Source organism: Alicyclobacillus acidocaldarius subsp. acidocaldarius Tc-4-1 (assembly GCF_000219875.1).
Lineage (GTDB): Bacteria > Bacillota > Bacilli > Alicyclobacillales > Alicyclobacillaceae > Alicyclobacillus > Alicyclobacillus acidocaldarius_A.
In genome coordinates, this window is record NC_017167.1 from 1,434,660 (window position 1) to 1,889,547 (window position 454,888).

Sequence of the window (454,888 nt, forward strand, 5' to 3'; positions counted from 1 at the left end):
CGACCGTGCGCGCGAGGTGGGTCGCGGACCGCGGGCGTGTCGCGGAAGCCTTCGGGCGGGATCGGCTGTTTGACACGCTCGACGTGACGGCGCGGCGCGTGTTTGCGCCAGGCGGCGAGCCTTACGTGGTCACGGACACGGTGGGGTTCGTGGAACATCTGCCGCACCACTTGGTGGAGGCGTTCCGTTCGACGCTCGAAGAGGTGACGTACGCGGACGTGATTGTCCTCGTGGTGGACGCGTCCCGGGTGCCGGATCGGCATCTTCGGGCCACGCGGCAGGTGCTCGCGGACTTGCGCGCGCTGGACAAGCCCATCATCACGTTCTACAACAAGATGGATCTCGCGGCCTGGCAGCCGCCGCCGGATCTCGAGGCGCTACAGACGGTGTATGGAAGCGCGGTGGCGGGGGATCTCGAACCGCTCTATCAGGCGGTGGAAGCGAGGCTGCCTCAAGCGAAGGAGAAGGCGGATTGAAGATGGTTGTGGAAGCGAAGCTGGATGACATCCGCGCGTACGTGGAATCGTGTGAGCGGCAAATCGAGCCTTATCAGCGCCGGTCGGAGGCGATTGCGCTGGCGAATCAGGAGCGCGTGCTCGAGGCGTTTTGGCGCCACGAGGTGGCGCAGCTGGATCTCGCCGGTTCCACGGGGTACGGCCTCGGCGACGTGGGGCGGGAGAAGCTGGAGGCCATCTACGCAGACGTGTTTGGGGCTGAGGCGGCGTTAGTGCGCCCGCAGATTGTCTCAGGCACGCACGCCATCGCCCTCGCGCTGTTTGGCTGCTTGCGGCCGGGAGATCGCCTAGTGGTCGCCACCGGCGTGCCGTATGACACGCTTCACGCGGCGCTCGGGCTCCGACCCGCGGCTGGCTCGCTTGCGGAACTCGGCGTGGAAGTCGAGCTGGCGGAGCTCGGGGAGGACGGGGGCATGGACCTTGCGGCCATCGAGCGGGCGGTGCGCGCACCCGCCGTGCGGATGGTGCTGTTTCAGCGATCGCGCGGATACGGCGATCGGCGGTCGTTTTCCATCGCGGAACTGGAGGCGGCGTTCTCGGCGGTGAAAGAGGCTCGCCCAGACGTGTGGATCGCGGTGGACAACTGCTACGGCGAGTTCGTGGAGGATCGCGAGCCATGTCACGTGGGCGCGGATGTCGCGATGGGCTCGCTCATCAAGAACCCGGGCGCGGGGCTGTGTCCGACGGGCGGCTACGTCGTGGGCCGTCGGGACATCGTGGAGCGCGTCGCCGCGCGGCTTGTGGCGCCGGGCACGGCGGCCGAGTACGGCCCGACGGGCCCCTATCTTCTGACCATGTTCCAGGCGCTGTTTCTCGCGCCGCACGCGGTGCTTCAGGCTGTGAAAGGCTCGCGGCTCATGGCGGCTGCGCTCCAAGGCCTTGGCTTTCGCGTGTCTCCGGCGCCGGAGGCAGACCGAACGGATCTCATCCTGTCGGTCGAACTCGGCACGCCCGATCGCCTGCTCGCCTTCTGCCGGACCATCCAGTCGGTCGCGCCCGTCGATTCGCACGTGCGCCCGGAACCGGCGCCCATGGCGGGGTACGCGGATCCCGTGGTGATGGCTGCAGGGACGTTTATTCAAGGAGCCTCCCTCGAATTGACCGCCGACGCGCCATTGCGGCCGCCGTACGTGGCGTATGTGCAGGGTGGACTGACCTATGAGCACGCCGTGCTGGCGGTGCGCCGGGTGGTGGCCGCCATCGCGCCGCTTGCGTCAAAGAATATCACGTGAGTGATTGTCGTGGCGCGCCCTCCATGTTACGATAAGTTTCAACAGGTCGCACAGGGAGGGGCGCGCCGTGGATTTGGAAGAGCGCAGGAATATGCCCTTATTTTCAATAGGCACGGTGCAAAAGCTGACGGGGCTGAGCGCACGGCAAATCCGTTACTATGAAGAGCACGGGTTGATCCAGCCGGCGCGCACGCCTGGAAATCAACGGCAGTTCTCGTTTGCCGACGTGGAGCGGCTGATGCAGATCAGGCAATTGCTCGACGAGGGTCACAATATCGCGAGCGTCAAGCGCAACCTGCTCGAAAAGGACAGGCGGCCGAGATCGAGTCGTCCGGTGGCGACAAGGGATGTGCCCGATTCCGAAGTGTATCAGTGGCTGGAGCGCGAGCTGATGGAGCGGCGGCAAACGGGAGAGTTTCAAGGAGACCTGTCTCGGTTCTACCGCCACCGCTGAACGAGCCGCGAGGGAGGATCGTATGCGGAAAGAATACACAAAAGAAGAAATATTGAAACTGGCCGAAGCGAATGACGTGCGGTATGTGCGCCTGCAGTTTACCGACTTGCTCGGGATTGTGAAAAACGTGGAGATCCCGGTGGATCAACTGCCGAAGGCGCTGGACAACCGCATCATGTTTGACGGATCGTCGATTCAAGGGTTTGTCCGCATTGAGGAGTCGGACATGTACCTGGCGCCGGATCGGTCGACTTGGCTGGTCTTCCCATGGGACACGCCGCAGGGGAAGGTGGCGCGGTTGATCTGCGATGTGAACCTTCCGGACGGCACGCCGTTTGCCGGCGATCCGCGGTCGGTGCTCAAACGCGTCTGCGAGAAGGCCAGGGCCATGGGGTTTTCGGCGTTCAACGTCGGCCCGGAACCGGAGTTTTTCCTCTTCAAGCTCGACGAAAATGGAAAACCTACGTTGGATTTGAACGATGAAGGGGGTTACTTCGACTGGGCACCGGTCGATCTCGGCGAAAACTGCCGCCGCGATATCGTGCTCGCCCTGGAGCAAATGGGATTTGAAATTGAGGCCTCGCACCACGAAGTCGCCCCGGGGCAGCACGAGATCGATTTTCGCTACGCGGAAGCGGTGGAGGCGGCGGACAACCTCACGACCTTCCGGCTGGTCGTCAAGACGGTCGCGCGCGAGCACGGGCTGCACGCCACCTTCATGCCCAAGCCGCTGTACGGCATCAACGGCTCGGGCATGCACACCCACCTGTCGCTGTTCCGGGACGGCCAGAACGCGTTCTACGATCCGGAAGGCGAGATGGGGCTCAGCGAGACGGCGCTCCACTTTGTCGCTGGGCTTTTGGAGCACGCCCGGGCGTTCACGGCCATCTGCAATCCGCTCGTGAATTCCTATAAGCGCCTCGTGCCGGGCTATGAGGCGCCGAGCTACATTGCGTGGAGTGGAAAGAACCGGTCGCCGCTGGTCCGCGTCCCGGCTGCGCGCGGCATGTCGACCAGGGTCGAAGTCCGCAGCCCTGATCCAAGCTGCAACCCGTACCTTGCCATCGCGTCGCTGCTCGCCGCCGGGCTCGACGGCATCGAGCGCGAGTTGGAGCCTCCGCCGCCGGTGAACCGGAACATCTACATGATGACCGAAGCAGAAAAGGAGGAGGCGGGCATTCGAAGCCTGCCGTCTAACCTCAACGAGGCACTGGACGCCTTGATCCGGGACCAGGTGATTATGGAAGCGCTCGGCGATCACGTCCTGCTTCACTTCATCGAAGCGAAGCGCATCGAGTGGAACATGTTCCGCACGCAGGTGACGGAGTGGGAGCGGGAGCAGTACTTCACCATTTACTGATCACGTAAGGGGTGGCTGCCAAGGTCACCCCTTACTGGCCATCCGCACAGGTGGAGGTGCCGTGGAACTGCGCACGACCATCTCCGAATGGAGTACAATCCTCGTCGACGTCTTCCGGACGCCCTCAATCCGTTCCAGCAGAAGTTGTGCGCCAAGCGATCCGTAGTTGTACGCCGGTTGAACGGCCGCCGTCGCTATCGAATCGACTGAGGCAAGATCATCGGTGTTGCCAAAGCTGACCACGCTCATGTTCTGGGGGATCGACAGGCCAAGGCCGCGAAGTCTGCGCACGATGTGCGCGTACTGAAACATGTTGCCGAGAAACAGGGCGGTGGGGGCATCCGAACGCAGGACGAGTGCGTCCACGAAGGATGCGTCCATGTCTCTCGTCATGGGCGCCGTGAAGATGAGGCTCTCATCCACGGGTAGTCCCTTATGGAGAAGGGCGTCTCGGTAGCCGTCGAGCCGTTCTCGGCTCGATGCGCTGTGGAGCGGGCCCACCACGGCTGCGATGCGCTCGTGGCCGAGTTCGAGCAAATGCTCCACGAGCCGACGCGAGGTCTCGCGAATGTCTCCCTTGACGAGATCAGCGTCGAGTCCCTCAATCTCACGGTCGATGAGCACAAAGGGCACGTGATGTTCCGTGAGCCGCACTAGGTTTTCGCGCGACGGATCTCCGACGGGCACCACGAGCGCGCCGCGCACCTGATAATCGAGGCACATCTGCACATATTCCTGTTCCTTCTCGAGGTCCTCGTCGGTATTGGCAATGAACACCCGAAAACCGTGTTTGCGCGCCACATCCTCCATGCCGCGCGCGATAAAGGTAAAAACGGGTTGGTGATGTCCGGCACGATGAGCATCCACGTGTCGTGCGGCGAGGATTGCTGCCCTTTCGGAACGTAGTTGAGTTCCTGCATCGCCGCGAGCACTTTTTGCCTCGTCGAAGGTTTCACATACCCGGAGTTGTTCACGACGCGAGACACCGTCATGATGGACACGCCCGCGCGCTTCGCGACATCCGCCATCGTGGCCATGCTCGTCACCCTTCTCTCTCGTATCTTCCTGATGTGAATGATAACACATTGACAATACCTTTTCGAGCGGCGTATACTGCACTTGAATTGCGAGAGAAATCGCATTCATCTCATCCGCTTTTTGTTTGTCTAGAATGTTAATTTAACAGTTATTCTAACGTTCCGTTGCATGGGGTGAACGGGCGACAAAGGAGGCGGTTCCGCGTGGCGCCCAAGGTTTTGCATCTCTCACCGGTGGACGATGTCATGGTAGCGCTTGAACCGCTCGACGTGGGGGAGGTCGTCGAGACCCCTTTCGGGAAGGTGAGCGCTCGGGCGCCGATTGCTCTGGGCCACAAGCTCGCGGTCAAGCCGGTGAAGCGTGGAGAAGCGGTGCACAAATACGGTTTTCCCATCGGCGTCGCAACGCAGGACATCGAGCCGGGGGAATGGGTACACACACACAATCTGCGCACGGCGCTCTCGGAGCGCGGCTCTTACGTGTACCGACCGAACACTTCTCCGGCACCTGTGCTTGACGACGGCCTCACGTTCATGGGCTATGTCCGGTCGGACGGCCAGGTCGGCGTGCGCAACGAGATCTGGATCCTGAATACGGTCGGGTGTGTGAACAAAGTGGCCGAGCGGTTGGCAACGATGGCCGACGCCAAATGGCGCGGAGGCGGGATCGACGGCGTGTACCACTTCGCGCATCCGTACGGGTGTTCACAACTCGGGGACGATCTCGTCTACACCCAATCCCTACTTGCGGGGCTCGTCCGACATCCCAACGCCGCAGGCGTTCTCGTGATTGGGCTCGGTTGCGAGAACAACCGGATTGAGGCGTTTCGGGAGCGGTTGGATCAAACGTCGCTAGAGAAGGTGGCGTTCCTTGAACTTCAGCGCACCACGGACGAGTTCGCGGAGGGCATGCGGCGGTTGGAAGTACTTGTCGAGCGAGCGCGAGCCTTTGTCCGCCAGCCGGTGCCAGTGGCTCGGCTGAAGTTGGGCCTGAAATGCGGCGGATCCGACGGTCTGTCAGGCGTCACGGCGAATCCACTCGTGGGACAGGTGGCGGATCGCGTCGTCGCTCGCGGCGGCACGGCGCTCCTGACCGAGGTGCCCGAGATGTTTGGTGCGGAGACCGTACTCATGGATCGCGCCGACAGCCCGGAGACGTTCGCCAAAGTCGTGGATCTGATTCAGTCGTGGAAGGACTACTACACGCGCCACGGCCAGCCCGTGTACGAAAACCCTTCCCCAGGAAACAAGGCGGGGGGCATCACCACGCTCGAAGAAAAATCGCTCGGCGCGGTGCAAAAGGGCGGGCGCCTCTCCCGGGTGGTCGATGTCTTGAGCTACGGCCATCCAGCCGTGAAACCGGGGCTCAACCTGGTCTCGGCGCCTGGAAACGACATGGTATCGGTGAGCGCGCTCGCGGCGAGCGGTGCGCAGCTGATTTTGTTCACCACAGGCCGAGGTACACCTTTCGGCGGACCCGTTCCCACGTTAAAGATTGCGAGCAACCACCAGCTTGCGTCGTCGAAACCCGCCTGGATCGACTTCGACGCGAGCCGGATTGTGCTCGGGGAGTCGATGGACGATCTCGCGGAGGAATTGCTGCACAAGGTCATCCGCGTGGCGTCGGGAGAGGAACTCGCTCGGAACGAAGTGAACGGGTATCGCGAGATCGCCATCTTCAAGGACGGCGTCACTCTTTGAGCGAAGCGGAGGTTGGTTGAGAATGTATCTGGTGCGAGGTAAGGAAGAAAACGGTTATCACGAGTTGGTGCCGCAACAGAACGCGGCCGGGCTCAAGTGGATTTCGTTTGGTCACCTGCGGCTTGGTGGAGGCGAAGCGCACGAAGCGGAGTTTCAGGGACGAGAGGTGGTGCTCGTTCTCCTGTCGGGCGCCATGCGCGTGTCGGTCGGCCACCATACCTATGGCCCATACGAGCGGGCAAACGTTTTTGCAGCGCCGGCGACAGCGGTGTACGTGCCGGTGGGCCACCCGTTCCGCGTGGAGAACGCGGGCGACGGCGCGCTCGAGGTCGCCGTCTGCCAGGCTGTTGCGGAGGAAGTCCATGAGCCGTTTGTCGTCACGCCCGACAAAGTCCAGGTGAAGACCGTGGGGCAGGCCAACTTCGAACGCAAGGTTCACGATATCGTGGTCCAGCAGGCGGAAGGCCGCGTTCACCGGATCATCGTCGGCGAGACGTTCAATCCGCCAGGCAACTGGTCGAGTTACCCGCCCCATAAACACGACGAGTACATTCCGGGCGTTGAGGCGCTCATGGAGGAAATCTATTTCTATCAGCTCGATCCGCCTCACGGCTTTGGGCTTCAATCCATCTACACCTCGGATGGCTCTATCGACGAGACCTACCGCGTTCGACACGGCGACGCGTTCATGATCCCGCGTGGGTATCATCCGGTCTGCGCTGCGGGCGGCTATCAATTGTACTACCTGTGGCTCATGGCGGGCCCCGTGAATCGCGTGATGATCCCGCACGACGATCCGGCTCATGCCTGGATCCGCGAGCGCTCGTGGGGTTGAATCTCGGACATTTCCGTGGGGAGACGAGACGATGCGGTTACACGCAGGCGTATTGGACGGGGAAACTCGCGCGAGCTTCGAGCGCGCGCGAACCATGCCTATCCGGGTCATTCAAATCGGCGAAGGCATTTTTCTGCGAGGCTTCGTCGATTGGCTTGTGCACCACTTGAATGAGTCCGGTACGTTTCAAGGGCGTATCGCCGTGGTGAACCCTCGGCCGAGCGGCGCTCATCACATTCACCAGTTTCAGGAACAAGATGGCCTGTACACGGTGCTCGTGCGCGGCCTGCAGGACGGCAGGCCCGTGGAAAACATGGAGCTTGTCACGTCGGTAGCTCGCGCCTTGGATTCGACACGGGAGTGGGCGCAGATCTTGCGATTCGCGCGCGATCCGCTCGTCGAGATCGCCGTGTCGAACACCACCGAACTGGGCGTGCGGTACGAAGCGATGCCGAGACCGACCGCGGATGCTCCGCCTGGGACATATCCGGCGAAGCTGACGCAGTACCTGCACGAGCGGTATCTCGCGCTTGGCTGGCAAGAAACAGGCCGGATGATCGTCGTCCCGTGCGAGCTCATCGACGACAACGGTCAGCAGTTGCGGTCCATTGTGGAGCGCCATGCGGCGGATTGGCGGCTCGGGGGCGACTTTATGCGCTGGCTGCACGAGCGCGTCGAATTCTGCGACACCCTCGTCGATCGCATCGTGACCCCTTACGCTGGCGATCCGCCGCTTCCCTACGAAGACGCGCTGGCGGTGACGGTTGAGCCGTACTACCTGTTTGCCATCCGCGGCAGCGAGCGGCTGAAGGCGCTGTGGCCGTTCGAGGACGTAGGACTTTGCGTCCAGTACGCGGACGACATCCGCGACTTTCGGTTGCAGAAGCTTCGTGCCCTGAACGGCACACACACGGCGCTCGCAAACCTGGGTCTCATGGCGGGCCTCGAAACGGTGCTTGGGGTGATGGGGCACCCGACGCTCTCTCGGTTCGTTCACCAGCTCGTGCAGGACGAAATCGTGCCGGCCACCGAGTCCCGTGTGACCCGTCCGGAGAGGTTGCGCGATTTCGCGCGTAATGTGCTCGAGCGGTTTCAGAATCCGTATCTGGAGCACAATTTGCGCTCAATTGCCACAAACGCCATCTCGAAGGCAAGAATCCGTCTCGTGCCGACGCTCCTGGACGCGGTGGAGAGGTTCGGAGACGCCAAGAGGCTCACGGCGGCCATCGCGGCGGTGTGCCTGGCGTATCGGCCGGGCATGGAACACGCAGCTGAGCCGGATCCGGCTGGGCCCCGGCTTAAGGGGTTGTGGCAAGACGACGTCGAGGCCTCAGCGCGCGCCATTCTTTCGGACACCGAGTTGTGGTCCACGGACCTGACCCAGGTGCCGGGCGTGCTCGACGGATGGACCCGTTTCGTGGACCTTGTATTGCGAGTGGGGCCAGTTCAGGCGGTGGCGTCTTTGTGACACGCTCATGGCTGAAAGGGGGTGAGACCGGCGTCGGGCGATTCGAGGACGAACCGAAGGCCTCCACTGGCAAAGGATAGGACGAAGGGGATTCCGGCAAATCTGGGCTATGTCGTGACGGTCGTCGTGATTGCATCGCTTGGCGGGCTCCTCTTCGGGTATGACACGGGCGTGATTGCAGGGGCGAACGAGTTTTTGAAGTCGGAGTTTCACATGAGCGCCGCGACCACCGGCCTCGTCTCGAGCAGCATCGATCTCGGCGCCATGCTCGGCGTGCTGATTGCAGGCTTCCTCGGCGACTCGTTTGGGAGGAAGAAAGCGCTGTCGGTCGCGGGCGTGATCTTCATCGCATCGAGCCTGATCTCGGCCTTCGCGCCGAGCGTAGGCGTGTTGGTGGCCGGGCGGTTCATCGGGGGCGTCGGCATCGGGCTGGCATCGCTGTTGTCACCGCTCTACATTGCCGAAATCGCACCACCGCGGATCCGCGGGCGATTAGTCGGGTCGAACCAGTTGGCGATTGTGTCCGGGATTTTTATCGTCTACTTTGTGAACGCGGCCATCGTGAGTTCGCATACCACGGCCTGGAACCAGACGACAGGCTGGCGCTGGATGTTTGCCATGGGCGTCATCCCGGCTGTCATCTTCTTCGCGCTGCTGTTCTTTGTGCCGGAGAGCCCAAGGTATCTGATGAAACGGGGACGCGAAGCGCAAGCCATCTCGATTCTGGAACGCGTGAGCGGTCCCGAGCGCGCGCGGTGGGACGTCGAGGAGATTCGCAAATCGCTCGAAGTCGTGCCGGATTCCCTGTTTCAGGAACTGTCGCGCCCGGGCATTCGAAAGGCGCTCGGCATCGGCATTGTGCTCGCGATTTTTCAGCAGTTCACGGGCACCAACGCGGTGGGCTATTACGCCCCGATGATCTTCAAGGCGGCCGGCGCAGGCACCAACGCGTCGTTCTACGACACCGTTTGGATTGGCGCCATCAAGGTCATCTTCGTCATTGTGCTCATGCTCATCGTCGATCGCGTCGGAAGAAAGCGGTTGCTTGTGTGGAACGGGATGCTCATGGCGCTCTTCCTCGTCGTCCTCGGCATCGCCTTTTCGCTGCCGCACATGATCACGTGGCTGGTTCTCGCGCTCGTGTTTGCGCACACGATTGCGTATGAGCTTTCCTGGGGCGGCGGCGTTTGGATTGTGTTGTCCGAGATCTATCCGACCGCTATCCGCGGCCGCGCGATGGCTATCGCATCCTTTGCGCTGTGGTTCGCCACGTATCTCGTGGCACAGTTTTTCCCGATTTTGTTGCAGGCGATTGGCGGGACGTGGACGTTTTGGATCTTCGCGCTCTTCTGCATCGCCATGGCCGTCTTCATGCAGCGGGCCGTGCCGGAGACGAGCAAGAAGACGATGGAGAAGATCCAAAGCGACTGGCTCCAGTCGGAGCGAGGACGTTCGCTGTGACCGCTTGACGTATCTCGATGCCTGGTCTTGTAGAGGTGCTCTGAAGATGCGGCGAAGCAAAAGAGGCTTGCGCCGCATGTTTTTCTTTCTATCGGATCTGCCGAAAGATCCCGATGACCTTGCCCAGGATGGTTACGTTCGGAAAGTACATCGGAGACATGGCGTCGTTTTCCGGTTGGAGGCGCACACGGCCATCTTCCCGGTAAAACCGCTTGATGGTGGCCTCGTCTTCATCAGTCATGGCTACGACGATATCCCCGTTATCGGCCGACGTCTGCCGCCGAACAATGGCGAGATCTCCATCCAGAATGCCCGCATTCACCATGCTCTCACCGATCACGCGCAGCACGAAGACTTCATCGCCTTTCGCCACGTCGCGAGGCAAAGGCAAGTATCCTTCGATGTCTTCCAGCGCCGAGATGGGAAGTCCTGCCGTGACGCGACCGACGATGGGAGCGAGCACGACATCCCCCGGTTCCTCGTCGTCCACAAGGAGTTCCAGAGCTCTCGGTTTGGTCGGATCTCGACGCAGATAACCCTTCTGCTGCAGTCGTTCGAGATGCCCGTGAACCGTCGAGCTGGACGCCAACCCGACCGCTTCCCCAATCTCTCGCACCGATGGCGGGTATCCTTTTTCGCGGATGTTTTTTCGGATAAACTCGAGAATTGCGCGTTGACGAGCCGTGAGACCGCTCACCGTTCCCACTCCCTTCGCACCCATTCTACCACGTCGCGCGGGAAGGTGCAAACACGTGTTCGGAGGTGGGATCTCAGATGAGCCCAAGTTCGGCCAAAGCGTCCGCTACGCCGCCCTCGTCGGCGCTTGACGTGACGCGTTTGGCCGCGCGCTTGACCTCGTCATTCGCGTTGCCCATGGCGAAGGAGTATCCCATGGTGCGGAACATGCCGATGTCGTTCCCGCCGTCTCCGATGTGCACGGCGTCCTCAGGTGCGATGCCCAGATACGAGAGGAGGTGCATCGCGCCGATGGACTTGTCGGACTTCCGTCGCTGGAAGTCGACGGCCTGTTCATGCCAGCGGTACACGTAGCATTCGGGGAACTCGCGTTCGAACACGTCGTCCCACTCGGCGGTCATGAATGCGTTCAGCTGAAAGACGCCGATCTCGTCCAGCCGATCGGCCATCCTCGGCTCGCAAGCGATGGGCGGGAAGTCGTAGGACGCGAGGACTGGAAGATATTGCGGTGGAATAGGCCGCAGGCTGAAGGCGTGATCGTGCGTGTGAATGATGGTCTGAATGCCGCGGCGCTCCGCCGCTTGCAGGATGCCGCGAACCACTTCGCGCGAGAAAGGCAGAGCAAAGATTTCTCGATCTCCGGCCTTTACCAAACCGCCGTTAAAATAGATGCCGTATGGGATCCCGAGCGAGGCCTGCACGTGCTGCGCATGAATGACGCTCCGACCCGTGCACACGGCGACCGGAATGTGGTTTTCAATGAGTTTGGCGACCGCCGCGGCGCTTTTGGGCACGATCCGGCCGTTTACAAACAGCGTGCCATCGATGTCGAGAAACACCATTTTGACGCGTTGCTTGGTTTTCACGAACTCTCCCCCCATGCTGCGACCGCTCGCGCCGGTATGAGACCAGTCGGAGTTTCATTATACACAACACCCTGCCAAAATAGGCACAGCGGACGCGCTCCGTTGCGCATAGGCGCCGGCCTCGGCTATCATAGCCATATTGAGGACGAGCAGGAGGAACAGTCGATGCAGGTCACAATGGACACGTTGGTGTCGCTCGCAAAGCGGCGAGGCTTTATTTTCCCTGGTTCCGAGATTTACGGCGGATTGGCCAACACGTGGGATTATGGGCCGCTCGGCGCCCAGGTCAAACACAATTTGAAGCGCGCCTGGTGGCGGTTTTTCATCGAGCAAAATCCGTTGAATGTCGGTCTGGATTCGGCCATCCTCATGAATAAGCAGGTGTGGGTGGCGTCTGGACACGTGGCAAACTTCCACGACCCGATGGTGGACTGCCGTCAGTGCAAGGCCCGCTTCCGGGCGGATAAACTCATTGAAGAGGCTGCAGAGGCGCAGGGGAAGTCGTTGGTGGTGGACGGCCTGCCGTTTGCCGAGATGGAGCGGCTGATTGAGGAACTTCAAATCGCTTGCCCTAACTGCGGAGCTCGCGATTTTACGAACGTCCGGCAGTTCAACATGATGTTCCGCACGTTTCAAGGCGTGACCGAAGACGCGGCCAACGAGGTGTATCTCCGCCCCGAGACCGCGCAAGGCATTTTTGTGAACTTTAAAAACGTCCAACGCACCATGCGCAAGAAACTGCCGTTTGGCATCGGTCAGTTTGGCAAAAGCTTCCGAAACGAAATCACGCCCGGGAACTTCATCTTTCGCACGCGCGAATTCGAACAGATGGAGCTCGAGTTCTTCTGCGCGCCAGGCGAAGACGAAAAATGGTTTGCGTATTGGCGGCAGACATGTATGGACTGGTTGCTCTCACTCGGGATCAAGGCGGAACATCTGCGGTTTCGCGATCACGCAAAGGAGCAACTGTCCCACTACAGCAAGGCGACGACGGACATCGAGTACCATTTTCCGTTCGGCTGGGGCGAGCTTTTGGGTGTCGCGAATCGCACCGATTACGACCTCAAGGCACACCAGGAGCACTCCGGGGAGAACATGATGGTGCAGGAGGAAGGCCGAGAGCCCTTCATTCCCTATTGCATCGAGCCTTCGATCGGCGCTGATCGCCTGTTTCTCGCGGTCTTCGCGGACGCCTACGACGAGGAAGAAGTGGCGGAAGGCGACACGCGCGTCGTTCTCCGGCTGCACCCGAAGCTCGCGCCTTACCAGGTCGCGGTGTTGCCTTTGTCGAAGAAGCTGAACGAACCGGCGCACCGTCTCTACCTGGACCTGATTCAGGTGTATAGTGCCGATTACGATGAGACGGGGTCTATTGGGAAGCGATATCGCAGGCAGGACGAGATCGGCACGCCCTTCTGCGTGACGTATGATTTCGAGTCGGAATCGGACGGACAGGTGACCATCCGGATGCGCGATTCGATGGAACAGGTCAGAATCCCGATGGAAGGCGTGCGCGCATGGCTGGATGAACAATTGCGGTCGTCGGGCGCGACGTGGTGAAGGCATGAAGCCGGCAGGATGGAGTCATGCTAAGCCGGGGGTGGGCCAGATGTCAGGTGAACACACGCAACATCACAACGACGACTTCACGTTCGTGGGAGCCCTTAGCCACAACCACGAGGTGGAGGCGTTTGTGGAGCGGCGCAACCAGATGTTGAGTTCGCGACTGGATGCGGTGGTTCCCTGGAAAGCATATCACCGGGCGAATGTGCCTCACGGCAAGAGGCAGTCGAACGGGTGACAGGCAACCCACGCCCTGGGCGGTCCGCTTCGGCGGATCGCCTTTTTTCAGCTGGCATGACGTGCACGCTCGGGCATGTGGTACAATGTCGAAAATCTCGTAAACCTTTTACTTCTGGCGTGGACGAGAGGAAGAATCCGCAATGAGTGATGCAGTGTGGCGCGAGTGGCGTCGACCGCCCCGAGACGTCGAGGGCTCGCTTGGCGTTTTCGTCATCTTCGATGGCGCGATGTCCACCTATCTACACCAACTGGGCGTTCCCATCGGCACGCCGGTGGAGCAATTGAATCTGACTTCGCCCGATCTCGTCGCGCGTGTGCATCGCCGTTACGTCGAATCGGGTTGCACCGTCCTGCAGACCAACACGTTCATGGGCAATCGAGTCGCGTTGGAGCGCCACGGTCTCTCCGTGGACGTGGCGAGCCTCAACCGAAGGGGCGTCGAAATCGCCCGATCCGCCGCTCACGGTGAGGCGAGCGTGTACGGCACGATGGGTCCTGCCATGGGCGGTTATCGGTACGGCGCCTTATTGCAGGACGACGAGCGCGATTTGCTTGCGCACGTCTACGCCGAACAGGCGGAGGCGCTCGTTAGCGCCGGCATCGACGGCTTGATTTTGGAAACATTCCCGGATCTCGAGGAGGCGCTCGTTGCGATTGCGGCCGTGCGCCCCCTCTTAGGGGACCTCCCGCTGGTGGTGAACCTATCACCCGAGGAAATTGGGGTGACGCGCGACGGGGTTCCGCTCGCGGAGGCATTCCGGCGCATTAGGGCGGCGGGCGCCGACGTGGTGGGATTGAACTGTCGCCTCGGACCCTACGGGATCTTGCGCTCCTACGAGCAGGCGGGCCTGTCAGCCGAGGGGCCCTATGCGGCTGTTCCAAACGCTGGGATTCTGCAGCGGTCGGAGGCGGACGAGATCGCGTACACTGGAGACACAGAGGACTTTTCGCGCCTTATGCTGCGCATTGCGCAACTTGGGGTCCGATGGCTCGGCGGTTGTTGTGGAACGACGCCGGAATATATTCGGAGCCTTCGCGATGCCCTGATGCGCGCGGACCGCAAACCACACGGGGCCACCGTTCCGGCGGACACCCGCGGGCCGAGCGGACCGTCCAGAGTGACCCTAGGAGCCGGGGGCTATCACGAAGGCGTGAGTGTTGTCGAGATTGCACGTGAAAAAAAGGCCATCGTCGTCGAATTGGATCCACCGAAGCACCTGTCCATTGCTCGCTTTTTAGACGGGGCCGAAGCGCTGGCGCGCGCGGGTGCCGATCTCATCACCATGGCGGACAATTCGCTGGGCTCGGTTCGCGTCTCCAACATGGCACTGGCGAGCCTCCTCAAACAGCGCGGAATTGAGCCGTTGGTCCACGTGACATGCCGAGATCGCAACCTCATTGGGCAGCAGTCCCACCTGATGGGACTCGCCGTCCTTGGCATCCGCAACGTGTTGCTTGTGACGGGGGATCCGTCCCGGTATGGAGAGCTGCCGGGGGCCACGAGCGTGTACGACGTGTCGTCGATGGACTTGACCAAAATGGTCCGCAGGCTCAACGAGGGCATCGGTTTCTCCGGTCAACCGCTCAAACAGCCGTCTCGATTTGTCATCGGAACGGCGTTCAACCCGCACGTCCACAACTTCCGAAAGGCCGTGGAACGCCTGCAGCGAAAGGTGGAGGCGGGCGCGGATTTTGTGATGACGCAGCCCGTGTTTGATCCCGACTTGATGGCGGCCATTGCCGAGGCGACGCGAGACCTGGGCGTCCCGGTCTTCGTGGGCATCATGCCGTTGACAAGCGCTCGAAATGCGGAATTTCTTCATCATCAGGTGCCAGGCATTCGCCTGTCCGAACAGGCGCTGCGCCGCATGCAGGAGGCCGCGCCTGAGGAGGCACCCGCAGTCGGCGAGGCCATCGCTCGAGAATTGGTCGAGGTGGCCATACGACTCTTCCCGGGCCTTTATCTGGTGACTCCTTTTCTTCGTTACGAGATGACCGTTCGACTCACCGAATACGCTCGACGCCTGGAGGCAACGCTTGTCTCCCGCCCGCATGGGCATGCGTGACGCGCGCCTCCCGAAAGCGACGAATGTCTCCTGTACGCGATTGCGGCAAACAGCAAGCCGCGATATGGTGACGGAGGACGCGTTTTGTGGAGGGAGGGCGCGTATGCGTCGGACGTGGACGCTCATGTTAGCGGGATGGATCGCCATGTTGACGGTGGGTTGCGGCGTCATAGGACAATCCCAGGCGAGCGGGGAAGTGGCAAAGACCTCTGGGCGAGATCGCCCACATCCCTTGGTGTTTCAGAATCTCACGGGAGCCATGAACCAGGGCCAGGATCCGCGGTGGGATCCTCGGCCTGCGTCCGTAGGCTTGTACGGCGCGGTGCCGGTCTGGACAGCGAGCGGTCGACAGGAAGTGCTCACGCCGGAGCGCCAGCCCCTTCTCTTCGCGGCGTACTGGTGTCCGCATTGCCAGCGCACGCTGCAATTGTTGACGGCCATCCGGCATCGCCTGAAGCACATGCCGGTGATTGTCAATGTCGGGTATCCGGCCGGCACGTCGCTCCAGACCGCAATCCGGATTGCCCGCGAAGAGGATGCGGCACTGCATCTGGCCCCGTTCGAACAGGTGTTTATCCTCACCCCGTCGGCAGGGGACCGGTACGCGCCCCTCGGGTATCCTACCCTAGTCTTTCGCCAGGGGAGTGCGCTTTGGTCGCTCTATGGCGAGCACCGGGCCGAGATATGGGAAAAGGCTCTGTCCTAAACGCGTTAAAACGCGTACAATCACAGCATAAGCCCCACCCAAGGCGGTGAGGCAGGCCGGATCGCAGGGTGACGATGCAGATGGACGCGGGATCGCTCAGTGCGCTCTTCCAACATACGCGGACTTGGGGTCGTGCGCAGCGCGGATTGGAACTGTTTCGGTTTGCCGCTGACGCGCTGAGCCAGTTGGCGGCAGTCAACGGGGGACTCTTCATCTACCGAAAGCGGGACGATGGCTGTTGGTCGAGGACATCCCGCATGATGAACTGCGCGCGTGGCTAGCGTCCTTGTCCGTGTTAGAGTTTGGCGTATGGCCCCTCTATTCGCGAGAGGAAGTGCGCGGTGCCATGGTTGCGGCTCGCACGGAGCCCGTCGTCCACATCACTTGGGAGACGAGTCATGCGCTCATGGAAGCTTGCTCAGCTCAGGTCTCGTTGGGGCTCGACATGATCATGGCGCTTCGAGTCGCCGAACATGCGAGCCAGCGCGATCTTCTTACGGGCGCTTGGAATCGGCTCGGCATTGAACGGAGGTGGCCATACGTCCTCGAGGTGGCTCGGGAGGACCGCGCGCGTCACGCGATTGTCGGCATCGTGGACATCGACCACTTCAAGCATATCAATGACACGTACGGGCATCCGGTCGGAGACCGCGTGCTGCGCCTCGTGGTACAGACGCTCAAGGAGGAGGCACGACCCGATGAGCTCGTGGGCCGTATCGGTGGCGACGAATTCCTCGTCGTTGCATGGTCCGATTCGCCGGATTGGCGGCCCAGAATGTTTGCTTTGCAGCGGGCCGTTCGGGAACGCTGGAGCGGCACGTGCGCGGTGTCCGTGGGGGGAGCGTGCTCGGCGTGGATGGCGACAGCTTCGAAGCCTGTTACTCGGCCGCGGACGAGCGCCTGTACGAGAACAAACGCTGGAGAAAGCAACACGGAGAAAGCCCCGTTTCGTGAACCTTCATCGCCCTTCTTCGCGCTGATCTCCTGACAATCGGAATGAAGCCGATGCACGCCGCATACAACTGAACAGAGGTTTGGGTCCAGCTGGGAGGATCGGCGCATGTTCTCGCTTCGTCGCCGCAAAAAGGAAACCGAGATCCTCGAACAGTTGGCGCGCGTTCTGTCGTTGCTAGAAGAGCGGCTGGATGCGCCGGCGGATCGCCGGATCGACATCGCGGTCGAGCGCGTGCAGGTGGACCACGTCGATCTCAAGGAGCTCGTCTTTCGACTGGATCGGCTGGATGTCAACGAATTGAGCGGCACGCTGACCCTCGGCAACCATATCCGGGTGGACACCAGCCGAACTCCCGAGCCATCGTCCGAAACGTCTGAACTCGAAGCGACGTCAAGGGGGTACCGCATATCGTGGAACGAGGAACGACAGGCGCCGAACTGTCCGTGACGCGCGACCTTCATCCTCTCGTACGGCTCCTGTCTCCCACGTTCGTGATCGGCCAAATCACCGTTCACCAAGTGGCAGGTGCCTCCGTGATGAGCTTGGGGAACACGTGGGCGTCCGACTTTCGTCACCAAGCGCAAGTGCAACAGGGGTTCGGCAACGTGTACGGAAGTCGTTCCATCGTCGCCAACAATCAGTGGTCACCATCCGCTGGAACCTCTGCGCGCGAGGATCGACCTTCGCCGTGGCCGGAGCGTTGGCTGCGCGCCTGACGCGCGGGTGTTCTGCGTTGGAGGCTGAATCATGAACCAGAAATCCAATCATCCGTTCGAGTTTCTCAATCAGCTGCAGGAACTCGGCGACGTGCGGAAGTGGCTCGGCCCCGACTTCCTGAAAAACATCCCGATGCCGAATTTTCAAGGCGTCCCTTTCTTTCAGGACGAATCGACCGCGGCGCCCTTTCCGCCCATCGACTTGTACAACCGGAGCAGTGAGATCGTGGCCGTCATCGCGCTCCCCGGGCTCAAATCCCAGGGAGACGTCGCACTCACCGTGCGCCCGCGCTTGCTGCGGGTACGAGGTCAGCTGTCGTCGTACTTCGCCGGTGCGCACGATCACGTCCTCTCATCCGAACTGTTCCGCGGCGCGTTCGACAGGGAGATGGATTTGCCGGAGCGAGTGAATCCGGATGGCGTGAAGGCCGTCTACCGCAGCGGGCTGCTCATCGTGTACATGGCGAAGGATCTCACGCGCGAGACGCCCGGCAACACCGTCGCCATCGAGTTTGCACCCGAAGAAGGCTGAAGGGAGGGGGCTCATTGGGCGCATGGCCAATGCACCTTCACGTGGGCACCATCGAGCGCTCGTCAGCGCTCCTCGTGGGCGGCTGTAACGTCGTCTATGGGCTCAGTTCGCACGAGAAGTCCAACGTAGGCTTTGGCGCGGTCGGTTCCCAATCGTGGGTCGCGCAGAATCGCGTGCTACTCTACGATCCCGACGGGATCGACATGCCGGTCGACGATCGCGACATGCACGTCCTGCAGACGCGCCAGCAGGCGCCCATCGATACGCGAATCGCATTTCAGAGCCTTGGCGTGAATTCCATGCAGCAAAATGCAGGCGTCTTCGTCGGGGATGCGCAGATCACAGGCTGGGATCAGCATCAAAAGACCAACAAGGCCTCGGGCGATATCGGAGGCGATCACAACGTCGAGATCGCGGGGCTCCACGTGAATTACGACGCGGACGGGATGGACGGCGTCTTCCTGGATAGTGATCACAAAGCGGGCACCTTCGTGCGCCAGGGATAGCGCAGCGAGGTGCCCGCTGTTCGCGAACCTCAGGCTCTTGCGGCGGCCATTTTTTCGCGCAGTTTCTCGGTCAACTTCGGCACGATCTCGAACAGATCGCCCACGACACCGTAATCAGCGATCTCGAAGATGGGCGCTTCGGCGTCCTTGTTGATGGCGATGATGAGCTTCGACTGGCTCATCCCCGCGAGGTGCTGAATCGCGCCGCTGATGCCACATGCAATGTAGACGTCCGGCGTCACAACCTTGCCCGTCTGCCCAATCTGCAGGCTGTAGTCGCAGTATCCAGCGTCGCAGGCCGCGCGCGACGCGCCCACCGCAGCGTCCAAGACCTCCGCGAGCTCGTAGAGCGGCTTGAAGCCCTCTGCGCTCTTGACACCTCGGCCACCGGAAACCACCACGCGCGCCTCGGTGAGATCCCGGCCAGTGCTCGCCTTCTTCTGGACGTTCACCACCCGGGTTTTGACGTCGGCCGGTTCGTCAAACGCGCGCACGTCGACTTCCGTGGATCCGCCTTGTTCGGCGTCTGCGGGGAGGTTATTCGGGCGGACCGTCACTACATAGGGCGTCGACAAGACCCGCTTCGTCTCGAACGCCTTGCCCGCGTAGATCGGTCGCTTGAACAAAACGTCGCCGCCCTGCACATCGAGGCTCACCACGTCAGAGACCTGTGGTGCATCCAGTGCAGCCGAGATCTTCGGCGCCAGGTCGCGGCCGCCGGCCGTGTGTCCAAGCACCACCACGTCGGGCTGCACTTCGTCCAAGACAGGGCGCAGGGCGAGGTAATAGTGTTCCGAGTCATAGTTGGCCAGGGAATCGCCTTCAATGGCAATGACCTTGTCCTGAGGGTGCTGTGCGAGTTCGGCCGCTGCATCCTTCACCTGGCTCCCGATTACGACCGACACAATCGAACCGCCATCCGCAATCGCGCGCGCGGCCCCAAGCGCCTCCAGGGCGATCTGACGCAGTTTTCCGTCCCGCTGTTCCGCAATGACCAAAACTTTCTTCGGCATCGTTTCCTACCTCCCGTTGTTGTGTGACTCACCGCATGGCTTTACCGAAGCGCCTTGACGAGAATCTCGGCCAATTGCTCCGCCTGCTCGTCCGGGGTGCCGGTGATCTTCTGACCGGCCTGGCGCTTCGGCGGCAGGGTCACCTCGACGCGCTCCACTTTTGGGGCCACGTCGTCGCTCGACAGGCCGAGATCCGACAGCGTGAGGGTGGTAAGCGGTTTCTTCTTGGCCTTCATAATGTTAGGAAGCGATGGATAGCGCGGCTCGTTCAGTCCCTGTTGAGCCGTGAACAGAGCCGGAAGCGTCGCGGTCACAGTCTGGACATCGCCGTCAATCTCCCGGACGCCAGTCGCTTGATTGCCCTCGATGGTCAGCTTCGTGACCGCAGCGATGTGGGGGAGACCGAGTTGATGTGCGACGCGGATGGCCACCTGACCGGCTCCGTTGTCGACGGAAAAGTTGCCTGCGAGCAGAACATCAAACGACTTGTCCTTCAAATAGGCGACAATGGCTTTCGCAATCGCGCGCTCATCTGTCAGTTCTGGCGCTTCAATCAGGACGGCTTCGTCCGCCCCCATGGCGAGTGCCGTGCGCAAAGCCTGCGTCGTGTTTTCATTGCCCACGCTGACCACGGTCACCGTGGCGCCTTGATTTTCTTTCAACTGGATGGCTTCTTCAACAGCGTACTCGTCGTAGGGGTTGATGATCCACTTGACGCCATCCTCGGCAATCTTGCCATCCACGAGTCGGATGCGCTCTTCCGTGTCGAATGTCTGCTTCATGAGTACCACGACATGCATGATGCAAAACCTCCTACCAAAATGATGGGTGGTGTCTTGGGCCCCGAGCCGCTAGGCGCGGAGACCTCGGAGAAAGAAGTCGACGGTTTTGTCGACTTGGGCCGACAGGGAATACCGCCTGCCCGAGATCAGCCAAGACGATACGACTTCGTCCATGGCGCCAAAGATCAACAACCGCGTGAGCTTCACGTCTAAGTCGCGGCGGAAGATCCCTTGTTCGATTCCGCGCACCAGCACGTCTTCAATCAGCTGAATATAAGGCTTGAGCGCTTTGCTGATCTCGCTGTGCAATTCGCGCGAACTTTGGCGGAGCTCGAGCTGCGTGACCTTGGCCAGTTGAACATCCTTCTCGAGTTCGGTGAAGTGAAGCTCGCAGATCTTGCGAATCGCTTCATCCGCGCGATCATCTTCGTGCACATGCTCGTGAAACTTGCGCACGAGGCTGCCGAGCTTCTCCCGAAACAAAGAGATCAAGATGTCCTCCTTGTTTTTAAAGTACAGATAAATGGTCCCGTCCGCTACGCCCGCCTCGCGGGCAATTTTGGACACCTGCGAATTGAAGAAACCGTGTTCCGCAAACACTTTCAGCGCCGCTTTGAGGATTGCCTCGTACTTTTCTCTCCTTTTCTCCGCCAATCCACTTGTCATGAATTCACCTCGGTGTTAATATCGAGTCAAGCAATGAATGAACGCTCATTCATTTTCGTACCCCCATAGTAAATGGCGTGGGCGAGAATGTCAACGATGCAATCGCTTTTTTTACTCATGAGTTGTAAGCGGTTGCGGATGTGCCTCATCGAGACGCTGGCATGCTGAGGCCTGATGAGCGAAGCAGACCAACGAAGAAGCAGAAGGGAAGTGAACTGACGTGTTGCTTGCCATCAATGATATCGCCTTCGTGGCAGCGGTTGCGTATGCGCTTTATCTGTTTGGCACCGTCGTCTATCGGCGATATCGGTATGTCATGTTGGGAAAACCAGTGCCCTTGGACTGGCGTCCGGAATTCGGCGAGTTCATGGCGCAGGTGTTTGGACAGAAAAAGTTGTTCAAGGACAAGAAGAGCGGCGCGATGCACTTTGTTATGTTCTACGGCTTCATCGTGCTCCAATTTGGCGCGCTCGACATCATCGTGAAAGGACTCACGCTTGGGCGGCACATTCCTTATCCCGCGTACGAGACGTTCTCGTTCACGCAGGAGTGGGTGGCCATCCTCGTCCTCGCCGCGACAGCATACGCCGCCTACAGAAGGTACGGTGAGCGTGTCAAGCGGCTGAAGCGCGGATTCAAGCCGAGTATCGTCCTCATCCTCATCTCGAGCTTGATGATCTGCGTTCTCATGGATCTGTCGTTCGAACGCGTTTGGCAACAAGAGCCGAGCGCCTGGTGGGCGCCCATCTCGTCGCTCATCGCGTCGGCCCTGTGGAGTGTCGGCCCGAAGGGCGGAGAAATTGGATTCTATATCTTTTGGTGGCTGCACCTGCTTGTACTGCTGACGTTCCTCGTGTACGTGCCGCAGTCGAAGCACTTTCACCTCATGGTGGCGCCCATCAACATCTGGCTGCATCGCAAGGGAGCACCTGGCAGGCTCCGTCCTCTGAACCTCGAGGATGAAAACGCGGAGTCGTTCGGAGTCGGCAAAGTGGAGGACTTCGAGCGCAAGCAGATGATCGACTTCTTTGCCTGCGTGGAGTGCGGGCGGTGTACCAATTCGTGCCCTGCTTCCAACACGGGCAAGCCGCTCTCGCCGATGCACCTGATTGTTAAGATGCGCGATCACCTCATCGAAAAAGGGATGGCGCAGACCGGCCTGAACGCCTTCGAACCCAGTTTCCTCTTGCCCAAGCGAGAGGGCATGGCGCACAAGATGGCGTCCGGCGGTGAAAATATCTCCTTTCCTGACGGCGTCGTCACGGACATCGAGCCTACCTTCCACTGGCAGCAGGAAGATTGGCGGCTCACGCAGGCCGATCCAACGGAACTGTCGCTCATCGGCGACGTGATCACGGAAGAGGAGATTTGGGCCTGCACGACCTGCCGCAACTGCGAGGATCAGTGCCCGGTCGGCAACGAGCACGTCGACAAGATCATCGATCTGCGGCGTTACCTCGTCTTGATGGAGGGCAGCATGCCCAAGGAAGCCCAGCGCGCGATGCAAAACATCGAACGCCAGGGCAACCCGTGGGGACTGAGCCGCAAGGATCGGGCTCAATGGATGGAGGGCCTCGACGTTCCGGTCCCCACAGTTCATGAGAACCCAGATTTCGAATACCTGTTCTTCGTGGGTTCCATGGGTTCGTACGACCGCCGGGCGCGCAAAGTGACGCATGCCGTGGTGCGGTTGCTGCACGAGGCGGGCGTGAACTTCGCAGTGCTCGGCAATGAGGAGAATGGTTCGGGTGATACGCCGCGTCGCCTTGGCAACGAGATGCTGTTCCAGCAGCTTGCCATGGAGAACATCGCGACGTTTCAACAATATGGGGTGCGCAAGATTGTGACCGCGTGCCCGCACACGTTCAACACGCTGAAAAACGAGTACCCGGATTTCGGGCTCGAAGGTGTGGAGGTGTATCACCACACGCAATTGCTCGCCCAACTGGTTCGCGAGGGCAAGCTCCGCCCGACGCATCCGCTGAACGAGCGGATCGTGTACCACGACGCCTGCTACTTGGGCCGCTACAACGGCGTGTTCGACGCGCCGCGCGACATCCTGAAGGCCATCCCCGGGGTGGAACTCGTGGAGATGGAGCGGAATCGCGAAAACGCGATGTGCTGCGGCGCAGGCGGTGGGCGGATGTGGATTGAGGAGACCCGCGGCAAGCGGATCAATCTCGCGCGGACCCAGCAGGCGCTTGCGACGAATCCGACCGTCATTGGCAGCGCGTGTCCGTACTGCCTGACCATGATGGAGGACGGGACCAAGCTGACCGAGACGGACGATCGCGTCAAGGCGCGCGACGTGGCTGAGCTGCTCGCCGCGTCGGTCTTCGGAGAAGACCTTCGCCAACCGACCGAAGATGAGGAGGTTCAAGCCGGATGAGACAAATTCGCCGAGCTGCCGTCATTGGGTCCGGCGTGATGGGGGCGCAAATCGCCGCTCATCTCGCCAACGCAGGCATTCCGAGCCTGCTGTTGGACCTCGTTCCACAGGAGTTGACGCCGGAAGAACAAAAGAAGGGTCTGTCGCTCGATCATCCCGCGGTGCGCAATCGCTTAGCGACGGAGGCCATTCGCAGGCTGCACAAGCTCAGCCCGGCGCCCTTGTTCCGCGCCGACTACGCGAAACTCATCACACCCGGAAACCTGGAGGACGACCTGCATCGGATCGCCGAGGTCGACTGGGTGATTGAGGTCATCGTGGAGAGCCTCGAGCCTAAGCGCCAACTGCTCGAGCGTATCGAGCGGTATTGGCACGAGGGCATGATTGTGAGCACCAACACGTCGGGTATCTCCATCAACGCGATGGTCGAGGGCCGAGGCGAGGCGTTCCGCCGACACTTCCTCGGCACGCACTTCTTTAATCCTCCGCGTTACATGAAGCTGTTGGAGATCATTCCTGGCCGGGATACTGACCCTGCCATCGTGGAGTTCATGCGCGACTTCGGAACGGAGCGCCTCGGAAAGGGCGTCGTGCTGGCCAAAGACACGCCAAACTTTATCGCCAACCGCATCGGTACCTACGGCCTCTTGGTGACCTTCGAGGAGATGCAAAAGGGAGGCTTCACGGTTGAGGAGGTCGACGCCATCACCGGCCCGGCCCTCGGGCGTCCGAAGAGCGCGACGTTCCGCACGCTGGATCTCGTCGGGATCGACACGTTTGCCCACGTGGCCAACAATGTGCGTCAGAACGTGACCGATCCAGCGGAACAGCGGGCGTTTGAGGTGCCAGAGGCCATCCAAAAGCTTGTGGAGCGCGGGTGGCTCGGCGAGAAGAGCGGACAAGGCTTTTACAAGCGCGTCAAGCAAAACGGCCAGCGCCAGATCCTCGTGCTCGATCTCGACACGTTCGAGTACCGCGAACAAAAGACCATCGCCTCTTCGGCGCTCGAAGCTTCCAAGCAGGCGAAGGGCGCGGCTGGAAAGGCGAAGGCGCTCCTCCAGGGCGGGGATCGGTACGCCGAACTCGCGTGGAACATCGTCAAACGCGTGCTCGTGTACTCGGCCGAGAAACTCGGTGAAATCGCGGACACGATTCAGGATATCGACGCCGCCATGCGCTGGGGGTTCAACTGGGATCTTGGACCCTTTGAACTCTGGGATGCGCTCGGGCTGGTGGAGACGGCCGAGCGGATGCGGGTGGAAGGACTCCGGGTGCCCCAGTGGGTCGAGGACTGGATTGCTGCGGGTCACCGCGCTTTCTATGAAGAGGCGGACGGCAAGCGGACCATGCCCGTAAACGGCAAGCCTGAGCCTGTTCGGGTGCCGGCTGGGGTGATCGATCTCGCCGCGCTGAAGAAGGCGGGCAAAGTCATCGCGCAGAACTCGGGCGCGAGCCTCATCGACCTGGGCGACGGCGTCGCGTGCCTGGAGTTCCATTCGCAGAACAACGCGATTGGCCCCGACATTCTGACGATGATCGAAAAGAGCGTGGCCATCGCGGAGAAAGACTTCGCGGGCCTGGTCATCGCGAACCAGGGCAAGAACTTCTGTGTTGGCGCGAACCTCGTGCTCATCCTGATGGCGGCGCAGGAGGGCGACTGGGACGAAATCGACTTGTCCATCCGCCAATTCCATCGCGCCATGCTCGCGCTTCGCTATAGCCAGGTGCCAGTGGTGGCGGCGCCGCATCGGATGACGCTCGGAGGCGGGGTCGAAGTGTGCCTCGCGTCGTCGAGAGTGCTGCCAGCCGCCGAGACGTATTTCGGACTGGTTGAGGTAGGCGTCGGCGTCATTCCTGGCGGTGGCGGCTGCAAGGAGACGGCTCGCCGCGTGGCGGAATCGGTCGGCCCAGACGACGATCTCGTCCCTGCGCTCGCCCGGATGTTCCAGACGATTGGCACCGCCAAGGTGTCGACGAGCGGTGCAGAGGCACTCGCGATGGGCTGGCTGCGCGAGACGGATCGCATCGTCGTGAACGACGACCTGCGCATTTCGGCCGCAAAGGCGGAGGTCCTACGCATGGCTGAGATCGGATACACCCCGCCGCCAAAGGCGAAGGACATCCGGGTCGCGGGCCGCGATGGCAAAGCTACGTTGCAGATGGCCGCGCGCGGCATGTGGAACGGTGGCTACATTACGGATTACGACCTCCACATCGCCTACAAGCTCGCGCATGTGCTGGCGGGTGGCGACGTGCCGGCGGGCTCCCTCGTGAGCGAGGACTACCTGCTCGATCTCGAGCGCGAGGCGTTCCTCAGCCTGTGCGGAGAGCCGAAGACCATCCAGCGCATGCAGCACATGCTCGCCACCGGAAAGCCGCTTCGCAACTGAAGCGGGCCCACGACGGATACGACGATAGGGAGTGAAACCCATGCGGGAAGCTGTGATTGTTTCGGTTGCACGCACGCCGGTCGGAAAGGCCAAGCGCGGTGTGTTTCGCCATACGCGGGTGGAGGACCTCGGGCGCGCCGCGGTGCGCGCGGCGGTCGAGCGCGCGAAAGGGCTCGATCCCGCCGAGATTGAGGATGTCGTCATCGGCTGCGCCATGCCGGAGGGCGAACAGGGGCTGAACGTGGCACGCATCATCTCCCTGTACAGCGGGTTGCCGGAGACCGTGCCCGCGATGACCATCAACCGCTTCTGTTCGTCCGGCCTTCAGGCCATTGCCATTGCTGCCGAGCGCGTGATGCTTGGACACGTGGAGGTCGCGCTCGCGGGCGGCGTCGAGACGATGAGCCACGTCCCGATGAGCGGCTTCAAGCCGTCCCCGCACCCGGACATTTTGCTCGAGATGCCGGACATCTACATCTCCATGGGCCACACCGCGGAGAACGTGGCCAAGCGGTTCGGCGTGAGCCGCGAAGATCAGGATCGGTTCGCGTATGAGAGCCATCAGAAGGCGTATGCGGCGCAGCAGGCGGGCAAGTTTGACGACGAGATCGTCCCCGTGGAGACGAAGGTGTGGGACATCGACGAGGAGGGACGCCCGCACGAGAAGACCATTCGGGTCACGCAGGACGAGGGCGTTCGGAAGGACACGACGCCCGAGGCCCTGGCGTCGCTCCGACCCGCGTTTTCGGTCAACGGCACCGTGACCGCAGGCAACGCCTCGCAGATGAGCGACGGCGCGGCGGCCGCGGTCGTCATGACGGCGGAAAAAGCGCAGCAACTGGGCCTGAAGCCGCTCGCCACCTTCAAGAGCTTCGCGGTCACGGGCTGCGATCCGGCCATCATGGGTATCGGGCCGGTAGGCGCCATCCCAAAGGCGCTGAAGCTGGCGGGCCTTTCGCTCGCGGACATCGATCTCTTCGAGATCAACGAGGCTTTCGCGTCGCAGTGCCTGCAGGTGATCCGGTCGCTCGACATCGATCCGGCCAAGGTCAATGTCAACGGCGGCGCCATCGCGCTCGGGCATCCGCTCGGCTGCACAGGCGCGAAGCTGACGGCCACCCTGATCCACGAGCTGCGGCGGCGCGGCGGCGGCTACGGCGTCGTGTCGATGTGCATCGGCGGCGGCATGGGCGCGGCCGGCGTGTTTGAAGTTCATCAACCCTAAAATGAGTGCAAAGAAGGAGTGAGCTGATATGGAAAACAAGACCATCGTCAAGGGTGGCGCATTCATCATTGAGGAACTGGAGCCGTCTGCTGTTGTAACGCCGGAGGGCTTCACCGAGGAACAGAAGATGATCGCGGAGACGACGAAGAACTTCATCGAGTCGGAGGTCGTGCCACATCACGAGGAGATTGAGTCCCTGAACTACGAGCTCACGGTGAAACTGTTGCGCAAGGCGGCCGATCTCGGCCTTTTGTCCGCTGAAGTGCCAGAGACATACGGGGGACTCGGCCTTGACAAGGTGAGCGCGACGCTCATCAACGAGCACGTGTCGCGCGGCGGATCGTTCGGCCTTTCGTTCGGCGCGCACACCGGCATTGGCACGCTCCCGATTGTCTACTTCGGCAACGAGGAGCAGAAGAAGAAGTACCTGCCGAAGCTCGCGACCGGTGAGTGGATTGGCGCGTACTGCCTCACGGAGCCCTCGTCTGGCTCGGACGCGTTGGGCGCCAAGACGACGGCGAAGCTGTCGGAAGACGGGAAGTACTACATCCTGAATGGCACGAAGCAGTTCATCACCAACGCGGGTTTCGCAGACGTGTTTGTGGTGTACGCCAAAGTTGATGGCCAGCACTTCAGCGCCTTCATCGTGGAGCGGACCATGCCTGGCGTGAGCTTGGGACCCGAGGAGCAGAAGATGGGTATCAAGGGATCGTCCACGCGCCAGGTCATCCTGGAAGACGTGAAGGTGCCCGTAGAGAACCTCTTGTTTGAGGTGGGGAAGGGGCACCAAATCGCGTTTAACATTCTCAACATCGGCCGCTTCAAGCTGGGCGCGGGTGCCCTCGGCGGGTCGAAGATTGCCCTTGAGACGTCGGCGAAGTACGCGAACGAGCGCAAGCAATTCGGGAAGAAGTTGTCCGAATTTCCGCTGATTCAGCGCAAGCTGGCGCGGATGAATACGCAGATTTACGCGCTGGAGAGCGTCGTATACCGCACCGCCGGACTACTTGACGCCATCCTCGAGACGGTGGACGTGACCAAGCCCGATGCCGGCGTTCAGTCGGCCAAGGCTATCGCGGAGTACGCCATCGAGTGCTCCATCAACAAGGTCTTCGGGTCGGAGGTTTTGGACTACGTCGTGGACGAGGCTGTCCAGATTCACGGCGGCTACGGCTTCATCAAAGAATACGGCGTCGAGCAGATGTATCGGGATTCGCGCATCAACCGGATTTTCGAGGGCACCAACGAGATCAACCGGATGCTCATCCCCGGCACGATGCTGCGGCGCGCGATGAAGGGCGAATTGCCGCTGTTCCAGAAGGCGCAGGCGCTGCAGGCGGAGCTCATGCAGATGGTCCCGGGCCTGACGCCGCCCGAGGGCGTGTTGGCCGAAGAGAAGCAGCTCATCGAGAACATGAAGAAGGTCTTCCTCATGGTGGGTGGCCTGGCTGCGCAGGCTCTGCAGGCGCGCGTAAACGACGAACAGGAGATTCTGGCGAATCTGGCGGACGTCGCGATTCTGGCGTTCGCGGCGGAGAGTGCATACCTGCGGGCCATGCAGCAGGTGGAGTCGGCGGGCGAGGCGCAGGCCGCACTGAAGATCGCCATGACGCGCGCGTTTGTGCAGGACGCCGTGGCGAAGGTGGAACAGGCGGCGAAGGAGAGCTTGGCGCACGTGAGCCAGGGAGATGCGCTGAAGATGCAGTTGTCCATCCTGAAGCGGCTGACGCGCCGTTCCGAGGTCGACGTGATCGCGCTGGATCGCGAGATCGCCAAGCGCGTGGTGGAAGCCGAAGGGTACGTGTGCTGAACGATAGCCGCGAAGGGAAGGTGACCCTAGATGGAGAGGCCGTGGTTGAAGCATTATCCGCCGGAGGTGCCGAGCACCTACGAGTATCCGCGCGAGAACCTGGCATCGTTTTTGTTGCACTCGGCGGAGGCTTATCCGAATCGGCCTGCCCTGTGGTTCTTCGGGTATAAGATGACCTACCGCGAGCTCTTGGACGCCTGCTGTCGCTTTGCCAACGCGATGCGAGCGATTCCCCTGAACAAGGGGGATCGCCTCGCCATCATGTTGCCGAACTGCCCGCAGGCCGTCATCGCATATTATGGAGCGCTCTTGGCGGGCCTGACGGTGGTCCAGCACAACCCCATGTATACCCCGCGCGAGTTGAAGCATCAGTTGGAGGATTGCGGTGCCCGGGTGTTGGTGACGCTCGATGAGCTGTGGCCAAGGGTGGAGGCAGTGGAAGGCGAGCTGCCGGTCGAGTATTACGTGGTGACGTCCATTCGAGACTATCTGCCACCCTTGAAATCGCTTTTGTATCCCTTGCAGATGAGCCGTCAGGGGGGCGTGCCAAAGGTGCCATATGGCCCGCGCGTGCTGGCGTGGAAGCACTGCCTCGCGAGCGCGTCGGCCGACTTGCCGAAGATCGAGATGGATCCAATGGAGGATATCGCCCTCATCCAGTACACCGGCGGCACCACGGGCGTTCCGAAGGGCGCGATGCTGACGCATTACAACCTCGTGGCCAACGCGATTCAAAGCGCACTCTGGACGTACAAGTTGCAACGAGGCAAAGAACGGTATCTCGCCGTGCTGCCCTTCTTCCATGTATTCGGAATGACCGTACTTATGAACCAGTCCATATACACGGGCGGAATGTTGATTCTTGTCCCACGCTTTCAAGCGGAGCAGGTGTTGAAGCTCATTCACGAGTTCAAGCCGACCGTCTTTCCGGGCACGCCGACCATGTACATCGCGCTGATGAATCATCCGAATCGATCTCGCTACGATCTTTCGTCCGTCGAAGTTTGCGTGAGCGGCGCGGCGCCACTTCCGCACGAGGTTCAGGATCAGTGGGAAAAGCTCACGGGCGGCAAGCTCGTCGAAGGCTACGGCTTGACCGAAGCGTCGCCCATCACGCACGCAAACAACTTCTGGGCCGAGCGCAAGCCCGGTTCCATCGGCATCCCTTTTCCGGACACGGATGCGCAGGTGGTCGATCCCGACGGAAACCCGCTCCCTGTCGGCGAAATTGGCGAACTCGCGGTGCGGGGCCCGCAGGTGATGAAGGGCTATTGGAATCGCCCGGATGAAACCGCTTCGGTGCTGCGAAACGGGTGGCTGTTCACCGGAGACCTTGCGAAGATGGACGAGGACGGATATTTCTATATTGTCGATCGCAAGAAGGACATCATCATCGCGGGCGGCTACAACATCTACCCCCGCGAGGTCGAAGAGGTTTTGTACGAACATCCCGCCGTCGCGGAGGCGGCTGTGGTCGGTGTGGAAGATCCGTATCGCGGCCAGACGGTGAAGGCGTTTATCCAGCTGAAACCGGGCATGCAGGTCACGGAACAGGAGCTCGACGACTGGTGCCGGGCCAATTTGGCCGCATACAAAGTCCCGCGGGCATACGAGTTCCGAGACAGTCTGCCCAAATCGGCCGTGGGAAAAATCCTCCGCCGTGCGCTCACGGAGGAGACCACGCGACAGGCGTGACGGCAAGGAGGGTCGCGGCGTGTCCATGTATCCAGGGGGAAATGCAGAAGCAGCGACGGACGCGAGCGTCCGCACGTTCGCCGATTTGATTGGGGCGAAACTGGTGAGCGCAGACGATGACGAAGTGGTGGCCGAGTTAGTCATCCAGCCGCATCACTGGAATCTGGCGCGCATCGTGCACGGAGGCGTGTACATGTCGCTGCTCGATTCGGCCATGGGGCTCCTCGTCAGCCTCCACTATCCGAACCGGCCCGTGGTGACGACGAACCTCAACATTCACTTCACGGAGCCTGCGAGCGAAGGTACGCTCGTCTGTAGAGCGAAGTTCATCCATCGAGCGCGAAGCACCATGACCGTGGAGGGGCGCGTGTACCTGGGAGAGGACAGGTTGTGCGCGCACGCCACGGGATCGTTTCGCGTCCTGAAGCTACCTTCTTGAAAGGATTTCGGTATCGAAACAAGGCCGTCTGCGGGCACATGTTCGCTGCAGACGGCCTTTTCACAGGTTTTTCGCCCATATCTGATGTGTTTTTTGAGAGAAGGGCTTGTCAAACACTATATCTAGTGTTACGCTAATGCCTGTCCAAAGCATGTGATGTGTCAAGGGAATGGGTGCCCGCCACGGGGCGGGTGAAAAGGGAATCCAGCGGAAATCTGGAGCGGTCCTCGCCACGGTGACGCGGATCGCGGCGGCATGGGAACTTTCCAGCCACTCGGATGTCGAAAGACGTCGACACCGGGGAAGGCGCCGTCCGCGGATGAAGCGAAGCCCGGAGACCTGCCCATTCTCGAAGGATCCGACGCTCACGAGGGATTGAGAAGTCGGCGGACCGAGGACAGTTGCGCACTTCGACTGATCCGTCTTCCGCCGTCTGCTCATCCGGGTGAGCGCCCTGGATGAGCTTTTTGTGGGCGAAACTCAAGGTTTCAGGACGAGGTGCGGGGAGTGAATGCGATGGTACACCCAACTGACACGTCGACAGGACTGATGGAGCGGACGAGTGAGGATGAACGCCGTGTGGGGCGCGCGAGCCATGCGCTAGAGGAATGGCGCGATCGCGTCAAGACCTTCACAGTGGAAAAGCGAGATGGGCGGATCGAGCCGCTGTCTCTGGACAAAATCTTCGCATTTTTAAAGCGCGGCTGCGAAGCGGCCGAGGGATGCGATCCGGAACGCCTGGCGGCGGACGTGTGGCCTCAGCTCCGGGACGGCATGCGGACGTCGGAGATTGCGCGCGTCGCGATTCAAGCGGCGGTGGAAAAGACGAGCGTCGCCGAACCCGGGTGGCAGTTTGTCGCGGCTCGGTTGTTGCTCTTCGATGCGTACAAGCAAGCGTCGCGCAATCGGGGTTATCGTCATTTGGGTTACGGGGACTTTTATCAGTTGATTGTCGAGCTGGAGCGAATCGGGCGGTACGGCACGTACATACGACAGCACTACAGCGAGGACGAGATCGCCGAACTGGCCGCCTACATCAAGCCGGAGCGAGATTACCTGTTTAACTACGTGGGTCTGAAGCAACTGCTGGATCGGTACACCATTCGCAATCTGGACAACGAGATCATGGAACTGCCGCAAGAGTTGTTCATGGGCGTGTCCATGCACCTCGCCATGAAGGAAAAGGAGAAGGTCGCCTGGGCGAAGCGATTCTACGACATGCTGTCCACGCTGCAGGCCACGGTGGCCACGCCCACACTGAGCAACGCGCGCAAACCGTTCCACCAGCTGAGCTCTTGCTTCATCGACATGCCAGAGGACGATCTCGTCAGCATCTACGCCACAGACGAAGCCTTCGCGCGCGTCTCGAAGTTCGGCGGCGGGATGGGCATCTACGTGGGCAAGATCCGGGCTCGCGGATCGGCCATCCGCAATCATCCGGGGGCGTCGGGCGGCGTGGTGCCTTGGATCCGCAACTTCAACAACACGGCTGTAAGCTGCAACCAACTCGGTATGCGAGCCGGCGCGGCGGCCGTCTACCTCGACGTGTGGCACAAGGACATTCTGGACTTCCTGCAGCTGCGCACGAACAACGGCGACGAGCGGATGAAGGCGCACGACATCTTCCCGGGCGTGTGCATTCCGGACCTCTTCATGCGGCGCGTAGAGGAGCGCGGCATGTGGTACCTGTTCTGCCCGTACGAGGTCCGCAAGGTCATGGGCTTCTCGCTGGAAGACAGCTGGGGCGAAGAGTTCGAGCGGCGGTATCAGGCGTGCGTGGAGAATCCAAAGCTGCCGCGCGTGGAGATCCCGGCCATCGAAATCATGAAGCGGATCATGCAGTCCGCGTTCGAGACGGGAACGCCGTTCATCTTCTTCCGCGACACGGCCAATCGCCTCAACCCGAACAAGCACGCGGGCATGGTCTACTGCAGCAACTTGTGCACGGAGATCATTCAAAATATGAGCCCGTCGCGCAGAATCGAAGAGACGGAAGAGGGCGGGATCATCACCACGAAGACGGAGGCCGGTGATTTCGTCGTCTGCAACCTGTCCTCGCTGAACCTGGGGCGGTGCCGCGATCTCGACAGCATTCGCGAGACCGTGCGCCGGCAGATTCGCGCGATGGACAACGTGATCGACCTAAACCATTATCCGGTGCCCCAGGCCGCCGTCACAAACCGCAAGTATCGGGCGGTGGGCCTCGGCGTGAGCGGTTATCACCAATATCTCGCGGAGAAGGGCATCGCGTGGGAGTCGGAGGCCCACGTGAAACACGCCGACGAGCTGTTTGAGTGGATCAACTTCTTTGCCATCGAGGCGTCCATGGAGCTGGCGCGCGAAAAGGGGCCGTATCCGCTGTTCGAAGGCTCCGATTGGCAAACCGGGCGGTACTTCGATCTGCGCGGGTACCGGACGCGCCCAGGTGGTCCAGACTGGGACGGCCTGCGCCGCAAGGTGGCCGAGTACGGCGTGCGCAACGCGTATCTGGTGGCCATTGCGCCGACCAGCAGTACGAGCCTGATTGCGGGCAGCACGGCAGGCATCGATCCCGTGTACGCGCGCTTTTTCCTCGAGGAGAAGAAAAACGGCGTCGTACCTCAGACCGCGCCCAATCTGAACGACAAGACGTTCTGGTACTACAAGGAGGCGCACACCATCGATCAGCGCTGGAGCATCGAAGCGTGCGCGGCACGGCAGCGGCACGCGGATCAGAGCCAATCGTTCAATCTGTACATCACGCCAGGCATCAGCGCACGGCAGTTCCTGGATCTTTACCTGTTGGCGTGGAAGCGAGGCCTGAAGACCGTGTATTACGTCCGCAGCAAATCGGTGGAAGTTGAGGATTGCGTCGCGTGTACGTCATGAGGTCACCGGCAGGCGTTGCCGCGCACAGGCGGACGAGGATCGACAGGAGGATTAGGTCATGCAACTGAAACGGACGAGGCTATTCAACGCAGAGGGCGATCGCGACTGGGGTAAGCGTCGAATTATCGGTGGGAATACCACCAACATGATTGAGCTCAACAACATCAAGTACGAGTGGGCCTACAAGCTTTATCGGGCCATGATGAACAACTTCTGGATTCCAGAAGAAATCCCCTTGGCCGACGACGCTCGCCAATACGATTTGCTGAGCGAGGACGAACGCAGGAGCTATAACAAGGTCCTGTCCTTTCTGATCTTCATGGACAGCCTGTTGACGCACAATCTACCGAATATCAACGAGTACATCACCGCGCCCGAGGTCAACCTGTGCCTCACCGTACATGCCTTCCAGGAGGCGGTGCATTCGCAGTCCTACGGCTACGTGCTGGATTCCGTCGTCAACCCGGCGACGCGAGACCAGATCTACAACGAATGGCGAAATGATGACCACCTGCTTCGGCGAAATCAGTTCATTACGGACCTGTTCGAGGAATTCATCGAGAACCCGACAGACCGGAATTTGATGAAGACCATCGTTGCCAACTACATCCTGGAGGGCGTGTACTTCTACGCGGGGTTCGGCTTTTTCTTCGTGCTGGGGCGCCAGGGCAAGATGCTCGGAACGGTTTCGGAGATCAAATTCATTCAACGAGACGAGCTGACGCATCTCGCGATTTTCCGCAACCTGTATCACGAGATCATCCGCGAAAACCCAGGCATCGTCACGCCCGACATGGAAGAAGAGTTCGTAGAGATGATGCGCACGGCCGTGCAGCACGAAATCGCGTGGGGACAGTACGTGACGCAAGGGAAGATCGTGGGACTGACCGACGCGCTCATCGACGCGTACATCAAATATCTCGCGAATCTGCGACTTCAGTCGCTGAACTTGCCCGTCCTTTACCCGGAAATCAAAGAGCATCCGATGCCGTGGATGGACAGCTTCGCTGCCATCAACTCGCACAAGACCGACTTCTTCGAACAGCGCGTGACCAACTACACGAAAGCTGGCAATCTCAACTGGGACGACCTATAAGAACTGCTTCGCGGGGCCGCCTGATGGCGGCTCTTTTTCATCCGCATGTCTGTGACGGTTCCGGGAAACCTTTGGTTGAAAAGCCCTTGGCTCGTCCTCCAGCACATCGCCGCAATTGCTTTTTTACGGCACCAGATTACAATAAATCACGTCTGACGACATCCTCGTGTCCTAATGGTTTGCGATGAAATCCGTCGAGAAATGAGGAGCGCTTCCGTATCATGCGTGGACATGACTGGTCCTGGTTGCATCCTGTCATTATCTGTGTCATCATCGCTGCGGTCGCCTATGCCATGTTTAACTTCGGCAGCGTGAAGCGGCTCGTGGTCGGCAAGCCGATGCGGACGCGCGATCTCCGCGAATCTCGCAACTTACTCGTCTGGTGGATGGCGCTGCCGGTGCTCTCCGCAGACCTGTACTCGTCGGTCGCGTACGGGCCGGAGGCGGGCATCACGGAACTGGCTGGCCTGGGGGAGAACGCGAAGTGGTTGATTCTGCCCATCACGGCCATGACGGTTCTGTTGCTGATCATTCTCATCACGTCTTATATCATGGGCGTGATTGCCTATCCGAACGGCGGCGGAGCGTACGCCATCAGCAAGGACAATTTCCAGCGTGCATGGGTTCCGCTGCTGGCGGCGAGCGCTTTGATGGTCGACTACGTGCTCACTGTCGCGGTGTCCGTCGCCTCGGGCATTCAGAACCTGGCGTCGTCGTATCCCGTTTTGCAAGGGCACGAGACATCGCTCTCGCTCTTGTGCGTGCTCATCATCCTGCTCGTCAACCTGCGCGGCATTTCAGAGTCGTCCAAGGTGTTCGCGTATCCGACGTACGTGTTCATGGCGTGCATGTTGGTGATGATTGGTGTCGGCTTCTGGGATGAGCTCCGCCATGGCTTTGTTCAGCCGCACACGCCGCCATTCGGCGTCGTGCCGCAGGGGCTGACCCTGATGCTGCTGCTCAAGGCGTTCAGTTCGGCTTGCTCGGCTCTGACGGGTGTCGAAACGATTTCGAACGCCGTCCCTATTTTTCGCGAGGGCAAGAACGGCGCCATCAAGGCATACATCGCCCTCGGCCTCGTGACGGGCGTCACGCTGCTCGGCTTCGCGTATCACCTGTACGTGAGAGGGATCAGCGTCAATCCGAACAACACGATGCTGTCTCAGTTGGCAGAAAGCTATTTCGGCCACGGCTTCATGTATCAATTCATCATGTGGAGCACGCTCGTCGTGCTGATCCTGGCCGCCAACTCGACCTTCACCGGCTTTCCGCAAGTGGCCGCCCTGCTCGCGACGGACGGGTATTTGCCCAGGGCACTTCGGCTGCGCGGCGACAGGCTGGGTTACTCGAACGGCATGATTGTGCTTGCGGCCCTGGCGTCGTTGTTGATCGAGGTCTTTCACGCGCAGACGAACAACCTGATTCCGCTCTATGCCATCGGCGTGTTCGTGGCGTTCACGGTGGCCCAACTGGGCCTCATCAAAAGGTGGGCGCGGGTCAAGGGGCGTCTGTGGCGCCTGAAGGCGGGCATCAACGCGTTTGGCGCGTTCATCACGGCTCTGGTGTCGGTCATCTTCGCGGTGACCAAGTTCACGAGCGGCGCTTGGATTGTTTTGGTTGTTATCCCGCTCATGATTTATCTGGCCATGAAGGTGCACAGGCATTATCAGGACGTCGCGGACGAGCTTCGCATCGATCTCAAGGTGGACCGCCCGCAACAACATCGCATCGTCTCTGTGGTCCTCGTTTCTGGCATTCACCGCGTGGTGCTCGACACGATTTCGTTTGCCATGAGTTCGACGCCGAACGTGCTCGCGCTGTACATCGGTTTCGACGACGAGTCCATTGAAAAGATGGAGGAGAAGTGGGAAGCGTGGGGCAATCCATGCCGGCTGGTGACGGTGAAGAGCGAATACCGCTCTCTGTTGCAGCCCTTGTCGAAGTTCATCCGGCGCCTTGAGACGTATGAAGGCGGCAAACCGGACCACATTCAGCTCTTCATCGCGCAATTCGTGCCCAAAAAGTGGTGGCACAATCTGCTTCACAACCAGACGTCTTTGCTCATTCGCGCGTGGATGTTGCGGCACAAGGATGTGGTTGTGACGACGGTGCCGTATCACCTGAAGAAGTGACGCGTTGGGCCGCGCCCCTCACATGGTGGCTGCGGCCCGCTTTGCCGAGCGAAGGAAGAGGGGGTCCATTTGATTCGCAGGCGGACGTGGCGAACGCTGCACAGCGTGCTCGAGCGAGACCGCACGTCTCTGCGCGTGCTCCCGGGCCTGCGCAACGGTGTCGGAATCCTCATCCCGCTCGTGTGGGGACTCCAGTCGGGGCATCTGCTGTCCGGCATAGGCGTCGCCGTTGGCGCGTTGGTCGCCGGGTTTGCGGGCAACACGGGAACTGCGCGACGCCGCCTGCGCACCATGATGTTCGCCACGGCGTGGATGAGCGTCACCACATTCGTCGGCGCTTTGGCCGGTCATCGCGCATGGCTCATCGTATCCGTAGCCGCGTTGAGCAGCTGGCTGGCAGGCATGATGCTCGGCGTCAGCCAACCGAGCGGACAGGTAGGGCTCCTCGCCACCAATGCGCTCATCCTCATCTCCACAAGCCCGCAGTCGATGTCCGGCGCGCTGTACCGCGCGTGTCTCGTCGCATGCGGCGGGTTGCTGCAAACCACCCTCATGTTAGCGGTCGATCTCGTCAGCCCTCAAAGCGCCGAAGCTCAGTCCGTTTCCAACGTGTATCGGAAGCTCGGCGCCTACGCCGCGTCCCCTTCGCGCCAGTCGGACCTCGAGTTGGCCGCGTCGCTCGTCGAGGCGAACGATCTGCTCCGCGACTCGTATATGCCGAAGCGACATCGTTCCCGCCTCTACCGACTCCTCGATGGCGCAGAACAAATTCGCATGTACGTCGTGGCGCTCGCCGAGATCGCGCGAGGCAGGGCGTACGCGCAGGAATTGGGTGACACCGCATTCGCCAGAGACATCTTGCGGCAGTGCGCGCCGATTTTTTCCGCCCTGGGCGATCACGTGTGGCTCATTGCTCAGGGAGACCAGCGGGCTCAACCGCTGATGTACATCCTGGAGCGAGCATCTGAAGAACTATCTTCCATCGCGCATGCGGCTCAGGGCGTCGAGCGCAAGGAAGAGACGGCGGCGCACGTCGAGGCTGTGGCGCGCTCGCTGATGGCTCTCAGGGCCGATCTCGTCCAACCGGGCGCGCTCACCTTGCCATCCGAAGCACTCGAGTCGGCCGCTTCGAAGATCAAGCAGGCCTGGCAGGCACTGAAGAGCCACCTGACGTGGGACTCCGCCATCTTTCGCCACGCGATGCGCGTCGCCATCGCCGTGGGCATCGGCGAAACGCTGGCCAAAGCGTTGCCCTGGCCGCACGGGTACTGGGTGCCGCTCACGGCGAATATCATTCTCCGCCCGGACTTCACAAGCACATTCACGCGGGGTATCGCGCGCGTGCTCGGGACGATGGCGGGGCTTCTGCTCGCGACCCTGCTGCTGACGGCCGTGCCGGACCGGACGGGGGTGTTTGCGAGCGCGTGCGTCGTGGTCTTCGGATCACTCATGTACATGTGGGTGACGTACAATTACGCGCTCTTCAGCTGTGCGCTGACCGCGCTGATGGTCGTGTTGCTGTCCATCTTCGAGCAACAGGCACCAATTCCCACGATGGCGGACCGGATGCTTGCGACACTCGCCGGCAGCGCGCTTGCCGTTTTCATCTACTTGATGTGGCCGACCTGGCAGCACGAGCAGGTGAACCGCGCGCTCGCGCAGGCCGTCGAGCGGGAACGAGACTACTTTCGCGGCGTCTTACGCGTGTTCGCAGAGGGAGGCAAAGGATCGCCGCGCAGGCTCGCGCGCGAGCGCCAGGCGGTGCGCGTATCGAGGACGAACGCAGCCGCGGCCGTCCGCCAGGTGCTGGCGGAACCCGTTGCACCGCCCATGAGCGCGCACATCATGGTCGCCATTTTGGTCGGCATGCACCGCTTTTCGGACACTTTGTTGTCGCTCGAGGCGTACACGTGGGAGGGACGTGCAGCGCGGTCCTTGACGCAGGAGGAAGAGGAAATCGCGCGGTGGGTCGATCGCGCCTTGTCCTCACTGGCGGACGGACTGCGACGTGGAGCAGGGGACATGGTGATTGATCCGACGGGTGAACTGTGGCACCAAGCGCGCGTTCGCAGCCACGTCGAGACGATGGAGGTGAACTGGCGCGCGTTGGACGTGATCGCCCGGGCGGTGGTTCGCCTCTACAACGTGATTCAGACACTAGCTCGTGTGACGCATGAGATCGATGCCGATCCGCCGCAGTCCTCGCCGTCCTAGTGCCGCGATCGCTCGGAGCGCTTCGTTTCGGTACAATAGACGCGAGAGAATCGCGCGCGGCCCGGCGTTGAACGGAGTCGCGTTGTCCTTCGTCTATAACGCCGGAAACCAGGATGCAGGGAGGGACAGCGTTGGATCGGAGACCTCATCGGACCGCCCGCATTCAAGAGTCGAAGACCAAGGACAAGCCGAGACGCCGCGGCGGATGGCTAGGCGTGTTGATAGCCACGGCGCTGTATGCGTTCGTGTCGGCGTCACTCTTGGTCTTCCACGGGCCCTTTCCTGCGCTGCGCACCTACGTGATCGACACGCTGGATGAGACGCGGCACGGGTATCTACTTCGCCCGCTGTCGCTTTTCACGCTTCCTGAGTCGGTCATCGCGGACCACGCCTTGAGCGGCAGCCTTGTGTCGGACACGCTGCCCATCTCCGACATTGTGACCCGCGACTTCAACGATGCAGACAACTCGATGCACCTCTATACCTATCACGGCAACACGTTCACGGCCTACATTCTTGTTGTGGACAACCCGAAGCGCGTGCGGGTTGCGGTGACGAAATATCTCGGCGAGCGCGGGGAGACGGTGCCGCAGCTCGTCCAGGACGCGGGCGCCGTGGCCGGCATCAACGGCGGCGCGTTTGCGGACAACAATCAGCAGGGTACCGGCGCTCAACCCCTCGGCATCACGATCGTCGACGGACGCGTCATCACAGGGGCAAACAGCACGGCCAAGTATCCCGAAATCGGGTTTACGAGCGGCGGCCAGATGATCGCTGGCGATTACTCTCTGGCCGATCTCGAGAAGCTGCATGTCACAGAGGCCCTCAGTTTCGGCCCGGTGCTCGTGTTGAACGGGCAGCCTGTAGAGGTTCCGGATCAGGGGCTCAATCCGCGCACCGCCATCGGGCAAACGGCCGACGGGAAGGTGATTATGGTGGTGACGGACGGGCGAGGGCAATTTGGTCACCTCGGCGCTTCCATGTCGGACATCACGGCCATCATGCTCCAGTATCACGCCGTGATCGCAGCGGATTTGGACGGCGGATCGTCCACGACCATGGTGTACAACGGGCGCATGGTCAACACGCCCGTGGACCTCACGGGCCCGCGCAGCGTGGCGACGGCATTTGTCGTCATGCCGAATTGAGCGATGGGGAGGGAAGCCGATGATCCAAATGGAACAGAAGCCCAGAGGCAGGCGGGTGGGGCGCCGTTTCCTCGCGCTGGCGGCTCTCTGCACCGCGTGTGAATCGCTCTTCTTCTACCATCTCAACCATCTCCTCGTCTCCCAGCAAACGGCCTCTCAGCGCGAGATCCAGGCCGCTTTGCATCGCCGAGCGCAGCTGGAACTTCTGCAGCTCAAACGCGAGTACGAGGGCGTCACCGTTTCGCCGAACGGCGAATATGCCACCTACGTCACATCGGATTCGAGTGGGTGGGATACCGTTCACGTGGTGCAATTGGAGACGGGGGCGCAGGTCAGCGAAGCGACCGACTTGTACCCGGTGCAATATGTGGACTGGCTCGGCAACGCCGAGGTGTTTGTGGGGGAGGAGCGCTCGCCTGGCAACTTGGAACTGAACACATTTTACGTGTCGAATGGGCTCCAGGCCGACGAGACCGCCGCAAGCGTGCCCGTGTTTTCCAACTTGTCGCCAGATGCGCGGATTGTGAAAGTGACGTACAGCACGGCGACAAACGACATCTTTGTGCTCATCGAAGCGGACGGATCGAGTGAGGTCTACCACGTGGGCACCATGGAGACCGTTCAGCCGGTCACCGTACCGGCTGGTTATATCAAGAATATCGCGATGACCGAGACCGGAGATAACCTGTACCTCGAGATCAATCAAGGCGGCCAGTGGAACGTCGTTCGCCTCTACCAGACCCCTGAGACGAGCAGCTATACGCCTGAGTTTCAAATGGACTGGCAACTCGTGAAGTCCAATGCGGCGCTCCTCGGCGTCGTCGGCAACACGCTCTACTACGGCACGGTCAACGCCGACGGTTTGGTGACGGCCGTGTATCGCCAGACCTCAGACGGCGATCAACTGGTCCGGCAGCTCGCACAACCGGCTCTCGCGAGCGACATCGCCATCTCGTCGTCGGGTTCCATTGCCCTCAATCCGCCGGCCATGACGAATGTCGAGGTGTGAAGTCGAGCTGCGCACAAGGGAAGTGCCAGTGGCTGTCGAGAGGCGACCGGCCTCGATTTTAACTTGACATAATATCTATTATCGGACGAAAAAGAGGAACAAAAAGGCCGCGCGCCGTCACGCCGGCGCCACCGCCATACTCGCGACAATCAAAAGTCCTCCGACGATCCCCGGCCACGTCATCGCCTCGCCAAGGACCACCCAGCCAATCGCCGCTGCGAAGACGGGCTCAAGCGCAAACGCAATGGCCGTCTGCGCAGACGACAGACGCTCCTGGGCCCAATTTTGCGCCCAGAGCGCAAACGCCGTGCCAAGCAGGCCGTTCACCAGGACAGCCGCCCACGTGACAGGCTGCATCCATAAGCGCACGTCCGCGAGCGGCGCCCATTGTCGGGCGACAAGGGCGGCAACCCACGTGAGGAGCGCTGTGACCCACACTTCCACCGCGGCAACGGCGAACGCGTCCAGCCCTTTCGCCCACCTATCCACGACGACAATCTGCAGGGCAATGCACAGCGCGCAGAGAAAGGTCTCCGCGACGCCTAGGAATCTCCCGGCAAGTGGTGTCCCGGCGCACATGCAAAGAAGCCCGATGCATGCCAGAACGACGCCCCACCAGGTGCGGGCGTCCGGCCGCCGCTTCGTGATTGCACTCGCGAGAATGGGCACCATGACGACATTCAGGCCCGTGAGAAACCCGCTGAGCCCGGGCGTGATGGTGCGAAGTCCCTGCGTCTGCAGGAGAAAGCTCGCCCCGAGCGGGATACCTGCCGTCGCACCAACGGCCCATGTGCGCGCATCCTTCCAAGCCGAGCCGCGGCGAGACAAAAAAGCCAGGCCCAGCGTGGCGAAGGCCGCCGCGGAGAAGCGAAGGGAAAGAAAGGCGTACACTGGCAAGATGGCAAGCGCCTGTTTGGTCAACGTGAACGTGGCGCCCCATACGAGCGTCACGAAGACGAGCAGCCCGCGGGCTGCCCAGACGCTCGCGTCTCGGGAACGCTGCATGATTCCATCCTTTCTGCCGACGGGCGGTAGCCCGTTTGAAGAGATCAGATCTCTCATTTCACCATTGAAATGTTGAGAGGGCAAGGTGTCCTACGGCTGCCTGTGCCCTTCCCTCTCCCGATCCTTCGCTACGAGCTCCAGTATCCGCTGCGCCGTTTCCTCGATGGCCCGGTCCGTGACGTCGATGAGTGGACAGCCGAGATCGCGCACAATCGATTCGGCGTACAGCAACTCTTCCTCAATCCGCTTGCGATCCGCGTACTGCGCGAGCACGGGCAGCCCCATGTGCTTGAGGCGCTGACTGCGGATCCGCATCATCTGTTCCACGCCCATCGTGAGGCCCACAATGCGCGATCGCGGCACCTGATACAACTCCGCGGGAGGCTTGACCTCGGGCACGAGCGGCAGGTTGGCCACGCGAAGGCCCTTGTGGGCGAGGAAGATGCTGACCGGGGTCTTGGAAGTGCGGGAGACGCCGATGAGGACGACGTCGGCCTGCAAGAGCGCCCGGGGATCGCGCCCGTCATCCGCTTTGACCGCGAACTCGATGGCGTCGACGCGCCGGAAGTAATCCTCATTCAAGACGTGAAGAAGTCCCGGCTTCTGCTTCGGGTGGTCGTGAAACGTATCGATGAAGGCCTGCATCATCGGACCCATGATGTCGACGACGCGCACGCCCAGCCGGATGCTCTCCATCTTCATCATCTCGCGCAACTCGGGCTGCACGAGCGTGTACGCGATGAAGCCGCCCGTCTGCTTGGCCGCCTCCACGATTTCGCGGATCTCGTCTTCCGTGCGCACTTGCGCATACCGGACGATCTTCACGCGCCGCATGTCAAACTGATGAATCACCGCGTGAACCACGGCCTCGGCTGTATCGCCCAGCGAATCGGAACAGATGTAGATGGTGCGCGTGTCCTGAACGTTCGATTCGGTCATCGCCAGTTGGTCCCCCATTCTGCCACCAGGCGCGCCAGCGTCGTCTTGGTGATCCGGCCGACGACAATCGGCGGTTTGCCATCCTCGCTTGAGGGTTCGACGACGGGCAGGCTGTCGACTTTGTACTCGATCATCCGCTTCGCCGCGTCGATCACGAGATCATTCGGTGTCACCGTTTCGATGTGCGGGTAGCGAGTCATGATCATGCCCACGGGAAGCGAGGTTGCGCTGGCATTTCCCAGCGTAAATTTCAGAAAATCTTTGCGCGAGACGACCCCCTGCAGCCGCCCCTCTTCATCCGCCACGATCAGGCCTCCCACGTCCTCCAGGAACATCGTGATCACGGCGTCGTGAACCGTCGTGGTTTCCCGCACAATCACGGGAAGGGATTGAACCTCACCCACGCGCAGATCGCGCCATGGGACGGGCGTGGCTGGCTCGGCTGGCTCGGCTGGCTCGGCTGGCTCGGCCGGATCGGCAAGAAATAGCCCCACCCGCGGTTTCGCGTCCAGCTGTCCTAGCATGACGAGCAACGAGAGATCCGAACGAATGGTGGGCCGGCTGACGCCAAGCATTTCCGCGATTTGATCGCCGGTGATGGGTTGATGTGCCTGCACGAGTCGCAAAATTTCCTTCTGACGAGGTGTGAGTTCGATGGGCCTCTCCCCCAGCAAGAGGCGGCCAGGCGGACACTCGACCGCCTGGCCGCGAATCGCATCGCGTGTGTCTCTATTGTACATCAATATCCGCATCTCATCTTGTTTCCATTTGTCCCCCTGGGTGCCTACCGCCTCATCAACCCGTCATGCGTTTGCGCACCGCTGCCTGCGCCGCGGCAATCCGCGCGACTGGGATGCGGAACGGCGAGCAGCTGACGTAGTCGAGTCCGATGTCCTCGCAGAACGCGATAGAAGCCGGATCGCCCCCGTGCTCGCCGCACACGCCGGTCTTCAAATCCGGACGGCGCTTGCGCCCGGCTTCGACCGCCCATTGAATCAGCTTGCCGACGCCCTCCGTGTCCAGCGTCTCAAACGGGTTGTACGGCAAGATCTCCCGATCCAGATATACGTTTAGGAATTTGCCCTCGGCGTCGTCTCGGCTGAAGGCGAACGTCATCTGCGTCAGGTCGTTCGTGCCGAAGGAGAAAAATTGAGCATCCTCCGCAATCTGATCCGCCGTCAGCGCGGCGCGCGGCACCTCAATCATGGTGCCGATGCGGTATGTGATCTCAACGCCCGCGCGCTCCATGGTACGCTTCGCGATTTCCTCCATGCGTTCGCGCAACACACGAAGCTCCTTCGGCGATCCGATGAGCGGCAACATCACTTCCAGCTCGACGGCGATGCCTCGGCGTTTCGCCTGCGCTGCGGCCGTGATGATGGCTTCCATTTGCATGTCGTAGATCTCCGGATACACAATACCCAGCCGAGACCCTCGGAGCCCCATCATGGGATTAGCCTCCCGCAGGTAGCGGGCTTGCCGGAGCAACTGTTCCGTCTCGGCGATCTCGTCCTGCGACGCGCCCTGCGCGCGAAGTGCTTCCAGCCTCTCTTCCAGCTCTTCCTCTCGAGGCAGGAACTCGTGCAGCGGCGGATCCAGCAGGCGTATGGTGACCGGCAGGCCGTCCATCGCTTCAAAGATAGCAGTGAAATCCGAGACCTGGAGCGGCAACAGTTTCGACAGCGCCGCTTGTCGTTCCGCCGACGTGGTCGCCAAAATCATGCGCTGCACGAGCGGGACCCGGTCTGGCGACAAGAACATGTGCTCCGTGCGGCAAAGGCCAATCCCTTCGGCGCCGAACTCTCTCGCCCGCCGCGCGTCTTCCGGCGTATCCGCATTGGCGCGGACCTTGAGGCGCCGCACTTCGTCGGCGATAGACAACAATTCCTTCAACTCGTCCGCCATTTTGGCTTCTTCCATCTGGGCCTCGCCGACGTATACCGTCCCGGTTCCGCCGTCCACCGAGATGACGTCGCCTTCCTTCAGCACGACGCCGTTCGATTCGACCTGCCGCGCCTCGAAGTCGATATGCACGCCGTCGCAGCCGCAGACCGCCGGTTTGCCAATGCCGCGGGCCACGACTGCCGCGTGACTCGTCATTCCTCCGTGCGTCGTGACGACGCCTTCTGCGGCCAACACGCCGTGGATGTCCTCGGGCGTCGTTTCGGGCCTGACGAGGACGACCTTTTCACCGCGCTGCGCCCACTCCACTGCCGTGTCCGCGTCCAGCACCATTCGCCCCACGCTCGCGCCTGGAGACGCCGGAAGACCCTTGGCGAACACCTGCAGCGCATCGGTTCCCTGGAGGCGACGGTGCAAGAGCTGGCGAAGATGTTGGGCATCGACGCGCAGGAGCGCCTCTTCCGGCTGAATGAGACCTTCGTGCAGCATGTCAATGGCGATGCGGACGGCCGCTTGCGCCGTGCGCTTCCCGCTCCGCGTCTGCAGCACGAACAGCTTGCCCCGCTCCACGGTAAATTCGACGTCCTGCATGTCCCGGAAGCGCGTCTCCAACTGCTTCGCGAGGGCCACGAGCGACTCGTACACGTGCGGCATCGTGTGGGCGAGATCGGCAATGGGTTGAGGCGTGCGGATGCCCGCAACGACATCTTCACCCTGCGCATTCGACAGGAACTCGCCAAACAACACCGGTTCACCTGTCGACGGATGGCGGGTAAAGATGACCCCCGTGCCGCTGTCGTCACCCATGTTGCCAAACACCATGGCCTGGACGTTCACCGCCGTGCCGAGCGTCTCTGGGATGCCATGTGCCTTACGATAGACGATGGCTCGCGGGCTGTTCCAGGAGCGGAACACAGCTTCGATGGCGAGCTCCAATTGCACGTTTACGTCCTGTGGGAACGGCTGCCCGACGTGCTCGGCAAACAGTTTCAGGTACGTCGCCACGAGCTCCTTCCACGCGTCGGCCGGAAGGTCGCGATCGCGCTCGACGCCATGCTTCGCCTTGGCGGCCCTCAGCGCGTGTTCAAACGGCTCAAGGGATACATTGAACACCACGTTTGCGAACATTTGAATCAGGCGGCGGTAAGAGTCGTACGCGAACGCGGGGTCCTGCGACTGGTTCGCCAACGCCCGCACGGTCAGATCATTCAGGCCCAGATTCAAAATGGTGTCCATCATGCCCGGCATCGAGACGGGCGCGCCGGAGCGGACCGACACGAGAAGCGGCTGAAACGCATCGCCGAATCGCTTCCCGGCCGTGCGCTCGAGCCGAAGAATGGCGAGCGCCACCTCGTCCATGAGCCCCTCGGGAAACTTGCCTCCCCGCGCCCAATATTCGTTGCAAGCCTCCGTTGTGATGGTGAATCCAGGCGGGACCGGGAACCCCCATTGAACCATCTGCGCCAAATTGGCACCTTTGCCGCCCAGAAGGCTTCGATTTTTCGGATCGGCCTGATCAAAGGAATAGACCCACCGGTTCGTGAGTGCCTGCTGGCGCTCGACATCCTGCACCTGTGCCATCTTGCATCCCCCTTGTCGCGGCTTTCGTGTCGCCCATCCGGCGAAGCGCTTGCACATCTGTCGCCGTGCGCTTGCCGCGAGCTCGCCATGTGACACATCACAATTCGAAATCCCTGTATTTTGTTCATACCACAGAACCAATTATGACGCAATAATTTTCGTGAATCCATTGACGAAACCGGGATTGTGATGTCATAATTCTGTTGAAGGTGAGTCTGCGCGTACCAATCGACGGGTCGCCGCGCAGTCGGGAACACCACGCGATGGAAGCCGGTTGCAGCCGACGGAGTTACCAAGGAGGGATCGCCGATGGATCGAGAGCTCGCTCTCGAACTCGTTCGCGTCACGGAAGCGGCCGCGCTTGCCGCCAGCAAGTGGGTAGGCCGGGGTGATGCGGACGGCGCGGACGGTGCAGCCACGGAGGCGATGCGCAACATGTTCCGCACCGTCAATATCCGCGGCGTCGTGGTCATTGGCGAAGGCGAGATGGACGAAGCGCCCATGCTCGCGCAGGGGGAAGAGGTCGGGACGGGACGCGGGCCGCGCGTCGATGTGGCCGTCGATCCCATTGAAGGCACGTCCATGGTGGCCAAGATGCTGCCGAACGCCCTTTCGGTCGCGGCCATCGCCCCACGAGGACATTTGTTGAAGGCCCCGGACATGTACATGGAGAAGCTCGCGTGCGGCCCTCGCCTGCGCGGTATCCTCTCCCTCGACGACCCGCTGGAGACCACGCTGCGGAAGGCGGCCGAAGCGCTCGGCAAGCCTCTGTCGGAGCTCTCGGTGGCCATGCTCGAGCGCGATCGCCACAAAGCCCACCTCGAAGTGGCTCGGCGCTTAGGTGTGCGGATCAAGTTGCTGAACGCGGGCGATGTGCTGGGCTCTATCGCCACGGCGCTGCCTCGCGGAGGCACCGACCTGTACATCGGTTCCGGTGGTGCGCCGGAAGGCGTCCTCGCGGCGGTGGCCTTGCGCTGCTTGGGCGGCGACTTCCAAGGCCGATTGATGCCGCAGACTCCCGAGCAGCGCGAGCGCTGCCAGCAACTCGGCCTCGACGTCGCCAAGACCCTCACCCTGTCTGATCTCGCCGGCGATGACGACGCCATCTTCGCGGCGACGGGCATCACCGATGGGGATTGGCTCGAGGGCGTGCGTCGCGAAGGCGACTACCTGCACACGCATTCGGTCGTCATGCGGGTTCGCACGGGCACGGTCCGCCATGTCAATGCCACGCATTATCGGCCGCTCGAACTTCGGCTCGCGCAGACGGTGTGACCCTGTCCGAGGTCGGTGTTGATGCTTCATCCTCTCCACACGTTCCTAACTCAAAAGGCCGCCCTGAGGGCGGCCTTCCTTTTAGGCGTCTTAGGCGTCTTTCGAGCGTTCGCTCGCCGCGACGCCGTTCGCTTTCCCCGGGACTGCCTCGGCCCTGGCGAGCGCCCTGAGCCACGCCCCGACACCGTCTGGCCGTTCGCCCATCGCGGCGCGAACCTCAGCCGCGCGCGTCAAGCGGCGGTACCCGCCCTCGGCGACCAACGGCTTGACGGAAATGGAGCGAAGGGTCTCCACCACCTCGCCGAGTTCATGCGCGCGCCGCTCCGCGTGCTCCAAGTTACGCCCCACCAGATACAGGGCCAGATCTCGCAGGTGATGATCTGGAAACGACGCGTCGAGCGAGTCAAGGACGCGATCGGCCAGCCCCATCTTTTCGGCGGCCAACAAAGCTTCCAGAAACAGCGCCTCGAGTCCCTTCAACACCGCGGAGCGGCACATCTTGAGAAGTGCGGCCCCACCCACCTCGCCGTCCAACACCTCGATCTGGCAGCCGTACGGCGCGAAGGTTTCCTGGAACCTGTGCGCGCCGTCGCCGTCCACTACGAGGGGCACCCGATGGCCGTGCGGCTTGACTGCTGACATCACTGCGACGGCAGCGTATTGCACCGACGGACGGTTCTGCGAGATGACTTCTCCGATGGCTCGCTTGACGGCCGGCGAGCACGAGGTGAAGTCGGCGTACAGCGCCCCATCGCTCAGATGCGGAGCGGCTTGTTTCGCTACCTCGAGCGCAGCCTGCGCCGGGACCAAGGAGAAGATGACGTCAGATTCGACGGCCACTTCCGCCACCGACGCCTTACATGAAGCGCCAAGATCCTGCGCCCTTGTCTTCCAGGTATCAGAAGGCGCGGCGTCGTACACCAACAGGTCGAGGGTGCCTGCCTGCCGAAGACCTGCCGCAATGGCGCTCGCGGCTTCTCCGAATCCGATGAACCCCAGTTTCATGCCGCTCGCCCTCCCGTTGTTCTGGTACCGCACCTCAAATCCATGTCACACCGAGTTCCCGCAGCTTGTCCCGCAGTCCGTACAAATCGATGCCGAGTTCCCCAGCCGCGAGTCGCGCCCGAGTCGCTTCTTCCTTCTCGACTCGGACGTCGGCCTGTGCCGCAACGTCCAACGCGCGCTCCTGGGGCACGCAGACCACCCCGTCCATGTCCGCGACGATCACGTCGCCCGGCCGAACGCAGATTCCCGCGCACACGATGGGCACGTTCACACACCCCGGGGTTGCTTTGACGGTGCCGCGAGCCGAGATGGCGCGAGACCAGACCGGGAAGCCCATCTTCTCGAGTTCTGCCACGTCGCGCACGCCTGCCTCAATCACAAGCCCCGCCACGCCGCGCGCCTGGAGCGAGGTCGCGAGGAGTTCACCGAACATCCCGTCGGTCGACGGTGAAGTCGTGGTGACTACCAAGACGTCTCCTGGTTGGCACACCTCGACGCTGGCGTGAATCATGAGGTTGTCCCCAGGCTGGCACAGGACTGTGACGGCGGTGCCAAACGCGCGCGCGCCTCGGTAGATGGGCCGCATGTAGGGCAACATCAGCCCGTCGCGCCCCATCGCCTCGTGAAGCGTCGCGACGGAGTGGCGGCCCAGATGTTCGACGAGCGCGCGCTCCGGTCGCTCAACCTTCGTGACGATGACCGGCCTCACACGAATTCACCTCCGACAGAAGGAAACACGCGCTGATACGCCTCTGCGTAGACGATGGGTTGCCCGGAATTGCGGCCTGCCTGCACACCGCGGCGCTTCGCAAGATCCGTGTAATACGCCCAGAGATGCTCCTGGGCCTCCATGCATTCCATCGCCTGCCGCTTCTTCTCGAAGACCGGGGTGATGTCCAGCAGGAGATCGATCCGGAACTGGCACTGTTCGGGTTGATGAGGTTCGAACGAATAGAGCTGAGGGGCGCCGATGGGCGGGTATTCAGACGGATACCCGTGCGCCTGCGCGAGAATCCTTGCCTCACGGACGAGTTCGGCCGTGCGCGGATGGTCGGCATTGTAGGGATCCACGAAGGTATGCGACAACAGCACATCCGGGCGATACTTGCGAAACTCCTGCACAAGCGCATCTCGCAAGTCCGGCGTCACCTCGATGGGGTAATCTCCAACATCGAGGAAGCGGACCTCCGCGCCCAGGATGTCCGCAGCCCGCTCGGCCTCCTCGCGCCGAATGCGCTTGATTTCATCGAGCGACTTGCCCTCCTTCCACAGGCGCGCAGACTCTCCTCGCTCGCCGTACGTCAGACACAGGACGCGCACCGTCCAGCCACGATCGCTGTACAAGGCGATGGCTCCGCCAGCCCGCCACACGAAGTCGGCGGCGTGCGCGCTCACGACCATCAACGTTCCCCGATTCTGCACGTGACAACCTCTCCTTTCATCCCACACGTCTCGAATTCATCTCATGCGAAGCGCATCTCACGCCTCGCGTCCCATCAACTTGCGCGGGTTGTCCACCCACATCGTTCGCAGGGCATCGGGCGAAAAGCCGGCGTCGAGAAGGCGCGCGGTGAAGTCCACGATGCCATCGACGACGCTCGGATTGGACTTCTGACCGAGATCCGTGGAAAGGAGTGTGCGCTCTGGCCCCACGGCGCGGATGGCCTCAAAGAGCACGCCCCAATCGCACTTCTGGGTGTAAAACGTGGTGTAGCAGTGTTCGATGAAGGCCCCGAGATCGGCGAGCTTCACCTGGTCTTCAATCGACAGCGCTTCGGAAGGAAACAGCGCGTGCGTCACGATGATCTTTTGAATCCCAAGCGCCCGCGCGCGCTCCACCACGGCGAAAATTTCGTCTCGCGCCAGATGCCCGGTCGCGATTGCCATTTGATGGTGACGAGCCCGTTCAAGGCATTGGGCGAGGTCGGAACGGAAGCGGCCCTGTTCGTCCCATATCGACAGCAGCTCGAGCCCGATGCCTTCTGCCCGCACCTCCGATTGGATGCGCGCCCAAAACGGAAGGTGGGATTGGCCGCGGGCGGCCTGTCTTTCGGGGCTTTCGTTCGCCGCGTCGACGGTGGGCAGCCACACGATGCGCCCCCCCGCTCGGCCGGCGATGTCCACGGCGACGGGGTTGAACCCGCCGACGGCGTGATTTAGCACGAGGGCTCCGATCACGTCGACTTCGGGAAAGACGCTGGACACCACTTTCGCTCGTTCAACCGTGGGAAAGTAGTGAGATTTGAGGGCAAAGCCTGACCAACCGAGGTCTCGGAACTGGCGGGCCAACGACACGTCGTCGATGCTGCGCTCGACGAGGTCCGGCCAGACGTGCACATGCAGGTCGTAGAGGCCGCTGAGAAGCGATATGATGTCCTCCCGTTGTCCCATGGGCTCGCGTCCTTTCTGTCAAGAACGAATTCATGATTGTCTTACAAAATAGACAACAATCGAAAACGCAGCGACGCCTGGGCCTTCACCCTTGCGTCAAAATCCCTGGCGCATGTTGCGGAGCGTGTCACAGACATGGCTGAGATGCACGCGCATGGCCTGCTCGGCCGCGTCCGGATCTCCCAGGCGAATCGCATCCACGATGTTTTGGTGCTCTTGCATGGACGCGGCCGATCGATTCGGTGCCAAGATGGTGCGGTATTGGTATCGAACGCTTTGCGAGTTGAGCGTGTCGAGCAGTCGCCGGGCCGTGTGGTGACGGGAGATCTCCGCGATGGTCCGGTGGAGTTGCGCGTTGCCGTCCGAGTACGCCAACAGATCGTTCCCCTCATACTGACGGCGCATCCACGCGAGGATGTCATCCAGCCGGCGCACGTCCTCGTCCGCCGCCCTTAGCGCCGCGTACCGCGCGATGAGGCACTCCAGCGCCATGCGAACCTCCAAGATCTCCACGGCTTCCTCGTGGGAGACGTGGCGGACGCGGGCACCGCGGTAACGCTCCCGCTCCACCAAGCCCTCCTGTTCCAGGCGGGCGAGGACGGTGCGGACCGTGGCCCGACTCGCACCAAGCCATCGCGCGAGGTCCATCTCCACAAGCCGCTGAGACGGCATGAGCGTGCCGTCGATGATGGCGTCGCGAAGCCGCCTGTAACACTCTTCTTCCGTGTAACCCTGACTTGAGACTTCCACGTAGGCCCCGCCTCCGGTCGGCTTGTCATCTGGAACAGTTATACCACAGGCGTGCCGTAATGGTGAAAGCTTTCGACCGTCTTGTTGCCCCACGCTTGACCGCGAGCGCGTTCGGCCTCCGTCCATGTGATGGGCTGCCAGTCTGGCGCGAGGACAAGATAGCCGCCCGCGCACACCTCGATGCGGTTGCCGCCGGGCTCGTACACATATACAAAGTAAGTCTGGTTAATGGCGTGCTTGCTGGGGGCGAATTCGATGAACACGCCGTGATCGACGAACAGATCCGCGGCTCGCCAAATGCTCTCGTTCGTGTCGACGCGAAAGGCGATGTGGTGCAGGCGGCCGCGGGCCCCTGTTGCGTCCAAGGTGTACACGACGTCGTACGACTTGTTCATGGCGCGGTACCAAACCCCAGGCCGCTTCCCGTTGTCCAGCCGTATCTGCTCCGTGAGTTTGAGCCCGAGCACCGCTTCGACAAAGTCGCCGTCGCGCTCCGCATCCGACGACAAAAAATTGACGTGATCCAGCGTTTTCACCCCGACGCCCCGGCCCGTCAACTTCTGCGGCTGATTCTTCAGGAAAGGGCGCAGGTGGTCAGGAGGATCATAATACTTCGTCTCGTAGTACAGCTCGTACAAATGCCCATCCGGCCCGCGAAACTGGTAGCCGGGACCGTGCCCGAAGCTCCCATGCACCCATTCCCCGTCGACGCCCGCCTCCGTCAGCGCTCGAACTCGGCGCGCAAGCGCCTGCTCGCTCGTCGTGCGAAGCGCCGTATGGCCGACGCCCGCTCGGTCGGATTCGGTGAGGATGAGCGAGTACATCTCGTAGTCGCCTATGCAACGCAAGTAGATGGAGCGCGCATCACGCCTCACCTCCTCCATGCCCAAGAGATCATGAAAAAACGGTAACTCTCGTCCATCACAGGCGTGAACAGCTCAACGTGCCCAAGGTGAGCGATGTCATACACGGGCTCGGCGCTCATCATCGATTCCCCCTCTCGCGGCCGGCCGAGATCGGCCGGATCATTCGGCAACATGATTGTATGACAATTTGGTCGACACCTCTATCATGGCGCACCACTTGATGCATGTCAACGCTTTCGTGTCATTTCGCCCGCGCGTGGGTGGCGCGCAGCGCAAGAGTGCCCTGCGCTCAAGACAAGCGGCCTTCGCGGCCGCTACCGCCGGCGAGGACGGACACGTCGGCCCCCGGGCGCGGCGGCCAGGCGGACAGGTCAAATGGAAAGTCCGATCCCGCGAGGACGCGATCGGCGCCGACCACGTCGATCAAACAGCGAAGCGCAGCGTCGGACCACAGCACGTTGTCGTAGAACATGCGCCGGAGATACGCCGTCGGCCGGTCCTGCAGCCGCCCTCTCACCTGCGGCCACACGTCGTATCCCTGTTCGATGCGCCCGATTTGATACGGCAGAAAGCCACCCCCGTGCGCCAATAGCACGCGCGCGCCGGGATACCGGTCGAGAAGGCCAGAGAGGACGAGGTGCGCCGCCGCGAGCGTGGTCTCCCAGGGCACGCCGACCAGGTTGGGCAGCATGAGGCGCGCCGCCCGCGGATCGGCGTGCAGCAAGGGATGCAAAAACAGCACCGCCCGGCGCGCGTCCGCGACCTCCCACAAGGGCCAAAAGGCTTCGTCGCCGATGAGCGCCTCTCCGACCCCTGGCCCCACGATGGCCCCGACGAAGCCCTCGTCCATCCGGCGCTCGAGCTCCCGCGCGGCGGCCGTCGGATCCGCGAGCGGCAGCGTGGCGAGCGGGCGAAACCGCTCGCGGTGCGGCGCCAGCACATCTCGCAGGGCGTCGTTGTACACCTCGGCCACCTGCGCGCCCATCTCGGCCGGCAGGTGATACACGAAGAGCTGCGGCAGTGGCGACACGAGCGCCAGGCCGATGCCAGCCTGCCGATAGGCGCTCGCGAACGCCTCGAAGTCGACGAACATGCGCTTCAGCTCGAACGACCAACGCCCTTCCACCGTGAGAAACGGCTCCTTGTCCGGCGCGCGCCGCTCCAGATCCACCTGAATGCGTGGCTCGCGCTTGAGGAACTCAAGCACCTCAGTAGGCAGGAAGTGCGTGTGCACGTCCGCCGCCCGATTCGGCTCGATCATGGCGTTTCACCTCGGGCCGCGTCCTGTTCCGCCTTCGACACGCCGCCAACGCCCCAGTGCGCTTTTGGCACCTCGTACAGGATGACCCGCACCGTCTCCCGCTTGGCGCCGAGCGTCTCCACCACCGCGTCGGTCAGCTTCTCCATAAGCGCCCGCTTCTGCTCGGGCGAGCGACCCTCCACCATGGTGACCTGGACCAGCGGCATCTCGATCCCCCTCACTCGATGACGTCCAGTTCGATGACACCCATGCCCGCGAAGGCGATCTCGACGCGATCGCCCGGGTGCACGTAGATGGCCTCCGTGATGCCGCCCGTCAGGACCACCATGCCGGGCTCGATGGCCGCGCCGAAGCGCGTGAGCATGCGCACCTGTTCCACGACGGACCGCACCGGGTGGCCGAGCACCGCCGCGCCGGCGCCCGTCTGCGCGACGTCCCCGTTCAGGCGCATGACCACCCCCACCTCGTCGAGCCGAAAGGCGTACGGCGAGTACGCCTGATCCGCCAGATAGAAGCGCGCGCTCGACGCGTTGTCGGCGATCACGTCCACGAGCGTGAACGAGAAGTTCTCGTACCGGCTGTCGATCACCTCAACCGCTGGCACGACGCACTCGGTCGCGAGCCAGACGTCGCGCGCGGTCACATTCGGCCCCTCCAAACGGCTGCGGAACACGAACGCGATCTCCGGCTCCACGCGCGGATGGATGAGTCCCTGCATCGACAACACCGGGCGCTCCAGTTCCATCGTGGAGAGTAGATGTCCGAAAATGGGTTCGTCGACGCCCACGGACCGCTGCTTCGCCTTGCTCGTGAGCCCCATCTTCCAGCCGACGAGCCGCGCACCCTCCGCCATGTACTTCTGCATGGTCAACCGCTGAATCTCGTACGCGTCGTCCACCGTGAGGCCTTCGTAGCGGAGCGTCAGCTTCTTCAACTCCGTGGCCGCCGTCTGGTGGCGATACAATTCATCCGCGATGGACGGAAGCGACAGGGCCATCCGCGTTCGCCTCCTTGCCGTGCGCGATCTCGTACGCGACATCGACGATCATATCCTCCTGGCCACCCACCACGCGGCGCCTGCCGAGTTCCACAAGAATGTCGCGCACGTCGACCCCAAACTGCTTCGCCGCTCGCTCGGCGTGCAAGAGAAAGCTGGAATACACGCCCGCGTAGCCCAGCGTGAGCGCCGTGCAATCCGTCAGGACGGGTCGCGCCATCCGCGGGCGCACGACGTCCTCCGCGGCGTCCATGGCGGCGTACAGGTCCACGCCGGTCTCGATGCCGTATTTCTCGCACGCGGCCACAAACACCTCGAGCGGCGTGTTTCCCGCGCCTGCCCCGAGCCCCGCGAGGCTCGCGTCAATCCGGTATGCGCCCTCTTCCACGGCCGCGATGGAGTTGGCGACCGCCACGCCGAGGTTGTTGTGCGCGTGAAATCCGACCTCGACGTCGTCCGGCAGAGCCTCCCGCAGTGCGGACACCTTGCGGCGAACCTCGTCCATGAGCATCGCGCCCGCCGAATCGACGATGTACACGCAGTGCGCGCCGTAAGAGGCCATCTTCTTCGCCTCTTCCACCAGGCGCTCGGTCTCCGTCATGTGGCTCATCATGAGAAAACCGACCACATCGAGTCCCATCTTGCGCGCTTCCTCCATGTGTTCCGCGGAGATGTCCGCCTCCGTGGAATGTGTGGCGACCCGCACTCCGCGGATGCCGAGGCCGACGGCGCGCTTCAAGTCTTCGAGCGTTCCGATGCCAGGCAACAGTAGCGCGACGACCTGAGAGGTCTTCACCGTCTGACACACCGCTCCGACGTAATCCTCTTCCGACTCCTTCGAAAAACCGTACTGAATCGAGCTTCCGCCGAGCCCATCGCCGTGGGACGCCTCGATCTTGGCCACGCCCGTCCTGTCCAGCGCGCTCGCGATGGCCTTGGCATCTTCGACGCTGAACTGATGCCTCACGGCGTGCATCCCGTCGCGGAGCGTGACGTCCGTGATTTCAATCTTGTACCGATACGACACCGCGCCTCACCTCGCCTCTTCCGCCGACGCCACCTGCATCTTGTGACGCGCGTATTCTTCGCCAAACTTCACCGCCGAAGCGGTCATGATGTCGAGGTTGCCCGCGTACACCGGCAGGTAGTCGCCGAGTCCCTCGACCTCGATGGAGATGCTGACGAGATCGTCCTGGAAGATGGGCTCGCGGTTCAACCGATACCCCGGGACGAACGTCTGCACGTGGCGCACCATCTGTTCGATGGACTCGAGCACCTTCGCCTGGGTGGTCGGGCTCGCGTCCTCCATCAAGCAGTAGATGGTGTCGCGCATGAGAATGGGAGGCTCCGCCGGGTTGAGGATGATGATGGCCTTCCCTCGCTTGGCGCCCCCGATGGCCTCGAGCGCGCGCGCCGTGGTCTGGGTGAACTCGTCGATGTTCGCCCGCGTACCGGGGCCCGCGCTCTTGCTGGCGATGGTGGCGACAATCTCCGCGTACCGCACGCCGACCACGCGGCTCACGGCGTACACCATCGGCACGGTGGCTTGGCCGCCGCAGGTGACCATGTTGACATTCGGCGAATCGAGGTGCTCCTCCAGGTTGACCGCCGCGATGACGTATGGGCCGCGCGCTGCCGGCGTCAAGTCGACCGCCTGGATGCCTGCTTCGCGCAGGAGCTTGGCATGGCGCACGTGGGCCTTCGCGCTCGTCGCGTCGAAGACGATGTCCGGTCGAACCCCCTGTTCGAGGACCGCCTTGAGGCCGTCCGCCGACGTCTCAAGCCCCATCTCGCGGGCGCGCCGCAGGCCGTCCGATTCCGGGTCGATGCCAATCATCCACCGCGGTTCGATCCACGGGCTGCGCTTCAGCTTGATCATCAGATCCGTCCCGATGTTTCCGGACCCGACGATCGCGGCACTGAGCTTTTTCAATCCGAACCCTCTCCTTTCGCCCACACGAACTCCACGCTGCCCAGCGGCCCAAAGGACAGCTGGACGCGATCGCCAGGCCGAATGGGCACCGCGGCGCTGACGGCGCCGGACAACACGACGTGACCCGCGCGAAGCGGCGTGCCGAGTTCGGTCAGGGTGTTGGCGAGCCAGGCCACGGCCTTCGCCGGATGCCCCATCACCGCCGCACCCGCGCCCGTCTGAGCGACCTCTCCGTTCAGCTTCAGGACGCCGCCCACCGTCTCCAGGTCGACGCCGGCAATGGCGGTGGGCAGGTTCCCCAAGACAAAGCAACCGGCGGACGCGTTGTCGGCCACGGTGTCCACCAGCCGAATGCGCCAGTCTGCGATCCGGCTGTCAATCACCTCGATGGCGGGCACCACGGCCCGGGTCGCCGCCAAAACCCGGTGCAGATCGACGCCCGGTCCGACGAGATCCTCTGCGAGAATGAATGCAATCTCCGGCTCGACCTTCGGTTGAATCAGCGGGAAGTCGACGGCCGAGCCGCTCTCAAACCACATCGAATGAAACAAATGCCCAAAGTCGGGCTGATCCACGCCGAGTTGCAGCTGCATCGGCTTGCTGGTGAGGCCAATTTTGTGCCCCACGACGCGATCGCCGGACGCCACGCGCCGCTTCACATTCAGGAGCTGGATGTGGTAGGCGTCCTGCACCGAAAGGTCGGGGTGTTCATCCGTCAGAGGCGGAATGGGCGACTGCTCGCGCTCCGCGCGCCACAGCGCCTCCGCCAGGGATTCCAGCCGTTCGCTCATCTCATCCACTCCGATCACAGCTTAATGCAGACGTTTTTCAGCTCCGTGAAGAATTCGAAGCTGTGCACGCCACCTTCGCGCCCGATGCCGCTTTGCTTCATACCGCCAAATGGCGTCCGCAGGTCGCGGAGGAACCAGGTGTTGACCCAGATCACGCCCGCCTCCAGTTCGCCGGCGACGCGGTGCGCGCGCTTGAGGTTCGACGTCCACAAGGTGGCGGACAGGCCGTAGTGCGTGTCGTTCGCCAGGCGAATGACCTCTTCCTCCGTGTCGAACGGCTGCACCGTCACGACCGGGCCGAACACCTCCTGCCGCGTGATCTCGCACGTCTCGTCCACGTCGACGATGACGGTCGGCTCGTAGAAGGCGCCTCGCTTCAGGTGTTCGGGGCGCTTGCCACCCACGAGTACGCGACCGCCCTGCTCCACCGCTCGCCGAACGAAGCCGTCGACCCGCTCCAGGTGTTCTTCCGAGATGAGGCTGCCGACGTCCGTCTGCGGATCCAGCGGATCGCCGACGCGAAGCTTCCGGGCGCGATCGACAAGCGCCTCGACGAATCGGTCGTAGAGCGGGCGCTCGACGTAGATGCGCGATCCGCAGAGGCACACCTCGCCCTGGTTGACGAAGCTCGAGCGCACGGTGGTCGCGATGGCGTCTTCGAAGTCGCAGTCCGCAAACACAATGTTGGGGTTCTTGCCGCCGAGTTCAAACGAGAGGCGCTTCAGCGTGCTCGCGGCCGACCGCATGACCGCCTTGCCCGTCGACGTCTCGCCCGTGAGCGAAATCAGGTCCACGTCCTCGTGCTCGGTGAGGAATTGACCCGCCGCATCGGGCCCGAAGCCGTGCACCACGTTCACCACGCCGTCTGGCACGCCCGCCTGCTTGCAGATCTCCGCGAGCCTGGTGGCGGTCATCGGCGTGAGCTCCGCAGGCTTGATGACGCACGTGTTGCCGGCCGCGAGGCACGGCGCCACCTTCCACGTCAACAAAAACAGGGGCAAGTTCCACGGCGAGATAAGCCCCGCCACGCCGACCGGGCGCCGGAGCGCATAGTTCAATGCGACGCCCTCCATCTCGAACGTCTCGGTCGAAAGACCCTTCACGAAATCGGCAAAAAAGCGAAAATTATAGGCGGAACGCGGAATGTCGAGGCTCTTCGCGAGCGAAAGAGGTTTCCCCGTGTCCGTCGTCTCGAGAAGGGCGAGTTCCTCGAGATTTTCTTCAATCAAGTTGGCAATCCGATGCAGAATCGCGGCGCGCTCCTGGGCCGTCGTGCGACTCCAGGTCCGAAAGGCCCGCCGCGCCGCGCGCACCGCCTTGTCGATCTCGGCGCGCCCTCCCTCGGCCACCGTGCCAATCCGCTCGCCTGTCGCAGGATTCAGATTATCAAACGTCCGCCCGTCTTCGGACGGCACAAAGGCTCCATCGATGAAGTGCAGCACTTGTTCCATCCTCATCCCTCGCCATCTAGGTAGGACTCAACTTGCATCGCGGTACCGGATGGTCAGCACGGGATTCCCGGACCCTGACGACGGGCCGTATCCGTGCAACTCACCTTCAAACTGCTTCCGGAGCACGCCGAGCAACACAGCCACGTGGCGGCCACCGGATTCCACGCCCGCCGCGCGCACGTACGACGGCAGCATGCTCACGGCCGACGCCTTGTCGCCCTTGACGAGATATTGACAAAATTCGCGATCCAACGCCTGTTCCGTAAGATTCGGCCATTTCTCGGGGCCGCGGCCCAGGTTGTGCGCGAGCGCCCCGCTCGCCAAGAACACCACCCGCTCCGGCGACTCCAGAAACACGTCTCCCATCACTTCGCCCCAACGCATCGACTCCTCGAGCGACGCAGCCCAGCAGACCGAGAGGGCGACGACGGGCGTGGGACGCTTGAGCAAGTACCGAAGCGGAACCACGGTGCCGTAGTCCCACACGTAGGTCGGATCGTCCACCGCGACGACCTGCAGCCCGTTTCGCTGTCCCGCCTCCACCAGTCGCCTGCCGAGCTCCGGATGACCCGGATGGTCGTACGGGACGTCGCTGATGAGATCCGGACACTCCACGGCCGTCAAAATGCCTTTGTGCCGCGGCGTGACGTCCACGTAGTGCATGAAGCTGGACATCCAGTGGCACGAAATGATCACGACGACGTCAGGCCGAATCTGGTCGATCACGTCCGCACACTTCAACATCGCCTCGACCATCGGCTTCTGAAACTCCGGAACGCGGTCCCGATGGCAGATCCTCGGCGTGTGCGGCGTGATCATGGCCAATTCCAGACTCATCTCAATCCCTCCCCGAATGAAACCGTGGGCGGCCTTGAAAGGTGCGACTGTAGGCACCCTCAGTTGCTGACCTCATCGTAGCACGCTGAAAGCGCTCGCTATACGCTCTTGTTTCTCTATGCGGAACGTGATACACCATTCCTAGAAGCGCTTACACGCCGCAAGGGAGGCGAACGCCGTGCCAAGGCAGTCAGACGCTCGCACGCTCTCGTCATTGCGCCACGCGCTGCACGCCCTGCGTTGCTTCTCTCAGGACGAACCTGAACTCGGCATCACGGAGATCTCGCGCAAACTGGGCCTCTCAAAGAGCTCCGTGCATCGGATCATGGCAACGCTCGCCGAGGAAGGGTTCGTGCACCGAGACGAGGAGACGCATCGGTATCGGCTCGGACTCTCCGTGCTGAGCCTCGGCGGCATCATCATGTCCAACCTCGAAATCTGCCGAGAAGGTCAGCACCTGCTCGAGGAGTTCGTGCACCGCTTCGACGAGACCGTTCACCTCGCGGTGTTGGAGGACTTTTGCACGGTCTACGTCAGCAAACTGGAGTGCAAACATCCCGTGCAAATCGCCACCCACGTGGGCCGCCGCAATCCGCTCTACTGCACGAGTTCCGGCAAGGTCATTCTCGCTTACCAAGACGAATCGATGGTCGAAGAGGTCATTCGCCGTGGCCTGCAGCCCTTCACGCCGAACACCATCACAGATCCGAACCGCCTGCGAACCGTCCTTGCACAGATCCGCGAAGCAGGATACGCGACGAGCGTCGGCGAACTCCGACCTGGCGTCAACAGCGTCACAGCACCGGTCCGCGATTACACGCGGCGCGTGATCGGCGCGGTCACCGCCGTGGGGCCGGCCGCTCGATTCACGGACGAGAAGATGAAATCGCTCGCCAAGACGCTCATCTCCATCAGCAAGGAGATCTCGAATCGCCTCGGCTACTATGAACGGCCGAGATCGCGCACCATCTTTCACGCGTCCCACTCGATAGGGAGGCCGACGTAATTCTCGGCGATGGTCGCGAGCCCGTGCCGCGACGACGTGATGTAATCGAGTTCTGCCAGTTGAATCTCTCGTTCAAACGGCGAGTGGTCCGGGAAACGATGCAGCATTTGCGTCATGAAGTACGAGAACCGCTCCGCCTTCCATACGCGCCGCAGGCAGATGGCGGAATACCGCCTCAGCAAGTCGTCCGATCCGTCTTCATAGTGGCGCGCGATGGCTTCCGCGAGGACGCGCGCGTCGGAGACCGCGAGATTCAGCCCCTTGGCACCCGTCGGCGGCACGATGTGAGCCGAGTCGCCCGCCAAGTAGAGGCGGCCATATTGCATCGGGGCACAGACAAAACTGCGCATCTGCACAATGGACTTCTGCAGGATGGGGCCCTCGATGGGCTCCCAGCCGTCCTCCGTGGCGAGCCGTAGGCGCAACTCTTCCCAGATGCGGTCATCGGACCAGTTGCGGATGTCGTCGTCCGCGTCCACTTGCAGATACATGCGCTGGATCTCCGGAGACCGCGTGCTGACCAGTGCGAACCCTCGGTCGCTGTTGCAGTAAATGAGCTCCCGGCTCGATGGAGGCGCCTGGGTCAGGATGCCGAGCCACCCCACAGGATACGTTTTCAAAAACTCTTGGCGAGCGCTTTCAGGGATGGCTGCGCGACTGGGCCCGTGAAATCCGTCGCACCCGGCGATGAAGTCGCACTCCAGCACCTCCAACGGCGCGTCGGGATCTCGCCGGAACCGGATGCGCGGCCGCTCGGTGTCGACGGCCTCGAGGGACACGTCCTGTACGGAAAAGAGGATCTTGCCCCCCTGCTCGAGCCGCGCTGCGACGAGATCTTTGATCACCTCGTGCTGCGCGTAGAGCGTCACGCACTTGCCTGTCAGCTCCTTCAAGGGCACGCGGCGCCCTCGGCCACGGAACCGGAATTCGATGCCCTCGTGCTCTTCACCGAATTCTTCCATGCGGGGGTGCACGCCGAGCTCTCGCATGAGATCGGTTGTGCCTTGTTCCAAGACGCCCGCTCGAATCGTCTGCTCGATGGCCTGGCGCGAACGCGCCTCAAGCACGACAGACTCCACGCCGCGCTGCGCGAGCAGCAGCGATAGCATCAGGCCCGCGGGCCCCGCGCCAATGATCCCGACCTGTGTGCGCACAGTTCCCCACCTCGCGTTCCTTTGATTGGAATCTTCGAAAAGCTTCCAAGACAAGTCTACCGCGAGGCTGAGTCATGAACGACCCTAGTGTTCCGATATGCGGAATGGTGGACGGATCGCCCTTGGTGATCCTACCCGGTCGCAGTCCACACCGGTTTTGCGTATGTGTCTGGAACGGTTTTGCGTTCTTGCCCAATGCAAAAGCGGGAGAGCCGCGCGACCTCCCGCCAAACTCACAAGGATGCCCCATCACGCAATGCCACGGGACCACTTGTACAGCTGCACCGCCGGCCGATAGACGCACATCACAAGGCCCAGGACCGCGACAAAGTGGAAGAACGCCGCGATGGCGTTGAACGCCACAAAAACGAGGAGAGCAAAATACTGCTCCCCGATGATGAAGCCGCGAAAAGGAATCAAGCTCCGCCACCGCTGGGCCCGTCGGAACCTCGACTCGCCGAGAGCCGTATCGGCGCCCGCGGACGGTGTCTCGCGTGGCTTGAACCGGATCTGTCCGTAGTACTCGAGCAGATACAGGGCGAAGAGCGCCGTCATGGCCCACGCCCACAGGGCCGTTGCGCTCGGGTGCCAGCGCGTGTAGCCGTACGCGAGGCTGAAGTAAATGGCGAACTCCTTGATGCGATCCGCGACTTGGTCCAACCAACCGCCGATGGCGGAAAATTGCTGGCGATATCGCGCCAACTGACCGTCCGCGCAATCGAAGACATAGGAGATTTCGACCAACACGAGCCCGGCGATCACGTCGCCGCGAATGCCCGTTGAAAACCCCACACATCCCAGCAAGCACAGAAATAGCGAGAACAGCGTGATCTGGTTCGGTGTCACGGGCGTGTTGCGCAACAGGTACACGAGCCGGATGGACAACGGATAAAACAAGTAATTCGTCCAGATGTCAATGGGCCGCTTTGCACATGCGTCGATGCGCTGGAGCTCAGACATCTCGCTCCGCCCCTTGCGCGGCGAGGAGCCGAGGCACCACACTTTCCACGGCGTACTCATAGTCCTCGGGAAAATCGATCTCGACGCAGGGAAGACCCGTGACGTCCACAGGAACCAAGCCCGATTTGTCTTCCAATTGGTCCAGGGCGTACTCAAAGAACTGCATCTCGTTGCCTTCCACGGCGAGATCGAGCACCTTTTGGCGGAATCGCTCGGCGAATTGACCCGCGAACTTCGCCACGCCGATAAACTCGCCTTCGCACGCCGAGGGATCCAGGTGCTTCCCAATGGCGACAATCTGCCCCGACCGAACCTCCACCTTCACCTCTTCGTCCCTGCACTGTTTCTTGTCGATTGCGAGATAGCCGCCCTCTTTTCCCGGGGCGAGGCGCTCGAGAATGCGCGCGTCATAGACGACATCTGCGTTCATATAAAAGAAATCGCCGCGCCAGCCGCGCAACGCATGGCTGAGCGAGAACAGCGTGTTGGTCGACTCATAGGCGGGATTTTCGATGAATCGCACGCTGAAGGCTGGATAATGCGTCTGGACGTAGTCCTGAACCATCTCTTTCCGGTAGCCCACGACCATCATGACGTCGTGAACGCCGTTTGTGTGAAGCGCTTCAAACTGCCAGTCGATGACCGCCTTCGGCCCCACCGGCAATAGGCATTTGGGTCGATCGTCGGTCAGCGGCCGCATGCGGCGCGACACGCCAGCCGCCAGGATGATTGCGGTCGGTTTCATCTCGGTATTCCCCCATAACCCGCGACTGCATGATGCTTGTCCACGGTTGCCAGAATGGTTCGCCAAAAATGAGCCCGATATACGACTATACGTTGCCGAATCTACAAAAAAACCTCAAAATCCGACACCCCTCGAGGGCGTCTCTCAAACCGCGACGGCGTATGACAAATTCTCGCCTCATGTAAAGTATTCTTACATAAAGCATTGACGTCGATTCGGAACGACTCCTATAATGAGCGCTGTTCAGCGCTGCACAGTGGGAGGAATCGAACTTGACGCCGCGCGATATTCTCGAACTCATGAAGCAGCACGAAGTTCAGATGGTGGATTTTCGCATTGTGGACGTCCCGGGCCGCCAGCATCACGTCACCGTGCCCGCGGCCGAGATCGACGAAGAGGTCTTAGAACGAGGAGTCGCATTCGATGGATCGAGTGTCCCTGGGTTCCGGGGCATCGAAGAGAGCGATATGGTGATGCGCCCGGTGCTCGAGACAGCCTTCTTAGATCCGTTCACGGAGGTCCCGACACTCGCCGTCACGTGCAACGTGTACGAACCGAGTGGGAACCGGTACGAGCGAGATCCCCGTTATATCGCGGAGAAAGCGGAACAATATCTGAAGTCGACGGGCATCGCGACAACCGCGTACTTTGGGCCGGAGCTGGAGTTCTTTATTTTCGACGACGTCCGGTTCGACTCCACGCAGAGCGGTGCGTTTTACGCCATCGACTCCGAAGAAGCGGTGTGGAACACCGGCACCGGCGCGAAAAACCTTGGCTATCACGTGAAGAACAAGAGTGGCTATTTCCCCGTCGCACCGACGGACACGCAGCAGGATATCCGCACCGAAATGGTGCTCGAATTGATGAAGGCGGGCATTCGCGTCGAGCGGCATCACCACGAGGTGGCAACGGCGGGTCAGGCGGAAATCAACTTCCGATTCGGCACCCTCACCCGCACCGCGGATACGGTCATGACGTACAAGTACATCGTGCGCAACGTCGCCCGCCGGCACGGCAAGACGGCCACGTTTATGCCGAAGCCGATTTTCGGCGACAACGGTTCGGGCATGCACGTTCACCAAAGCTTGTTCAACGGCGACGAACCGCTGTTCTACCGCGAAGGCGGCTATGCGAATCTGAGCGACATTGCGCTTCAGTATATTGCGGGCATTCTCTATCACGCGCCGGCGATTCTCGCGTTCTCGAACCCGAGCACGAACTCCTACAAGCGACTGGTGCCTGGGTACGAAGCGCCGGTGAACCTGGTGTTCTCGCGCGGCAACCGCAGCGCAGCCATTCGCGTTCCGGTGGCGGTTGTTTCGCCGAAGACCGCGCGCATTGAGTTCCGCACGCCGGATTGTACGGCCAACCCGTACCTCGCGTTCGCGGCGATGCTCATGGCCGGCTTAGACGGCATTCGCAGAAAACTGGATCCGACGGAACTCGGATTTGGTCCCATCAACAAAAACATCTACGAGCTTTCCGCGGAGGAAAAGGCGCAGATCAAGAGCGTGCCAGGCTCGCTCGGCGAGGTGCTCGACGCGCTCGAAGCGGATCACGAGTTCCTCCTGGAAGGCGGCGTCTTCACGAAAGATTTCATTCGCAACTGGATCGATTTCAAGCGGAACAACGAACTGGCGCCGCTCCACTTGCGCCCGCATCCCTACGAGTTCTCGCTGTACTTCGATCTGTGATGATGAAGAGGCCGCGCGCCCGCTTCTGGGTCGCGCGGCTTCGTGTCGTCAACGCGCGCTATCCCTTCTTCGTGCTTCCCCGAAAGCGGCGGCCAGCGCGCAAATGAGCGCGTCGCGGAACATGCCGGATCGGGTGATTCGACCGCCAGTCAACACGCCGATGGCCCCATCCCCGTGGCGAAGCCCCGTCATCCCCATCCACGCGTCCATCACGTCGCCCAGTTCCCTACCGGCGCGAATGCCTTGTGCGATCTCGTCCGGCAGCATCATGCGCAGGCCGCCCCCGACCGCCACCTCGTCGTCGCCGTACGCCACCGCTGCCCAGTTGACGAGCATCATGCCGTGCTCCGTCTCCTCGACGCCGCCTTCAAGTCCCACGCCGACGTGAGCGCCGGTCTCCTTCCTCGCTCGCTTCGCCCGCTCGACGGCTCCGCGCCGCGTCTCCTCGTCTGACAGCGGCTGCGCTCGCACGCCTGACGGGACGTTCACGCACTTCATCTCCCACGAGACGCCGAACGCGTGCAATGCCTGCTCCACCGCGTCTCGCTTCGCGCGGTTCAGCGATCCAAGCGCCACGCGCATCGTCGCTTCATTCCGCATCTTCCACTCACCACCTGCCCGCCTTCATTGTAGCGATCCCGTCCGCCGTGATCGACATGGGACGACCGAATCTCCCATATTCGCAACTTAGCCGATGTTGTATGATAGACATGCGTTCTGGACAGGTCCGGGAGGTTGAAAGGTGAGCCAACAGACGTTGCGATATGACGTGGTCGTGGTCGGCGGTGGAAGCGCCGGTGTTGCCGCGGCGGTGGGCGCGGCGAAGCTCGGGGCAAGGACACTCATTGTCGAGCGCAACCCGTATTTTGGCGGCGCGGCGACGCACGCCTCCGTGCTGACCATCTGCGGTTTGTTCGCCCAACGGGAACCGCTTGAGCCGGTCGTGGGCGGCGTGGGTCGGCGGCTTCTCGAGAAACTGGACGAGATCGGCAAATATTACGGGCCCATTCGAAATCCCGGGTCTGGAAATGTGATTGTTCCCTTAGACGCTGAGGGCACCAAGTTCGCTCTCGACCAATTGATCCTCGAAGCGGGCGTCGAGGCGAGACTCCACACGACCGTCATCGGCTGTGACGTCGAGCGAGAACGAATTCGCGCTATCCACTGTTTCCATCACGGCGGGGTATTCTCCATCGAGGCCACGTCGTTCGTGGACGCGAGCGGCGAAGCGGATCTCGCTTTCATGAGTGGCAACGGCGTCCGCTACGGGGACGAGGAAGGCCGCGTGCAGGCGGGCACCCTGGTGATGCAGTTCGGCGGCGTCTCTCCGGAAGTGCAGCTTCACCGACACCAGTTCACTGCGGCCGTGTGGCAGGCCAAGCGGCAAGGAGACACCGTGCTCACGAAGGACAGAGGCATGGTGGTTCGCCTGCCGGGATCGCAACACGTGCTCGCGCTCTTCGCCGACGAGGCAGTCAACGGGCTGGACAGCGCCAGCCTCACGCAGGCGGAAATGTCGGCGCGCCGGCAGGCGTGGGCCTATCTTGAGGCCTTTCGTCAACATGTGCCCGGGTTCAAGGATGCGTACCTCGTCGCAACGGGCCCGAGCATTGGTGTGCGTGAGACCCGACATGTCGATGGCGAATACCGCTTAACCGGCGAAGAGGTCTTGAATGCGGCAAAATTTGAAGATGCCATTGCTCGAGGCGGATGGCCGGTAGAGATCCACCAGCCCGGCGAGCCGCCCCGCTACCAGCACATCCGGGATCGCGCGTACTACGAGATCCCGCTGCGTTCCCTGAAAGCGCGCGATCGCGCCAATCTCTGGTGCGCAGGGCGGGTGATCGACTGCGATCCGACGGCGTTCGCTTCCGCGCGCGTGATGGGCACGGCGCTCGCCACCGGTCATGCCGCGGGCGTCGCCGCCGCGCTGCAGGCGTCCTACGGCGAGGCGCCTGCGGCCGCAACCGTTCGGGCAGAGTTGCAGCGACAGGGCGCGATGATTTGACCCGCAGGGATCCGCAAGCGAAAGGGCCTGCGACGTCAGATGACCATCTGCAGGCCCATGTACACGCCAAACGCCATGACGATGAAGGATAGCCCGGTCACAACCCATCGGTACCATCCGCGCATGCGGTACTCGGGCGGAAGCGCGCGGCGCTCGAGCAGCAACAGGAAGCCGAGGACAATGGGCAACAGGAGCGAATTCATCACCTCGGTGTCCACCGAGAGGTTGATCAAGTTCACGCCGCTGAAGACGAGTATCGCGCCGCCGATGTGCGCCAGGCTGTACACCGCGTAAAACGCCTTCGCGTCCTTCCACCGGGTGTTCAGACTGTGGCGAATGCCCGTGACCTCGCCAATGCCCCACGCGCCCGCAAGCGACACGACGAGTGCGGCCACAAAGCTCGCGCCGAGCATCCCCAGGCCGAAAATCACCTTCGCGGCGGCAGCGCCGAGAAACGGCGTCAATCCTTGCGCGATGTCGCCTACGGTCTCAAGGGGCGTGTTCGGGTGCGTGCGCCCCACCGTCGCCGCGATCATCACGACCACGGCGATCATGATGACCTGCGTCAGTATGGATCCAAAGAACGTATCCCAGCGAGCAAACCGAAGGTCGCGCAGGGTCAGTTTTCGATCCACCACCGCCGACTGCTGATAAAAGATCATCCAGGGCATGATAACGGCTCCCACATTCGCCGCGAGCAGGTACACATAGCTCGGATGGTTCAGCGGCACCGTCGCCAGACCCCGCAGCAACTGATGCCAGGAGGGATGCGCGAGCAGCGCTCCCGGCACCAAGGCCAGCTCAAACAACCCCATGGCGATCCCGACGCGTTCCACGCGCTTGTAGCTCCCCGTCAACGCCAAGGCAATCAGGAGGACGGTCGCGGTGGATACCGTGTAATACGGCGAGATGCCAAACAGTTCTCCCACGCCCGCAATGCCGGCAAACTCCGTGACCAACGCGCCGATAGCAGACAAAAACAGCGTAGACACGGAAATCCAGGCCCATCCGCGGCCGAAGTGATATCGGATCAATTCCCCGTGTCCGCGCCCTGTGACAAGCCCAAGGCGCACCGTCACTTCTTGCACCAAATAGACAATCGGTATCAAGATCAACTGGGGCAAAACCATGGCGTAGCCCCACACGGCGCCAGACTGTGCGGCTGTAATAATGCACCCTGCGTCGGTGTTGGCGAGCATGACGATGATACCAGGACCTACCTTAGCAAGGAGCTGCCACCAAAACCCTCGCGCCGCGCGAGGCGCCTCGGCCTGCATGACGTCCGTGTGTCCCATCAAGTTCATTCCTCTCGTTGCAAACACCATCTTGCCGCGGATAGGATATGGGATAGACGGAGTTTGCCCAATCTCTTTTCTATGGTTAGTCTAACCTAACTAGAAACTTGATTTCAATGGTCAACATTCTCTGGAGGTGTCCGCGCATGGCGCAGATCGAAGATTTTCAAAAACTCGACATCCGGATTGGGACCGTCGTGAGAGCCGAGCCGTTTCCCGAAGCGCGGAAACCGGCCATCAAGCTGTGGATCGACTTTGGAGAGGCGATAGGGGTGCGCGCTTCGAGCGCGCAAATTACGCGGCGATACACCCCGGAGGAACTCGTGGGCAGACAAGTCGTCGCCGTCACCAACTTCCCGCCGCGGCGCATCGCCGGATTTTCGTCGGAAGTGCTGGTACTCGGAGGGCTGCCCGAAGAAGGGGATGTCGTCTTGCTCAAACCCGACGTCCCCGTGCCAAACGGTACACCCATCGGATGAGCGGTCGCGTCATGCCCGCTCTCCGGCGGCGGCGCCGGTCCCATCGGCATACGGGTAAAAGTAATGGTAAAACTCGTACATCTGATGTTTGTCATACACTGACGCGTCCGGATCAGGGTTTGGTACGTCGATGACACTGCCGAGCGACGTTCCGTAGCGGCTGAACACGTCGCCGTCAAAATGATAGTCCTTTACATCCACAGATGGATTCGCCATGGGCTGAAACCCTGTGCCAATGGAATTGAACACGATCACGCCTGAAATCACCCATGGACCGGAGACCTTGCGCTCTTCGAGATAGACGGACTGCGCGAGCCACCCACCCATTGAATGCCCCGTCAGCACCACATGAATCGGGGACTGATGAACCGCCTGTGAGGCCCTGTTGCAGGCTAGGATGAAGAACGACTTCGCGGGTGCGAGTTGGTCAATCATGTTGGGAACGCTCAAATAAATTCCGGCGTCCGCAACGAGGTCCATCACGTTGTTCGTCGTCCCTCGGTACGAGATGACGACATCCGACCCTTTCTGGTAAGCCACGGCGTAAAATCCCGCTTGGGACTCCTCGTTGTCGACGGCTAGCACGCGCCATCCCCGTAGATCGGAAAAGAACTCGTTCACCGCCTGGGTATACGTCTCATGCCAGTCCATGCTGTTCACCCGCTCGATTTCGCCGAGGAGAGACTTGGGCCCGCGGTGGACGAGCGCCTCTTCTTCCATCTCGTCGAACGACTGTCCCACTTCCGCCGCCAGATTCACATAAGACAAATCCGTCATTTTCATCAACACGCCGTCATAGATGCCGTTGGTGACATCGGATACCGATAAGGCGGAAGCCGAAGGTTTTACATCGGGGGCGCGCACAATGGCATTGACGGTCAGAAACCGGAAGGGCACGACGAGCATCGCGGACGCGGCCGTAAACGCGAAGAGTCGCTTCCAAAACGACGGCGATCGCATTCGCTGTGCCTCCTCCCTTCTCCGACGCCAGCAGTATACCATACCCGCCCGGCGAGAGGACTGTGAGCCGTTCACAAATCCCTGTATATTTGTTGCCACGATCCGACGGATTCAAACAAGAGGCGGGCGCGCCTCAACTGGGGCACGCCCGCCTCATTCATCGATTCCGACCTGCGACGAACTGCATCTATACGTGAAACTTTCTTGTTTTGGACAAAAGGCGATCGGTCAGCAACTGCGAATTCAAAAAGTCCCGCGGACTAATGGTCGGCGTTTGGATGGCATGATTGGACGCGAACGTGAGGAACAAGCGCTTGGGCTTGCCGTACTTTTCAATCACACTCGCCTTCGTCATGCCGTGGCGCGTCATGCAGTGCACGGACGTCAGTTCCTGCAACAGTTCGTTGCAGATCGGACAGGTGACCACGTGGCATTCCCCTTTCGCCGCCTAGCCGAGATTCCGATGCGACAGCCTGAGATTCCCGCGGTGTCATCTTCAAAGGTGCGACAGTTCCATTTTACTCGAAAATATCGACGAAGCCAGGCAACTTCGTGTAAAAATCTCGTGACGAATGGCAAGCGAGGGCGGGGTTGCCCGCCCTGCGTCAGAGCGCGGCCAACGCATCCACGGCGCGATCGAGTTGGACCGCTCTAGAGCCCTTCACCAGCACCACGTCTCCCGGCTGAAGGTACGTGCCGAGAGAAGCCAAGAGTTCTTCCAACGCGTTGAAGTGACGCACTACGGGTACGCCCGCCTCTTCTGCCGCACGCGCCATTTCCACCGCCAATTTGCCCACGCAGAGTAGGCGGTCCACGCCGGCCAACGCCACGCGGCGACCGACTTCCCGGTGGGCCTGAACGGCCATCTGCCCAAGTTCCAGCATGTCACCGAGCACGGCAACGCGATGCCCTGGCCGCGCGACGCGCTCGAGGACTTCAAGGCTCGCGGCGACGGATGAAGGGCTTGCATTGTACGCATCGTCAATCACGGTCACATCTCTAACGTCCACCAGGCGCAGCCGGCCCCGCTGCGCTTCGACGCGGCCCAGCCCACGCTGAATGTCGCCCAAGGAAATGCCGAGCGCCAGGCCAACCGCGATGGCGGCGAGCGCATTCATCACATTGTGCTGGCCCAACAGCCGAATGCGCATGGTTGCCGACCCTTGTGGGGTGTTGACCTCGAAGGCCATCCCTTCCTGCGACCAGGTCACCGACGTGGCGCGGATGTCACACGCTTCGCTCAGCCCATACCACAGGATGCGCGCCGTCGTGCGGTGCTGCATCCGGCGAAGCCAGGGATCGTCTCCATTCAGCACGGCAATCCCGTCTTTCGGCAGGCTCGCGATGAGCTCTGTCTTCGCCAGGGCGATGTTCTCCTGGCTGCCCAGGAGTTCGATGTGGTTGTAGCCAATGTGGGTAATGACGCCGATGTTCGGGCGGGCGATGGTGCACAATTCCTCAATTTGCCCCAGGCCGCGCATTCCCATCTCAAGAACCATGGCACGATGCGAGGCATCCCGCTGTAGAATGGTGAGAGGTAAGCCCAATTCGTTGTTCTGGTTCGCCGAGGTGTACACGCACGGGCCGAGCGCGCCAAGCGCGGCTGCGACCATCTCCTTGGTCGTCGTCTTCCCATTCGACCCGGTGATGCCCACCACGGGACCTTCGAATTGATCGCGTTCCCAACGCGCGAGAGCCTGCACTGCCTTCAGGGCGTTTGGGACGCGAACGCACGGCCCGAGCGCCGTCTTGACGTCTTTGGTGACGACGGCTACACTGGCTCCGCGGCGAAACGCCTCGTCGACAAACTGGTGTCCGTCGACGCGCTGTCCCACAAACGCGACAAACGCATGTCCCGGCTGAAGCTGTCGATGGTCAATGGCCACGCCCTTGACGATGACGTCCGGGGCCTCGTGGAACGCGGGCGTGCCCCCTACCACGTGCACGAAGTTCGCAAGCGACATGGGTGTCATATGGGTTCGTTCCCCTCTACGCACGTTTTAGAAAAGGAGATGTGTGTCTGTGCCAAATCGCAAACTGAGGGTCGGCGTCATCTTTGGTGGAAAGTCCGGTGAACACGAGGTCTCGCTGCAGTCGGCCAAGTCGGTGATGGATGCGCTTGATCCTCTTCACTATACCACGATACCCATCGGGATTTCGAAGGACGGGCGTTGGCACGTCGGGAAGGGTGCATGGAAGGCGCTCGAGGCAAAGCAGCCTGCAGCGTTGCCGAGTCAACACGCCCAGAACGGCCCGTCCGCTTCGAAGCGGTTCATCAACCCGGAAATCCAGGGGTTGTCCCCCGTCGAGGTCAAGCGGTCGCCCGATTGGCTTCCTCCCGCGCTGGTGAACGAGATCGACGTCGTCTTTCCGGTACTCCACGGCACGTTCGGTGAAGATGGGACGATTCAAGGGCTCTTGGAGATGGTGGGCATTCCCTACGTGGGCTCCGGTGTGCTTGCCTCGGCCTTAGGTATGGACAAAATCGCGATGAAACAGATCTTTTCAGCCGTCGGAATCCCTCAGGCGCGCTGGGTGGGTTTCACGCGCGCTTCCTGGGCACAGGATGACAGCCGGATTGTGCGAGAGATTGAGGAGGAACTCGGATATCCCTGCTTCGTCAAGCCCGCGAATCTTGGATCGAGCGTCGGGATCTCCAAAGCTCGCAACCAGCGGGAACTCGTGGAGGCCGTTCATCTCGCCCTGTCGTACGACCGGCGCGTCATTGTGGAGGAGGCCATTGACGCGCGCGAGATCGAAATCGGCATTCTCGGCAACGACGACCCCATCGCCTCTGTGGCTGGCGAGATCATCCCCAAGCGCGAATTTTACGATTATGAAGCGAAGTATCAAGACGGGGGCGCAGAACTTCGCATTCCTGCAGACCTGTCGCCGGAGGAGCGCAAGGCCGTGGAGTCGTACGCCATCCGGGCCTTCCAGGCCATTGACGGCTCCGGGCTGGCGCGAGTGGATTTTTTTGTCGAACGGGGAACTGGCCGCGTGTTGGTGAACGAGATCAACACGATGCCTGGCTTCACGCGCTTCAGCATGTATCCGAAGCTGTGGGAAGCGTCCGGGCTGGCGTACGACAAGTTGCTCGACCGCCTCATTGAGCTTGCACTGGAACGACACGCGGAGCGGAGCCAGCTTCTGAGATCATATGATAAGGCGTAAATATCGAGCGCGGCTGGTTTCCCAGCCGCGCTCTCGTTAGTCGGGGAAGAGTTCATAGAAACTGGCGTAACGCTCGTCGCGCACGGGCTCGCGCGCAGCTGTGCGCGGAGAGGCGGGTCTCGATCTCGGTTTCGGCTGGCCGCCCTGAGAATCGCCCTGCCATTGAGCCTGTCTCTCAGCCTGTCTCTCGCGGTATTGCACGCGGTACTGCTCGAGATCTTGTCGCGAACGAACGTTGTTCTTTTGCCAGTTGTACAGCACCCGATCGATGTAGCGAAAACTGTATTTGTTGGCCAACACACTTTCCTTCAACGCTTCTACGACGAGCCACTCGGGATAGCCGTGCTCGCCAAGCCACGCCCTAAGTTGATCGCATTCCAGCGAAGAGAGAGGGCGGCCGAATTCTTCCTCGAACAGGCTGACGAGATCCTTCTCGACAGGCGGAGGCTGCACCACGCGCCGGCGCCCTTTCAGCTTGTCCCATAGCGGTTGGAGATCGAAATAGGTCACGTGCGCTCCCTGATCGTCGTACCGTTCGCCAATGGCGAGGAATCCCTCCGTGACGAGTCGCTCCACACACGCCATGACCTCTTTGCTCGACATGCCGCAGCGCTCGCCCAATTCGTGCGGAGACAGTTCCGTCGTGCCCTCCGTCTGGCCGCTCGCGAGGATCTGCAACAGCACGACGAGCTCATGCGGGTGCAGGCCGAGCTGAGCGAAGCGCCGCAGAAGGTCGCACGGCACGGCGACAAACGGGGCACTTAAGTAATCGCTGTTGCCACCTTGCCGGCCCGAAGGTTCCATTCGCTCGCCTCCCCTTGTGCTTACGGCGCCATTCGGTAGAGCATGCGGGGAAACAGAATCGCTTCTCGGACGTGATCCAGCCCACAGATCCATGCAATCGTCCTTTCCAGGCCGAGGCCGAATCCGGAATGCGGCACGGAACCGTAGCGCCTCAGATCGAGATACCATCCGTAGGTCTCTTCCGGTAACCGATGTTCCTCAAAGCGCGTTCTCAGCAACTCGTAGTCGTGAATGCGCTGGCTGCCCCCGATGATCTCGCCGTAGCCTTCGGGAGCCAACATGTCGGCGCAGAGCACCACTTCAGGCCGCTCCGGATCCGGCTGCATGTAAAAGGCCTTGAGCTTCGTGGGATATCGCTCGATGAACACCGGTGTGTCAAACTGTTCCGCAAGCGCCGTTTCATGCGGCGATCCGAAGTCGTCACCCCAGGCGATGTCGAACCCGTGTTCCCGCAGCCAGCCAATTGCGTCGTCGTACGAGATGCGGGCAAAAGGCGCCCTCACTCGCGCTAACCGCGCGATATCTCGACCCAACAGTTCGAGTTCAGGCGTGCAGCGGTCAACCACCGACTGCACCACGTACTCGACGAGGGCCTCCTGCACGCGCAGATTCTCCTCGTGCTCGACAAAGGCCATCTCGGGTTCGACCATCCAAAACTCGATGAGATGTCGTCTCGTCTTGGATTTCTCCGCCCGGAAACACGGTCCGAAGCAGTACACTTTCCCCAGCGCCATGGCCGCGGCCTCCATGTACAATTGGCCGCTCTGCGTCAGGTAAGCCGTGTCGTCGAAGTAGCGCGTCTCAAACAGCTCCGTGGTGTCCTCGCACGAGGCCGGCGTGAGGATGGGCGCGTCCACGCGCGTAAACCCGTTGTCGTCCAAAAACGCCTGGATGGCGCGCTCGATCTCGGCGCGAATGCGGAGAATCGCCCGCTGCCGCGGCACGCGGATCCACAGATGGCGATGGTCGAGAAGAAAGTCGATCCCGTGCTCCTTCAGCGCGATGGGATACTCGTGCGCCAACTGCACGGGCTCAATGTGACGGACGTCAATCTCGTATCCTCCTGGTGCGCGCGCGTCCTGGCGCACCGTGCCTTCGACGACCAGCGAAGATTCTTGCGTCAGCGCATCGCTCGCCGCAAACGTCTCGTCCGAGACGTTGGATTTGACCACCACGCATTGAACGAGTCCTGTCCCGTCCCGAACCTGAAGAAAATGGATTTTTCCACTCGAACGCTTGTTGTACAGCCATCCCCGCAACTGCACGTCCTGCCCGACGTGATTGGCGAGTTGGCGAACCGTGGTCCATTCAGCCACGCCTTTTCCCCCCCAAAACCGTGCAAACGCGATGCGCACCGATTATAGCAGAAAAGCGCAGGGGCTTGGATTCCCCTGCGCCAGCATCCAGTCGTCACTCGCTTGCCGTGGTCATGGCGGACGTGAGCTCGGCCGGCGCGAGTCCGTTCAGCCACTGGCGAAACTCGGCTCCATCCACGCTTTCCTCGCGCACGACTTGCTTCGCGAGGCGAGCAATCTCGCCTTGATACGGCCGAAGCAAATCCCGCGTCGCCCGCTCCCGCTCGGCGAGAATGAAGCGCACTTCGCGCTCAAGGAGTCGCTCGGGCAGGTGCTCTTCATCCACGATGCCGAGCCTGGACAGCCCACACCTGACCATCGTCCGCGCCAACTGTGACGCTTGTTGAAAATCGTTCTGCGCCCCCGTGCTTCGGTTCCCATATTGGAGCTCTTCGGCCAGACAGCCGGCCAGCGCGATGTCGATCTGCTGTTCCAACTGTTCTTTCGTGTAGAGATACTGGTCATCTTCCGGAATCTGACGAACGAATCCGAGTGCGCGTCCCCTCGGCGCGATGGTGATATGTGAGACCGCGCCGGGCCGCAGAAGCTCGGTCACAATAGCGTGTCCAATCTCGTGGACCGCCACGCGCTCCAGCTCCTCGTCCGTCGGACGCCGCCCCGTCTTTTCACCCATCAGGACCTTGTCGACCGCGTCCCGGAACATCTCCTGCCGAATCACGGACTCGCCCTTTCGCAGCGCCATGATGGCCGCCTCGTTGACCACCGCTTCCAGCTGGGCCCCGGAAAACCCGAAAGTTTCGCGTGCGATGTGTTCAAGGTCGACGTCCGGCGCCAAGGGCTTGTTTTTCGTCTGGATTCTTAGAATGTGCAGGCGCCCCTCCTTATCCGGCAGATCGACGCGAATTTGCCGGTCAAAGCGACCCGGTCTGAGCAGCGCCGGATCGAGCATATCCGGCCGGTTGGTAGCTGCCATGACGAGCACGAATGGATGTTGCGACGTGTTCATGCCGTCCATTTCGGTCAGCAACTGGTTCAGCGTCTGGTCATACTCTTGATGGCTGTGTTGACCGCGCCGCCCACCCACCACGTCGATCTCGTCGAGAAAGATGATGGCGCTGTCCTTGTTTTCTCGCTTCGCGAGCGCGCGAGCTCGGCGAAATAGCTCGCGCACGCGGCTCGCGCCCACGCCCACGTACATCTCGACGAATTCGGAGCCCGACGCGGACAAGAACACCGAATCCGTGTAAGTGGCTGCGGCTTTCGCCATGAGCGTTTTCCCCGTCCCAGGAGGGCCCGTGAGCAGAATGCCCTTAATCGGCCGAATCCCGAGCTGTGCGATGCGGTCTCGATACCGCAAAAAGTCGAGCGCCTCCATCAGTTCTCGCTTGGCGGATTCCTGCCCGCCGATCTCGTCAAACGACACGTTCGGCCGAACCGACACATCTCGTCCGGCAGGCGCCTGCGCGTTGCGCCGGTCCAAGACCACCCACAACATCGCTCCAAGTCCCGCGAGGAAGAGCACCGGGATAATCTGAATCACGTGCAGCATGCCTAAGAAGGCCACCACGGCGATCCCGGTTCCAATCAGCCATTCACGCATGGTCATGACGTCGCACCTCCCGCGCGCGACGCGTAAGGAATCACGCGATACAGGTAGTAGGGACCTTTTTGTAATTGGAGGTAAATATAGGAATTATCCATAGTCAAGCGGTACGCCATGTGGTACGACTTCGCCAGGCGCGCTACGTCGGCGGCCATTTGGGTATAATCCTCCTTGGCGATGCCTTGTTGGATCTCGAGCTCGAACGCGCTCTCGAAGATCTGCGTGAGCGGCCCCTCGTGCGCATCGCCAATGCGAACACTGACGTTCGTTCCAAGTTTGCGCTCTATTTCGTCGGATATGGCATCGTAGGTCAGCTGAAGGTCGCCTTGCTTCAGCGTCTGGAAGGGCCCCAGTTGGATCACCACCACATCCGGGCTTCCCGTCGTAATATCCACCTTTTCCACACCAGCGACCGACTGCAGGCTTTGTTTGAGCGGATTCAGCAAGTTATAGTGTTGATAGGCCTGCCAGCCGCCGATGAGAAGCGCGAGCATCAGGAGCGCCGTCACAAAGATCGGCACAATGCGGATGCGAGACAAAGACCTCGCCCCCTTCTATCGCTGGTCTGTGCGGCTGCTGAGACCAGTATAGCACGCCGTCGAACATGTGTTCAGCTGCACTTGTTTCCCGCGCTTCCAGCCCTTCAAGAATGGACGAGCACATCCTGCCACAAAAGTTGTCCCGTCGTAGCATTGAAATAGAAAAAGGCCAGGCGCCCGTTCGAGCGTCCCATGACCTCGTAGACTGCAGTTCCAGCTTTGGCCCAACTCGGAGCCTCCTCATCGCTCGACACGTAGCCAAGCGTGACGGACTGAACTTCGATGCCGCGCGCCAAAGCTCTCTTTTTCACCTCGTCCGCGGGGAGGATCGACGTCGAGGGCAGCACAAAAGCTCTCCGCATCGCGGGAATGTAAAAAGCATACCACGTCCGTCCGAAGCTATCTTGGCCCCGGAACACATCCTCCACGCCCGCTGCGGTGAACACGCTGTACGACTCCAACCGGTCGAGAGGCGTGTGATCTAACACGTAGGTCGCCGCCTGTTGTTCAGCTTGCCAGTAGGGGCTCAACAAGTTCCAAAAGTACATAAGAACGCCGATGCCGATCACGACCATCGCGATCGGCACCGAAGTCCATACGATCCTCCGCTTGGTCATGTGGCATCCGTCCGGTAAATGGTGATCTGCACTTTGTCGGGATGTTGCTCCGACTTGGCCATTCCAAAGATGACGTCCTTGTCTTTCAGGTTGCGATTTAAAAAATCAATGAGGCGGTACAGATCTTCCGAATTTGAACACACCATGGTCGCGTAGACGTTCCATTTCGAATCCAAACCATTCCACCCACCGTTATGAACGAGATATCATGTTTTGTAAGAATTCATCATTTGTGAAGTGGTATCTCATAGGGGTCAAACTCACCTTGCCCGACCTCACCACACCGATATCCACGAGGCCCTCTCCAACCTCGTCAATGATATCCCCTCCATAACGATACACCTCGTGCCCTTCCACGTCGAGTTCGCGCGAAAAAACATCATGGTACCTGCGCACGCCGAGATCGCACCACACGATATCCGCGCGAGTCCATGTCTTCTGACCAACGAAGGGAATATTGGCGCTGAGGAAGGTGTCCGCGGGCAGATCGAGTTCGATGGCGAGTTCGATGAGCAAGCGACACGCCTCTTGTGCCGAGGCAAAGTCGAACGGCGGGCCGACGTGGGACAGCGCGAGCGCCTTCACCCCTTGCAAGGCAGCCTCGCCCGCGATGGCCACCGTACCTGAATACAGCACATCGGTCGCCAGGTTGGCGCCGGCGTTGATCCCCGATAGCACGAGGTCGAAGGGACGCCCGGCGTGCAACACGGCGAGTGCCCATTTGCAACAATCGACCGGCGTTCCCGAGAGCGCGAACGCATCGGACGCCCCAGGAACCTCGCGCCGCTCCACCCGAATGGTGCGGTGAAGACTGATCCCATGACTCGAGGCGCTTCGCTGCCGGTCAGGAGCGGCCACGACGACCTCGCCAAAAGCGGACGCGATTTCGACCAACGCGAACAGCCCCGCGGCCTGGATGCCATCGTCGTTGCAGATCAACATGCGCATGACGGCGTTCTCCTCTCTCATCACCTCACGCCTCATACGACCGCGGCGCGTCGCTCATACTTAGAAGTACGATACTGGGAGGTGGGCATATGACTGAGCGCGAAGAGGCGCTTCCTCCGTGGACGAATCGTACGTCCTTGCGTGACGACGTCCGCCGCTTCGTGTTTGAGGCCTACATGGATATCGCCCTGGCCGACATGCTGGACGAAACCAGCCTTGTGGAGCCCGACGTCGACAACGCGGTGGAACGCGATTAAGCGCGTGTCAACAAGTCCTTGAGGCGCGCCGCTTCGTACCGAATGCGCTCCACGTCGAGCGCCGTGGGCTCTCGGTTTTGGAGCACCCATTCGCCCGCGACGATCACGTCCCGGACGTCGTCAGCGCCGGCCGCATACACCAAATCCGAGAGCAGATCGTGGGACGGCGTGAAGTGCGGCGAGCGTGCGTCGAGCAACACCATATCGCAGACGGCTCCGGCTCGAAGCGTGCCATGGCCTTCAGGCAGGAAGAGGGCACGCGCGCCAAATTCTGTGGCGAGTGCAAACGCGGTGGCAGCATCGATGGATGTCGCATCTTCACGCACGCCCTTGTGCAGCGTCGCTGCAAGGCGCATTTCCTCAAACATGTCCAGGTTGTTGTTGCTCGCCGCGCCATCCGTGCCAAGGCCCACAGTCACGCCCCGGCTTAGCATGTCGGGGAGCGGCATAATGCCAGAACCGAGCTTCAGGTTGCTCTGCGGATTGTGAGCCACGCGGACGTCGTGCGCGCGCAAAATTTCGATGTCGTCCTGCGTAGCGTGCACACAGTGCGCGGCGAGCGTCGGCACCTGGAAGAGTCCGGCGCGCTCTGCCAAACCAATGGGCGTGAGCCCTTCCTGCGATAGAAATTGATCCACCTCACCGCGCGTCTCGCTCAGGTGAATCTGGATACCGACGCCGAGATCGGCGGCGAGATCGGCGATTTGCGTCAGGAAAGGCTCAGGGCAGGTGTAGGGCGCGTGCGGGCCCAGCGCTACCTGAATGCGCCCGTCCGCCGCCCCATGCCATGTCTGTACAAACGCGCGGCTCGCCTCGAGCTTTTCCACCTGAACCTCAGGCTCAGCGGCGGCTAGGCCAATGGACAAAAGCGCCCGCATGCCCGACTCCGCCACCGCCTCCGCGGCGTGATCCATCATCATGTACATGTCGGCGTAGGCGGTCGTTCCGGACAACAGCATCTCCCAGCACGCGAGCTGCGTTCCCCAGTACACGCATTCCCCCGTGAGGCGCGCTTCAATCGGGAAAATGCGCTCCTGGAGCCAGGTCATGAGCGGCAGATCGTCGCCGACGCCGCGAAGCAGCGTCATCGCCGCGTGGCCATGCGCGTTCACAAGGCCGGGAATGGCGATGCGGTCGCGCTTTCGCCATCTCCGCACCACAACTTCGCCGGGCTCCGGTTCGTAGGCGCCCTCTCCATGGCGGACGATGCGGGAACCTTCAATCACGAAGTACGCGGGACCCCGATAGACGGTATCACGATCCACGACAGCGCCGCCAACCTCGAGAACGATGACGGATCGTTCCTGTGCCATTTGCGTTCATCCTTCCCATTCGCCTTGGTCCTCTTCAACGCTTGCCGCAAAGCCGCGCGAGCGACTCCTCGTAAGGCGGCAGAGCGACGCCGCGTTCGGTGATGATGCCCGAGATGAGGTGACCTGGCGTGACGTCAAACGCCAAGTGCTTCGCCGAAGCGCCTTCGGGCGCGATGGGCCTCCCCATCCAATGCGTGACTTCGTCCGCGCTGCGCTCTTCAATCGGGATGTGATCGCCTGACGGAATCGACAGGTCAAGGGTCGTGGTGGGGGCCGCCACGTAAAACGGGATGCCGTGGAACGACGCCAGGACCGCGAGCGTATAGGTGCCAATCTTGTTCGCCGTGTCTCCGTTTCGGGCAATCCGGTCCGCTCCGACGATCACCGCGTCGATCCAGCCGAGCTTCATCGCGAACCCTGCGGTGGAATCCGTGATGATGTCAAACGGGATGCCCTCTTCCAGCAGTTCGTACGCCGTGAGGCGCGCGCCCTGAAGATACGGTCGCGTCTCGTCCACGTACACGTGCTCCAGCGTCCCCGCCTCGTGCATGGCCCGCAGGATGCCGAGGGCGGTCCCATATTCGACAGTCGCGAGGGAACCCGTGTTGCAGTGCGTCAACACGCGTCCCCCGTGTTCGGCGACCCACTTCGCGCCCAGTTCACCGATGCGGCGATTCGTCTCGATGTCGCGCTCCGCGATGGCGACGGCGCGTTGGTACAGCGCGTCCGCTTCCGATCCCGGCGGCGCCTCCTCGAGCGCTGCCATGAGCTCGTCGACGGCCTGCATCAGATTGACGGCGGTCGGGCGCGCGGTCTTCATCCATGCCGCGACTTGCGGCAACCGAGATCGGACGTCGGCCGGCCCGATCCGCCTCGCCTCGAGCGCGAGGCCGAACGCGGCCGCAGCGCCGATGGCCGGCGCGCCTCTCACCTGCATCGACCGAATGGCCTGATAGACGTCCTCAGCGGTGCGGCACGTCAGCCAGACCTTCTCATGGGGCAACCGCGTCTGGTCGAGCAACTCCAGCCTGTCCGGCTGGTATCGGATGGCCCTCACGCTTCACTCTCTCCCCTAAGCGGCACTTGGCCGCCCACCGCCGAGCCGCACGCACAATCCCGCACACCGGTATCCCGCGCGATATAGGCAAAGAACAGGCGCCGGATGTCCGCCACGTTCTCCCGCATCGCCTCGAGGACCTCTTCGTGGGAGAGCGGCTTCGCCGCCATCCCAGCCGCCCAGTTGGTGACCATGCAGACCGTCGCGTAGCACATCTCGGCTTCCTTTGCCAGTGCGGCCTCCGGCATGCTGGTCATGCCCACCACGTCGCCGCCGAGGCGCGCGAACAGCGCAATTTCCGCCTTCGACTCGAACCTGGGCCCTTCCGCGCAGACGTAAACGCCGCCGTGGTGCACGCGAAGGCCGAGATGGCGCGCGGTCTCCACCAGGCCTTTCCGCACGCGCGCGCAATAAGGGTCCGAAAAATCGATGTGCACAACCGGCCCGTGCTCGAAAAACGTAGAAGGCCGTCCTTTGGTCCAGTCGATCACGTCGTCGATCACGACGAGATCGCCCGGGCGAAACAGGCGGTTGAGCGAGCCGACGGCGGCCGTTGCCAGCACGGTCTCGACGCCCAGTTGCTTCAGAGCCCAAATGTTGGCTCGATAATTGACGCGGTGCGGAGGGACGCTGTGGCTGCTGCCGTGGCGAGGGAGAAAAGCGACCTCCTTGCCTTCATACGTCCCGAGTGTCACCTCGACGTCCCCGTACGGGGTATGTACACGTTCGCGCGTGGCGCCGGGCAAATCGCCAGGCTGGTACACGCCTGTGCCACCGATAATGCCGTAACGCATGACGAGTTCCTCCACTCTTGAAGTCTTGTCCTCGATTATACTGAACGGACGCGCGTTTGTCGCCAAGGCGGAGGGAGCGCATCGTGGATGGCCTGCACGCGCGACGAGGGGCAGCGCGGGGCGATGCCCAACAAGTCGCCCATCCGGGCCAATCTGTCAGGCACCACGTTGAGATCAAACTCGTCGGGCGACACCCCGCCTGCGAGCTCGTCCCAGGTGATGGGCACCGACACAAGCGCTTTCTCGACCGCGCGCACGCTGTACGCCGCGATCAGGGTGCGCGATGGCCCGTGCTGAGGTGCGTCCACGTAGACGCGGCTTCCTCGCTGGTGCACGCGCCTCTCGGTGGTGGCCAGATCCGGCCAGCGCGACGCGCAGTACGCCGCAATAAAATTCACCACCGGACGCGTGACGGCGTATGGGAGCGGCTGCTCCAGCGGGACGAAGACTTGCAGGCCGGAGGCGCCTGTCGTCTTGGCAAGTCCGTCGAGCTCGAGCTCGCGAAGCACCTCGCGCAGGCGCAGCGCGAGCTCACGCACGCGCTCGAAATCGTTCGGATCGGAAGGGTCGAGATCGAACGTGAGCGCCGTGGGGCATCCGGCTTGAGGGCCGTCGGACTGGTGCAGGCCCGCGTGAAACTCGATGGCGCCCAAGTTTCCGTAGTACAAGAGCGTCTCGACGTCCGGGATGGCAATCAACGGGCGTTCGCCTTGGACCTCTTTACGCGGCAGGCTCGGAGGTGCGTGCGGCGGTAGATGCCGCTGATAGAATCGGCGGCCGGTCACCCCGTCGGGGCAACGAACCAACGTGACAGGCCGGTAGCGCAGGTGGCGGACCAAGTGCGCGCCGATTTGGGCAAGATACGTCATGTAGTCGCGCTTGTTGAGCCCCGCGCCTGGAAAGTAGATCTTGTCCCCATGGGTGAGCGTCGGCGGGGTTTCGCGGCGTTTCATGCGCTTCACCTCTCGCCTAGCGTGCGCAGAGGCGCTTGTCGCTATCAGGGAGGGAACCTGGATGCCGTTCTTTCGACCGTTCGAACCCCTATCGAGCGCCGTCGTGCCCACGGGAGGCGCGTGGATAGCACAGGTCAAGTGGGATGGGGTGCGCGCCGTGGCCGAGGTGTCGGACGCCGGCGTGCAAATCTGGAACCGCCATGGACGGCTTCGAACGGACCGGTATCCGGAGATTGCATCCGCGCTGCGGCCCTTTCGGGGGTGTGCTTTCGACGGCGAAGTGGTGGCGCTCGCCCAGGGAAGGCCCGACTTTTACCGGGTTCTTCGCAGGGAGCGGGCCGTCACGTCGCGCGAGATCGAGCGACTCGTGCGCGAGATACCCGTGTGGTACGCCGTCTTCGACGTCGTGCAGATGAGCGGGAAATGGGTTGGGGATTGGCCATTGGCCAAACGCCTCGGCTGGATGGTCGAGCATGTTTCAGGTGTGGAGCACGTGCTGGCGACCGAAAGCGAAGTGGACACCGAGGCGCTCTTCGCCGCCACCAAGCAACTGGGGCTCGAAGGCATCGTGTGCAAGCGAGTCGATTCCACCTACGCGCCAGGCCACCGAGACGGGCGCTGGGTCAAAGTCAAACACGCGCGAAACGCCATCGCGGCTGTTGGGGGCGTGATGTACCGCGACGGGGCTCCGAATGCGCTGATGCTCGGTCTGTTTGACGACCAAGCGCGGCTGATTCACGTCGGCAATGCGGGAGCCGGTCGCCTCCCCCATCGCGCATGGGAACTACTCGTCAAGCGGGTCCTGTCCCATGAGATAACGTTGCCACCCTTCGCCAATGCGCCGAAAGTCGTGAGACCGTGTCGATTCGCGCACCCCGTCGTCGCCGTGAAGGTTCGCTTCGCCGAATGGACGCCAAAAGGGACCATGCGCCACCCTGTCCTCCTCGCCGAGTTGGATATCCCGGCGACGCCCGCGGCGTGCAGTTTTGCCCAGGCCGATCCGTGACGATCACGACGTCTTCCGCTTCTTGCGCTTGCTCTCCTGAGGCTTCTCCGCCTGTTTGGCGAGCTGCAGGCTCTTCTTGAGCGCCTCCATCAGGTCCACGACCTCGCCCGACGACGGGGCGCCCGGCCTCTCCGTCCCCGCCTCGCCGCGCCGCTCGGCGATCCAAGCCTCCAACCGCGCCCTGCTCTCGTCTCGATACTCGTTCGGCACAAACGGCTTGGTCAGTTGCCGAATCAAGGTCTCCGCGACTTCCAACTCATTCGCATCGATCTCCACAGCTTCCCGCACATACGGAAGTTCGCCGGTCGATCGCACGTCCTCCGGCCAGGCGAGCGTGTGCACCACCAACACGTTCCCATCCGCCTCGCTCGCCCTCACCAGCACGAGCGATTCCGCGCTCCGCAGCGTCATCCGGGCTACGCCGACGCGGCCTGACGCCCGAAGCGCTTGCCACAAAAGGCGGTACGCCTTCTTCCCGCTCGCCTCGGGGGCGAGGTAGTACGCGCCCTGAAACATCACCGGGTCGATCTCGCCCGCGTCGGCGAACTGGACGAGATCGATGGTCTCCCCGCGGCGACCTTGAAATGCGGCGAGATCGTCGTCTTCCACCACGACGAATTCGCCCTTCGCGTATTCAAATCCTCGGACGATCTCGTCCTGGCTCACTTCCGCCTGACAACGAGGGCAAAACTTCCTGTAGGATATCGGCGTCCGACAGGTCCTGTGAAGCTGCCGAAAGTGAATCCCGCCTGTCTCCGTCGCTTTGTACAGCCGCACCGGGATGTTCACGAGTCCAAAGCTCACCGATCCTCGCCACATCGCGTGCATTCCGCTCATCCTCCCTCGCCCACGCGGTTAGAGTGAGAGCGAAGCCCGCGCCCCATGCTCGGGGGAAGATGGGGTGTCTCGCAAAAACTTCCGCACCTCAGCGACGAGATCTCTCTCCGGCACGACCCGGGGCCGAAGTCCAGGGATGGACTTCCAGAACATTGACCCGTATCGCTGCGTCACGATGCGCTTGTCGAAGACGACAATTACGCCCCGATCCTGCTGCGTGCGGATCAAGCGCCCGACGCCCTGGCGAAAACGCACCACCGCCTCGGGCAGGCTGAGCGCTCGAAACGCGTTCTGACCGCTCGCCTCCAGGCGCTCTAACCGAGCGGCTGTCACCGGGTGTGTGGGCGGGGCAAACGGCAAGCGCACAATCACGAGCGAGGTCAGCTGATCGCCCGGGAGGTCGATGCCCTCCCAGAACGTCTGCGCGCCGAATATCACGCTCTCTGGGTGAGCCCGAAACGCTTCGAGCAGCGCGGCGCGGCTCCCATCCATCTCCTGAGCGAGCAAGCTTAAGCCGCGCTCCGCGAGCGGCGCGCGAGCCAGACGCGCGGTCTCTCGAAGCAGCGCGTGGCTCGTGAACAGGACGAGCATCCTGCCGCGCGACGCCTCTGCGAGATCTGTGATGGACGCGGCCAGCCACATGGCAGCTTCCTCCGGCGGCGCTGCCGCGATGTCCGGAACATCGCTCGGCACATAGAGGCGCGCCTGCTTGTCCATCGCGAACGGAGACGGGACGGTCAGCGCAATGAAACGGTCTTCGCGAGCGTGCTCCTCCAGACCGAGCTTCCGAATCGCGAATCCAAACTCCCCATTCACCGCAAGCGTGGCCGAGGTCAGCACCACCGAGCGCAACGGGTCAAACAGGTGCTGCTTGAGCACGCGGGCCACATCGATGGGGGCTCGGTGCACGCTCACCCGCACACGAGATCCGCTGGCCTGGACCGCGGCCCACGTCACGTCGTCAGGGTGTTCTTCTAGGACGGCTTGCATCCGCGCGATTCCGTCGAGCCAGGCCCCGAGAAAGCCCGCGGCGTCGACGACGCGCCCGACGTGATCGTCCGAGGGCAACGATTTCACCAGATCCAGGAGTCGCGCGCGCAGATCCTGCAGTCGCTTTACGCCAGCCTGGGTTCTGTCCAACGCCTCGCGGTACATGTGGAACGAGTCGCTTTGGCGCCACGCTGCGTCGAGGCGCACCTCCGACTGCCCCGCGGGCACGTAGGCGGCGATAGCCTGAAACGCCGCATCCACCTCGGTGCCGAGCGCCCCCACCCATTCTTGACCCTCTTCGAGCCACTCGAGCGTGGTGCCCCGAATGTGGAGTTCTTCCAACATCCGGGTGACCTCGGCCAACACGCCAGCTCGGCCGCGATCGCGCACAAGGCGGTGGGACAAGGCCGCCATGACGCCGCTCTGGACTTCGAAGCCGAGGTGATGGGTCGCCTGTTCCTCGAGGTGATGTGCCTCGTCGACGACAAGATGCGCATACTTGGGCAGGACACGGTGGTCGGAGGCCAGATCGGACATCACGAGCGAGTGGTTGGTCACGATGAGGTGCGCAGAATGAGCCGCCTGCTTGGTTCGAAAGTAGTAGCACGGCTGGAAGAACGGGCAACGCCGATTGATGCACGACTCGCTCTCGCTTTGAACCCGGGCCCAGAGTCCTGGCCCCACCGACGACTTGGACAGCGTCTCGCGCGTGCCGTCGGGTGTCTCCGTCAGCCAGACCAGTAGCGCCATGACGCCCTGGATGTCGTCGACGGGCGTGGCCATGGTGGCAAGGCGCGCTTCACTTCGAACCTTTCGCAGGCAGACGTAATTGTTGCGTCCTTTCTGGACGACCAGGCGCAGGTCGTCGCCGAAGATCCGCCGAAGCAGCGGAAAGTCCCGCTCCGCGATCTGGTCCTGCAGCGAGAGCGTGTGGGTGCTGACCACCACGGGCTCACCTGTCGCCATCGCGACGAGCGCCGCGGGCACCAGGTACGCGAGCGATTTGCCCGTCCCGGTGCCCGCCTCGACCATCGCGTGCTTGCCCTCCGCCAACGCCTGAGCGACCGCCTCAACCATGGCCACCTGCCCAGGACGGGCTTCGAACCCGGGCATGGACGCCGCCAAGGGGCCGTCGGGCATCAGCACGTCTCTCGCTTTCCGCACGATCTCGTCGAGCTTGGCGCGATCGGGCATGGGCAGCGCGTCGCGCTCCTCCGGCCGCGCGGGCGGATCAGGTCTTGTGTAATAGAGGCCCTGCCGCTCCTCGAGGGGAGGGCCCTGGTGTTCTTCATGCCGACCTAAAGCCTGCTCGAACCAGGCCGCAGTGAGCGGGGAGTAAAGTCCCGCGAGCCCCGCGAGCAGTTCGATGACGCCGGAGGGGAGGCGGCGCGCCTTGTCCTCGAGCCGCATGAGCAACTGATGAGCCGTACGCGCGTCCGCGAGCGCACGATGGCTCCCCTCGGCGCGCAAGCGCAGGCGGCGCGCCAGATATTCCAGCCGATGGCTCATGAGCCTCGGCGCCAAAATCCGGGCCAGACTCAAGGTGCAGAGTCCGTCCCCTGGCTTTAGTGGCAAACCGTACCGCGCGACCCGCGGGAGCAAAAAACTTCGCTCGAACGCCCAATGGTGCCCCGCCATCGGGGTGTCACCTGCGAACTCCGCGAACCGCATCAGGGCCTCACGCTCGGGCGGGGCATCGGCAACGTCCGCGTCTGACAGGCCCGTCAGCCGAGTGATTTCATCGGGAATGGGGCGCTCAGGGCGCACCAGCGCGTGAAACGTGTCGACAATCTCCTCGCCGCGCACCCGCAGCGCGCCGATCTCCAGGATCTCGGCACGCTCCGGATCAAGCCCCGTCGTCTCCAAATCCACGATGATCCATTCCACCCGCGTCGCACTCCCGCTGTCCGTTTGTCCCATCAACCCGTATGTCCATTGTACTCGACATTCGGTCCCTCTGCTCGTCCAAGCCTAAATCGCGTTCACCAGCCGCCATCGCCAAGTAGAGGAGCGTGTGGCCTTTTCCTCCTGCCATCACAGCCTTTTTCGCGAGACACGCGGCCGAGGACGCGTCACCGTCCATCCACGCCATCAAAGCGCGAATCTCGAGCGCGACAGGGACAAATTCGGCATCAGACTCGCATGCGCGGGCCCAGGCTATGGCCAGTTGTCGAAGGCCGAGTGCGACAGCCAGCGCGCCCCGAATCTCCGCCAACGCCGAGTGCATGCGCCACGCCTTCAAACTCGCCGCATCCGAGAACCCGGTCATGCCCATCGCCCTCTTTGGGCCTAGGATCGGATGTGACCTGCGCGCACATGCCCGGAAATGCGCGCGCCCGCCGGGGAATCCTGACGGATGGACTAGACCTGCTCGCGCTCGGAGAATAACACCTCACCACTCACGACGGTTCGCGTCACGCCAGGCGACGTCTCGATGACGAGGCTTCCATCGGGTTCAATCAATTGCGCGATCCCACGCACGCGCTCGTCGCCAATCGCGACTTCCACCTCATGGCCGATGGTCGAACAAAGGGCCGTCCATTCGGCATGAACCGCCTGAAACCCGCGCCCGTCTCGCAGGTCGCGGTACAAACGGTCGAGCTCGATCAAGATGCGAGCGAGCGCCTTCGGCCGGTCAATGGGCCGACCCACCTCATGCAGGATGGTCGTCGCCCGATGGCGGATCTCCTTCGGCAACTCGTCGATCGAAAAATTCGCATTCAGGCCGATGCCAATGACGGCGTGATCGACCATTTCCCCCTCCGCCCGGATCTGAGCTAAAATTCCCCCCGCCTTTTTGCCGCCGAGGAGAATGTCGTTCGGCCACTTGATTTCGACCGGCACGCCCTCTCCGCGAAGCGCGCGACACACGGCGAGCGCCGCAAGCAGCGTGAGATCGGGCGCGTGCCGGAGCGCGCACGGATTGCGGACAAACACCGTGAACCACATGCCACCCCGCGGCGACGCCCAGGCGCGATCGCGCCGCCCTCGACCGCCCGTCTGCTCCCCAGCCGTCACGACGGCGCCGTGCGGAAGCCCCTTGTCCGCGAGCTCAAGGGCCGTATCGTTCGTCGAGGCTCGCGATTCCGCCCACAGGATGGGTGACCCGAGCAGGCAGTCCGGCGGCAGGTGGGGCTGAACGAGGGGCGCCATGAGTTCGTCTGGGATCCGGACGGCTCGGTAGCCGACGCGTGGTGAGGCCTCAAACTCGAATCCCATCTGCTCGAGGGCCTTGATGTGTTTCCAGATGGCCGTCCGCGAGAGCCCCAACCGGTGGCTCAACTCCTCTCCCGAGATGGGGCCCTCCGCGTGGAGGAACGCCTCAATGAGCTGATCCCGCACGCGCGTGTCATCCTGAGCCATGGTCATCGCCTCTCTTTCGCTGCGCCATCACCTCGCGGCGCAGCGCGTCAGGTTGATTCTGGATCTCGCCGCGAAGGATCTTGCGCACCAGGCTCTTTTGACATTCTCCAATCTCCTTGCCCCGCAGTCCCATGGCGATGAGTTCGTGTGCGGGCAAGGCGAGATGGGACCGATCCCAAAGCGGCTGGGCGCGGATGGCGCGTTTCCACCGCGCCATCTCAAACACGTCGCCGCGCGCCAGAAACGCGATCATCCGGGCCGCCATCTCGGCAGACGCGCGCCCTGCCTCGTAAAGCATCTGGGGAGACGCGGCGTCTTCCCCGTGCGCCCAGGCCTGAACCAACTGCACCGCCCGCTCGATGAGCCGGGCGGCGTCCTTCCCGTATGCGAGCACCTCGGCGAACCGGCGCGCGCGAAGCGGACCGTCGTCTACACCCACAAACCAAAGGGCCACACTCGGCCAGCCCGCGGGAGGGGCGAGTGAGAAGCGACCTTGGGTCGCGAGCCAGGAGAACCCTGGTTCCAGCCAGGCGAGCGGCTCCCCTTTTCGCCGCCAGAGCGGCGTCGATGCGAGTGTTGGGAGGTGCGCATGCCACGGCGCGTGCGACAGACGCTCCAATTCTCTCCCGATTCGCTCCAGGGCAATCGGGCGAATGGCGTCAGCCGTTTCCTTGAGCGCCGCCTCGGTGTCGGGATGGCACGTCAGATCCAGTTGCACGGCGAACCGCACCGCCCGCACGAGGCGGAGTCCATCCTCCTGGAAGCGCGCGACGGGATCGCCCACCGCCCGGAGAAGCCGGCGCGCAAGATCGCCCTGGCCGTCAAACGGATCGACGAGGCAGCCGTCCAAATCCAGGGCCATGGCATTGATGGTAAAATCGCGCCGGGCGAGATCCGCCTCAACGTCGTCCACGAATCGGACAAAGTCGGGGCGCCGTCCGTCGCCATAGGGTCCCTCGGCTCGAAACGTCGTGACTTCAATCCAGTTCCCCGCGGACCACACGGAGACGGTGCCGTGGCGAACGCCTGTGTCCAGGGTTCGAGCAAAGAGCGACCTCACGTCCTCCGGCCGCGCGCTCGTCGCGACGTCCAGGTCCGAGGGCGTCCGCCCAAGCAGGAGATCTCTCACTGCGCCGCCGACCAGATACGCAGCGTATCCTGCGTTTCGCAGCACTTCCATGACCTCACGCGCCGGGGCGGGGATGCGGATACTCGCCGCGTTCAGCCGACATCACCTCGCGGTACACAGCCTCGTACTCACTCACCTTCTCGTCCACATGAAACGCTCGCATAGCTCGCTCACGCGCTCGCGCGGAGAACGCCCGATACAAGGCTTCGTCCTCCAAAATCTTACACGCGAGATCCGCCATCTCATCGACGCGGCCCACTGGCGCGAGAAAGCCGGTCTCCCCGTGCACCACCACCTCCGGAATGCCGCCGGCCGTCGATCCAACGACAGGTACGCCGCACGACATGGCTTCAAGCGCGACGAGGCCGAAGCTCTCGCTTTCGGAAGGAAGCAGGAACAGATCGGCGGCCGCAAAAAGCGGCGCCACCTCGTCCTGACGCCCCAAAAAATGCACGCGATGGCTAAGGCACGCCTCCTCGACCTGGCGTTTCGCCGCGCCCAGATCCGGCCCTTCGCCGACAAGGAGCAGCTTGGCCGGCATGCGTCTCGCCACTCGCTCGAACACGGCAATCACGTCGTGAAGCCGTTTGACTGGGCGGAAGTTGGAGATGTGAAGCAGAACGCGCTCGCCGTTTGGCGCGAAGTGGCGCTTCAGTTCTCCACCGCACCCGGGTCGGAACACGTCGGGATCGACGAAATTATAAATGCAGCGAATGGGCTTATTTGTCTCGAACAGTCGGGCGGTATCCCGAACCAGGCTCTGGCTGACGGCCGTCACGGCGTCGCTCCGCTCAATGCCGAGTTTGATGATGGACTTGAGGCTCGGATCCTGAGCCAAGACCGTGATATCCGTGCCATGCAGCGTGGTGACCACCCGGATGGGATGCTTCGCCATTTCGCGCGCCAGGTGTGCACACACCGCAAACGGAAGTGCATAATGCGCGTGCAGCACGTCGAGTTGGTATTCGTCGGCTACGCGCGCCATGAGACTGGCGAGCGCAAAGTCGTACGGCGGGGTCTTGAGGACCGGGTACGTAATGGGTTCGATTTGGTGAATATAGACGTGTTCCACAAACGCACCGAGCCGGAACGGCACGTCGGTCACGATGAAGTGCACCTCGTGTCCTCGCCGCGCGAGCGCTTTGCCAAGCTCGGTGGCCACCGCTCCGGATCCGCCGACCGTCGGATAACAGCTGATACCCACGCGCAATGGCGCATCTCCTTTCTGCCCGGCCCTCGCTCACCAAAGGAGCTTGTCCAGCCCGTACACCAGCGCGTGCAGCGTCATCACACGCCGAACGGCCAGGATGAGGCCAGGCATAAAGCTCTCGCGGCTGAGGGAATCGTGACGGATGGTCAGCACCTCGCCGGCGCCGCCGAAAATCACTTCCTGGTGTGCCACCAGCCCGGGTAGGCGCACGCTGTGAATCGGCACGTCGTACTCGACCTCCATCATGGCCTTCGTCCTCAGCGACGTGCCGGACGGCTTGTCCCGCTTCCCGTCATGATGAAGCTCGATGATTTCCGCGCGCGGCAGGAAACGCGCCGCCTCCCGCGCGAAACGCATCATGAGTAGCGCCCCTATCGCGAAATTCGGACAGACGGCGGCGCCGACCTGCCTTTGGCGCGCCATTTCGTCCCACCTCGTCACGTCCTCGTCCGTGTAGCCGGTTGCCCCTACGACCGGTCGAACGCCGCGAGAAAGGGCCAGATCGACATGGCGAACCACCGCCTCTGGGCCGGTCAGGTCCACCCACACGTCGGGCTCCTCCGTGTCCATCAATCGCTCCGGGTCATCGTACACTGCGCCATAGGCGGAGAGCTTTCGCTCGGCCTCTTCGTCGGCGCGACGCACCAAAAGCCCGCAGATGGCGATGTCGTCCTCGCGCCGCAGCGCCTCGAGCGCCACCTGCCCCATGCGGCCGAGCGCCCCAGCTAGCGCCACCCGAATGACAGCCGCTTTATCCATTCGCTCGCCCCCCTTGACTATCCTCTTCCTTTCGATCCCTGCGCGTCCAGCGGTCGCGATCCCGCGTGCGAAACTTGTGCATGGTCGCCGAAAATGCCTCGCCGAGATCGATCTCGAGCCGATTCGCCAGGCAGGCGAGCACAAACAGGATGTCGCCCATTTCAAGCGCGAGATCTCCTTCCGGCTCGTCCGGCTTCTTTGGCTTTTCCCCGTAATGATGGTTGATCTCCCGCGCCAACTCCCCAAGCTCTTCGGCGAGCCGAACGACGAGCGTCATGGGATGGAAATAGCCCTCTTCAAATTGGGATATGTACCGATGGACTTCCTGCTGAACTTCCGACAGTTGCACGCGCACTCTCCTCCTCGCGTCCCCATTATACCGGAGCGTCCCTCGCAAACATAAAAGACGAGGCTTGTCATAAGCATGTATGGACGATCATGGGCCCGTACCTGGGTCCCGCAAAGGAGGGAAGCGCACTTGCGCAAAGAGAGACGCGGGCACCAGAGCACCGTCCTCTTGGCCGCCATGGCAGTGGTGTTCACGCTGGCGCTCGTGATCTACCCGAAGGTAGGGTACGAGGCGGGCATGCAGGGCCTCCGGGTGTGCTGGGAGATCATCATTCCGTCACTTCTGCCGTTTTTATCGTCTCGGAGTTGCTTCTGGGCCTGGGCGTGGTTCGCGGTTTCGGGGTCCTCGTCGAACCGCTGATGCAGCCGCTCTTCAGCGTGCCGGGTGTCGGGGCTTTCGCCCTGTCCATGGGGCTCGCCGCCGGCTATCCCATGGACGCCGTGATCACGGCGCGATTTCGCCAGACGAACCAGTGCACCCGAATCGAAGGGGAACGACTGTTGGCCTTCACCAACACGGCGGATCCGCTGTTCATGTTCGGGGCGGTGGCGGTCGGCATGTTCAAATCGCCAGCCCTCGGCGGTCTGTTCGCCCTCGCCCACTACATTTCCTCGTTCCTCGTCGGCGTAGCGTTCAAGTTCTGGGGACGGCGAGATCCCGACCATCTGAGAGAAGTGAAGGAGCGCGAAGAGGTGAGGCCGAAGGGCAACCTGTTCGCCCGCGCATACCGGGAGATGCTCACGGCACGCGAGGAAGACGGTCGCCCCTTCGGGAAATTGCTCGGCAATGCGGTGAGTGAATCGGTCCAGACCATCCTCATGATCTCCGGGTTCATCGTGTTCTTTGCCGTCGTGATCGAAATCCTCGAAGTGAGCGGCATCATGGCGTTCCTGGGATGGCCCCTGATGGAAATCTACCGGCTACTCGGCATTCACACGGGGCTGGTTCAGCCGACGCTTGCAGGCGTACTCGAGCTGGACATTGGCAGCGCTCAGACGGCGGCGGTACCCGCGCCGCTCATTCAGAAGCTCGCGCTCGTAAGCGGCATTATCGCTTGGAGTGGCCTCAGCGTCCACGCGCAGGTCGCAAGTGTGCTGACGCATACCGACATCCGCATGCGCCCATACTTTCTGGCGCGCTTTCTGCACGCTTCCTTGGCGGCGCTCTTGACCGTCGTCCTGTACGGGATGGGTGTGGGAAGAACCGCCCAAGGCGCGCTGGCAAGCGTGACACGTCACCTTCCCATGATGTCCTCCGTAAGCGAACAGGAGGGTTTTTGGACGACCTTCACTCACGCGATGTCGAACAGTTTCGAGTTGTGGCTCGGCATCTGCGCGGCCCTCACCGTTTTGTCTGCCGGCGTGCTGCTGCTCCGGAGGATTCGAATCGTCGCGTTCTTCGTTCGCTCGCAAGGATGAAACCAGACCACGCAAGACGGCCAGGTATCGCAGTGCGATACCTGGCCGTCTTTTCCAAGCCCTAAACGGCAGTCATGCGAGAGGGGGAAAGAAACGATGTTGGATCAGCTGATCGAACAAAATCCATGCCGAAAGCGCGAACGCGTACACCGCGAACCAACGCATTCTCGCGCGGGCGACCAACGCCTTCGTCCACCGCACTGACAGGTACCCCGTGGCGAGCGCCGCCAACATGCCAGCAAGCATCGGCCCGGACGACAGAGCCGCCGACCCGTGGGCCTCGACGAGGTCGTCGAGCTTGACAAGAACGCCGCCCAAAATCGCCGGGATGGACAAGAGGAACGAAAACCGCGTCGCTGCCTCCCGGTTCAGCCCTCGCCAAAGCCCCCCGGCGATGGTCAGACCGGAGCGCGACAGCGCCGGCAGAATGGCAGCGCCCTGAAGCGCCCCAATCCAAAGGCTGTCTGCGGCCGTCATCGTGGTCTCGTTCTTGGGGCCCGCGTCGACGGCGTCCATCCACCACAGAATGATGCCTGTCAGCAAGAATTCGAGGCCGATGGTCGCGCCCGATGCAAAGAGATCATCGAACCACTCCTCGAACAGTCCGCCAATCACGGCTGTCGGCAAGAGCGCCAGTACGAGCATCCACGTCTCTCGGGCCTTCGGATGTTGAATGAGCCAGCGGACCTCCTTGCGCATGGCGTACAGGACCGCCATCAACGTCCCCACGTGAAGCATGAGGACAAACGCTGTGTTGTGATCGACGTCGACGTGAAGCAACTTCTCCAAGAGAACGATGTGGCCTGAGCTCGAGATGGGCAAAAATTCGGTCAGCCCTTGCACGGCTCCAAAGAGCACCGCATCTCCGTATGTCATCTCGTGTTCTCCTTCATCACCCAACCTCCCTCCCGCAGACGCGCCATGGGCTTGACCCCCCTAAATATCTATGGACAGGCGCACCAGAACATGTCCGTGCTTTGCAGCATGTCTGCAAGATGATTTCCATACCATGTAGCGACAAGAACAACGTGGCGAGGAGGAACGAGCGTGAAGGCTGTGAAACTCGCCTTGCAGATTGCCGCGGTTTACATCGGCACGGTGGTGGGAGCAGGATTCGCGTCCGGCCAGGAAGTCTATCAATTCTTTGGCCGATTCGGGGGGGGGGGATTTGTCGGGATTGGCATCGCCACGTGTCTGTTCGCGTGGTGGGGATACCGTTTGCTGATGCTTGGGGCGGAATGTCAAGCCGCGTCGTTCCAAGACCTCACAGCCCATGCGCTGTCGCCGTGGCTCGCGCGCGGGGTCAACGCGCTCGTCATCGCGATGTTGTTTGGCACCACGGCGGCCATGCTGGCCGGCACGGGCGCGCTCTTTCGCGAACAACTCCATCTGCCTTACGCGCTCGGCGTGCTCTGCGCGATGGCCGTGGCCGCCGTCACGACGTCCTTCGGTATCCGCGGCTTGTTTGGCGCCAACACGGCGATTGTTCCGGTGCTCTGTCTCTTCGCCGCCGGATTGGCGCTGGTCAACCTGGGCAATCCGGCGAAGCGCTGGGCCATTTTTCACCCGCTCGCTGCGTCTGGCTCCCTCGGAGCGGCCCTGCTCTCTGCGCTGGTCTACGCCGCGATGAACGTCGGCCTGTCGATTGGGGTGCTCGTGCCGCTCGGTGGACGAATCCGGCAACCTGACGCGCTCCGGAATGGCGCCATCCTCGGTGCGCTAGGACTTGGCGCCTTGCTCGCTTCCGTGGCCGTGACCCTATTTGCGCATGCTCCGGACGCCTATCAATACGCCGTGCCCATGGGCCGCATCGCCGCCACCTATCCGCGCGCCGTATCCGTGATGTTTATCGCGGTCCTCTTTGGGGAAATCTATTCCACACTTGTCGGCAATCTGTACGGCCTGCTCGGCGAACGGCCCACGACGCGGACGAAACGATTCGCCGCAGCGGGCATGGTGCTGTGTGCCTGCGCCGTTTTCACGGCGTTTGGTTTTCGAGCGATTGTTCAGTATGGGTACACGGCGTTCGGCTGGATCGCATTGTGGCTTCTCACGGTTTTGACGATAGCGCGCGGCCCGTTGAAGACCCCGTGATTTCGCCCGTATAATGGCTCGTAGTACCAGTGAAGCGGCAAGGGAGTCACTCCTGATGAAAACATTCGAACGCGGAATCCAGTGGGGCGCCATCGCAGTGGGCGCCCTCATCTACGCCCTCGGACTGAACGGATTTCTGGTCGCCAATCACTTGGCCGAAGGCGGTTTTGTGGGCATCTCGCTGCTCTTGTTGTACAAGCTGCACGTGCCCATCGGCGTCTCCTTTTTCATTCTGAACATCCCGCTTCTCGTCGTGGCGTGGAGGCAATTCGGCCACGAGTTTGTCCTGAAGACGGCGGCGGGGGTCGCAGGCGTGTCTGCCTTCAGCGAAATCACCCAACCTGTTCGGATTCCGCTGCACGATCCCCTGCTGGCCGCACTCTATGCCGGCGTGATCACCGGCATCGGGCTTGGGCTCATCTTCCGGGCGGGCGGCACCACAGGTGGATCCGACATCATCGCGCGCCTGCTTAGGCACCACCGGGGAATTGGCATGGGACAGACGCTCTTCGCCATTGACTTCGTCGTGATCCTCTCGGTGATGATGCTGATTGGCAAGGAGGTGGCCATGTATTCGCTCGTGGCCCTCTTTGTGGCGAGTCGCGTGATTGACTTCGTCATTGAAGGCGCCTCGAGCGGCCGGGCGATGATGATTGTCTCCGACCACCATCACGACATCATCGAGGCTATCCATCGCGAGCTCGATCGCGGCACCACGCTGTTGCAGGCGCGCGGCGGTTACACAGGGACCAGCCGGGAAGTGATTTACTGCGTAGTCTCGAGAGACGAGGTGTCGCGCGTGCAGCGCATCATCGAGAGCATCGACCCGCACGCGTTCGTCACGGTCAACCCGGTCCACGAAGTCCTCGGGGAAGGCTTCACCTTCGATGGCGAGGCGAGCTCGTCGGGCAGGCGGCGCAAAAAATGGCTGTGAGGCTCGCGGCCACACAGCCAACACCGACGCAGGTCAGGCGGGAGAGTCTTCGAGGAATTCGCCGCGATCGAACTGGATGAGCCGTTCGCTCGCCGCGAGAAAGGCGCGCTTGTCTCCCGCGTCCAGCGCCGCGTCGACCGCCCGCATGAGTTGTTCACGCCGGTACGCCCGCAGCGCCTGCTCGATGACGAGGTCCGCCTGGACGGACAGCATCTCCCGGATGGCAGGGTCCAAATCCGGCCGCGCAGGTTCTTCGAGGACCGAGGCGAATTCGGGGCAGGTGCTTCGGTCTTTAAAGAACAGCCCCACGTAGATGTCCTCGTCCGGGTGCTGATACAAGTCCATAAACGCCTGCTCGACATCGGTGGTCACCGGCTTGTTGCGCCGATAGTACCGAAACGGCGCGACGTGCACGCAGGTAGTCGACACCACGATGACGCGCGAAAATTGGCGGAAATTGTCTACAAAGTGAACGCGCTCGAGGATGTTTTCGCGCGACATCATGTAGCGCAGCAACATCTCGGCTTCACGGCTCTGCAATCGGTAGTTGGCTAGAAACCAGCGCAGGAAATGCTTCTTCTCAGCGACGCTCACGGTGGTTCCCATAGCCATTCTCCTCCCTGCTTCCCGAGGTCTCGGAAGCGTCCAGCGAGCATCCGCAAGTTTCGAATTGTGTGTTCATTGTATTCTGTGAACGAGCTCGCTTTTCCTGCACCCGGTGTGTTTTCCGTTCTGGACTCTACGCCCACGACTCACCCGGCTTTGCACGTTCGGACTCAGCCAGGGTCTCTCCGCGCGCGGCAGCGACCCAACGAGCGAGCATCCGCTCGACATTTTGCGGGATGCCGTACAGCGAGTGCCGGATTACGAAGGCGCGCCACGCGTCGAAGTCGTGACCTTCCTCTAAACCACGCGCGATGGTGTGCGCCAGGACTCGGTAGGCGCGGACCCCGTCGGACGGAATCCGTTCCACAAACGGAGCGATGGTTTCCTCCAGGCGCGGATCGGGCGACACGACGACCAGTTCGAAATTGGGCTGCACGACGAGCGCCGGCCGGCGTTCGGTCAGGTCGGCGGTCGACTCCGCGTCGCCTTGTGATAATAATTCTTGACCGAGTTCGGTCGTTTGAAACCACTGCGGAGGAGATTCTGGCCCATCAGAACCAATTCTGGCGACACCCAGGTGAACGAGCATTTTGACGATCCGCGTTCGCCAAACGTCCTCGGTCGAATCGTAATAAAACGCGTTCAGAAAGGGGAGGCACAACTCGTACAGCGAAGCCAGGTGGAGCCAGTCCCCACCCAGGCGGCGGATGAGCCGCAATACGTCGGCCAAGCGAGGAATGGGCCCCCGATAGCTCGCGACGTAGTGGCGAAGGAAACGCCGCAACTTCACCATCGTCAGGCGCGACTTCCACGCCATCCAGCGCACCTCGTCAACTTCCACCTGGCCATCCTGCTCGACGATCACGCCCTCGTCACAGGCGAAGTCGTAGATCAGCGCGAGACGGTCCGGGTATGCGAACGTACGCTTGCCGTATCCGAACCTCCATCGCGGCAGCTCGAGCGACTCCTCCACTTCGAACAGCTGCATCAGTTGCTCGACGTTTCGTTTGTACATGGCACCGGTGGTGGTGAGGCGGACGTCGTGATCGCGCACGTAGGCGACGAGCGTCTCGAGATCGGTCAGGATGGCGTCCTCCTCGTCGCGCACATAAGTCGGATCATCCAGGCGCTTCGCGACCTGCGCGCGCCATCCCGCCACGTAATGGGCATGACACGCCTCTTGAACATCGATAGGCACAACCAGCGGAAATTTCGTTCCAGGATCCGGATGAACGTACAACCACCCGGCTCCGAGCGCGCGTTCGGTGGCCTCGTCGCCATAAGGAGCGAGGAGAGACGACATCTCCTCGCGCGCGAAAGCGTGACGAGGCTGCAGCACGATCCGCCTCATGGCCGCATCCCACTCCGTACACCATCGGTGAACCATGGTTTGGCGTATGTCGGGATCCAACCACGCCTCCAGGATCGATTGTAGAAGGTCGAGCTTCGAGTACGGGATACAGGCGACTTGAAGCGATCTTGCAATCCGTTGGAGCGTGGGGACGGACGCGTGGTTCAGGCATTCGTTCAGGCGCATGCGGCTTCCCTCCGCACCGTTTTCGCCTAGCATGCCCAGAGACATGAAATCTTATCCTCATCAACATCTTTTTAGAACACCCTGCTGCTCGGCTAACCGGCAAAATAAAAAGAGGGAACTCGCACGCGGCGAATTCCCAACACAGGAGATTCTGCTAGGAGTGGAGAGAAATCAGAACATAACACCCTTCGACTTGAATCATACACCGCTCTGTAAACGCTGTCAATACCACATCTGCTCCGATTTTCAGATTACTCCGTGTTTCTCGCCTCGTCCGCTCGTTCGCGCCGCCGCTTCGCCTCTTCCAGCAGAATTTTGACCTCCGAAGGGTCCCCTCGCTCGAGCGCTGTGCGGAAGGAACGGGCTACCGCTTCAAAACGTTGCAGCCAGGCGATGACGTGATGGCGATTGGCGCCTAGCGTCTGAATCCAGAACTCCGAAGGCGAGGACGCTAATCGCGTCACATCCCAAAAGGCGGGACCTGCGATTTCGGCGATGGCCGCCGGATCTGTCTCCGCGGCAAGTACCGCGCACTGGCTCGCGAGATGAATGCCGTGGCTCGCGTCAGCCATCAGCCGGTCGTGATCTTCGGCATCTGGAACGCGAACGACGCGGGCGCCGAGGCGGCCAACGAGTTCCTCGACCTCCCCGGGCGGACGATGTGTCTCGAGAAAAATCCAGGGCCTTCCTTCGAACAAGGAGTCGTCCGCACCGAGCGGTCCCGCCTGCGCCTTGCCCGCCATCGGATGGGACGGGATGCCACGCGATCCGGCGAGGACCCGATCCATCGCCTCCACCATCGGGCCCTTGACGCTACAGACGTCCATCACCCACGAGGCTTTGCCGCGCACGCGCGGAAGCAGATGGATGGCGGCTTCGACCGGCACGGCAAGCACGGCGAGATCGTAATCCGAGGGCGCGCTCTCGAGCGCGTGCCACACGTGGCGAAATGCGCGGAGTCCTGCGGCCTGATCGCGATAGATGGGGTTGACCTCCATGGCATCGATCTCAAGATGCGGCAACCGACGAGAAAGGGCGAGGCCCATCGACCCGCCGATGAGTCCCGCCCCCACGATGAGCACGCGTTTCAACGCCATGGCCTCTCACACCAAGCTGGCAGCGGGCTCAAACGTCTTCATTAGCTGATGGATGGCCCGCACCTGGTGCGCCAGTTGATCGAATTCCTCGAGCGTGATGGTCTGGTTGCCGTCCGACCACGCCTGGGTCGGATCCTTGTGCACCTCGACGATCACGCCGTGTGCGCCTGCCGCGATCCCCGCCCTCGCCATGTCCGTTACGTAGCGAGCGTGACCCACGCCGTGTGACGGGTCCACAAGAACTGGTAGATGAGACAAGTGCTTCACTACGGGCACGGCGTTCAGGTCCAGCGTGTTGCGCGTGTACGTCTCAAACGTCCGGATCCCGCGCTCACAGAGAATGACATTCGGGTTTCCCTCGGCCATGATGTATTCGGCCGACATGAGCCACTCTTCGATGGTGTTGGAAAAGCCACGCTTCAGCAACACCGGCTTGCCAGTCCGGCCCACGGCCTTGAGGAGTGGGAAGTTTTGCATGTTGCGTGCGCCGATCTGAAGAACGTCGACGTACTCGGCCACGAGCGGCACTAGGCCCGGCTCCATGACCTCCGACACGATGGCAAGCCCCGTTTGTTCACGTGCGTCCGCCAGGTACTTCAGGCCTTCTTCGCCGAGCCCTTGGAACGAGTACGGGGACGATCTCGGCTTGAACGCGCCTCCTCGCAACATGTGGGCCCCACTTCGCTTGATAGCGCGCGCAATCTCCAGCAGCCCTTCGCGCGTCTCCACGGAACACGGACCCGCGATGAGCGTCGGCTCCGGCCCGCCGACGACGTGTCCGCGGATCTCAATCCGGGTGTCGTCGGGATGGAAGGGGCGGCTCGCGAGCTTGAACGGATAGCTCACCGCCACCAACTTCTCCACGCCCGGCAACGTCTCGATGCCGAGCTCATACACCTTCTCCTTCGCGCCGATCACGCCGATGACGGTCGTTTCCACGCCGACCGACAGATGGACCCCAAGTCCTTTGCTCTTGAGCAACTCCATCACGCGATCGATGTCCGACTGCGACGCGCCCTCCTTCATGACGACGATCATGGTTTCTCTCTCCTCCAAGCATTCTTTTGTACCCTTCAAATGATTTGAAAAGTCTATCACAATCGGCGAAAGAGGACAATCCCGTCAGCGCGGAAGGGTGGACTCCATCGCCGCTTGTTTGAGCTGTTCGGTGAACGAGCGCACCGCTTGGACGGGATCGCGCTGCTCCTCGAGCGCGTCGCCGATGCGCCGCACGTAGGCACTGCCCACAATCACGCCGTCCGCGAATTCCGCGATCTCGCGCACGTGCTCGGGGCGGCTCACGCCAAATCCCACGCAGGCAGGCAGATCAGTGTGCTTGCGGACGAGACGAACGAGCCCGCGCACCTGCCGCGACACCTGCTGGCGCTCGCCCGTCACGCCGAGCGACGAGACGCAGTACACAAAGCCTCGCGCCGCTCGGACAATCGCGCTCACTCGCTCCTCTCCCGACGTCGGCGCGACGAGCGGGATGAACTGAATGCCATGCGCCTCGGCCGCGGCCGCCACCTCTCCCGCCTCCTCAAGCGGCACGTCTGGAACAATGACACCATCCCCGCCGGCAGCCGCGAGTTCGCTGAAAAAGCGCTCCGCTCCATACTGGATAAGGGGATTGACGTACGTGAACGCGACGAGAGGCTTCGGCGATTGCGCCCGAACGTCGTGCACCAAGCGAAGGCAGTCTACGAGGCGCGTGCCTTTCTTCAGACTACGTACCGCGGCCGCCTGAATGACTGGGCCGTCGGCCAACGGATCGGAATACGGAAAACCGATTTCGAGCATGTCCGCCCCGGCATCCAAAATGGCGCTCGCAATCTGGAGAGAGCGCTCGTAGTCCGGATCGCCCGCTACGATGAAGGGAATGAGCAGTTTATGACCGGTTCGAAATGCCTCACGGATGCGATCCATGCGCTTCATCTCCCTCCCGAGCGGCCACCTGTTCGACGTCTTTGTCGCCGCGGCCGGAGAGGCAGACGACGACGACGTCATCGGAACTGTACCGATCCGCTTCCCGCATCAGATACGCGATGGCGTGTGCGCTCTCGAGCGCCGGAATGATGCCTTCGAGTTTCGACAGGAGAAAAAATGCCTCGAGGGCTTCGTCGTCCGTCACGGGCACATACGTGGCGCGCCCCGTGGCAGCCAGATGTGCGTGCTCAGGGCCGATACCGGGGTAGTCGAGTCCCGCTGAAATGGAATGGGCGGGTTGGACCTGACCGTATTCATCCTGCAACAGCATGGTCTTCGCTCCGTGCAACACGCCCGGGCGCCCGCGCGCGATGCTCGCCGCGTGATAGGGCGTCTCCAGCCCGCGTCCCGCGGCTTCACAGCCGATGAGCTCCACGCCCTCCTCTTCAATAAAGGGGTAAAAGATCCCCATAGCATTCGATCCGCCACCGACGCACGCCACCACGCTGGTCGGCAGGCGGCCTTCCTGCTGAAGGATCTGCGCCTTCGCCTCATCCCCAATCACCCGCTGAAAATCGCGAACGATCATCGGATACGGATGAGGGCCCACCACGGACCCAATGATGTAGTGCGTGTCGTCCACGTGAGCGACCCAGTGGCGAATGGCTTCGTTCGTGGCGTCCTTCAGCGTCCTCGTCCCTGAGGTGGCCGCCACCACTTCGGCGCCGAGCATCCGCATGCGAAACACGTTCAGTGCCTGCCGGCGCATGTCCTCTTCGCCCATGAACACGGTACATTCCAGGCCAAACCGCGCGGCCACCGTCGCCGTCGCGACCCCGTGCTGGCCCGCGCCCGTCTCTGCGATCACGCGCCGCTTCCCTGTCCGAAGCGCGAGCAGCGCTTGACCGATGGCGTTGTTGATCTTGTGGGCGCCGGTGTGATTCAGGTCTTCCCGCTTGAGGTAGATCTTCGGCCCACCAAGGTGCTTGGTCAGGCGCTCCGCGTAATAGAGCGGCGTCGGCCTGCCCGCGTATTGCTCAAGATAATACTTCAGTTCCGCTTGAAACGATTCGTCGCGCGAGAGGCGCAGGTAATCGCGTTCCAATTGGAGGAGAGCTGACATGAGCGTCTCCGGGACGTAACGCCCGCCAAACGCGCCATATCGCCCCGTTTCATCAGGATATGGATAATGACTCATGGCCCCACGCCTCCATCGCCTGGATCAACTGCTCAATGCGGCGGACGTCCTTCCGCCCGCCGACTTCCACGCCCGAAGACACGTCAATGCCGTCTGGCCGCGCCCGGCGCAGGAGGTCCCGAACGTTTTCCGGCGTGATTCCACCTGCGACCCACCATTCGAAGGTGAACGCTTGCGCCATCTCGACCAAACGATCCCAGTCGAACGCTCGACCGTGCCCGCCCGTGACGCCGGGCTTCGCGCCCAATGGCGGTTTCGCATCGAACAGGATGGCATCTGCGGAAGACATATGCGCCCTCAGGGTATCCAGAAAAGCAATCACATCGTCTCCGGGATCGAACGCGACCGCTCGCCACACCCGAAACCCAGCTTCGCGAAGCCACTCAGCTACGTCCCGAGGCTCCCCGCCGTGCAGTTGCACCACGTCGACACCCGCCCGCTTCACGGCCTCGCCGATTTCTTGAGACAATCCGCCCGAGACCACGGCAACAGTCGTCACATCGGGGCGAATGCGCTTTGCAGTCCGGACGAGATCGCCCGCCTCGTCTGGGGTCACGTAGCGCCTGGACGCCGGGACCAACACGACGCCCACGTGCGTGACGGCGGGATGGCGAAGAAACGACAGATCATCGCCCGGCCGAAGGCCGCAGATTTTCAAAAGCGGAAGATTCCTCACTTCGCCACCGCCTCAAGCGGGACACATAGATCCGCCACCTGCGCTCGAACGGATGCGAGATCCGCGTGGCGCATCAGAAGTTCACCGACCAAAATCCCCCTCGCGCCCGCAGACGCCATGCGCAGGGCATCGTCTCGGCCCATGATGCCGCTCTCGGCGATGGCGAGCGTCCCTTCGGGCAGCCGCCGCAGGACCCGCTCCGACGTGGCGAGATCCACCTCGAAGGTCCGCAGATCGCGATTGTTGATGCCAATCAAGGTCGGCTCGGCCGCCAAAGCGGCCTCCACCTCCTCCTCGCCATGCACTTCAAGCAGCACCTCGAGTCCCCGATCGCGCGCGTACCTAGACAATTCAACCAAACGTTGCTCGGGCATGGCCGCGGCGATCAGCAACAGGAGATCCGCCCCTGCCGAAACCGCCTCATCTATCTGGATCTCGTCAATCACGAAGTCCTTGCGCAGCACGGGAAGTTGGACTGCCGAGCGGGCTGCTCGCAAATCTTCAAGCGCCCCATGAAAATACGTCTCGTCCGTCAAGACGGAGATGGCGCAAGCGCCGCCCTGCTCGTACACCTTGGCGCGCTCGGCGGGATCCACGCTCGCCTGGAACACGCCTTTGGACGGGCTCTTGCGCTTGATTTCCGCGATGACACAAAGACGGCGAGCCTCGCGCAACGCCTGAGCCAGCGAGCGAAACGGGTCCGTTCGTTCCGGAAAAGGCCCTTCACGAACGACGCGATCGTGCAACGCTTCCACTTCTCGGCGCTTGGTCTCGAGAATCCGGTCTAAGATGGTGCTCACGGGCTCACCGCCTCCTCCACGCTCGCGAGCCTGCGCGAGCCCTCGACGAACGCATCCAGCGTCGCAAGTGCCCGCCCAGCGTCGATCATCTCAGCAGCCAGTGCCACGCCTTCGCGCACGGACGCCGCCTTGCCGCCCACGTACAGGGCCGCTCCCGCGTTATAGAGGACGATGTCGCGCTTCGGCCCGCGTTCTTCACCCGCGAGAACGCGGCGGACGATCTCGGCGTTCTCCTCAGGCGATCCGCCGCGCACCGCATCGATGGGCGCCGACTGAAGTCCTACGTCCTCGGGGGTAAGCCGATACGAGCGAACCACGCCGTCTTTGACCTCCGCGACCAGCGACGGGCCGGCCAGAGAAAGTTCATCCAGTCCGTCTGCGCCATGGACCACCAGCGCATGCTCGGATTCAAGGGTCACCAGCGCTTCGCCGACAATCGGGACGAGACGTTCGTGGAAGACGCCGAGGATTTGGCGCTTGGCGCCGGCGGGGTTCGTCAAGGGGCCGAGAATGTTGAAGATGGTCCTGAACCCAAGTTCCTTTCGCACCTGGGCCGCGGCCTTCATCGCAGGGTGATACACTTGGGCAAACAGAAAACACAGGCCCGTTTCTCGAAGCAGCCTCTCCGAGGCCGGCACGGGCAGATCGATTACGGCGCCAAGCGCCTGCAACACGTCGGCACTGCCGCTGCGGCTCGAAGCCGCTCGATTGCCGTGCTTGGCCACGGGAATGCCCGCCGCCGCGGCGACGAACGCGACGGCTGTGGAAACGTTGAAGGTATGTTGGCCATCGCCCCCCGTACCACACGTATCCAGGGTACCCTCAGGGGCTTCCAAGCGAACCGCATGGCTCCGCATCGCCCGCGCGAAACCGGCAATCTCCGGGGATTGTTCCCCGCGGTACGCCATCACGCTGATGAGCGCGGCCGCCTGGACGGGCGACACGCCGCCATCCATCCATGCGCTAAGAAAAGCTTCCGCTGTCGCTTCATCCAATATTTTACCTGCCACAACAGCAGCAACGACTTCCCGAACCAAATCCTTCATAACTCGACTCCTCTCACCTCAGCGCCGCAGAACGGCGCACTCCTCTACCTCAACTCAGCTCGACTGACGTCCACAGAGCTGTTACGACTATGTTAGCCGCCCCCGTCGCATTCGTCAACCAAAGGCGCGAAAGTTGGGCAGAGAGGGATGACGTTCATCGCGTCGCGATGTCGGGCCGCAGTTGCACAGCTTCGCCCAAGTACACGTGGACCAGTTCATCTTGTCGCTTGTCGGTGTTCAGATGCACCAACACGCGAATGCTCCGAGGCAACGAGCCCGGCACGTTGATCTCCGTGGCGCACATCAAGGGAACCCATTGCCAGCCCGGAAGTTGCCGAACAGCAAACGCCGGAAATGCCGCGTTCAGATCCGGCGTCATGGTCAGAATCACGCTCGCCACGTCGTCCACGTCGATGTCGTTGGCGCGGACAATTTCCTCCATCAGCTCGCGAGTCGCCCTCAGGATCTCGTCTCGATCGTTGCGGGCCACCGTCGTGGCTCCGCGCAGTCCTCGCACCTTCATGGACGGTGTCCCTCCCTTACCTCTTCGTAGGCCTGTCTCACCTCGTCGGGCTGAACCTTACAGATCTCCACCCGGCCGATGGCGGTAGGCAGCGCGAACGTCCACCCCTCATGCGTGTGCTTTTTGTCGACCGCCATCAGGCGGAGCACGGCCTCCACGTCCTCGTAAGGCGGACGAACGGGCAAATGATGCCGTTCGAGCACCGTCTTGATCCGCGCGGCATCGGCGAGAGACAGAAGTCCGCGCTGCACAGCGATGACGGCTTCGACCACGAGTCCGATGGCCACGGCCTCCCCGTGTCCCAAGGTATACCCCGAATACTGCTCGACCGCGTGCCCCACGGTGTGACCGACGTTGAGCACCTGCCTGAGCCCAGTCTCTCGCTCGTCCCGGTTCACGACGTCCACCTTGACGCGCATGGCTCGCGCAAGGGTATCCGCAAACGCAGCCGGATCGCCAAGACCCGTCAAGGGATTCGCTTCAAGCTGGCCAAACAAGGCGGCGTCTGCGATGATGGCGTGCTTGATGACCTCCGCCATTCCGTTGCTCCACTGCCGCGCATCGAGGGTGCACAGCGCCTCGGTGTCAAACAACACCGCCCGTGGGGGATAAAACGCGCCGACGAGGTTCTTGCCTTCCTCGAGATTGACTCCCACTTTGCCACCGATGGCGCTGTCGTGCGCGAGCAATGTGGTGGGGACTTGCACATAGGGAACGCCGCGCAAATACGTCGCCGCCACGAACCCGGCCAGATCGCCTACCACGCCGCCACCCACGGCCAGGATGACGTCCCCTCGGCGAAAGCCGCGCCGAATGAGGCTCCGGTACAGTTCGACCGCAGTGGCGAGATTCTTGTGCGCATCGCCAGCGGGAAACGCGAGCACAAAGAGCTCGCGCCCCACCTCCCGCACTGCGCCGGCGACTTCGTCGACAAACGGCGTCCGTTGCACGATCTCGTCCGTGATGAGCGCCAACTTCCGGCCGGCAAGCCCCAATTCCTCCAGCAGCCCGGGCAAGAAGCGCCTGGCGCCCGCGTCGACGAGAACGGGGTAGGCGCCCTGAGAACTTTGCACCTCCAGCCGGATCATCGTTGGCTCACCCGCGCCTGGTACGCACGAAAGGCATCCACAATCTGCTCGAGCGAGTCTCCGCCGAACTTCTCCAGGAACGCCTCCGCGATGACCCAGGCGACCACGTTTTCCCCGACGACCGACGCGGCCGGGAGTGCGCAGATGTCGGAGCGCTCAATAGCCGCGGGTTCGGCCTCCTTGGTCTTCATGTTCACGCTCGGAAGCGGATTGTACAGCGTGCTGATGGGCTTCATGGCGGCCCGGATGACGATGTCTTCCCCGTTGGTGACGCCGCCCTCGAGTCCGCCCGCGCCATTGTGCGAGCGGATGTAACGCGTGCCGTCGTACAAAATGGGATCGTGGACCTTCGAGCCCATGCGCCGGGCCGCTTCAAATCCGAGCCCAATTTCCACACCTTTGATGGCCTGGATGCTCATCAGGGCTCCGGCGAGCCTCCCATCCAGCTTGCGATCCGGCTGCGCGTAGCTGCCGAGCCCAATGGGACAGCCGCGAACAATCACCTCAAAGATGCCGCCCACCGTGTCTCCGGCCGCCTTGGCCTCGTCGATGCGCGCCATCATGCGTTCGGCCGCCGACTCGTCCGCGCACCGCACGGGAGAGGCATTCGCGCGCGCCTCGAGCTCCTCGAGCGTGTCCGGAAATTGGGACGCCTTCACATCGCACAACTCGACGACGTGCGCCGCGATACGGATGCCGAAGTGCTCCAAGAGTTGTCGCACGAGCGCGCCAGCCGCCACGAGCGTTGCCGTGTTGCGCGCACTCGCGCGCTCGAGGACGTTGCGGATGTCCTCGTGATCGTACTTGATGGCCCCGGCGAGATCGGCGTGCCCTGGCCGCGGCCGGTACACTTCCTTCAGATCTTCCGGTTTGTCGCCAAACGGCGCCATCTTCGCCGACCAATTCTTGAAGTCTCGATTCTGGACGACGAGCGTGATGGGCGTGCCGAGCGTCTTCCCGAAGCGAATCCCGCTCGTCACCTGCACCTCGTCCGACTCGATCTGTTGGCGGTAGCCGCGACCATAGCCCTGCTGCCTCCGTCGCAATTGTTCGTCAATTTTCTCTTTGCGGATGGTCACGTTGCTCGGAAAGCCGTCAATCACCACGGTCAAGGCCGGGCCATGCGATTCTCCTGCCGACAAGTAACGCAACAAAGGCTGCCCCTCCACTTCCTGCTCTCTCCCATAAGCGTTCGTCTCTGCGAATTACCGGTAGTATAACATACTCGAGGCGGGCCACGCGCCCGCCCCTCGCATCAGCCTAAGAGAGTCTCCGCCGTCGCCACGGCGAGATCCACCAGACGCTTCGCGTCCGACACGTCCGCCGTCGCGGCGAAAGCCCCCGCGCGACGCACGGGATACCCGAGCCCGATGGCCATACAACCCGTCTTTGCCAGTTGAATTGCGCCCGTGTCGCTCCATGCATCGCGCGACACCTCGTGTTGAAGCGCCAGGTGTAATCCATCCGCTGCTCTTTCCACAGCGCGCTTGCCATCGAGCGGCACCACGGTCGCGCGATCCATTACCTTCAGAACGGGTCCCTTGCCCAACGATACGGCCGGGTCATCGTGCCACACGTCGTCTGCTGTCACGCCGTCTATCACGAGTGCGTACTGGGGCTCGAGCTGAAAGGCCGCAGCCTGCGCGGCCCTGGCCCCAACCGCGTTCTGCGCCGTGAACGCGATACTTACGTTCAACCCTCTTGCGGCGAGCTTGTGAAACACCTCCGCGGCAACAGCGCACCCCAGGCGGTTGTCGACGGCGCGCCCCGTAACCATGTCATTTCCCCACGTCACAGGAGGAACGTGTACCGCACCGGCTGTTCCAATGGGCACCATGCGCTCGGCCTCTTCGCGCGATTGCGCCCCGACGTCGACGACCAGAGCGTCAAAGTCGAGATCGCCCTTTGCCGACGGATCTGCGTGGACGAGCCCCTCCGTGCCATTGGTGAAACGGACCAACCGTCCGACGCACTCGCGCGCCTGCGCGTCTCCGACGGAGACCACGCGGAGATAACCGCGGTCGTCGATGTCCATGACCATGATGCCAGGCTCGTCGACGTGCGCGGCCAGCATGAGGTGAGGCCCCTCGCCCCGCTTTCGCGCCATCCCGTTGCCAAGCGCGTCCACCCAGGTCTCGTCCGCCGCGTCTCGGACGTGATCCAAGAGCGCCTGGACCACGGCCGCCTCACTCCCGCTCGGTGCAACGAAGTCCATCAACCGCATCACCCAGTCCCTCATGGGCGAAATCCTCCCTTTGCGATCTCGTCGAGTACCGCGACCACGAGATCGATGGCATGCATCACATCGTCGAGCGACACCACCTGCGTCGGAGCGTGGATGTACCGCACGGGCACCGAGATGGCCCCGCCCAGCACCCCTTTGCCGACGCGGTGAATGGCGCCAAAATCGTTGGTTCCGCCCTTGACTCGGCGCCACTGCACCGGAATGTTGCGCGCCTTCGCCGTCTCCCAGAGGAATTCGGCGAAGCGCCGATTTGCCACGGTCTGCCCGTCCTGCACCGTGATGGCCGGGCCCCTGCCCACCACCGTCGACTGACCATGAGCGGGCGTGCCGACGACGTCGTGGGCCACGGTGCCTTCGAGCGCGATGGCGATGTCGGGCTGAATCTGATACGCCGCCGCGTGCGCGCCACGCAGGCCGATTTCCTCCTGCACGGTGAACGCGCCAAACACCGGCAGAGCGCCCTTCCACCGGCGCAATGCTTCGAGCAGGATGTAACAGCCGACGCGATCGTCAAACGACTTCGCCTTCGCCATCCGGTGCGGAAGCTCCTCGTATGTTGTGGCGAACACGACCGGATCGCCTGGTTTCACGTGGCGCCTGGCGTCGTCCGCGTCGCGGGCGCCGATGTCGATGTACAGCTTCTCCATGGGGATGGGCTTCTCGCGTTCGCTCGGCTGCTGCAAGTGAACCGGTTTGGCGCCGATCACGCCCGGAATACGACGCTCGCCAACGAGCACTGGCTTGGACACGAGCACCCGGGGATCCACGCCGCCAAGCGGTCGAAACCGAAGCAGCCCGCCGTCTTCTCGGCCTTCGCCGATGTGGGTCACCATGAGGCCCACCTCGTCCATGTGCGCGTCGAGCATCACGCGCGGCCCGGGATGGTGTTCTCCCGTGGACGCGATGACATTCCCCAGGACGTCCGTGCGCACCGACAGCCCCATCGCGTCGAGCTCGCGGCGCACCACGCCGCGCACCTCGTCTTCAAACCCCGTCGGGCCAAAGGCCTCCGTGAGTTCCTTCAATAACATGTCAACTCCTCCACCTGCAGAGCGTCCACCTCGGCCACATAGTGGGCAAGAAGTCGCGCGCACTGCCATATGTCGTCGTAGGCGACGGTTTCGACCGACGTGTGCATGTACCGCATCGGCGGACCAATGAGCGCTGCCGCGAGGCCGGGGCCGGCGATTTGAAAGGCGTTGGCGTCCGCGCCCACTGGCCTCTGCGACAACTCGATTTGATACGGGATCCGATGCCGTTCGGCGCAGTCCACGAGCCGCCGAAACACGCGCCGATGGAGGTTGGGGCCAAAGGAGATGGCGACGCCGCCCTCGAGCGGAAATGACTCATCGGGCGCCTGCCCAGGAAACGCCCCGAAGGTCACGTCAACGGCGATGGCAATGTCCGGCGCGAGTCCAAATCCGGCTGTTCTGGCCCCTCGCAAGCCGACTTCCTCCTGCACCGTGAACACGGCGTAGAGATCCGCGTGGTGCACCATGCCTTTCAGCAAGGCGAGCGCCTCGAGCAGAACCGCCGCGCTTGCCCGGTTGTCGACCGATTTGCCCGCGATCCGGCCGTTCAGGAGATCGACGGGCGCGCGGCGAAGCGTGACGCGATCGCCCACGCGGACGCGGGACCGCACCTCGTCCTCGGGGAGGGCGAGATCGATGTACAGATCTTCGAGTTTCGCGGCTTTCGACCGCTCGGAAGGCGGCGTGAGGTGCGGCGGTTTGGCCCCAATGACGCCCCAGACCTGGCCGCTTTGGGTGTGAACCAAGACCTCTTGCCCGACGAGCGCTCGCGGATCAAATCCCCCCGCCTGCGTGACGCGGAGAAATCCGCCCGATTCGATGCGGGTGACGACGAGCGCGATTTCATCGATGTGCGCAGACACGAGAACCCGCGGCCGCCGCCCTTCTCCGACACCTGGAACGAGGCCGACGAGGTTGCCGAGCGGGTCGGTCCACATCTCCGTCGCATATTCCGATAGATGAGGGAGAATGAGGTTGCGCACGTCCTCCTCGAAGCCTGGCCCGCCGTGCGCTTCGAGCAGCTGCTTGAACACGCTCATGTACTTGGACAAAGGTGACACCTCCTCATACCGCACGCCATTCCGTTCAGGCGTCCATGGGGCCGTAGATGGGATCGCCCGGCGGCTCCACATCCTGTGCCTTGTCGCACCACACTTCGATGTCATCTCTGCCGGCCACGGTTTGCCAGAGTTCGCGCATATCGTCGGCGACACGCGCGCGAACCTTGCACATCACGCGGTCTTCGACGCGCGGCCACGACAGCGCGTAGGCGTGAAGTGCCTGGCGGCCAAATGCCTTTTCGTAAAACGAAGCTTGCCCCAGCGGATCGCGCCGGTTGGCGAGCGCGTACGTGTAGTCGCGATCGCCCACAAGGGGCATGCCGTGATAGGCCATCTGGGCCCGGATCTGATGGGTCCGGCCAGTCTCGAGGACGAGTGCCACCAGCGCGAGCGGCCCAGCCTGCACCAGCGGGAGAACGTGGGTGACCGCGCGATCCCCCCGTTCGGGGGGCACGACGATGCGCCGCGACGGGCGGTGCGGGTTCGGCGCCAAGCCGTCCACAAACGTGATCCACCGCCCGGTTTCACAGCCCTCGGGTGCGTAGACGATGGCTACGTAGCGCCTGTCGACGAGACCTTGGCGAAGGGCGCGATCCAACTGATGGTGCGCGTGCGCGTGTTTGGCGATGAGAACTGCACCCGACGTGTACTTGTCCAGCCGGTGGACGGCGTGTGGCACGCCGCTATCGCGAAGGTAGTGTGCGGCAGCAGCTAGAAGCGATCCGCGGCGCTCGTGCGGAGACGGATGCGTCAACATACCTGCAGGCTTGTTGACGACGATCACGTCATCGTCTTCGTAACAGATCTCGAGCGGGATATCCTCGGGCTCGACCGCGACCTCCTCCTCCGGCCGTTCCCAGGTGACGCGATCGCCGTCCTGCACAATGACCGACAGGTAGACCGGTTCTCCGTTCACATAAAATCCACCCGCCTGAATGATGCGCCGGAGCATCCTGCGGGACATGCCGAGCCGCCCGCTCAGCACGGACGACAAGCGCCGACCCGCGAGGTCGCTTGGCACCACGTATTCCTCCAACAACCGTTCCCACCCCCTACACGTCACAGGCCGAGGTGGCGCACAGAGAAGTACAGGTACGCCACGCCGATGGCGACGAGACCGCCGAGTACCGCTGCATACAGCAACTTATCCAGGGTGCGCATGCCAACTCACCTCATTTTAACTTTCTCGGCGCGACCTTGCCCTATGCGGCGTTTGCGCCGTATGCGAACGGGCCATAACAAAGATGGGCTCGTTCGCCCGAACAAGAGGTGCTTTCAGCATGTCCAACGTCCCTTACACCTACCGAGTGGTTGGCCGCGAAGCCGCGGTTTGGCATACGTCGCCCTGCGCTCACGGGTGCGATTATATCATTCAAATCCTTGGACCGGACCACGATGTACAGATGGAATTCTGCCCGCTTGACGCGGAGCAACTCGCCGGGCTGTTGCTCGAAGCCGTCGAATGGAGTCATCGGTCCGACTAGCTTGTCATACTTGTCCCCTCGAGCGCGTACATCTCTCCATAAAACAGGCCGCGAGGCTGTGTCAAAGGGGAGATGCGAATGTTTGGCCGCCGTTGGCAGGCCCTCATGGCCGGAGCCCTCGCGTTTGTCGCTGCCGTCGGACTCTGGACGGGCGACCGAGCGAACCGGGCGCCGGAAACCGTAGCCCCCGTCGTCGACGCCCGCACAGCGCCCGAGCGCTCCTCGAGCCTCTCGCTCTTGCCGCGAGTGGAATGGACGGCACACCGCGCGCCTTCGGCGGAACCGTCCCACTCGGGCGCGCTCGACGTCCACCTCGTGCACCGTCCGATGAGTGCCCCGATGGTTCAGGTGGAGATGCGGCACGCGGAGATGCGCCACGCATCCGCCGTCCACCTTCGTGGTGCGAGCGCGGTGGCGAAGAAGCCCGTTCGAACGACACTCCTCCGCGTCCACGCAGGGGAGTGCCTGTGGAGCATTGCCGAAACCCATCACACGACCGTGGCGGAATTGATGCGCGATAACCACCTTCACTCCACAGTTCTTCGAGTGGGACAGGTATTGCGTCTGCCCGCGGGCGTTCACCGCCCATTCGCGTTGCCGAAGTCGCCGAAAGCGAGTTCCTCGCCTCTCGTGCCGAGCCTGACCTACACGGTCCAACCGGGGGACTCGCTTTGGGAGATCTCGAACATCTTTGGCGTCTCGATTTCCGCCATCTGCAGCGCGAATCACCTGACCCAAGCGGCCATCTATCCCGGCCAACGGCTCGTCATCGAGCCTTCCAGCGCCTTCGGCGGATCGCAGGCACAAAGCGTGCTGTTGCGCGAAGCACCGTCTTGGCTGATCCCTATCTACAAGGCGGCCGGCGCCAAGTACGACATTCCCTGGACCGTGCTCGCCGCCATCCACAAAGTCGAGACGGATTTCAGCACGGACGGCGACATCGAATCGTACGCCGGCGCCATCGGACCTATGCAGTTCATGCCATCGACCTTTGCCATCTTCGGGGTCCCTGCCCCAGGCCATAAAGTTGCGAACATCCACAACGTCGAGGACGCCATCTACTCGGCCGCGAACATGCTGCACCGGGAAGGATTCAGTTCAGATCCGTACTACGCCATTTGGACGTACAATCACTCGGCGAGCTACGTCGAGGACGTCCTGCACTTGGCAGTCACCTGACGGCGGAGATGGCCCCGCGCAAAATCTGCTTGAGCGCGCGCTCCATCGCCAGTGGCACGTCGTTGGGCGTTCTCGCGATGGCGAACGCGTGCCCGTACAGGTAACGCACGGCGTCGACGAGGGCCGCATCCACATCGCTCGCCACGACGAGGTGCACGACCTCGATACCCCGAGCGCGGACCTCTGCCACCGCGCGCCGCGTGTCCTCGTAGCCTCCCTCGTATCCCTCGGCAGCCGGCCTCGCGTCACTCACCAAAACCATCCATTTCGACGCCTGCGCAAACCGCGCCAGGCGCGCTGCGACGTGCCGTATCGCCGCGCCATCCCGATTGTCCAGTTCCGGTCGAAGCGCCCAAACCGCGGCGAGCGCGCCGGGATCGCGCGACTTTTCAAACGGCACGACGTCCCAGATGACCGTCTCCAGGCGCGAAGCGCCCATCGGGGCATCGTCTTCCCAATAGGCCGAGACGCCAAACGACGCGCCCAGTGCGCGCAACACATCCCCGAGCATCACAACGGCTTCTTTGCACGCGGGCAGGTACGGTTCCATGGAGCCCGAGACGTCGATGAGGATCTGCACGGCTGCGTCGTGCGCCAGAGGCCGCTCTTTTCTCGCCAGCACGCGCGGATACGGCTCGAACGCGACGCGCTCCACGTGCTTCAGCGTGCGCCCATGGCGCGACAACCCGCCTCCCCAAGCTCGGCGGCGCTCAAGATATTTCGCGAGGAGGCTCTGAAGCCGACGTCGATCCCGCGCCTGCGCGCGGCGCACGGACCGAAGCCAGTCTTGAGCCTCAGGCGTCGGGGGAACGTAGCCGCGCTCTCGGATGGCGTAGTCCGCATCCAGCCCCTGTTCGGCGCGAGGCGCCTCGTCGGCCTCCAGTCGTCCCTCGTGTTCCCCGCGAGTGTGGCTGCGCCGCGGCGGGCCTGACAGGCGAGCGAATGCCGTTCGTCCCACCTGCGCGACGTCATCGTCACCCAGCCGCCCCGCTCGAGCGGTCGGCGCCGCGCGGGAGCCCGTTTTCGCCGGTCCCTGGAGCAAGGCTCCGCGTTCCTCGTCCCGGGGTCGCGTCCAGATCTCCACGCGCGGATTCGACGCGCCTTCGACGGGTTCACTGTGGCGAAGCGCATGGCGTGATCGCGAGGGCGTATGAAAGCCCTCCAGATCTGCCGTGTCGCGAGAGGCTCCCGGGGCGAGATCCAACCAGATCTCGGCCAAATCTTCCACGCTCCGCCGCGCCATCGCCTCGCTTAGGCGATCCGCGGCCCACGCGGCAGCGAGAAGGGTGTCGCCTGAGAGCGCACTGCGCACGCTCATCGAGCGCCCGAGAAGTTCCGCCAACAGTTCCAAGTAGACGCACTCGGCGATGTCGATCCGGCCACCGTCTCGAGATCTCCATGCGGCCTGCCTTCGGACGCGGCTGCGATGAAAGGCCATTCGCTTGGCGAAGAGCCTTGCGACGCGTGGCCGCTCTCGAGAAAGCCAGAACATCAGGCGCGCGTCCTCGACGGTCATAAGCCATTGCCAAGCAAGCTTCGGGGCTTGGCATCTCTCCGACTCGCGGCGCGCGCTGAACAGGGCCGCCACATCGGTCAGCCGAACGCTACCTCCAGCGCGCAGGTACACCTCGGCGCGCTCAAGCGCCCGCCGTTCCGCCCCACTTGCGGTCCGGTACGCATCGGGCAACTCGATGACACCTGTAGCGAGGTTGATGCTTGAGAGGCGGCCATACCTGCAACAAAGGCGGGCGTTGCGCGACAGAGCGCGAGCGAGGCCGGTGTACAGCGAGAGCGAAGGCTCGTCCTCGTATGGACTCGTGAAACGAAACATCCGCCCGCCTCCCTATGCGCCGCCAAAGTAGCTCGACGCGAGTTCCATGACCAGATCCTGTTCCCGCGGATCGCTGAGTTTGCCGGCGATGGCATAGCGAATCGCCCGCAGGGGCGGCATCTGTGTCGAGAGGTCGCACGCGTCCAAAAGAGCGCGAATGGACGCGGCTTCGACAGGGAGTTCCCCGACTTCGCTTGCCCGGACCAGATCGGCCGACAGGCGAACGAACCGTTCGACGTGATCTCGGCTCGATAGCGCGGTGGCCTCGCGAATCAATTCTGCCAGCACGTCGCCCTGGACGTAGGACACGTCGAATACGACGAAACGGTTCAGCAGGGCTTCGTTGAGGGGCGAGGTGCCGGCGTACCCCTCGTTGATGGCCGCAATCACGCAGAAGTTCGGGTGGGCTTCCACCAGCTCGGCAGTCAGCGGATTGGTCAGTTGGCGGCGGTGGTCGAGTGCACCGTGCAAAACGGGCAGGACCTCGGGCCGAGCGACGTTGAGCTCGTCGATGTACAGCATACGGCCGAGCCGCATCGCCCGAATGACGGGGCCTTCGACGTATTCAACGACGGTTCTGCCTTCGGCAATCCCGAGCGTCCGATAGCCAAGAAGGGCCTCTAAATCGAGATCGACCGAGCAGTTCACAGACTCCATCTCGAGGCCGAGCCTTTCCGCAAGCGCCTCGGCGAGGCGCGTTTTGCCGCTCCCTGTGGGACCGCGCAGCAACAGGTGCTTGCCGAGCCGAAGCGCGGCTTCCGCGTCGTCCACCAGGTGGGGGCTATTCGCAAGAAAGCGCGGCGAACCCCGGCTGGTGATCGGCGCCTCCCGTCCGCTGTCGATGTCCATGCGTCCCTCACCCCTTTCTGAATCCGGGCACGTGTCCTTAGCGCGTGGATCTCACGTGGCGTACGATATGCCAGAACCGCGAAGAGGAGGTGGCTGATATGTACGGCGTGTTTGGTAGCTACACGCAGTGGGCCGTCGTGTTTCTGATCATCTTCGTGCTGTTCTTCCTGTTGGTGCCCGCGTACGGCGCCCCCGCAACCTGCTGAGCATGCGGAAAGGCCGCCCCGCCGGGCGGCCCGTTTTCCGTGGCGCGACGAGCGCATGAAATGCGCCCCAGCGAGCAAGATTAAGTGCGCAACGTGAAACCGAGGTGCGCTGGGGGCTACGACATGGTGTTCATTGCATGGTTCATCGTGGCATTCGTCGCTGCCGTTCTCATCGTGTACTTTGCGAAACCGCGCCGGCGCGAGTGAATTCAACCTTCCTCGATCCGGCAGAGTACATCGTCCATGCGGACGTGATCGCCCTCTTTGGCGACAATCTCCTTCAACACCCCGCTCACTTCCGCGGGCACTTCGACGGTCACCTTGTCCGTCGTCACCTCAAGCAACGGCTCGTCCTTCTCGACGCGGTCGCCCTCCGCCTTCAGCCAGGACGTGACGACCGCCTTGGTGACGCTGTCCCCCAGTTGGGGCAGGCGTACCTCCACCATGTGAACCCTCCTTCAATCCGCCCGAAGTTCAATGGGCTCGCGCCATATGGCCTGCGCCTGAGACGGCGAAAGCTGGCCGTCGTCCACCATGTTCTCCAGCACCACCTGTTGACGAGATCGCGCAAGGGCGTAATGGGTCAACGGGTCGTATGCGGAGGGGGCGTTCGGCAGTCCGGCCACGAGCGTGAGCTCACCCGCGTTACAATCCCACGGCGGCTTGCCAAAATACGTCTCACAGGCATTATACAACCCGTACGCGCCGTGGCCAAAGTACACGACGTTGGTGTACAGCGTGAAGACCTCTTGCTTGGACATGGTGTCGTACAGGCCGATGGCGTACCACGCCTGCAGCAGCTTTCGCCGAAGCGTTTTTTGCTTGCCCAGAAGCGTGTTGTCGACCAATTGTTGCGTTAACGTCGACCCGCCTTCCACGTAGCCGTCGCGCTCCACATCCACCACGACGCTTCGCACAATCCCAATGGGATCGATGCCGGGATCGGACCAGAATCGCCGGTCCTCGGTGGCGATCACGGCCTGGCGAAACACGGCGGGGATTTGGCCGTATCGGATGGGATGCACATGCTTGTCGAGCATGCGCACGGCCGCCGCCTGCCTCACGCGCGTGGCGATAGGATTCAACGTGTGAAAGTATACGTCCTGCCCGACCCAGAAGGCCACCAGGCCGAGAAGCGCCCGCATCCACCCGCGCTTGAAACCGCGTCTCAATCGCTCACCGCCTCAGGGCCGTTTTATTCCCTTGCGTATCACCCCGTTCAGATAAGCGAGAATGCCATGGCGCGTGAGCAGCCCGACGAACTTTCCGCTCTCGTCTTCCACGCACAAAAACGGCGCGTCGATGCTGAGTTGAAGTGCGCGCAGAAACGGCTCCCATCGCCCGATGCGGTGAAAGTCCGTGCGCATCACATCCTGGACGGTGAACGTCGAAAGCGCCTCAAACTCAATGCGCTCGAGCCCCAGAATCCGGTCCAGGATGAGTGTCTTGCTGATGATGCCCACCACCCGCCCGTCCGTCGTCACGACAGGAATGGCCGAATAGCCGGATTTAATCAAAACCAACAGCGCATGCTCCGCGCTGTGCTGCGGATGTACGCAAGCCACATCGTCCGCGTCGATGATGAGGCGAGCAATGTCCTCGTCCTGCAACGTCAAAGACTGCATAGTCTCCATAGACATAGACGAACGTCTCCTTGAAGCACAGACTGTGCCTGTCGGTGTTCGCCTCGTATTTTACCAGAACGCGGTCGCCGCCGATACGGCGACGCCGCGCCTCCCATCACGACACGGGTCCCACGCGACGGTGCGTCATGTCGGGCGGCGGCACGACAGCCGGGTCCAGCCGTTCATGCGCGATCTCGGGTGCGACGCCTCCGTCCTGCTGCAACCGGTCAATCCCGTCGTACACCGAATCCAGGTAGACCTCGCTCCCGTGCGCCTGGTTGCCATCCGACACAGGCGTGTGGCCGCGTTCGTCCGCCATGGCTCTCGCCTCCTTCGCATGGATTCCCATCTGTTATCATGACCACGCAAGGACGGCGTTATTCGACCCCAAGGACGCGCCTCGCTCACCTTGGGTTCAAGGCCCGTCGGCTTTTTGATAGAGGAAGGGTGCGACAAGGCGAAGCCCGCACGCATCCATCCCGACCAACTGCTCGGTGCTTCCCACGAACAGATGACCTCCCGGCTTCAACGCCTGAGAAAACCCCGCGATGATCCGCTGTTTGGCGGCATCAGTCAAATAGATCAGGAGATTTCGGCATACGATGAGATCGAGATCGCGAGGATACGGATCGGCGAGAAGATTGTGCCGCTCGAAGCGGACGCACTGCCGGACCGCAACCGACACACGCCATCCTTCCGGCGTTGGCTCAAAAAAGCGTTGCAGGCGGTCCGGAGATACATTCGCCAAGGCGCGGGGCGAATAGACGCCGTGCAAAGCCTGTTCGAGCGCCCGCTCGTCCACATCCGTGGCCCAAATATCGGCGTGAAGCCCAAGTTCGGCACAGACCATGGCCAGGCTATAAGGCTCCTCACCGTGGGCGCAACCCGCGCTCCATGCGCGAAAGGGCGAGGCCGCGACAACCTCAAGCTTCGCCTTGAGATCGGCCCATCGCTCGGGGTTCCGAAAAAATTCTGACACTTGAATCGTGATGCGATCCACCAGTTCCCGGAGAAGCGAGGCGTCGCACGAGAGCGCGGCCGCATAGGACGCGAAGTCCGAGAAACCGCGCCTATCTCGAAGGTGGGCTAGACGTCGCTCCATCTGGGGCCGCTTGTAATGACTCAGATCGATCCCGGTCAATCGTCGAACGCGCTCCACAAACTCAAGATACGGGTCCAGGATGACTCACTCCATAAAGGCGGGGATTTCTTTGGGGGACACGAAGTGGGATCTCGGCATCGCGCTCTCCGGAGGCACGCTCAAAGCCGCGGCGCACGTGGGCGTGCTTTCCGCACTTGATCAGCTGGGCATCCGCCCGGACGCCATCGCAGGCACGAGCGCGGGATCACTTGTCGGATGCCTGTACGCATACGGCTATCGCTCCGAAGATCTCGAGCGACTGGTTCGCTCATTTCCCGGTTGGCGCCTTGTAGACTATGGGTTTCCCGCCGTGCAGTCCGCCTTGGCCCTCGCGGCCAGCCGCCTCGGCATGGGTGCCACTCGAGATCCTGTTCCGCCGGCCCTGTTACGCGGCGTGCGTTTTCGCCAGTACGTCGAGCGCCTCCTCGCACACCGCCGGCCTCAAATGCCGGTGTTTGTGCTCGCGACGGACCTCATCTCTGGACGCCCCATCGTCTTCACGCCGAATGACCTCCGACTAGATGCCGTGGAACGAACCGAAGCCATAGCGATAGCCGTCGCTGGCAGTTGTGCGCTTCCTGGCGTGTTTCGTCCTGTGCAGCACGGTCCCTACCTGCTCGTGGACGGCGCCATGCGCCACTACGTGCCGGTCTCCGTGCTGCGCCAACTCGGGTGTCGCAGGATTCTCGCTGTCAATCTGTACAGACTCCCCGCCGAATTTCGCCCCAAAACCATGATCGACGTCTTTCTCCGCGCCTTCGACATTCTCCTGCGAGAATCGATTGACAACGATCTCGACGCCCCTTCGGTGCTCCTTCTGGAACCCGACCTGAGCGCAATCAAGGGACACCCGTTTGAGCGCCTGCCGGGGTACATTCGCGCGGGGCGCGCGTGTGTAGAACAACAAGCCGAGGCGATTCGCAACTTTGTGCGTTCGTGACGCATGAAAAAACCCGCGCATAAGCGCGGGCCATCTCACGCCAACCAGGCGTCCACGGTTCGCTCGTACGTCAGCGCACCCTCCGGGAACCATAGCTCGATCTCCCGCTTCGCGCTCTCGGGCGAATCGGAACCGTGCACGACGTTCATGCCGATTGTGAGGCCGAGATCGCCGCGAATCGTGCCGGGAGCGGCCTCAGCCGGATTGGTCTTGCCCATCATCGCACGCACTACGGCGATGGCGTTCTCGCCCTCCCAGATCATGGCGAACACAGGCGACGACGTGATGAACTGAACCAAGTCGCCAAAGAAGGGCCGCTCGCGGTGCTCCGCATAATGCGACTCCGCTAGCTCCTTCGAAACCTGTACGAGTTTGGCAGCGACGAGCTTCAGCCCCTTGCGCTCGAATCGCGCCACAATTTCACCGACGAGTCCACGCTGTACGCCGTCGGGCTTCACCATGACAAATGTCTGTTCACGGGCCATGTCTTCCATCCCTCGCTCTGTGCTTGTTGTCCGCGGGCAGGCCACAGACGGCGCTATTGTAAGAAATTCGCCAGGCTCAATGCAAGTCAGTACTGTCGGCGAAGGATGAACGAGGTGAGGCCCATCAACTGCTCGCGGACCGTTTCACGGCCTACCCCTTGCAGGAGCTCCCTCGATTTCTCGAGATATCGCTCTGCCAGGCGTTCCGCGTCCGCAAGCGCTCCCGACGCCACAACGAGTTGAATGGCTTCCTCGGCCTCCTCCTCGCGCATCCCCTCGCGCACCAAGGCCCTGAGGCGCTCACCAATCCCCGGGCGAGACGACGCCAACAGCGCCGGCAGCGTCAAATTTCCCTGGCGCAGGTCTCCGCCCACAGGTTTGCCCACAATCTCCGCTGCTCCCGTGAAGTCGAGCAAGTCGTCCACAATCTGAAACGCCATCCCGACCGCGTGTCCGAATCGCGCGAGTGCCGCGACCTCGCGCGGGTGAACGCCTCCCACCATCGCACCCAATTGACAGCTCAGCGAGATGAGCAGCGCCGTCTTGCGGTGAATGCGGCGCAGATACGTCATCACGCCTTGCGACCAATTGTAAAAGTCCTCAATCTGTTCGATCTCGCCCTCACACAAGAGCACAATGCCCTTCGCCATCAGCCGGTGAACTTCCAGGTTGTCCACTTCGGCGAGCAGCTGAATGGCGCGAGCGAACAAGTAGTCGCCCGTGTACATCGCAGCCAGATTGCCGTAACTCTTCCGGACCGTGGGCCTGCCTCGCCGGAGGTCGGCACGGTCGATCACGTCGTCATGCACTAACGTCGCCATGTGAATCATCTCAAGCGCCGCGGCGACCTTGGCAACATCTTCAGACCATTCGCGCTCGCCGAGGCCGCAGATGAGCGCAAACAGAGGACGAATCCGCTTGCCTCCGGCCTCGAGCAGCGTCCGTCCCGCTTTTGCGAGATCCGCGTGATCCGCGCGCGCACGCTCGTCCAACAGCCGTTCGACGCGATCGAGTTCTTGGCGGTACAGAAGATAGATTTCATGGAATTCCACGCCGACCGCTCCTCATTTCCATCCGATGTGGAAGGCCGCGATGCCAAACGTCAGCGGGCGGCTCCAAACGTCGCGCAAGCCCACGCGTCGAAACATCTCCTCGAGTCCCTTCCGATCAGGAAAGTCGATGAGCGACTCCGGCAGCCAGGCGTACGGCGCTCGATCCCCCACCACAAGCTCCCCGATTTTGGGGAGAATGCGGTAAAAGTAAAAGTAGTACAGCCGCCGAAACCACGCGGCCTCCGGCTTCGACAGCTCGAGCGAGACCACCGCGCCGCCCGGCTTCACCACTCGGGCCATCTCGCGCAAACAGCCTTCGGCACTCGGCATGTTGCGCAGGGCAAAGCCGATGGTGCATAGGTCAAAGGTGTTGTCTGGGAACGGGAGGTTCATCGCGTCGCCGTGTACAAATTGGACGCGATCGCGAAACGCGAACCGCTCCAGCCTCTCTTCCGCGACCTCCAGCATGGCCTCCGTGAAGTCGAGCCCGATGACCCGCCCCTCGGGTCCAAGCCGCTTGGCGATGGCAAACGTCCACGCGCCTGTGCCTGCAGCTACGTCGAGCACCTGAGAGTTCGGCGTCAGGGGCAACTGGCGCATCGCATAGTGGCGCCACAGCCGATGCTGCTGGAAGCTCAACACCGAGTTCATCGCGTCGTAGCGCCGCGCGATCTTCGAAAAGACGTCGTGAACGTAAGCCGATTTGTCTCCGTGCATCTCAACGCTTCCCTTCCGCGGCCTGAAGCCCTTGTGGCTCTTCGGGAAGGGCGTAGTCCAGTACGGACCATGTCCCGCGTAGCCGGGCTGCGTCTTTGGGCGTGAGCACAACACCTTCGCGCGCCCGGGAGGAAACGGTGCCGCGCGTAAACACGCGAACCTTCGCCCCACCGGCCAGGACGTGGTGCCGCACCGCCTCCTCCACTTTCGCCATCCACGGCCCCGGGTCTGGGTGATAATGGCGTACCAAGGCTCGCAACAGCTCCGCCTCGATGGTCGACATGCGTTCCACATACACGTCGAGCGACAGCGGCGATGCCATCAGCAGATCCATCTTCGCTTCGTTGATCCGCACGACCGCCTCGCACAACTCATGCATGAGCTGGCGATCTCCGAGTTCAGCGAGGATCAAGTAGTATTTGCTGCTATCGTAATCCCCGGCCAACACCACGAGTCCTTGTTCCGCCGCGCCCCACTCATCGATCTCGTCGTGAATGGAAAGCCCTTGCTCCAGCAAGAGCACGGCGGTGAGCACCCGTTCTGCCTCGCTCTCGGGCACCGCAGCCGACTGCAGGATGGCATAACCGAGATGGAAATGAAATGGACTCACCGCCTGGCGGACCTTCCGCTTGGCCAAGTAGTCGTGATCCATATGCGCCTTGGCGCAACGCGCGACGCGTTGAAACATTGCCTCCCGAGCGTCCGTCAAGCCGGTGTCATCTCCTTCGAACGGGCCGACCCTCGTATGCTGCGGATAGTATATCATAAATGGTGGACGCTCACGCGTCCTCGTCGGTCCGCACGATCCCGTACCTCGTGTAGATGACCGCTTTTCCTCGGACTTTGATGGCCGAGGTGTGCTCTGTAAACTGCGCGATCATGACTTCACTCTTGTCCAACTTCTCTGCGTGGTGAAACCGCGTCTGCGGGCCACGCGTCATGCCGTTGACCTGAACTCCATTTTCGAGCGCCCGAATGACCACGTAGTCGCCGCTGTAGGGCGTGTCAGCCAAGGCCGCAGCCTCCTTCGAATCCGCCTAAAATACGAAGACCAGCGTTCAACACGCTGGTCACTGGTCGGAATGACGGGATTTGAACCCGTGACCTCTACCTCCCCAAGGTAGCGCGCTACCAGGCTGCGCCACATCCCGACGTTCTTCGCTCTTTTCGTGAAGCCGTTGATGATTGTAACACGCACCTCCCGTTTGTGCAAGAGCATGAGGCCTCTGTGTGTTGGAGTTGGCTTGCGCGTCGACCTGAAGCCTCGCTCATTCACACGGCGATGACGCGGCCTGTCCTTGAGCCACGCCATCGCCGCGCCGAATCAGAAGGTTGTGATCACGTTGAAACCTTTGGTTTCAAATCTCGTCATCTTGTCAAACACTTCGTTGACCTCTTCGAGCCGGACCTCTCGCTCCACCAGGTTTCTTGGCCTCAGGCGGCCTTCGGCCACCAGTGCGAGGAGCCCCGCGTAGTCCGGGTGCGGTATGCCGAGGCTCCCCACCACTTCAATCTCGCAACTGGTGATGAGATCCATGGGAAGGGGCACAAAGCCGCCCTCTTGCGACGTGGTGAGCCCGATTTGGACGTGTCTTCCTCCTTTGCGAAGGCTCAACACGGAGTTCAGGACCGTGTCCCGGATCCCAAGCGCGTCGATGCTCACGTGGGCCCCGCCCTTGGTAATCTCCCGGATGGCCTCCACTACAGGCTGCGTTTTGGCGTTGACGACCTCACACGCGCCTTCCGCGCGCGCCTTAGCCAGCTTCTCGTCGTCCACGTCCACCGCGATGACACGAGCGCCCACCGCGTACGCCGTCTGAATGGCCGAGAGGCCCACGCCGCCCGCGCCGTGCACGGCCACCCACTGTCCAGGCTTGACACCGCCCCGCATGACGCCATGATATCCGGTCATGAATCGACACCCGATCGCGGCCGCCGTCAGGGCGTCGACGCCTTCCGGCAGGCGAATCAGATTCAAGTTCGCGTTGCGGACGACCACATACTCTGCGAAGCTGCCGTCCCAACTGAATCCGTAGATACCGACGTGATCGCACCGGTTTGGCACGCCCGCGTGACAGTATTCACAGTGCCCACACGCATAGTGAAACGGCACCGTCACCTTGTCGCCGACTTGAAAATCGCGCACCTCGCGCCCCAACGCGACGATCTCGCCGCCGAACTCGTGACCGGGCGTGATGGGCAACTGCGGCGACAGCCCGAGCCACGTCCAGTCCCCCATCCATCCATGCCAGTCGCTTCGACAGATGCCGGTCGCCTCCACCCGGATGACGGCGTCCTCTGGCCCCGGTGTCGGATCCGGCACGCGTTCAATGACGAGTGGCTCGCGAAAGCCTACCATTCTCGCTGCTTTCACGGCTTGTCCACGCTCCCTTTTCGTTTGGTCGGACCTGCGTCCTCTCCATGTCTATGAGCGCATGTCCGCTTTCATGCGTGCCCGGAGACGCGACAAAGCCCGCCCGATCGCGCGGAACGGGCGGGAACTTGAAATGCGTTCATAGGATGATAGCGATGAGACCGCCGCTGCCCTCGTTGATGATGCGCTGCAGGGTCTCTTTCAGCTTGAACTGCGCGCTTTCCGGCATGAGCGACAGCTTTGCCGAGATGCCCTCTCGAACGATGGCCGCAAGGGACTTGCCGAAAATGTCGCTCTCCCAGATCTTGAGTGGGTCCTTTTCGAAGTCCTGCATCAGATACCGCACGAGCTCCTCCGACTGCTTCTCCGTACCGACAATCGGCGCGAACTCGCTCTCCACGTCCACCCGGATCATGTGAATCGAAGGAGCTGTCGCTTTGAGCCGGACGCCGAACCGAGATCCTTGTTTGATAAGCTCCGGTTCGTCGAGCGTCATCTCCTCGAGCGCAGGCGGCGCAATGCCGTATCCCGTGAGCTTCACCATGCGCAGCGCGTCCGCCACCTTGTCGTACTCGCGCTTTGCGTACGTGAACTCTTTCATCATCTTCAGCAGCTGGTCGCGACCGGTGATTTGCACGCCGACGATCTCCGTCAGCACCTGATCGTACAGTTCATCCGGCGCGTCCAGTTCAATGACGGCAATCCCGTGGCCCATGTCCATGTGGGCGAGACCGCAGGACGAGACGAACGAGTACTGCGCGAACTGGGCAACCACGCGATCGATGTCGCGCACGCGGCGGATGTCCCGGATGGTCTCGCGGACGGCCTCTTCAAACTGCTGGCGCAGCCAGTGATCGGGATCGAGCACCATGACCCAGTTCGGCAGGTTGACGTTGACCTCTTTGACCGGGAACTCGTACAGCGCCTCGCGAAGCACATAGTAGATCTCGTGCGTCGTCAACGTGGCACAGGAGAGAGCCAGGACCGGCACGTCGTACTTCGCAGCAAGCTCCTCCCGAAGCTGGAGCACGCGCGGGTGATCCGGCGTGACCGAATTGACAATCATGACAAACGGCTTGCCGAGTTCCTTCAGTTCGGCGACCACGCGCTCCTCAGCCGTGACGTAGTTTTCGCGCGGAATTTCGGCCACGGACCCGTCCGTTGTGACGACGATGCCGATGGTCGAATGGTCCGCAATCACCTTGCGCGTGCCAATCTCAGCTGCCTCCTGAAACGGGACGGGATCGTCAAACCACGGGGTCGTGACCATCCGCGGCCCGTTCTCGTCCTCGTAACCGCGGGCGCCCTCGACCGCATAGCCGACGCAGTCGACGATGCGAACGTTGACGTCCAGCCCTTCCGCGACGTGCACTTGGACCGCTTGATTCGGGATGAATTTGGGTTCTGTCGTCATGATGGTGCGCCCCGCGGCGCTCTGGGGAAGTTCGTCGATGGCGCGGGCGCGGTCGGCCTCGTCCTGAATGTTGGGGATGACAATGAGTTCCATGAACTTCTTAATAAACGTCGATTTGCCAGTGCGCACGGGGCCGACCACGCCGAGGTATATATCGCCCCCCGTCCGCTCCGCAATGTCTTGAAAGACGTCGAATTTTTCCACGATTCTCCCTCCTCGAGATGACCGGCGTGGACAGCATGAACGCATGCCTCGCCCCGGCCCACCGACAATCCACGTAGACCGTCACGCAATCGATGGACAGTAGCCAATATATGCGGCGCAAAGGCCGGTATGCTTCGCGAAGCAGAGCGCCTCGTCCCTGACGCCACTATGTATACGGGAGAGAGAATCGAGGTAGAACCACGACAAGAGGAGAAGCGGAGCAGACAAGGGATCCACGCACTCGAAGGCGCGGATCCCCAGCATCGTCAGCGCTGAATGTGTTGACGGTACGCTTCAGCGTCCAACAGCGCCTCGAGTTCTGAGGGGTCCGACATTTCGACGACAATCATCCAAGCTTCCTCGTACGGCGACTCGTTGACCTTCTCCGGCGCGTTGGCGAGCGCCTCATTGACTTCGATGACGCGCCCGCTGACCGGCGCGTATAAGTCGGAGACCGTCTTCACGGACTCTACCGTGCCGAAGGTCTCACCGGCCTTGAGCTCGGCGCCCTTCTCCGGCAATTCGACGTAGACAATGTCGCCTAGTTCGTCCTGCGCATAATCCGTGATCCCGATGTAGGCGCGCGATCCGTCGACCCGCACCCATTCGTGTTCGCGCGAATACTTAAGTCCCTCAGGAATGTTCACGAACAGGCCTCCCTCCCCGGTTCACCGAAGGTAGTGTACCAGATCCCCTGCATCACCGCCATCTCGGTCAAGGCAGTCGAAACTCCGCCGTCAGCGGTTGAGCCCCGACCACTTCCATCTCGTGATTTTTGTCTCGCGTCATGAGCAACTCGATCCCCTCGCTCGGCGAAATGTCACCCATCAGCACCCGCTCGATGGCGTGAGTGATGGGCATTTCCACGCCGTATGTTTCCGCTAGTTGCTTGGCGGCAAACGTCGCGTTCACACCCTCCACCGCCATGCCGATGGCGTCAAGCACCTCCGGCAGAGGAAGGCCCTTCGCCAACAAGCGGCCTGCGCGATGGTTGCGGCTGTGCTCGCTCGTGCAGGTGACAATGAGATCGCCGATCCCGGCGAGGCCCGAAAACGTCAGCGGAGACGCGCCGAGTGCGACACCCAAGCGCGTGATCTCGGCGAGTCCTCGCGTCATCAGCGCCGCTCTCGTGTTATCTCCAAGCCCCAGGCCCTCGGCCATGCCCACGCCGAGCGCAATGATATTTTTGAGGGCGCCACCCAGCTCCACGCCGATCACATCCGCCTGCGTGTACACGCGAAATCGATCGGTCATAAACGCGTCCTGTGCGCATTCAGCTACGCGCTTGCTTGCGCTCGCGACGACGACCGTCGTCGGCATCTGCCGCACCACCTCTTCCGCGTGGGACGGGCCGGAAATCACAGCGAGACGGCGTTCAATTCCCGGCATTTCTCTTTCGAGCCAGGCACTCACCCGCAGATTGTCCGGGCGCACAAACCCCTTCACCGCATGCACAATAAGGGCGTGATCGTCCAGATCACGAAGAAGCGGCAGAACCTCCGCGACGGACGCAGATGGCACGGCTAACACCACGAGCCTGGCTCCTGAAAGCGCTTCTTTCGCGCCGAGAACGGCCTTTAGGCCTTCAGGCAGGACGGCGCCGGGAAGGTAGCGCTCGTTACGTCGGCGCAGGTTGATGTCTTCAACGACCTCCGATCGCCGCGCCCAGATCGACACGTCCCAGCCATTCCACGCCAACACCGAACCCAGGGCAGTCCCCCAACTGCCCGCCCCCAAGATGCACGCTTTCATCGCACACCCTCGCTCGTCCGCTCAAAAATTCTCCGCTCCGTGCCGTGCAACAACCGATCGATATTCGAGCGATGGCGGTACACAGCGAGTGCAGCGAGCACCACGCTAGCCGCAAAGATCCATCCCTCGAAGTGAAACACCGCAATCAGAATGGGAACCACGCACACGAACACGAGCGAGCCGAGCGATACGTACCGCGTGAGGGCGATCACGGCGAGGCAGACGAGCCCGGCGATCACAGCGGGAAGCGGCGCGAGCCACAACAACACGCCGATGGTCGTGGCAACGCCTTTCCCGCCGCGAAATCCAAAAAATACGGGCCAATTGTGCCCCACGACGACGGCCACGGCAGACAGAGCCAGCGCCGACATGGCGTGCGGCGCCAGCGCGTTCGCGATCCACAGTGAGATGGCGCCTTTGAGCCCATCGAACAGAAGCACCAACACGCCCCATTTGAGACCGACGGTGCGCATCGTGTTGGTGGCGCCTGCGTTTCCGCTTCCCTCAGAACGGATGTCGCGACCGCTGACCCACCGGACGACCAGCGTGCTCGTCGAGATGGAGCCTATCAAATACGCGACGATCATTGACAACAGCCCAGACCAAGCCATTCACCAACGCTCCCTCGCAGGCCTCAAGACGAGCCCGACTGCGCTTCGTCACGCGCCCGCAACACAATGCGAATCGGCGTGCCTCGAAAGCCGAACGCTTCTCGAAGTTGATTCTCGAGATAACGCTCGTACGAGAAGTGACTCAACTCCGTGTCATTGACAAAAATCACAAACGTGGGCGGCTTCACGCTGACCTGCGTGCCGTAATAGATCCGAAGCCTCCGCCCGCCCTTCGAGGGCAGTGAAACGGATACCTGAGCGTCCGCGAGCACTCGGTTCAATGTTGAGGTTGGCACGCGCATCGCGTGATATTCGGCAAGTTCCTTAGCCACGTCCAGCAGTTTACCCACTCGCTGCCCCGTGAGCGCGGAGACAAAGATCACAGGCGCAAACCGAAGAAACGGGAATTCCTCCCGAATCTTCTCCTCGAATCGATGCGCGGTCTTGTCGTCCTTCTCAATGGCGTCCCATTTGTTCACCACAAACGCGATGGCACATCCGGCATCCAATGCGTAGCCCGCGACTCGCTTGTCCTGCTCCACAATCCCGGTCTCTGCGTCGAGCACCACGAAGGCGACATCCGCCCTGTCCAAAGCCCGAAGCGCCCTCAGCACGCTGTATTTTTCGATGCGCTCGTACACTTTTCCTTTTCGCCGCATGCCCGCGGTGTCCACCAGCACATACGCCTGACCATCGCGCTCGAGCGGCGTGTCCACCGCGTCGCGAGTCGTTCCCGCCACCGGGCTGACCATCACGCGCTCCTCGCCCAGCAACCGGTTCACCAAGCTCGACTTGCCCACGTTGGGCCTCCCGATGAACGCGATGCGAATGGCATCTTCGTCCTCATCCTCGCCGCTCGCCTTCGGAAGCGCAGCGACGACGGCATCCAACAAATCACCTGTGCCGCGGCCATGCTCGGCCGAAAACGGAATCGGCTCTCCAAAGCCGAGCCGATAAAATTCGTAGCTTAGCGCGTGCTGTTGGACGTGATCGAGCTTGTTGACGCCGAGCACCACAGGTTTGCGTGCTCGGCGCAACACCTGGGCTACGTGCTCGTCCGCCTGTGTGACGCCCTGACGCCCGTCGACGACAAATAAGATGACGTCCGCTTCGTCAATGGCGATCTGCGCCTGCACGCGGATGAGGTTTCCCATCTCGTCTTCTTCATCCATCTCGATGCCGCCGGTGTCGATCACGCGAAACGGCACGCCGTTCCACTCGCTTTTTCCATAGATCCGATCTCTTGTCACGCCGGGCGTGTCCTCGACAATGGAAACTCGCCGGCCGACGAGCCGATTGAACAGGGTCGATTTCCCGACATTCGCACGCCCTACAATGGCCACTACAGGCAAGGCCATGATCTCGTCACCTCCGATCCTCTCTATCCCATGCGCGCAAGGTCAGCAGCCCATTATCCCGGAATTCGCGGCGAACGTCAACGGCCCGCTTCTTCCCTCGATCCGCGCCACGCCTGAGCGGATGTCAGCAGTCGACACAGCTCAAACGTCGCGGCAAACACAAACACGGTGGCCATTTCCAACGCGTCTCGCCCAAGCACCCATCCGGCTAACACGAGTCCCACGCTTGCCAGCGCCCGAGTGGACGGGGCCGGAGAGACGATAGAAGCCGCAGCGCCCACCATCGCCGCTGCCCACACCTCTGGCGGGATACCGCCCCAATCTGCAAACGGGGCCATCCTCGGCCAGGCCACCATCGCAGCGATGGCGGCGAACGCTGCGCCAGTCGCGCGACGCCATCTCATGCCGGATAGGCTCACCATTTCATATATCGACACCGCCAGCCAGATGGTCGGCGAAACCCATTCTGGAATGAACCACCTCAACAGCCAAGCCGCCAAACATCCTGCGATGGCGGCCCTCACCACCCAGCGAGGCGCGATGGAAGAAGGCGGCCAAAGCGAGAGCCAAATCGCCGCCGGGACCAGCCACATCATCGCATCCTGCACGCCACAACGCCCCTACGCTTCACACGGAGATTCTACGCGGCCACAGGCCTCAGCGCGAGAAAACCCCGCCTTCCAGGCGGGGTCTTGCACGAAGCAATGGTCACTTAAACAAATCGCCGAACAGATCGCCGAGCGTTGGGCCAGAGGCGCCTTCGTTGCGAGGCTCAGTCGGCCTGCGATCTCGCCGCCCCCCTCGCCCTTGGCCGCCTCGCGGCTGAGACGAATCCCGCATGGACAGCGAAATGCGTTTGCGCTCCGGATCCACGCTCAGCACGCGGACTGTCACCTCTTGGCCAGGCTGAAGGACATCGGAGGGCTTATCGACGCGCTCGTTCGAGATCTGAGAAACGTGAACCAGCCCTTCCAAGCCGGGGCGGAGCTCGACAAACGCACCGAAATCCAACACTCGGCGCACCACTCCTTGGACGACGTCTCCCGGTTGAAACTCGTGAGCGTACGTTTCCCAGGGCTCCGGCAGCGCCGCCTTAATGGACAGCGAAATGCGACCGGCCTCGGGATCTACGCGCAGCACGCGAACCTTGACTCGATCGCCCTCGCGCACCACTTCGGATGGATGGTTGACGTGGGAAAACGACAGTTCGGAGATGTGGACCAGCCCGTCGGCGCCGCCCACATCGACAAACGCGCCGAAGTCGGTCAGCCGCTGCACCGTTCCCTCAATGACGTCTCCCGGCTTCAACTCTTCGAACAGCTTCCTTGCCCGCGCCTCGCTTTCTTCCTCCAACACGGCGCGCCGCGAGAGGATCAGCTTGTTCTTCTGCGGATCGACCTCAATCACTTTGGCGCGGAGCTTCTGCCCCTTAAACTGCTCGAGGTTTTCGACGAAGTGGCGATCCACCAAAGACGCCGGAATAAACGCGCGGACGCCGACGTCTGCCACGAGGCCGCCCTTGACGACGTCCCGAATCTCCACCTCAATCGGCTCTCCACTTTCCAGCAATCGCTGCATTCGCTCCCACGCAGACGCCTGTTCAGCGCGCCGCTTTGAAAGCGTCACATGGCCGGATTCCATGTCGACCTTCAGCACTTGCGCCGTCACCGTGCTGCCCACGCTCACGACATCACTCGGATGCGTTCCCGGCACCGCCGACAACTCCTGCGGCGATATATGCCCCTCATAACCGTGAGGCAGCGCGACGGTCACACCGTGATCATCCACGGCCGTCACTTCGCCGGTCACCACGTCCCCCTCGCGAACCGCCGCATCGGTCAACATTTCACGCAAATCCTCTGACATGTCAATGGCCTCCCGTTTCATTGGTCACTTTATGATGGCAACGCGCGACAGGAGTCGGCGTTTCTTCGCATGCGCCATCGCGACGCCAAGCCCACGTTGACCTTCCACAAAGGGTACCTATAGCATACCAAATTGGACAAGCCGCAAACGCTGTTTTGGAATTGCGGCACCAACTTTTCATACGCTTACTGTAACACAGTTGCGCCACAAGGAAAACGCTGAGGAAAACGCTCGCCCTTCAGCTCGATTGTTCCTGACCGCCGGTCAGCCGAAGCAACTGGTCTCGGAGATTTCGCATGATCTGCTCGTCCGGCTCTTCCCGCACATCGATGGGATGTCCAAACTTCACCTCGATGCGCCCGAACAAGCGATACCGTCCTCGGATACCCACAGGCTGAATCACCGCGCCCGCTTTTCTAGCGATAGAGGCGATTCCGGGTTGTAGCGGTCCGAGTTTGCCCGTTCGCGACCGGTGCCCTTCAGGAAACATCACAAGGCAAGTTCCGCTTTGCAGTACATCAATCGCCGTGCGGATGGCGCGCCGATCCACGCGGCCACGCTCGATGGGAAAACCTCCAAGCGAGAGGAAGATGCGCCGAAGCACAGGGATGCGAAACAGTTCGGCCTTGCCCATGAACCGTATGTATCGCGGGACCAGAATCCCTAGAAGGGGAGGATCGAAATTCGAAAGATGATTCGACGCAATGATGACGCCTCCCTCACGCGGGAGCCTCTCCAAACCCTCCACACGAATGCGAAAGCACGTACGAAAAACGCGGTAACGACCGCCCGGGCGAAGCGGTAAAAGGGCGTACGGGGCAAATCGCTGGCTTCACCGGACATGCGCATTCTCCACCAACTGCACGATCTCCTCGACTACGGATTCAATGCTCTTGTCCGTGGAATCGATCCGCACCGCGTCCTCGGCCATGCGAAGCGGAGCGACGGCCCGTTCGGAATCCTTGCGATCCCGCTCGATTACGTTTTGACCATCTCGTCAAGCGACACTTCATAGCCCATGCGCCGGTACTCTTCCTGGCGCCTGCGCGCTCGTTCCTCCGGCGCGGCTGTGAGAAACACCTTCACCGTGGCGTGAGGCAGAACCACCGTTCCGATGTCCCGCCCGTCCATCACAACGGAATGGCGCTCGGCGAACGCGCGCTGCCATTCGGTCAACAATTGGCGCACCCGAGGGTGCGCGGCAACCGTGGAGACCAACGCACTGACCTCCGGGGCGCGGAGTCTGGACGTGACGTTCACCCCGTCGATGAGTACCTGCAGCGTGCGGTCTTCCCCCTCTTCAAACGAGACGCGGTGAGCGTCGAGAACGGCTTCGACAGCGCGCTCAGAGTGGACATCAATCCCCTCTTGTGCGCAGAGATACGCGACGGCACGATACATGGCGCCTGTGTCGACATACATCAGATTCAGCCGCTCCGCGACCCGCTTCGCAACCGTGCTCTTCCCGGCGCCTGCAGGTCCGTCGATGGCGATGGTCACAGGTGCCACGTCGAAACCTCCTTCCGGTTCGATCACTCATTTTCTCGATGGTAACACAACCGGAAAAGGCTCGGCAATGCGGTTAACGTTCAGAAAAAGGCCACGGGCTCGAGTGAAGCGGTCGCCGTGCCACCGCCGAGTGTGATGGTCTCTCCCGTCACCGGATAGAGCATGTCATTCGAGCCGTCTCGAACATACAGCGTGACCGGCGGGCCCTGGGGCGTCGCGTCGCGAAACGAGATCACATCACCTGCGTGAACGAGAATCTGCATCTCGTTCGTCGTAAACGGCCCAAGCGAGACGCCGTTTCGGAAGACAATCACATTCGCCGCCCGTTCCGCACTGTCCGCCGTCAGGATGATGCTTCCGGTCGCCCCCTGAAGCCCCGGCGGTGTCCCCGTTTGCATGGCCATGACCGGCCGAGATCGCGCCATGGCTTCTACCCGCTCCCTCACCCGCGGCATCTGCATGGCCAACTGAGCCAGCACGAGCGTGGTCAGGGTCCCGAGCGCGACAGGAACCAAGATATCGTCCAGCATGCGGCGCATCCGTTGAATCGCCATGGACATCCCTCCACAGCTAAACGTATGCGCCGCGGGACGCGCTATGAATCTATCTTCTCCTCAGCGCGCGCTGTCGGATAAAGGTGTAGCGGACCACCTGATCGCGCACGCGCTCTGGGATATCCACGAACTGCATCGATAGGGTGCGGCCCGTCCCTTCCGCTTCTATACGCACCACCTGACAAAGGGCCTGCAGCCGGTATCCCGTATACGGCAGGGTCACATCGACATGGACCCGATCCCGGTAGACGATATCGACGGCATCCTTCGCGCGAACTGCCAGTCCCCCACCGCTAATGTCAATAGCCTGAACGAGATAACTCTCTCCGGTGCGCAAACAGGTGAGTTTAACCTGCGCGTCCAAAGAAACGCGAAAATATTCCCGGCGCTGAATGCGCACTAAGTCCGAGCCCCTGAGCGGGTGGACCAAGCGTACGGCCGGCGTCGGAATGTACGACAGCCCCAAGACGCGAGAGCGATATTGGTAGACATCGTTCTCCGAAGCGGCGTATTCGATCATCCACGTCGCATCGACATGGACCTCCATCTCTCGCCCAGTTCCCTGGTGGACGGGAACGTCCGCATACAGAAATTCGTCATCGAGATCTGCAACGCGCGACTTATAACTGTTCTCAGAGTTGTCTCCCACGACGCGGACGCGCAACGGGGCCCCTATCGGTGGCACTATGGGCATACCGTTCCCCATCCCTTCCAATCTCCTGCCTTATTATACACGCAGAAAGGGAGGTTGCGGGGAAACATCGGCAGAAAGGCTCGATTGCGCCAAAAGCCTCGAATTATGTCAAGCGTTCGATGCTCAACTCGTGCCCCGTTGAGACGTCGAGAACCACGCGGTAGGGCTCGTCGCTGCCGCCGAGGGTGCCGTCAAACGCGACGGCTTGAACCCATCGCCCGTTCGGATCCTCTGCCAAAACGCGGCGCTCGTCCTGAACGTGAAACTGTGGACCGAGGCGCGCGCGAAGAGCGTTCTCAGACAGCGGATGGGGAGCAGGCGGAAGAGTCTTTGGAGGCCACTTGCCGCGATCGTAAAATCCAATCACCTCGCCGTCGTCCAGCGCTACAACGACCCTGCAACTCGCATCCAGTGCCGGGACACCTTGGACGACGGGTTGATAGGTAAACCTGGCAATGCCGTCCACTTGACTGGCGTAAGTCCGCACCATGTTCGACAATCCAATCCTCTTCAACCAACGAGACGCGACGCCCGCTGCATCTGCCAGATCCACTCGAGGCTCACCATTCGGGCGCGTCAAGCGGTAACTGGCGAGCGTTCCCGTCTTTGCAAACTCGATGCGCACAGGCCGTCCCCTGACGGAGCCGGTCACCAGGATATACGAACCGTTGCGCGGATCGCGAATATCACTGACCTTCGCCTGGTCCACTCGCTCGCCCGCCACCTGCTCGGCCCTCCGAATCCAAGGCGCCGCATCCTTGCTCGCTGAGGCCGGGGCGGGCTTCGGCGCAGCGCTCGGTTGCACCACACTCGCCTGGACTCGGGCAAGCGCATTGCGCACGGATGGCGCAAGTTCGGTGCCTGTTCTGCCGTCAAGGACAGGCCCTGCATGCCACGCAATGGGCTCGAGCTGCGTCTCCAAGCGCCCTACCGTTTGATACGCATGCCGCAAAGTATTCTGTACGGTCACGTTGTGCGGATCGGCATCTGTTGTCATCCAATGTGCGGCGTCGTAGTCGATCTGATGCAGCTCCTGATTCACCCGGTGATCGGGCCCGCCGTCGGGAATTCGCGCCATGTCCAACTGCGCCGCGTATGCGTATTTCTCCACGTCTGCCAGATGACGACGGAAGGATTCAGGGTCTGCCACAATCGAAGCCGAGGCGAGCGCTGCACGCAGCGCATCGAGGTCTGCGACCGCCGCTCGCAAAGCACCCGAATACCCAGCATCCACCATGGATGACATCGCCTGCGCCCGGCTTCGCTCGTGATCGCCCCATGCAAAGGCCGCGCCGCCTACCGCGATCACGGCCGCCGCCGCCCCGGCCCACCACGTCCATTTGCGCATGAGATTCACCCCCTCATCAGGCTGTGAAAATGTGGTGACCTATCATGACAAGCTCCGGTTGCGCCCACATCCAGGCGTTCGACGTCTTGGCAGGATTGAAGTAGTAGAGAGCGCCATGTGTGGGATCCCATCCGTTGACCGCATCAATCACCGCCTGCATCGCCTCTCGATTGGGCTGAAGGTTGATCTGGCCGTCGTTCACGCAGTCAAATGCGCCTGGCTGATACACGATGGCCGGAATGGACTTGGGAAACTTCGGGTCATGTAAACGGTTCAAGATCACCGCTGCAACAGCCACTTGGCCCTCAAACGGTTCCCCGCGAGCCTCGCCGTAGACCACATGGGCCATGAGATTGAGGTCGCTCGCACTCAGGTTGTCCATCCCATGGGTGAAACCGTCCCCAGAAATCAGCGTGCCGTCACTGGAACTGGTCGCGCGCTGTGCGGCGCCAGAGGACGTCGAACCCGAAGAAGCACTGGGAAAGTCCATCTTGTAGCTCCAATTGGGCGTCGCCTTCACCAGCATGATCTTGGTTCGCATGTCGACCTCGCCGGTCACCGGAAGTCCAAAATTGTACTGAAAGGTGCGGACAGCCCAATAGGTCTTCCAACCGAAGATGCCATCAATGCGCCCCCAGTAGTAGCCCAGCAGATGGAGACGCCCCTGCAGTTCGTCGACGTCGTATCCCGTGCTGCCGTAAATGAGATTGCGCGCCGTGAACGCTTGAATTGAGGGCGTCGCAAGGGACGGCTCGGCGGCCATCCACGCGGAGAGGATGAGTGCCCATGCCGAGAATGCGCGTTTCGCCCTGCTCATTCGTCATCCTCCTTTCACAGAAGCTCGCACCGGCGACACCCCGTAGTCTGCAGACACGCAAAAAAATATGCCCGGGTTCGCCCCGGGCACATCGCATTCCGTCCAACGTCCTCAGCCAATGACCTCGATATCAAAGTCCTTGTCGTTATCGCACAGGCATCGTTTGAATCCCGTCTCAATATTGCCTTTTGAGTCGCGCGTGCCTCGCAGAATGAACGTCTCGCCACACTTCCTGCAGCGGATCATCACCTTAATCCGATGGGCAGCAGGTGTCGATTCCTGAGCCGACAACGACGACTCTGCGCGCATAGGGCTCCCTCCTCCACTTCATCCCGCTTTTATATCCATCCGCGCCAGCGGCTCGCCTCCGCCAACCGCTGAACGCCGACGATATAGGCGGCAAGCCGCATATTCACTCCATACCGAACTGCGACTTGATACACGCGGTCGAACGACTGCCGGACGCGATCGTCCAACTTCGCTTGGACTTCAGGCTCACTCCAGTAATATCCCTGGTTGTTCTGAACCCATTCAAAGTACGAGACGATCACGTCCCCGGCAAACGAAAGCACATCTGGAATCACCAGAATCTCGCGCTCCGTCAGGATCTCAAGGGCATCTTGCGGCGTCGACACGTTAGCCGCCTCAACCACCAGCGATGCCTTGATTTTCGCAGCTAATTCCGCTGTGATCGCCGCGCCTGAGGCGGCCAGCACCAGGATGTCGCACGGATGTTCTAGGAGCTCGCGGTTGGTCAGCACATCGCGGTACAACCGCGTCACCGTTCCAAACGAATCCCTTCGCTCCAGCAACTCGTCCACGTCCAGACCCGCCTCGCGGTACAGGGCGCCATACGCGTCACCCACGCCGACAATGCGAGCTCCCCGGTCACTCAAGTACTTCGCCAGGTAGCTCCCGATACCTCCAAAACCCTGAACGATGACGCGTTGTCCTTCGAGGGTCTGTTGCCTCTGCCTCACCGCTTCCTCCAGCGTCAGTGCGACGCCGCGCGCCGCAGCGCCATCTCGGCCGCGCGTCCCCCCCAAAATCACGGGCTTCCCTGTGATGAAGCCAGGACTGTCTGACTCGCGAATGTGGGAGTACTCGTCCAACATCCACGCCATGTTCTGCGAATTGCTGAACGCATCAGGCGTGGGGACATCCTTCGCCGGCCCCACAATCTGACTCACCGCGCGCACATAACTCCTGCTCACGCGTTCGATCTCCGAGAAGGACATGTCGCGCGGATCGCACACAATGCCGCCCTTTGCGCCCCCGAAGGGAAGTTCTGCGATGCCACACCGAATCGACATCCAGATGGCGAGCGCTTCCATCTCCTCAAGTGTAATGTCTGGATGCAGCCGTATGCCGCCCTTCGTGGGCCCGATAGCGTCATTGTGCTGAACGCGGTAGCCGGTAAACACCCGTACGGTTCCGTCGTCCATGCGCACAGGGAATCTTACTGTCAACACGCGCATGGGCAGTTTCAGGAGATCAAAGGCCTCCGGCCCATATCCTAGGACGTCGAGTGCCTGCCGGACGATGTCCTGCGTATCCTGAAGCATGGACGCACCCTGGTGACGCTTGTCCGCAGACGCCACAGAATCTGCCACAGTGTGTACCACCTTTTCCCGGTTGTCGACAACATGGAATCGAATGAAGACAGCCCTAGTATACACGCCCACCCGCGTTCCGAAAAGCAGCCGAGATCGCAGTTGGGCACAAAAAACAGAGTAACTAGAATGATCTAGTTACTCTCGGATAGGCGGAACCCTCACGTCGGAAAGTTCCGGAGAAGCTGTTCCACGGCGTGATCCGCAAAAATCACCTTGCCGTACTCTCCGAGCACCCATGGCGTCACCCGACTCATCTCACCATACTCCACCAGAATGGAAAATACCTCTTCCCACTGATCAGGTCTGAGGTCGCCATGGATCACCAACTGATAAGCGCCTTCGTGATGATAGAGCGATGTATGGATGGGATACTGGCGCAACGTCTTGCACGCGTCCAAGAGGTTATCCAAATCGCGGAACGCCATCACCATGTGGGTCGGCGTTGACCGCGGCGAAAATCCGTGATCTCGCTCGAAGTATGTTTCCTCTTCGTCTCCATAATCCCCGTCGTCATGGCCAGCCCCAGGCATGGACGGGATACGCGTGACAATGACCACCACGCCCTCTGTCGGCATCGTGAACGCCTCCACGGAAATCGGACCCGCGATATCAAATCCGACTTCCATATAAGCGGTCTCCATCATATCCCAAAAAAGATCCTGCACCTTTTTCCCATTGTGCCAAATTTCATCGCGATCGATCCCGCGTTCCTCGAGATCGTCATAGCTGATGAAAATCCGCACCTTGTCTCGGGCAATTCGCTCGACTCGCATCGGCGTTCCCTCCTTATCGCCAAAGGCCGAGTGAAAGGGCGTGTGATAAATTATATTATACCTCATTTGTTCCCCATGTCATGGCGTGCGCCATCATTCCGAATGTGTCCCCGCGCAGTTGCTGGAACACCCCACGTCTCCCACTCAAACAGCCATCACGTGGAGGCTCGCTCCACGATGTTGTGCTGCAGAATCACGGTGTAGTTGTCCACCGGCTCATCCTGTAAGAGCTTGGTGAGCAATCGCATGGAGACTGCGCCGAAATCATACATCGGCTGCGCAATCACAGTCATCTCAGGGCGCACCATCACAGCGAGACGCGTGTTATCAAACGCGATCACCTTCACGTCCTCAGGCACCGATTTCCCCATGTCTTGCACAGCATGAATCGCGGCCAGCCCCAACTCGTCCGAAGCCGCAACGACACCATCCAAATCGTGCTCCTCGAAGTACGCGCGGATCACGGGAAGAGACGTCTCGTAGCGGCCACGCCCCGTCCGAATGACGTGAAGCTCCTGTCCGCGCATCCGATTCTGGGCACCCTGCAACCGCCGATCCGCCACGACCGAGTACCCTTCGTCCATGGTGATAAAGCCGATTCGGCGACAACCCTTTTGGAGCAAGAAGTTCACCGCATCCCGCCCCGAACGATAGTTGTCGATATTCACCGACGGAATCCGGCGCTCTGGATCCTCTGTCGCGCACAGCACGACAGGAATCTGCGCCTCCTCAAACGCGTCGATCTCACGTGAAGTAAGAACATTCGTCATGTACAAGATTCCATCCACCTGTTTTTCCCACATTGTCCCAATCAAACCAACCTCGCGATCGACCTGAGCGTCTGAGTTGACCAACAGAATGTTGTAATCATACATGTTCGCGATGTCCTCGATCCCGCGAACCATCTCTGCGACAAAAGCCGCCGAAACGTCCGGCACGATCACGCCAATCGTGCGCGTCCGCTTGCTCGCAAGACCCCTCGCTACCGCGTTCGGCCGGTAGCCCAGTTTTGCAATTGCCTCCAATACCCGCTTTTTTGTATCCTCTTTGACCACGGCCGTCCCGTTGATCACGCGAGACACGGTAGCCATGGACACTTTTGCTTCTCTTGCAACGTCGTATATTGTAACAGGCATGGACAACCCCACCTTTCGTACGTCATCGGCAATCCATGGTATTCGGAGTCGTGTCCTTATTATAATCAAGTTTGGCCGGTCTCTGTCCAGTTCTTAGCTCACCAAGTCCACATATGAAAAAAGCCCGCCGAAGGCGGAGCTGCCAAGTGGCTTCCGTATGCTCAACTCGACATCAGTCTGTCGTAGAATCACAGCAACTGGACATAAACAAAGGGCTCGGACCACTCCGAACCCACACATATCTTCAATGCGGGTGGAGGGACTCGAACCCCCACGGTCGCCCGCCAGAACCTAAATCTGGTGCGTCTGCCAATTCCGCCACACCCGCATACATCTGTCACTCGCCTGGCAACGACCTACCTTCCCAGGAGGCTTCCCTCCCAGTATTCTCGGCGCTGGAGGTCTTCACGTCCGTGTTCGGGATGGGTACGGGTGTTGCCCCTCCGCTATGGTCACCAGACCTGCTTCGCTCCATGCTCGCTCGGAGGGCTTCGGCCTTCGGCCTGCAGATCTCCTCGCTCGCATGTCGCTTCGCATCTGTCTTCTTGGCCCTTGCCTCCGTGCATAGGGAGCCTTTCAGGTGAAGCCCTCGACCGATTCGTATCTGTCCGCTCCACGCATCACTGCGCTTCCACGCCAGACCGATCCACCTCGTCGTCTTCGAGGGGTCTTACTTCCTTCACGGAATGGGATACGTCATCTTGAGGCGGGCTTCGCGCTTAGATGCTTTCAGCGCTTATCCCTTCCCGACTTGGCTACCCAGCGGTGCCCCTGGCGGGACAACTGGTACACCAGCGGTCGGTTCATCCCGGTCCTCTCGTACTAGGGACAACCCCTCTCACGTATCCTGCGCCCGCGGCAGATAGGGACCGAACTGTCTCACGACGTTCTGAACCCAGCTCGCGTACCGCTTTAATGGGCGAACAGCCCAACCCTTGGGACCGACTTCAGCCCCAGGATGCGATGAGCCGACATCGAGGTGCCAAAACCTCCCCGTCGATGTGAACTCTTGGGGGGAGATCAGCCTGTTATCCCCGGGGTAGCTTTTATCCGTTGAGCGATGGCCCTTCCACTCGGAACCACCGGGTCACTAAGCCCGACTTTCGTCCCTGCTCGACCTGTCCGTCTCGCAGTCAAGCTCCCTTTTGCCTTTGCACGCTCCGCGCGATTTCCATCCGCGCTGAGGGAACCTTTGGGCGCCTCCGTTACCCTTTAGGAGGCGACCGCCCCAGTCAAACTGTCCGCCTGACACTGTCCCGCCTCGCGTCCTCACAAGGCCGGTTAGAACAACCGTGTCCCAAGGGTGGTATCCCAACGCCGACTCCACTCAGGCTGGCGCCCAAGCTTCTCCGTCTCCCACCTATCCTGTACATGGAACACCGTTGTCCCATATCAGGCTACAGTCAAGCTCCACGGGGTCTTTCCGTCTAACCGCGGGTAACCTGCATCTTCACAGGTACTACAATTTCACCGGGTCTCTCGTTGAGACAGCGCCCAAGTCGTTACGCCTTTCGTGCGGGTCGGAACTTACCCGACAAGGAATTTCGCTACCTTAGGACCGTTATAGTTACGGCCGCCGTTTACTGGGGCTTCGATTCGGACCTTCGGGGGTACACCCCCCTAAGCCCTCCTCTTAACCTTCCAGCACCGGGCAGGCGTCAGCCCCTATACGTCGCCTTTCGGCTTCGCAGAGACCTGTGTTTTTGCTAAACAGTCGCTTGGGCCTTTTCACTGCGGCTCTTCCTCCAGGAAGAGCGCCCCTTCTCCCGAAGTTACGGGGCCATTTTGCCGAGTTCCTTAACGAGAGTTCTCCCGCGCGCCTTCGTGTTCTCCACGCGCCCACCTGTGTCGGTTTCCGGTACGGGCACCTTCGGCTCGCTAGAGGCTTTTCTCGGCAGTGTGAACGTCGGGACTTCGGTACTGTCCTTCCCTCCCCATCACAGCTCACGCTTTCCAGGGTGCGCATTTCACTACACCCCACGCTCGCTGCTTGGACGGCCTCTTCCATCCGGCCGCTTCCCTCGTCCTCCTGCGTCACCCCTTCGCTCAAGCGCCTACGGTGGTACAGGAATGTCAACCTGTTCTCCTTCGGCTACGCCTTTCGGCCTCGCCTTAGGTCCCGACTGACCCTGGGCGGACGAGCCTTCCCCAGGAAACCTTGGGCTTTCGGCGGAGGGGATTCTCACCCCTCTTTTCGCTACTCATACCGGCATTCTCACTTCCATGCGCTCCACCTTGCCTTCCGGCTCAGCTTCCCCGCACATGGAACGCTCCCCTACCATGTCGCCATCCCGAGCTTCGGTGTCCGGTTTAGCCCCGTTCCATTTTCCGCGCAGCGCCACTCGACCAGTGAGCTATTACGCACTCTTTCAATGATGGCTGCTTCTAAGCCAACATCCTGGTTGTCTTCGCAGCGCCACATCGTTCCCCACTCAACCGGAACTTCGGGACCTTAGCTGCGGGTCTGGGCTGTTTCCCTCTCGACTACGGACCTTATCGCTCGCAGTCTCACTGCCAGGTTCCTCGACATTGTGGCATTCGCAGTTTGACGAAGCTTGGTAGCCCTCGCGGGCCCCGCACCCCATCAGCGCTCTACCTCCACAACTCATCCCCTGACGCTAGCCCTCAAGCTATTTCGGGGAGAACCAGCTATCACCGGGTTCGATTGGCATTTCACCCCTACCCCCAGTTCATCCCCTGGCTTTTCAACGCCAGTGGGTTCGGGCCTCCATGCGGTGTTACCCGCACTTCACCCTGACCAGGGGTAGATCACCCGGTTTCGGGTCGATGCGGACGAACTCACGCCCTCTTCAGACTCGCTTTCGCTTCGGCTTAGGCTCCTCCGCCTTTACCTCGCTCGCCCGCATCACTCGCCGGTTCATTCTACAAAAGGCACGCCGTCACACCTTTCGGTGCTCCGACTGCTTGTAGGCACACGGTTTCAGGTTCTCTTTCACTCCGCTCCCGCGGTCCTTTTCACCTTTCCCTCACGGTACTCGTTCACTATCGGTCGCCAAGGAGTATTTAGCCTTAGGAGGTGGTCCTCCCAGATTCCTACGGGATTCCTCGTGTCCCGCAGTACTCGGGGTCTGTTTCCACCCTCGTGCGCGCGTTTCGGATACCGGGCTCTCACCGTCTCTGGCCGGCCTTCCCAGACCGTTCTCCTACGCACCCACTCGGGCTGGCTACCCTGCAGCTCGCCGCAAACAGCCCCTCTACCCCGCATGCGCAACGGCTGCAGCCTTTCCCACGCATGCGGTTTAGGCTCCTCCGCTTTCGCTCGCCACTACTCACGGAATCGCGTTTGCTTTCTCTTCCTCGGGGTACTGAGATGTTTCACTTCCCCCGGTTCCCCGCTTAACGCCTTTCGGCCTTAAGCTGCTGGCGCTTCCCGCCAGCGGGTTCCCCCATTCGGACATCCACGGATCTCAGCCCGCTTACGGCTCCCCGTGGCATTTCGGCGTTCGCCCCGTCCTTCTTCGGCTCTTGGCGCCTAGGCATCCACCGTGTGCCCTTCCTAGCTTCACCTTGCCTTTCTCCCTATGCACTTGCCAAGGTCCTCCGAGAGAGCTCTCGCTCCCTCAAAACTAAACACACCCAACCTCCCAAACCCGCAAGCCCCGTCCTTCTCCCTAGAAAGGAGGTGATCCAGCCGCACCTTCCGGTACGGCTACCTTGTTACGACTTCACCCCAATCATCGACCCCACCTTCGGCGGCTGGCTCCCCTTTCGGGGTTACCTCACCGACTTCGGGTGTTGCCGACTCTCGTGGTGTGACGGGCGGTGTGTACAAGGCCCGGGAACGTATTCACCGCGGCATGCTGATCCGCGATTACTAGCAATTCCGGCTTCATGCAGGCGAGTTGCAGCCTGCAATCCGAACTACGAGCGGCTTTTTGGGTTTCGCTCCGCCTCGCGGCTTCGCCTCCCTTTGTACCGCCCATTGTAGCACGTGTGTAGCCCAGGACATCAGGGGCATGATGATTTGACGTCATCCCCGCCTTCCTCCGACTTGCGCCGGCAGTCACCTGTGAGTCCCCGCCTCAACGCGCTGGTAACACAGGTCAAGGGTTGCGCTCGTTGCGGGACTGAACCCAACATCTCACGACACGAGCTGACGACAACCATGCACCACCTGTCTCCTCTGCCCCGAAGGGAAGGTGCATCTCTGCACCCGTCAGAGGGATGTCAAGCCCTGGTAAGGTTCTTCGCGTTGCTTCGAATTAAACCACATGCTCCACTGCTTGTGCGGGCCCCCGTCAATTCCTTTGAGTTTCAGTCTTGCGACCGTACTCCCCAGGCGGAGTGCTTATTGGGTTTCCTTCGGCACTGGGGTGTGTCCCCCCAACACCTAGCACTCATCGTTTACGGCGTGGACTACCAGGGTATCTAATCCTGTTTGCTCCCCACGCTTTCGTGCCTCAGCGTCAGTCACTGTCCAGCAAGGCGCCTTCGCCACTGGTATTCCTCCACATCTCTACGCATTTCACCGCTACACGTGGAATTCCCCTTGCCTCTCCAGCACTCAAGTCAAGCAGTTTCCAGAGCCATCCCATGGTTGAGCCATGGACTTTCACTCCAGACTTGCTCGACCGCCTACGCACCCTTTACGCCCAGTGATTCCGGACAACGCTCGCCCCCTACGTTTTACCGCGGCTGCTGGCACGTAGTTAGCCGGGGCTTCCTCACTCGGTACCGTCTCGCATGGGGCTTTCCACTCCCCATGCCGCTCTCCCCCGAGCAACAGAGCTTTACAACCCGAAGGCCTTCTTCGCTCACGCGGCGTTGCTCCGTCAGGCTTGCGCCCATTGCGGAAGATTCCCTACTGCTGCCTCCCGTAGGAGTCTGGGCCGTGTCTCAGTCCCAGTGTGGCCGGTCACCCTCTCAGGTCGGCTACGCATCGTCGCCTTGGTGGGCCGTTACCCCCGCCAACTAGCTAAATGCGCCGCGGGCTCCTCTCTCAGCGGCCCATCCGGGCCTTTCCCCGCAAGAAGATGCCTCCTCGCGGGCGTATCCGGCATTAGCGCCCGTTTCCGGGCGTTATTCCGGTCTGAAAGGCAGATTACCCACGTGTTCCTCACCCGTCCGCCGCTGACCTCAAAAGAGGTCCGCTCGACTTGCATGTATTAGGCACGCCGCCAGCGTTCGTCCTGAGCCAGGATCAAACTCTCAATCCAAGTGCTTTATCCTGACCGTTCGGTCACAAGGACTTACGGGCTTGGTGGTCTCGTGTGTTTAGTTTTCAAGGAGCGATTCCCGCGCCACCGCGCGGATTTCCTGCCGCCTCGCGGGCGGCGAGAATGATACTATCACCGCCTCCCCCTCTGTGTCAAGGGGGTGCGCGAAAAAACATCAGGATCACAGCGCCAGCCGGAACGCTTGCAAACTGGCGCGCGTCAGCAAAAAGAACACGCGCCGCCCTGCATGTCGGCGCGTTGGTCGAACCTCTCCCTTTATGAATGAACCGCCAGGTTGAATCCGTTTATCCTCGGCTCCCATGATAATAGTCCAGAAGGCGCTCCTGAACCCATTGCTTATTTTCTGCGTCCGCAAACTCCCGCTTGGTTTCCATGGGTGCATGGAAATCCGCCTGGTCTGAAAAGACAACGCCCTGCAAGTCTCCACCCTTCACCGGATGACTCCTCGTCATCTTCACCACTCCCCCAGGGTCGAATTCGCCGTTGATCTACAACAGATGATATATAACAGCTCTGTTTTGTCTTTATTGTATAAATGACAGCCCGAAAAGTCCAGCGATTTTTCAACTAATTTCGAACTTCATCGTTCTTCAGCGTGTCGTTCACAGGACACACTTCCATTCCCGACTCCAGCAGAAACGGATGAATGCGACGCGGCGCTCCGTGCATCACACGAGGCACGAGCGCGTACAATTCATGTCGGGCTCGCGTCATGGCGACGTACAACAAGCGCCGCTCTTCATCGATATCGATGTCAAAAGTCGAACCAGGAGACACGGCCATATCAAGCAACGCCACGATATCCCATTCCTTACCCTTGCTGTCGTGAAAGGTGCGAAATTCAACTCCTTTCGCGACAATATCCCACTGCGCTCCGAAGGCTCGCCGAAGCGCCATCCACGCGACGGCCAGCTGATGGCGCGTGCGCCCCAGGATCGCCGCAGAGCGCCCTTCACGTATCGCGCGGCGGAGCAGATGCGCCACAAGACGCCATTGCGCGGTTCGGTCGGGGACTTCATACGCCATGCAGACACCTTCTGCCTCGCTCACGCTGCGGAGCGGCTTATCCACTCGAACTTTGACGTGACGAATCAGCTGCGCGGCGTGACCTAAGATTCTTCGGTCGGATCTGAAATTCAAGGTGAGCAAGTATCGACGAGCGTTGGGAAGAACCTCCGCCGCGCGCTGGAGAAACACGGGCGAAGCGCCGCGAAAAGCGTAAATGGACTGATCGTCATCGCCGACGACGAAGGCTAAAGCGCCGTTTCGCTCCACGAGCGACGTGAGGAGAGCCCATTGCAGTTGATTCGTGTCCTGAAACTCATCCACCAAAATGTAGCTCATTCCAAACAGCCGTATCTTCGACGCCGAAGGCGACTGAAACAGATGGAGCGACGCGAGAAGAATATCGTCATGGTCCCAGCGGTTTAGCGCTCGCTTTCTGCGCATATATGACTCAAGAATTTGCTTTTCTTGATGGTCCACCTTGTCAATCTCCATTCCGCCGACCATCCGGCTATACAGGGTGAGATACGATTGGAGTTCGTACGTGCTCACGGCGCGGCGTTCGCCCAAAACGTCCACCACGGCTTCTCGCATGAGAGCGTACTGCTCCCGCTGGCCGAGGAGAGGATACACTTGAAAATCCGCCTCTAAAAGCGCTCGAAAAAAGACGGAATGAAACGTCCCCATGGTACAGGACTCCACGTCTACAGCGTGCAGTCGTTCGTGCCCTCGTAACTTCTGACGCATGTGTTCGGCAGCCTGCCTCGTAAATGTCATGGCGAGAATGCGCTGAGAGGGTATTCGTCCCGTAGCGATGACCTGAGCCAAATGTTCCGTCATCACGGTGGTCTTGCCACTCCCAGGCGCCGCCACCACGACAGACGAGACGTTCTTGGGTTCGATCACGGCCCACTGTTCCTCCGTCCACATCCGATATCCCCCGCTCCCATTCAACACCTCTCAGGCACCTGCGTCGATGATGGCGGGGAGAATGCCAACTCCCTGGGAAAGCCTGCGTGAGAAGACGGGCGGAGTCAGAAGGTGTGATATCATGGAACGGTCAAGGGGGAAACACTGTGGCCATCTACGCGATCGCAGATTTGCACTTGGATACCTCGAACAGCAAACCGATGGATGTGTTCGGACCAGCGTGGCGCGATCACGCCGAAAAGATCGCGCACCACTGGCTCGAGCGCGTTCAAGAGGATGACATCGTGGTCATGCCAGGTGACATTTCTTGGGCGATGAAGCTCGAAGAGGCCGCGCCCGACCTGGCCTGGATCGGACGTCTTCCTGGGCAAAAGGTGCTGATTCGGGGAAACCATGATTTTTGGTGGGGAGGGATTCAGCGGGTTCGCAAGGCGCTACCTCCGCGCATGTATGCCTTGCAGAACGATTGCCTTGTCCTTGACGACGTGTGTTTCGCAGGCACTCGAGGATGGACGCTTCCCCACCACCCTTCCTATCACCCGGAAGTGGACGAACCCATTCTCAAGAGGGAGATTCTGCGCCTCGAGCTGTCGCTAAAGGCAGCGGTCAAAGAGGAAAAGCCGATTCTGTGTCTGATGCACTACCCGCCCATCGACGCTCAACGTCTGGACTCTCCGTTTCATGAACTGCTCGCAGCCTACGGCGTCCGAGCGTGCGTGTACGGACATTTACATGGCCCCGCGCATCGATTCGCGTTGAATGGCGAGATCGACGGGGTTCATTACCAATTGGTGAGCTGCGATTATCTTCATTTTATTCCATGGAAAATTCCGAACGAATGGTTACAGCCGTGAGCTCACCCCTTCGGTACAAGCAGAAACACGGCGTATCCAAGCGCCTGGCCAAAGCGCGCCATCCAAGCGAAATGCTCGGCTAGGGCCCGCCCGACTTCAGGGTCCGAGAGTATGGCCGCATGGGCGTCAGGAACGGGAGCTGAAGGCGGAAGCTCACGCGCAAGACTCCAGATAGACCCCGTTCGCAACACCGCAGGCTGAAATCCAGCGGCAAGGAAACGATCGCGCCAACTCGAGAGCGTGGGCACTTCTCGCGTTCCATACACACGTGCGGCTTCTTCGTGCCATCCCGAGGGAGGACGGATAGGCGCCACCATCTCCACAAAGACGGCAAATCCGCTCGCCTTCAACACCCGACGCACTTCTTGCAACACCACCGGGATGTTCGTGAACACAAGGACCGATTCGCCAACCACGGCATCAAACGACGCAGGTGGCCACGGCAAGTCCTCTGCCGATCCCACGACCGTGTCCAACGCGAGATGAGCCTGTTGAGCACGGTCGCGCACGCGGTCGATCATGTCCTGTCGAACGTCAAGTGCTGTGACGCGCATACCTCGTTCCGCAAGCCGCAGGGCGGTGGCGCCTGTCCCACACCCCACCTCGAGCACAGAGGCTCCCGCCGAAAGGGGTACGCGATTGAGCCACCATTCCGTCAACGCAAGTCCTCCAGCATGAGCCCCCACGACATCCGCTCGGCTCAAGGCATCTAAGTAGTCCACTCCAAGTTCCCCTTAAAAGATCGTACGCGCGCAAGCGCCCGTTGGATTGGGCGGTTGCACCGTTCGAGCACCTGGTATACTTGGGCGAGGAGAGGAGGGGGCGCTCGTGACCCCGATTGTTCGCGTCTTTGAAGCCTGCGTCGAGCAGCCGGGCGACGTGATGTTTCTACCTTCGGCGCTCATGTTCGTGCTCGAAAATGGTCAGTTCCACATCTACAGCGAGGGCTCGATGCACAACTTTTGGCGATCCGCCTGTACTCGCTATGCGTGGCACGAATTAGAGAGCGGGATCGTCGTCGACGGGCATCATGTCCGCCTGATGGATATCACCGCGCAGTTGGAGCAACTTGTCCCGCGGAACGCGTGGACGGCCCGGCGGATAGTCTGGGCATGGTACAATCAGAATCCGCGTCAGCGCTTCTATTTGCGGCGACACGTCCAGGGCGGCTTCTGAATCGAACAAGCCTTCCCGGCCCCAATCTTGGACGTGGGGTCCATCGACATCACGCCTCACCCAGAATCGCCTTGACGCGCTGGCGAAGCACATCCGCTGCGATGGCAAACCCTATTCCTTGAGAACTCTGGGACACGGCCGTGTTCATGCCGATGACCTCGCCCCGCAAGTTGATGAGCGGTCCGCCGCTGTTGCCGCGGTTGATGGCCGCGTCGGTTTGGATGAGGTTGGGATACTCGCGGTCGCCGATCTGGAGCGGGCGATTCTTGGCACTCACGATTCCGACCGTCACGGTGTGATCGAGCCCGAGCGGCGATCCGATGGCCACCACCCACTCGCCGACCTGGACGTCTTTGCTGTGACCAAGCCGCAAAACGGGCGACGGGACCGGGATGTTCGCCCAAAGCACTGCGATGTCGTGCTTCCGATCTCGTCCGACGAGATCGGCCTCGACCAGGTCCTTCCGGCCAAACACCCGAAGCATGATTCGATCCGCTTCCGCGATCACGTGTTCGTTGGTAAGGATGTAGCCCTTGGGGTGGAACATGAATCCTGTTCCGATATTGAGGGCAGCGCGTCCTTCTCGCGGCAAAGGCCGCTCCCAAGGAAAAAAGAGGGCGCGGTCTCGGTAGGGGGTTTGGATGACTTCAATGCCGACGACGCACTTTTTATATCGCTCCACAAGCCGGACGAAATTGGGGAGATGAAGCTGAGCGGCACGCTTACCCGGCGTGGAATGAGTCTTTTTCACCTGTCATCACCCCTTGGCGGGATCAAGGCCGATCCACGATGCGCTGTTCATTGTATTCGCCAAGAGGATGACGCGTGCCGCACGCGGCTAAGCGTCAAGCGTCCGGTACCGCACACCGTAATTGCCCCGCCGCGTGCGGTAGACCTGAACCGACGAGGCGTCCAGCCGCTGGCGCGTGCCGGAATCGCGAAGGTTCATGGCCACGTACATCGCGACCGCCTTCGAATCATACAGCCGCGCTTCGTAAATCCAGGTCATTCGTACCCCTCCCCGCCTAGTTTGCCCCCACCTCCGCCGAACATGAGGCGCTGCGGTGCTCCACAACCACCTCATGCCCCGCCCAGCGCTTCACGTTGAGCACGCCGTCGTCGAACAAGAGATACTGACCTTTGATTCCTCGAATGACCCCGCCCACCGCCTCATCCGAGGCAAGCACGAGGGAGGTGAGCATGACGTTGAAGCCCGGTTGCCGCGGATAGGCGAGACGCTCTGGCCGCACATCGGCAACCAGATAGGGGTGATAGGGTTGAGCGACAGAAGCCTGTACTTCGCGTGCGACCTCGACGAGCGGTCGATCCGGCCCAGCCTCGTCGGCCAACATCTTTCGCCAATGCGTCTTGTCCGCCATCCACTGCGAGATGTGCACTTCCAGATCTCCAGCGGTCTTCCGATCCGGCACCTCCGCAATCACGGCGGCCTCTATGGCTCCCTGATCCATCCAACGTTTGAGATGCCGTCCCTTCCGCGTAATCCCGACCTTGAATCCGCTGCTCCACGCGATGTACACGTAATGCGGCACCATACAGTGTGCCGCCGCGAACGCCTCGTCGCGACACGTCCCGAGGTGAAAATGGCATTGATGCGGCTTGACGATGCACAGATCGCACTCGGCCAGAGTCTGCACACAGGGAAAACAATATCCATTCTGATACAGCTTCTTGACGCTTCTCCCACAGGCCACGCAGCGAAGCGCGCCCGTCGCCCGAAACACCAGCGTATCTCCCACCGCAATCGGGATGGAACACGGCCCGTCCGCGCTCTCCATCCGCAGGCGGTATGAGACGGGCATGCCGAAGCTGGGTTCGAGTTCGCGCAAATCCCCCGTCCACAACATAAAACAGTCCCCCAGACGAAACACTACAACCGCTTCAAGCGAATCATACAAGAAAGAGGGAGCATCGGATGTACATCGCGCTCGCCGTTCTGCCTGGACTGCTGCTCCTCGCACTGATTTACGCCTACGACAGACTCCACCCAGAGCCCAAGCGCGAGATCGCCAAGTTGTTTGGGTTAGGCGCGCTCGTAGTGCTGCCGGCCGGCGTGATCGAACGCGCTCTCTTGGACCACGCGTCGGCCCAAACCACCACGTGGCGGGGACTTTTGGCGACGGCCTTCTTTGTCGCTGGCATGGTGGAGGAGTTTCTCAAGGCTGCCGTATTCGAACGAACCGTCCTCGACCGCGGCCGTCTGCACGCTCCCGTCGACGCGATTGTCTACGCGTGCGCCATTGGACTCGGATTCGCGACTGTGGAAAACGTTTTGTACGTCACCAGTTCGGGGTTCTGGACGGCAGTCGTCCGGGCCCTCACCGCTGTGCCTGCGCACTTCATGTTCGCCATCCTCATGGGATATCAGTTCGCGCGCGCGCGGTTTCTCGGCACATCCCGAGCGTGGGGCTACATTGCACCCGCTATCGCTCACGGCGTCTATGACACGTTTGCACTCGCCGGATCGCTCATTGCGGACTTCGTCCTCGCGGGCGTGCTTTTCCTTCTCTGCGAATACAGCCTTCAGATCCTGCGGCGCGCCCGGCAGCCATGGCGCACTCGATGGACGTGAGTTATCGAAGGTCGTAACCCTGCGCGCCGAACGGGCGCGGGCCACTCGCGACCCCACGAAACACCAGCAGCCATGCGCGCTGGGCGCGGTAAATGCTCATCTCGGTGCACTCGTCCAACATGAGCAGTTGGAACAGGTTCATATTCGTCTGGCAATACGGACTCATATGCTCGTCCTGCAGACGAAGGCCAAGGACGCGATGCCGATCTCGCTCGCGCAACTCGATACCGCCCTCTCCGTGAATCTCACCGATGCTCACCTCTAGGCGTGCAGCGTCTGCGCGATCCGCCACAAGGGTCTCGTACAGTTGGCGGAGAGAACGCGCCTTGCGGCTGCGATCCGTCACGAGCACGTAATGGATCTTGTCCGATTCCACAACATCCCCTCATCTTTGTCAGAACATGCGGTGCGGCGAGACCGCATCGCTGCTGTTACTATACTTCACCCGGGCAAAAAAGAGAATCCGAGCCACTCGCGCCTCCGAGCAAATAGGGAACCCAGTCCTCCGCATGATCGCCCACCCAAGCAATCGGCACATTACGCCTTCTCGCCACTTCGTACAATTCGCGAACTGGCGTCATCTGAAGTTCCGTGCCCACGATGAGCAGCCCCCGCGCTTCCGTCACCCAGTCCAACGCTCGCGCAATGTGACGCACCTCCTCACCTTCCAGGACGAACCCTGGACGAAGCACGTCTCCACACGTCGGACACTTCGGAAGTGCTTCCTTCCACGCCAACGCAGACTGAAAAATGCCGCCGCACGCGTCGCACCGCAATTCCCGAAGATTGCCGTGCAACTCGATGACCCGCTTGCTCCCCGCAGCCCGGTGAAGGCCGTCGATGTTCTGCGTGACGACGGGAACGTCTGCGTGAGCCAGCGCCAAGTGTGCACGGTTCGGCCGCTTCCTCTGCCACTCCCTGGCGATGATTCGGAACGCCTCAAACGCCTCAAGGGGCTGTTCTCGCCATAGGGTCGGCTGAAACAAACGCCGTAGTGGAACCCCCGCGACGACATCGTCCACAGTAGGCAAGCCACTCTCCACGCTGATGCCGGCTCCCGTGATGGCAACCAGGTGAGACTTCGGCCAAGTCCACAGATGTCCATGGACCCCCTTGGCAGGCGGTTTGCCAGAACAGTAGTATAACATTCAACAAATCCTTTCCGAGGTGATGCAGATAACTCGTACATAACAGTAAAGTTTATTCCCATTTTTGCATTTACAATGAAGTCGAGGCCTTGATACATTGTCGGTGAGTTAGACCATGAGGGGTTTCAGGGAGGAGATCGCGATGAAGGATTCATTTGGTGCACGTGTGAGAGCCATTCGTCACAGCCGCGGTTGGTCCCAACAGGAGCTCGCCATGCGAGCGGGCGTGTCCACACCTCACATTTCTTCCATCGAACGCGACAAACGGAGACCCTCTTTGGATTACGCCAAGCGATTGGCCGACGCGTTAGGGGTACCGCTGCACGTGCTGTGCGACCCTGAGATGACGTACGAACCGAAGCGCATGCGGAATTCGGTTTACGAGCTGCCAACGCCGCTCCAACACTTCGTGCTCAACGAGGAATCATTCCCCTATTTGGAAGCCGCCCATCGCATGAGTCAATTGTCCAAAGAAGAAGCATCCTTTCTCTGGCAATTGATCGACGTGCTGGCTCAAAAGAAGAACCTGCTGACCCGGCTGCGTTACTTCGAACACCGTTCCGACTCGGATGAATCGTGAGCCAGTAAAATCTTCACACCATACCGGCCGTTCTGCGTCTGAAACACCGAAAGATAGCGCGCATCGCTTGAGGACGCCACGGCGTCCTCAAGCCGCGCCAGGCGGCAGGAAGCTTGAAACTTGGTGTCATACAGCTTGGAATCGTACACCCACGTCATGAGACGCCTCCTCCTTCGCCGTCCTGATTCGAAAAAGCGAGTGGCAACACCACCGTGAACGTCGTGCCTTCTCCCCAGCCGGCTTTCCACCAAAATCTCTCCGCGGTGTTCAATCACCAACTGGCGGGCGATGGCCAAGCCCAGTCCGGTTCCGGACCGCGACCTTGTGCGAGCTTTATCCGCCTTGTAAAAGCGCTCGAAAATATACGGGATGTCCTCTTCCGGGATGCCGCTGCCTGTATCGGCCACGCGGACGTAGGCATAGTCATGACGAATGTCCAGCTCAAATCGAATGGTACCCTGAGACGTATGCCGAAATGCATTATCGAGCAGGTTCGTGAAGACCTGCTCCAGACGATCCTCGTCGCCATCGACCATGACAGGATGATCCGGGATGGAAACTTCAAACGCCAATTGGTCCTCGTCGCCCGCAAGCGCCTGAAACTTGCGCGCCACGCGCCGCATGACCTGGGTGAGATCGACGCGCGCAAAATGGAGCTTGAATTGTCCGCTTTCCAGCTGGGCGAGGTTGAGGAGATCATTGACAAGGCGCTTCATGCGCATGGTTTCATCGTGAATGATCTCCGTCAACTCGCGGCGCATATCTGGATCATCCGAGATGTCGTCCAGAAGAGCCTCCGTGTATCCCTGCAACATGCTGAGAGGTGTCCTCAGTTCGTGCGAGACATTCGCGATGAAGTCCTTGCGGAGGCGATCCAGCCGCCTCTCCTCCGTGATGTCACGAAGGACACAGAGTGCTCCGCGCAACGTCGTGCCGTCCGCCTCGTACAAAGGGAGCATCGTAATGCCGATGGTGCGGCCGTCCCAGGTGTCTTCGCGGTAGACCGCGTCCTGTTGTTCACGCACACGCACCCATAGGCTCATTAGACGATCCGGGAGTCTCTCCTCATCGACAATCCCGCGCTCTGCCACCGAGAGATGGCGCAGATGGCGCTTTGCGGGGGGATTTGCCAACACAACTCGGCCGTCGAGATCGGTCGCAACCACGCCGTCTTGCAGCGACGAAAGAATTCGCTGCAGTCCCTCACGTTCCATCGAGAGCTGCTCGATGGTCTCTGCCAACTGACGAGCGAGCGCATTGAACGTGTGCCCGAGCCGCCCCACTTCGTCGTTGGTCACCACGCGAACGCGCTGACGGTAGTGGCCGCGCGCCATTTCCTCGGCGGCTCGGGTCATGTCGACCAACGGACGAGACAGATTTTTTGAGATCACAAACGCAAATCCCGTCGCGAGAATCACGCCGAGCACCGTATCAAACAGCACCATGTTGCGAATCTCTCGCAATGGCTCGTCCAAGACGCTTGTGTCCTGCGAGACGGCCACGAGACCTGGTTGCGGCGCTCGGGCATTCGGGATCTGCACGTACACGGTGAGCCGATGCACTTTGCCAAAAGTCCCGCGCAGCGCGACCGGCTGACCGCGCGACAGCGCCTGCCTTTGCGCGGGCGTCATGGCGGCATAGGCTGCTTTCAGCGCCGCATTGGAGGTATACGGAATTCCATACACCACCGTCGCCCGCTCCACACGCCTGGCGATGTCACTCGCGACTTGCTCTTTGATGGAGCGATCCGTTTCCGTGGCGAGAACGGACTCGACGGTCAGCGCGAGCTGGGTAAGACTCGCTTCTTCGCGGGTCACAATGTACTTGTTAAAAACCTGCTGGAGCAAAACCGACAGGAGCGCCTGAATGACAAACACCATGCCGACGATCGTCAGCCACATCTTGGCTACGATACTATTTCGGATCACGAAGCCACCTCGAACTTGTACCCGACGCCCCACACGGTCACAATGTAGCGGCTCACCTCGGGCGAAGCCTGGCCCAGCTTTTCGCGAAGCCGTTTGATATGTGTGTCTACGGTGCGCTGATCTCCGAAGAACTGATAATTCCAAACATCCCTCAGCAGTTCTTCACGGCTAAAGACCTTATCAGGGCGCTGAGCCATGTAGACTAAAAGGTCGAACTCCTTCGGGGTCAGATTGACCTCCTGACCGTTGACCTCGACGCGGCGCGCGTCGATCTGAATCTCCAAGCCGGGAAACGTAAGCGTTTGAATCGCATTTCGGCCATACTCCACTTCACCGGTGCGCTTGAGCATGGCCTTCACGCGCAGCACGAGTTCGCGCGGGCTGAACGGCTTGACGACATAGTCGTCGGCTCCCAGTTCGAAGCCGTGGACGCGATTCGCCTCATCGCCCGCTGCGGTCAGCATCATAATGGGCACGTTGCTGTGCTGACGAATTTGCGCGCACACGTCACGACCGTCCATCCCGGGCAACATCAGGTCTAAAATAATCAATGCGTACGCCTGATTCAAAGCCTTGTTGAGTGCTTCTTTTCCATCAGCCGCCTCATCGACCTCAAACCCGTTTCGCTCGAGGTACATGCGAACCAATCGGCGAATCCGTTCCTCGTCGTCCACAACCAAGATTCGCGTCTGTGCCATGCCTACACCTCCGCCTGTGGCCCCTTCCGTCCCATTATACGGCCAGGAACGTTTGGCAAACAACGCAGCCGACCGAGCGTAAGCCCGGCCGGCTGACGTTTGAAAAACGCTCAGGATGGGAACATGCGAACCACAGACGTTTTGAAGCTCTGCCAGACGCCCTGAACCAGATGGCCTTGCTGCATCATCCGCTGAAAGTGCTCAAACCTCGCGTACACGTCCGGATCCTCGCTGACGTACACCTGGCGGATCGCTGGAAATGCGGATTTCACGTGCTCCGCAATCTGGTCCTTGTTCGTCTGTTTGGAGCCGGCCGCTGGTGGCGTTTGAATGGCGAGATAAGCCACATCGCCCATCACGAAGGCGATGGCCTGCTGTGCATAGCCGGATCGCACGAGATAGGAGGCGATGTCATTGGCCTCACGAAAGGTCGCGGCCGCCTGATCACCCATCGCTTGTCCTACGCGATCCGCTGCTTGCCCTGCTCGTTGGACGGTATTGGCCACAGCGTTGCCCGCCTGTCTCGAGGCCTGCGCGACACGGTTGGCGGCTTGTGACGCGTTGTCCACTCGCCCGCACCCGGTCACCACCAAAACCATCCACAGTGCGGCTGCAATCCGCGCCGACTTGATCATCGTCAACAGCACCCCCTCATCGTGTAGGATGCTGTCTCGAGCTCTGTCCATGCACACCGACGCTCAGTCGCGGCGGACGTTGCGGTCTCGAGAAAGCGACCGCGCAGGACCCTTGCCACCGGATTCGCGCCGGATCGTCGGCCGTCGGTACGGAGGCGGTGTCATGCCCGCCGTCTGGTACAACGCGACCCACTCATCCTGGCTCAGGGCACGCCATTGGCCCGTCTTCAGGTGACCGAGTGAGATAGGTCCGAATGCAATCCTCTTCAATCGCAGCACAGGCAGCCCGAGCCGCTCGAACATCCTCCGCACCTGCCGATTTCGGCCTTCGTGAATAGCGAGATGGACGACGGCGACGCCGTCCTCGCCATCCGCCTGCCGAAGGACCTCGACCCTCGCGGGGGCGGTCACACCATCCTCTAGCTCCACGCCCTCCATCAGGGCCCGCCGAGTTTCTCGATCCACGATCCCCCGCACCGAAACGCGGTACACTTTTTCGATCTCACGCGAAGGGTGAAGCAGCCTCTGCGTCAGTTCGCCGTCATTCGTGAATAGCAAAAGCCCGCTCGTGTCATAGTCGAGCCGGCCGACCGGGTACACGCGTTCTCGGATCGGAGGCAAAAGTTCCATCACCGTGCGCCGTCCCAACGGATCGGATACCGTGGACAGATAGGCGACGGGCTTGTTCAACACAAGCACCACTGGCTGCTCGAGCTCAATGGGCACGCCATCCACCGCGATGCGCTGACGTGACGGATCGACCTTTGCGCCCAACTGGGTCACAACCTCGCCGTCCACGCTGACCCGCCCGGCGAGGATGAGCTCCTCACACTTCCTGCGCGACGCGACGCCAGCATGTGCCAACACCTTCTGCAATCGTTCCATCCTAATCCGAACTCCCATCCTCCTGCGCAACGAGCCAGGTTCGCTAGACCTGTATCATACCAGACACGAGCCAAACTGCGAAAACCGACGCGAGCACGCTGACGAAGTCGCTCATAAGCCCTACGGCGAGCGCGTAGCGAAACCGATAGATGCCCACACTTCCGAAATATACCGTCAAAATGTACAGCGTGGTGTCGGATGAGGCTTGCATGGTCGAGGCCAACAACCCCAAATGGGAATCGGGCCCGTGTTTCCGAAAAATGTCGATCATGAAGGCCAGACTGCCCTGGCCCGTGATGGGCCGCAGAATGCCCATCGGCGCCACTTCAGCAGGAACGTGCAGCCAGGTGAGGACCGGATCGAGCAGCTGAACGAGCCCGTCCATGGCGCCGGATGCGCGAAAGACACTGACCGCCACCATCATCGCAACGAGATGCGGGATGAGCCGAATGGCTGTCGAAAAACCGCCTTTGGCGCCTTGCACGAAAGTCTGGTAAATGGGCACCCGCCGCCAGGCTCCGATCACCAGGATCAGGCTCACGACAAGTGGGAGCGTCCATTCGCTGATGACGGCCAGTGCCTCGCTCATCGCACCTGCCTCCGATGGGAAAGCGCTCGAAAGAGACGATCGAGGACCAGTGCCGCACACGTACCAATGAGCGAGGCGACCAAGGTGGTAAGGACCACGGCCGAGGGATGAGCAGAATGGTACTGCATGCGGATGGCAATGACGGTCGTGGGAATCAACGTGATGCTAGCCGTGTTCACGGCCAGAAGCGTGCACATGGCGTCCGAAGCCCTGTCCGGATGGGGATTCAACTTCTGCAGTTCCTCCATCGCCTTAAGGCCTAGAGGCGTCGCGGCATTCCCAATGCCCAGAAGGTTGGCGCTCATGTTGGCCAAGATGGCGCCCATCGCGGGATGATCGGCGGGGACGGAAGGAAACAGGCGGCGAGCGACGGGCTTTAACTTTCGAGCCAGCCAAGCCACGGCACCGGCGCGCTCTGCGATGTGCATAAGCCCCATCCACAGACTGATGGCGCCGATAAGACCGATGCACAACTCCACGCCGCTTTCCGCGCCTTTCAGGATGGCGCTGGACACCATCGGCATGCGGCCGGTGACCATCGCAGTAGCGACGCCGGAGAGGAACAACGCGAGCCAAATGAAGTCGATCACGGCACGGCACCTCCCGCGGGGCGAACTTGTCCCGTACAAGGAGTATGCCGGAGGATCGGACCGTATGACGGGCTTTACATGACCGGAGGATCCGACGTCTTTTGCTTGGAAAATAGGCTCTGGATTCGCTCCAACATGGCGGGCGCGAGGTCAATCAGTCGGTCGTACAGCTGATTCTGGTGATCCGCCGACAGGAGCCGAACATTGTTGCCGTGCACAATGAGAAAGCCAATCGGCGTGATGGAAACGCCGCCCCCCGATCCGCCTCCGAACGGGAGATCGCCTTGTCCCTGACCGTGCGCGTCCCCTCCCTCAATCTGACTTCCGCCGGCTGCAAACCCAAAGCCCACTTTCGACACTGGCAAGATGACCGTTCCGTCCGGCGTCTCGACCGGATCGCCGATGATGGTGTTCACGTCCACCATCTCGCGAAGATTCGACATCGCGGTCTGCATGAGACTCTGAATGGGATGATCCACGTTACGACGCCCTCCTCTTCCAAGCCGTCAACATGCAAAGTCCTGCAGCTATAACGTACCCTGTGCGAATGCGCACTATGCTCCTCGCGTAGATGGTCAACAAGACATCTTGGAACGCGGGAGCAATGGAGACGGTTGGAACGCGGTGCATCCTCACTCGACTGCCAATCCAACCCAAAATTGTGTAGATGGCGGCGTAACACACGCCCACGAGCACGCCTGTCTGAACGGACTCCCCGGCGCCCATTCGAGCTTCCAGCTGCAATTCTTCGACGTGGACATGCGGCGCCATGCGATCGAGCGCGCGAAGCGCACGGTGCGCGAAGGATCGCCAAGCGTTCAGCGAGAGCGAGGGGCGGCTGGGCTCGGGCAGACGGTCCGCCGTCGGACCGCGCCCTCTCTTTGGCTGCACCCTGCCCTCCCCACTCGCCCACCTCCACCGCACCCGGACCAATCCATACATCGCTCGAACGTGGGCGCGGATTTCGTCCGATCCCGCACGCCTGTATTCCACCTCCACGCGGATGGGGGCCGCCATGAAAAGGACGCACAGCGCCACACACAGCCCGCATGCGATGCCAATCCAACCGAATCCCATGGATGCAGGCACCTCACTCGCATTCACGAGCTAGGGTGCACCCAGAACCTGGTCGATATGCAATCTCTCAGTCCCGCGCGAGATCTGCCGACATCGCGAACAAATCGGGCCGCCCCTCCTTTCCCGCAAAATCGGGCAGCGGCGGAAGTTCGTCCAAGGATCTCAATCCAAACTGGCGGAGAAACTCCATCGTGGTCCCGTATAAAATCGGCCGACCCGGTCCGTCCTGCCGCCCCACTTCTTGGACAAGCCCCCGGTGGATAAGAGTGGCGAGTGCGCGATCCGACTGTACGCCCCGAATCTCCTCGATTTCGGCACGCGTGATGGGCTGCTTATACGAGATGATAGCCAGAACTTCCAACGCGGCCTGTGACAGACTGGAACGGGCAGGTTGATCCGCCATCCGGCGAAAATACGGTGCAAACTCAGGGCGCGTCACGAGTTGCCACGTGTCTCCTGTGTGGAGCAGCGTCAGCCCTGAACCACGTTCCTCCAAGTGCGCGGCGAGCAGGTGGCAGAGATCGCGCGCCTGGCCCTCCGACACGTCCAACACCTGCGCAATCTCGCGGGTCGACATCCCCTCCGAACCGGCGGCGAACAACACCGCTTCAAGCGCAGCGACCAATTCCATGATCAATCCCCCGTCCAGACAAGTTCAATGGGACCGAACGGCTCCGCTTGTCGGCACGTCAGGCGGCCATCCTTGAGCAACTCCAGGATGGCGAGAAACGCGGCCACCAGAGCCTCCCGCGTGAACCTCCCGCCGAGGAGCCAGGTGAATTCTGCGGACCGATATCGTCGCATGCGTTCGGCGATCTCGTCCATCCACTCCTCGACCTTTTCGACCTTTCCGCGGATTTCTGCAACGCGCTCCGACGGCGGCAACCGCAGGTACAGCTTGCGAAACGCGTCGACGAGGTCCCACAGCGTCACGTCGAGCCTCTCTGCCTGGGTATCGGGCCGGTATGGGCGCAGATCCATCGGCTCGCGGCCGTACACCTGGGCGTTCCGCGCGGCGAGATCGGCCAGCTGAGCGGCGGCCCACTTGCACCGCTCGTACTCGAGCAATTGTTGCACGAGCGGGAGCCGCGGATCTTCTTCTTCGTCAGGCGCGGCTGATCTCCGCGGAAGCAACATGCGCGACTTAATCGACAGGAGCGTCGCCGCCATCACTAGAAATTCACTCGCGATGTCGAGCGACCACCGCTCGAGGTCATCCAAGTATTGAAGGTACTGTTCGGTAATCGCGGCAATGGGAATGTCATAAATGTCGATCTCATTCTTGCGGATGAGATGCAAGAGCAGATCGAGTGGGCCTTCGAACTGCGCGAGTCGGATTTCGTAGGACACCTTGCGCCTCCTCTCACACGCCGTAGCAGTACGACATCACGGCGTAGACGAGATCGGAAAACGCGCGGTTTGCGGGTGGAAGAAGGAAGATGAGCAACAGGAACCAGGGGCCGTAAGCATCCAGCCACGCGAGCGAAAGGCGCCAGCGCACGGGCAACAGTGCATACAGGGCGCGCCATCCGTCGAGCGGTGGAATGGGCAGGATATTCAACAACACCAGGGCGACGTTTACCTCGAAAGCCAAACCCAACAGTTGCTGCAAGGCGTCCGAGACCGACACCACCGGAAGGCTTTGCACGGCGAAGCTCAACGCGGCCAGGACGACATTGGCCAGGGGACCGGCCAATGCGACCCACGCCATCCCGGCGCGAGGATGGCGAAATGCACCCGGGTGGATCTCGACGGGGCGCGCCCAGCCGATGGGTGCCACCAGCATGGCGATAAGGCCCGTCAAATCGAGGTGCGCTGCGGGATTGAGTGTCAACCGCCCTTGACGCCTGGGCGTCGAATCCCCGAGCCAGGTCGCCATCGCCGCATGCGCAAACTCGTGCAGCACCAGACTCGCAAGCACGAGAGCGAAGCGCAAGATCCAGACGGGATTGAGCCATGAAGCGAACAATCCGATGCCTCCTGCCGGTGAATGGATACCGGCATTATATCACGCGCGTTCACAGCGCTGATAGGCGAAGCGACCAAGAGACGCGCTCGAGATCCGACGCCCCTGCCCGCATGCACATTTGGCGAAGTCTTGCCGCGAGATCCTCGTCGCGCGTGGCAATGAACAGTCGGTTTTGGGCGGTGAGCGGAAGACCCACGGGAAGATCCAGCAGTACGGGGAAGGAGGAGCGCATGACGTCCAGAAACCCCCTCCAATACGAGGAGCGATATCCTGCTGTAATGAGGTTGTACACCACCGTCCCGCGATTCGAGGTGACGCGAGCGAGGCAGGACACCGTTCCCGGGGCGAGGCAGGGTTGATAAATGCTCGCCTTCAGATACGCGTCTACGAAGACGAGGTCGTAGGTGGCGGCGTGGGGCGAGGAGATGAACTGCACGCCATCTCCAACCCAGTAGTTCGCCTCGCGGTGAGACGGCGCCTGGAAAAACTCGATTCCGAGGGTCAGCACGGTCTCGTCGATCTCGACGCCATGAAGGGCCGCCTCCGGATGAAGGCGGCGAACATGGTGGAGGCTCGTCCCCGCCCCCACGCCGATGGCGAGAAACGCCCGAATCGGCTCATGAGCCTCGGCGAGAGCCGCGAACGCTCGTTGATACGGAAAAACGGGGCGCTCAGGCCGGGCGAGATCGAGCGCCCCCTGCCAGCCGCCGTTTCGCCCGAAACGCATCTGTCGAATGCCCTTCTCTTCGACGACCTCAATCCAACGATGAACCGTACCTGGTCCCGCGTACAAAAGCTTCGTATCCTTCAACCCCTGTCGTGCGCGAATGTCCATGCTCGCTATTATACTGCACACACGCGCATCGGCCGAGAGGTCACGCTGCAGCCATCGCGGGTCGACGCCACACGCGCACGATCATCGGCCAAAAGGGGCGCACGAAGCCGAAAAACATCTGAAACATGCCAAAGTAGCGGAAGACCCGGGGCAGAAACGCCAAGATGCTGAGCACGTCGTCTCACCCCCTCCATCGTCTACTGAAGGGTATGTCGCATCCGAGTCGTGGGTGTGGGCAGCCGTCCGCTGGGCGCAAGATGGCGGCGCCCCGCGCGCCAGGCGAGTTCCATGAGAACCCATTCGATGGCGCTCGTCGTGACCGGAGCGCCGCGCGCGGGCGCATCGAGTCCCCCTATTTTACCGATGTCGCCGATGCCGACGATGAGCGGCACATCCAAGCCGCAGAGCGCGTCCACGGTGTCCCCCGCGACGAGGTAGGCGTCCGTCTCATGTCCCTCCTTGTCGACCGCATGCTCGACGCGGCGGCCGTGACAATCGACGCTGAAGTCGACGGGTGTTCCGCGCACCCCTCCCGTGTGCGAAGCGACGGCCAGAATGGCGGCGATTTCGACCGACGGATGCGCACCGAGGACCCGCAGCGCAGACTCTCCTGCCGCCTCGGCGGGATCGCCGTTGTCATCCAGCATGACGATGACCGGATCGCGCGGGGCGGCCTCAACGCACCGCACGAGTTCCACGCCACTCAACCGTGTGGGATTTCCCCGGCTCTGCGCGACGAATGAACACCCTGTGCGCTTCGCTGCGATAGCCAGGGCTCGTGCAGCGACGCGATCGCCGTCCGTCACCACAATCACGCGGCGGGGATGCGAGACCACGTGGCGCAAGTGCCTCACCCCTTCGGTTTCGCAAACACGGCGGCGAGAAACGCGAACACGATGGCGGCGGAGATACCCGCGCTCGTGACCTCGAAGATGCCGGTGATCACGCCAATCAGCCCGTGAATCTTCGCCTCGTGCATGGCGCCGTGCACAAGGGCGTTCCCGAAGCTCGTGATGGGCACGGTCGCGCCAGCGCCGGCGAACTTGATGAGCGGATCGTAAAGCCCTAAGCCGTCCGCCACCGCGCCAGCCACAACGAGGATGGACATGACGTGCCCAGGCGTGAGTTTGGTCGTGTCCATGATCACTTGCCCAATGGCGCAGATGGCGCCACCCACCAAAAACGCCCACAAGAACGTCCACGCCGACATGTCAATCCCCCCGTTCGAATGCGATGGCGTGCGAGATGGACGGAATCGTATCCCCTTGCTGAGCGCTGACCTGCGATAGCAGCGCTCCCGTGGCGCACACCAGCAGCCGGTGAATGTGGCCGCGGTCCATCTCTCGGAACAGGTGTCCGAAGGTCACCAGGGTGCTGCACGCAGCCCCGCTGCCGCCCGAAAACACCTCAGGCTGATTTTCGTCATAGATCATGGCGCCACAATCCTGGACCCGCTCCTCTGCGACCGTTGCTGACGCCAACCCCTGTTCGACGAGAAGATGGCGCAGGATGTCCAGCCCGACGCGGCCGAGATCACCCGTGACGACGAGATCGTAGTCGACGACAGAGCGGCCGGTATCTTGCAGATGCTGTCGCAACGTATCACACGCGGCCGGCGCCATCGCCGCGCCCATTTCCCATGGGCACCTGACGCCGAAGTCCGCGATCTCGCCAATGGTTGCGTGGGTGATTTGCCACTTCCCACGGCCTCGCGCGAGGATGGCCGCGCCAGCGCCCGTGACGGTGCGCTGAGCGGTTGGCGGGCGCTGGACGCCGTACTCCGTGGGATATCGGAACTGGCGCTCGGCCGTGCTGGTGTGACTCGACGTGCCGACGAGGACGACATCCGCAAATCCGGTCGCCACAGCCAGACCAGCCACGGCAAGCGCCTCGCAGATGGAAGCGCAAGCGCTGTACACGCCCAGCATAGGCCTGGCCAAAGGCCTTAACCCCATATAGAACGATGTCAGTTGCGCGTTGAGATCCGCGCCGACGACGAGGTCGAGATCGCTCGGATGGACAGCCGCTTTTTCGCACGCGATCTCGGCTGCTCGGCGAAACAACGCCTGTTCCGCCCGTTCCCAGGTGGCTTGCCCAGCGCGATCGTCATTTACGCGGACGTCGAAGGCGTCGGAGAGCGGGCCTTGCCCCTCCAAGGAGCCAGCCACGGTCGAAGTGGCCTTGACGGCTACCTGGCGTTCGCCGAATGCCCACGTGGAGCGCCCTAGTCTTGCCACACGTCATCGCCCCTTCTAGAGGTGCTCCACCACGTATCGGATGAGCGCGATGAAGAACGCGCTGACAACCCCGTAGACAATGACGGGACCCGAGACCTTGAACATGTTGCCGCCCACGCCCGCCACGAATCCCTCGCTGCGGTGTTCCATGGCGGCGGACGTCATCGTGTTGGAAAAACCTGTAACAGGTACGGCCGATCCGGCGCCAGCCCACTGCGCAAATCGGTCGTAGACGCCCATGGCGGTGAAGATCGCTGCTAGCAGGATGAGCACGGCGACCGTTGGATTCCCGGCCTCGGTGGGCTTGAAGCCGCCATACCGCACGAACAGGGCTTGGATCGCCTGTCCCAGTTCGCAGATGAGCCCACCGACGATGAAGGCTCGCACCGTATTTCGGAGGATGGGCCGTCCGGGCGTCAGGCGATTCACAAGCGCGTGGTACCGGGCTTGCTCCTCGGGTGTCGCGATTGGCATGCAAAATCCCCCCATCTCTTCTCGTCTATGTAACATGCCCCGAGGGCGCGAAAAAAGCCGCCCTTGGGCGGCGACAAGTTGTTCCAGAGACGATGTTATTCCAGTTCCTGTCGAATTTGCTGCAGGATTCGCTTTTCCAAACGCGAGACTTGCACCTGAGAAATGCCCAACACGCGCGCCACGTCGCTCTGCGTCTTATCGCGGAAGAATCGCATGTACACGATGAAGCGCTCACGCTCCGGTAGTCGCCCGATGATCTCGTGCAGCTCGACCTTGTCGAACTTGCCCTCGGTCTCCTCGTCCGCTATCTGGTCCATCAGATAGATGGGATCCCCGTCGTTTTCGTACACGGTCTCATGGATCGACGCCGGTGCGCGAAGGGCTTCTTGCGCAAACACGATTTCCGAAGGCTCCATGCCCATGGCCTCGGCAATCTCGGTGATGTGCGGCTGGCGACCGAGTTCCTTCGCGAGCCGATCCCGCACGTGGCGGATCTGTTTCGCCGTCTCCTTGAGACTTCGGCTCACTTTGACCGTGCTGTCGTCCCTCAGAAACCGCTGGATCTCGCCGATGATCATGGGGACGGCATACGTCGAGAATTTGACGTCGTAAGACAGGTCGAACTTGTCGACGGCCTTCATCAGGCCGATGCATCCGATTTGGAAGAGATCTTCCGCTTCATAACCTCGCCCGAGAAATCGCTGGACGACGGCCCACACGAGGCGCTGGTTGTGAACAATGAGTCGCTCCCTCGCCTCCGCGTCGCCGTTGTGGCTCCGCTCCAGAAGCTCCCGGACCTCTTCGTCGGACAGTTTCTCATATTCATCCACATGGTGTGGAACGGGGCGCTCCTTTGCCTGATCCACGTGCGACCCCCCTCACATCACGTCAGGGGCAGTTCGGAACGTCTTGATGAGCGTGACGCGCGTTCCTTCTCCTGGCTTGGACTCGATCTCCATCTTGTCGACGAAGGTCTCCATGATGGTCATGCCCATGCCTGACCGTTCGAGCTCGGGGCGCGACGTGTACATCGGTTGTTTGGCGAGGTCCACGTCGGGAATGCCCACGCCCCGGTCCTCGACGACGACTCGCACGCGATTTCCGTACAAGGCGCACTCCACGGTCACCTCGCCGATCTCGTCCGGGTAACCGTGAATGATGGCGTTTGTCACGGCCTCCGACACCGCCGTTTTCAATTCCGTCAACTCTTCCATCGTCGGATCGAGCGGCGCCACAAACGAAGCGACCGCCACGCGAGCCAGCGACTCGTTCTCCGACCGGCTCGGAAACACAAGGCGCAGATAGTTGTCCACGCGCACGTCTTCGGCCACTCGTTCCACGGCCATCACGCTCCCAGGATTGCTGCCACCGCAGCTTCTTCAGAGTCGTAAACGGGTATCACCTTGAGCAAACCCGACATTTCGAAGAGCCGCCTCAACGTCGGGTTGACTTCACAAAGCGCCATTTTACCCCCGTGCTCGGAGACGCTTCGATACCGGCCCAGAATGAGTCCGAGGCCCGAACTGTCCATAAAATCGATGTTCCGAAACGACATCACGAGACCCCGGTAGCCGTGCTCCGCCAATTGTTGTTCGATCCGGTCCCTCATTTGTTCCACGGCGTGGTGATCCAGTTCTCCCTTTAACTCGATCACCACGATTCCTCGCTCTAATTTGGTCTCGACAGACACCTTGCATCCCCTCTCCTTATGCGGTCTGGTCAAGAAATTCACGGCCTAAACGGGGAATTCCTGCCCATTGACAAAAGTAGTGGAGAATCTACTGAATTCGACAACCAAACGATGACGCATCAGAGGCGCTGGCGGTACAATGGAAAGGAGAAGATAGGAGGCGAAGTATGGAGACGCTTGGTCAAAAGATTCGCGCGCTGCGCAAGGCGCGAGGCATGACGCAGGCCGAACTCGCTCGAGGACTCGCAACCGCCAGTATGATCAGCCAGATCGAATCCGACAGGACAATGCCGTCTGCCCAACTGCTGACCCAGATCGCGGCGCGCCTCGGCGTCGATGTCTCCGAGTTCCAGAAGCAACTGGCCGGATCGTCTGAGGAGGCTCACACGTATCGCCGTGCCAAGCAACTTGCGGAACAGGGACACTATGAAGAAGCCATTCGGCATTTTCTTTCGCTCTCCTGGCCGCTTCACTCGCAGTTTCGCCCGGAACTCGTCTTTCAGGATATGGGAGACTGTTATTTGAAGGCCGGAGACTACGAACAGGCCGCCCGCCTCTACGACGCGTTGGTCTTCGCGGGGTTTGCGCGAGGCGACATGTCGAGCGTGGTCCGAGGCTACTATTACGGGGCTCTCGCGCGGCGGCGGTTGCAGCGAGACGAGGAGGCCATCCTATACTTGCAGCGCGCGCGCCAAGCGCTCGCGGCGTCTGGGCTTCAAATGCCCCTCCGTCTGAAGATCGAGATGACCCTCGCGCGGCTGCTCCTCCAGTATGGCCCCGTGGCCGAGGCGCGGTCCCTCTACGAAGGCATCCTGGCGCGCGACACGGAACCCATGTCCACGGTCGATCGCGCCCACGCCCACCACGGACTCGCCTGTGCGGCTGCAGCCGTCGGCGACTATCGAGCGGCCATCGAACATGCGGGGCGCGCCATTGAGCTGCACGAAGACGCTGGCAATCGCGCCTTGGCGATGCGCTGCCGCATCAATTTGGGAGCGTTCTTGCGACTCGGAGGAGATGTTGCGGGCGCACTGTCCCATCTCCTCGACCTGGAGGATAGGACGAGTCCTCGAGACGAAGTCCTTCGGGTTGCGCTCGATCACGAGTTGGCGCTGACCTATCAGGCGCTGCATCAGCCTGCGTCCGCGATGGATCGCGTATCCCGAGCGCTCGCGATGACCCGGGTCGGCCCCGAGATCCGAGCCCAGCTTCACCTGCTCGCAGCCTCGCTGAACCTCGAGTTGGGCGATCTCGACCGGGCCGAGTTGGAGCTTCGCGCCCTCGACGCGCTTGTCGCCGAGCATCCCGACATCGCGCCTTCGGGGTACCTCCATCTGAAGGCCGAAGTGTATCTGCACAAGGGGAGCACCCCCGAGATCCTGCAGCTCTGCGAGGAAGCCGTCGCCCGGGAAACTCAGCGCCATCCCGAACGGCCATGGGCTGCGCCCGATCGATTCTGGCTATTTCCCCGCCAATAAGAAAAAACGCGCCCAATCGACACGGTTCGCGCCGCCTGAGGCGGCGCGTCCTGCTTGATGGCGCGGTTTCATTGGGCTTGGCCGAACGTGATCACTTTCTTCACGGTCTTGCCAAGGCTCTGGAAGAACGTGGCCTTTGGCACGTCCTCCTTCGCGACAACCGGGACATCCGCCACGACGCGTCCTCCCGATTTGACCAGAACATGTCCGACGACCTGGCCGCGGGACACGGGAGCCTTGAGCGTCATCCACTGGATCTCGGTCGTGTACGCGGTGTTGTGGGCACGCTCGGTGACAAAAGCCACGGGCTCGGCCGTCACCGCCTCGACGCGATCGCGCGTGCCTCGTTTGACCGCGACCTGCCCCACGACGTGGCCGCGGGGATAGACCTGAACCGATTTGTAGTGTGCGAATGCGTAATTCAGCATCGCCGCGACTTCGGCATTCCGGACCGTAGGTTTAGGCTCCCCCATCACGACGGCGATCACGCGAAACCCATCGCGCTTCGCCGTAGCAGAAAGACAATACTTCGCCTCCTGCGTGTAACCCGTCTTGAGGCCGTCGACTCCATCGTAAAAGCGCACGAGTTTGTTGGTGTTCACCAGCCAGAGGGGGTGATCGGTATCTTTGCGCAAGTAATCGCTGTACACCGAGGTAAACGCCGTGACCTCGGGATGCATCAGGAGCGCCCTCGACATGATGGCGATGTCGCGCGCACTGGAATAATGGTTTGGAGCAGGCAGCCCGTTGCAGTTAGCGAAGTGCGTGTCGGTCATGCCGAGTTCCTTCGCGCGTTGGTTCATGCGGGCGACGAACGCCTCTTCGCTCCCGTCAAGGTGTTCTGCCATAGCGACGCAGGCGTCGTTCGCCGAAGCGATGGCGATGCCTTTCACGAGGTCCCGCACGGTCATGGTCTCGCCGGGTTCGAGAAAGATTTGCGAACCGCCCATGCTCGCGGCTCGCTCGCTCGCCTGGACGCGATCGGTCCACTTCAGCTTGCCGCTGTCAATCGCTTCGAAGATGAGAAGAAGGGTCATGATCTTCGTGATGCTCGCCATGGGCAGCCGCTCGTGGGCATTTTTCGCGTAGAGCACCTTGCCGGTTGCAAAATCCATGAGGACCGCAGACCGCGCCTGTTTGGCGAGATCGACGCTTGAGGTTGGCGTAGAGGTCGTCGAGCCCGCGTCCGTCGCCTCGCGCATTTGCGCAATCCCAGGCGCTGACGCAGCACGAGCAATCTGTGGCATGGCGCTCGTCGCGATGAGACACAGAGCGCCGAGGCCAAGCCCGAGCGCGCGAGAATGCCGCTTCATCCTGCAACCTCCTCTCTCGGAGTCCACCGATTCGAAATCGGCGTTAGTGTGTGCAAGACGAAGCGGCGCTACGCATCCTCCATGCTTTATGTGTTCACGCGCGGCGGAGATCCCGGAGAAACGATTTCCCGACGGGCGGAAGCGGCACACCGAAGTACTCTGCCACGGTGGCGCCGAGATCGGCGAAGGTTTCTCGCTCGCCGAGATCGACGGGCCGGGCCATGTCGAGATGGTAGGCGAGAATCGGGACGCGTTCGCGCGTGTGATCCGTGCCAGGGACCGTTGGGTCGCAGCCATGATCGGCGGTGATGACCAGGAGGTCGCCCGGGCGAAGCCGCGACAGCACGCCCTCCAGATCCGCGTCAAACGCTTCGATGGCGCGGGCGAATCCCACTGGGTCATTTCGGTGCCCATACTTCGAATCGAAATCTACCAAGTTGGCGTAAATCAAGCCGGAGGTCTCGCTGTCCATCGCCTCCACCAGCTTTTGCATGCCATCCCGATTGTCCGCGGTGTGCACCGCCCGCGTGATGCCCCGATGGTTGTAAATGTCTGCGATTTTCCCAATCCCAATCACAGGGTATCCGGCGGCCTCGATGACATCGAGCACCGTCGGGCCGAAATCCAGCGAATAGTCCCGGCGGCGATCCGTTCGCACAAACCGCCCCGGTTCGCCGACGAACGGCCGCGCAATCACCCGACCCACGGCGTGAGGACCAACCAGGATGGACCTTGCGTATTCGCACCAATCGTATAACGTCTCCACGGGCACCACGTCTTCGTGCGCAGCGACCTGAAAGACGCTGTCCGCCGAGGTATAGACGATGGGCCGGCCCGTCTCGAGATGCTCTCTCCCATAAGCCTCGATGACCCAGGTGCCAGACGCCGGGCGATTGCAAAGGACCGGTTTGCCCACATACCGCTCGAACGGCTCAATGATCTCCGGCGGAAACCCGTTCGGATACGTCGGCATCGGCTGTGACAGGACAATGCCCACGAACTCGAGGTGACCGTTCGTCGTATCCTTCCCGGCGGATCGCTCCACCATGGTGCCATACCCGCCCACGCCGACAGGCGCTACGCCGGCGATGGGCGCAATGCGCCCCAGGCCAAGGCGTTCAAGGTTGGGAACTCGCAGTCCGCCCACCGCCTCCGCGACGTGCGCAATGGTATTGCTTTGAACATCGGCCTCCCCGTACTCCGCGGCATCCGGCGCCGCGCCGATCCCACAACTGTCGAGCACAATCCAAATGAGACGCTTGTCCAACCCACATCCTCCATTCGTATTACGCCCGCGGATGCGCGTTGCGATACACCTCGCGCAGCCTATGCGGTGTGACGTGCGTGTACCGCTCCGTCGTCGAGATGTCGGCGTGTCCCAGGAGTTCCTGAACGACTCGGAGATCCGCGCCGCCCTCCAGTAAATGGGTGGCGAACGAGTGCCGAAGCGTGTGCGGTGTGACCTCGACCGATACGCCTGCCTGCTGTGCATAGCCCTTCAAGATGTTCCAGAACCCTTGCCGAGTGAGCCGCCGGCCAAAGCGATTGACAAACACCGCGCCTTCTCCCCGGTCCCGCACCAGAAGCGGCCTGCCGTAGCGCAGGTACAGACGGAGGGCATCCTGGGCCATCTCGCCCAGTGGCACCACGCGCTCCTTCTTGCCCTTTCCGAACACGCGGACGAATCCGGCGGCCAGCTCGACGTCTTCGAGCGACAGCGCCACAAGCTCGCTCACACGCATCCCCGTGGCGTAGAGCGTCTCTAGCATGGCGCGATCGCGCAGTCCCATGGCATCCGGTCGACGGACGGCGGCCATCAGCCGTTCCACGTCCTCTTCCGAGACGACCCGAGGAAGGTGCTCGTCCGGAGCCGCCACCTCGATGTGCGCCGTCGGATCCGCTTCGAGGACGCCTTCACGCAGAAGGTAGCGGAAGAACGAGCGAAGCGCAGACATCCTGCGAGCAATGGTCGTCGATTTCATGCCTCGCCCCTTCAGGTCGGACAGATAGCGGAGCACGGCCGTACGGTCCGCATCTCGGATGGTCCGATGCTCTCGCGCGAGGTAGCGACAGAAATCGGTCAAGTCTCGCGCGTAACTTGTAGCCGTATTTTCCGAGAGACCTCGCTCCAGCCGGAGATGATCCAAAAAGGTGCGAATGTCTGGGTCCACCGCATTTCACCCCCTGCGTGCGACGATTGAGCTTTCACCGCGGATGCCGCATGAGCTCGTACAGCCGCTCGCGATTGTCCGGCTGCACGGCGACATCAAGCAGCGCGATGTTGCGCGTCTCCTGTCCGCAGCAGGTGCAGCGGTGGACGATCTGGAGTCCCTTCTTCGAGTGATACTCGACGCGCACCGGTTCCATGAGCCCACCGCACGAATTGGCGCGATCGCCCGGATCAACGTCTACGTGCAGAGAATACAAACAGCGAGGACAGTGGTTCCGGCACGTTCGTTCTGCAGGCTCCACCCGGAGGCCGCAGTGCGCGCAGGTGAACGGCTCGTTTCGGCGAATAAACGCAGCCATGGTCATCCTCCCAAAAGCCGGGTCACCATCGGCGGAACAACAAACGCTTGGACAGCCGCCGCGAGCATCACGCCGCCTAGGCACATCACGCTTCTCCCAGTATACCTCACGAACTGAAGCGTCCACTGATAGAGGGGAACGGATTGGGCGACAATCTGATACGAAAACCGGATGGCGTTGACACTCGCCAGGAGAAACGCGAACAGGAAAATGGCCTGATGAACAAAGATCCCGATGGAAGCCACCACAAAACCCTTCCACCCGAATTGAAGCGAGGTGAACGCCACGGCGAAACCCGTCTCGAAGGCGCGCGCGAACACCGCGGCCGCTACGATGGGTATACCTACCGCAGAGGAACCCGCCAGCCACACGAGCGCAAGCCAAGCCGCATCCGAGACAAACCGGCTTGCGAACACCGAACTGCCCGATGCCAGCTGGCCGTGCAGCGTAGCCAACAGGAACGCCTCCAACTGATTGGCAAGCTCCAGCTTGTCCGTCGGCCGGAGTTCTCCAGCCACAATCCCACCAAAGGCGACGCCGGACAGGACCATGCCAAGCAGAAACGCCCAAATATGCGCTTCTTGGGACAGCCGGCGCGCTACCCCTCGCCGCAACCGAAACCAAGCGAGCGAAAGCGACAAAGGCGAGCGCCTGCGGGCCATCCACGCGGTTGCTCTCATGACCGTGCCTCCTCCCGAATCGCGGAGACGTAGACACGACCATGTCTATGACGAGCAGTCGATGAATAGACTCGCTCGAATGCCGACCCTCACGCCTCCTCGATGCGCCCATACCGTCCGGCACCGCCCGGCGAGACAGGCAGTCGGCCGCTCAAAGCTGCCGCAATTCGGGCGGCCAGCTTCGCTCCGACCACGTCGGCGAGCGCCTGTTCAGAAGGCGGAGCGTACAGCAGGGAGACTTCCCCACCGAACGCATCGAGCAACTTGGCGTACGTCCGAGGTCCCACGCCGGGGACAAAGGAGAGGGGAACGATGTAGCGGTAGGGTGCCCGCCAAGGCGGATGAACAGGCGAGTCGTCGTCCGCGATGGCTTCAATCCGATCCCACACTCCCTGCACCAACCCTGTGTCCGCGCCACAGGCACACGATTTCGACGCGACCAGCGCTCCGCAGGATCGGCAACGCGTCCGATAATACTTGCCAAGCGGTGGATAAAGACCTAAATTCATCAACACCGCGCGCCCGCCGAGACGACGGCACGCGGCTTGAATCTCGGTGAACGACAGCTCCTGCAAGGCCAGCACGTTGAATTCGCGCGCGATGGAAGGAAGGCTGTGAGCGTCGGAATTCGACAGAAACGTGAATTCCCTCATTTCCTTCAGGCGATCCGCCATGTCCGCATCCGCCGACAGCCCGAGCTCGACAGCGTCGACGACCTCGAGCGGCATGATGTCCGCGACGCGATCCGCCGCACTGCCGAGGAGCCCCTTGAACGGCGTGAACGCGTGGTGCACGACCAACAGGCCGTTTCTCGCATGGACCTCTTCGGCCAGTCGGGTTGGGTCGGTTCGCGCGACTTGCGAAGACAACCCGGTGTTGCACTGAACCGTTTTCAACCACATTTGAAAGTCAGCCGCCGCTTCGACCGTGGGAAGCCAACATCCGAAGTGCGCGGCGCCATGTTCTGAGACGCGGATTTCCACTTCCGCCCCAAGTACGACCAAAAGTGACCCCTGATACATCAAACCGCCGCCCCGGACCGGAACCAGATGTCCCGCGCGACACAGATCCCGGATCTCCTCGAGCACGGGGTCGCAGACGGCGTCAACGAGACCCACGACGTGCAGCCCCTTCACACGGATTGCCCAGTCAAGGGAGGCCGCCACGGTCAATTGATGCGACGCAGCCATTTTGACGGGCCGGCCCTTTGCGGCTCCCGTGTGAACGTGAAAGTCGGCGAACACCCGCATCACGGCCGTGCCAGCCACCAGTAAAGCGCTACGAGCGTCTTGGCGTCTTCAATTTGGCCCGCCGCCAACATTCGACAAATCTCGTCGCGCGAGAACACTTGAGACTCGACGAACTCATCGCCATCGGGGTGCTCTGCGCCGCGCTCCACGTCGTTGGTGTAGTACACGTGCAGCTTCTCGTTGCTGAAGCCCGGCGCCGTGTAGAAGGTGTGGACCGGCACGAGAAGTCCTGCACATCGATACCCAGTCTCTTCAGACAGCTCTCGCGCTGCCGCCCGCTCGGGCTCCTCACCGGGCTCGAGCTTGCCGGCGGGGATTTCCCATAGCTCCCGTTCACACGGCTTGCGAAACTGGCGCACCAAGACCACCTTACCCGGATCCACTTCTGCAAGCACGGCCACGGCGCCCGGATGTAGCACCACCTCGCGCGTGCTGGTATGGCCGTTGGGCAGTTTCACGGTGACACGCCGCACATCAATGATCCGGCCGGTGAACAGCCGCTCTTCCGCTACCGTCTGCTCCCGCATGCATTTCCCTCCCTTTATCCTACGGCTCCGAAAGCGCCGCCATCAGCAGCCGGGTGAGCCGCGCAAGGCTTGTTTCATGGATCCGCTCTGCCCGCGTATGGGCGCGCTCGTAGCCCACTCCAACGTTGACAGGCAGAAGCCCCATGGACGCGAGCCAATTCGCGTCGCATCCGTCTCGCATACGCGCACAAAGGATGGGCGTGGCCTCCCTCTCCATCCGGCGTCGCACGTCGTGAAGCCACGGGCTGGATCGCACGTCGTAGGCCGGGTACAGGAGGTCAGATCTCACCTCGCGAGGCGCCGTGCTCCGCTCGAGCTCGGCCAACCACGAATCGTAGCGCGCCTTGGCGATCCGCCAGGCGACATCTGGCGAGAACCAGACGGCCAATTCCGCCTCGAAGCCTACCTCCGAGGAAAGAAAGCGCACCAGTTCGCCGGTCAGCCCAGGTCCGATACGTTTTGCAGCCTCCTGCAGTGTCCGCCACACGGAAAACCGGTCGGCTTCTCCGCGCGCGGAGTAGCCTAGCCACAGGCGCGCTTGTCCGTATCCCGCCTCGGCTAGCGTGCCGACCGGCGCTTCCGCATCGACAACCAGCGCGCGCCGCGCGCGGGAGGAAATCCGCCGAGACGCCCGAACGCCGGCGCTTCCCAACTCCTCACCGACCGAAAATAAGATCTCGATGGGCGGATGCCGCCTGCCGTCCTGCACGACTCGCGCCAACCCCGCCATCACCGCGGCCACGCCCGCTTTGTCGTCCGCGCCGAGCGGCACGTCGTTCCCGCTCTCGATCCATCCGTCGGCTCGCCGCCGCACATCGGGTACCCCGGCCCAACGGGTGTCCAAATGCGCGCACACCAAAACCGGACTAAGCGTCGAATCGCCCGGCGCACGTGCCCAAAGATTGGCGGAGACGGTGTCACCGACGGCGACAGGCTCCCAGTCGACGGACAGGCCAAGGTCCTCCAGCCAAGCGGCGCAAAAGCGCGCCGCGCGTTGCTCGCCCCCCGACGGACTGTCGATGTGCAAAAGTTCCAGAAACAAAGCGAGGGCCGACTGCTCGTCGGCCGCACGCGATCCCGCCCTCACGCGGGTGCCTCCGTCATCACGATCTCGCAGGCAAACACCTCCGAGAAGTGGTTGCGGAGGCGACCTTCCCACGCTTTCATGTCCTGAGGCTCACCCAAGACCGCAGCCACGCTCGTCACACCCCGGTCGCGGATGCCACACGGGACGATGACGTCGAAGTCCTGGAGATGCGTGTTCACGTTCAGGGCGATGCCGTGATACGTGACAAATTCACCTGACGGGCGCTTTTTCACCCGCGCACCCACCGCGCAGATCTTATCATCGCCCACCCACACACCGGGCAAATCATCGATGCGACGGCCCTCAATGCCGACTTCCGCGAGCGCGCGAATGACGACCTCTTCCAGGTTGCGCACAAATCGAGCCACGTCATTCCCCCATGGGGCTAGATGAAGCACCGGGTACAGCACCCACTGGCCCGGGCCATGGTAGGTGACGTCGCCGCCGCGATCGACCATGCGCACCTCAAACCCCCTGCGGGTGAGAACCTCGACCGGAAGGAGGATGTTGGCGTCGGACCCGTTGCGGCCGATGGTGATAGTGCGCGGGTGCTCGAGCGCGAACACGGTCTGCGTATCGTCTTCGAGGTTCAAGAGCTTGAGCGCCTGACTCACCTGCATGTCCAGTGCGTCGTCATACGGCACGACGCCTAGCGAACGCCAAACGAGCGACGTGGCCAACGAACTCACTCCCCACTCTCAGCGGGCTTCTCTGCTTGGCGCCAAGGCACCTGATCTTTCGCATGATACGAACTGCGAACCATGGGCCCGGACTCCACATGCTTGAAGCCGCGCTTCAATCCTTCTCCGCGCAAGCGCAGGAATTCGGTGGGTGTATAATAGCGCACCACCGGCAGGTGTTTGGCCGTCGGCTGGAGATACTGGCCGATGGTCAGGATGTCGACGTCGACCGAACGCAAATCGTCCATCGTCTCGTAAATCTCCTCAAACGTCTCGCCAAGCCCCACCATGATGCTCGACTTCGTGGGAATATCCGGCGCTATCTCCTTCGAACGCCGGAGCAACTCGAGCGTCCGATCGTACTTCGCTCGTGAGCGCACCGAGTCCGACAACCGGCGCACGGTCTCGATGTTGTGATTCAGCACATCGGGATGTGCGTCGAGCACGGTCGTGAGAGCGTCCCAGTTGCCGTCGAAGTCGGGGATGAGAACCTCCACGCTGCAGGTCGGGACTTTCCGCCGCACCGCCCGAATCGTCTCCGCAAAGACAGAAGCTCCCCCATCGGCGAGATCGTCGCGGGCCACACTGGTGATGACCACGTGTTCCAGCCCCATTGCGACCACCGCATCCGCTACGCGCTCCGGTTCGCGCAAGTCGAGCTCATTGGGACGGCCGGTGTGCACCGCGCAGAACCGGCAGGCGCGCGTGCAGATGTCGCCGAGGATCATGAACGTGGCCGTGCGCATTTCCCAGCATTCGAACAGGTTCGGGCAATGCGCCTCTTCGCACACGGTGTGGAGCGACTGCGTGCGCATGATGGCTTTGAGCTGCTTATAATTGTCACCCGTTTTCGCGCGAATCTTGAGCCATTCCGGGCGAGCCGTCGTGGTGCCCGTGTCGATCACGCGAACGCTGGCCTCTGGCTTCCCCATCGATCATCATCCCTGTTCACAAGGTCACTTGCCGACATCTATTGTAACGCTCAACCGCTGCCGGAACCACCGTGCTCGTTCCGCTCGTACCGACCGCTCGCTCCGCCGTCCTTGAACACCAGGCGCACGTCCGAGATGGTCATGCCGCGATCCGCCTTCTTGCACATGTCGTACACCGTGAGCGCGGCGACAGATGCGGCCGTGAGCGCCTCCATCTCCACGCCGGTCTGGTGAGCAGTGCGAACCTCTGCGCGCACCCGAAATACCGCCTCCTCCGCTTGAAGCGCATGTTCCTCAATGCGGACGGATACATGATGCAGCGGCACCGGATGGCAGAGCGGAATGAGATCACTCGTGCGCTTTGCCGCCATGATGCCGGCGACCTCGGCTACCTTCATCACGTCGCCTTTGGCAACCGCGTGATGTACAATAGCATCGCGCGTCGCCCGTGACATGCGGATGTGCGCTTCAGCCACGGCCACGCGGGTCGTGATGGGTTTTCACTGACGTCCACCATATGCGGCCGGCCGTCTGACGAAAAGTGGTGAAACACGTCCTGAGCATTCACGTCCATCGCTCCTTATTCGATTCGAACTGACTGGGGTGAATCCTACATGCGCGTCGACATTCGCCTATTCGCCAATGTAAAGGAGTTGGCCGGACAAGACAAACTTGAGCTGGACGTGCCAGACGATGCGACAGTCTCCGATGTTCTGCGCGCCTTGAGGCAAGCCTATCCAGCGCTTCACGATGCGCTCGACCACGTGATGGTCGCTGTCAATTTGGAATTGGCCGATCCGTCGCGTCACGTCCGCCCGACCGACGAGATTGCGCTCATCCCGCCTGTCGGCGGTGGAGAAAGCGAGCATGCGTACGCGCGCCTCACGCGAGAACCCCTCGATGTGAAGAAAGCGGAGGCGCTGTTGTCCGATGCCCGGCACGGAGGTTGCGTGCTGTTCCTCGGGACCGTACGCGGGTGGACAGGCCCTCGGCAAACGGAGCGCATCGAGTACGAGGCGTACGAGGCGATGGTCCAGGTCCAGTTGGAGCAGTTAGTGAGCGAAATCGAGCGGGATTTTGCGGGCGTCAAGGCGCTCGTGTGGCATCGAATCGGCACGCTGTACCCAGAGGATGTCGCGGTCATCTGCGGTGCGGCGCACCCGCATCGCAAGTCGGCCTTTGAGGCCTGTCAGGCGCTCATCGACCGACTCAAAGCTCGGGTGGCCATCTGGAAGAAGGAGTTTTTCGCGGACGGATCGGCCGAATGGCGGCCGAATCCGTAGCGCATGAGCTTTACATAATAGCTGCGCTCCCGTCATAGAGATGAGCCAGAGGCTCAATGGACGAGGAGCGTGCTACGTGTGAACCGCAGCAAACTTTCCCGCCTCATCGCCGAACGGATTTCCGCTATTTCCGCGCTCTTCCTCCTTGCGGCTGGCTTTGTGATCTCGCTGGCATCCGCGGTTGGACAACCCTTCACCGACCGCTTGGCGGAATCGGAAGTCCAAGCACTTGCTTCCATCGAAGTGAACGCCCTCTTCGGAAACGACGGGCCTCCGGCCAACGAACATGGCAAGGCCACCCCGTTTCGCGCCGTGGCCGAGCGCCTGCAGTCGCTGTTCGTCAATCCAGTCGCTATCCTTCGTCACATGCTCCCCCAGGTCGCACCGAGCGACCCAGGCGGGGGACTGCAGACGTCGCTGCTCAACTCCATTGCGGCCATGGCCCAAAGCCGCCACACGCTCGTCATCGGCTGGCTGCCTTCGACGAATCCGACGACCTGCGTCCGGTGGATCCAGGACAATCCCGGCGTCAACGTCGTCAGCCCAACCTGGTTTCACCTCGCCGACGCATCGGGAAACCTGTCCGGAAGCGCGCTGCCGACGGTTGTGCAATACGCGCAAGAGCGCCACATTCAAGTATGGGCGCTTGTGGACAATCAGTTTTCAGCAACCCTCACGCACGAAGTTTTGGCCAATCCTCGCGCGGTGACCAACCTGATTGACGAAATCGCCTACCAGGCGAGTGCGTACCACTTGAATGGCGTCAACCTCGACTTTGAGAACGTGGCCGCAGCTGACCGCAATCGCTTCACAGACTTTGTAGGCAAGCTCCACGCGCGACTGCACTCGCTTGGCATCGATCTGTCGCTCGATCTCACGCCGGACATTGTACAACTCGACGACTCCGAAGCCTTCTTTCACGCCGCGCTCGCGGACGAAGTGGATCAGGTGGTGCTCATGGCGTATGACGAGCACTGGGCCACCGACCCGGATCCAGGGCCTGTGGCCGACCTCCCGTGGGTCGAGCGCAGTGTCAACGATCTCTTGGACACCGGGGTGCCTGCCAACAAGCTGGTGCTTGGCATTCCGCTTTACACGCGGTTCTGGTACGTGAACACGGACGGGAGCGTTCAGAGCAATGCGGTCAGCGCCGGAGCGGTGCAATCCATTCTGAATGAATACCGGCTGCCGCTTGGGACGTGGAACGATTCCCTCGGTCTGATGTTTACCCAATATCCTACGAAGACGGGTTACGCAGAGGTCTGGTATCCCACGTCTCAGACGTACGACGACTGGCTTCAACTCGTAAGCGACGACGGTCTGGCGGGCGTTGCCGTGTGGTCGCTGGCGTGGTCCGACGCAACCTCCTGGGCGTCCACCGTGCACGCACTCCACCTGAACGCTTCACCTTGAAACGGGGATGATGACGTGGATCGGACATTGGTCTGGGTCGCTGTCGCGACTGGATTCGGTTACGCACTGGCGTGTATGCAGGAACCGGCCGACGCCCTAGAAGCGGCGCGCTCGTCCCTCGGGATGCTTGCGCAGTCGCTGCCGTGGATCATCGTCTCCATGTTTCTCGCCGGGCTCGTCAGCCAGTGGCTCGAACCCGAACTGGTGGCACGATGGCTGGGGCGTGAAGCGGGAATCGTGGGGATTGTGTTCGGTGCCGCGCTGGGGATGCTCGGAACCGGATCCCGCTTTGCGGTGTATCCTCTTGCCGTGAGCCTGCTCGCTGCCGACGCCTCGCCAGGCGCAGTCGTAGCGTTTACCACATCGTGGCAACTGACCTCCCTCGCGCGCCTCCCCGCCGAGTTCCCCTTCTTTGGTATACCGTTTACGCTGGCCCGGTTTGTCATCTCACTCCTCATCTCGGTGGCGGGCGGCGTGCTCTTCGAATGGCTATGGAAGGCCTGGAGTCATTTCCAATGACCGCGTCACTGAACAGGGGAATCCACGCCACCTTCGACGTAGTGACCCTGTTGCCACACGACCTTTTCGATCGTGGCTTGGCCAACATCGGTTTTCGCGAGCAGGTAGAATCCATCGGGAAGCCTATACGACCCAACGTTCCACGCCGCAAACCACGTCTGGTTTTTCCGGATGGGCACGGACGCGATGCGCTGGAGATGCGCGTTCGACTTGAGCGTGTAGTCGCCGTGATACGCCGTGACGATGGCGGCGGGAGCGTAGTACAGATCCACCCGGTGACCGTTCCAGCCGTGATCGTCCGACCAGATGTTCAGGGTGGACCCGTGGCTCAAGACTTCGAAGTGTGGGTTTCGCATTTGATAATGCGCCAGCTCGACGGTCGTAGGCGCGTCGGCGATAGAAGGCGGAAGCGACTGACCCACGAGCGCCGAAGGATGCACCTCAAATTCGCGCCCACACCCGGCGACGGCGCCTGTCAGCGAAAGGACTGCGAGAAGTGAGACCGCGGACAACGCGCGACGAGATGGCATGCGAGACTCCCTCCGAGGACTGCAGGCTGATGAGGATAGTTTAGGCCCACTGCGCCTCGGGTATGCGCTCGCCCGCCCGAGCTTATTGCGATAAAGTGGAGCCATGGATCTGAAAATCGTTCGCAACCATAGGGGTCAAATCGCCGCATATGAACTCCAAGTCGACCAGGAAGCTTTCCTCATCCGCGTTCGAGCGGGACGGCCGAGGCAGAAGCGGATTGTGCTCCGCGCCGATGAACGCGGATTTTCCGTCAGCGCTCCACGTTGGGCTCCATGGAATCTCGTGGAGAAGGTCATCCGGCAGAACGTATCTTGGCTGCGAGAGACTCAGGCCAAGACCTTCACCGCGATGCCACAGCTCAAGGTGGGCGACGAGATCCGAATCCTCGGGCAGCCCTACGTGATCCGCACGTGGGCAAAGACGGGCTGCGACATCGATCACGCCACCCACATCGTGTGGGTGGCTGAGTACGCGGACGACGTACACGCGCAAGTGTATGCGATGCTCCGCGAACTGGCCCTAAAGCATCTGCCGAGGCGAGCGATGATGTGGGCGGAGAACATGGCGCTTCGACCTTCGCGCATTGGGGTCAAGGCGCAGCGGAGCCGTTGGGGGAGTTGCACGAGCAAGGGGCACATCTACTTGAACTGGCGACTCATCCAGGCGCCTGAAGCCGTAGTAGACTACGTGGTTATCCACGAACTTGCACACCTGGCCCACATGAACCATGGCCCGGAGTTTTGGAAACTCGTAGAGCGCTTTATGCCAAACTGGCAGGCGCAGCGAACGTGGCTGCGCCTGCACGGTTCCGAATTGTTCCGATTGGATCCGGAGGCGAAACCGTAGCCCCACGCTTCACGCCTGCCCGAGATACTTGGTTGCGAGTGCGACAAGCGCGCGGCATCCGACGACAAGGGCGTTTTCGTCGATATCAAAGCGTGGATGATGGTGCGGATACGCGTCTCGGTCGGAGCGGCGAATGCCCGTGAAGAAAAACGTACCGGGTACCACCGTTTGATACGCCGAGAAATCTTCGCCGCCCATCGTCGGCTCGGCGTCCGTGACGAGATCGCCGAACTCCTCCTCGAGGGTGGCTCGTACAAAGGCCGTGAGTTCTGGATCGTTTACCACCGGTCGGTAGCCCCGCTCGTAACGAAACTCGTACGACGCGCCCTGCGCTTCCGCGATGCCCTTGATCAAGGCCTCCATCGCTTGTGCGGCCCAGGTGCGGCGTTCTTCGCGGAACGTCCGCACCGTACCGCAGAGCTCTACTTCGTTCGGAATGACGTTGTCCGCGGTCCCGCCGACGAACTTGGTCACGCTCAGCACAAACGGCTCAAACGGGTCCACCCGCCGGCTGGCGAGCTGCTGGAGACTCACGACGATTTGGGCACCGATGGCGATAGGGTCCACCGTGAGATGAGGCTGCGCCGCGTGTCCACCTTGCCCGATAATGCGGATGTGAAACGTATCCGGCGCAGCCATGAGCTCACCTGCGCGCACGCCAATGCGGCAGCTCTCCATACCTTGCCAAAGATGCTGACCGATCACGGCGTCGACGCCGTTCAACACACCGGCATCCACTAACTCCTGAGCGCCACCCGGCGTCAATTCCTCCGCGTGTTGAAAAATGAACCGGATCTCGCCGCGCAGTTGGTCGCGGTGTGCGGCGAGCACCTTGCATGCGCCGAGCAACATGGCAGTGTGTCCGTCGTGACCGCACGCGTGCATCACACCCGGATTCTTCGATGCAAAGGGAAGCCCGGTGTCTTCCTCGATGGGAAGCGCGTCGATGTCCGCGCGTAGCGCGAGGACACGGCCTGGGCGGCCGGTGACCAATCGAGCCACGACACTTGTCTCGGTGGGTCGGCTGATCTCGAACGCCCCCATCTTCGTCAGCTCTTGCTCGATGAACGCCGCTGTCTCCCGCTCTTGAAAACTGAGTTCCGGATGTTCGTGCAAATGTCGGCGCCACGCGACGAGATCGCCGCGAATGGCCTCCACTTCGCGGGCGAGATCCACCATCTCCGGTCCTCTCCTCTCTTAGCCGTGGAGGGTCATCATCCACGTGGTCAAGCCTTCCACGTCGACTTGTTCACCAATGTAAAACGGTCCGAATTCAGCGAAACGAGCGCTCGACTCGTCGAACCGCATCTCGTAGATCAGCTTCTTGAAATGGATCGGATCGTCCGCGTAGAGTGTCACACCCCATTCCCAGTCATCCAGGCCAACGGAACCAGAGATGATCTGTTTGACCTTTCCGGCAAACTGACGGCCAATTTGCCCATGTGCCATCAGATGCTTCCTGCGTTCGCCTTCATCGAGCATGTACCAATTGTCGGGATGCGTGCGGCGCTTGTTCATCGGGTAAAAGCACACGTACCGCATTTCGGGCACGGGAGGTTTCAATCTCAACTGGAGCGCTTCGTCTTGCTCGACGTCGACGCCCGGCTTGGCGAGGTATCCGCCGAGCTCGACCACCGACACATAGGAATACGCTCGGTCCGTGAAATTTGCCAAGCGCGTCGCCTCAAACCTCGCTTTGACATCGTTTAACTCGCCGATGGTGGGCCGCATGTACAAAACAGCAGATCCGCTTTTGTGCCCGCAATGACGAACTGCCCAAAGCTGCCCCAAACGCGCGCGCTGTGCCTCGAGCTCACCTTGGACAAACGCGCCGAAGTCGCGCAACACGGCGGCGGCCGTGTGCGGATCCGTCTTCTTCCACGCCTCGCGCCGGATGACGCGGAAGTCGTGGAGCACGTACCATCCCTCCAGCGTGTGCGGTGCCGGCATCGTGTCACCCTCCCTCTGCCGTAACATTACCACAACGGCCATGAGCGGCCAAAAATCTCGACCGCGGCGGACATGCAGGTCTCGCGTCGCGCATACGATGTTCTAAAGACCTGCTGAGCCAAGGGGTGAGCCGATGCGCAAGTGGAAAGGATGGATGGCATCCACGTCTTGGATGCTCGGCGGTTACGGCATCTGGTCCTGTTTGGCGCTCGCGCGGGCCGGTGCCGCCGCGGACATTCCCCAGCTCGAAGCTGCCGGTGCAGCGGAATTGACCGCGGCTTTGGCCTGGATCCTGGCAGGATGCATCGCCGTCTGGAGATTGTCGGGCGCCGCAGTTCTGCAGTTCGCCAATGCGCTTTGGACGGCATCGCTCGCTTGGTATTATCAGGACGACATGGCCTGGCTCTGGAGCGGAGCCTGCGCCCTTCTCGGTGTATTGGCCGTGACAGGCGCAAAGAGAGGCAACAGGCGTTCGCGGCCTGCCGACTTGGTCTAACCGACGCGGTGTTCCATCCGAAGCCGATCCGCAATCATCGCAATGAATTCCGAATTCGTGGGTTTGGTCTTGGCGGCCGAAACCGTGTACCCAAACACGCGGCGAATGGCCTCCATATTGCCGCGGCCCCACGCGACCTCGATGGAGTGGCGAATCGCGCGCTCGACGCGCGAAGGCGTCGTCTTGAATCGCTGCGCAATCTTGGGATACAACACCTTCGTGATGGAACCGAGGATCTCGACGTCCTCATACACGAGGCCTATCGCCTCGCGCAGGTAGTGGTACCCCTTGATATGCGCCGGTACGCCGATCTCGTGGATGATTTGTGTGATCTGCGCGTCAATGGAGCGACGCGAGGAAGGTGACGGCGCGGACATGGACGTCGCAACGACCTGAGATGTCGCGGCCACCGGCGCGGGCGCCTCGAACATCACCTGGCGAATGCGCTCGGCCAGCACCGGCATGTCGAACGGCTTCAGGATAAAGTACGACACCCCGAGCTCCGCGGCGCGCCGGGTGACGCTCTCCTGACCAAATGCGGTGAGCATAATGACCTTCGGCGGATGATCCGTGACTTCCGAAAGGCGCTCCAGAGCCCCAAGCCCGTCCAACACGGGCATGATGATGTCGAGAATTAAGACATCCGGCCCCGTTTCGCGCACCAGATGGAGCACCTCCGTGCCGTTGTGCGCGATCCCGCAGACCTCCATATCCGGCTGTCCGGAAATGAATTCGCTCAACAACTCTGCGAATTCATGGTGATCATCGGCTAACAAGATCTTCATGCGTGTTGACACGGCCATACCCCCTCTGCAATCCTCCGGACATACCAATTNGACGTGAAGCCCGAGACTCCTGTCAAAACTATGTAAAAAATTTCGCCTTTATGTCACCTTTTTCGACAAAAAGCGACAAGGGCCACGCCCTCGGTGGCCCTTGTTGGTCACGCCGCTTGCGCTCGCTCGGCAGCAGTCGGCGCAAAGGTGAGTTCGTGCTGATGGGGATGAAGCATCCAGTACGCGTACACGCCATAACCGCGGACGGGATCGGACACGAACACGTGCGTGACGGCGCCCACCAGCCTCCCGTCCTGTACGATGGGGCTCCCGCTCATGCCCTGGACAATGCCGCCGGCGGCTTGAAGAAGCCTTGGATCGACGACGCGGATGATCATGCTCTTGGTCGACGGACTCATTTGTCGAGCCGTATGCTCGATGACCACCTGAAACGCCTCGATCTTCTCGCCGTGGAGCACCGTGTAAAGAACGGCCGGCCCTGGGTGCACTTGTCCCGGCAGTGCCACAGGAATGGGCCCAGGCAGTGGAGACGTGCGCGTCGCGAAGGCGGCGTCCATGCGCCCGAACACGCCGTACGGCGTGTTTTCGTCGATCTCGCCGACCTCCCGGTTCACCCCGCGGAACACGCCCTTTTTCTCGCCGGGTTGCCCGGCTTTGCCGGCCTGAATGCCCAAGATGGCGGCTGGATACACCGAGCCGTGCCCTTGAATCGGCTGACCCGTGTCCGCGTCGGTGACAAGGTGCCCCAACGCTGCAAACCGGCCGGTGGCCGGATCGTAAAAGGTCAGGGTCCCCACGCCGACGGCCTTGTCGCGCACATACACTCCGAGTTCTGGCACACCGTGCACGTCCCGGATCTCAATTTCACGCAGCTTGTCGCCCCTCGCTACAAGTAGGCGAAATGGCGCGCGCTTGTCCCGAAGTGCCGCCTGCAGGTCCTTTGCCGTGTGCACGGGCACCCCGTCGACCGAAAGAATGACATCGCCCACCTCGATGTGATGCGCCTCGGCGAGGCTAATCCCTTGCGTCGCCCGCCGGTACCCAATCACCATGGGCCCCTCGGAAAGCAAGCGGATGCCCACCGCCTGTCCTCCCACGATGACCCGTTCGGCAGGCTCGACATGAACCCGTGTGCGCCATGGAATGAAGCCGAAGATGCGATCCGTCACGTCGAAATCTCCCGCATCCGCGGTCACTGTGACGGCTCCCGGTGGATCGACCGGCCGGACCCACGCGTGCATGGAGAAGGGATGAAACGACCGGAGGGCTATCTCGTCGTCCGTGGACATTTCGACTGATGTGGGCAGTTCCACCAGCTGGCGAACCGGCGGAATCCAGAGAAGCGCTGTGGCAGCCACGAGGACGGCGACTTTGAGCGCGCGCAGCCAACCCGCCATGGTGCATCCCCCTTCCCGTGAGTAACACCTCGTCTTGCGTGCATCTAAGGTGCCCCCGGCGGGTGGTCGTATGACCGCAAAAAGCTCCCCGAACCGCCGTCACGTGGACTGGCTTCGGAAGCTTTCCAAAAGCGCGCGCGCGTGCATCCGGGCGGTCGCATCCGACAAATCCGAACCGAGAAGCCTGGCGATCTCCTCGATGCGACCACCGTCGTCCAATCGCGTCACACGGGAGATGGCGCGCTCGGCGTCCGATGCTTTGGCGACAAGATAGTGCACGTATCCCGCGGCGGCTACCTGCGGAGAATGGGTGACACACAGCACCTGTTTCTCCCGCCCGAGTTCGCGCAGCATCTCCGCCACGCGCAGCGCCGCTTCTCCGCTCACGCCCTGATCGATCTCGTCGAAGATCAACGTGTCCGTGCGTTCGAGGTTGGCGATTACGACCTTGACTGCGAGTAGCATGCGCGAAAGCTCGCCACCAGATGCAACTTTCTGTAACGTCATCAGAGGTTGTCCCGGATTTGCGCGAAACAGAAAACGAATCTCGTCCCAGCCATGTTCGGTCGGCGCGTCAACGCGCGGACGCACTTCGATCTCGCATTCCGCATGCGCCATGGAAAGCCGAGCGAGCGAACTGGAAATCGCGGCTCCGAGCGACCTCGCCGCGCGAACCCTCGCCTTGTGAAGGCGCTCCGCGATGTCGCGGTACGCGGCTTCACGACGCTCCACCTCGGCCTCAAGTTCCGCGATGCGCTCTTCGTGTTTCGACCAAGCGTCGAGTTGGGCTCGCGCGCGTTCCAAGTGGGCGAGCATCTCCTCAGTGGTCGCGCCGTATTTGCGCGACAGCCTACGGATGAGCGCCAGACGCTCCTCAATTTCGTCGAGGCGGGCGGGATCGTGCGCCGCGCGAGACAAGAACCGGTGAAGGGTAAACGACGCCTCCTCCGCGTGAACGCGAGCCGTCTCGAGCAACTTCGCGATCTCCTCCGCCCGATCGCTCGACGAGGCCAGCGCCGCGGCCATGCGTTCCGCTTCTTGAAGCCTCGCAATGGCCCCGGTCTTCCCGTCGTCGAGCAACGCGGCCATCTGCGTCAACAACTCAGCGATCTGATGCGCGCGCTTCAGGCGGTCCCGCTCGGCGCGCAATGCGTCCTCTTCACCGGGGCGAAGCCGGGCTTCCTCGAGTTCACGAACCTGGAGCGCATACAGATCCATCTGCTGCGCGCGCTCCCGCTCCGACACCTGAGCCTGGCGCCACTGACGCAACGCGTCCTGCCACGCGCGATAGGCTTCGGCGCAAGAGGCTGCGAGCTCTTCGTGCTGACCATAGAGATCGAGCAGGCGGCGCTGATACGACGGCGTCATGAGGGCGATGGATTCGTGCTGATCTTGGAGTTCAACTAACGTATCCCCTAGCTCGCGGAGCATCTGCACCGTGACGGATCGGCCGTTGACACGGTTTTGTGCCCGACCGCTCGAATGAAATGTCCGGGAGACCACGATCTCGCCGCTGTGATCGATACCCCACGACGAAAGGAGCCGCTCCGCCGCCTCGTTCGCCTGGATGTCGAATACCGCTTCAACCACAGCCGGCGAGCCGTCCGGCGGAATGGGGCTCGGAACCCGCCCGCCCAAGATGGCGCGGGTGGCGTCCAGGACGAGCGACTTACCCGCCCCTGTCTCACCCGTTAGAACGTGCAGGCCGCGATCGAGTTGAAGCCGCAATTCGTCAATCAGCACGAAGTGGCGCACGTACAACTCCTGCAGCATGTCCTCGCGCCCCCTCAGGTCGAGGATGGATCTCCGTGAAGCTTGCTTCGCAGTACGCCAAAAAACTCGCGGTCCGGCAATCTCACGAGCGTCGCTTGGAATGGAGCCTTCCGAACCAGTACCTCGTCTCCAGCAAGAAGCCGCATGCCCTCCTGTCCGTCGACTGCAAGCTCCACATCGCCGTGCCGCGCGTGCACGGAGAGCCGCACCCATGAGGACGCGTCGATCACGCACGGCCTCGAAAACAGCGTGTGCGGACATACGGGTGTCAGAACCATCACCTGCAGATGCGGACTTACGATGGGACCGCCGCAGGACAGCGAGTACGCAGTGGATCCGGTGGGCGTCGCGACGATCATGCCGTCGCCCGTGTACGTGTCGACGTACACGTCGTCCACGTGCACGTCGAGCGTCACCATGCGCGCAAATGAGCCCTTGCCCACCCCGACGTCGTTGAGCGCCGTGAAGCGCGCAATTTCCTGGAGATCCCGATATACGAACGCCTCGAGCATCAGGCGAGTCTCGAGGTTGTATTCGCCCGCCACGATCCGCTCGAGCGCGATCTCCAGTTGCGAAGGTTCCGACTCCGTCAAAAACCCGAGGTGGCCGATGTTTACACCAAACATCGGGACATGAAAAGGCGACAACTGGCGGGCCACGCCGAGCAACGTGCCGTCTCCACCGAGCACGATGACGAGCTCACACGATTTCAGCTCTGGGTGCGTCTCGACAATCGCGGTGTCGTGATCGATGGGCACATCAACCACACGAATCCCCGTTCGTTCCAACTGTCGACAAATGTCGGTCCGAACCGAACACGCTGCCTCCTTGTGCACATTGTACAACAGGCCTATTTGGCGCAACGTCCTCCCCCATCCTCAGCCGTGCTTCCACGCGATGAGCGCCACGAGCGCGCCACCAAGCGCCCAAAGGACGCGATGAACCGCTTCTTTGCGCCGGACGTGGCGCGGGCGATTCCACTCGTACACCGCGGTCTGGACGGACTCCTGCATCACATCGATGACGATCACGCCGCTCGCTCCATGCAGCAAGGCGACCAACGCATACCGCTCATGCAACTCCTGTTCGGAGACCGGCTCCGTGCGAACAAAAACAGCATACTCCCGCCCTTCTTTGCGCGCAATGAAGTCCGGGCGAAGAGATCCGGACCATTGGCCGGACGTCATTCGGGTCACGTGGGTGACACCTTCGCTCCCCTTGAGAAGCTCGTAGCCATTCGCCTCAAGCCATCGCCGCCCCATGGTCTTGAGACCTTCCACGGGAGTCTCTTCGTCCCGACGCCAAAGCGACGCCGCGAGCGATCTCAGCCAAAGCGCCATCGCCGCCAGGGCGCATACCAGCGCAAGTGAGGAAATCATGCCGTGCCCCCGTTCGAGTCGGTGCCGCTCTTCAGGCGGGCCCATGCGGCCTCGACAACCCGATGGCTCTCCGTCATCCACCGCCTGGTCTCGTCCGGATCCGGGTGCATGCGGAACCAGCCGAGAAACTCGAGGTTGCCATCTCCGCCCGTGATGGGTGAATACGTGAGCCCTCGGCAACACCAACCCCTAGATTCGATACTCTTCAGGATGTCCAGGAGCACGGCCCGATGAACCTCCGGATCGCGCACGATGCCGCCTTTGCCGACCCGTTCCCGCCCGGCTTCGAACTGGGGCTTGATCAGCGAAACGATGTCGGCGTCAGGGAGGCATACCTCGGACAACTTGGGGAACAACAGGCGAATGGAAATGAAGGACACGTCCATCACGGCCAGATCCGGACGAGGGTCGAATTGTGCCGCGTCGACGTAGCGAAAGTTGGTGCGCTCCATCACGCGCACTCGTTCGTCCTGGCGCAGCCGCCACGCCAGCTGACCGTAGCCTACGTCGACCGCGTAGACCAACCGGGCACCCCGCTGCAACAGGCAGTCGGTGAACCCGCCCGTCGACGCACCGACGTCGATGGCGATGCGACCATTCACCTCGATGCCGAACGTATCGAGCGCGCGCTCCAGTTTCAACCCACCGCGCGACGCGTATTCTCGGTTGGGCCGCTCCACCTCGACGTGCGCGCTGTCCGCGACCTTGAAGCCCGGCTTGTCGGCGCGCACGCCGTCCACGCGCACGAGCCCAGCCATGATGGCTCGCCTCGCAGCTTCGCGGCTCGCATACAGCCCCCTCGCCACCAACAGGAGATCCAGCCTCGTCTTGTTCATCGATCCCGCCCCCGATCCCGGCGCCGAGGTCTCCGCCTACGCGACGGATCTCGCCGGCCGAAGAGCATGGCGAACGATTCCCACACGCGGGCGGCGAACAGGATGATGGGCGTCGGGGAGTGAATGGCGATGGTCTTTCCGATGGCCTTGCCTCCCACGGTGAGCGCGGTGATGACCGCGGTGATGCCAATGCGAAGCGCCTCCGTGGCCCATCCGTGCGCCTGAATTGCCTGGATGACCTGCACGCTCACCGCCAGCGCGCCGGCGCCACTCAGGACACCGGCGATGTCGCCGATGACGTCGCTGCACACGCTCGACACCTTCTCCGCGTTGCGCACGATGACAATGGCACGGCGAGCGCCAAACACCCGCTCCGCCGCCATGGCGTGAAACGGGGTCTCCCGCGCCGCCGCGGCCGCCATGCCGAGCATATCGAACAGCGCACCCACCAGGACGATCACGACGACGATGGACGCACCCACGTACCAGCGCGCCGCATTGAGAAAAATCGTCGAGGTATCGAAAACCGCACTGATGGGCAAGGTCAGTGCGGCAATGGTCAGCGCAAAGGCGTAATTTGCAGTTTTCGAAGTCGTCTTTCTCACGCGCGCTCCCTCGGCGCCGCCGCAGGACTGCGGCGGCGCCACTCCTGTATGTATCGATGCCCGGGTGGCAACTCCCTGAGTAAACGCTGTGGCTTAGGTCCAGTAGGTTTTCCCAGGCGCTCACCGAGACGTCGCCGTCCCGGCGGTTTCCCTTTCAGAGCGCCTTGGCCGCGTCGCCGACAGCCAGACTGGATTACCACTTAGTCCACACTATAATCCTCAGGGAGCCTCGCCTCGTGGCGAACAGTCTAGGCGTTTTCCGCGACAACCGCTCCCGCGCCCTAGCCTCTTTTGCAGTACGGATTTCACCCAGCACCGGTGGTCGCGCCGTGGCCGCGGCCGACCACCTGAATTCCTGGGATCCTTCAGTACCACTCAAGGCAGGCTACGCTGCACACAGATTGCCTCCGCATGCAGGTTCATCCCCCAAGCCATAGCAAAAACCAACGTTCTGGCTACGAACTTGGGCCTCCGCGAAGGCTGGGTCGCGTCCCGCATGCCATTGCGGGCTGCCCAACCTTCTTAACTCCCAGCATGAGCCCAGGGCTGGGCGCCCCAAGCCCACACCAGGAACTTCATCGATGTGCCCTTTGACGGATTTTTAGCCCCGTCTTCAGGCGCGGACGGTTGACTAGAATACTGCGCCACCCGAAGGGACGTTTCGTCGGACTCCATCCGTTGTCATTATACCACACACCCCGCGGCCTCCGCAGAGGGAGACGCTGGTGCCCCGTCCATCCCAATGCGAGCCGCCGTCAGCGATCCCGTTCGACGATGAGCGCCTGAAGCGCTCGTAGCGGTTCCGACCGCACCCCGACCTCCGCCAACGCTTGCTCGCCGCGGCGAATGACGTCCCGCGCCATCTGGCGCGTCTTCTCCACGCCGACGAAGCGCGGATAGGTCAGCTTGCCCTCTTCGGCGTCCTTTCCAGCCGTTTTGCCGAGTTGCGCAGTCGACGCCGTCTCGTCCAGCACGTCGTCGATCATCTGGAAGGCTAGGCCAAGGCACTCGCCGTAACACGAAAGCGACTGGCGCACCTGTTCGTCGAGATCCACGAAATACCCGCCGATCTCGACACACGCCTGAATCAGTCGAGCCGTCTTGTGGAGATGAATGAATTCAACATCCTGAAGTGTCCCTTGGCCACCCGTCCGTTCAATGTCGACGGCCTGTCCGCCGACCATGCCGTCGACGCCAGCCCGCGACGCCAGCGTGCGGATCATCGCCAACTGTCGCTCGGCAGGAACGCCCTCCAAGGGACGGGCCAACAAGTGAAACGCCTCGGTCAACAGCGCGTCCCCAGCCAAAAGGGCCATGGCTTCGCCAAACACCACGTGATTCGTCGGCTGCCCCCGCCGAAGATCGTCGTCGTCCATACACGGAAGATCATCATGAATCAGGGAATAACAGTGAATGAGCTCAACCGCGGCAGCCGCGGGGAGGACCCGATCCCGTGGCACGCCAAACGTCTCGGCCGTCGCCATGACGAGCGCAGGTCTCAGCCGCTTGCCTTCGGCCATCAGGCTGTAGTTCATCGCTTCCTTCAGACGAGCGTGAAGGCCCGTCGGTTGAAACAGGGGCGCGAGAAAAGCGTTGACCGCTTCCTTGCACGCCTCGAGGTACGTCTGCAACGCGTTCACCTCCGGATTCGCCAGCGCCGGTCACGGCGATGCCGATTCGTCCGCCAGTTCCTGACCGAGCTTTTCGAGCTGAAATTCCGCCTTGTCGAGCTGCTCCCGGCAAAACTTCACCAGCCGCATCGACTCCTCGTACGCCCGGATCGACGCGTCGAGAGGCAGATCCCCCGCCTCGAGCTGGCGCACGATTTCCTCCAGCCTCCGCATGGCTTGTTCAAAGGTCCAATCGGAGCTGTTCCACTCGGCCGCCCGCGCCTCCTCCACGGCCCTTCACCTCCGCTTCCACGGTGCCGTCGTGCATTCGAATTCCAATGCGCTTGCCTGGGCTGAGCGATTGGGCCGAGGTGAGAACAGATCGCCCATCCTCGTCAAGAATCACGCCGTATCCGCGCCGTAACACGGCCAACGGATTCAGTGCCTCGAGCTTGCCAATGACGCCCTCGAGTTTCCGGCTCTGCACGAGCAACTGGCGTTCGGTAAGCGAACGCACCTGGTGCTCGAGGCGCATGAGGTCTCGCCTGCGGCCCTGAATCGCCCCGCCCAGCGGCACGCGCTGAAGCCTTCGCTCCAGATCGGCCAGCGCTCGACGGCGCAACCCAATGGGTCGGCGCTGGGCCTCACGCACGCGCGTTTCCATGTAGTCGACGAGCTGGCGTCTCACCGCAATGATCCGCGTCGGGTCCCGAAGCGCGGGCCTCCCCGCCAGATCCAACAGACGCTCTCGCCCCCAACTGACCTTGACCAACGCCGCCTTCCGCGCCCTGGCCGACGCCTGCTCCAAGTACGCCCGAAGCTCAGCTTGATGCGGACACACGAGCTCTGCAGCCGCCGTAGGAGTCGCGGCTCGGACGTCCGCCGCGAAATCGCACAGGGTCACGTCGGTCTCGTGCCCGACAGCTGAGACCACGGGCACGGGCGATCGCGCCACAGCCCGCACCACCATCTCCTCGTTGAACGGCCAAAGCTCCTCCAATGAGCCGCCGCCACGCCCTACGATGATCACGTCCACCCTCGGCTCGAGGGCGTACAAAATCTCGAGCGCGCGTACAATCGTGGGCGCCGCGTCAGGGCCCTGCACCTGCGCCGGCGCGAGGATGACCCGAGCGAGCGGATACCGTCGTTCGATGGTCGTGCAAATGTCTCGAATCACCGCGCCTGTGGGACTGGTAACAACTCCCACGCGCAGTGGAAACCGAGGGAGAGGCCGCTTCCGCTCCGGAGCAAACAACCCCTCTTGGGCGAGCCGCTGTCGAAGCTGTTCGTAGCGGACGTACAGGGCGCCCAATCCATCGGGCTCAAGATCCTCTACATAGAGCTGATACTGGCCATCCCGCTCGAAGACGCCCACGGAGCCGAATGCGATCACCCGCATCCCATCTTCAGGCTGGAATTGGAGACGGCGGTTCCGGCTGCTGAACATGACCGCTCGGATCCGGCTCGTCTCGTCCTTAAGCGTAAAATACATGTGGCCACTTGGGTGGTGTTTGAAATTCGAGATCTCCCCGACCACGCGACACTGGATGAGTCTCGGATCCGACTCCAAACGCTCCTTGATGCGCCGATTGAGTTCGGTGACGGTGACCACCGCTTCCGCCTCGGCCGCCGGTCGCGTCAGCGCGTTCATCCTCGTTCTCCTCCTCGCCGCATGGCGCATAGATCGACAGCGTTCTGAGCCACCATCGCAACCGTCATGGGACCCACGCCGCCCGGAACCGGCGTGAACCACGAGGCGCGCTCCCAAACACCGGGATCGACATCCCCTCGTAGGCCGTCCGCGGTGTACGTGAGCCCCACGTCGATCACGACCGCGCCCGGTTGGACCTCCTCTGCCCGAACGAGCCCCGGTGCGCCCGCCGCGCTCACGACGATGTCCGCCTGCCGCGTCCACAGCGCCACGGACCGCGTCTGTCGATGACATTGTACCACGGTCGCGCCGTGCGCCATGAACCACTGGGCAATGGGCCATCCCACCAGCGGACTGCGGCCAATCACGCACGCTACCTTGCCGCGCACGCCAATCTTGTGCTGAAGCAGAAGTTCCCCGACGCCCCGCGCCGTGCAAGGCCAAACGCGAGGGTGGCCATATGCCATCCGACCCAGGTTCTCGGGATGAAGCCCGTCCACATCCTTCTCTGGGTGTACATGCCTCAGGATCTCCCTCTCGTCCCACCCTTCCGGAAGCGGAAGTTGGACCAAGATGGCGTCCACCTCGTCGTCCTCGTTCAAGCGCTCAATCGCCGAACGCAGGGCCTCGGGTCCCTCGGCCGTTTGGAACGTGCGGATTTCGGCGATAAGCCCCGCTCCACGTGCGAAGCGAGCCTTTCGCCGCACGTGCCCGAGCGATACCTCGTCCGCCTCGGAGACCAACATGACGAGCTTCGGCAAGACGCCGCGCGACGCGAACTCTTCAACGCGCCGCCGGAGCTCTTCCTGTACTCGCTCAGCCGCTCGTTTCCCGTCCAACCGCTGCGCCATCCTACCCCATGCCTCCATCCACAAGACAGAAAGCGACAGGCTGTCCGCTCCGCGGAGCCGAACAGCCTGTCCGCCATCCTCAATGACCCAGGTTCGTCATGCTCGTGCTGTGACCCGGGAACAGCTTCGCTTTCGGGTCGATGTAGGTCTTAGCGTTGTTGACCGCTGTCGGCGCTTCGCCGAAGCCCGTCGCGATAAGCTTCAGCTTGCCGGGATAGGTGACGACATCTCCCGCCGCATACACGCCCGGAATGTTGGTTTCCATCTTGGAATTGACGACAATGTCGTTCTTCTCAATCTCAAGTCCCCACTCCTTGATGGGGCCAAGCGAAGCGTGAAACCCGAGCCCGCTCACGATGGCATCGACTTCGAGCTCTTCCTGTTGCTTGGTCTGGTTGTTGACGATCACGGCCTTTTCGACCCAATTTCCCCCTTGCACATCCACCAACTCATAGAACGTCTTCACGTGCACGCGCGACTCGAACAGTTTCCGGACGCTGTCCTCATGCGCTCTGAAGCCGTCTCGGCGATGGATGAGCGTGACCGACTCAGCGACCTCCTCGAGCATCAGCGCATAGTCCACAGCTGTGTCACCGCCGCCGATGACGAGCACCCGCTTGCCGCGATAGTGGTCGATCTTGTCAATGTAATAAGCCACCCCACGGCCTTCGAAGTGCTTGGCGGACTCCGCCGGAAGCGGCCTCGGCGTGAAGGCGCCGATGCCCGCGCAGATGATCACCGCCTTGCCCACGTGCACCGACTGATTGGTATGCAGTTCAAACAGCCCATCTTCGCGCTTGACGAGCCGCTCGACGGACTCGTTCAAATGGACGCCCGGCTTGAACGTCATCGCCTGCTCGATCAGCTGATCGACGAGATCGCGCGCGCGAATTTTCGGAAATCCAGCGACGTCGTAAATGTACTTTTCGGGGTACAGCATGGCAAGTTGTCCGCCCAATTGCGGTAAACTATCAATAATTTTACAAGAACAATTGCGCAATCCTGCGTAAAACGCCGCGAAAAGGCCGGTCGGGCCACCCCCGATGATCAACATATCTGTGACATTCTCTTGAACCTGTACGTTCTCCGACAACGCAGAACCTCCTTTGTTCACGACACTACGGGCCCCATTATAGCAAGATAGGTCCGAAAAGACTATCAATGCCCATGTGCTTTGTCGACAATTTTCTGTTCGAGATTTTTGCAGAAGGAATTAGGGCGCGCGCTCGCGCCAGTATCCGATAGTCGCCACGCCGAGCGCGTTGTCCCTCGCGAACTCCGATGGAGCAAAGACCACGCGGATCCCGGGCACGCGCCGCTCCAGGCGCGAACGAAGGGCGGACTGGATAAACTGATTCGACGCTACGCCGCCCGCGATGAGGACATGCCGGGTGATTCCCGTATGTCGAACGGCATATTCAACAGCTTTCGCGACCGAGCGCGCGATGCACATCTCGACGGCACGCGCCACCTCTTGGGCCGGAGCACCAGCCTGCACGGCGCGCAGCGCCGCCGTCAGAGGCCCCGAAAAGCTCATACTCGCTCCGCGAACCGGCGATTTCAGCACCAATTCACCCGGGGAGGTACCGCACCGCCGCGCGAGCTGTTCGAGGTGTGGCCCGGCGGGAAAAGGGAGCCCCAGCGCGACACCGACGCGATCGACCAACTGCCCGGGATGTAGGTCCAGCGCCTCTCCGAGGCGGGTGATGGCGTACCCGGACGGTGTGCGGCGCGCGAGGACGACGTCACACGTGCCGCCCGACATGTGGACGGCGACAAATGGGGCGCCAGGCATCGGCGCGAAGTACTCCGCGGCGGCGAGATGGCCTTCCTGATGCGAAGTCCGCGTGAGCGGAATGCCGAGGCTTTGGGCCAGCGACGCGGCCACCGCGAGCCCACTTTGAAACACCGGCATGTACGAGGACGCCCACGGCCTTGGCCGCACGGAGACAGCGACGCGGCGCCACGCGGGCCGGATGCCCTCTGCCGTCAGCTGGTCCAACAGCTCGGCCATCACCGTGGGGAAGTTCTGCACATGCTGAAACGCGGCCTCGCTCTGGCGCAGGCCGCGTTCTCCGGGCGGCACGCGCAGCGGTCTCCGAGCCTCGGCTACCATCCGCCCAAGGACGGCGTCCACTGCGCACACAGAAGTCGTATAGTTGCTCGTATCCACGCCTAGCACGAGAGCTGTTTCACGCGCCATCTTCGACGCCCTCCCGCGCCGCTTCGGCCGCGCTTGCTGTCCGCTTCTCCTGCCCCGCATCGCGCATATCCGCACGTCGCCGGTCCGCCACGGCGGGCAAAAGCTTGGCGAGCACGCCGTTCACGAACCGACCGGATTGCTCCGTCGCGAACGTTTTGGCAATCTCCACGGCCTCATCGATGGCGCTGGCAATGGGCAGTTCCGGCTCGAACAGCAATTCGTACGTGGCGAGGCGCAAAACGTTCCGCTCGACGCGCCCGAGGCGCTCGGGCGACCAGCGCTCCATGTGCCGGGCGAGCAACTCGTCAATCTCGTTCAGATGCCGACGCGTGCCATCGACGAGTTCCTCGATGTACGAGACGTCTTCCCCGGGAGCCAGGCCGCGTTCGGCCAATACGGAGGCTATTGCTTCCGCAGAGCCGAGATCGCCCTGGACATCGAGCACGCACAGCGCCTGCAGCGCGCACTCCCTTGCTTCATGTCGGGTCAATCGGCTTCACTCCGTCTATCGATCTGTCAACAGGCGTTCCAGGATGCGGCGCCAGGATTGATTTTCCTCCCAGACGCGCCCTCCGGCGTATCCAACCGCGGCGAGAACAAAGAGGAGCAGGACACGCCAAAACCCGAAGATCATCCACAGGATCCAAAACAAGATCCCGGCGGCAACCCCATGATATCTTCGCGGACGACTCCGAAACCAAAACCACGCTCTCTCGAGGCCGTTCATGCGCCACTCCACGCCTTGCCGACGTGCCCGTTCGGGGCAATTTCCGTGACGTGGACGATGACGCGTTCCACTTTGACGCCGGCCGTCCGCTCGACGTACTCCTTCACCGCCGCTTGGGCTTCACGGCTGAGCGCCGCAATGTCGATGTCGGGCAACACCTGCATCCGGCAGGCGATGAGAATGCCTTCGTGTCCCTGCCGCACGCGGGAGTCGAACGACTCGGCGCCTTTCAGCTGCGAACCCCGGCGGTTTGCCAGCTGGCGCAAGGTCTCATACGAGATGCGAATCTGGCCGTGATCGCCCGCCAACAGGACGGACTCGGTAGGACCGCCCGCGCCGCGGCGGCGGGAGCGGTAGAAGAGGAAGCGGATGGACAACAGCGCGCCGACCACGCCCACCACGAGGCACACGACGTTCCACGGCTGAACCGTGACTTCACTCGCAGCCCACGTGACCGAGATGACGCCCGCGCCGAGCAACGCGAGAAGCACGCCCAGCACGAGCCCCACGAGCGACAACAGGAACAAGAGGAATCGATCGCCGAAATTCATCCAATCCCTCCTGTCGAGCGCTCCTCCCTAGGGAGCGCCGCTCCAATCTGATCCGCATCTTGTGCGCGCTCCAATTCCGTCTGGAAGGCCACGCCCACCACGTGGACATGCACGGCGTTGACGCGCAGGCCCGTCATCGACTCGACGGACGATTTCACGTGCTCCTGGATCTGGTACCCGACCTCCGGAATGCTCACGCCGAACCGGAGTTGCACCCAGACGTCGATGGTGCACGAGCGCGCCGCCTCGTCATACTGAACCTTGACGCCTCTCGCCATATTTTTCTTCCTGTGATGGACTCGGTGATGCCTACGGCCAGCGAGCCGCTGGTGCCGATCACGCCGTCTACCTCGTTCGTCGCCACGCCTGCGATGATCTGCACGACTTCATCCGAAATGTGCACCGAACCGCGCTCAGTCAACTCGTACTCCATGTCGGCCATCTCCATCTTCCTCCCCAGCCCTTGTCGGGCTCCGCGTGAGAATGGAACGGAATGTTAACGTTCTTCGTCTAGAGTATTGGATTTTCCTCCAAAAATCGAGTCGATACGTCACCCTTTCGAAAACGCTCGTTCTGGAGGAGCGCCATATGAAAGGGAATGGTCGTCTGGATCCCCTCGATCTCATACTCGCTGAGCGCAGACAACATCCGGGCGATGGCCTGATCGCGCGTCGGCGCCCACACAATGAGCTTAGCCACCATGGAGTCGTAGTACGGCGGGATGGTGTAGCCCGGATAGCAGGCGGAATCCACGCGCACACCTGGGCCGGACGGCGCCAAATACGAGCGGATGGTCCCCGGCGAAGGCGCGAACTGGCGGTACGGGTCCTCCGCATTGATGCGGCATTCGATGGCGTGGCCTCGCAATACGATGTCCTCCTGCTTGACCGAGAGAGGTTCCCCTGCTGCCACCAGGATCATCTCGCGGACGAGATCGACACCGGTCACCCATTCGGTCACAGGGTGTTCGACCTGAATGCGCGTGTTCATCTCCATGAAGTAGAAATCGCCATCCGGCGTGTAGATNAACTCCACGGTGCCCGCGCCCACGTAGTCCACCGCCTGAGCCGCCCGCACCGCCGCGGGCTCCCCCATCTCCTGCCGCTTCTCTTCCGTCATGACGGGACATGGCGACTCTTCGACAAGCTTCTGAAGGCGGCGCTGCACAGAACAGTCGCGTTCTCCTAGGTGAATCACATTGCCGTGTCGGTCCGCGAGGATCTGAATCTCCACGTGGCGCATCCGCTCAATGTACTTTTCGATGTAGATGCCCGGGTTGCCGAACGACGCCTCGGCTTCCCTGCGGGCTTGGTCGTACGCCTTCCGGAGTTCCGGCTCGTCCCGCACCACTCGAATACCGCGGCCGCCGCCTCCCGCGGTGGCCTTGATGATCAAGGGGTAACCGATGGCGTTCGCGATGGCGAGGGCCTCGTCCAAGGACTCGACGAGACCTTCGCTCCCCGGAACCGTCGGCACACCGGCCCTGCGCATGGTCATCTTCGCTGTCGACTTATCGCCCATGAGCTCAATGGCCCGCGGGCTCGGCCCGATGAACGTGATTCCGCACGCCTCGCACGCCTCCGCAAAGTCGCTGTTCTCGGAAAGGAATCCGTATCCCGGATGCACCGCGTCGACCCCACACAGCGTCGCCACCGACATCACGCTGGGGATGTTGAGATAGCTCATCTTGGCGGGCGCTGGCCCAATGCAATACGCCTCGTCCGCCATTCGCACATGCAGCGCATCCCGATCCGCCGTCGAATAGATGGCCACCGTCTCGATCCCCAGTTCGCGGCATGCGCGGATCACGCGGACCGCGATCTCGCCGCGATTCGCGACCAACACGCGCTTAAACATCCACGGCTCTCCTTCACCCAGTCAGTTTTCGAACAGACACCCCGTCAGGTGCGGCGCACCTTGAATAGAGGCTGACCATACTCCACCAACTGTCCGTTTTCCGCCAAGATCTCGACGATCTCGCCCGAGACCTCGGCCTCGATCTCGTTCATCAGCTTCATCGCTTCAATGATGCACACGACCGTCTTCGGCCCGACTTGCGAGCCGACGTCCACGAAGGGAGGCGCATCCGGCGCCGGCGCCCGATAGAATGTGCCCACCATCGGCGACGTGATGACGTGCAGCGCCGGGTCCTCCGCCGCGGGAGCCGCGCTCCCCGATGGCTGCGCAGCGGATGGCGCGGGTGCGGCCTGAGCGGCAGGCATCGTCACCTGCGGCACCGTGTACGAGACCATCTCGGCCCGCTTCGCCAATCTCACCTTCCCGTCCTCAAACTCGAGTTCCAACTCGGTCAGCGTGCTGTCGTCCAGCAAGCGAATCAGCTCACGAATTTCTTGCATCGTCAGCAACCCATCGTCTCTCCCCGATCCGGATCTCCAAATCCATCTGACAAGGTCTTCACGAGTATACCACAGGGACGCCTACCGTTCTAGGGAATGGAAGAACGTAGAAGAGGCTGCCCTCGCGCCATCGCATACCGATGGCATCCGGGCCAGCCCCCTCGTGGCGTGGCAATGGAAAGAATTTTGGGGCAGCCCCTGCAGCGTCTGCGCGCCTGGGGCAGCCCCCACCACCGCTTGGGTTTAAGCGTGCGGTTTGACGGAAATGTTGAAGATCGACGTATCCAGCTGCTGACTCACGATGTTCATGATCTTCACGGCGTCGGCCTTCGAGAGATGATTCGTCTCGACATACACCGTGAACGTGGTCTGGTTCTTGTCCGGCGCGATGACAGCGTTTTTGTATCCCTCCGCGATCACGGCCTGCGTCGCTTGCTGCAAGCTGTTGTACAGCGCTTCTTCCTCGCCCAGCTGCTTTTGTGCCTCGGCGATCTGCGCCTGAGAGGCGTTGTTGTTTGCAATGATTGCCTGGTCGTTCGAGATTCTCTGGCTGATCTCGTTGTTCACGGAAGCCTGGAGCGCGTTGTACCAATTGTCCGCACTGGACACGCTCGACCCGGTGGTCGTCTGCGTTTGATTTGAGACCTGCGTCGCATTGGTGGGACTGGTCGTCACCGTGGGCGTCGTCGCGTTCGACGGGTTCGTGGATGTGGTGCTGGTCTGATTGTTCATCGTGTAGTAGCCAATCAGCATGAGGCTCAGCACCATCATCGTGGACAACCACACCGTCTGCCGTTTCACCATCGCATGCATCCTCCTAATCTCCGTCTAGTCACCCTTTTGAGGTTCGACAGTAATCTTATATGCGGGCACGTCCAACACATTCGTAATCGCGTCCACGATTTCTGTTTTCGCTTGGACAAAGTTTTCTGCATCCACCGTGACCAACACGCCCAGGACGCCGACGCCGCTCGAGCCCCCGCTGGCCAGTTGTCCGTTTTGCGCGAGGGTCACGAGCACCGACACGGCGTTCACCCCCGGGAGTTTTTCCAACATCGACTGCAACTCGTTTTCGTAGTAGGATGCGACGGACACCAGCCCCTGCGGCCCCTCGTCGCCGCCTGTGGCGTTCCACGGCCAGGTCGAGCCCATGACGCTGGTGTTGGCCGGCGCCCCTGAACTGACGGGCTGCGATCGCGCCGCGGGCCATAACCAACTGAACGCCAACAACACCACGCCGAGCGCTCCCAAGGCGACAAGCGCGCGCTGCTTCAGGAGAAGGTTCCAATTCATCGTGGCGCGTCTCCCTCGTCCACCACCGCGACCTGGTTCAGCCCGATGTCGAGTTGGGACGCGATGATCTGCCGGATCTCCGTCGCATCCGCCAGGCCCGTTGGCCGGATCCACACAGTAACTTCCATCTGATCGGTGCTCGTGGGGTGTTCGACGGTCACCTTGACCACCTCCGAACGGACGGGTTCTGGCAGAGACGCCTCGGCCCATTCCGCGAGATACGTGGCGGCGTCCTGATCCTCCGCCTGATGAAGAGCTTGCGCGTAATCTTGGGCAGCCCGGCTTTCTGCCTGTGCCGGGGCCGTGGTGGCGGTGTTTCCAAACAGCATGTCGGAGGCCCGGTTGGCTGCACTGTCCGCCCATCCTCCTCGAAGCGCCGGCAGGATAGGGCTCAACAACGCCACCAAGAGCGCCACCCCCACCACCATCCGGACATAGCGCACAAGCCTACCGGACGGCAGCATCATCTCCGCGATCCCGCCCATGAACGCAATCGCCACCACCTGCCTCAGCCATTCTCCCAACCCGCTCACGCTGTGATCACCGCCAGGTTGGCCGCTGCAAGCAGGATGCAGATGGCGAAGAAGAACATGAGCGCCACCGTGGCTACCGAGGCAAACACGAGCAGCATGGTCTTCCCAAGCGCCCCGAGGCAAGCGATGATGGGCGTCTCGCCCACCGGCTGCATCACGGCCGCTCCCGCCGAATACATCGCCGAGACCGCGAGGATTTTCAGCGCCGGAAACGCCGCGATGAGCGCGATCACGATAAGACCGGCGATCCCGACCGCGTTTTTGACGAGAAGAGAGGCGCCAAGCACGGTTTCAGCGGCGTCGGAGATGGCCTTGCCCACCACGGGCACAAACGTCCCGACGCCAAACTTCATCGTCCGAAGCGCCAGGCCATCCGCAATTCCACGCCCTGTCCCCTGCACCGCGGTCACGCCCACAAACACCACGAGGGCAAAGCTCAAGACGGCGAGTCCAGCTGTCCGCGCTAGGGATGCCAGCCGTGTCAGCGGATACCGTGGGGCCATCGACGACGCAAGCTCCAAAACAGCCGCTAAAAACACCAGTGGAAAGACGACGAGGAACACGACATTCGAGACGAAATGCACACAAAAGATGAGCATGGGCTGAAAAAACGCCGCCGACGCGAACGATCCGGACCCCGCAAGCAGCGCGATGGACACCGGCATGGTGGCCAGCATAAAGTGATTCATGGACTCGATGGCCTGTCGCGCCGATCCGAACGTTTCCAGGAGCGACCGAGTGACGAGGGCCGCAAGCACGAATGACACGACCATTTGGGCCACTTCGCCCACGGACTCTTCGGCAAAGGACGCCTGCATCATTCGGAGCAGTGCCGCGGCCACAGAAAGAATGAGAATGCCTCCGAAGAGGCCGAGATCGTCGACGACTTCCTGAAAAAAGTAGTGCATCAAGCCGGACACCATCCCATGAAAGGACGGACCGCCGTGCTCAAGCACTGACTGGATGAGTGACGGACCTTTGGTCTTCGGAAGAAATCCCCCGTATTGGGATTCGAGTTGGTGCCAATAGGCGTCAATGGCGTGCGTGTCGACGTGATCGAGCTCGCTCTGCGCCGTGTTTTGGAGGATTTGTTCGGCGGACTGTTCGGAAAACTGGGTCACCGATCCGTTCGCCGAATCGCCCCGCGCGCAAATAGGGAGCGCGACGAGGCTGACTAAGGACGTGAACAGCGCGATGATCAGGCGCCATCGGTTCCTCACAAGCCTCGCCCCTTCATGGAATCATCCGAACGATCACGTCGAGCACGTCCTTGAAGATGGGCAACGCCAAAAGCACAATCCCGATTTTTCCGGCGAGCTCGATCCGCCCGCCGAGCGCAGACTCGCCAGCGTCGCGGGCGATGTCCGCCGCGAACTCCACGACGTACGCGATACCGAGGATGCGGATGAGCGTCTGGAGAAACATGTGGTTCATGTGCGCCGCCGTCGTCAATTGCTGAAACGTGTCCAGCGCGCCCGAGATGGATCGCACCAACAACAGGAGAATCAGGACGCCCGCGAACAAGCTCACCAGCGTCGCGAAGGACGGCATTTGAGGTCGCAGAAGCGCTGCGAGCACCGTGGCGGTCAGGCCGATGCCGATGATTTGGACCATGTGCACGGGCGTCACCTACTGCAGCAGAAAGACGCTGGTGATTTCGTGATACAGGTGATCGACGTACCCAATCACAATCACGAACACGGCCACCAAGCCTGCCAGGGTGGCCCAGTGCGCGAAATCCTCTTTGCCACTCTGCTTCAATACGGTGTGAAAGATAGCCGCGATAAAGCCTACGGCGAAAATGCGAAACAGATCCCGAATCTCGGGCGACATCACGCATCCCCTCTTTTCGCGCACATTGCCTCGTGCCCGCTCACAGGAGCAGTAGGACGATGAACACCCCGGCCAACATACCCAGGTACGTCCACAGCCGCGCGCCCTGGTTCGCTTCGTCCTGCGCCGCCTGAATCGCTGCTTCCAGATCTGCGCGCGCCGCGAGAAAGGGCTGTTGCAGGTGATCGCGATCGGCTACGGCGATGGAGCGCAACAAGCGAAGGAACGGCTCCGCGTCCACATCCCGCAGGGTTCCGCTCGTCGCCGAGGCAAGCGAGACGTTCTGGAGCGCGATGTCGGGGGAGTCGGCGGGACGGCTGAGTACATTCGCCATGTCCACGAGCCAAGCTCCGCACCACCCTCCGAGCCGCGTGCCGACCGCGCGCAACGCCTGGGGAATGGGCGTCGCATGGTATTCGACTTCGCTCTGAAGCTCGATGAGCGCCTGGAGCAACTGCCTGAGCGCCTTCGGCCGATCCCGGTAGCCCTGAGCCACGCGAAATCCGATGAGCGTAGAGGCGAATAGCACCAACAAAGCGCCCACCAGCTTCATCTTTCCGCGGCGCCCCCGCGGCGAAGCGGTCGCCCCTCCGCATCCAGGACCGCCTCGACGCTGCCCGGTCCATGACGGCGGCTCAACACGATGTACCGATCGAAGGCGCGCGCGGAGAACAATCTTTCCATCCACGGCCTGCGGCGCCACGCGTCGAGCGAAGCGGCGTGCGCGGTCGCCACCACCGCGACGCCTGCAAGCGACGCCTCCATCACCGCCTCCGCATCCTCCATTCGGCCGATTTCGTCCGTGACCACGACGTGCGGAGACAGGCTCCGAATCGCCATCATCATGCCCTCCGCTTTCGGACACCCGTCGAGGACGTCCGCGCGGGGGCCGAGATCGAATTGCGGGATGCCGTCAACGCTGCCCGCAATCTCCGAGCGCTCGTCGATGACGGCGACCTTCAAGCCGGGATTGTCAGGCGCGAAGTCGCCGTAGCTGAGCCGGCGCGCCACATCGCGTACGAGCGTCGTCTTGCCGCACTGCGGCGGCGATACGATGAGCGACGACAGTGGACGGCGTGAGACGCGATCGTACAAGAAAGGCAGTACGGACGCCGCCGCGCCCGGGTGATCGCGCGAAATGCGAACGTTGAGCGAGGTGACGTGGCGAAAGGCGCGCACATGCCCCGCTTCCACCACGGCGCGGCCCGCAATGCCCACCCGGTGTCCGCCCGGCAAGGTGACGTATCCGTGCCGCATGTCTTCCTCCACGGCGTAACGAGAAAACTGCGTCAGGCGCTGCACAACCTGCGCCAATTCGTCGGCGGAAACGCGCACACCGCGATGCGGTGACTGCGTGAGTTCGCCATCTTCCGCCAAAAAGGCGGGGCGCTGACGCAGGCACAGTTCGAGCGGCTGCCCGGCGCGCAGACGAATCTCCTCAAGTTCATCGAGCAAGTCGTCCCTCAAGCTTTGGAGCGACCGCGCCGACTCGCCGGGCAACACGGCGAGCACTTGCTCCAGGACCGATCTCGGATTCGAATGCGCCGCCGACACACCGGCCACCCCCTGCCCTAGTCCATGTATATGGACGGGCGTGCGCCTGTATGCGAATGGCCGGTTCGTCGGAACCCCGCGTGAAGGGATTGCATTGAATGAGGAGAAGAGCGAGGAGGGTCGATGGTGGATCTGTCTCTAATCGTCCGATGGATCGTCGTCTTCCTGGTGATCTTTCTACTTTTGATGGTGCTCGTATTCAGCCTCATGCGAAAGAAGGCATGAAAAGGCCCGTGCGGGAGGCGAATCCCACCTGCCGCACGGGCTTTTTCACCGCGCCCTTTGACTCACGCGCGCGACACGTATTCGCCGGAACGCGTGTCGATCACGACTTTGTCGCCCACGTTGATAAAGAACGGCACCTGCAGCGTGTACCCGGTCTCCACGGTCGCGGACTTGCTGCCGCCCGTCGCCGTGTCACCGCGGATGCCCGGCTCGGTATCGATGACCTCGAGCTCCACGGTATTGGGCAGATCAATGCCGATGATCTCGCCCTGGTACTGAACGATGAAGCAGTTCATGTTCTCCTTCAGGAAGTTCAGTTCGTACTCCAGCTGAGCGCGCGGAATGTTGATCTGCTCGTACGTTTCCGTGTCCATGAACGTGTAATTCTCGCCGTCGTTGTACAAGTACTGCATCTCGCGCGTCTCAATCCGCGCCCGCGGCACCTTCTCCCCCGCGCGGAACGTCGTCTCTCGAATGGCGCCGGTCTTCACGTTCTTCAACTTCGTCCGCACGAATGCCGAGCCCTTGCCCGGTTTCACGTGCATGAACTCGATCACGCGCCAGACCGATCCATCGTACTCAATGGTCGTCCCGTTGCGAAAGTCGTTGCTTGAAATCATGCGTCGAGCCCTCCAACTTTGTCATCTCACGGCTTCGGCTGGCAGAGAGCGAGCGTCGCCAACCGATAGCCCTCGAGGCCAAGCCCCACAATCTGGCCCGTGACGACGTCACTCAGGACCAGTTGGTGCCGAAACGGCTCGCGGCGGTGCACATTGGAAATGTGTACCTCAACCGTAGGCCGATCGATATCTTCCAGACAATCGCGCAGCGCGTAACTGTAGTGCCCGAACGCCCCTGGATTGATGATGATGCCGTGCGCTCCAGGCCCGTACTGCTGCAAGAAGTCGATGAGATCGCCTTCGTGGTTCGACTGTCGGTCGATCACGTCAAAGCCGAACGGGAGGGCCGTGCTTCGGACCAGCTCCACCACGTCCGCCAGCGTGCGCTGGCCGTACACCTCCGGTTTTCGCACGCCCAAGCGATTGAGGTTCGGCCCGTGAACGAGCAGAATATAGCGATCCGCCACAGCGCGCCCCCCTTGTCCCAACCGTTCCAGCCAGAAAACCGCTCCCATTGTAACACAGCCACGCAAAGCCTTGCTATACTGGTCGTGAAGGAGGCCGCAGGATGGAAATCTGGCTCGTTCGCCACGGAGAGACGGACTGGAACGTCGAAGGGCGGGTTCAGGGATGGACCGACGTGCCGCTCAACGAGGTCGGCAAGCGACAGGCCGACCGGTTGGCCGCCTGGCTCCGGAACGTCCACATCGACCACATCTATTCAAGCGATCTCGAGCGGGCGCTCGACACCGCGCGGCGCGTGAGCCGCACCACCGGCGCGCCCATCACGGTGCGGCCGTGCCTGCGCGAGCATTATTTCGGCCAAGCCGAGGGCTTGCTCCGCAGCGAGAGTTTGCGGCGTTTCCCGAACGGGGCGCCGGATCGAGAGCCGCCCGATCACGCCACCGAACGTGTGGTGCAATGCCTCAAGGACATTGCGCGCGCGCATCCGCACGGGCGCGTGCTCGTGGCCACCCACGGGGGCGTCGTGCGCTCCATCCTTCGGTGGATGGGCATCGACTTTCGTACCATCGATAACACGAGCATCACGCGGATCTCCGTCATTGGCGATGCGTTCCATGCGCTCGGCGTCAATGAGACCCCTCATCTGGCCGACCTCTCCGCACTGCGTCAGTCCAATGGATGACGCAGCCGCGGCTGCCGCGCCGCCTTGACCTCGTCCAGCCTTCCCACAATCGTTCGATGCGGAGCCGTGCGCACCACCTCTGGTTCATGCTCGGCTTCGCGAGCGATTTCGCGCATGATCTCGACAAAGCGATCCAGGGTCTCCTTGCTCTCCGACTCCGTCGGCTCGATCATCATGCCCTCCTCGACGATGAGCGGGAAGTAGATGGTCGGCGGATGCACGCCGAAGTCGATGAGGCGCTTCGCCATGTCGAGCGTGCGGACGCCGAGGGCCTTTTGCCTCTTGCCTGAAATGACAAACTCGTGCTTACACGGCCCTTCATAAGGCGCCTCGAAATGCGGTTTCAACTGCTGTAACAAATAGTTGGCGTTCAGCACGGCCGCCTCCGACACCTGCTTCAACCCTTCGGCGCCGAGTGTGCGAATGTAGGCGTAAGCGCGCACCAGCACGCCGAAATTGCCGAAGAATCCCTTCACCTTGCCGATGGACTTCGGCCGGTCCCAGTTCCACGCGTACTGATGGCCTCGCTTCTCCAGGACAGGCGCCGGAAGGTAGGGCTCCAGAAACGCCTTCACGCCCACCGGCCCGGCTCCGGGCCCTCCGCCTCCGTGCGGCGTGGAGAAGGTCTTGTGAAGATTGAGATGAACCACGTCAAAGCCCATGTCTCCGGGCCGCGCATAGCCCAAGATGGCGTTCATGTTGGCGCCGTCGTAATACAGGAGCCCCCCCGCATCGTGCACGATGCGCGCGATCTCGACGATATCGCGTTCGAAAAGCCCAAGCGTATTCGGATTGGTCAACATGAGCGCGGCCGTACGCTCACTGACCGCCTGGCGCAGCGCCTCCAGATCCACACGGCCGTCGGGCCGAGACGGAATGGTGACGGCGCGCAGCCCCGCCATGCTCACGCTGGCTGGATTCGTGCCATGCGCGGAGTCCGGAACAATCACCTGATCGCGAGAGGTCTCGCCGCGATCGACGTGGTACTTGCGGATCATCATGAGTCCCGTCCACTCGCCTTGCGCCCCGGCAGCCGGTTGCAGGCTGACCGCATCCATGCCCGTGATCACCGCGAGGTGTTCGCTCAATTCGTATAGCAGGGCGAGCGCACCTTGCACGAGCTCCTCCGGCATGAGCGGATGAAGCCGGGCAAAGCCCTCCAGCCGGCTCCAACGCTCGTTCCGCTTTGGATTGTATTTCATGGTGCACGACCCGAGCGGATAGAAGCCGCTATCCACACCGTGATTCTTCTGAGACAGCGCCGTGTAGTGCCGCACCACATCGACCTCGCTCACCTCGGGCAAGCGGGCCGGCTCCCGGCGCCTATACGGCTCAATCTCAGCCAAATCTGCCTCTGGCACGTCGAGTTCCGGCAGCTCAAATGCTCGTCTCCCCGGGCGGCTTAGCTCAAAGATCAGCGGCTCGAGGCCTTCCCGCTGAATCGTCATTGCGCGAGCACCTCCTTGATGGCGGCGACAGCCCCGTCCATGTCTTCGCGGGTTCGCACTTCGGTGACCGCGATCAACACGCCTCCTTCGAGCGAACCATCGTCCCTCGCGAGGTCATAGCCGAACAGATAGCCGCGATCGAGCATCGCGCGCTGCACCTCGGAGACGGGACGAGATACGCGAATCGCAAACTCGTTGAAGAAGGGCGCGTCAAACAGCGGCTCCACCCCGGGGACCTCGAGCAACCGGGCGCGGAAATAGTGCGCCTTGTGGTAATTCTGGCGAGCGAGTTCCTGCAGTCCTTCCTTCCCCATGTAGGCCAGGAAGACCGTGGCCGCGATGGCGCAGAGGGACTGGTTTGTGCAGATGTTTGAGGTTGCCTTTTCCCGGCGAATGTGCTGCTCACGCGCCTGGAGCGTGAGTACAAATCCGCGCCGCCCCTCGGCATCGGTCGTCTCGCCAACCAGGCGCCCCGGTATCCTTCGCATGAGGAACTCCTGGACGGCCATCACGCCGAGATACGGTCCTCCGTAGGACAGACTGATGCCAAGCGGCTGACCCTCCGCGACGACAATATCCGCCCCCATCGCGCCGGGCGCCTCGAGGAGTCCGAGCGCAATGGGGTACGTCTGTACCACGAGGAGCGCTCCCCGGGCGTGTGCGATCTCGGCAATCGCGCGCAGATCCTCGATGGCGCCGAAAAAGTTCGGATACTGCACGCAGACACACGCTGTCTCCCCGTCAACCGACGCCTCGAGCGACTCCATGTCCATGCGGCCGTCGCGGTGCGGAACCTCTTGAAGCCGGATGGTCTGGCCGTTGGCATAGGTCTGAAGCACCCTGCGAGCTTCAGGATGTAGCGTCGCGGACACCACGACCCTTTCCCGCCGGGTGTGCTGACACGCGACGAGTGCCGCCTCGGCGAGGGCAGTCACGCCGTCGTACATGCTCGCATTGGCGACGTCCGTTCCCGTCAGTTCCGCGATCATCGTCTGGTATTCGAAGATGGTCTGGAGCAAGCCCTGACTCATCTCAGGTTGGTACGGCGTGTAGGACGTGTAGAATTCGGATCTGGAGATGATGGCATCCACAACGCTCGGTTGGTAGTGCTCGTAGGCACCTGCCCCGAGGAAAGACACGAGTTGGCCCAGGTGCCGATTTTGCGCCGCAAGCCGCTCCATGTGCTTACCGAGTTCAAGTTCGGGCATGGGCCTGGGCAGGTCGAGCGCGGAGGTCAGCCGAATGGAAGGCGGGATGTCACTGAACAACTCCTCGACGCGCTCAATGCCGAGCGTCCGCAACATCTCCTCTCGGTCCTCGTCCGTGTGCGGGAGATAACCGAAACGCGACAACGATGATCACTCCTCCTTGGCGGATGACGAGCTCACCTTCGGGCGCCGATAAAACGGAGTCGGCACCACGCGCGCAACATGCCTTTTTCCACGGATCTCGACCTCGAGCGTCTCGCCGACGACCGCAGCGGACGCGTTCACCAGCGCGAGCCCGATGGGGCGTTCGAGCGTGGGCGACAACGTCCCGGATGTAATCTCGCCAACCCTCTGCTCCCCTCGGAATACCGCATAACCTGTGCGAGGAATGGCGCGATCCGCCATCTCCACCCCCACGAGCCGCCGTCTCGGCCCCGCTTCCGCCTGCGACAGGAGCGCTTCGCGGCCGATGAAGTCGCCCTTGTCGAATTTGACAAACGGCGCAAGCGAAGCTTCAAGAGGCGTGACGTCCCGCCGAAGCTCCTGGCCATACAGCGGCAGACACGCTTCCAGTCGAAGGGTGTCACGCGCTCCGAGACCACATGGTGTGACGCCCAGCGAGTAAAGCGCCTCAAACAACTTGCGAGCCGTCTCACCATCGGTATACAACTCAAAGCCATCTTCGCCCGTATAACCTGTGCGTGAGACCATGATCTCTCCTTCTTGAAAACGAGCGCTCGTAAACGAAAAGGGACGCAAAGAACCGACCGAGAGCCCCAACGATTCGAGGCGACTCGCTGCATGCGGTCCCTGAACGGCAAGAAGCGCCACCTCATCCGACCGATCCGTCACCGTCACGTCGGCCCCGTCGACGTGGCTCCTGATCCACGCTACATCCGTGTCCCGATTGGCGGCATTCACGACGAGCCAGAAGCGGTTATCGTCAAGGCGATACACCAACAGATCATCGAGGGTACCGCCGCGTTGGTCGGTCATGAGCGTGTACAGCGCCCGACCCGGCCGCAGTCGAGCTAGATCATTCGTCAGAAGGTGCTGTAAGAATAAAAAACTATCGGACCCAGACACCTCGATTTCGCCCATGTGGGACACGTCAAACATGCCGACGTCCATGCGAACCGCGCGGTGCTCGTCCCGGATGCTTGTGTATTGCACAGGCATCTCCCACCCGTGAAACTCCACCATGCGAGCCCCGAAGCGCAGGTGGAGATCATAAAGCGGCGTTCGCTTTTCCAATATCGCCACCGTCCTTGGGCGCAAGAATCGATATCACCTGTCACATACTACATGACTGCAGCGAGCAGAACAAGACGAGGAGGGGGTCTGCGTGCGAGAACTCGAGAACAAGTCCTTGAACGCCGGAGATCGCCCGTGGTCGTTTTCCATCAGTGGGTTGGATGTGGAAGCGGAACTCGAGGCGCTCCTCCACCTAGGGCGAGGAAGCCAAGACGCTGATTGGGAACTCTTCCGCCTCGGCGCGCTGGCGCGTCAGGCTTGGCTTGCACCCGCCTTGGACCAACTCCTCGCGCTCGAACACGTGCAGTTCACACCGCTTGCGCATCAAGTGGAAACTGCTCTCCGGGTCGTGCGCGATCTGCGCGGAAGGGCCATCCTTGCGGATGAGGTGGGACTCGGCAAAACGATTGAAGCAGGGCTCATTCTCAAGGAATATCTGGTGCGAGGGCTTGTCCGAAGGGCCCTCGTCCTCGTGCCAGCGTCTCTCGTCTCGCAGTGGACCAAGGAGTTGAACCAGAAATTTCGCATCGACGCGATTCCCCAGCGCGACGAATGGACGTGGGAGGCGGAGGGCGTCGTTGTCGCCTCCATCGACACGGCCAAACGGCCGCCCCACGCCGATCGGGTTCGAGCCCAATGGTGGGACATGATCATCGTCGACGAAGCGCACAAGCTGAAAAACCCGAGCACGAAGAACTGGCAACTGCTGAATCAGCTCCAACACAAATACATGCTCCTGCTGACGGCCACGCCCATCCAGAATCAGCTCAAGGAGTTGCACACGTTGGTCACCCTGCTCAAACCTGGAGAGCTCGGCAATCCCGCGGAATTCGCCGAGCGGTTCGTCGCGAGTCCCCGAACGCCCAAAGACCCTGCGGCCTTGCGTCAGACCATCAGCCGGGTCATGATCCGAAACCGCCGAGAGGACGGACTGCTCGATCTGCCCAAGCGTCACGTGCGCGTGGTTGCTGTCGAATTGACGCCAGAGGAACGCGCGTTTTACGAAGCCGTTCAGGCGTTTCTAAGGAGCGAATATGAGCGTTCGCAAACAGCCCGCACGTCCATTCTCCCACTCATCACGCTGCAGCGCGAGATCTGCAGTTCCTCGTACGCGGCGCTTCTGTCGCTGGAGAAGATGTTGAAGAAGACGCGCGATCCCGATCGCGCTCGCCGCCTGCAGGCGCTGATCGACCAAGGAACCTCTATCCCGTCGTACGCCAAGGTGGAAGCAGTACTCAAGATACTAGAAGATGGACCAGAAAAGATGATCATCTTTACGGAATACCGAGCGTCCCAAGATTTCCTCATGTACACACTGAAGAAACACGGGGTCAGCGCGGTACCGTTTCGCGGCGGCTTCCGCCGAGGTAAGAAAGACTGGATGCGGGAACTGTTCTCGAAGAAGATCCGCGTGCTAGTCGCCACCGAATCCGGCGGAGAAGGAATTAACCTTCAATTTTGTAGCCACATGATTAATTATGACCTCCCCTGGAATCCAATGCGGCTTGAACAGCGCATAGGACGCATCCATCGTCTCGGCCAAACGCACGCGTGCCACATCGCGAACCTCGTGACGAAGGACACCATCGAAGAACACATCATGGAAATCCTTCAGGAAAAGGTGCGCATGTTTGAGGCCGTGATCGGACGGCTGGATGACATTGTAAGCGATATCCGACTGGATCTTTGGGAGAAGCGCATCTTCGAGGCGGCCATGACAAGCCGCGACGACGAGGAATTCGTCACCCAACTCAAGTCCATCCAGGTGGAAGATCTCATGATCCCCAAAGGAGGTGCGCGTCGCCGTTGAACGCCGAGACCCAAGCGCCGCTGCGAACCCCAGAACAAAGGCTGTCGTTCTGTGATCGGTACTTCACATCCGTCGGGGCTCGTACGCTCCTCGCTCGTCCCATGTACCGGGAGTACAAGCTTCCCGTCGACGTGGACAAAGAACTCATCGAGCGACCCTTCTATTGGATGTGGGTGGAAGCCACGCATCAGTCGATCGAGCCGACGGTGCTGCGGTTGGCATTCGATGCCGAGGCGCAGGCGCGAGAAGAGGCCCGTCTGAACGCAGAACAGCCCCCTTCGCCGTTCCCCTGGAGCGTGAAGCCGCGCGTCGATCGCATCGACTTCGGCAGTCCTCTGTTCGACAGAATTCTGCTCAGTGCCGCTCGACGCGGCCGGATCGCCTGCGTGGGAGAAGGAGACGCGGAAGGCGAACTCGTGCCCTGGATGATGGTCAACGGCGTCTTTGCCTACACGGCCGATCTCAACCGGGAAGAATGGTTCTCCTACGCCGTATGTTTGGACAACCTGCAAGTCGTCGACCGGTTTTACGAACGCATTCAACACCGGGACCTATCCGGTGTCCCTGCGTCGGAGCTTCTCCGCCACAGTCGCCACACGGTCTACGACGCATGGCGCGTTCTTCAGCGCGCGCTCACCGATCACGTAGCCGCGCAGGACGACGCTTGGGCCAAGGAAGCGATGGCTCGTCTCCATGGCGACCTCGCCCAGCTGTCCGCCTACTACGAGAGCTTGTTGGATGAGCTCACGGAGGAAGAACGCGCCTCGGCCTTGGCAGAAAGGGATCGGAAGCAGGCTGCGCTGATCGAAAAAAGCGCGCCGCGGGTCGAATGTCGCATTCATCAGGTGGCCCTCGTCGGCCTGCGCGTCCAGCAAGCACGACCACCCCGCACTTGACGAGTCAGACCAGGGTGCGGAGATTGCGCTGGCGCGCATCCGGTCCGTCCATTTTCACGAGAATGCACATGCTCATCACGCGCGATCGCAGCGGCGCCACTGTGTCAAGGAGATCATCCACTCCGCGCCGATACGCGTCGGGAGGACTAAAATTGCTGGTAAACCACGTCGACAGTTTGTGATGAAACCGGTAATTGATGATTCGAAACAGCTTCTCCATGCTAAACTCGTTCGCTCGCTCCTGCGCGAATTCATCGATCCCGAGAACAGGCACCGTGGAAAGCGTTTCGAGAAACGGCTCCAGATCTTCCCCCGCCGCGATGACGTGCCGCATGTGATCGAACAGGGAATCCGACCGAACGACCAGAGACGGAACGCCGCGCCGCTGGAGCTCGCGAAACACCGCGAACATGAGATGCGTCTTTCCCACGCCCGGGGGACCGAACAAGTACAGCCCAGCCCGCGGTGCCTCCTGTGGACTCCAGGTACGAGCGAATTCCTGGGCATATCTCAACACCTTCGGATATTTCCTCGCCTGCTCCTCGGGGAAGTTCTCAAAACGAAAGTCGTCGCCAAGCTCCGTTACGCCCGCCAACTGTGCATAGCGGCGCACGCGCTCTTTAACCACATACTCCTGAAACGGCGTACACCGACGAACGCGAGTCGCGAGCCCGCGCGTACTGACTTCCAGGACTTGCTCAAAGCCACGCATGTCACCCGCCTTGCCACACCGCTCAAACCCTGTGCATTGCTCGCAGATCCTCTTCTGCCGCAAATACTCGTAAAGCAGCGCACTGTGGCGCAAAATCGTCTCTTCGGCAAGCGAGGCCTGCTGAAGCTCCGGAATCTCCCGGAGAAAGTACGAAGCATCGTAGCGATCAGCCGACACGTGTGAATGCTGGAGGATGCCTCCGATATGTTGCACGTGGCTTTCGCCCCTTCAGGTCGATTTCAGGCCACTTGAAATTTCTTCAGCGATAGCTTCAGGGGATTTCCCATCGACGTCGACAATCTGCGAAGCGACTTCATCGTAAAACGCCGCGCGTTCTCTCATCAGGCGCGCGATCCGGTCTTCGAGCGGATGTCCTCGCAACAGGGGGCGGTGTTCGGCCTGCCCTCGCAAACGCTCTGCGAGAGTCGCCGGCCGCGCACGGAGATAGGCGACGTGGAAATGGCTGCGCAAAAGGCGACGGTTGGCTTGTACGGTGACGACGCCCCCTCCAGGGGCGACCACCAAGTGAGACTGGCGAGCGCAGCGCGCCAAACACTCGGATTCAAGCGAGCGGAACGCCCGCTCGCCATCCTGCTCAAAAATCTCCGCGATGGTTCTGCCGGCCATCTGCTGAATCTCAAGGTCGAGATCGACGAAGTCAACGCCAAGGCGGCGCGCAAGGACAGGACCCACGGTCGACTTCCCGCACCCCATGAATCCCACTAACGCGATACGCAAGGTTCTCATCACTCCATCATGACCGAGGGCCGTTATCTTGCCACGACACCACGTCGCGCGCGCTCGTGTCGTACACAAAGGACATTGTATCAAAACGAGTGTTTTTATGCGTTCAGTTGAGAAATTTTAGTTCATGTAACCTTGATTAATCCAGTATCACAGTGCTTCACGTGTTGCTATGTCCGTTTACTCTATTCGATGTCCGTTTGCAGTTTAGTTTGCAACTCGCTACAGGTACCGCACCTCACTCACCGCAGATTTCAATTCGAAACTTAGTTCAAACCTCCGGTTATGGATTGCCCAATCGTTTAGTCGAAATCATACCGTGGAACCAGAGTATCACCACTTGTTTGCGACAGATACGATTTGAACTTCCAAAGGTAATAAAAATGAAAAGAAGGAAGTAGAGAACCAAAATTGCTAAGGCGGAGACCCCGGTTCGGATCACCCTCAAGAGCAAGCTTGGAGACAAGGTGCTTGAAGGCGTGCCATTCGTGAAGGATTCGAGGCTGTATCTGCGTTCAGCGGAAGGCTCCTCCGTCCAGGTTCCGCTTGAGCGGATGGCCAAGGTTGAGGAAGCTGTGCGATATTGAAAGGCCCGCATTCACCGCGGGCCTCAGCTCACCTTACTCTTCGCCTTCAACTCCTCCAAGCACGCCTGGCAGACGGCTCGTTCGTGAAAGACCTTTTCAGCCTTCTCGCCACAGAAGATGCATTTGGGCGCATACTTGCTTAGCACAACGGTGTCGCCTTCCACGTAGATCTCGATCGAATCATCTTGTCCAATGGCCAAGTCCTTCCTCAGGCGCTTCGGGATCACGAGTCGCCCGAGATGATCGATTTTCCGAACGTACCCTGTCACAAGCATCCGACATCCTCCCCCTTAATATCTCCGCCTCATGATCATCCATCCTACACCTAACACGACAACTATGAGAAGCAATAGCGCAAACGGCAAATGTCTCGCCAATTGCCAGCCGATGCCCCAACCGAACCCGTGCACGATGGAGCGCCCGAACTCGTGGAGCAATGGGTGATACGCATAGTGCGAATATGAGTGATAGTGGTGAAACATGGCCGATCACCTCAGTCCGTCTTCAGACCCTTATCGCGGATCTCCTGCTTCAGTTCTTTAAGCCACCCCGTCTCGCTTCCGTCTGCCTCAAACAACGCATTCGCCGTGTACGGCGGGATGTAGATGTCGTCGGCCTCCAACAGCACGTATCGATCTGAGGGTGACTTTTCTTTCTCGGGCCGCGGATAGAAGTCCGTGCACGAGCGGCCAATGGGCGCGTTTTCACTCGTGCGCTGATAGTACGCCGTGCAGAGACCGTCCCGCCAGTAACGGCAGCTCCCGCAATGCCCCTCTTTGACCTTCCGCAGCGCCGCATCGCCTCTCAGCACGAACACGTCCGCGCGCTCCATCAGGACGAGTGCGCCGTTGCGGATCAAGGACTGGATCAGCGTCCGGTCGTTGAAGATGTTCCACTCGACCTCCTCGTCGCTCCACTCCATGTCCTCGTACTCCTCCGCCTCCTCGGGGTCCGCATACGGCGGCGGTTGCGTGTTATCGAGAATCAACACCGGCCCGTACACGATCTTCGACCGGACACCCACCATCGTCAGGTCGTGATGGAGGGGTTTGACGATCTCCAGCCGCATGAGGGCCTTCGTGATCTCGTCGTCCGTGTCGAAGTAAGGGTAGTCCATGACATAGGTCAGGATCCCCACAGGACAATGCGTCTCCGCCGCCTCGCGATCCAGGAACTTCACCAGGTACTCCTTCGTGGGAGCCTCGCCTTCCTTGAGCGGCGTCCAGAACTTGGCCCGCCACGCAGTGTCAAAGGTGCCGTCCATGATCCGTTGCATCAACGCCTCCGCATTAGGCTGTAACTGCTGTCCCATACGTGCCTTCCTCCCTTAACCGAGCGATGTGTTGTTCTACGCGACGCCGATACGTTGGATTGACAATTCCGCCGAGAATGAGCTGCGCGTACTCGTCCGACGGCGCGATCTCATGAGGCAGCGGATGGACAAGCTGATACGTCACCGCCTCTTCCCACATGCCACAGCAGCGCACCTGCACAAGCTTGCGGTGATAGACGTACGGAGCACCCTCTCGCCGATCGAGCCGCTTCGCCTCGTGGTCCGACACATACCAAAGCACCCCATGGACCGTGTGACCCCGCGCCGGAACGATGTTCGCCACGCCGCCATTTCGATGTGCCGAATACCCGTTGAATGTGAGCCGATGCCCGAACAAAATTGCGTCCTCGCAGAGCATGTGGGCGGTCGGACACGTCCGCCGGAAGTCACGTTCGTTCATGCAACTCCCATAGGCAAAGTAGATCATCCGCACCGCCCTCCTTTTGCCTTGATTGGAATCTCCATCTTGATTTGAGTCGAGTATACTTCCGTCATCCTCTGCTGTCAACATGTGTTTGTTCTTGATAAAAGAGAGGAACCTCGCCTCGGACCCATAGCCCTGTCGCGATACGACGCAGACGGTCGCTCCCGAGCGTATCGAGAAACTGGCGGAAGCGTCCTTCTGTTCCTTCGGCCAGCGCATCCGAGCTGTCACCCCGGAACAGCGCCGGAAGACGCTCAGCGCCGGGCATGTGTTTGCGCAGATACGCTGCCTGCATCATCGTGGCGTTCGCCAACTGGATCTGGCGTTGGATGATGATCGGGTCCAATGAGCCATTCGGGTATCGGAATTCCACCGTTGGGACGTTGTGCTCCACGAACTTGGCCGTGTTGATGATCTTGTATCGGTCTTCGTGCCAACGGTAACCAATCAACTTGCGCGAAGCCGACATCGCGGTGTCATTGCGGCGCAGTTGACGAAGGTCGCGCAGGCGCAGCGGTCCTGCGTAACGCAAACCGCGATGTACGGTGGCATAATGACGATCGCTCGCCGCCCCCATCTTGTAGTACTCGTTCCCGAACCAGTAGATGTAGCGGGCAAGCCGCTGCCAGCGATAACCCCGGTCGTCGAGGATCGAGTGGCTCATATGAATGTGCAGGCCGGTGTGCCTGTCCGTTGTAGCACCGAGTTGATGCGCGATGTCAGTGATTTTTCGAAGAGTCTCCCACGTCTCTGGCGTGTCACGAAGTGGCGGTGAGACGATCTCGCCACCACCTTCCAGGCTGCCGTCATACTTGACAACCCAGCCTGTCGATTCACTCACGCGAGAGCTGTACGATTGTTGGTTCCGTTGCGTTGAGAATCCGTAAGCGTACAGTTCGCGCGCCAGCTCTTCGCGATTGACGTTCTCCACTTCGAGTTCGATCCCAAAGGTGAGACCCGACCCATCCAGCACGTTCTCCGTCTCGTACGCTCCGAGCCCCTCCAGCGTCCGGGCATGGTCTCGGAATGCTTGCCACCGCGCGTCGTCCCGGCTCATGTACACGCCGTCGTGGCGGTGCAGTTCGTGCCAGGCGTAGAGCGCACGGTCTCGCTCATTGTCCCACGCGACCTCGCCGTCGACGATATGGGTCAGGATCGTCGGCGCGGCGGACACGCGGCTCGTGGTCTCGAGCGGCACCTCGGAGCTCGTCTCCGTCCTCATCGCTTCTGCGACGCGCTGGCGCTCGGCTTCGGACTGCTCGGCCATCCGGCGTTCGGAAGCGAATCGGTTGTAGCCCTCCATGTGTCGGCACACCCGATGTCGATGCTGGTGATCCGGGCACGAACACGCGACGGCCACGGCGCCCGTGCGGTCGGTCGTCACGACGTACTCGCGGCCCGACTCGGAGTGCACCTGCACGGCGGCGTCCGCGAAGTGGTGGAACTCGAGCACCTCGTCCTGTTCACGCGTCCTGCTGAACTGGTCTGCGATCATGCCGCTGTACGTTGCAACGCTGGGCTGCCTGCGAATGCGAGCGAGAAACCGGGCCTTCGCGTTCGCAATGGCCATCTCGTTCACGCCGACCATTTCGTCGCGACGACGCGCCCACGACTGACGAATGCGCTCGGCAGTCTGCGCGGAGATCGCAGCAATGAACTCGGCCACGTGCTTAGCGCAGACAGGGCCGGTGCCGCGTGCGACGGACACAGGGTGCGTGAGACGTCTGCTGCAAACGGCGCAGGTGGTCATAAAAAAACCCCTCCTTCATGTAAGGGAGGGGTGGAAGGCAAATGGCGGATGTTTCGTCCCATCAGTTCGCAACAATCTGTCCATCAGGCAGGCGAATGAAGGATTGCAATTTGGCAAGCGCGTCGACGGTGGGGCGAAGCTTGATACGAACCCCTTTCTCTTCAAGATAGGCCGCAACAACCCAAGCATATGCGAGGGGCTTCTGCCGCATGTTGTTTTGACCGCAGATGAGGAAAATCAAAGTATCCTCTGCCTCGGCCAGTGACCTGTGCAATAGGAAGTATATCCTTTGTTAAATTTGTATGGAGTTTCACTTTGATTTCAACCCCGAGGTTTGAATACTCCCAAAGCGGCACCACTTCGCATTCTTGGATTCCAGGTTTTTCACGAAGCCAGGCGTCTATTTTTCGAAACAACTCGGTTGTGTTAAATTGGTATGAATCATACATCATTTAAGTTCACCCCCCTTGATGGGCCGTCGCCTGCTCATATACAGCAGGAATTTTTAAAAACGAATGTCTAAATTAGCCTTCTGTATGAAGATGGACAGAATCTTTTTTTGGAAAAGAACATTGACGTCAACGGCCAATAATGAACTTCGAAATCGACCATCTAAAGTAAATGAACGGATTTCTTCAGTGGAATGGAACGTTTTCTTTGAAAAAGTTGAACCAAAACGCTGATTCTCTTTTACACGTAGGATTTGATAAAGAAGGAACGCCGTTCTTCGTAAAGGCGAGGGAATCTGGAAATTACATTTACATTGAATGTTGTTCACCACATTTTAACTACGCACCAAGGGCTGTACGCGCTGATCTTCGTTATAACCAGGAAGATCAGCGCGCAGGGAGACTGTACATGATGCTTATTGATGTTCCCATTCAACACATCAGCAAAATTGGGAAAACGAAGAACAGCGCCAGCGGCAAATATCGTATTACTCAAAATATGGATTTGATTTTATTCGTGACCCCGAGTTGCGTAAGACATACCTCCGTCTTGATCTCCGAAAAGGGATTGAGCCGACAGATTAGTTCGACCCGCGGTTGATGATACGGACATTGTGCCGCCGCTTCCTGCACATACAGGCATATCAGCCATGTGTAGGCGAGGACTTCCATCTCGTCCATACGTCTTGAGTTTTCGCGGGCGTTCCAGTCTTCGCCGAGCTACGATCATGTGAAGACGTTCCGTAGGTTCGGGGCCATTATCAGGCATCAAGTCCACCACAAACTCTTTGTATGGCGTCTGTCGGAAACGGTGATACACGACTTTCCCTAGCACACACCACGAATCCGAAATAGGTTCGCGAGCTTCGATCCAAGCACTGAGGGTATCGAACACAATTTCTGGGTTGAACGGGATTTCAGGTGGCATGTGTGATATCACAAAACAAAAAATCCCCCCTTCACATCAAGGAGGGGTGGAAGGCAAAAAGGGCATTCCATTTTACTAGATGGCATCCGTCTTTCTTACCCTATTCATCAGAACCGCATACATGATATACTCGTCAAAATCCCATAACCAACCGGCCGCCATCATGTCACTGAACGTCTCACGTTTCTCATGGAACCATCCCAAGAATCCCTTGCACCCGTTATAAACACCATGTTGGATAGCGTGGTTGATCGCGTCCAGTGTATTCACGCCATATCGAGATATGAAGTGATTCCGATATGGATGTTCAAAAGCATTGAACAGTTCACAAATCGCCAATAAATACCCGCCTGGTCGAACATTTTCATACAATCGGTCCAGCACCATTCGTGATGCAAGATCAGACAGGTACTGTATTTCTGTGTGAATTTTATGCACTGGATAGCGATGATCTCGCAACCAAACCCTACCGTTCTGCTCTTCGCTGAGCAAATAGGGTGCTACAAGTTGAGTAAACAAGGGAAGAATGATAACCGCATCGAACATTTCATCTACGCTTTGTACGGAACGACGAAATTTCTTTCGGGCTTGCTTGAACGCACGAAGAATCTCTTGCGTATCTCCCTGGGCAAATACTGCTTTGATGGATTCAAGCGTATCATTCCATCCCAAAATGTCCATTTGTATGATATTTGCTTTTTTGAAGCAACATGGGTTCCCGGTCTTCAATTGCTCGACGTGTTGCTTCAGCGTCGATGTCGATGAATGTGACAACGACCTCATGCTCGTTGAACACGTGTAAATCGAGATCGTAGCAATTACCGGATCCGACGACTAAGATTCGCTTGATGTCAGAGAGACTTAATAGCTCGCGGATGTATTTGGCTAATATGGAACGGTGTTTTTCCCATCGTGTAAACGTTTCGGCATCTTCTACAAAGGATTTGTTCATGCGCTCATAGAATTCTTGCAGTCTCATCCGTTCTTCCTCGACTAGCTTTTGAACTTCTTCGACAACGCTTCGACATTCTCCAACTATCAAGCCATGGATGCACACGTTTCGCTGCTCAGTCGCCGAAAAAGGGATGATAGTATGATTCGACACGGGCATATGATTTCCTCCTCGTATGCTTCATCGTTTAGGGATGATCCAATGATTCGACATGTGCATGCTCACTCCTGAGTACGTCCCGGTTCACCCAAATCGCTCGACAAATGTCGCCCAATCCATGGTCCCCACACGCACGGTGTCCCGCTGAAGCAAGCGCATGAGTTTCGGGACGCGCTTCACGCGCCAGTTGTAGACGTTATAAAGCCAGAGAAAGATGAGGCCCATTTGGTCACGCCAGAACTGTACCGGCTCTTCGTGTTGCTGGAACCCGTCCCGGGTGTAGTCAATCCAGAGACTGTACCCGCGCACTTCGCGGATGTCCGTCCGACCGCTCTGCGCCAGTTTTTGGTATGCCCGCAGGCGTTCTCGCTGAAACTTGTCTCTGTCCATCCAATACCAAGGCCACCATGAGGACGGCGCATGGTGCATCACGGCTACGCCATCCTCAACGGTTACGGTGTAATGCCGTGTCAACCGTGTAGAAGTTCGCACCGGTGTATAAGATTTGCCTTTTCCAATATCAAACTTCCATCACCTCGCCGATTCGCCAGATCCACCACGTGCAACCGATGAGAATGATCAACACAATCCAAAATCCGTCTCGAGCAAAGGGGGTCATATACTGGTGTACCCGCGGATATGCCAAGCCGAACATCGACACCATGAGTCCCGCGTAGATCAATCCGTTGCGGCGGCCCGCCAACGTCTTGGCCCGAAGGACTCGCCGCTTGTCTTCGTCGCGTTCGATCTGATCTCGAAACCTCAGCCACAGTTTGGCCCGATCAGCCTGATACTTCGTAGCGACTGCCGTTGCGTGAGCTAACTGAATGAGTTCTTGGATGCCCCATCGTTCTGCCGCCAACACAAACGCTTCTTCCGGCGTGATACGAAGTCCGCGCCAACTTTGAGTCATAAGTTGGAATTCTCTTCGAAGCGTTGGATGACGCGCAATCTGAGTCACGTCCATCAACGCCTCGTCAAAGCGATCCGTCGCGCGAAGCGTAGTGATGATGATGGGCATGGCTTCTCGAACAAATACTTGGAGAAACTGATATTTTCTCTTCTTGGCGCGAGATCGGATAAAGAGCACGGTGACGAGAATCGTGAGTCCAAGGCTTACGGGCACACCAAACCACGCCGATTGTTCCGCCAAGCTCAGTGCGACAGCCCCCACGATAAAACCGCTCACAGCGATCATGAGCACAGGAGGCAGACGCAGACCTGCCTCCTGTGCCTCTCGCTTAAGTTGCTGAATCGCTTGAGCACTTTTCCAACGCGATGTTCGATCGTGATAACGTTCCCGAATCGAAGCCAGCCACAGCGCTTCCTCTTGTGCGCGGCGCAGGTCGGCTTCTAACAAAAAAACAAAGCATGGCCAACGCCACAAGAATGCCAACGATTTGTCCAGTCATGGTTGCCCTCCCTCCGTCATAAGTAGACGTATTGCACGTTCGGGGTTTCGAGGATCGGCAACTCGGAGATCGTATGGCCATGAAGCGCAGCTTCTTCAGCCATTTGTTCAGTTATTCCGTGGAACACCCAACTATCCGTTCGCGGATCCCACTTCGCAAGGGTCACGTAGGGGATGCGCTGTTCACGCGGCTCATACGGCAGGACTTCCGCAATTTCCACGACACGCTTGCCTCCGCGCTCCGGCACTGAGCGCATGCTGATAATGTGCCGTACACTCATGGAAATCAGGTCCCCCACCATCGCAGTCGATGGCCTGGATTCGTGACTCGAAAGCAACGCTGCCATTCGCCGAATCGCTGCGCCAGCGTTTGCGAATCCGGCCACATGAAGGGTTGTTGCCGTCTGATACGTCACCGTCGCCGCGGCTTGGAAGAACTCCCACAATACGATGCTCGTTCGAACCTCACCGATATAAACGTTGTCGAACATCATCCGCAGCGTGTTGACGATCTGTTGCGCCATGCGTACCGCACCGCGACCTTCCGCATTCGGCGCTCGTTCATACAACCTTGCCGCCCAAGCGCACAGAGGCTGGAGTTCAGGCATTTCCTCAATAACGCAACTCATTCGATCGGGCGGAATCAATCCCAAAAGCGCAGCCATCAGCGTCGACTTGGATGAACCGGTGCCACCCACCACCACAAACGATCTCGCCAAGCGCTGCATCCACTGAAAGAACAGATAGATTTTCTCGTCGAAGACGTGCAGCGAGAGAAGTTCCTGCAACGTGAAATTCCGAAGCGGTTTACGAATCGTCACGATCAAACAATCCTTCTCCAGCCGACGCCCGTCCTCGTCTTCTGGCAGTGTCCATCCTGCAGGTCCGCCCACCACATGCATCCGATACCCGTCCGGAAGAATGGCGTCCGTAGATGGATTGGTCATGTCAAATCGATAATTTGTTCCTGACAACTTTTTCTGAACAAAAGTCAATACTTCTTCGTTATCCATGTACCCCTCAGTGGATATGTATCTCTTGCCTTCCTTGATGTAGAAGGTGAAATGTTCTCCGTAAATTTGAATGTCCGAAACGAGCGGATCATCGATCAGATGTTGGATTTTACCATACGAGTACATATCGTTGAGCGCCATGGTAATGACATACTCACGATAGTTGGGAGGGATCCCGAGCTCGCCCGCAATCTTGCCCAAATACGCGTAGGCCGCGCGACGAGGCGGCAAGTCCCGCCACCATTCCTGGCGCCGACGGATTTCGGCCATCAGCTTTTTGTGATGTTCGCTCGCTTCACGATAAAAGTCATCACGTGGATCTTCTTTCAACATTTGTTCCATTTGCGTTTGGACGCGCTCAATTTCTTGGAGATTCGGCATTCATGACCCTCCTCGCATCATAAAGGGCGGCCATATCCTAGCCGCCCTTCTATGTATGGGTTACTTGGCATGCACGGAATGCTGTCTAGAAGAAGATTGCCTCGTTGGAGATTTCGTCGTTGACGGTGGTGCCACAGGAGCTGTGGGATTGGAAGTTACAGTGACGTTTGGCCCATTTGTCGCACTGGTCGCATTGGTGGCCGGCATCGACTGTGGAGCGTTGGGAGCGACAGACGATGCGCTGTTTGTCGTTGATGGGAGCGTCATTCCCGTCGGGTAGAGCACAACCTGGGCATTACCCGCCAGAACGGCGCTGGCCACTACCGGATATTCGCTCATAGGCACGAACAGATAGAGTACTTTGGAAGATGATGAGTTTCCTCCGAACGTCGAGTTGTTGCTTGTTTGCGGTTCCAACACCGACAGTACATAGACCGGATAAAGCTGAGGCGTTGCATTTTGCCCCTGCGGTGTCACCGTGAGCGCGATCATTTGCCCGGGCTCTACCAGATTGGCGAGTGCGGAATTGGCGGTGAAGTTCATGACCACACCCTGCGTGTGATGGATCGACACATATTGATTGAGCAGGGCTTGCAGGTCGTTGGTATTCGCAACCATGTTCACACTAATGGGCTCATCCGGCACCGTGGAGACGGACAAGTAGTGTCCAGCCAATTGCGAGGGTGAGATATTTAAAAGGCCGGCCTGTTTCGCAAAACGACGCGGCACGGCGATCGTCGTCAGTTCATTGGGCTCGACTGGCGTATCTGCGGGAATGTATGTGTTGGCGGCGATCACCGGCACCGTAGCGGTTGTCAGTCGATAACCTGCCGCAAAAAGCACGCCTGCTGCCAACGCAAGTCCTACGCCCGTCAGTAGAAACGCACTACGCTTCATGCGATTTCGCCTCCTTCGTCGAAATGGAGAGTGTTTGAATCAACTGATGAATGCGAGCATTCGTTTTGCGAGAACCTAACGGCGTCAATCCTTGTTGCACGCGCTGGTAAAGCGTGTCATCTTCATGGACGATGGCCGCAACCCGAAAGCCAATCTCCTTCTGCAAAAATGCACTGATGGCTGCGGCTTTTCGCGGACGCTCACGCACGCGATTCAACACCAGATACACAGGACGCTCACTCATGTGCAGGAACGCGCGCAAATCGGTCCACGTGGTACGATCCGCCGTCGTTACGCCCAGCACCCGATCGGCTTCGCGCATTGCCACCACGGTCGACATCAGGTGCCCAGCATGGGTATCCAGAATCAGCGCATCCGCATACAGTCCCACGAGATGAATCAGTCGTGCCACGCCGTCTTTGCTTAATCCGAGCGGACGATCTCCCTTGGGAATCAACCACCATCCTGCGGGTGTCCGCAACATGTTTTGCTCTAGCTCAGGATCAGTCAAGACGTCTGGGAGTGTTTCGAAACGGTCTGCGGTCACCGTGCGTTCCACACGAAATAGATTGGCCAGGTTTCCATACGGGTCGAGTTCCGCGACCACGATCCGCTTTCCCCGTGCGACCATCGCATTGGCAAGCAGCACTGCCATGGTAGTTTTTCCGACACCCCCCTTGACCCCTGTCACGCAAATGACGGTGGCTCTGCGAGGCGTTGGCGCAGGTGGTTGAAAGGGCTTGGATTCCACATACGCTGTGTACGTCGTTTTTCGGCGTTGACTCACGAGACTCGCCAAGGTCGTTGGATTCTCGGTATTCACCTCGCGTTCCCAACGACGTGCATACTCCACCGCAGGCGGATAGGGCACCACGTCGTCGTATCCCTGTTGCCGCAAGCCTTCAAATTGCTCGGGCGCCAACGTATCCAGTGTGCAGTAAAGTGTTGACAGGCCCAACGTGTTCTTGACGTGTTGCACGGTAGCTGGGTTCCATCCTCCGAGAAAGAGCGCCAATTTCCCCTCAGCCCAGGTGTTCGGGATCTCCTCTTCCTTTGTGGCAATCTTCACTTGGACACCTTGTTTTTCCAAGTATTTTCGCAATCGCTCCGCACGCACCGGATCGTGGTCACACACGAGCCACATCGCGAATCACGCTCCACAAGGTCTCAAATTTGTGTCGCCATATCGGATCGCGTTGGGTGAGGGGTTCCCCGACCATGGCGCACGTCGCTTGCCGCATATCCCATGGCAACACAAGCGAAGGTTGAAATTCGCGTGGAAAAATCCACGGCACGCCTGTTTCTTCGTAACCGATTAGCACCAAGAAAGTCGGTCTTTCTGAATGACGAACAGCTTGCAGTGCTCTGTGAATCCTCGCCAAATCGGGGGTGACGCCATAGACTACGACCTCTGGTGTCACGTCGGGTTCCTCATGATCCACACAGACCAATAGAGGCTGAGGTTGTAGGCGCTTCACATCCAGCCATTGTTCGTATACACGCACATGGCGATTCCACACGCGATACGGCGCACGTGGATCAGCGTAAATCACACTCGGTTCAACGGCACCCGCCAGATTCCATGCCAGGAAGCTTTTCGCGAAGCCCGCAAACCCTACGATTCTCATGACACTGCCCCCAGCGGGATCGGTCGTCCATATAAGAATCCCTGCCCATATTCCACACCGAGTTCCACGAGCCACGATTCTTGTTCTGGCATTTCAACACGCTCCACAATGAAACGCGCGCCTAAGCGACGGGCCATTGCAATGAGCATTGGAAAAAAGTCCAACAGCTCCTCGCTCCATGTGGCTTTGATCCACTCGGGACGAAGGACACTCCACCTTGAGAATCCGTTGTAACCTGTGCCCAGATCGTCCAGAGCCACTTCGAGCCCACGTTTTCGGAAGGGTTCCAAATATGCCGCGGCCGCCTCCACATCGAGGCGGCCGCGTTCTGTGATTTCAAGCACCAACCCGCGCAGTGAATCTCTGTGATCAAAGGGGAGAGAACGCGCGTTTAAGAGCTCCGAAGTGACGTTGACGAAGACGTAGTCCTGACGCTCCTGCGCAAGTTTTCGCGCCGTATGCACAATGTATCGGTCCAACTCCCCCAACAATCCGGCTTGGGCTACGAGATTCAACGTATCCCGCGGATGCGCGATGAGCAATTCGTGTCCGACACATGTGCGCTGAGGAATGCGCACGATGGGCTGAAGGCGCATGGTCATGGCGTGCCTCCCCCTTCGCGCGTCAAGCCATACAAGCGATAGCCCTCAGCATTGGCGAGTTGGGGATCGGGCACAACGTAGACCCGTGGAAAGATTTGCTGGAGAACACTCTGAGCCAGACGGTATCCTCCACCAGCCAGAAACACCGTGTGAATACGTTTCATCGCATCCGCCCCCAGATGTTCTTGGATGCGCCGCGCGATGAGCTGCCCCATGCGCTCCATGTGTCGAGATCGTTCAGGTTCGATGGATACAACCCGTCCCCCGTAGTAAACTTCTCCATGTGTGTAAAGTTCATCGTAGATGGGATCGGAAAGTGGAGGGGTTTCCCCCGTTCGCTGACGAAAGATCCCGGCGAGCGCCAAATATAAATCGTGAACGCCGACGTCCACCGAATCCGACAAGCGGCTGATGAGTCGCAACTCGGGTTTGGTCTCGAATGTGACAAACCCCGTGGTACGCGTGCCTACATCCACCAGCAAGAGATAGCCTCCTTGGTCGATCCACGCAGGATTCCGTAACTCGAGCGTGGTCGGGTCGAGCAACGTCCCGATCATCGCCCCCATTGCCTGCGGGATCACGCGCACGCTTTGCGGCGCGACCTCCATAGTTCGATCCTGCACGGTCACTCGTCCGCGCAGGTGCAGCAGGCGCTCCTTCAACGCTTCCCGTTGCGATTCGAAGTGCGCGAGCGGCAGACCTGTCACGACATGCAGCGGCTCTCCTTCCTGCCCCAGGAGTGCGAGTGTCACCAGCCACAGGGCTTCCGTATCCCCGTCCTCGTACTTCTTCGTCGCGAGATTCAGCGCCGTCACGCCCTCACGCCTCGCCAATTCCCCCACAAACACTCGCCGAGTTCCTGAAGCTGTCTCTATGAATGCTTCGTACTCCGGCGATTGGAACAAGTCCGCCATGATGAGCTCATGCGCATCGCAAACCACCGCGGGGAAGCGTACCTGACGCTCCCCGTTCGTGGCTTTGATCCACCCGTACCCCAGATCCACACCCACAATCATCGGTTTCTCCCCTCTCATCACGCATCAGGACACGCTCGTTGGAACCCACGAGTAGACCGGCTGCGAAACGTATTGGGTCTGTTGGATGTAAACGGTCTGGCACTCTTGCTCTGTGGTATAAATCGGAATTGAATAGTTATAAACATATGCGTATCCATTACTACCGTAGGAAGTTGTTACATACGTCAGCGATGCATCTTCGGGGCAATAATTGAAGGTAGTTCCTTCAAGCACTCCATTTTGATAGAACGTGTAGTACCCCATCGCGCACTGTCCTGTTTGAGCCCCGGTTTGAACTTGCACATTCTGGCATTGCTCTTCCGGTACCTCAACTGTTTCCGGCACGGTTTGTGTTCCCGTTTGCACGTAATGCCCCGCCGTGACCGTCACGGTGTTGCTTTGCACGGTTTGCGCACTTGCGACGGGTGCAAACGCCAACAGCCACGCTCCACCAATCCATGCACTAAGGACGGCCCGTTTCATGTCTCGCTCCTCCCTTAACCAAATGAGGACTGCATGGCATTAAGCGCGCGCGCCGAACCAACGGCGTTTGGCTTTGACTGCCGAAAACTCAAACACTTCATCCCAAAACGGCTTCATCGCCTGCACAATGCGTTTGCCGTTCAGTCCGCCTCGTTTATCGATCGTGGGATCAAACGGAACCACAGCGCGCACAGTGTAGGGCGTCAGATACTGCCGCATCGCGCGTTCATCCGCACGCGCACGCTTGGACTTGTTGACGAAGGCCGACACCCCCAGACGCGTCTAGGCCCGAGAATGCGAGTTTGTCCGCATGTTCCTGGATTCTGGCTAACTGGTCGACGGCGGGATTGACCACCAGCATGACTTTCGTGGTGTACGGCAACACCGCCTGATGGATCGGCGTCCATCCCTGCGGCATGTCGAGGAGCACCACATCCATCTCTTCGAGACACAGGTTTACCAAGTACTCCGCATCCTCCGGTGACTGAAGCACCACTTCAGGACTTTGGGGCGAGGGAAAGAGATGCAGCCCGGACTCGTGCAATAAACACACCCCATCTCGCACAGCCTCCTCCACCGATCCGCCGCGCCAACCGCGCACATCCTGCGCATCTGTGAAACCAAACTTTTGTGCAATGTCACCATTGACGTCCAAATCAATTACGGCCACGCGTTTGCCTTTTAGCGCCGCGTAGTACGCTGTGTGCGCGCCGAGCGTTGACCTTCCAGCGCCGCCCTTGGGACTGTCAAGCATCAACACTGGAATGACGCGTCTACGCACGGCAGGTCGCGATGTTCGTCGGAGTTCCTCGATGGGATGATGCGGTGGAGATGTTCCCGATGCGCTAGATAACGTCGAACGCTCAGTTTGCGAAACGTTCTCAGTTGTAACCTTGGTCAACACTTCCGGCGATGAAGTTGGCAGTGATGGCGTTGGATTCGAAGCGATAGGTTCCGACGTGGAACTTGTCGAATTCTCCGTTGTGGTTTGCGAAGGAGCCGACGTTTCTGACGATGAATTCCGACGCATGCGCAACTGCTCTTCCCATCGCATCACCGCCGCCAGATCAAATGGTGGCGTGAATTCGTAAATGGGCACCTGCGGTACACGCTGTCGGACAGCTTCCGTGACGCCCAATCTGGCGTCGACGACAATGCCTTCCACGTACCCTGTGGCCACGTACCGTCGCAACTCGCTCATCGCCGTCACGAGTCGCACATCCAGGATCCCGTCGCACTGCTCCAAGATCCCTTCTGCGCCACTTGCACAAAGGAGTGCCAGCATGCGCCTTCGTCACCTCCTCATTCGTCTAACACGAATCCAGAGAATTCCGGTCTATGGTCCTCGTCATCGCCTGCGTCGTCATCCATGACGAATCCCTGCTGCTCCTCGGCGCTTTCATCACCGTCACCTTCGTTCACGGTGACGTCCAAACGGATGTTGTGCTCGTACTGGTCGATGGCCAGCCACAACTCCCACAACCCGGATGCGAACGCGGCATGCTTGGCAGCGACCGGCACCCCGGTGGTCATGGCCTCGTAGGCTGCCGCGCCAAAGTCCGGAATGACCATATGCGCTTCGGACCCGACTTCGAGCCCATAGGGAACGCGGTTCACCACGAGCCAATACGTTTCATCTTTGACGACGGGTAAAGCTTTCGCGGGATCACAGTCCTGCACCAGGATCACCGCGTCCGCATCAGGCACTTCCGTTGTGGTGTCGGAGGTGTCGATCACCCAGACCTCTCCTCCATCCGCCTCCGTGGTACCGAACACCATGTCGCGATAAGGTGGCGAAATCCATGTCGCGAGAGGACTGGCGTTCGACACGCTGACCAGCTTGGCTTTCACGCCTCGAGACACCAACACGTGAAACAAGTTCCAGGCCAAAAACGTTCCACCCGCCTGACGGCTGGAGACCACCTGTACCTTGAACGGCGCAGGTGTGTATCGCACCGGTGGCGAATCCAGGTCGCGCACCAAAAAAGCCAACACTTGAGATGCCGTGAGTCGATTCAGGACGGGAACCACCATGATGCGATCATCTGGGAGTCCCAGTTGCCGCGCTTTCTTCGCGATTTGTTGCGTGCCCGCCACAAGCTTCACTGGCACCTTGGCCTGCAAAGCCGCCTTCGCGTGCGCTAACTGTGTGACCAAAGCGAGATCGGCCCCATCGGGCGTCTCCACCCATTCCACGCCAGGAAGCGTGGAATGAATCCACGCTTCCGCAGCGGTATCCCCTAAAGCCAAGTACACCTTCATCAATTCACACGTCCTTTCAAAGTGCGAGACGGCAGAAACGTCACCGTCGCTTTTTCTGGAACCTCCATGATTTCACCTGTGTGTGGATGTCGAACATGACGAGGAGCTCGCACAACATAGCGAAACTTGCCAAGAGGAGGCAACCACACGTCTTCGCCTGCCTGAAGTCGCTCCGCGACCACTTCACAGAGCGAATTGAGTGCTTGCCACACCTGCTTGTGTTTCATTCCCGTCCGTACTGCGATTTCTGCGACGAGTTCCGATTTATTCATGATTCATCCTCCCCATGAGATGAAGGCTTGGCATGCAAAATAAAAAAGCCGCCCGTCGGCGGCTCAGTTGGTATTGAGATACGCGATGAACTGGTTGGTCGCGCCCTGCGCCAAGGTGTACGTCGTCGTCAAAGTCTGTTGCGAAGATGGCCCCGCAATCGTCTGACCTGTCGTGACATCCACAATGGACAAGGTCTGGTTGGACGCAAGCGGCGCATTCGCCTGGGCTGTGAGCGTCACGCTCGTGTTGCCCGGCGCGTTCGAAACCGGCGTCGCTGTAAGAGTTACGGACGTTGCGCCTTGCACTTGCACTGTTGTGGTCGAACTTTGACCATAGACCGACGCTGTGATCGTGTATGTACCTGCTGTCGTTGCTGAAAACGTCGTAGACCACTGCCCTTGTGCATTGGTCGTGACGTTCGTCGCCGCCAGATTGCCTCCACTGGCCTGAAGCGTCACAGGAACATTCGCCACGCCGCTGCCATTCGCCGTGACCTGACCGCTCACCGTGACCGTCTGGCCAATATTCGCAGGTGATGGAGACGCTTGAATACTGACTTGGAAGGCTTCCCACGTAATCTGGACGGGTGACGACGACTGAATCGGCGCCCCTCCAGGCGTACCCAGATAGAGCACATAGGTATGTGTTCCCGGCGTTTGTTGGCTCACATTGGTCGAAATCGACTGTCCGCTGCCGCCTGTTATCCATTGCCCCGTCGTTTCATCGTAGATTCCCAACTCGTATCCGTTTGTGGATTCGCTTGCGTTGCCTGTCAACGTGGCAGATTGCCCAGCTAACACTTCCGTCGGTGTTCCGGTGAGCGTTAGCGTCATGCCTATGACGCCGGTCTCGATGACGTTCACATTGCCATTATTCACGCTAACGGTGTACGCCGTGCCGTGCTTCCCCCATAGGGTATATCCTGCCCGATCTAGTTCTTGCGTGACTTGGGAAGTGCCATTCGCCGCCAACACCCAATAAGCGGCAACACCTGCAAAGCTCATGGTCATCACGGCGATCATGATCAACAGGCGAGGCGGCATGTTTTCGGGTCCCGCTCGTCTCCAGCGCCAGGTTTTCAACTTTGCCACCTCCCGTGTTATGGTCGTACAACGACCAGAAATATGGCGGTTGTCAACGCGGTCCCAAAAAAGAAATAGAAGCCAAGCGGCGCCAGGTCTCGTTCTTCCGTTGAAACATGAGGCCCTGCAAGCACTGACCATAAAGGACGAGACACCAGTGCAGCGACAAGCCCGATCAATAACGGGACAAGGGCCAACAGACCTAGTCCTACGCCCATCAACCCCACCATTTCAGCATCGCCGAGCGCATGGCCATGATCCACGCACCACCAAAGGGCACCAAGTCCGATGCCAAACAGGCACATGGACAACAGGAGCCACCAGGCGGCATGGAGCCACGCAGCGTCTGCAATGAGCATGAAGACCGTGAATGCGATCAGTCCCGTTTCGCTTACACGTCGGTACAGAATATCCGTCACCGCGCAGAAAGCCAAAAGCAACGTCATGGCGCAGGCATTGAATTCTAGCAGAACCAATTCAGTTCGCAACGCAGCATCACTCCGGCCTTTCTTCGCATTGATACTTCACGATTCTTTACCAGTGAATCAATGGATGATCTACAATGATTCAACGGCGTTTCACTCTTCAAACGTTTCCTGTCCTTCAATAAAGAACTGCACACAGAGAGGATTTTCTTGCATTTTAGACCAGATCAACTCCATGCTCTTTTGCCGTGTTTCGTTCTTGGTCACCCATACGACATGACGAAAGGACTCGTCCAGATCGGAAAGATTGGTGATATACATCTGGTATTTACGCCATAATTGCCTTGACGTTTCCGTCGCATTGTCGAATTCAATCCACCAAAATCCCCTGGATGTGCGAAGCGCAGCATCCGGGCGTATCGATGTAACACGCAAATCCGCGTCTGTTGCACCAGTTGCGAGTTTCCGTAAGAACCAAAGTTCGTCCGTGGCTTCACGAGTGTTGAACCATCGCACGCCATCGAATCCGTGCTTTCGTACATAGCGCATTAGTATGGAATTCAGTCCTAACGCGTGGTTCCACAGCGCATCCATCGTTACGGGTTTCCCTTCAATACCCAGCATCTGATGGACGTATCGCACCCCCGGTTCTGTAAGCACATACGCATAGGAGGAGCGGTTGCGCGTCCATCCTCCACGAAGGAGCGGCTCGGGATGAAGATTTCGTACTCGATGTACGTATTTTCTTAGGAGTCCTTCGTTCCAATCCAGCAAGAATGCGACATCCGAACGCAGGATCACGCCCGCATCAAACACTACACCCAAAAGCTTCTGTTCCGGTGGAAACTCGCTATTTCGCCACTCCAGAATCAATCCAGATCCCACCTCTTTAAGAAGTCTGTCACGGGGTTGCTCGGGATCTCAGGTGTCTTGAGCGATTGTGGTTGTTCAACTGCCATAGTGAGTCCTTGCGCTTGCAATATGGCGGCAACTTCATTCGCGACGCGTGTCGCCAACTCGTCTATGTGAAGGTGATCCCACTCAAAAGGCGAGCGATCCAATCCGCGACGCAGTGCCGCCTCGATCGCTCGCGAGCGATGACGGGTCGGGAGACTTTGTATCCACGCAATCAAAGTCGGATCCCGGATATAGATGTGAAGCGTGTAAGGCTTCACATGCCAAATCTGTGGTTCTTCAGGCATCATCGTTCCTTCCTCGCTTAGTGAAGAGATGTAAGGCAAAAAGGGCTTTACGTGCACCTGATCCTGTGCAAACATTTTTCTCGTACCCGACGAAGAACCGGTGAATCTGAAATCAGATCGACAATAAGAAATACCCCCCAAATGAAAACGTTACACATGAAGAGGTATTCGAAACAAAAAAGCACTTGATTGATGGGACATGAAGAAGACAATAAAGCCAAAGGTAATCCTGATGCTTGTATCATTAAAAAACCGATGAACATATTTGCCGAGTTGAACCATCTTTTTTTGGCGTCGCCAATCCACAAAACCGCACCCAATATCGCCCAGGCCAGGTTTTCTAGCCATGTGAGTTTGAAAATCCACGCCGATATTTCTATATCCTGTTTCACAATCCATGACCAATGATACGCAAGGCGGAAGAGGGTTTCGTCGATGAGAAATACGCACGTCGAAGCAACCATTAAAAAACAACTGTTGATAATTACGCCAAGCAACGGATCAGAACACGCAACACTTTTGATTGAATTCCACTTATTTCTTTTCATACTTTCTGCCTCCTGTGCTTTTGCCCTAGCAACCATTCTTAATTGGTTTCTTCATCTCAGAAAACAAGGAATGCCTTTTTCGTCTATATTCAACATATTCAGTTATCGAATGCTTTACGTTCGCTTTTTCGTTCGCTATCGACGAACTAAAACATCGCGGATTCGCATGCTCCTGATGGATTCTGAAGCCACCCTAGAAACTTTCAGATCTGTTTCCTTTGCCTCGATTGTATTTGGATTAATTGGAACTTTCTTTCTAAATACAATTCCTTCGTCAGATAACACGATCCCTGTTGTGGAAGGAATGATATTCGGTTTTGTCACTTCCTTCGCAAGCACCTTTACATATCCAATCATTGTTAAACAACACGTCCTCAAACGAATTCTCGAACTTCGTAGTAAACGGTCGCTAAGCACATGAGCTCTTTGTGTTATGACGATTTGTACGGCAAAACGCCGCACCTTCCGGTACGGCGTTTCACCCGTAAAGTTCTTCTGCGCTAAGACCTCGTGACACGCGACGTTTCGATTTGGAGATTTTCGCCTCGTCGTCAGGCCAGTATCCGTGTTCCAAATAGAAGTTCAACCGCTCTTCCGCTTCATGGGCGGGACGCCCAAATTCCTTCTGCAACTCATACCCGAACGCACGAAGTTCTTCATATCGTTTGCGAAGCGCGGGCTTGTCGAAGAAATTCACGACTTTGGCATTGGGCGCAAAGCCTTCATACACATCCGGCGGCGGCGCTTGTGTTTCGCAGGAGTGCGCCTTGCCACCGACAATCGTGTACACCGCAGCCACGTTGTCCGGGAGCGCGCGCAGGTACTCCGGCGTGAAATGTCCTTGCGTCAAGTCCGCCATGATCCGCGCGCTGTCCGCACCCACGCGGAGCGAGAAGAAGTTCCCCAGCACGTCCTTGATCGCCTTTTTTGAGTTCCCCGCTGAATTGCTCCACCGACTGCGTGATCATACCGAGTGACAGCCCAAACTTGCGCGTCTCGGCGATGATCTTGGCCATGATGTCGGTCTGCACGCGGTGACACTCATCGACCAGCAGGAAATGCGTGAGTGACGTGCTTTCTGGGCGTGTCAGCGCGATCTGGTAGTATTGCTCGATGAGCCCGCCCATGATGAGGCTCATGAGTTCTCCACTCAGCGCCTTCACGTCAATGAGCAAAATATGTCCTTCATCCATCCACTGGCGGATCGGCAGCGCATACTCCGGTTGGCCGAAATAAAGCGCCGTGCTGCTTGTCACGAACGGACGCAGACGGCGTTCCACCGGCGCGTAGTAGTCCGGGTTTTTGGCTTGCGCTGGAAAGGTTTGCTCCCAATACGTGCGAAGCAATGGAGACCGCAAGCGGTGCACGACTTGCATGCGCCAATTTTCGTCCTTGAGCATTGGGATCATACCGGCGAGAACGTGCTGCACCGCGTCGTCTTCCTTGAAGGCCTGCACACACATGTCAATGATCTCATCAATGCGCGCGCCACCGCCGTATGCTTTGCTCAATGTCGCCACAATGGCCTCCGTCGTCAGGACTTGCAACAGATTCAGCGCCACAGGATAGTCGCGATTGGAAAACGAGATATAATGGACTTTCTTCCAAAGCGGGCTGTCCTTCGGCAGCGCCGCCTGGAGACGCGACAAAAAGATGAGCGTCGTTTCTGCTGCTGGGTCGATCAGTGTGATCCCCGGTTTCGGTTCTTCGGGTGTTTGCTGAACCCAATTGTCCAAGATGGACTGGAGCAAAAACATTAACGTTGTGGATTTCCCTGCACCTGTCATCCCCGTCATCAAGAAATGACGAGTGAACTGCTCATACGGAATGCGCACAAGCCGCGACGCCTGCGTGGGATGGCGAAGATAACCTATCGCCACGCCTTCTGCGAACTCGTCGTCGCGAAGTGTCTTGGCATGTTCACGGATGACGGGCATCTGCGGCCAATCATCGGGAGAGGGCACATGCACGAGTTGCGCCAATTCTTCCGCTGACATGACAAACGGCTTCAGGGATTTCGAGGCTACGAGTTGATTTTCCGCCGCCAGATCCCGCAAGGCGCCGAGCATCCCTTGAAAGAACGGCTGCGCCCGATGCTTCTCGTCGCCCTCAAAGCGCATGGTGACGTGAAACAGGTCGCTTAACTCTTCGTACCGTTGCACGATCCCGCCAATCTGCCGCTTTTGGTGTGGAAGCACTCGCGGCTTTTGGGGTTTGGAAGTTGCCCCTTTGTTGGCGGATTTGCCCGTGAACGCCGCACCGAGTTCCGCCGCTGTATCCGCTGCGATCTTGGCCCACGGATTGCCACCGGATTGACGTAGTTCGGGATCAAGACGTTGATGTTCCCGTTTCACCCATCGTAACGCCTCGCGCTCCTCCATGGGGCTGAAGGCGATTTCGACTGCCATGTTCTTGCCCATGGCCCGCAGGAGCGTCACCAGTGGATCCTGCTTCCCATCTCGCGCAAACGGCAAGAGTGCATATCGAGCGGTGACCTCCATCCGCACCTTCGGGTTGAGGCGAATGGTCGGTTTTCGTTCTGCTGGAACCTCATGCAATTCCAACGTAGGTGAAAGTGTACCCTTCACGCCTTGTTCACGATCTTCTGGCACGATGAACCAGAACCATACTTCGCCGTTCACATCCTTCTCGATCCGCAATCGAAACCAAATCGGCCCTTTTTGTCTGCGTTCCGCCTTCGTGCGGCGGAAGTGCGACAACCGCGCGAGCCACGCGCTTGCCTCACGCAGGTTGTACACATGATGGCTACGGGGAATCAGCGCTTTGGGCTGTCCTTCGTAGCGTTTGCGCTCCGCACGCACCTTGTCCTTGTCCCGCCAAACACCATAACCCGCGGCAGCCCCAAGCCCCAATGCCGTTACACCCACGAGGGTGTGTTCTACATTCAGCATCGCCCTTCACCTCCACGCCAACGCGGAAACCACATGCCCGTTTCCGCTTGATACGCGCGGTACGTCGGAAACACACGCGCTAAGACCTGTTCCTCGGCTCGCGCCCGCAAAATCTCCATGCCCACAAATAGTAACCAAAGACCCCACAATACCAGTCGGTTCGCACCTACACAACTTCCGAACATGCCGAGGCCGTACGCGATGTACAACGGATGACGCACGTAGCGATAAGGTCCGTGTCTCACCACGTCATGCGCTTCGGCCAATTGCGAGAAACAGATTCGAAGCGTGATGAGCGCCCACACCTCAAGCCCTAGCGCCACAAGCTGGATGACATAGGAGAGCTCAAAGCGCCACCAAGGCTCTTGGATCGGGCCGCGAACGCTCCATGCCACCACCACAGGAAAACACGCGACTCCAACGGACGCTGCCCACGCCCATCCACTGCGATGGACCTCTAGTGGTCGCTTGGTTACATTCCTGAGGAGCATCCACGCTTCGACCGCCAACAATAGCGCGAACGGCAAAAAGATTGGTACATGCCCCAAGCGCCATGCGTTCCACAAAAGCACGCTGGCCGCTAGTCCCTGCACGACACCTCGAAGCCACATCATACACTCCCACCTGTGACCGTCACACGCATGGGCACTTGCCAATTCACCGACTCGTTTCCGCCCATGATCGCTTGGAATGCTTGAGACAGCCACGAAAGTTCCAAGGTTCCGGTTGCCTCCACCGTGACTTCGCCGCTTTGGACCGTTACTTGCGCTTGCAGACCCTGAAAGAGATTCGACAGATGTTCCGCCTGTGCGCTCGATTGGAATTGTTGTTCTGCGGTTTCCACCGGATCTCCCGTCTCTTGCAAACCAGACGAAAAGTACCCTTGAGCTTCAGACGAATTGGTGAAATCCTGTTCAATTTGAGATTGTCCGGACCATGCGGCCGCTTCGGCTGCCCTGCGGAGCTCGAAATAGCCCACACCCGTCGCCGCCAGCGTCATGCTGAAGATCAAAAGCAGTAATCCGATCGTGGCGTACACCAGACCCTTGAACACTTCGCCAAAGGCCATGTCACACGCCCTCCGATCCAAAGTAGCTTTCATTCACGTCCGTGGCGGTCGCGGACATGGGCAAAACCGCAGGAAAACTGTTCGGCATCCCCAGGGCCGCAAACAAATCTGTGAAGAGATAGGGCGCATCGTATTGTACCGTGACTTGGACTTCAGGTGACGCTACGTCCGCAGTCACCTGCACCATCGACGTATTCCAAAGCGTTTGCCCATGATACGTCAGCGGAAGATTGGCCGCCTGCAACGTGCTTTGGACCGCCTGTTCCGCCGAATTTGGATCTCCCGTGATGGAGGCGGCGCGAGCGCCGTTCTCCGCAGCGATACCGATCACATTACGAATATGAAAAAAAGTGACAAAGGTCAGCATCAATCCCACGATCACGAGACCAATTCCTGTATTCACAAGCCCGGCGAAGAGCGCGCTGATTCCCGTTCCACCTCGCCGCCATCTCATGTTCTCCACCTCTACAAAAAACGGGCGAGCCGAAGCCCGCCCGCGCATGTGTGAATTAGGATCCCGACGACCCCGACGTGGCGCTGAAATTCGGGAGCGTGACGTTCCCGACGCCCGAGTAACTGGACGTATAGCCGCCCGACGAGGCCGTGCCGGAAGACTGCGTGATCGAATTCATCGCGTTCTCACCGGAGGTTTTTGCGACGTTAATAAAGTGGAACACAAGCACCACGATGGCCGCGATAAACGCGATCCCCAACAGAATCCCGAAAATCATGAACATCGACTTGCTCAGTGTGGTGTTTTCCGGTGCCGCTTTGCGGAGCCGAAGCCACCGCGCATACACCTTCGACATGTTGATCGTCCTCCCTTATGTACACAAGCGAAATCGACTATGTAACGGAGAACTTCAAGACCCAAACATGGCGGTGAACGCCTGAATGGCTTCGGGGATGATGTTGTTGTGCAGAGCCAACACAAGCAACGTGGCCCCGCTGGCCGACACACCGATGCCCGCAATCGCCCAGATGGCGTTCACCATCAAAGCCGTGGTGCCCGTCCCGGCACGACGCCAGCGAAGACAACCGACACGCGTCCAGCGCCTCATCGCCCTCACCTCCTTTCATGTGTTCCTCATTAATCGATGAAGTGGCATGCAAAACTCAGAATCCAATGTGATTCATCAATTGCAACATGTACGAGAACACGGCAAAAAACATGTACCCAAACACTGGGATACCGAGCCCCAGCGTGGTAATCAAACCAATCTTGCTGATCGCTGCATTGTGTAGCCGCTCAGCTTCGGCATCTCGAATGCGTTCCTCAATGTCAAGCGATGTAAGCATCATATCGACAAGCGGCGTATGATAGCGCGTGGCTTGAGAGAGGAGTTGGGCAAACTGTGTCGCTTCGGGCAATTTCAGTCGTTCTGCCATGGAAGTGAACGCCTCCACCACGGTCTGCACACGCAATGAAACATTCTCCATTCCCTCCGCAGCACCAATCGCGATACATACGTCACGAAGATAGGGTTTCAGTGGATATCCTGTCACGGACTCCGCAGCCACGATGCTCCGTTCAATGGGAGCGCCCGCCTCCGTCAGCAACGCAATGAGCAATCGGGCTTGGCGTAATTGCTGTTTGAGCAGCAACCGCGAACGTTTGTACAGGCGACTGAGATAGAAATACGGCAGAAAGAAAGCCATGAATGCGATTGGAAAGGCCCACCACAGTCCGATCAACACCAGCACCGTAGTAGCCAGTACAGGCATGGCGAAGGAGATCCGATAGGCGAGATCGGCCCATTCCGGGTGTCCGATTTCCCGCGCGAACCAAACCATCTGACGATGCAACGTATCAAAAAAACTTTGCTTTGGTTTCGACGGACGAGCAAACACGCCGCGCACAGATTGTCGAAACAACCGCTCTTGCGCCTGGTTTGCCCAATACGTGCCGAATACAGCCACCAATACTGCTAGCATCATCAGCCCGCCAATCGCAACGGACATGTTCACCCCTCCACCCTCATTGGTGAACGGCAGGCAATCTCTCGAATCAGGTTCCAATCTTGTGCAAGCAGCCATTCCGCCAGATAAGGATCAAATTCAACGCCTTTTTTGGCGTCGATCTCCCGCCTGACCTTTTCCAAAGGCCACCCTTCCTTATACGGTCTTGCTTCCAACAGCGCATCCAATACGTCCACCAGCTTCACCACGCGTGCAACAAGCGGAATGCTTTCGCCCGATACGCCCACAGGATAGCCCGTTCCGTCCCAGTTTTCGTGGTGATGCAACGCCACATCCTTGGCCCACTGCCAGCCTTTTTCGTCATAGAGCCAGGCGCATTCTTGCTGCACATAGGCTTCGATCTGCGTCAGCACGTCGCGGCCCTTTTGCGTGTGGGTTTGCACGAGTCTGTATTCTTCGGGTGTCAATCGAGCGGGCTTATATAGGATTTCTCGAGGAATCGCTGATTTCCCGACATCATGGACGTAAGCCGCCAGGGTGATGCGCGCAACATCGGCTTGCGACCACTGAAGCGCATCTTTCGCGATCCAGATGGTATACCGCTCGACACGCGCAAGGTGATTCAGGAGCTCAGGGTCACCGTACTCCGCCGCAAACGCAAGTCCGCGAAAAAGCGCGGACTGATAGGCGAATTTCACTTCAAGACTATGTTCATCAAAGACGGGCGCCAAGTAGACACTAGTTCGCCCTTCGATATGTATCGCAAAGGCATGCAACAGGGTAGGTTCCCCGTTCCGACACCGCATCCAAAGCGTATGTAATCCTGGTTTGGCCAAATCGGTGTGCAAGAAATCGCTCGGCAATCCGCGAATTTCGTCCGGCTTAAATCCCAGGATAGATTCGAGATCGCCGCGCACGGCGCCGATCGTCCCTTGATCTCCGATCTCAAGTTCCACCATGCGCTTGATCCCCCCATACGATCTCGCCGCCGCCACGGTATTTTCCGTGGTACAAATGCAGGTCGGCATGCGCCAGCAATTGTTCCAACGTGTCTCCGTGTTTGGGATAACACGCTGTTCCGAATGTAATGTCCAGCCCGTACGTGTCAAGCGGCAGATGATTTTTCAATTGCTGGAGTCGGTGAATCATGCCCTCGTGACATGCACACGCCTCAAAGATCAACACAAACTCGTCGCCGCCTAGCCTTGCTAGCACATCTGAAGGACGTTTACTTTTCTCCAAGGCATGGGCAATGGCGCAGAGCGCCTCGTCCCCCTTTGCATGCCCTTGGGTATCGTTGAGATGTTTGAATTTGTCAAAATCCATCAGAACCAACACGAATTCCGTGGTGCTCAAACTTTTTGTCGACGCTCAAACCACTCTTGAAGCCCCTTCCGATTCAAGCATCCTGTCAACGGATCATGAGTGGCCTCTTCTTTCAGGCGCTCATGATCGTGCAAGAGCCCGTCGGCCGCCAAGACAAATTGAACGGCCTCCTCTTCTTCCGGCGTTGCATCCCCACGAAAATAGACCCGATAGACGCCATCCGCACAGTGAATTTCGCGCACTCGCAACACGCTTTTCCAAGCAGGTGATCCTGTGATCACACCGCGCGTGAGCACACCGTCCGTCGTGTCCACTTCTACACCAAACGCCCGCATATCGAGCCAAAAACGCATGTGCGCTTCACGCCACGGCACGCCTTGTGCTAAACGATGGAGAAACTGCACGTATGGCTCCAACATCTGAACTCACGCTCCTCCGTGAACAGGCTGACCGGGTGGCGTCACGACACCTGCGGACAGTCCAGGATCGAGTTCTGCGATCGCGCTCGAAATTTGAATGGGCTTTAGCACGTCGATAAATCCGACAAGATCACCCGCCGCGACGTTCGCAGACACTTGCTGTTCTCCGAGGTCCCATTTCATCACCTGATTTTCTGGCGCTTGGATTTCTACAGTCGCGCCGCTTGACAACGGTAACGAAATGGTCGCGATGTGGGTCTGCGGATTGTCCGTCCACGAGACCACACCGCTAGCTGGCGAGATGATAGGGAGAGAGGGCAACCACTCCGCCGCAAGTGGCGAATTGTGATCGTTGTTGTCCGCTTTTACTTCCCATCCGCCTGGCGACGGCGTAAACGTGAGGTTGGCGTCACCAAACAACCAATACCCGTTTTGTCCCGGCAACTGGACAGGCGGCGTATCCATCACGTACGCCGCCGTCATGCGCACCAAGGCGTTAATGTAGTTTTCAATTGCGGCGTAGTCACTTGTTCCGTAGTACTTCGCGCTCGCACCGGGCCAACTTCCGGCCATGAGATAAAGCGTGTGCAAATATTTTGCTCCGGCGTTTAAGGCGTCGTCGGGATCATAAGGCGACGCATAGGGCGCACATCCTTGATTGCCGTTTGCTTGGCACTGTTCGTTCATCACCTCCAATTGCTGAGGTTGGAGCGCGGCTTCAGCCGGCGTGCCGATAGGCGCCCATATCCCATCCGCATCCACGCCATAACCACCGTACTGGGCGATCCGAAGCGCGTCGGTATCCGGTTCGTCAATCTGTACATAGGGATCTGACCATCCACTCCACGTCTCCGGCTCAAACTGCATAAGCCCCATGGCGTGGCTCCCGTCGTAATCCGCGTAGGCGTTCGGTTCCCATGACGATTCGTGCAGCGCTGTGGCAGCGATATACTGCATGGGGACTTGGTACGTTTCACTTGCTTGTTGCACATCATCCACAAACGGCGCGGGAATTCCGTCCGCAGGCGAGACATCCGTAGGAATCTGACCATTCCACGTTGAGGGAACCGCCGTATTGAGCGCGTCCCCGCCCGCGAAAATTGCCACAACAAGAAGGACTACCAACAATCCAGGAATGCTGACCAGCAGCAACGCCAAAAGGACGAGAAGCGGCCAGTGGCGGCGAGCCAATCGCAGACCGATGCGAAGTCCGATTTTCCCCAGGATCGCCGTCAACTCCGCTCCCCTCCCTTACGCAAGGATCGTCTTCCAAAAGCCTGGAGCATCTACGTATCCCGGTTGCAAATACCATCGCCCATCATGCAGAACGAACACGTCAGGATACCCTCGAACAGCCTCTGCCAGCGGTGTGCCAGGCATCGCATACAGCACATGTGCTGGCATCGGGAGGTGGAGAGCCTCATAGGATGCTTTCACCTTTTGTTCCGCTTCTGCAAGTGTCAAGAGCGAGCGCGTTGTCGTGGCGTTCTGGGTGATCGGATATTCGTAGATTTCAAATCCCGCCGCCACCCACGTTGCTTGATCCAACAACCCCTCACGGCTCAGCATCTGTTCCAATCGATGACAATACTCGCACCACGGCGCAAACACGACCACAGGACGATCCAGAGGAAGCTTCACAGCTTCTCCGGACGCCGTGTCGACTTGAGCAGTTTCCAAAGTTTGCACCAAAGACGCAGGGGCCAGCGACAATCCATCCCACGTATCCGAAGTTGTGCGCGCAGAAGACGAGTCGGATGAAACGACGACCTGCGCGTGCGTCGATGTGTGAGACGGCGTATGAGGTCCCCCCATCAGCCCACACGCCGTCACGAACATGGCTGCGCAGCCAACAACCGTCCAAGTCCACCCTCGATTCATCGCGATGTTGCCCCCTCGAAGAACGCCACCCAGTCATGCGCCTGCGATGGTGGCAAGATGCCAGGCACCGCTTCCCAACCGTTGTTCACGCGGTGATACGCGATCGGGACGGGCATGGAGATGCTTTCGTACAGGGTCACAGGACTCGGAAGCGGATCACTTGAGTACCCCGCCTGCTTCCACACTTGCTCCGTCTGGGCTTGGGTCAAGCCCACCCACACCACGGCTGGCTTGCTAGACAACTGCGACCATACCTGTTGAAACTGCGGAATTGCATACGCTGTCAGGGCACTGATGACCAGTACATTTTGCGTGTCGCGTGGCACGGTGACGGGAAGGGACGTCACGTGTTCCAGACGGCTGGCATACGGTTTCAAGTGCTGCGTGACCTTCACGGGCAGTGACTTTGTCGGCACCGGAATTTCTTTCGCTGGAGCAACGGAATGCGTATGGAATGTCGCAGCCCCTGTCGTGGTGTGTGCTACGGGAATGGTATTTGATGCGTTGGAAGTTGGATGAGTTCCACACCCTGTCAATGCGAATGCCCCCATCGTCACAAACGCCAAGCTCCATCCTGTCCATTTGTTCACATTGAACATCCCCTTTCAAACACAAGTTCCTCATCTGATGTGGAGTTGGCAGGCATTTTAGCGATCGATTTTCGTTACCTTTCGCCCTTCGACTTGATACGTGCCAGGACGAAGGCCGACGAGTCGATAGCGTCCAGGCCGACGCATGCGCCTTGCAGGATGGAAATCCACATGACGACGGCGAAGTTTTACATCTACATGCACGCTGTTTTCGAAATGCCATGTTGTCGGTGAACGAAGCTGAATTCGAACCGGCAATCGCAAGTCTCCTCGCGTCCACCACGCCCGCGCGCACACTCGAAATACACTTCGTCGTCCCCTGCGCCATACCAGCGTTCGCGGTTTCCGCACGAATCCATCACTTACATGACTGCGAAACGGATACGCCACAAAACCATACAAATACTTGACTAACGACTTGCCGTCCGGATCCAGCTTGCGCGCCAACCATGTGAATCCCCCGGCGCTGAGCGTAACTGCGACCCAACGATTCATGAAAAGGTTGATGATGCGATAGGGCGAGGCCATATCCAACATCGCAAACACGATCCATGAGATCGCGAACGTGGCAAGATCGTCCCAATACAACCGGAACCCCAAGCGAACTTTCCGGTCGATATTGGTAATCACCGCTTTCTGCTTGAACAGCTTTTGGTATGTCCTTGGCACTCGGTTTCCCTCCAGACGATCTCAAGGCGAGGACGTCGCCTCGCCTTGAGACTCATCCGGCGATCTTCCCCACAAGCCATTGAACAATGGGGAAGAACACCGTGGGTGCGAGCAAGAAAAAGAGCGCCAGCATGCCAAACACTACGGAGACCATCATGTTGGAATGATCACCCTTCACGTAGTGCCGGAAGAGCCGGTACACGATGACGGCTATCAGCACGACGCCCATAATTGAAAAATAGGATCCAACAAACTCCACAAAGGGTTGCTGGAAATATCCGAAAGCGTAGTTCCCGTCCCGTTCATTTCCGTGTTCCTCCTTATGTAAGATGCAAGAAACGACAACACGCACCGAGCCATGGCCAAGTCACGGCACCCACCAAACGCCGCGCGGCAGGCAAAAGATGTGCCGCAGCCCGCTGAACTTCCACAGGCGCGTGAAGCAACAGGTACGCAAGAGCAAAAATCAGCACGAATGCTGTCAAGACGACACGAATGACAGTTTCGCCTGCGCTTTCTACGCCGATGGCCAACCACGGAACAGGCGGTTTCACCCACCATGGCAGCGGATAAAGGAGCTGCACGCCCATGGGATTCACCAGATCGATCAGCCAATGGCTCACCCATCCCACCACGATCCCGGTCGCTAACCACTGGGGAATATGAAAGCCCAGCCCGAAGAGCACCAAATAAAGCAACAGGGACGCGAGCAAGCTATGGGTCAACGTCCGATGCCGCACGAACATGGACACGATCGAAGCCCCCGGAAGATGCCGAGAAACCCAGGACTCGGGTTGATCGATGTCCGGCACCGGCGCAACCGCATAGGCTACCGCGGCAGTGGCGACGGCCTGCCACGTGATGGGCGCGTGTTCAGATGCCAAGATGACTTCGGTGAGCGCCGCTGCGAACACAGCGTGCGTGGTATGTATCAAAAAGCCACCCCCTCTCTGAGGAGAAGCGGGGTGGCATGCAAACCACGATGTTTGCTCAGTGACGAAGCGGTTCCTCCATTTGCAATCCGAGTAGTTCCAAGAGTTTGGCCTTGCCTCGGGCATTATAGCGAAACGACGACACTTGTTTGTCGCTATACGGCGATTTGTCTAACACAAACTCGCCGAATTCCGGAGTTTTGAGCCCGTACTGATTGGCGATACGGCCAATAAGATTTGCGCTGACACCGGCTTCTTCCGCGATTTCCGTCGCGGAGTACAGGCGTTCCTTGGCAGGTGGCTGCAAGAGTTCGCGTCCAGCCGCGATATTGACGGCTGCAAACAGCAACGACTCGATCGCCGTTTGGGAAATTTGATCCCGGAACTTCTGCGCTGCGTCGAGCACGACCTTGGCCAGTCGCGCTTGTGCGTTCATCCGCATCACAGCCAACCGTTCTCGTTTGATTTCCTCGTCTTCGGTCGACTTACGATGGGGCATTTCATAGCGACCCGTTTTCCGGAGCGTCGGCAACACGTCGTGGGTGATCCAACGCTTAAAGGCTTTCGCTTCGGGTTTGCGGCTTGCCACGAGTATCAAGCTATATAGCCCGGCTTCGTTCACAACCGTCATGTTTTGCGGGCCACCAAGGGTGTCCACGGTCATGGACGCCCTTTCATCGTCGTCTAACTTAGCGACAGCATCACGGTATTTGCTAATCTCCAAGGCCTCACACACATCCTTCGCCACCCACCAAGGCTCGCCATTGACCACGACCACGCGCACCTGCTTGCCTTCGTACTCAAACGGCAACAACGTATCCATACGATCCATTTGATCAACCTCCCGGCGAATCAGTTGGAATGCCCGTTCTACTTAAACGGCCAATGGCATGCAAAAAAAGCCCGCCTGACTGTTCAGGCGGGCCTTACGATGCTTTGTGGGGAAACGAAAGCAGGTTCGATTGCAGTGGCCGAGGCGCGCACCGATCGATCGCCAGCAGGAGGAGCACCGCAAATACGAGGGTTGCAAGCCCGGCCGTCGTGAACGGCCCCCACTGGAAGTACGACACGTCACATGGCGCCGTCATCGAACAAAAAGCCGCATGGACTGCGCGAAGCTGCATCCACCATTGCGATACCGAGACCACCAACCCGGAGGCGGAAGCAAAGGCCACGAACCACGGGACGTCGATCGTCCATCCCAACATTGTGGCAAGTAGCAACAGGCGTTCCGACCAGCACATCACACACGCTTGCCAATGGAGCACAAGGCTCCAGTACGAGCTCACGCTCAGCGCAATCGCGGGAATAACGATTCCGAGACCGCGACGAAGGCGTATCCAAGTCCGACTCATGGATCCACTTCCTCTGCGTCAGCTTGTTGGTTTACGCATTGTCCCTTGGATTTCGATTCCGCCTCGGATCAAAACGAAGCGGTTGACCCATTCGTGCCCGTTGACGCGGATGCTGTGTCGGCCGCGACGAAACGCTCGGAGGTATACGTCGGTTCTCGTCTTGCCGATCACGCTTCCCTGCTGATGTCTTGGAAGCTTGCACAGACTTGCTTTGTTCCTTGGGTTGCAATCGAATCACAGGACCTGGTTTGTGCTGACGGCTTGGAGATTGGGCAGGTGCCAGAGACTCGTCCTGATCACGTTCTGCGTCATGCGGAACCTCGCTTCGGCGGATTGTGGCAGAAGGCACCGAAACGGGATCGGACGCAACAGGTTCAGATGTTCGCGAGAATCCAGAACTGAGCGTTGCGTCAGCTTTCGCCTCGTTCGTTTTCTCCGCGTCATTTACCCTTGCTGGCACTTCGGTATGCGATCCAACGTCCGCGCGAGGATCCCCGATCTTCATGTGAGTGGCGTTCACCTGAGAAGCGGGCGCTGCTTCATGGGCGTGGGCCTCATCCATTGTTACGGTGTGGACTTCATCAGCCATCGGTTCCGTGGCTGTTTCAGAGATTGCCCGATGGCTGGCTTGTGCCGCTTCTGCTTGTGCCGGTGCAGGTGTATCAAAACTCCGCGCCAATGCGCCTGCTTCGTCATAAGCTTCATCCGGACGTTCAACCGCACGTTCAACGGCGGGCGTTTCCTCACGACGCGCCTTTGAATCAGGAAACGGAACCATGGATTCGTCTGATTCACGAGATCCGTCTTGTGCAGCCGGTGAGTTCTCTACCCTCCATTCATCGATGTCACGATGTTCCGAAGCCCTCGATTCAGGTTCCGGCGCAACAAACGCTTCAGAAACCAACTGTTGCGATGGAACGTCCTCTTCTCTTGCTCCTTCGCGAGTCGTTTCTGTCTGGTATTCCGCGACATCTGGTTCCTCGCCCGATTCGTCTGTCGTGCGACGTCGCGCCGACGAGACTCCGGCACGGGAAGCTAAGTCCGGGGTCGCAAAAGCATCCGCCAAAGCGGCGACTGCCAGATCCTCTTCCGGTTGACGCCTCAATGGTTCGCCTTTTCGCTGAAGCGCACTATCCTGTACAGAACTTGGCGTTCCGTCTTCTTCACCGCTTTCCGAGCGCGTGCCCGTTGTCTCCGCGACCTCGTCTTTCAAGGGATCCGACACCGCCACGTCTCCATCGGACGCTTGAGCCTTTTCAGCGACATCTGCGTTTTCGGTTTCTGGCGCCTTGGCCTCTTCTTCCACATTCGCAACAGGCTCATCGGAAAGCTGAGACGCTCCCGATTGCACACTCGGTTCCGAGATATTCGTTTTGACATCACCAACGAACCTTGAGCAGTGTGATCGTCGCGATTATTTTTCAACAAATTAGGTTGAAGTTTCAGGGTGGGCTCTTGAGTATCGTCATCATCGCGACGGACTGACGAAGAAGATGATGGTGCGGGAGATGACGGAGTTGATGACGCTCCGCTCATCGACGCCCCGCCAGTCGCGCTACCAGGGTTCCCCGAACCGCCTGAGTTTTGACCTCCTGACGACGTCCAGCGCGATGACGTTGTGGAGTTTGCGTTACCCGAAAATGGCGTTCCGTGTCCCCCAGTCCCACCTCCGCGATATGCTGTGCTAAAGGCTGCGCTCAAAGTCTTCTGAACAAGAGAACCGCTGCCTCCCTGGTTGTTTGAATTGTCGTCGTCATCTTGCCGCCCTTGGGAATCCCAGCGCCGATTCCAAGCCTCGCGGACGCGACGCCGCCATTCGTCTGCGAGGCTCGCCTGCTTCTCATCACCGTTTGAAGAGATGCCGTTTTCGACGCGCGCCACGATCGGTTGAACAAAGATATAGAACAGTTGGTGACGCATTATGAGTGCCCCCAGAAAGATGAGCCCGCTGGTGATGGCACCAGTTATGAGCGTCGCTTCATCCCCTGTGAGCGACACCGAATCCATCACGATCGTGACGAGCAAAAACGTGATCGCCATGTAGATCACATTGGCGAGCTTGAGCAGTAAGAAACCGAGTGATTTTTTCACCCATTTTTGCACCATCCACCAACCGATCTCAGGCACAAAGCCAAGCGGCAACACGAAGATCCCCATGAACGCGCTGAACAAAAACGCCAATTCTAGACCAAAAAGCATAAACGCCATGAACGCGAGAAACACGAGACACGGCAATCCAAGAACGAACATCACCAGCAAGAAGATGATGTTGTTGTACGGATTGGCGTTCTTGACACTCGTGCTTGTCCACGACGTTTCTGCAAAGGGCTGAGACGTGTTCAAGATGTCGTGCAGCAAGCTATCCCGCGCTTGCGCGGTCGTATTCTTCATAAAGAGTACAACCCAGTTGTCGCCAGGCTGAATCGTTGCTGAATCCCCGCTGTCTGTCGTGTAACTTTGTCCCACCGAGGCAGAGGAAACATTAAACTTGGCCAAGTCGTTCGATTCATGCCCAAACTGAGCCAATTCCCAAGGTTCCAGCACATAAATATCCCATGCCGCATCGTAGATGGTGCTGGCACTGAGATCGGCCACGGATTCGATGGCCTCACTCACGGTGTTATCCAGGTTTTCCGAGAGGTTGTTCACAACCTGGAAGATCGCCGAAAAGTGTGTAAAAAACGCGAACAGTAATCCTGCCATCGCCGTGGTGGTGAACAAAGCCGTCAGGATCTTGGTGTTGTGACCTCGCAAGTAGTGCCAAACCATATAGATGGCCACGGCGAGACAGAGAAACGGCAGTAGACGCAGGAAGACATTTGAATACGCCTGCGAAAACGACACGCCCATCCGCTTCGCGATGGGGGTCACCAACCACGCTGGGTTCGTGAAGTCCACGGCGATCGTGATCACGATATGGAAAGCCCACGCCAGCCCCTGCGACACCAAGTCCGCGATGAAGTTCGCGACTTCCTTGATGGCGCCGCCCCCCGAAGAGCGTGTTCCACCACCCTTCTGGCGGCAGCGTGAAGGTATAGTCGTTCGGAGACGGATGCTGCCAGCCGGGAAATGGGGACGTGGGATTCGAATAACCAAAGAGCGTATTCGAAGCGGCGGCGGACGTGACCACCTGATGAATGCTCGGAAGCGCGTTGCCGCTAGTGATCGCGGTTGAGGACGCCTCGGTGGGTGGGGTTCCGCCACTGGCCATGACAATCATAGACTAATCCCTCCTATCCCGTGGCAAGTTGCAGGGCAAACGAAGAGCCGCACCACCAATCCAGTTGGCGAATGCGGCTTGAGCCTATCAATGTGAATCGTGCTCATAACACTTCCGGCGTGGTATTGAACGCTTGGAGGAGCCCCGCATCCACCACGTCAATCTGCACCTCGCCAATGCGCCCTAAAGGATCGCGCAAAAACCCGCGCCCTTTCTCAAATGCCTGGAAGGTTTCGATGTACTGATTCAGTTGCTCTTCGTTCTCAAGCGGCAACCCGAGCAAGCGAACCGCGTGCTCGACCTGGATCCGCGATGTAAGCCGTCCGACAAACGTCCATCCGAGGCTCGCCGCCACGTCGTCGTTTTCCTGCCCCGGTTTCGGCAACAACACGTCAGGGTTCTGCACCGCCATCATCAGGACCAGGTTCATGCTTCGCCCAAGAAGCAACATCCGGTTGAGGAGCGCCCTGCCTTCTGGAATCGAGCGCAGGATCCATGCCTCATCCACCGCGAAGAATTTGCGCACGTTTTGCGGAGCCATGATGAGACGTCGAAACGCGATCTGCGTAACCAGGTAGAGAATGGCGACCGCGAAACGCTGGCTCTCACGCCATGCATCCGGCGAACTCCCCGGGTCCGGAAAGTCCAGGCCCATAATCGACGCCACCACCAGCCTTGCACGGCTATCCATGACGTTGTCTTCCGTCTTTCCATAGAGCGCACGGCCCAACTCGCTTGTGCGGTAATGTTCGAGCAGTCCGAGAAAGAGATCCGCAAGGTTGCGTTCTTCCTCCGGCCGTTGCGCGTTGTTGCGCTCGGCGGCCAGACACATGAGGAAATGGTCCATGTCCCACCGTTCACCTTGATACAGCGCGTGCAGGGCGCGTTGGATGACGAGCGACGCTCGCTGATCCTCGCGGCGCGTGGTGACGTTGAGAAGAACGCCCAGGAAGCCTTCCGCAATCAACTGTGATTCACTCGCGTCCCGCCCCAAGCGAAATGGAGAAAATCGCAACGCGCTCCCTGCGCCAAACGTCCACCACACGCTCTCGTTCGGCCACAACTTGACCAGGGATCCGTATTCGGCCTGTTTCGGGTCAACCACAGCACCGATTGCGCCCCATTGAAGCATGGTGTCCGCCGCATACTTCATCCCCACCGACTTGCCGCTTCCAAGCGTGCCTGCGAACGCCACCGCTCCGCTTCGATTGAGTTCTCGCATGGGCCGATACCAATCAACATACACAGGTCGTCCGCTTGGTATCATACGCGCAAACCATTGTCCCGTCGGATCGCCTACAAAGGACGTGCCCAATGCCCCTGACGCCGCAAGCACCGACGGATCCGCAGGGATCGCCCATGCTTTCTCCACACCACCTGTGGTGCCCGGAAAAAAGGCTTGCCAGAGTCTCAGCGCGTCGCCGGGAGGATGCACGAGTCGAATCGAACCTTGCAGCCTCTCTTTCAGCATCTCTTCCCGACGCAACATCTCCAACTCACTGTCCGCACCAACGGCGAAGAAGGCGTGAAACGTCGCGAAAGCCATGCCTGCTTTAAGTTTCGCTTCGAGGGCCTGTGCGTCTTCGAGCCCGTCGTAGATGTCCCACGGCACGTCACCCTCTTCGGCGTACTGTTCGCCCGTGCTGGCGACCTCTTTTCGGCGGCGATAGACGATCTCTCGCGCGCGTTGCGGGGAGATGACTTCAAAGTGCACACAGGCATCGACAGGGAACGCAAGTTTTTCAAGCGGTTGATAGATCCACTCGTCGCCGATGACTTCGAGCCGTTCGCGCATGCTCGCCACCGCCATGACCGACTGATACGATGTGCGCTTGTCGTCATGCTCGACGCGAACGCGGAACGTGTCTTCCCGCACCGCCGCCGACACGAGTGGCAGACGCAAGGGACGAGGCCGAATCACGACATCCCGGCCTTCCACCGTCAGCGTTTTAGGAAGCGGATCCGGCAAGGCCAGGGGCCATGGGGTTAGGCCGCGCCAGTACGGCGCGCGATGCAGTCGTTCGATGTCCTGGGGCGCCGCTCGCTCCAACATCGGGATGATGGCCTGCAATCGATTGAACAGCCGCTGCTCCGCTTGCTGTGAGACCAACAGATCGTGCCGCGTGAGGACGGGCGCTTGCACACGCGCAACCCTGCGCTTCGCAAATCCCCACAACCTCGCAAACTGTTCCGACACGCGCTCACGCAACTGGTCGGGGCGATCCAGCACCTGCGACCAGGCGGTGCCGAGAGGCGAAGCCAGCGGCAACACAAGCACTGTCAATCGCTCGAATGGCGTGAGTCCCTTCAGTCGTTCCGCGACCATTTCCATGTGCGCTCGCCAATGCGGGTGATCCCCGAAGCTGCGCATGCGGGTAAGCACTTCTTCGCTCGAGATCGGCACCGAGATGCTCAACAACTGCCCGTACCCGCGGTAGGTCTGGAAGAACACTTCAAGCTGTCGATAGATGCTCCGCTTGACCGCCTCCGGCTGATGCTCGTACGGCAGGGCTGGAAGCCGGTACACCGCAAAGGAAGAGCCATTCTCCAGAAAGAGCAGATTGTCATACCAGAAGATTGTGCGCAATAAAAAATCCCCCCTCTATCCCGAGGGGTTGGCAGGCAAGTTTTCGCTCTCTGCTCATGCACCAAGGTCGGGTGCATCGTCGAAAAGACTGAGTTGCACAGCCTCTGCTTTTCGAAGTTTCTCACGCGCGCGGCGAATGTACGAATGCACCGCCCCGCGCGTAATCGACAGCGCTTGCGCAATGCCCGTGTACGTCATGCCTCGTTCATAGGCCAACAGGCACGCCGCCTCGCGCAAGCTCAGAATGCTCCGCCACGACACCGGCAAACGTTCTGACCACAGTTCCTCGTGCCCCTCGTCCTCTTCGTCCGCATCCCATTCGCCGCATCCGCACAATCCCCGTTTCGCCGCCAGCCGATCCAACACCGCCATATCGCCAATGGGAACCTCCCGGCGTTCCACTCTCGTGGTGCCTTCCATAAGCCCGATCGTATATTCCAACGTGTCAATCATACTCTCGCAGTATTTCACGTCCAGATAACTACGCGGGTCGTCCTCTTTCTGACGAGCGCGCTTGATCGACTTCACAGCTTCCAAGCTTTGCTCATACTCGACAATCAGATCAGCGAGTTCCGGACGCACAATTCCACCCCCGAAAGTCCTGCTTAGTGTTTATTTTACCAAAATTCTAAGACGAAACTGCCTGCTCGCCGACTGCTGTCATTGACATTGCAGCGAGCAGGCAGATCGTTCAGTAGACGGTTCCGCCGATGCTCTCGCTCACGATGTGGGTGAACCAATACGCAGGCCAACCGAACGTGCACGCCACATTCGGCGCGCTCACCGTGATGTTACCTGCCGGTGTTTCCACCGTCATCACGAACGAAATGTGCGCGCCTTGCTCATACGCGATCTGAGGATCCGGGTTCAGGCTCCACGCTGCCAACTCGGGCTTCCCATCCAGATACACACCCTTCGGAAGATTCGTCCAGCAGGCCACAATCTCCGTGTCCGCAGCAGGCGCCTGATCACCGTTGGGAGTTGTCGTGCCCCCACTCAAGGTCTCCGAGTCGATAATGAGCGGCCTTGTCCACGTAATGCTCCCACCGTCTGGATTCGTCATCGTGAACGTGACGCTTCCGCCGATGGGCAAAGCGCTCGGTGGACCTTGCCACACATACCGGAACCCGAACGCAGCCGCTGGACGAATCCAAATCGTCGGAGTTTGATCGCCAATCGGTGGACCATAGGTATGGTACGTTTGTCCGTTGATCTCTACGGTGCTCGAGATCTGGTTTGCAGTAGGCCCACCGTTTTCATTCGCCGTGAAGCCGTGCTGCTCGAAGTACTCGCAGAAAATCCCCGACGGGCATTGCTCCGGATCCCATTCATACGATGGCACAGGGAGCCACATGTTTTCGGGAGTCCCTGGATCATAAGTGAGTCCGGTGATCTGCCCATCATTCACTGACGCCGGATAATACTGCGATTCCTGATGTGTCACGTCAACGCATTGCCACGAGTTCGTCTGCGCGTTGTATTCCGGTGTCGGTACGTTGTACACCCACGTCAGTTCTTCCGCACCATTGCCCATGCTGGTCCACTGCACATTTGAGTCGTACGGCGCACCGCAGTTGGGAGCCGGTGGCGGTGTGGGTTGTGGATTCGGTGTCGGCGTCGGAGTGGGTTGTGTTGTGCCGTTTGTCCAGGTCACCGATACCGGATTCGACTGATAGGCGTCGTTCTGAATGTCGAACACGCCGCCCCCGGGCGGAATATACGACACGTATGCGATAAACGTGTCCGTTCCCGGCACGTTGCTTGTATAAGTTTCCGACGCACTCGGTGTGAAGATCTCGCCCGGCCCCACCGTCTGACCCGTGGTCTCGTTCACGATGGTGATCCACATATCCCCGGTGTTTTGCCATCCGCTCGTCACGTTGACGGTCAGCGTGGTAGCCTGACCCACAGGCAACTCCGTAGGGTTGGCAGCAAGCGTCAACGTGACACCGCTGCTCGGATTCGGCGTTGGTGTCGGCGAAGGTGACGGCTGGGGGCGTCGGTGTTGGACTCGGCTGTGTCGTGCTCTGCGGAGGCACCCATGTGGGTGTAATTTCATTGCTCGTCGCCAACAACTGCCCATCTGCATTGACGACTTCCGCCTGATACGTGATTGTGAGCGTGTCTCCCTGATCCGTCACCGAACCGCCTATGCCAGCCTCCAGCGTGACCGGCTGCTCGCTTTCGTTATGGCTCGCAGATGGCTCAGTCAATACGGCTTGATACACACACCCCGACGCAGTACAATATCCGCTCGAATACCAGCCATTGGGGAAATACGTTCCTGATGCTTCGGCAGGCGTGGCTGGACTCTCATTCACAACCTGGATGATGACCTCATCCCCAGGCTGCCAGCCCTGCACGCTGTACGACTCCGTAATCGTTCCGCCATAGGTTGTCGATCCCGGCGTCGCCATGAGCGTGATAGACACACCTGTGTTATTTCCCCATGCCACCGTGACAGTGGGCGATGTCGTGCCTTGTCCCACGTCCGTCGGGCTAGGCGGATTCGGCGGCGTCGTGGTTACCCAAAACTTCACCACTTGCGCCGTGTTCGACACCGCTTGAAGCGTCGTCGTGCCAGTGTCATTCACCGTGATTTGATAGTTACCATTCGAATGACACCCTTTGGTTGTGCAAGTTTCCGACGGTTGTTCACCCTGGATCACGGGGGCCGTGCTATATAGTGTCACCGTTCTCCCCGGCGCATTTGCATTGACTGTGATGGTCGAGACCTGTCCCACAGGCAATTGCGTCGGAGACGCGCTCACGGTTGCACCTGCCCACGTGATCTGGAAAGTTTCACTCGATTCCATAACCCTTCGGGTTGATGAGACTCGCGGTGTAGGTCACCGTCTGTGGCGTTTGCGTGCTGACGCTCACCGTTCCAGTCGAAGCGCCGTTATAGAACGTCTGATTCAGTGACGCTCCACCCGTTCCTCCGTTCGAGACCAGCGTCACGCTCCAAACCCGTGTTCGTTGCCGCAGGCAAGTTCCCGTTGTTAGGAGCCTCAAATCGGAATAGTAGATCGCGGGCTGGCCAGTTTGCAGAAATTGCACATTGAAATTGACACTCGTGCCCGCATCCACCGTCACATTTGGCCCGGCCGCGTAGATACCAGCCCCGCCACCCATGAGTTGGGTGTACTGATCGGACACAATTGCGCTTACGCTGCCCGTTTGAATCGGTGTGCTGCCATTCGCAGATAAGGTTACGGTTGTCGACACGGTGCAATCCGTTGTGGTATCCGTAGCTGTAACCGTGTAACTTTCGCCAGGCTGCCCTGTCAGGATCACGCCCACGCTCTGTTCACTGCCACCGACGCCCGGCACGCTCAGACTCCCGCCATTGTTCACGGTGAATGCGTACGTATCGCTGTCATCGTGGGTAAACGTCAAGCCCGCGCTGTTCGAACCGACACTTCCCACTGACCAGCTTGCCTGGCTACACTGCCCCGTGGTAGGCTGTGTCTGAACCTGGCCCCACGTCACTTGGACAGGCGTCGACTGCGCGACGACCGTCTGGCCGTTCGACGTGTCGATCACATACGCCTCGTATTCCGCCGTGTACGGCTGCGCAGAAGTAACTTCCTGCGTGTACGAGGTGACGTTGCCCAGGTTTTCAATATCGCTTCCGGCTAACGTAGTACCATGATCTGCGTCAGCCAGTTCGACGATGTAGTGATCGCCGTTGGGCAGTTCACTGCGTTGATTCGGGCCCTGAATCGTCCCGTTGACGTTCACCGTCAAGGTGCTGTACTGCCCAACCGTCAATTGCTGGGGAACGGCGCTCAGCGAAACGCTGACGCCGTTCCCTGAACCTGTTCCCACGCCCCCACCGCTGCCGCTTTGGCTGCTCCCAATGGTAAAGTTGGCCGTCACAGGCCCCGAAATGCGATCCACACCGTCTGCCACCCACGCCTGAGCCTCGTAATTCCCCGGCGTCAGGTAACTCGCGGAAAACGTATCCGTGTACGTTCCCTGACTTCCGACTTCATTCTGCATCTCGGAAATGTCACTGAATCCTGTCCCCGCGAGCCACTCCGTCTGCCCAGTGCCGAGATTCGTGATCTCCACCGCGTCATAGTGATAGTTCGCGAGCGAACTCCAGAGCGGCACGTTGACGTTGAACGTCAGCGTGACGTTTGTGCCCTGCACCTGTGCCGTGAGGCTCTGGGCAGTAGGTGGCTTGGACGGGATCACGTAGAATGTCGAATGCTCGATCGGATCATTCCCGTAATAGTTCCCGGTCGGCGTCACAACACCCCCGGATGGATCCATCTCTGCGCCAGATTCGCTGGCGACGTATGCGAAGGGAACAAGATATTGAGTTGGAACATTTCCGTTCGTGTCATAAAGCTTGTACTCATACGGTTGGACCTGATTTTCTACGAATTGAGCATTACCACCGAGTTCACTAGCAACGGAGTCTATCTCAGTGATCGGCAACCCCAAATACCCATCGCCGTTCAGGCTGTTGTCGCTCACGATGTCTGACTGCACAATGTCGTTACTCAGCGTTGCACCCGAAATCTCGTCCGCCGCACTGACGAGGGCGGAGTAGAGTTCGTATTTAAAAAACGCTGACCAACCCGGATATACTTGAGCCCCTTGTGCCACAAACTTGTCGCTTCCGTAAATCGCGAACTCTCCTACCACACCGCCGAATTGGGTGTACACCGTATTCACTGCGACGATGTACCCATAGCCGCTTGTCCCACCTCCTGGTTGAATCACTTCCGTGGCAAAAGCGCTAGGCGACAAAGCGGAAAACGCTGCGAGTGCCGCCGCGCCTGCCAGTCCCATTTGGGACACCTTCAGTTTCCAACGCACGCTATCACCCCTTCCTACTGATAGGGCGGATGGCATGCAAAGACGGCAAAAAAATTGCGCGCCTCGACTGAGACGCGCTCAGGTTACGAATTATTCTCTGTAATCTACGGTGATGTCAGGAGTAACATTTGGATAACACATTCCAACATACGATCCAATGAGAAAATCGAGTTCATTTGGCTTTACAAACGAGATCGTCGTTCCGCCTTCATACTGGCTCGCGTTGGAGAGACTGACCGAAGGTGCGTAATACTCCGTCGTCACATCCTCCGGCACACTGGCGGAAGACACGTTGTAGCTATCTTGTGAGTTCCCCGTATACGGAAGCTCCACATTCACCTGGTTGCCTACCAGCCAAACCTTGACTCGATCAAAGGCATGGATCGCTTCCTGATAGGCTTGCGGACTCCAGTCCGAAGTTCCCGAAAGCCACTGTGAGACCGTCAGGAGCTGAGGAGCACCGTAGCCAATCGGCGCATGCAACGTGTACACGCCGTTCTGCTCCTTGTACCCGTCCAGCCACCACTGGAGATTCGACAACACCGTTTGCGCCTCGCTGGTGGTCAACTGGGCATTTGGATCGGTAATGCCCGTGTCCTGGAAGAGATCATTATCCTCCGCCCACGTGAACGGATCGGTGACGCCTTGGGATGCCAAGAACGTCTGGACATTACCGCTGGGGGCAAGACCTGTGTCGGTGTACGGCACCGCATACGCCGCCCAGTCCGCCAGCCACGTCGCCACCTGCCCCGCCGTCACGGTCGCATTCGGATCAGGCGTCACCCCAACCTGTTGCATCGTCGGATATCCGGTGACGACGCCCGCACCGCCGTACGTCGTCTCGTCTTGAATCGTTGCATTTCCGTTGACAGTGACTAAACTCGGCACGTTCCACTCGTGTTCCATCTTCGGCAACCCATCAAACAGTTCCCACATCGCATCCGCCATCTGCTGCTGCGTCTCGTACGTGACGGGCTGATTCGCGCTGGCGGCCACGCTCTGGAGCGTCATGTCCCACTCCGACCCGTTCTGCCAATCGGTCTGCACGCCCATGTCGCCAAGGGCCTGCTCCAGGTAGTAGATCGGCACAAACGTCGTCTCGTCCTTCGCCCCGTAGTCCTGATAGGTGATCCTCGGCGCGTAGATCACAGGCTTCCCATTGACCTCAATCACCATCGTCCCGCTCGTGATCGGAACCGACTCGACGCTGCTCGGGTAGCTCACCTTCACCGTGCTCGGCGCGACCAGGTTCAGCACGCCCTTACCGCCGTTCCATTCCGCCTGAATGCCGAGTTGCGCCAGCGCCTTATCCACGTAGTAGATCGGCAGGAACGACGTCGCCTGACCAGTCCCGCCGCCGAACGGGTCGGGTGCGACGATGTGCTCCGGCGTGCTCTGCGGCACGTCGTTCACCACGATCACCGTCGGGTAATACTTGTACGTCTGCTGCGCCGCAAACGCCGTCGGGGCAACTGCCGCCATCGGCGCGGCAGCCGCAAGCGCCAGCGCAGCCTTCCAAGCCATCTTCTTCATCGTCTCTCACTCCCATTCAAAACAATATTCTTTATTATCCATCCTTAAATGGATCATATTATCTTTTCCTGTTATTAGGATAATCCAAATGGGTGAAAATTGCAATAGGAGGATTGAAATTTCCTCTTTGGCTCTGCGGCTATTATACCTACGGGCAGGAGGCGCAGGAACCGCAGCCCGCAAAGGACAATCCACAGTCGCCTATTCCGCCTTGCGTGGAAACGGAATCATCTCCGCTCGCTTCGGTCGATGCGCGAATGAATCCACGCCAAGCAACAACAGCAGAAAGAATACGAGATCAGCGAGTCCGGCAGTCGTGAGCGGCCCCAGGTGGAGGTATGAGACATCGCAAGGAGTCGTCACAGAACAGAAGAGCGCGCGTACCGCGTGCAACTGCATCCACCACTGCGCCGACGCGATTCCGAAGCCAAGGAGCGGTGCGAACAGCACCATCCACCGATTGTTGGCGAACCAACCGAGGAGCGCCGCGACCAGCAATAGACGCTCCGACCAGCACATCGCACACGCCCGCCAGTGGAGCAGCAAGCTCCAGTATGCGCTCACACTCAGCGCGACCGCCGGAATGAGGATACCGAGCGCACGGCGTGTAGATGCTCGCCATCCGAAGAACCTCACCATCCGAAGATCACCCCTTCTCGTCGCGCAATACATCCGCCACAGCCGTCACAAGGCGCTCAACCGCCTCGTCGGAGAGTCGTTCTTGGAACGTGGTGAGGAGATCGACGAGAAGCGCGGTCTTTTGCGCCCGCAATTTCTCCTCGCCGTACTGAGATTCATCGTGAAGTGCGCTTGGCAGGACCTCGCGCAGCACCCAACGCTGGAACGCGCGCGCGTGCTCGTTCTTCCCCAACAACGTGAGCCTCAGCATGCCCGATTCGCGCACCACGGGGATCTCCTCGCGTCCGCCCGGCCCTTCGATCACCACCGCGCCCTTCTCATCGTCGTCGAGCTTTCGGAGTGCCTTCTCGACATTGCGCATCCCCACCGCCTCACAGACGCCCGCTGCGTCGAAGAGCGGTTCACCGTCCACCCAGAAGACACGAACCTGCATACCGTTTGCGAAGACTGCCCAGGTTTGTTGCATGAGAGATCGCCCCCTCCGAAGAGCGATGTCTGCAGGGCAAAACGGCATAAAAACAGCCCTGCGCCACCTTTCGACGCAAGGCTGTTAATTGGAGTGCATGTGTTACCTCTCTTCCACCACGATCGCAGTCGCCAAGGCTCGCTGCGGAACCGTCAAGTAGCGCCCCTCATACCACAGTCCTGTTGAACTCCCCCCGTCAAGGTTCATCGCGTATGTCAAACCGAGCGCTTTGGCGATCTGAGCTTCCTGGTATACATTCGCGTCGTGAATCGTCAAAAACACCAACTGCCCGGACGAATTGAAGCCGACCACCGAGCGCAGTGTCACCGCGTCCACGACTTCGTAGTTATCCAGTCCTTCTTTTGCTGGCTCGATGTCGATGCGGCCATTGTTGAGCAACATGGGGCCAGCACCGATGGCGTTTGGATAAGCACTGAACGGTACAGTCTTTCCTGTGTCCAGTGAAACTACAGTATCTCCCCACACTGCCCGATCCCCCACATGGACCCGCTGCATGATGGGGGTTTTCGCCTCTCCCGCGCCAATCTCGATGTCGTAGCCATTGCTTGGAATTGGTGTGATGCCGTCGTGGATCGCAACGATCTTGTTATTCTCCACTTCCGCCACGACAGACGACGAATCGCGAGTGCGCGGCCCGTAGAACGGCGTCAACACGCTGACCCGCATAGGGTTGGTGCTCAAGGTGTTGAGAAACCAGGGCCACATGTTGCTGATCGGATTCGTAGGATCGTAGACATTCAGCGACAGATCCTCAGTCGCACGTAGCATCGTAAGCTGGCCCTGAGTGCCAATGCCGAGAAGCGTGCCCTTCTCGTTGTACACGAATTGGCCGTTGATTTCCAAAGCCCCGGCCGGGAAGTTGTCGCCACCCGCGTCGAAGAACGTGCCGTTGATCGCGGCGATCGCGTGATTCTGCTGGGCAATCTGAGCCAACGTAGCCGTGGTGCCAAGCTCGTGATTCGCGATAGCGGGTTGAACCTCAATGTGCGGATCGCGAACATTGATGATGACCTCATTCACGGGCTCTCCGTCCACGACAAGAGAACGCACCTGAATGGCTTGGGAGTTGGGCGCGGAGGAGACGCGATGGACTGCGGAATGTGTGGAATGTACGGGATGATGTGAAACGAGATCGACCAGTGGCGCAACGAACACGAACCATCTCCCCCAACTTTGGCATGCAACTCCTAGTTTACTGGGGGTTCTCAAACTCGCGCAACACGAGAAAACGAGAGGAGGCAAGAGACATTATACTTGTGGCGGCGTCTTACAGGGATCAATCCTTGGCCATCGTCCACCTCAACGAAGGCCGAACACTGGGATTCTCGGTACACGCGAACCGCCTGTCAGAGGTTTTGATGGGCGGTTCGCGTTTTGGCGCTCAATAGTTGACCCACAGAGCTTCCTGACGCCACCTCTTCGACGCATGGCACTGTTTTGGCGGCGCGTCGATACACCGCCAATCTCGATACAGCTCGTCCATCAGATCGCAATGATAACCGGAAATCGCAACCTTGCCCCGAACATTGTGCAAAACCCGCGCAAGTTCCATGTGCTCCTCGTCGCTCATCTCGTAACGATAGGCTCTCGGATCTGTTCGGGTCGCATGGATGTATGGCGGGTCGCAGTAAAACAACGTATCAGGACTGTCGTAGGCACGAATCACGTCCATCGCAGGGCGATGTTCGATCTGCACGCGGACCAGACGCGCTGCGATCTCGGCCAAATTGGCCGCACTTCCAAGCCAACGGGACACATTGCCTGCCATCCCGCGCTGGCTCGTGTTGCGGCATGCCGCCCAACGCCCCGGTGTAGCGGTCTGCGCCAGTGCCATGCGAGCCTGTCTTGCTCGGACGTAGAACCGCCTTGCGCGCTCGAGTTCAGTTAGACCACCTGTTGGCTCAACGATGGCCCGGACAAACTCTTCTCGACTGAACGGCGTGAGCGCGATCGCCTCAATCAAGGCGTCGCGCTGCTCGCGAAGCACGCGAAAGAAATTGACGACTTCCCCGTCCAGATCGTTATACGTCTCCACAGGTGAAGGATCCCGATTCAGTAAGACCGCTGCCGAGCCTCCGAACGGCTCGCAATAATGATGCGCTCGCGGCAACAGCGGCAGGAGCCACGACAAGTGACTGTACTTGCCGCCGTACCAGCCAAACGCGATTCGCTTTCTCCTTGGTTTCTGGCGCGCCGTGCTCACGTGATCGATCATTAGCGCCGTGAATGGCGGAAGACCTTCTATGAATGACAAAAGCATCACCCCCACTGTGGGGGGCGATGCAGGGCATCGAACTACTGACCTCGGTGACTTTCGTGCTCTAACCGAACCAACTCAGCAAAGACCGGAGCAATCTGCGCGGGCACTACGCCATTTCCGAGAGCTTTGAGTCGAGCAACACGGTGACGACGTTTCGTCGCCGTCCGCGGCGGTTCCCACTCAAACTGCTCCTGCCCAAATCCAGCCGGCCATGGTACACTTCGCAACCGGTCGTTTTCCACATCGATGTCGGTCCATCCGATAGGTAATCCCATCAAGCACTCGACCCAGTCCGGATTCAACTGTCCCGGATTATTGGGTTCCATCACTTGAGCTTTTAGGTTGTGTTTCTCGACATCTCGAGCCCACGCTTGAGTTCCATGTGCGGAGGAGCCTTTATACTCGCTAGATTTCGGCGTGCCCCAAAGAACGACGTCATTAAGGTTTGGCGACCATCCATCCTTGCGTTTGCGCTTCGCTCTTGCTGAGTCGCAAACGTCACCCGTGCGATAATCACGCGCCTGTGGTGTGGGCCATCGCTGAGCATCCTGAGAAGACACGTCCGTGCAGGAAGCATCAAACCTCGTGATGGTAGGCCAGCAAGAATACTCTCTCCCGTCGATGCGGCGCACCCACGTCACATGCCCCATGCACACCCCACCGTACATCAAACCCGAGATCGGCCAGGTCATGGAGAACGGCTCCAAAGAACCGTCCAGCATCAGTTGACAGCAGCCCCCGGACATTTTCACCCACGAACCATCTGGGCCTAAGCTCGCGAAGCACTCGCCGGAACTCGGGCCAAAGATCCCGTTCGTCCTGAGCGCCCAATCGCTTTCCGGCCAAACTGTGCGGCTGGCAGGGCCACCCTCCACAAACGATGTCGATCTGGTCAAGTCCCGTCACCTCACGCACCTTCTCCGCAGTCACATCCCGGATGTCCGCGATGATCGGAACATCTGGGAAACGCTTCTGAAGCACCTTTTGGCAATAAGGGTCAATCTCACAGAACAATACCGTTCGGATCCCATACCATGAGGCCGCCAAGTCAATGCAACCTACTCCGCTGCAAAGACTCACCATGTTCACCACGCATCATCCTCCTGATCGTGCGTGGCTTGCAGGGCAAGTCTCCAAGTCTCCTCTTCGGTCAAGCCTTCCAGGTATATTGGCCTTATGGTAGACTAAACATGAAAACAGGAGCCGGTGCGGCCAACACCGACTCCCGGGCACCAACGCCTCGGGCGTTGCCTCTGCCCGTGTGTTTCGGGCAAGTGACCGCCCCGTCGGCGCGAACCTCAGGGGGCGGTCACTTGTGTTTACGGACCAGGGTTACGACCAGTGTGACAAGCGACACGACAAATGATCCAAACTGGACCATCAGCGCAATCGCATCGGCGACACTCATCGTCCCACCCCCTCCCTCTCGGGCAGGGGGTGCCTCCAAAGGTTCGTGGTACCCTCAGTTTACCATTTTACGAATAGTTAAACCAGAATGTTCCTCTTCTTCAGCATCTTCTTGACAAAGTCGTAGACGCGATCATCGAGCAGCATCTGCGTAAGCTGTTCGTTATGCGCATCCAGAAAACGTCGAGTCTCGACATCGATCTCGTCAATCTCGTTCTCCAACTGTTCCAACAGCCATCGAATCCGCGATAAGTCCCACCCGCGCTCTTCGAACATCGCAAGAAAATCAGAATACAACGGTTCCACATCCGATGGAATGCGATCCTTGTGCTCCAAGTACCACACGATGTATTCGAGCTCCACCCGCGCGCGTTCCGTCAAACTGCGCATGTACTCCAGTTGCGCATAGCGGGTCAGCGGATCCGCATCCAGCAGTTTGTGAAAGTATTCGTCCACAAGAGGCTCTCCAAGTTTGGCGATCTCCTCTTCGGTGGCATCAGCATGCGCCCGTACCAACTCATATGCCTTCTGATGGAATTCCAAGATCACTGACTCCATGTCTTTGTTCATTTCTCGTCCCTCCGACCGCGGTTTACATCGTTAACGAAACGGGCTGTTGCCCATCCAGCAAATCCGCAATCCTGCCATCCACCAACACACCCGCGGGCTTGCCGTGCTGGACTTGATAGGCGATCAGGTCGTCAATGTACTTTGCCTCGTCCATGAACGCCGCAATCATCGTCTCCAAATACTGCTTCTGCTTGACCAACGTCTCCAAGTCGGCAAACGGCAACGTCGCATGCGCGAACTTCGCCCCTTGTTGCCGATACGGCACCATCGCCCGAACCTTCCTGCCTAAGACACGTATCCTGCGCAGCGCTGTGCAGTAATAGTCGTTGTAGAACGCGTTCCATCCCTTCTCGGGCGTGAACACCCTGCGTGCATACGGCTCCACGAGATCGCGGTTCTGCTTCCCGGTCTTCTTGTCAGTGAAGGTGATGCGATAGGACAACTCCTGCAACATCTCCATTGGATACACCAGCATTTGCTCTTGTCCTTGCGCCATCTGGCGATCACACCCCTTTCACCAGATGGGGAGTTGCAGGGCAAAACAAAACGGCGACGATCCCGATGCTCACGGGAACGCCGCCGATATGTCCCATGTGCTATTTCAGCAGTCTCGGTCGCTGAATGGCGTGAAGTGCGTCGACAATTTTGGCCAGAAACGCGTTGACCTCCTCAAACCCGTCCATGCCGTTCGGCCCGACTCGTTGCTGTCGATAGAACTCGTCCACAATCCAGTCCACCTCGCCGCCCGTTTGATGATAGACCGTCCAAATGTCCATAACCGCGCGTTCCAGCTTCGTATAGAGCTTGCGACGTTGAGCGCGAGCCTCGTGTTCATCTTCGATCTTTTGCAGCGCGGGTGGCACTTGGAATTGTACGACCGGCGCGCCTTGGCGCAGCTGCTGGATCTTTTGTTCGTACCTGGCCAGCAACTGCTCAGTCGCTTGATACTTCGATTCGAGTTCGCGTTTTTGTTGCTCGATCTCCGCCGCCCGCCGCTTCCACGCCTCGATCTCCTGCTGAACCGAATCCGGCACCACCTCGACGCGCTCCACAGGGCGATTCTTGAGTTCCTCGATCTCCCGCTCCAAATCGGCAATTCGCTCGCGGTCTTCTTTTCTCCCGCGCTCCCGCAACGCGGTCAGTTCCTGCTCCAGCGTGACCACACGCCAACTCTGAGCCTGGAGATCCCGGATTCGACGTTCCAACTGCTCGATCTTCTGGCGATCTTCCTCGCGCCCTTGCTCGCGCAACTCTGCGAGTTCCGCCTGCAACCGCGCCGTTTCCTGGTCGCGACGTTCCGCCTCTTCGAGTCTCCGCCGCAATTCCTTGGTCTCCGCGAACGTGCGATTCGCGATCTCCTCTCCCAACGCTTCATACAAGGTACGCTGGATTTCCGGGCTTAGGTACGCCAACTGCTCGGCGGCGCTGGTACCAAGTTTGCCGGAGGATACAAGAGTTTGTAACTCCGGAATAAGGTTGTTAAGTTTAAGCAAGCGTTCCGTGGTTCGTTCGCTTTCTCCCACCACTTCAGCAATATCCTTCAGGGTTTTCAAGTCGCCAATTTGGCGACTTGGTACTTCGCTACTCGAAGCATTTCGCGTCCCGCCATGCCGTACACCCCAATATTCCGCCAAAAACTTGGCGCGTCGAGCCTTACGCATCGGATCATTGTCTTCGCCGCGTCGTTCTTCGTTGTCCGCAATCAGAAGGTACTCTGCTTCTTCCGGCGACACATCATAGATCGCCACGGGAACTTGCTCGATCCCCAACTCTCGTGCAATGCGATAGCGCTGGTGTCCCGCCAGAATGGTGCCGTCGGGCAGGATCTTCAGAGGATCTCGAATGCCGTGGACTTCGATGCTGCGTTTCAGTTCTTCGTACTTCTCACCCGTCAGATCGGCGTAGTAATCCGCGTTCTTCGGGTGCGGCTTCAACCTGTCGATGTGGATCAGGTTCATGGGAATCGCCTCCTCATTTATGCGTGGCATGCACGACAAAACACGACGCTGATGTTTGATATCTGTGGTGTCCACGACCTTGTGTAGCGCTAGGTATGCTTGCTGATGTCATTCTCCATACTTTCACCAATAGTCACGACAACGTCTCAATAGAGGACTTTTCAAATTGAAAAGTCCTCTATCTGACTTTCAAACCGCCAAAATGGCGGTTTGCTCTTTCAGAATTCGAAACGTTTTTTCTCTCTCCATCCCAGCGAGGACTTCTCAAAGTGAGAAGTCCTCGCTGGAACTTTCGTCGTTTTGACGAAAGTCGCCGCTATCCTCGTGCCATCAAGGTTCTTAGTTCTTAAATGGCGCAATTTGCTCCATTTTCACGTATGGAAGGGAAACGTCCATACCAACTCCTTCAGTAACCCCCACAACCAATTTAGTTTCACCAAATTGGTGATAGTTTTCAAAAGCTCAAATTGAGCTTTTGGACGACGACTTTCTCTAGTCTGATCCCCAATACTCTGCCAAAAACGTGGCTCTTCAAAGGAGCAATTTGCTCCTTTGGTCCTTCGCTTCCCGAAACACTCTTTCTCGCCCCACCTCGGCGAATCACCCAGTACTCTGCCAAAAACTTCGCCCTTCTGGCCTTTCGCATTGGATCGCGGTCTTCTCCGCGTCGCTCCTCGTTATCAGCAATCAACAAGTACTCCGCCTCTTGCTCCGAAATGTCGTAAATCACAACAGGCACGCGCTCCAACCCAAGCTCTTTCGCAACGCGCCAGCGCTGGTGACCCGCGATAATCGTCCCATCCGGCAACACCTTCAGCGGATCCCGGATCCCGTGGGCCTCAATGCTACGCCTCAGCTCTTCGTACTTCTCACCCGTCAGGTCCGCGTAGTACTCCGCATTCTTCGGGTGGGGCTTCAGACGGTGGATGCTCATCTCGCTCATATCGTTCGACCTCCTCACCTTGAGGGTGGGATGCAGGACAAAGACCGGACCAAATCAGTAGCGATTGTACAGCCTGCGCCTGGCGAAGGACAAAAACCGCCCTGCATCCTTTGCAGAACGGCGTAGATCATTTAAACGAGCGCAGGAATTCGCCTGGCGCAACGTGACCAACCTGTAACCGACGAAAGTGCTTCTGGTTCCAAGTCAAGACCGTCGGACACTTGCTGTGTCGCGCTTTCGCGGCAATGTATGCGCAGGGGGCACCTCTCTCCACATCAACAATTGCCCGAATGAAACGTGCTCAACGGATTCGCTGGATTGAGCGGGCTGAGTGGACTGGCCGGATTCGTCGGATCAAGCAGGTCAAATCGGTCGCTACGTTTCCGTTGATTATGGGTATTTGGCTTGCGCGTGTTTCCGTTGGTCGACTTCCCGTTTGTTGACTTTTGGGTGTTGTCCATATCGAACATGCCTCCTCACCGGGTTTTGTTCTACGTATTAAGGCTGTTTGCGGGACAAAAGAGACGCCCCGCTGGCACAGGCGTAAGGGACCAGGTGCGTTTGCGCCCAGTGACTCTTGCCAGATTGGGCATCGCCAAATGCCACCGTAAATGTTCCACGTGAGTTCGCCAGACGTGTACCTCCCTCAAAAAAGTCACTTTCACATAATCGGGACTTGCACGACAAAAAAAGCCGCCCCACCACGCCGGCAGGGCGGCCACTCGTCTCACTTGCTGTTGTTCGGCGTCACCGTCGTCTTCGACGGTCCGGGCACCGGGTAATATTCGTTCCAGCCATTCGTCACCGTTGGCGTCCACACTGTGATCTCCGGATCCGTCCAGTCGCCCCAGTCGCTCAGGGCCTTGACGATGATCTCCGGCATGTACTCCGCCGCGCCCACACGCCAGTTCGGCGGCCACGCCGCGTACTGCGTTTGGTTTTTCGGCTCGTACAGGATGCCGTTGTTGTGGTTCGCGTCAAACGGTGCCCACTGCATCTGCGCGCCGGGATACGGCACGCCAAGCGGATACTCCCCGGCAGGCCAACCCGACTCAAGCGGATCATCCGCGTGGCACACGCCCGACTGCTGCCACGTCACGCCGTTGATGTAGCCGCTCGTCACGTCCTGAAGGTTGTACGGGTTCATGTGCCACGGCCCGTCATACGCCTGGCTGCACGGCACCCACGGCCCGCCTTGATCCGGGATGTAGATGTTCCACGCAAACCGCAGGTGTTGTGTGTCGGCATTGGTCTTGCCACCGTCCCAGTACAACCGCACGTCTGGACTTGTCTCCGTGTAAACCTCGGGGACGTTCATGTGCAGCGTGATCGTGCTGTAGACGGGAACCCAGGAGGTCGTGGTGGATGAACACGTCCCGTCTGCGTTTGTGCCTGAACAAGACGAGACCTTCTGCCAGCCGCTGATGTACGTGTACGGATACGCGATGTTCTTCCACGTCTGCACAATCGCTTCCATATGTGCGTCAAACTCGCGCCCGATAAAGTTCCAGTTCGGCGCGATCTGCGCCCACACCGTCACATACCGGCTCGCGTTGTACGGCGACGGCTTGTTCATTGGATAGGTTGTGAACGCCCCTCCGTGCAAAGCGTCACCTAGCTTGCCGCCCCAAAGCGGAGTCTTCCCTTCGACGGTCTGAAGCACCCACAGGTGGATCGCGCCGCCTTCCCAGTCCCAGCAACCGTGCAGGTTGGTGCAGACAAAGCCCTGCGTCGCTGCCGGGAACTTCACTGTCACCTGTCCGTAAGGGCTCGGCGACCAACCCATGTCCTGTGATTCGAACTCATATCCGAATGTATCCCCAGCCGTCGGCTTGATCCGAATGATAATTGTGTTCGGCTGGCCGTTGGTCCATCCCGACGTACCAATGGCCTTATTGAGCATCGACGTGGGAATGGTGATTTGGGTTTGCGGCATACCGTTTTGGTACACTTCGACGCTACCGAGTGTCGTCCACGACTTTCCGCCGTTTGCACTCGCCTCGATCGTGAATGTGTCGTTGAAGTTGTTTGGTGCCGGATACAAGATCTTCGGCAAGTCACCGCCTGAGAGCGTCAGTGTGATCGGCTGGCTGAAAGCCGTCGCGTCCGCCGAAGTGTAATCGTCGCTCGTTTTGTACACCCCCCCGACGTTCTGCAACACCGCCAGCCCGCCACTTGTCGGCTGGAAAATCGTCGCCGTCTGCGTACCCGTGTACGGGTTCGCCGCGTCGTTTGCCTCGAACAAACTCGTCAGCGTCGCCGCACCTGCACCGTTGACGTACTTGACTCCGTACTTCGTTTGCAAGGCTTGAAGAAGATTGATCGCATAGCTTGATGGCGTTTCGCCGTTCGTCAAGCCGCTTGGGCTGTTCGGAAATGCGTCAAGCTGCCCCGTGCTGTCGATGACGTAGATGTTGTTCGCCGAGATTTCGGGTGCGCCCACCGCTTCGCCCGCCAACAACGCATCGCCCGATACTCCTGTCTTAAAGGAGACAAACGCGAGCTCGTCCCGATTCTCGACCGGCAACAAATACGTTCCCGACGGTCCGGCGTACCCCGCCTCCAATGCGGAGTAGGCACCGGCACCACCTACGTCCGAGTAGCTCCGCAACAACGTGATCGTTCCGTCGTCGTTGAGCTGCCCGTAGTAGATGTCCGTGTCGTAGTCGTTCCAGGCAATATAGCCTTGGGCCGTTTGGATGACGCTGCCGTTCACCGGCGCGTCCGAGGGCGTCTGGAACTTCGACACGATCTTGCCGGTCGTCGGGTCGATCACGTACAGGGTGCCGGTGCCGCCCTTGTTGTTCGGCGCGTATGCCGTGCCGATGATGATGTACGGGATCCCGCTCACCGAGTACGCCAGGACCGGCGTACCGTCGATGCGGCTACCGATCCAAATCTTATAAAGCTGCGACAGGTCGCTCGCGTCGAAGGCGTACAGATAGCCGTTCTGCGAGCCAACCCAGATCGTGTCCTCGCTCATGCCCGTGTTCTGCGCCGAGGCGTAGAGCGGGTAGCCGACGACCTGGTTTTAGTCAATCGGGTCGCTGGAGTACATGTTGTGTTGGTCGGTGGAAGTGCCGGATGAATCGAACGGGTTCGATCCGTTGTTGTTCCCGTTTTGCCCAATCGGCGTCCCATCTGGCTGGAAACCGTAAAGATTGTCACCTGCTGCCAGGTATACATTCCCAGTCGCCTTATCAATGACCGGTGCGCTGTTCGAGACGCCGGTGACGGGTTGCACCCATTTGACGGTGGGTGCGAACGCGCCTGTCTGAGGATCCTGTTTCCATCCGCTCGGGCTCACGTCCATCGCGATGAGGTAACCGGGCGCGGTCGGGTTGTCCGATGCTCCCTCGTTGTTCGCAGGTACCGCAAAGTACATTGTGCCGTTGTACTCCACCGGTGTGGAGTTTCCGTATCCGAGATGAAGCGTAATTGTTTGGCCGTCGTGATAGTAGGTGACCGTAGGCAGGAAGGTTGTAAGTCCCCAACTGTACGGGTCGTAGATCCCGTTCTCGTGCGTGCGCCACACCGAGTCGCCGAACTGCGCCGCCGCGTTGACGCTCGCAATCGCCAGGGCTTGCCCGTTACCGACATAGGTCAGTAGCGCACTCGCCTTCGGTGCGGGCCACGACACAAACGCACCTGCCGTCGTCAGCACCACTGCAACCGCCAGCGCCTTCTTCGCCTTGGTGTTCATGCGCACCTTGAACTTGCGCATAAAAAAATCACCTCCACAAACAGTGGGGGTGAGCAGACAAAAAAAGAACGCGGCGAGCGTTTCGTCGCGTTCGGTCACGGATTCACCGGGTTGATGCCTGTATGCCAATTCAAATTTGGAACAATGTCAAGTCCATAACCATACGCCCAAGCTCCGGCCTTTGCGTAAATCGGCGCAGTACCAATGTCAGGGACTCGTGAGAGAGGCGGCTTTGCACCCTGCATATCAGAATTCCCGGCAAGCCAATAGTTCGGAGCGATCCACTCAACATTACCGGAATTCTGATCGACTAGCTCGTAAATCATGTAAAATCCATAGAACCCCGTACCGTTATTGCCCCTTGCTACAAGTTCTGCGACCACATCACTTCCGCCCATGCCCGCACCTTTCAAAAACACCACCCACGGCCACTTCTGCAGTACCTGACCACCGTGGAGCTTCTGCACGTCGAAGCGCCTGTTGAAGAACACATTCTTTGGATCGGGATACCACTGAGCATTGTTTGCGAGCATCCCGAACATGCCCGTGGTGTGGTGCGCCTGCGCTTGCTGGGCCTGTGCCACCGCCTGCTTGTAGATCTGCGGCGTCACCTTCGTGTAGGTTGGACGCGGTGTCGGCCCAGTCAGCGCGAGCGTGTTCGTCGTCGTGTCATACGTTGCGCCGAACCCCATCGCCTTGAACAACGCAATGAGTCGCTGGACGTTCACGAACTGATCCGTGACTCCCGTGTTTGGATCTTTGATCGGGAACATGTTGATCTCGTCCAGCAGGTTCAGATTCACGGCAATATCCGCAGTAAAGTCTACTCCTTGACCATTGATGGTATAACCATTCATTCCGTCTTCCACTACAGGCAACGGATTACGGTATAGCAGTGTGTTGAACGTCCAAGTCGTTGCGGGGTCATCTAACAGGTTCACAAGCTGCCCTTCATGCGTCAAATAACTCTGAATGCCCGCTTGACCGTTCAACGCCGCCGAAACCACATTGAGCGGCACCATGATTTCGCCTGGCGTGTAATTCTGCACAATGTACGGAACACCGCTATCCGAGTCTGGAGCGGCAATTTTCGTCACGGCATACGTGTTCGCCAACACCTTACCATTTAACGTGATCTGCATCGGCACAAGGGTAGCCGTGTCTTCCGCCATTTTCGCCGTCATGGTAATCCGATCATACTCTGGGCCGATAAACGTCACCTGCACCGCCCCGCCGCTGTCGGCGAACGTGCTCGCTGGGGCGGCACACACCGCCAGCGCACTCAGCGCGCCGAGCGTTGCCTTCGTCCACCTCTTCATTGCCCTCGACCTCCTCCTGTCAGGATTCTATGTGAATTCCCTTCGATTTGTGATCGTTGGATCTATGTTCCTTGGATATGATTAGGGTAGCATGGGTTGGAAAGAAAATCAAGAGTTTGGTGCATCCGACTGTTGCTCTATTCCTAACTCTCGTCGAATAATTTCCACTTCCTCGTCCGGCGTCGCTCGTTCCAAGCACGACCGATGAACATGGCAGTCGTACTCAATGCTGAATAGCCAGTCGTTGCCTGTTGTTCTATGGCATATCCAACAGCCGCCTTCGTTCGGCGACGTTTCTTGCTCCCAACCGTATCGATCGGCGAGTCTGTTCCACGTGACAGACCCCCAACCGTCTCCCTGGACTTGCGCCCGAGCACGAATGACGCCTCGTATCGGTTGCGCGTGGTAACGGATCCTCCAAGCATCACCGGCAGCGTTGCGAATCGTGAAGTCCCAGTCCTTCTGATCCAACTCACAAACTGCGGCGATGAGATCTTCCATGTCTTCGCCACTAACCCGATACTCGTAGTAGCGCGGATCGAAGAACTCCGGCATGGAATATGCAATGTCTCTTGCGCATTCCGCGACGCGCTCCAATCGTTCAAGCCGTTCGCGTTCGATGAGCGCGTATTGATTCGGATCGTATTTGATGACCTCTTCCACGGAGCTGCCCCCTCATGACCAAAGATCGCGCATTGCAGAGTGTTTCGTCAATAAGAAAGGACACCGTCAGACAACGCCTTCGTCCACGACGCCACGTTTACGCACCCGCCCAATGGTCAACACTGAGCCCAAGCGCATGCAGCTTGCCATTCGTCTGAACCGTCTCCACGCCTTGCCCCGTGCCGTATGGTTCGGGGCCTTTTCATTCGGCGGTAGACGCCTTCCAACGGCAAAATTATAATTATAACAAAAACAACAGACTTTGTTGTAATTGTTGTTTCTGTTGCAATGGAGGAGCCTATACGCATCAATCCGTTTAATCCGTACTCCCCGGTTCACGACATCATATCGAACCATGGTTGTTATGGATTGCTTTAAAAATTTCCTTATAAGGAATCTCAAAACAAACTCGCATGGAAAACAAGAAAGAAAGCGGCACAACGAGAATCCCAACAAGATTAAATAGAGAGGCGCTCCAATAAGTTTGGAACCAATAAGTCTTAAATGGTTCTATATACCAACAGATACTGCCTCCCTGATCAGGATTGAATGTCATCGGAGCACAGGCGGTCAAAACGTTTTGTATATATTCTATGCGATATATCAACAAACAAGTATCTACCAATCCACAAAGAGAAACACATCCTGAAAAAACCGATAGAAAAATGGCTTCCCAACTTACATTCCATAGTTTATGGATCACGAGCGAACCAAAATAAAAACTATTAACCAGAAAAAAACCCTCCGTTCACAAGAAAAGAAAGGATGTAATCAAACCAGACATGAAAACCCTCCTCGTGTGATCCAGACTTGTTGGCTCATCCTCGCGTTCGTGTCAACTCACACTGACCCCCAGCGCCACTTCATGCAAGCTTTTCGCTATTCAACCGAATCTCCAAGGACAAGATTTCGACACTCTAAGACAAGGATCGACACCAGCAGATGGTCTAGCCTGAAGTTAGGCCGACACGCGCTGATCTTCGGCTCCTTTCGACGCCCCTGCATCAAGGTGGATGGTGCAGAGGGCATCGTCGTGTTTTGACGTTAGAACAATCTCTTCCACCCACCGCGGAGTTCGGCGTACAATTTCGCGCAGACCGGGCAGAAATCGAACGCACCCGCCACACACACGGCACAGACACATCAAAATCCACGAAGCATCCTCTTTAGACGTCTCACTAAACTCTCGTATCCTTCGCTTACAAAAAACCAAACTGCGAACAGGAGAGGTATCGGCCAGCACATCCACATCCAGATGCGTAGGTCGAAGTCCAAATCGTCGAACACAACGTCGGCAGCGAGCATGACTAGAAATCCTGCGATCGCGTACCCAACAAGGCAAATCCATACCATGATCCGAAATCACCAGCCTCACAACGTCTCCACACCCGAGACCATCCAACCGCCGCACGCGTCACCCGATGACGCGAGAGTTCCTCCCTTTCCCACAAAAGCTGTTCCTGCACTGCGCCATAACGCGCCATTTGCGAGAGCACGTACAACATGTCACGGGCCATGCTCCGCAGAAGAGAGCGATCCATCTCCTCGCCGCGCAGTTCCTCGACCATCCGTCGCACATCTTCGATCGCCGCCTGCTGCTTAGGCGTCAGCGTCTCCCACACCGCTTGGGCCTGATAAAGGAAGTCCTCGAGATACTGTCGATCTCTGGTCTCCGCATACTGCTCCAGGTCCAGCCTCATCCACTTCGGCCACGACATCGACCGGATGCGTTGGAAGACCCGCTGCCGCTGCCGCGCCGCTCGATCCAGTTCCCGCAACTGTGTCAAGAGCAGACGACGATGCGCACGATACTCCTCGATCAGTTCCTGCATGGTTGTGTCGGCCACATACATAACGAAAAACCCCCTCTCAATCAGAGGGGGGTTGCACGACAAAATTCTTCATCTGGGTGTGCCAATCGCCGGGGTGGTACCACTTCCAATCCTCTCGTGCAATTTACGCAACTCGGCGATAACCAGCGGACGATATCGAAGCAACAATTGACGTTCGGATTCCGCAGGGTGCGATGCTATGTCGCGCGCCATATTCGCAATCAATTCTCGCTGAGTCTCCCATTCGGCGCGAAGCATCTGAACTCCTTCGTCAACCTCTCCTTGACGATAGCGCGCCCACAATCTTGCAATATTTTCTTCCATGCTACGCATAAGTTGAAGCAACTGAACGATATGCGCGGCTGTTGTGCTTCGCAGTGCTTGTTGCCTCCATAACTCGTGGAGAAGATGCCATCCTATAACCGCCACCATGGCTTCGAATGCGTCAGTTTTCAACCGACGCGCCTTTTCAGCCGTCTTCCGATCTCGCAACATGCCACCTTCCGATATATGCGACAATTTTTCGGCGGCAAATTGCAGGTAATCCAAGAAGTAACGTCCATGCCATCGACCATACTCGTCAAAATGAGACGAATAAATCTCTTGATACATCTCGCAGATCCCTGCTCGACGCACGGGCCGCACTTTCGTCCCCTGCCGTGTCTCATACCCTGCACGTGAAAACGTACCGAGATAAGACAACAGCGATCGCCCGCTTAACATGGATTCGTCGGATGGAATCAACGTCGTCGGATGCAACGTGGTGCACCGCTCTGCGAGAAACACTTCCATTGCAATGTCCAACTGTGCCTCATAGTCTGAAAGCATTTCTTTCGCCAAAATGCGATCTGCGATATCATGATTTCCAAACGAAGGTAGCATCCACGATTTCTGCTCCATTCGAACTCAACTCCCCGATTTTTCGAGTTCATGTAACTTCGCCTTCAAACGTTCGACATAAAAGCGAACGGCGTGCAGAAACTTCGGATCTCCTTCTAGAGGACCTTCCCAAAGTTCCCGCGCTGCAACAACAACTTTCTCCCATTCCGCCAGTGCCTGCGCCATTTGCTGTTCAAACTGATTTCGATAACGCGCACGCTCTAGTTCGCTATGTTCGAAATGAACCAACCGTTGTGCAAGACGCTCGTTTTCTTCTGACAACCGCCGATTCTCCTCGTTCAAGGCACGATTCTTCTCGCTTATCTTCTTGAGTTTTTCGTTCAAATCTGCCTGCTTTTGAGTAAGGAACTCCTGTGCTTTGCGCTCCGCCAACGATTCGATTCCAACCTCCAATGCCTCCCTTTCTGCTTGCAAGCGGGACAACTCCGCTTCTAGATCAGCAATACGCTTACGAAACTCAGCCATTGTCTTTTCATCAGTCGATTGAGTTTGGCGTTTCCAATCTTCCAACTTCCGACGTTCGGCCTCCAAAGCCAAGAACGCCTGCTGGCGAGCCGCTTCCGCCTCTTCCCTTGCCTTTCGGAGCGACTCGATTTCGGCGCGAAGCGCTTTGATTTCTACGACGCGTTGCTCACCGATCGCTTCGCCAAACGCACGGTACAGAGCTTGCTGTTCGTCACTGTCCAAATATGCTAATTGTTCGGCTGCGGTCGAGGATAGCTTACCCTTATCAACCAACTCTTTTAGTTCAGGAATCAATTCGTTCAGCTTATCTAATCTACGCACCTGCTTTTCCGACATCCCAATCTCTTCAGCAACAGATTTAGACCATATTCCAATTAAATCCTGGACATTATGTCCGACATTTTCGGTCCGTGGTCTTCCTCTCCTTTCACCATGCAACTCTTCGATCAATTCACGCTCCCGACGTATTGCACGCGCCAACTCCATCGGCGAAAGCGTCCTCGTCTTGATATTCGCGGAAATCAACATCCTCGCGGCGCGGTTGTCATCCACCTCGACGACATTGGCTTCGATCTCCGACCATCCTAAACATTTCGCCGCACGCACTCTCTGGTGGCCGCTCAGGATCTCATATCGACCGTCTTCAACGGCTCGAATCACAATCGGGTGAATCAGCCCATTCTCCTGGATGTCGGCGGCCAATGCTTGCAGTTCCTCTTCCGTGAGATCACGAAAGAGACGGTTTTCCGGATGGTCTTGCAAAGCGTCAAGCGGCACGCGCATCTGGAAGACCTCCTCTATCTTTATGATTATGGCAAGATAGGGACTTCTAATTCAGAGATTCGCGTAGTACTCAATTCACCGAATGAGCATGGTACTCTTCGAGCAGTTCCTGCCTCGTGGTGTCGGAAACATACACAAAAGAAAAACCCCCTTTCTACTTAGAGGGGGTTGTAAGACAAAAACCGCATTCTGAGATGATACGGTCGCCGCGCATGTTCATCGATTCATCGAACGACCGCTTGCTGCGCTTGATGCGCTACCCAGTCCCCATTCTCGACTCTCGCGTACCCATCCACTTTGCGTTTCTCCATGCAATATACCCATCCCCGCAACCCATTTGCGGTGTCTGAAACGATCGCCCGATCGTAAAAGCTTGGATAGCCCTCCAGTCGATCAAGCCGCGCAAGACCCTCGTCCGTCACCCTGACCCATTCGCCCGTAACCACGCCGTCCTCCTCGAGCGTCAACGCCGGGAACGGCCCGAGATCGTACATAGTTCCGCGAATCTGGCCTTCACCCAGGTCCGCCACCAGATAAGGCTCCATCACAGGCCGATTGGGTTGCCCCTTCCTCAATGTGCCGTACACAAACACCGTATGTACACCCATACACAAGCCACCTCCCTAACTCAATCCTAGTTTTGATTCTAATATCAACCTATGTATGGGTCAATAAAACATCCAATCCAAATTCTATTGAAAACCTGAGATCTTCGTGATAGGCTTGTCTTGGGAGGGAAACCTCTCTTGGGCACCCCCTTCGTAGGAAGGGGGTGAGAGGGATGTGGCAGCACATTGCTGTGGTGCTCGTAGCGGTGGGCTGGAGCCTTGCCCGAATCGGGCATGCGCTTGCAGACATCCTGCGGGCCTTAAACGGCAATCCCCGCCCTGGCGCCAACCGTGAGGCGGGGAAGCCACATCGACCTCGCAGGAGGGGTTAACCCTCCTGCATTGTTCATGATTATCTTACCACATGGGGCAATATGCGTCTACAGGCATAAGCCCGCGACAGGACTCGAACCTGCAACAGGCCGCTTACAAGGCGGCTGCTCTACCTGTTGAGCTCCACGGGCATCACAAAGGCCCGGCGCTCGCGAAACACCGGACCAAAACAAACCGTCCCCTTGCAGGAGATTGACCTCGAACGACACGTAGCAGGGTCTGAACATAACTGCGGAAACTCCGAAAGCATGAGCAAAGCCCAGGCGGACGGTCGGCGACAACCGGAGCCGACCAGACACCTGAGCCCAACCCATCGCAGAGGAATGAGCAACGTGGTGCGGTGAGTAACACGCACCAAAGATGATCTTGACCTAGGCAACTCTGATTGTAGCACATCTGTGGAAGAAAGACCATAGGAACACCACACAATCGATGTCAACTTTTGCGATCCACTCTTAGATACTACTCATCGCCAGTTGCCTCCACACAGCATAAACACGTGCTACACCTTGAACTGGATCGTGAACCCAACGACAAGCTGAGCCCACCGTGATTGGCAAATATCGATAGCACCAGAGCACCCATCGCACACACAAAACCGCGCGTTGACGACGCTGCACGTTTTGCTCCCGCCACAAAAGCTTGACTCCAACGCTCGGATACCAGAAACACGCAATCCAGAAAACCAACGGTGTGTATTTGGCGTATCGTATGTCCCGATACGTCAACTGCAACCTAACCGCGATCCCCACCATCAGCGCGAAGAGAACGAGCGTTGCGGCCCATGTCGCCACGAAACGAAGTCCCATAGTTCCATGACCTCTCAGGCCAGAACAGTTTTGGGCTCGAGATTTCTCGCAATTGCCTTTTTCGCTTTTTTCCTTAGCCTCTGCACTGCATTGTCTACCGTCTTGTACCCGCACCCCAACACCCGCTGGATCTCCTCATACGAATGGCCTTCGATCCGCAATCGCCACACCTCACGCTCGAGTTCCGACAAGTTCAATTTCCAATTCTGATCGGCCCATTTCACGAGTTCTTGGGGAGAAGCGCCCTGCGGCGGTCCGAACACCTCGTCCTCCACACTCGGTGCCGTACGATCAACGAACACGTCCAGCACCGTGCGCTCCGAGTCCTCGATCCATGGGCACTCCGCGTCGAGCGACAGAGCCGTCAGATGCCAGAAGTGCTTTTGCCGCCGCGCCATCTTGAGCACGGTGACGAGTTCTCGCTTGACGCACATCTTGGCGAAAGCCAGGAACGGCGTTTGCCCGTCGTACCCACGCACCGCTTTCCAAAACCCAATCAGAGCGTGCTGCATCACGTCGTCGCGTTCTGCTCCGGGGATCCAATATCCATGCGCCCAGCGGCGCAGTCTGTCGCGAAATTCTTGATAAAGCGCCATGAAAGCGTCTTGGTCACCGGATTTTGCTGCAAGCACCAACGTGTCCATAAGAATCGCCCCCAACAGTGGGGCGGTGCAGGGCAGTTTTATTCTAATGCTGGCGGCAATTGACGAATGACCTTTAGCGTCTCCACCGCCACACGCACTGCTCGTTTCACCAAGTCCACAATGTACCGAGGATCTTGAGCCGTCTCACGAGCCCAGGCGTTCGGATCATTCACGATCCCGCTTGCTCGATCTCGCTTGATTTGATACTGCTCCACAATCCATTCAATCGGCGACCGTCCATTCACCTGATAGTGGAACGCTTCTTCCGGAATTCCACGAAGCGTTATCCACTCGTTGACAACCAAGTCTCTCTTGTCCCTAGCAAACCTCATCTTTTACACGGTAACGTTCCCAAGGATCCTCTGGTGCATTTGATGAAATACTCTCTTCCAATGGAAAAGGGTCAACCTTCTCGTAGCCTATGTGCAACTCCGCAAGCTTGCGACCAGCTTGACTGAATGCCCAGAAATCTGATGCAAACGGAATTCGCGGTAGTTCACGGCGCAAATCCGAAGCAAAGCGTTCACGATAGTCTGATGCGTGAAGCACGCCATAGACGTAATAGAAAATATCTTCCTTTGTAATGGAGGTGTCCCCATATTGCTCTTGAAATGCTCTAAGTGTTTCATCCGTGATTGCATAGTCTTTTGGAGCAATCAAATCAAGCGCAACCTGAACCTCCACATCGCCGTCTTCCCCATCATATACGTAAAGCGGAAAACATTGAGTGGTCCCTACTACATGAAGATCTGGCAATTCATCCGTCACCAAACATGTGAAGTTCCGATTATCTCCGGGTGCTTGTAGAATAATCACCTTGTTCTCCGCATCTGGACGCGGGAAAAGACGCAGTTGTTGGTAGATCATATCGTTAAAAGCGCGATCAAAATACAACCAGCGCTTAGAGAACGGACGGTACAACGCAATTCGAATCGCATCCGGCCGAAACCTATGAATCGCCCCCCGTGTAGCATCACGCCGCAAGCCACGGCTCCAACTAATTTGGCTGGGGTCGTTTAGTTGTTCGTTGATACCTCTCCTAACCTGACTGTTGTATACCGCAATCATTCTCTGCATATTATTCGCGACCGTTTCATGAGAAAAATTGTACACCCATGCGTCACGACTGGTTGCCACACCCCTTGAACGAATGTTAAATATTCGATGCTCACTTTCTGCTTGCTCTCCACCAAGCGGCATAAGCGACACGAATTCATCTGACCGTTGATGAATCCAATCCCCTGCTTCATTAGGTGTGATGCGAGTCCATGGTACACCTTGTACATCTCCGAACGCCTTGACTTTCGCGAGTTTCTCTTCACGGCTTAGATAGTCACCAATGTCGTGATAGAAAATCTCTGCGGGCCCAACGTGGGAGTCGTCTTTCACCAGCACAACGAGGCATACGGCAGCACGACTCCCTTGAGAAAATACATTATCACCCTCCCGTCTCCTGAGTTCGCCTTGCGTTCTAGCATTTCCGCGAAGATTGATTAGATAAATCGCCGCACACTCGTTTGCGAGTTCCTTGCGCATCCCGTCCATGGCATTGCCGTCGATCCAGCCAGCGTTGGTCACGAACGCGACCACGCCTTGATTCCCCACTCGGTCCATTGCCCAGCGAATTGCTCGGATATAAGCGTCATAGAGGCTGTTCCTATTTCTTGAAGACGTTTCAGCCGCAAACGTGCTTCGAATTCTCTCATCCAACCGTTCGTATTGCAGATTTTGGTTAGCGTCGTTTTCATCTCTTTGTCTTGAACGCCAAGGCGGATTTCCCACCACAACCGTAATCGAAGCATCACGTTGAGTACGCATCAACTCAGTGTAATCGTCAGCGAAAAACTGCGTACTCCAAGATCCGTGCTCCTCTTGAAGTTGGAATGAGTCAACCCACAGCACTGGCAGATTCCAGCCGGGGTCTTCGCCGGTCATTTCTCGAATCGTCCAACGCAGGTTCGTCAGAAGCATGTAATAGGCAAACAATTGAACATCGTTCGCCCAAAACTCTCTGGCCTGTAACTTCCGAAGTATCGTCTCCTTATCCCAGCGTTGCAACATCAGAGCAGGGAACGTTCCAGTGCCCGCAAATGGGTCAATGATCGTCACGCCTGACGAAGCCGTGGTCTTTCCAAAGTGCTTTTGCAACACGACATCGACGCTCTTCAGAAGAAAATTCACGAGCTCAACCGGCGTGTAAACAATCCCCAAACGACTCGCTGCTTTCGGAAAGACGGCCTTGAACAGCATTTCAAATAACAGACGCAAGAAATCTTGTCGTTCCTCGGGAGTGCGAATGCCCTGTGCGCGAATACGAACACTTACATAAAACTCCTCTAGCACGTGTCGCTCGCGGTCTAAAAAAGGCGCGAAAAGCCCCTCGGTGACTTGCTCGAAGGACCTCGCGACTGGAGTTTCCGTGAGATCGTCACCGGGAAACAACGACGAAAACACCGGTGCCATGATCCAATGCTGAACAAGGAAATCCTTAGCATCCTCTTCAGAAATGTTGGGATGTAGAACTTCCCGCAGTGCCGTAACGTAATTCTGAAAAGCAGCCTGAGCTTCCTGATAATGCTCGATCGGAAGTGCACCCAAAATCGTATCAAGTTGTGTCCGCAGGCGTCGCGCAACTTCCTCCACAGTCGCAGCAAAGACACCAAAATACGAACGGTTGTTAGCCGGTGCCACCAAGCGCGTCGTAATCGTCTTTCGGATCTGTTCTTCAAGCTCTTGTGGTAACCCAAGGTCAAATCTTATTTGAACCGTATTTGACGGTTCGCGGTTGCTACCCTCATGCGGAGACAACAACTCACGAATATATACATCCACCGCAGTATCGATGGCGCGAAGCGCGTTAATGATTTGGACAAGAGTACGGAAGTTCTCTTCTTGCGGCAGCAAGAGTGCTTCAATCTGCTCTTCAGAAATCGGTGCATTAGGTTCCAACCTATCAACATTCAAAACGATCGGGACCAAAATTGTTCCGACCTTGTTGGGGCGATGCGGCGGCTTACGCACAACTCGACCGATCGCTTGGATCACATCTACCCTGCTCTTTCGTGGCTCCAAAAACACCACGGCGTCCAAGTCGGGAACATCGATACCTTCGGTGAGCACTCTGGCATTCGTAATAAGAACGTGATCTACAGAATTCCCTTCGCGATCCGTCAGTGTTTCAAGACAGCGAAGCAACTTTGCTCGCTCACGCATGGACATCGTGCCATCCATGTGTGCGACAAAAACTGGGCGTGACATTCCGAAGCGTTTCTCAAGCTTGTTCCAAGTATCCACAATCGCTTGCGATTTCGCTCGCGAATTGACAAAAGTAATGAGCCGTTGTAGAGGCGGCTGAATGTCTTCATCCATGAGCGCTCTGGACAAAGCATACGCCCTGACCAAATCTGGAACTTGAGGAGCGTCTGTTTCCTGCACCCAATCAACGAACATCTGTTGTACTCTTCGCTCGCTAAAGAACATTACGCGGACGCAATAATTTGCCAAATACCCCTCTTCAACGCCTCTACGAAAGCTATATCTGAAAAATTCGGGTCCGAACGTTTCAAGATTGTCCATGCCATAAGTCCGCAGTCCTTCACGTTCAAGTCGATTTCGATGGGCTTCGGTAAAGAGGCGTGGCGTAGCTGTCAAATACAATCGACGATGTGCATGAATCCGATCATCGTCATGGAACATCAAAAAGTCAGATGGATCTTCCTCTTCTTCATACGCCACGCCTGTCGTCCGGTGCGCTTCATCCGCAATGGCCACACGAAACTCAGGCAAACCTTGCTGTTGGGCATCTGCTACGACGTGGAGGGATTGATAAGTGCTTACCACAACGATGATTGCGTCATCTACGGGTTGAGCGGCACGAACCAACTCTTCATGATTCGTAGTTGGTGGGATAATCAGCGAAATGTCTCCTGTGTCCTCGTCGCGCCCCACCCCTCGGTCGGAAGTTACGGCAACAAAACGAAGCTGCACCGTCGCGTCGCGCTTCCAAGCTCGTATCGTCTGATTGACTAAGGCGATTGAAGGTGCGCAGAAGAGAACAAGGTCTCCTGGTTGTGCGAAACGTTCAACAGTTCGAAGCGCCACTAACGTCTTTCCCGTCCCTGGCGGCATAATGCACTTTCCACGATCGTTTGCTTCCCAGCCAGAGAGAATGGCTGCAACGGCTTCCTCTTGGTATGGACGCAGACTCACCGGCACATGGCGCGTCATTGCTTCAGACGCTTGCCAGGTGAACTGTTCCCAATCTATATCGGCAGTTTCAAAATCCTCCCCAGTCCAAACAGCGATACCACGTTCTTGACAGCGGGCTTCCGCCGTGCGGGTAACGCCACCAACTGCAACTACTAAGAACTTCGTGAACGAAAACCGCGGTGACGTTGCGGACGCAACAAACGTCGAAAGTTCACGCCAGTCCACCGGGTCACGATGGTCCTTGGATTGGATTGCCCACAAATGGTGCTCAGTGTCTTCAGCCACCAAATCGATACCTTCGTCTTGCTGAGAACGCTCTGGTTGCGTGTCCATAATCCAATCTCGATATGTCTTAACCCACACAAACCGGGCACCTGGGTAATGCCCGTCGCGCAGGAACGCAAGCAAAAATCGTTCGAATAAGCGCCCGCGCTCTTGTGGAGACGACGCCTCATTCTGCAAGTTTTCGTATTGCTCCCAAAACCCCATCTTGATCACCCGTTCAACACCTTGGATTCCAAGCAAATCTTGTGCTTTCTTCGATATTCGAATGCGAACTTCCTTCTTGATTGGCTAACCTCCGCCTCATCCGCGACGCCGGAGTACAAATGCACCACGCTTTGCTGCAAACACCAGTGTGTCCATGAGAATCGCCCCTCCGACATAGAGGGGCGGCGTAAGACAAAATGAAGCCACGGATTGATCCCACACCTTCTCCGGCAACAAGCATATACATCAATCAGTTAGGCAAAACTGGTGATGGTAAATGATGAGGTGTGGAATGATGAACTTTCACAGGAAGATCGCCAAGAAACATTGCGTCTCGCCAGCAGACGATACTATGATAAGGGCAGCCCTAGCGAAACGGAGGGAAGCGACATGACGGCGATCCTCAAGGAATTAAATCATCTTGAACTTCCTCCTTCTGTGGTTCGGGAACTTGGATTGTCGAACGACTGGAAAAGCAAGATCGATCCTTCGTTCGCGAAAAAGGCCATAAAGACAGCTTTGAAGTACGAAAAGGCTCTCAAGGAGTTGTCGAAGCATTAAAACGATCCGTTATCTGTCAGTCGAGGAACTTGTATTTCTGCATTTTATCGCTGCTCATTTTTATGATAATTACGAATACGGCGGCACAGTCGCCCAACCCGCCTTAGACTTAGCAGTTCTTCCTCCAGATCCACGTCCAGGCCATACGCACGAAGGTCAAGGCCAAACGCCTCAAGCGTGTTCCGCAGCGAGTTCAGCATTTCGTAGTACGCAATGACAGCGCCACCTTCGTACTCGTTAGATGGCTGTCGCACCCGCTTGCGCTGATGCTGTCGTGCATTTTCCAACATCTCTCGAATCCATTCTTGCAGAATAGCTTGCTCGATCGACATGTGATCGCCTCCCTTAACCTTGCCCTCCATCCCCCACTGGGATGGAGGTGCACCTTATGTCCATCCTGCGTCCCTATCTCCTTTGGCCCGGCGGAAAGTCCCGGCTTGTCCCACTCCTGCGCAAACTTCTCCCGCCCGGTCGTCGCCTCATCGAACCGTTCGTCGGTGCCGGCGCGGTGTTCCTGAACTTAGATTATCCCGAGCACCTGCTCGGCGACGTCAACCGCGACCTGATCCTCGCGCACCAGATGCTCCAAGCGCACGGCGAAGCGTTCATTGAGGCCTGCCGTGAGCTGTTCGTGCCCGAGAACAACACTCCCGAGCGGTACTACGAACTGCGCGATGAGTTCAACAGCACGGCGGATCCGTGGCACAGCACGGCGGATCCGTGGCGCAGAGCGGCGCTCTTCGTCTATCTCAACCGTCACAGTATCCACGGCTTGATCCGATACAATCGACACGGTCGTTTCAACGCACCGTTCGGGTATCGGAAGAGAATCTACTTCCCTGAAGCGGAGATGCGCCACTTCGTCGAGCGGTCGAAGCGAGCGGCATTCGTCCACGCCGACTTTCGCGACCTGATGAAGCAAGCGCGCCCGAATGATGTCGTCTACTGCGATCCGCCCTACGTACCGCTCTCCGACACGTCGAACTTCGTGGAGTATTCGCCAGGCGGCTTTTCGTGGTGCGATCACGAGGTGTTGGCCGACTACGCTCGGGCACTTGCAGAGCGCGGCGTCACCGTTGTGATCTCGAATCATCGAACGCCTGCGGTCGAGTCCTTGTATCGGGGCGCGGAAATCCACGTCGTCGAGGTACCAAGAAATATCGGGAGTCAGCATCGGCAGACGGCGCGTGTGGTCGAAGAGTTGATCGCGGTCTTTCGAGCATTGTGAGTTGCAGAGTGCATGGATATGTTTTACACTCGCGTTCGAGCGCAAGCTCAATTCCCGCCCGCACACGTGCGTATTCGCAGAAACGCCGCGCCAGTCCCCTAAAGAGTGGCGCGGCGGAATCGTTTGATTTAGAACAACGCCTGTCCGTCACGGCCTCGCCGAGGAAACTCGTTCGATCTCCTCGATGATTTGTTGTGCCGTCTTCGTGATCCGTTCGAGGCTCGCACGCAGTTTGCGCTTGTCACCGTCCGACCAAGCCCATACATAACCGACCGAATAGTCACTCGTGTCGAACCCAAACGCCGACGCCACGCAGTACGCGACCGCCTCCGCCTCGATCTCCATCTGCTGACGCTCGGGCGATGGTCCGCCTCCCTCAACAACCGTGAACCGATCGTCGAAATCGGCATGCATCAGCGCATGGGCGTATTCGTGGATCAGCGTCTTCGCCTCCTGATCCGGCGACAACCCGTCGGACAGGCTGATCTTTCGGTCCTCTAGGTGGTAGATACCGTTCGCGCCATGCAGTCGCTGTCGCGATTCGTAAGAAACCGGGATCCCCTTGCTGCGAATCACACTCATCAGCCGATCCCGGAGCTCCACATGCCGATCGCCTTCGATTCGCTCATCCAGCACCGGAATCGGTTCGCCATCTGTCTGTGAGATGTCGAACACCGTCACTGTCTTGAACCCAACGAGCTTTTGCTTAAGGACAGGTTCACCATTCTCGTCCAACACCGGATTGCCGTGTTCGTCCTCTTCCGGCACCTTCTTGATCAGCGGTGCCAGGATGCTGATGCCCCGCTCGCCGCGCATGACGTGGCGCCCGAACTCCTGCCACTTCTTGTAGCCCATGACGCACGACGCGTTCGGGCGTTGAGCGTAAATCAGCATGACATTGTGAAAGCTGTACCGCGGCACGCGCGCCGCAAACTCCAGGTAGCGCTTGAATTGCTCGCTGTCCTGGAACGTGTCCAACAACGCGTTGAGCCGCTCGAACGCCTCCTGCACCTTCGGGTTCCGGCTGTGCGTCACAAACGCGCGCTGCTCCGTCGCCTCGCCCTGAGCGTCGTCCGGATTGTCCGCCGTCGCAGGCCCACCGAGTGGAACTTCGTCCTCCGTCTCCACCGAAGCAGGCGGTGCGCCCGTCTGCGCCCACTGCGCGGCACTGGACTCATTGAGCCCCAGCGCTCGCGCCCGCTGATACAGTTCGCGATTGGGACCGTGATACGCTTCGTTGACATACTCGGCCGCGAGATGCTTGGGCACCCGCGCTGCGGCCAGCCGAAGCTCATCAGCAGAATACGACTCCAATGGCCTTGCTTGTGGCGCAATCGCCTCCAGCGCCCCATGCGTGCTGATGATGGGTGCCTGTTCGTCCGGAATGTCCGGAGACACCAACGGGCGCTTCAAAAAACGTTGGACACGCTCGTCCGACATGACGTTCCAGCCCTTCGGCACACGTCCCGTCCAACCGACCTGACGCAGCAACCACTTGGCGCACACCGGTCCTGCGCCGCGACGAATGCTCGGTTCCGCCCGCAGTGTGCGCGTGCAACGAACGCAGTTAGTCATGGAAAAACCCCCTTCGACGAGAAAGTGCTCTCGTGAGAAAGGGGCTTGCAGGGCAAAATTTGCCCAAAAGTCGTGTCTCCAGTTCCTCGCCTCTATTGCTGAAGCCGTACTCGCGAGTAACGTGAGGCAACCCGGACAGCAGGAATTCCCGATGCCGAGCAGGAACATCCGCATCCATCATCATTCGCTTGGCCGCCGTGGCGGTAACACGCGCAAACTGCGGCGTGGCAACCACCGCATTGGAAGACGGACTGTGAGTCAACGTCGGCGCATCAACTCGATCTCCCGCATTAAAGAGACGCTGCACCCGCTCGTCCAATGACGCGGAACATCCCCGTGGCATCCGCCCCTCCCCCCCGACTTGTCGCAACAACAACTTCGCGCACGCAGGCCCAGCACCGCGGCGAATGCTGGACGGTGAACGAAGATGGCGACCGCAACGCACACACGTGGACATAAAAAATCCCCTCCCACGAGTCGGTCATCGATTCATCAACTCCTGCAACACCGTCAGCTTCCACCGAATCGCGTACTTCGTCGTCGATACGTTCTTATCGGGACGGAACACCTCTACCGGTAACAGTTTCGCATACGGCTTTCCGGCGTCCGTCAGCACCCACGCCCGCGCCGCCTCGTCCCATCGTTGCAATCCGGCTTCGGCGAGCAACCGATTCATGCGTTGCGCCGACACGGGCGGCGACATCCGCTTGCCGAGTTCCGTCGGCGAAAACGTCTCGTCCAGGTCGTCGTCGCGAATGTGCCGCTTGTACTCGCTGAGATCGACACCGAACTCGCGCTCCGTGTGCGACAACGCCAAGAGCGTTGCGGTGCCGTCGGACAACCCAATTAGTTTTCCAAGCTTCTTCTTGTAATTGACAGTCGAGTAAACCTCACGCCACGAAATGCGCCTGACCGCTCGAGCCACGATGTGCGGTGCTTCAGCGCGCGCCCCCTCTTCGACGTTCAGCAAGTACGTGCGCACCGTCTTGGCAACCTGGCTGTCCCGAAGAAGCATACCGATGCGGAGAATGGCGCGGCGGGGAATCAGCGTTAAGGTTCGGATTTTCGACGACAAACCAAAACTTGCCTGGTCCTCAAAGGACCTAGCAAAATCTTTCAACTCCAAACCACTGAGCACCTTCAAACCGTCCGATATCAACTCGTCTCGATGGTCCTTAATGAGTGACTTGATCGCCTCAACGCCCACCTCGTAGTAATCAGCAACCATCTCAACCGTCGCATGCAGATCATCCGGCAACAACACCAGCGCCTTGACCTTCTCCAGCACATCCGTCCTGTCCGCCAGTCGATCCCGCAGTTCGCGAACCTCCAACAGCAGATCCGTGTTCACGTTCATCGCCTCCACGACGAAAGGGTCTTCGTCTATGGGGCGTTTGTAGGGCAAAAACGTCATCTGGACCACACGACTGTAACCCGCGTTTCCGAGCCTTGGTCAATCTTGAGCTCCTTCGGATGTCGGAACGTCTGGAGGCGCTGTTGAGTGCCCGTCAAACACGGTACCGTGCCATAAAATGAACACCGCCGCGCCCTTGCCTTCCTTGGAAGCGACGCGGCGAATTCAGCCTTCTTGCGTACCTTCAAATCCCGAATCCTCTGTGCATGGCTCAAAACCTTCCGGCAACCGAAAACCGCCGCGAAGCAATGCGATCCACGCACCATCCGTCATCGTGCGTTTTTCGCGAAAGACAACCACACGTGTGTTCGACCAAATTGCTAACACATTTGCAAAAACCCACATTGGATTGTGTAACCACAAGAAAATCGACAACCCGTTTGCCAGCAGTCCTCCACGGTACACCCACAGCTTCTGCTTAATGGGAATATCAAAGCAATACGTTCCTGGGCTTGTACTTCCGCCAGTCGGAATCCATCGGACCTCAAAGCCTTTGATTCGAAATACCAACGGTCCAGAGCCAATGACCATCCGCTTTGTTGGAACACCAAATATTCGGCGGAATACGTAGTGCCCCAGCTCATGAACAAAAATTAGAATGTGAGATATAAATGGTAACGATACTGCAACAACAATCCAACCTTGCTGTGTGTGAGGCAACAGATCCGATATCAAACAAATTAGACCTGCTAACAATCCCTTCAGTCCACTGCTCATATCCTCTGCTTCCTCAGCCACCAATCTTCCCAGACGACCACATGCGGAAAGATCACCACAGCCAACATCTCAAGTCGGTTGCCCTCCTTTTTTGCGAAACGCAAATCTCCCAGCGTACGAACTGGCCGCCCATGCCCACAACATGTACCCGATCACAAGGACTTGGATCGGCACGAACACCGAAAACGCCAACCCCAGGCATACGGCTGCCGTGTACCCTGCACCCATCAACGCGCCGAACGGGTCGCTGACCGATGGATCGTTGCGGCGTAGCGACAGATACCAGAGATACGACAAAACCAGATAACCCATCCCGGCCAGCACACGCCATGCGACTGCCACATGGAAGTAGTGCGAACCGACGATCACGGCACCAATGACGACGTACCAAGCGATCAGTTCGAGCACCATCAAGCAATCCCTCCCTACAAGGAGGGCGTTGCAGGGCAAAAAATCGCCGCGCCCCTGCCACCTCCGGCAAGCTGCGCGGCGACTCTCCGCTTTCTTATTCGGCACCACCTGCGTCTGCGGCTTTCGCAACCACATCCCTCGCGAAATCGTCGGATCCAGTCCGCCTTCGCGAACGCGCTTCGCCCGGCGGTTGCGGGCTTTGCTCATCGTCTTCGCCTCCCGGCCATCCACTCCTCATTTAGTGAATCTGTTTCTGAATTTCCCGCGCCTCCTCTTCCGACAGCCCGGTCAACTCCACTACGTCGGACACAGAAGCACCTTTGCGGAACATACGTGCCGCAATTTCCTTGCGCTCTTCTATGCGTGCTTCTTGCTCAATCTCCTTCAACAACTCCGTCATCTCCAACACTTTCCTCAAACGCGCCTTTTGCTCTTCCGCCAAAACCCGTCCGCTGAACCCCAAAATGAGCGCCGCCAAATAGTCCTGCTCGTTCCGATCTGGTACCTTCTGTACAGTTTCGACAATCTCCTCAAACGCCTCGCCCCGTGTCCGCCGGTCAAATCGCATGTGGAACGCAAACGCCAGCCGCACTCGGTCTTCCGCAGTCCACTCGTGTGTGGCCAAGTGCCGTTTCACGGTCTCTAGCACGCCGTCACCGTCCAGCCGGTTCAGGTATACGTTTTCCACAGCATAACGCAAGCTACCTGCGTCCAGTTCCGACGGCGCTTCCTTGACGTCGCCCGTGTACAGGATGACGGTTCGAACCTGGCGCCTATAGCGCTCCGCGATCGCCAGATCATACGCCGCAAACCGATAAAACGCCGGTTCTCGCGTCGTCTGAAACTCAAGATGCAACAACGCCCCGTTCGCCAACTCCAACATGATGTCCGTGAATTCCTGCCGCACTTCGACCTTCGGAATCTCCGTCGGCAACGCACGCACGACGTGCGCATCATGAATGCCAATCACCGACAACACATCACCCGGCAACGCGTTCGTCAAGTGCTTCGCGACAATGTCATTCGCGTTCCGCGCCAGTTTCATCGTGACCTCCGTGTGATCTCAGTATACCGCCGTAGCATTAAATTCGCGACGAGGAAACGCCACGCGAAGCATCTTATCCCACCAAAGCAGGCGGGAAAGCATCCGTGATCACCTTCTCACTCCGCGCGGTGAATACCGAACATGCTCCACCCAATCGCCGCTTTCGACTCGCTCGCCATTTTGCTTCGCTTTGGCCGCCGGCATGTGATACACCCACCCGCGCAGGCCGTTCGCCAGGTCCTCGACCATCGCGCGATCGTAGAGATGCGGGTAGCCCTCCAGTCGATCCAGCGCCTTCATCCCCTCGTCCGTCACTTCGACCCACTCGCCGACGATCTCTCCGTCCTCCTCGAGGCTCACGACCGGATACGCGCCCCAGTCGTACCCCGACTTCGACAGTTGGACATAGCACGTAGACTCATGGATGGATGTGGGAACCTATTGCGGCGCGGCTTGTCGGACTTATCCACAGGCATGCGCCGCTTTTGTGGTTACATTCATTCAATGCCGATCACGTCGTCCAATCTCACGACTCGCTCACCGCCCGTGGTTCTGACGCGCAACTCCCGACCGTGCACCGGCACCCGGCCGACGAGTACCACGTCACGTTCCGGTGTAAACACCGTTACGCGCACGGCGCGTTCCTCGTGAATTGCTTCGCAGAGCGTGTATTGCAGTTCGGCCATGCGCTCCTCAGTGAGCATGGGTGGCTTCCGTCTGGAGCGTTCGCGTTGGAGCTGTGCCATGAGCTCGCGATGCTCAGGCAACATCATTCGCATGGTCTCGAAGATGTTTCCGTCTGTGTAGCGACACTTAAAAATGCAGAATAGCGGCGTGTCTTATTTTCCAGTTTGATGAGCACTTGACATGGAGAAGCGGGCATGATAGCCTGCTGACCTCGATTGGAGAAGCGTCCCCTCCGCCCCCAAATGACGCGGAATCATGCTCGCAGAGGCTCCATGTCAAGTGCTCTAATATTGGCGTTTATTAAATATAATTACTGGGAATTTGAACGTGCCGCTATTCTGCACTTTTAAATGTCGCAATACAGGGGCAGGCGGTGAGCTATTGCCTGAAGCAGTGGCCGAAGCTGGTGCGCTATATGGAAGACGGGCATTTGGAGATCGACAACAACCGGTGCGAGCGGTCGCTGAAGCCGTTTGTGATCGGACGAAAGAACTGGCTGTTCGCGAACACGCCGCGCGGCGCGCGGGCAAGCGCCATTGCCTATAGCATCGTGGAGACGGCGAAGGAAAACGGCCTGAATCCTTTTGCCTACTTGGAGTACCTGTTCGAGAAGCTGCCGAACATGGACACGGATGACAAAACCGCCATGGCCGCGTTGTTGCCATGGTCAGAGACGCTACCAGCTCATATCAGGCGCCGAAAATAAGACATGCTGACGAGCCCCGCTGCAGTTGTGGCGGGGCTTTCTGCTCCACATGGTCGACGACAGAGCGGATGCCTCGCAAGGTGTGTTCGTGTTGACGCTTACCGTCTTAGTACATATAATGACTATATGAGTAATTGTTCATGTATGAGGTGAAAACTGATGTTGGATACGAACCATGAGACGTGTTGTAATGTCGTTCATGAAGACGCTGTGAACGATTGTGTTGAACAGCTTTCCGATTCGGTCGTTGAAAGGCTATCTGAGACGTTCAAGGTACTCGCCGACCCGACACGCATTCGCATTTTGTACAACTTATCCAAGCGTGAATTGTGTGTCTGTGATCTCGCTGAGATATTGGGTATGACCCAATCGGCTGTATCCCATCAATTGCGTTACCTTAAGGCACTGCGATTGGTCAAAAGTCGCAGAGAGGGCAACACGGTCTATTATCGTCACGACGATGCCCACACGATGGGGCTTTTGCAAATGGCAATTGATCACGCCACTCACATTGGCGCTGAAAGAGGAAACATCGAATGAGTATGCACAGTCACGATCATAGACATGACCATAGTGATGCATTCCATTCCCATGTAGCAGTGGGAAAATGAAAATCGCGTTTTCTTGACGCTAATTATTCTGGTCATCGAAGCTCTTGGTGGCTGGATTTCACACAGCTTAGCGTTGTGGTCTGATGCAGGACATGTGCTGTCGGACCTTGCAGCCATTGGGCTCTCTTGGTACGCGATGAAGCAGTCCCAAAAGCCAGCGAACGAGGGTATGACCTTTGGCTATTATCGTGCAGGTATTTTGGCTGCTTTCGTCAATGGTGTGACGCTGATCTTAATAACCCTCTGGATCTTACGGGAAGCGTACGGCCGTTTTCAGCATCCGGAACATGTGACGCCAACCTGGATGTTTCTCAGCGCAGGCGTGGGTCTCGTTATGAACTTGTACCTGGGACTTGGCATGCGTCATGAAGAAAACATCAACGTACAGAGCGCGGTTCTACACATGCTTGGTGATGCAGCGGCGTCCGCAGGCGTTATTATGGGCGGCATCATTATCGCCTTCACGCGCTGGTACGTGATTGACCCGATTTTAAGCGTCTTGATCGCCTTGTTGATTGCCTTCGGTGCTTGGCGGATCGTTAGACAGACTGTCAATGTCTTAATGGAAGGCACGCCCGTTGGCATTGAAATTCCGCAAGTCGTCGATGCCATCCTTTCGGTGAAGGGAATTCAACAAGTTCATGATTTGCATGTTTGGACCATTACCAGTGGAAGAAACGCCCTGTCTTGTCATGTTGTCGTCGATGGCAAGATGACAGTTCAAGAAACGCAAAACATTTTGCGAGATGTCGAGCACAAACTCATTCACTTGGGCATCCGTCATGTGACCATCCAACCCGAAGATGCAGCCCATCCGCATGGTGATTCGATATTGTGTAAAAACGATGCCATTCATGACAACCATGACGATCATTGAGGAAGGAGAATATCAATGTCTTCACATGCTGTTTCCGTCGTCAAAAAGGGTGTCAATATCGAATTGGTATCCGTTCTTTGGATGGTCATTGAAGCGGCGGTGGCGATTGGCTCGGGCATCATAGCACACTCGTTAGCACTTGTCGCCTTTGGTGCTGATAGCATCATCGAACTGATCGCCGGAGCAGTCCTTCTCTGGCGTCTGACGATTGAAGCACGCGGAGCTAGTTTGGCGCGAGTGAATCGTGCGGAAAAAATTTCGTCTTGGGTTGTCGGTATTGCCCTGCTGTTGCTTGCGGTCTATATCGTGGTTGCATCGATCGATAAGCTTTGGACGCATCAAGGAGCCGAGTCCACCTATGTAGGAATTGGCTTAGCCATCGCATCAGGCATCATTATGCCGATCTTGTCGCGTTTGAAGAAGAAAATTGGTGTAGAAATTGGCAGTAAGGCACTTCGCGCAGATGGGGCATGCAGCATCGTATGTGCGTACATGGCTTGGACGGTGCTTGCCGGTGTTGTTTTGACTGCTCTGTTTGGTTGGTGGTGGGTTGACTCCATCGCGGCGCTGGCGCTGGTGTATTTCGTCGTCAAAGAAGGTTGGGAAGCCGTTCAGGAAGCCCGCGGAAAAGAAGGTGCCTGTGGCTGTTGTCACGATGATTGTTGCTGACTGCTCTCGAAAACGGTAACTTCATCGAGGGGCTAATGGTCGTCGGTTTTATTGCACCCGCTATCGTGAAAGGCTGATAGCCGACCCACGCTCTTAGTCAGAGGCAGCCCCGTGACGGATGGTATGAAATGCGGTACTCAACCCGCGGATATCAGACTGCTGTAGATGGCCACGATAGAATCGACATGAGTGGCCACGAAATTCCGTCAGGGAGGGGATAAAAAAGATCCGCACGCCCTTCGTCGAATGTTGTAAGTGCCAACAAACAACACGACGGATAGGAGTGCGGACCTTTGCCCCGACTTCGACACTTGGTAGTCATACAAAGTCCCACAAACCCATGGCCGATGCGGATTCGTGGGACCTGTGGATAACTCGTGGGTAGTGTCTACAGCCCTGTTGCCCTGGGTTCTACGTTCAGGACCCTCAACGGTTCCTATCCTGAATCGGCGCCACAACTTCGATTTTGATCCGATCTGGATCCTCAAAAAACACTGCATAGTGGTCCGGCCCTCCTGCATATGGATGCCGATCCTCATACAAAATCGGCACGCCGCGCATACGCAGTTGAGTAGTCAGTTCGTCAACTTGAGCTTGCGAATCGGCGTGAAATGCCAGGTGATTTAGCCCGACTCGCCGGCGATGATACTTCGGCTCTTGAAACCGTTCCTCCGTTTGCACAAATACCAAATATGTAGCGCCCTTTCTCCAACTCCGCCCGTGCTCCCAGGCTTGATATGGCGAATAACCAAAGAGTTCCAGCAGCCAACCCCAAAACTCCGCTGAACGCTTGAGGTCCGATACGTTGATCTCGATGTGATGCAAAGTCCCTGCTACCTGGTTCAATGGCAAGCCCTCCCGCGCGAAAATAAGACGGGTTATCCAATTCCACGTGTGCACTCAAAATTTCTGTCGAAAATGACGCGCGCCCGAAAGACGGGCGCGAAATGTGGGTCGTAAAGTCCATCACCCCTTGCCACCCAACCCCTGCTCCAGCGCCTCCCTGGCCTCCTCGAGGGCAGGGAGCCAGTCTTCCTGACGTAGCTCGATCCCAAGACCTTCTGCGATGGGACGAAGCAACGTGCCGACCTCCGGACGCTGAAATAGGAACGTCGCTGGACAGCCTCCGGCGAGCATGGTTTCGAGGAGCTTGTCCACGGACTCCTGCGCGTACGTCTCGTGAGCAGCCGCATGAACTTGAAGGACAATGCCAGAGGCATGGTCTACACACATCATCATTCTGGGGAACATCGGTCGCTCGCCCTCTTCGACTGCGAACGGCGCATAAAAGATGTCGACTTCCCACTCTCCCCTTCGAGTCTCTTGGCGACGGATGCGCTTCAAAATGACCTCGTCAACGCGGATCGGCGGGATCTCGGATGCCGAGAGGGTGTACTGCGGTGTTTCGGTCCAGACGTCGATCCACTCAAAGGACGTGCCGTCTTTTACCCGCCTGCGGGTCAGGATTTGGTTGGGCTGAGGCGGCTCGAGCAGGTCGGACTGCTGGCGAATGCGAGAAGCTACGACAGTGGCTTGGGATAGCGCGACCGTCAGGAGTTTCGCTTCGTCCCGCGTCAGATACCATGGCAAGTACCCTGGACGGTGGCTACGAAACACAGGCCATGCGATCTCGCCCCGGAAGCGGAGGCCGAGCTGTTTCATGACGGCACGGTCCTGCTCAGTGACATCGCGACTGCTCTCAAACTGTGTTTGTCAATCGAAAAGTTGACCACTTTGCTAATTGAAAAGTTGACCACCCCCGGGGCGGTTTCAGCGACCTGGTAGTAGGGCGTTAGCTGTCCGTCACTGCTGGGCGACGGCCCGCCGTTGGCTCTCGCGGAAGCGATAGGATTCGCCTTCGAACAGCAGGATGTGGGAGTGGTGGGTGAGGCGGTCAAGGAGGGCTGTCGTCAGCGTCGCGTCCTGGAAGACATCCGTCCACCTCGCAAACTCCAGATTGGTCGTTATGAGCAGGCTACCCCTTTCGTACCGCTCCGCGCAGAACTGGAACAACAGCGCCCCTCCCTGGGTGAGTGACACGTACCCCAGCTCGTCCAGGCACACCAAGTCGTACTTGTCCCAGGTTCGCAGGTACCTGGGGAGCCGATATTCGGATTCCGCCTGCAGGAGCTCCTGTATCAGCTGCATGACGGTGATGAACCGGACACGGTAACCGGCCGCGATGGCGGACAGTCCTATCGCGATCCCAATGTGGGTCTTACCCGTCCCGCTGGCGCCCATGCAAATGACGTTTTCCTTGGCTCGGATGAAGTCGCCCCCTGCCAGGTGCATCACTCGCTGCTTCTGCACCGTCGGTACAGCGCTGAAATCGAACTCCTGCAGCGTCTTGTGGGCAGGGAAGCGGGCCTGCTGGGTATAGGCCTGGAGTCGGCTTGCCTTTCGCGATTCCATCTCCTCAGCCAGGCAGGCGGCGAGATACTGGATGGGGGAGTGGCTGTGCACTCCCGCCTCCCTGGCCAGCGCCGCGTACGCCCTGCGTAGACCGGGCATCTTCAGCTCTTTGCAGTAGATCTCCACCATGGCCGCGTGTACATCGTCGGACATCAGTGGACCACCCCTCTCGTGAGTACATCGTATCTGGACGGGTTGGGCTGTTTGAGACGATATGCCTGTAGGCCGTCTGGTACGGCGCAGGTCTCTTGAGGTGAGGTTCGTAGCAGGTGTGCCCGAATCTGTTCGGCCGTGACCACGTCGGGGCCTATCTCCTCTATGGCGTTCAGAATGTCCTCGGCCGGCCAGAGCTGGTGCAACATCAGGATGGCGACGAAATCCTTATACCCATCTGGTCGGCTGTCCGTCATCCGGATCCGAATCCGCTGGTATACTTCAGGGAGTTTGCGGACGACCGCCGCGTGAGTGGCAGCGTGCGGTTTACGCGCCAGAACAGGCAGGTAGTGTTGGAGTTCCATGATGGTCTGCTTCCGCTCATGGCTTCTGCGGTGGCTGGCCACCACCTGGTTCTTGTCCACAACCTCAATCCGTTCCGCATACACGCGCAGGAGCAGGGTCTTACCCACGTACATGCTGGGGACTGAGTATCGGTTGTGGTCAAAGCTGACCAGGCACAGCTTGTTGACCGTGACCGGTCTGGTCGTGGCACAGCAGTGCGGGCGCTTCGGCAGTGCTCGAAGCCCTGCCCGCTCCGCTTCCCAGGCGAGCCACCTTTCGCGGCGTTGTTGTTCGCACCACCGCAGGAGGATTACATTGAGCTCCTCCAGATCCTGCACATCGGGCACGGGGACACACGTCTGGCGGCGGACGTAGCCAACGCCATGTTCCACGCTGCCTTTCTCATGCGGCTCACCGGGGCGGCAGAACTCGCTGTCAAACAGGTAGTGAGCCCGCAGATTCGACAGTAAGACATGCTCGTCGCGGGCGGGGCCGGCCAAGATCTTGGTGACCGCGGTCTTCGGGTTGTCGTAGCGGACGCTGCGTGGCACACCTCCGAACCACTCGAAGGCCAGGCGATGCCCCTCGAGGAACGCCTCGATTTTCTCAGTGTGAAAAGCGGTGGCGAAGATAACACCGCTGTATCGCATCCGCATGACGAACAGACTGACGTCCGTCTTCTTGCCCTTGATCTTGACCGTCACTCGGCCAAAGTCGGCCTGGGCCAGCTCTCCGGTGTCCGCCGTAAGCGGGACATGGGCTTCCTGCCTGGTACCCCGTATTCTAGCGACCCAGTAGCGAACAGTGGATTCAGCGGCGGTGAACTCCTCGCCATACTCCTCCTTCAGCCGCGCGTGGATTCTTGAGGACACATACCGTTGCTTCTTGGGGGCTCCCGCCTTCTCCTCCTCCCTCAGCCAGGACTCGATGACGGGGATCCATCGTTCCATAGCCGGACGGGAGCGGGGGTTGGACAGTCGATACCTGGGGATATCCGCGTCAGCCAGCATCTTGCGGACCGTTTGGCGTGATACACCCAACTGACGGCTGATCTTGCGTATCGACCATCCATCCACGAAGTACCGCTTTCTGATATACTCCTTGTCGACCATCTCGAGCACGTTCCTTTCCTCCTGCCCACCAGAGTCATTGCCGAACTCTAGGGTACAGGAAAGCGGTGCCGGGGTGGTCAACTTTTCGGTTGTCAATGTACGCCCACGTGGTCAACTTTTACGTTATCAAACACACAAACGACGCGATGAGCGCGAATTGCCCGTACACCCTCTCTTCCTCGGCGGCCGACGATAGCTCATTGTCTTGCATCAGCCGATGAAGGGACCTCCACCCGGCCTCCCCTGGAAAGACCGCCAATCCATGAAACTCGCCAAGAGCGCCCATGACGGAACAATAGCCAATCTGGCCGGTGTCAGGATCCTCGATGGCGAACAGGGCATCATCATACATCCATTGCCATGGAGCCAAGTTACGGAACTCGATAGCGGCGTCGTAGAGCGCCTTCCACTCACCCAACGAAGGTGCGTCGGAAATGATCATCCCCTCCTTCGAAAAAGGTTGTAATGTATCCTGCTTATGCGTCTTCATCACCGTGCCTGGACACAAGCGCCGTCAATTGCATTGTAACAGAAAGGTCCGAGACCAGTCTGGAGTCGGCGACGCCGAACACACGCTCAGCGCAGCACTTACAAGAATGGCAACATATGTAGTAGAAGGCCGCAATGCGTTGGCGCCAAACTTCACGCTTCTCCCGATGAGACATAGACATCTGAAAAACCTCCCGCGGTGCTTGATGAGCTTATCTTCAAGCACCGGGAGGCCGAATGCCATGTGTGGTTGGCTTTACGCTTCCCTCTATCTTATGAATGCAGCACGACTGGTTGTTAATGCATCCATCAACCACTGTGGATGCATAGTCAGCATATTGGGAGGGAGAGCCGATGGATTAAAGAACCCGACTTCTGCAGATTCTTGGTTGTCAGCTCGTATCGTCCCACCAACAACCCGACAAAGAAAACATGAGGTTATAAAGTGAACAACGTCACCCGACGGATAGCTAAACACTTGCGATGCTGGATCGGAATAGACACCGATAAGACGTTCCACAGTTACTTCAAGACCGGTTTCCTCCATGATCTCGCGCTTGATAGCTTCTTCGACAGTTTCACCCAGCTCAACATGTCCGGAGGGAAGTCCCCATAAACCATTGTCCATACGCTTCATCAGAAGCACATCACCTTGCTCATTGAAAACCACTGCTGCGACGCCTGGTTCTACTCTTTCCGGCCAGGGGAATGGTGGTGTTAGGTTAAAACAGTGGACACGGCGAATCGAGAATGTAAGAATAAGTCGATTCGAGGTGAGCCACGTGACACAAAAGTACGACAACGACTTTAAACTCCATGCTGTTCAACTCGCTTTGGAAGGCCACAAGCCAGCAAGTGAAATCGCACGCGATCTCGGGATATCTGTGAAGAGTTTGTACGGGTGGATCGCGAAGTATCGCGAAGATCCTGAAACCCCGTTCGTCGGAAGCGGAAACCTGAGACCGGAAGCGAAAGCGATGCGCGATCTGGAGCGGGAAAATCGCCAATTGCGAGAGGAGAATGAGATCCTAAAAAAAGCCATGCGCATCTTCACCAACGACCGGAAGTAGTGTATGCCTGGATCCACAAGCACCGCTCCGAATTTCCGGTTCAGAAGATGTGCAAAGTCCTCGGTGTATCTCGGAGCGGCTACTACGCATGGCGCGGACGGCCCGAAAGTCTTCGCGCCAAGCGCAGGAAGCGACGGATCCGTCGCATTCATGAGCTGTTCCTGCAATCTCGTCGACTGTACGGGAGTCCCAAGATCACAGCGCTCCTGCGTCGGGACGGGGAACGGATTGCACAAAAGACGGTCGCACGTCTCATGCGAGAGCACGGGCTTCGGAGTCGTACCGTACGCAAGTACAAAGCGACAACGGATTCGAAGCATCGTCATCCCGTGCATGAGAACGTCCTCAATCAGCGTTTTGTGGCAGAACGGCCAGGGCAGGTCTATATGGCAGATATCACGTACATCCCCACGGATGAAGGATGGGTGTATCTTGCCAGCGTTGAGGATCTATACAGCCGTAAGATTGTGGGTTGGAGCGCAGGTGCGAGGATGTCGAAAGAGTTGTGCATCCGCGCCCTGGAGCAAGCGCAAAAACACAGGCTGCAACGCGACGGCGTTGTCCTGCACCATTCGGATCGTGGGAGCCAGTATGCGTCGCAAGCGTATCAGGACCGACTCAAAGCCTATGGGATGACGGCAAGCATGAGTCGAAAAGGAAATTGCTATGACAATGCTTGTATGGAATCGTTCCACAGTGTGCTCAAGCGAGAACTCGTGTACCTCGAGAGATTTCGGACGCAGGCTGAGGCGATCCGACGGATCTTCGAGTACATCGAAATCTGGTACAACCGACAACGGATCCACGGTGCAGTTGGGTATCGGACGCCCGATGAGGTCGAGCGCCAATACTTCGAGGCGAAGTTGAAAGGTGTCGGTGCAGATGGCCAAGTGAGTGCTTGACGTGGAGAGGCGGGCATGATAGCCTGGCCGGTCTTCCAAGGGCGAGCGTGGCTCGGCTGCGGTCAAACGCGACATCATGCCCGCGGAGGCTCCATGTCAAGCACGGCCCAGGCAGCGCATCGGGCAGGAAATCTTGTACATTCTCGATTTTGATGTGTCCATTGTATTGACTCAATACCAGTAATACCGAGGAGGCGGCTGGGTATACCGCAGCCAAGCAAAATGATTCAACTCACCACGACAAGCTAAGGCGCCGTGACGGCGCTCAATAGTGCGAAATTGGCGACCAGCTCCATCTGACGATGGGGCTGGTCGCGTTGTAGTGCAAACTCGCACCCACGAACCCGCGCCACTGCTGAGGTGCTGTCAAACTTGAGGTTGACAGAAGCCATCGTGCGTGACCTCCTACTGGTTTGTTTGAGCCACACTCTAGTAGACACGCACGGTGGCTTCGTCGTCAATTTCGACGAAATTTACACCACCACTTGAGACTTTAACGCAAACCGAGTAGAGGTCCTAGCCGTTCACATCCTTGATCGGTGTATTCGATGGCCAATTCTACAACTCGTTGATCGGCTCGAGGCGTACGTCGCTGATACCGCGCGGTGAGATTGGGGATCTGTTCAGAAAAGAACTTTCGCGGACACGAGTCGTTCCTGCACTGGAAGCAGCGGACAGTAACGACCAGATTTACGACGTATGAACCGGACGGCAAGTCTTGAACAGTCCGGCGGTAAGTGCAGTGTACGGACCCTGTTGGCACACTGCAAACCGGGCAAGGGACCTGTGCACGGGTGGATTCGACCCAAACCGTGATCGTTGCTTCTTGAATGCGTACATCTACTACGTGCACAGAGTCACAATGCGGTATATAGCTTCCACAGGTACGTAGGCGGTCAATGTACAACATCTCCCGTGTGTCGGCACGGTAGGATTGTGCATTGAGCGTCTATTTGTTTACATCAAGTCTACGAATCTTTCAAATTCAGGATGTTCCTGATAGACAAATATTCGATCAAAAAACTGAGGGAGAGCCGAATCACTCCGTAATCCGCACTTGGGCTATACCTGCTAATTCCCCTCCATCTATAGCAATACTTGCCCCGGTAATATAAGCCGCATCATCCGAAGCCAAATACGCGAATAACCGTGCGATCTCTTCAGGGCGGGCATGGCGTTGCAGAGGAATCTTTTTATTCACTTCGTTCAGCATGTCGGGCGTATATTCAGCTAGTTGCATTGGAGTTAAAACATACCCAGGACACACCGCGTTCACTCGAATATAAGGGGCCAATTCCAGAGCCATCGTTTTAGCTAGCGAAATTACACCTGCCTTAGACGCATTGTAATCTGCGTAAAGTGGGTGCCCAATCACGCCATTTGTAGATGCCGTCATGAGGATAATCCCGCTTCGAGCTCGCAGCATTAACCGAGCTGCAGCTTGTACGGTATAAAATACCCCATTTAAATTAACATTCAGTACGTGATTCCACTGCTCTGGTGATATATCCAGAAACCGGGTTCTGAAGCTTATACCGGCATTCGCTATACAAACATCGACACCACCAAACTCTCTATCAATCTTTTCGAATACATCTTTAACTTGTTCAGGAGCACTCACGTCCACAACGAAACCCCTCGCAATAATAGGGTGTTCCTCCAATATACGGCTAAGCCGACAATTATCATTATCCAAGACGATAACTTGAGAGCCATGTTGAGAAAAATGGATAGCAGTCGCCAATCCAATTCCACTTGCACCGCCTGTTATAACCACACGCTTACCTTTCAAATCAGTAGCCTGCATAGGCATTCATCCTTTCTGTGTAATGTTCGCAACTGGGAATGTCGGATGTTTCTAGTATTAAGGAGCTCACAAATTCGTTAATTTTATTTTCATACGACGAAAAGTAATATTCATTAAGGAATTCAGTGATCTCTCCTACGCGTGATTTTAAAACACATGACGTCAAAACTTGAGTTAGGTGTAGCATGCCGTTCAGTAAAGTCTGGCTATCAGCACGCAACTTCAAGTCCTGATCTATAAGAACGTACCTATTCTTGACTAGAAAACTTAACTCCATTAGCGCCGCTGATGAATCAGGAAACCAATAAGGTCCCTTACGCAAATATCGTAGTAATTCTGCAAGGAACAGACTTGCAAGTACATCCGAACTGCATTTCGATAGGGCAGACCACTCAGCCGAAGTACTCAATAATATTCCATAAGAATCAGCAATAGCCTCCTGTAATGACATTGAATTCCAACGCCCCACCTGACCAACAACCTTATAAGATGTTGTAGGAAGTACTATACTATGGCCAATGTCATGCCCGCGTAACCACATCACCAGAGCATCAGTGGCCGTTTCCAAATCGAGCTTCGAAATGTCCGTTAAACCAACGATAAAGCGTCGATACAGTGGGATAGTAACCATCTCAAATCGATGTTTATAAAGGTTGGCAAACACGACAGTTTTCTTTATCCTAGCGCGTTTTACATTTTGGTCCTCAGGCAAGAAATAGGAGAAGTGTTTTGGAAACCGACTCGCCTCTCCTCCACACGCTATTAAATTGCACACTAAATATAAGGGTATGGACGATATCCCTAATTCAGAATGTGTATGTCGACGCAGCGATGGCAGTATTGAGTCAGAGAAAGCTGCGTCTGCCATAGCTATCATCTGCGTCCTGCGTTCATCGGGTATGGCCGCCAAAAATGAATGGAAGTATTGAGTCGATTTCTTAATCCATGTCGAGAGCTTCCCCAGCAAGAGAAATAACTCACGTTCCATGTACTCGCTCATTTCCGTATATACTGTCTTTTCGTCATTGACCCCGCTTAATGCACCGGCTAGACGTTCTAGTTGCTTGCGGTCGCCCGCATCTTTGATGTGTTGTGCAAGATGCATTATCTCTACCGAAGCACTCAGTCGCATCTGATGAATCACTTGTTCACTCAATTCATCTGGCAAATTTTCCAATGCCCGAATTGCGTTTGCCAACCGAGACAACTTCAAGATATACGGAACAATCGGCTGTAAAGATGAATCTATATGATCTAATCCTAAATCCATGACTGATACGGTAAACCGCTTAGAATTAGCAAGTGGCAAGAAGAATTGTTCGTCAACAACACCCATTACCACATTCGCCGACTGATGGGATTTCACCGACATAGTTTTTGAACCCTCCTACATTTCTCCGTAATACTTCGTAGTTTGTTATGAGATAGCTTTCCCCCAAATGCTGTACAACACCAGCCCAATTAAAACCCATAAAACACCATATATTGTTCCTTCTTTGGTGTTGTTCACTAACACAAACAAGGAAAGTAACACGCTTAAGACTGTTAGGATTTGATATATGCGTTTCACCCTGATTGGAAAGGATCGGTTGAAAGGCGGTAAACAAAGGAGTGTAAGGATAAATGATACTAAATATAGAAATCCAGTTCCCCCGGTGTATAGCCCTAAGTTACCCAGGATAAGAACTATAGTTTTCAGCAAGTTTACGACCAGAATGCTTACCCACGGCACTCCAATGTTGCTAGTCCAACTCAAGAACCTTGGAAAACCAGTGTTAGAACTTAGAGCGTGCAGTGTACGAGATGTAACCATAATGAATGAGTTTGTAGTAGCGACAAGGGCTATCGATACAATGCAACCAACTAAAATGGTCGATATATGATTCCCGAACACTTTAGAGACCGCCATAACCACTGGTGCGGCATTACCCGTATATGACTGATAGGGATACAATCCGACCATCACAAACACCAATGCAATATAGACAACAGATACCACCATGATAGATGCAAATATTGACAACGGAACATTCTTGTTAGCGTTCTTTATCTCCTTACTAGCAACAGCAATCACGTCCCATCCAGTCAGTGATAAAAAACCCAACAGGGAAGCGGATAACATGGGATGTAAACCGTTAGGTAGAATTGGATGAAAATTACCGATATTTATGTGCGGCAAGCCTGCGCCGAACACCAACACTAAAAGTACAAGCTCAGCTACTATTAGAGCCGTCTGAAACCAGCCACTGATCTTTACCCCTAACAAATTCATACCAGTCAAGACTACAATCAATGCGACTCCCACCGGTATCGCCGGAAGCCCTGTCATGGAATGAACGTACTCACCAAACCCTAATGTCACGTATCCACTGGCGATAATCCATGCCCCGAAATAAATCCATCCTGTAAGAAAGCTGTATCGATGACTATAGCTTTTAGCCGCATAATAGTAGGCACCACCCTCGCCTGGGAACGCTTTTGACAGGGTAATATATGAAAAACCAATCATTAGAGAGAGAAGAGCGCCAATAACAAACGATAAGATAGCCGCTGGACCTGCTTCAGATATCGCAACTCCACTGAGGACAAAAATCCCGGCACCAAGAATACCTCCAATCCCAAGGGAAGTTGCCGACAACAAACCGAGTTCTCTCTTGAAACTCATACCCGTTAATCGCTCCAATCTATCAAGGATTAGAGGTGCGGCCCTCATATTCTACGGTGGTCCTTGTTCCTTGAAGAGTAATTAGGGTCTGCTGAACGAATCACAGGTCGGCGAATGCGGCAGAGGGCCTGATCGGAAAAGCCATCCGAAAGATATGCACAAAAGAATGCGCAACCGGCGCTCCAGATTCATCACCAGCAGCTGCAAGGCGATGGCCGTCTCGCTGGTGGTCCGCAGGCGTGCTCGAATCAAGCCAAGCCTGTACAGACGCTTGCCTTCGCCGAACTTTCCTTCGATCGCGTTACGTTCTGCGGCGTCCTGCTGTTCCATCCGTGCCTGCACTGCACGCTCCGCCTGCGACGGACGGCCCAAGGGAGGACCGCTTAGGCGAATCCCACGTTGCCTGCAGTAACGCCGATTCTCTCGATTTCGATAAGCCTTGTCAGCCAGCACAGCCTCCGGATAGCAGCCGTACCGGTCTCGATAGGCTTCGACCGCGGCCTGCAAGGTATGACCTTCATGGAACCCGTCCCACCCGAGGTGTTCGATCCGTGCGTACCCCTCCACCAGGCTGATCGCCACTTTTGCGCCAAACTCCACATTCGCACGGGCCTTGCCACGGACGATGGGACGGACATGAGGTTGGGAGATGCTGACGATTCGGTCGTCGGTTCGCCGGGCTCGCTTCCGGTACATCTCTTCCTGCTGACGGTACAACTCGTGAATGACCAACAGATCCCGGTATTGTCGCCGGCTGAGCGCTTCCAGACCCACCTCGTCTCTCAGGGTGGCGAGAATCCTGAGATCCCGCCCAAAAACGCAGTTGTTTCCCAATGGCCTTACGCAGTGCCCGCAGGCTGACCCGGCGCTTCTTGGCCACCGCCACGTATGCCCTCCGGGCCTTCCGTCGATACGTGCGCGGCTTGCGCCGGCCCGGTTGGCGCACGGCATGCAAGACATCAATCATGGCTTCCAGTTTCTCACGCGCCTCGTTTAACAACGTGAGATCGGTGGGATGTCGGCCGGGGCACACGTGGCATCGAGCAACAGCTTACCATGTTCCGGATCGTTCGAGTCATCGAGTTTGTCTTTTTCTGCAACAATCCATTCATTGACTTGCTGGATAACCTCTAGGCCGAGCCGCTTACGAAAATGTGTCATCAGCGATGGATGAAACGGCGACTCTTCCTGAAAGCGCGGCAACCCGATGAAGTACTGAAGGTACGGGTTCTCGGTGATCTGCTGGACGGTTTCGCGGTCACTCAGACCCAAGCGTTCCTGAATGTTCAGTGAACCAAGAGCTATCCGAACCGAATAGGCCTTTTGCCCTTTCGTGGCAGACTTGAATCGCTCACCGTAGTGTTCTTCGACTTTCCACCACAAGATCATCTGGGCGAGCTTCACCCAGCGATTTTCCTTCTTTAATTTCCCACCAAACGGTAAGACGAAGTTATGTGGAGCAACATCTGCCGTTCGGTCTGTCTATACATGGCAGTCCCTCATGTGCTAGGGTTTTGACGGATTTCAACGGAAATCTCATGTATCAAATTTCGCCACGAAGACAGTCAAAGCCACGAAACACCGTCAAAGCCTTGTCAAGATTGAGTTTGCGACCCGTGCAGCACGCCCCACGCACATTCACTTTCAGATGGATGCACAGATAGTAACATAATCCTTGCCCGCATTCTTTGGAACAGTTTGGCTTGCATACGACCTATGCTGTTTGATTCTGTCATAACTGTCCCCTCTCTGCCGTCTAACCTCCAGATAGAAACTGACGAATCCCCTCAGCATCGCTAGCCCATTCTCAACAACCCCAATGACACTGAACTAGCGCTACGCGTACAGCCGACGCCAGAACATAGCAGAGGTATTATGTGTGAGCCTTGAAACCGATATTCCAGTTTGATTCTTTCTGACTTTGAACTTGAGGTATTCGAGCAATAATGAAGCACCCGAAATTTCCCGCAATCTGACCAAGTACCCACGTTGGTATAACAGCCACTAGAGTTGGCAGCTGGTGATTGAGAAGGTACGAAAACAAATAGGACATGAGTATATATACACCTGTAATTACCCCCATAGTAAACGACCACTGTTCAATTCTCTTTGCATCAAGACCGTCTGCCCTGTACCATAGAGATGGACGGAATATTGTCAGAAATACACCGACAATAAACATGCATAGAACGGTTGTTAATGGTATAAGTGACAATGACATTTTATGAAAAGGAGCAATCAAATAAGCAAAACATATAGCAGGTATAATTAAAACGACGGACAAAACCGCAATGCTGGGTACGGCTTCTCTTCGGGGAGCTGAATCGCGTATATTAGTGTGAGACCTTCGAAACCTCGGGAAGACCATTCCTGTTACCTTCTGATATTCGATATATGGTTTACCAAACGCCTTGGCATAGCGATGATCGTGATGAAATGTACCAAACCATGCATAAAACGAACCCACTATGGAAAATAGTAGTGTACTCTCAGTCATAGTCGGTGTTCCCCAAAACATAGGTAGGAAGAACGTATGAACAGGAAACCGGATATAAGCCTTTAAACCGTTGGTGGAAAAATCGAACCTAGGAGGCTGGAATCCGCTGATTTTATGGAATAATTGCGACGTCCCAAACACACCCCCAACATCGTAGTAAAAGAGATGCGAATATGCGTAGCCAATCCACCCAATGAGACCAATTAGTATGAAGATTTCACGCCATATACCAGAGAATGAGTAAACCACTGTGGGAATCGGAACCCAAAGTGCGCCGGCTACAAGGATGTATAATGCTGCTGTTATGGCATACAATAGACGATACCAGTGATTGGGAATCCACCGATGAAAGAACTTTTTCACGGGATTCGCTGCGAGAACAGAATGCTGAATAGGATAACCCAGAAGAAGAATACTGTCCCGCAAAAACGCATGATCAAGCAGGGACACTTTAGCATTCCTCCTCTCTCATCGTATGCAATAATACCATTACTCATTGTAAACGATCAATATACAATCGCCTTTATATTCAAGTTATTTACGCATCGAGCCGGTCTTTGTCTCACTTCTCACTGTATGGGCGTTAGTGAGCCAGACGTTGGTGGCTGTTTACCGAGAGCTCTGAAAAAGTGGGGAATTTCGCGGGATCAGGGGAGCCAATCAGAAATCCGTGTGGTCGGATACCTGTGGTTGAAGGCTGAATGAGTGGGGCTGGTTCGTATTTCCGTCGATTTGTTCCGTTGACCATCCTTAGCACATTACGAAGCAGGGACGGGTTTCGATGCTCGACCCTGGATCAGGTTGACGATCCGTTTCACGTTCACAACCAAAAACGTGAGATACACTTGGATGGCTACACGCCACTTGCCGCGGTAGCGTGCGCGTCCCAGGCCATGCCATTGTTTCAACTCGCCAAATGTGCGTTCGATGGCCTTCCGGTCGTGCAATGCTCGCCGTAAACTTCGCTGGCTCTGAAGTGACTCCCGAACCCGGTCGCTGAGATACACTCGCTTCCGGGTTTCCTTCTTTCCCAGACACGCGGTTTTCAATGGGCAGTTTTGGCAATCGGTTTGCGAAAAGTAGTACAGAAACCCGCCTTTGAAAGGCGTTTTTCCGCTCGTCTCCTTCCGTCCTGGGCACACAAAGGTGTCTTTCCGAGGCCGATAACGGAATCGTGTCTTCGCCAGGACACCGGCGTTTCGTGAAGGAATCTCCGGCTTTGCGCCATGGCTGCGAATGGCGTTTCGATTCCCGATCGAGTCATAGCCTTTGTCGGCCACCACCGAAGTAAACCGATGCCCTTTGCGGACGTCCTGTTCAAGCAGTTCTGGCAGGTGCTCTCCTTCGTGTTCGTTCCCGCTCAATATTTGAACAGAAGTGACAATCCCAGAGGCATCCATGGACGCGTGGGCTTTGTAACCAAAAAACGGAGTCCGTTTGTTTTTGAATCCCCACCTGCCGTCCGGGTCGATCAAGTTGGTCACACCCCCTTCCCCCGACAGAATCTGTGCCACCGTGTCCCGCAAAGACTGCAATTCCGTATGGCCCGCAGCATCAACCGCGTCGAGCAAGTGTTGGGTCAACTTCTCCTCTTTGGCCAGGTCCGGCTCGGATGCATTCGTGTACTCTTCTTGTAGCTGGTTCGCCGTCTCCGCAGCGGTCTTGGCATCTATGCGCTCCCAAGCACGGAACAGACGCCGCCGTGCAGCACGGAGTAACTCCTTCCGGTTTTGTACGGCTGCATTCGCCGAAATCACCGTGGCATCCACACACTGCCGTTTCCCTTCAAGAAGCCCCTTTTGGCGGGCCTGTTCCACGATGCGGTCCAATAGCCGGGCGCATCGTTCAGGTCCCAGTCGGCGGCGGAACACGACCAGGGTGGAGTCGTCAGGGGTATCGTCATCCAGAGAAAAGTGGGCAAAGGCACGATACAACAGGTTGTACCGCAGCTCCTCTGCAACCCGTACGTCTGACAGGTTGTAGAAGTACGCGAGAAACAGCACACGCAGGAGCTGTTCAGGCGCATAGGCAGGACGGCCATGATGGAGACTATACAGATCGCGGGTTTCTTCTTCCACGAAAGAAAAGTCGATATGTTGGTCAATGGCAAGAAGAATGTGATTCTCCGGCAACAGCTTTCGAATCAACCAGTCATCCCATAGCGAACGTGAATCCGGGAAGCGCGTGAGCATGAGGATCAGTCCTCCAGCATCAGACGGCGATTGTACTCGCCCAGTTTCTGTAGCGCCTCTCGCGCGGCGCGAAAACGCTCAACCCCAGTGCGTACGGCATCCACTTTGTCGGCGGGGACGTGGCAGGTACGCGTCCGGCCATTCTCCGACCACGTCAGCAGGTAGTACGGCCCGTGTTTTTGCCCGGAATGGCAGATGCAATTGGGTTTGCCACAAGTGCGGTAGGTTTCGACAAGTGAGCCAGCGATCGCTCCATCGAGATGAGCGAGCAAGTGTTGCTGTTGACGATTTCGATGTAGGACGAGGATGCTTCTTTTAGACAAAGGGATCACCACCAATCCGATGTGTTATACACATATAAGAATACCGTGAAATCGCCCAATGAACAATGACTTTTTCAGAGCTCTCTTACCTCAAGTTTGACAGCACCTCAGCAGTGGCGCGGGTTAGTGGGTGCGAGTTTGTACTACAACGCGACCAGCCCCATCGTCAGATGGAGCTGGTCGCCAATTTCGCACTATTGAGCGCCGTCACGGCGCCTTAGCTTGTCGTGGTGAGTTGAATCATTTTGCTTGGCTGCGGTATGCCCAGCCGCCTCATGACTTCCGCGGTGATGGGTGGAGCTCTGGAACTGGACGTACGGCTCAGTGCCGACCATACGCCAGTGGTAATTCACGACGAACAGGTGGATCGTAAGCGTCAAACCAAACCCACATGGTGTTTGCCCTCCTGCTGCTTGAAAATGGGCTCATCAAGCATCGGGAGGGTTCTTGTATGCGAGAGCACATATCTCACCAGGAGCGTCGTGAACTTTGGCGTGAACGTATCGCTGCCTTCTACGACAGCGGCCAGTCCGCCAGTCAGTTTTGCGCTGAGCACGGTCTGAAACCCCATCAGTTCTGGTACTGGCTTCGCCGACTACGAAACGAAACCGCACCTGGCACGCATGACGCGACGTTCGTATCGGTCGTGACAGCCTCATCACCTTCGGATGTAAGCCGTTCGCCCCTGACCCTGCGCATTGGTTCGGTCGAGATTGACGTCCGTCCCGGCTACGACGCCTCGACACTTGCTGAGCTCATTCGGCTCGTGATGCACGTTTGCTAGCCTTCGACTGGATTTCGGATCACCGCGTGTATCTCGCCTGCGGCGCCACGGACATGCGCAAATCCATTGACGGACTTGCCGCACTCGTTCAGGCGTCGTTTCAACTCGATCCGTTTTCGCCATGCCTGTTTGTCTTCTGCAATCGGCAACGGGACAAACTCAAAATCCTGCACTGGTCGCACAACGGCTTTTGGCTGTACTATCGGCGCTTAGAGCGCGGTCGATTCGATTGGCCAGAGACTGGCGATGCCAAGACCATGGTGATTACACGGCGAGAGCTGAACTGGCTCCTGGATGGCCTTCCACTCGAGCAGCCCAAAGCGCATCGAGCTGTGCCTGCCCGTTCTGCGATTTGAACGGGACAAGGAGGAATCGGATCCACGTTGTCGAATGCTTAGGGCATGACGCACGAGAACGGCACCATCACCATGACCGAACAAGAATACGAGGCCCTTCAGCGGGAAAAGGAGCAATTGCGCCAACAGGTGGCCTACTTGGAGGAGCAGATCCATCTGCTCCGTCATCGTCTGTTTGGGCCTTCCAGTGAAAAGCGCCGCAAGACCCAGGCTGAGTCGGACAGCGTCCAGCTCTCGCTGTTCAACGAAGCCGAAGTCGAGGCGGACGCCACAGCTTCTGAGGAGACCGAGGAAAGCGATACGGACGCGACGTCAGAAGGCGTGGAGACGGAGACCATCACGTATAAGCGCCGGAAGCCTCGTGCGGCGCGGGAGCGTGACGCCTGGCTGTATCAGGGCGAAGCAGACGAGGTCGTCGAATACCGACTGTCAGATGACGAGCGAGTCTGCCCGAAATGTGCGGGTGAGCTTCACGAGATGAGCCGTGAGGTCACGCGGCGCGTGAAAATCATCCCGGCGCAGATGAAAAAAGTCGAGTACGTGCGGTACGTGTACGCCTGCCGGCACTGTGAAGCGCAAGACGTGGAGACCCCCGTAGTGCGCGCGCCGATGCCGAAGCCGGTGCAGGCGAAAAGTCTCGCGACGCCGGAAGCGGTCGCCTATGTGATGACGAAGAAATTTGTCGACGGGATGCCGCTGTATCGGCAAGAGCAACAGTTTGCGCGGCACGGGTATCCGCTGTCCCGCCAGACGCTGGCGAATTGGGTGGTGCACGCGGCGGAGACATGGTTAGAGCCGCTCTATGCGAAATTGCGCCAAGTGCTCTTGGCTCAGCGCTATCTACATGCGGACGAAACGACCCTGCAAGTGTTACATGAAGCCGGGCGCGCAGCGCAGACCCAGTCGTACATGTGGGTATATCGCAGCAGTATGAATGGACCGCCCATTGTCCTGTACGATTACCAGGAAACGCGAAGTGCGGACCATCCGCGGCGGTTCTTGGCAGGGTTTCAAGGGTATCTGCACGTGGATGGATACGCGGGATATGAGGGCTTACCGGATGTCACCCTTGTCGGATGTTGGGCACATGCGCGGCGGAAATTTGACGAAGCCCTCAAGGCAGTGCCTCCCAAGGAGCGAAAGGGCAAGACGGCGGCGGAAGAAGGACTGTCCTTCTGCAACGCGCTGTATGCGGTGGAGAAGAAGCTGAAGAACGCAAGCGCCGAAGAGCGGCAACGTGTGCGGATGGCCAAAAGTAAGCCCATCCTGGACGCGTTTTTGGCATGGCTTGAAAAGCAGGAACAGCAGGTGTTGCCGAAAAGCGCGTTAGGACGAGCGGTGAGCTATGGCCTGAAGCAGTGGCCCAAGCTGATTCGGTACGTCGAAGATGGGCATTTGGAGATCGACAACAACCGATGCGAGCGGTCATTGAAGCCGTTTGTGATCGGACGGAAGAACTGGCTTTTTGCCAATACGCCGCGTGGAGCGCGAGCCAGTGCTGTGACATACAGCATCGTGGAGACGTCGAAGGAAAACGGACTGAATCCGACCGCGTATCTCACGTATCTCTTTGAACGGATGCCGAATATGGACATCAAGGATGAAGCGGCGTTCGAGGCATTGTTGCCCTGGTCAGAAGGGCTTCCGGAAGGGATTCGAGTGAAGAGGTGAAATTTCAAATTCATCAGCGAAGGCCCTGCCGGCGACGGCGGGCCTTTCGTATGGAAGGACGAGTCCTTGAGCACCCATGCGGAGCCGGGCGGATGCTCAGCCCCACGCCTGACACATGAGTCAAGGTGTAGTTCGGTTGACGTTTACACTACAGCTTGAGGTGTGAACGTCAAATCCCGCCCACCTTGCATTCCGACCACGGCTGCATCAAACTCATGCATGACGAACAACCCCGCCGGGGAACCAGCGGGGCAGTTTCGCATGCTATGCTTTTTTCGTCCGTCTGCGGATTCGCTCTGGCAGACGCTCCGACCACGGCAGCAAGTCGTCCATCGTCGGGTCGTCAGTTCGGATGTTGGGTAGCCGTTCGAACAGGTATTCCAGGTACAAGTATGGATCCAGTCCGTTCTCCTTGGCCGTCTCCACTAGGCTGTACGCGATGGCGCTCGCCCGCGCGCCCCGTGGCGTGTTCGCGAACAGGAAATTCTTCCGGCCAATCACAAACCGCTTGATCGATCGTTCGCTCCGATTGTTGTCCAACTCCAGATGCCCGTCCTCCAGAAACGCCGTGAGCTTCGGCCATTGGTTGAGGCAATACGAAACCGCCTGCCCCAAGGCGCTCTTGGGCAGTACCTGTTCACCCTGCTCCTGAAGCCACGTCAAAAACTCGTCCAGCACCGGTCGGCTTAATCTCTGCCGCTTTGCGTGACGTTCTTCTGGCGGCGCGTCTTTCAGGGCGCGTTCAATCTTGAACAACCGGTTGCAGTATTCCAATCCTATCCTGGCCGCTGTCGGTTTCTTTCGCTCCTCTGCCGGCAGCGCGGTATGCGCCTCGTGAAACTTGCGTCTGGCGTGTGCCCAACATCCAACCAGCTTCACATCCGGAATCTCGTTGTACCCGCTGTACCCGTCCACGTGCAGATAACCCTTGAATCCCTTGAGAAATCGCTTCGGGTGCTCCTTCGAACGAGTCTCCTGATAGTCAAACAGAACAATCGGTGGCCCATCCTGACCGCTTCGGTACAGCCACATGTACGATGTCGCCTCGGCAGGTCTCCCCGGCTCATGCAGCACCTGCAGTGTCGTCTCGTCCGCATGGAGGTACCGGCGCTTGAGCAACTCCTCATGCAGCCGGTTGTATATCCATTCGAGCCACCGCGTCGTCCCCAACACCACCCAGTTCGCCAGGGTCTGCCGGGTCAACCGCAGGCCTTGCCGGGCAAACTGCTCCTCCAGGCGGTACAGCGGCAAGCCATCCACGTATTTCTTGTCGATCACGTACGCCAGCATCGAAGCGGACGCCAGGCTGCCCGGTATCGGGGGCTTGGGCATTTGCGCCTTGACCATGGGCGTTTCGGTCCGATGCTTGTCACACATCCGGCATGCGTATTGTTGCTGGACATGTTCGCGCACCTTCGTCTGTGCCGGGATGTGGATGAGCTCGCGACGGATCTCGACACCTGCCTCGTCCATGACCTCGCCGCAGCACGGACAGATCCGTTCTTCCTCCGGCAGACGGTATTCAATCCGCTCCACCGGAAGGTCTGCCAGCATGGCGTCCCGCTGCCCTGGCTGCTTCTTGCGCCGCTGGTACGTCACCGTTTCGAAGGTGGGTTCCTCTGCCTCTGGCTGCGCCTCCGCCTCCGCCTCGTTGAATATCAGGTCCAAGCGTATCTGGTCGTCCGTTATGCGTTCGCTGGATTTCCCGAATTGCCGATGGCGGGCCAGACGAAGCTGTTCCAGCAGCAACTTGACCTGCTTTTTCAGCTCCGCGATTTCCTTCTCTTGTGCTTCGCAGCGCGCCTGCAGGGTTTCCAGTTGGTTCGGGGTCGCTGTTGGGTTCATCATGCAAAAGGACTTCGACACGGTCGTCGAAATCCCTTGACAGATACTTCTGTGTTTACCGGCCTCACACCACTTTTTTCGCGGTAACCCTTCGGTGTGCTTTCGGTTGGTTCCATGGCAGTCCGTCCAACAGCCAGTTCAGCTCCCGGTGGCTGATGACGAGGGTCTTGCCGTCGCTTGTGTCCGGCCATTGAAACCGGCCCCGCTCCAGCCGCCGATAATACAGCCAGAAGCCGTTGTGCTCCCAGTACAGCAGCTTCAGTTTGTCCCGCCCCCGGTTACAGAACACGAACACCGCGGGAGAAAACGGGTCCAGGTGAAACGACTCCTGCACCAGAGCCGCCAATCCGTCGATGGACTTGCGCATGTCTGTGCTGCCGCAAGCCAGGTACACGCGCAACTCTCCCGGTCCAGCACCGATGTTCAGCATAGCGAGGCCAAGGTGCGCACCACATCGCGCAGCAGTTCAGTATCGTAACCGGGCGTGACCTCGATGACAGCAGGGCCCACGCGCACGGACAGCGGCTTGTCCGTCACTTCAGGCGCGGATTTCTCCACACGCACCGGGATGAAACGCGGCTCAGCATGATCACGTTGACGGCCGCTGTGGTTGGTGTCCGCCTTAAACTTGCCGACCCAATACCACAGCTGGTGTTCCTTGACCTGATGCGCAGCACACCACGCTGCGCCTGTCAATCCGCTGGCCCGAAAGTCCGCCACGCGGGCACGCCAAAGCTCGCGAAGTTCCTCCAACTCTGCTTTTGTCAAATGGATCCCTCCCATATACGGCTCTGGGGGGATCGTCTCGCAGGAGAGGGCCTGGCGCTAGGTGCGGACTATTTGACGCTCACGGTGATCGGGATCCTCACGATACTTGGCGATCCACCCATACAAGCTCTTCGGGGAAATCCCGAGATCACGAGCCACTTCGCTCGCCGGTCTGTCACTCTCGAGCGCCAACTCTACTGCGTGCAGTTTAAATTCTTTGTCGTACTTCTGTGTCACAAGGGCTCACCTCGAATTCAACTTATTTTTACATTCTCGATTCGCCCTGTCCACAGTTTGATCCTAACATCAAAGGGCTTGATGTGGAGAAGCGGGCATGATAGCCTGGCAGGCTTTACGAGGGCGAGCGTCGCTCGGCTGCACAAAACGCGAAGTCATGCCCGCAGAGGCTCCATGTCAAGCCCTGACCGCCAATATCGACGCCGATCCGTGCACATTGAACAACATTCTCGGTTTTGGGGTGTCCACAAACTTGACTTAACACCACGGTTCGCTGATGTGTCCCGTCAAGGGTGTATCCGAACCGGTTCGCATGGTGTTCGAAGTTATCGAACGGACCACGACGGCCGACGGCCAAATCTTATTGGTACCGGACATTGAGGTCAGCGCCTACTGGACCTCACTGCCGGATGACCCGGCTGTGATCATTCGCCTGTATCACGACCACGCCGTGATCCCGACTTCGACAGTTGGACATAGCACGTAGACTCATGGATGGATGTGGGATTCTATTGCGGCGCGGCTTGTCGGACTTATCCACAGGCATCCGCCGTGTTTTCATTTGTATTTTTGTAGGCATGCGTTTGGTTGTGGATAACTTATTTTGTCGTTTACAAGTTCGTAGTACATGCCGTATCATGTGGGCATGTATATCCGAGTCATTCGCCGAAAAAACAAGAACGGTTCTGTCACCGGTTACGTGCAGTTGGCCCATAACTATCGCGATCCCAACACCGGCCAGCCCAAGGCCAAGGTCCTCTACACCTTCGGCCGCGAAGACGAAATCGACCTCGAGGCCCTCCGGCGCCTTGCCCAGAGCATCCATCGCTTCGTTGGCGACGAGTTTACCGCCGGACGTGGTCAGTCGGAGGGCATCCAAACCACGCTGCTGGACAGCCGTCCCATGGGAGGGGCGTATCTGCTAGACGAGCTGTGGCGACAGCTTGGATTGGATGAGGTCCTGCGAGAGCGGCTTGCCGACCGGAAGTTTAAGGCGGCTGTCGAGCGTGTCATCTTCGCCATGGTCGCCAATCGCGCGTTGGCGCCAAGCAGCAAGCTGGCCATGGAAGAATGGGTCGACCGTGAAGTGGCTCTCCCTGGGATGACCGAGTTGGACGTGTGGCAGGCATATCGGGCTATGGACTTTCTCCTGGATGTGGCGGAAGACCTGCAGTACGAGGTCTTCCGGCGAGTGAGTGATCTCTTGAACCTGGACGTGGACCTTCTGTTCTTTGACACGACCTCCACGTACTTCGAGACGGAGGACGAGTCTGACGACGGCCTGCGACGCAAGGGGTATTCCAAAGACCATCGGCCCGATTTGCCTCAGGTGGTGATCGGGCTTGCGGTGACGCGGGAGGGCATCCCCGTGCGCTGCTGGACGTGGCCTGGCAACACAGCGGACATGAGCGTGGTCGAGGAGGTCAAACAGGACCTCATCGGTTGGCGGCTTGGTCGCGTGATCACGGTCGTGGATCGAGGTTTCGTCTCAGAGAGCAATTTGCGGATCCTGCAACGCGCCGGGGGTCACTACATCGCTGGGGAGAAGATGACCTCCGGGAAACCAGCGGTGGAAGCGGCGTTGGCGCACCCTGGACGTTTTCGTGAGGTTCGCCCCAACTTGAAAGTGAAGGAGGTCGTGGTGGGAGACGGAGAGGCCCGGGTCCGTTACGTGTTGGCGTTCAATCCCGAGGAAGCCAAACGCGATGCGGCGCGCCGAGAGGCGATGTTGCGCGAGCTTCGGATGGAGTTGGAACGCCTCAAAGAGCTTCAGGGCGAAGCGCACACGAAGGCCCACTGTCGGCTTGCGAGCCATCCAACGTTCAAGCGCTATCTGAAACAGGACCGATGGGGAAACCTGCGGATTGACCCGGAGGCTGTGCGGCAAGCGGCTCATCTGGACGGGAAGTACCTGATCCGCACCTCAGATGACACGCTGTCCGTGGACGATGTGGCGCTGGGATACAAGCAGCTTTTGATGGTGGAGTCAGCGTTTCGTACCCTGAAGACGACGTTGGACATCCGTCCCATGTATCACCGGAAGGACGAGCGCATTCGGTCGCATGTGCTGCTTTGCTGGCTGGCCTTGTTGTTGGTGCGCATCGCGGAGGTCCAAACTGGGCGGACATGGTCAGACATCCGCTCTCACATGCAAGCGATGCACCGGGTGACGAAGAGCACGCTGGAAGGGATTGTCGTGCAGCGGACAGAGACGACAGAGGCGCAGCGGGAGATCCTGCGAGCCTTGAGGATCAAGGAACCACCGAGGATCCTGAAGGTAGAACCTCGAGCAAGAGGGCTGTAGACACTACGCGAGTTATCCACAGGTCCCACGAACCCGCGTCGGCCATGGGTTCGTGGGACTTTGTATGACTACCAAGTGTCGAAGTCGGGCCTCGGAAAGACACCTTTGTGTGCCCAGGACGGAAGGAGACGAGCGGAAAAACGCCTTTCAAAGGCGGGTTTCTGTACTACTTTTCGCAAACCGATTGCCAAAACTGCCCATTGAAAACCGCGTGTCTGGGAAAGAAGGAAACCCGGAAGCGAGTGTATCTCAGCGACCGGGTTCGGGAGTCACTTCAGAGCCAGCGAAGTTTACGGCGAGCATTGCACGACCGGAAGGCCATCGAACGCACATTTGGCGAGTTGAAACAATGGCATGGCCTGGGACGCGCACGCTACCGCGGCAAGTGGCGTGTAGCCATCCAAGTGTATCTCACGTTTTTTGGTTGTGAACGTGAAACGGATCGTCAACCTGATCCAGGGTCGAGCATCGAAACCCGTCCCTGCTTCGTAATGTGCTAAGGATGGTCAACGGAACAAATCGACGGAAATACGAACCAGCCCCACTCATTCAGCCTTCAACCACAGGTATCCGACCACACGGATTTCTGATTGGCTCCCCTGATCCCGCGAAATTCCCCACTTTTTCAGAGCTCTCGCAGAAGGTTGCCGATGAAGCCAGAGCCACCGCTTCCTCCGAGTGAGATGGCCTGTGGATTGGATGGACAACCCTGCGGGTTGCCCACCACTCCACAGGCCCGAAGAGGGGAAGCCGCTTCGCTCCTCCCCTCTGTCCTTCGGCCATTCACCCCTCCAATGGCTGCGAAGAATGGAGGGATAATAAGGTTAGGTTTTCGCATGAGTGATCGTTCTGTCATTCTTTTGTCGTTTGACACGGATTGGATGCGGAAAGTTGACCAGCCAGCCACTCGTGATATTCACCAAGCAGGTAGAGTGCTATCACCGCCACACTGTCGCAGACCACAGCCCGAAGCTGATTCGCTGTCTCGACGTCGACCGGCCCGTCGGACGGCTGCGGCGCGATGTAGAACGACAAGCCGTCGTACACTTTTTCAATGTGATCTGGACGCAACTTGGAGAAAAACTCGATGAAAGGCGGCAAATTCACACGCAATCACCTCCGCGTTCTTCAATACTTCGTGTCCAACCCCGGCGGTCCAGATTTCGGACCATAGGGTCCTTCATCGAGCCACCTTCCGAACTCTTGCCAAATCGGCGAAAGGACGGCCCCCGCGTAACGTTTCATCCGCATCCCTATGGACGTGCCCTGTAAGTGCTCCAACGCGATCCCAGCCGCGTTTCGGTTGTACAGCGCCGCACGGCGCCTTTCTTCGGCGAATTCCTCCACCGCCCGTCGCGCTTCGCTTGCCGATGCGGTTTCAAGTGCACGAGCAATCGCCCTCGCTGCAGAAACAGCGTCTGCAACGCCGGAATTCAAGCCTCGAGCTCCAAAGGGAGCGAACAAATGGGCAGCTTCTCCTACGAGTAAAACCCTGCGTACCTCGTCCGTAAATGACGCTGCGACTACTTGTAGGAACTGATACGTTGATACCCAAGTAATTCTATCAGCATATTTTTTATCCATGACTCGCGGCAACCATGACCGCACGCCATCTACTCCGCTAAACGCTTCTTCATTGTCATCCTCGAATAGTTGGAGGTCGATCCGCCACCCTCCGGAAAATGGAACGAAGAGCACATTTCGGCCATCTACAGCCGGATGCTGATAGTGAAACACACGCTCCAGAGGCAGCGGATGATCTAAATCCTCTTGCACGTCGACAACGACAAACGCATTCGCCGAGCGTGATCCCTCCATGCGAATGCCGACCGCTCGGCGCACGTCGGAACGGGCGCCGTCCGCCGCCACGACGTAGGGTGCCTCCCACGTGACTCCCGAAGACGCAGAGAGCCGCACGCCATCCGCCTTGACCTCAACATCCTCCACGCGCTGAGACCAGGCGAATTCGACCCCAGCTTGCAGGCAAGCCTCATACAGGTAACGCTCGATCTCGACCTGAGGCAGGCTGGTGAACGGAGGCAGTTGACTTGGATCGACCGGAGGATACCGCCTCACGTACACTTCCCTTCCTCGGAAAAAGGTCCGTTTAACGGGCCACACAAGGCCGTGCCTCGCCAACGTAAACCCGAGCCCTGTGTACACGGCTTCCAACAGTTGCAACGTGGCACGGTGAATAAAGATCGCACGGCTTCCAGGGCGTAATCGCCCTTGCGGCTCTGCTTCTAAGACAACGACGGGAATGTTATACCGGCGCAAAGCCAGAGCCGCGGTCAATCCCACCGGCCCTGCGCCTACAACCAACACGGGTTTGGAGCGGTCTTCCCCAAAGTATGTCACGATAATCCCCCCCTGTCTTGCACCTTAAACATCAATTGTTGTTACAGAAGGCTGCGTACGTACGCCGAATTTGCCCTATATGTTTCTCAAGGTGCTCTATAATGAAGTGATCAATCACCCACGCTATCGTTCGCCTTCCGAACTTAGGGTTGTCACCTTCGATCTCCAGATCGTCATCTCGCAGTGCGCCTAACATCGACAACACTTCCTGCTTTCCGCGTCGGACGCCCTCAAGCAGATCTTCCAACGCCTCGTCCCTCGAGAGCGCGACAGCTCGGAGCCGTTCCGGATGGTCTACAGTGCGCCCGAAACGGGCACCAGGGTTTGCTTTCAAATTCAACACGTCACTGCTGAAGAAATGCTCGAACTCAGACACGTGGGCAAGCACTTGCGCGACCGACCAGGCGTTTTCACTCGGTTTCCAGTGCAATGCCTCTGAACTGATATCTTCCACTGCTCTTTCCAGCTCTTCGTGCAACTGAAGGACGCGATTTCGAATGAACGCAACGCTTTCCAACGAGACAGTCCCCCTTTTTGCAGCACATACTCTCACGCTTCACCGATGCAATTTTCCAGAACTCCAATTCGTTCGATTTCCACGCGTACCACATCCCCGACTTTCATAAACCCCTTGGGATCCATCGCTACACCAACGCCCCCAGGAGTACCAGTCGCAATTACATCTCCAGGTTCGAGCGTCATCACCTGTGAGATAAAGGAGATTAATTGGGCAACACTAAAGATCATGTTTCGTGTGGTGTCGTCTTGCCGGAGTTCGCCATTGAGCCACAACCGGATCGATAAGTTCTGCGGATCCGGAATGTCCTCAACCGTCACCAATGCTGGCCCCATCGGCCCCGTCTTATCAAACGACTTTCCCTGCAACCATTGGGACGTCCTTTGTTGCCAGTCCCGCACCGTGATGTCGTTATATGCGGTATAACCCGCTATATATTCCAATGCTTTCTCTTGCGAAATGTCTCGGCCACGTTTCCCAATGATCACGGCCAATTCCGCCTCGTAGTCTAGCTGGTCCGAGACTCGCGGAAATGGAATCACATCTCCGTGCGCACACACAGTGTTTTGTAGCTTTGCGAAAATTACAGGGATTCGTGGCAGATCACGCTTCATCTCAGAGACATGGTCATAGTAGTTTCGACCTACGCAGATGATTTTTCCCGGGCGCGGGACAGGCGCAAGTCGTTTAACCGATGAAGCTGGTACCAAGCAATCTTTCAACTCTTCCCTGTGGTTTGTTACAAAAGCGAGTACCCTTCGAGCTTCGTCCATCGCACGCGCCCCCGCTTGCAAAAAGGAGAGTGGATCTGAAGGGAGCAACGCGTTTGCCAATCGTTCTGGGGCAGGATCCCCTTGCATTTTTAACATGCAGGCGCACGCCCGGTTGGCATCGATAAACACGTCCCCTAGTTCCAATCCTAGTCGCACGTCGCCGTTTGCATGAAATGTCACAATGCGCACAACGATCTCTCCGTTCTATTCCTTATTGGAACTCGGCCGTGACAACTTGATGGCCGTTCGGATATTCCTCCCACCGCTCAAGTCTCAGTCGTTCCATGACGGGGCGGTCATTGGTAGAAAACAGATAGGCACTTCGCGATCCCGTGTTGACGTGCTCATGCCACGCCCAGTTCGGGATTACAAAGGTATCTCCTTTCTCCCAAGCAAACCGAACTCCCTCGATGACGGTGTAACCACTGCCTTCAAAGACATGGTAAATAGCGCTGTGTACATGCCGGTGTGCACGCGTGTGATGTCCAGGAGGAAGCATTTGCATCATTGCACCGATTGTTTGGCCAGCCGCCTCCCCCGTGACAGGGTTAATGTATTCCATCGCATACGCATCGTAAGGATCGGGTTCTAATTGGCCCAACCGTTCCAGAGCTTGCTTTGTGAATGACCACTTGAATACTGTCTGTGGCGCTACGAGGTTGTTACGGTCTTGAATCGGACGAAGTCCAGGAGCAGAATACCTTAGAAGAGCGTAGTTGTCTGGAAACGTTACAGGCTGATTGAATTCAGGAAAATTTTCAAAAAACATTACGCCCAATTTGTAGAGAAGGGGTATATCAAGACAATCTAGCCAGATCATCGGCTCGTCGCCCTCATGCACGTGATCGTGCCAAAGCCCTGCGGGCGTAATTAGAAAATCCCCTGCCTCCATCGCGATTCGCTCACCTTCGACGATGGTGAACGCACCAGACCCTTGGATGATAAATCGAATCGCCGATTGATTATGCCTATGAGACGGCGCCTTTTCCCCGGGCAGAAGTAACTGGATCCCAGCGTACAACGTGTCAGTTGCAGCCCCCCAGCCCCACGGCTCCAGGTCAGCAACGCCGGGATTCCTAAAGAACACGACCCGGCGTTCCCCACCGCGGTCCAATGTCACAAGTTCTCCCGCTTCTTTAACAAAGGGAGCAACGTCTTTCCACTTCCATAAATAGGGGATCGATTTAGGTTTCGGCTCCTTCGTCATGATGCTTCCAATCGAATTCCACAAAGGACCCAAGTGTTTCTCCTTAAGCCGTTCATAGTAAACACGAAAACGTTCGTCCAACGATTGCATATCCATCCCCCCAGAAGAGGACTTATGAAACGCGAGCCGACCGAAGCCTTTCTAGCACGTCATCGGGTATCGGAATCGCCTGCAGCTTGCCACCTTGCTCCACCACCCAACCACGCCACTCATGTCCTCGCCCCGTAACGATGCCGGCGCGCCGCACTGTGTGGTCGATCCGAATGGTTTTGTTACGCACTTCTGTGATCTCAGAAGTGATGACAATCTCGTCATCGTAGTAAAGCGGATTCTCAAACTCACAAGAAGCACTAAGGATAGGCGTAATCACCCCCTTTTTTTGTAACTCCCGAATCGACAGACCAATCATGCGAAAGTATTCGTGTGTCGCCGTATCAAACCATCTGAAATAGTTTGGATAGAACACGATGCCCGCGGCATCCGTTTCCCCCCACTGAACGCGCATCCTCATTTCATGCACAACGCACGTCCTCCTTACTGGTGAATAACTCGGACCGTCTCCATTTCGACAGCGATTCCTCGCCTCTTCAGAATCACTGGCGCAGTCTCTTTCAGTCCGAAGGAAACCAAGAACACTAAGAACGAGCCTGCAGCAGCCATCCAAAGCGGGGCCGTTGGACTCACTGCGTCCGCCAAGGCGCCTGCAACCGTGGGGACAATCGTGCCACCGCATAATTCACCCACAAGGATGATAAGCGACATGGCGGTCGCGACAAACGCACGCGGCACCGACTCACCCGGGATGACTGATAAGAAGATTGGCGCATATCCCTGTGCCAGGGCCGACAGTAGCGCTAGGATCATGAACGTACCCACGTTGACGTGTAGCAGCGCAATCAGAATCGGCGGGATGGTCGCAGCGAGACCAAAGGAAATAATCACAGGCTTCCTGCCGATTCGGTCTGACAAGTACGGTCCGATAAGTCCCCAGACAAAACTCCCAAGCCCCATGGCACTCATGATCAACGACGCCTGAGACGGAGAGAATTTGTCGATCGAGGTCAAAAACGTTGGCGCGAAGGTTGTAAAGGCGAACAGCCAACTCATGAACCCGATCGAAATCACCATGCATAACCACACATTGCGGTGTTTGAAGACGACCTTGTAGTCACCAGGGTTTGGACGCACATGGGCCTCCGTCTCACTTTGATGGATGAGCTTAGGCTCGCGCATGAACTTCATAAGGATGAACGCGACGATTAAACCCGGTATGGTGAGGATGTAAAACGCATTATGCCAACCCGCATGTTGAGCAATGGCAACGACCAGCAGAGGCGCCACAACGGTCCCCAGCAGAGCAGTGGAACTTTGCACAAAACCAATGTTGAATCCCATGCGATGCGGCGTCGATTCTGCGACGACGGACGTCTGCGCGATCGTCACCACTGGGCCTTCTGCAGCCCCCATAAGACCTCGCGCGAACAGCAAAAGCCCAAACGTCGTGGCCAATCCTGTCGAGAAGGATGCAAGCGAGAAGATGAGGATAGCAATAACCAGAAACCGTTTTTTTGCGTTGATAAGATCGGACCAACTTGAAAACAACCAACTAGAAATGGCCCAGCAGATGGACAGGATGGATACCGACATACCTATCTGGGCTTCATTCAATTTAAGTGTGGGCGCAATAAAGGGGAACAAGTAGGTGATGCTTAGCCGATCCATCATGACGAGACCGTAGGTGAAAAACATGATAACGACAATGAAATTCTCATAAGTCCGCCACCGAAAGCGGTCCCTGGATTCCACGACTCATCCCTCCAAATTTTACATAGAAACGGTGTAATCGTGAGCATTTTACACCACTGCGGTACAACTCCATTTCACCAAGCTCACGCCCCATTCGTCCCGTTTGACTCCATCACCAAACAGAAGAAAAATGTCGTTTAGGCGAAGGAACTCGCTTTCGTCTTACATCGCCTCCTCGTACACCAAACTAGCTGAGATTATCGGCAAAAGAGTTGGATGATTTAGTGAAAACGGATTCACTGAGTCGAGTTTTCAACGCGCCCGTAATACACCGGGGGATGCTTTTCACGCATTTGCTTGGCCAATTCGAGCTTATAAATCTTTCCGCTGCTATTTAATGGCATTTCATCTAGGATCTCAATGAAATCTGGCACCTTGAAGTCGGCTAGATTCTGGCGGCAATATTCCCGAATCTCTTCCTCGGTCAACGTGTGACCCGGCTTGAGCGTGACGCAAGCGCACGAACGCTCGCCTAGGACCGGATCAGGAACGCCTACCACCGCCGCCTCTTGCACTGCAGGCAGTTGATAAAGGAGCTCCTCCACTTCCTTGGGGTAGATTTTTAATCCACCGCGGTTGATCATCTCTTTGATGCGTCCCACAATGGTCACGTAACCTGCCTCATTGATAGACGCCAAATCCCCTGTGTGAAACCATCCCCGCTCGTCGATTGCGGCCTTGGTCGCTTCCTCGTTGTTATAGTAGCCCAACATTAGGCCAGGGGAGTTGGCGACGAGCTCGCCGACGTGATCCGGCGGCAAGAAATTTCCGTTTTCATCGACGACTGCTAATGCGACGCCCGGCAACGGCCTACCCACCGTCGCGTACACCCACGGCTCGTTCTCAAAGTGCGTCGCTGTGAGCGCGGGCGAGCACTCGGTCATGCCATAGGACAAAATCGGGTTGAGGCCGAGTTCCGAGCGTATGCGTTGGACGATCTCGTAGGGACAAGGCGCTGCCGCGACGATCCCCGTGCGAAGTGATGACAGGTCATAATGCTTTCGGTTCGGATGATTGAGCTCGAGGACGAACATCGTCGACACGCCGTGGTGGACCGTCACTTTCTCCCGTTCGACGACTTTGAACACGTCTTCCGGATGAAACTGCTCCATGAAGACGACCGTTGAACCCATCAGCACGCCCATCAGGGTGACCGAGAGCCCGAAGATATGACAAGCGGGGACCACGACGAGCACGACGTCCCTGTCGCTGTTCTCCAGAGCTGCGTTCATTCTGTTCGCTGAGAACAGCAAGCTTTGGTGGGTTAACATCGCCCCTTTCGGAACACCTGTAGTCCCAGATGTATACACGATGGCCGCGACGTCCGCAGGTTTCACGTTTATCGCTGAAGCAATCCTGTGTTTCCGTCCCATTTCAAGGAGGTGGGCAAATGACACGCCCTTTTCGAGCGCGCTTCGGTCACCGGGGGACACCGCCACGACGTGCTCTAACCCCGGGACATGGGCTTGGCACTCAAGGAACAGCTCGTAATGGGAGAGAGCATCCTTCGTATCGCTGTGTGCGACCAAGGCTGCCTTGGCCCCTGAGTTCTGGACAATGAATTCGATTTCATGTCTGCGCAACCGCGGATTGGCAGGAACAAGAATGAGACCCAACATTGACATGGCATAAAGGGAAATGACGAATTCGGGCCAATTGGGCATGCATACGACTACGCGATCTCCTTTCTTCAGCCCCAACTGCGACAACCCAGACGCCAGTGCCGTCACTTGCTCGTAAAGGTTTTCGTAGGACAGGCGAATGCCCCTTTCCACCTGCACCAAAGCCGTTTTATAAGGGTTTCGGTTGCGGGCGGCGATTAAGCCGTCAAACAGGGTCTGTTCTGTCTGGTCGGACGATAGCACGCGCTCCTCATATGGCTTCCCAAACGGTAGCAATGCCCTGACCTCCCCCAATACACAGTGAAGCCACTCCATACTTCTTTCCTCGGCGCTTCAACTCCGTGAGCATCGTCAGGATAAGCCGCATGCCACTCGCGCCGAGCGGATGCCCTAAGGCAATGGCCCCCCATTGACATTCGCTATGCTGATATCAAACCCCAACTCGCGCTGACACCCCAGAAATTGAGCGGCGAACGCTTCGTTGATCTCGATGAGGTCCATTTGGCCAAGCGTCATCCCTGCCCGCTCGAAAGCAGCCCGGATCGCCGCCACAGGGCCTAAGCCCATGAGGCTGGGTTCGACGCCGACCACGGCCCACGACACCAGCCTGCCGATGGGATTTAGGTTGTGCCGCTCAGCATAGTCGCCCGACACGAGGACACCTGCCGCGGCTCCGTCGCTCAGCGCGCTCGCATTTCCAGCCGTCACCAAGCCGTTTTCAATAAACCTCGGAGGCAACTTGGCCAAGGTCTCCAGTGTCGTGGGACGCGGAATTTCGTCCGTTTTGACGACAAACGACTGCTTGGGCGCCTGCACTTCCACCGGCACGATCTCTTCGTCGAAGTACCCCGCTTCGATCGCGTGAAGCGCTCTCGTATGACTCAGTGCAGCGAATTCGTCGACTTCTTCACGCCTCAGTCCGTATTTGCGGCCAACGTTCTCAGCAGTTCCGGCCATCGTATAGCCGCAGAACGAATCCATCAGCGCTTCCCACAGCATGTCTTCTAACTTGCCTTGCCCGAGACCAAGCCCCGTGCGAGCACCCCGAATGGCGAACGGAACTTGACTCATGTTCTCGGCTCCGCCGACTAAAGCGACCTCAGACTCCCCATACGCGATGGATAGCGCAGCCGACACGACAGCCTGCATCCCGGAGCCACACACGCGGTTTACAGTGAGGGCAGGGCACTCAATGCGCGTTCCCGTCTTCAAACCGACATGGCGAGCCATCAGGATACCTTCTTTATCGCTCGATTGATGAACATTTCCAAAGACAACATTGTCTACTTCTTCAACCGGAACTCGAGCACGATCTAGCGCGGCCTTCGATGCGATCACGGCCAAATCTACAGCTGAGACGTCTTTGAGCGAACCGTTAAACTTCCCAAATGGCGTTCTCGCAGCTCCAACCAAGTAATATTCTTTGGCCATGATCCATCCCCCCTTGATTTATTTTATGAAGAGATAAAATTCATCACCAAAAGCTTCATAAATTCATACATTCGAGAAGACAGGTTTGCGCTTTTCAACAAAAGCCCGAATGCCCTCCTGACCGTCTCGACTTTGAAACGCCGTCATGAAAGCTCGTTGTTCCAGAGACAACCCCGCCTCGATGGGAACGTCGAGCGCATTCGCGATCGCTAGTTTGGCTTCGGCCAATGCAATAAGCGGTCGCTGAATGAGCTCATTCACAAGGTTTGTCGTCGCCTCCTCGAGTTTTTCTGGTTCTACAACATCGCAGGCGACTCCAAGGGCTTTCGCTTCCTCGGCCGGCAAAGGGCGACCAAGCATGACGATTTCTTTTGCCTTCGCCGGGCCAACACACCGCGTGAGTCGCTGAGTCCCTCCCCCTCCTGGAATGATTCCGAGACTGAGCTCGGGAAGCGCAAATACAGCGTTTTGGGCGGCAAGTCGAAAATCGCACGCAAGAGCTAGTTCAAACCCAGCACCGTATGCAATGCCACTGACAACACACACTACAGGCTTTGTACACTGCTCGATTGCTCGCAGCGCACGACCTGATATGCAATTGAACTCAGCCATCTGGCGCGCGTCATATTGGGCCACTTCTTTGACATCGATCCCTGCAACGAACGATTTTTTACCACTACCTACAATCACGACAACACGGACGTTCGGATCTTTTTCAGCTTCTTTGATACACTCGTACAGAGCTTCGAACGCGGCACGGTTGAGTGCGTTAACCGGCGGATTGTGAATCGAGATTCGCGCGCAGTTTGATTCAACTGTCATTTGAATGATAGAGCTCATTCCTTACCTTCCCCCTCGTAGTCATACCATCCTTTCCCAACCTTTCGCCCGAGTCGCCCCGCCCTTACGAGCGTGCGCAGCGAGTGAGGAGCGGCATACCGAGGATCCTTTGTTTCATTGTAAAAACATCCATAACATACAGACCGATTTCGACTCCTGCGAAATCCTGCAACTCAAACGGACCCATCGGGTAATTCAAACCAAGTTTCACTGCGGTATCGACGTCCTCTTTTGTTGCGACACCTTCTTCAACCAGCCGAATCGCCTCGATGAATTGCGGAATCATTATGCGATTCACAATAAACCCTGGCGTGTCCTTTTTGACCTCGACTGTTGTCTTTCCGAATTTCTCCGCGAGTTCTTTTGCAACTTTGACTGTCTCGTCACTCGTGTTGAATCCTCGCACAATCTCAACCAAGCGCATAACCTGGGGAGGATTAAAGAAATGCATCCCAACAACCTTGTCTGGCCTTTCAGTCACCGATGCAATGCTTGTGATCGAAAGCGACGACGTATTGGTTGCAAGGATGACCTGAGGGCTACATATCTTATCTAATTGCCCAAAAACTTCTTGTTTAACTTCCAAATCTTCTACAACTGCTTCGATCACGAAGTCTACTCGGGACAGCTCAGTTATCTGCGACGTGAAACTAACTCGCGAGAGCATCGAATCCGCGGCTTCTTGTGAAAGTTTTCCTTTAGAAATCTCTTTATTTACCAAATATTGAATATTATTCCTCCCCTTTTCTAGTGCCTCTTTAACATTATCAACGACGATAACTTCGAATCCTTGCTGTGCAGCGACATGCGCAATTCCTGCTCCCATGCTCCCAGAACCAACTATTCCTAATAATCTTATCTCTTCCACATAGAATCACCTCGCGTTCATGTTCTCTGAACACTATGATAGGCCCGAAAACCGACATTCGAAATACGCGAATCAAATGGACACTGCACAGCAAAATCCTCAGATATGCGGATTGAAGTCCCGGCACAATATGTTTGAGCCTTTTGCAGAATGACGGATTCCATTGCGAGCGAAAACGACGCACACTTCTCGTGAAAGATAACTTATTCCACAAAAATCCTTTTCTGCTGTGTGGATAGATCACGCCCCTTCGGTAGTGCTCGTTCGAGTCATCAGAGTAGATGCCAAGAGCACAATCGCGTGGATGTACGCATGTACGGTGACTTTCTCGATGCCACGTACATGCACGCTGTCAACATCGGTTGTAAAATCCCCAACATAAATATCAAGACTCATAAGTTAGTAGGGACGAGCCCCCACTTAGGCTGGTGTATTGTCGTAGAGAGGTTTGGCCAGTGCACAAGCGTTTAGGAGCCGCTTGTGTGTTTGTCAAGCGAAAAAGTTGACCACTTTGCTAATTGAAAAGTTGACCACCCTGGCGTAGTGGGTCTGGTGCCTGGCGAAGGCATGACAACCTCGTCACAACTGGGTTGCCGCTCGTCTTTGGCTCTCTCGGAATCGATAGGATTCGCCTTCAAACAGCAGGATGTGGGAGTGGTGGGTGGTGTTAGGTTAAAACAGTGGACGCAGCGAATCGAGAATGTAAGAATAAGTCGATTCGAGGTGAGCCACGTGACACAAAAATACGACAACGACTTTAAACTCCATGCTGTTCAACTCGCTTTGGAAGGCCACAAGGCAGCAAGTGAAATCGCACGCGATCTCGGGATATCTGTGAAGAGTTTGTACGGGTGGATCGCGAAGTATCGCGAAGATCCTGAAACCCCGTTCGTCGGAAGCGGAAACCTGAGACCAGAAGCGAAAGCGATGCGCGATCTGGAGTGGGAAAATCGCCAATTGCGAGAGGAGAATGAGATCCTAAAAAAAGCCATGCGCATCTTCACCAACGACCGGAAGTAGTGTATGCCTGGATCCACAAGCACCGCTCCGAATTTCCGGTTCAGAAGATGTGCAAAGTCCTCGGTGTATCTCGGAGCGGCTACTACGCATGGCGCGGACGGCCCGAAAGTCTTCGGGCCAAGCGCAGGAAGCGACGGATTCGTCGCATTCATGAACTGTTCCTGCAATCTCGTCGATTGTATGGGAGTCCAAAGATCACAGCGCTCCTACGTCGGGACGGGGAACGCATCGCACAAAAGACGGTAGCGCGTCTCATGCGAGAGCACGGGCTTCGGAGTCGTACCGTACGCAAGTACAAAGCGACAACCGATTCGAAGCATCGTCATCCCGTGCATGAGAACGTCCTCAATCAACGCTTTGTGGCAGAACGGCCAGGACAGGTCTATATGGCAGATATCACGTACATTCCGACAGATGAAGGCTGGGTGTATCTTGCCAGCGTTGAAGATCTGTACAGCCGTAAGATTGTGGGTTGGAACGCAGGTGCGAGGATGTCCAAAGAGCTCTGCATCCGCGCGTTGGAGCAAGCACACAAACACAGGCAGCAACGCGACGGCGTTGTCCTGCACCATTCGGATCGTGGAAGCCAGTACGCGTCGCATGAGTATCAGAACCGGCTCAGAGCCTATGGGATGACGGCAAGCATGAGTCGGAAAGGGAATTGTTATGACAATGCTTGTATGGAATCATTCCACAGCGTGCTCAAGCGAGAACTCGTGTACCTAGAGAGATTCCGGACGCGAGCTGAGGCCATCCGACGGATCTTCGAGTACATCGAAATCTGGTACAACCGACAACGGATCCACGGTGCAGTTGGGTATCGGACGCCCGATGACGTCGAGCGCCAATACTTCGAGGCGAAGTTGAAAGGTGTCGGTGCAGATGGCCAAGTGAGTGCTTGACGTGGAGAGGCGGGCATGATAGCCTGGCCGGTCTTCCAAGGGCGAGCGTGGCTCGGCTGCGGTCAAACGCGACATCATGCCCGCGGAGGCTCCATGTCAAGCACGGCCGAGGCAGCGCATCGCGCAGGAAATCTTGTACATTCTCGGTTTTGATGTGTCCACTGTATTGACTCAATACCACTTCGGTATGAGCGGTTATCTCGTCCTCAACCCGTATTCGCAAAATAACACCGCTCCCATTCGTCCGGGGTATGGTATCCGATGGATGCGTGGATTCGCTTTCGGTTGTACCAGACTTCGATGTACTCAAAAATCCGCTGGATGGCCTCCGCACGCGTTTTGAATCGCTCCAGATAGATGAGTTCCCGCTTGAGAACGCTGTGAAAGGATTCCATGCAGGCATTGTCATAACAGTTTCCCTTTCGACTCATGCTTGGCACCATACCATACGCTCGTAGGCGATCTTGATACTCGTGCGACGCGTATTGGCTACCGCGATCCGAATGATGGAGCGTGACACATCCTTCTCTGCGCCGTCCTCGTCGATAGGCCTGATCAAGTGCGTCCAAGCAAAGTTCTTTCGTCATGCGTGCATCCGCACGCCATCCGACGATCTTTCGAGTATACAAGTCCTCCACGCTCGCCAGATACACCCACCCCTCGTCGGTCGGGATGTACGTGATATCGGCCATGTACACCTGACCGGGGTGCTCCGTCACAAAGCGTTGGTCGAGCACGTTCTTGTGCACAGGATACGTGTGTTGTGACGCCGTGGTGGCCTTGTGCTTGCGCACCGTCCGGCTTCGGAGGCCGTGCTCTTTCATCCAACGCGCCACGGTCTTTTGAGCAATGCGTTCTCCTTCTCGACGAAGAAGTGCCGTAATCTTCGGACTGCCGTACAAGCGCCTGGACTCCACAAACAACTCGTGAATCCGTCGAATCAAGCGCTTGCGTCGCTTCGCACGTTGGCTTTCCGGGCGTTTGCACCAGGCGTAATACCCGCTCCGAGAAACCCGTAGGAGTTGGCACATCTTCTGAACCGAAAGCTCGGAGCGGTGTGCATGGATCCAAGCGAAGGCTACTTCCGGTCGTGCGTGAAGATGCGCACAGCTTTTTTTAGGATCTCGTTCTCCTCGCGCAAACGTCGGTTTTCCCGCTCCAAATCGCGTTGGGCTTGTGCATCCGGGCGCAGGTGTCCACTTCCAACAAAGGGGTGATCCCTGAATCCGTGACAGGGCCGATGGAAAGAGGCTGATGTGTGTTCTCGCAAGCCCCTTCACTGCGATTTCACGGATGTACATTCAATTTTCTTAGGGATTGTGAATATCGGTTGGAGCCAGTGCGGCGAAAAGGCAGATGTCCCCCCTGGACTCGTGAATGGTTGGGTTCGGTTTCCATGTCAGGTCATATGCAGTGTCTTTGCTCGACACAGTTCACGTTACGCAAAGGCCAAGTACAATCGCCGAAATGCCGGGAGCCATCGATTCCCGTACCCCAATTTCAGCTTGGTCTGTCTGGCGTGTCGCACCATCTTCGCAGCCAGTGTCATCAGGTTCTGAATCACAGTCCGGATCCGGCGACGTTCTGCCTTTTTTCGTAGCGGCGCATCATTTCGCTTCAGACTCTCCTGGCCGATCACTCGCAGCAGATTGTACGCCACGCATACAAAGTGCAATACCAAGTTGTTCGTGGCGAATTTACCCGAGGGCAGCCGCTCGGCGTCCAGATCCGTCTTGATTTCGCTGTGGAACTGTTCCATCACGGCGTGGTCGTGATACAGGCGAATGATCACAGCCGGGTCATCCGGCAGTGAGGTCCAGTAGGCGCTGACCTCAATGTCCGGTACCAATAAGATTTGGCCGTCGGCCGTCATGGTCCGTTCGATAACTTCGAACACCATGCGAACTGGTTCGGATACACCCTTGACGGGACACATCAGCGAACCATGATATACCTTCTTGCCGGGACGAGGTTCATGACATGTCCCGTGTCGCTGGGCAATCACAAGCCAGGCCTCGGGGCTCTCCTTTCGCAAGTTGCGCTTGATGATGAACTCGGCCCTGCTGTCCTGGGAGCGACACACGGCGATGTTTTCTGCACTGTCATTGCCGGCATCCAGACGAACCAGAAGCGGGAGGTCCGTCACCTGCCTTGCATACTGAATACTCTCCCGCAGGAAAGTCGACGTGCCCTTTTGTACGTGGGTACTGCCTTCACGCAACTGGACATTGACCACGTAGCCCTCTTGGCCAAGGTAAGCAAAGATGGGAGCATATCCGTCGTGCCCCTTGTATGTACGGGACACGCCTTCCTTCTTCGTGCCGGAATTATCAAAGGGACTGACGTCGATATCCAGCGGGATGTAAGTTCGACGCTCTGCAGGCACGCCCAGTTCAATCGGATGCAGAGTTACATCGAGGGCTCTCAGGAGCCTTGCGGACTCTTCCCGGAGAATGGACTCCCAGCCGGATTTTCCGGCAACCATGTCCAAACGCTGGCGCAGCGTCGGGCTCGAAGGCACGTTGTCTACTTGCAGTGCGATCATGAAAAACTCGTCATCTCGAAACGCTTCGATGTGGTCGAAGTCGGTCTTGCCTTGGCAAAGCAGCCCGATGTATGAGTATGCCACGTCCCGGTTTGAAATATCCGGTTTGCCCATACCAGGCAGGCGGGTCTGATTCAACCGCTCGCCGATTCTGGTTTTATCAAGCAACACGCCGACAAGGGTCATTCCCGAATGCGTGACGATGACTTCATCGGATTCTTCAATGATGAAACGCAAGTGGTTCACCCCGATGGTGAAGAGGGATTGAATACAGCCGATATCCGAACTATCTCAATTCTACAGGACCAACCACGAGCGCTTCAGCAATTTTCGCACCTACTCGTCACGGATTCAGGGGTGATCGGTGAACGTCAAATCCCGCCCACCTTGCATTCCGACCACGGCTGCATCAAACTCATGCATGACGAACAACCCCGCCGGGGAACCAGCGGGGCAGTTTCGCATGCTATGCTTTTTTCGTCCGTCTGCGGATTCGCTCTGGCAGACGCTCCGACCACGGCAGCAAGTCGTCCATCGTCGGGTCGTCAGTTCGGATGTTGGGTAGCCGTTCGAACAGGTATTCCAGGTACAAGTATGGATCCAGTCCGTTCTCCTTGGCCGTCTCCACTAGGCTGTACGCGATGGCGCTCGCCCGCGCGCCCCGTGGCGTGTTCGCGAACAGGAAATTCTTCCGGCCAATCACAAACCGCTTGATCGATCGTTCGCTCCGATTGTTGTCCAACTCCAGATGCCCGTCCTCCAGAAACGCCGTGAGCTTCGGCCATTGGTTGAGGCAATACGAAACCGCCTGCCCCAAGGCGCTCTTGGGCAGTACCTGTTCACCCTGCTCCTGAAGCCACGTCAAAAACTCGTCCAGCACCGGTCGGCTTAATCTCTGCCGCTTTGCGTGACGTTCTTCTGGCGGCGCGTCTTTCAGGGCGCGTTCAATCTTGAACAACCGGTTGCAGTATTCCAATCCTATCCTGGCCGCTGTCGGTTTCTTTCGCTCCTCTGCCGGCAGCGCGGTATGCGCCTCGTGAAACTTGCGTCTGGCGTGTGCCCAACATCCAACCAGCTTCACATCCGGAATCTCGTTGTACCCGCTGTACCCGTCCACGTGCAGATAACCCTTGAATCCCTTGAGAAATCGCTTCGGGTGCTCCTTCGAACGAGTCTCCTGATAGTCAAACAGAACAATCGGTGGCCCATCCTGACCGCTTCGGTACAGCCACATGTACGATGTCGCCTCGGCAGGTCTCCCCGGCTCATGCAGCACCTGCAGTGTCGTCTCGTCCGCATGGAGGTACCGGCGCTTGAGCAACTCCTCATGCAGCCGGTTGTATATCCATTCGAGCCACCGCGTCGTCCCCAACACCACCCAGTTCGCCAGGGTCTGCCGGGTCAACCGCAGGCCTTGCCGGGCAAACTGCTCCTCCAGGCGGTACAGCGGCAAGCCATCCACGTATTTCTTGTCGATCACGTACGCCAGCATCGAAGCGGACGCCAGGCTGCCCGGTATCGGGGGCTTGGGCATTTGCGCCTTGACCATGGGCGTTTCGGTCCGATGCTTGTCACACATCCGGCATGCGTATTGTTGCTGGACATGTTCGCGCACCTTCGTCTGTGCCGGGATGTGGATGAGCTCGCGACGGATCTCGACACCTGCCTCGTCCATGACCTCGCCGCAGCACGGACAGATCCGTTCTTCCTCCGGCAGACGGTATTCAATCCGCTCCACCGGAAGGTCTGCCAGCATGGCGTCCCGCTGCCCTGGCTGCTTCTTGCGCCGCTGGTACGTCACCGTTTCGAAGGTGGGTTCCTCTGCCTCTGGCTGCGCCTCCGCCTCCGCCTCGTTGAATATCAGGTCCAAGCGTATCTGGTCGTCCGTTATGCGTTCGCTGGATTTCCCGAATTGCCGATGGCGGGCCAGACGAAGCTGTTCCAGCAGCAACTTGACCTGCTTTTTCAGCTCCGCGATTTCCTTCTCTTGTGCTTCGCAGCGCGCCTGCAGGGTTTCCAGTTGGTTCGGGGTCGCTGTTGGGTTCATCATGCAAAAGGACTTCGACACGGTCGTCGAAATCCCTTGACAGATACTTCTGTGTTTACCGGCCTCACACCACTTTTTTCGCGGTAACCCTTCGGTGTGCTTTCGGTTGGTTCCATGGCAGTCCGTCCAACAGCCAGTTCAGCTCCCGGTGGCTGATGACGAGGGTCTTGCCGTCGCTTGTGTCCGGCCATTGAAACCGGCCCCGCTCCAGCCGCCGATAATACAGCCAGAAGCCGTTGTGCTCCCAGTACAGCAGCTTCAGTTTGTCCCGCCCCCGGTTACAGAACACGAACACCGCGGGAGAAAACGGGTCCAGGTGAAACGACTCCTGCACCAGAGCCGCCAATCCGTCGATGGACTTGCGCATGTCTGTGCTGCCGCAAGCCAGGTACACGCGCAACTCTCCCGGTCCAGCACCGATGTTCAGCATAGCGAGGCCAAGGTGCGCACCACATCGCGCAGCAGTTCAGTATCGTAACCGGGCGTGACCTCGATGACAGCAGGGCCCACGCGCACGGACAGCGGCTTGTCCGTCACTTCAGGCGCGGATTTCTCCACACGCACCGGGATGAAACGCGGCTCAGCATGATCACGTTGACGGCCGCTGTGGTTGGTGTCCGCCTTAAACTTGCCGACCCAATACCACAGCTGGTGTTCCTTGACCTGATGCGCAGCACACCACGCTGCGCCTGTCAATCCGCTGGCCCGAAAGTCCGCCACGCGGGCACGCCAAAGCTCGCGAAGTTCCTCCAACTCTGCTTTTGTCAAATGGATCCCTCCCATATACGGCTCTGGGGGGATCGTCTCGCAGGAGAGGGCCTGGCGCTAGGTGCGGACTATTTGACGCTCACCTTGAGGTTGATCGACCTCGTTTATCGACGCGTGTGGCAAATTAGCCCTCATATCAGAAAGTAAGTCTGGAGTCCCTAATGCAAACACAGAAGAATATCGACGTTCTTGGATGTACATGATTGTGGCCCATCCAGACGTGTACACCTGCTCTGGATGTACATCCAGGCCCAATCCACGCAAACGCTGGGTCACCTGGTCCCGAGTTGGTCGAGGATCATTGGTCAGGAAACGTATAATCTTTTGATTTTTTGAAGCCGTGCAAGCGATGCTTGAACTTCAGGAAGGAGCTCATCCCCCAGATAGATAACTCCATCGAGATCAAACAGAAATACGTCAAATTCCTCGGCAATCATGTTGGGCGGTCTCTCCTCAAAGGGAATTCATGAAAGGGTAGAGTAGATAGCAGATTGGCTTAATCTGAAGAAAGAATACTTATGCCGAAAACTTTCGTTACATGACAAATCGTAGCACAGTTATCCTCTGTGGTCTATGATCCCTCCTGTTCAGACCATGTCAAGTTTTCGTAGGAAAGACCTCACCGACACAACGTCCACGGTGTGTGGGCACCCATCAGCCTGTCAATCGCACAATCCAAATCTCTCCACAACCCCAACTGCACCCCCTCCACCCTCTTCAACTTAGCCCTCGCCCGCTCCACATACATCTGCACCGTCCCACGCCGAATCCCGAGTTCCCGCGCAATCGCCGAATACGTCATGCCGGACTCATACGCGAATAAGCACGCCGCTTCCCGCAGGCTCAGGATCGACTGCCACGCCACGGGAAGGCGCTCCTCCTGCGTATCCGCCTCCTCTGTGTCGGACGAGTCACTCCACCGCCTCCGCCGCGCCGCCAGCCTGTCCAGATCCACCAGGTCGCCCATGAGAACCTCCCGCCGCGGCGCACGGTAATGGCCCTCCATCTCCGCCAGCGCGTAGTCAAGCGTCTTCACCATGCTGTCGTACAGGGCAGCGTCGTGGTCATTGGACTCTTGTCGCGCGCGGTTGCGGGCTTCTCGGATCGAGTCGCGGGTAGACTCGTACTGTGCGATCAGGTCGTCCAGGTCCCGACGCATGGGTGTCCCTCCACAGGTTGTCCACAGTCTATCCACAGAGTTATCCACAAGTCACGCATGCCTCGTCCTTCAGCCAACTGAGTTCCTGCGCAAGCTCCGCATAAGCAAGATCGAGCGCCATGCCGCTTATGTCGCGCAACGACTTCGGGTGCATGATCCCGTCTACCCAGAACACCGGTATCGCACAATGCGGAGCGGCGTCATCCATGAGATCAAACGAGAACACCGACTCCGTTCCCCAATCCTCGTCGTACAGCGTGTCTCGAAAGAGATCCCATGCGCGCTCGCGGAGCGCTTCCATGTGTTCGTCTGCGCGACGTAACGGGACCATTGCCGCAATGGCCTTGATGCGTTCGCGCACCTGTTCCGCGATACCGGATTCGAGCCACTTTCGGAACAAGAGGTTATACGTATTCCAGGTGCTCTCATTGTCCATCAAAAACGTCCACACCGTCGCGTCGAGCGACAGGACAAGCGAGGCTCCCCAAAGACCGCTTGGACCGTCAATCAACACCACCTCTGGTCGAATGGCAACCTCCATCATCGTGACGAGCTCTGCGATATCCTCCGCCCACGCCTCATTCGCATGAACCCGACCTACCTTACTCAGATAATCCCGAGTATCGCGCCCGTAGGCCGGGACGACATCGATTTTCCCTGGCAGCTTAGCCGTCCATGCCGGCGATGCAAGCATGTCCCCGATGTCTACCGACTGTTCGATCAGCCAGTCCCCAACCCCATAGCGCGGCAGCTTGTCCGGCTCGACAAATCCACTTGTGGCGCCCGGAGAGTCCAGATGGGCATCCACCACGAGGACACGGCGGCCCCAATTCGCGAGCATCCGTGCGACGGCAAACGCCGTGGTCGTTCGACCCGTTCCACCGTTCACAGCGTACAGCAGAATGCGTTCCGTACCTTTCACCCTCTATCGAAGTCACGGCGCATGGGTTCTTCCTCAGTCATCAACGTTCGTCGAGTCGGACTGAGTACCCGAGGAGCTTCGAGGCGTCAGGGAAATTGAGCCGACCAATGTCGAACAGGTCGGGCCGCAGGAAGATCTTCGCGCGAAGGCGTTGCCACCTGCGCAGGCGGTCGAACCAGAACCCGATGAGTGCACGGATCGGCATGTACGAGCCCACGGCGTCAAAAGCCTCAAGCCCGTCATACGCGATAAACAGCCATTGGTCGATTGCCGTGAAGTGCTGGTCTATCGTATCAAGCACATCGCTTGCTTCTTCAAAAAAATTACGACGAACCGCCGGATACCAACCGCTGATGTCGGCCTCCTCAACGTCCGAGACCCAGTCCTGCGGGAACTGCTCATGGACGAAGTCGCGAATTTCAGACGAATTGTGCAGAAGACAACGGAGTAACAGGCCGAGCCAAAACACGCGCCACCCGATCACGTCCTCGTCTCGGAGGCATTCGATCGCAGCCTCGGGAGCCGGAAACGAGTCATCCTGGCCATAACCACGCACCCAGTTCTGATGCGCTACGAAATCCGACCGTTCAACTGTCCGTTCTGGGGAGGTCAAGATGAGCATGACATCAGGATCGCAGATACGACCTTCCATCACCATCGACTTCATCATCTCTCATTCCTCCGTTATGTTCGTTCAACTTATTTGTTCCTATAATAGCACATATATACTGGTTGTCAACACCTAAATTGCCCTTCCTGTCCATCCAAGCCCCTGTTCCAACACCCGCTGCATGCTCCACCGCAAGTCCGGTGAGAGATCCTGCATGTTGTGCAGCGCCCAGTCCAGATAGTCCAGCGGCACGTCCTTGAGCGGCATGCCCTTGTGCTTGCCGAACGGCATCGTCTGCACCTCAATCGGCGACTCCGCAAAGGAGATGAGCTCGTCCACGTCGTCGGGATACCCCGCCTCCAGATACGCCCGGAGCTCTCGTTGGAACACGTGCGCCGTCACGATCGCGTCGCCCAGCGCCCGATGGGGTTGTCCCACTTCCACGTCAATCCCGAGCCAGTACCGCAGAACCTGGTTCGAATGCTTCGGCGCGTCCGGCCAGAGATGCTGCGCCAGGCGCTTCGAACAAATCCACGGTCGACCTGTCTCCGGCAACATCCCGCGGTCGAACTCCGCGTTGTGCGCGACAAGAACCGCGTCGCCGATGTATCCGAGCACCTTCGGCCAGATCTGGGATAGGCGCGGCTTTCCTGCGACATCTCGGTCGGTGATGTGGTGCACTGCGGAGGCCTCCGGTGGGATCGGACAGCCTGGATCGACGAGTGCCGAATACACGATCTGCGACTCGCGGTCCAGACCGACTTCGACCAATGCAAGCTCCACGACTCGGCCATCTGGAGGCAAGCCCGTAGTTTCTGTGTCGACGACGACAAATTTCGCTTCACTCAGCCTCATCGTTTTCGCCCTTTCTTTTTCGCCCTTTCTTTGCTTGAGTTGGCGTTCTTGGTACAACGGGGCGGTGATACGGCTCCAGTTGTCGTTTGCCATACTTGCGCTCGAGATACGATTCGACCTCATGCGGCTCCCAGCGGTACACCGTAACGTCCGATGACCCGGTGGCCCGTTTCTCGTTATTCCAATTGGGTACTGATGTCGCGTGCTCGCGGTTCCTCATCCGATATCCCGCCCCTGAATTGCCTGCCACACTCGCTCACACATCTCGTCTTCCGTCATGTCCGATGTGTCGATCACGACACCCCGCACATAGCGCCATTGCTGCTCCGTCTCATCCTCGTTCGTCCTCGCGTCCGGAAGTTCTCCGTCACGTTGCAGAATTCGGCGCCGACGCACGAACTCGGATGCCATCAGCACAATGACCGAGCAGCCCTGCCGATCCGCCCACACTGCTTCTTCAGCCGTTCGCCCATCGTCAATTACAACCGGCGTCTGCACCGACTTCAGCACCTGTTCGGCATGGAAGAGCAGCGGGTTCGGCTGGAACTGTCGCAGAAAACGACCGACTTTCTGCATGTAGGGTCGTTTGACCGCCTTGCTCGCGCCTGTAAGCCACGGCGCGGCGATCTCCAGCACCGCTTGCACCGGCGAAGCCAGCGAGTACCTCACGTAGCCATGTTGTTGACATAGGTATTTCGCTACCGTCGTTTTGCCCGCACCCATCGGGCCAATCAAAAAGACATTTCGCACTCCGACAACGCCTCCAGCTCAATTTCGATACGCGGATTTGCTTTGTCGATCTCAAAATCCATTTCTCGAACCAGCACCCATCGATCGTCGACGTATAGCACGCCCTCCAGAGCATCCAGCAATACTTTGTTCCGATTGTTCGTATCCGTTCGTCTTCGGTTTGACCAGTAATACCATATCCTTAAGACGACCTTTGTACCGGGCGGAGGCACGCACCAACCGGTCCGCTGCACCCATTCGCGCGCCAACCACGCCGCGTCGCGTTTGAAACGCTCGGCCTCATGCGACAGCACCCGCATCCGCCGCCCGGTCCTCGGGTGGACGAAATTCCGATAGGCGTGGTTGACGCTCGGTGGAAGAGGGAGTACCAAGCGCCGCATGACAAAGCCCCCAACTGGATTACGAAACTTTTGGATCAACGGATCCGACCGACGCTGGGGTAGCAATCGCGTCCAGCAACTCGGCCAGGTACGCCTGCTCGGCTCGATAGCGCTCATAGAGTTGGTTCGCGCGATCGGTGTGACGGTTCACGAACCAAATCGCCTTCGCGCGAGCAACGCGCTCACCGGCCTGTTGTAACTGTGATGCGAGTAAAGTCAATCGTTCGTTCATGCTCCTCTTCCTCCTCGAACTCATCAAGACAATCTTGGCAGAGACGGCTCCACGGATAGTAGACAGGCTGCCCGCACAGTCGGCATCTCGGTCTCTCCATCATCCTCGCTGTTCGTTTGGACATCCTTGAAATCCCGCCTTTCGCTTGTGTTGAAATGCGCTCTCCGGTCTCAAAATGTATTCCTGAATGCGAACCTGGCCGTTGACCTCCATCACCACTTCGAGCACCGTCGGCAATCCGCGCCGCCATTTGAGGGGTCGGGCTTCAACGACCGTGGCCTGTCGTTGGTCATGTGCGTTCTGCATCTTCATCACCCAGTCGCGCAAGCCATTCGAGAACGTCTAATGCCTTAAAGCGCGCAACGGTATAATCTTGATGAACCTCCAATACATCACCGAACGGCCCGCTGGTTGGCGTTATGCGAATCCGATCCATCCTGGCGATTCGCGGAATCTTATAGACGACGTAGGCATCGCGGTCTTGTTCCATCGCGTCAATGCAATCTTCAACTATTCCCGCAACATTCATTGAGAGTCATCCTCCCAAGCTTCAGGCGTAGCGGGCGGTTGTCGGCGCTCGGGCGGGTCAATCGGGATCCACACCCGCGGTCTGCGCCCAAGCAACCATTGCCGGATCCAACGCCGCCAACGCGTGCCCCTGTGCATCGCGCATCACTCCCCTTCCGCTTCTTCCTCGTCATCGCAGTCGTCATCTACATCAATGTCCGCCAACACTTCCCTCAATGCATCCATTGGCTCATCGAGACTTTCGCCCCGTTCCCAGGCCCGATAGACATGACTTGCCGCCACGGCAAGCGCGTGGAGATCGAGCGCCAAGTTCTTTATCAGGTGCCTGTAAAATTGCTCTTGATAGTCCATGTGACCCCCTCACACTCGATGAACGGTTTCCGACAGGGTTTTTACAGGATACAGGCAGCCGACCACCCGGAACCCAATGCACGGCTCCTGCTCGACGCCGGGCGGCGGAGGCTTCCGTCTGCGATACCGCTCGCGCCGGGCGTAGAACTCGACGATCTCTCCCGAGCGAAGCGGCGGTTGATACTGAGGCGACCGCCCGAGCTGGAGCCACGCGTGCTTGCGCAGCAGATTCCCGTCGCGATCCCGAACGTCATACACCAGCGCCACGAGATCCCGATTCGGTGTGTGTCGACTCCACAAGGCGAACTCCGCTGTGTACCGCTCCAGTGCGGCCCGCATGGTCAGCGCCCCCTGACTGGGTCGAGATAGACCACTTGCGACTTCTTGCCGTCGCCCGGATTCGTTGTCGTCTTGAGCGTGACCCTGACCCGGGTGCCGACACATTTCCCCACAAGCGATTCCAGTTTCGAGACATAGTCGTTGTATCCAATCGCCAGCAGATCGTTCTTCAGCCACGCAAGAGCCTTCTCGTTGTCGGCGATGACTCTGTTGTGATAGACTCTCCGACCCTTCATTGTCCCCTCGTCAACCACAAGCACCAAGAACAAGTGCTTGCCGTCGTTGCCCTTGTTCTTGCGGACTTCGGCTCGCTCCAGGCGACAGACGTACTTGCCATCCGGCAACGGCTCGTATCTGCCGCCCCGGGCCGGCTCCACCTTCATGTACTTCTCGTCCAAGTCAGCTAGATTCATAGTTCAACCTCCCGTTCTACATTGTTCCATGTGTTGAGAGTACACGGCAGCGACTCCTCTCTGCTGAAGAGGGGAGTGAATGACAACGATAAGGTTTTGGAGTGCCCTTAAGTGTCTCGGGATTCCTCCAGCCCAATCGCAGCAATGCACTCCATGGTGTATTCCACCGGTCCAATGTCGTCCCAGTCGATCACGAATATGTCTTGCTCGGGCTCAAACTTGACCAACGTCCCCAACGCCTCATCTTCTGAGCGATGATAGACCCGATCCCCAACTCGAATGGGAATGTCCGTACCATCGTAGTAATGTTCATTGACGAAGACGTGCCCGGCAAACACCTCTTCCAATTGCTCTTGCGCGATCTCCAGCGCTTCGTCTCTCGAAACCCCAATCGCTAATAAGGTCCGAAATCCATCGGCCAGCAATTCGTTTGCTCGGAAGAGATCAAGATCTTCCATATCTTGTTCACCAACCAGATAAGATGTTCGCGAACACCGTTTGCTTAAGGGCGTGGGTGCGTTTCTTGTCGACAAGTTCGAAAGAATATCGAGAGTGATCAATAAATCTAAGCTCAATTCGAGAATACTTCGCCATCTCTCATCTCTCCGTGATGTTGCCCATACACGGCAGCCACTTGCCGTCGCAATCCTTCCAACACGATTTCCTCAGAAAACCCCATATCTCTCAATGTCTCAATCCCTGCGGCAATTCGCTCGCACGTCATCCTCAGCAAGAGATCATCCAAGGCGGTCATTGTTCCCTCACCCCTCACCAACCTCCACATTAGCTGACAGAATGGTACAGTCCTCACGCGGAATTGAGTAAATCTGATCCATAATGGAAGGAGACCACCATACATAAAAGTGAGTTTTTGTGTATCCAGCAATGCTGAATACTTCTCCGCTCTTAATCCCGCATGGTTGATCTCGTTTCACGCAAATGGTGACAAATTCCTCGGGCCAGTCTATAATCACAGTTCCTTCAATGATTTTCATCCCCCTCACGCTCCGTTCAGGTAGTTGCATGTCTCGTGCATGGCTATCGCCGCATCGCCATGTTGCCCTCCTGCTTATGCGTGGATTGCAAGACAAATCCATAGAGCAAGCCATTTTCGCAGTTGTAAGCCTTATAACTCAGCTACGCCGAGTACGCACGGCACCTCAACCTGTTCCCTCACCCAATCTTCCGCCCGTTTGGTGATCGGTTCGTCTGTGTCGTCAAGCAGCGTGACGAGATCCCCGCTTGGCACCAGCCGAATGATGATCTCCTGGCACAGCGGCCATTCCAATTTCTCGTCGACTATTGTCCCGGTTACCGTCTGTAAGGCCTCCAACGGCGTTGCCGCGACAACGTAACCGTAGTTCTCACCATCGCTGACGTACCAGAGCTTCACGCTCATATCTCACTGTCCCCCGTTGCGTCGTGGTCGTCATCCACGTCATCATCCTGAAGTTCGCGCTCCACATCGGCATCGATCACGTCCCAATCGTCGGACCATAGTTCGTCCTGGGCCATTTCAAGCGCGATGGATTCCGCCTCGGATTCATCGGTCGCCTCTACGGTGTACACGCGCGAACCGCTCCATGTGACCAAAACCTCGTATTTAGGCATCGTTACTTCCCCCTACTCAAAGTCTTCGTCTTTCAAATCCACAACCCAAGCAAACAGCGCCTGGGGGATCGACAATTCCAGCCTTTGATCGGTACGATCTACCGACTCTACCCGACAAAACAATTGCCGCATACTGCGCCCGTCCCACTCGGGGATATGGACGCATAGAAATTCGCCTACGTACGGATCGCCCACAACCTCGATCGGACCAAACAAGTTGCTATCCCATCGACTCGACGGCATTTGCGCTCCCCCACCATGATTCACCTTGTGCGACTGATTTGTTGTAACGATGCATGCAGAGTTGCTAGGTCGTGATGGATTGACATTGACAAAAACAGCAAAACCAAAGAAACCGGAATCGACAGGGTTATCAGGCTAGCCACACCAAGTTTCCATCCACCAGCAACGGAAACCCAGGCGGATACACCCAAAACACTCACACAAGCGAAGAAAACTACATTTTGAAACATCATCCACGCGTTTGTTGCAGCCTGGATGTACATCAATTCGAACATCGTCCTTCACCCCAAGCAAATTGTTTAACTTGCTACCAACGGCCCGCCGCTTCTAGGACCGTCTCCTCGTTGCAGCACAAGATCAAGCCCATCCCGCAACTTGCGGGCCGTAGATTCGTCCACCACAAGTTCCACCGTCCCGTGTTCGTCCTGCATCATCACACGAATTTCCGAGTCCTCGGCGATCACCTGAACTTCCGCTTTTCGTACGCTCAACCGCATGAAATTTCCTCCAGTTCTCGTTCAAGCTCCTTTTCCTGTTGTGCCAAGATCTTGAGCACCCGCTTCTCATCGTCGAGCGCCATCCGCATCTGTTCCGTCAACAAGTCACGGCCCAAATCGTCGTATGTGTGTCGCATGGCTTCCGCGGCGTCTGCACGGCGTTTCACCGCCGCGTACAACTCCACCAGCGCCTTGTACCGATCTGCTGGAATCAGCACTGCGTTGTTTCCAAACACCGCGCGCATTTGCACATCGTCCGACCATGTCTTGGCCATCATCCGTGTCTCAATCAGATCCTGATAGAGATCCAAGAGATGATCGAACACGTCCCGATACACACGTGCTCGACTCCGAAGTGCGGAATTATTGCTCGTCTCGCACTGTGCCCAGTGGCTCTGCAATTCCCGCAGGAAGTGGTCGTAGCACTCGCAGACAATGGTCAGACGATTGTAGACCTCAGTGACTGACACGCCCCACGTCGTTTCCACGCTGCCAAACCTCCCTTGCTTCGCGTAGAATGCTCGATACTTCCGCCCGTGCCGCCTGCAAACGAGCAAACGCAACCGGTTCGTGATCAGCGTCCGCCAGATCGTATAACGCCTCAGCGTCTTCAACACGACGACACGCCAGCTCCAACGCCTCTCGGTACGGTTCAAGGTCTCGCTCCACAAGCAGGTTCACCCCTCCCTATCCTGCGTGGTTTGCAGGACAAATCAGTCGCGCGTCAGGATCGCCGAGATCAGATGCAGGTTGTCGCACTCGTCTGAGAACAACACCGAGCGTCTGTCCCGCGCCACTTGCATCCGAACGGTCTTGCTGGATTCCACTGCGCTCAACGTATCCAGCACATACCGCGCATTCAGCGCGACCTTGACCTCATCGCCCTTGAACGCAGTCAACGGCACTTCTTCCCTCGCGTGCCCGCGCTCCGCAGACCTCGACGTCAGCTCCAGCACACCGTCCTTGACGTACAGTGAAACCGTGTGGCGTTCGTTCTCCGCCAAGATCGTCACGCGCTCAATGGCTTCCTCCAACCGTCTCCGCTCAATGCTGCACTCCGCCGCGAACTCCCGCGGCATCACCCGCGATGTGTCCGGATATTCGCCCTGGTACAGCCGCCCGAACAATTGCACTCCGTCCCACGCGAACATCACGTAACTCGCCGACTGGTAGACCTGCACTTCCGCATCCTCGTCGGCATCCAGCAACCGGGTAAGTTCCATGAGCGTGCGTCGCGGGATCGTGCAGCGAATCGACATCTCCCGATCGACGGTTTGCGACACCTTCGCTAACCTCAGCCCGTCCGTTGCCATCCAAATCAGCTTGCTGTCCTCGCACGCGACGTGGACGCCTTCCAAAATAGGCCGAGTCGCGTCCTGCTTCGACGCGGCGTACCCAACGCTTTCGATGGCCTCCACCAGCGTCTTTGCGGAGATCTCCACCGGCGCAATGCCCGTCATGTCCGGCAAATCGGGAAACTCCTCTGGGTCGAAGCCATGAAGTTCTGCGTGAGTGGTGCCCACGTCAATCGACGCGCTCAAGTGGTGGGGCGCGATCGTCGCAATATCAACCGTCCCCTTGGGAAGCCGCCGAACCAGTTCCGCGAACAGCTTCGCCGGAAGCACGACGCTGCCCGGATCCACCACGGAGGCCTCGACGGTCATGCGCAGCGCGACGTCGTAGTCGTAGGCGCTCAACGTCACCTGACCTCGCTCCGCCTCAATGAGCACACCCTGCAACACCGCCGCAGGCGTGCGCGTCTGCGCAATCCGCGCCAGTGCGCTCAGCGCAGGCTCCAAGACTTGCTGCTCCATCAGACAGCGCATGGCGTCTCGCCCTCCTTGGATCCCATCAGCAACTCGCGCAACTTGCCACGGTCCCACGGAACAACTGCCTGTGGAACGACCAGATAGATCTGATAGACCACCGACACATTGCAGAATCTCGGCACCGCCATGACCAATCGTGTCTCGTCACAGGGTTGATTGGGGTCATAGGCCATGTGAAACCTGCGATTCTCGTACGTTGGCGGGTACTCATCTTCCGCTACAACTCCCAAGCACAACCCGCGCTTGAGGCGAACTCGCCCGTGCTCCCAAACCGCGAACTCAATCATGGAATCCCTCCTCACTTATGGGTGGATTGCACGACAAGCGGCTCGATCTCGCCGTTGTGATACTCAAACATCGGCATCCCCAAGGCCTCCGCAATCTCCCGTTCCAACCGCGCGCCGCGCGAAGACTCCCAGTCCGGTAGGAACACCACCGCGTGACATCCGAGCAGGCAGTGCAGCGCCGCACGCATCCAGTCGTCCCACTCCCAGTCCTCGTCACCCGAGATCTCCGCCGGATTGACCACCACGAGGCCCTGCGCCCTAAGCCTCGCCGCCGCCTCGTGAAACGCCGGGCGGTTGAAGTCCGGGTAGCCGGACATGGGCCCGGCTAAGTACCAGCGACCGTCACGTTTAAGCGTCTCTAGGTCTTTCAGTGCCACGCGATTCGCCGCCTTTCTTGCTCCTCCGCATATCGGTCAATGACTTCAAACCACCGCGCGAACCGCGCCCGCAGCGCCTGACCCGCCCGCGGGTCGTAGTCCTCCAGTTCGACGATCAGTTCGTCCGCTTCGCAAGCGATGTTGATGAGTGCGTCTAAGTAGTCCTTCGAAACGACGGCCTTCATCGCATACTCCTTTCAAAATAGAAACTCTTAAGTTGTTTTCGAACTGAAAAACGATCAGGTTGGAATTAAAACTCGTAACCCTGTAGAGTTTCTGAGCATCCCATTCCCTATCTCATTCTGAAGTTGACGACCCTGTTGCTCTTACGTTGCTTTCGCACCTTGGAAACTCGAGAGATTTGAACTGCGATCCACCCAAAAACAAATCCCGCCACGACGGCGACGAAAACAGGTACTACAATGGGCGCCAACAGGCCGAGAATCATCCCTACAAACGATGCCGCAAGCGCCACGATGGAAAGCGTGCCGACCACTTCCAGTACATGAGTTTTTTCTCGAACTAATAACCAAGTAGAAACCATTGAACCTATGAAAACTGCAATTACCGCACCACCCCCGGCGCGTGCTTGAGGCGACGCCGTGTACAACAGTCGTTCCGTCTCAACGATCCAGTGCCACACCACATGCTCCCTCCTATCAACTCACCGTCTGCATGACAACCCACCGTTCGCGCACCCGCCTCAACGCCCGGCACACCGAGGGCTGGGTTACGCCCAACCTGCGCCCGATCTCAGCCTGTGAATACCCCGCGACCGTCCACCCGACAATCTCACGGTCTCGAGGCGTCAGCCCCGCCATGAACTCCCGAATCTCGACCACACTCCAGTCCGCCTCGTGCCAAAGGTCTCGACTCTCCACATGCTTTTCGCCTTCCTCCTCGTCTTCGAAATCCAGCAAGATCGAGCGTTGCAAAGGGCGTCTCCCTGCCCGCAGGATCAGCTTCTTCAACTCGCGCGCGATGGTCGGCGCGGCGAATCCCACGAACTTTCCGACTTCGGATTGATAGAACAACGTCGCCCTGCACAACGCCAACAAACCCGCAGCCACGAGATCGTCGAACTCGATTCCGAGTCGTTCGGCACGGTAGCGATAACGACGAGCAATGTAGTAGACCAGCCCAATGTTCTTGGCAGCTAGTTCGCGTTGAGCGTCGTTCATCCGCGTCACCATTGCCTCACTGACGCCTCCTGCATGATGACCCTTGACTCCGGTTCTTGGTCTCGTTTGCGTTTGGTGTCATATTCCGCGAGCGTTCGCTGCCCGAACACCTCGATGAGGGGTGGAAAGTCGTCGCGTGGCCACCATTGGACGACCACCCAGACCGTGTCATTCGCTTGCATCGTTCTCATTCGCCTCCAATCTCGATTTCCAATAGAGCCTCCACGTGCAGGAATCGAACATCTTCTTCTCGAATGCCTAGGTATCAATGCCATCTCCTTTGTTCTGGAGGTATCATGAGACCATCAGAACCAAACCCCTGTAAGGAACCAGAGAAAGGCGGAAATCAAGAGACCAAAGATGCTATACACCAATGCGAAAGCTCCGGCCTCTTCTTCGAACTCTCCCCGATGGCGTTTCGGTCGCAATTTCAAGAATCCCAAAAGAAAGAAGAATGCCGAAGCATACAGAACGAACATTCATCTGCCCCCTCCAGTCCTTTTCTGTCTTTGCTTTGGTCGTGGTATCGCGATTCGTTATGGGGAATCTTTTGCTGGTTCCATCCACGCTTCAAAAGTACAAATCCATACAACCGCTCCACGATAGAAATGTTCATGATATGTCTCAGCGGAGCCATACTATTCTTTGTAATGTATTTTCTACTCGAAAATTCACGATCTGTACCAAATCTAAGTTGGTCGAATCCCGGAACCTGGTTTTTATTCCTCGGATTTTCTCTCTTTTCGTTGCTCGCATCAATTTTAGGTGCACTTTTCACGGTTGTGATGTTTCCCCTCCTTTTGTGGATTGCAAGATGGTGCGTCACTTGTCTGAAATCCGCAAAGTCCAAATTGAAGCGTTCGAAGAAAAAGCGGCATACCAACAACGAAATAGGTAAAACTAATTAAAATGTCCAAGAAAGCATAGGTTTTCTTTAGCAAATGTACTGAATGATATAAATACAAAATCAGATTCACATATGTCCCTCCAAGCTCTAACTTGAATTTTGTTGTTTTTTGGAGCATGTACTCATACTGTAATCATCAGATACCTAAGTCTCCTCGCTTCATGGAATCTACTTCTTACTTATGGGTGTCCCGTCATACACCGATCGCCTCCGCCGCCGCTTTAGACTCCTCATGCCTCTGCACCACGTCCCGGAAGATCTCCCACCTGTGCGGCAGCACCATCGCGTACCGCACCAGAAACTCCTGTCGCTCCAGCCGTTGCCCAAGCACCGCATTGAGCAGCGCGTTCGCCTCGTCCATCGTCTCGGGCAACAGCGCGTACGGGATGTTGTTCGCCTTGAAGATCCGCTTAAGCAACTCTTCCTGCCTCGGCGTTGGCTTCGTCAGGAGCTCCGCCGCCTCCCACCGCGTCTGCGGCGCTTGCAGACCTCGGCGCTCCAGCGCCGCCACTTGCTTCTCCGTCGGCGGCAGATCCATCCACTCCTCCTCGGCCCCCACCGCACTCTTTGACAACCCGATCTGCGCGTACGTCGCCGCCGCGCCCCAGGCCATCTCGGAGTCCGGCCCGAAGTACACTCGGTGCATCTCGGGCTTATCGCTCGGATCGTCCGTACTGAATCGTCCATAGGCCACGTACCAGCCGACCTGTGTCTGCTCGACCCGGACAAAGTTGCCGCGGAAGTCTTTCGCAAGCCACACACGCTCGCGAACCCGCATCCACCGAAACGCGCTCGCCGTAAGCCGCTTGGCAACCCGCGGACCGCGCTCCCCGCCGGCCCGCTCGCGCTTCTCGCCGCTTTCGTCCTTGTCTTCGCCCGCGAGCAGCCGATCCACCGTCATCAGCCGATGCACGTCCGTGACCCCAACCACGTCGAGCACCAGACAATCCTTTTTGAAGATTTGCGGCGCAATCCGCAGACCTCGACCGACGCACTGGACGTAAAGACTGTGACTCAAGGTAGGTCGCGCCATGATGATGCACGACACTTCCGGGCGATCGAACCCTTCTGTAAGTACTCCATAGTTGCATAGGACTCGAATATTTCCATCTGAGAACGCGTCAAGGATCTGCCGGCGTTCTTCCTTGGGCAAGGCGCCGTGCACCACCGCCACGGGGACTCCAGCCTGCTCGAACTCCGCCGCCAGGTGATAGGCGTGTTCCACACTGGCGCAGAACGCGATCGTCAGCCTGTCGGAGGCCTGTGCCTGCCACACCGCGACGATCTGTTGGTTGACGCTTGGCGTGTCCACCGCGCCCTCGACCTCGGCGTCCGACCAGTCGCCGTCGTCCTTGCCTTCGAGGCCTTCGACGATCTCGAGCTTCACCGACCTCGGCGGCACCAAGAAACCCATGTCGATCAAGTCATGGATTCCAATCGCGTAGGCCACGCCGTCGTACACCTTGCGGAGGTCGGCCTTGTCGGTCCGATAGGGCGTGGCCGTGAGCCCCAGATGCACATGACCCTCCGGCACAGTACCGAGAAACCCGAGAGCGGCGTAGATCCGCATGTACGATCTCGCCGTCGCATGGTGGCACTCGTCAGTAATCAGCGTCGGCGTCGTCTCATGCGCGTCCATCCAACGCTCCAAGCGCTCTGTCTGCGAGAGCGTCTGCACCGACGCCACCGCAAAGTCCGCCTCAACGTCGTCCTCCGGCCCCTGGATCCTGCCGACCTTGATCTCACGCCCCTGTTCGCCAAAGGCATCGAACACCACCGAGAACTTGTCGAGCGTCTGGTCCAGGAGCTCGTCACGATGGGCCAAAAACAACACCGGGCCGCGCTCCAGCCGTTCTACGGCGAACTGCGACGACATCACCGTCTTCCCGGCTCCCGTCGCCGCGACGAGGATCGGACGAGGCTTGGGATACCGTCGGATGGCGTTGACGGCTTCGATTTGGTAATCGCGGAGTTTTAGTTCGTTTTTGTGTTTGGCGGTGATGACTCTCAATGGGCGTCACTCCTCGTCGCTAAGCGGGACGAAGTATTCCAGAAAAGCGTCCACCGCATGAACCTCCATCGCCATTGTCCATCATTCAGTAAGCAGTTCTTGACCCTCACCTTTGTTCCTTGCAGGTATGCTTATGGTCTAAGATTTCGAGCACCGACAATGTAGGCTCAGCAAGTTCATAAACATCCCAATACCGAGGATTACAGAGTGCTTCTTGAAGACCGAACCTACCTTTGTGAAGATGAAACGTGGCACATACGGGGCAAAAGGCAATCCATGAATTCGGTTCGAAACCAAACATTGTATAAAGAACGGGTACTCCATTGAAACTTCGACGCCCAATCCACGGTATCAATGATTGAATTAATTCCAAGTTTTCTATGTTTTCCAGTGTGTAATAAGGCGACAAATCTGGCGAATACCACGAAACTTCCACTTCTGTTTTCGAAGCACTACCCAACGACACTCCGAAATGAAATCCGCCTGATGAATACTCCGCCTTTTTGTCTCGGACCAGTTGCATCGCAAAAGGATCTTGTAGCCATTTATCCATCAACCGCCTAGCCGGTATAGAATCAGCAAACAATTCGTTTACCTGAACCAAAGTAATCACAATACGATGAATGAATCTCGCATCTGGTTCGTTATCAGGCGTATTCTTTAGTTCGCACCAAGGGATCAAAGTTCTTAAATCAACTAACTCCATGATTTTTCGATTCTTCACCCATTTCTCAATTCCATCTAGATAGTCCCTTACTTCCCTCAATCCCACCAAAGAGGTTTGACCAAATCAGACAGATGCTTCGTTGGAAGCAATGCAATCTCAACATCTTTAAACCTTTCCTCGATGTGCCTTGCCATTGCTCCAGATTACCTCCTCGCGGCTCTTTTCTGATCGCCCCAACGTTTCTGAACAGCCTGCGCAGCTTTTTGAATTTCCAGTTCATACTCGTCCATCAGGTTGGATGTGACAACCACAAGTTCCCCAGTCTTTGCATCAGGAACATGACGAATGCGAGTAAGCTCATAGGCGGCTTCACCCAAACGCACGCCAACCCACAACGGCTTTCGTCTTCCATCTTTCCATGTTCCATACACTTCTTTGATGTTGCGAGAGCTCTGAAAAAGTCATTGTTCATTGGGCGATTTCACGGTATTCTTATATGTGTATAACACATCGGATTGGTGGTGATCCCTTTGTCTAAAAGAAGCATCCTCGTCCTACATCGAAATCGTCAACAGCAACACTTGCTCGCTCATCTCGATGGAGCGATCGCTGGCTCACTTGTCGAAACCTACCGCACTTGTGGCAAACCCAATTGCATCTGCCATTCCGGGCAAAAACACGGGCCGTACTACCTGCTGACGTGGTCGGAGAATGGCCGGACGCGTACCTGCCACGTCCCCGCCGACAAAGTGGATGCCGTACGCACTGGGGTTGAGCGTTTTCGCGCCGCGCGAGAGGCGCTACAGAAACTGGGCGAGTACAATCGCCGTCTGATGCTGGAGGACTGATCCTCATGCTCACGCGCTTCCCGGATTCACGTTCGCTATGGGATGACTGGTTGATTCGAAAGCTGTTGCCGGAGAATCACATTCTTCTTGCCATTGACCAACATATCGACTTTTCTTTCGTGGAAGAAGAAACCCGCGATCTGTATAGTCTCCATCATGGCCGTCCTGCCTATGCGCCTGAACAGCTCCTGCGTGTGCTGTTTCTCGCGTACTTCTACAACCTGTCAGACGTACGGGTTGCAGAGGAGCTGCGGTACAACCTGTTGTATCGTGCCTTTGCCCACTTTTCTCTGGATGACGATACCCCTGACGACTCCACCCTGGTCGTGTTCCGCCGCCGACTGGGACCTGAACGATGCGCCCGGCTATTGGACCGCATCGTGGAACAGGCCCGCCAAAAAGGGGCTTCTTGAAGGGAAACGGCAGTGTGTGGATGCCACGGTGATTTCGGCGAATGCAGCCGTACAAAACCGGAAGGAGTTACTCCGTGCTGCACGGCGGCGTCTGTTCCGTGCTTGGGAGCGCATAGATGCCAAGACCGCTGCGGAGACGGCGAACCAGCTACAAGAAGAGTACACGAATGCATCCGAGCCGGACCTGGCCAAAGAGGAGAAGTTGACCCAACACTTGCTCGACGCGGTTGATGCTGCGGGCCATACGGAATTGCAGTCTTTGCGGGACACGGTGGCACAGATTCTGTCGGGGGAAGGGGGTGTGACCAACTTGATCGACCCGGACGGCAGGTGGGGATTCAAAAACAAACGGACTCCGTTTTTTGGTTACAAAGCCCACGCGTCCATGGATGCCTCTGGGATTGTCACTTCTGTTCAAATATTGAGCGGGAACGAACACGAAGGAGAGCACCTGCCAGAACTGCTTGAACAGGACGTCCGCAAAGGGCATCGGTTTACTTCGGTGGTGGCCGACAAAGGCTATGACTCGATCGGGAATCGAAACGCCATTCGCAGCCATGGCGCAAAGCCGGAGATTCCTTCACGAAACGCCGGTGTCCTGGCGAAGACACGATTCCGTTATCGGCCTCGGAAAGACACCTTTGTGTGCCCAGGACGGAAGGAGACGAGCGGAAAAACGCCTTTCAAAAGGCGGGTTTCTGTACTACTTTTCGCAAACCGATTGCCAAAACTGCCCATTGAAAAACCGCGTGTCTGGGAAAGAAGGAAACCCGGAAGCGAGTGTATCTCAGCGACCGGGTTCGGGAGTCACTTCAGAGCCAGCGAAGTTTACGGCGAGCATTGCACGACCGGAAGGCCATCGAACGCACATTTGGCGAGTTGAAACAATGGCATGGCCTGGGACGCGCACGCTACCGCGGCAAGTGGCGTGTAGCCATCCAAGTGTATCTCACGTTTTTGGTTGTGAACGTGAAACGGATCGTCAACCTGATCCAGGGTCGAGCATCGAAACCCGTCCCTGCTTCGTAATGTGCTAAGGATGGTCAACGGAACAAATCGACGGAAATACGAACCAGCCCCACTCATTCAGCCTTCAACCACAGGTATCCGACCACACGGATTTCTGATTGGCTCCCCTGATCCCGCGAAATTCCCCACTTTTTCAGAGCTCTCGTTGCCGTAGTTTGACCGCAGACGTTCAAAAAGCGTGCTGGTACTGACCTTTTTACGACCCAATTCTTCTGCAAAGAGTTCGATCGCTTTCGTCGCCAATGCTCGCGGAACGACGTACTGATCAGCATCCCTATCGTGAGTCGGAAACTCGAAGATGCCATTTTGAATAGCCGCCTGAACTACATCGTTATTGGCCCAATAATCCAAGCGAACACGGCGCATTTCAGGAGATTCGGTGAGCCTTCGCCCGTCTAAGCGCATCTTCAGGTAATACTTCACTGCAAGGAAGAATAGATAGGACAGCGCCTCTTTCGTGTGCAGCCGCTTTTCCCAATCCGCGTTCATTACGGGAAACTGCTTATGGAAAGGGAAAATCAACGGCCTGCGGAAGAAGCCAAAGCTCGTATCTGGTGTCGGTGGCAGATAGTTTGCTGCCATCCACAGTTTCAAACGCGGGCGGAAAGGAAACGCATCCCGATACTTCATTTCCGCAGTAAGCAAATCATTCCCTGTAAGTTTCTTGATGGTTTCCGTGTCCTTTAAAGTTTGATTTGAGGCGTCGGCGACGATGTTTACTGCAGCACGAGCCAACCGTCCTGCCGCAAATCGATTCTCCGCCAACTCTTGCAACGTTACCGTCTGTACAAACTTTCCACACATCGCCTCCAGAATCCTCAAGAACGTGCCCTTCCCGTTGTATCCAGGACCTAGCAATATGAAGTACCTCTGTTCTCTCATATCAAATCGCGCCAACGTGTAACCCAAGGCTTCCAAGAGAGCCTGAAGAGTTTCCGGTGTAAACTCATACAGACTCAAAAACTCGTCGATGTCTTCTTGGGCTTGCTTCATCGCCGGTGTCCAACGCCGCGGCCCCTCCGCCCACTGTGGCCACCATTCCACATTGATTTTCCACGTGACTCGACAATCAGGTGTGAAGTCCCGGAGAACTGGGTGCCCATCCGATACATCGAGCAACCCATTCAGCACCGGAAACACAGGATCGGCGTCAAAGACGTCCACCACCTTGGCATCATCAACATTTCGTTCTTCATCAGCTTCTAAGAAATTCTTGTAAAGCGAAAAGATGTGGTTGATAGTGCCCATCGTCGCCCATCCCTTGTTTCGAGAGGCCAAGGCCTCTCCGATAAACCGCTTGACGACTTCCTCGTCCCCTTTTCTGAACTCGTAGTAACTGCCGTTATACAGATTGATGCCCGAATAGAAGTAGTAGGAAGGAAAATCTTGATACAAGATCTTTGCAAAGTCCCAATGCGTCAACTCCCACTTGTCTCGTTCTTCGTCATAACGAACAGCTCGATTTCCAGAATGTTGCATCCAAGACTTGGCGATCTCAAATCTCATGCCTTGAGTACGCCAATAGTCTCTTGGAACAACTTCTTTCGTTTCGTCGAGCCCCCGGAGCACATCAAAGACTTCTGGATCCCGAACGATCACATCGTCCTCTCGTTCAACCTCGGTCCATTCGCCCGGGCTCTGCGTTGCGTTGTCTGTTCCTACCGTCCGTTTCATATTGGGATCGCCCGAAGGTAGACGATCGAACGTGATGCCATCCACCTGGCGCCCATCCAATCGAATCTCTTCTTTTGAGCTTCGCGGCATGCCGTAAATTCCCGTTTGTCCAATCGCCTTTGCATATGCTCTCCGCACCACTGTCGCCGGGCTGGTCTGTTTTGCGAAGTGCGGACACTCCTGGCATAATTGCAGCGGATCGAGGGCGTGAAATGTTGAACAACGAATCGGCTTTCCCTGACTCGACCGGAATTTGCGCTCCGTTTCCGGGAAACGGTATCTCTTATCCGGACCTGCGTTGTAACCCTTGGACCATTCGTGGAAGAGTACCGAATCCGGGTTGAGAGATTTCAGGAGCGACGCCATCTTGTGCCACACTGGTTCTGTCACGACGTTCGGCTCTGCGATGTACAACGCCATCCTGGGACATAACGCCGGCAAGTTCTCCCGGATAAAGTCTATCGGTACAGGATCCCATGCTTCGGTACTTCGCGAGTCGTCTGTGCGCAAGTCAATCGATTCTGATGTGTCAATTCCCATGGCTGCTGCCGCCTCGTCCAGCGCGTGTTCAAACGCGTCCGGATCGTACCTGTCATCGTTCTGGCTTTCGATTTTCACAAGAATCGGCGTACCTGATTTGGTATGAAGAGAACCCGGAATTCGCAATACCCGTGCCGCATCAGCCACTGCCGGATCACTGCCAAGCACACGCGCCAGTTTTCGCGAGATCTGAACACCTGTTGAAGCGTCAACGGACTTCGTGAAGCGGAAGTACAAGTGCTTGCCTTGCCCCCCACCGGAACGCACCACCGCGCTTGGCACGATCCCCAAGTCAGCTAATACCTCCAGCGCGCGCTCGGCGTGTTTCATCCGCTGCGCGTCATCTTCATCGCCATGATCGTCTATGTCCGCCCAAGCGCCTCGACAACAATCGACATCCTCTCGACTACCGCCAACCCAACGTCCATCTTCTTCTCGTTTCACAGGTTTGTATCGAGGGCAGACACCAAAGTACCAGCCACACCGCGCCATGATCGCATCTTGGTAACCAGCGCGCAAGTGGTCCTCCACATCCTCCAACCTGTTCGTCTGAAACGAACGCCGCCATCTCAAGGCCATCCTTGCTGCTTCCTCATCTTCACGGCGGTTGGGAATGGGACGAATTTCTACGTACCCAAAGACCCCTTCAAACCACCATTTCAAGAATTCAACCGAAATTCTAGAATCACCATATACAACTTCCTGTTCCGGCATTTATCAGAACCCTCGCTTTCCACATGATCCTCTTCATGATATGTTCATCATGAAAATCGATCAGTGTGGCAATGGTGCCATAATCTCCTCTTCCTTCTTCCTCCTCTCTCTCTTTTTTAAGGGGGGGTGTATAGGTAAAGAGAAAAGTGCGTAGGTAGTGTGTAGGTATTGCTTAGGTGTGTGCTTAGGTAAGAATGGCGGTATGACGCGGTTTTTGGGGATTTGCTTAGGTAGAGGGTAGAGTGTAGATTTTGTTTTGTGGTAATGTAGATTTGCGTAGAACCTCTGACCTAAGCAAATCGTTTGGATCCGCGTCGTTATGCGATTTTTACCTAAGCAGGAACCTAAGCACACCCTAAGCAGTTCCTAAGCGCAACCTAAGCGATCGTTCAGTTTCTTCCAGTTTTCTTAGGGCTGCTGTGATTTTCCCTGCATTCGGAAGGAGCCATTGGCGTCGGAACTCTTCCCAATCCTCCTTTGTGTCAAACCCTCGTTTCGGGTCAATGGTCGGTTCGATGCGGTAGTGTCCGTCTGTCAGAAACAATCGGCATCCTGCACATCGTGCGCCATTTAAGATCCAGCCAATTTCTTCATCATCCACAACTTTAGTTAGAAGAAGTTCCCACACATCATGATCAAGTGTGAGTTCAGACCGCGGATCCCAGCGCCAATCATGTGCATGCCAATCACTAATACCCACCGCCTCCTTTCACCATCTGCAATACAACCGATTCGATGGATCATTGTTGTCAACCATGTGGCGTCCCGACAGGCGCGAACGCGCCTGAAGCGCGGAACACTCGCCTTTGCCGTGTCCCAGATTTGCGCCTGCCGAACGCCACAGGCGGGCGGTGCCTCCGCCGCCCGGCGCAGCGCACGAACTGCTGGGACAACAGTGCGCCATTTGGCGCGTGATTATTGCAGCTCGTGCACCGGGCGGGGCAGCGGAGTGGCACGAACGTGTGCCGAGAGAAGACCTCTCTACTCACAGGTGTGCTGTAGGACAAACACACGTTCGCAAAAATCCCCAAGAACCCGCGCCACGACTGGGTTTGTTATTTTCATCCAAACGAAATCTCGATCATGAAATTTTCGTATGGATGAAATGCATGAACATAAACATCGTGCATATTCAGTTTTCAAGGTTCGGTCTAGCACCGCACATCGCCCAATGTTGCGAATCTCGTTGCGTTTGGCGATACGCTGGCGCCGAGGACACCAAGGGCATCCTCTGCTGTTGCTTAAAGCGGGCGTCGTCAGACACCCGAGAGGGTTCGCGGTTCGCCCCTCCACTCTGTACCGAAGACCTTCGGTACAGGGCGCAAGGGCGAAGCCTTGCGTTGACTATTCCTCTAGGTCGATTCGGTTCCCCATGAAATGCTTGGTTAGCATCTCACGCCCGCGTTCGTTATATCGAAACGCTTCAACCTGCTTGTTGCTGTATGGCGACTTGTCGAGTACGAACTTCCCAAATTCGTCGGTCTTTAATCCAAGTGCGTTCGCTGCGCGGCCAACTGCATTAGCCGATACACCAAGTTCCTCTGCAATTTCCGTCGCCGTATACAATCGCTCCGTCGTTGGAAGCGGAAGCATTTCACGTCCAGCAAGCAAATTTGCACTGAACGCAAGCAAACTCTCGATCGCCACATCCGACAGGCGATCTTTGAATCGATATGTCATGTCAAGGAGCAATTTCGCTTGGCGTGTCTTGGCGTTGAGCTCCATGATCATGATCCGCTTTTGCGCGATCTCATCCTGCTGTCTGCGCTCGGACGTCTTGTATTCGCCGGTTTTACGAATGGAAGGTAGGACTTCGTGATAAGTCCAACGCTTGAATTGTTCGGCTTGCTCCACGCGACTCGTAAAGATTAAGCGGTACAGGCCTGCCTCGTTAACAACAGCCATCTTCTGAGGACCACCAGGGGTGTAAACAGTACTTACACCCTTTTCGTCGTCATCCAACCGCTCCAGTGCGGCGCGATTGTTAGAATGCCCCAACGCTTCACACACATCTTTTGCTACCCACCATGGCTGACCGTCAATGATAACAACTCGCACCTTGCGTCCTTGATACGTCAACTCCATCAGCGAACTGCTGTTTTCTGTGTCTGTTGGCTTCATAGAATCCCTCCCATCGATGTTAGGGAACGACCGACATCTGGAGGCTTCGCCCCTCCGCTCGACGCCGAATCGCTTCGGCGCCCGGCGCAGGGGCGCGCCCTGCGCGCTCTCTAGGCGTTGACAAAGGGAGGTTCACCCACTGTAACAGTGGGCTATGGTGCCGGCTGTTTTCACCCGCTACCACGGCGGGCAGCGCACAACCGGCGAAGCGACCATGCCTTGCCATAGCCTGCCGAACCTGACCACGCCTCAGCCCGCCTCACCAAGCCATTCCAGACCCTACCCCACCGAGGCTTGCCGTGCCACACCCGGCCATGAACGTTGGAGCGGTTCTTCGCCGCCCCGACCCGCCTCCGAGACACCTCGGAGACACGTCGCGGAAGCGAAGCTTCCGCTCAAGGCACTCACTCCACGTCGTCCTCCAACACCTTATACTCCACCACCTGAAATCTTCCAAACATTGGCCTATAATCTCCAATTCCAACCAACCTTCCCGCTTGAACCAGTAGGTCATAGAGCAGTTCCGGACTGATATATTCTGGAAGAAGACACTCAACTTGAAATTCAACTTCCCACCCTGGTAACAGCGCTGGACGAACCCTGGTAACTCCCGCTCGTTGAACTAAAACACGGCGTCTATCAAGAAAGTCTGGTTGTGCTTTTCCCGTTGAAGCCAGCCACGGCGTCACGATAAATGCAGCTTTAGATAAATCTGACATTGACTTTCTTGGCGAGCGAGGATCCTGCTTGAACTTCGCAGCGTTCGCTAGTGCCTGATGGAGATATGTAGCGGGAACACAGATTTCTCCATCCTCGTTGCGGTAGAGATAAGCTTCTACATTATCGGTCTTCTTGGCAGAGCTACCCTTTGCAGCCTGCGCCTTGGCTTCGACGTCTTCACAATCCCATCGGTGAAATAACAGCGGAACCGTGCCCTTCAGCTTGACCGCCACCCGATACGGCAGTGCAAATTGAACGTTGTTTCCATCGACCGTGAGACCTATAATGGAGTTGGCAACTGACATTCGTCTTTCACCCTTTCGTTTAGGATGGAGCGGCGCGAACGCCGCTCTTTTGTTGTTCCCGGCTGATTTCAGACACTACCTCGGTGTCCAGCGCTCAACCGGGGAAGCGGCCATGCCTTGCCAAACCTCACCGCGGCTCACCCAACCAGGCCCGACCTCACCATGCCATGCCACGCCTCGCCTAGCCTGACCATGCCATAATTTATGGAGCGACTTGTTCGCCGCCCCACACCGCCTCCGAAGCATTCGGAAGCGTTGTGCGGAGGCGAACCCTCCGCATCACGCCTGCGCAGCCTGAGCGGTTTCCTCCGTCGCACTCGGTTGCGCGTCGGAAACGCCGTCCACCGCCAAGTAATCGGAGATTTCAACCGAGATTGACCGGTGCTTCGCCTCAAGCTCCTTTCCAATTTTCAACACTCGCGCCTTCTCCAACGGCGTTAGCTCTCTAACAATCTTTGGTGCAGTGAGTTGACTCCAAGTCATCGCGCCGTTTCTACGAACTTCCAACGATAGTTCAATCAAATAACTCGATACCAATTGACCTCTGAATTTGATTGCACTTACAAATTTATCCCAAGCCTTATGCGACGACGGCGGCAAGTTTACAATCGCCGGAATCGCGCTGTCGCCTTCCAAAACATAGAGCCTGCGAATCGTCTTACACGCTTTTCCTCTTCCTCCGTTTGGATCCGTCCCAAAAACGTTATATGGACAGGATTCGCACTTTCGGAAGCAAGTGATTCCGTTCTCATCTAGATACTTTCCGACTCGCCCATCATGAGAACTGCAAAGCGGCAGCGAACTTTCTCCTTCGGACTGTGGCGTGAACAAAACCCGAGCGGTGTGAAAATATGGAACTTTTACTTGGAGTTTTTGCACAATTTCTCCGGTTGCCTCATTTTGGAAGGCGCCTGCCGCCCCAACGATCCGAAACGAACCGGAACAATCTCAGCTTCCGCCTCAAGCTGCGCAGCCTCTTCCTGAAGCTTTGCGTACTCTTCCAACGTGATCCCATTCGCTTCGAGTTCCTGCGCCTGCTGAACTGTGAGACCAAGCTTCCTCAGAAGTTCCTCGTCAAACTGAACCGGCAGTGTCATTGTCCATTCCTCCTTGTTTCGTTGGAATTCGTTGTTAAGCTGTCTCGATACTCAGTTCATCGTGTTGTTGCGTTGACAAGAAATACAGTGACTCTCTTGCACCTTCCACATTTAAGCAAAGTGGAAGGAACGGGCACCCACCGTATTGGTGGCAATTGGCGGTGTTGTGACGAACCACACCCGAACGCGCTTGCCAATTGCGTTCCAAGCACTCCATCCAAAGTTCGCTTTCAAACTGTTTGATCTGTTCTGGGGCTCGGATCACCTCGTCTTCTGACAAGTACTTGTCGGGGTTCGACTCGTACTCCGCCAGGAGCCGGTCCCGGAAGTCCTCCCAGGTTTCCACCACCTCTCCGTTGCGCCGTTTGGGTTCCATGCGGCTCTTCTGCACAGCTCTCACGATTGCACCTGCAATCGGCCTGTCGAAGACCCGCGACGCAGCATATACATATAATGTTAATTGTTGGGACATACCGTAACTCTGTTTGAACTGTTCGATGGAGGCCGTGGTCTTGTTCTCAAGAATCCACAGGTTTCCATGTTCATCTTCGCAAATCCCATCGATCTTTCCGCCCAGCGCGTACTTTCTCGACTTGTGCCCGGTGGCGGGATTCAAGATTGGAATTTCAAACTCTCTCTCAACCGCTACCAACCGTCGCGGTTTGAAATGTCGAACTGCGAACCGAATCATGCATTCGGTGCGGATGCGCTCAAGCTGGAGTTTGTACCGCTCCTCTTCACTCTCCGGTCGGATCCAGTCCAACGTCTCCAAGCCCGTCCTCACCGCACCGTCCTCGTCAACCTCGCCCCGCTGCCACAACTCCAACCCCCGATGCCACGCGCTTCCAATTGAGAGCGCCCAGGAGACCTCGCGCGGGCGAAGCCGCTCCACGTACCACAACCATTCCTTCGTTGGGCACGTCTGCCGCATCGTGATGCGGCTGTGTGTCAGTAGTTCCACCATTTTTTACGCCCTCCCCTTGCCAACGCCCGAGCTTCGTGCTAGAATCTGTGGTGCGCTGTGCGTATTGTTCTACTGCCTGTTCCCATCAGGCGTTCTCTTTTTGCACCTCGATTTCGTCTTCCCCAATGATCTCCGTCGACTCCCAGCATTCCGAACAGAACCAAGATGCCCCGTCCTGAATGGCGGTGTCCTCATCGAGCACGTCTCCGCAGCACTCGCATTCCAGAACCTCGTCCTCATCATCGAAGCTCCACAGTGCCGCGTCTTCTTCGGGCGTCATCAACTTCCACTGATCGTAAGTCATGCCACCTCGACCTCCTCGTGAAGTGCTTCGAGATCCGCGATGGTGTACCGCGCGCGGTCCGGGTCGTTCCGGTCGCCGTCGCACAGTTTGGAGATGATGTACTCATACAGCATGGTTCGTTGCCTCCTTCAACTCACGAATCATCCGCTGGAATGTGATCTCCGTCTGAACTCCCCAAGGACTCTCGAATTGGCTTGCAAACTTCGCCGCCGCTTCGAACTCCCCAATAAGCTCGTTTGCGAAGGTGATGTCATGTGTGGTGACGATCACTGGGGTTGCTCCTTTCTTGCTTTGTCTGTTTGCGATGTCAAAAGTTCCGAAATTGGAACGTTTAGCGCATCAGCCAAACGTTCTAACGTATCGATGGCAGGCTGAACTGCACCCGATTCAAACTGGCTGATTGCCGATTGCACAACCCCCACTCTCTTCGCAAGCGCCGCCTGGCTTAACCCTCGTTCATTGCGGATTCTTTGCAACGCTTGCGCGTTGAACATTCAATTCACTCCCTTCGCTTATTATCTTATTAGCATTACTCATCGATGTCAAGAGTGACACTAATTTTTGTTGTCTTCTTTTTTGGCGCTTGTGTAGGATTGAATTAGTGTTACTGATGGAAGGGGAGCCGTGCAGTGTTTGATGTGGGTGCTCGCTTGCGCTCCCTTCGTATGGCAGCCGGATTAACAACCAAACAGCTTGCTGAAGCCGTCGGCGTTCACCAGTCCTTCATCAGTCAAGTCGAGAACAACGCCAGCGGAATCAAACTGCAGACGTTGGAATCGATCTGCGATTTTCTAGGGATTTCTTTAGCCGAATTCTTTAGCGATCATTCTCCTAACGAACTACCAACTGACCTTTTGCAACTGATGCGAGCAGCCAGCAATCTAACGGTCGATCAACGTGTTCAACTCACCAAATTCCTAGAGAGTCTGGGTTCTTCGAAGGAGTGATCCCCTTGCCCGAAACCCGCGACCAATCCGTAAACGAGATCTTTTCTCGCTTCGTTGGGCGGCAGGTTCGTGCGCACTTACAATTCCATGAGGATCATGCAGTCCTTGAATTCGATACAGTTATTGGTCACGTGACTACAGGTGAAGACGGTCTGCACCTCATTCACTTGGATAAAGGCGTCTTCTGCATACCAAAAGGTGAAATCGTGTCATCATCCCCTGTCCACTTCATGATTCGAGGAAAACATTGGAATTTATTCGTTACACTTTGGCGAGGTTCTGAGCCTTATCCGGATGTTTCATGCACAACACCGCAAATTTGATCGTGTTGATGATCTCCTGAACCTGTGGAAACTCAATGTGCTTGCTCAGGAGTTGAATGCTGCGTTCGTAGAGGACGATCAAATCCTCGTTTGCTAGGTTCTGTGCAACCATGAGTCCCATCCCTTTAAGGAGTGATTCCCTTGCCCGAAACCCGCGACCGCGCCGACGAAATTATTGAACGCTTCGTCGGGGTGCCCGTCCGCATGACACTCATGTGCGGCGGCAGGTCATCCCTCATTATCGACACTGTGATCCACAGAGTCTCCCGCCACAAGGAGGGCGGGCTGATTGCCCTGGACGGCGGCGCGTTCTTCGTCGAGTCCGCCATGCTCGTCGAAGTCTCACCCACCATGCTGGTTCTGCGCGACACCGAGCGTCGATGGTCGCTGTCCGTCCTCAGATGGTCTGATCTGCCCGAGGAGTTCAGACCTTATCCTCGTGGTCAGTGGGTGGACCCGCGGCCGGAGGACGACGATCCGTTTGCGGATTGACTCTATAGAACTGTCAAGGTTCAAGCTACGTGATTGTCGCTATCGTTAAACATCACTTCTTCAAGTGTCAGTCCGAGTGTTTCCGACAACTTTCGCGCTGTCTTCCAAGAAGGTTGCCGTTCACCTTTCTCGATGTATCGAACCGCTCGCTCAGATACACCGATCGCTTGGGCAAGCTCTTGGTAGCTCATGTTTAATTCCAGCCTGCGCTCGCGCAATCGGCTTCTCATCATCACCACCCCAAGGAGTTCTTGAACATTTCGTTCAAGAACATCGTACTGAACGTTTTGTTCAATGTCAAGTGGTTACTCAGGAGTTTTGCCATGACAACTTTCGGCCAACGTCTGCGTTCGCTTGTCCATGAACACGGAATTCGCCGCGAAGAATTAGCCTCTTATCTTGGAGTGCACTGGCGAACCATTTACCATTACGAAACGGACAAGCGTGAACCGAATATCAGCCAACTGAAAGCTCTCGCCGACTTCTTCAACGTCAGCCTGGACTACCTCGTCGGCCGCACCGACGATCCAACGCCGCCGAAGCGCAGCTCGTCGTCGCAGGAGCCGGGTTCGTAGTCCGGTCAAGCGCTTCTCGACTGGCGTTGCGCCAGGTCGCGAACGTCGACGCCGAGGATGTCGGACAACCGAGCTGCAACATCCAACGTCGGACAGCGCTTGTTGCTCTCATAGTTCTGGTAGGTTCGAACGTGAATTCCAGCACTGTCCGCAACCTCTTGTTGCGTCATGCCCTTTGCTCTGCGGGCTGTTTTGAGAACACTACCGAGCACCTTTCACCACCTTCTTTGCATTGAACACGCACAATCGTGTGTGTTCTTGCTCTTAATCATACACGCACAATTGTGCGTGTCAAGGGTTTGTGATTATGATGCCGAAGTTTTCAGAGCGACTTGTCGCATTGCGAAAGCAATTTGGACTCACTCAAAAACAACTTGCTGGCGAACTTGGACTCCATGTGCGTGCGGTCCAAAACTACGAAGCTGGTCGCCTTCCCGACGCCGAAGTTCTCATCGAACTGGCGAAGTACTTCCATGTTTCGATTGACTACCTCGTCGGCCTCACCGACGACCCTACGCCACCGCGTCGCAACTCCTCATCCGACCGGGATCCATAGGACGCTACGCGCTCACTGCGTCGTCGTACTCCAGCCCCAGGATCGCCGCCTCGCAGATCCTCATCACCGCCTCGGGATCCCCCGTCGCCCGCGCGTAGCCCCTCAGCACACATAGCGTCGGTTGCCGTGTACCGAGCTCTACCCTTGCGATCTGCGCCTGCGTTGTCCTTGCGCAGTAGGCCACGTACTCTTGCGTGACGTCGGCCTCCAGTCTCAGCATGCGAAGGGCTTGTCCAAGCCACATCGTCTCCGTCTCCAATCACCTCCTTTAGGAATATTCCTAGATATTGTAGATTCGGCTTTTCGCTTGTATTCTGTGAAACGTGAGTTCCCCTTCCCCACCTCCGCGCCTCGCCCCGCCATTCCCAAGGCGGGCGGGTGGGGACCACCATACTAGTTGTTTAGTTAGTGCTTTCCTGATAGTCAGGATGTCCACACCATCTTAAGAAAGCTTCACGATTCACTCGTACGTACTTCCCGATTCTCACAGATGGAAAATCTGGACGATAGGCTAATTCATAGGCTTTAGTTCTCCCGATACGTAGATATCTTGCTACATCTTCCATCGTAAGAATTGGGGGCAAGTAAGATGTTTCGATACCTTGAATCTCCTTACTCCCATGATTACTCATAAATTTCATCACCGCCTATCCATCAGCCAAGTTTGTTATATCTTTCTCCATCCGTTACCACTATTCTATGTTCACGATAGTGATGTGTCAATAGCATTTATCATACGTTTCGTGAACAAGGTTTAGGTTCATTTTTGTTGGTCTATACTACGTATCGCGAACATTTGACTAAGGGGGTATAAATCTCTTGGCTTCGATACCTGCACTTGCTTCTCGACTCCGATTGCTTAGACAGATGAAAAATTGGACGCAAGAAGAGTTTGGGCGCAAATTGAATATTTCCAAAGTTACAGTATCTAGTTACGAAAGTGGGGTAAGAACACCCGACGCGAAAACCTTAATCAAGATTGCTGATCTCTTTGATGTATCAGTGGACTATTTGTTAGGTCGCACGGACGGCAAGAACGAAGGATACGCCTCGGAAGTATTGGTTTCGAAAGATGAAAAGGAACTGCTTGAACGATTCCGCAATTTGTCCGAAAATGATGCTAAAGTTCTATTGCAGTTAGCGCGGATTCTCGAACGAAGGGGCCGAATATCTGATGAATTAAACCCTGTGAGTCACATCACCAGCGAACAAGGTAAGAACGAAACCGGAATTAGTAACAGCCACGGAAAAGAGACCATTACTTTCCTAGATTATTTGGAGATGTTGAGGGAGCAACGACCTTGAGAGGTCACGTCCGCAAGAGAGGGAATAAATGGTGTTTTGTTATTGATGTCGGTCGAGATGAACAAGGAAGAAGAAAACAAAAATGGTTTAGTGGTTTTGCAACAAAGAAGGAAGCCGAACGAGCGCTTGCAGCTAAACTTCAGGAGTTAAATAACGGGTTACTTTCCACAAGCGATATGACTGTCGGAAAGCTTCTTGAAGATTGGCTGCTCGATAAGCAATTACACGTTAAACCCACTACATTTCAACTCTATTCGCGTATTGTGACGATACACATTGCACCGATGATAGGTCACTTTAATTTATCTGATCTTCGCCCCGATCATATACAAACTATGTACCGCAAGTTACAACAAAAAACTCCACCGCTACAAGCGAAGACAATACGCACCATTCATAGTATTTTGCGAAATGCTTTAAAGAGAGCTCTCAAGTGGGGGCTCATACCTCGCGATCCATCGGAAGCTGTCGAGCTACCTCGCTCTCCTAGGCGGACGCTAGCAATATGGACTCCTGAGCAGATCCGAACCTTTCTCACTGCAAATCAGAGTATCGATTCGAGATACTACACGGTTTTCATCTTAGCGATTTACACGGGTATGAGAAAGGGAGAGATCCTCGCGCTTCGATGGAGCGACATCGACTTTGAGAGAAACATCATCCACGTCACCAGGACATTTAGTTGGGTGGATGGCGAAGCAATGTTCCTAGAAACAAAAACTCACCATTCAAATCGTTCTATAGCCATCTCCCACAATGTCAAAGTTCAATTGCTGCGTCATCGCGAGTTCCAAGAACAAGAAAAACGACTTTATGCAGATTCATATCATGACCGCGATTTGGTGGTCGCACGTCCGGATGGCGAACCTATTCGGCTTAGTTCGCTGCAAAAACAGTGGAGACGCGCGGTTAAGCGGGCTGGACTTCCGGAAATTAGATTTCATGATCTTCGACATACACACGCGTCGCTGTTACTTTTGCAGGGAGTGCACCCTAAGGTAGTTAGCGAACGATTGGGGCACTCGAACATTAGCATTACTATGGATACGTACTCACATGTTCTGCCCTCGTTGCATCGCGAGGTTGCCGAAGACTTTGCCAGTCTTATCAGTAACAAAAATACTTCGTAATCACGAAGGTTTGCATTTTGTTTGCGAGCAGCCTTGCAAACACGAGGTTTGTCAGTGTAGATGCCTTATTTTAAGCTACATTTTAGCTTTTCGATTCTATCACGTTTTGTTAGGTGTATGATAGACATTGTATCCGAGACAGTCCCCTCTGTCACTCGGATCGAAACGCTGACCTGCCTACCTGATGTCGAACTCGTCAGAACAGCTAGATGATTCGCCACACGAACCTGTAGAAACGCAGGCAAGTGTCCTCCTTGGGATAACGCATCCTCGACTGGTCGCGCAAGCGCGAATGCAACTGCCCGACACTGGAGAAAAGTCAGATTTCTCGCCTCGGAACGGAGAGCGAGCGAACCCGTCACCATGGTCGCGGCAGCGATCAGCGCTAGACCGGAAGTGCAAGCCAATACGTACCATATCACAAACCCCGAGTCTTGGTTGGACCCGTAGTGATACCTCATCGCGACGCCTCACCCCCCATTTCCAACGTCCCACGACAGGCTCTGACCATCTAGCGTTTGGACAGATATGGTGAGTAACCATCCCGCGGAAGCGGACTTCTGCGAGGCCGAGAAGGCCCGGACATCGGTGGCAATCACAGCCGGGTCAAGTCCGAGATTGTGTGTAAAATTGCCCTCTTCGGCGAATGGAGCGGTGAGCACTTAGGCCGTTGCTGCACAAGCCTGAGCTGATTCTCTCCAGGCCTGTTGCGCCTTCTTCCATGCCTCATACTCGTCCATGTTGAGATATTTCCGCCCTGTCGTCCATTCTTCGTCGATTTCCATCAGTAACGCCCCCAGCAGACGGATCGCCGATTCCCGGTTGGGGAAGATGCGAATGACGCGCTCGCGGCGCCGAATTTCTTCGTTGAGCCGTTCGACACCGTTGGTGGTGCGTAAACGCCGCCGATATCGCTCAGGTAGCACCAAAACCGCGGTGACATCATCAAACCCATCCTCCAACACCTGCACCGCCTTCGGCGCTTTCTCTGCATAGGCTTCGACAAATGCCTCCTTGAGCAACCGCGCGGTCTTCAGATCCGGCGCATCGAGGATCGCGCGTACCTGCTGGTACACCTCCTCCTGCAACGCCTTGGGTGTGGCGTCCAAGAGATTGCGCATGAAATGGGTCTGGCACCGTTGCCACGTCGAGCCCTGAAATTCGGTCTGAAGCGCCTTGACGAGTCCGCTGTGACTGTCGGACACGACGATATCCACGCCGCTCAAACCGCGTTGCTTCAGCCAAGCGAAAAACTCCCGCCAACTCGATTCCGATTCGCTGTTGCCTAGCATCAAGCCGAGAATCTCTCGATACCCCTCGTCATTCACACCGACGGCAATCAAAGCCGCGCGCGAACGGATGCGTCCGTCTTCCCGAATCCGGAGGACCAGGGCATCGACGAGCAGAAACGGATAGCGGTGCTCGGCGAGGCTTCGTTGGTTCCACGCCTGGACGATCGGGTCAAGGCGTTTGCACAGATCCGAAACCGTCGATTTCGAGAAGGACGTGCCACACAACTGCTCCGTGACCTTCGCCACATCTCGAGTCGACACGCCGTTCACCACCATCTCCATCAAGGCAAGGAGGAAGGCTTGCTCGCTACGCTGATACCGAGCAAAAAGCTCGGTTGAGAATTCGCCATTTCGAACCCTCGGCATACGTAACACGAGCCGCCCCACCCGTGTGGTGAGCGTGCGCGTGACGGTCCCATTGCGGTAACCCCTTCGCTCCTCTGTACGCTCGTAGGGTGCGGCCTTCAACTGCTCTTGAACCTGCGCTTGGAGAATTTGATTGACGACGCTTTCGACGAGCTTGGCCACCCCTCCATCCCGCTGAAAGAGCCCTTCCAAAATCGCGTCGTCCACGGTAATCTGGTACTGAGCCATCCGGTATCCCTCCTGGTGAAGTGGTTTCTTCTCCGTCTCACATTCTACCAAAGAGGGCCGGATGCTCATTTTATGTCACCTGGACCATCCGTTTTACACATGATACCGGACACGACTCACAGCCGTCCCACCTCCTGCCTTGACACGGACGAGTTGGTGATTCGCATTCAAATAGTAGGTATAGAGAGCCCCACTCAGTTCCCGAAGTACGAGGCTTGCGCCAAAGGCACTCGCGCTCGAGGACGCATGAACATCTGCCAAGGTGACGCGGCGCACACTGTCCAAAACCGCCCAATCCTCCGCAACCTGACTGACGCGGCCTGCACCTCTCAGGACAGCGATAGCTGTCATCGAACAGGTGAGAAGGACAAGTGAGGCGATGGAAATTGAAACCATGGCTTCAAGAAGCGAAAATCCCCCGTGTACATGTCGGGATGACGATCGTTTGAACGGCACTTTCACCGATATCCAGCGTGACCATTTGGTCCTGACATGCCGGAGCCTGTGCATCCGGCACCTGTGTACAGTGAACTGCATACACGCGACCGGCTTCCTGCACACTCTGTGGAATCGAACTACCATGCATCACATCCTCCATCACGCGTACCTCTGCCGCTTCGATCTGTTGCATCGAGACAACCTTTTCCAAAACCAGATACGCGTGAGTCTGAGACAGCCAAATCGCTGGAATCAGCATGACCAGGATCAGCGCAGCAAACAGGTTCTCCCACAGCATCATGCAGTCCATCCCCCCATCTGCCACCCGGTTCCCATATACAGATGCAAGTCGTCTTCGCGCTGCCCATCGGTTAGTCGGATGACACCGGCCACCTGCGCATTGCCGAGGTTGTCGTACGAAATGACGTGTGCCGGCAACTGAAGGTACCCATCCACATAGTTCACACCGAGCGCGAAAGCGTCCGACTCGAGCGTCTGAGTCCCCTGAAGAAGCCGATATCCTGTGTCGTAAGGGTCCAGCCACACCTCTGTGAAGGTGTCACTTGTGGATGCCAGATTTTGCATGGAACGCATCTGAGCCAATAAGGTGGATGCCGTGGCCCGAAGTGCCATGCCCCGTTCCAACGAAACCAGCGATCCCGTCAGCATCACGACAGAAACAGCGTAAAGGGAGAGAACCACCATGACCTCAAGCAGCGAAAATCCACCCTGGTCTTGTCGATGAACAGGTTGGCAACAAACACGCCCCATCCGGTCACATCCCTCCAGGGGACAGGCACGTAACGGCAATGTTATTGGCGTCCGAGTCCTGGATGACGTAATTGCCGGACAACGCATCGTTGGACAGCAAACCGTCAGAAACAAGTGCTTGAATTTGCTGAACGGAATTTCCAGTTGGCAATTGCCCGTGGATCAATTGATATTCGGCCAACGCTGCGGAAATTGTGCGCACATTGCCCGCGCACGCCGTGTTTTGAGCCCTACCAGACGCCCGCAATAATTGCGGGGTGATCATCACAATCAGAATGCCAATGATCACGACCGCGATCATGATCTCAATCAGGCTGAACCCTGTGGTTTTCCTCCCGAGCGGGAAGCTCCCCTGTGCGGAATCCGTTGCATACCATCACACCTCCTCGAAGCTAAGACAGGCGCGCGATGGCTTGATACATCGGCACCATAAGGCTGTACACCATCACGCCAACCACGAGGCCCATCACAGCCACGGCAACGGGCTCTGCGATTTGTGCGATGGACTCCAATCGATGAACGACATCCCATTGCATGAGACGCTGCCCTTCTCGCAGCCGATCCGCTACTTCGCCCGTGATTTCTCCGACCTCGACCAGTGTCAAAAAGAGGGGATCGAGCACGTGTCCAATCGACGCGAAGGCTTCACAGAGCGAGGCGCCCCGCCGAACTCGGTCGTGTACCACCCTCATCTGGCGACCAAGTCCGCCACGCCGGCCGGCGATCCACGCGACAGCATCCCACGCCCCAATGCCGGCCTCGAGTTGCGAAGCAAGTTGATCCGCTAGGCGCTCCGTGCGCATTCTGCGAATGAGCCGATCAAACGGCGGGCGGATGGGCGCAGAGGGCCAACGGTTCTTGATCAAGAGGGCAACGGCAACCACGACAAGCCCTGCGGTGAAGATCAACAAACTTGCGCCCGAGAGGGTCGTCGGCGTCCAACCTCGATGCGCTGCCGCTCCTGGAGTCAGCGCGGCAAGTTTCTGGAGCGTAGGAAGAATCGCGATCATCATGAACCCAAAGAGCCCATACGTCCCGCATAAGAGAATGAGCGGATAGGCCAATTGCTTCACAAGCGCCCGACGCCATCGCACACGTTCCATCATGCGTGACGCAACGCGCTGCATCCCCTCGGCAAATGCCCCGGCTCGTTCGGCCGCGGCAAGGCCCACCCAATCCATTTCTCGAACCCACTCCGCGAATGCTTGCACCAAGGGCTGACCGCGTTCTACTTGTTCGAGGACCGCTTCCGATAGAGCCACGCCCACATACGCGCTGCTCGAACGAAGCGTCGAAGCGGCCAAACGAACGTCGACCCCCGCCTGGAGCATGCTCGAAAATTCCATCATCCACAAGGCGATCTCGCGCTCCACGCGGGGCAAGCGTGCCAATCGCACGAGCGCGCGACGCAAACGAATTCTAGTGCGCCGACGCAAAGCCTTTCCCCACCCTCGATTTGCTTGGCACTCGGCCGGATATCGCCTGAGTTCCGTTCTCATGATGAAACAGCCGATCCACACCCAGGACACGATAGGTACGGCCGCCGTGCCCCGCAGACTCAACAAACACAACTCCGCTCAAGACTTCTTCCAAGATGGACACCGGAACCCCCAAGTCGAGAAACCGCGATACCACACCCATCGGTCTGCGCGCGTGAACCGTCGCGATGACGAGCCTCCCTGTCATCGCCGCCCGGCACGCTGCCGCCGCAGAGACCTCATCGCGGACTTCACCGATGAAGATGACGTCGGGATCCTGCCGAACCATAGCTCGAAGCGCCGAATCAAACGTGAGACCATGTTTTTCTTGGATTTCGACCTGGCGACATCCCGGCACTCGAACTTCCACAGGGTCCTCAATGGTAAAAACGATTCGCCCCTGATGGAGCAAGTGTTCTAGCATCGCATAAGCTGTGGTGGTTTTCCCGGCTCCCGTGCGACCTGCGAGCGCGATCAACCCGCTATCACGTTGCAACCAGCCGCGAATGCGGGACAGCGATTCCTGCGAGAGACCGAGGCCCTCCAGCAGGTTCGCTGAAAGCCCCGGATGAAAGAAGCGCAAAACGAGAGATTCTCCTCCAAAGATAGGAACACAAGACGCGCGAATGTGTGCCATCTTCCCGTCTGCTATCCATTGAAAGCTACCTTCCTGCGGCAGGTGTCGGACCGTGACGTCCATACGTGCTAGCGCTTTGAGACGACGTACAGTCTCCTCTACGAACGCGATTCCACTCATAAACGGCATCATCTTCCCGCCTAGGCGAAACGAGACCTCTAAACGTCCGTTCATCAGATAGAGATGAACGTCGCTCGCGCATGCGCGAATCGCTGCGCTCAGAACTGCATCGACGACCTGAACCGCTGCAAATCGCTCCATGCATTCTCACGCTCCCTTCGCCCAAAGAATTCGCGAAGCGAGCGCGACTTCCTGTTTTCTGGAATTTATCTTTCTGATGATTTTGTAAATCGAACGGGGAATCTTATGAGGACCGCTGGTGAGGGGATTCACGCCACTCATACTGAGCGATGGCCACTCGTTCACCCAACGGTGCGAGCAGAAGAAGCCGTTTTGAGGTCCAGCGAAGGACGTGATCGCGACGACTTGGCCACAGTTGCCCTCCAGGATGACTGTGATACGTGGCCCAAATCTCGATGCCGTGGCGATGTAGACTCGTAAGAATCTCAATCCACGCGCTCGGCTCGACCGCGAACCCCATGGCGCTTGCCACGATGGGCAGCGCCACGGCCCACGGCCGCCCTCGCGCGATCACAATGAGGCCAGCGCATTCCGCTGGAAGGGATTGCCGCACGTGGGTCTCCAAGAATGGCCGCAGTTCCTCCGGAAAGGACAGGGAAACATTAGTCCACAAAGTCGAACACCATATCCCCGATGCGAATCACATCGCCGTCTTTCGCACCGTGGGCACGCAAAGCGTCGTCCACGCCGCGCGCCTGCATGATGCGCTGGAATCGTTTTACTGCATCGTACTGATCGAAGTTCGTCATCTTCACAAGTTTTTCTATCTCAGGATGTTCAACAACAAATACGCCGTCTTCTTTTCGAATTTTGAGCGGTTTCTCATCGGGTAGGCGATAGACTTTGCGCGCCGCTTCGTCTGTGGACGAGGTTTCTGCCGACGTGGGCACCGCTGTGGCCTGCACCAGCTGATACAGTCGTTCGGCGAACGGCTGAATTCCTTGATGCGTAGCACCCGATAGCGGAAACACCTCAAGCTCAGGATAGGCAGCCCGAAAACGCGCCAAATTTTCAGTTGCGTGGGGCAAATCCATCTTGTTAGCCGCCACGACCCGAGGCCTGTCCGCAAGTTCCGCCCGGTATTTTGCAAGCTCGTCCTCAATGATGCGGTAATCTTCGACGGGATCGCGTCCGTCTACAGCTGCCATGTCGATCACGTGGACTAACACCCTTGTTCGTTCGATGTGCCGCAGAAACTGATGGCCGAGTCCGCGTCCCTCATGTGCGCCTTCGATGAGCCCGGGCAAATCGGCCATCACGAACGAACGGCCGTCCCCCAGTTCTACCACGCCGAGCTCAGGATGAAGTGTGGTAAACGGGTACGCACCAACCTTGGGTTCAGCGCGCGTCATCGCGCGAAGCAACGTGGATTTGCCCACGGAGGGATACCCAACGAGCCCGACGTCGGCCAACACGCGCAGTTCGAGTTCAATGACGCGCTCTTCTCCAGGCTCTCCCTTCTCAGCCATTTCGGGAGCTTTGCGAACGGAATTGGCGAAATGCGCGTTCCCACGCCCTCCGCGGCCGCCTCTCGCCACCACGAGCCGGTCTCCCGGACGAACCAGGTCTCCCAGAAACTCCCCTGTATCGCGATCGCGCACAACGGTCCCTGGGGGAACCTTGATCACGAGATCCTCGCCATCCGCTCCGTGTCGATTCGAGGGACCTCCGGGTTCGCCGGACTTCGCCTTAAAGTGACGTTGGTACCGAAAGTCGATGAGCGTGCGCAGCCCCTCATCCACCACCAGGACCACATCGCCGCCTCGGCCTCCGTCGCCCCCCGCCGGCCCTCCTTTCGGGACATATTTTTCACGACGCCACGACACAATGCCGTTGCCGCCGTTCCCGCCTTTCACGTAAATGACCGCGTGATCGACGAACACATCATCACCCCCTTGCAAAGTGAATCCTCACATAACGTTCTTCCCAATCTGCGACCTCAAGATCGCGAGCGTCCCACGCGACCCAGAGTGCGTTCGAGCTCACTCTGAGCTTCATCCGGAGCGATCTCCCCCCAAGTGCCAGACGCTCCTCGAGCTCGGTCAAGAACGAGATCCATTGTACAACAGTGTCGCCGTCAGGCGCCTCCTCGACAAGGATATCGTCCACGACCACGTGAGGACATGCCGCAAGCGTCCACACCACGAGTTCCGCGCTTGAGCCAACCGCTTGCTGGACGCGACCGAGCGATTGCAACCATTCGGCCAGTCGATCCATGGCCGCTATCGCGCGATCGGCGCGATTCATCTGAATGAGCGCCCGAATGATTTGGAGCTGGTTCAACACATCGTGCCGATGCCGCCGAAACGATTCTAGACCGGTCGCGTGCTCCAAGCTATGAGACACAGACCACCCTCCTCCAACAGAAAAGAGGCAATCTGAAGCGCTATTGCGCACAGACTGCCTCGCCGCAGACTTTCGTCACTTGCCGACGACTTCCGCCTCCGTGGCGACAGGATAGACGCTCACGCGCTTCTTCCCCTTGCCAAACCGCTCGAAGCGCACCTGCCCTGTGATTTTCGCGAACAGCGTGTCGTCTTTTCCAATGCCGACGTTGCGGCCGGGATGGATCTTGGTGCCGCGCTGCCGCACGAGGATGCTGCCAGCGTGCACGACCTTGCCGTCGGGTTCCTTGACACCCAGTCGCTTGGAGATGCTATCGCGGCCGTTCCGCGTGGAGGAAGCGCCCTTCTTGTGCGCAAAACGCTGCAAATCAAGTCGCAACATCATGGATCATCCTTTCCGTCGCTCTTCTATCGCATGCGGAGCTGTGGTGGCATGCGGATTAGCGCGCACGAACGTGTCGAATGCGCACATGGTCCGGGTACTGCTCCGCGACCTGTTCGATCCCGAACAGCATGCTATCGAACAACAACTTTGCGCGTGAATTCAGCGCCGGAGGAAAGCGACACGACAATTCATCGCCTCGATCTCGCACCTCGAGGGGCGTATCCGCAAACCGCTCCGCCGAGTTGATGAAATTGTACACCAACACGCTGACGGCCGCACAGACGATGTCGCGCCCCGCCTCCGCGTAACCCGCGTGACCGCGAACGCGAAAGCCCTCCAGTCCTTCACCGCGCAGGAGGACGTCCAACTCGATCATGCGAGCTGAATGGACTCCACCGTGAGCTTGGTGTACGGCTGACGATGACCCTGCTTTTTGTGGTAATTCTTCTTGGGCTTGTACTTGAACACGATGATCTTTTCGCCTCGGCCGTGTTCCACGACCTTCGCGACGACCTTCGCCCCTTGAAGATAAGGCGAGCCCACCTGGACCTGGCCTTCGTTCTGAACGAGAAGGACCTTGTCCAAGACGATTTCCGATCCGACCTCACCCTCGAGCTTCTCCACGACGAGGGTGTCGCCCTGGCTCACCTTGTACTGCTTCCCACCAGTCTCCACAATCGCGTACATCCGACAACGCTCCTTCACTCAGACTCGCTGCTCCGGCAGGCTGCAAGGCGCGCAGCCTTTGAAAGCCGGCGGCATGCGGTTACAGTGATGCACTCGAAGCATTGTATCACAACTTTGAAACATCCACAACGCCAGGATTCGACAGTTCGCCCACCGGTGTATCCCACTTTCCGGAGAACACTGCCTCGGCAATCTCCCATTCCTCGACGATATCGACGACCCGGTCTTCATCGTCGAGCACGTAGACCATATGGACGCGATCCGGTGCAAACTGTCGAACCACATGCCGAATCGGCGTGTCCATCCGTGCCACGAGCGAACGCGCACGTGCGACCGGTTCAGACCGCCTGCGCTTGGCGTCCAGAAAGCGAACGAGGTCCACGCGCAGGTCTCTCAGGCCTTGCGACGCCGAGACGGCGAGAAAGAGACCTAGGACAAGCGCGCCAAGGTGCGGCCTTCCCGCAAAGAATGCGATCACGCCGAGGGCCATCAATAACGCCGCGATCACAAAGCCCATTCGATATGCTCCTTCCGTCGCGCGCGCGTACCCCACGCTGCGGCTTCGGCTCGACCGCCACAGCCGCCCGCCGTCCAAGGGAAGGCAAGGAAGCAGATTGAACACAGCGAGCCACAGATTCAGCGTCACCCAGGCGCGGTACGATTCGGACGACGAAACGCCGCTCGCTGCAAGCGTGAGACCTAGCCATCCCAGTCCGAGGTTGACCACAGGTCCGGCGATGGCGACCAACGCTTCATGGCGAGGGACACACCCCAGATCGCCGTTTGCGAGCTTCACGACGCCTCCAAACGGCAAAAGCTGAATTACCGCCACTTTGTAGCCCAGCGCGCGCGCCACCGCTGCATGCCCCAACTCATGCAGGAGGACGCACAGAAACAGGATGGCCACGTGCAGGGCCATGTGTGCGACACAGGCTGCCAACGCCGACAACACAAAGAGCGGGTGAATGCTCACCCGCACCCCTTGGCGCACAGTCCTCGCCCGGCCAGACGTCATGCGCTTCCCCCTGCAAAGGAGATCCATCGCTGTGGATTCTCAAATTTTCCGTCTTTCTCGAGCGAAAAACGAAACACGGGATGAGCGGGGTGGCTCGGCAAGGTCCCAATCTCCTGCCCGGCGAGGACGACATCGTCCGGGTGCACCGCGACGGAACCCAAGCCGCCGTATAGCGCGATCCCGTCCATGCCGTGATCGATCTTCACCAAATACGTGTGACCCGTCTCATACACGCCGAGAACGGTACCAGGCGCCGCTGCCTGCACTGGATCGCCAGCGTCTCCCTGCACCCAGACTTCCGGATGATTGGGGCCGTAGCCCTGGACCACGCGGCCGAAGACAGGCGCCCGCATGCCCGCAGCCTGAACCACGCCCAGCGAAATGTGACGGACACGAAGCGACGCCAACAGGCGATCCAGCACAGGTTGCACGCGATAGGTGTAGTCCGCATCGAACGCATCGATGGCATGGGCGGCGATGGGCGAAGGAATTCGGGGATCGTGTTCCACCGCGTAGCCCGCGGCTACGAGCATCAGCGCGCCGAAGAACTGCCACGTCAATCGAGGCGCACGGCGCACCTGGCTCGGGTTGCCGGCCTCATGAGGCTGGAACCCGCGCGCCGATCTCGAAGATCGCAATCGCACAGGACGAAGCCAAGTTGCGCTCTCGACCTGCCGAATCCCGCCGTCGTCGTCCGCTGACCCGTAGGGGGAAAGCGGCGACTCCGGCCAGTCTTCGCCGCCCGCGTCGCCCATGGTCCAACGATTGGGGGCTTGGCGGGAACCGACCTCCATACCGTTCGAATCGTCCGCCCCTGAAGGCTCCTGTCGTTTCCACGGCCAGGCTCCGAAGTTTCGCGGCATACCCGTCCTCCTCTCACTACAACATCTGTACGCGATGAGGAGGACAGGTATGCGCATGGCTTGTTACCGACCGCCCACCCACTTGCGGAAGCGACCCCAAAGTCCCGATTTTTCCTCGAGGTGCATGAGCGGCACGGATTCGCCGAGGATTCGCCTCGCGATGTTGCGATATGCCGTTGCGGCCGGGACGGCGGTGTCCAATACGACGGGTTCACCGCGGTTGCTGTTTCGGATGACCCGTTCGTCATCCGGAATCACGCCGAGCAAATCGCAACCCAAGACCTGCACGATCTCGTCGATATCCAACATGTCTCCGCGTTTCACCATGTCTGGCCGGATGCGATTGACGATAAGCCTCGGCTCCCCGACCTTATCCCGTTCCAGCAGTCCGAGCACGCGGTCTGCGTCCCGTACCGCTGTGTGTTCGGGCGTCGTGACGACGATAGCCATATCAGCCGGCGCCACAGCCACTCGAAAGCCTTCCTCGATGCCTGCGGGACAGTCGATCATCACGAAATCGAACGACCGCTTGAGTTCATTCACCAACTCAACCATTTTTTCCACAGAGAGCGCGCGCTTGTCCTTCGTTTGCGCGGCCGGGAGCAAGACGAGGTGTTCAAATCGTTTGTCGCGGATGAGCGCCTGTTCGAGCCGACAGTCGCCGTTGGCCACGTCGACGATGTCGTAGATGATCCGGTTCTCCAGTCCCATCACGACGTCAAGGTTCCTCAGCCCGATATCGGCGTCCACCATACACACCTTTTTCCCAAGGAGGGCGAGCGCTGTCGATACATTGGCCGTCGTTGTAGTCTTGCCCACCCCGCCTTTGCCGGATGTCATCACAATGGCGGTGCCCACTCGCTTCACCTCCGCTCTTCACGGCCGGAACGTTTTCGGAGCTTGTGCCATGGAAGAAAGTATTTCATTTCCGCTACGCGCATCTCCCGGCCTTCCAAATAGGCGTACTCCATGGTCGCGCGCATCTGAGGCGCACGACTGACCACATCCGCGATGCGAATTTGCATGGGAGCAAACTCCGCGGCCGCGACAATGGCCGTTTCATCGCCGCCCACGCCCGCATGAGCAATGCCCAGAAGGCGGCCGAACACGTAGATGTCGCCCGTCGCCTCCACCACGGCGCTCGGGTTCACGTCTCCGATGATGACGACATCCCCGTCAAAGGACAGGGGTTGCCCCGATCTCACTAAGCCGTGATAGATGTGTTGCGCGCGCGCGTCGTGGTAACGGCGCGATGCGTCCCGCGCCTCCGGAGTGCTGCCCCAAGCCCTCACCAGGAAGTTGTCTCGCTTCCGAAACACGTCTAGAATGCGCCAGGTCTCCTGGGGGGTCAAGGTTCGCTTGCCGTAATCGACATAGACGTCCACAGTGGGGCCTTCGAACAGCTTCCCGGTTTCACCCGTGATGAGGGTCTCGAGATACGCGCAGACGCGTTCCACGTCCGCTCGCTCGTCCAACAGGAACGTGAGACCTTCGCGCGTGCCCTTCACCGTCACGGGCGGCCTATGATCCATCAGCGGCTCACTCTCTAAAATCAACGGCTGTTCCCTCCAGGATGGCGCGATCGCCCAACAGGCAATATTCGCCCTGAAATCGCCGATTTCCTTCCCATCAACGAAATCAGCGAGTTCAGGGCGAATCCGTAGTGTGCAAAGCATCATATCGGCGCCGCCGAGGGCGGGTAAACCACGCGCTGTACAACGGATACAAGGCGAGCGCAACGACACCGTTGACCATCATCGCCTGGAGCGACGCAGACATCGCGAACTGGATGGAGTCACTTGTCAATTCAAACAAGCGCATGAAACCGTAGGTCAACCACGAATGCACGAAACTGAGACCCATCGTGGTCAGGAAAGCGATAGCAAGATTCTTCTGCATGAACTGGCTGAAGACTGCGGCCGCGATATAGGCGGTCAACCCGTACGCGAATGCGTTGAGTCCGATGAACGGGCCATAGCAGACATCCTGGATGAGGCCAATCGCAATCCCGAAGACCATCGCCAAATTCGCGCCACGGAACAGCGCGAGGAGGACGAGAATCACGAGCACGAAGTCCGGATGAATGGCGTCCATCGGCGGAATCTCGAACAGCGTAGCCTGGAGAATCAGGCCGACCCACAGGGTCACGAATGCGATGGCGGCCTTCACGGTGAACTCCCCTGTTCCCGCACCACGAATACGTCCTGTAGAAAGTCCATCGGAGCTGCCGGCTGGACAATCGCAGATTTCGCGGTGTTGTGCGCGCCGTAAACCACTTTCGTGATGGTGCCAATCACCAGCCCCCGGGGGAAAACGTCGCCGAGCCCCGATGTCACAACTTCATCGCCCACGAGCTGAGAGGATGGCAATTGGATGATCTGGCCGAGGAAGTCCAGGTTGAGCTCACCGGGGTTTGTGGTGGACCCGGTGACCACGCCGAAGGGCTGCATATGGCTCGCCTCGACGAGCGCCGAGACGCCATCTCCCAACTCTGTGTCGGTGATGAGCACCACTCTGGCGCTGTGCGCGCTAACCGTGTCAACGCGCCCCACGAGACTCCCGTCCGGCGCCACCACGGCCATGTTTGGTTGCACGCCGTCCGCGCTGCCCACGTCGATTGTGAGCGCCGAATTCCACTCCGATGGCTCGCGTCCCACCACAACAGCCGGAATCTCATGCAGCTGGTTAACCGTGCGGCGATAAAAGTGGAGCATGGTCTCCAAGCGCTGATTCTCGGCCTGAGCATCCGCGAGTTCGGCGCGCAAGGCTTGGTAGTTCTCCATCTCCTGTTTCAGCGCGGCATTCTCTTCGTACATTTGACGGAGGTTCGACAGACCGGCAAAAAACCCCGTCAGCTTGCTCACCGGGCGATACACGATTCCGGACACGGCGCTCTGGATGTCCATCAACACGCGCTCTGGAAAGGTCGCGCGGCGTCCCGTCTGCGACAACGTCAGTCCCGCGATAATCATGAGGACGATGAGGCTGCCGAGGATCAGGAACAGCCGGCGACTCGTCAAATATCGGGACACGGGTATCCCTCTTCTCCATCACCTTACGCTCGGCCTTGGGCCCGCCGCATCGCGGCCGAGCGTTTGCGATACACGTCATAATTGTCCAGCGCCTTCCCCGTACCGATGGCGACGCAATCCAGCGGGTTCTCCGCGACGAGGACGGGCATGCCCGTTTCCCGGGCCAGCCGCTTGTCGAGGTTGCGAAGTAACGCTCCGCCGCCCGTGAGGACGATGCCGCGGTCCATAATATCGGCAGCCAACTCCGGCGGCGACTTCTCCAGCGTCACTTTCACCGCGTCCACGATGGCGAGCACCGTATCGGATAGCGCTTCGCTGATTTCCTTCGACGTGATCGTCACGTTTCGAGGCAAGCCGGTCAGCAGATCCCGGCCGCGAATTTCCATCGAACGTTCCTCGTCGAGATCGTCGGCTGCCCCAATCTGAATCTTGAGGTCCTCGGCGGTTCGCTCGCCAATCATCAAATTATAAGTCTTCTTCACATACTGGATAATGGCCTCGTCCATCTCGTCGCCCGCCACGCGAATCGACTTGGACGTCACAATGCCGCCGAGCGAGATGATTGCGACCTCCGTCGTGCCGCCACCGATATCCACCACCATCGAGCCAGTCGGTTCGCCGACCGGCAACCCGGCGCCGATGGCTGCAGCCATCGGCTCCTCAATGACCTGCGCATCCTTGGCGCCCGCCTCAAGGGCCGCATCTTCGACCGCGCGCCGCTCTACTGCGGTGATGCCGGAAGGAACGCTGATCATCACCCGGGGCTTCCCGGCCCAAGACGACTTCGTCTTCATCGCCTGACGGATGAAATGGCGCAACATGGCCGACGTGGTCTGAAAGTCGGCGATCACGCCGTCCTTCATGGGGCGGACCGCGACGATGTTGCCCGGCGTGCGACCGATCATCTGCTTCGCCTCGGCGCCCACAGCCTCAATGCTCCCGGTATCGGTGCGAATCGCCACAACCGAAGGCTCGCGCAACACGATTCCTTTGCCCTTCACGTAGACCAGCGTGTTCGCCGTACCCAAATCGACACCCATATCCCTTACGGAAAACATTCAACGGTGGCTCCTCTCATGAAGTGGAATCCATATACCCTTCCGCGCGCAAACTTACAAATCGCCCATCGCCTATCACAATGTGGTCCAGCACCGCGATGCCGAGTATCCGCCCCGCCTCGACGAGACGCCTTGTGACCGCAATATCTTCAGGGCTAGGAGATGGGTCGCCACTGGGGTGATTATGTATGCACAAGATGCTCGAAGCGCTGATGCGGATTGCACGGCGAAAGATCTCGCGCGGATGTACAATAGAAGCATCCAGGCTGCCCACAGACGACATATCCTCAGCCAGGACTCGGTGTTTCGTGTCCAGAAGAAGTGTTACAAAATGTTCCTTTTTAAGATACCTCAGTCGATCCATCACATACTTTGCGGCGTCCTCCGCAGTGCGAATCTGCCGTTTGTCATTGGGTGGCTTTCGCACCACACGTCTGCCCAACTCGACGGCCGCCGCAATTTGCACGGCCTTGGCAGGCCCGATGCCGGGAACGGTGAGCAGTTCCGCCACCTCGAGATCCGCAAGCCTGTCCAAATCGCCCAAATGGCGACAAAGCGACTGGGCAATCTCGTACACGTTCTGCTTCCCGTTGCCCGACTGCATGATGCAGGCCAAAAGCTCGTCCACGCGCAGTGCGCTCGGTCCGAGACGCATCAGGCGCTCGCGTGGGCCATCTTCCAATTCCGAAGCAACGCACACATCCCAGTCCACGTTCATCCCACCTCGTCTCCTTGGATGACCTGAGCATACGGAAACGAGCGGATGGGGACAAACGGCTGCAGGAAAACGATGATACGGAAGTTGAAGACCCAAAAAAAGGGTCCGGTGCGTCCGGACGGATCGAAAGCGCTACGAAACCTGCAACGGATCGCGGGACTCATCGGTTCACACTGCGAGCATACCGCGACGGTACTATTGTGAACATGTTCGACACTGTTCGTCAATGGCTCATTTTCGACAACTCGGTGAGGCCGGCCCATCCGCACAACTGAATCCAGTCGTCGAGCGCCCGCACCGCCAAGGCTTCCGAGCTGCGCGCATTCCCTTGACGAACGGCGGCAAGAAGCCCCTGAAGCGCCTGATGCAGATCACCCGCGACGCGGCCTTCATCGCCCGGCCATGCGCGCCAGACGCCCGGTGAGATGGCGAGCGCATTCTCGAGCGCTCGCCCGGCATCGACTTGCCTTCCCCCATCGGCAGCCCAGGACACGGCCGCCAACAGCGCACTTTCCGCGGTCGCGAGTGCGTTTTCGTCCTGATTGACCACGCCCGGGGGGAGTACGCCCGAAAACGTCGCTTCCCCCGCGCGCAGTCGAACCGCCTGAATCTCGTAGTCGCTTGGCCGCAAACCTGCCACCTTCAAAACATGGCGGATGCCAACAGGCGTCAACGCGAGCCATGCTGAGCCACTCGTCGACCGCAGCGGAACGGCGACCTCGATGGACAGCCCGGGATACGCGACTGACGTGGAGGGACTTGCCACTCCCCCGATGGACTGTCCCCGCGCTTCCGTTCGAATAGTCGACACATGGGCCCCCGGTGCTGCAAGCTGATGAAATCCCACGAGCGCCAGGGAGCCGAGCATCATCCCGCTCGCCAATCCTGTCTTCAGCCCAGCTCGAAAACGCCCCTCTCCCGCCGGAAGGATCCACTCCCGCATGGCCGCGATGACGCGGTTCAAGCGTGAGCGCGAAGTTGACGGCGATCGCGCTTCCTCGATCCGCGCGCGCATCGCGGTAAGGGTGATGGGGGCGCGGCGGCGCTCGATCCGGAGCACCGGTTCGCCTTTCTCGGAAGCCATGCCGCGATCGGGAACGGTCCAGGTCTGCGTCCCCATGCGAACGCGAACCGTGTGCGATGGCGGTTTGCGATCTGCGTGGCTATGAATCGGGTTCGATGCGTTCAATTCCACCGCCTCCCGGCCGTTTCACGTGAGAGTCACGGCTAGTCTATGAGCCGGAAGTAGGCGGTATGCAAGTTTCGAGAGATTCAGCGGGAGGAAACCCTCCGCGCGCTCCCTCTGCAGGAAGGACGCGCGCGAGGGGCGAGAGGTTCATTCCGTGTCTACGGGAGAGAAGAGATAGAACGTGAGGTTCCCGGCGGTGTACGTGTGCATCTGCGCCCCGATGAGGGGATCGATCTCGTCCACGGGCACCATCCACACGCCGTTCGAGCGAATCAGCGGCGCCTTCAGGCGCACTGGTTTGCCGTCGATGGTAACCATGCCCGAGCGCTCGTCGATCGCAACATCGTGGCCTTGGTACGAGAAACGGGCCACGCCGTTTTCTGCGTGCAGGATGACATCGAGGTTCTGGGCGTAATGATTCAAGCTCAGGTAGGTCACACCGCGCAGGATTTGCGGCTGCGCATCCGGCGTTACGGGCTCACCCGTCGTGGGATCCAGAAAGACGGGCGGATTGTTCAAGTGCCAATCGAACATATTCATCAGCGATCCGGCCAGGGTGTCGTAGGACGCCGGCCCGAGTGAACCGAGGCCCCAGTTTTGCTCAATAAACTTGAGAATGGACGTCTGATCGATCAGGGTGTTATCCACGAAGTTATGCTTGGCGTACGGCGAAATGACCAGGAAAGGCACGCGAGGGCCATAGCCGGCGCGATCGGTGCCGTTTTGTAACACCGGCTTCCCGCCGAGGACGTCCACAGCCGGATCATTCGACCCATTCACAAGCGGCGGCATGACGTGATCGTACCAACCATCCGAATCGTCATACGTGATGATGATGGCGGTGGAAGACCACTCCGGCGACGCCTCGATTTGGTTGATGGTCTGAACCAACCAGCGCTGCTCGTCGAGCGGATCGGAGTAACCCGCGTGGCCGTCCTCGTATTCGGGCGCCTTGAGGAAGCTGACGGCTGGCATATTTTCGTTCTGAAGCGCCATGAAGAAGTCCGTGATGTCGTACTGGTGGTTCGCCTGATCCGTGTGTCCGATCATGGACACGCTAGATGGCGGCAGATGATTGGGATTGGCAGTGGACGCGTAATACTGGAACGGCTCGTGGTGTGCGCTGTAATCGGTGGTCTCGTCCGTGCCCGCGATGTTGTTGTCTTTCGCGTTGGGATTGGCGAAGCCGCCCTGGAACCAGCCCCACGTGATGCCCTTTGCGTTCAGCAGATCCCCGATGTTTTTGCCAGACATGGCCATGGTCATGCCCTTGGAGGCGCTGTCGTAGTAGGGATCGATATCGCTGATGTCCACGCCGTTTTGGGTGACGGCGTTGGTCGGGAAGTTTTTGCTGCCCGGCTGTACCACCTGCGCCGTACCCGTCGTCTCATTGGACGAATAGACCGTCGCGCCGGCCGTGTCGCCCGAGATGAGGTTGATGGCGCCGGGCGTGGACGGCCCGTACTGCGTGCAGTACGCGTTGTCGTTCAGCGCGAAGTGCTGGGCGTAGTACCACAGGGCGGTAACGGTGTTTCCGTCGTAGTAGTCGAGATCGATGGGATTCCCCCGGCCTACGGTGTTGATGAAGTTGTCCATGCGGCCACCGTCGACCGACTGTTGCTCCGGCGTGTAGTTGTGATTCATGTCGGGCGTCACGGCCTGAGAGCGGTCGAGGCGCTGCGGGTTCGCGCCATTCGGGTTGTTCGTGAGGAGACTGCCCGAAAGGCCGTTGACGCTCGGCGTGTCAGGGGCCGCGTAGAAGGGCGGCTCGCCTGCGGGATTGGCGGCATTCGGATACGTGCCAAAGTAATGATCAAAGGAGACGTTTTCGTCAAAGATGACCACGAGATGGTGAATCGGTGTCGCCGTGGTGACGGACGGCGCGGCCGTGTCGCTGGCGAGCGCCTGCGGGGCCATTGCCGTGAGCAGGGCCACGGAAGTCGCGAAGACAGAACACCATCGTCTGGCTTTCACAGTGGGTGAACCCCCTCCCCTATTGGTTACACGAGCCGAATGTAACCTGGAATTGTTGAAAGAATATGAATCGAAGGTGAAGAGGGCGAAAAGATTTGGTGTTGAGCAAGGAGATCCATCTCATGTTTCACTTGGGCGAAAAAGAAAAGGGGGCACAAAGCCCCCGCATCACCCTTACCCCTATACCGTTCGCGGTTTACCCCAGAACGTAAATCGTGATGGTGCGAGCCCCCCACGCATCCGCTTGCGAGAGAGAGGCCATACAAATGTCGATCCGGTCGCCCACGATGGCCGATCCCGTGTCGGCGGCGATGCACACGCCAATTCCCGGAATGTACACCCGAGATCCGAGTGGGATGACCCGCGGATCTACCGCGATGACGCCCGGCTCAGCTGGCACCCCCGTTGCGGTTGTGCCACCCGCCACATACGCGGTAGCCACAACCGTCAGCGCTTCGCGGATGAGCCCCGGATTCGGATTGGTAGACCTTGTCGCGAGCGTCGCCTGCACAGGCTTCGGCTCGGCCGTTCCGACCTCGACCACCGCATCGATAGGTTCCCGCACGATCCGTCTGACCACCCGTGTGGCAATGCACTTGCCATCCCGATAGACGCGCGTCGTCTGAACTTCCAGCAACCCTTTCACACCGTGCGTCACGTACTGGACATGTCCTCGAAGGAGTTCACTCGTGCTGCGACGTATGGTCTGAAACGGTATCTCCTGCGTCTGGGTGGTGGTCTCCGTCACGTAACGGTGGATCTCGATGGTCTCGCCAAGCCGAATCGCGTCTGTCACCTTGACGTTCATTCGATCCTGCGGCGTGAGCTCAATGTGTTCGCCCTGCAAGAGCTCTCCCACGGTCTTGGCGAAGGTAAAGACCGTCTCCTTCTTCCCTTCGACGTCCAACGTCACTTCCTTGGGACTCTCGATGGTCACCGTCTCGCCATTGACGACAGAGCTATCAAGTGCCGGGCTGACGCGGTCCCTTTTGCCGATGCGGACTCCGTGCTGCTCCAGGAATTCTTCCAAGGTTCCGGTCGAAAACCCACGCAACACCTTGCGCTGCCCATTGTCTGACACCGTGATGGTCTTGTAGGTGCTTGCAACTGCCGTGCCCGCACCGCCAAAGCCGACGGCTGCCGCCGTCACGGCCGCCACCACGGCTTTCGACTTTGGTAGACGCACTCCCTCACCTCTTTCCGTTTTTCCCTCACGGATAGGGGGTCGGGCTGCGGACAGTATAACGAGATTGCGGCGGGATTGCAAACCACGTTCTGTAAGCGCATTCTCCGCCGCTTTCTCAGCAGCCTGAAAGCTTGACTCTAGCCTATAGAAAAGGCTATGGCGGATGGACGGGAAACATGTCGGCGGAAATCCAGAGATTTTCGTGTAAAATCGACAAGGGCGGCGCAGTCGGTTTTGCCGACTTTGCCGCCCTCCGCCGAAATCCGCTTCACACGAGCGCCTGTCGCTCCGGGATCTGCAGGATGTTCGCCAACCCCTTCGCCACCTTCCACACGTCTCCCGCGCCCATGGTCAAGACGAGATCGCCCGGATGCACACTTTGAGCTAGGTACTCGATCACGTCGTCATGCGTCGGGATGTAGCGGGTGTTCGGATTGCTCATGCGCGCGATCTCGCTTGCGAGCCTGGCTGCGGACACGCCGTCGATCTTGCGTTCCCCGGCCGGTGAGTAGATGTCGCAGAGAATGACCTCGTCGGCCTCTCCGAACGCCTTGGCAAATTCCTCGAACAAAAAGAACGTCCGCGTGTAACGCTGCGGCTGAAAGACCGCCACAATCCGCCTGCCTGTGGACTTCGCCGCAGCGATGGTGGCGCGGATCTCCGTCGGATGGTGTGCGTAGTCGTCGACAATGAGCACGTCCGCCACCTCGGCCACTACCTGAAACCGCCTTTTCGCCCCGTGAAACCTCGACAGCGCGCGGGCCGCGGCCTCGAACGGGAGCCCGACCTCCATGCAAACGGCAATGGCGGCGAGCGCGTTCAGCACGTTGTGTTTGCCGGGAAGGGCGAGGTGAAGCGTTCCGACGAATTTCCCGTTCATGTACACGTCGGACTGTGAGGCGCGATCGCCCAGGACCACATGTTGCGCGGTCATGTCGGCGTCCTCCGCGAACCCGTAGGTCACCACTCGACAGTGCGCCGCGGCGCGCAATTCGCGGAGCTTTTCGTCATCCGCGGACATCACCAAGAGCCCCTCGGACGGGATCTGGCGGATGAACGTCTCATACGCTCGGACGAGGTTCTCGAACTTTCCGTCGTAATGTTCCAGATGGTCCGCCTCCACGTTCGTGACCACCGCGATGGCCGGCCGATAGTGAAGAAACGATCCATCCGACTCATCGGCTTCCGCGACGACAAACGGCCCCTTGCCTGCCTTGGCATTGTCGCCGAGATCTGCCACGACACCTCCGACAACAAAGGTCGGATCCAGTCCATTTTGTTCCATCGCAAACGCGATCATCGAGGTCGTGGTCGTCTTGCCGTGGGCGCCGGTCACCGCGATGCCGACGCGATCGTCCATCAAACGCGCCAGCATTTCGCTCCGGTGAATCACGGGAATATGGAGCGCCCGCGCCGCCTGGAGTTCCACGTTATCTGGTTTGACGGCGGTACTGTGGACCACAATGTCCGCTCCCTCGACGTGCTCAGGGCGATGCCCGTAATACACCGTCGCCCCGCGCGAGGCGAGCTTCTCCGTCAGCTCGTGACGAGATACATCCGATCCCGAAACCCGATATCCCAGATCCAGCATCACCCGCGCGATGGCGCTCATGCCGTAGCCGCCGATCCCGACGAAATGCACATGTTCCGAACCGCGCACGCGCCTCACCGTCCTTTACTGCCATTCCTCTGCTCCAAGTGCAATGATAGTGTTCCGCGCCAACTCCGCCATATACAAATTTCCCCAAATCACGATCGGCTCTTGACCCGCCAACGCCTCCTGAATGGCGTCCTCGATCGACGACATCACGCAAACCGAAAGATCTGGCCGCATCTCGCGAACAAGCGCCGCCAACGCCCTCGGGTCTGCGCCTCGCGGATGAGGGGATTTCACCATCAGCGCCGCGCGCGCCAAGGGCAGCATGTGTGCAAGCATGCTCTGCACGTCCTTGTCAGCGAAGGCCGCGAAAACCATGCGCCACCGGCTTGATCCCATGCCCTTCCCCAGGCGCCGAAGCGCGCGGGCAAGCGTGCGCGCGCCTTCTTCGTTGTGCGCGCCGTCGATCACGACAAGGCGGCCCCCGATGTCAAACAACTCACAGCGAAGCGGCCAGCGCACGCGCTCGAGAGCCGCCAGCGCGCGCGCCCAGTCCGCTTCCGCGATCTGCCCCTCGCCTAACTCCAGCATGGCGAGGCTCACCGCAGCGTTCTGCGCTTGATGCTCGCCGACGAGGCCCAAGCGGACAGAAGGCGCGTCGCGGAACAGCCCTCGATAGGTGCCGCGCAGGCGCGCGTCCGCGCCCGTGATGGTGAACTGCACCTCGCGACCGACGTGAAACAAGTTCGATCCCAGCCGTGTCGCCGTGCGCTCGATCACACGGTACGCGCCATCTGTGCATGCGGTGACTACGGGCACGCCTGGCTTCACAATCCCCGCCTTCTCGCGCGCGATATCGACGAGCGTCGGGCCGAGAATCTCGACGTGATCGTAGGAGACGTTCGTAATGGCCGTCACGTGCGGCCACACCACGTTTGTGGCGTCCAGACGGCCGCCGAGTCCCGTTTCCCACACCACGCGCTCGACGCCATTCGCCCGAAACGCGAGGAGCGCCACCGCAGTCAGCACCTCAAACTCCGTCGGCGGATCGGAGGCGTCCGCGGCGCGGCGCACGGCGTCCACATGCTCTGCGAACTCCTCCTCCAATATGGGCTTGCCGTCGATGGCGATCCGCCCGTTGAAGCCGCCCAATCCCGGCGAGGTGTACAGACCGGTTCGATGTCCGAGCGCCGTGAGCATGGCCGCAAGCATGGCGCAGACGGAGCCTTTGCCATTCGTGCCAGCGACGTGATAGAAACACAAGCCGTCTTCAGGATGATCCAACTTCGACAAAATCCGACGCATCCGGTCAAGGCCCGGCTTCATGCCGAACCGCCGGAGCGCGCCGATATAACGAACGGCCTCCTCGTATCGCATGTGCGCTTCGCCCTTTACCCCTCGAGCGACGCCATGCGCTCCTCGACCGTCAGCAACTTCGCCCGATAGTCGGCAAGCTTCTCCCGCTCTTGGGCGACGACCTCCTGAGGCGCGCGATGGACGAAGTTCTCGTTGGCAAGCTTCTTCTCCAAGCGTTCGACCTCGCCCTTGAGGCGATTCGCTTCTTTCCTCAGCCGCTCGCGCTCCGCGTCCATGTCGATGAGGCCAGCGAGCGGGATGTAGATCTTCGCGCCGGTGACCACCTGGACCGCGGCCTGCTTGGGCGCCTCGATCCCGGCCCCCACGTCCACGCGCTCTGCGTTGCAGAAGCGGGAAATCATCTCCGTGACCTGATCCACTACGCCTCGAACCCGTTCCGAATCGCACGCGATGACGATGGGAATGGAGGTCTTCGGCGGAATCTGGAGCTCCGAGCGGACGTTTCGCACAGCGCGGATCACGTCCATGGCCACGCGCATCTGCTCCACGGCGGCTTCGTCCTGCGGCAGATCCGCCGCCTCCGGCCACGCGGCGTCGATCAACATACCTGTAGTGTTCGGCAGCGCCTGCCAGATTTCCTCCGTGATGAACGGGATGTACGGGTGAAGGAGTCCCAACACCCTCGAGAGCACGGTGAGCAGCACCGACTGAGTCTGCCGCTTTTTGTCCGCGTTATCGCCGTACAGGTTGATTTTGGCGAATTCGATGTACCAGTCGCAGAACTCGTCCCACGTGAACTCATACACCGTGCGCGCCGCTTCGCCCACGTCGTAGTCCTCGAGCGCCGAGGTCACACGGCGGATCGTCTCGCCCAGCCGGTGCAGGATGAAGCGATCGGCGAGATCGAGCGACTGTGCGTCGAGCGGCAGAGGGGAAAAGCCCTCCTCGAGATTCATCAGCACGAATCGAGCGGCGTTCCAAAGTTTGTTCAGGAAGTTCCGGGCGCCCTCGACCTTCTCCCACGAAAAGCGAAGATCGTTGCCGAGGACGGTGTTGGACGCCAACATGAAGCGGAGCGCGTCCGCGCCGTACTTGTCGATCACGTCCATCGGATCGATGCCATTGCCCTTCGACTTCGACATCTTCTGTCCCTTCGCGTCCCGCAACAGGCCGTGCAAAAGCACGGTTTGAAACGGCATCCGGCCCGTGAAGTGCACGCCCATGAAGGCCATGCGCGCCACCCAGAAGAACAGGATGTCATAGCCTGTGACGAGCAGGCTCGTCGGGTAGAAGCGCGCCAGATCCGGTGTATTCTCAGGCCATCCCATGGTCGAAAACGGCCAGAGCGCAGAGGAGAACCAGGTGTCAAGCACGTCCTCGTCCTGCGTCACGTCCGCCGATCCGCAGTGGAGGCAATGGTCGAGGTCGTCCCGGGACACGGACACCTGCCCGCACGATGCGCAGTACCAAGCCGGGATTCGGTGGCCCCACCACAGCTGGCGGGAGATGCACCAGTCGCGCACGTTCGTGAGCCATTGTTCGAACACCTTCATGAATCGGTCCGGCAGGAACCGCAGCTCTCCCCGGCGTGCGCGCTCGAGGGCGTCTCGCGCGAGCGGCTCCATGCGGACAAACCACTGCTCCGACAGATACGGCTCGATGACCGTGCCGCAGCGCTCGCAGTGACCCACGGCGTGTTGAAGCGGTTCCTCCTGGACGAGGTAGCCCTCTTCGCGCAACGCCTCGACCACCCGCTCCCGCCCTTCCTCGCGCGAGAGACCCGCGAATCGACCGGCGAGATCGGTCAGGCGACCATCCTGATCCATGCAGACGAGCGCCGGCAGTCCATGCCGCTCGCCGACCTCGAAATCGTTCGGGTCGTGCGCGGGCGTGATCTTGAGGCAACCGGTGCCGAAATCTCGCTCGACGTAACTGTCTGCAATGACGGGAATGGAGCGATGGGTCAACGGAAGCCGAAGGGTCTTGCCGACGAACGAAGCGTAGCGCTCGTCATCCGGGTGCACGGCGACGGCCACGTCCGCGAACATGGTCTCGGGGCGGGTGGTAGCGATGACAAGATGGCCCGAGCCATCCTCGACCGGGTAACGGACGTGATACAGGACACCTGGCTCCTCGATGTGCTCCACCTCGATGTCGGAGAGCGCGGTCCGACAGCGAGGGCACCAGTTGATGATGCGGTTTCCGCGATAGATGAGGCCTTCCTCGTACAACCGCACAAACACCTCGCGGACGGCGCGCGACAGCCCGGGATCCATCGTGAACCGCTCGCGAGACCAGTCACACGAGGCGCCGAGCGAACGGATCTGGCTCGTGATAGTACCACCGTACTGCTCCTTCCACGCCCAGACCCGCTCCACGAACGCCTCTCGCCCCAGGTCGTAACGCGACTTCCCTTCTTGCTCGCGCAGCGCCTGCTCCACGCGCGCCTGGGTGGCGATCCCGGCGTGATCCGTGCCGGGCACCCAAAGGGTCTCGTAGCCCTGCATGCGGCGGAAACGCGTGGCGATGTCCTGGAGCGTCGTGTCGAGCGCATGGCCGAGATGGAGAACGCCTGTCACGTTCGGCGGAGGCATGACAATCGAAAAGGTTCCTCGGGTGCCTTCGCGAGGCACGAAGTGGCCGCCGCGCTCCCACACCTCGTAGATACGCGATTCGACGGATTTAGGATCATACACCGTGGAGAGCGTTCGTTCGCTCATGTGAATCCTCCTCGTCTCATGGAAAAGAGCCCCCAGTCCTTCAGGACGGAGGGCTCCGCGATACCACCTGAATTCCCCGCGCCAAACCGCCCGGGGCACTCGAACATCGATAACGGGATGACCGGCACGGCTCCAGGACGACCTTCAAGCGGCCGGAAGGGGCGCGGTCTCAGCACTCTGCCCGCCCTCTCTGGACAACCGGCGACGCCCTACTCCTTCCCTTCTTCGCCTTGGCGTATGGGATCTGGTACGTATAGTACGCAACCTGGGAATTGGTTGTCAAGATTTCGGCCGCCGACCTCGCCCGCGGCGTTTCTTCTTCCGGTGAATGCGCACGCGCGGCCGCTCGTCCCCTTCCGCCCGCCGCGCCTCGGCCTCCTTCTGCGCTCGCTCGGCCGCAAGCTGGGCTCTGCGCCGTTCCGACCAGTCCGTGCTCCACCCGTAGACCCACGCAAAGACGAGCGCGATGACAAAGGTCATCGCATTCCGCAACAGAAAAGCGCGTTCCTCTCCGTGCGCGATGATTGTGCGCGTCTCGGCGTAACCGAGCGTGTACTGAAACAAAAAGCCCAGCAAATAGCTCACGGCGGCCACAACCAGGCCGTTCAGGCTCCGCTTCTCCTTGGCGCGCTGCATTACCGCGATCACGGCGATGAGCGTACCGAGTTCCGCCGAGAAGAAGAACGAGTACTTGCCTCCGGACGCGTAGTATACGATGCACTCCAGGACTGCGACCGCGGCGACCGTCAACAGGTCGAACCGCCAGTACCAGCCGCGCCACACGCCCGTTTTCCACGCGTTCGTTATCGCCTCCAACCGACTTCCTCCAGACCTGCCGCGAATGTAGACGACCCTATGTTATCAGATCGAACGCCGTCTGCATACTCAAAGACCACTCCGTCCAACAGCCGCATATACATGTATCGGCTCAGTGAGGAGGTCAGCCTCGTGGGATTGTTTCAAAACTTGCTCCGCTTCGTGAAACTGCTGCTCGCACTCGCGATTTTGCTTTTGTTTTTCAGGGCCATTTTCTGGCCAAGTGCGCTTGATCTCCTGATCCTCATGCTGCTCTTCCTTGTATTTTTTCTCATGTTCATCGGCGCGCCATGACTGGGTAATCCACACAAAAACGCGGGAACCGCGACCTCGGCCACGATTCCCGCCCGTCCCCTCACGCATGGGTTCCACTTGCTCAATTGAGTTGCACGACTTTCTGAATCGTCACCCTGCGCTCGGGTACCAAAAGCGCCATCCCAGGCTCCAGATGTCCCTGAAGCCAAGGGTTGGCTCGCTCCAGCTCGCTCGGCAAACAACCACACCGTTCCGCCACACTCTCTAAGGTCTCGTGTTCGAGCACGATGACGAAGCGCAGCGTGTAGCGCGGCTCCGGCGCGTTGAAGTCGACGAACGACCACAACTTCTTGTCCTTCGCCTTAAACTGCTCGCTCTCATGACGCGCTTCCGCGCCCTCTCCAGGCTCAGCTGGTAGGTCGACCGACACCGGCGCCTCAGCGCCAGACTGCTGCTCGGCGGGAACCTCCACCGTATCCTCCCGAACCGACGCGAAGAACGAGACCTTTGGCGTCGGGTCCGCCGCGACAGCCGGCGGCTCCTCGCTCAGAACGTGGGCCTCGCTCAGAACGTGGGCCTCGCTCAGAACGTGGGCCTCGCTCAGCACATCTTCCTCAGATTCGGACCGAGCTGAAACGCTTGGTTCCTGCTGCAAGGGGGCACGCGCATCTGCGTCGCTCGTGGCTTCGAACACCACGTCATCCGCCTGATGGACGAATTCGAAGGAGGCCACGGGTGCCTGCGAGGCCGAGACTGGGTCGCTCGACGCATCGAGCCCTCGAGGCCCGATTTCTCCCATCGCATCCACCGGCCCCGTCTCCGGCAAGAAGCGATCGAACTCGGCGAGATCGCGCTGAACCGTCGGGGGTCCCTCATCCGCACCGGCGGATGCCCCCGCAGATTCCGAGGGTTCCGCGCCACCGCGCGCCTCGCTCACCGCCTCGACTGTGGACTGGACGTTTGCGCCAGAGGCTGTTTCCTCGTGGGCTTCGCCGCGCAACGCGGACTCGAACGGCATCTCGGCAGTCACCTGCAGAGGCCCATCGCTCGCGGAGTTTTCCTCTCCTTCGGCCGAGAACATCTCCTGGACTTCCTGTGCGCCGCAGCGAAACAGATACCCTTTGGAACCGTTTAGCCCGTGCACCTCGAGCCATCCACCCAAATGGAGCCACGCGTCGCCCGACACATCGAGCTCAACGCCCGCGAGCCGGCTCTTGACGTTCAGTACCCCGCCCGGTTGCGCAGAGGCCGGAACGCGCAAAAGGAACGGAAGCCGCTGATGAACATGGACCACGTCGCCGCTCGACGCCTTCTGCACGTAGGCCGCAAAGACGATCGCGCCCTCAAGCTGATACGTATCGCGGTCCTGATCGAACGCGACGATCTCCGTCGCGACGGTCGCATCTTGCACCACATCGCCGGAGGCGACTTGTTCGGCGTAGACTTCTTGATCGACCGGCAGCCGAATCAAGAGTTCGCGCGAAACTTCGGACATTCGAGCCCCTCCTCAAACCGCAGGATTCCACCACCAATCTATGTCCCGCGAAGGCGAGATATGTCGATGGGAACGCGGTTCGAGAGGGTAATTGACGTCGAGACGGTACCGCGTCACGCCCTCCGCTTCGCGATGCGCGGAAAGACGCGCTCCATAGCCTCGATGGTCTTTTCGATCTCGACCTCGCCGTGCACCATCGACATGAAGCCACTCTCCAACTGAGCGGGCGCAAATGCCACGCCTTCCGCCAACATTTCGTGGAAGAAGTCGGCGTAGAGCGCTTGATCGCAAGCTTTCGCCGTCTCAAAGTCCACGATGGGGCCGTCATGGAAAAAGAGGCCAAACATACCGCCGATGGCGTGGCCCGTAGCTGGCAGTCCATACGTCGCGGCGAGTCGACAGAACGCCTCCACAAGCCTGCGACCGTACGACTCCAGGCGCTCGTAAGCGCCTTCGGCCGCCGCCCGTTTCAGCATGCGAAGCGACGTGAGGCCTGCCGCCATCGCGAGCGGATTTCCGGAGAGCGTACCGGCCTGGTACACCGGTCCCTCCGGCGCCACGAGCGCCATGAGGTCCTTGCGCCCGCCGTAGGCGCCCACAGGAAGACCGGCGCCGATGACCTTGCCGAACGTCGTCAGATCCGGCAGCACGCCGAACCGCGCCTGCGCTCCGCCAAGGCCGACGCGAAAGCCCGTGATGACTTCGTCGAAGATGAGGAGGGCGCCATAGCGACGCGTGATGTCCCGCACGGCCTCCAGGTACCCCGGCCGCGGCAGCACACACCCCATGTTGCCCGCCACGGGCTCCAGGATCACGGCCGCGATCTCGTCGCCTCGATCGGCAAACAGCTTCTCCATGGCAGCGGCATCGTTGTAGGGCACCGTCAGCGTGCGCTCGGCCACGGACTGGGGGACGCCGGGCGAGTCCGGCAGGCCGAGGGCGGCCACGCCCGATCCCGCCTTGACAAGAAACGAATCGGCGTGCCCGTGATAACAGCCGATGCACTTGACAATGGCCGTCCGCCCCGTGGCGGCGCGGGCCAGGCGGATGGCGCTCATGGTCGCCTCGGTGCCGCTTGAAACCATGCGCACCTTCTCGACCGAGGGCACGAGCTCCACAATCTCCTCCGCCATCTCGGTCTCAAGCTCGGTGGGCACGCCAAAACTCGTCCCGCGCGCTGCCGTGTCAGCAATCGCCCGGACAATATCTGGGTGCGCGTGGCCCCAGATGAGCGGTCCCCAACTCATCAGATAGTCGATATAGCGGTGGCCGTCGATGTCGTACAGGTACGGCCCTTCGCCGCGATCGGCGAAATACGGCGTGCCGCCGACCGCGCGGAACGCCCGGACGGGCGAATTGACGCCCCCCACGAGAACCCGCTTTGCCCGTTCAAAGGCTTGCTTAGAACGCTCCCCGACCATGTCCACTCCTCCTCAGCGCGCCTCTTCCCGCAGCCAGCGGAGCACGTCCGGCGCGTGATACGTGAGAATCAGATCCGCGCCCGCGCGCTTGAACGAGGTCATCATTTCCATGACGACCGCCTTTTCGTCGATCCACCCGTGTTGCGCCGCCGCCTTGACCATGCTGTACTCGCCGCTCACATTGTAGGTCGCGATGGGCACGTCAAACGCCGCGCGGAGGCGAGCCGTGACGTCCATGTACGAGAGCGCCGGTTTCACCATCAGCATATCGGCTCCTTCTTCAAGGTCCGATCTCGCCTCGCGCATCGCTTCGCGGCCGTTGGCAGGGTCCATCTGGTAGCTCTTGCGATCGCCAAATTGCGGCGCCGAGTCCGCCGCCTCGCGGAATGGACCGTAAAACGACGACGCGTATTTCACTGCGTACGACAGGACAATGACGTCCTCGAAGCCTCTCGCATCGAGCGCCTCGCGGATGGCTGCGACACGGCCGTCCATCATGTCCGAGGGCGCGACGATGTCCGCACCGGCCTGCGCGTGCGACACGGCCGTCTTGGCCAACAGTTCAAGCGTCGGATCGTTCACAATTTTCCCGTCCCGGACGAGGCCACACTGGCCCAACGGATTGTACTCGCACAGGCACACGTCCGTCATGACCACGAGATCCGGATTTTCAGCCTTGATGGCGCGAATGGCCTCCTGCACCACGCCGTGCTCATGGTACGCAGAGGAGGAGAGTTCGTCCTTCTCGCGCGGGATGCCAAAGAGGATCACCGACTTCAGGCCGAGTTCCGACAGCGACGCGATTTCCCTTCGCAGCGCGTCCAAGCCGTAGCGGAAAACGCCCGGCATCGAATGGATGGGCGAGGTCCCGTTCAATCCTTCTTGGACGAACATCGGATAGACGAGATCGTCCGCGTGGACGCGATGCTCCCGGACGAGATCGCGCAGATAAGGCGTGCGGCGCAGGCGCCGGTGGCGGCGAAATGGACTCATATCGATCACGCTCCCTTAGGATACAAAGTCTCGAGATGGTGAATCAGCGCTTCGTGCGACGGCTCGGGCGGAGGCTCGAGATGGCGCACGCCCAGCCGGTCGAGCGCGCTCGCGGTGGTTCCGCCGAATGGCAGCCACGCGAAACGCCCAGGCGCGAAGATCAGGTCGCGCACAGGGTGCGCCGCGATGGCGGACACAGCGGAGGGGCTGAACAGGACGACGATGTCGCCTGAGCGTTCCGCTAACTGATCCGCCGCTTCTGGCCGGAGGACGGTGTCATACACAATCCACTCGGTCACGCGGCGCCCGACGCGGCGGAGTTCCTCCGGAAGCACCTCGAGGGCCAGACGCCCGCGCGGGAAGATAAAGCCGCGCGAAGGTGGACACACTTCGAGGAGTCGCTCGGCAAATTCTTTTGCGCCGCGCACGCCGGGAAAGTGCACGGCGTTCGGCGCCACGGCTCGGAGATCGCGCCACGTGGCTGATCCGAGTGCAAAGGCGGCTGGCGCCTCCTGAAGGCGCGCCACCGCCGGTGCACAAGACGCGAGGGCTCGGACGGCCGCGGCCGACGTGAACACCCATGCGTCGTCGCGCGCGGTCACTTCCGCAAGCTGTGAGACCGCCTCGGCGAGCGGTACCGTCTCGATGAGCGGCATGTGCTCCGCGCGAAAGCCGCAATCTCGCAGCGCCGCGGCGAGGACGGCGCCGCGATTTCCAGACTGCGTCACGATGACGTCCGGTCGTGGCATCTCAACCACCTCACGCAGGTCGAAGCCATGCCTCGGCGCCCTGGCGAAGCATCTCTTCAGCCACTGCGACGCCAAGCGCCCCCGCGTCGTCCCCTGTGCGCTCAAGCTGCAGGTGATGGTTCCCGGAGGGATCGGCGACAAACGCGATCAGGCGCAGCCCGCGCCCGACGGATTCAGCGTAGGCGCCAATGGGCACCTGGCAGCTTCCCTCGAGCCGCGCGAGGAACGTCCGCTCCGCTTCTACCGCGCGTGTGGCATCTGGATCCGAAATGGCGGCCAGATGGCGCATCACCTCGTCGTCTTCGGTTCGGCATTCCACGGCAAGCGCGCCCTGCCCCACCGCGGGCACAAATCGATCCACGGGGAGGTACTCAGTGATCTTCCCGGCCAGCCCCAGGCGGTGCAGCCCGCTCGCCGCAAGCACGATGGCATCAAATTGTCCCTCTTCAAGGCGCCGTAGCCGCGTGTCGACGTTGCCGCGCAGCGTGTCCACACAAAGATCCGGCCGGAGGCGGCGGAGGGCCGCCTGCCGGCGCAAACTGCTCGTCCCCACGCGAGCGCCCGATGGCAGATCGAACAGCCCTTGGCCCGTCCGGCTGATCAGGGCATCCCTCGGATCTTCGCGGGGCGGCACGGCCCCAATGGTGAGGCCCTCGCGCAGTTCGAACGGCACGTCCTTGAGACTGTGTACCGCCAGATCGGCTTGTCCAGTGGCAAGGGCTTCCTCGATATCCGCAACAAACAGCCCCTTGCCGCCTACCTCGGACAGCGCTCGATCCACGATCTCGTCGCCGCGCGTCCGGATGGGCACGAGTTCAAACTCGACGCCAGGCGCCACCCGTCTCAAAAGATCCACCACGTAATTCGTCTGGGTGAGCGCGAGCGCGCTCCGCCTCGTCGCGACTCGTAACGTCCGCAATTCCATCCTCCCTCGGGTCATGGCAGCCTTCCGCCGACAAACAGCAAATTGGAGAGCACCGCGACAAAGCAGATGACCTGAAACACCATCATGGCGCGGGTCGCAACTCTCCGGCGCATCCGCCAGACCAAGTAGCTGACATATAGCATGAGACAAAACGCAGTCACCATAAACTTGGGCCATGTGAGCAGCCATTGGTGAAGCACTCTATCGCCCCACCAAAGCCCCGTCACCACGGCCAGAAACAGCAAACCTGCCCCCGTCGCGCTCGCAAACAGCGACAAGCTGTCGAGCGTGGCGAGCGAAGGCAGGTGCAGGTACCAGCGGTCGAACAGGCGCCGGCGAAGGCGCTCCTCAAGCACGAGGTGCATGAGTGCAAAGGAAAAGCTGAACGCAAAGGCCGTGTCCCCGAGCACCGCCAGCGCGACGTGGAGCGCGAGAAGGCTCGACGCAGGAAGAAACGACGTGTTCGACTGCGCCTGCAGACCTCCCGCCAGAAGAGCGAGGCCAAACCCTACCGCGTTCAACAGGAGCGCCACGGGGCTCCAAGCGGCGCCGCGCCCCATCGCCACCGTGACGGTGATCATGAGCCACGCGATGAACAAGGCGAGATCGCCACGAGAATAGTCCGCCGCGCCACGCAGGGAGGCCAAGCGCGCGAGAAACACAGCTGTCACGAGTGCAAAGGACGCTACATACAGCCCATAACCGACGCGCAGAGAGAAAGGTATCGCCCGCACGAACGACCAGCCGGACCACACGAGCGCCAACGCATACGCAACCATGCTCAGGACATACCACGTCCCCATGTCTATCGCTCACCCTAGGAGAGCGCCGGCCGCCGGGCAGCGTCGGCCGCATAGGAAGAGCCTTGTCCCCACTCGACGCGAACGCGGTTGTGGCCCGTTTCAGGCTCCAGGCCAAACAGCGCGGCGAGCGTCTCCGCGTAACCTGGGTCGCCCGACTGCAGCGACAACTCCTTGACGTTTTTCACAGGTTCCCTCAGCAGTTGGTGAACGATGCTCATCATGTGCTTGTGAATGACTTTCTGATCTCGCTCGCTGAGGTGAGGGAGTTTGCGCACGAGGCTCGCCATGACCTCGCGCTCGATGGCCTCTCCGCGCTGATGCAGTGCGGCAATCACAGGTACGACCTCCTGCTCCGCCAACCATCGAGAGAAGGCGCGCACGCTCTCGTCAATCATCGCTTCGACCGCAGCCTCCTGGCGAGCGCGCTCCTCGAGATTCGCGGCGACCACGCCCTCGAGATCGTCCACATCGTACAGGTAAGCCGACGTCCAACGCGACACCTCGGGATCCACGTCGCGCGGGACGGCAATGTCCAGGATGACAAGCGGCCGTCCGCGGCGCGACGTCATGGCATTCGCAACCATTTCCTGCGTCACCACGTAGCGCCCTCGACCGATGGCACTTAGCACCACATCCGCGCGGATCAGCGCTTCTGCAAGCCCTACCTCATCCAAGGGCCGCGCGTCACCACCGACTTCAGCGGCGAGCGCCTGCGCCCTTTCCAGCGTCCGGTTGAAGATGAGGAGGGACTTCGGCTGGTGTGCGGCGAAATGGCGCGCGGCGAGTCCTGCCATATGACCAGCGCCAATCACGACGACCTGTTTATCCCGAAGCTCCCCAAGCACCTTGCGCGCAAGCTGCACAGCGGCGTAACTCACAGACACAGCTTCTCGCCCGATGGATGTCTCTGTCTGAGCCCGCTTGCCCACATGGATGACTTCGCGGAACAGCCGGTTCAACACAGAACCTGTTGCGCCCTCCTCGAGCGACAACTGGTACGCATCGCGCACCTGGCCCAGGATCTGCGTCTCGCCAAACACGACCGAGTCGAGCCCACAAGCGACCCGCATGGCGTGCCGCACCGCATCTTCCCCTTCCCGGACGTAGGCGTACCGCTTGAGCAAGTCTCGATCCACGCCGGTGAGGTGGGCGACGGCGGACAGCGCAAAGTCGGATCCGGCCCGTGCGCTCGGGCCGAGGCCATAAACCTCGAGGCGATTGCACGTCGATACCACGACGCTCTCCAGCACAGTTCGCGAATCGCGGAGCTGCGTCAAAACGTGACGAACCTCGGCCTCACCGAGGCTCACGCGCTCACGCAGTTCCACGGGCGCTGTTTTGTGGCTGAGCCCCACAACAAAGATCTTCACACGCGTCACCCCCACGTCCTATCCCATTATAGAGCAGCAGGAGCGCCTGCCCAAGGGCTTCGGCCCATCGGGTGTGACGCTCCCTTGAACGTTGTTGAGAGGGGCCGATGGTGGAATAACCCACCCTCACGTCTCTCGTTTCTCTGGATCTGCCGAGGTAAAGGAGATGGCGGGATCGGACGACTCGCCCGGGGCGCTCGACGCGCCTGCTTCCGCGAGATCGCCTTCCATCACAGCCCACAGCGCTTCCAGTCCCGTTCGTTTCTCGGCGGAGACCGGCCAGATGTCCACCGGTGTGCGAAGCGTCTCGCGGATGACCTTCACGTGTTTCGGAATGTGGCTTTTCCCTATCTTATCCGCCTTCGTCGCCACCACGGACACGGGCACGCCCAGCTCGAGCAGGGCGGTGTGGACCGCGACGTCATCCTTGGTGGGCTCGTGCCGAATGTCGATGAGATGAAAGATCCGGCGCAGGCAGTCGCGTTGATTCAAATAACGGTCGATCATCACCGCGAACCGCTCCCGCTCCTGCTTGCTCACGGCGGCGTAGCCATAACCGGGAAGATCGACAAACCGAAACGATCCGTTGACGAGGTAGAAATTGATCTGGCGCGTCTTTCCAGGTTGTGACGAGACGCGCGCAAGTTGCTTTCGGTTCAACAGCCGATTGAGCAACGTGGATTTCCCCACGTTGCTGCGGCCGAGAAATGCAAATTCGGGTAACCTCGTCTTCGGCCACTGATCCGGCCGAACGGTCACCGATTCTAATTCGGCACTGCGGATGATCACTGGTGCGCCTCGCCTCCTCCGAATCGGCTGTCCGACCACACGTCAGCCCACCAAGGTTCGTCCGCCAGAGAACCTCCAGCGTGATCGAGCGGATTGTCCACCAGTGCCAGGCGCAAGACCTCGTCCATGTGGGAGACAGGGATAAACTCGACTTCCGACTTCACGAGGTCCGGCACGTCGTCCAAATCCTTGACGTTTCCCTTCGGGATTAGAATGGTCCGGATCCCGGCGCGGTGGGCCGCAAGGCTCTTCTCTTTGAGCCCCCCAATGGGCAGAACCCTCCCGCGCAACGTGATTTCGCCCGTCATCGCCACGTCTCGACGCGCCTTGACGTGCGTGAGCGCGGAGACGAGGGCGGTGGCCATCGTGATGCCCGCGGAAGGCCCGTCCTTGGGGATGGCGCCCTCTGGGACGTGGATGTGAATGTCCACTTTTTCGTGGAAATCCGGCGGAAGCCGGAGGGCTCGGCTGCGCGAGCGCACGTACGATAAGGCCGTCTGCGCGCTCTCCTTCATGACGTCGCCGAGCTGGCCCGTCAGCACGAGCTTTCCAGAACCAGGGACAATCGAGACCTCGACGAGCAGCAGGTCTCCGCCCATTTCCGTCCACGCAAGCCCCGCGACAACCCCGATCTGATCTTCCGCCTCCATCTCGCCGAACTCATACTTGTGAGGCCCCAGATACGACCGCAGGACGGAACTCGTGACCGTCACGCGCTTCGCCTCTCCAACGGCCACCGCTCGGGCCACCTTCCGGCATACGGCTGCCAACTGCCGGTCCAACTGTCGCACGCCTGCCTCGCGCGTGTAGTGCCGAATGATCTCCAGCAACACGTCGTCCGACATGCGAATGCGATCTCCCTTGAGCGCGTGGGCGGCTCGCTGCTTCGGCAGCAGGTGCTCTCTGGCGATATGGAGTTTCTCGATCTCCGTGTAACCCGAGAGCTGAATGACCTCCATGCGGTCCCGCAGCGGTCCAGGGATCTGGTATACGTTGTTGGCGGTCGTAATGAACAGCACGTTGGACAAGTCGTACGGGATTTCGATGTAGTGGTCGGAAAACGCGTGATTCTGCTCGGGATCGAGCACTTCTAGCAGCGCTGAGGCTGGATCGCCGCGAAAATCGCTCGCCATCTTGTCGATCTCGTCGAGCAAAAACACCGGGTTGATGACACCGGCTTGCCGCATGCCCTGAAGAATTCTCCCAGGCATGGAACCGATGTAGGTCCGGCGATGGCCTCGGATTTCGGCCTCGTCCCGTACGCCGCCGAGCGACACGCGCACAAACGGCCGCTTGAGCGACTTCGCGATAGACCGCGCCAGCGACGTCTTTCCCACGCCCGGAGGACCGGCCAGGCAAATGATGGGGCCGGCCTGCTTGTCGGTGAGCGCCTGCACTGCGATGAATTCCAGGATGCGCTCCTTCACCTTGTCGAGGCCGTAATGTTCCTCGTTCAGGATGCGCTCTGCTCGCGCGACGTCTGCAGTTGACTTGGCCGATTCCAGCCAGGGCAGCGCAAGCAACCATTCGACGTAATTGCGAACCACGGTGCCCTCGGCCGACGCAGGTGGAATTCGTTCCAAGCGAGCGATTTCCTTTTCCACCCGATCCCGCACGTCGTCGGGCATGGGTTTGGCGGCGAGCTTTTCGCGAAGTTCATCGACCTCAGCCTGGCGCCCCTCCTTGTCGCCGAGCTCCCGCTGGATGGCCTTCATTTGCTCGCGCAAGTAATACTCCTTCTGAGTCCGCTCCATCTGCTTGCGCACGCGCTGGTGAATCTTTCGCTCGAGCTCCAGGACTTCGCGCTCGTCGGAGAGGATCTGCAGTAGGCGCTCGAGGCGCTTCTCGATGTCGAACGCCTCGAGGATGTCCTGTTTCTCCCGCACCTTCAAAGGCAGGTGCGATGCCACGGCGTCCGCAAACTGGCCCGGATGCGACATGTCTACCACGGTCGCGTACGTGTCGAGATCGAGCTTGCGGGACAACCGCACGTACTGTTCAAACTGCTGGGTGACCGAACGGCGCATCGCCTCGATGCCGGGCGTGGTGGGAACCTCCTTTGGTTCTTCATACGTCTCCACGCGCACGGTGAAGGATTCCTCTTCGGAGACAAACTCGCGCACCACGGCGCGCTTAAGCCCCTCGACCAGCACGCGGATAGTCCCGTTCGGCAACTTGAGCATCTGCTTCACGCGCGCGAGCGTACCGACCCGGTACAGGTCGTCAGACGACGGATCGTCCACCTGCCCGTCCTCCTGAGAAGCCAGCACAATGAGGTGGTCGTTCGACACCGCCTGCTCAAGTGCGCGGACCGACTTCGGCCGACCGACGTCAAAATGCAGCACCATGCCCGGGAACACGAGCAGGCCGCGGAGCGGCAACAGCGGGTATACGTCCTTGGTCTCTGGCGCCGAATGCCCCTCGGTCACCATGCCCCCACCTCCGAACTCTCTCCCTGACGATGCCCTTCATTGTATCCAATCGCCGCGGCAAAGTCGAACGCGTCACGACGCTCATTGTGCGAGAGGTTTCTGGATCATGGCCGCGGCAACGTCGGACCGGACGCCATGATCGTCAAGGCCGCTCACCAGCGAGAGGCGCAACACATCCTCCAGCCGCTCGACGGGGACCACCTGGATGTCCGCGCGTTGGCGAAAGGACTCCTGCCAATTCGCCTTCGGAATCAATACGACCTTCGCGCCCGCTTCTGCCGCCGCGGCGATCTTGGCCGTCACGCCGCCGACCGGTCGGACCAAGCCCAGAATGGAGAGTTCCCCCGTCATGGCCACGGTATGCAGCACAGGCTCCATCCGGACGGCCGAATAAATGGCGACCGCCATGGCGACGCCCGCACTCGGCCCATCGACGGGCACGCCGCCCGGAAAGTTCACGTGCAAGTGATAATCAGTCGCTCGAATGCCGTACAGGCGTTCCAACGTCGTCAAGACGTTTTCCAACGAAGACTTGGCCATACTCTTGCGGCGGATGGATCGTTCGCGCCCGCCAATGGTCTCCTCCTCCACGAGGCCGGTGATGATCAGACGGCCGTCTCCATCCGGCGCAGGCGTGGCTGTCACTTCAATCTCAAGTAACATGCCGAGCTGAGGTCCGTACACCGCGAGGCCGTTCACGACACCCACTTGGGGCTTGTCTGCGATCTTCCTGTCTGGGCGGGGCGTGAGACGGCTGAACTCGACGACCCATTCAATGTCCTCTCGACGGATGGACGATCGCTTTTCCATCATCGCGAGGCTACCCGCCATCTGAACGAGGTTGACGGCGTCACGCCCGTTGGTGGCATAATCGGCGACGGTATCCGCCACGCCCTCTTCGAAGGGCATGCCTAGCTTCTCCGCCGCGCCTTCGGCCACCTGGCGAATCTCTTCACGCGTAAGGGCGCGGAAGAAGATTTCCACGCAGCGCGAACGGAGCGCCGGCGGCAACTCCTCGGGCGATCGCGTCGTCGCGCCAACCAGCCTGAAATCGGCGGGCAAACCGTTTTGGAAGATGTCGTGGATGTGCACCGGGATGTTGGTATCCTCACTGCTGTAGTACGCGCTCTCGAGGAACACCTTCCGGTCCTCGAGCACCTTCAGCAGCTTGTTCATCTGAATCGGATGGAGTTCCCCAATCTCGTCGATAAACAGCACTCCGCCGTGCGCCTTGGTGACCGCACCCTGCTTCGGTTGTGGAATGCCCGCAATCCCCATTGCGCCCGCGCCCTGATAAATGGGATCGTGTACGGAACCGATTAACGGGTCGGCAATTCCACGTTCGTCGAAGCGCGCCGTGGTCGCGTCGATCTCGATGAACTTCGCGTCCGGTTTAAAGGGCGAGCCCGGCGTCCGCTTGGCCTCTTCGAGAATCAAGCGCGCAGCTGCGGTCTTCCCCACGCCAGGCGGTCCATAGATGATGACGTGCTGCGGGTTGGGACCGCACAGTGCTGCGCGAAGCGCGCGCACGCCGTCGTGCTGGCCGATGATATCGTCAATTCTCTGCGGTCTGGTGCGCTCCGCGAGCGGCTCCGTGAGCGAGATGGCGCGCATCCGACGCAGCTTCTCGAGCTCTTTCTTAGACTCGCGCTCGATAGCGTGTCGGCTCTGATTCTGGGTGCGAAGCAAATTCCAAAAATACATCCCAATCACGAGCGCGAAGAACAGTTGTACGGCTGCCAGAATACTGGCCGTCATCCGGATCCCTCCCTCTTCCTGCTGCGCTATGCAGTATTGCCTTGCAGGAAGAGGGATAAACGAAAAGCCAGCCCGCTGGGGCTGGCCCGGAACCGCCGTCAGGCGGTCTCTTCTCGCTGGAACGGGATGACCGTGCCGTCTTTACGAAGGACGATAGGCGGTCCCTCGCGCAACACGGCAGCCTTCGTAATAATGCATTTTTGCACGTCATCGCGCGAGGGCAATTCATACATCACGTCAAGCATAATCGACTCGATGATTGCCCTCAGCCCGCGCGCACCGGTGCCTCGCCGGATGGCCTCTTTGGCAATGGTCTCGAGCGCGTCCTCGTGAAACTCAAGCACAACATTATCCATGTCAAGCAATTTTTGGAACTGCTTCACAATCGCATTTTTGGGCTCCGTCAGGATGCGCTTCAAGGCTTCTTCGTCGAGGGCATCCAGCGTCGCGATCACGGGCAGGCGCCCAATAAACTCCGGGATCAACCCAAACTTCAACAGGTCTTCCGGCAACACATGCTGAAGAATGGCGGAATCCTTGGTCTCGCTCGAAGCCGATCCCGCCGCACCGAACCCTATGACCTTGCTGCCGAGCCGGCGCTTGATGATGGTCTCCAGGCCGTCGAACGCGCCTCCGCAGATGAACAGGATATTCGTCGTGTCGATCTGGATGAACTCCTGATGCGGATGCTTCCTCCCACCCTGCGGCGGCACGCTCGCGATGGTGCCCTCGAGGATCTTCAGCAGCGCCTGTTGCACGCCTTCGCCCGAGACGTCGCGCGTGATGGACGGATTTTCCGACTTGCGCGCAATCTTGTCGATCTCGTCGATATAAATGATCCCGCGCTCCGCCTTCTCGATATCGTAGTCGGCCGCCTGGATCAGCTTCAGCAAGATGTTCTCCACGTCTTCGCCGACGTACCCGGCTTCGGTGAGCGACGTCGCGTCCGCGATGGCAAACGGGACGTTCAGCGTGCGCGCCAACGTCTGCGCGAGCAACGTCTTCCCGCTTCCCGTAGGCCCAATGAGCAAGATATTGCTCTTCGACAGTTCCACGTCGTCGTTCTTCTGCGAACCCGCGTTGATGCGCTTGTAGTGGTTATACACCGCCACGGACAGCGCCCGCTTGGCGTGTTCTTGACCAATGACATATTGATCCAAAACCGCCTTGATCTCGGTCGGCTTCGGCACATCCTTCAACTCGAACTCATCGTCTTCACCGAGCTGTTCCTCGACAATCTCGTTGCACAGCTCGATGCACTCGTCACAGATATATACGCCGGGGCCAGCAACCAACTTCCGCACCTGCTCCTGCGTCTTACCGCAGAAAGAGCACTTCAGTTGGCCCTTCTCCTCGTTAAATTTGAACATGGTTCGTTCCCCTCCTCTTACGAGGTTACCACACCGGCCGCACAAGGCAAAGACATCCGATTCCCACCTTCACCGAACCGGATGCAGCGGATGCAACACTTCGTCAATCAGACCATAGGCTTTCGCCTCTTCGGCCGTCATGAAGTGGTCGCGATCCGTGTCCCTCTCGATGACCTCGAGCGGTTGCCCCGTCCGTTCGGAAAGCAGGCGATTCAGCTTATCCTTCGTCTTCAAAATCCATTCGGCATGGATTTTGATGTCCGAAGCCTGGCCCTCGACGCCGCCGAGAGGCTGGTGAATCATGATCTCTGCATTCGGCAGGGCGTACCGTTTTCCCTTCTCACCCGCCGCCAACAGGAATGCGCCCATGCTCGCGGCCATGCCGATGCACAGCGTGGACACCGCCGGGCGGATGTGCTGCATGGTATCGTATATGGCCATGCCTGCGGTCACAGAACCGCCTGGGCTGTTGATGTACATCTGAATGTCCTTCTCAGGATCGTCGGCCGCCAGGAACAGAAGCTGTGCGACGATCGAGTTCGCGACCTGATCGTCGATCGGCGTTCCCAGGATCACGATCCGATCCTTCAGCAAGCGAGAATAAATGTCGTACGTCCGCTCGCCGCGGCTTGTTTGTTCGATCACATACGGAATCGGATAATACATGCAACAGCCTCCCTCTCCCTGCGGCCATGTAGAGGACAAGACAAGGCTCTGGCCTTGTCTTGTCTTGAACTCGCCTCGATCAGTTGTCGGTCGGCGGCACGATCTTCGCGTGGTCCACCAACAGGCGCACCGTCTTGCGCGTCTTCAGATCCGCCCGCAAGCTCACGAGCTCTGGGTCACGGAAACTCAGGAGCTGACGCACCCGGTCCGCATCTAGGCCGGTCTGCTCGGCCATGCGCGCAATCTCTTGTTGGACGTCTTCCTCGGTGACTTCCACCTTCTCGGCCTCAGCGATGGCTTCGAGCACAAGGCTCGTGCGAACGTTTTGCTCCGCCAGCCCGCGGTACTGATCACGCAGCTCCTCCATCGTCAATCCCGTGAACTCAAGATACGCGTCAAGCGGAATCTGCTGCATTTGCAACTGTTGCGCAAAATGGCCAATTTGGTGGTCGATCTCCCGCTCAATCATGACCGGCGGGATCTCCATCGTGGCCCGCTCAGTCGCCTTTCTCACAACTTCATTCTCAATATATCGCTCGTGCTCGAGTTTTGCCCGCTCTTCGAGTTTCTTGCGAAGATCGGCCATGTATTCATCGACCGTCTGGAATTCGCTGATCTCCTGCACGAACTCGTCGTTCAGCTCACGCAGCACGGGCCGCCGGATCTCATGCAGCTTGACGTGGAAGCGCGCCACCTTGCCGCGCAAAGACTTCACGTGGTAATCCTCCGGGAAGGTGACCTCGATGTCGCGCTCTTCACCGGGCTTCATGCCTATCAGCTGATCTTCAAACCCCGCGACGAGCGCCCCACTGCCAATCTCCAAGCGGAAGCCTTCCGCCTCTCCGCCTTCGAAAGGCTCGCCATCGACGGTCCCTTCGAAATCGATGGTGACCACGTCGCCCTTCTCAACCGCCCCATCCTCGACGGTCTCGATCTGAGCATGACTCCGGAGGACATTCTGAACCTCTTGTTCGACGTCCTGGTCGGTGACCTCGAAGACCTTTTCTTCCACTTCGATGCCCTTGTACTCGCCGAGTTGAACCTCGGGTTTCACGGTGACGGTCGCCTTAAAGATGAAAGGCTTCCCGTTCTCCACCTGCACGACGTCGACCGAAGGCTGATCAACCGGCTCAATACCCGTCTCCATGACGGCTTCTTGATAGGCCTGCGGCAAGAGGATGTTGACCGCGTCCTCGTACAACGACTCCACGCCAAACCGCTTCTCGAACAGCTTGCGCGGAACTTTCCCCTTCCGGAAACCTGGAAGGACAACGCGCTTCACGACGCGTTTAAAAGCCTCATCTAGCGCTTGGGCGAATCGCTCGCTGTCGACCTCCACTTCGAGCACACCCACATTTGCGCCAGTCTTTTCCCACTTCGCTGCCATTCAACCGATCCTCCTAACTGTGTCCCACAAACCATCCGACGAACCCGCGTGCGCGCGTTCGCGGTCACCACTCTCGCTTGAACCGCGTGCGAGGCCCATCTGTGAATTGAGCACCCCGGTGGGTGCTCATGGCTTGCCCGCGTGGCGTCTCAGGAGGGATTTGAACCCCCGACCCGCGGTTTAGAAGACCGCTGCTCTATCCCCTGAGCTACTGAGACACGAATGGAGCGGGTGAGGGGAGTCGAACCCCCGCCGCCAGCTTGGAAGGCTGGAGTTCTACCGTTGAACTACACCCGCATATCATACCACCTTCGATAGTTTAGTCGATCAGGCAGGGGATATCAAGATAGCGCCTTCCCGACGTGGTTCACGTCCATTCGTCTCAGGTCATTTCAGGAATGCGAGCTAATAACTCGCGCACGGCCCGCGCGCGGTGAGAGAACTGGTGCTTCTCCGCGGCGGACATCTCCGCGAATCGGCGCAATGCTCCCTGCGGAGAAAACAGCGGATCGTATCCAAACCCGTGTTCTCCCCTCGGCTCGTCGTAGACGAAGCCGTCCACCCGCGATTCAACCTCCAACATGACCCTATCCTTGCGAGCGAGGACAAGCGCGCAGGCAAACCATGCTTCAGCTTGCCGAAGCCCCCTGGAGCGAAGCGCATGGACGAGCTTGTCGTTGTTGGCGCCATCATCCGCACCTTCCCCCGCGTAGCGCGCCGAGTGTACACCCGGCTCGCCGCCAAGCGCGGGAACCACAAGTCCGGAATCGTCGGCGAGTACGGGATCCTCGACGTATGCCGCGTAAAACAGCGCCTTTTGACGCGCGTTCTCTAAGAAGGTTTCACCCGTTTCAGGCGCCTTCGGCAGCCCTGAAGGGAGAGGCACAAGTTCCACTCGACCCCCAAGGATCTCCGCGAACTCTCGAACCTTGTTCCGATTCTGCGTGGCCATTACGATGCGCATCTGCACCACCTCCTCACGGCGCGACCTGTTGCAAGGGCTCCGCAGGTAGGGGAAGCGACACATGGCGGACGGCGCGATCGCCAGGCGTTTCACCGAACCAAGTCGTCAGGGCCATGCGGAGGCTCGCCGTATCCCCAGTCGTCAAAAAGCAGGCGTCCGGTTCGCCATCATCCGGAGCCTGAAGGCCGCGCTCGGCGAGCCATCGCGCGACCCGCTCTGCAGTGGCGTCCGCTGACGAAATGACGCGGATGGACGGACCCAAAACCCGCCGAATGACCGGCATGAGCAGCGGATAATGGGTGCACCCGAGCACTAGGGTGTCGATGCCCTGACGGAGGAGCGGCTGAAGCGATTCGCGCACCACAGCCTCCACGGCCTCGCCTTCCACGTGCCCCTGTTCGACCAGTGGAACAAAAAGCGGACACGCTACCTCGACGACAGAGACATCCGGGCGAAGGGCTCGGAGCGCCTGGGCGTACGCATGGCTTGAGACGGTCACCGAAGTGCCGATGACGCCAATTCGCCCGGTTTCGCTCGCCTCTACCGCCTGGGACGCCCCGGGCTCGATCACGCCCACGACGCCGATGCCGAGCTCGTGCTTCAGGCGCGACAGCGCGACGGCTGTCGCCGTATTGCAGGCGACCACGAGCAGCTTGATGCCGAGGCGCTCCAGGTAACGCCCGATTTCGAGCGCAAAGCGTTCCACTTCGGCTGGGTCCCGATCGCCATAGGGACAACGGGCGCGATCGCCGAAGTACACCATGGATTCGTGGGGCAAGCGGCGCTTCATCGCGTGAAAGACCGTCAGCCCCCCGATGCCGGAATCAAACACGCCGATAGGGCGATGCGCGCAGTCCATGTTCCCCACTCCTCTAAGTTCAAACACCCGCGTACCTCGGCTCTACGAGCGACGGTCACGAATTACCCATATTCGTCAGAAGAAGATCGAGTGCTTGTAGGATGGCGCGGCGCTGCTCAATGGAGACATGTTTCAAAATCGAATCGAGGTAGGCCCGGCGCGCGGAGAGCACCGCTTCAATGACCTGCGCGCCCTTGTCCCGGAGTTGCACACGAACGACGCGCCGATCCACGAGATCCCGCTGGCGGGCCACATACCCAGCGCGCTCCAGCCTGTCCACCAAGTCAGTAGTAGTGCTGTACGCGAGGTACAGCTTGGCCGACAACTCGCCGATGGTCAACTCGCCCTCATTGTACAGCGTGATAAGCGCATCAAACTGGGGCGACGTGAGGTCGTAGTCTTTCAACAGAACCCTGCCGCGGCGCCGCACCGTGGCGGCGACTAGGCGCAATGCCTTTTCAATTTCCTCAACAAAGGGACTGTAGTCTGCCAAAGGATACCCACATCCTGTCCTGGCCCAGAGTCCAATAAATCGTACCATTGCCCACTTTTTTCGGTCAACGGGATCGGGCATCAAGAAAGGGCGCCGGTGGCGCCCCAGCCTGTTGCCCTTGAATTATTCTTCAAATGGCCACGCCGGAAGTCGGCGCGACAGCGGTTTGTCTCGTCGGTATCCGAGCGCGTACTCCGCCTGCAGGATGGTGTGGATCTCGCGCGTCCCCTCATAAATCACCGGCGCCTTGGCATTTCGCAGGTACCTCTCCACCGGATACTCGTTCGAATACCCGTAGGCGCCGTGAATCTGAACCGCGTCCGACGCTGCCTCCCATGCTGCGTCACACGCCACCCACTTCGCGAGCGAAGTTTCGCGCGTGTTCGGCAAGCCCTGGTTCTTCAGCCATCCGGCGCGGTAAACCAGCAAGCGAGAGATGTCCAGGTTTGCGGCCATCTTCGCAATCATCTGCTGCACCAACTGATGCCTGCCGATGGGCTGGCCAAACGTCTCGCGCTCGTGACAATACTTGACCGATGCCTCGAGGCAAGCCGCGATGCATCCGCAGGCCCCGGCCGCCACCGTGAAACGCCCGTTGTCGAGCGCGGACATGGCAATTTTGAAACCTTCGCCCTCTTCTCCAAGGCGATTCTCGACTGGAACGCGGACGTGATCGAAGAACAGTTCCCCCGTATTGCCCGCGCGAATGCCGAGCTTGCCCTTGATCGATCTCGTCGAGAACCCTTCCCAGCCGCGCTCCACGATGAACGCCGTGATCCCGTGGTGCTTCTTTGAGCGATCCGTGTACGCAAAGACCAGGAAATGATCCGCGACGTCGGCGAGCGAAATCCAGATCTTTGAACCGTTCAAAATGTAGAAATCCCCGTCCCGCACGGCCGTCGTCCTCATCGCAGCCACGTCCGACCCCGCGTTCGGCTCCGTGAGTCCAAACGCCCCGATTTTCTCGCCGCGCGCCTGAGGAACCAAGTACTTTTGCTTCTGCTCCTCGGTTCCCCACTGAAGCAGCGTGAGCGAATTGAGACCCGTGTGAACCGAGACGGCCGTTCGAAACGCGATGTCTCCGCGTTCGAGCTCTTCACAGACAATGGCGAGCGTATTGTAGTCCATCCCGGCGCCGCCGTACTTCTCGGGAATACACACGCCCATGAGCCCCAGCTCTGCCAGCCGCCGGAGCACACCTGGCTCAAAGTGCTGCTTCTCGTCCCACTCGCGGATGTAGGGCAAAATCTCCTCGTCCACGAACTTGCGGACCACATCCCGAACCGCCATCTGTTCTTGCGTCAGGCTGAAATCCATGACACACGCCTCCCCTGTTGAGCCCGCGGCTCTCACACTTGCCTACCTCGATGTCTCCAGATCCGACGGCGGACGACTCACCACGACACCCGCCGCCTTTAACGCTTCAATCTCGCCAGGAGGATATCCCAACTCCAACAGAATCTCCTCCGTGTGTTCGCCAAGCCCCGGCGGGCGCTGCCGCAGGTGAAGGTCCCACCCTTCTCCAAAAAAAGGCGATCTCGTCACGCAGAACGATCCCACCCCGGGGTACTGAGTCTCCCACAGCATGCCTCGAGCTGCGACCTGCTCTAGATGAAGCACGTCATCGATTCGGTTCACTGCAGAACAGGGCACGCCCGCCTCCATCAAAACCTTCTCCCATTCCTGCACAGTTCGTTCGGCTAGCCGCGCTTCGAGTTGAGCCGCTAGCTCACTCTGATGGCGCACGCGGAGCCCGTTCGTTTGAAAGCGTGGGTCGTCCGCGAGCTCAGGACTTCCGATGGCTTCGCAGAACCTCCGAAAGAGCCCGTCGTTCCCGACGGCGACAACCAGCCACCCGTCCGCCGCTTCCAACGCCTGATACGGCGCGAGGCTGAAGTGAGATGAGCCCAGCCGTTCGCCTACGTGACCTGTTAGGAAGTACGCCGTGGCGTAATACGTCATGAGCGCCACCTGGCCTTCAAACAGGCTCGTTTCCAGGTAGGTGCCGCGCCCCGTGTGTTGGCGCTCCAACAGCGCGGCGCAGATCGAGAGGGCCGCCCAGAGCCCGGCCGTCAAATCGGCGATGGACCAGCCGGTGCGCACAGGCCCGCGCCCCGCCTCGCCCGTGACCGACATCAACCCACTCGCGGCCTGAATGGCGAGATCGTACCCTGGCCGATCCTTCCACGGCCCCGTGCGACCGTACCCACTGATGGCCGCGTAGATAAGGCGGGGATTCTCCGCTCGGAGCGAGCGATGGCCCAACCCCCACCGCTCCATCGTTCCTGTGCGGAAATTTTCCACGAGCACGTCCGCTTCCTGCGCGAGCCTGCGCACAATCTCGCGCCCTGCTTCGGTCTTTAAATCGACCGCGATGCTCCGTTTGTTCCGGTTGAACGCGAGAAAATAGCTGCTCACGCCGTCCTTGGTGGGCTCATACTTGCGGGTCTCGTCGCCCTGCGGGCTCTCGACTTTGATCACGTCGGCGCCGAGATCGCCGAGAATCTGGGTACAAAAGGGCCCCGCGAGCACTCGACTGAGGTCGAGCACGCGGACGCCTGCAAGCGGTTGCATGCGAGTCACCTTCTTCTCGGACGAAAGTCCTGCATCAGGTCAGCGCTGCACGGCCTTGGTGTTCGTTCTGACGGCCGTGTCCCTGAAGTCCGACGATGAACGGCCCTTGCGATTCCGCCGCACGCACCTCCACGACCACCGCGCCTTCGGGCACGCGCTCGCCTTCTTCAGCAGAACACAGCCGCCCAAGCGCCGCCTCATACCGCTCCTCGGTAATCTGCCATGCTTCGCGCGCAGACCAAAGCGCATCGCGGATGGCCGCAAACAGGGCATCCTCCCAGGCGGGCACGTGGCACCGGACGTACACCGGTCTTCCTTCCACCAATGCATACGCCAGCTGTTGAGCTGCGCGAACGTCCACGCCGGAGCTCGACCGGTCTGCCTGTGTCCAGATCCGCAATCCGCTCACCTCAGTTTCATACTGTAAACTCCGATTCACTACAGAAATGATGCCTGCTCTCATGGTAGATCACAAAACAGGTGGCGGCAAGACAGGGATCAAAAAAGCTGGCCCGAGGGCCAGCACACGATAGCTGCGAAAGATGGCGCTGAACGTCATGCCTCAGAGCGAGCGATCAAATCCGCCACACTAGGCGAGGGCTGTGGCACGTGAACCTGCACGCTCTTCAGCAACGCCTCCGCCATCAGGATGAGACCAATGGCGGCAGAAATCAGCCCAGAGTACCCTCCAAACGCACTGTTTACGCCGGCGAGGTTGGCGAGCGTGCCGCCGAGGAATGCGAAGAAGACGAACAAGAAGAGCAGCCCAAACATCAGTTGCACCCGGAATGCGGCGATTACGAACGGCACGGTGACAATGGTCCAGATGAGCAGAAACACCCCGAGCGCCTCGTTCGCCTGCGTACCAAATTGAAGCACGCCTTTCAATTCGAGATAGAAGAACAGGAACAGGGACGTGAAGAACGCTCCGTAAAATCCGTTCACGCTCAGGCCGAAGGTGTCCCCGCGGACGTAGGAAAAGATGCATGCCAAGAAGTACACGAGACCGCCACACACGAGGATGGCGGGCATGAAGAACAGTGTCACCTGCGGAGGCACCAGATGCGCGTTCGGCAGATTCAGCAACGTCTGCGCGACGACAAATGCCGCAAGTCCCACCACAATCGGATCGCCAAGCCGCTTGTCGTGCATCATCGATCTCCCTTCACATCGCGTTTTTTGAATCCGCTTACATTCGTGGTTCCAAAAACTCGTCAGCCTTCCGGCCCTCACTGTCCCCACAACCAACTGTTTCATATCAGAAACACCGTTTCATCTTGATGCCGCTCGCCCCCTTGCGACGAACTTCGCTTCAATCTCCATACTAAGGTCGAATGAAAGCGCTGTCAATCATGAAAGTTCCGATTTCTATACTCAGATTGCGACGCGGATTCAGGCGCCGTGGGGACTCCTGTGGTCTTTTCTGTGCGCTGCGAGCATAGGGATGGAATAGGCGCCAGAGCGCCAGGGCCTTCGCGGCCTGCGGAAGAGGCTCAACACCCCTACTCGCGGTAGGGGTGTTGCCTGTCAAATCGTGATCTCGCCCAGGCGCACCAGTTCCACCACGGCCTGCGAGCGCCCTTTGACATTCAGCTTCTTCATGACGTTGGATATATGGTTCCGGACGGTCTTCTCGCTGACGAAGAGTTGCGAAGCGATTTCCTTCGTCGTCTTATCCTGAACGAGCAGCTCAAACACTTCTCGTTCTCGGTTGGTCAACAGCGACTTGCCGCGCCCGTCCTTGACAGGTGCCATCCCCACGATCCCTCCTTGCCCGGTCATACAAGAGCGGGATACAGTCAGGGTATCGTATGTCGCCCGCTGCGCGACCGTTCCGTCCCGCGCCCGAGATGGGCGAGACCGCGGGGATGATCTCGACATCCGTCAAGGTATACAGCGCCGGCTGACTGCGTCTTGCAGTTGTTGAAGAGCCTGTCGCAGAAGTGAACGCGGACAAGCGATGTTCATTCGCTGGAACCCAGATCCCTGCGAACCAAAGATGTGCCCCTCGTTGAGACCGAGGCGGGCCTCCTCACGCAAAAACCGATCCAGTTCTTCGTCAGACATCCCTAGCGCTCGGAAGTCCAACCACACCATGTACGTGCCTTCTGGACGGATCATGCGAATATCCGGAAGTTCCTGCTCGAACGTGCGCTCCATCTCACCGAGGCTCGCCTTCAGATATTCCAGGAGCTCATCGAGCCATGCCGCGCCGTGCTGATAGGCCGCAATCATCGCCTCGATGCCGAAGACGTTGAGTTCGGCCATGGAAGCTCGGCGCGACGCTTTTTCGTACGCGGTTCGCAGCGACTCGTTTTCCGTCCAGATATACGCGGTGTTGAGCCCCGCCAAGTTGAACGTCTTGCTCGGCGCGTGACACGTGATGCTGTTTCGCGAGCACTCCGGTCCGAGCGAAGCGAACGGGGTGTGCCGATGAGGGGCAAAGACGATGTCCGCGTGGATCTCGTCGCTCACCACCAGCACGCCGTGCCGCTGGCAGATATCCGCGACGCGCTCGAGCTCGTGTTTCGTCCACACGCGGCCGACCGGATTGTGCGGCGAGCATAGGAACATGACCTTGGCGTCTTTTGCCTTTTGCTCCAGGTCGTCGAAATCCATCTCGTACCGCCCGTTCGACTCCACGAGCGGATTTTCGACCACGCGCCGCCCCCATCCCTCAATCACGCGCCGGAACGGGTGATAGACCGGAGGCTGAATCAGAATGCCATCGCCAGGTTCGGTGAAAGCCTGGACGATCACCGAAAGCGCTGGGACCACACCAGGCGCAGGCACAATCCAGTCCGGCGAAATCTCGAGCCCATGCCGCGCCTTGATCCACTGGACGATGCTCTCCGTATACCGGTCCGTCTGGATGGCGTAGCCGAACACCCCGTGCTTGGCCCGCTCGACGAGCGCGTCGATCACGGCCGGCGGCGAGGGAAAGTCCATGTCCGCGACCCAGAGCGGAATGAGATCGTCCCTCCCGAAACGGCGCCTCAGGCCGTCCCACTTCATGCACCCTGTGTTCCTTCGTTCCACATACCTGTCGAAACTGGACATGCACCCGACCTCCCGATGCCGCTCCTCTGTGGGCGCGACAGCATCGCACCGACGTACATCAATGTATCACAACGGACGGCGTCACATCCTGGTCCTCGGTCATGGCAACCTATTTACCCAAATATCCGATATGGATACCATGAAAAAGCGCGCTGTGGTACGCTTGATCCGGAGATGGAGATCCATCGCGTGCTGGAGGATTGCACATGACCGCCATGAGCCACTCGCGAAGCCGCCTGCTGACGCCAACCGGCGGCTATCTCCGCGGATACGATTACACATTGAATCCGTTCATCGGCTGTGCATACGGTTGCAAGTACTGCTACGTGCAGGCGTTGCCTGTGGCGCGCTTCCGCGGCGAACCTTGGGGTTCGTACGCCGAAGCCAAGCCAATCAACCCGGAAGATCTGCTGCGAGAACTGCGCAGGGCGCGGCAGCGCGGAGGAACGCGCATCTTCATGTCGTCCAGCACGGATCCGTATCAGCCCGCGGAATGGCGCGTGGGTGCGACGCGTACCGTTCTGCGGACGCTCACGTCAGCGCCCGAACTCGTGGATTTTCTGTTCGTGCAGACGCGCTCTCCGCTCGTCGCCCGGGACGCCGATCTCCTCGCATCCCTGCGCCATCGCGTCCTCGTCTCCGTGACCCTTGAGACGGATCGGGAAGAGGTCCGGCGCCGTTTCACGCCCTTCGCGCCGACCGTGCGAGCGCGCATCCGAGCCATCGAAGCCCTTCGCGCGCATGCAATCCCTGTGCAGGTCGCCGTGGCCCCCATTTTGCCGTCATCGCCCGATTTCCCGCGGCTCGTCGCCGAGCTCGCGGATTTCGCCGCCATCGACGACTGGTTTATCGGAGACGGTGCGAATGGGCGGCGAAGTCGCGCGCTGGGTGTCGAACAGTGGTACCTGCCCGCGGAGCGGGACGCGTGGTATCGCCCGGAACAGGCGCGGGACTTTGCCGAACTGCTCGCAGAAAGGATGCCCCGAGACCGCATCTTTCTGCACCAACAGGGATTTTTGCCGCTCGACGTACGGCGGCCCTTTGACGAAAGGATCGATCCAGAGCATGCGTGAAAGCATTCCTCTGTATAAGCAACTGAAATCGGAGTTACTCGAAAAGATCCTGAGCGGAGAATGGCCCCCTGGCGAACAGATCCCGTCAGAAGCGGAGTTGGCATCCATGTATGACGTCAGCCGCACGACTGTCCGCCAAGCGGTGGGCGATCTCGTCACCGCGGGATTCATCGTGCGCCGGCAGGGCAAAGGGACCTATGTTGCGGAGGTCGATCACCCGGCCACGTCTACGACGCTATACGGGTTTGCTGAGGAACTCCGGGCGGCCGGACTTCCCGTGGAGGTGCGCGTCGACGTGATCGAGATGCGCGTCTGTCCCGACGATATTGCCCGCTGGCTGCGGATGACGCGGTCCCGGCAGGTGCTCTACATCGAGCGCACCGCGTACGTGGAGGATATGGCCTATTTTCATGAGCGCTCCTACCTCGTGCCGCCATACCAGGTGTCGTCGAGGATGACGCCGGACCCGAAGATGTACGACTCCATCTACGGTTTTTTCGAACAAAACGGCGTCCGGATCAATTCGGGCAGCCAGACCATCTCAGCCGACCTCGCGGATGAGGACGATTGCGCGCGATTCGGGCTGACCCCGCCCGCCGCCATGCTGTGTATCGAACGGATCACGAGGGACGAGTCCGGCGCACCCGTCGAATATTCGCTGGTGCGCTACCCGTCGGATCGGTACCAACTTCGGGTTCACCTGCTTCGAAATCCGCGTTGACGAGCGGCGAGCGCGCGGCCTCTGGCCAAATCGCTCGCCGCCCTGTAGAATGGAACTGCACAGTTCAACTTGTTATGACATCATGACAAGTCAAACCGGGAAGTAGCGCGCCGGGCAAAGGGGCATGCTGTGGTCTGAAGACCTCCGCTACCGGAAGCGCGGCCAAAGGGGGACAGGAAGATGCAGCAGGCGACGCTGGCGAGGAAGGAACACCGATTGCCGCTCGAGGGCGTGATTCGCCGCCCGGAAGGCATGTGGTTCATCGTCGGTACCGTGTGCTTCGGCGCCTTCATGGCGGCGCTCGACGCGAGCATCATCAGCATTGCGCTGCCCAAGCTCGAACAGGCGTTCCACACCACGATGAACCGCATCGAGTGGGTGAGTCTTATCTACCTTCTTGCACTCGCTGGGTGCATCGTGGCTTTTGGACGACTCTCGGATTTCATAGGCCGGCGCCCGATGTACACCATGGGATTCGGCGTGTTCATCATCGGGTCTGCGCTGTGCGGGGCCTCGTGGAATCTGTCCAGCCTACTCGTGTTTCGGGTCGTGCAAGGCATCGGCGCGAGCCTGCTGCAGGCCAACAGCGTGTCCATCATTACCGCCGCCGCCGACGCCGAGCGGCGGGGCCAGGCCATCGGCTTTCAGGCGCTTGCCCAAGGGCTCGGATTGAGCCTGGGGCCCCTCGTCGGAGGCGTTTTGACGCACGTCGCGTCCTGGAGGCTCATCTTTTACATCAACCTGCCTGTAGGAATCTTGGGTACCCTTGCGGCCCTCCTGTTTCTCCCTCGCGATCGCCGCGAGTCGCCCCGTCCACGATTCGATCTCGTCGGCGCCCTAGTACTCGCGTTTCTGCTCATCGTCACCATGTACGTGCTGAAGGAGGGCTTCCGCCCGGAGAGCCGTCCCACCATCACCGCGATGTTGCTCGCCGTCGCAGTACTTGCTGCGGCGTCGTTTGTGGCTATCGAGCGCAGGGCTCCCGCTCCGCTCGTGCCCATCCACTATCTCCGCGAACCCGTCGTCTGGCTGGGCAACTTGACGTCTATCCTGTCGTTCAGCGTGATGTACGCCGTCACCCTCGTGGTGCCCTACTGGTTCGTGCACGTCGAAGGCCTGTCGAGCGCCAAAGCAGGTCTCCTGCTCACGGCCCTTCCCGTGGGCATGGCGCTGTGCACGCCCTTCGCCGGCCGACTCGCCGACCGGTGGTCAAAGGTCAAGGTTTCCGCGGCTGGTCTGGTGCTCGCCGCCTTGGGATCCGCGTCGCTGTTCGTGTTCGCCCGTGTCACGCCTGCTTTCCTCGCCGGCCTGTTTCTCGTGGGATGCGGCGTCGGGACGTTCACGCCCGCCAACAACGCCCGAGTGATGAACGCGACGCCCGCCGCTCACCTCGGCGTCGCCGGCGGCATCCTCAACATGAGCCGCACGCTCGGCATGGGCCTCGGCGTGACGGCGGGCGGCGTCAGCGTCGAACTCTTCACCGCTGCTTTTGGCGCCCACGGCATGGCACTCGCGTATCGGTGCAGCTTCCTCGTTGCGGCGGCGCTTGCCGTCATCGCCCTCGGTCTGACCCTGCTCCATCAAAAGCCATCGCGAGAAGCGGCTTGACTCCGGGATCCACGCGATCCCGCTTGACCGCCTCCGCCTCGCACGAACGCGAACAGAACCCACGCATCTCGCGCTCACACGCCTCACAGCATAGAAAACGGCGATGGCAGTCCAAGTATCCACAGTTGATGTATCGATCGCAAGGCGCGCCGCAGATGGAGCAGTGGGAGATGACTGTGTCCTCTTCCGTCTGGTTGATGCGCACGGCGACGCGATCGTCAAACACGTAGCACTTGCCCAGGAATTTTCTCCCTCGCACCTCCGGATCCTTGCCGTACGTGATAATTCCGCCATTCAACTGATAGACCTCGTCGATGCCTTGTTCCATGAGATACCCGGACAGCTTCTCACAGCGGATACCGCCAGTGCAGTAGGTCAACACCTTTTTCCCACGCCATTCGTCCTTGTGGCGCTGAATCCAAGCTGGGAATTCCCGAAACGAGGACACGTCCGGCCGCACAGCCCCTTCGAAATGGCCGATCTCGTATTCGTAGTCGTTGCGGCCGTCGATCACGACGACGTCGTCTCGGCCGAGCATCTCGTACCACTCGCGCGGAGACAGCCTCCGCCCCGTCTTTTCCCAGGGCTTCGGGGCACCTTCCACACCAAAGTGGACAATCTCCCGTTTCCGCTTGACAGAGAGCCGAGGAAACACATGTCCCTCGGCCGGATCGACCTTAAACACCATGTCCGCGAAACGCGGATCCTGACGCATGCGGTCGCGGTACGCCTGGCACGCCGACGCTTCTCCGGAGAGCGTCCCGTTCAACCCCTCCTCGGCCACAAGAATGCGGCCGAGAAGCCCCAATTCCTCGCACATCGCTCGCTGCGAGCGAGCGAGGTCGTCTGGATCCTCGACTGGCGTGAACTTGTAAAACAACATGACCTCGTAGGCCATCGGCACTGGTCCCCTCCTCTTTCCGCGTGCTTCCACAAAAACGAGCCGAGGTCGCAGTTACCTGCAGACCTCGGCCGGCCTGGCTCCGACGATCACGGCGTAGTCGCGCCACTCGACTGGGTAACCTCATTCGGGCTCATGATCAACCAGCGGCCGTTGACGCGCTTGACATACAACACGCCGCCCTGCTCATTCGAGAACTCGACCTCCGCCACGTCGCCTCGCTGACCCAAAAGCGCATAGTTGACTTCGGACGGATCGAGCGACAGGTACAGATTGTACAGCGACGCATGCCAGCCTGGCGTCTGCTGGAACGTCGGCGTGAGCAGATGGTACGCCTCGTTGAACTGCCGCAGTTCCACAAAGTCGATGAACCGGCGCACCGTGTTGACCGGCGTATTGCTCGTCTCCTCCTGGATCACCGGCCGAAGGAGGAAGTAGCTCCCGAACCCGAGAACCAAAAGTGACACGATGAGCGCGATGAAACTCCTCGTCTGCGCCCGCTGCCTGCGCTGTGCCGAGACGGCCTGCATCGTTCATCCCCGCCTTTCCCTGAATCCACGGCGCCCCAAAGCTCTTACTTGCGCAGCCATGCGCCAATCGCGCGGTAGGTGACCTCTCGGTTCATCACAGCGATGGACGTCGTGAGCGGAATGCCCTTCGGACATACCTCCACGCAGTTCTGCGCATTGCCGCACTCGAAGATGCCGCCCTCGCCCATCAGCGCCTGCAGGCGCTCCTCTTTGTTCATCTTCCCCGTCGGGTGCATATTGAACAAGCGCGCCTGAGAGATGGCAAAAGGACCAATAAACGACGTCTTGTCGTTCACATTGGGACATGCTTCGACACAGGCGCCACACGTGAAGCAGCGAGACAACTCGTACGCGATTTGCTGTTCCTCGCTCGACATGCGCGGACCTGGGCCGAGATCGTATGTGCCATCGATAGGAATCCAAGCCTTGATCCGCTTGAGTGCTTCGAACATGCGGCTGCGGTCGACGACGAGATCGCGAATGACTGGGAACGTGCGCATTGGCCGTATCCGAATGGGCTGCTGCAACTTATCGACGAGCGCCGAACACGCCTGGCGAGGCTTGTTATTGATGACCATGGTGCACGCCCCGCAGACCTCTTCCAGGCAGTTCATCTCCCAAGTGACCGGCGCGACCGGCTCGCCCTTCTTGTTCACGGGATTGCGCTGGATCTCCATCAAACAGGCGATGACATTCATGCCTGGGCGATACGGAACTTCAAACTCCTCCCAGTACGGCTCCGAATCCGGCCTGTCCTGACGCTCGATGATGAGATGCACCTTGCGACCCGAATCCGTCTGCGCCTGCTGCACGGCCTCCGCTGTTGTGCTCATTCCTTGGTCGCCTCCTTGCTCACCGCGTAGTTGCGCTTACGCGGCTTGATCAGCGAGACGTCGACGTCCTCGTACGAGATCTTCGGCCCGTCCGGCGTGTACTCGGCGATGGTCGTCTTCAGGAAATTCTCGTCGTCGCGCTCCGGGAACTCTGGCTTGTAGTGTGCGCCGCGGCTCTCGTTCCTCATCAGCGCTCCGATGGTAATGGCACGCGCCATGATGAGCATATTCTTCAGGTGGCGCGTGAACTGGGCGACCTGGTTCTCCCAGCGCGATGTGTCGGACATCTTGATCCGCTTCCAGCGCTCCTGAAGCTCCTGGATCTTGGCGTCCGTCTCCTTGAGCTTGTCGTTGTACCGCACGACGGTGACGTGATCCGTCATCCACTTGCCAAGCTCGCGGTGCAACTGGTACGGGTTCTCGTCGCCGTCGAGCTTGAGAATTTCCTCGAATTCCTGCTCGTATTTGCGGCGGTACTGCTCAAACAGCGACTCGGGCAGGCTATCCGCAGACTTACGCAGATTCTTTGCCCAGCGCACGGCGTTCGGGCCGGCGATCATCCCGCCGTAGATACAGGACACGAGCGAGTTGGCGCCAAGACGATTTGCACCATGGTATTGATAATCCGCCTCGCCTGCGGCAAACAGGCCCGGGATGTTGGTCATCTGGTCGTAGTCGACCCACAGCCCGCCCATGGAATAGTGCACAGCCGGGAAGATCTTCATCGGGACCTTGCGCGGGTCGTCGCCGACGAATTTCTCGTAGATATCGAGAATGTTGCCCAGCTTCCGATCCAGCACGTCCGCCGGGATGTGGGTCAGGTCGAGATAGACCATGTTTTGCCCGTCGACGCCAAGCCCCATCTCCACGCAGACCTTGTGAATGGCGCGCGTCGCGATGTCGCGAGGCACCAGGTTCCCGTATTCGGGATACCATTCCTCCAGGAAATACCACGGCTTGCCATCCTTGTACGTCCAGACGCGGCCGCCCTCTCCGCGGGCGGACTCGGACATGAGCCGCAGCTTGTCGTCCCCCGGAATAGCCGTTGGATGAACCTGGATCATCTCCGGATTCGCGTACTTGACGCCCTGCTGATACAGCTCGGACGCCGCGGAGCCCGTGTTGATCATCGAGTTGGTGCTTTTGCCGAAAATGAGTCCGTTGCCCCCGGTGCACATGACCACCGCATCGGCGCGGAAGTAGTGGATCTCCATGGACCGAAGATCCTGCGCGACAATGCCGCGACAGATCTGCTCGTCGTCGATCACGGCGCCGAGGAAGTCCCAGCCCTCGTATTTCTCGACCAGGCCTGCCACTTCATACCGGCGAACCTGTTCGTCCAACGCGTAGAGCAGTTGTTGCCCTGTCGAAGCGCCCGCGAATGCGGTGCGGTGATGCTTGGTGCCGCCAAACCGGCGGAAATCCAGAAGTCCCTCCGGCGTGCGATTGAACATGACACCCATGCGGTCCATCAAATAGATGATGGCCGGCGCCGCCTCGCACATGCCCAAAACCGGAGGCTGGTTGGCCAGAAAGTCGCCACCGTAGATGGTGTCGTCAAAGTGCTCCCACGGCGAGTCACCCTCGCCCTTTGTGTTCACGGCGCCGTTGATGCCGCCTTGAGCACACACGGAATGGGAACGTTTTACAGGGACTAAGGAGAACAGTTTCACCGGCACGCCAGCTTCCGCCACCTTGATGGTGGTCATGAGACCGGCCAGGCCGCCTCCCACGACAATGATGCTCGTGTTTGCCACGTCAATTCCCTCCCATGCTCGCGTAAGCACCTTGCGAGAGGTCCATGTGCACCTCAGACGTTCATCCGGAACGCAATCAGCGACGCCACACCAACCGCCGCCAACACGACAAAGATGATCATGGTCACCCACGCGGTGATGCGCTGCGCCCGGCGCCCGACCGTGATGCCCCAGTGAATGGCGAACGACCACAGTCCGTTCGAGAAGTGGAACGTCGCCGCGATCACGCCCACGATCATGAACGCGAAGTACGCATTGTTGGTGACGAGCTCGTGCACCATGTCAAACGACGGCGCATTGCCGGAAAACCGCGTCGTCCACAGGTGGAAAATAATGAAAACAAAAGTGATGATGCCCGTCACCCGCTGCAACACGAACATCACGTTGCGGCTGAACGAGTACCGGTTCGCGTTGTAGCCAGACACGAACGCCACGTATAGCCCAAACACACCGTGATACGTGATGGGCAGGAAAATGAACACGAACTCAATGACGTGCAGGAGCGGAAGCGATTGAATCGCTTGCACGGCTTCGTTGAAAGCTGCCGCACCGCCCAGAGCCGTCGCGTTCGTGAACAAGTGTTCCAGCAGGAACAGTCCCACCGGAATCACGCCCGAAAGCGTGTGGAGCCGCCGCCAGAAAAACTCCCGGTTGTGCTGGGCTGCTTGGGCCACTGCCACTTGGGTTCCTCCCTTCAATCCCCCAAAAAGAGAAGCGATATGTACGCGCGGCGGGATCGCCGTGCAAGTGCAAAACACCGCAGGCCAGCGCGACACGCCGCCACCGTTTGGCACCTTCTAAATTGTAATGATTGGCCATCGTAGAATCAAGAAAACGGTGCCTCGGACGAAATTCCCATCTCGACCTTCTCCCGAGCGACAAGCTCTTCCCGGACCCTGGCCACGATCTCCCGCGCGAGTTTGTCGCCAATCCCGAGACCGCGAAAGTCCTCCGGCTGCGCCGACGCGATGGCCTTCAGGCTGCCAAACCGGCGGAGAATGGCCTTCTTCCGCTCCGGTCCCACGCCACGAATCTCGTCCAGGACGGATTGAAATCCGCTCTTGCTGCGCCTCGACCGGTGGAACTCCACCGCGAACCGATGCACCTCATCCTGGATGCGCTCGAGCAGGTAGAACGCAGGACTGTGTCGTTCGATGCGCACAGGCTCTTCCTCGTCCATGAAGAAGAGCTGGCTCGTGCGATGGCGCTCGTCCTTCGCCAGGCCGCAGACGGGAATATCGAGCCCAAGCTCGCCCTCGAGGACGGACAACGCCGCGCGCAATTGACCCTTCCCGCCGTCAATCACGACGAGATCGGGCAGCGGCTTATGCTCCCGGACGAGCCGGCTGTACCGCCGTCTCACCACTTCCCGAATCGCTTCGTAGTCGTCTGGCCCTTGGGTGGATCGGATCTTGTACTTGCGGTACTCCGACTTGGCGGGCTTGCCGTCGATGAACACGACCATCGCCGACACCGCGTCGACGCCCTGGAAATTGGAATTGTCGAACGCCTCAATCCGCCGGGGAGGCTGGATCGCGAGCACCTGGCCCAATTCCATCACCGCGCCCAGCGTGCGGTCCAGGTTGCGGTCCATCAGCTGGATTTTCTCCGCCAGCGCCTGGCGCGCATTGTCACAGGCGAGATCGACCAGATCCCGCTTGGGCCCGCGCTTCGGCTGCAACACCTTCGCATCGACGACCATCGCAAGGGCTTCGCTCGGCACGCCCTCGGGCAAGAGGATTTCCTTCGGAAGATCCACCCGCTCGTGGTAGAACTGCTCCACGAACGACATGAAGTCGGTCAGTGGATCGTCGAAGTGCGGCGCGATCTGCACCTGCCGCTCGACGAGCTTCCCGTTCCTTACAAAAAACACCTGGACACTGAGCAGCCCGCGGTCTTCGGCGAAGCCGAACACGTCTCGGTCGATCCCGTCCGTCCACGTCACCTTCTGCTCCTGCATGACCTGCTCGATGTGGCGAATCAGATCGCGAAGTTCCGCGGCCCGCTCAAATTCGAGCGACTCCGCCGCCGCTTGCATCTTCTGCTCGAGTTCGCGCACGACATCCTGGTGCCCGCCGTTCAAAAAATGGCTGATTTCCTTCGCCATCGCTTCGTACGTGGCTTCATCCACGTCATACACGCACGGCGCGAGGCACTGGTGGATGTGATAGTACAGGCAGACTTGCTTCTTGAGCGTCTTGCACTTGCGCAGCGGATACAGCCGATCCAACAAGCGCTTCGTGGCCTGCGCCGACGTGGCGTTGGGGTAAGGCCCGAAGTACTTCGCGCCGTCCCGCTTCACCTGGCGCACAATCTGCAGCCTCGGATGCCTTTCCCTGGTTAGCTTGATGTACGGGTACGACTTGTCGTCCCGCAGCATGATGTTGTAAGGCGGCTGGTGCTGCTTAATCAGGTTGCATTCGAGCAAAAGCGCCTCCGCGACGGTGTCCGTCACGATGTACTCAAAGTCGCGGATCTGCGAGACCAACACCTGTGTTTTCGTGTCATGCGACCCCGTGAAGTACGAACGCACGCGATTCCGCAGCACCTTGGCCTTGCCCACGTAAAGAATTTGACCGCTCTCGCCCTTCATGAGGTAGACGCCGGGCCGCTGCGGCAACAGATCCAGCTTGTCTCGGATGACCTGGTTCACCGCCTCACCTCCTCAATCGGCTCGCGCCACCACAAGATAAGTGCGTCCTCCCGCGCGCTCGACGTAGTCCACGTAGCCACCGTCCGCGCCCCAGGCAGACACGGGCACCTCCAGGCGAAACGACGGCTGGCGGCTCCCTGGTGCGTGCAGGGCGCACATCGCGAGCGTCTGTCCTTCCGGCGAGGACACCGGGGCGACCGCGTACAACACGCCGCTTTCACCTTGGACGACGGCGCCATCCGTCGCAGCAGGCACGCCAGCGTAGACCGTCGATTGCCCCGTTGGCGCCACGCACACCCACATGCCCGCCGCCACTGGAGCCGCCGAGGTTCCCTGATACACAAAGCCCGCGGGCGTGACGTGTGGATTGCGGACCACCCCACTCACGTCGATACGGGCGGATGGGCCAAGCGACGCCGAGCCCCCGCGTGCGACAATGGGCGCGAGATGGACGGGAGATACCGCCGTAACCCCTTCTTGCCCTGATACGGATTGCCACGCAATGCCGCCTGGCCCCGTCGCGATCACGACCTCGCCGCCGTCGCCCACGTTCAGCGTGGTCAGCCGCGACGGCGATCCGCCTGCAAACGGGACAGCGTACACGTCCACCCTCGACGCCGCGCCATGAATGCGATTCTCCGTCCAATTCACCGTAACCACAGCCCAGGCGCCCGCCGACGAGAGCGACCAGGAGCGAAACAGCCAGGCACCTCCAGTCCCCGGTGAAGGGGGCGAAAGGGTGACCTTGCACGTCCAACGCGGGTTAGCCAACAGGCTAAGCCCATGGAGCGCATAAGCGCTCAAGTGAATTTCATCTCCTTGGGTGCCGAGCGACAGACTGCCCGTCACCAGCTCCCCATCGCCGAAGGTTAGATGGCCGAGATCGACCGGCTGACGCGTGATGTCCAACACGGCCTGCACTTGCACAGGGAGGTCGGCGCCCGCGACGGGCTCTGGCGACGCTCGGTGGACGCTTGAAGGCTGCCCCACTCCCGACGACCGCTCTCCCCACCAGCCGTACCCTACGAGGGCGAATCCGAGCAGGACGAGCATGCCGGCGGACGCGCGCGCCACCCGAGAGCCCGAGCGACGCGCGTCGGCCTCTTCGTACGCGATTTGGGCGCGCAACCGCTGCAGCGCTCGGTTCCGGAGCGCCAGTGGGAGATCGCGAAGAACCGCCTCTGGCAACCCCGTTTCCTCGAGTTCCTCCCCTCCGTCTCTCACCTCGAGCGTGTCGGCGGTCGCCTCGCTCGGCTCGTCCTCCGCTGGGGACGAAATCCCGAGGGATGTCAGCGTCTTCTCCACCCGTTCGCGAAGGCGCGCCAGGTCTGCTCGGCGGCCGATTCGCATCCACACGGCGAGCATGAGGTCCACGAAGGCGTCTTCGGCCTCAGGCGTCTCCCCCATCCGCTCCACGACGGCACGCCACACAGCGGGACCGAACCGGTCCACCAGAACATGAGCCATTCGCCGGCGCTCCGCACCCGACCTACGTGCTCTCATGGATCACGCTTCCCCGTTCTCTCCAGGATGGATAGTCTCATCATAGCCCACGAAAGCCGGAAAGGACAGCGACCCCCGCCGCGCGTGGTGTTGAGCAGAAACAAAACGAAAGACCCCCTGCCGTAGCAGGAGGCCTTTCTGGAATGGGTCATGAAGGACTCGAACCTTCAACCACCCGATTAAGAGTCGGATGCTCTACCAATTGAGCTAATGACCCGTGGTGACCCTAAGGGGATTCGAACCCCTATTACCGCCGTGAGAGGGCGGCGTCCTGAGCCATTAGACGATAGGGCCAACTGGCTGCCGAACTAGGACTCGAACCTAGACTAACTGATCCAGAGTCAGTCGTGCTACCATTACACCATTCGGCATCGTAGCCTTACCTGACGCCCTACCGCTCTTCCGGGCGGCTCAGCCGGTTGCGTAATTCAATATACATGCTTCCTCGTGCCGTGTCAATAGCTGCTCGTCAATTTTTTTGTCGATCCGTACCGCCTGCGCGAACGGCGGCCGGCGGGCGATCCCGCCGGCTTTCGCCTCACCCCGTGACCACCTCGCCAGCCTCGATGCGATCGGCCGTTTCCCGCAAACGGCGCACGGCTTCGTCGCGTCCGATGAGGGCGATGACATCAAACAGGCCGGGTCCCACCGTCAAACCCGTGATGGCCAAACGCACGGGGTGAATGAGTTCGCCCGATTTCACGCCCATGTCTTCAATCCACTGCCGGAACTCGCGCTCGACGACGGGCGCCAGAAACGGTGCCACCTCTGTCAGGCGATCCGCCACGGTCCTTAGCCTACTCGCGGTCTCCGGATGCGCGAAGTGCTTGCGAACCCCCTTTTCGTCGTACGCGCGGACCGGTTCAAAGTACGGTTGCAGCCCGTCGACCAACTCCTGAAGGTTGCGGCTGCGCGTCTGCACGAAGGCAATCACGGTGCGGATCCACATCAGGACTTCCCGACGACACTCGTCTGCCGCCACATAGCCGCGCTCCACCAACTGCGACCACGCCTCATCCATGACAGCCTCAGGGGACTGCTGCCGAAAATAGTGGGCGTTGAGCCACTCCAGCTTCTTGACGTCATAAATAGCAGCGTGCTTGGCCACCTTCTCCAGGTCAAAGAGCTGAATGGCCGTTTCCCGGTCCACAATTTCCCGATCATCCCCCGGGGAGAAGCCCAGAAGCAACAGATAGTTCACGAGCGCCTCAGGAAGGATGCCCATGTCCCGATACTCACTCACACTCGTGGCCCCATGGCGCTTGGACAGTTTGCTGCGATCCGGCGCGAGGATCATGGGCACATGCGCAAACGCCGGCGGCTCTGCGCCGAGCGCCTCGAACAGCACGATGTGACGGGGCGTGTTGGACAAGTGCTCCTCCGCCCGGATGACGTGTGAAATTTTCATCTCCACGTCGTCGACGCAAGACGCGAAGTGGTACGTCGGCGTATCGTCCGCCTTCCAGATGATGAAGTCGTCGATCTCACTGTTCGCGAACGCCACGTCCCCGCGGATCAAGTCGTGAACAACGGTCTCGCCCTCCACGCGGCTGCGGATCCGGTACACGTGAGGCTCACCTGCCGCGATCCGGCGAGATCGCTCTTCAGGAGACAACTGGCGGCAGCGGCCTACGTAGCGAGGTGGCTTCCCCTCTCGTTGTGCGGCCTCGCGGTCCCGAGCGAGTTCTTCGGGCGTACAGAAGCACGGGTACGCCTTGTCCTCAGCCAGGAGCCGGTCCAAGTGGCGGCGGTAAATATGCATGCGCTCCGATTGGCGATAGGGGCCGTAGGGCCCTCCCACGTCTGGACCTTCGTCCCATAGGATGCCGAGCCAGCGCAATCCCTCTAAGATCTGCTGATACGAAGCTTCCGTCGAACGGGCGCGATCCGTATCGTCGATTCGAAGGACGAACTTTCCTCCGTGCTTTCGCGCAAACAACCAGTTGAAGTACGCCGTGCGCGCGCCCCCGATGTGAAGAGCCCCCGTAGGGCTCGGCGCAAAGCGAACACGAACTTCTTGAGCCATGCCCCAACCTCCTGTCAAATTGCCCGCGGATATCCGCCGCGCCTGTGCGCACACTAGGCGCGAGGTGAACCGTGATGAAGGATGCGAACCGCCATTCCAAGACGCCCGCCATTTCGAGCTCCAACTCCGGCGCGTACGATCCCGGCCCCGTTGATCAAGGGGAGACCGATTACCCGACGGCCGACGTCGCTGCCGCACAAGCCGCCACCTACGATCTCGCCGTCGAGGAGTTCCCGGAGGGCCCCTATGGCGCCGCGACCGACGAGCGGTGCCTCGGGAAGACGTCCCCGTGGCTGCCCGGCCAGATGGTGAGCGGCCGCTTTCGCGACACCAATATGATCACGTCGGATCGGCATACTGCGCCGTACGAGCAGGACGGCGATGACACGTATGAGGATCGATCCTAAACGCGCGCACGGCCGGATGGCAACTTCCAACGTTGCCCCGGCCGCGCGATGGCGCCATGTTGGCCTCAATGCGTTTGGCCGACCACCTCGAGCAGCGCGGCGATGCACATTTCGTTTTCTTCCGGCGTGCCAAAGGTGATACGCACATACGATTCCAATCCGCGGAACCCGGTTCTCACCAGGATGGCCCGCCGCATCAGCGCCTCAAACACCGCCGCGCCATCGCCGACTTCCACCAGGCAAAAGTTTGCCTCGCTCGGCACCACGCGGATCCCATGTTCGGCAAGCCGCCTGTATTGAAACCTCGCTTGAGAAGCAAGCGCCTGCGATCGCCGGACGTGATCGACATCCTCAAGCGCGGCGATAGCGCCGATTTGGGCCACGCGATTCACGTTGAAAGGCTCTCGCACGCGGTGAATGAACTGAATCACATTCGCGTTCGCCACCAGATACCCTACGCGCAATCCAGCCAACCCATACAGCTTTGAAAACGTGAACAGAAACCCCACGTTCCCGCGTTCGAGCTCCTCCGGGCGAAGCTGCAGGCGTTCTTCATCCAAGGCGTAATTGTCGTACGCCATGTCGACCACGACAAACACGTCGTCGGGGATGCGCGCCATGAGAGCCTCAAACTCACCGCGCTTCAGCACGGTCCCGGTTGGATTGTTGGGTGTGCACAAATACACGATCTTCGTCCGCGGCGTGACGGCCTCCGCCATGGCATCGACGTCATATGTAAAGTCCGGCTTCAGCGGCACGGGCCGCACACGGGCGTCCATCACCTGTGCGCCGAATCCGTACTGAGAGAACGACGGATGCGGCACGACGATCTCGTCGCCTGGCTCGAGAAACGTCTCAGAGATGAGCTTGATGATGTCATCGGATCCGTTGCCCACCAGCACTTGATCCGGAGAAATTCCGTGATGACGAGCGACGGCCTCGCGCACCAGATCACTCGCGCCATCCGGATACAAGTGAAGCCGCGGCAGCTCCTTGCGAATGGCCTCGATGGCGAGCGGCGAAGGGCCAAGTGCGTTTTCGTTTGAATTGAGCTTGATGATTCGCCGGTTCCCCAGTTCTCGGCGCAGTTTCTCGTCGCTCAGACCGGGTTTGTAAGGCTCAATGGCGGCCAGGTTTCCCCGCACCCTGCTCGTGACGTCGGACATCCCGCGCACCTCCCACGTGTCATGCTCTTCATTGTACAGGATATCGGCCTAGGCCGTCACTGCTCACGCGCCAACGGGCGGCGGAGGGGGCTTGGGCCCCTCCGAACGGTCAGGGCCTTCCGCATCCACACGCGCTTGCGCCGCAGGCATCTTTCCCTTTCCGTCGGTTTCCACCCCTCGCGTCTCGCCGAGTCCTGCGGACAACGCGAACCGCCAAGCAGATTCCACGCTCAGATCGACCGGCTTGACGCGATCCCGCGGGACAAGGACCGTCACGCCTGCAAATTGAAACGCATTCGGCAGGTACACAGCCACCATTCGCCCCTGCGGATCGAGTGCCTCGGGAAGCGTTTCGGACGTGATGAAGCCAAGCACCTGGGCGCGTTCGTCCGGCCACATCACGAGCACAGGAGTTTGGAACGCTGTTCGCCGCCGGAACAAGTTCTCGATGAGCTCCTTGACCGTGGTGTACACGGTGCGCACGACCGGGATGTGCGTAAAGAGGCGATCCGCCCATTGCAACACGATCCGGCTGACGTATGCGCGCGACAACAGGCCGATGACGAACAGCGCCGCGAGAACAATCAAAAAACCGAGACCCGGGATGTGAAGATAGACCCAGGGGATGTACCAGCTGACGAGTCCATCGACCTGGTTGACGACGAACACCACCACCCAGATGGCCAGCGCAAACGGCAAGATGGTGGCAAGGCCGATACCTAGGTACTGGGCCAGTTTCCGAAGGATCTCCTTTACCCAATTCATCTCCTGTCACCCCGGCAGGCTATAGAACCCAGCCGCCAGTACCACGTAGGCGCCAAAAGCCATAGCGCCTTCCAGCCAATTGGACTCTCCATCCATGACGAGCACAACAACGAGCAAAACGGCGGCCATCATGCTGACCACTTCCGGCCACGTGAACGCGAACGTGAACGGGACGCCCATCAGCGCGCCGATGAAAAACAGGACCGGCGCGATGAACATGGCCACCTGAAGCGTGCTTCCCACGGCGATTTCGAGCGACAAATCCATGCGGTTTTTCCAAGCCATCCAGACCGCCGAGGCGTGCTCCGCGGCATTTCCGATGATGGCGACAACCACGACGCCGATGAACACTTCGCTCCACCCGAGGTGTGTTGCGATGGAACGCACCGAGCCGACGAGCCAGTCGCTCTCCAGACTCACGAGGACGGTGGAAGCCGCCAACAGCGCCACATGGACGAGAAGCGGCTTGGTCGACGCGGAAGCGTCGTCCTCTTCATGTTGAATCGCTTGGAACAGTTCGCGATGGGTGAACAAGCTGAAGTAGAGTCCCAGTAGATACACCACGAGGGAGACGGCCGCCGCCCCGTACGACAGGACCGGGGATAGGTGAGCAGCGCCATAGGCGAAGGCGGTGGGTACCACAAACGCAACGCCAATCCCCAGCATCAACATGGAACCGTGACTGCGCGCTACGCGGACATTAAACTTTTGAATCGGATGGCGCAAGCCCCCTACGAAGAACGAGAGGCCCAAGACGAACAGCAGATTGCTGATGATGGAGCCCGTGATGGACGACTTGACCAAAGGAATGAGCCCGTCCTTCAGGGAAAACACGCCGATGATAAGTTCCACCGCATTGCCAAATGTCGCCGATAAAAGACCTCCCAGTCGCTCGCCGGACCTCGCCGCGATGGCCTCCGTGGCCCGCCCCATGATGGCCGCGAGCGGGATCACGGCCGCTGAGGAAACAAAGAACTGCATCACAGGGCTGTGCACCCACAGATGAACGCCGACGCTCCATGCGGTCAGAACCACCGCAGCGATCGAGATCAAGACATTCAATCGCGTCTCTCCTCCTCGTGATACCGTCTGCACCATTCCTCAAAAATTTATCAAAACCATACCAAATGCCCGCGCTCCATTGCATGCGTCTCCCGGGGTTCTACATGACAAGTGTGCTACAATGAGGCGAGAAAGGAGACCGCGCGATGTATGCATTTCCCAAGGTCAAACGGCTGCGAGGGGAACTCAAGCGGAGCGAAGTGCGCAACCAGGTGAAGTATCAGTTGACAACGCGCGAGTTCGTCCAACAGCGAGGTCGAACGACGTATCGAATCGCGCTCGAACACATCCTCGGCATGGTAGAGTGCTCGGACGCCGAGTACGTGCGCCACGCAAAGCCGCTGTTTGGGAGCGCCCCTGATGCGTTCGGAAAACCCTACAAAATTGTGACCGTTTTGATGCACCTCGTCACGGAAATGGGTGTGATTGAGCAACATGGCGTGTCATTCTACACGCGCCTTTCCCCAGCGTTTGCGGCACACATGGAGAGCCTCCTCGCCGAACACGGCTGAGGCCGAGTCAGCGATCGTTGGGTCCCCGGCGCCTCTTCCAACTGGACCAAAAGGTTCTCAGATACCGAACACCCAGAATGGCGGCACAGGCCGCCACCACGCCGTATCCCACCCACCGGATGCCTGAGGCGCCGGTCCAACGCGCCAAGAAACCTGAAAACTCGTACGCAGCGATGGCGACGCCAGCAAACATCCAGTTTGGATACCGTTCGTTCATGACAGGCCTCCATCGTTCTCGTCACCCCACAGGCGGATCTGATCTCCGCGCTCGAGCCGAGGCCTTGGGCGCCTCGCGAGATGGAGAAGATCCAGCCAATCGAACGCGTTCCATACAGCATCGTTGTTCGAGTTGTTGTTCATCAGGATGTGAACCTCTCGAACCCGCTCGGCGAGTGCGCGCACGTCCGGAACGATTTCGCGGAGCTCGTCCTGGCTGTATCGATAACAGAATCGCTCCTTGGACGAAGTGAGACCCTTTTGGTTCCACGTCTCGCGATTTCGGCCGTGCATGCGGAAAATAGCGAGATCTGGAGTCGTCACGCGGGGCACGTACGGAACTGACGTACGCCCCGCGTCGGGTTCGTCACAGATGACGTGAACGGCGCCCATGGCCTGGAGCCATTCGAGCGTCCGATGGGTACGTTCGTCGGTAGCGTACCAACTGCGCTCGCGAAATTCCACCGCCACGCGATGGGGATGCAGGAAATCCACCAGGCGTTCGACGGTCACGCGATGCTGGCGCGTGGCGTCAAACCACGGGGGAAACTGCAATAAGATGACGCCCAGTTGGCCCCGCTCCTCGACGGGTTTGAGACTCGCCAAAAACGCCTTGCCTACGTCACGGCGCGCCTCTCTGGACATCACCCGAACGTGAAACGTCAGCGCGCCGGGCGCCTTGACGTGAAAGAGGAAGGAAGGACTCACTTGCTCGAGCCACCGCTCCCACACGCGGGCCTCCACGACGCGGTAAAAGGTGCTGTCGATCTCGACGAGATCGAAATACGACGCGTAGTAGGCGAGTCGAAACTCCCGGGGCCAGGTGCGAGGGTAGAAGTCGTCGTGATCGTGAAAAGCGCACGTTCCGACGCGTATCATCCTGGACCTCCCCGCGGTGCGGACTTTGACCCCGTTCTTCGCTCATCGATATAATGGTGGACGTGAACGCGATATCTAGGTCTTGGATGGGAGATGAACGACATGGCGAGCGCTCAACACGCCATCCGCTGTCCGCACTGCGATCATACCTGGTTCCGGGAAGAACGCCAAGTCGAGCTCGACTCTAGCGTTGTCATCAAGCCAGGGATGCCCGTTGAAGGCCGCGTCGTGCGCGAGCAGTACGTGTACATCTGTGCGAATTGCAATCAGGTCTTATACCACGAATGACGCGTTTCACAGCTTGGTCCCGGTATAAAGATCCCCATCTCCTCACAGGATAACGAGGAGATGGGAGGGATCGCCTTGAAGCGACACGGTCGGCGTTTGGGGTGGGTCGCTGTGGCTGTCGCGGCGTTCGGAGCGTGGCATGCCTGGCCTCGGCTGGAAAGGCCGCATGCGCATGATCATCCTTCGCGCTCGGCCGAACCGTCCTCCGCCGGTTGGACGGCCGCAGACACAGGCACCACGCGACTTGGGGGGCGCGAAACGATTCTCGTCTTAGGCAGCGACAAGCGCCCCGAAGACCCGCGCGGGAATGCCGACGTGCTCCTCGTCGCGAGCCTCGATGACAGCCACCGCCGCATCGAACTCCTCTCTATCCCGCGCGACACCCAGGTGGCCTTCCCAGACGGACGGTATCACAAGATCAACGAAGCCCTCGCGAGTGGTGGGCCAGAAGAAACCTGCATGCTGGTGGAGCGCTTGATTGGGCTCCCCATCGACCATTACGCCGTCATTCGATTTGATGCACTCGTGCGCATGGTCGACCGCATCGGCGGCCTCGACATCGACGTGCCGCGCAATATGGACTACCGCACGGGTGACAAGGTGTACGGCGTCATTCACCTGCGGAAAGGCCGGCATCACCTGAGCGGCGAACAGGCGCTTCAGTTTGTCCGTTACCGGCACGACGCGCTCGGCGACATCGGGCGCACGGAGCGACAACAGGCGTTTCTCATGGCGCTCAAGGACCAGCTCTTTCGCCCACAGACACTGCCCCGGCTGCCCGAAGTGGCGCTGGACGCGTGGAAGATGATCGACACCGACATGTCCCTTGGTGACATGACGCGGCTTGCGGCCCGCGCGCCGCAGTACAGGACGTACCGGGCCGTGCACACCACGCTGCCGGGCTCCTTTCACGATCCCGACCCGTCCATTCCAGGGGACTTGAGCTACTGGGTCGTCAATCCGGCCGAAGCCCGGTATGTCGCCAAACGGTTTTTCGCAGACGGCGAAGTTCCGTCGCGGATCATTCAGGACCCTCGTGAGACGCGCACCTGGCTCCCTCCAGAGGCACGCGCGGCGCAAACGGCGACCGAACGTGCGAGATCTGGCTGACGCTTGGTCACGCGCCTGTTTTGGCACGCATCAGCGAATCCCGCACCGACTCCCGTGTGACCACAATCGCATCCCCACGGGCCTCACGCTCGATGTTTCGCCACGTCACGCGACTGTTCATCCAATACGACCAGACGGTGGACACTAGGATTCCAATGGCCTGCCCGACCGGAACGGGTACGCCCAATTCCTCGCATCCTCGCATCACGAGCGTCGTGATGGCGATCCCGACGAGCGAAATGCCGACAAACACAGGCAGCTTCCATCCCCATCCTCGCCCGGAGGATTCGGATTTCCAGGTGACGCGATCGTTCCAGAAATAGTTATTCAACATGGCCACCAGCGAGGCAGCAACGGATGCCACGGTGTCCCGCAGGTGAAAGCCGTACCACAGGAGGCTCAGAACCGCCTCGTTCACCACCACGCCCGACAGGCCGATGAAACAGAACAGGAAGAACCGCCGATCCGGCGGGCTCTGGCTCACCAAGCGCACCAGGTGGCGAAAGTAGTTCCACTGCTCCTTGAGACTCATCTTGGATTCGCCGAAATCGCGGGCCACGAACTCGTACGCGATCTCGTGCACGCTGCGGTAGCGGCCTTTTACCAGCACCTCAATTAAGATCTTCCATCCAATAGGATTCAGCTCGACACCTTCAATCACGTCGCGCCGCAGGCCGAAGAAGCCGCTCGTGCAGTCCGAGATCTTGCGCAGGCGATGGAGAGCGAGCTGCCCAATGACCCTCGCCGTCCACGAGATCAACTTCCGCAGTGGGCCCAGCCCGCCGTCTGAGCCCCCTTCCACGAAACGGCTTGGAATCACCACATCGATCCCGGATTCTAAACGCTCGTAGATGGCCGGCAACAGCTCCGGCGGATGTTGCAGATCCGCGTCCATCACAATCAGATACCTGCCCTGCGCACGTTCGAATCCACGCACGACCGCGCTCGCGAGGCCCCGCTCGTGATCGCGGTGGAACACGTGAACGGCGGGATCCTGGGACTCCAGATCTCGAAGGACCGCAACCGTATCATCGCTGCTATCGTCGACAAACCAAATTTCGTAGGAAATCCCTAGAGGGGATAAAGCTCGATGAATGCGTTCCACCAGGGGATGGATGTTGTCTCGCTCGTTGTACGTCGGGATCACCAAACTGACGTCCACGCCTCAAGCCTCCTCGCGCCAAGGCCTACCGTGCCGAGGCTTGGCCCTGTCCATCATCTCGGAACCACGCACACAACGCAGCCATGTCGAGATCGGCGAGCGGGCCCGAGGATGCGCGTCGCAGGAGATCCCGAGCGAGCCCCGCAATGGGCGTGCGAGCCTGCCAACGCTCGCTGGCTTCCATGAATAGACGCATGTCCTTCGCCAGATGTTTCACTGGAAATTGCGGCGTGAAATCGCCTGACTCAATCATTCCGCGCTTCCCGCTGTACACGGCAGGCCATACCGAACTCGTGGCCAGCACGTCTAGCGCTGTTCGAACGTCGAACCCCGCCCGTTCCGCAAAGGCGAGCGCTTCTCCCAGCGACAGCATGGACATCGCAAGCAAGTAGTTGACCATGAGCTTCATGGCGGAGGCGTTGCCGACGTTGCCCAGGCGGTGAATGACATGCGCCATCGTCCGTAGATACGGCAGAGCTGCGTCCACGTTCGCCTCCGTTCCTGCCACCAAGGCTACGAGCTTCCCCTCTTCGGCCGGCTTGGTGGTCCCGAGGACAGGCGACTCCACGTACCCCACGCCGCGCCGTTCCACTTGGTCCGCCAAACGAATTGAGTCTTCGACCCCGACCGTGCTCATGTTGACGACGATGGCCCCTGGCTCCATCGCATCGATGGCCCCTGACGCGAATAACGCCTCTTCCACTGCCGCGGCATCGGAGAGCATGAGAAAGGTTAGCCGGCATCCCTGTGTGGCTTCTCGCGGATCCGACGTGAGCCGCACGTTGGAAGGCAAATGCTGAATTGATTTTGGCGAACGGTTGTACGCGAGGACCTCTTCGCCCAACGACGCGACCCGCTTGACCATTCGCTCGCCCATTAGCCCAAGGCCCATCCAGCCAACGGTCATGGTTCACCCTCCTGTCTACCACGTGGACTCGCTGTACATGGATGTTCATCCATGATGGCGACCAATCGCTCGAGAAGTTCGAGAAACTTCCTCGCGTCCTGCTCTCCCAGCTTGTCCAGGAGTTGCGCGATCTTCACAGCGCGACTTCTCGTCAGCTCTCGGAGATGGGAACGGCCGCGATCCGTTAGAATCACGTACACGACTCGCCGATCCTCACTTGAACGCACGCGCTCGACGTAGCCCAACCGAACGAGTTCGTCACACACCTGGGTGATGGCACCGGGGCTCAGACCTGCGATGCGGGCCAAGTCAGACGACTTGGCCTGCGGCACGAGGCTCAAGTGCCGGAGCACAAACGCCTGCGTGTGCGTCAAACCGAATTTATCCTCGGTGAAGTGCGAGCGCATCCCGCGGAAGAACCGCTCCATAATCGTGTCGAGCCGCTGTGCGATATCCAGGCGATCCCCGTTCACCCACATTCACTCCACGTATGTAGTCTTGCGCAATGGTCCGCCGTTTTCGCATTCTGCTTCACTTCGCGTGGCCGTTGCGCCCGACGCGGCGGCGCAACAGAGCCGCAAACACGGCGAGCGCCGCGAGCGGAATACATCCCAGAAGGATGTAGATCCAGTTGCCAAACACACCTGCGTAGACCAACGCAACCCCGAGATAATACGGGACCATGGCCACGACGGCCGTCCACGTGTACGACCAAAGCGACGTGGCTGGGATCATGCCGGCAACATAGTTGACGAGAAACGCGGGCACCGGAAGCAAGCGGGCTAGCAACAAGCCCAAACTCCCCCATTCTCGCACCCAATGGTTGACCTGTTCAAACCGCTCGTGGTGCTGGACGCGTTGGAGCATGATGCGCGTAAAATAGCGGGCGATGAAAATAAGAATGGAACTGATGGTGGATCCAATCCACGCATAGGTCGTTCCCGCGACAACCCCAAACACGCGCAGGAAGATGATCAAAAGCCCTTCGGACGGGATGGGCGTCAGGCACCAGATGACCATGATTGCGATGGCCCAGATCACGCCCCAGAATCCCCACGACTGAATCCAGTCGGTTAGCCGGTGATTCCGGTCCAAGTACAGAACCACCACCGCCACCAGGGCGCCCGACAGGATCATCGCAATGGTGCGCCAATCTGTGAGCAGTTGCTTAACAAACCCCGCCACATCCACGACTCCCCGCTATCATTCCACTCTCTTTCACAGTATCAGACTGTCGGCAAAGGTTCAAACGCATTCAAAGGGCGACGAGCTGTCTTCGACGCCCGCCGCCGACAGCTCCGTTCACCGAGGTTTGATGGGCGAGGTGCGCTTTTGGCCAATGCGCCTTCCATCTTCCGGCGTCGGAGTCAGCGTATGCTCCTCGAGAGTATCGCGAATCGCCCACTGCTCCAGCGCTTGACGGTCCCCCTCGGCGAGCAGCTTTTCGCCGATGTTGCGCATCGGGGGTCCAGGCTTGCGGTGTGTCTCCCCTTGCATGGGCCATCCCTCCCGTGCCCTTACCGTGCCCTGCGCAACGGTTTGTATGCGCTTCGCCCGCGCTCAAATCCCTGGCTTCCTGCGCCACACCACACCTTCGTCCGTGCCAATGGCCACCTCGTTCGCCATGTCGATGAACAGCCCCGACTCCACGACTCCGGTGGTCAACTTGAGACGCCGCGCCAAATCCGCCGGATTAGCCACTTCATCGAACACCGTGTCCAGGATGTAATTGTGATTGTCCGTGACGAACACTTCCCCGTTTCGCTCGCGCAACGTCCAGCGTCCGCCGAGTTGTTCAATCCGCCGCGCGGTCGTCTCCCACGCGAAAGGCACGACTTCAATGGGGATGGCGAGCCCTGACAGCGTATCGTACAGCTTGCTGTCATCCACGACGATGATGAGCTCATCCGAGATCGACGCGACCAACTTTTCGCGCAACAGCGCGCCTCCGCCGCCCTTAATGAGTTGAAGGTCCGGTGTGACCGCGTCGGCGCCGTCGATGGTGAGATCCAGGCGAGGACAGTTGCGGAAATCGGTCAAAGGGATTCCCAGCTCTCGGGCTAGCCGCTCCGTCTCACGCGACGTGGGGATGGCCACGACGTCGAGCCCTTCCTTGACCCGTCTGCCCACCTCGACAATGGTGTAATACGCGGTCGAACCCGTTCCGAGGCCGACCTTCATCCCAGGTTGAATTCGCTTTGCGGCTTCTTCACCCGCCATCCTCTTCTTCTCCATGCTCGACTTCCTTTCACAGAATCGGAGACAAAAGCCTTGCGCAGCTCTCCATGATGCGTTCGGCTCTCGGCCGTGATCGATATTGTTCCAGCGTCAATCTATCACATTTCTCAAGATCGCGCTCGAACAGATCGGCGAGATGCCCACTCTTGTCTCGGTCGAAGATGAGCGCATTGACTTCGAAGTTGAGTTTGAAACTGCGAATATCGATGTTCGCTGTGCCGACGGAAGCCAATTCCCGATCCGTCACCACCATTTTGGCGTGTAGAAAGCCGTCTCGGTATAGGTAACACTGCACGCCCGCCTGAAGCAGATCGCCGAGATAAAATCTCGAGGCCCAAAAAACCCACAGGTGATCCGGCTTGCCCGGCAACATGACCTTCACGTCGACGCCGGAAAGACTCGCAATTTTCAGCGCCGTCAACAGGCTGTCGTCCGGGACAAAGTACGGCGTCTGGATATAGATGCTCTCTTTGGCCGCGTAAATCATTTTGATGTACGCATTCCGGATCTGCTCCCAATCCGTGTCCGGTCCGCTCGCCACCACCTGCATGCCGGTCGCGCCGGGGCGCCCGCAAACGCGAGGAAAATAGCGCTCCTCGAATTCCACGGGACGCTTAGATGAGGAATTCCAATCCAACAGGAAGATAGACTGCAACTCCAAGATGGCGCTACCTTCGATGCGCAGATGCGTGTCGCGCCAAAAGCCGAACCGCTCGTCCTTGCCCAGGTATTCATCTCCGACGTTGAAACCGCCAACGTATGCGACGGACCCATCCACCACCGCGATTTTCCGATGGTTGCGATTGTTCATGCGCAGATTCACGTACGGGATGCGGGAAGGAAAGAAAGCGGCGACTTCTCCGCCTTCACGCACCAGCGGTTCGAAAAACGACTTGGGAGTCCATGCGCAGCCGACGGCGTCGTAAAGGAGGCGAACCTGCACACCCTCGCGCGCCTTCTCGGCCAGGAGGCAAACGAGGCGCTTGCCGAGGTCGTCCGGCCGGAAGATATAGTATTCGAGGTGGATGTGATCCTTCGCCTTTCGAATGTCTTCGAACAGGGCTTCGAACTTGTCCACCCCGCGCACGAAGACATCGACGCGATTATCTTCCGTATAGACCGCGTAAGCCGTCTTGAGATTCAGCGCGATGAGATCCGCATGGCGCTGTGCGGCCGGTTCCTTGTACAACACATGGCCCGACTCAACCTGCCGGTGCTGGCGCTCCGCGGCGCGCGCCACCCAGGGCGCATTGCGCAGGCGAAACCGGGCCAACCGGTAGCGGCTGATATGTTGTCCAAACAGCACGTACAAGATGAATCCGCCAACTGGAACAAACAACAAAACCATGAGCCACGCCCACGTGACGGCGGCGTTATGCCGCTCTACGAAAATGATCACGCAGGCCGTGACGAGATCGAGTGCAAAAACGAGCAAGTAGGCGATGTGCAACCACGGCATGTTGGGTCTCCATTCCGGCATGGCGCCAGGCGCGGGCGCGTCACGGCCGCGCCCGCAGCACCGGCCAGACGAGCGGCGCAAACGCGATACAAAACGCCGCAATGGCCATCCATTTGAGATATGCTTGATCCGCGGGATACGTCATATCGGGCACCTCCAACCGCGTCTGTGCTATAGCGTATGCGCGATCGCCCGTCTCCGACGTTCCCAGAGAGGAGTGAACACCTGTGAACGGTTGGTTCTTGGCGGCTGCCATAGCGTCCGAGGTGTTGGCGACTTCGATGCTCAAATTGACACACGGATTCTCACGCCTCTGGCCTTCGCTGGCCGTGGTCCTGGGCTACGCGCTCTCCTTCTACGCGCTCTCGCAGGCGCTTCGAACCATTCCCATTGGCGTGGCGTACGCCATCTGGTCCGGCGTCGGCACCGCGGCCATCGCGGCGATTGGCGCCGTTGCCTACAGGCAACCTATCACGCCGCTGATGGGTTTAGGCATCGGGCTCATTGTGGCGGGCGTGGTGATCTTGAACCTTCATCGCCCACTCCATTGACCTCGCCGTGGCGCATCTCCTGGTGCGCCTGAGCGCAGAACACGCTCGGCTCGTGAGGATGATCCTCGTCTTCCACCTGAACGGTGACGTGCCCGATATTGAGGTGGCGCAGCCGGTGTTCAATTTCCCGGATCACGCCCTGCGTTTCGGATACCGTCGTGACACCGTCCATCTCCACATGGCACGAGAGCGCATTGCGCCCGTTCGCGATGGACCAGATGTGAAGGTCGTGCACGCCCCGCACGCCTTCCACCGTCAGGATGGCGTTCACGACGTCTCGGGCATTCACGTCGGCCGGCGCCCCCTCCATCAGAATGCGCGTGGCGCGTCCCGCGAGCCGGATGGCGCCATAGGCGATGGCCAGCGCGATGGCCACGCTCAGAATGGGATCGATGGGCTCCCAGTGCGTCCAGGCGATCACGGCGCCCGCCGCGATGACCCCAAGCGAAGCCGCCATATCGCCCAGCATGTGCAGCACGGCGCTCTGCACGTTGAGATTGTCCTCGCCGCGCATCGCGACGGCCATACCGAGATTCACGATAACGCCGACCAAAGCGCTAAGCGACATCCACAGCGGTTCAATCGGCCGAGGGTGCTGTAGCCGGTTCCAGGCTTCCACCATCACCCAAACAGTGACGCCGAGCAGGAGCAGCGCGTTCAACAGCGCGGCCAGAATGCCAGCGCGATGATAGCCAAACGTCATGCGCGCATCGGACGGCCGCTCTGCCTGTCGAAGCGCGTACCACGAAAGTCCGAGCGCGGCCATGTCCGTGAGCACGTGGCCTGCGTCCGACAGAAGGGCCAAACTGCCGGACACCACTCCACCGAGAACTTCCGCGAGAAACACCAGCGCCGTCAACCAGAACGCCAGGCGCATCTTGTCGGCCGGCGCGTGCACGTGCAGCCATTCGCCTTCGTGCACGTGCCCGCCACCATGCGCGTGATGATGACCGTGCGGATGTTCGTCATACGAATGGGACATCGTTCTTTCTCCTCGTGCGTGGTCCCGCGGCCCGATCCCGCGATCACCTTCACGATATTCGTTCCTCGCCGCCCGCGCAATACCGCAGGCCGGGATCGCCTCTCGCACGCAGTGGGGCGGCCCGAAGGCTCGAGCCGCCCGTCCCATCAACATTTGCTGTAACCGCACGCCTCACACTCGTAGCATCCGCCTTGGCGAATCAGCGTGTGCTGATGGCACTCCGGACACCAATCCTTCGCGATGGAATACGCCCTCAGTTCCGACGGCTTCGCGTCGTCGAGCTCGTCCGGCGCAGACGTCGCCGCCTGGCGCGCGGCCATCTGGCGAAGCGGGAACGTCTCGGCGTGCTCGATTAAGGCCTTTGCGATGGCGTCCGGCACCGACGTGATGCGCTGCGCGCCAAAGCCCACGGCATTTTGGCCTCCAATGCCGGAGAAGTGTTTCACCAACTCCGCCTCGCGGTTGGGGTTGTTCGACTCGCGCAGGTACAGCGTGATGGCCCGGCCGAGCGCCTCGTTGGCCGCGTACACGTCCGATCCGGCCTTGCCGACGTTGACAAACACCTCGGTGGCCATGTGCGTGTCCGGATCGTCGTTGATCGTGATAAACGCCTTGCCGAGCGGGGTCTCCTTGCGGTACGTCGCACCATAGAGCACGTCGGGGCGCCGGCGCTTCACGTACCCACCCGGAGCAGGAGCAGCCTGGACTGGTTGTGCCGCCTTTTCGGGTGTCTCCGAAGTTGCCGCGCCCTTCGCTTCCTGGCCATCGCCCGTTTCGTCGTCCTTCTTCAGCGACAGTACCTGCTCGCTGCGCGATCCGTCCCGGTAGATGGTGATGCCCTTGCAGCCGAGCTCGTAGGCGAGATCGTACAATTTCACCGTGTCTTCCACCGTGTACGAGTTCGGCGCGTTGCACGTCTTGGAGATGGAACTGTCGATCCATCGCTGCAGCGCGGCCTGCACGCGCACGTGCTCCTCTGGCGTGAGCTCCATCGCGGTGACGAAGTAGGGCGGCAGGCTCTCCTCGTTCGGATGTGCGCGCCGGTATTCCTCGACGATCGACGCGTGTTCCTCGAACAAACCGAGGCGAGAGTTGCGGAAGTACGACCACGCGTAGTATGGCTCGCACCCCGTCGAACAGCCGACCATCGTGCCCGTCGTGCCGGTCGGCGCAATGGTCATGGTCGTGACATTACGCACGCCATGTTTGCGGATGGCGTCGACCACGTGCGGGCGCTCCGCCGCCATGTGGCGCATGAAGCCGGATTGCAGGAACTTGTCCGCGTCGAACTTCGGAAACGGCCCGTACTCCTTCGCCAGCTCGACGGACTCGAGATACGCCCACTCCGCCATGAGCCCCATCAGCACGTCAATCAGCTTGACACTTTCCTCCGAGCCGTAGCGAATGCCGCAGTAGAGCATCAGATCGTGCAGTCCCATGATGCCAAGCCCCACGCGGCGTTCGGACATCTGGTTCTGCCGGTTTTCTTCGAACGGATAGTAGGTCGCATCGATCACGGCGTCCTGAAACCGAATCCCCCAGCGCGTCGTGCGCTCGAGCTCCTCCCAGCGGATGTGATGCAGGAGAAACTCGGCCTCGTCCGCCGGGAACTTCTCGAGAAGGCGGGATCGCACATAAGCCTCGCGCTCGGGATCGGAGAATTCGGTCCGAACGCCGCTGTCGCGAAAACCATTGGCAAATCGAGCTAGAACAACCGCTCCGAGGTTGCAGATCCCATAGGGCGGAAGCGGCTGCTCCCCACACGGATTGGTGGCGACGAGCGGGTTGAAATACCACGAGTTGCTCATCGCGTTGGCTCGACCCAAAAAGACGACGCCCGGCTCGGCGGATTTCCATGCCGACTCACAGATGTCGCGCCACAGCTTCGCGGCGGAGACCGTTTCTGTCACCTCAAAAGGCTTGCCTTCTTCGATCCAGCGCCCGAAGTCTCCATCGAACGCCTCGCGGTACGACGCCGGGACAAATCCGAGCTGCCACGACTCGCCACGGCGTTTCGCCTCCATGAAC

General features: G+C 59.2%; 494 protein-coding genes, 8 tRNA genes, 3 rRNA genes, 11 pseudogenes, 1 riboswitch and 1 other annotated feature (2 of these 518 only partly in view). Of the genes and pseudogenes, 95 read left to right on the forward strand and 421 right to left on the reverse strand.

What is annotated here, in order from left to right; translation table 11 throughout:
- From hflX to glnA (TC41_RS06755), 4 genes are all read left to right on the forward strand, one after another.
- A protein-coding gene (gene hflX / locus TC41_RS06740) for a GTPase HflX (protein WP_014464267.1) crosses the window boundary here: on the forward strand, positions 1–476 show its 3' end. Its footprint begins 622 nt before the window's first position; 476 of the gene's 1,098 nt are visible here — the last part of the coding sequence; its start codon lies off the left edge, out of view; it ends in the stop codon at positions 474–476.
- A gap of 2 nt (positions 477–478) precedes the next feature.
- On the forward strand, positions 479–1,747 hold the full coding sequence (locus TC41_RS06745; protein WP_014464268.1) for a methionine gamma-lyase family protein: 1,269 nt from the start codon (positions 479–481) through the stop codon (positions 1,745–1,747).
- 67 nt (positions 1,748–1,814) lie between these two features.
- Complete coding sequence (locus TC41_RS06750; protein ID WP_014464269.1) at positions 1,815–2,201, forward strand: MerR family transcriptional regulator; 387 nt, start codon at positions 1,815–1,817, stop codon at positions 2,199–2,201.
- A 22-nt stretch (positions 2,202–2,223) separates the two neighbouring features.
- The gene (gene glnA, locus TC41_RS06755) at positions 2,224–3,561 is read left to right on the forward strand and encodes a type I glutamate--ammonia ligase (protein ID WP_012810891.1); all 1,338 of its coding nucleotides are present in this window, start codon (positions 2,224–2,226) and stop codon (positions 3,559–3,561) included.
- Positions 3,562–3,585: 24 nt separating this feature from the next.
- On the opposite strand, the gene TC41_RS06760 is transcribed toward glnA (TC41_RS06755), so the two are convergent.
- Both TC41_RS06760 and TC41_RS17130 read right to left on the reverse strand, forming a co-directional pair.
- Entirely contained in the window at positions 3,586–4,371 is a 786-nt protein-coding gene (locus TC41_RS06760) for a substrate-binding domain-containing protein (protein ID WP_308727039.1), read from the reverse strand.
- A 146-nt stretch (positions 4,372–4,517) separates the two neighbouring features.
- Positions 4,518–4,703: pseudogene (locus TC41_RS17130) on the reverse strand (LacI family DNA-binding transcriptional regulator); the annotation flags it as partial.
- 99 nt (positions 4,704–4,802) lie between these two features.
- On the opposite strand from TC41_RS17130, the gene TC41_RS06765 reads away from it, so the two are divergent.
- Genes TC41_RS06765 through TC41_RS06780 form a run of 4 tightly spaced genes read left to right on the forward strand, consistent with a single transcriptional unit; the run spans position 4,803 to position 10,063 of the window.
- On the forward strand, positions 4,803–6,299 hold the full coding sequence (locus TC41_RS06765; RefSeq protein WP_041695137.1) for a UxaA family hydrolase: 1,497 nt from the start codon (positions 4,803–4,805) through the stop codon (positions 6,297–6,299).
- A gap of 22 nt (positions 6,300–6,321) precedes the next feature.
- The gene (gene iolB / locus TC41_RS06770) at positions 6,322–7,134 is read left to right on the forward strand and encodes a 5-deoxy-glucuronate isomerase (protein WP_014464273.1); all 813 of its coding nucleotides are present in this window, start codon (positions 6,322–6,324) and stop codon (positions 7,132–7,134) included.
- Between the two features lie 31 nt (positions 7,135–7,165).
- Positions 7,166–8,602 (forward strand): tagaturonate reductase, encoded by a 1,437-nt coding sequence (locus tag TC41_RS06775; protein ID WP_041695138.1) that lies wholly within the window; start codon positions 7,166–7,168, stop codon positions 8,600–8,602.
- 21 nt (positions 8,603–8,623) lie between these two features.
- Positions 8,624–10,063: a sugar porter family MFS transporter gene (locus TC41_RS06780; protein ID WP_014464275.1), complete on the forward strand. Its 1,440-nt coding sequence runs from the start codon at positions 8,624–8,626 to the stop codon at positions 10,061–10,063.
- An 88-nt stretch (positions 10,064–10,151) separates the two neighbouring features.
- Here the strand turns inward: TC41_RS06780 and lexA are convergent, their stop codons facing one another.
- Both lexA and TC41_RS06790 read right to left on the reverse strand, forming a co-directional pair.
- Positions 10,152–10,760 carry a transcriptional repressor LexA gene (lexA, locus tag TC41_RS06785; protein WP_041695139.1) on the reverse strand — a complete coding sequence of 203 codons (609 nt, stop codon included), beginning with the start codon at positions 10,758–10,760 and terminating at the stop codon, positions 10,152–10,154.
- Between the two features lie 73 nt (positions 10,761–10,833).
- Positions 10,834–11,625, reverse strand: coding sequence for a Cof-type HAD-IIB family hydrolase (locus TC41_RS06790; RefSeq protein WP_041695140.1), 792 nt, complete (start codon positions 11,623–11,625; stop codon positions 10,834–10,836).
- Between the two features lie 165 nt (positions 11,626–11,790).
- Between TC41_RS06790 and TC41_RS06795 the strand changes: the two genes are divergently transcribed.
- From TC41_RS06795 to TC41_RS06835, 9 genes are all read left to right on the forward strand, one after another.
- Positions 11,791–13,185 (forward strand): glycine--tRNA ligase, encoded by a 1,395-nt coding sequence (locus TC41_RS06795; RefSeq protein WP_041695141.1) that lies wholly within the window; start codon positions 11,791–11,793, stop codon positions 13,183–13,185.
- 4 nt (positions 13,186–13,189) lie between these two features.
- Positions 13,190–13,426, forward strand: a complete 237-nt coding sequence (locus TC41_RS06800) for a hypothetical protein (RefSeq protein ID WP_237700053.1) — start codon at positions 13,190–13,192, stop codon at positions 13,424–13,426.
- A 142-nt stretch (positions 13,427–13,568) separates the two neighbouring features.
- Positions 13,569–15,494 (forward strand): bifunctional homocysteine S-methyltransferase/methylenetetrahydrofolate reductase, encoded by a 1,926-nt coding sequence (locus TC41_RS06805; protein WP_014464280.1) that lies wholly within the window; start codon positions 13,569–13,571, stop codon positions 15,492–15,494.
- Positions 15,495–15,597: 103 nt separating this feature from the next.
- Entirely contained in the window at positions 15,598–16,200 is a 603-nt protein-coding gene (locus TC41_RS06810; protein WP_041695143.1) for a TlpA family protein disulfide reductase, read from the forward strand.
- A gap of 346 nt (positions 16,201–16,546) precedes the next feature.
- Positions 16,547–17,188, forward strand: a complete 642-nt coding sequence (locus TC41_RS06815) for a GGDEF domain-containing protein (protein ID WP_237700054.1) — start codon at positions 16,547–16,549, stop codon at positions 17,186–17,188.
- A gap of 72 nt (positions 17,189–17,260) precedes the next feature.
- Positions 17,261–17,602, forward strand: a complete 342-nt coding sequence (locus TC41_RS06820; protein ID WP_014464284.1) for a hypothetical protein — start codon at positions 17,261–17,263, stop codon at positions 17,600–17,602.
- Positions 17,566–17,871, forward strand: a complete 306-nt coding sequence (locus tag TC41_RS06825; protein WP_041695144.1) for a hypothetical protein — start codon at positions 17,566–17,568, stop codon at positions 17,869–17,871. The genes TC41_RS06820 and TC41_RS06825 overlap by 37 nt, the downstream gene beginning before the upstream one ends.
- A gap of 31 nt (positions 17,872–17,902) precedes the next feature.
- Positions 17,903–18,403, forward strand: a complete 501-nt coding sequence (locus TC41_RS06830; protein WP_014464286.1) for an Hsp20/alpha crystallin family protein — start codon at positions 17,903–17,905, stop codon at positions 18,401–18,403.
- A gap of 14 nt (positions 18,404–18,417) precedes the next feature.
- Positions 18,418–18,909 carry a hypothetical protein gene (locus tag TC41_RS06835; RefSeq protein ID WP_041695145.1) on the forward strand — a complete coding sequence of 164 codons (492 nt, stop codon included), beginning with the start codon at positions 18,418–18,420 and terminating at the stop codon, positions 18,907–18,909.
- 29 nt (positions 18,910–18,938) lie between these two features.
- Here TC41_RS06835 and TC41_RS06840 read toward each other — a convergent pair whose 3' ends face one another.
- The 3 genes from TC41_RS06840 to TC41_RS06850 are packed head-to-tail and all read right to left on the reverse strand — an operon-like array spanning position 18,939 to position 21,370.
- Complete coding sequence (locus TC41_RS06840) at positions 18,939–19,922, reverse strand: electron transfer flavoprotein subunit alpha/FixB family protein (protein ID WP_014464288.1); 984 nt, start codon at positions 19,920–19,922, stop codon at positions 18,939–18,941.
- Between the two features lie 41 nt (positions 19,923–19,963).
- Positions 19,964–20,722 (reverse strand): electron transfer flavoprotein subunit beta/FixA family protein, encoded by a 759-nt coding sequence (locus tag TC41_RS06845; protein WP_014464289.1) that lies wholly within the window; start codon positions 20,720–20,722, stop codon positions 19,964–19,966.
- A 51-nt stretch (positions 20,723–20,773) separates the two neighbouring features.
- Complete coding sequence (locus TC41_RS06850) at positions 20,774–21,370, reverse strand: TetR/AcrR family transcriptional regulator (protein ID WP_014464290.1); 597 nt, start codon at positions 21,368–21,370, stop codon at positions 20,774–20,776.
- Between the two features lie 220 nt (positions 21,371–21,590).
- Between TC41_RS06850 and TC41_RS06855 the strand changes: the two genes are divergently transcribed.
- From TC41_RS06855 to TC41_RS06910, 12 genes are all read left to right on the forward strand, one after another.
- Positions 21,591–23,759, forward strand: coding sequence for a (Fe-S)-binding protein (locus TC41_RS06855; RefSeq protein ID WP_014464291.1), 2,169 nt, complete (start codon positions 21,591–21,593; stop codon positions 23,757–23,759).
- The gene (locus TC41_RS06860; protein ID WP_014464292.1) at positions 23,756–26,149 is read left to right on the forward strand and encodes a 3-hydroxyacyl-CoA dehydrogenase/enoyl-CoA hydratase family protein; all 2,394 of its coding nucleotides are present in this window, start codon (positions 23,756–23,758) and stop codon (positions 26,147–26,149) included. Before TC41_RS06855 ends, TC41_RS06860 begins: the two co-directional genes overlap by 4 nt.
- Positions 26,150–26,189: 40 nt before the next feature.
- Positions 26,190–27,374 (forward strand): acetyl-CoA C-acyltransferase, encoded by a 1,185-nt coding sequence (locus tag TC41_RS06865; protein WP_014464293.1) that lies wholly within the window; start codon positions 26,190–26,192, stop codon positions 27,372–27,374.
- 28 nt (positions 27,375–27,402) lie between these two features.
- Positions 27,403–29,184 carry an acyl-CoA dehydrogenase family protein gene (locus TC41_RS06870; protein ID WP_014464294.1) on the forward strand — a complete coding sequence of 594 codons (1,782 nt, stop codon included), beginning with the start codon at positions 27,403–27,405 and terminating at the stop codon, positions 29,182–29,184.
- Positions 29,185–29,214: 30 nt separating this feature from the next.
- Positions 29,215–30,879 (forward strand): long-chain-fatty-acid--CoA ligase, encoded by a 1,665-nt coding sequence (locus TC41_RS06875; protein ID WP_014464295.1) that lies wholly within the window; start codon positions 29,215–29,217, stop codon positions 30,877–30,879.
- A gap of 25 nt (positions 30,880–30,904) precedes the next feature.
- A complete protein-coding gene (locus TC41_RS06880) occupies positions 30,905–31,318 on the forward strand; it encodes a PaaI family thioesterase (RefSeq protein ID WP_014464296.1) in 414 nt (137 codons plus the stop codon).
- 154 nt (positions 31,319–31,472) lie between these two features.
- Positions 31,473–31,679, forward strand: a riboswitch (cobalamin riboswitch).
- A gap of 188 nt (positions 31,680–31,867) precedes the next feature.
- Positions 31,868–34,186, forward strand: coding sequence for a ribonucleoside-diphosphate reductase subunit alpha (locus tag TC41_RS06885; protein WP_148260256.1), 2,319 nt, complete (start codon positions 31,868–31,870; stop codon positions 34,184–34,186).
- 58 nt (positions 34,187–34,244) lie between these two features.
- Entirely contained in the window at positions 34,245–35,282 is a 1,038-nt protein-coding gene (locus TC41_RS06890) for a ribonucleotide-diphosphate reductase subunit beta (protein WP_014464298.1), read from the forward strand.
- A gap of 221 nt (positions 35,283–35,503) precedes the next feature.
- A complete protein-coding gene (locus TC41_RS06895) occupies positions 35,504–37,414 on the forward strand; it encodes an APC family permease (protein ID WP_014464299.1) in 1,911 nt (636 codons plus the stop codon).
- 69 nt (positions 37,415–37,483) lie between these two features.
- Positions 37,484–39,628 (forward strand): FUSC family protein, encoded by a 2,145-nt coding sequence (locus tag TC41_RS06900; RefSeq protein ID WP_014464300.1) that lies wholly within the window; start codon positions 37,484–37,486, stop codon positions 39,626–39,628.
- Positions 39,629–39,759: 131 nt separating this feature from the next.
- The gene (locus TC41_RS06905; RefSeq protein ID WP_041695147.1) at positions 39,760–40,776 is read left to right on the forward strand and encodes a phosphodiester glycosidase family protein; all 1,017 of its coding nucleotides are present in this window, start codon (positions 39,760–39,762) and stop codon (positions 40,774–40,776) included.
- A 19-nt stretch (positions 40,777–40,795) separates the two neighbouring features.
- Positions 40,796–41,785 (forward strand): hypothetical protein, encoded by a 990-nt coding sequence (locus TC41_RS06910; protein WP_014464302.1) that lies wholly within the window; start codon positions 40,796–40,798, stop codon positions 41,783–41,785.
- A 117-nt stretch (positions 41,786–41,902) separates the two neighbouring features.
- Here the strand turns inward: TC41_RS06910 and TC41_RS06915 are convergent, their stop codons facing one another.
- The 4 genes from TC41_RS06915 to ppdK all read right to left on the reverse strand — a co-directional run bounded on the left by TC41_RS06915 (position 41,903) and on the right by ppdK (position 47,212).
- A complete protein-coding gene (locus TC41_RS06915; protein ID WP_014464303.1) occupies positions 41,903–42,790 on the reverse strand; it encodes a DMT family transporter in 888 nt (295 codons plus the stop codon).
- A gap of 90 nt (positions 42,791–42,880) precedes the next feature.
- On the reverse strand, positions 42,881–43,747 hold the full coding sequence (locus tag TC41_RS06920) for a pyruvate, water dikinase regulatory protein (RefSeq protein ID WP_014464304.1): 867 nt from the start codon (positions 43,745–43,747) through the stop codon (positions 42,881–42,883).
- A complete protein-coding gene (locus TC41_RS06925) occupies positions 43,726–44,469 on the reverse strand; it encodes a helix-turn-helix transcriptional regulator (protein ID WP_014464305.1) in 744 nt (247 codons plus the stop codon). The genes TC41_RS06920 and TC41_RS06925 overlap by 22 nt, the downstream gene beginning before the upstream one ends.
- A 55-nt stretch (positions 44,470–44,524) precedes the next feature.
- Positions 44,525–47,212, reverse strand: a complete 2,688-nt coding sequence (ppdK, locus tag TC41_RS06930; protein ID WP_014464306.1) for a pyruvate, phosphate dikinase — start codon at positions 47,210–47,212, stop codon at positions 44,525–44,527.
- A gap of 309 nt (positions 47,213–47,521) precedes the next feature.
- Between ppdK and glpX the strand changes: the two genes are divergently transcribed.
- Positions 47,522–48,487, forward strand: coding sequence for a class II fructose-bisphosphatase (gene glpX / locus TC41_RS06935; protein ID WP_014464307.1), 966 nt, complete (start codon positions 47,522–47,524; stop codon positions 48,485–48,487).
- 90 nt (positions 48,488–48,577) lie between these two features.
- Here glpX and TC41_RS06940 read toward each other — a convergent pair whose 3' ends face one another.
- From TC41_RS06940 to TC41_RS07005, 14 genes are all read right to left on the reverse strand, one after another.
- Positions 48,578–49,492 carry a prephenate dehydrogenase/arogenate dehydrogenase family protein gene (locus tag TC41_RS06940; RefSeq protein ID WP_041695148.1) on the reverse strand — a complete coding sequence of 305 codons (915 nt, stop codon included), beginning with the start codon at positions 49,490–49,492 and terminating at the stop codon, positions 48,578–48,580.
- 34 nt (positions 49,493–49,526) lie between these two features.
- On the reverse strand, positions 49,527–50,201 hold the full coding sequence (locus TC41_RS06945) for a 4-carboxy-4-hydroxy-2-oxoadipate aldolase/oxaloacetate decarboxylase (protein WP_014464309.1): 675 nt from the start codon (positions 50,199–50,201) through the stop codon (positions 49,527–49,529).
- Complete coding sequence (locus tag TC41_RS06950; protein WP_041695149.1) at positions 50,198–50,914, reverse strand: PIG-L deacetylase family protein; 717 nt, start codon at positions 50,912–50,914, stop codon at positions 50,198–50,200. Before TC41_RS06950 ends, TC41_RS06945 begins: the two co-directional genes overlap by 4 nt.
- A gap of 57 nt (positions 50,915–50,971) precedes the next feature.
- Positions 50,972–51,883 carry a DUF6282 family protein gene (locus TC41_RS06955; protein WP_014464311.1) on the reverse strand — a complete coding sequence of 304 codons (912 nt, stop codon included), beginning with the start codon at positions 51,881–51,883 and terminating at the stop codon, positions 50,972–50,974.
- A gap of 96 nt (positions 51,884–51,979) precedes the next feature.
- Entirely contained in the window at positions 51,980–52,633 is a 654-nt protein-coding gene (locus tag TC41_RS06960) for a GntR family transcriptional regulator (protein ID WP_014464312.1), read from the reverse strand.
- A gap of 38 nt (positions 52,634–52,671) precedes the next feature.
- Positions 52,672–53,517, reverse strand: coding sequence for a VOC family protein (locus TC41_RS06965; protein WP_237700056.1), 846 nt, complete (start codon positions 53,515–53,517; stop codon positions 52,672–52,674).
- 271 nt (positions 53,518–53,788) lie between these two features.
- Positions 53,789–54,760, reverse strand: coding sequence for an amidohydrolase family protein (locus TC41_RS06970; protein ID WP_014464315.1), 972 nt, complete (start codon positions 54,758–54,760; stop codon positions 53,789–53,791).
- Positions 54,757–54,966: a 4-oxalocrotonate tautomerase gene (locus TC41_RS06975; protein WP_014464316.1), complete on the reverse strand. Its 210-nt coding sequence runs from the start codon at positions 54,964–54,966 to the stop codon at positions 54,757–54,759. The genes TC41_RS06970 and TC41_RS06975 overlap by 4 nt, the downstream gene beginning before the upstream one ends.
- An 11-nt stretch (positions 54,967–54,977) precedes the next feature.
- Positions 54,978–55,757 carry a 2-keto-4-pentenoate hydratase gene (locus TC41_RS06980; protein WP_014464317.1) on the reverse strand — a complete coding sequence of 260 codons (780 nt, stop codon included), beginning with the start codon at positions 55,755–55,757 and terminating at the stop codon, positions 54,978–54,980.
- Positions 55,726–56,784 carry a 4-hydroxy-2-oxovalerate aldolase gene (gene dmpG, locus TC41_RS06985; protein WP_014464318.1) on the reverse strand — a complete coding sequence of 353 codons (1,059 nt, stop codon included), beginning with the start codon at positions 56,782–56,784 and terminating at the stop codon, positions 55,726–55,728. The genes TC41_RS06980 and dmpG overlap by 32 nt, the downstream gene beginning before the upstream one ends.
- A 6-nt stretch (positions 56,785–56,790) precedes the next feature.
- Positions 56,791–57,690 (reverse strand): acetaldehyde dehydrogenase (acetylating), encoded by a 900-nt coding sequence (locus tag TC41_RS06990; RefSeq protein ID WP_041695150.1) that lies wholly within the window; start codon positions 57,688–57,690, stop codon positions 56,791–56,793.
- Positions 57,687–58,481, reverse strand: a complete 795-nt coding sequence (locus TC41_RS06995) for a 2-keto-4-pentenoate hydratase (RefSeq protein WP_041695151.1) — start codon at positions 58,479–58,481, stop codon at positions 57,687–57,689. The genes TC41_RS06990 and TC41_RS06995 overlap by 4 nt, the downstream gene beginning before the upstream one ends.
- A gap of 14 nt (positions 58,482–58,495) precedes the next feature.
- The gene (locus TC41_RS07000; protein WP_014464321.1) at positions 58,496–59,932 is read right to left on the reverse strand and encodes an aldehyde dehydrogenase; all 1,437 of its coding nucleotides are present in this window, start codon (positions 59,930–59,932) and stop codon (positions 58,496–58,498) included.
- 27 nt (positions 59,933–59,959) lie between these two features.
- Entirely contained in the window at positions 59,960–60,769 is an 810-nt protein-coding gene (locus tag TC41_RS07005; RefSeq protein ID WP_012810941.1) for a DODA-type extradiol aromatic ring-opening family dioxygenase, read from the reverse strand.
- 178 nt (positions 60,770–60,947) lie between these two features.
- On the opposite strand from TC41_RS07005, the gene TC41_RS07010 reads away from it, so the two are divergent.
- Entirely contained in the window at positions 60,948–61,775 is an 828-nt protein-coding gene (locus TC41_RS07010; RefSeq protein WP_041695153.1) for an IclR family transcriptional regulator, read from the forward strand.
- Here TC41_RS07010 and TC41_RS07015 read toward each other — a convergent pair.
- The 3 genes from TC41_RS07015 to TC41_RS07025 form a co-directional block, all read right to left on the reverse strand.
- A complete protein-coding gene (locus tag TC41_RS07015; protein ID WP_014464323.1) occupies positions 61,742–62,929 on the reverse strand; it encodes a 4-hydroxybenzoate 3-monooxygenase in 1,188 nt (395 codons plus the stop codon). The two genes, TC41_RS07010 and TC41_RS07015, sit on opposite strands and share 34 nt — an antisense overlap.
- A 249-nt stretch (positions 62,930–63,178) precedes the next feature.
- A complete protein-coding gene (locus TC41_RS07020) occupies positions 63,179–63,889 on the reverse strand; it encodes a CDP-alcohol phosphatidyltransferase family protein (RefSeq protein WP_014464324.1) in 711 nt (236 codons plus the stop codon).
- Positions 63,882–64,634, reverse strand: a complete 753-nt coding sequence (locus tag TC41_RS07025; protein WP_014464325.1) for a phosphocholine cytidylyltransferase family protein — start codon at positions 64,632–64,634, stop codon at positions 63,882–63,884. Before TC41_RS07025 ends, TC41_RS07020 begins: the two co-directional genes overlap by 8 nt.
- A gap of 272 nt (positions 64,635–64,906) precedes the next feature.
- On the opposite strand from TC41_RS07025, the gene glnA (TC41_RS07030) reads away from it, so the two are divergent.
- A complete protein-coding gene (glnA, locus tag TC41_RS07030; RefSeq protein ID WP_014464326.1) occupies positions 64,907–66,328 on the forward strand; it encodes a type I glutamate--ammonia ligase in 1,422 nt (473 codons plus the stop codon).
- 48 nt (positions 66,329–66,376) lie between these two features.
- Here the strand turns inward: glnA (TC41_RS07030) and TC41_RS07035 are convergent, their stop codons facing one another.
- Complete coding sequence (locus TC41_RS07035) at positions 66,377–66,928, reverse strand: DUF84 family protein (protein ID WP_014464327.1); 552 nt, start codon at positions 66,926–66,928, stop codon at positions 66,377–66,379.
- Between the two features lie 142 nt (positions 66,929–67,070).
- Between TC41_RS07035 and TC41_RS07040 the strand changes: the two genes are divergently transcribed.
- The gene (locus TC41_RS07040) at positions 67,071–68,336 is read left to right on the forward strand and encodes an FAD-dependent oxidoreductase (protein ID WP_014464328.1); all 1,266 of its coding nucleotides are present in this window, start codon (positions 67,071–67,073) and stop codon (positions 68,334–68,336) included.
- Between the two features lie 35 nt (positions 68,337–68,371).
- Here TC41_RS07040 and TC41_RS07045 read toward each other — a convergent pair whose 3' ends face one another.
- Positions 68,372–69,640 carry an NRAMP family divalent metal transporter gene (locus TC41_RS07045; protein ID WP_237700057.1) on the reverse strand — a complete coding sequence of 423 codons (1,269 nt, stop codon included), beginning with the start codon at positions 69,638–69,640 and terminating at the stop codon, positions 68,372–68,374.
- A 137-nt stretch (positions 69,641–69,777) separates the two neighbouring features.
- Between TC41_RS07045 and csaA the strand changes: the two genes are divergently transcribed.
- Positions 69,778–70,110, forward strand: a complete 333-nt coding sequence (gene csaA, locus TC41_RS07050) for a chaperone CsaA (protein ID WP_041695155.1) — start codon at positions 69,778–69,780, stop codon at positions 70,108–70,110.
- Positions 70,111–70,119: 9 nt separating this feature from the next.
- Here csaA and TC41_RS07055 read toward each other — a convergent pair whose 3' ends face one another.
- The 3 genes from TC41_RS07055 to TC41_RS07065 all read right to left on the reverse strand — a co-directional run bounded on the left by TC41_RS07055 (position 70,120) and on the right by TC41_RS07065 (position 73,016).
- Positions 70,120–71,070 (reverse strand): Mbeg1-like protein, encoded by a 951-nt coding sequence (locus TC41_RS07055; RefSeq protein ID WP_014464331.1) that lies wholly within the window; start codon positions 71,068–71,070, stop codon positions 70,120–70,122.
- 187 nt (positions 71,071–71,257) lie between these two features.
- Positions 71,258–71,497 carry a hypothetical protein gene (locus TC41_RS07060; protein WP_008338149.1) on the reverse strand — a complete coding sequence of 80 codons (240 nt, stop codon included), beginning with the start codon at positions 71,495–71,497 and terminating at the stop codon, positions 71,258–71,260.
- A gap of 178 nt (positions 71,498–71,675) precedes the next feature.
- The gene (locus tag TC41_RS07065) at positions 71,676–73,016 is read right to left on the reverse strand and encodes a UDP-N-acetylmuramoyl-tripeptide--D-alanyl-D-alanine ligase (protein ID WP_237700058.1); all 1,341 of its coding nucleotides are present in this window, start codon (positions 73,014–73,016) and stop codon (positions 71,676–71,678) included.
- A gap of 76 nt (positions 73,017–73,092) precedes the next feature.
- On the opposite strand from TC41_RS07065, the gene TC41_RS07070 reads away from it, so the two are divergent.
- Positions 73,093–74,244 (forward strand): D-alanine--D-alanine ligase, encoded by a 1,152-nt coding sequence (locus TC41_RS07070; protein ID WP_041695156.1) that lies wholly within the window; start codon positions 73,093–73,095, stop codon positions 74,242–74,244.
- 36 nt (positions 74,245–74,280) lie between these two features.
- On the opposite strand, the gene TC41_RS07075 is transcribed toward TC41_RS07070, so the two are convergent.
- The 7 genes from TC41_RS07075 to surE all read right to left on the reverse strand — a co-directional run bounded on the left by TC41_RS07075 (position 74,281) and on the right by surE (position 80,092).
- Entirely contained in the window at positions 74,281–75,048 is a 768-nt protein-coding gene (locus tag TC41_RS07075) for a DnaD domain-containing protein (RefSeq protein ID WP_014464334.1), read from the reverse strand.
- A gap of 20 nt (positions 75,049–75,068) precedes the next feature.
- On the reverse strand, positions 75,069–76,364 hold the full coding sequence (gene asnS / locus TC41_RS07080) for an asparagine--tRNA ligase (protein ID WP_041695748.1): 1,296 nt from the start codon (positions 76,362–76,364) through the stop codon (positions 75,069–75,071).
- A 94-nt stretch (positions 76,365–76,458) separates the two neighbouring features.
- Complete coding sequence (locus tag TC41_RS07085; protein WP_014464336.1) at positions 76,459–77,970, reverse strand: ATP-dependent metallopeptidase FtsH/Yme1/Tma family protein; 1,512 nt, start codon at positions 77,968–77,970, stop codon at positions 76,459–76,461.
- On the reverse strand, positions 77,967–78,506 hold the full coding sequence (locus tag TC41_RS07090; protein WP_014464337.1) for a hypothetical protein: 540 nt from the start codon (positions 78,504–78,506) through the stop codon (positions 77,967–77,969). The genes TC41_RS07085 and TC41_RS07090 overlap by 4 nt, the downstream gene beginning before the upstream one ends.
- Positions 78,507–78,610: 104 nt before the next feature.
- Positions 78,611–79,123, reverse strand: coding sequence for a PepSY domain-containing protein (locus TC41_RS07095; RefSeq protein ID WP_041695157.1), 513 nt, complete (start codon positions 79,121–79,123; stop codon positions 78,611–78,613).
- On the reverse strand, positions 79,120–79,299 hold the full coding sequence (locus TC41_RS07100) for a YpmA family protein (RefSeq protein WP_014464339.1): 180 nt from the start codon (positions 79,297–79,299) through the stop codon (positions 79,120–79,122). Before TC41_RS07100 ends, TC41_RS07095 begins: the two co-directional genes overlap by 4 nt.
- A 16-nt stretch (positions 79,300–79,315) precedes the next feature.
- On the reverse strand, positions 79,316–80,092 hold the full coding sequence (gene surE, locus TC41_RS07105; protein WP_041695158.1) for a 5'/3'-nucleotidase SurE: 777 nt from the start codon (positions 80,090–80,092) through the stop codon (positions 79,316–79,318).
- 68 nt (positions 80,093–80,160) lie between these two features.
- On the opposite strand from surE, the gene TC41_RS16550 reads away from it, so the two are divergent.
- Positions 80,161–80,328 carry a hypothetical protein gene (locus tag TC41_RS16550; RefSeq protein ID WP_014464341.1) on the forward strand — a complete coding sequence of 56 codons (168 nt, stop codon included), beginning with the start codon at positions 80,161–80,163 and terminating at the stop codon, positions 80,326–80,328.
- Here the strand turns inward: TC41_RS16550 and TC41_RS07110 are convergent.
- From TC41_RS07110 to ligD, 4 genes are read right to left on the reverse strand one after another with little or no spacing between them, the layout of a single operon-like run.
- Positions 80,325–81,641: an amidohydrolase gene (locus TC41_RS07110; protein WP_014464342.1), complete on the reverse strand. Its 1,317-nt coding sequence runs from the start codon at positions 81,639–81,641 to the stop codon at positions 80,325–80,327. The genes TC41_RS16550 and TC41_RS07110 overlap by 4 nt on opposite strands.
- Before the next feature lie 34 nt (positions 81,642–81,675).
- A complete protein-coding gene (gene mtnA, locus TC41_RS07115) occupies positions 81,676–82,698 on the reverse strand; it encodes an S-methyl-5-thioribose-1-phosphate isomerase (RefSeq protein ID WP_014464343.1) in 1,023 nt (340 codons plus the stop codon).
- Complete coding sequence (mtnP, locus tag TC41_RS07120) at positions 82,695–83,492, reverse strand: S-methyl-5'-thioadenosine phosphorylase (RefSeq protein ID WP_041695159.1); 798 nt, start codon at positions 83,490–83,492, stop codon at positions 82,695–82,697. The genes mtnA and mtnP overlap by 4 nt, the downstream gene beginning before the upstream one ends.
- Positions 83,493–83,527: 35 nt before the next feature.
- Complete coding sequence (gene ligD, locus TC41_RS07125; RefSeq protein WP_041695160.1) at positions 83,528–84,445, reverse strand: non-homologous end-joining DNA ligase; 918 nt, start codon at positions 84,443–84,445, stop codon at positions 83,528–83,530.
- A gap of 61 nt (positions 84,446–84,506) precedes the next feature.
- Here ligD and TC41_RS07130 point away from each other — a divergent pair, with 61 nt between their 5' ends.
- On the forward strand, positions 84,507–85,451 hold the full coding sequence (locus TC41_RS07130) for an ATP-dependent DNA ligase (RefSeq protein WP_014464346.1): 945 nt from the start codon (positions 84,507–84,509) through the stop codon (positions 85,449–85,451).
- A gap of 3 nt (positions 85,452–85,454) precedes the next feature.
- On the opposite strand, the gene ku is transcribed toward TC41_RS07130, so the two are convergent.
- The 8 genes from ku to TC41_RS07170 form a co-directional block, all read right to left on the reverse strand.
- The gene (gene ku, locus TC41_RS07135) at positions 85,455–86,279 is read right to left on the reverse strand and encodes a non-homologous end joining protein Ku (protein ID WP_014464347.1); all 825 of its coding nucleotides are present in this window, start codon (positions 86,277–86,279) and stop codon (positions 85,455–85,457) included.
- A 27-nt stretch (positions 86,280–86,306) separates the two neighbouring features.
- Positions 86,307–89,165, reverse strand: a complete 2,859-nt coding sequence (locus tag TC41_RS07140) for a helicase C-terminal domain-containing protein (protein WP_041695161.1) — start codon at positions 89,163–89,165, stop codon at positions 86,307–86,309.
- Positions 89,125–89,547, reverse strand: coding sequence for a hypothetical protein (locus TC41_RS07145; RefSeq protein ID WP_193352821.1), 423 nt, complete (start codon positions 89,545–89,547; stop codon positions 89,125–89,127). Before TC41_RS07145 ends, TC41_RS07140 begins: the two co-directional genes overlap by 41 nt.
- Positions 89,548–89,639: 92 nt before the next feature.
- The gene (locus tag TC41_RS07150) at positions 89,640–90,641 is read right to left on the reverse strand and encodes a biotin--[acetyl-CoA-carboxylase] ligase (RefSeq protein ID WP_014464349.1); all 1,002 of its coding nucleotides are present in this window, start codon (positions 90,639–90,641) and stop codon (positions 89,640–89,642) included.
- A complete protein-coding gene (locus TC41_RS07155; RefSeq protein WP_014464350.1) occupies positions 90,628–91,821 on the reverse strand; it encodes a tRNA cytidylyltransferase in 1,194 nt (397 codons plus the stop codon). The genes TC41_RS07150 and TC41_RS07155 overlap by 14 nt, the downstream gene beginning before the upstream one ends.
- Positions 91,822–91,825: 4 nt before the next feature.
- The gene (gene bshA, locus TC41_RS07160) at positions 91,826–92,980 is read right to left on the reverse strand and encodes an N-acetyl-alpha-D-glucosaminyl L-malate synthase BshA (protein ID WP_014464351.1); all 1,155 of its coding nucleotides are present in this window, start codon (positions 92,978–92,980) and stop codon (positions 91,826–91,828) included.
- Positions 92,981–93,010: 30 nt separating this feature from the next.
- Positions 93,011–93,739 carry a 4-hydroxy-tetrahydrodipicolinate reductase gene (gene dapB / locus TC41_RS07165; RefSeq protein ID WP_014464352.1) on the reverse strand — a complete coding sequence of 243 codons (729 nt, stop codon included), beginning with the start codon at positions 93,737–93,739 and terminating at the stop codon, positions 93,011–93,013.
- Positions 93,732–94,088: a nucleotide pyrophosphohydrolase gene (locus tag TC41_RS07170; RefSeq protein WP_081462255.1), complete on the reverse strand. Its 357-nt coding sequence runs from the start codon at positions 94,086–94,088 to the stop codon at positions 93,732–93,734. The genes dapB and TC41_RS07170 overlap by 8 nt, the downstream gene beginning before the upstream one ends.
- A 129-nt stretch (positions 94,089–94,217) precedes the next feature.
- Between TC41_RS07170 and TC41_RS16795 the strand changes: the two genes are divergently transcribed.
- Both TC41_RS16795 and TC41_RS07175 read left to right on the forward strand, forming a co-directional pair.
- Complete coding sequence (locus TC41_RS16795) at positions 94,218–94,448, forward strand: hypothetical protein (protein WP_237700059.1); 231 nt, start codon at positions 94,218–94,220, stop codon at positions 94,446–94,448.
- Positions 94,412–95,506, forward strand: a complete 1,095-nt coding sequence (locus TC41_RS07175; protein WP_237700060.1) for a sporulation integral membrane protein YlbJ — start codon at positions 94,412–94,414, stop codon at positions 95,504–95,506. Before TC41_RS16795 ends, TC41_RS07175 begins: the two co-directional genes overlap by 37 nt.
- 72 nt (positions 95,507–95,578) lie before the next feature.
- On the opposite strand, the gene TC41_RS07180 is transcribed toward TC41_RS07175, so the two are convergent.
- Positions 95,579–96,382: an undecaprenyl-diphosphate phosphatase gene (locus TC41_RS07180; RefSeq protein WP_041695163.1), complete on the reverse strand. Its 804-nt coding sequence runs from the start codon at positions 96,380–96,382 to the stop codon at positions 95,579–95,581.
- A 171-nt stretch (positions 96,383–96,553) separates the two neighbouring features.
- On the opposite strand from TC41_RS07180, the gene TC41_RS07185 reads away from it, so the two are divergent.
- Together TC41_RS07185 and TC41_RS07190 are read left to right on the forward strand one after the other, a co-directional pair.
- Complete coding sequence (locus TC41_RS07185; RefSeq protein ID WP_014464357.1) at positions 96,554–97,600, forward strand: YkvI family membrane protein; 1,047 nt, start codon at positions 96,554–96,556, stop codon at positions 97,598–97,600.
- 55 nt (positions 97,601–97,655) lie between these two features.
- Positions 97,656–98,534 (forward strand): YitT family protein, encoded by an 879-nt coding sequence (locus TC41_RS07190; RefSeq protein WP_014464358.1) that lies wholly within the window; start codon positions 97,656–97,658, stop codon positions 98,532–98,534.
- 33 nt (positions 98,535–98,567) lie between these two features.
- Here the strand turns inward: TC41_RS07190 and TC41_RS07195 are convergent, their stop codons facing one another.
- The 16 genes from TC41_RS07195 to TC41_RS07270 all read right to left on the reverse strand — a co-directional run bounded on the left by TC41_RS07195 (position 98,568) and on the right by TC41_RS07270 (position 114,407).
- Complete coding sequence (locus TC41_RS07195) at positions 98,568–99,140, reverse strand: YpiB family protein (protein WP_014464359.1); 573 nt, start codon at positions 99,138–99,140, stop codon at positions 98,568–98,570.
- A gap of 133 nt (positions 99,141–99,273) precedes the next feature.
- Positions 99,274–100,722: a helicase-associated domain-containing protein gene (locus TC41_RS07200; RefSeq protein ID WP_237700061.1), complete on the reverse strand. Its 1,449-nt coding sequence runs from the start codon at positions 100,720–100,722 to the stop codon at positions 99,274–99,276.
- A 206-nt stretch (positions 100,723–100,928) separates the two neighbouring features.
- Entirely contained in the window at positions 100,929–101,774 is an 846-nt protein-coding gene (locus TC41_RS07205) for a prephenate dehydrogenase (protein WP_014464361.1), read from the reverse strand.
- 6 nt (positions 101,775–101,780) lie between these two features.
- Positions 101,781–102,812 (reverse strand): 3-deoxy-7-phosphoheptulonate synthase, encoded by a 1,032-nt coding sequence (aroF, locus tag TC41_RS07210; protein ID WP_014464362.1) that lies wholly within the window; start codon positions 102,810–102,812, stop codon positions 101,781–101,783.
- An 84-nt stretch (positions 102,813–102,896) separates the two neighbouring features.
- Entirely contained in the window at positions 102,897–103,700 is an 804-nt protein-coding gene (trpA, locus tag TC41_RS07215) for a tryptophan synthase subunit alpha (protein ID WP_014464363.1), read from the reverse strand.
- Positions 103,684–104,898: a tryptophan synthase subunit beta gene (gene trpB, locus TC41_RS07220; protein ID WP_014464364.1), complete on the reverse strand. Its 1,215-nt coding sequence runs from the start codon at positions 104,896–104,898 to the stop codon at positions 103,684–103,686. The genes trpA and trpB overlap by 17 nt, the downstream gene beginning before the upstream one ends.
- On the reverse strand, positions 104,876–105,574 hold the full coding sequence (locus tag TC41_RS07225) for a phosphoribosylanthranilate isomerase (RefSeq protein ID WP_014464365.1): 699 nt from the start codon (positions 105,572–105,574) through the stop codon (positions 104,876–104,878). Before TC41_RS07225 ends, trpB begins: the two co-directional genes overlap by 23 nt.
- Positions 105,571–106,374, reverse strand: a complete 804-nt coding sequence (gene trpC, locus TC41_RS07230) for an indole-3-glycerol phosphate synthase TrpC (RefSeq protein WP_014464366.1) — start codon at positions 106,372–106,374, stop codon at positions 105,571–105,573. Before trpC ends, TC41_RS07225 begins: the two co-directional genes overlap by 4 nt.
- A complete protein-coding gene (trpD, locus tag TC41_RS07235; RefSeq protein ID WP_014464367.1) occupies positions 106,371–107,420 on the reverse strand; it encodes an anthranilate phosphoribosyltransferase in 1,050 nt (349 codons plus the stop codon). The genes trpC and trpD overlap by 4 nt, the downstream gene beginning before the upstream one ends.
- Before the next feature lie 154 nt (positions 107,421–107,574).
- On the reverse strand, positions 107,575–107,943 hold the full coding sequence (gene aroH, locus TC41_RS07240) for a chorismate mutase (protein WP_008341010.1): 369 nt from the start codon (positions 107,941–107,943) through the stop codon (positions 107,575–107,577).
- Positions 107,940–109,031, reverse strand: coding sequence for a 3-dehydroquinate synthase (gene aroB, locus TC41_RS07245; RefSeq protein WP_014464368.1), 1,092 nt, complete (start codon positions 109,029–109,031; stop codon positions 107,940–107,942). Before aroB ends, aroH begins: the two co-directional genes overlap by 4 nt.
- Positions 109,028–110,185 carry a chorismate synthase gene (gene aroC, locus TC41_RS07250; RefSeq protein WP_041695164.1) on the reverse strand — a complete coding sequence of 386 codons (1,158 nt, stop codon included), beginning with the start codon at positions 110,183–110,185 and terminating at the stop codon, positions 109,028–109,030. Before aroC ends, aroB begins: the two co-directional genes overlap by 4 nt.
- 101 nt (positions 110,186–110,286) lie before the next feature.
- Positions 110,287–111,270 (reverse strand): peptidase M42, encoded by a 984-nt coding sequence (locus tag TC41_RS07255; RefSeq protein WP_041695165.1) that lies wholly within the window; start codon positions 111,268–111,270, stop codon positions 110,287–110,289.
- Positions 111,267–112,307: a M42 family metallopeptidase gene (locus TC41_RS07260; protein WP_014464371.1), complete on the reverse strand. Its 1,041-nt coding sequence runs from the start codon at positions 112,305–112,307 to the stop codon at positions 111,267–111,269. Before TC41_RS07260 ends, TC41_RS07255 begins: the two co-directional genes overlap by 4 nt.
- Complete coding sequence (locus tag TC41_RS07265) at positions 112,298–113,359, reverse strand: M42 family metallopeptidase (RefSeq protein WP_041695166.1); 1,062 nt, start codon at positions 113,357–113,359, stop codon at positions 112,298–112,300. The genes TC41_RS07260 and TC41_RS07265 overlap by 10 nt, the downstream gene beginning before the upstream one ends.
- Positions 113,360–113,393: 34 nt before the next feature.
- The gene (locus TC41_RS07270; RefSeq protein WP_237700062.1) at positions 113,394–114,407 is read right to left on the reverse strand and encodes an RluA family pseudouridine synthase; all 1,014 of its coding nucleotides are present in this window, start codon (positions 114,405–114,407) and stop codon (positions 113,394–113,396) included.
- Positions 114,408–114,648: 241 nt separating this feature from the next.
- On the opposite strand from TC41_RS07270, the gene TC41_RS07275 reads away from it, so the two are divergent.
- Positions 114,649–114,852: a hypothetical protein gene (locus tag TC41_RS07275; RefSeq protein ID WP_041695167.1), complete on the forward strand. Its 204-nt coding sequence runs from the start codon at positions 114,649–114,651 to the stop codon at positions 114,850–114,852.
- A gap of 78 nt (positions 114,853–114,930) precedes the next feature.
- Complete coding sequence (locus tag TC41_RS07280) at positions 114,931–116,031, forward strand: lytic transglycosylase domain-containing protein (protein ID WP_014464375.1); 1,101 nt, start codon at positions 114,931–114,933, stop codon at positions 116,029–116,031.
- Here TC41_RS07280 and TC41_RS07285 read toward each other — a convergent pair.
- Complete coding sequence (locus TC41_RS07285; protein ID WP_014464376.1) at positions 116,024–117,862, reverse strand: nitric oxide reductase; 1,839 nt, start codon at positions 117,860–117,862, stop codon at positions 116,024–116,026. The two genes, TC41_RS07280 and TC41_RS07285, sit on opposite strands and share 8 nt — an antisense overlap.
- A 12-nt stretch (positions 117,863–117,874) precedes the next feature.
- Positions 117,875–118,711: an ATP-binding protein gene (locus tag TC41_RS07290; protein WP_041695168.1), complete on the reverse strand. Its 837-nt coding sequence runs from the start codon at positions 118,709–118,711 to the stop codon at positions 117,875–117,877.
- A gap of 290 nt (positions 118,712–119,001) precedes the next feature.
- Between TC41_RS07290 and TC41_RS17040 the strand changes: the two genes are divergently transcribed.
- Entirely contained in the window at positions 119,002–119,124 is a 123-nt protein-coding gene (locus TC41_RS17040) for a hypothetical protein (protein ID WP_014464379.1), read from the forward strand.
- 2 nt (positions 119,125–119,126) lie between these two features.
- Here the strand turns inward: TC41_RS17040 and TC41_RS07295 are convergent, their stop codons facing one another.
- The 5 genes from TC41_RS07295 to TC41_RS07315 all read right to left on the reverse strand — a co-directional run bounded on the left by TC41_RS07295 (position 119,127) and on the right by TC41_RS07315 (position 121,701).
- On the reverse strand, positions 119,127–119,363 hold the full coding sequence (locus tag TC41_RS07295) for a biotin/lipoyl-containing protein (protein WP_014464380.1): 237 nt from the start codon (positions 119,361–119,363) through the stop codon (positions 119,127–119,129).
- A 12-nt stretch (positions 119,364–119,375) separates the two neighbouring features.
- Positions 119,376–120,089, reverse strand: a complete 714-nt coding sequence (locus tag TC41_RS07300; RefSeq protein ID WP_237700063.1) for a biosynthetic peptidoglycan transglycosylase — start codon at positions 120,087–120,089, stop codon at positions 119,376–119,378.
- Between the two features lie 12 nt (positions 120,090–120,101).
- Positions 120,102–120,557 (reverse strand): cyclic-di-AMP-binding protein CbpB, encoded by a 456-nt coding sequence (gene cbpB, locus TC41_RS07305; protein WP_049784344.1) that lies wholly within the window; start codon positions 120,555–120,557, stop codon positions 120,102–120,104.
- Positions 120,558–120,657: 100 nt separating this feature from the next.
- Positions 120,658–120,861, reverse strand: a complete 204-nt coding sequence (locus tag TC41_RS07310) for a hypothetical protein (RefSeq protein WP_008341032.1) — start codon at positions 120,859–120,861, stop codon at positions 120,658–120,660.
- A 96-nt stretch (positions 120,862–120,957) separates the two neighbouring features.
- A complete protein-coding gene (locus TC41_RS07315; protein ID WP_014464384.1) occupies positions 120,958–121,701 on the reverse strand; it encodes a CheR family methyltransferase in 744 nt (247 codons plus the stop codon).
- Positions 121,702–121,753: 52 nt separating this feature from the next.
- Between TC41_RS07315 and TC41_RS07320 the strand changes: the two genes are divergently transcribed.
- On the forward strand, positions 121,754–122,623 hold the full coding sequence (locus TC41_RS07320; RefSeq protein ID WP_014464385.1) for a patatin-like phospholipase family protein: 870 nt from the start codon (positions 121,754–121,756) through the stop codon (positions 122,621–122,623).
- Between the two features lie 35 nt (positions 122,624–122,658).
- On the opposite strand, the gene ndk is transcribed toward TC41_RS07320, so the two are convergent.
- The 30 genes and pseudogenes from ndk to TC41_RS07465 all read right to left on the reverse strand — a co-directional run bounded on the left by ndk (position 122,659) and on the right by TC41_RS07465 (position 150,036).
- Positions 122,659–123,117 carry a nucleoside-diphosphate kinase gene (gene ndk / locus TC41_RS07325; protein ID WP_014464386.1) on the reverse strand — a complete coding sequence of 153 codons (459 nt, stop codon included), beginning with the start codon at positions 123,115–123,117 and terminating at the stop codon, positions 122,659–122,661.
- Between the two features lie 77 nt (positions 123,118–123,194).
- Positions 123,195–124,160 carry a polyprenyl synthetase family protein gene (locus TC41_RS07330; protein ID WP_014464387.1) on the reverse strand — a complete coding sequence of 322 codons (966 nt, stop codon included), beginning with the start codon at positions 124,158–124,160 and terminating at the stop codon, positions 123,195–123,197.
- Between the two features lie 12 nt (positions 124,161–124,172).
- Positions 124,173–124,877 carry a demethylmenaquinone methyltransferase gene (locus TC41_RS07335; RefSeq protein ID WP_014464388.1) on the reverse strand — a complete coding sequence of 235 codons (705 nt, stop codon included), beginning with the start codon at positions 124,875–124,877 and terminating at the stop codon, positions 124,173–124,175.
- 1 nt (position 124,878) lies between these two features.
- On the reverse strand, positions 124,879–125,586 hold the full coding sequence (locus tag TC41_RS07340) for a heptaprenyl diphosphate synthase component 1 (RefSeq protein ID WP_237700064.1): 708 nt from the start codon (positions 125,584–125,586) through the stop codon (positions 124,879–124,881).
- Positions 125,587–125,656: 70 nt separating this feature from the next.
- Positions 125,657–125,890, reverse strand: a complete 234-nt coding sequence (gene mtrB, locus TC41_RS07345) for a trp RNA-binding attenuation protein MtrB (RefSeq protein WP_014464390.1) — start codon at positions 125,888–125,890, stop codon at positions 125,657–125,659.
- 61 nt (positions 125,891–125,951) lie between these two features.
- Positions 125,952–126,028: transfer RNA gene (locus tag TC41_RS07350), tRNA-Pro, on the reverse strand.
- Between the two features lie 173 nt (positions 126,029–126,201).
- Positions 126,202–127,251, reverse strand: coding sequence for a zinc-dependent alcohol dehydrogenase family protein (locus tag TC41_RS07355; RefSeq protein WP_041695170.1), 1,050 nt, complete (start codon positions 127,249–127,251; stop codon positions 126,202–126,204).
- A gap of 139 nt (positions 127,252–127,390) precedes the next feature.
- Positions 127,391–128,869, reverse strand: a complete 1,479-nt coding sequence (gene spoIVA, locus TC41_RS07360; protein WP_014464392.1) for a stage IV sporulation protein A — start codon at positions 128,867–128,869, stop codon at positions 127,391–127,393.
- Positions 128,870–129,135: 266 nt separating this feature from the next.
- On the reverse strand, positions 129,136–129,516 hold the full coding sequence (gene gcvH / locus TC41_RS07365) for a glycine cleavage system protein GcvH (protein ID WP_014464393.1): 381 nt from the start codon (positions 129,514–129,516) through the stop codon (positions 129,136–129,138).
- Between the two features lie 67 nt (positions 129,517–129,583).
- On the reverse strand, positions 129,584–130,621 hold the full coding sequence (locus tag TC41_RS07370) for an NAD(P)H-dependent glycerol-3-phosphate dehydrogenase (RefSeq protein WP_041695171.1): 1,038 nt from the start codon (positions 130,619–130,621) through the stop codon (positions 129,584–129,586).
- A complete protein-coding gene (gene plsY, locus TC41_RS07375; protein ID WP_041695172.1) occupies positions 130,618–131,232 on the reverse strand; it encodes a glycerol-3-phosphate 1-O-acyltransferase PlsY in 615 nt (204 codons plus the stop codon). The genes TC41_RS07370 and plsY overlap by 4 nt, the downstream gene beginning before the upstream one ends.
- 23 nt (positions 131,233–131,255) lie before the next feature.
- Positions 131,256–132,590, reverse strand: a complete 1,335-nt coding sequence (gene der, locus TC41_RS07380; RefSeq protein ID WP_014464396.1) for a ribosome biogenesis GTPase Der — start codon at positions 132,588–132,590, stop codon at positions 131,256–131,258.
- Positions 132,591–132,667: 77 nt separating this feature from the next.
- On the reverse strand, positions 132,668–133,198 hold the full coding sequence (locus TC41_RS07385) for a hypothetical protein (protein WP_014464397.1): 531 nt from the start codon (positions 133,196–133,198) through the stop codon (positions 132,668–132,670).
- A 100-nt stretch (positions 133,199–133,298) separates the two neighbouring features.
- Positions 133,299–134,456, reverse strand: coding sequence for a 30S ribosomal protein S1 (rpsA, locus tag TC41_RS07390; RefSeq protein ID WP_041695173.1), 1,158 nt, complete (start codon positions 134,454–134,456; stop codon positions 133,299–133,301).
- A 238-nt stretch (positions 134,457–134,694) separates the two neighbouring features.
- Positions 134,695–135,204 carry a lysophospholipid acyltransferase family protein gene (locus tag TC41_RS07395; RefSeq protein ID WP_237699851.1) on the reverse strand — a complete coding sequence of 170 codons (510 nt, stop codon included), beginning with the start codon at positions 135,202–135,204 and terminating at the stop codon, positions 134,695–134,697.
- An 84-nt stretch (positions 135,205–135,288) separates the two neighbouring features.
- A pseudogene (gene cmk / locus TC41_RS07400) lies at positions 135,289–135,992 on the reverse strand ((d)CMP kinase).
- A gap of 53 nt (positions 135,993–136,045) precedes the next feature.
- Complete coding sequence (locus tag TC41_RS07405; RefSeq protein WP_041695174.1) at positions 136,046–136,519, reverse strand: hypothetical protein; 474 nt, start codon at positions 136,517–136,519, stop codon at positions 136,046–136,048.
- 49 nt (positions 136,520–136,568) lie between these two features.
- Complete coding sequence (locus TC41_RS07410) at positions 136,569–137,213, reverse strand: flagellar brake protein (RefSeq protein WP_237699852.1); 645 nt, start codon at positions 137,211–137,213, stop codon at positions 136,569–136,571.
- 103 nt (positions 137,214–137,316) lie between these two features.
- On the reverse strand, positions 137,317–138,561 hold the full coding sequence (locus TC41_RS07415) for a PepSY1/2 domain-containing protein (protein WP_041695176.1): 1,245 nt from the start codon (positions 138,559–138,561) through the stop codon (positions 137,317–137,319).
- A gap of 16 nt (positions 138,562–138,577) precedes the next feature.
- Entirely contained in the window at positions 138,578–139,378 is an 801-nt protein-coding gene (sleB, locus tag TC41_RS07420; RefSeq protein ID WP_014464405.1) for a spore cortex-lytic enzyme, read from the reverse strand.
- A gap of 111 nt (positions 139,379–139,489) precedes the next feature.
- Positions 139,490–139,687, reverse strand: a complete 198-nt coding sequence (locus tag TC41_RS07425; protein WP_008341062.1) for a hypothetical protein — start codon at positions 139,685–139,687, stop codon at positions 139,490–139,492.
- A 29-nt stretch (positions 139,688–139,716) separates the two neighbouring features.
- Entirely contained in the window at positions 139,717–140,991 is a 1,275-nt protein-coding gene (locus tag TC41_RS07430) for a Glu/Leu/Phe/Val family dehydrogenase (protein ID WP_374952846.1), read from the reverse strand.
- A gap of 161 nt (positions 140,992–141,152) precedes the next feature.
- Positions 141,153–141,767 (reverse strand): adaptor protein MecA, encoded by a 615-nt coding sequence (locus TC41_RS07435; RefSeq protein ID WP_014464407.1) that lies wholly within the window; start codon positions 141,765–141,767, stop codon positions 141,153–141,155.
- 155 nt (positions 141,768–141,922) lie between these two features.
- Positions 141,923–142,903 carry a substrate-binding domain-containing protein gene (locus TC41_RS07440; RefSeq protein WP_041695177.1) on the reverse strand — a complete coding sequence of 327 codons (981 nt, stop codon included), beginning with the start codon at positions 142,901–142,903 and terminating at the stop codon, positions 141,923–141,925.
- 248 nt (positions 142,904–143,151) lie between these two features.
- Positions 143,152–143,231 (reverse strand) — tRNA-Leu (locus tag TC41_RS07445).
- 15 nt (positions 143,232–143,246) lie between these two features.
- A 5S ribosomal RNA gene (gene rrf, locus TC41_RS07450) occupies positions 143,247–143,363 on the reverse strand.
- A 117-nt stretch (positions 143,364–143,480) separates the two neighbouring features.
- Positions 143,481–146,431, reverse strand: a 23S ribosomal RNA gene (locus tag TC41_RS07455).
- Positions 146,432–146,539: 108 nt separating this feature from the next.
- Positions 146,540–148,080 (reverse strand): 16S ribosomal RNA (locus TC41_RS07460).
- Together the 16S, 23S and 5S rRNA genes with 1 tRNA gene alongside form the textbook arrangement of a ribosomal RNA operon.
- Before the next feature lie 305 nt (positions 148,081–148,385).
- Entirely contained in the window at positions 148,386–148,559 is a 174-nt protein-coding gene (locus TC41_RS16410) for a hypothetical protein (RefSeq protein ID WP_158306721.1), read from the reverse strand.
- 109 nt (positions 148,560–148,668) lie between these two features.
- A complete protein-coding gene (locus TC41_RS07465) occupies positions 148,669–150,036 on the reverse strand; it encodes a UvrD-helicase domain-containing protein (protein ID WP_014464411.1) in 1,368 nt (455 codons plus the stop codon).
- A 146-nt stretch (positions 150,037–150,182) separates the two neighbouring features.
- On the opposite strand from TC41_RS07465, the gene TC41_RS07470 reads away from it, so the two are divergent.
- Positions 150,183–150,890, forward strand: coding sequence for a metallophosphoesterase (locus TC41_RS07470; RefSeq protein WP_014464412.1), 708 nt, complete (start codon positions 150,183–150,185; stop codon positions 150,888–150,890).
- Positions 150,891–150,892: 2 nt separating this feature from the next.
- Here TC41_RS07470 and TC41_RS07475 read toward each other — a convergent pair whose 3' ends face one another.
- On the reverse strand, positions 150,893–151,612 hold the full coding sequence (locus tag TC41_RS07475; RefSeq protein ID WP_041695178.1) for a class I SAM-dependent methyltransferase: 720 nt from the start codon (positions 151,610–151,612) through the stop codon (positions 150,893–150,895).
- A gap of 106 nt (positions 151,613–151,718) precedes the next feature.
- Between TC41_RS07475 and TC41_RS07480 the strand changes: the two genes are divergently transcribed.
- Positions 151,719–152,066, forward strand: coding sequence for a hypothetical protein (locus TC41_RS07480; protein ID WP_014464414.1), 348 nt, complete (start codon positions 151,719–151,721; stop codon positions 152,064–152,066).
- Between the two features lie 49 nt (positions 152,067–152,115).
- Here TC41_RS07480 and TC41_RS07485 read toward each other — a convergent pair whose 3' ends face one another.
- The 3 genes from TC41_RS07485 to TC41_RS07490 form a co-directional block, all read right to left on the reverse strand.
- Positions 152,116–152,817: a S1C family serine protease gene (locus tag TC41_RS07485; protein WP_014464415.1), complete on the reverse strand. Its 702-nt coding sequence runs from the start codon at positions 152,815–152,817 to the stop codon at positions 152,116–152,118.
- Between the two features lie 87 nt (positions 152,818–152,904).
- Complete coding sequence (locus tag TC41_RS16555; protein WP_014464416.1) at positions 152,905–153,075, reverse strand: hypothetical protein; 171 nt, start codon at positions 153,073–153,075, stop codon at positions 152,905–152,907.
- A 16-nt stretch (positions 153,076–153,091) separates the two neighbouring features.
- The gene (locus TC41_RS07490; protein ID WP_049784345.1) at positions 153,092–153,931 is read right to left on the reverse strand and encodes a DUF2797 domain-containing protein; all 840 of its coding nucleotides are present in this window, start codon (positions 153,929–153,931) and stop codon (positions 153,092–153,094) included.
- A 68-nt stretch (positions 153,932–153,999) separates the two neighbouring features.
- On the opposite strand from TC41_RS07490, the gene TC41_RS07495 reads away from it, so the two are divergent.
- Complete coding sequence (locus tag TC41_RS07495) at positions 154,000–154,656, forward strand: PrsW family intramembrane metalloprotease (RefSeq protein WP_014464418.1); 657 nt, start codon at positions 154,000–154,002, stop codon at positions 154,654–154,656.
- Between the two features lies 1 nt (position 154,657).
- Here the strand turns inward: TC41_RS07495 and TC41_RS07500 are convergent, their stop codons facing one another.
- Positions 154,658–155,032 (reverse strand): hypothetical protein, encoded by a 375-nt coding sequence (locus TC41_RS07500; RefSeq protein ID WP_014464419.1) that lies wholly within the window; start codon positions 155,030–155,032, stop codon positions 154,658–154,660.
- 58 nt (positions 155,033–155,090) lie between these two features.
- On the reverse strand, positions 155,091–155,804 hold the full coding sequence (locus TC41_RS07505) for an SIR2 family NAD-dependent protein deacylase (RefSeq protein WP_041695179.1): 714 nt from the start codon (positions 155,802–155,804) through the stop codon (positions 155,091–155,093).
- A gap of 142 nt (positions 155,805–155,946) precedes the next feature.
- On the opposite strand from TC41_RS07505, the gene TC41_RS07510 reads away from it, so the two are divergent.
- Positions 155,947–156,384, forward strand: coding sequence for a helix-turn-helix domain-containing protein (locus TC41_RS07510; protein WP_014464421.1), 438 nt, complete (start codon positions 155,947–155,949; stop codon positions 156,382–156,384).
- Here TC41_RS07510 and TC41_RS17385 read toward each other — a convergent pair.
- The 21 genes and pseudogenes from TC41_RS17385 to spoIIAA all read right to left on the reverse strand — a co-directional run bounded on the left by TC41_RS17385 (position 156,348) and on the right by spoIIAA (position 169,991).
- Entirely contained in the window at positions 156,348–156,542 is a 195-nt protein-coding gene (locus tag TC41_RS17385; RefSeq protein ID WP_041695180.1) for a hypothetical protein, read from the reverse strand. The two genes, TC41_RS07510 and TC41_RS17385, sit on opposite strands and share 37 nt — an antisense overlap.
- A pseudogene (locus TC41_RS07520) lies at positions 156,539–158,312 on the reverse strand (ATP-binding protein). The gene TC41_RS17385 and the pseudogene TC41_RS07520 overlap by 4 nt, the downstream one beginning before the upstream one ends.
- Positions 158,309–159,010 (reverse strand): response regulator transcription factor, encoded by a 702-nt coding sequence (locus TC41_RS07525; RefSeq protein ID WP_014464423.1) that lies wholly within the window; start codon positions 159,008–159,010, stop codon positions 158,309–158,311. The pseudogene TC41_RS07520 and the gene TC41_RS07525 overlap by 4 nt, the downstream one beginning before the upstream one ends.
- A gap of 110 nt (positions 159,011–159,120) precedes the next feature.
- Positions 159,121–159,645 (reverse strand): YhcN/YlaJ family sporulation lipoprotein, encoded by a 525-nt coding sequence (locus TC41_RS07530; protein ID WP_041695756.1) that lies wholly within the window; start codon positions 159,643–159,645, stop codon positions 159,121–159,123.
- 63 nt (positions 159,646–159,708) lie between these two features.
- On the reverse strand, positions 159,709–160,530 hold the full coding sequence (locus tag TC41_RS07535) for a pseudouridine synthase (RefSeq protein ID WP_014464425.1): 822 nt from the start codon (positions 160,528–160,530) through the stop codon (positions 159,709–159,711).
- Between the two features lie 43 nt (positions 160,531–160,573).
- Positions 160,574–161,119, reverse strand: a complete 546-nt coding sequence (locus TC41_RS07540) for a spore maturation protein (RefSeq protein WP_014464426.1) — start codon at positions 161,117–161,119, stop codon at positions 160,574–160,576.
- Positions 161,116–161,709 (reverse strand): nucleoside recognition domain-containing protein, encoded by a 594-nt coding sequence (locus tag TC41_RS07545; RefSeq protein ID WP_014464427.1) that lies wholly within the window; start codon positions 161,707–161,709, stop codon positions 161,116–161,118. Before TC41_RS07545 ends, TC41_RS07540 begins: the two co-directional genes overlap by 4 nt.
- A 74-nt stretch (positions 161,710–161,783) precedes the next feature.
- Positions 161,784–162,188: a GerW family sporulation protein gene (gene ytfJ / locus TC41_RS07550; RefSeq protein WP_014464428.1), complete on the reverse strand. Its 405-nt coding sequence runs from the start codon at positions 162,186–162,188 to the stop codon at positions 161,784–161,786.
- A gap of 1 nt (position 162,189) precedes the next feature.
- A complete protein-coding gene (locus tag TC41_RS07555; protein WP_237699853.1) occupies positions 162,190–162,798 on the reverse strand; it encodes a DUF2953 domain-containing protein in 609 nt (202 codons plus the stop codon).
- Between the two features lie 55 nt (positions 162,799–162,853).
- The gene (gene scpB, locus TC41_RS07560; protein ID WP_014464430.1) at positions 162,854–163,417 is read right to left on the reverse strand and encodes an SMC-Scp complex subunit ScpB; all 564 of its coding nucleotides are present in this window, start codon (positions 163,415–163,417) and stop codon (positions 162,854–162,856) included.
- 2 nt (positions 163,418–163,419) lie between these two features.
- Complete coding sequence (locus tag TC41_RS07565) at positions 163,420–164,136, reverse strand: segregation and condensation protein A (RefSeq protein WP_014464431.1); 717 nt, start codon at positions 164,134–164,136, stop codon at positions 163,420–163,422.
- Positions 164,137–164,149: 13 nt separating this feature from the next.
- A complete protein-coding gene (locus TC41_RS07570) occupies positions 164,150–164,755 on the reverse strand; it encodes a site-2 protease family protein (protein ID WP_041695182.1) in 606 nt (201 codons plus the stop codon).
- 49 nt (positions 164,756–164,804) lie between these two features.
- Positions 164,805–165,590, reverse strand: a complete 786-nt coding sequence (locus TC41_RS07575; RefSeq protein ID WP_014464433.1) for a spermidine synthase — start codon at positions 165,588–165,590, stop codon at positions 164,805–164,807.
- A 40-nt stretch (positions 165,591–165,630) separates the two neighbouring features.
- Positions 165,631–165,765 (reverse strand): hypothetical protein, encoded by a 135-nt coding sequence (locus TC41_RS17045; RefSeq protein ID WP_014464434.1) that lies wholly within the window; start codon positions 165,763–165,765, stop codon positions 165,631–165,633.
- Between the two features lie 22 nt (positions 165,766–165,787).
- Positions 165,788–166,444, reverse strand: coding sequence for a stage V sporulation protein AE (locus tag TC41_RS07580; protein ID WP_237699854.1), 657 nt, complete (start codon positions 166,442–166,444; stop codon positions 165,788–165,790).
- On the reverse strand, positions 166,441–166,800 hold the full coding sequence (gene spoVAE, locus TC41_RS07585) for a stage V sporulation protein AE (RefSeq protein ID WP_014464436.1): 360 nt from the start codon (positions 166,798–166,800) through the stop codon (positions 166,441–166,443). The genes TC41_RS07580 and spoVAE overlap by 4 nt, the downstream gene beginning before the upstream one ends.
- Position 166,801: 1 nt before the next feature.
- Positions 166,802–167,827, reverse strand: a complete 1,026-nt coding sequence (spoVAD, locus tag TC41_RS07590; RefSeq protein ID WP_041695183.1) for a stage V sporulation protein AD — start codon at positions 167,825–167,827, stop codon at positions 166,802–166,804.
- Positions 167,828–167,842: 15 nt separating this feature from the next.
- Positions 167,843–168,301, reverse strand: a complete 459-nt coding sequence (gene spoVAC / locus TC41_RS07595) for a stage V sporulation protein AC (protein ID WP_014464438.1) — start codon at positions 168,299–168,301, stop codon at positions 167,843–167,845.
- Positions 168,302–168,396: 95 nt separating this feature from the next.
- Positions 168,397–169,167, reverse strand: a complete 771-nt coding sequence (gene sigF, locus TC41_RS07600) for an RNA polymerase sporulation sigma factor SigF (RefSeq protein ID WP_012811051.1) — start codon at positions 169,165–169,167, stop codon at positions 168,397–168,399.
- A 12-nt stretch (positions 169,168–169,179) separates the two neighbouring features.
- Complete coding sequence (gene spoIIAB / locus TC41_RS07605) at positions 169,180–169,647, reverse strand: anti-sigma F factor (protein ID WP_014464439.1); 468 nt, start codon at positions 169,645–169,647, stop codon at positions 169,180–169,182.
- On the reverse strand, positions 169,647–169,991 hold the full coding sequence (gene spoIIAA / locus TC41_RS07610) for an anti-sigma F factor antagonist (protein ID WP_008339007.1): 345 nt from the start codon (positions 169,989–169,991) through the stop codon (positions 169,647–169,649). The genes spoIIAB and spoIIAA overlap by 1 nt, the downstream gene beginning before the upstream one ends.
- Before the next feature lie 167 nt (positions 169,992–170,158).
- Between spoIIAA and TC41_RS07615 the strand changes: the two genes are divergently transcribed.
- Positions 170,159–171,469, forward strand: a complete 1,311-nt coding sequence (locus tag TC41_RS07615) for a helix-turn-helix domain-containing protein (RefSeq protein WP_014464441.1) — start codon at positions 170,159–170,161, stop codon at positions 171,467–171,469.
- Positions 171,470–171,537: 68 nt separating this feature from the next.
- Here the strand turns inward: TC41_RS07615 and TC41_RS07620 are convergent, their stop codons facing one another.
- The 12 genes from TC41_RS07620 to TC41_RS17140 form a co-directional block, all read right to left on the reverse strand.
- Entirely contained in the window at positions 171,538–172,782 is a 1,245-nt protein-coding gene (locus TC41_RS07620; RefSeq protein ID WP_014464442.1) for a D-alanyl-D-alanine carboxypeptidase family protein, read from the reverse strand.
- Positions 172,783–172,876: 94 nt separating this feature from the next.
- Positions 172,877–174,049, reverse strand: coding sequence for a phosphopentomutase (locus TC41_RS07625; protein ID WP_014464443.1), 1,173 nt, complete (start codon positions 174,047–174,049; stop codon positions 172,877–172,879).
- A gap of 19 nt (positions 174,050–174,068) precedes the next feature.
- Entirely contained in the window at positions 174,069–174,953 is an 885-nt protein-coding gene (xerD, locus tag TC41_RS07630; protein WP_014464444.1) for a site-specific tyrosine recombinase XerD, read from the reverse strand.
- A 34-nt stretch (positions 174,954–174,987) separates the two neighbouring features.
- Positions 174,988–175,311, reverse strand: a complete 324-nt coding sequence (locus tag TC41_RS07635) for an RNHCP domain-containing protein (protein WP_041695184.1) — start codon at positions 175,309–175,311, stop codon at positions 174,988–174,990.
- 2 nt (positions 175,312–175,313) lie between these two features.
- Positions 175,314–175,991: a stage II sporulation protein M gene (locus tag TC41_RS07640; RefSeq protein WP_041695185.1), complete on the reverse strand. Its 678-nt coding sequence runs from the start codon at positions 175,989–175,991 to the stop codon at positions 175,314–175,316.
- Positions 175,992–176,080: 89 nt separating this feature from the next.
- Entirely contained in the window at positions 176,081–177,241 is a 1,161-nt protein-coding gene (locus TC41_RS07645) for an endonuclease Q family protein (RefSeq protein WP_041695760.1), read from the reverse strand.
- Positions 177,241–177,768 (reverse strand): NUDIX hydrolase, encoded by a 528-nt coding sequence (locus TC41_RS07650; RefSeq protein WP_014464448.1) that lies wholly within the window; start codon positions 177,766–177,768, stop codon positions 177,241–177,243. Before TC41_RS07650 ends, TC41_RS07645 begins: the two co-directional genes overlap by 1 nt.
- Positions 177,769–177,787: 19 nt before the next feature.
- Positions 177,788–178,855, reverse strand: coding sequence for a M20/M25/M40 family metallo-hydrolase (locus TC41_RS07655; RefSeq protein ID WP_014464449.1), 1,068 nt, complete (start codon positions 178,853–178,855; stop codon positions 177,788–177,790).
- On the reverse strand, positions 178,852–179,535 hold the full coding sequence (gene lipB, locus TC41_RS07660; protein ID WP_041695186.1) for a lipoyl(octanoyl) transferase LipB: 684 nt from the start codon (positions 179,533–179,535) through the stop codon (positions 178,852–178,854). Before lipB ends, TC41_RS07655 begins: the two co-directional genes overlap by 4 nt.
- Positions 179,536–179,540: 5 nt before the next feature.
- Positions 179,541–180,467, reverse strand: a complete 927-nt coding sequence (gene lipA, locus TC41_RS07665) for a lipoyl synthase (RefSeq protein ID WP_014464451.1) — start codon at positions 180,465–180,467, stop codon at positions 179,541–179,543.
- Positions 180,468–180,517: 50 nt separating this feature from the next.
- Positions 180,518–180,922, reverse strand: coding sequence for a cyclic pyranopterin monophosphate synthase MoaC (gene moaC / locus TC41_RS07670; protein ID WP_308727043.1), 405 nt, complete (start codon positions 180,920–180,922; stop codon positions 180,518–180,520).
- Positions 180,865–181,035 (reverse strand): hypothetical protein, encoded by a 171-nt coding sequence (locus TC41_RS17140; protein ID WP_308727044.1) that lies wholly within the window; start codon positions 181,033–181,035, stop codon positions 180,865–180,867. The genes moaC and TC41_RS17140 overlap by 58 nt, the downstream gene beginning before the upstream one ends.
- Before the next feature lie 46 nt (positions 181,036–181,081).
- On the opposite strand from TC41_RS17140, the gene moaD reads away from it, so the two are divergent.
- The 3 genes from moaD (at position 181,082) to TC41_RS07685 (ending at position 183,682) form a co-directional block, all read left to right on the forward strand.
- Positions 181,082–181,750, forward strand: coding sequence for a molybdopterin converting factor subunit 1 (gene moaD, locus TC41_RS07675; protein ID WP_014464453.1), 669 nt, complete (start codon positions 181,082–181,084; stop codon positions 181,748–181,750).
- Between the two features lie 78 nt (positions 181,751–181,828).
- Positions 181,829–183,163, forward strand: coding sequence for a glycosyl hydrolase family 18 protein (locus tag TC41_RS07680; RefSeq protein ID WP_014464454.1), 1,335 nt, complete (start codon positions 181,829–181,831; stop codon positions 183,161–183,163).
- A gap of 15 nt (positions 183,164–183,178) precedes the next feature.
- Positions 183,179–183,682 (forward strand): permease, encoded by a 504-nt coding sequence (locus TC41_RS07685; protein WP_041695187.1) that lies wholly within the window; start codon positions 183,179–183,181, stop codon positions 183,680–183,682.
- 5 nt (positions 183,683–183,687) lie between these two features.
- On the opposite strand, the gene TC41_RS07690 is transcribed toward TC41_RS07685, so the two are convergent.
- Positions 183,688–184,212, reverse strand: a complete 525-nt coding sequence (locus TC41_RS07690) for a hypothetical protein (protein WP_014464456.1) — start codon at positions 184,210–184,212, stop codon at positions 183,688–183,690.
- Between the two features lie 103 nt (positions 184,213–184,315).
- Between TC41_RS07690 and TC41_RS07695 the strand changes: the two genes are divergently transcribed.
- A complete protein-coding gene (locus tag TC41_RS07695) occupies positions 184,316–185,059 on the forward strand; it encodes a M48 family metallopeptidase (protein WP_014464457.1) in 744 nt (247 codons plus the stop codon).
- Between the two features lie 9 nt (positions 185,060–185,068).
- On the opposite strand, the gene TC41_RS07700 is transcribed toward TC41_RS07695, so the two are convergent.
- Positions 185,069–186,238: a M20 family metallopeptidase gene (locus TC41_RS07700; protein WP_014464458.1), complete on the reverse strand. Its 1,170-nt coding sequence runs from the start codon at positions 186,236–186,238 to the stop codon at positions 185,069–185,071.
- Positions 186,239–186,256: 18 nt separating this feature from the next.
- Complete coding sequence (gene hemQ / locus TC41_RS07705) at positions 186,257–187,009, reverse strand: hydrogen peroxide-dependent heme synthase (RefSeq protein ID WP_014464459.1); 753 nt, start codon at positions 187,007–187,009, stop codon at positions 186,257–186,259.
- A 133-nt stretch (positions 187,010–187,142) separates the two neighbouring features.
- Between hemQ and TC41_RS07710 the strand changes: the two genes are divergently transcribed.
- A complete protein-coding gene (locus tag TC41_RS07710) occupies positions 187,143–187,505 on the forward strand; it encodes a hypothetical protein (protein WP_014464460.1) in 363 nt (120 codons plus the stop codon).
- On the opposite strand, the gene spo0A is transcribed toward TC41_RS07710, so the two are convergent.
- The 30 genes from spo0A to aroQ all read right to left on the reverse strand — a co-directional run bounded on the left by spo0A (position 187,502) and on the right by aroQ (position 210,767).
- The gene (spo0A, locus tag TC41_RS07715; protein WP_014464461.1) at positions 187,502–188,290 is read right to left on the reverse strand and encodes a sporulation transcription factor Spo0A; all 789 of its coding nucleotides are present in this window, start codon (positions 188,288–188,290) and stop codon (positions 187,502–187,504) included. The genes TC41_RS07710 and spo0A overlap by 4 nt on opposite strands.
- 158 nt (positions 188,291–188,448) lie before the next feature.
- Positions 188,449–189,699, reverse strand: a complete 1,251-nt coding sequence (gene spoIVB / locus TC41_RS07720; protein ID WP_014464462.1) for a SpoIVB peptidase — start codon at positions 189,697–189,699, stop codon at positions 188,449–188,451.
- 99 nt (positions 189,700–189,798) lie between these two features.
- A complete protein-coding gene (recN, locus tag TC41_RS07725; RefSeq protein WP_014464463.1) occupies positions 189,799–191,472 on the reverse strand; it encodes a DNA repair protein RecN in 1,674 nt (557 codons plus the stop codon).
- Between the two features lie 14 nt (positions 191,473–191,486).
- Positions 191,487–192,335 (reverse strand): NAD(+)/NADH kinase, encoded by an 849-nt coding sequence (locus tag TC41_RS07730; protein ID WP_041695189.1) that lies wholly within the window; start codon positions 192,333–192,335, stop codon positions 191,487–191,489.
- A 15-nt stretch (positions 192,336–192,350) separates the two neighbouring features.
- Positions 192,351–192,851: a hypothetical protein gene (locus TC41_RS07735; protein ID WP_014464465.1), complete on the reverse strand. Its 501-nt coding sequence runs from the start codon at positions 192,849–192,851 to the stop codon at positions 192,351–192,353.
- The gene (locus tag TC41_RS07740; protein ID WP_014464466.1) at positions 192,848–193,687 is read right to left on the reverse strand and encodes a TlyA family RNA methyltransferase; all 840 of its coding nucleotides are present in this window, start codon (positions 193,685–193,687) and stop codon (positions 192,848–192,850) included. Before TC41_RS07740 ends, TC41_RS07735 begins: the two co-directional genes overlap by 4 nt.
- Positions 193,684–194,292 carry a hypothetical protein gene (locus TC41_RS07745; protein WP_041695761.1) on the reverse strand — a complete coding sequence of 203 codons (609 nt, stop codon included), beginning with the start codon at positions 194,290–194,292 and terminating at the stop codon, positions 193,684–193,686. The genes TC41_RS07740 and TC41_RS07745 overlap by 4 nt, the downstream gene beginning before the upstream one ends.
- 755 nt (positions 194,293–195,047) lie before the next feature.
- Positions 195,048–195,932, reverse strand: coding sequence for a polyprenyl synthetase family protein (locus tag TC41_RS07750; protein WP_014464468.1), 885 nt, complete (start codon positions 195,930–195,932; stop codon positions 195,048–195,050).
- Positions 195,933–195,953: 21 nt separating this feature from the next.
- Positions 195,954–196,193, reverse strand: a complete 240-nt coding sequence (xseB, locus tag TC41_RS07755; RefSeq protein WP_014464469.1) for an exodeoxyribonuclease VII small subunit — start codon at positions 196,191–196,193, stop codon at positions 195,954–195,956.
- Complete coding sequence (gene xseA / locus TC41_RS07760; protein WP_014464470.1) at positions 196,144–197,553, reverse strand: exodeoxyribonuclease VII large subunit; 1,410 nt, start codon at positions 197,551–197,553, stop codon at positions 196,144–196,146. The genes xseB and xseA overlap by 50 nt, the downstream gene beginning before the upstream one ends.
- Positions 197,550–198,404, reverse strand: coding sequence for a bifunctional 5,10-methylenetetrahydrofolate dehydrogenase/5,10-methenyltetrahydrofolate cyclohydrolase (locus TC41_RS07765; RefSeq protein WP_014464471.1), 855 nt, complete (start codon positions 198,402–198,404; stop codon positions 197,550–197,552). Before TC41_RS07765 ends, xseA begins: the two co-directional genes overlap by 4 nt.
- A gap of 79 nt (positions 198,405–198,483) precedes the next feature.
- Positions 198,484–199,497, reverse strand: a complete 1,014-nt coding sequence (locus tag TC41_RS07770; RefSeq protein ID WP_041695191.1) for an NAD(P)/FAD-dependent oxidoreductase — start codon at positions 199,495–199,497, stop codon at positions 198,484–198,486.
- A gap of 120 nt (positions 199,498–199,617) precedes the next feature.
- Positions 199,618–200,607 (reverse strand): Kae1-like domain-containing protein, encoded by a 990-nt coding sequence (locus TC41_RS07775; RefSeq protein WP_041695192.1) that lies wholly within the window; start codon positions 200,605–200,607, stop codon positions 199,618–199,620.
- Positions 200,597–201,097: a transcription antitermination factor NusB gene (gene nusB, locus TC41_RS07780; RefSeq protein WP_041695193.1), complete on the reverse strand. Its 501-nt coding sequence runs from the start codon at positions 201,095–201,097 to the stop codon at positions 200,597–200,599. Before nusB ends, TC41_RS07775 begins: the two co-directional genes overlap by 11 nt.
- A 15-nt stretch (positions 201,098–201,112) precedes the next feature.
- Positions 201,113–201,334, reverse strand: a complete 222-nt coding sequence (locus TC41_RS17050; RefSeq protein WP_014464475.1) for a DUF2273 domain-containing protein — start codon at positions 201,332–201,334, stop codon at positions 201,113–201,115.
- Positions 201,331–201,885: an alkaline shock response membrane anchor protein AmaP gene (amaP, locus tag TC41_RS07790; RefSeq protein WP_014464476.1), complete on the reverse strand. Its 555-nt coding sequence runs from the start codon at positions 201,883–201,885 to the stop codon at positions 201,331–201,333. Before amaP ends, TC41_RS17050 begins: the two co-directional genes overlap by 4 nt.
- Positions 201,882–202,163, reverse strand: coding sequence for an Asp23/Gls24 family envelope stress response protein (locus TC41_RS16805; protein WP_237699855.1), 282 nt, complete (start codon positions 202,161–202,163; stop codon positions 201,882–201,884). Before TC41_RS16805 ends, amaP begins: the two co-directional genes overlap by 4 nt.
- A complete protein-coding gene (locus tag TC41_RS16810; RefSeq protein WP_237699856.1) occupies positions 202,079–202,327 on the reverse strand; it encodes an Asp23/Gls24 family envelope stress response protein in 249 nt (82 codons plus the stop codon). Before TC41_RS16810 ends, TC41_RS16805 begins: the two co-directional genes overlap by 85 nt.
- A gap of 68 nt (positions 202,328–202,395) precedes the next feature.
- Entirely contained in the window at positions 202,396–203,742 is a 1,347-nt protein-coding gene (accC, locus tag TC41_RS07800; RefSeq protein WP_014464479.1) for an acetyl-CoA carboxylase biotin carboxylase subunit, read from the reverse strand.
- Between the two features lie 44 nt (positions 203,743–203,786).
- Positions 203,787–204,251, reverse strand: a complete 465-nt coding sequence (gene accB, locus TC41_RS07805) for an acetyl-CoA carboxylase biotin carboxyl carrier protein (RefSeq protein WP_081462256.1) — start codon at positions 204,249–204,251, stop codon at positions 203,787–203,789.
- Between the two features lie 234 nt (positions 204,252–204,485).
- On the reverse strand, positions 204,486–205,046 hold the full coding sequence (locus tag TC41_RS07810) for a SpoIIIAH-like family protein (RefSeq protein ID WP_041695194.1): 561 nt from the start codon (positions 205,044–205,046) through the stop codon (positions 204,486–204,488).
- A 24-nt stretch (positions 205,047–205,070) separates the two neighbouring features.
- Positions 205,071–205,535: a hypothetical protein gene (locus TC41_RS07815; protein ID WP_014464482.1), complete on the reverse strand. Its 465-nt coding sequence runs from the start codon at positions 205,533–205,535 to the stop codon at positions 205,071–205,073.
- The gene (locus TC41_RS07820) at positions 205,532–206,068 is read right to left on the reverse strand and encodes a stage III sporulation protein AF (protein WP_014464483.1); all 537 of its coding nucleotides are present in this window, start codon (positions 206,066–206,068) and stop codon (positions 205,532–205,534) included. Before TC41_RS07820 ends, TC41_RS07815 begins: the two co-directional genes overlap by 4 nt.
- Positions 206,065–207,288 carry a stage III sporulation protein AE gene (gene spoIIIAE, locus TC41_RS07825; RefSeq protein WP_014464484.1) on the reverse strand — a complete coding sequence of 408 codons (1,224 nt, stop codon included), beginning with the start codon at positions 207,286–207,288 and terminating at the stop codon, positions 206,065–206,067. Before spoIIIAE ends, TC41_RS07820 begins: the two co-directional genes overlap by 4 nt.
- Positions 207,289–207,301: 13 nt before the next feature.
- Positions 207,302–207,697 (reverse strand): stage III sporulation protein AD, encoded by a 396-nt coding sequence (spoIIIAD, locus tag TC41_RS07830; protein WP_014464485.1) that lies wholly within the window; start codon positions 207,695–207,697, stop codon positions 207,302–207,304.
- Positions 207,698–207,901 carry a stage III sporulation protein AC gene (gene spoIIIAC, locus TC41_RS07835; protein ID WP_012811095.1) on the reverse strand — a complete coding sequence of 68 codons (204 nt, stop codon included), beginning with the start codon at positions 207,899–207,901 and terminating at the stop codon, positions 207,698–207,700.
- Between the two features lie 40 nt (positions 207,902–207,941).
- Positions 207,942–208,454 carry a stage III sporulation protein AB gene (locus TC41_RS07840; RefSeq protein ID WP_014464486.1) on the reverse strand — a complete coding sequence of 171 codons (513 nt, stop codon included), beginning with the start codon at positions 208,452–208,454 and terminating at the stop codon, positions 207,942–207,944.
- A complete protein-coding gene (gene spoIIIAA, locus TC41_RS07845) occupies positions 208,451–209,455 on the reverse strand; it encodes a stage III sporulation protein AA (RefSeq protein ID WP_041695195.1) in 1,005 nt (334 codons plus the stop codon). Before spoIIIAA ends, TC41_RS07840 begins: the two co-directional genes overlap by 4 nt.
- Positions 209,456–209,742: 287 nt before the next feature.
- Positions 209,743–210,300: an elongation factor P gene (efp, locus tag TC41_RS07850; RefSeq protein WP_012811098.1), complete on the reverse strand. Its 558-nt coding sequence runs from the start codon at positions 210,298–210,300 to the stop codon at positions 209,743–209,745.
- A 26-nt stretch (positions 210,301–210,326) separates the two neighbouring features.
- Entirely contained in the window at positions 210,327–210,767 is a 441-nt protein-coding gene (aroQ, locus tag TC41_RS07855) for a type II 3-dehydroquinate dehydratase (RefSeq protein ID WP_041695196.1), read from the reverse strand.
- Positions 210,768–210,868: 101 nt separating this feature from the next.
- On the opposite strand from aroQ, the gene TC41_RS07860 reads away from it, so the two are divergent.
- A complete protein-coding gene (locus tag TC41_RS07860; RefSeq protein WP_014464489.1) occupies positions 210,869–211,447 on the forward strand; it encodes a histidine phosphatase family protein in 579 nt (192 codons plus the stop codon).
- Here TC41_RS07860 and gcvPB read toward each other — a convergent pair.
- Genes gcvPB through gcvT form a run of 3 tightly spaced genes read right to left on the reverse strand, consistent with a single transcriptional unit; the run spans position 211,432 to position 215,357 of the window.
- Positions 211,432–212,895, reverse strand: coding sequence for an aminomethyl-transferring glycine dehydrogenase subunit GcvPB (gene gcvPB / locus TC41_RS07865; protein WP_014464490.1), 1,464 nt, complete (start codon positions 212,893–212,895; stop codon positions 211,432–211,434). The two genes, TC41_RS07860 and gcvPB, sit on opposite strands and share 16 nt — an antisense overlap.
- On the reverse strand, positions 212,892–214,247 hold the full coding sequence (gene gcvPA / locus TC41_RS07870; RefSeq protein WP_014464491.1) for an aminomethyl-transferring glycine dehydrogenase subunit GcvPA: 1,356 nt from the start codon (positions 214,245–214,247) through the stop codon (positions 212,892–212,894). The genes gcvPB and gcvPA overlap by 4 nt, the downstream gene beginning before the upstream one ends.
- Before the next feature lie 6 nt (positions 214,248–214,253).
- The gene (gene gcvT / locus TC41_RS07875) at positions 214,254–215,357 is read right to left on the reverse strand and encodes a glycine cleavage system aminomethyltransferase GcvT (protein WP_041695197.1); all 1,104 of its coding nucleotides are present in this window, start codon (positions 215,355–215,357) and stop codon (positions 214,254–214,256) included.
- A gap of 91 nt (positions 215,358–215,448) precedes the next feature.
- Here gcvT and TC41_RS07880 point away from each other — a divergent pair, with 91 nt between their 5' ends.
- Together TC41_RS07880 and TC41_RS07885 are read left to right on the forward strand one after the other, a co-directional pair.
- Entirely contained in the window at positions 215,449–217,167 is a 1,719-nt protein-coding gene (locus TC41_RS07880; protein WP_014464493.1) for a DEAD/DEAH box helicase, read from the forward strand.
- Entirely contained in the window at positions 217,164–218,063 is a 900-nt protein-coding gene (locus TC41_RS07885) for a YqhG family protein (protein ID WP_041695198.1), read from the forward strand. Before TC41_RS07880 ends, TC41_RS07885 begins: the two co-directional genes overlap by 4 nt.
- Before the next feature lie 4 nt (positions 218,064–218,067).
- Here TC41_RS07885 and zapE read toward each other — a convergent pair whose 3' ends face one another.
- The 6 genes from zapE to TC41_RS07920 all read right to left on the reverse strand — a co-directional run bounded on the left by zapE (position 218,068) and on the right by TC41_RS07920 (position 223,613).
- Positions 218,068–218,988 (reverse strand): AFG1/ZapE family ATPase, encoded by a 921-nt coding sequence (gene zapE, locus TC41_RS07890; RefSeq protein ID WP_041695199.1) that lies wholly within the window; start codon positions 218,986–218,988, stop codon positions 218,068–218,070.
- A 15-nt stretch (positions 218,989–219,003) separates the two neighbouring features.
- Positions 219,004–219,522: a shikimate kinase gene (locus tag TC41_RS07895; protein WP_041695200.1), complete on the reverse strand. Its 519-nt coding sequence runs from the start codon at positions 219,520–219,522 to the stop codon at positions 219,004–219,006.
- A gap of 607 nt (positions 219,523–220,129) precedes the next feature.
- Entirely contained in the window at positions 220,130–220,381 is a 252-nt protein-coding gene (locus TC41_RS07900) for an AbrB/MazE/SpoVT family DNA-binding domain-containing protein (RefSeq protein ID WP_014464498.1), read from the reverse strand.
- A 218-nt stretch (positions 220,382–220,599) separates the two neighbouring features.
- Positions 220,600–221,418: a hypothetical protein gene (locus TC41_RS07910; RefSeq protein WP_014464500.1), complete on the reverse strand. Its 819-nt coding sequence runs from the start codon at positions 221,416–221,418 to the stop codon at positions 220,600–220,602.
- A complete protein-coding gene (locus TC41_RS07915) occupies positions 221,396–221,866 on the reverse strand; it encodes a gamma-glutamylcyclotransferase family protein (RefSeq protein WP_041695201.1) in 471 nt (156 codons plus the stop codon). The genes TC41_RS07910 and TC41_RS07915 overlap by 23 nt, the downstream gene beginning before the upstream one ends.
- 64 nt (positions 221,867–221,930) lie before the next feature.
- Positions 221,931–223,613, reverse strand: a complete 1,683-nt coding sequence (locus TC41_RS07920; protein ID WP_041695202.1) for an amidoligase family protein — start codon at positions 223,611–223,613, stop codon at positions 221,931–221,933.
- Here TC41_RS07920 and TC41_RS16485 point away from each other — a divergent pair.
- Both TC41_RS16485 and TC41_RS16220 read left to right on the forward strand, forming a co-directional pair.
- A complete protein-coding gene (locus TC41_RS16485) occupies positions 223,579–223,878 on the forward strand; it encodes a hypothetical protein (RefSeq protein WP_148260141.1) in 300 nt (99 codons plus the stop codon). The two genes, TC41_RS07920 and TC41_RS16485, sit on opposite strands and share 35 nt — an antisense overlap.
- Before the next feature lie 356 nt (positions 223,879–224,234).
- Positions 224,235–224,663 (forward strand): hypothetical protein, encoded by a 429-nt coding sequence (locus tag TC41_RS16220; RefSeq protein ID WP_148260142.1) that lies wholly within the window; start codon positions 224,235–224,237, stop codon positions 224,661–224,663.
- A gap of 402 nt (positions 224,664–225,065) precedes the next feature.
- Here TC41_RS16220 and TC41_RS16225 read toward each other — a convergent pair whose 3' ends face one another.
- The 19 genes from TC41_RS16225 to TC41_RS08010 all read right to left on the reverse strand — a co-directional run bounded on the left by TC41_RS16225 (position 225,066) and on the right by TC41_RS08010 (position 238,851).
- Complete coding sequence (locus TC41_RS16225; RefSeq protein WP_148260143.1) at positions 225,066–225,671, reverse strand: hypothetical protein; 606 nt, start codon at positions 225,669–225,671, stop codon at positions 225,066–225,068.
- On the reverse strand, positions 225,649–226,101 hold the full coding sequence (locus tag TC41_RS07935; protein WP_041695205.1) for a hypothetical protein: 453 nt from the start codon (positions 226,099–226,101) through the stop codon (positions 225,649–225,651). Before TC41_RS07935 ends, TC41_RS16225 begins: the two co-directional genes overlap by 23 nt.
- Positions 226,102–226,185: 84 nt before the next feature.
- Positions 226,186–226,533 (reverse strand): hypothetical protein, encoded by a 348-nt coding sequence (locus TC41_RS07940; protein ID WP_193352796.1) that lies wholly within the window; start codon positions 226,531–226,533, stop codon positions 226,186–226,188.
- An 88-nt stretch (positions 226,534–226,621) separates the two neighbouring features.
- Positions 226,622–227,461 (reverse strand): type II secretion system F family protein, encoded by an 840-nt coding sequence (locus TC41_RS07945; protein WP_237699857.1) that lies wholly within the window; start codon positions 227,459–227,461, stop codon positions 226,622–226,624.
- A gap of 68 nt (positions 227,462–227,529) precedes the next feature.
- The gene (locus TC41_RS07950; RefSeq protein ID WP_014464509.1) at positions 227,530–228,906 is read right to left on the reverse strand and encodes a CpaF family protein; all 1,377 of its coding nucleotides are present in this window, start codon (positions 228,904–228,906) and stop codon (positions 227,530–227,532) included.
- A 60-nt stretch (positions 228,907–228,966) separates the two neighbouring features.
- Positions 228,967–229,803, reverse strand: coding sequence for a hypothetical protein (locus TC41_RS15765; protein ID WP_193352797.1), 837 nt, complete (start codon positions 229,801–229,803; stop codon positions 228,967–228,969).
- Entirely contained in the window at positions 229,793–230,782 is a 990-nt protein-coding gene (locus TC41_RS07955; RefSeq protein ID WP_237699858.1) for a MinD/ParA family ATP-binding protein, read from the reverse strand. Before TC41_RS07955 ends, TC41_RS15765 begins: the two co-directional genes overlap by 11 nt.
- A gap of 148 nt (positions 230,783–230,930) precedes the next feature.
- Positions 230,931–231,431, reverse strand: a complete 501-nt coding sequence (locus TC41_RS07960) for a hypothetical protein (protein ID WP_014464512.1) — start codon at positions 231,429–231,431, stop codon at positions 230,931–230,933.
- Entirely contained in the window at positions 231,428–232,033 is a 606-nt protein-coding gene (locus tag TC41_RS07965; protein WP_014464513.1) for an EAL domain-containing protein, read from the reverse strand. The genes TC41_RS07960 and TC41_RS07965 overlap by 4 nt, the downstream gene beginning before the upstream one ends.
- The gene (locus TC41_RS07970; protein ID WP_193352798.1) at positions 232,030–233,049 is read right to left on the reverse strand and encodes a ParM/StbA family protein; all 1,020 of its coding nucleotides are present in this window, start codon (positions 233,047–233,049) and stop codon (positions 232,030–232,032) included. The genes TC41_RS07965 and TC41_RS07970 overlap by 4 nt, the downstream gene beginning before the upstream one ends.
- A 24-nt stretch (positions 233,050–233,073) precedes the next feature.
- Positions 233,074–233,532 (reverse strand): hypothetical protein, encoded by a 459-nt coding sequence (locus TC41_RS07975; protein ID WP_041695206.1) that lies wholly within the window; start codon positions 233,530–233,532, stop codon positions 233,074–233,076.
- A gap of 39 nt (positions 233,533–233,571) precedes the next feature.
- Positions 233,572–233,751, reverse strand: coding sequence for a hypothetical protein (locus TC41_RS16815; RefSeq protein WP_081462257.1), 180 nt, complete (start codon positions 233,749–233,751; stop codon positions 233,572–233,574).
- Positions 233,752–233,758: 7 nt separating this feature from the next.
- Entirely contained in the window at positions 233,759–234,817 is a 1,059-nt protein-coding gene (locus TC41_RS07980) for an AAA family ATPase (RefSeq protein ID WP_014464516.1), read from the reverse strand.
- A gap of 17 nt (positions 234,818–234,834) precedes the next feature.
- Positions 234,835–235,794 carry a hypothetical protein gene (locus TC41_RS07985; protein ID WP_014464517.1) on the reverse strand — a complete coding sequence of 320 codons (960 nt, stop codon included), beginning with the start codon at positions 235,792–235,794 and terminating at the stop codon, positions 234,835–234,837.
- Positions 235,794–236,066 (reverse strand): HU family DNA-binding protein, encoded by a 273-nt coding sequence (locus tag TC41_RS07990; protein ID WP_014464518.1) that lies wholly within the window; start codon positions 236,064–236,066, stop codon positions 235,794–235,796. Before TC41_RS07990 ends, TC41_RS07985 begins: the two co-directional genes overlap by 1 nt.
- Before the next feature lie 63 nt (positions 236,067–236,129).
- Entirely contained in the window at positions 236,130–237,158 is a 1,029-nt protein-coding gene (locus TC41_RS07995; protein WP_014464519.1) for an Ig-like domain-containing protein, read from the reverse strand.
- An 8-nt stretch (positions 237,159–237,166) separates the two neighbouring features.
- Positions 237,167–237,637 (reverse strand): hypothetical protein, encoded by a 471-nt coding sequence (locus TC41_RS08000; protein WP_041695208.1) that lies wholly within the window; start codon positions 237,635–237,637, stop codon positions 237,167–237,169.
- A 90-nt stretch (positions 237,638–237,727) separates the two neighbouring features.
- Positions 237,728–238,447 carry a replication-relaxation family protein gene (locus TC41_RS08005; protein ID WP_014464520.1) on the reverse strand — a complete coding sequence of 240 codons (720 nt, stop codon included), beginning with the start codon at positions 238,445–238,447 and terminating at the stop codon, positions 237,728–237,730.
- Complete coding sequence (locus tag TC41_RS08010; RefSeq protein ID WP_014464521.1) at positions 238,444–238,851, reverse strand: hypothetical protein; 408 nt, start codon at positions 238,849–238,851, stop codon at positions 238,444–238,446. Before TC41_RS08010 ends, TC41_RS08005 begins: the two co-directional genes overlap by 4 nt.
- A 114-nt stretch (positions 238,852–238,965) precedes the next feature.
- On the opposite strand from TC41_RS08010, the gene TC41_RS16415 reads away from it, so the two are divergent.
- Together TC41_RS16415 and TC41_RS16420 are read left to right on the forward strand one after the other, a co-directional pair.
- Entirely contained in the window at positions 238,966–239,184 is a 219-nt protein-coding gene (locus tag TC41_RS16415) for a hypothetical protein (RefSeq protein WP_158306722.1), read from the forward strand.
- A 27-nt stretch (positions 239,185–239,211) separates the two neighbouring features.
- Entirely contained in the window at positions 239,212–239,745 is a 534-nt protein-coding gene (locus tag TC41_RS16420; RefSeq protein WP_158306723.1) for a hypothetical protein, read from the forward strand.
- A gap of 57 nt (positions 239,746–239,802) precedes the next feature.
- On the opposite strand, the gene TC41_RS16820 is transcribed toward TC41_RS16420, so the two are convergent.
- From TC41_RS16820 to TC41_RS08130, 24 genes are all read right to left on the reverse strand, one after another.
- The gene (locus tag TC41_RS16820) at positions 239,803–240,021 is read right to left on the reverse strand and encodes a hypothetical protein (protein WP_237699859.1); all 219 of its coding nucleotides are present in this window, start codon (positions 240,019–240,021) and stop codon (positions 239,803–239,805) included.
- Between the two features lie 25 nt (positions 240,022–240,046).
- The gene (locus TC41_RS08020; RefSeq protein ID WP_014464525.1) at positions 240,047–242,236 is read right to left on the reverse strand and encodes an ATP-binding protein; all 2,190 of its coding nucleotides are present in this window, start codon (positions 242,234–242,236) and stop codon (positions 240,047–240,049) included.
- Positions 242,230–242,634, reverse strand: a complete 405-nt coding sequence (locus TC41_RS08025) for a methyltransferase family protein (RefSeq protein ID WP_237699860.1) — start codon at positions 242,632–242,634, stop codon at positions 242,230–242,232. The genes TC41_RS08020 and TC41_RS08025 overlap by 7 nt, the downstream gene beginning before the upstream one ends.
- A 212-nt stretch (positions 242,635–242,846) precedes the next feature.
- Complete coding sequence (locus TC41_RS08030) at positions 242,847–243,305, reverse strand: hypothetical protein (RefSeq protein ID WP_014464527.1); 459 nt, start codon at positions 243,303–243,305, stop codon at positions 242,847–242,849.
- Between the two features lies 1 nt (position 243,306).
- Positions 243,307–243,687 (reverse strand): hypothetical protein, encoded by a 381-nt coding sequence (locus TC41_RS08035; RefSeq protein WP_041695765.1) that lies wholly within the window; start codon positions 243,685–243,687, stop codon positions 243,307–243,309.
- A gap of 127 nt (positions 243,688–243,814) precedes the next feature.
- Positions 243,815–244,114 carry a hypothetical protein gene (locus TC41_RS08040; RefSeq protein WP_014464529.1) on the reverse strand — a complete coding sequence of 100 codons (300 nt, stop codon included), beginning with the start codon at positions 244,112–244,114 and terminating at the stop codon, positions 243,815–243,817.
- Positions 244,115–244,168: 54 nt separating this feature from the next.
- The gene (locus TC41_RS08045) at positions 244,169–244,366 is read right to left on the reverse strand and encodes a hypothetical protein (RefSeq protein ID WP_041695210.1); all 198 of its coding nucleotides are present in this window, start codon (positions 244,364–244,366) and stop codon (positions 244,169–244,171) included.
- Positions 244,367–244,421: 55 nt separating this feature from the next.
- On the reverse strand, positions 244,422–245,267 hold the full coding sequence (locus tag TC41_RS08050; RefSeq protein WP_041695211.1) for a type II secretion system F family protein: 846 nt from the start codon (positions 245,265–245,267) through the stop codon (positions 244,422–244,424).
- Between the two features lie 2 nt (positions 245,268–245,269).
- Entirely contained in the window at positions 245,270–246,184 is a 915-nt protein-coding gene (locus TC41_RS15385) for an HD-GYP domain-containing protein (protein ID WP_193352799.1), read from the reverse strand.
- A complete protein-coding gene (locus TC41_RS16825; RefSeq protein ID WP_041695212.1) occupies positions 246,171–246,581 on the reverse strand; it encodes a GGDEF domain-containing protein in 411 nt (136 codons plus the stop codon). Before TC41_RS16825 ends, TC41_RS15385 begins: the two co-directional genes overlap by 14 nt.
- On the reverse strand, positions 246,578–246,970 hold the full coding sequence (locus TC41_RS16830; RefSeq protein WP_014464534.1) for a diguanylate cyclase: 393 nt from the start codon (positions 246,968–246,970) through the stop codon (positions 246,578–246,580). Before TC41_RS16830 ends, TC41_RS16825 begins: the two co-directional genes overlap by 4 nt.
- A gap of 6 nt (positions 246,971–246,976) precedes the next feature.
- On the reverse strand, positions 246,977–248,206 hold the full coding sequence (locus TC41_RS08070) for a transglycosylase SLT domain-containing protein (protein ID WP_014464535.1): 1,230 nt from the start codon (positions 248,204–248,206) through the stop codon (positions 246,977–246,979).
- Between the two features lie 15 nt (positions 248,207–248,221).
- Positions 248,222–248,548 (reverse strand): hypothetical protein, encoded by a 327-nt coding sequence (locus TC41_RS08075; protein ID WP_148260145.1) that lies wholly within the window; start codon positions 248,546–248,548, stop codon positions 248,222–248,224.
- 299 nt (positions 248,549–248,847) lie between these two features.
- Positions 248,848–249,267 (reverse strand): hypothetical protein, encoded by a 420-nt coding sequence (locus tag TC41_RS08080; protein ID WP_237699861.1) that lies wholly within the window; start codon positions 249,265–249,267, stop codon positions 248,848–248,850.
- Between the two features lie 231 nt (positions 249,268–249,498).
- Complete coding sequence (locus TC41_RS08085) at positions 249,499–250,110, reverse strand: TcpE family conjugal transfer membrane protein (protein ID WP_014464538.1); 612 nt, start codon at positions 250,108–250,110, stop codon at positions 249,499–249,501.
- Positions 250,111–250,162: 52 nt separating this feature from the next.
- Entirely contained in the window at positions 250,163–250,369 is a 207-nt protein-coding gene (locus TC41_RS08090; protein WP_148260146.1) for a TcpD family membrane protein, read from the reverse strand.
- A gap of 61 nt (positions 250,370–250,430) precedes the next feature.
- The gene (locus tag TC41_RS08095; protein ID WP_237699862.1) at positions 250,431–251,045 is read right to left on the reverse strand and encodes a metal-dependent hydrolase; all 615 of its coding nucleotides are present in this window, start codon (positions 251,043–251,045) and stop codon (positions 250,431–250,433) included.
- 55 nt (positions 251,046–251,100) lie between these two features.
- Positions 251,101–251,874: a BRO-N domain-containing protein gene (locus TC41_RS08100; protein ID WP_041695214.1), complete on the reverse strand. Its 774-nt coding sequence runs from the start codon at positions 251,872–251,874 to the stop codon at positions 251,101–251,103.
- Between the two features lie 94 nt (positions 251,875–251,968).
- Positions 251,969–252,397 (reverse strand): disulfide bond formation protein B, encoded by a 429-nt coding sequence (locus TC41_RS08105; RefSeq protein WP_041695215.1) that lies wholly within the window; start codon positions 252,395–252,397, stop codon positions 251,969–251,971.
- 31 nt (positions 252,398–252,428) lie between these two features.
- Positions 252,429–253,622, reverse strand: coding sequence for a hypothetical protein (locus TC41_RS16235; RefSeq protein ID WP_014464542.1), 1,194 nt, complete (start codon positions 253,620–253,622; stop codon positions 252,429–252,431).
- Positions 253,607–255,343, reverse strand: coding sequence for a type IV secretion system protein (locus TC41_RS15390; RefSeq protein ID WP_148260148.1), 1,737 nt, complete (start codon positions 255,341–255,343; stop codon positions 253,607–253,609). The genes TC41_RS16235 and TC41_RS15390 overlap by 16 nt, the downstream gene beginning before the upstream one ends.
- A gap of 377 nt (positions 255,344–255,720) precedes the next feature.
- Positions 255,721–258,204, reverse strand: coding sequence for an ATP-binding protein (locus TC41_RS08120; RefSeq protein ID WP_014464544.1), 2,484 nt, complete (start codon positions 258,202–258,204; stop codon positions 255,721–255,723).
- A 54-nt stretch (positions 258,205–258,258) separates the two neighbouring features.
- Positions 258,259–258,786 carry a sigma factor-like helix-turn-helix DNA-binding protein gene (locus TC41_RS08125; RefSeq protein WP_014464545.1) on the reverse strand — a complete coding sequence of 176 codons (528 nt, stop codon included), beginning with the start codon at positions 258,784–258,786 and terminating at the stop codon, positions 258,259–258,261.
- A 109-nt stretch (positions 258,787–258,895) separates the two neighbouring features.
- Positions 258,896–260,146: a hypothetical protein gene (locus TC41_RS08130; protein ID WP_148260150.1), complete on the reverse strand. Its 1,251-nt coding sequence runs from the start codon at positions 260,144–260,146 to the stop codon at positions 258,896–258,898.
- A 473-nt stretch (positions 260,147–260,619) separates the two neighbouring features.
- Between TC41_RS08130 and TC41_RS16425 the strand changes: the two genes are divergently transcribed.
- Positions 260,620–260,772, forward strand: a complete 153-nt coding sequence (locus TC41_RS16425; RefSeq protein WP_158306724.1) for a hypothetical protein — start codon at positions 260,620–260,622, stop codon at positions 260,770–260,772.
- Positions 260,773–261,006: 234 nt separating this feature from the next.
- Here TC41_RS16425 and TC41_RS08135 read toward each other — a convergent pair whose 3' ends face one another.
- The 20 genes and pseudogenes from TC41_RS08135 to TC41_RS15795 all read right to left on the reverse strand — a co-directional run bounded on the left by TC41_RS08135 (position 261,007) and on the right by TC41_RS15795 (position 283,107).
- Complete coding sequence (locus tag TC41_RS08135; RefSeq protein WP_014464548.1) at positions 261,007–263,037, reverse strand: hypothetical protein; 2,031 nt, start codon at positions 263,035–263,037, stop codon at positions 261,007–261,009.
- 90 nt (positions 263,038–263,127) lie between these two features.
- A complete protein-coding gene (locus TC41_RS08140) occupies positions 263,128–264,570 on the reverse strand; it encodes a hypothetical protein (protein WP_014464549.1) in 1,443 nt (480 codons plus the stop codon).
- A gap of 201 nt (positions 264,571–264,771) precedes the next feature.
- A complete protein-coding gene (locus TC41_RS08145; protein WP_374952847.1) occupies positions 264,772–265,242 on the reverse strand; it encodes a disulfide bond formation protein B in 471 nt (156 codons plus the stop codon).
- Positions 265,217–265,642 carry a phage repressor protein gene (locus TC41_RS08150; RefSeq protein WP_014464551.1) on the reverse strand — a complete coding sequence of 142 codons (426 nt, stop codon included), beginning with the start codon at positions 265,640–265,642 and terminating at the stop codon, positions 265,217–265,219. The genes TC41_RS08145 and TC41_RS08150 overlap by 26 nt, the downstream gene beginning before the upstream one ends.
- Positions 265,643–265,777: 135 nt before the next feature.
- Complete coding sequence (locus TC41_RS08155) at positions 265,778–266,716, reverse strand: phosphodiester glycosidase family protein (RefSeq protein ID WP_237699864.1); 939 nt, start codon at positions 266,714–266,716, stop codon at positions 265,778–265,780.
- A 361-nt stretch (positions 266,717–267,077) separates the two neighbouring features.
- Positions 267,078–267,956, reverse strand: coding sequence for a DNA adenine methylase (locus tag TC41_RS08160; protein WP_014464553.1), 879 nt, complete (start codon positions 267,954–267,956; stop codon positions 267,078–267,080).
- A gap of 576 nt (positions 267,957–268,532) precedes the next feature.
- Entirely contained in the window at positions 268,533–269,039 is a 507-nt protein-coding gene (locus TC41_RS17260) for a DNA cytosine methyltransferase (RefSeq protein ID WP_041695771.1), read from the reverse strand.
- A gap of 226 nt (positions 269,040–269,265) precedes the next feature.
- Complete coding sequence (locus tag TC41_RS15780) at positions 269,266–269,364, reverse strand: putative holin-like toxin (protein ID WP_081462258.1); 99 nt, start codon at positions 269,362–269,364, stop codon at positions 269,266–269,268.
- Between the two features lie 77 nt (positions 269,365–269,441).
- Positions 269,442–269,933: a hypothetical protein gene (locus TC41_RS08170; protein WP_014464555.1), complete on the reverse strand. Its 492-nt coding sequence runs from the start codon at positions 269,931–269,933 to the stop codon at positions 269,442–269,444.
- Positions 269,934–269,955: 22 nt separating this feature from the next.
- On the reverse strand, positions 269,956–270,429 hold the full coding sequence (locus TC41_RS08175) for a hypothetical protein (RefSeq protein WP_014464556.1): 474 nt from the start codon (positions 270,427–270,429) through the stop codon (positions 269,956–269,958).
- Between the two features lie 100 nt (positions 270,430–270,529).
- Positions 270,530–271,891 carry a ParB/RepB/Spo0J family partition protein gene (locus TC41_RS08180; RefSeq protein WP_041695221.1) on the reverse strand — a complete coding sequence of 454 codons (1,362 nt, stop codon included), beginning with the start codon at positions 271,889–271,891 and terminating at the stop codon, positions 270,530–270,532.
- A 526-nt stretch (positions 271,892–272,417) separates the two neighbouring features.
- A pseudogene (locus tag TC41_RS16240) lies at positions 272,418–272,834 on the reverse strand (ParB/RepB/Spo0J family partition protein); the annotation flags it as partial.
- Between the two features lie 727 nt (positions 272,835–273,561).
- Entirely contained in the window at positions 273,562–275,817 is a 2,256-nt protein-coding gene (locus TC41_RS08190; protein WP_237699865.1) for a pyrrolo-quinoline quinone, read from the reverse strand.
- Positions 275,818–275,865: 48 nt separating this feature from the next.
- On the reverse strand, positions 275,866–276,558 hold the full coding sequence (locus TC41_RS16835; protein ID WP_237699866.1) for a hypothetical protein: 693 nt from the start codon (positions 276,556–276,558) through the stop codon (positions 275,866–275,868).
- Positions 276,559–276,632: 74 nt separating this feature from the next.
- Positions 276,633–277,856, reverse strand: a complete 1,224-nt coding sequence (locus TC41_RS08195; protein ID WP_014464560.1) for a hypothetical protein — start codon at positions 277,854–277,856, stop codon at positions 276,633–276,635.
- A 108-nt stretch (positions 277,857–277,964) separates the two neighbouring features.
- Complete coding sequence (locus TC41_RS08200; protein WP_014464561.1) at positions 277,965–278,519, reverse strand: hypothetical protein; 555 nt, start codon at positions 278,517–278,519, stop codon at positions 277,965–277,967.
- A 1,307-nt stretch (positions 278,520–279,826) separates the two neighbouring features.
- Entirely contained in the window at positions 279,827–280,351 is a 525-nt protein-coding gene (locus tag TC41_RS08205; RefSeq protein ID WP_237699867.1) for a hypothetical protein, read from the reverse strand.
- A gap of 69 nt (positions 280,352–280,420) precedes the next feature.
- A complete protein-coding gene (locus TC41_RS08210; protein ID WP_014464564.1) occupies positions 280,421–281,251 on the reverse strand; it encodes a hypothetical protein in 831 nt (276 codons plus the stop codon).
- A 6-nt stretch (positions 281,252–281,257) separates the two neighbouring features.
- Positions 281,258–282,499: a ParB/RepB/Spo0J family partition protein gene (locus TC41_RS08215; RefSeq protein ID WP_014464565.1), complete on the reverse strand. Its 1,242-nt coding sequence runs from the start codon at positions 282,497–282,499 to the stop codon at positions 281,258–281,260.
- A 224-nt stretch (positions 282,500–282,723) separates the two neighbouring features.
- Positions 282,724–283,107, reverse strand: a complete 384-nt coding sequence (locus TC41_RS15795; RefSeq protein ID WP_014464566.1) for a gamma-glutamylcyclotransferase family protein — start codon at positions 283,105–283,107, stop codon at positions 282,724–282,726.
- Between the two features lie 173 nt (positions 283,108–283,280).
- Between TC41_RS15795 and TC41_RS16560 the strand changes: the two genes are divergently transcribed.
- The gene (locus TC41_RS16560) at positions 283,281–283,439 is read left to right on the forward strand and encodes a hypothetical protein (protein ID WP_193352800.1); all 159 of its coding nucleotides are present in this window, start codon (positions 283,281–283,283) and stop codon (positions 283,437–283,439) included.
- Between the two features lie 59 nt (positions 283,440–283,498).
- Here TC41_RS16560 and TC41_RS08225 read toward each other — a convergent pair.
- The 4 genes from TC41_RS08225 to TC41_RS08240 all read right to left on the reverse strand — a co-directional run bounded on the left by TC41_RS08225 (position 283,499) and on the right by TC41_RS08240 (position 289,591).
- Positions 283,499–283,571, reverse strand: a tRNA-Thr gene (locus TC41_RS08225).
- Between the two features lie 692 nt (positions 283,572–284,263).
- Positions 284,264–284,893: a sigma-70 family RNA polymerase sigma factor gene (locus TC41_RS08230; protein ID WP_014464567.1), complete on the reverse strand. Its 630-nt coding sequence runs from the start codon at positions 284,891–284,893 to the stop codon at positions 284,264–284,266.
- Positions 284,894–284,931: 38 nt separating this feature from the next.
- Complete coding sequence (locus tag TC41_RS17055; RefSeq protein WP_014464568.1) at positions 284,932–285,198, reverse strand: type ISP restriction/modification enzyme; 267 nt, start codon at positions 285,196–285,198, stop codon at positions 284,932–284,934.
- A gap of 13 nt (positions 285,199–285,211) precedes the next feature.
- Entirely contained in the window at positions 285,212–289,591 is a 4,380-nt protein-coding gene (locus TC41_RS08240; protein ID WP_014464569.1) for a type ISP restriction/modification enzyme, read from the reverse strand.
- A 270-nt stretch (positions 289,592–289,861) separates the two neighbouring features.
- Here TC41_RS08240 and TC41_RS16245 point away from each other — a divergent pair, with 270 nt between their 5' ends.
- Positions 289,862–290,152 carry a hypothetical protein gene (locus tag TC41_RS16245; RefSeq protein WP_158306726.1) on the forward strand — a complete coding sequence of 97 codons (291 nt, stop codon included), beginning with the start codon at positions 289,862–289,864 and terminating at the stop codon, positions 290,150–290,152.
- A gap of 44 nt (positions 290,153–290,196) precedes the next feature.
- Here TC41_RS16245 and TC41_RS08250 read toward each other — a convergent pair whose 3' ends face one another.
- The gene (locus tag TC41_RS08250; protein WP_193352802.1) at positions 290,197–290,484 is read right to left on the reverse strand and encodes a hypothetical protein; all 288 of its coding nucleotides are present in this window, start codon (positions 290,482–290,484) and stop codon (positions 290,197–290,199) included.
- Between the two features lie 56 nt (positions 290,485–290,540).
- Between TC41_RS08250 and TC41_RS08255 the strand changes: the two genes are divergently transcribed.
- Positions 290,541–291,380 carry a DNA adenine methylase gene (locus tag TC41_RS08255; RefSeq protein ID WP_014464573.1) on the forward strand — a complete coding sequence of 280 codons (840 nt, stop codon included), beginning with the start codon at positions 290,541–290,543 and terminating at the stop codon, positions 291,378–291,380.
- Between the two features lie 147 nt (positions 291,381–291,527).
- Here TC41_RS08255 and TC41_RS08260 read toward each other — a convergent pair whose 3' ends face one another.
- The 8 genes from TC41_RS08260 to TC41_RS08290 form a co-directional block, all read right to left on the reverse strand.
- Entirely contained in the window at positions 291,528–292,955 is a 1,428-nt protein-coding gene (locus TC41_RS08260) for an ArdC-like ssDNA-binding domain-containing protein (RefSeq protein ID WP_041695224.1), read from the reverse strand.
- A complete protein-coding gene (locus tag TC41_RS16840) occupies positions 292,948–293,412 on the reverse strand; it encodes a DUF6011 domain-containing protein (protein ID WP_237699868.1) in 465 nt (154 codons plus the stop codon). The genes TC41_RS08260 and TC41_RS16840 overlap by 8 nt, the downstream gene beginning before the upstream one ends.
- A gap of 24 nt (positions 293,413–293,436) precedes the next feature.
- Positions 293,437–294,312 (reverse strand): hypothetical protein, encoded by an 876-nt coding sequence (locus tag TC41_RS15395; RefSeq protein ID WP_237699869.1) that lies wholly within the window; start codon positions 294,310–294,312, stop codon positions 293,437–293,439.
- Between the two features lie 222 nt (positions 294,313–294,534).
- The gene (locus tag TC41_RS15805; RefSeq protein WP_158306727.1) at positions 294,535–295,107 is read right to left on the reverse strand and encodes a site-2 protease family protein; all 573 of its coding nucleotides are present in this window, start codon (positions 295,105–295,107) and stop codon (positions 294,535–294,537) included.
- A 48-nt stretch (positions 295,108–295,155) separates the two neighbouring features.
- Complete coding sequence (locus TC41_RS16845) at positions 295,156–295,704, reverse strand: hypothetical protein (protein WP_237699870.1); 549 nt, start codon at positions 295,702–295,704, stop codon at positions 295,156–295,158.
- A gap of 31 nt (positions 295,705–295,735) precedes the next feature.
- A complete protein-coding gene (locus TC41_RS08280) occupies positions 295,736–296,542 on the reverse strand; it encodes a transposase (RefSeq protein WP_014464578.1) in 807 nt (268 codons plus the stop codon).
- 108 nt (positions 296,543–296,650) lie between these two features.
- Positions 296,651–296,968, reverse strand: a complete 318-nt coding sequence (locus tag TC41_RS08285) for a gamma-glutamylcyclotransferase family protein (protein ID WP_237700107.1) — start codon at positions 296,966–296,968, stop codon at positions 296,651–296,653.
- A gap of 71 nt (positions 296,969–297,039) precedes the next feature.
- Positions 297,040–297,321 carry a YolD-like family protein gene (locus TC41_RS08290; protein ID WP_014464579.1) on the reverse strand — a complete coding sequence of 94 codons (282 nt, stop codon included), beginning with the start codon at positions 297,319–297,321 and terminating at the stop codon, positions 297,040–297,042.
- 272 nt (positions 297,322–297,593) lie between these two features.
- Between TC41_RS08290 and TC41_RS08295 the strand changes: the two are divergent.
- The 4 genes and pseudogenes from TC41_RS08295 to TC41_RS08310 all read left to right on the forward strand — a co-directional run.
- A pseudogene (locus TC41_RS08295) lies at positions 297,594–297,935 on the forward strand (IS66 family transposase); the annotation flags it as partial.
- Between the two features lie 159 nt (positions 297,936–298,094).
- Positions 298,095–298,475 (forward strand): ArsR/SmtB family transcription factor, encoded by a 381-nt coding sequence (locus TC41_RS08300; protein ID WP_012810500.1) that lies wholly within the window; start codon positions 298,095–298,097, stop codon positions 298,473–298,475.
- A gap of 84 nt (positions 298,476–298,559) precedes the next feature.
- Positions 298,560–299,423, forward strand: a complete 864-nt coding sequence (locus TC41_RS08305; protein ID WP_148260154.1) for a cation diffusion facilitator family transporter — start codon at positions 298,560–298,562, stop codon at positions 299,421–299,423.
- A 15-nt stretch (positions 299,424–299,438) separates the two neighbouring features.
- Entirely contained in the window at positions 299,439–300,092 is a 654-nt protein-coding gene (locus TC41_RS08310) for a cation diffusion facilitator family transporter (RefSeq protein ID WP_012810498.1), read from the forward strand.
- Between the two features lie 426 nt (positions 300,093–300,518).
- Here TC41_RS08310 and TC41_RS08315 read toward each other — a convergent pair whose 3' ends face one another.
- The 7 genes and pseudogenes from TC41_RS08315 to TC41_RS15810 all read right to left on the reverse strand — a co-directional run bounded on the left by TC41_RS08315 (position 300,519) and on the right by TC41_RS15810 (position 305,348).
- Positions 300,519–300,917 carry a VOC family protein gene (locus tag TC41_RS08315; protein WP_014464583.1) on the reverse strand — a complete coding sequence of 133 codons (399 nt, stop codon included), beginning with the start codon at positions 300,915–300,917 and terminating at the stop codon, positions 300,519–300,521.
- Between the two features lie 141 nt (positions 300,918–301,058).
- On the reverse strand, positions 301,059–301,436 hold the full coding sequence (locus TC41_RS17390; protein WP_445595381.1) for a DUF6930 domain-containing protein: 378 nt from the start codon (positions 301,434–301,436) through the stop codon (positions 301,059–301,061).
- A 123-nt stretch (positions 301,437–301,559) separates the two neighbouring features.
- Positions 301,560–301,787 (reverse strand): annotated as a pseudogene (locus TC41_RS17395) (DUF7309 domain-containing protein); the annotation flags it as partial.
- Between the two features lie 108 nt (positions 301,788–301,895).
- Entirely contained in the window at positions 301,896–302,657 is a 762-nt protein-coding gene (istB, locus tag TC41_RS08325; RefSeq protein WP_014464585.1) for an IS21-like element helper ATPase IstB, read from the reverse strand.
- The gene (istA, locus tag TC41_RS08330) at positions 302,657–304,114 is read right to left on the reverse strand and encodes an IS21 family transposase (RefSeq protein ID WP_237700108.1); all 1,458 of its coding nucleotides are present in this window, start codon (positions 304,112–304,114) and stop codon (positions 302,657–302,659) included. Before istA ends, istB begins: the two co-directional genes overlap by 1 nt.
- 118 nt (positions 304,115–304,232) lie before the next feature.
- Complete coding sequence (locus TC41_RS08335; protein WP_237699873.1) at positions 304,233–304,604, reverse strand: DUF7309 domain-containing protein; 372 nt, start codon at positions 304,602–304,604, stop codon at positions 304,233–304,235.
- A gap of 267 nt (positions 304,605–304,871) precedes the next feature.
- Complete coding sequence (locus TC41_RS15810; RefSeq protein ID WP_258165043.1) at positions 304,872–305,348, reverse strand: NUDIX domain-containing protein; 477 nt, start codon at positions 305,346–305,348, stop codon at positions 304,872–304,874.
- A 37-nt stretch (positions 305,349–305,385) separates the two neighbouring features.
- Between TC41_RS15810 and TC41_RS08350 the strand changes: the two genes are divergently transcribed.
- Positions 305,386–306,575, forward strand: a protein-coding gene (locus TC41_RS08350; RefSeq protein WP_258165032.1) for an IS3 family transposase whose coding sequence is annotated in 2 segments (ribosomal slippage) — positions 305,386–305,632 and positions 305,632–306,575 — 1,191 coding nt in all. Because the reading frame shifts where the segments join, the coding sequence is not laid out codon by codon here.
- Positions 306,576–307,068: 493 nt separating this feature from the next.
- Here TC41_RS08350 and TC41_RS17265 read toward each other — a convergent pair.
- The 8 genes and pseudogenes from TC41_RS17265 to TC41_RS17270 all read right to left on the reverse strand — a co-directional run bounded on the left by TC41_RS17265 (position 307,069) and on the right by TC41_RS17270 (position 316,071).
- Positions 307,069–307,485, reverse strand: a complete 417-nt coding sequence (locus TC41_RS17265) for a transposase family protein (protein WP_374952848.1) — start codon at positions 307,483–307,485, stop codon at positions 307,069–307,071.
- A 129-nt stretch (positions 307,486–307,614) separates the two neighbouring features.
- The gene (locus tag TC41_RS15815; RefSeq protein ID WP_237699875.1) at positions 307,615–308,382 is read right to left on the reverse strand and encodes an SDR family NAD(P)-dependent oxidoreductase; all 768 of its coding nucleotides are present in this window, start codon (positions 308,380–308,382) and stop codon (positions 307,615–307,617) included.
- A complete protein-coding gene (locus TC41_RS16250; RefSeq protein WP_014464591.1) occupies positions 308,369–309,754 on the reverse strand; it encodes a hypothetical protein in 1,386 nt (461 codons plus the stop codon). The genes TC41_RS15815 and TC41_RS16250 overlap by 14 nt, the downstream gene beginning before the upstream one ends.
- A gap of 45 nt (positions 309,755–309,799) precedes the next feature.
- Positions 309,800–311,047: an APC family permease gene (locus TC41_RS15820; RefSeq protein WP_158306728.1), complete on the reverse strand. Its 1,248-nt coding sequence runs from the start codon at positions 311,045–311,047 to the stop codon at positions 309,800–309,802.
- An 81-nt stretch (positions 311,048–311,128) separates the two neighbouring features.
- Positions 311,129–312,537, reverse strand: a pseudogene (locus TC41_RS08355) (IS5 family transposase).
- A 383-nt stretch (positions 312,538–312,920) separates the two neighbouring features.
- Positions 312,921–313,994: a hypothetical protein gene (locus tag TC41_RS16255; protein ID WP_148260155.1), complete on the reverse strand. Its 1,074-nt coding sequence runs from the start codon at positions 313,992–313,994 to the stop codon at positions 312,921–312,923.
- A gap of 308 nt (positions 313,995–314,302) precedes the next feature.
- The gene (locus tag TC41_RS08360; protein WP_014464593.1) at positions 314,303–315,736 is read right to left on the reverse strand and encodes an IS1182 family transposase; all 1,434 of its coding nucleotides are present in this window, start codon (positions 315,734–315,736) and stop codon (positions 314,303–314,305) included.
- A 5-nt stretch (positions 315,737–315,741) separates the two neighbouring features.
- The gene (locus TC41_RS17270) at positions 315,742–316,071 is read right to left on the reverse strand and encodes a DUF6788 family protein (protein ID WP_374952861.1); all 330 of its coding nucleotides are present in this window, start codon (positions 316,069–316,071) and stop codon (positions 315,742–315,744) included.
- 278 nt (positions 316,072–316,349) lie between these two features.
- Between TC41_RS17270 and TC41_RS17275 the strand changes: the two genes are divergently transcribed.
- Genes TC41_RS17275 through tnpC (TC41_RS08380) form a run of 4 tightly spaced genes read left to right on the forward strand, consistent with a single transcriptional unit; the run spans position 316,350 to position 318,870 of the window.
- Entirely contained in the window at positions 316,350–316,622 is a 273-nt protein-coding gene (locus TC41_RS17275; RefSeq protein WP_374952870.1) for a glycerophosphodiester phosphodiesterase family protein, read from the forward strand.
- Positions 316,511–316,843, forward strand: coding sequence for an IS66 family insertion sequence element accessory protein TnpA (gene tnpA / locus TC41_RS15825; RefSeq protein WP_148260084.1), 333 nt, complete (start codon positions 316,511–316,513; stop codon positions 316,841–316,843). Before TC41_RS17275 ends, tnpA (TC41_RS15825) begins: the two co-directional genes overlap by 112 nt.
- Positions 316,837–317,199 (forward strand): IS66 family insertion sequence element accessory protein TnpB, encoded by a 363-nt coding sequence (gene tnpB, locus TC41_RS08375; RefSeq protein WP_014463047.1) that lies wholly within the window; start codon positions 316,837–316,839, stop codon positions 317,197–317,199. The genes tnpA (TC41_RS15825) and tnpB (TC41_RS08375) overlap by 7 nt, the downstream gene beginning before the upstream one ends.
- A gap of 45 nt (positions 317,200–317,244) precedes the next feature.
- Positions 317,245–318,870 carry an IS66 family transposase gene (tnpC, locus tag TC41_RS08380; RefSeq protein WP_014463046.1) on the forward strand — a complete coding sequence of 542 codons (1,626 nt, stop codon included), beginning with the start codon at positions 317,245–317,247 and terminating at the stop codon, positions 318,868–318,870.
- Positions 318,871–319,134: 264 nt separating this feature from the next.
- Here the strand turns inward: tnpC (TC41_RS08380) and tnpC (TC41_RS08385) are convergent, their stop codons facing one another.
- The 4 genes from tnpC (TC41_RS08385) to TC41_RS08400 form a co-directional block, all read right to left on the reverse strand.
- Positions 319,135–320,718 (reverse strand): IS66 family transposase, encoded by a 1,584-nt coding sequence (gene tnpC / locus TC41_RS08385; protein ID WP_148260157.1) that lies wholly within the window; start codon positions 320,716–320,718, stop codon positions 319,135–319,137.
- Positions 320,719–320,779: 61 nt separating this feature from the next.
- On the reverse strand, positions 320,780–321,145 hold the full coding sequence (gene tnpB, locus TC41_RS08390) for an IS66 family insertion sequence element accessory protein TnpB (RefSeq protein WP_014464597.1): 366 nt from the start codon (positions 321,143–321,145) through the stop codon (positions 320,780–320,782).
- Complete coding sequence (tnpA, locus tag TC41_RS08395) at positions 321,139–321,483, reverse strand: IS66 family insertion sequence element accessory protein TnpA (RefSeq protein ID WP_041695228.1); 345 nt, start codon at positions 321,481–321,483, stop codon at positions 321,139–321,141. The genes tnpB (TC41_RS08390) and tnpA (TC41_RS08395) overlap by 7 nt, the downstream gene beginning before the upstream one ends.
- 57 nt (positions 321,484–321,540) lie before the next feature.
- Positions 321,541–321,720, reverse strand: coding sequence for a transposase (locus TC41_RS08400; protein WP_041695229.1), 180 nt, complete (start codon positions 321,718–321,720; stop codon positions 321,541–321,543).
- 313 nt (positions 321,721–322,033) lie between these two features.
- Between TC41_RS08400 and TC41_RS16265 the strand changes: the two genes are divergently transcribed.
- The 3 genes and pseudogenes from TC41_RS16265 to TC41_RS15830 all read left to right on the forward strand — a co-directional run.
- Positions 322,034–322,207, forward strand: coding sequence for a hypothetical protein (locus TC41_RS16265; RefSeq protein ID WP_237699876.1), 174 nt, complete (start codon positions 322,034–322,036; stop codon positions 322,205–322,207).
- Positions 322,208–322,366: 159 nt separating this feature from the next.
- Entirely contained in the window at positions 322,367–324,025 is a 1,659-nt protein-coding gene (locus TC41_RS08405; RefSeq protein ID WP_445595382.1) for an IS1634 family transposase, read from the forward strand.
- A gap of 89 nt (positions 324,026–324,114) precedes the next feature.
- A pseudogene (locus tag TC41_RS15830) lies at positions 324,115–324,517 on the forward strand (transposase); the annotation flags it as partial.
- Between the two features lie 360 nt (positions 324,518–324,877).
- Here TC41_RS15830 and TC41_RS16430 read toward each other — a convergent pair.
- From TC41_RS16430 to TC41_RS08460, 11 genes and pseudogenes are all read right to left on the reverse strand, one after another.
- Complete coding sequence (locus TC41_RS16430) at positions 324,878–325,132, reverse strand: hypothetical protein (RefSeq protein ID WP_014464602.1); 255 nt, start codon at positions 325,130–325,132, stop codon at positions 324,878–324,880.
- A 21-nt stretch (positions 325,133–325,153) separates the two neighbouring features.
- Positions 325,154–326,383, reverse strand: a complete 1,230-nt coding sequence (locus tag TC41_RS08415) for an FAD-dependent monooxygenase (protein WP_014464603.1) — start codon at positions 326,381–326,383, stop codon at positions 325,154–325,156.
- A gap of 31 nt (positions 326,384–326,414) precedes the next feature.
- Positions 326,415–326,900, reverse strand: a complete 486-nt coding sequence (locus TC41_RS08420; RefSeq protein WP_014464604.1) for a DinB family protein — start codon at positions 326,898–326,900, stop codon at positions 326,415–326,417.
- A gap of 32 nt (positions 326,901–326,932) precedes the next feature.
- On the reverse strand, positions 326,933–327,862 hold the full coding sequence (locus TC41_RS08425) for a fumarylacetoacetate hydrolase family protein (protein WP_014464605.1): 930 nt from the start codon (positions 327,860–327,862) through the stop codon (positions 326,933–326,935).
- A gap of 22 nt (positions 327,863–327,884) precedes the next feature.
- Positions 327,885–328,976: a cupin domain-containing protein gene (locus TC41_RS08430; protein ID WP_014464606.1), complete on the reverse strand. Its 1,092-nt coding sequence runs from the start codon at positions 328,974–328,976 to the stop codon at positions 327,885–327,887.
- A 16-nt stretch (positions 328,977–328,992) separates the two neighbouring features.
- Positions 328,993–329,391 carry an acyl-CoA thioesterase gene (locus tag TC41_RS08435; protein WP_041695787.1) on the reverse strand — a complete coding sequence of 133 codons (399 nt, stop codon included), beginning with the start codon at positions 329,389–329,391 and terminating at the stop codon, positions 328,993–328,995.
- A 23-nt stretch (positions 329,392–329,414) separates the two neighbouring features.
- The gene (locus TC41_RS08440; RefSeq protein ID WP_041695231.1) at positions 329,415–330,686 is read right to left on the reverse strand and encodes an MFS transporter; all 1,272 of its coding nucleotides are present in this window, start codon (positions 330,684–330,686) and stop codon (positions 329,415–329,417) included.
- A gap of 236 nt (positions 330,687–330,922) precedes the next feature.
- A complete protein-coding gene (locus tag TC41_RS08445) occupies positions 330,923–332,584 on the reverse strand; it encodes a class I adenylate-forming enzyme family protein (protein WP_049784350.1) in 1,662 nt (553 codons plus the stop codon).
- Positions 332,559–333,739: pseudogene (locus TC41_RS08450) on the reverse strand (thiolase family protein). The gene TC41_RS08445 and the pseudogene TC41_RS08450 overlap by 26 nt, the downstream one beginning before the upstream one ends.
- Positions 333,740–333,802: 63 nt before the next feature.
- Positions 333,803–334,579: an enoyl-CoA hydratase/isomerase family protein gene (locus tag TC41_RS08455; protein ID WP_014464611.1), complete on the reverse strand. Its 777-nt coding sequence runs from the start codon at positions 334,577–334,579 to the stop codon at positions 333,803–333,805.
- Positions 334,576–335,405 (reverse strand): annotated as a pseudogene (locus TC41_RS08460) (3-hydroxyacyl-CoA dehydrogenase family protein). Before TC41_RS08460 ends, TC41_RS08455 begins: the two are co-directional and overlap by 4 nt.
- Before the next feature lie 774 nt (positions 335,406–336,179).
- Between TC41_RS08460 and TC41_RS08470 the strand changes: the two are divergent.
- A protein-coding gene (locus TC41_RS08470; RefSeq protein WP_202797564.1) for an IS3 family transposase occupies positions 336,180–337,369 on the forward strand; the annotation gives its coding sequence in 2 pieces (ribosomal slippage) (positions 336,180–336,426 and positions 336,426–337,369; 1,191 coding nt in all).
- 206 nt (positions 337,370–337,575) lie between these two features.
- On the opposite strand, the gene TC41_RS08475 is transcribed toward TC41_RS08470, so the two are convergent.
- The 35 genes from TC41_RS08475 to TC41_RS16285 all read right to left on the reverse strand — a co-directional run bounded on the left by TC41_RS08475 (position 337,576) and on the right by TC41_RS16285 (position 359,255).
- Positions 337,576–338,670, reverse strand: a complete 1,095-nt coding sequence (locus TC41_RS08475) for an IS3 family transposase (protein ID WP_148260158.1) — start codon at positions 338,668–338,670, stop codon at positions 337,576–337,578.
- A 137-nt stretch (positions 338,671–338,807) separates the two neighbouring features.
- The gene (locus TC41_RS08480; RefSeq protein ID WP_014463112.1) at positions 338,808–340,160 is read right to left on the reverse strand and encodes an IS1380 family transposase; all 1,353 of its coding nucleotides are present in this window, start codon (positions 340,158–340,160) and stop codon (positions 338,808–338,810) included.
- A 220-nt stretch (positions 340,161–340,380) separates the two neighbouring features.
- The gene (tnpC, locus tag TC41_RS08485) at positions 340,381–341,964 is read right to left on the reverse strand and encodes an IS66 family transposase (RefSeq protein ID WP_148260157.1); all 1,584 of its coding nucleotides are present in this window, start codon (positions 341,962–341,964) and stop codon (positions 340,381–340,383) included.
- Between the two features lie 61 nt (positions 341,965–342,025).
- Positions 342,026–342,391 carry an IS66 family insertion sequence element accessory protein TnpB gene (gene tnpB, locus TC41_RS08490; protein ID WP_014464597.1) on the reverse strand — a complete coding sequence of 122 codons (366 nt, stop codon included), beginning with the start codon at positions 342,389–342,391 and terminating at the stop codon, positions 342,026–342,028.
- Positions 342,385–342,729: an IS66 family insertion sequence element accessory protein TnpA gene (tnpA, locus tag TC41_RS08495; RefSeq protein ID WP_041695228.1), complete on the reverse strand. Its 345-nt coding sequence runs from the start codon at positions 342,727–342,729 to the stop codon at positions 342,385–342,387. Before tnpA (TC41_RS08495) ends, tnpB (TC41_RS08490) begins: the two co-directional genes overlap by 7 nt.
- Positions 342,730–342,786: 57 nt before the next feature.
- Positions 342,787–343,005, reverse strand: a complete 219-nt coding sequence (locus TC41_RS17280; protein ID WP_374952849.1) for a hypothetical protein — start codon at positions 343,003–343,005, stop codon at positions 342,787–342,789.
- A 29-nt stretch (positions 343,006–343,034) separates the two neighbouring features.
- Positions 343,035–343,166 (reverse strand): hypothetical protein, encoded by a 132-nt coding sequence (locus TC41_RS17060; protein ID WP_014464616.1) that lies wholly within the window; start codon positions 343,164–343,166, stop codon positions 343,035–343,037.
- Positions 343,167–343,348: 182 nt separating this feature from the next.
- Positions 343,349–343,888, reverse strand: a complete 540-nt coding sequence (locus TC41_RS08500) for a sigma factor-like helix-turn-helix DNA-binding protein (RefSeq protein WP_041695233.1) — start codon at positions 343,886–343,888, stop codon at positions 343,349–343,351.
- Between the two features lie 40 nt (positions 343,889–343,928).
- Positions 343,929–344,810, reverse strand: a complete 882-nt coding sequence (locus TC41_RS08505; protein ID WP_014464618.1) for a ParA family protein — start codon at positions 344,808–344,810, stop codon at positions 343,929–343,931.
- Positions 344,811–344,850: 40 nt separating this feature from the next.
- A complete protein-coding gene (locus TC41_RS08510) occupies positions 344,851–345,480 on the reverse strand; it encodes a hypothetical protein (RefSeq protein WP_014464619.1) in 630 nt (209 codons plus the stop codon).
- A 72-nt stretch (positions 345,481–345,552) separates the two neighbouring features.
- Positions 345,553–346,275 (reverse strand): putative quorum-sensing-regulated virulence factor, encoded by a 723-nt coding sequence (locus TC41_RS08515; RefSeq protein ID WP_041695791.1) that lies wholly within the window; start codon positions 346,273–346,275, stop codon positions 345,553–345,555.
- Between the two features lie 216 nt (positions 346,276–346,491).
- Positions 346,492–347,025, reverse strand: a complete 534-nt coding sequence (locus TC41_RS08520; RefSeq protein WP_237699878.1) for an AAA family ATPase — start codon at positions 347,023–347,025, stop codon at positions 346,492–346,494.
- Positions 347,007–347,405, reverse strand: coding sequence for a RusA family crossover junction endodeoxyribonuclease (locus TC41_RS08525; protein WP_041695234.1), 399 nt, complete (start codon positions 347,403–347,405; stop codon positions 347,007–347,009). The genes TC41_RS08520 and TC41_RS08525 overlap by 19 nt, the downstream gene beginning before the upstream one ends.
- Before the next feature lie 19 nt (positions 347,406–347,424).
- Complete coding sequence (locus TC41_RS08530; protein ID WP_014464623.1) at positions 347,425–347,637, reverse strand: hypothetical protein; 213 nt, start codon at positions 347,635–347,637, stop codon at positions 347,425–347,427.
- Between the two features lie 99 nt (positions 347,638–347,736).
- Positions 347,737–347,943: a hypothetical protein gene (locus TC41_RS08535; protein ID WP_041695235.1), complete on the reverse strand. Its 207-nt coding sequence runs from the start codon at positions 347,941–347,943 to the stop codon at positions 347,737–347,739.
- Positions 347,927–348,166: a hypothetical protein gene (locus tag TC41_RS08540; RefSeq protein WP_041695236.1), complete on the reverse strand. Its 240-nt coding sequence runs from the start codon at positions 348,164–348,166 to the stop codon at positions 347,927–347,929. The genes TC41_RS08535 and TC41_RS08540 overlap by 17 nt, the downstream gene beginning before the upstream one ends.
- Before the next feature lie 143 nt (positions 348,167–348,309).
- Positions 348,310–348,516 carry a hypothetical protein gene (locus TC41_RS08545; protein WP_041695237.1) on the reverse strand — a complete coding sequence of 69 codons (207 nt, stop codon included), beginning with the start codon at positions 348,514–348,516 and terminating at the stop codon, positions 348,310–348,312.
- 9 nt (positions 348,517–348,525) lie between these two features.
- The gene (locus TC41_RS08550; protein ID WP_014464626.1) at positions 348,526–348,855 is read right to left on the reverse strand and encodes a hypothetical protein; all 330 of its coding nucleotides are present in this window, start codon (positions 348,853–348,855) and stop codon (positions 348,526–348,528) included.
- 2 nt (positions 348,856–348,857) lie between these two features.
- A complete protein-coding gene (locus tag TC41_RS08555) occupies positions 348,858–349,268 on the reverse strand; it encodes a DUF669 domain-containing protein (RefSeq protein WP_014464627.1) in 411 nt (136 codons plus the stop codon).
- A 107-nt stretch (positions 349,269–349,375) separates the two neighbouring features.
- The gene (locus tag TC41_RS08560; RefSeq protein ID WP_014464628.1) at positions 349,376–349,726 is read right to left on the reverse strand and encodes a hypothetical protein; all 351 of its coding nucleotides are present in this window, start codon (positions 349,724–349,726) and stop codon (positions 349,376–349,378) included.
- A gap of 668 nt (positions 349,727–350,394) precedes the next feature.
- Positions 350,395–350,667, reverse strand: coding sequence for a hypothetical protein (locus tag TC41_RS08570; protein ID WP_014464630.1), 273 nt, complete (start codon positions 350,665–350,667; stop codon positions 350,395–350,397).
- Complete coding sequence (locus TC41_RS08575; RefSeq protein WP_014464631.1) at positions 350,664–350,879, reverse strand: hypothetical protein; 216 nt, start codon at positions 350,877–350,879, stop codon at positions 350,664–350,666. Before TC41_RS08575 ends, TC41_RS08570 begins: the two co-directional genes overlap by 4 nt.
- Before the next feature lie 263 nt (positions 350,880–351,142).
- Positions 351,143–351,397, reverse strand: a complete 255-nt coding sequence (locus TC41_RS16275) for a hypothetical protein (protein WP_148260159.1) — start codon at positions 351,395–351,397, stop codon at positions 351,143–351,145.
- 24 nt (positions 351,398–351,421) lie between these two features.
- Positions 351,422–351,619, reverse strand: coding sequence for a hypothetical protein (locus tag TC41_RS08585; protein WP_014464633.1), 198 nt, complete (start codon positions 351,617–351,619; stop codon positions 351,422–351,424).
- The gene (locus TC41_RS08590; RefSeq protein WP_237699879.1) at positions 351,610–352,275 is read right to left on the reverse strand and encodes a hypothetical protein; all 666 of its coding nucleotides are present in this window, start codon (positions 352,273–352,275) and stop codon (positions 351,610–351,612) included. Before TC41_RS08590 ends, TC41_RS08585 begins: the two co-directional genes overlap by 10 nt.
- A gap of 57 nt (positions 352,276–352,332) precedes the next feature.
- On the reverse strand, positions 352,333–353,445 hold the full coding sequence (gene dnaN / locus TC41_RS08595; protein WP_041695240.1) for a DNA polymerase III subunit beta: 1,113 nt from the start codon (positions 353,443–353,445) through the stop codon (positions 352,333–352,335).
- Positions 353,433–353,735 (reverse strand): hypothetical protein, encoded by a 303-nt coding sequence (locus TC41_RS08600; RefSeq protein ID WP_041695241.1) that lies wholly within the window; start codon positions 353,733–353,735, stop codon positions 353,433–353,435. The genes dnaN and TC41_RS08600 overlap by 13 nt, the downstream gene beginning before the upstream one ends.
- Before the next feature lie 11 nt (positions 353,736–353,746).
- Positions 353,747–354,112, reverse strand: coding sequence for a DUF4406 domain-containing protein (locus TC41_RS08605; RefSeq protein ID WP_237699880.1), 366 nt, complete (start codon positions 354,110–354,112; stop codon positions 353,747–353,749).
- Entirely contained in the window at positions 354,103–354,297 is a 195-nt protein-coding gene (locus TC41_RS08610) for a hypothetical protein (protein WP_014464639.1), read from the reverse strand. The genes TC41_RS08605 and TC41_RS08610 overlap by 10 nt, the downstream gene beginning before the upstream one ends.
- A gap of 107 nt (positions 354,298–354,404) precedes the next feature.
- Complete coding sequence (locus TC41_RS08615) at positions 354,405–354,755, reverse strand: hypothetical protein (protein ID WP_041695242.1); 351 nt, start codon at positions 354,753–354,755, stop codon at positions 354,405–354,407.
- 16 nt (positions 354,756–354,771) lie between these two features.
- Entirely contained in the window at positions 354,772–355,305 is a 534-nt protein-coding gene (locus tag TC41_RS08620) for a sigma-70 family RNA polymerase sigma factor (RefSeq protein WP_014464641.1), read from the reverse strand.
- Positions 355,306–355,598: 293 nt separating this feature from the next.
- Positions 355,599–355,772 carry a hypothetical protein gene (locus TC41_RS16435; RefSeq protein WP_158306731.1) on the reverse strand — a complete coding sequence of 58 codons (174 nt, stop codon included), beginning with the start codon at positions 355,770–355,772 and terminating at the stop codon, positions 355,599–355,601.
- A gap of 621 nt (positions 355,773–356,393) precedes the next feature.
- A complete protein-coding gene (locus tag TC41_RS08625) occupies positions 356,394–358,211 on the reverse strand; it encodes a DEAD/DEAH box helicase (protein WP_014464644.1) in 1,818 nt (605 codons plus the stop codon).
- A 106-nt stretch (positions 358,212–358,317) separates the two neighbouring features.
- Positions 358,318–358,935, reverse strand: coding sequence for a hypothetical protein (locus TC41_RS16280; protein WP_158306732.1), 618 nt, complete (start codon positions 358,933–358,935; stop codon positions 358,318–358,320).
- 146 nt (positions 358,936–359,081) lie between these two features.
- Positions 359,082–359,255: a hypothetical protein gene (locus TC41_RS16285; RefSeq protein ID WP_158306733.1), complete on the reverse strand. Its 174-nt coding sequence runs from the start codon at positions 359,253–359,255 to the stop codon at positions 359,082–359,084.
- 144 nt (positions 359,256–359,399) lie between these two features.
- Between TC41_RS16285 and TC41_RS17285 the strand changes: the two genes are divergently transcribed.
- Both TC41_RS17285 and TC41_RS17400 read left to right on the forward strand, forming a co-directional pair.
- Positions 359,400–359,726 carry a DUF6788 family protein gene (locus TC41_RS17285; protein WP_374952871.1) on the forward strand — a complete coding sequence of 109 codons (327 nt, stop codon included), beginning with the start codon at positions 359,400–359,402 and terminating at the stop codon, positions 359,724–359,726.
- Positions 359,727–359,731: 5 nt separating this feature from the next.
- Positions 359,732–361,168 (forward strand): annotated as a pseudogene (locus TC41_RS17400) (IS1182 family transposase).
- A 57-nt stretch (positions 361,169–361,225) separates the two neighbouring features.
- Here the strand turns inward: TC41_RS17400 and TC41_RS08640 are convergent.
- The 10 genes from TC41_RS08640 to TC41_RS08670 all read right to left on the reverse strand — a co-directional run bounded on the left by TC41_RS08640 (position 361,226) and on the right by TC41_RS08670 (position 370,101).
- Positions 361,226–364,096 carry a phage/plasmid primase, P4 family gene (locus tag TC41_RS08640; protein WP_014464649.1) on the reverse strand — a complete coding sequence of 957 codons (2,871 nt, stop codon included), beginning with the start codon at positions 364,094–364,096 and terminating at the stop codon, positions 361,226–361,228.
- 355 nt (positions 364,097–364,451) lie between these two features.
- Positions 364,452–364,796, reverse strand: coding sequence for a hypothetical protein (locus TC41_RS16850; RefSeq protein ID WP_237699881.1), 345 nt, complete (start codon positions 364,794–364,796; stop codon positions 364,452–364,454).
- Between the two features lie 644 nt (positions 364,797–365,440).
- Positions 365,441–366,217, reverse strand: a complete 777-nt coding sequence (locus tag TC41_RS08645) for a phage repressor protein (protein ID WP_014464651.1) — start codon at positions 366,215–366,217, stop codon at positions 365,441–365,443.
- A 404-nt stretch (positions 366,218–366,621) separates the two neighbouring features.
- A complete protein-coding gene (locus TC41_RS08650; RefSeq protein ID WP_041695243.1) occupies positions 366,622–367,242 on the reverse strand; it encodes a hypothetical protein in 621 nt (206 codons plus the stop codon).
- A 279-nt stretch (positions 367,243–367,521) separates the two neighbouring features.
- Entirely contained in the window at positions 367,522–367,659 is a 138-nt protein-coding gene (locus tag TC41_RS16855) for a hypothetical protein (RefSeq protein WP_014464652.1), read from the reverse strand.
- 443 nt (positions 367,660–368,102) lie between these two features.
- The gene (locus TC41_RS16860) at positions 368,103–368,339 is read right to left on the reverse strand and encodes a hypothetical protein (RefSeq protein ID WP_014464653.1); all 237 of its coding nucleotides are present in this window, start codon (positions 368,337–368,339) and stop codon (positions 368,103–368,105) included.
- Positions 368,340–368,373: 34 nt separating this feature from the next.
- Positions 368,374–369,303 (reverse strand): PD-(D/E)XK nuclease family protein, encoded by a 930-nt coding sequence (locus tag TC41_RS08660; RefSeq protein ID WP_014464654.1) that lies wholly within the window; start codon positions 369,301–369,303, stop codon positions 368,374–368,376.
- A gap of 85 nt (positions 369,304–369,388) precedes the next feature.
- Positions 369,389–369,607, reverse strand: a complete 219-nt coding sequence (locus TC41_RS08665) for a hypothetical protein (RefSeq protein ID WP_014464655.1) — start codon at positions 369,605–369,607, stop codon at positions 369,389–369,391.
- A 102-nt stretch (positions 369,608–369,709) separates the two neighbouring features.
- On the reverse strand, positions 369,710–369,877 hold the full coding sequence (locus TC41_RS16440) for a hypothetical protein (protein ID WP_014464657.1): 168 nt from the start codon (positions 369,875–369,877) through the stop codon (positions 369,710–369,712).
- A complete protein-coding gene (locus TC41_RS08670) occupies positions 369,874–370,101 on the reverse strand; it encodes a helix-turn-helix domain-containing protein (RefSeq protein ID WP_014464658.1) in 228 nt (75 codons plus the stop codon). Before TC41_RS08670 ends, TC41_RS16440 begins: the two co-directional genes overlap by 4 nt.
- A gap of 135 nt (positions 370,102–370,236) precedes the next feature.
- On the opposite strand from TC41_RS08670, the gene TC41_RS15405 reads away from it, so the two are divergent.
- Positions 370,237–370,554: a helix-turn-helix domain-containing protein gene (locus TC41_RS15405; RefSeq protein WP_049784351.1), complete on the forward strand. Its 318-nt coding sequence runs from the start codon at positions 370,237–370,239 to the stop codon at positions 370,552–370,554.
- A gap of 261 nt (positions 370,555–370,815) precedes the next feature.
- Here the strand turns inward: TC41_RS15405 and TC41_RS15860 are convergent, their stop codons facing one another.
- Positions 370,816–370,989 carry a hypothetical protein gene (locus TC41_RS15860; protein ID WP_237699882.1) on the reverse strand — a complete coding sequence of 58 codons (174 nt, stop codon included), beginning with the start codon at positions 370,987–370,989 and terminating at the stop codon, positions 370,816–370,818.
- Between the two features lie 20 nt (positions 370,990–371,009).
- Here TC41_RS15860 and TC41_RS08680 point away from each other — a divergent pair, with 20 nt between their 5' ends.
- Positions 371,010–371,369 carry a hypothetical protein gene (locus tag TC41_RS08680; protein ID WP_014464660.1) on the forward strand — a complete coding sequence of 120 codons (360 nt, stop codon included), beginning with the start codon at positions 371,010–371,012 and terminating at the stop codon, positions 371,367–371,369.
- Between the two features lie 20 nt (positions 371,370–371,389).
- Here TC41_RS08680 and TC41_RS15865 read toward each other — a convergent pair whose 3' ends face one another.
- Positions 371,390–371,602, reverse strand: a complete 213-nt coding sequence (locus TC41_RS15865) for a helix-turn-helix transcriptional regulator (RefSeq protein WP_041695800.1) — start codon at positions 371,600–371,602, stop codon at positions 371,390–371,392.
- 18 nt (positions 371,603–371,620) lie between these two features.
- On the opposite strand from TC41_RS15865, the gene TC41_RS08690 reads away from it, so the two are divergent.
- Positions 371,621–371,944: a helix-turn-helix domain-containing protein gene (locus TC41_RS08690; RefSeq protein WP_014464662.1), complete on the forward strand. Its 324-nt coding sequence runs from the start codon at positions 371,621–371,623 to the stop codon at positions 371,942–371,944.
- Positions 371,945–371,949: 5 nt separating this feature from the next.
- Here the strand turns inward: TC41_RS08690 and TC41_RS08695 are convergent, their stop codons facing one another.
- A complete protein-coding gene (locus TC41_RS08695; protein WP_014464663.1) occupies positions 371,950–372,156 on the reverse strand; it encodes a helix-turn-helix transcriptional regulator in 207 nt (68 codons plus the stop codon).
- Positions 372,157–372,254: 98 nt separating this feature from the next.
- On the opposite strand from TC41_RS08695, the gene TC41_RS15870 reads away from it, so the two are divergent.
- Positions 372,255–372,500: a helix-turn-helix domain-containing protein gene (locus tag TC41_RS15870; protein WP_081462321.1), complete on the forward strand. Its 246-nt coding sequence runs from the start codon at positions 372,255–372,257 to the stop codon at positions 372,498–372,500.
- Between the two features lie 4 nt (positions 372,501–372,504).
- Here the strand turns inward: TC41_RS15870 and TC41_RS08700 are convergent, their stop codons facing one another.
- Both TC41_RS08700 and TC41_RS15875 read right to left on the reverse strand, forming a co-directional pair.
- The gene (locus tag TC41_RS08700) at positions 372,505–372,744 is read right to left on the reverse strand and encodes a helix-turn-helix domain-containing protein (protein WP_041695805.1); all 240 of its coding nucleotides are present in this window, start codon (positions 372,742–372,744) and stop codon (positions 372,505–372,507) included.
- Between the two features lie 157 nt (positions 372,745–372,901).
- Positions 372,902–373,141 carry a helix-turn-helix domain-containing protein gene (locus TC41_RS15875; protein WP_308727026.1) on the reverse strand — a complete coding sequence of 80 codons (240 nt, stop codon included), beginning with the start codon at positions 373,139–373,141 and terminating at the stop codon, positions 372,902–372,904.
- A gap of 178 nt (positions 373,142–373,319) precedes the next feature.
- On the opposite strand from TC41_RS15875, the gene TC41_RS15880 reads away from it, so the two are divergent.
- The gene (locus TC41_RS15880) at positions 373,320–373,805 is read left to right on the forward strand and encodes a helix-turn-helix domain-containing protein (protein WP_081462269.1); all 486 of its coding nucleotides are present in this window, start codon (positions 373,320–373,322) and stop codon (positions 373,803–373,805) included.
- The gene (locus TC41_RS15885) at positions 373,802–374,935 is read left to right on the forward strand and encodes a site-specific integrase (protein WP_014464666.1); all 1,134 of its coding nucleotides are present in this window, start codon (positions 373,802–373,804) and stop codon (positions 374,933–374,935) included. Before TC41_RS15880 ends, TC41_RS15885 begins: the two co-directional genes overlap by 4 nt.
- 662 nt (positions 374,936–375,597) lie before the next feature.
- On the opposite strand, the gene TC41_RS08715 is transcribed toward TC41_RS15885, so the two are convergent.
- The 53 genes from TC41_RS08715 to TC41_RS08965 form a co-directional block, all read right to left on the reverse strand.
- A complete protein-coding gene (locus TC41_RS08715; protein WP_041695246.1) occupies positions 375,598–376,821 on the reverse strand; it encodes an IS256 family transposase in 1,224 nt (407 codons plus the stop codon).
- A 93-nt stretch (positions 376,822–376,914) separates the two neighbouring features.
- Entirely contained in the window at positions 376,915–377,331 is a 417-nt protein-coding gene (locus TC41_RS17295; RefSeq protein ID WP_374952850.1) for a PulJ/GspJ family protein, read from the reverse strand.
- Positions 377,222–377,560 carry a hypothetical protein gene (locus tag TC41_RS16450; RefSeq protein WP_158306736.1) on the reverse strand — a complete coding sequence of 113 codons (339 nt, stop codon included), beginning with the start codon at positions 377,558–377,560 and terminating at the stop codon, positions 377,222–377,224. Before TC41_RS16450 ends, TC41_RS17295 begins: the two co-directional genes overlap by 110 nt.
- Positions 377,557–378,030 carry a pilus assembly FimT family protein gene (locus TC41_RS08725; RefSeq protein WP_041695247.1) on the reverse strand — a complete coding sequence of 158 codons (474 nt, stop codon included), beginning with the start codon at positions 378,028–378,030 and terminating at the stop codon, positions 377,557–377,559. The genes TC41_RS16450 and TC41_RS08725 overlap by 4 nt, the downstream gene beginning before the upstream one ends.
- A 4-nt stretch (positions 378,031–378,034) precedes the next feature.
- Complete coding sequence (locus TC41_RS15410; protein WP_237700137.1) at positions 378,035–378,319, reverse strand: prepilin-type cleavage/methylation domain-containing protein; 285 nt, start codon at positions 378,317–378,319, stop codon at positions 378,035–378,037.
- Positions 378,320–378,422: 103 nt separating this feature from the next.
- Positions 378,423–379,427 carry a type II secretion system F family protein gene (locus TC41_RS08735; protein ID WP_237699884.1) on the reverse strand — a complete coding sequence of 335 codons (1,005 nt, stop codon included), beginning with the start codon at positions 379,425–379,427 and terminating at the stop codon, positions 378,423–378,425.
- A gap of 22 nt (positions 379,428–379,449) precedes the next feature.
- Positions 379,450–380,406, reverse strand: coding sequence for an ATPase, T2SS/T4P/T4SS family (locus TC41_RS08740; protein WP_041695248.1), 957 nt, complete (start codon positions 380,404–380,406; stop codon positions 379,450–379,452).
- Positions 380,407–380,509: 103 nt separating this feature from the next.
- The gene (locus tag TC41_RS08745) at positions 380,510–380,839 is read right to left on the reverse strand and encodes a Mov34/MPN/PAD-1 family protein (RefSeq protein ID WP_237699885.1); all 330 of its coding nucleotides are present in this window, start codon (positions 380,837–380,839) and stop codon (positions 380,510–380,512) included.
- 49 nt (positions 380,840–380,888) lie between these two features.
- Positions 380,889–382,169, reverse strand: a complete 1,281-nt coding sequence (gene obgE / locus TC41_RS08750) for a GTPase ObgE (RefSeq protein ID WP_014464676.1) — start codon at positions 382,167–382,169, stop codon at positions 380,889–380,891.
- 4 nt (positions 382,170–382,173) lie between these two features.
- Positions 382,174–382,632: a Spo0B domain-containing protein gene (locus tag TC41_RS08755; RefSeq protein WP_041695250.1), complete on the reverse strand. Its 459-nt coding sequence runs from the start codon at positions 382,630–382,632 to the stop codon at positions 382,174–382,176.
- A 75-nt stretch (positions 382,633–382,707) separates the two neighbouring features.
- Positions 382,708–383,013, reverse strand: a complete 306-nt coding sequence (gene rpmA / locus TC41_RS08760; RefSeq protein ID WP_041695251.1) for a 50S ribosomal protein L27 — start codon at positions 383,011–383,013, stop codon at positions 382,708–382,710.
- A 58-nt stretch (positions 383,014–383,071) separates the two neighbouring features.
- Positions 383,072–383,392 (reverse strand): ribosomal-processing cysteine protease Prp, encoded by a 321-nt coding sequence (locus TC41_RS08765; RefSeq protein ID WP_014464679.1) that lies wholly within the window; start codon positions 383,390–383,392, stop codon positions 383,072–383,074.
- A complete protein-coding gene (rplU, locus tag TC41_RS08770) occupies positions 383,389–383,703 on the reverse strand; it encodes a 50S ribosomal protein L21 (protein ID WP_012811120.1) in 315 nt (104 codons plus the stop codon). Before rplU ends, TC41_RS08765 begins: the two co-directional genes overlap by 4 nt.
- A gap of 10 nt (positions 383,704–383,713) precedes the next feature.
- Positions 383,714–383,794: a sequence feature (ribosomal protein L21 leader region), on the reverse strand.
- A 15-nt stretch (positions 383,795–383,809) separates the two neighbouring features.
- A complete protein-coding gene (locus tag TC41_RS08775; protein WP_041695252.1) occupies positions 383,810–384,718 on the reverse strand; it encodes a site-2 protease family protein in 909 nt (302 codons plus the stop codon).
- Complete coding sequence (locus TC41_RS08780) at positions 384,715–385,581, reverse strand: murein hydrolase activator EnvC family protein (RefSeq protein ID WP_041695253.1); 867 nt, start codon at positions 385,579–385,581, stop codon at positions 384,715–384,717. Before TC41_RS08780 ends, TC41_RS08775 begins: the two co-directional genes overlap by 4 nt.
- Positions 385,582–385,644: 63 nt before the next feature.
- A complete protein-coding gene (minD, locus tag TC41_RS08785; RefSeq protein WP_041695254.1) occupies positions 385,645–386,439 on the reverse strand; it encodes a septum site-determining protein MinD in 795 nt (264 codons plus the stop codon).
- 5 nt (positions 386,440–386,444) lie between these two features.
- Entirely contained in the window at positions 386,445–387,137 is a 693-nt protein-coding gene (locus TC41_RS08790) for a septum site-determining protein MinC (protein ID WP_041695255.1), read from the reverse strand.
- A gap of 91 nt (positions 387,138–387,228) precedes the next feature.
- On the reverse strand, positions 387,229–387,750 hold the full coding sequence (gene mreD / locus TC41_RS08795) for a rod shape-determining protein MreD (protein WP_014464684.1): 522 nt from the start codon (positions 387,748–387,750) through the stop codon (positions 387,229–387,231).
- Entirely contained in the window at positions 387,747–388,613 is an 867-nt protein-coding gene (mreC, locus tag TC41_RS08800) for a rod shape-determining protein MreC (RefSeq protein WP_041695256.1), read from the reverse strand. Before mreC ends, mreD begins: the two co-directional genes overlap by 4 nt.
- Positions 388,614–388,636: 23 nt before the next feature.
- Entirely contained in the window at positions 388,637–389,671 is a 1,035-nt protein-coding gene (locus TC41_RS08805; RefSeq protein ID WP_014464686.1) for a rod shape-determining protein, read from the reverse strand.
- Positions 389,672–389,687: 16 nt separating this feature from the next.
- Entirely contained in the window at positions 389,688–390,389 is a 702-nt protein-coding gene (gene radC, locus TC41_RS08810) for a RadC family protein (protein WP_014464687.1), read from the reverse strand.
- A 223-nt stretch (positions 390,390–390,612) separates the two neighbouring features.
- Positions 390,613–391,584 carry a hypothetical protein gene (locus TC41_RS08815; protein ID WP_014464688.1) on the reverse strand — a complete coding sequence of 324 codons (972 nt, stop codon included), beginning with the start codon at positions 391,582–391,584 and terminating at the stop codon, positions 390,613–390,615.
- A 141-nt stretch (positions 391,585–391,725) separates the two neighbouring features.
- Complete coding sequence (locus TC41_RS08820) at positions 391,726–393,513, reverse strand: phospholipase C (protein ID WP_237699886.1); 1,788 nt, start codon at positions 393,511–393,513, stop codon at positions 391,726–391,728.
- 235 nt (positions 393,514–393,748) lie between these two features.
- Positions 393,749–394,738 (reverse strand): 3D domain-containing protein, encoded by a 990-nt coding sequence (locus tag TC41_RS08825; RefSeq protein WP_041695259.1) that lies wholly within the window; start codon positions 394,736–394,738, stop codon positions 393,749–393,751.
- Positions 394,739–395,006: 268 nt separating this feature from the next.
- A complete protein-coding gene (gene murC / locus TC41_RS08830) occupies positions 395,007–396,398 on the reverse strand; it encodes a UDP-N-acetylmuramate--L-alanine ligase (RefSeq protein ID WP_041695260.1) in 1,392 nt (463 codons plus the stop codon).
- Positions 396,399–396,413: 15 nt separating this feature from the next.
- Positions 396,414–397,712 (reverse strand): bifunctional folylpolyglutamate synthase/dihydrofolate synthase, encoded by a 1,299-nt coding sequence (locus TC41_RS08835; protein WP_014464693.1) that lies wholly within the window; start codon positions 397,710–397,712, stop codon positions 396,414–396,416.
- 14 nt (positions 397,713–397,726) lie between these two features.
- A complete protein-coding gene (locus TC41_RS08840; RefSeq protein WP_014464694.1) occupies positions 397,727–400,372 on the reverse strand; it encodes a valine--tRNA ligase in 2,646 nt (881 codons plus the stop codon).
- A 279-nt stretch (positions 400,373–400,651) separates the two neighbouring features.
- Positions 400,652–401,188 (reverse strand): hypothetical protein, encoded by a 537-nt coding sequence (locus TC41_RS08845; RefSeq protein WP_014464696.1) that lies wholly within the window; start codon positions 401,186–401,188, stop codon positions 400,652–400,654.
- A gap of 69 nt (positions 401,189–401,257) precedes the next feature.
- The gene (locus TC41_RS16490; protein WP_162470212.1) at positions 401,258–401,551 is read right to left on the reverse strand and encodes a hypothetical protein; all 294 of its coding nucleotides are present in this window, start codon (positions 401,549–401,551) and stop codon (positions 401,258–401,260) included.
- A gap of 13 nt (positions 401,552–401,564) precedes the next feature.
- Positions 401,565–402,938 (reverse strand): hypothetical protein, encoded by a 1,374-nt coding sequence (locus TC41_RS08850; RefSeq protein WP_014464698.1) that lies wholly within the window; start codon positions 402,936–402,938, stop codon positions 401,565–401,567.
- Between the two features lie 113 nt (positions 402,939–403,051).
- Positions 403,052–404,359 carry a glutamate-1-semialdehyde 2,1-aminomutase gene (hemL, locus tag TC41_RS08855; RefSeq protein ID WP_041695261.1) on the reverse strand — a complete coding sequence of 436 codons (1,308 nt, stop codon included), beginning with the start codon at positions 404,357–404,359 and terminating at the stop codon, positions 403,052–403,054.
- 12 nt (positions 404,360–404,371) lie between these two features.
- Entirely contained in the window at positions 404,372–405,352 is a 981-nt protein-coding gene (gene hemB, locus TC41_RS08860; protein ID WP_193352833.1) for a porphobilinogen synthase, read from the reverse strand.
- Between the two features lie 5 nt (positions 405,353–405,357).
- Entirely contained in the window at positions 405,358–406,101 is a 744-nt protein-coding gene (locus tag TC41_RS08865; protein ID WP_014464701.1) for a uroporphyrinogen-III synthase, read from the reverse strand.
- 10 nt (positions 406,102–406,111) lie between these two features.
- Complete coding sequence (gene hemC, locus TC41_RS08870; protein WP_014464702.1) at positions 406,112–407,026, reverse strand: hydroxymethylbilane synthase; 915 nt, start codon at positions 407,024–407,026, stop codon at positions 406,112–406,114.
- A gap of 11 nt (positions 407,027–407,037) precedes the next feature.
- Positions 407,038–407,829 carry a cytochrome c biogenesis protein CcsA gene (gene ccsA / locus TC41_RS08875; RefSeq protein WP_014464703.1) on the reverse strand — a complete coding sequence of 264 codons (792 nt, stop codon included), beginning with the start codon at positions 407,827–407,829 and terminating at the stop codon, positions 407,038–407,040.
- A gap of 14 nt (positions 407,830–407,843) precedes the next feature.
- Positions 407,844–409,199 (reverse strand): glutamyl-tRNA reductase, encoded by a 1,356-nt coding sequence (gene hemA / locus TC41_RS08880; protein ID WP_041695264.1) that lies wholly within the window; start codon positions 409,197–409,199, stop codon positions 407,844–407,846.
- Between the two features lie 126 nt (positions 409,200–409,325).
- On the reverse strand, positions 409,326–409,988 hold the full coding sequence (gene yihA / locus TC41_RS08885) for a ribosome biogenesis GTP-binding protein YihA/YsxC (RefSeq protein WP_014464705.1): 663 nt from the start codon (positions 409,986–409,988) through the stop codon (positions 409,326–409,328).
- Positions 409,985–412,420, reverse strand: a complete 2,436-nt coding sequence (gene lon, locus TC41_RS08890; protein ID WP_014464706.1) for an endopeptidase La — start codon at positions 412,418–412,420, stop codon at positions 409,985–409,987. Before lon ends, yihA begins: the two co-directional genes overlap by 4 nt.
- A gap of 81 nt (positions 412,421–412,501) precedes the next feature.
- A complete protein-coding gene (gene lonB / locus TC41_RS08895; protein WP_014464707.1) occupies positions 412,502–414,178 on the reverse strand; it encodes an ATP-dependent protease LonB in 1,677 nt (558 codons plus the stop codon).
- A 98-nt stretch (positions 414,179–414,276) separates the two neighbouring features.
- Positions 414,277–415,548 carry an ATP-dependent protease ATP-binding subunit ClpX gene (gene clpX, locus TC41_RS08900; protein ID WP_008340896.1) on the reverse strand — a complete coding sequence of 424 codons (1,272 nt, stop codon included), beginning with the start codon at positions 415,546–415,548 and terminating at the stop codon, positions 414,277–414,279.
- Between the two features lie 69 nt (positions 415,549–415,617).
- Entirely contained in the window at positions 415,618–416,214 is a 597-nt protein-coding gene (gene clpP / locus TC41_RS08905) for an ATP-dependent Clp endopeptidase proteolytic subunit ClpP (RefSeq protein WP_012811146.1), read from the reverse strand.
- A gap of 79 nt (positions 416,215–416,293) precedes the next feature.
- A complete protein-coding gene (tig, locus tag TC41_RS08910) occupies positions 416,294–417,601 on the reverse strand; it encodes a trigger factor (RefSeq protein ID WP_014464708.1) in 1,308 nt (435 codons plus the stop codon).
- A gap of 142 nt (positions 417,602–417,743) precedes the next feature.
- Positions 417,744–417,819, reverse strand: a tRNA-Arg gene (locus TC41_RS08915).
- 5 nt (positions 417,820–417,824) lie between these two features.
- Positions 417,825–417,898, reverse strand: a tRNA-Gly gene (locus TC41_RS08920).
- An 85-nt stretch (positions 417,899–417,983) separates the two neighbouring features.
- Positions 417,984–418,565, reverse strand: coding sequence for an RdgB/HAM1 family non-canonical purine NTP pyrophosphatase (gene rdgB, locus TC41_RS08925; RefSeq protein ID WP_041695265.1), 582 nt, complete (start codon positions 418,563–418,565; stop codon positions 417,984–417,986).
- A 13-nt stretch (positions 418,566–418,578) separates the two neighbouring features.
- The gene (gene murI / locus TC41_RS08930) at positions 418,579–419,424 is read right to left on the reverse strand and encodes a glutamate racemase (protein ID WP_014464710.1); all 846 of its coding nucleotides are present in this window, start codon (positions 419,422–419,424) and stop codon (positions 418,579–418,581) included.
- Positions 419,425–419,479: 55 nt separating this feature from the next.
- Complete coding sequence (locus TC41_RS08935; protein WP_014464711.1) at positions 419,480–419,917, reverse strand: MarR family winged helix-turn-helix transcriptional regulator; 438 nt, start codon at positions 419,915–419,917, stop codon at positions 419,480–419,482.
- Positions 419,918–420,040: 123 nt separating this feature from the next.
- On the reverse strand, positions 420,041–421,234 hold the full coding sequence (locus TC41_RS08940; RefSeq protein WP_014464712.1) for an acyl-CoA dehydrogenase family protein: 1,194 nt from the start codon (positions 421,232–421,234) through the stop codon (positions 420,041–420,043).
- Between the two features lie 42 nt (positions 421,235–421,276).
- Positions 421,277–422,491, reverse strand: coding sequence for a CaiB/BaiF CoA transferase family protein (locus TC41_RS08945; RefSeq protein WP_014464713.1), 1,215 nt, complete (start codon positions 422,489–422,491; stop codon positions 421,277–421,279).
- Between the two features lie 34 nt (positions 422,492–422,525).
- Entirely contained in the window at positions 422,526–422,891 is a 366-nt protein-coding gene (locus tag TC41_RS08950) for a hypothetical protein (RefSeq protein WP_237699887.1), read from the reverse strand.
- Positions 422,892–423,046: 155 nt separating this feature from the next.
- Positions 423,047–423,646 carry an acetate uptake transporter gene (locus TC41_RS08955; RefSeq protein ID WP_237699888.1) on the reverse strand — a complete coding sequence of 200 codons (600 nt, stop codon included), beginning with the start codon at positions 423,644–423,646 and terminating at the stop codon, positions 423,047–423,049.
- 372 nt (positions 423,647–424,018) lie between these two features.
- Positions 424,019–424,246 (reverse strand): helix-turn-helix domain-containing protein, encoded by a 228-nt coding sequence (locus tag TC41_RS08960; RefSeq protein ID WP_008341227.1) that lies wholly within the window; start codon positions 424,244–424,246, stop codon positions 424,019–424,021.
- 129 nt (positions 424,247–424,375) lie between these two features.
- On the reverse strand, positions 424,376–425,551 hold the full coding sequence (locus TC41_RS08965; RefSeq protein WP_041695266.1) for a MalY/PatB family protein: 1,176 nt from the start codon (positions 425,549–425,551) through the stop codon (positions 424,376–424,378).
- Between the two features lie 206 nt (positions 425,552–425,757).
- Between TC41_RS08965 and TC41_RS08970 the strand changes: the two genes are divergently transcribed.
- The 3 genes from TC41_RS08970 (at position 425,758) to TC41_RS08980 (ending at position 428,953) form a co-directional block, all read left to right on the forward strand.
- Positions 425,758–426,624 carry an SPL family radical SAM protein gene (locus tag TC41_RS08970; RefSeq protein ID WP_014464718.1) on the forward strand — a complete coding sequence of 289 codons (867 nt, stop codon included), beginning with the start codon at positions 425,758–425,760 and terminating at the stop codon, positions 426,622–426,624.
- The gene (locus tag TC41_RS08975; RefSeq protein ID WP_014464719.1) at positions 426,617–427,345 is read left to right on the forward strand and encodes a GntR family transcriptional regulator; all 729 of its coding nucleotides are present in this window, start codon (positions 426,617–426,619) and stop codon (positions 427,343–427,345) included. The genes TC41_RS08970 and TC41_RS08975 overlap by 8 nt, the downstream gene beginning before the upstream one ends.
- Positions 427,346–427,525: 180 nt before the next feature.
- Complete coding sequence (locus tag TC41_RS08980) at positions 427,526–428,953, forward strand: MFS transporter (protein ID WP_014464720.1); 1,428 nt, start codon at positions 427,526–427,528, stop codon at positions 428,951–428,953.
- Here the strand turns inward: TC41_RS08980 and trhO are convergent.
- The 11 genes from trhO to gltX form a co-directional block, all read right to left on the reverse strand.
- The gene (trhO, locus tag TC41_RS08985) at positions 428,898–429,851 is read right to left on the reverse strand and encodes an oxygen-dependent tRNA uridine(34) hydroxylase TrhO (RefSeq protein WP_041695267.1); all 954 of its coding nucleotides are present in this window, start codon (positions 429,849–429,851) and stop codon (positions 428,898–428,900) included. The two genes, TC41_RS08980 and trhO, sit on opposite strands and share 56 nt — an antisense overlap.
- A 92-nt stretch (positions 429,852–429,943) precedes the next feature.
- Positions 429,944–430,384 (reverse strand): hypothetical protein, encoded by a 441-nt coding sequence (locus TC41_RS08990; RefSeq protein ID WP_014464722.1) that lies wholly within the window; start codon positions 430,382–430,384, stop codon positions 429,944–429,946.
- A 44-nt stretch (positions 430,385–430,428) separates the two neighbouring features.
- The gene (gene sdhB, locus TC41_RS08995) at positions 430,429–431,217 is read right to left on the reverse strand and encodes a succinate dehydrogenase iron-sulfur subunit (RefSeq protein ID WP_014464723.1); all 789 of its coding nucleotides are present in this window, start codon (positions 431,215–431,217) and stop codon (positions 430,429–430,431) included.
- Positions 431,214–432,926, reverse strand: a complete 1,713-nt coding sequence (gene sdhA / locus TC41_RS09000; protein ID WP_049763344.1) for a succinate dehydrogenase flavoprotein subunit — start codon at positions 432,924–432,926, stop codon at positions 431,214–431,216. The genes sdhB and sdhA overlap by 4 nt, the downstream gene beginning before the upstream one ends.
- Before the next feature lie 101 nt (positions 432,927–433,027).
- Positions 433,028–433,654: a succinate dehydrogenase cytochrome b558 subunit gene (locus TC41_RS09005; RefSeq protein ID WP_008341236.1), complete on the reverse strand. Its 627-nt coding sequence runs from the start codon at positions 433,652–433,654 to the stop codon at positions 433,028–433,030.
- Positions 433,655–433,800: 146 nt separating this feature from the next.
- Positions 433,801–435,627, reverse strand: a complete 1,827-nt coding sequence (gene uvrC, locus TC41_RS09010) for an excinuclease ABC subunit UvrC (RefSeq protein WP_014464726.1) — start codon at positions 435,625–435,627, stop codon at positions 433,801–433,803.
- Between the two features lie 12 nt (positions 435,628–435,639).
- Positions 435,640–437,094, reverse strand: coding sequence for an RNA polymerase sigma factor (locus tag TC41_RS09015; protein WP_041695268.1), 1,455 nt, complete (start codon positions 437,092–437,094; stop codon positions 435,640–435,642).
- Between the two features lie 180 nt (positions 437,095–437,274).
- Positions 437,275–437,347: transfer RNA gene (locus TC41_RS09020), tRNA-Lys, on the reverse strand.
- 1 nt (position 437,348) lies between these two features.
- Positions 437,349–437,424 (reverse strand) — tRNA-Glu (locus tag TC41_RS09025).
- Between the two features lie 3 nt (positions 437,425–437,427).
- Positions 437,428–437,501 (reverse strand) — tRNA-Gln (locus tag TC41_RS09030).
- Between the two features lie 167 nt (positions 437,502–437,668).
- Positions 437,669–439,156 (reverse strand): glutamate--tRNA ligase, encoded by a 1,488-nt coding sequence (gene gltX, locus TC41_RS09035; protein ID WP_041695269.1) that lies wholly within the window; start codon positions 439,154–439,156, stop codon positions 437,669–437,671.
- A 74-nt stretch (positions 439,157–439,230) separates the two neighbouring features.
- On the opposite strand from gltX, the gene TC41_RS09040 reads away from it, so the two are divergent.
- Positions 439,231–439,563 (forward strand): hypothetical protein, encoded by a 333-nt coding sequence (locus tag TC41_RS09040; RefSeq protein ID WP_014464729.1) that lies wholly within the window; start codon positions 439,231–439,233, stop codon positions 439,561–439,563.
- 65 nt (positions 439,564–439,628) lie between these two features.
- Here the strand turns inward: TC41_RS09040 and hisC are convergent, their stop codons facing one another.
- The 3 genes from hisC to cax form a co-directional block, all read right to left on the reverse strand.
- Positions 439,629–440,729 (reverse strand): histidinol-phosphate transaminase, encoded by a 1,101-nt coding sequence (hisC, locus tag TC41_RS09045; RefSeq protein ID WP_049784352.1) that lies wholly within the window; start codon positions 440,727–440,729, stop codon positions 439,629–439,631.
- 63 nt (positions 440,730–440,792) lie between these two features.
- On the reverse strand, positions 440,793–441,494 hold the full coding sequence (locus TC41_RS09050) for a DUF502 domain-containing protein (RefSeq protein WP_014464731.1): 702 nt from the start codon (positions 441,492–441,494) through the stop codon (positions 440,793–440,795).
- Between the two features lie 6 nt (positions 441,495–441,500).
- Complete coding sequence (gene cax / locus TC41_RS09055) at positions 441,501–442,529, reverse strand: calcium/proton exchanger (protein ID WP_237699889.1); 1,029 nt, start codon at positions 442,527–442,529, stop codon at positions 441,501–441,503.
- Positions 442,530–442,702: 173 nt separating this feature from the next.
- On the opposite strand from cax, the gene TC41_RS09060 reads away from it, so the two are divergent.
- Positions 442,703–443,068: a hypothetical protein gene (locus TC41_RS09060; protein ID WP_014464733.1), complete on the forward strand. Its 366-nt coding sequence runs from the start codon at positions 442,703–442,705 to the stop codon at positions 443,066–443,068.
- Positions 443,069–443,075: 7 nt separating this feature from the next.
- Here TC41_RS09060 and TC41_RS09065 read toward each other — a convergent pair whose 3' ends face one another.
- Complete coding sequence (locus TC41_RS09065) at positions 443,076–443,285, reverse strand: hypothetical protein (protein WP_014464734.1); 210 nt, start codon at positions 443,283–443,285, stop codon at positions 443,076–443,078.
- Positions 443,282–444,163 (reverse strand): DUF72 domain-containing protein, encoded by an 882-nt coding sequence (locus tag TC41_RS09070; RefSeq protein ID WP_014464735.1) that lies wholly within the window; start codon positions 444,161–444,163, stop codon positions 443,282–443,284. Before TC41_RS09070 ends, TC41_RS09065 begins: the two co-directional genes overlap by 4 nt.
- Positions 444,164–444,256: 93 nt before the next feature.
- Here TC41_RS09070 and TC41_RS09075 point away from each other — a divergent pair, with 93 nt between their 5' ends.
- Both TC41_RS09075 and TC41_RS09080 read left to right on the forward strand, forming a co-directional pair.
- Complete coding sequence (locus TC41_RS09075; protein ID WP_014464736.1) at positions 444,257–444,451, forward strand: hypothetical protein; 195 nt, start codon at positions 444,257–444,259, stop codon at positions 444,449–444,451.
- A 75-nt stretch (positions 444,452–444,526) separates the two neighbouring features.
- The gene (locus TC41_RS09080; RefSeq protein WP_148260167.1) at positions 444,527–445,561 is read left to right on the forward strand and encodes an LCP family protein; all 1,035 of its coding nucleotides are present in this window, start codon (positions 444,527–444,529) and stop codon (positions 445,559–445,561) included.
- A 7-nt stretch (positions 445,562–445,568) separates the two neighbouring features.
- Here the strand turns inward: TC41_RS09080 and TC41_RS09085 are convergent, their stop codons facing one another.
- From TC41_RS09085 to cls, 7 genes are all read right to left on the reverse strand, one after another.
- On the reverse strand, positions 445,569–446,723 hold the full coding sequence (locus TC41_RS09085; protein ID WP_014464738.1) for a glycosyltransferase: 1,155 nt from the start codon (positions 446,721–446,723) through the stop codon (positions 445,569–445,571).
- 25 nt (positions 446,724–446,748) lie between these two features.
- A complete protein-coding gene (locus TC41_RS09090) occupies positions 446,749–447,630 on the reverse strand; it encodes an NAD(P)-dependent oxidoreductase (RefSeq protein WP_081462272.1) in 882 nt (293 codons plus the stop codon).
- Positions 447,627–448,109, reverse strand: a complete 483-nt coding sequence (locus TC41_RS09095) for a MarR family winged helix-turn-helix transcriptional regulator (protein WP_014464740.1) — start codon at positions 448,107–448,109, stop codon at positions 447,627–447,629. The genes TC41_RS09090 and TC41_RS09095 overlap by 4 nt, the downstream gene beginning before the upstream one ends.
- A gap of 52 nt (positions 448,110–448,161) precedes the next feature.
- Positions 448,162–448,815 (reverse strand): TVP38/TMEM64 family protein, encoded by a 654-nt coding sequence (locus tag TC41_RS09100; RefSeq protein WP_049784354.1) that lies wholly within the window; start codon positions 448,813–448,815, stop codon positions 448,162–448,164.
- A 117-nt stretch (positions 448,816–448,932) separates the two neighbouring features.
- Positions 448,933–449,127, reverse strand: coding sequence for a hypothetical protein (locus tag TC41_RS09105; RefSeq protein WP_041695270.1), 195 nt, complete (start codon positions 449,125–449,127; stop codon positions 448,933–448,935).
- 63 nt (positions 449,128–449,190) lie between these two features.
- A complete protein-coding gene (gene rpiA, locus TC41_RS09110) occupies positions 449,191–449,865 on the reverse strand; it encodes a ribose-5-phosphate isomerase RpiA (RefSeq protein ID WP_014464743.1) in 675 nt (224 codons plus the stop codon).
- Between the two features lie 13 nt (positions 449,866–449,878).
- Positions 449,879–451,327 carry a cardiolipin synthase gene (gene cls / locus TC41_RS09115; RefSeq protein ID WP_014464744.1) on the reverse strand — a complete coding sequence of 483 codons (1,449 nt, stop codon included), beginning with the start codon at positions 451,325–451,327 and terminating at the stop codon, positions 449,879–449,881.
- 227 nt (positions 451,328–451,554) lie between these two features.
- On the opposite strand from cls, the gene TC41_RS09120 reads away from it, so the two are divergent.
- Positions 451,555–451,878, forward strand: coding sequence for a DMT family transporter (locus TC41_RS09120; RefSeq protein WP_014464746.1), 324 nt, complete (start codon positions 451,555–451,557; stop codon positions 451,876–451,878).
- Here the strand turns inward: TC41_RS09120 and TC41_RS09125 are convergent.
- A complete protein-coding gene (locus TC41_RS09125; RefSeq protein WP_014464747.1) occupies positions 451,829–452,860 on the reverse strand; it encodes a cation diffusion facilitator family transporter in 1,032 nt (343 codons plus the stop codon). The genes TC41_RS09120 and TC41_RS09125 overlap by 50 nt on opposite strands.
- 146 nt (positions 452,861–453,006) lie before the next feature.
- On the reverse strand, positions 453,007–454,888 hold the 3' portion of the coding sequence (locus tag TC41_RS09130; RefSeq protein WP_014464748.1) for an adenosylcobalamin-dependent ribonucleoside-diphosphate reductase. The gene runs 1,322 nt beyond the window's last position; 1,882 of the gene's 3,204 nt are visible here — the last part of the coding sequence; its start codon lies off the right edge, out of view; its stop codon occupies positions 453,007–453,009.

What these genes read in the sequence shown, in the direction of transcription:
- TC41_RS06845 (WP_014464289.1), bottom strand. Translation starts at nt 20,722, where the DNA reads ATGCATGTCGTGGTACTCATGAAGCAGACATTCGACACGGAAGAGCGC.
- TC41_RS07150 (WP_014464349.1), bottom strand. Translation starts at nt 90,641, where the DNA reads ATGGCTCAGGATGACACGCGCGTGCGGGATCAGCTCATTGAGGCGTTC.
- glpX (WP_014464307.1), top strand. Translation starts at nt 47,522, where the DNA reads ATGGATCGAGAGCTCGCTCTCGAACTCGTTCGCGTCACGGAAGCGGCC.
- murI (WP_014464710.1), bottom strand. Translation starts at nt 419,424, where the DNA reads ATGGACTGCGCGCATCGCCCTATCGGCGTGTTTGATTCCGGCATCGGG.
- TC41_RS06965 (WP_237700056.1), bottom strand. Translation starts at nt 53,517, where the DNA reads ATGGAGGAGGTGAGGCGTGATGCGCGCTCCATCTACTTGCGTTGCATA.
- TC41_RS16810 (WP_237699856.1), bottom strand. Translation starts at nt 202,327, where the DNA reads ATGGCCGACATGGAGTACGAGTTGACTGAGCGCGGTTCGGTGCACATT.
- tnpB (WP_014464597.1), bottom strand. Translation starts at nt 321,145, where the DNA reads ATGCTGAACATCGGTGCTGGACCGGGAGAGTTGCGCGTGTACCTGGCT.
- TC41_RS08290 (WP_014464579.1), bottom strand. Translation starts at nt 297,321, where the DNA reads ATGCGAATGATGTTGCCTGAGCATCGCGAGCTCATGGCACAGCTCCAA.
- TC41_RS07980 (WP_014464516.1), bottom strand. Translation starts at nt 234,817, where the DNA reads ATGCTGGCACTCCTTTGTGCAAGTGGCGCAGAAGGGATCTTGGAGCAG.
- TC41_RS07255 (WP_041695165.1), bottom strand. Translation starts at nt 111,270, where the DNA reads ATGAGGGACTGGGTGATGCGGTTGATGGACTTCGTTGCACCGAGCGGG.
- TC41_RS07370 (WP_041695171.1), bottom strand. Translation starts at nt 130,621, where the DNA reads ATGAAAGCGTGCATCTTGGGGGCGGGCAGTTGGGGGACTGCCCTGGGT.
- TC41_RS07035 (WP_014464327.1), bottom strand. Translation starts at nt 66,928, where the DNA reads ATGCGGAATGAAGCGACGATGCGCGTGGCGCTTGGATCGCTGAACCGC.
- ccsA (WP_014464703.1), bottom strand. Translation starts at nt 407,829, where the DNA reads ATGGGGACGTGGTATGTCCTGAGCATGGTTGCGTATGCGTTGGCGCTC.
- TC41_RS17060 (WP_014464616.1), bottom strand. Translation starts at nt 343,166, where the DNA reads ATGATTGCCGAGGAATTTGACGTATTTCTGTTTGATCTCGATGGAGTT.
- TC41_RS06895 (WP_014464299.1), top strand. Translation starts at nt 35,504, where the DNA reads ATGCGTGGACATGACTGGTCCTGGTTGCATCCTGTCATTATCTGTGTC.
- TC41_RS06875 (WP_014464295.1), top strand. Translation starts at nt 29,215, where the DNA reads ATGGAGAGGCCGTGGTTGAAGCATTATCCGCCGGAGGTGCCGAGCACC.
- TC41_RS08975 (WP_014464719.1), top strand. Translation starts at nt 426,617, where the DNA reads ATGCGTGAAAGCATTCCTCTGTATAAGCAACTGAAATCGGAGTTACTC.
- trpD (WP_014464367.1), bottom strand. Translation starts at nt 107,420, where the DNA reads ATGAAGGATTTGGTTCGGGAAGTCGTTGCTGCTGTTGTGGCAGGTAAA.
- istB (WP_014464585.1), bottom strand. Translation starts at nt 302,657, where the DNA reads ATGTCCGACGATGTACACGCGGCCATGGTGGAGATCTACTGCAAAGAG.
- TC41_RS15780 (WP_081462258.1), bottom strand. Translation starts at nt 269,364, where the DNA reads ATGAGTGTCGCCGATGCGATTGCGCTGATGGTCCAGTTTGGATCATTT.
- scpB (WP_014464430.1), bottom strand. Translation starts at nt 163,417, where the DNA reads ATGGAATTGGTCGCTGCGCTTGAAGCGGTGTTGTTCGCCGCCGGTTCG.
- TC41_RS06995 (WP_041695151.1), bottom strand. Translation starts at nt 58,481, where the DNA reads ATGAGCGAACGGCTGGAATCCCTGGCGGAGGCGCTGTGGCGCGCGGAG.
- clpP (WP_012811146.1), bottom strand. Translation starts at nt 416,214, where the DNA reads ATGTATTATCCGATTCCGTATGTGATCGAACAAACAAGCCGCGGCGAG.
- TC41_RS07740 (WP_014464466.1), bottom strand. Translation starts at nt 193,687, where the DNA reads ATGAACAAGACGAGGCTGGATCTCCTGTTGGTGGCGAGGGGGCTGTAT.
- TC41_RS08020 (WP_014464525.1), bottom strand. Translation starts at nt 242,236, where the DNA reads ATGCTGAATGTAGAACACACCCTCGTGGGTGTAACGGCATTGGGGCTT.
- TC41_RS07510 (WP_014464421.1), top strand. Translation starts at nt 155,947, where the DNA reads ATGAAGGATTCATTTGGTGCACGTGTGAGAGCCATTCGTCACAGCCGC.
- trpA (WP_014464363.1), bottom strand. Translation starts at nt 103,700, where the DNA reads ATGGATCGCATCCGTGAGGCATTTCGAACCGGTCATAAACTGCTCATT.
- TC41_RS09065 (WP_014464734.1), bottom strand. Translation starts at nt 443,285, where the DNA reads ATGAACGAACGGTATCCAAACTGGATGTTTGCTGGCGTCGCCATCGCT.
- TC41_RS07440 (WP_041695177.1), bottom strand. Translation starts at nt 142,903, where the DNA reads ATGCCTGTTACAATATACGACGTTGCAAGAGAAGCAAAAGTGTCCATG.
- TC41_RS06840 (WP_014464288.1), bottom strand. Translation starts at nt 19,922, where the DNA reads ATGCCGAAGAAAGTTTTGGTCATTGCGGAACAGCGGGACGGAAAACTG.
- TC41_RS07640 (WP_041695185.1), bottom strand. Translation starts at nt 175,991, where the DNA reads ATGAGAGCAACCGCGTGGATGGCCCGCAGGCGCTCGCCTTTGTCGCTT.
- TC41_RS08585 (WP_014464633.1), bottom strand. Translation starts at nt 351,619, where the DNA reads ATGCGGTTGAGCGTACGAAAAGCGGAAGTTCAGGTGATCGCCGAGGAC.
- TC41_RS07425 (WP_008341062.1), bottom strand. Translation starts at nt 139,687, where the DNA reads ATGCGCGCAGAGTCGTCGTTGTCGGCTCAGGAATCGACACCTGCTGCC.
- TC41_RS07260 (WP_014464371.1), bottom strand. Translation starts at nt 112,307, where the DNA reads ATGTTATTGAAGGAACTCACGGAGGCCTTTGGCCCGACGGGGTTTGAA.
- TC41_RS06920 (WP_014464304.1), bottom strand. Translation starts at nt 43,747, where the DNA reads ATGGGGGACCAACTGGCGATGACCGAATCGAACGTTCAGGACACGCGC.
- TC41_RS07860 (WP_014464489.1), top strand. Translation starts at nt 210,869, where the DNA reads ATGGAAATCTGGCTCGTTCGCCACGGAGAGACGGACTGGAACGTCGAA.
- TC41_RS07950 (WP_014464509.1), bottom strand. Translation starts at nt 228,906, where the DNA reads ATGCCGAATCTCCAAGAAATTGAGCGCGTCCAAACGCAAATGGAACAA.
- TC41_RS08250 (WP_193352802.1), bottom strand. Translation starts at nt 290,484, where the DNA reads ATGTCGATCGAGCAAGCTATTCTGCAAGAATGGATTCGAGAGATGTTG.
- TC41_RS07075 (WP_014464334.1), bottom strand. Translation starts at nt 75,048, where the DNA reads ATGGAACCTTCGGGCCGGCAAGGTGGCAACAGCGATTACTTAAGTGCC.
- TC41_RS16435 (WP_158306731.1), bottom strand. Translation starts at nt 355,772, where the DNA reads ATGTTCGTTCTGTATGCTTCGGCATTCTTCTTTCTTTTGGGATTCTTG.
- TC41_RS07085 (WP_014464336.1), bottom strand. Translation starts at nt 77,970, where the DNA reads ATGACCATGCGTGAATGGCTGATTGGAACCGGGATCGCCGTGGTGGCC.
- der (WP_014464396.1), bottom strand. Translation starts at nt 132,590, where the DNA reads ATGGCCTTGCCTGTAGTGGCCATTGTAGGGCGTGCGAATGTCGGGAAA.
- TC41_RS08150 (WP_014464551.1), bottom strand. Translation starts at nt 265,642, where the DNA reads ATGCAGGTTCGTGTCTTCTGGGTGGACGGTGAACCGCTCTTCGACGCA.
- TC41_RS07970 (WP_193352798.1), bottom strand. Translation starts at nt 233,049, where the DNA reads ATGATTGTGGGTGTGGATCTGGGGTACGGGTGGATCAAAGCCACGAAC.
- TC41_RS07935 (WP_041695205.1), bottom strand. Translation starts at nt 226,101, where the DNA reads ATGCCCGTGTCGAATCATACTATCATCCCTTTTTCGGCGACTGAGCAG.
- TC41_RS06925 (WP_014464305.1), bottom strand. Translation starts at nt 44,469, where the DNA reads ATGTACAATAGAGACACACGCGATGCGATTCGCGGCCAGGCGGTCGAG.
- TC41_RS07650 (WP_014464448.1), bottom strand. Translation starts at nt 177,768, where the DNA reads ATGCGGGAGCAGACGGTAGCGGAAGAGCGGCTGTTCACCGGCCGGATC.
- TC41_RS06975 (WP_014464316.1), bottom strand. Translation starts at nt 54,966, where the DNA reads ATGCCGCTGGTCCAGGTCACCATGGTGGAGGGTCGCTCGCCCGAGCAG.
- TC41_RS06810 (WP_041695143.1), top strand. Translation starts at nt 15,598, where the DNA reads ATGCGTCGGACGTGGACGCTCATGTTAGCGGGATGGATCGCCATGTTG.
- lonB (WP_014464707.1), bottom strand. Translation starts at nt 414,178, where the DNA reads ATGACGGCCAGTATTCTGGCAGCCGTACAACTGTTCTTCGCGCTCGTG.
- TC41_RS15875 (WP_308727026.1), bottom strand. Translation starts at nt 373,141, where the DNA reads ATGAAATTTATGAGTAATCATGGGAGTAAGGAGATTCAAGGTATCGAA.
- TC41_RS07435 (WP_014464407.1), bottom strand. Translation starts at nt 141,767, where the DNA reads ATGCGAGTCGAGCGAATTGCCCGAGACAAGGTGCGGATTTTCATCAGC.
- TC41_RS07525 (WP_014464423.1), bottom strand. Translation starts at nt 159,010, where the DNA reads ATGGCACAGACGCGAATCTTGGTTGTGGACGACGAGGAACGGATTCGC.
- TC41_RS08280 (WP_014464578.1), bottom strand. Translation starts at nt 296,542, where the DNA reads ATGAAACTGGCGCGGAACGCGAATGACATTGTCGCGAAGCACTTGACG.
- TC41_RS16265 (WP_237699876.1), top strand. Translation starts at nt 322,034, where the DNA reads ATGGTGTTCGAAGTTATCGAACGGACCACGACGGCCGACGGCCAAATC.
- rpmA (WP_041695251.1), bottom strand. Translation starts at nt 383,013, where the DNA reads ATGTTGCGACTTGATTTGCAGCGTTTTGCGCACAAGAAGGGCGCTTCC.
- tnpC (WP_148260157.1), bottom strand. Translation starts at nt 341,964, where the DNA reads ATGATGAACCCAACAGCGACCCCGAACCAACTGGAAACCCTGCAGGCG.
- glnA (WP_012810891.1), top strand. Translation starts at nt 2,224, where the DNA reads ATGCGGAAAGAATACACAAAAGAAGAAATATTGAAACTGGCCGAAGCG.
- TC41_RS08195 (WP_014464560.1), bottom strand. Translation starts at nt 277,856, where the DNA reads ATGAAGAGGTGGACGAAGGCAACGCTCGGCGCGCTGAGTGCGCTGGCG.
- TC41_RS08775 (WP_041695252.1), bottom strand. Translation starts at nt 384,718, where the DNA reads ATGACGTCTGGCCGGGCGAGGACTGTGCGCCAAGGGGTGCGGGTGAGC.
- TC41_RS15385 (WP_193352799.1), bottom strand. Translation starts at nt 246,184, where the DNA reads ATGGTGGAACTTGAGATCGGAGATCAAGGGACGATCGGCGCCGTGCGC.
- trpB (WP_014464364.1), bottom strand. Translation starts at nt 104,898, where the DNA reads ATGAGTCATTATCCATATCCTGATGAAACGGGGCGATATGGCGCGTTT.
- TC41_RS15820 (WP_158306728.1), bottom strand. Translation starts at nt 311,047, where the DNA reads ATGAGTTTCAAGAGAGAACTCGGTTTGTTGTCGGCAACTTCCCTTGGG.
- mtnP (WP_041695159.1), bottom strand. Translation starts at nt 83,492, where the DNA reads ATGCGTTACGGCATTATCGGTGGCACAGGCGTGTACCAGCCTGGCGAT.
- TC41_RS08145 (WP_374952847.1), bottom strand. Translation starts at nt 265,242, where the DNA reads ATGTATTGCGCGACGAGAAGGGGTGATCTTCGGATGGTGAGGTTCTTC.
- TC41_RS17050 (WP_014464475.1), bottom strand. Translation starts at nt 201,334, where the DNA reads ATGAACGGCCTCGAGAGAGCGTGGTTTTGGTTTCGGAGTCGTCCGCGA.
- TC41_RS08215 (WP_014464565.1), bottom strand. Translation starts at nt 282,499, where the DNA reads ATGCGCGTGCCGCTTGACGCTTTGCAAGACCATCCGGAAAACCGTCTC.
- hemQ (WP_014464459.1), bottom strand. Translation starts at nt 187,009, where the DNA reads ATGCCGGCACCGCACACGCTGGAGGGATGGTACGTGCTCCACGACTTC.
- TC41_RS07810 (WP_041695194.1), bottom strand. Translation starts at nt 205,046, where the DNA reads ATGGTGAAACGGCAGACGGTGTGGTTGTCCACGATGATGGTGCTGAGC.
- TC41_RS08455 (WP_014464611.1), bottom strand. Translation starts at nt 334,579, where the DNA reads ATGAGCTCTATCATTCAAATGACAGTTGAATCAAACTGCGCGCGAATC.
- TC41_RS07310 (WP_008341032.1), bottom strand. Translation starts at nt 120,861, where the DNA reads ATGGCGGACGAACGCGGCCACACGCCTGTGTCGGATGGCAACCAGGCG.
- TC41_RS07195 (WP_014464359.1), bottom strand. Translation starts at nt 99,140, where the DNA reads ATGGGAACCACCGTGAGCGTCGCTGAGAAGAAGCATTTCCTGCGCTGG.
- surE (WP_041695158.1), bottom strand. Translation starts at nt 80,092, where the DNA reads ATGAGAGAGGAGAACGCCGTCATGCGCATGTTGATCTGCAACGACGAT.
- TC41_RS08190 (WP_237699865.1), bottom strand. Translation starts at nt 275,817, where the DNA reads ATGAGCGAGGACACGATCTGGGTTGGCTCGCAGAACGGCTATCTGTAC.
- TC41_RS08300 (WP_012810500.1), top strand. Translation starts at nt 298,095, where the DNA reads ATGTTGGATACGAACCATGAGACGTGTTGTAATGTCGTTCATGAAGAC.
- TC41_RS08650 (WP_041695243.1), bottom strand. Translation starts at nt 367,242, where the DNA reads ATGTCAGTTGCCAACTCCATTATAGGTCTCACGGTCGATGGAAACAAC.
- TC41_RS07965 (WP_014464513.1), bottom strand. Translation starts at nt 232,033, where the DNA reads ATGACCATGCGCCTTCAGCCCATCGTGCGCATTCCTCAGCGCACATGT.
- TC41_RS08535 (WP_041695235.1), bottom strand. Translation starts at nt 347,943, where the DNA reads ATGCAGAACGCACATGACCAACGACAGGCCACGGTCGTTGAAGCCCGA.
- TC41_RS07490 (WP_049784345.1), bottom strand. Translation starts at nt 153,931, where the DNA reads ATGTTGTGGACGGGGGATTTGCGCGAACTCGAACCCAGCTTCGGCATG.
- TC41_RS06915 (WP_014464303.1), bottom strand. Translation starts at nt 42,790, where the DNA reads ATGCAGCGTTCCCGAGACGCGAGCGTCTGGGCAGCCCGCGGGCTGCTC.
- TC41_RS06830 (WP_014464286.1), top strand. Translation starts at nt 17,903, where the DNA reads ATGAACCAGAAATCCAATCATCCGTTCGAGTTTCTCAATCAGCTGCAG.
- rpsA (WP_041695173.1), bottom strand. Translation starts at nt 134,456, where the DNA reads ATGTCAGAGGATTTGCGTGAAATGTTGACCGATGCGGCGGTTCGCGAG.
- efp (WP_012811098.1), bottom strand. Translation starts at nt 210,300, where the DNA reads ATGATTTCAAGCAACGACTTTCGCAACGGGACGACCATTGAGTACGAT.
- TC41_RS08475 (WP_148260158.1), bottom strand. Translation starts at nt 338,670, where the DNA reads ATGTACATCCGTGAAATCGCAGTGAAGGGGCTTGCGAGAACACACATC.
- TC41_RS08180 (WP_041695221.1), bottom strand. Translation starts at nt 271,891, where the DNA reads ATGAACCTGATCCACATCGACAGGTTGAAGCCGCACCCGAAGAACGCG.
- TC41_RS06745 (WP_014464268.1), top strand. Translation starts at nt 479, where the DNA reads ATGGTTGTGGAAGCGAAGCTGGATGACATCCGCGCGTACGTGGAATCG.
- TC41_RS07155 (WP_014464350.1), bottom strand. Translation starts at nt 91,821, where the DNA reads ATGGAAGTGCTGCGAAACGCAGGATACGCTGCGTATCTGGTCGGCGGC.
- TC41_RS15870 (WP_081462321.1), top strand. Translation starts at nt 372,255, where the DNA reads ATGCCGAAGTTTTCAGAGCGACTTGTCGCATTGCGAAAGCAATTTGGA.
- TC41_RS07620 (WP_014464442.1), bottom strand. Translation starts at nt 172,782, where the DNA reads ATGAAGCGGCATTCTCGCGCGCTCGGGCTTGGCCTCGGCGCTCTGTGT.
- TC41_RS08205 (WP_237699867.1), bottom strand. Translation starts at nt 280,351, where the DNA reads ATGCAGGAACTGATCGAGGAGTATCGTGCGCATCGTCGTCTGCTCTTG.
- TC41_RS08435 (WP_041695787.1), bottom strand. Translation starts at nt 329,391, where the DNA reads ATGAGGATGCGCGTTCAGTGGGGGGAAACGGATGCCGCGGGCATCGTG.
- spoIIIAC (WP_012811095.1), bottom strand. Translation starts at nt 207,901, where the DNA reads ATGTCGCCCGAGATTCGGGATCTGTTTCGCATTTTCGCCGTAGGCTTT.
- TC41_RS07005 (WP_012810941.1), bottom strand. Translation starts at nt 60,769, where the DNA reads ATGAGTCTGGAATTGGCCATGATCACGCCGCACACGCCGAGGATCTGC.
- TC41_RS07280 (WP_014464375.1), top strand. Translation starts at nt 114,931, where the DNA reads ATGTTTGGCCGCCGTTGGCAGGCCCTCATGGCCGGAGCCCTCGCGTTT.
- TC41_RS07920 (WP_041695202.1), bottom strand. Translation starts at nt 223,613, where the DNA reads ATGACCACCTGCGCCGTTTGCAGCAGACGTCTCACGCACCCTGTGTCC.
- TC41_RS07985 (WP_014464517.1), bottom strand. Translation starts at nt 235,794, where the DNA reads ATGAAGGTGTACTTGGCTTTAGGGGATACCGCTGCGGAAGCGTGGATT.
- hemB (WP_193352833.1), bottom strand. Translation starts at nt 405,352, where the DNA reads ATGAGTCCATTTCGCCGCCACCGGCGCCTGCGCCGCACGCCTTATCTG.
- TC41_RS08160 (WP_014464553.1), bottom strand. Translation starts at nt 267,956, where the DNA reads ATGCTTTTGTCATTCATAGAAGGTCTTCCGCCATTCACGGCGCTAATG.
- TC41_RS07635 (WP_041695184.1), bottom strand. Translation starts at nt 175,311, where the DNA reads ATGGCTGCGTTTATTCGCCGAAACGAGCCGTTCACCTGCGCGCACTGC.
- TC41_RS08645 (WP_014464651.1), bottom strand. Translation starts at nt 366,217, where the DNA reads ATGAAGCCAACAGACACAGAAAACAGCAGTTCGCTGATGGAGTTGACG.
- lipA (WP_014464451.1), bottom strand. Translation starts at nt 180,467, where the DNA reads ATGGGGAAGCCAGAGGCCAGCGTTCGCGTGATCGACACGGGCACCACG.
- plsY (WP_041695172.1), bottom strand. Translation starts at nt 131,232, where the DNA reads ATGGCTTGGTCTGGGCTGTTGTCAATGATCGTCGCGTATTTGATAGGC.
- TC41_RS08570 (WP_014464630.1), bottom strand. Translation starts at nt 350,667, where the DNA reads ATGAGCGTGAAGCTCTGGTACGTCAGCGATGGTGAGAACTACGGTTAC.
- TC41_RS06910 (WP_014464302.1), top strand. Translation starts at nt 40,796, where the DNA reads ATGATCCAAATGGAACAGAAGCCCAGAGGCAGGCGGGTGGGGCGCCGT.
- TC41_RS07700 (WP_014464458.1), bottom strand. Translation starts at nt 186,238, where the DNA reads ATGGTGGATCTCGCCCGCGAAGTGGAGGCCATTCGCGGCGATCTCGTC.
- TC41_RS08500 (WP_041695233.1), bottom strand. Translation starts at nt 343,888, where the DNA reads ATGCGTCGGGACCTGGACGACCTGATCGCACAGTACGAGTCTACCCGC.
- cls (WP_014464744.1), bottom strand. Translation starts at nt 451,327, where the DNA reads ATGCCGTGGTTGCACATCGCCTACTTGCTCGTTTTTGCACTCGATCTC.
- TC41_RS16245 (WP_158306726.1), top strand. Translation starts at nt 289,862, where the DNA reads ATGGTAAATGATGAGGTGTGGAATGATGAACTTTCACAGGAAGATCGC.
- TC41_RS08175 (WP_014464556.1), bottom strand. Translation starts at nt 270,429, where the DNA reads ATGGCGCAAGGACAAGAGCAAATGCTGGTGTATCCAATGGAGATGTTG.
- TC41_RS07840 (WP_014464486.1), bottom strand. Translation starts at nt 208,454, where the DNA reads ATGAAGCTGGTGGGCGCTTTGTTGGTGCTATTCGCCTCTACGCTCATC.
- TC41_RS07775 (WP_041695192.1), bottom strand. Translation starts at nt 200,607, where the DNA reads ATGGCGCGTGAAACAGCTCTCGTGCTAGGCGTGGATACGAGCAACTAT.
- tnpC (WP_014463046.1), top strand. Translation starts at nt 317,245, where the DNA reads ATGACGCACGAGAACGGCACCATCACCATGACCGAACAAGAATACGAG.
- spo0A (WP_014464461.1), bottom strand. Translation starts at nt 188,290, where the DNA reads ATGAAGATCTTGTTAGCCGATGATCACCATGAATTCGCAGAGTTGTTG.
- TC41_RS07410 (WP_237699852.1), bottom strand. Translation starts at nt 137,213, where the DNA reads ATGCCCATAGTGCCACCGATAGGGGCCCCGTTGCGCGTCCGCGTCGTG.
- TC41_RS06760 (WP_308727039.1), bottom strand. Translation starts at nt 4,371, where the DNA reads ATGGAGGATGTGGCGCGCAAACACGGTTTTCGGGTGTTCATTGCCAAT.
- spoIVB (WP_014464462.1), bottom strand. Translation starts at nt 189,699, where the DNA reads ATGGCGGGTTGGCTGCGCGCGCTCAAAGTCGCCGTCCTCGTGGCTGCC.
- TC41_RS07290 (WP_041695168.1), bottom strand. Translation starts at nt 118,711, where the DNA reads ATGGACATCGACAGCGGACGGGAGGCGCCGATCACCAGCCGGGGTTCG.
- TC41_RS07530 (WP_041695756.1), bottom strand. Translation starts at nt 159,645, where the DNA reads ATGATCAAGTCGGCGCGGATTGCAGCCGCACTGTGGATGGTTTTGGTG.
- TC41_RS08310 (WP_012810498.1), top strand. Translation starts at nt 299,439, where the DNA reads ATGTCTTCACATGCTGTTTCCGTCGTCAAAAAGGGTGTCAATATCGAA.
- TC41_RS09050 (WP_014464731.1), bottom strand. Translation starts at nt 441,494, where the DNA reads ATGAATTGGGTAAAGGAGATCCTTCGGAAACTGGCCCAGTACCTAGGT.
- spoIIAB (WP_014464439.1), bottom strand. Translation starts at nt 169,647, where the DNA reads ATGGCCGTGGAACGAGTGGCCGAAGACGTGCGCGTGGACAACTATCTG.
- TC41_RS08960 (WP_008341227.1), bottom strand. Translation starts at nt 424,246, where the DNA reads ATGGCACCTGTCAAGGACGGGCGCGGCAAGTCGCTGTTGACCAACCGA.
- clpX (WP_008340896.1), bottom strand. Translation starts at nt 415,548, where the DNA reads ATGTTCAAATTTAACGAGGAGAAGGGCCAACTGAAGTGCTCTTTCTGC.
- TC41_RS08850 (WP_014464698.1), bottom strand. Translation starts at nt 402,938, where the DNA reads ATGTCCGAAGTTTCGCGCGAACTCTTGATTCGGCTGCCGGTCGATCAA.
- csaA (WP_041695155.1), top strand. Translation starts at nt 69,778, where the DNA reads ATGGCGCAGATCGAAGATTTTCAAAAACTCGACATCCGGATTGGGACC.
- TC41_RS08240 (WP_014464569.1), bottom strand. Translation starts at nt 289,591, where the DNA reads ATGGGGTTTTGGGAGCAATACGAAAACTTGCAGAATGAGGCGTCGTCT.
- TC41_RS07575 (WP_014464433.1), bottom strand. Translation starts at nt 165,590, where the DNA reads ATGGACATTCGCGCACGACAGGGGTTGAAGGATACGAAGCTTTTGTAC.
- TC41_RS06775 (WP_041695138.1), top strand. Translation starts at nt 7,166, where the DNA reads ATGCGGTTACACGCAGGCGTATTGGACGGGGAAACTCGCGCGAGCTTC.
- TC41_RS06815 (WP_237700054.1), top strand. Translation starts at nt 16,547, where the DNA reads ATGGTTGCGGCTCGCACGGAGCCCGTCGTCCACATCACTTGGGAGACG.
- TC41_RS08640 (WP_014464649.1), bottom strand. Translation starts at nt 364,096, where the DNA reads ATGCCGGAACAGGAAGTTGTATATGGTGATTCTAGAATTTCGGTTGAA.
- hisC (WP_049784352.1), bottom strand. Translation starts at nt 440,729, where the DNA reads ATGTCCGACGTCACGAGCAGGGTGCGGGGAAACCTGGCCGCCATTGAG.
- TC41_RS08555 (WP_014464627.1), bottom strand. Translation starts at nt 349,268, where the DNA reads ATGAATCTAGCTGACTTGGACGAGAAGTACATGAAGGTGGAGCCGGCC.
- TC41_RS15860 (WP_237699882.1), bottom strand. Translation starts at nt 370,989, where the DNA reads ATGGTTGCACAGAACCTAGCAAACGAGGATTTGATCGTCCTCTACGAA.
- TC41_RS07540 (WP_014464426.1), bottom strand. Translation starts at nt 161,119, where the DNA reads ATGAGCGAGGCACTGGCCGTCATCAGCGAATGGACGCTCCCACTTGTC.
- TC41_RS07055 (WP_014464331.1), bottom strand. Translation starts at nt 71,070, where the DNA reads ATGCGATCGCCGTCGTTTTGGAAGCGACTCTTCGCGTTTACGGCCGCG.
- TC41_RS16425 (WP_158306724.1), top strand. Translation starts at nt 260,620, where the DNA reads ATGAGCGTGATAGACACACCTGTGTTATTTCCCCATGCCACCGTGACA.
- TC41_RS08990 (WP_014464722.1), bottom strand. Translation starts at nt 430,384, where the DNA reads ATGCAGGCCGTCTCGGCACAGCGCAGGCAGCGGGCGCAGACGAGGAGT.
- TC41_RS09060 (WP_014464733.1), top strand. Translation starts at nt 442,703, where the DNA reads ATGTATGCATTTCCCAAGGTCAAACGGCTGCGAGGGGAACTCAAGCGG.
- TC41_RS15765 (WP_193352797.1), bottom strand. Translation starts at nt 229,803, where the DNA reads ATGAAGCGTAGTGCGTTTCTACTGACGGGCGTAGGACTTGCGTTGGCA.
- TC41_RS08725 (WP_041695247.1), bottom strand. Translation starts at nt 378,030, where the DNA reads ATGGGGCGTGTTTGTTGCCAACCTGTTCATCGACAAGACCAGGGTGGA.
- aroF (WP_014464362.1), bottom strand. Translation starts at nt 102,812, where the DNA reads ATGATCGTCGTCATGAAGGAGGGCGCGTCGCAGTCGGACATCGATCGC.
- TC41_RS08805 (WP_014464686.1), bottom strand. Translation starts at nt 389,671, where the DNA reads ATGTTTTCCGTAAGGGATATGGGTGTCGATTTGGGTACGGCGAACACG.
- gltX (WP_041695269.1), bottom strand. Translation starts at nt 439,156, where the DNA reads ATGGCTCAAGAAGTTCGTGTTCGCTTTGCGCCGAGCCCTACGGGGGCT.
- TC41_RS07615 (WP_014464441.1), top strand. Translation starts at nt 170,159, where the DNA reads ATGGAGACGCTTGGTCAAAAGATTCGCGCGCTGCGCAAGGCGCGAGGC.
- TC41_RS16420 (WP_158306723.1), top strand. Translation starts at nt 239,212, where the DNA reads ATGAGAAATACGCACGTCGAAGCAACCATTAAAAAACAACTGTTGATA.
- moaC (WP_308727043.1), bottom strand. Translation starts at nt 180,922, where the DNA reads ATGTCACGGGCGACGCGCGATGCTATTGTACATCACGCGGTTGCCAAA.
- TC41_RS07990 (WP_014464518.1), bottom strand. Translation starts at nt 236,066, where the DNA reads ATGAATAAATCGGAACTCGTCGCAGAAATCGCAGTACGGACGGGAATG.
- TC41_RS16490 (WP_162470212.1), bottom strand. Translation starts at nt 401,551, where the DNA reads ATGCGTGAGGGGACGGGCGGGAATCGTGGCCGAGGTCGCGGTTCCCGC.
- TC41_RS15815 (WP_237699875.1), bottom strand. Translation starts at nt 308,382, where the DNA reads ATGCAGGCTACTGATTTGAAAGGTAAGCGTGTGGTTATAACAGGCGGT.
- TC41_RS16830 (WP_014464534.1), bottom strand. Translation starts at nt 246,970, where the DNA reads ATGTTGGAGCCATACGTGCAGTTTCTCCATCGTTTAGCACAAGGCGTG.
- TC41_RS09015 (WP_041695268.1), bottom strand. Translation starts at nt 437,094, where the DNA reads ATGGCTCATGTTCTGGTGGACCGGTTCGGTCCCGCTGTGTGGCGTGCC.
- radC (WP_014464687.1), bottom strand. Translation starts at nt 390,389, where the DNA reads ATGAACGTGGACTGGGATGTGTGCGTTGCTTCGGAATTGGAAGATGGC.
- tig (WP_014464708.1), bottom strand. Translation starts at nt 417,601, where the DNA reads ATGGCAGCGAAGTGGGAAAAGACTGGCGCAAATGTGGGTGTGCTCGAA.
- TC41_RS08940 (WP_014464712.1), bottom strand. Translation starts at nt 421,234, where the DNA reads ATGGATTTCAGCCTGACGCAAGAACAGATGGCGGTTCGGGATGTGGTC.
- TC41_RS07190 (WP_014464358.1), top strand. Translation starts at nt 97,656, where the DNA reads ATGAAAACATTCGAACGCGGAATCCAGTGGGGCGCCATCGCAGTGGGC.
- TC41_RS08955 (WP_237699888.1), bottom strand. Translation starts at nt 423,646, where the DNA reads ATGATGCACGACAAGCGGCTTGGCGATCCGATTGTGGTGGGACTTGCG.
- TC41_RS08835 (WP_014464693.1), bottom strand. Translation starts at nt 397,712, where the DNA reads ATGCGATACGAGGAGGCCGTTCGTTATATCGGCGCGCTCCGGCGGTTC.
- TC41_RS07895 (WP_041695200.1), bottom strand. Translation starts at nt 219,522, where the DNA reads ATGAGAACCTTGCGTATCGCGTTAGTGGGATTCATGGGGTGCGGGAAG.
- TC41_RS06880 (WP_014464296.1), top strand. Translation starts at nt 30,905, where the DNA reads ATGTATCCAGGGGGAAATGCAGAAGCAGCGACGGACGCGAGCGTCCGC.
- TC41_RS08170 (WP_014464555.1), bottom strand. Translation starts at nt 269,933, where the DNA reads ATGAACAAAGACATGGAGTCAGTGATCTTGGAATTCCATCAGAAGGCA.
- TC41_RS08515 (WP_041695791.1), bottom strand. Translation starts at nt 346,275, where the DNA reads ATGAGGCTGAGTGAAGCGAAATTTGTCGTCGTCGACACAGAAACTACG.
- TC41_RS07695 (WP_014464457.1), top strand. Translation starts at nt 184,316, where the DNA reads ATGGATCTGAAAATCGTTCGCAACCATAGGGGTCAAATCGCCGCATAT.
- TC41_RS07505 (WP_041695179.1), bottom strand. Translation starts at nt 155,804, where the DNA reads ATGTTATACTACTGTTCTGGCAAACCGCCTGCCAAGGGGGTCCATGGA.
- TC41_RS08660 (WP_014464654.1), bottom strand. Translation starts at nt 369,303, where the DNA reads ATGGTGGAACTACTGACACACAGCCGCATCACGATGCGGCAGACGTGC.
- TC41_RS07200 (WP_237700061.1), bottom strand. Translation starts at nt 100,722, where the DNA reads ATGTCTCTGGGCATGCTAGGCGAAAACGGTGCGGAGGGAAGCCGCATG.
- TC41_RS06890 (WP_014464298.1), top strand. Translation starts at nt 34,245, where the DNA reads ATGCAACTGAAACGGACGAGGCTATTCAACGCAGAGGGCGATCGCGAC.
- TC41_RS16840 (WP_237699868.1), bottom strand. Translation starts at nt 293,412, where the DNA reads ATGTCCACGTGTGTGCGTTGCGGTCGCCATCTTCGTTCACCGTCCAGC.
- TC41_RS08360 (WP_014464593.1), bottom strand. Translation starts at nt 315,736, where the DNA reads ATGCTCACGCGCTTCCCGGATTCACGTTCGCTATGGGATGACTGGTTG.
- cbpB (WP_049784344.1), bottom strand. Translation starts at nt 120,557, where the DNA reads ATGTCTATGGAGACTATGCAGTCTTTGACGTTGCAGGACGAGGACATT.
- TC41_RS06885 (WP_148260256.1), top strand. Translation starts at nt 31,868, where the DNA reads ATGGAGCGGACGAGTGAGGATGAACGCCGTGTGGGGCGCGCGAGCCAT.
- TC41_RS07180 (WP_041695163.1), bottom strand. Translation starts at nt 96,382, where the DNA reads ATGACATACGGAGATGCGGTGCTCTTTGGAGCCGTGCAAGGGCTGACC.
- TC41_RS08945 (WP_014464713.1), bottom strand. Translation starts at nt 422,491, where the DNA reads ATGCAACCGCTTGCAGGCGTCCGCGTGCTCGACCTCAGTCGAGTGCTC.
- tnpB (WP_014464597.1), bottom strand. Translation starts at nt 342,391, where the DNA reads ATGCTGAACATCGGTGCTGGACCGGGAGAGTTGCGCGTGTACCTGGCT.
- TC41_RS08230 (WP_014464567.1), bottom strand. Translation starts at nt 284,893, where the DNA reads ATGGACACGTTGGTGCTTGCAGCAAAATCCGGTGACCAAGACGCTTTC.
- TC41_RS17295 (WP_374952850.1), bottom strand. Translation starts at nt 377,331, where the DNA reads ATGCACAGGCTCCGGCATGTCAGGACCAAATGGTCACGCTGGATATCG.
- TC41_RS08105 (WP_041695215.1), bottom strand. Translation starts at nt 252,397, where the DNA reads ATGAGTCGGACTTGGATACGCCTTCGTCGCGGTCTCGGAATCGTTATT.
- TC41_RS16560 (WP_193352800.1), top strand. Translation starts at nt 283,281, where the DNA reads ATGTGGCAGCACATTGCTGTGGTGCTCGTAGCGGTGGGCTGGAGCCTT.
- TC41_RS15395 (WP_237699869.1), bottom strand. Translation starts at nt 294,312, where the DNA reads ATGAACGTGAACACGGATCTGCTGTTGGAGGTTCGCGAACTGCGGGAT.
- TC41_RS17385 (WP_041695180.1), bottom strand. Translation starts at nt 156,542, where the DNA reads ATGACGTGGGTGTACGATTCCAAGCTGTATGACACCAAGTTTCAAGCT.
- TC41_RS08050 (WP_041695211.1), bottom strand. Translation starts at nt 245,267, where the DNA reads ATGTCCGTTGCGATTGGCGGGCTGATGATGCTAGCAGTATTGGTGGCT.
- TC41_RS07095 (WP_041695157.1), bottom strand. Translation starts at nt 79,123, where the DNA reads ATGACCAAGCGGAGGATCGTATGGACTTCGGTGCCGATCGCGATGGTC.
- TC41_RS08030 (WP_014464527.1), bottom strand. Translation starts at nt 243,305, where the DNA reads ATGGCCTTTGGCGAAGTGTTCAAGGGTCTGGTGTACGCCACGATCGGA.
- xseA (WP_014464470.1), bottom strand. Translation starts at nt 197,553, where the DNA reads ATGAACGCGCTGACGCGACCGGCGGCCGAGGCGGAAGCGGTGGTCACC.
- TC41_RS08100 (WP_041695214.1), bottom strand. Translation starts at nt 251,874, where the DNA reads ATGGATCGTATGGATACGTTGTTGCCGTTTGAGTACGAAGGCAAGCAG.
- TC41_RS08405 (WP_445595382.1), top strand. Translation starts at nt 322,367, where the DNA reads ATGTATATCCGAGTCATTCGCCGAAAAAACAAGAACGGTTCTGTCACC.
- TC41_RS07645 (WP_041695760.1), bottom strand. Translation starts at nt 177,241, where the DNA reads ATGCGGGTGTTCGCCGACTTTCACGTTCACACGGGAGCCGCAAAGGGC.
- TC41_RS08620 (WP_014464641.1), bottom strand. Translation starts at nt 355,305, where the DNA reads ATGGTGACGCGGATGAACGACGCTCAACGCGAACTAGCTGCCAAGAAC.
- sleB (WP_014464405.1), bottom strand. Translation starts at nt 139,378, where the DNA reads ATGAGCAGGGCGAAACGCGCATTCTCGGCATGGGCACTCATCCTCTCC.
- tnpC (WP_148260157.1), bottom strand. Translation starts at nt 320,718, where the DNA reads ATGATGAACCCAACAGCGACCCCGAACCAACTGGAAACCCTGCAGGCG.
- TC41_RS07025 (WP_014464325.1), bottom strand. Translation starts at nt 64,634, where the DNA reads ATGAAACCGACCGCAATCATCCTGGCGGCTGGCGTGTCGCGCCGCATG.
- TC41_RS06870 (WP_014464294.1), top strand. Translation starts at nt 27,403, where the DNA reads ATGGAAAACAAGACCATCGTCAAGGGTGGCGCATTCATCATTGAGGAA.
- TC41_RS08610 (WP_014464639.1), bottom strand. Translation starts at nt 354,297, where the DNA reads ATGAAGGCCGTCGTTTCGAAGGACTACTTAGACGCACTCATCAACATC.
- sdhB (WP_014464723.1), bottom strand. Translation starts at nt 431,217, where the DNA reads ATGAGCACAACAGCGGAGGCCGTGCAGCAGGCGCAGACGGATTCGGGT.
- TC41_RS07815 (WP_014464482.1), bottom strand. Translation starts at nt 205,535, where the DNA reads ATGAATTGGAACCTTCTCCTGAAGCAGCGCGCGCTTGTCGCCTTGGGA.
- TC41_RS06955 (WP_014464311.1), bottom strand. Translation starts at nt 51,883, where the DNA reads ATGGGACAACGGGAGGACATCATATCGCTTCTCAGCGGCCTCTACGAC.
- TC41_RS08525 (WP_041695234.1), bottom strand. Translation starts at nt 347,405, where the DNA reads ATGCGGCGCTTGGTACTCCCTCTTCCACCGAGCGTCAACCACGCCTAT.
- TC41_RS08965 (WP_041695266.1), bottom strand. Translation starts at nt 425,551, where the DNA reads ATGTCCAGTTTCGACAGGTATGTGGAACGAAGGAACACAGGGTGCATG.
- TC41_RS08865 (WP_014464701.1), bottom strand. Translation starts at nt 406,101, where the DNA reads ATGCCACGACCGGACGTCATCGTGACGCAGTCTGGAAATCGCGGCGCC.
- TC41_RS08260 (WP_041695224.1), bottom strand. Translation starts at nt 292,955, where the DNA reads ATGACTAACTGCGTTCGTTGCACGCGCACACTGCGGGCGGAACCGAGC.
- moaD (WP_014464453.1), top strand. Translation starts at nt 181,082, where the DNA reads ATGCGCGTCGACATTCGCCTATTCGCCAATGTAAAGGAGTTGGCCGGA.
- TC41_RS06860 (WP_014464292.1), top strand. Translation starts at nt 23,756, where the DNA reads ATGAGACAAATTCGCCGAGCTGCCGTCATTGGGTCCGGCGTGATGGGG.
- TC41_RS09040 (WP_014464729.1), top strand. Translation starts at nt 439,231, where the DNA reads ATGAAGGATGCGAACCGCCATTCCAAGACGCCCGCCATTTCGAGCTCC.
- dnaN (WP_041695240.1), bottom strand. Translation starts at nt 353,445, where the DNA reads ATGCGCTGTCTGATGGAGCAGCAAGTCTTGGAGCCTGCGCTGAGCGCA.
- TC41_RS08600 (WP_041695241.1), bottom strand. Translation starts at nt 353,735, where the DNA reads ATGATTGAGTTCGCGGTTTGGGAGCACGGGCGAGTTCGCCTCAAGCGC.
- TC41_RS07710 (WP_014464460.1), top strand. Translation starts at nt 187,143, where the DNA reads ATGCGCAAGTGGAAAGGATGGATGGCATCCACGTCTTGGATGCTCGGC.
- aroB (WP_014464368.1), bottom strand. Translation starts at nt 109,031, where the DNA reads ATGATCCGGCTGGAGGTGCAAAGTTCTCAGGGCGCCTACCCCGTTCTC.
- lon (WP_014464706.1), bottom strand. Translation starts at nt 412,420, where the DNA reads ATGGTGACCGAGGGGCATTCGGCGCCAGAGACCAAGGACGTATACCCG.
- TC41_RS09105 (WP_041695270.1), bottom strand. Translation starts at nt 449,127, where the DNA reads ATGCAAGGGGAGACACACCGCAAGCCTGGACCCCCGATGCGCAACATC.
- TC41_RS08665 (WP_014464655.1), bottom strand. Translation starts at nt 369,607, where the DNA reads ATGACTTACGATCAGTGGAAGTTGATGACGCCCGAAGAAGACGCGGCA.
- TC41_RS08970 (WP_014464718.1), top strand. Translation starts at nt 425,758, where the DNA reads ATGACCGCCATGAGCCACTCGCGAAGCCGCCTGCTGACGCCAACCGGC.
- TC41_RS07415 (WP_041695176.1), bottom strand. Translation starts at nt 138,561, where the DNA reads ATGCGCAAATGGACGTGGTGGGCCGGGGCGGCGGCGGCCGTGATCGCG.
- recN (WP_014464463.1), bottom strand. Translation starts at nt 191,472, where the DNA reads ATGCTGCAGGAGTTGTACGTGCGCCACTTCGTGCTGATTGACGAATTG.
- TC41_RS06865 (WP_014464293.1), top strand. Translation starts at nt 26,190, where the DNA reads ATGCGGGAAGCTGTGATTGTTTCGGTTGCACGCACGCCGGTCGGAAAG.
- TC41_RS07275 (WP_041695167.1), top strand. Translation starts at nt 114,649, where the DNA reads ATGTCCAACGTCCCTTACACCTACCGAGTGGTTGGCCGCGAAGCCGCG.
- TC41_RS08700 (WP_041695805.1), bottom strand. Translation starts at nt 372,744, where the DNA reads ATGTGGCTTGGACAAGCCCTTCGCATGCTGAGACTGGAGGCCGACGTC.
- TC41_RS08045 (WP_041695210.1), bottom strand. Translation starts at nt 244,366, where the DNA reads ATGAGGCGCTGGACGCGTGTCGGTTGTCTTCGCTGGCGTCGTGCCGGG.
- TC41_RS06820 (WP_014464284.1), top strand. Translation starts at nt 17,261, where the DNA reads ATGTTCTCGCTTCGTCGCCGCAAAAAGGAAACCGAGATCCTCGAACAG.
- rpiA (WP_014464743.1), bottom strand. Translation starts at nt 449,865, where the DNA reads ATGGAGAAGAAGAGGATGGCGGGTGAAGAAGCCGCAAAGCGAATTCAA.
- TC41_RS07495 (WP_014464418.1), top strand. Translation starts at nt 154,000, where the DNA reads ATGTACATCGCGCTCGCCGTTCTGCCTGGACTGCTGCTCCTCGCACTG.
- ndk (WP_014464386.1), bottom strand. Translation starts at nt 123,117, where the DNA reads ATGGAAGACATGGCCCGTGAACAGACATTTGTCATGGTGAAGCCCGAC.
- TC41_RS16835 (WP_237699866.1), bottom strand. Translation starts at nt 276,558, where the DNA reads ATGCGCAAGTTCAAGGTGCGCATGAACACCAAGGCGAAGAAGGCGCTG.
- amaP (WP_014464476.1), bottom strand. Translation starts at nt 201,885, where the DNA reads ATGAATTTCGGCGATCGATTCCTCTTGTTCCTGTTGTCGCTCGTGGGG.
- TC41_RS07020 (WP_014464324.1), bottom strand. Translation starts at nt 63,889, where the DNA reads ATGTCTGAGCTCCAGCGCATCGACGCATGTGCAAAGCGGCCCATTGAC.
- TC41_RS08765 (WP_014464679.1), bottom strand. Translation starts at nt 383,392, where the DNA reads ATGATCGAGTTGGACGTCCTCCTGCGCGGTGAAGGACTGGAGGGCTTT.
- TC41_RS16275 (WP_148260159.1), bottom strand. Translation starts at nt 351,397, where the DNA reads ATGTTCGAATTGATGTACATCCAGGCTGCAACAAACGCGTGGATGATG.
- TC41_RS07960 (WP_014464512.1), bottom strand. Translation starts at nt 231,431, where the DNA reads ATGAGAATCGTAGGGTTTGCGGGCTTCGCGAAAAGCTTCCTGGCATGG.
- TC41_RS16805 (WP_237699855.1), bottom strand. Translation starts at nt 202,163, where the DNA reads ATGGCGAGAGGCGTCAAGGTTCAGTATGACGAGGCGGCGCGCTCGTGC.
- TC41_RS17275 (WP_374952870.1), top strand. Translation starts at nt 316,350, where the DNA reads ATGGGTGGAGCTCTGGAACTGGACGTACGGCTCAGTGCCGACCATACG.
- ku (WP_014464347.1), bottom strand. Translation starts at nt 86,279, where the DNA reads ATGCACGCGATGTGGCGAGGATCGGTGAGCTTTGGACTCGTGAACATC.
- spoVAE (WP_014464436.1), bottom strand. Translation starts at nt 166,800, where the DNA reads ATGTCGGCGTGGACGTTCTTGTGGGCGTTTTTGGTGGGTGGCGCCATC.
- TC41_RS16550 (WP_014464341.1), top strand. Translation starts at nt 80,161, where the DNA reads ATGACTGAGCGCGAAGAGGCGCTTCCTCCGTGGACGAATCGTACGTCC.
- aroH (WP_008341010.1), bottom strand. Translation starts at nt 107,943, where the DNA reads ATGAAGGTGCGAGGACTGCGCGGAGCCACGACGGTGGCCCGCAACGAT.
- TC41_RS07465 (WP_014464411.1), bottom strand. Translation starts at nt 150,036, where the DNA reads ATGTGGACGGAGGAACAGTGGGCCGTGATCGAACCCAAGAACGTCTCG.
- TC41_RS07285 (WP_014464376.1), bottom strand. Translation starts at nt 117,862, where the DNA reads ATGTTTCGTTTCACGAGTCCATACGAGGACGAGCCTTCGCTCTCGCTG.
- TC41_RS16250 (WP_014464591.1), bottom strand. Translation starts at nt 309,754, where the DNA reads ATGTCGGTGAAATCCCATCAGTCGGCGAATGTGGTAATGGGTGTTGTT.
- TC41_RS08670 (WP_014464658.1), bottom strand. Translation starts at nt 370,101, where the DNA reads ATGTTCAACGCGCAAGCGTTGCAAAGAATCCGCAATGAACGAGGGTTA.
- TC41_RS16845 (WP_237699870.1), bottom strand. Translation starts at nt 295,704, where the DNA reads ATGAGCAAAGCCCGCAACCGCCGGGCGAAGCGCGTTCGCGAAGGCGGA.
- TC41_RS09095 (WP_014464740.1), bottom strand. Translation starts at nt 448,109, where the DNA reads ATGTGGGTGAACGGGGATCGCCTGGATATCGCACAGCGGCTCGACACG.
- sdhA (WP_049763344.1), bottom strand. Translation starts at nt 432,926, where the DNA reads ATGACCACCATCAAGGTGGCGGAAGCTGGCGTGCCGGTGAAACTGTTC.
- TC41_RS08560 (WP_014464628.1), bottom strand. Translation starts at nt 349,726, where the DNA reads ATGGAAGATCTTGATCTCTTCCGAGCAAACGAATTGCTGGCCGATGGA.
- TC41_RS07405 (WP_041695174.1), bottom strand. Translation starts at nt 136,519, where the DNA reads ATGGCGATTCAACGGATGCGCCGCATGCTGGACGATATCTTGGTTCCT.
- TC41_RS08010 (WP_014464521.1), bottom strand. Translation starts at nt 238,851, where the DNA reads ATGTTTGCACAGGATCAGGTGCACGTAAAGCCCTTTTTGCCTTACATC.
- TC41_RS09070 (WP_014464735.1), bottom strand. Translation starts at nt 444,163, where the DNA reads ATGATACGCGTCGGAACGTGCGCTTTTCACGATCACGACGACTTCTAC.
- TC41_RS08780 (WP_041695253.1), bottom strand. Translation starts at nt 385,581, where the DNA reads ATGCCGCGAAACTTCGGAGCCTGGCCGTGGAAACGACAGGAGCCTTCA.
- TC41_RS08540 (WP_041695236.1), bottom strand. Translation starts at nt 348,166, where the DNA reads ATGAATGTTGCGGGAATAGTTGAAGATTGCATTGACGCGATGGAACAA.
- TC41_RS06805 (WP_014464280.1), top strand. Translation starts at nt 13,569, where the DNA reads ATGAGTGATGCAGTGTGGCGCGAGTGGCGTCGACCGCCCCGAGACGTC.
- TC41_RS07975 (WP_041695206.1), bottom strand. Translation starts at nt 233,532, where the DNA reads ATGAAACGGGCCGTCCTTAGTGCATGGATTGGTGGAGCGTGGCTGTTG.
- dapB (WP_014464352.1), bottom strand. Translation starts at nt 93,739, where the DNA reads ATGGATAAAGCGGCTGTCATTCGGGTGGCGCTAGCTGGGGCGCTCGGC.
- hemC (WP_014464702.1), bottom strand. Translation starts at nt 407,026, where the DNA reads ATGGAATTGCGGACGTTACGAGTCGCGACGAGGCGGAGCGCGCTCGCG.
- TC41_RS16225 (WP_148260143.1), bottom strand. Translation starts at nt 225,671, where the DNA reads ATGGACATTTTGGGATGGAATGATACGCTTGAATCCATCAAAGCAGTA.
- TC41_RS08715 (WP_041695246.1), bottom strand. Translation starts at nt 376,821, where the DNA reads ATGGCTCAGTACCAGATTACCGTGGACGACGCGATTTTGGAAGGGCTC.
- gcvPB (WP_014464490.1), bottom strand. Translation starts at nt 212,895, where the DNA reads ATGACGATTCAGCGGGAAGGCCTCGAGCCGCTGATCTTTGAGCTAAGC.
- TC41_RS06970 (WP_014464315.1), bottom strand. Translation starts at nt 54,760, where the DNA reads ATGATCGAGCCGAATCGGGCGGCGGACGTGCACACGCACTTCCTGCCT.
- TC41_RS16555 (WP_014464416.1), bottom strand. Translation starts at nt 153,075, where the DNA reads ATGACCTGGATTTACGAAGCGCGGCTGTATGATTCGAAGGCGGTCGCG.
- TC41_RS08255 (WP_014464573.1), top strand. Translation starts at nt 290,541, where the DNA reads ATGTCCATCCTGCGTCCCTATCTCCTTTGGCCCGGCGGAAAGTCCCGG.
- TC41_RS06940 (WP_041695148.1), bottom strand. Translation starts at nt 49,492, where the DNA reads ATGAAACTGGGGTTCATCGGATTCGGAGAAGCCGCGAGCGCCATTGCG.
- TC41_RS07910 (WP_014464500.1), bottom strand. Translation starts at nt 221,418, where the DNA reads ATGGGACAGCAGTTACAGCCTAATGCGGAGGCGTTGATGCAACGGATC.
- TC41_RS08040 (WP_014464529.1), bottom strand. Translation starts at nt 244,114, where the DNA reads ATGTCGAAGGTGTATGCGCGGTGGCTTCGGCTCCGCAAAGCGGCACCG.
- TC41_RS07130 (WP_014464346.1), top strand. Translation starts at nt 84,507, where the DNA reads ATGCCGTTCTTTCGACCGTTCGAACCCCTATCGAGCGCCGTCGTGCCC.
- TC41_RS07900 (WP_014464498.1), bottom strand. Translation starts at nt 220,381, where the DNA reads ATGCTTGTGACAGGGTACGTTCGGAAAATCGATCATCTCGGGCGACTC.
- istA (WP_237700108.1), bottom strand. Translation starts at nt 304,114, where the DNA reads ATGGTCGACAAGGAGTATATCAGAAAGCGGTACTTCGTGGATGGATGG.
- TC41_RS07295 (WP_014464380.1), bottom strand. Translation starts at nt 119,363, where the DNA reads ATGGTGGAGGTACGCCTGCCCCAACTGGGGGACAGCGTCACCAAGGCG.
- TC41_RS09090 (WP_081462272.1), bottom strand. Translation starts at nt 447,630, where the DNA reads ATGACCGTTGGCTGGATGGGCCTTGGGCTAATGGGCGAGCGAATGGTC.
- TC41_RS06800 (WP_237700053.1), top strand. Translation starts at nt 13,190, where the DNA reads ATGAAGCCGGCAGGATGGAGTCATGCTAAGCCGGGGGTGGGCCAGATG.
- TC41_RS09125 (WP_014464747.1), bottom strand. Translation starts at nt 452,860, where the DNA reads ATGTCCCATTCGTATGACGAACATCCGCACGGTCATCATCACGCGCAT.
- TC41_RS08740 (WP_041695248.1), bottom strand. Translation starts at nt 380,406, where the DNA reads ATGGAGCGATTTGCAGCGGTTCAGGTCGTCGATGCAGTTCTGAGCGCA.
- TC41_RS07335 (WP_014464388.1), bottom strand. Translation starts at nt 124,877, where the DNA reads ATGCACGGAGACAAATCGGCTTACGTTCACGACGTCTTTTCGAAGATC.
- TC41_RS06980 (WP_014464317.1), bottom strand. Translation starts at nt 55,757, where the DNA reads ATGGCCCTGTCGCTTCCGTCCATCGCGGATGAATTGTATCGCCACCAG.
- TC41_RS15865 (WP_041695800.1), bottom strand. Translation starts at nt 371,602, where the DNA reads ATGATGAGAAGCCGATTGCGCGAGCGCAGGCTGGAATTAAACATGAGC.
- TC41_RS09075 (WP_014464736.1), top strand. Translation starts at nt 444,257, where the DNA reads ATGAACGACATGGCGAGCGCTCAACACGCCATCCGCTGTCCGCACTGC.
- TC41_RS08335 (WP_237699873.1), bottom strand. Translation starts at nt 304,604, where the DNA reads ATGAAGACGCATAAGCAGGATACATTACAACCTTTTTCGAAGGAGGGG.
- TC41_RS08545 (WP_041695237.1), bottom strand. Translation starts at nt 348,516, where the DNA reads ATGGACTATCAAGAGCAATTTTACAGGCACCTGATAAAGAACTTGGCG.
- TC41_RS08140 (WP_014464549.1), bottom strand. Translation starts at nt 264,570, where the DNA reads ATGAAGAAGATGGCTTGGAAGGCTGCGCTGGCGCTTGCGGCTGCCGCG.
- TC41_RS08510 (WP_014464619.1), bottom strand. Translation starts at nt 345,480, where the DNA reads ATGATGAAGTCGATGGTGATGGAAGGTCGTATCTGCGATCCTGATGTC.
- TC41_RS07735 (WP_014464465.1), bottom strand. Translation starts at nt 192,851, where the DNA reads ATGATTTCCTCACTTGCGCTGGTATGCGCCCTGGCGGCGATGGCGCTT.
- TC41_RS07765 (WP_014464471.1), bottom strand. Translation starts at nt 198,404, where the DNA reads ATGGCGCAGCGGTTGGACGGGAAACGAGCGGCTGAGCGAGTACAGGAA.
- TC41_RS07690 (WP_014464456.1), bottom strand. Translation starts at nt 184,212, where the DNA reads ATGCCATCTCGTCGCGCGTTGTCCGCGGTCTCACTTCTCGCAGTCCTT.
- TC41_RS07535 (WP_014464425.1), bottom strand. Translation starts at nt 160,530, where the DNA reads ATGGAACGATTGCAGAAGGTGTTGGCACATGCTGGCGTCGCGTCGCGC.
- TC41_RS17265 (WP_374952848.1), bottom strand. Translation starts at nt 307,485, where the DNA reads ATGTTGTACATTGACCGCCTACGTACCTGTGGAAGCTATATACCGCAT.
- TC41_RS07205 (WP_014464361.1), bottom strand. Translation starts at nt 101,774, where the DNA reads ATGGCGTTGAAACGCGTGCTCATCGTGGGGGCGGGACTCATCGGCGGG.
- trhO (WP_041695267.1), bottom strand. Translation starts at nt 429,851, where the DNA reads ATGGCCTACGAGGTCATGTTGTTTTACAAGTTCACGCCAGTCGAGGAT.
- TC41_RS16860 (WP_014464653.1), bottom strand. Translation starts at nt 368,339, where the DNA reads ATGACACTGCCGGTTCAGTTTGACGAGGAACTTCTGAGGAAGCTTGGT.
- TC41_RS06795 (WP_041695141.1), top strand. Translation starts at nt 11,791, where the DNA reads ATGCAGGTCACAATGGACACGTTGGTGTCGCTCGCAAAGCGGCGAGGC.
- spoVAC (WP_014464438.1), bottom strand. Translation starts at nt 168,301, where the DNA reads ATGCCAATCGCGACACCCGAGGAGCAAGCCCGGTACCACGCGCTTGTG.
- TC41_RS08430 (WP_014464606.1), bottom strand. Translation starts at nt 328,976, where the DNA reads ATGGATATGCAATCGTTGGACGAACGTTTTCGTGTTTACTATGAACGG.
- TC41_RS17260 (WP_041695771.1), bottom strand. Translation starts at nt 269,039, where the DNA reads ATGGTGAGTCTTTGCAGCGGAGTAGGTTGCATTGACTTGGCGGCCTCA.
- rplU (WP_012811120.1), bottom strand. Translation starts at nt 383,703, where the DNA reads ATGTACGCGATTGTGGAGACTGGTGGGAAGCAGTACAAGGTGAGCCAG.
- TC41_RS16815 (WP_081462257.1), bottom strand. Translation starts at nt 233,751, where the DNA reads ATGCGGCAGTATCTGACGCCCTACACTGTGCGCGCTGTGGTTCCGTTT.
- TC41_RS08210 (WP_014464564.1), bottom strand. Translation starts at nt 281,251, where the DNA reads ATGGAGCAGAAATCGTGGATGCTACCTTCGTTTGGAAATCATGATATC.
- ppdK (WP_014464306.1), bottom strand. Translation starts at nt 47,212, where the DNA reads ATGGCACAGGTGCAGGATGTCGAGCGCCAGCAGGCACTCACGAACCGG.
- hemL (WP_041695261.1), bottom strand. Translation starts at nt 404,359, where the DNA reads ATGGTCGGGGAGCGTTCTAAGCAAGCCTTTGAACGGGCAAAGCGGGTT.
- TC41_RS08980 (WP_014464720.1), top strand. Translation starts at nt 427,526, where the DNA reads ATGCAGCAGGCGACGCTGGCGAGGAAGGAACACCGATTGCCGCTCGAG.
- TC41_RS07145 (WP_193352821.1), bottom strand. Translation starts at nt 89,547, where the DNA reads ATGACCGGGTTCTCGGATGCGGCGAGTTTGAAGGCGTGGCGCATGCAC.
- ligD (WP_041695160.1), bottom strand. Translation starts at nt 84,445, where the DNA reads ATGAAACGCCGCGAAACCCCGCCGACGCTCACCCATGGGGACAAGATC.
- TC41_RS08840 (WP_014464694.1), bottom strand. Translation starts at nt 400,372, where the DNA reads ATGAGCGAACGAACGCTCTCCACGGTGTATGATCCTAAATCCGTCGAA.
- TC41_RS16450 (WP_158306736.1), bottom strand. Translation starts at nt 377,560, where the DNA reads ATGATGCTGTGGGAGAACCTGTTTGCTGCGCTGATCCTGGTCATGCTG.
- TC41_RS07045 (WP_237700057.1), bottom strand. Translation starts at nt 69,640, where the DNA reads ATGAACTTGATGGGACACACGGACGTCATGCAGGCCGAGGCGCCTCGC.
- iolB (WP_014464273.1), top strand. Translation starts at nt 6,322, where the DNA reads ATGTATCTGGTGCGAGGTAAGGAAGAAAACGGTTATCACGAGTTGGTG.
- TC41_RS06850 (WP_014464290.1), bottom strand. Translation starts at nt 21,370, where the DNA reads ATGACAAGTGGATTGGCGGAGAAAAGGAGAGAAAAGTACGAGGCAATC.
- rdgB (WP_041695265.1), bottom strand. Translation starts at nt 418,565, where the DNA reads ATGCGCATCGTAATGGCCACGCAGAATCGGAACAAGGTTCGAGAGTTC.
- TC41_RS08550 (WP_014464626.1), bottom strand. Translation starts at nt 348,855, where the DNA reads ATGCGGGCCGCACTGGAGCGGTACACAGCGGAGTTCGCCTTGTGGAGT.
- TC41_RS08530 (WP_014464623.1), bottom strand. Translation starts at nt 347,637, where the DNA reads ATGAACGAACGATTGACTTTACTCGCATCACAGTTACAACAGGCCGGT.
- TC41_RS08575 (WP_014464631.1), bottom strand. Translation starts at nt 350,879, where the DNA reads ATGCCTAAATACGAGGTTTTGGTCACATGGAGCGGTTCGCGCGTGTAC.
- TC41_RS07110 (WP_014464342.1), bottom strand. Translation starts at nt 81,641, where the DNA reads ATGGCACAGGAACGATCCGTCATCGTTCTCGAGGTTGGCGGCGCTGTC.
- TC41_RS15795 (WP_014464566.1), bottom strand. Translation starts at nt 283,107, where the DNA reads ATGGGTGTACATACGGTGTTTGTGTACGGCACATTGAGGAAGGGGCAA.
- TC41_RS07915 (WP_041695201.1), bottom strand. Translation starts at nt 221,866, where the DNA reads ATGATCTACTTTGCCTATGGGAGTTGCATGAACGAACGTGACTTCCGG.
- TC41_RS07000 (WP_014464321.1), bottom strand. Translation starts at nt 59,932, where the DNA reads ATGGAACAAGTGCTGCACTTCATCGATGGAGCCTTTGTGCCGTCCGAA.
- tnpA (WP_148260084.1), top strand. Translation starts at nt 316,511, where the DNA reads ATGCGAGAGCACATATCTCACCAGGAGCGTCGTGAACTTTGGCGTGAA.
- TC41_RS16220 (WP_148260142.1), top strand. Translation starts at nt 224,235, where the DNA reads ATGAACGGATTTCTTCAGTGGAATGGAACGTTTTCTTTGAAAAAGTTG.